Source organism: Streptomyces sp. NPDC034103 (genome assembly GCF_055575395.1).
Genome location: NZ_JBVISS010000001.1, coordinates 225625 through 686997 on the forward strand (window position 1 = coordinate 225625; position 461373 = coordinate 686997).

383 protein-coding genes, 10 pseudogenes and 2 riboswitches (2 of these 395 cut by a window edge) are annotated in these 461373 nt (G+C 71.4%); of the genes and pseudogenes, 190 read left to right on the plus strand and 203 right to left on the minus strand.

Annotated features, from left to right (window positions below; genetic code table 11):
- Positions 1–1188, plus strand: the 3' portion of a protein-coding gene (locus ACZ56U_RS01015; RefSeq protein ID WP_469081892.1) for a VWA domain-containing protein. It extends 87 nt beyond the left edge of the window; the window shows 1188 of its 1275 coding nt (coding positions 88–1275); its start codon lies off the left edge, out of view; the stop codon is at positions 1186–1188.
- Positions 1188–1991: a hypothetical protein gene (locus ACZ56U_RS01020; RefSeq protein WP_469081893.1), complete on the plus strand. Its 804-nt coding sequence runs from the start codon at positions 1188–1190 to the stop codon at positions 1989–1991. The genes ACZ56U_RS01015 and ACZ56U_RS01020 overlap by 1 nt, the downstream gene beginning before the upstream one ends.
- 29 nt (positions 1992–2020) lie before the next feature.
- Here the strand turns inward: ACZ56U_RS01020 and ACZ56U_RS01025 are convergent, their stop codons facing one another.
- Complete coding sequence (locus tag ACZ56U_RS01025) at positions 2021–2650, minus strand: winged helix-turn-helix transcriptional regulator (RefSeq protein ID WP_469081894.1); 630 nt, start codon at positions 2648–2650, stop codon at positions 2021–2023.
- An 87-nt stretch (positions 2651–2737) separates the two neighbouring features.
- Between ACZ56U_RS01025 and ACZ56U_RS01030 the strand changes: the two genes are divergently transcribed.
- The 5 genes from ACZ56U_RS01030 to ACZ56U_RS01050 all read left to right on the plus strand — a co-directional run bounded on the left by ACZ56U_RS01030 (position 2738) and on the right by ACZ56U_RS01050 (position 6175).
- Positions 2738–3946, plus strand: coding sequence for a pyridoxal phosphate-dependent aminotransferase (locus tag ACZ56U_RS01030; protein ID WP_469081895.1), 1209 nt, complete (start codon positions 2738–2740; stop codon positions 3944–3946).
- Positions 3947–3957: 11 nt separating this feature from the next.
- Entirely contained in the window at positions 3958–4158 is a 201-nt protein-coding gene (locus tag ACZ56U_RS01035; RefSeq protein WP_469081896.1) for a hypothetical protein, read from the plus strand.
- 36 nt (positions 4159–4194) lie between these two features.
- Positions 4195–4794 carry a histidine phosphatase family protein gene (locus tag ACZ56U_RS01040; RefSeq protein WP_469081897.1) on the plus strand — a complete coding sequence of 200 codons (600 nt, stop codon included), beginning with the start codon at positions 4195–4197 and terminating at the stop codon, positions 4792–4794.
- A 220-nt stretch (positions 4795–5014) separates the two neighbouring features.
- A complete protein-coding gene (locus ACZ56U_RS01045) occupies positions 5015–5665 on the plus strand; it encodes a hypothetical protein (RefSeq protein ID WP_469081898.1) in 651 nt (216 codons plus the stop codon).
- A gap of 87 nt (positions 5666–5752) precedes the next feature.
- Complete coding sequence (locus ACZ56U_RS01050; protein ID WP_469081899.1) at positions 5753–6175, plus strand: acyl-CoA thioesterase; 423 nt, start codon at positions 5753–5755, stop codon at positions 6173–6175.
- A gap of 6 nt (positions 6176–6181) precedes the next feature.
- Here the strand turns inward: ACZ56U_RS01050 and ACZ56U_RS01055 are convergent, their stop codons facing one another.
- Entirely contained in the window at positions 6182–6583 is a 402-nt protein-coding gene (locus ACZ56U_RS01055; protein ID WP_469081900.1) for a winged helix-turn-helix transcriptional regulator, read from the minus strand.
- 113 nt (positions 6584–6696) lie between these two features.
- On the opposite strand from ACZ56U_RS01055, the gene ACZ56U_RS01060 reads away from it, so the two are divergent.
- Positions 6697–8133, plus strand: coding sequence for an MFS transporter (locus ACZ56U_RS01060; RefSeq protein ID WP_469081901.1), 1437 nt, complete (start codon positions 6697–6699; stop codon positions 8131–8133).
- Positions 8134–8333: 200 nt separating this feature from the next.
- On the opposite strand, the gene ACZ56U_RS01065 is transcribed toward ACZ56U_RS01060, so the two are convergent.
- The gene (locus ACZ56U_RS01065) at positions 8334–9188 is read right to left on the minus strand and encodes an SDR family oxidoreductase (protein ID WP_469081902.1); all 855 of its coding nucleotides are present in this window, start codon (positions 9186–9188) and stop codon (positions 8334–8336) included.
- 94 nt (positions 9189–9282) lie between these two features.
- On the opposite strand from ACZ56U_RS01065, the gene ACZ56U_RS01070 reads away from it, so the two are divergent.
- Together ACZ56U_RS01070 and ACZ56U_RS01075 are read left to right on the plus strand one after the other, a co-directional pair.
- Positions 9283–10080 carry a helix-turn-helix domain-containing protein gene (locus tag ACZ56U_RS01070; protein ID WP_469081903.1) on the plus strand — a complete coding sequence of 266 codons (798 nt, stop codon included), beginning with the start codon at positions 9283–9285 and terminating at the stop codon, positions 10078–10080.
- A gap of 45 nt (positions 10081–10125) precedes the next feature.
- On the plus strand, positions 10126–10722 hold the full coding sequence (locus ACZ56U_RS01075; protein WP_469081904.1) for a 3'-5' exonuclease: 597 nt from the start codon (positions 10126–10128) through the stop codon (positions 10720–10722).
- Between the two features lie 85 nt (positions 10723–10807).
- On the opposite strand, the gene ACZ56U_RS01080 is transcribed toward ACZ56U_RS01075, so the two are convergent.
- The 7 genes from ACZ56U_RS01080 to ACZ56U_RS01110 form a co-directional block, all read right to left on the minus strand.
- On the minus strand, positions 10808–12175 hold the full coding sequence (locus ACZ56U_RS01080; protein ID WP_469081905.1) for a nucleobase:cation symporter-2 family protein: 1368 nt from the start codon (positions 12173–12175) through the stop codon (positions 10808–10810).
- A 299-nt stretch (positions 12176–12474) separates the two neighbouring features.
- Positions 12475–13854, minus strand: a complete 1380-nt coding sequence (locus ACZ56U_RS01085) for an 8-oxoguanine deaminase (protein ID WP_469081906.1) — start codon at positions 13852–13854, stop codon at positions 12475–12477.
- A gap of 121 nt (positions 13855–13975) precedes the next feature.
- A complete protein-coding gene (gene pucL / locus ACZ56U_RS01090) occupies positions 13976–14899 on the minus strand; it encodes a factor-independent urate hydroxylase (protein WP_469081907.1) in 924 nt (307 codons plus the stop codon).
- A gap of 4 nt (positions 14900–14903) precedes the next feature.
- Positions 14904–15308, minus strand: coding sequence for a hydroxyisourate hydrolase (gene uraH / locus ACZ56U_RS01095; protein ID WP_391244882.1), 405 nt, complete (start codon positions 15306–15308; stop codon positions 14904–14906).
- Positions 15309–15314: 6 nt separating this feature from the next.
- Positions 15315–15824 carry a 2-oxo-4-hydroxy-4-carboxy-5-ureidoimidazoline decarboxylase gene (gene uraD, locus ACZ56U_RS01100; protein ID WP_469081908.1) on the minus strand — a complete coding sequence of 170 codons (510 nt, stop codon included), beginning with the start codon at positions 15822–15824 and terminating at the stop codon, positions 15315–15317.
- 124 nt (positions 15825–15948) lie between these two features.
- Positions 15949–16317: a helix-turn-helix domain-containing protein gene (locus ACZ56U_RS01105; RefSeq protein WP_469081909.1), complete on the minus strand. Its 369-nt coding sequence runs from the start codon at positions 16315–16317 to the stop codon at positions 15949–15951.
- A complete protein-coding gene (locus ACZ56U_RS01110) occupies positions 16314–16565 on the minus strand; it encodes a YkoF family thiamine-binding protein (RefSeq protein ID WP_391244874.1) in 252 nt (83 codons plus the stop codon). The genes ACZ56U_RS01105 and ACZ56U_RS01110 overlap by 4 nt, the downstream gene beginning before the upstream one ends.
- 310 nt (positions 16566–16875) lie before the next feature.
- On the opposite strand from ACZ56U_RS01110, the gene ACZ56U_RS01115 reads away from it, so the two are divergent.
- The 4 genes from ACZ56U_RS01115 to ACZ56U_RS01130 all read left to right on the plus strand — a co-directional run bounded on the left by ACZ56U_RS01115 (position 16876) and on the right by ACZ56U_RS01130 (position 20843).
- Positions 16876–17715 (plus strand): TIM barrel protein, encoded by an 840-nt coding sequence (locus ACZ56U_RS01115; protein ID WP_469081910.1) that lies wholly within the window; start codon positions 16876–16878, stop codon positions 17713–17715.
- Positions 17716–17761: 46 nt separating this feature from the next.
- Positions 17762–18652 (plus strand): 2-hydroxy-3-oxopropionate reductase, encoded by an 891-nt coding sequence (locus ACZ56U_RS01120; protein ID WP_469081911.1) that lies wholly within the window; start codon positions 17762–17764, stop codon positions 18650–18652.
- Positions 18653–18857: 205 nt separating this feature from the next.
- The gene (locus ACZ56U_RS01125; protein WP_469081912.1) at positions 18858–20315 is read left to right on the plus strand and encodes a catalase; all 1458 of its coding nucleotides are present in this window, start codon (positions 18858–18860) and stop codon (positions 20313–20315) included.
- 291 nt (positions 20316–20606) lie between these two features.
- The gene (locus tag ACZ56U_RS01130; RefSeq protein WP_469081913.1) at positions 20607–20843 is read left to right on the plus strand and encodes a hypothetical protein; all 237 of its coding nucleotides are present in this window, start codon (positions 20607–20609) and stop codon (positions 20841–20843) included.
- Between the two features lie 283 nt (positions 20844–21126).
- Here ACZ56U_RS01130 and gcl read toward each other — a convergent pair whose 3' ends face one another.
- Positions 21127–22905: a glyoxylate carboligase gene (gene gcl / locus ACZ56U_RS01135; protein ID WP_469082273.1), complete on the minus strand. Its 1779-nt coding sequence runs from the start codon at positions 22903–22905 to the stop codon at positions 21127–21129.
- Positions 22906–23073: 168 nt separating this feature from the next.
- Between gcl and ACZ56U_RS01140 the strand changes: the two genes are divergently transcribed.
- On the plus strand, positions 23074–23754 hold the full coding sequence (locus tag ACZ56U_RS01140; RefSeq protein ID WP_469081914.1) for a hypothetical protein: 681 nt from the start codon (positions 23074–23076) through the stop codon (positions 23752–23754).
- Positions 23755–23858: 104 nt separating this feature from the next.
- A complete protein-coding gene (locus ACZ56U_RS01145) occupies positions 23859–24362 on the plus strand; it encodes a GNAT family N-acetyltransferase (protein ID WP_469081915.1) in 504 nt (167 codons plus the stop codon).
- On the opposite strand, the gene ACZ56U_RS01150 is transcribed toward ACZ56U_RS01145, so the two are convergent.
- Positions 24359–25945, minus strand: a complete 1587-nt coding sequence (locus ACZ56U_RS01150; RefSeq protein WP_469081916.1) for an AMP-binding protein — start codon at positions 25943–25945, stop codon at positions 24359–24361. The two genes, ACZ56U_RS01145 and ACZ56U_RS01150, sit on opposite strands and share 4 nt — an antisense overlap.
- Positions 25942–27606 carry an AMP-binding protein gene (locus ACZ56U_RS01155; RefSeq protein WP_469081917.1) on the minus strand — a complete coding sequence of 555 codons (1665 nt, stop codon included), beginning with the start codon at positions 27604–27606 and terminating at the stop codon, positions 25942–25944. Before ACZ56U_RS01155 ends, ACZ56U_RS01150 begins: the two co-directional genes overlap by 4 nt.
- Before the next feature lie 63 nt (positions 27607–27669).
- Between ACZ56U_RS01155 and ACZ56U_RS01160 the strand changes: the two genes are divergently transcribed.
- The 3 genes from ACZ56U_RS01160 to ACZ56U_RS01170 all read left to right on the plus strand — a co-directional run bounded on the left by ACZ56U_RS01160 (position 27670) and on the right by ACZ56U_RS01170 (position 32548).
- Positions 27670–28563, plus strand: coding sequence for a helix-turn-helix transcriptional regulator (locus ACZ56U_RS01160; protein WP_469082274.1), 894 nt, complete (start codon positions 27670–27672; stop codon positions 28561–28563).
- Positions 28564–28707: 144 nt separating this feature from the next.
- Positions 28708–31530: a helix-turn-helix transcriptional regulator gene (locus ACZ56U_RS01165; RefSeq protein WP_469081918.1), complete on the plus strand. Its 2823-nt coding sequence runs from the start codon at positions 28708–28710 to the stop codon at positions 31528–31530.
- A 226-nt stretch (positions 31531–31756) separates the two neighbouring features.
- Complete coding sequence (locus tag ACZ56U_RS01170) at positions 31757–32548, plus strand: S1 family peptidase (RefSeq protein WP_469082275.1); 792 nt, start codon at positions 31757–31759, stop codon at positions 32546–32548.
- 96 nt (positions 32549–32644) lie between these two features.
- On the opposite strand, the gene ACZ56U_RS01175 is transcribed toward ACZ56U_RS01170, so the two are convergent.
- Entirely contained in the window at positions 32645–33748 is a 1104-nt protein-coding gene (locus tag ACZ56U_RS01175) for a winged helix DNA-binding domain-containing protein (protein WP_469081919.1), read from the minus strand.
- Positions 33749–33904: 156 nt separating this feature from the next.
- Here ACZ56U_RS01175 and ACZ56U_RS01180 point away from each other — a divergent pair, with 156 nt between their 5' ends.
- Positions 33905–35065 carry a magnesium and cobalt transport protein CorA gene (locus ACZ56U_RS01180; protein WP_469081920.1) on the plus strand — a complete coding sequence of 387 codons (1161 nt, stop codon included), beginning with the start codon at positions 33905–33907 and terminating at the stop codon, positions 35063–35065.
- Between the two features lie 11 nt (positions 35066–35076).
- On the opposite strand, the pseudogene ACZ56U_RS01185 reads toward ACZ56U_RS01180, so the two are convergent.
- Positions 35077–35178 (minus strand): annotated as a pseudogene (locus ACZ56U_RS01185) (ABC transporter ATP-binding protein); the annotation flags it as partial.
- 238 nt (positions 35179–35416) lie between these two features.
- On the opposite strand from ACZ56U_RS01185, the gene ACZ56U_RS01190 reads away from it, so the two are divergent.
- From ACZ56U_RS01190 to ACZ56U_RS01205, 4 genes are all read left to right on the plus strand, one after another.
- Complete coding sequence (locus tag ACZ56U_RS01190) at positions 35417–37228, plus strand: methylmalonyl-CoA mutase family protein (RefSeq protein WP_469081921.1); 1812 nt, start codon at positions 35417–35419, stop codon at positions 37226–37228.
- Positions 37225–39405 carry a methylmalonyl-CoA mutase gene (gene scpA / locus ACZ56U_RS01195; RefSeq protein WP_469081922.1) on the plus strand — a complete coding sequence of 727 codons (2181 nt, stop codon included), beginning with the start codon at positions 37225–37227 and terminating at the stop codon, positions 39403–39405. Before ACZ56U_RS01190 ends, scpA begins: the two co-directional genes overlap by 4 nt.
- Complete coding sequence (gene meaB / locus ACZ56U_RS01200) at positions 39402–40379, plus strand: methylmalonyl Co-A mutase-associated GTPase MeaB (protein ID WP_469081923.1); 978 nt, start codon at positions 39402–39404, stop codon at positions 40377–40379. The genes scpA and meaB overlap by 4 nt, the downstream gene beginning before the upstream one ends.
- A 168-nt stretch (positions 40380–40547) precedes the next feature.
- Positions 40548–41672, plus strand: coding sequence for an FAD-dependent monooxygenase (locus ACZ56U_RS01205; protein WP_469081924.1), 1125 nt, complete (start codon positions 40548–40550; stop codon positions 41670–41672).
- A gap of 4 nt (positions 41673–41676) precedes the next feature.
- On the opposite strand, the gene ACZ56U_RS01210 is transcribed toward ACZ56U_RS01205, so the two are convergent.
- Entirely contained in the window at positions 41677–42372 is a 696-nt protein-coding gene (locus tag ACZ56U_RS01210; RefSeq protein ID WP_469081925.1) for an alpha/beta fold hydrolase, read from the minus strand.
- A gap of 45 nt (positions 42373–42417) precedes the next feature.
- Positions 42418–43158: a class I SAM-dependent DNA methyltransferase gene (locus ACZ56U_RS01215; RefSeq protein ID WP_469081926.1), complete on the minus strand. Its 741-nt coding sequence runs from the start codon at positions 43156–43158 to the stop codon at positions 42418–42420.
- 310 nt (positions 43159–43468) lie between these two features.
- Between ACZ56U_RS01215 and ACZ56U_RS01220 the strand changes: the two genes are divergently transcribed.
- The gene (locus ACZ56U_RS01220; protein WP_469081927.1) at positions 43469–43669 is read left to right on the plus strand and encodes a hypothetical protein; all 201 of its coding nucleotides are present in this window, start codon (positions 43469–43471) and stop codon (positions 43667–43669) included.
- A gap of 90 nt (positions 43670–43759) precedes the next feature.
- Here ACZ56U_RS01220 and ACZ56U_RS01225 read toward each other — a convergent pair whose 3' ends face one another.
- Positions 43760–44167 (minus strand): (2Fe-2S) ferredoxin domain-containing protein, encoded by a 408-nt coding sequence (locus tag ACZ56U_RS01225; protein ID WP_469081928.1) that lies wholly within the window; start codon positions 44165–44167, stop codon positions 43760–43762.
- 50 nt (positions 44168–44217) lie between these two features.
- Positions 44218–44679, minus strand: coding sequence for a Fur family transcriptional regulator (locus tag ACZ56U_RS01230; RefSeq protein WP_469081929.1), 462 nt, complete (start codon positions 44677–44679; stop codon positions 44218–44220).
- A 152-nt stretch (positions 44680–44831) separates the two neighbouring features.
- On the opposite strand from ACZ56U_RS01230, the gene ACZ56U_RS01235 reads away from it, so the two are divergent.
- From ACZ56U_RS01235 to ACZ56U_RS01255, 5 genes are all read left to right on the plus strand, one after another.
- Positions 44832–46331 (plus strand): family 43 glycosylhydrolase, encoded by a 1500-nt coding sequence (locus ACZ56U_RS01235; RefSeq protein WP_469081930.1) that lies wholly within the window; start codon positions 44832–44834, stop codon positions 46329–46331.
- Between the two features lie 23 nt (positions 46332–46354).
- Positions 46355–47797 (plus strand): family 43 glycosylhydrolase, encoded by a 1443-nt coding sequence (locus tag ACZ56U_RS01240; RefSeq protein ID WP_469081931.1) that lies wholly within the window; start codon positions 46355–46357, stop codon positions 47795–47797.
- Between the two features lie 65 nt (positions 47798–47862).
- Positions 47863–48654 (plus strand): polysaccharide deacetylase family protein, encoded by a 792-nt coding sequence (locus ACZ56U_RS01245; protein ID WP_469081932.1) that lies wholly within the window; start codon positions 47863–47865, stop codon positions 48652–48654.
- Between the two features lie 71 nt (positions 48655–48725).
- Positions 48726–49166 carry an SRPBCC family protein gene (locus ACZ56U_RS01250; RefSeq protein WP_469081933.1) on the plus strand — a complete coding sequence of 147 codons (441 nt, stop codon included), beginning with the start codon at positions 48726–48728 and terminating at the stop codon, positions 49164–49166.
- Positions 49167–49290: 124 nt separating this feature from the next.
- A complete protein-coding gene (locus ACZ56U_RS01255) occupies positions 49291–49692 on the plus strand; it encodes a hypothetical protein (protein ID WP_469081934.1) in 402 nt (133 codons plus the stop codon).
- Positions 49693–49971: 279 nt separating this feature from the next.
- Here the strand turns inward: ACZ56U_RS01255 and ACZ56U_RS01260 are convergent, their stop codons facing one another.
- The 5 genes from ACZ56U_RS01260 to ACZ56U_RS01280 all read right to left on the minus strand — a co-directional run bounded on the left by ACZ56U_RS01260 (position 49972) and on the right by ACZ56U_RS01280 (position 56734).
- Positions 49972–51126 (minus strand): XdhC family protein, encoded by a 1155-nt coding sequence (locus ACZ56U_RS01260; protein WP_469081935.1) that lies wholly within the window; start codon positions 51124–51126, stop codon positions 49972–49974.
- 37 nt (positions 51127–51163) lie between these two features.
- Positions 51164–52621, minus strand: a complete 1458-nt coding sequence (locus ACZ56U_RS01265) for an NCS2 family permease (protein WP_469081936.1) — start codon at positions 52619–52621, stop codon at positions 51164–51166.
- A gap of 234 nt (positions 52622–52855) precedes the next feature.
- Entirely contained in the window at positions 52856–55249 is a 2394-nt protein-coding gene (locus ACZ56U_RS01270; RefSeq protein WP_469081937.1) for a xanthine dehydrogenase family protein molybdopterin-binding subunit, read from the minus strand.
- Positions 55250–55253: 4 nt separating this feature from the next.
- A complete protein-coding gene (locus ACZ56U_RS01275; RefSeq protein WP_469081938.1) occupies positions 55254–55844 on the minus strand; it encodes a (2Fe-2S)-binding protein in 591 nt (196 codons plus the stop codon).
- On the minus strand, positions 55844–56734 hold the full coding sequence (locus ACZ56U_RS01280) for an FAD binding domain-containing protein (RefSeq protein ID WP_469081939.1): 891 nt from the start codon (positions 56732–56734) through the stop codon (positions 55844–55846). The genes ACZ56U_RS01275 and ACZ56U_RS01280 overlap by 1 nt, the downstream gene beginning before the upstream one ends.
- A gap of 368 nt (positions 56735–57102) precedes the next feature.
- Between ACZ56U_RS01280 and ACZ56U_RS01285 the strand changes: the two genes are divergently transcribed.
- Together ACZ56U_RS01285 and ACZ56U_RS01290 are read left to right on the plus strand one after the other, a co-directional pair.
- Positions 57103–58776 (plus strand): PucR family transcriptional regulator, encoded by a 1674-nt coding sequence (locus ACZ56U_RS01285; RefSeq protein WP_469081940.1) that lies wholly within the window; start codon positions 57103–57105, stop codon positions 58774–58776.
- Between the two features lie 127 nt (positions 58777–58903).
- Positions 58904–59677, plus strand: coding sequence for a hypothetical protein (locus tag ACZ56U_RS01290; protein ID WP_469081941.1), 774 nt, complete (start codon positions 58904–58906; stop codon positions 59675–59677).
- Between the two features lie 4 nt (positions 59678–59681).
- Here the strand turns inward: ACZ56U_RS01290 and ACZ56U_RS01295 are convergent, their stop codons facing one another.
- Positions 59682–59984 carry a hypothetical protein gene (locus ACZ56U_RS01295; RefSeq protein WP_469081942.1) on the minus strand — a complete coding sequence of 101 codons (303 nt, stop codon included), beginning with the start codon at positions 59982–59984 and terminating at the stop codon, positions 59682–59684.
- 127 nt (positions 59985–60111) lie between these two features.
- On the minus strand, positions 60112–60963 hold the full coding sequence (locus ACZ56U_RS01300) for a GntR family transcriptional regulator (RefSeq protein ID WP_469081943.1): 852 nt from the start codon (positions 60961–60963) through the stop codon (positions 60112–60114).
- Positions 60964–61131: 168 nt separating this feature from the next.
- Here ACZ56U_RS01300 and ACZ56U_RS01305 point away from each other — a divergent pair, with 168 nt between their 5' ends.
- Together ACZ56U_RS01305 and ACZ56U_RS01310 are read left to right on the plus strand one after the other, a co-directional pair.
- On the plus strand, positions 61132–61977 hold the full coding sequence (locus ACZ56U_RS01305) for a (2Fe-2S)-binding protein (RefSeq protein ID WP_469081944.1): 846 nt from the start codon (positions 61132–61134) through the stop codon (positions 61975–61977).
- A gap of 303 nt (positions 61978–62280) precedes the next feature.
- On the plus strand, positions 62281–63324 hold the full coding sequence (locus ACZ56U_RS01310) for a DUF2637 domain-containing protein (protein ID WP_469081945.1): 1044 nt from the start codon (positions 62281–62283) through the stop codon (positions 63322–63324).
- Positions 63325–63387: 63 nt separating this feature from the next.
- Here ACZ56U_RS01310 and ACZ56U_RS01315 read toward each other — a convergent pair whose 3' ends face one another.
- Both ACZ56U_RS01315 and ACZ56U_RS01320 read right to left on the minus strand, forming a co-directional pair.
- On the minus strand, positions 63388–63840 hold the full coding sequence (locus tag ACZ56U_RS01315; protein WP_469081946.1) for an ATP-binding protein: 453 nt from the start codon (positions 63838–63840) through the stop codon (positions 63388–63390).
- Positions 63841–64663: 823 nt separating this feature from the next.
- Positions 64664–65278, minus strand: coding sequence for a hypothetical protein (locus tag ACZ56U_RS01320; protein WP_469081947.1), 615 nt, complete (start codon positions 65276–65278; stop codon positions 64664–64666).
- Between the two features lie 190 nt (positions 65279–65468).
- Here ACZ56U_RS01320 and ACZ56U_RS01325 point away from each other — a divergent pair, with 190 nt between their 5' ends.
- On the plus strand, positions 65469–67070 hold the full coding sequence (locus ACZ56U_RS01325) for a helix-turn-helix domain-containing protein (protein ID WP_469081948.1): 1602 nt from the start codon (positions 65469–65471) through the stop codon (positions 67068–67070).
- 12 nt (positions 67071–67082) lie between these two features.
- On the opposite strand, the gene ACZ56U_RS01330 is transcribed toward ACZ56U_RS01325, so the two are convergent.
- A complete protein-coding gene (locus ACZ56U_RS01330) occupies positions 67083–68825 on the minus strand; it encodes a pyruvate dehydrogenase (protein WP_469081949.1) in 1743 nt (580 codons plus the stop codon).
- A gap of 53 nt (positions 68826–68878) precedes the next feature.
- Complete coding sequence (locus ACZ56U_RS01335) at positions 68879–70243, minus strand: protein phosphatase 2C domain-containing protein (RefSeq protein ID WP_469081950.1); 1365 nt, start codon at positions 70241–70243, stop codon at positions 68879–68881.
- A 162-nt stretch (positions 70244–70405) separates the two neighbouring features.
- On the opposite strand from ACZ56U_RS01335, the gene ACZ56U_RS01340 reads away from it, so the two are divergent.
- A complete protein-coding gene (locus ACZ56U_RS01340) occupies positions 70406–70888 on the plus strand; it encodes a DUF456 domain-containing protein (protein WP_469081951.1) in 483 nt (160 codons plus the stop codon).
- Positions 70889–70896: 8 nt separating this feature from the next.
- On the opposite strand, the gene ACZ56U_RS01345 is transcribed toward ACZ56U_RS01340, so the two are convergent.
- From ACZ56U_RS01345 to rsgA, 3 genes are all read right to left on the minus strand, one after another.
- Positions 70897–71487: a methylated-DNA--[protein]-cysteine S-methyltransferase gene (locus tag ACZ56U_RS01345; protein ID WP_469081952.1), complete on the minus strand. Its 591-nt coding sequence runs from the start codon at positions 71485–71487 to the stop codon at positions 70897–70899.
- Entirely contained in the window at positions 71484–72842 is a 1359-nt protein-coding gene (locus tag ACZ56U_RS01350; protein WP_469081953.1) for a bifunctional transcriptional activator/DNA repair enzyme AdaA, read from the minus strand. The genes ACZ56U_RS01345 and ACZ56U_RS01350 overlap by 4 nt, the downstream gene beginning before the upstream one ends.
- Positions 72843–72996: 154 nt before the next feature.
- On the minus strand, positions 72997–74106 hold the full coding sequence (gene rsgA / locus ACZ56U_RS01355) for a ribosome small subunit-dependent GTPase A (RefSeq protein WP_469081954.1): 1110 nt from the start codon (positions 74104–74106) through the stop codon (positions 72997–72999).
- 395 nt (positions 74107–74501) lie between these two features.
- Here rsgA and ACZ56U_RS01360 point away from each other — a divergent pair, with 395 nt between their 5' ends.
- Positions 74502–74705 carry a cold-shock protein gene (locus ACZ56U_RS01360; RefSeq protein WP_360475640.1) on the plus strand — a complete coding sequence of 68 codons (204 nt, stop codon included), beginning with the start codon at positions 74502–74504 and terminating at the stop codon, positions 74703–74705.
- An 86-nt stretch (positions 74706–74791) separates the two neighbouring features.
- A complete protein-coding gene (locus tag ACZ56U_RS01365; RefSeq protein ID WP_469081955.1) occupies positions 74792–76489 on the plus strand; it encodes a DEAD/DEAH box helicase in 1698 nt (565 codons plus the stop codon).
- Between the two features lie 115 nt (positions 76490–76604).
- Here the strand turns inward: ACZ56U_RS01365 and ACZ56U_RS01370 are convergent, their stop codons facing one another.
- From ACZ56U_RS01370 to ACZ56U_RS01385, 4 genes are all read right to left on the minus strand, one after another.
- Positions 76605–78083: a cellulose binding domain-containing protein gene (locus tag ACZ56U_RS01370; protein WP_469081956.1), complete on the minus strand. Its 1479-nt coding sequence runs from the start codon at positions 78081–78083 to the stop codon at positions 76605–76607.
- A gap of 309 nt (positions 78084–78392) precedes the next feature.
- On the minus strand, positions 78393–79715 hold the full coding sequence (locus tag ACZ56U_RS01375) for a radical SAM protein (RefSeq protein WP_469081957.1): 1323 nt from the start codon (positions 79713–79715) through the stop codon (positions 78393–78395).
- 58 nt (positions 79716–79773) lie between these two features.
- Positions 79774–80439, minus strand: coding sequence for a pyridoxamine 5'-phosphate oxidase family protein (locus ACZ56U_RS01380; RefSeq protein ID WP_469081958.1), 666 nt, complete (start codon positions 80437–80439; stop codon positions 79774–79776).
- An 88-nt stretch (positions 80440–80527) separates the two neighbouring features.
- On the minus strand, positions 80528–81535 hold the full coding sequence (locus ACZ56U_RS01385; protein ID WP_469081959.1) for a hydroxyacid dehydrogenase: 1008 nt from the start codon (positions 81533–81535) through the stop codon (positions 80528–80530).
- 104 nt (positions 81536–81639) lie between these two features.
- Here ACZ56U_RS01385 and ACZ56U_RS01390 point away from each other — a divergent pair, with 104 nt between their 5' ends.
- The 9 genes from ACZ56U_RS01390 to ACZ56U_RS01430 all read left to right on the plus strand — a co-directional run bounded on the left by ACZ56U_RS01390 (position 81640) and on the right by ACZ56U_RS01430 (position 91253).
- On the plus strand, positions 81640–82893 hold the full coding sequence (locus tag ACZ56U_RS01390; protein WP_469081960.1) for an FAD-binding protein: 1254 nt from the start codon (positions 81640–81642) through the stop codon (positions 82891–82893).
- A gap of 115 nt (positions 82894–83008) precedes the next feature.
- Positions 83009–84241, plus strand: a complete 1233-nt coding sequence (locus ACZ56U_RS01395) for an ROK family transcriptional regulator (RefSeq protein ID WP_469081961.1) — start codon at positions 83009–83011, stop codon at positions 84239–84241.
- A 487-nt stretch (positions 84242–84728) separates the two neighbouring features.
- Positions 84729–85985, plus strand: a complete 1257-nt coding sequence (locus ACZ56U_RS01400; protein WP_469081962.1) for an ABC transporter substrate-binding protein — start codon at positions 84729–84731, stop codon at positions 85983–85985.
- Between the two features lie 20 nt (positions 85986–86005).
- Positions 86006–86971: a carbohydrate ABC transporter permease gene (locus ACZ56U_RS01405; protein WP_469081963.1), complete on the plus strand. Its 966-nt coding sequence runs from the start codon at positions 86006–86008 to the stop codon at positions 86969–86971.
- Positions 86968–87843, plus strand: coding sequence for a carbohydrate ABC transporter permease (locus ACZ56U_RS01410; RefSeq protein ID WP_469081964.1), 876 nt, complete (start codon positions 86968–86970; stop codon positions 87841–87843). Before ACZ56U_RS01405 ends, ACZ56U_RS01410 begins: the two co-directional genes overlap by 4 nt.
- 171 nt (positions 87844–88014) lie before the next feature.
- Positions 88015–89010: an ABC transporter ATP-binding protein gene (locus ACZ56U_RS01415; protein ID WP_469081965.1), complete on the plus strand. Its 996-nt coding sequence runs from the start codon at positions 88015–88017 to the stop codon at positions 89008–89010.
- A gap of 1 nt (position 89011) precedes the next feature.
- On the plus strand, positions 89012–89815 hold the full coding sequence (locus ACZ56U_RS01420) for an ABC-2 family transporter protein (RefSeq protein ID WP_469081966.1): 804 nt from the start codon (positions 89012–89014) through the stop codon (positions 89813–89815).
- Positions 89816–89820: 5 nt separating this feature from the next.
- Positions 89821–90621, plus strand: a complete 801-nt coding sequence (locus ACZ56U_RS01425) for an ABC transporter permease (protein WP_469081967.1) — start codon at positions 89821–89823, stop codon at positions 90619–90621.
- A gap of 44 nt (positions 90622–90665) precedes the next feature.
- The gene (locus tag ACZ56U_RS01430; protein ID WP_469081968.1) at positions 90666–91253 is read left to right on the plus strand and encodes a hypothetical protein; all 588 of its coding nucleotides are present in this window, start codon (positions 90666–90668) and stop codon (positions 91251–91253) included.
- Between the two features lie 60 nt (positions 91254–91313).
- Here the strand turns inward: ACZ56U_RS01430 and ACZ56U_RS01435 are convergent.
- Positions 91314–92035, minus strand: a pseudogene (locus tag ACZ56U_RS01435) (VOC family protein).
- Positions 92036–92200: 165 nt separating this feature from the next.
- Between ACZ56U_RS01435 and ACZ56U_RS01440 the strand changes: the two are divergent.
- Entirely contained in the window at positions 92201–92788 is a 588-nt protein-coding gene (locus ACZ56U_RS01440) for a TetR/AcrR family transcriptional regulator (RefSeq protein WP_469081969.1), read from the plus strand.
- Positions 92781–93569, plus strand: coding sequence for an alpha/beta fold hydrolase (locus ACZ56U_RS01445; protein ID WP_469081970.1), 789 nt, complete (start codon positions 92781–92783; stop codon positions 93567–93569). Before ACZ56U_RS01440 ends, ACZ56U_RS01445 begins: the two co-directional genes overlap by 8 nt.
- Positions 93570–93583: 14 nt before the next feature.
- On the opposite strand, the pseudogene ACZ56U_RS01450 reads toward ACZ56U_RS01445, so the two are convergent.
- Positions 93584–93951 (minus strand): annotated as a pseudogene (locus ACZ56U_RS01450) (VOC family protein).
- Positions 93952–94045: 94 nt separating this feature from the next.
- On the opposite strand from ACZ56U_RS01450, the gene ACZ56U_RS01455 reads away from it, so the two are divergent.
- The gene (locus ACZ56U_RS01455) at positions 94046–94324 is read left to right on the plus strand and encodes a hypothetical protein (protein ID WP_469081971.1); all 279 of its coding nucleotides are present in this window, start codon (positions 94046–94048) and stop codon (positions 94322–94324) included.
- Here the strand turns inward: ACZ56U_RS01455 and ACZ56U_RS01460 are convergent.
- The 3 genes from ACZ56U_RS01460 to ACZ56U_RS01470 form a co-directional block, all read right to left on the minus strand.
- Positions 94314–96374 carry a PE-PGRS family protein gene (locus ACZ56U_RS01460; protein ID WP_469081972.1) on the minus strand — a complete coding sequence of 687 codons (2061 nt, stop codon included), beginning with the start codon at positions 96372–96374 and terminating at the stop codon, positions 94314–94316. The genes ACZ56U_RS01455 and ACZ56U_RS01460 overlap by 11 nt on opposite strands.
- Before the next feature lie 137 nt (positions 96375–96511).
- Entirely contained in the window at positions 96512–98203 is a 1692-nt protein-coding gene (locus ACZ56U_RS01465; RefSeq protein ID WP_469081973.1) for a DUF2264 domain-containing protein, read from the minus strand.
- Between the two features lie 164 nt (positions 98204–98367).
- Entirely contained in the window at positions 98368–99414 is a 1047-nt protein-coding gene (locus ACZ56U_RS01470; RefSeq protein ID WP_469081974.1) for a rhamnogalacturonan acetylesterase, read from the minus strand.
- A 192-nt stretch (positions 99415–99606) separates the two neighbouring features.
- On the opposite strand from ACZ56U_RS01470, the gene ACZ56U_RS01475 reads away from it, so the two are divergent.
- Positions 99607–101289, plus strand: a complete 1683-nt coding sequence (locus tag ACZ56U_RS01475) for a rhamnogalacturonan lyase B N-terminal domain-containing protein (RefSeq protein WP_469081975.1) — start codon at positions 99607–99609, stop codon at positions 101287–101289.
- Between the two features lie 7 nt (positions 101290–101296).
- On the opposite strand, the gene ACZ56U_RS01480 is transcribed toward ACZ56U_RS01475, so the two are convergent.
- Positions 101297–102706 (minus strand): RICIN domain-containing protein, encoded by a 1410-nt coding sequence (locus tag ACZ56U_RS01480; protein WP_469081976.1) that lies wholly within the window; start codon positions 102704–102706, stop codon positions 101297–101299.
- Positions 102703–103779, minus strand: a complete 1077-nt coding sequence (locus ACZ56U_RS01485; protein WP_469081977.1) for a glycoside hydrolase family 43 protein — start codon at positions 103777–103779, stop codon at positions 102703–102705. The genes ACZ56U_RS01480 and ACZ56U_RS01485 overlap by 4 nt, the downstream gene beginning before the upstream one ends.
- A gap of 204 nt (positions 103780–103983) precedes the next feature.
- Here ACZ56U_RS01485 and ACZ56U_RS01490 point away from each other — a divergent pair, with 204 nt between their 5' ends.
- The 3 genes from ACZ56U_RS01490 to rox all read left to right on the plus strand — a co-directional run bounded on the left by ACZ56U_RS01490 (position 103984) and on the right by rox (position 108774).
- Positions 103984–106071: an autotransporter gene (locus tag ACZ56U_RS01490; RefSeq protein WP_469081978.1), complete on the plus strand. Its 2088-nt coding sequence runs from the start codon at positions 103984–103986 to the stop codon at positions 106069–106071.
- 146 nt (positions 106072–106217) lie between these two features.
- Positions 106218–107138 (plus strand): homocysteine S-methyltransferase, encoded by a 921-nt coding sequence (gene mmuM, locus ACZ56U_RS01495; RefSeq protein ID WP_469081979.1) that lies wholly within the window; start codon positions 106218–106220, stop codon positions 107136–107138.
- A 208-nt stretch (positions 107139–107346) separates the two neighbouring features.
- Entirely contained in the window at positions 107347–108774 is a 1428-nt protein-coding gene (gene rox / locus ACZ56U_RS01500) for a rifampin monooxygenase (protein ID WP_469081980.1), read from the plus strand.
- A gap of 96 nt (positions 108775–108870) precedes the next feature.
- Here the strand turns inward: rox and ACZ56U_RS01505 are convergent, their stop codons facing one another.
- Positions 108871–110523 carry a carboxylesterase/lipase family protein gene (locus ACZ56U_RS01505; protein ID WP_469081981.1) on the minus strand — a complete coding sequence of 551 codons (1653 nt, stop codon included), beginning with the start codon at positions 110521–110523 and terminating at the stop codon, positions 108871–108873.
- Between the two features lie 392 nt (positions 110524–110915).
- Between ACZ56U_RS01505 and ACZ56U_RS01510 the strand changes: the two genes are divergently transcribed.
- Positions 110916–111959, plus strand: coding sequence for a LacI family DNA-binding transcriptional regulator (locus tag ACZ56U_RS01510; protein WP_469081982.1), 1044 nt, complete (start codon positions 110916–110918; stop codon positions 111957–111959).
- A gap of 139 nt (positions 111960–112098) precedes the next feature.
- Here ACZ56U_RS01510 and ACZ56U_RS01515 read toward each other — a convergent pair whose 3' ends face one another.
- The gene (locus ACZ56U_RS01515) at positions 112099–113745 is read right to left on the minus strand and encodes a serine/threonine-protein kinase (RefSeq protein WP_469081983.1); all 1647 of its coding nucleotides are present in this window, start codon (positions 113743–113745) and stop codon (positions 112099–112101) included.
- Between the two features lie 125 nt (positions 113746–113870).
- On the minus strand, positions 113871–114518 hold the full coding sequence (locus tag ACZ56U_RS01520; protein WP_469081984.1) for a ThuA domain-containing protein: 648 nt from the start codon (positions 114516–114518) through the stop codon (positions 113871–113873).
- Between the two features lie 163 nt (positions 114519–114681).
- Between ACZ56U_RS01520 and ACZ56U_RS01525 the strand changes: the two genes are divergently transcribed.
- Both ACZ56U_RS01525 and ACZ56U_RS01530 read left to right on the plus strand, forming a co-directional pair.
- The gene (locus ACZ56U_RS01525) at positions 114682–115314 is read left to right on the plus strand and encodes a VOC family protein (RefSeq protein ID WP_469081985.1); all 633 of its coding nucleotides are present in this window, start codon (positions 114682–114684) and stop codon (positions 115312–115314) included.
- Positions 115315–115395: 81 nt separating this feature from the next.
- Positions 115396–115797, plus strand: coding sequence for a VOC family protein (locus ACZ56U_RS01530; protein ID WP_469081986.1), 402 nt, complete (start codon positions 115396–115398; stop codon positions 115795–115797).
- On the opposite strand, the gene ACZ56U_RS01535 is transcribed toward ACZ56U_RS01530, so the two are convergent.
- Both ACZ56U_RS01535 and ACZ56U_RS01540 read right to left on the minus strand, forming a co-directional pair.
- Positions 115780–116466: a helix-turn-helix domain-containing protein gene (locus tag ACZ56U_RS01535; RefSeq protein WP_469081987.1), complete on the minus strand. Its 687-nt coding sequence runs from the start codon at positions 116464–116466 to the stop codon at positions 115780–115782. The two genes, ACZ56U_RS01530 and ACZ56U_RS01535, sit on opposite strands and share 18 nt — an antisense overlap.
- A gap of 107 nt (positions 116467–116573) precedes the next feature.
- Complete coding sequence (locus ACZ56U_RS01540; protein ID WP_469081988.1) at positions 116574–117509, minus strand: AraC family transcriptional regulator; 936 nt, start codon at positions 117507–117509, stop codon at positions 116574–116576.
- Between the two features lie 80 nt (positions 117510–117589).
- Here ACZ56U_RS01540 and ACZ56U_RS01545 point away from each other — a divergent pair, with 80 nt between their 5' ends.
- Positions 117590–118423, plus strand: coding sequence for an NmrA family NAD(P)-binding protein (locus tag ACZ56U_RS01545; protein ID WP_469081989.1), 834 nt, complete (start codon positions 117590–117592; stop codon positions 118421–118423).
- 25 nt (positions 118424–118448) lie between these two features.
- On the opposite strand, the gene ACZ56U_RS01550 is transcribed toward ACZ56U_RS01545, so the two are convergent.
- The gene (locus tag ACZ56U_RS01550) at positions 118449–119588 is read right to left on the minus strand and encodes a YihY/virulence factor BrkB family protein (RefSeq protein ID WP_469081990.1); all 1140 of its coding nucleotides are present in this window, start codon (positions 119586–119588) and stop codon (positions 118449–118451) included.
- A gap of 183 nt (positions 119589–119771) precedes the next feature.
- On the opposite strand from ACZ56U_RS01550, the gene ACZ56U_RS01555 reads away from it, so the two are divergent.
- The 15 genes from ACZ56U_RS01555 (at position 119772) to ACZ56U_RS01625 (ending at position 134641) form a co-directional block, all read left to right on the plus strand.
- The gene (locus ACZ56U_RS01555) at positions 119772–121406 is read left to right on the plus strand and encodes an acyl-CoA dehydrogenase family protein (protein ID WP_469081991.1); all 1635 of its coding nucleotides are present in this window, start codon (positions 119772–119774) and stop codon (positions 121404–121406) included.
- Positions 121407–121800: 394 nt separating this feature from the next.
- Positions 121801–123090 (plus strand): helix-turn-helix domain-containing protein, encoded by a 1290-nt coding sequence (locus ACZ56U_RS01560; protein WP_469081992.1) that lies wholly within the window; start codon positions 121801–121803, stop codon positions 123088–123090.
- A gap of 189 nt (positions 123091–123279) precedes the next feature.
- Positions 123280–124530: a hypothetical protein gene (locus ACZ56U_RS01565; protein WP_469081993.1), complete on the plus strand. Its 1251-nt coding sequence runs from the start codon at positions 123280–123282 to the stop codon at positions 124528–124530.
- 17 nt (positions 124531–124547) lie between these two features.
- Positions 124548–125120, plus strand: coding sequence for a GNAT family N-acetyltransferase (locus ACZ56U_RS01570; protein WP_469081994.1), 573 nt, complete (start codon positions 124548–124550; stop codon positions 125118–125120).
- Between the two features lie 127 nt (positions 125121–125247).
- Entirely contained in the window at positions 125248–125331 is an 84-nt protein-coding gene (locus tag ACZ56U_RS01575; RefSeq protein ID WP_349817346.1) for a putative leader peptide, read from the plus strand.
- A gap of 127 nt (positions 125332–125458) precedes the next feature.
- Positions 125459–127156 (plus strand): nitrite/sulfite reductase, encoded by a 1698-nt coding sequence (locus tag ACZ56U_RS01580; RefSeq protein ID WP_469081995.1) that lies wholly within the window; start codon positions 125459–125461, stop codon positions 127154–127156.
- Entirely contained in the window at positions 127153–127332 is a 180-nt protein-coding gene (locus tag ACZ56U_RS01585) for a hypothetical protein (RefSeq protein WP_391233923.1), read from the plus strand. Before ACZ56U_RS01580 ends, ACZ56U_RS01585 begins: the two co-directional genes overlap by 4 nt.
- A complete protein-coding gene (locus tag ACZ56U_RS01590; protein WP_469081996.1) occupies positions 127329–128036 on the plus strand; it encodes a phosphoadenylyl-sulfate reductase in 708 nt (235 codons plus the stop codon). The genes ACZ56U_RS01585 and ACZ56U_RS01590 overlap by 4 nt, the downstream gene beginning before the upstream one ends.
- Complete coding sequence (cysC, locus tag ACZ56U_RS01595) at positions 128036–128599, plus strand: adenylyl-sulfate kinase (protein ID WP_469081997.1); 564 nt, start codon at positions 128036–128038, stop codon at positions 128597–128599. The genes ACZ56U_RS01590 and cysC overlap by 1 nt, the downstream gene beginning before the upstream one ends.
- The gene (cysD, locus tag ACZ56U_RS01600) at positions 128596–129534 is read left to right on the plus strand and encodes a sulfate adenylyltransferase subunit CysD (protein WP_469081998.1); all 939 of its coding nucleotides are present in this window, start codon (positions 128596–128598) and stop codon (positions 129532–129534) included. Before cysC ends, cysD begins: the two co-directional genes overlap by 4 nt.
- Positions 129535–129536: 2 nt before the next feature.
- Positions 129537–130871, plus strand: a complete 1335-nt coding sequence (locus tag ACZ56U_RS01605; RefSeq protein ID WP_469081999.1) for a sulfate adenylyltransferase subunit 1 — start codon at positions 129537–129539, stop codon at positions 130869–130871.
- Positions 130872–131093: 222 nt separating this feature from the next.
- Positions 131094–132203, plus strand: a complete 1110-nt coding sequence (locus tag ACZ56U_RS01610; RefSeq protein ID WP_469082000.1) for an aliphatic sulfonate ABC transporter substrate-binding protein — start codon at positions 131094–131096, stop codon at positions 132201–132203.
- 35 nt (positions 132204–132238) lie between these two features.
- A complete protein-coding gene (locus tag ACZ56U_RS01615) occupies positions 132239–133024 on the plus strand; it encodes an ABC transporter ATP-binding protein (RefSeq protein WP_469082001.1) in 786 nt (261 codons plus the stop codon).
- The gene (locus tag ACZ56U_RS01620) at positions 133011–133895 is read left to right on the plus strand and encodes an ABC transporter permease (RefSeq protein WP_469082002.1); all 885 of its coding nucleotides are present in this window, start codon (positions 133011–133013) and stop codon (positions 133893–133895) included. The genes ACZ56U_RS01615 and ACZ56U_RS01620 overlap by 14 nt, the downstream gene beginning before the upstream one ends.
- A gap of 5 nt (positions 133896–133900) precedes the next feature.
- Entirely contained in the window at positions 133901–134641 is a 741-nt protein-coding gene (locus ACZ56U_RS01625) for a sirohydrochlorin chelatase (protein ID WP_469082003.1), read from the plus strand.
- An 83-nt stretch (positions 134642–134724) separates the two neighbouring features.
- On the opposite strand, the gene ACZ56U_RS01630 is transcribed toward ACZ56U_RS01625, so the two are convergent.
- Positions 134725–135732: a ketopantoate reductase family protein gene (locus ACZ56U_RS01630; protein WP_469082004.1), complete on the minus strand. Its 1008-nt coding sequence runs from the start codon at positions 135730–135732 to the stop codon at positions 134725–134727.
- Positions 135733–135858: 126 nt separating this feature from the next.
- Positions 135859–136410: a DUF1697 domain-containing protein gene (locus ACZ56U_RS01635; RefSeq protein WP_469082005.1), complete on the minus strand. Its 552-nt coding sequence runs from the start codon at positions 136408–136410 to the stop codon at positions 135859–135861.
- Between the two features lie 213 nt (positions 136411–136623).
- Between ACZ56U_RS01635 and ACZ56U_RS01640 the strand changes: the two genes are divergently transcribed.
- Positions 136624–138888 (plus strand): MMPL family transporter, encoded by a 2265-nt coding sequence (locus tag ACZ56U_RS01640; RefSeq protein WP_469082006.1) that lies wholly within the window; start codon positions 136624–136626, stop codon positions 138886–138888.
- A gap of 248 nt (positions 138889–139136) precedes the next feature.
- On the opposite strand, the pseudogene mgt reads toward ACZ56U_RS01640, so the two are convergent.
- From mgt to ACZ56U_RS01660, 4 genes and pseudogenes are all read right to left on the minus strand, one after another.
- A pseudogene (mgt, locus tag ACZ56U_RS01645) lies at positions 139137–140412 on the minus strand (macrolide-inactivating glycosyltransferase).
- Between the two features lie 24 nt (positions 140413–140436).
- Positions 140437–141720, minus strand: a complete 1284-nt coding sequence (locus ACZ56U_RS01650; RefSeq protein WP_469082007.1) for an ABC transporter substrate-binding protein — start codon at positions 141718–141720, stop codon at positions 140437–140439.
- Entirely contained in the window at positions 141720–142553 is an 834-nt protein-coding gene (locus ACZ56U_RS01655; RefSeq protein WP_469082008.1) for a carbohydrate ABC transporter permease, read from the minus strand. The genes ACZ56U_RS01650 and ACZ56U_RS01655 overlap by 1 nt, the downstream gene beginning before the upstream one ends.
- A complete protein-coding gene (locus tag ACZ56U_RS01660) occupies positions 142550–143485 on the minus strand; it encodes a carbohydrate ABC transporter permease (protein WP_469082009.1) in 936 nt (311 codons plus the stop codon). The genes ACZ56U_RS01655 and ACZ56U_RS01660 overlap by 4 nt, the downstream gene beginning before the upstream one ends.
- Before the next feature lie 221 nt (positions 143486–143706).
- Between ACZ56U_RS01660 and ACZ56U_RS01665 the strand changes: the two genes are divergently transcribed.
- Positions 143707–144570, plus strand: a complete 864-nt coding sequence (locus ACZ56U_RS01665; protein ID WP_469082010.1) for a phosphotransferase enzyme family protein — start codon at positions 143707–143709, stop codon at positions 144568–144570.
- Between the two features lie 88 nt (positions 144571–144658).
- Here the strand turns inward: ACZ56U_RS01665 and ACZ56U_RS01670 are convergent, their stop codons facing one another.
- The 4 genes from ACZ56U_RS01670 to ACZ56U_RS01685 form a co-directional block, all read right to left on the minus strand.
- Complete coding sequence (locus ACZ56U_RS01670) at positions 144659–145381, minus strand: exonuclease domain-containing protein (RefSeq protein ID WP_469082011.1); 723 nt, start codon at positions 145379–145381, stop codon at positions 144659–144661.
- A gap of 133 nt (positions 145382–145514) precedes the next feature.
- Entirely contained in the window at positions 145515–146756 is a 1242-nt protein-coding gene (locus ACZ56U_RS01675) for an SAV2148 family HEPN domain-containing protein (protein WP_469082012.1), read from the minus strand.
- A gap of 114 nt (positions 146757–146870) precedes the next feature.
- Positions 146871–148193, minus strand: a complete 1323-nt coding sequence (locus tag ACZ56U_RS01680; RefSeq protein ID WP_469082013.1) for a copper amine oxidase — start codon at positions 148191–148193, stop codon at positions 146871–146873.
- Between the two features lie 55 nt (positions 148194–148248).
- On the minus strand, positions 148249–149085 hold the full coding sequence (locus tag ACZ56U_RS01685; protein WP_469082014.1) for a Tat pathway signal sequence domain protein: 837 nt from the start codon (positions 149083–149085) through the stop codon (positions 148249–148251).
- 191 nt (positions 149086–149276) lie between these two features.
- Here ACZ56U_RS01685 and glgX point away from each other — a divergent pair, with 191 nt between their 5' ends.
- From glgX to ACZ56U_RS01700, 3 genes are all read left to right on the plus strand, one after another.
- Positions 149277–151394: a glycogen debranching protein GlgX gene (gene glgX, locus ACZ56U_RS01690; protein WP_469082015.1), complete on the plus strand. Its 2118-nt coding sequence runs from the start codon at positions 149277–149279 to the stop codon at positions 151392–151394.
- A gap of 419 nt (positions 151395–151813) precedes the next feature.
- The gene (gene treY / locus ACZ56U_RS01695) at positions 151814–154165 is read left to right on the plus strand and encodes a malto-oligosyltrehalose synthase (protein WP_469082016.1); all 2352 of its coding nucleotides are present in this window, start codon (positions 151814–151816) and stop codon (positions 154163–154165) included.
- 356 nt (positions 154166–154521) lie between these two features.
- On the plus strand, positions 154522–155772 hold the full coding sequence (locus ACZ56U_RS01700) for a M14 family zinc carboxypeptidase (RefSeq protein ID WP_469082017.1): 1251 nt from the start codon (positions 154522–154524) through the stop codon (positions 155770–155772).
- 25 nt (positions 155773–155797) lie between these two features.
- On the opposite strand, the gene ACZ56U_RS01705 is transcribed toward ACZ56U_RS01700, so the two are convergent.
- The 3 genes from ACZ56U_RS01705 to ACZ56U_RS01715 all read right to left on the minus strand — a co-directional run bounded on the left by ACZ56U_RS01705 (position 155798) and on the right by ACZ56U_RS01715 (position 158273).
- The gene (locus ACZ56U_RS01705; protein WP_469082018.1) at positions 155798–156220 is read right to left on the minus strand and encodes an SSI family serine proteinase inhibitor; all 423 of its coding nucleotides are present in this window, start codon (positions 156218–156220) and stop codon (positions 155798–155800) included.
- The gene (locus tag ACZ56U_RS01710) at positions 156217–157623 is read right to left on the minus strand and encodes a M14 family zinc carboxypeptidase (RefSeq protein ID WP_469082019.1); all 1407 of its coding nucleotides are present in this window, start codon (positions 157621–157623) and stop codon (positions 156217–156219) included. The genes ACZ56U_RS01705 and ACZ56U_RS01710 overlap by 4 nt, the downstream gene beginning before the upstream one ends.
- A gap of 98 nt (positions 157624–157721) precedes the next feature.
- Positions 157722–158273 (minus strand): FHA domain-containing protein, encoded by a 552-nt coding sequence (locus ACZ56U_RS01715; protein WP_469082020.1) that lies wholly within the window; start codon positions 158271–158273, stop codon positions 157722–157724.
- A 184-nt stretch (positions 158274–158457) separates the two neighbouring features.
- On the opposite strand from ACZ56U_RS01715, the gene treZ reads away from it, so the two are divergent.
- A complete protein-coding gene (gene treZ, locus ACZ56U_RS01720) occupies positions 158458–160203 on the plus strand; it encodes a malto-oligosyltrehalose trehalohydrolase (RefSeq protein WP_469082021.1) in 1746 nt (581 codons plus the stop codon).
- A gap of 147 nt (positions 160204–160350) precedes the next feature.
- On the opposite strand, the gene ACZ56U_RS01725 is transcribed toward treZ, so the two are convergent.
- The 5 genes from ACZ56U_RS01725 to ACZ56U_RS01745 form a co-directional block, all read right to left on the minus strand.
- Entirely contained in the window at positions 160351–161286 is a 936-nt protein-coding gene (locus ACZ56U_RS01725; RefSeq protein ID WP_469082022.1) for an aminoglycoside phosphotransferase family protein, read from the minus strand.
- A gap of 48 nt (positions 161287–161334) precedes the next feature.
- Positions 161335–162462, minus strand: a complete 1128-nt coding sequence (locus ACZ56U_RS01730) for a M24 family metallopeptidase (protein ID WP_469082023.1) — start codon at positions 162460–162462, stop codon at positions 161335–161337.
- 132 nt (positions 162463–162594) lie between these two features.
- Positions 162595–163233, minus strand: coding sequence for a LysE family translocator (locus ACZ56U_RS01735; protein ID WP_469082024.1), 639 nt, complete (start codon positions 163231–163233; stop codon positions 162595–162597).
- A 100-nt stretch (positions 163234–163333) separates the two neighbouring features.
- Complete coding sequence (locus ACZ56U_RS01740; protein WP_469082025.1) at positions 163334–163903, minus strand: PDZ domain-containing protein; 570 nt, start codon at positions 163901–163903, stop codon at positions 163334–163336.
- A gap of 171 nt (positions 163904–164074) precedes the next feature.
- Positions 164075–164935 (minus strand): LysR family transcriptional regulator, encoded by an 861-nt coding sequence (locus ACZ56U_RS01745; RefSeq protein WP_469082026.1) that lies wholly within the window; start codon positions 164933–164935, stop codon positions 164075–164077.
- An 87-nt stretch (positions 164936–165022) separates the two neighbouring features.
- On the opposite strand from ACZ56U_RS01745, the gene ACZ56U_RS01750 reads away from it, so the two are divergent.
- Positions 165023–165757 (plus strand): CTP synthase C-terminal region-related (seleno)protein, encoded by a 735-nt coding sequence (locus ACZ56U_RS01750; protein WP_469082027.1) that lies wholly within the window; start codon positions 165023–165025, stop codon positions 165755–165757.
- On the opposite strand, the gene phsA is transcribed toward ACZ56U_RS01750, so the two are convergent.
- From phsA to ACZ56U_RS01775, 5 genes are all read right to left on the minus strand, one after another.
- A complete protein-coding gene (gene phsA / locus ACZ56U_RS01755) occupies positions 165745–167622 on the minus strand; it encodes an O-aminophenol oxidase PhsA (protein WP_469082028.1) in 1878 nt (625 codons plus the stop codon). The two genes, ACZ56U_RS01750 and phsA, sit on opposite strands and share 13 nt — an antisense overlap.
- A gap of 171 nt (positions 167623–167793) precedes the next feature.
- Complete coding sequence (gene cyc2, locus ACZ56U_RS01760; RefSeq protein ID WP_469082029.1) at positions 167794–169950, minus strand: germacradienol/geosmin synthase Cyc2; 2157 nt, start codon at positions 169948–169950, stop codon at positions 167794–167796.
- Positions 169951–170359: 409 nt separating this feature from the next.
- Positions 170360–171532, minus strand: a complete 1173-nt coding sequence (locus ACZ56U_RS01765) for a damage-control phosphatase ARMT1 family protein (protein WP_469082030.1) — start codon at positions 171530–171532, stop codon at positions 170360–170362.
- A gap of 23 nt (positions 171533–171555) precedes the next feature.
- On the minus strand, positions 171556–172203 hold the full coding sequence (locus tag ACZ56U_RS01770; protein ID WP_469082031.1) for a ScbR family autoregulator-binding transcription factor: 648 nt from the start codon (positions 172201–172203) through the stop codon (positions 171556–171558).
- A gap of 345 nt (positions 172204–172548) precedes the next feature.
- Positions 172549–174351 (minus strand): S8 family peptidase, encoded by a 1803-nt coding sequence (locus tag ACZ56U_RS01775; protein ID WP_469082032.1) that lies wholly within the window; start codon positions 174349–174351, stop codon positions 172549–172551.
- A gap of 352 nt (positions 174352–174703) precedes the next feature.
- Here ACZ56U_RS01775 and ACZ56U_RS01780 point away from each other — a divergent pair, with 352 nt between their 5' ends.
- Positions 174704–175624: a lytic polysaccharide monooxygenase auxiliary activity family 9 protein gene (locus ACZ56U_RS01780; protein ID WP_469082033.1), complete on the plus strand. Its 921-nt coding sequence runs from the start codon at positions 174704–174706 to the stop codon at positions 175622–175624.
- Between the two features lie 18 nt (positions 175625–175642).
- Here ACZ56U_RS01780 and ACZ56U_RS01785 read toward each other — a convergent pair whose 3' ends face one another.
- Positions 175643–176296, minus strand: a complete 654-nt coding sequence (locus ACZ56U_RS01785) for a Tat pathway signal sequence domain protein (protein ID WP_469082034.1) — start codon at positions 176294–176296, stop codon at positions 175643–175645.
- 693 nt (positions 176297–176989) lie between these two features.
- Here ACZ56U_RS01785 and ACZ56U_RS01790 point away from each other — a divergent pair.
- The 8 genes from ACZ56U_RS01790 to ACZ56U_RS01825 all read left to right on the plus strand — a co-directional run bounded on the left by ACZ56U_RS01790 (position 176990) and on the right by ACZ56U_RS01825 (position 184099).
- On the plus strand, positions 176990–177661 hold the full coding sequence (locus ACZ56U_RS01790; protein WP_469082035.1) for a DUF6230 family protein: 672 nt from the start codon (positions 176990–176992) through the stop codon (positions 177659–177661).
- Positions 177661–178116 carry a DUF6114 domain-containing protein gene (locus tag ACZ56U_RS01795; RefSeq protein ID WP_469082036.1) on the plus strand — a complete coding sequence of 152 codons (456 nt, stop codon included), beginning with the start codon at positions 177661–177663 and terminating at the stop codon, positions 178114–178116. The genes ACZ56U_RS01790 and ACZ56U_RS01795 overlap by 1 nt, the downstream gene beginning before the upstream one ends.
- A 277-nt stretch (positions 178117–178393) precedes the next feature.
- Positions 178394–178669: a hypothetical protein gene (locus ACZ56U_RS01800; protein WP_469082037.1), complete on the plus strand. Its 276-nt coding sequence runs from the start codon at positions 178394–178396 to the stop codon at positions 178667–178669.
- Positions 178670–178970: 301 nt separating this feature from the next.
- Entirely contained in the window at positions 178971–179981 is a 1011-nt protein-coding gene (locus ACZ56U_RS01805; RefSeq protein ID WP_469082038.1) for a substrate-binding domain-containing protein, read from the plus strand.
- A gap of 66 nt (positions 179982–180047) precedes the next feature.
- Positions 180048–182645: a sensor histidine kinase gene (locus tag ACZ56U_RS01810; protein ID WP_469082039.1), complete on the plus strand. Its 2598-nt coding sequence runs from the start codon at positions 180048–180050 to the stop codon at positions 182643–182645.
- A 102-nt stretch (positions 182646–182747) separates the two neighbouring features.
- Positions 182748–183179, plus strand: a complete 432-nt coding sequence (locus tag ACZ56U_RS01815; RefSeq protein WP_469082040.1) for a roadblock/LC7 domain-containing protein — start codon at positions 182748–182750, stop codon at positions 183177–183179.
- Position 183180: 1 nt separating this feature from the next.
- Complete coding sequence (locus tag ACZ56U_RS01820) at positions 183181–183537, plus strand: DUF742 domain-containing protein (protein WP_469082041.1); 357 nt, start codon at positions 183181–183183, stop codon at positions 183535–183537.
- Positions 183524–184099 (plus strand): GTP-binding protein, encoded by a 576-nt coding sequence (locus ACZ56U_RS01825; protein ID WP_469082042.1) that lies wholly within the window; start codon positions 183524–183526, stop codon positions 184097–184099. The genes ACZ56U_RS01820 and ACZ56U_RS01825 overlap by 14 nt, the downstream gene beginning before the upstream one ends.
- A 103-nt stretch (positions 184100–184202) precedes the next feature.
- Here ACZ56U_RS01825 and ACZ56U_RS01830 read toward each other — a convergent pair whose 3' ends face one another.
- Positions 184203–185162, minus strand: a complete 960-nt coding sequence (locus ACZ56U_RS01830; protein ID WP_469082043.1) for an ABC transporter substrate-binding protein — start codon at positions 185160–185162, stop codon at positions 184203–184205.
- Between the two features lie 406 nt (positions 185163–185568).
- Between ACZ56U_RS01830 and ACZ56U_RS01835 the strand changes: the two genes are divergently transcribed.
- The 4 genes from ACZ56U_RS01835 to ACZ56U_RS01850 are packed head-to-tail and all read left to right on the plus strand — an operon-like array spanning position 185569 to position 189538.
- Positions 185569–188034, plus strand: coding sequence for a sensor histidine kinase (locus ACZ56U_RS01835; protein WP_469082044.1), 2466 nt, complete (start codon positions 185569–185571; stop codon positions 188032–188034).
- Positions 188031–188504 (plus strand): roadblock/LC7 domain-containing protein, encoded by a 474-nt coding sequence (locus ACZ56U_RS01840; protein ID WP_046263351.1) that lies wholly within the window; start codon positions 188031–188033, stop codon positions 188502–188504. The genes ACZ56U_RS01835 and ACZ56U_RS01840 overlap by 4 nt, the downstream gene beginning before the upstream one ends.
- A gap of 22 nt (positions 188505–188526) precedes the next feature.
- The gene (locus ACZ56U_RS01845; RefSeq protein ID WP_469082045.1) at positions 188527–188943 is read left to right on the plus strand and encodes a DUF742 domain-containing protein; all 417 of its coding nucleotides are present in this window, start codon (positions 188527–188529) and stop codon (positions 188941–188943) included.
- Positions 188930–189538 carry a GTP-binding protein gene (locus ACZ56U_RS01850; RefSeq protein WP_469082046.1) on the plus strand — a complete coding sequence of 203 codons (609 nt, stop codon included), beginning with the start codon at positions 188930–188932 and terminating at the stop codon, positions 189536–189538. The genes ACZ56U_RS01845 and ACZ56U_RS01850 overlap by 14 nt, the downstream gene beginning before the upstream one ends.
- Here the strand turns inward: ACZ56U_RS01850 and ACZ56U_RS01855 are convergent.
- From ACZ56U_RS01855 to ACZ56U_RS01865, 3 genes are read right to left on the minus strand one after another with little or no spacing between them, the layout of a single operon-like run.
- Positions 189535–190206, minus strand: coding sequence for an ABC transporter permease (locus ACZ56U_RS01855; RefSeq protein ID WP_469082047.1), 672 nt, complete (start codon positions 190204–190206; stop codon positions 189535–189537). The genes ACZ56U_RS01850 and ACZ56U_RS01855 overlap by 4 nt on opposite strands.
- Positions 190203–190949: an ABC transporter permease gene (locus tag ACZ56U_RS01860; protein ID WP_469082048.1), complete on the minus strand. Its 747-nt coding sequence runs from the start codon at positions 190947–190949 to the stop codon at positions 190203–190205. Before ACZ56U_RS01860 ends, ACZ56U_RS01855 begins: the two co-directional genes overlap by 4 nt.
- Positions 190946–192100, minus strand: coding sequence for an ABC transporter ATP-binding protein (locus ACZ56U_RS01865; protein WP_469082049.1), 1155 nt, complete (start codon positions 192098–192100; stop codon positions 190946–190948). Before ACZ56U_RS01865 ends, ACZ56U_RS01860 begins: the two co-directional genes overlap by 4 nt.
- A 455-nt stretch (positions 192101–192555) precedes the next feature.
- On the opposite strand from ACZ56U_RS01865, the gene ACZ56U_RS01870 reads away from it, so the two are divergent.
- The 11 genes from ACZ56U_RS01870 (at position 192556) to fxsT (ACZ56U_RS01920) (ending at position 207677) form a co-directional block, all read left to right on the plus strand.
- On the plus strand, positions 192556–193638 hold the full coding sequence (locus ACZ56U_RS01870) for a hypothetical protein (protein WP_469082050.1): 1083 nt from the start codon (positions 192556–192558) through the stop codon (positions 193636–193638).
- A gap of 15 nt (positions 193639–193653) precedes the next feature.
- A complete protein-coding gene (locus ACZ56U_RS01875) occupies positions 193654–193851 on the plus strand; it encodes a YxD-tail cyclophane-containing RiPP peptide (RefSeq protein ID WP_469082051.1) in 198 nt (65 codons plus the stop codon).
- A 35-nt stretch (positions 193852–193886) separates the two neighbouring features.
- Positions 193887–195143: an FxsB family cyclophane-forming radical SAM/SPASM peptide maturase gene (locus ACZ56U_RS01880; protein WP_469082052.1), complete on the plus strand. Its 1257-nt coding sequence runs from the start codon at positions 193887–193889 to the stop codon at positions 195141–195143.
- 88 nt (positions 195144–195231) lie between these two features.
- Positions 195232–198219, plus strand: a complete 2988-nt coding sequence (gene fxsT, locus ACZ56U_RS01885) for an FxSxx-COOH system tetratricopeptide repeat protein (protein WP_469082053.1) — start codon at positions 195232–195234, stop codon at positions 198217–198219.
- Between the two features lie 169 nt (positions 198220–198388).
- Positions 198389–198568 (plus strand): YxD-tail cyclophane-containing RiPP peptide, encoded by a 180-nt coding sequence (locus ACZ56U_RS01890; protein ID WP_469082054.1) that lies wholly within the window; start codon positions 198389–198391, stop codon positions 198566–198568.
- Positions 198569–198630: 62 nt separating this feature from the next.
- Positions 198631–199749, plus strand: a complete 1119-nt coding sequence (locus ACZ56U_RS01895; RefSeq protein WP_469082055.1) for an FxsB family cyclophane-forming radical SAM/SPASM peptide maturase — start codon at positions 198631–198633, stop codon at positions 199747–199749.
- 100 nt (positions 199750–199849) lie between these two features.
- The gene (locus ACZ56U_RS01900) at positions 199850–200215 is read left to right on the plus strand and encodes a CU044_2847 family protein (RefSeq protein WP_469082056.1); all 366 of its coding nucleotides are present in this window, start codon (positions 199850–199852) and stop codon (positions 200213–200215) included.
- Positions 200212–201153 (plus strand): AAA family ATPase, encoded by a 942-nt coding sequence (locus ACZ56U_RS01905; protein WP_469082057.1) that lies wholly within the window; start codon positions 200212–200214, stop codon positions 201151–201153. The genes ACZ56U_RS01900 and ACZ56U_RS01905 overlap by 4 nt, the downstream gene beginning before the upstream one ends.
- Positions 201150–203066, plus strand: a complete 1917-nt coding sequence (locus ACZ56U_RS01910; protein ID WP_469082058.1) for a hypothetical protein — start codon at positions 201150–201152, stop codon at positions 203064–203066. Before ACZ56U_RS01905 ends, ACZ56U_RS01910 begins: the two co-directional genes overlap by 4 nt.
- Positions 203056–204357 carry a CHAT domain-containing protein gene (locus ACZ56U_RS01915; RefSeq protein WP_469082059.1) on the plus strand — a complete coding sequence of 434 codons (1302 nt, stop codon included), beginning with the start codon at positions 203056–203058 and terminating at the stop codon, positions 204355–204357. Before ACZ56U_RS01910 ends, ACZ56U_RS01915 begins: the two co-directional genes overlap by 11 nt.
- Entirely contained in the window at positions 204354–207677 is a 3324-nt protein-coding gene (gene fxsT / locus ACZ56U_RS01920; protein ID WP_469082060.1) for an FxSxx-COOH system tetratricopeptide repeat protein, read from the plus strand. Before ACZ56U_RS01915 ends, fxsT (ACZ56U_RS01920) begins: the two co-directional genes overlap by 4 nt.
- Before the next feature lie 22 nt (positions 207678–207699).
- On the opposite strand, the gene ACZ56U_RS01925 is transcribed toward fxsT (ACZ56U_RS01920), so the two are convergent.
- From ACZ56U_RS01925 to ACZ56U_RS01935, 3 genes are read right to left on the minus strand one after another with little or no spacing between them, the layout of a single operon-like run.
- Positions 207700–208440 (minus strand): FAD:protein FMN transferase, encoded by a 741-nt coding sequence (locus ACZ56U_RS01925; RefSeq protein ID WP_469082061.1) that lies wholly within the window; start codon positions 208438–208440, stop codon positions 207700–207702.
- A gap of 2 nt (positions 208441–208442) precedes the next feature.
- Positions 208443–209150, minus strand: a complete 708-nt coding sequence (locus tag ACZ56U_RS01930) for an FMN-binding protein (RefSeq protein WP_469082062.1) — start codon at positions 209148–209150, stop codon at positions 208443–208445.
- A 10-nt stretch (positions 209151–209160) separates the two neighbouring features.
- A complete protein-coding gene (locus tag ACZ56U_RS01935) occupies positions 209161–210501 on the minus strand; it encodes a ferredoxin reductase family protein (RefSeq protein ID WP_469082063.1) in 1341 nt (446 codons plus the stop codon).
- A gap of 153 nt (positions 210502–210654) precedes the next feature.
- Between ACZ56U_RS01935 and ACZ56U_RS01940 the strand changes: the two genes are divergently transcribed.
- The 4 genes and pseudogenes from ACZ56U_RS01940 to ACZ56U_RS01955 all read left to right on the plus strand — a co-directional run bounded on the left by ACZ56U_RS01940 (position 210655) and on the right by ACZ56U_RS01955 (position 215716).
- A complete protein-coding gene (locus tag ACZ56U_RS01940) occupies positions 210655–211353 on the plus strand; it encodes a response regulator transcription factor (RefSeq protein ID WP_469082064.1) in 699 nt (232 codons plus the stop codon).
- Entirely contained in the window at positions 211350–212789 is a 1440-nt protein-coding gene (locus tag ACZ56U_RS01945; protein ID WP_469082065.1) for a sensor histidine kinase, read from the plus strand. Before ACZ56U_RS01940 ends, ACZ56U_RS01945 begins: the two co-directional genes overlap by 4 nt.
- A gap of 158 nt (positions 212790–212947) precedes the next feature.
- A pseudogene (locus tag ACZ56U_RS01950) lies at positions 212948–213406 on the plus strand (hypothetical protein); the annotation flags it as partial.
- Between the two features lie 231 nt (positions 213407–213637).
- Positions 213638–215716 (plus strand): SpoIIE family protein phosphatase, encoded by a 2079-nt coding sequence (locus ACZ56U_RS01955; protein WP_469082276.1) that lies wholly within the window; start codon positions 213638–213640, stop codon positions 215714–215716.
- A 130-nt stretch (positions 215717–215846) separates the two neighbouring features.
- Here the strand turns inward: ACZ56U_RS01955 and ACZ56U_RS01960 are convergent, their stop codons facing one another.
- The 9 genes from ACZ56U_RS01960 to ACZ56U_RS02000 form a co-directional block, all read right to left on the minus strand.
- The gene (locus ACZ56U_RS01960) at positions 215847–216914 is read right to left on the minus strand and encodes a LacI family DNA-binding transcriptional regulator (protein ID WP_469082066.1); all 1068 of its coding nucleotides are present in this window, start codon (positions 216912–216914) and stop codon (positions 215847–215849) included.
- 156 nt (positions 216915–217070) lie between these two features.
- On the minus strand, positions 217071–219386 hold the full coding sequence (locus ACZ56U_RS01965; RefSeq protein WP_469082067.1) for a beta-galactosidase: 2316 nt from the start codon (positions 219384–219386) through the stop codon (positions 217071–217073).
- A complete protein-coding gene (locus ACZ56U_RS01970; RefSeq protein ID WP_469082068.1) occupies positions 219386–221149 on the minus strand; it encodes a glycoside hydrolase family 35 protein in 1764 nt (587 codons plus the stop codon). The genes ACZ56U_RS01965 and ACZ56U_RS01970 overlap by 1 nt, the downstream gene beginning before the upstream one ends.
- An 85-nt stretch (positions 221150–221234) precedes the next feature.
- Complete coding sequence (locus tag ACZ56U_RS01975) at positions 221235–222449, minus strand: MFS transporter (RefSeq protein WP_469082069.1); 1215 nt, start codon at positions 222447–222449, stop codon at positions 221235–221237.
- Between the two features lie 403 nt (positions 222450–222852).
- Positions 222853–224097, minus strand: coding sequence for a nitrate/nitrite transporter (locus tag ACZ56U_RS01980; protein ID WP_469082070.1), 1245 nt, complete (start codon positions 224095–224097; stop codon positions 222853–222855).
- 245 nt (positions 224098–224342) lie between these two features.
- Positions 224343–224750: a peptide-methionine (R)-S-oxide reductase MsrB gene (msrB, locus tag ACZ56U_RS01985; RefSeq protein WP_469082071.1), complete on the minus strand. Its 408-nt coding sequence runs from the start codon at positions 224748–224750 to the stop codon at positions 224343–224345.
- 24 nt (positions 224751–224774) lie between these two features.
- The gene (gene murC, locus ACZ56U_RS01990) at positions 224775–226163 is read right to left on the minus strand and encodes a UDP-N-acetylmuramate--L-alanine ligase (RefSeq protein WP_469082072.1); all 1389 of its coding nucleotides are present in this window, start codon (positions 226161–226163) and stop codon (positions 224775–224777) included.
- A 119-nt stretch (positions 226164–226282) separates the two neighbouring features.
- Positions 226283–226756: an indole-3-glycerol phosphate synthase gene (locus ACZ56U_RS01995; protein WP_469082073.1), complete on the minus strand. Its 474-nt coding sequence runs from the start codon at positions 226754–226756 to the stop codon at positions 226283–226285.
- 130 nt (positions 226757–226886) lie between these two features.
- Positions 226887–227645 (minus strand): pyrimidine reductase family protein, encoded by a 759-nt coding sequence (locus ACZ56U_RS02000; RefSeq protein ID WP_469082277.1) that lies wholly within the window; start codon positions 227643–227645, stop codon positions 226887–226889.
- A gap of 328 nt (positions 227646–227973) precedes the next feature.
- On the opposite strand from ACZ56U_RS02000, the gene zapE reads away from it, so the two are divergent.
- The 7 genes from zapE (at position 227974) to ACZ56U_RS02035 (ending at position 235342) form a co-directional block, all read left to right on the plus strand.
- Positions 227974–229080, plus strand: coding sequence for a cell division protein ZapE (gene zapE / locus ACZ56U_RS02005; protein ID WP_469082074.1), 1107 nt, complete (start codon positions 227974–227976; stop codon positions 229078–229080).
- A gap of 459 nt (positions 229081–229539) precedes the next feature.
- Positions 229540–230118, plus strand: a complete 579-nt coding sequence (locus tag ACZ56U_RS02010; protein ID WP_469082075.1) for a carbonic anhydrase — start codon at positions 229540–229542, stop codon at positions 230116–230118.
- A gap of 5 nt (positions 230119–230123) precedes the next feature.
- Positions 230124–231581 (plus strand): SulP family inorganic anion transporter, encoded by a 1458-nt coding sequence (locus ACZ56U_RS02015; RefSeq protein ID WP_469082278.1) that lies wholly within the window; start codon positions 230124–230126, stop codon positions 231579–231581.
- 354 nt (positions 231582–231935) lie between these two features.
- The gene (locus ACZ56U_RS02020; protein WP_469082076.1) at positions 231936–233303 is read left to right on the plus strand and encodes a PhoX family protein; all 1368 of its coding nucleotides are present in this window, start codon (positions 231936–231938) and stop codon (positions 233301–233303) included.
- A gap of 78 nt (positions 233304–233381) precedes the next feature.
- Positions 233382–234239 carry a polyphosphate kinase 2 family protein gene (locus ACZ56U_RS02025; protein ID WP_469082077.1) on the plus strand — a complete coding sequence of 286 codons (858 nt, stop codon included), beginning with the start codon at positions 233382–233384 and terminating at the stop codon, positions 234237–234239.
- A 59-nt stretch (positions 234240–234298) separates the two neighbouring features.
- On the plus strand, positions 234299–235144 hold the full coding sequence (locus tag ACZ56U_RS02030) for a polysaccharide deacetylase family protein (protein WP_469082078.1): 846 nt from the start codon (positions 234299–234301) through the stop codon (positions 235142–235144).
- Between the two features lie 18 nt (positions 235145–235162).
- Positions 235163–235342, plus strand: coding sequence for a hypothetical protein (locus ACZ56U_RS02035; protein ID WP_391233835.1), 180 nt, complete (start codon positions 235163–235165; stop codon positions 235340–235342).
- On the opposite strand, the gene ACZ56U_RS02040 is transcribed toward ACZ56U_RS02035, so the two are convergent.
- Both ACZ56U_RS02040 and ACZ56U_RS02045 read right to left on the minus strand, forming a co-directional pair.
- A complete protein-coding gene (locus tag ACZ56U_RS02040) occupies positions 235334–236005 on the minus strand; it encodes an ABC transporter (protein ID WP_469082079.1) in 672 nt (223 codons plus the stop codon). The genes ACZ56U_RS02035 and ACZ56U_RS02040 overlap by 9 nt on opposite strands.
- Complete coding sequence (locus ACZ56U_RS02045; RefSeq protein ID WP_469082080.1) at positions 236002–236865, minus strand: ABC transporter ATP-binding protein; 864 nt, start codon at positions 236863–236865, stop codon at positions 236002–236004. The genes ACZ56U_RS02040 and ACZ56U_RS02045 overlap by 4 nt, the downstream gene beginning before the upstream one ends.
- Before the next feature lie 89 nt (positions 236866–236954).
- Here ACZ56U_RS02045 and ACZ56U_RS02050 point away from each other — a divergent pair, with 89 nt between their 5' ends.
- From ACZ56U_RS02050 to ACZ56U_RS02070, 5 genes are all read left to right on the plus strand, one after another.
- Complete coding sequence (locus ACZ56U_RS02050; RefSeq protein WP_469082081.1) at positions 236955–237650, plus strand: peptidyl-tRNA hydrolase; 696 nt, start codon at positions 236955–236957, stop codon at positions 237648–237650.
- Between the two features lie 218 nt (positions 237651–237868).
- Positions 237869–239191: an MbnB/TglH/ChrH family RiPP precursor modification enzyme gene (locus tag ACZ56U_RS02055; protein WP_469082082.1), complete on the plus strand. Its 1323-nt coding sequence runs from the start codon at positions 237869–237871 to the stop codon at positions 239189–239191.
- Positions 239192–239504: 313 nt separating this feature from the next.
- Positions 239505–240272 carry a DUF4142 domain-containing protein gene (locus ACZ56U_RS02060; RefSeq protein ID WP_469082083.1) on the plus strand — a complete coding sequence of 256 codons (768 nt, stop codon included), beginning with the start codon at positions 239505–239507 and terminating at the stop codon, positions 240270–240272.
- A gap of 85 nt (positions 240273–240357) precedes the next feature.
- On the plus strand, positions 240358–241149 hold the full coding sequence (locus ACZ56U_RS02065; RefSeq protein WP_469082084.1) for a TIGR04222 domain-containing membrane protein: 792 nt from the start codon (positions 240358–240360) through the stop codon (positions 241147–241149).
- A 98-nt stretch (positions 241150–241247) separates the two neighbouring features.
- Positions 241248–242837 carry an alpha/beta hydrolase gene (locus tag ACZ56U_RS02070; protein ID WP_469082085.1) on the plus strand — a complete coding sequence of 530 codons (1590 nt, stop codon included), beginning with the start codon at positions 241248–241250 and terminating at the stop codon, positions 242835–242837.
- Between the two features lie 60 nt (positions 242838–242897).
- Here the strand turns inward: ACZ56U_RS02070 and hemQ are convergent, their stop codons facing one another.
- Together hemQ and hemG are read right to left on the minus strand one after the other, a co-directional pair.
- A complete protein-coding gene (gene hemQ / locus ACZ56U_RS02075) occupies positions 242898–243629 on the minus strand; it encodes a hydrogen peroxide-dependent heme synthase (protein WP_469082086.1) in 732 nt (243 codons plus the stop codon).
- Between the two features lie 5 nt (positions 243630–243634).
- Complete coding sequence (gene hemG, locus ACZ56U_RS02080; protein WP_469082087.1) at positions 243635–245086, minus strand: protoporphyrinogen oxidase; 1452 nt, start codon at positions 245084–245086, stop codon at positions 243635–243637.
- A 159-nt stretch (positions 245087–245245) separates the two neighbouring features.
- Here hemG and ACZ56U_RS02085 point away from each other — a divergent pair, with 159 nt between their 5' ends.
- Complete coding sequence (locus tag ACZ56U_RS02085) at positions 245246–246229, plus strand: DUF4349 domain-containing protein (RefSeq protein WP_469082088.1); 984 nt, start codon at positions 245246–245248, stop codon at positions 246227–246229.
- 27 nt (positions 246230–246256) lie between these two features.
- Positions 246257–247642: an FAD-dependent oxidoreductase gene (locus ACZ56U_RS02090; RefSeq protein ID WP_469082089.1), complete on the plus strand. Its 1386-nt coding sequence runs from the start codon at positions 246257–246259 to the stop codon at positions 247640–247642.
- Positions 247643–247667: 25 nt separating this feature from the next.
- On the opposite strand, the gene ACZ56U_RS02095 is transcribed toward ACZ56U_RS02090, so the two are convergent.
- Complete coding sequence (locus ACZ56U_RS02095; protein WP_469082090.1) at positions 247668–247988, minus strand: hypothetical protein; 321 nt, start codon at positions 247986–247988, stop codon at positions 247668–247670.
- Between the two features lie 124 nt (positions 247989–248112).
- Between ACZ56U_RS02095 and ACZ56U_RS02100 the strand changes: the two genes are divergently transcribed.
- Complete coding sequence (locus ACZ56U_RS02100; protein WP_469082091.1) at positions 248113–248937, plus strand: rhomboid family intramembrane serine protease; 825 nt, start codon at positions 248113–248115, stop codon at positions 248935–248937.
- Between the two features lie 30 nt (positions 248938–248967).
- Here the strand turns inward: ACZ56U_RS02100 and hemE are convergent, their stop codons facing one another.
- Positions 248968–250023, minus strand: coding sequence for a uroporphyrinogen decarboxylase (gene hemE / locus ACZ56U_RS02105; protein ID WP_469082092.1), 1056 nt, complete (start codon positions 250021–250023; stop codon positions 248968–248970).
- A 120-nt stretch (positions 250024–250143) separates the two neighbouring features.
- Here hemE and ACZ56U_RS02110 point away from each other — a divergent pair, with 120 nt between their 5' ends.
- The 3 genes from ACZ56U_RS02110 to ACZ56U_RS02120 all read left to right on the plus strand — a co-directional run bounded on the left by ACZ56U_RS02110 (position 250144) and on the right by ACZ56U_RS02120 (position 253243).
- Positions 250144–250815: a DUF3000 domain-containing protein gene (locus tag ACZ56U_RS02110; protein WP_391233821.1), complete on the plus strand. Its 672-nt coding sequence runs from the start codon at positions 250144–250146 to the stop codon at positions 250813–250815.
- 218 nt (positions 250816–251033) lie between these two features.
- Positions 251034–251696: a LuxR C-terminal-related transcriptional regulator gene (locus ACZ56U_RS02115; protein WP_469082093.1), complete on the plus strand. Its 663-nt coding sequence runs from the start codon at positions 251034–251036 to the stop codon at positions 251694–251696.
- A gap of 218 nt (positions 251697–251914) precedes the next feature.
- On the plus strand, positions 251915–253243 hold the full coding sequence (locus ACZ56U_RS02120) for a ribonuclease D (protein WP_469082094.1): 1329 nt from the start codon (positions 251915–251917) through the stop codon (positions 253241–253243).
- 52 nt (positions 253244–253295) lie between these two features.
- Here ACZ56U_RS02120 and ACZ56U_RS02125 read toward each other — a convergent pair whose 3' ends face one another.
- Genes ACZ56U_RS02125 through ACZ56U_RS02135 form a run of 3 tightly spaced genes read right to left on the minus strand, consistent with a single transcriptional unit; the run spans position 253296 to position 256377 of the window.
- The gene (locus tag ACZ56U_RS02125; RefSeq protein ID WP_469082095.1) at positions 253296–254126 is read right to left on the minus strand and encodes a carbohydrate ABC transporter permease; all 831 of its coding nucleotides are present in this window, start codon (positions 254124–254126) and stop codon (positions 253296–253298) included.
- Complete coding sequence (locus ACZ56U_RS02130) at positions 254123–255064, minus strand: carbohydrate ABC transporter permease (protein ID WP_469082096.1); 942 nt, start codon at positions 255062–255064, stop codon at positions 254123–254125. Before ACZ56U_RS02130 ends, ACZ56U_RS02125 begins: the two co-directional genes overlap by 4 nt.
- Positions 255064–256377 (minus strand): ABC transporter substrate-binding protein, encoded by a 1314-nt coding sequence (locus ACZ56U_RS02135; RefSeq protein WP_469082097.1) that lies wholly within the window; start codon positions 256375–256377, stop codon positions 255064–255066. Before ACZ56U_RS02135 ends, ACZ56U_RS02130 begins: the two co-directional genes overlap by 1 nt.
- Positions 256378–256540: 163 nt before the next feature.
- Here ACZ56U_RS02135 and ACZ56U_RS02140 point away from each other — a divergent pair, with 163 nt between their 5' ends.
- From ACZ56U_RS02140 to ACZ56U_RS02155, 4 genes are all read left to right on the plus strand, one after another.
- Complete coding sequence (locus ACZ56U_RS02140; protein ID WP_469082098.1) at positions 256541–258913, plus strand: glycoside hydrolase family 2 protein; 2373 nt, start codon at positions 256541–256543, stop codon at positions 258911–258913.
- A complete protein-coding gene (locus ACZ56U_RS02145) occupies positions 258910–259947 on the plus strand; it encodes a LacI family DNA-binding transcriptional regulator (protein ID WP_469082099.1) in 1038 nt (345 codons plus the stop codon). The genes ACZ56U_RS02140 and ACZ56U_RS02145 overlap by 4 nt, the downstream gene beginning before the upstream one ends.
- A gap of 128 nt (positions 259948–260075) precedes the next feature.
- Positions 260076–261302 carry a thiolase family protein gene (locus tag ACZ56U_RS02150; RefSeq protein WP_391233813.1) on the plus strand — a complete coding sequence of 409 codons (1227 nt, stop codon included), beginning with the start codon at positions 260076–260078 and terminating at the stop codon, positions 261300–261302.
- On the plus strand, positions 261299–263428 hold the full coding sequence (locus ACZ56U_RS02155) for a 3-hydroxyacyl-CoA dehydrogenase NAD-binding domain-containing protein (RefSeq protein ID WP_469082100.1): 2130 nt from the start codon (positions 261299–261301) through the stop codon (positions 263426–263428). Before ACZ56U_RS02150 ends, ACZ56U_RS02155 begins: the two co-directional genes overlap by 4 nt.
- A gap of 164 nt (positions 263429–263592) precedes the next feature.
- On the opposite strand, the gene ACZ56U_RS02160 is transcribed toward ACZ56U_RS02155, so the two are convergent.
- Positions 263593–264612, minus strand: coding sequence for a hypothetical protein (locus ACZ56U_RS02160; protein ID WP_469082101.1), 1020 nt, complete (start codon positions 264610–264612; stop codon positions 263593–263595).
- A 104-nt stretch (positions 264613–264716) separates the two neighbouring features.
- On the opposite strand from ACZ56U_RS02160, the gene ACZ56U_RS02165 reads away from it, so the two are divergent.
- Positions 264717–265106, plus strand: a complete 390-nt coding sequence (locus tag ACZ56U_RS02165) for a PIN domain-containing protein (protein ID WP_469082102.1) — start codon at positions 264717–264719, stop codon at positions 265104–265106.
- Here ACZ56U_RS02165 and ACZ56U_RS02170 read toward each other — a convergent pair.
- The 12 genes from ACZ56U_RS02170 to ngcE all read right to left on the minus strand — a co-directional run bounded on the left by ACZ56U_RS02170 (position 265060) and on the right by ngcE (position 280625).
- Positions 265060–265512 (minus strand): AAC(3) family N-acetyltransferase, encoded by a 453-nt coding sequence (locus tag ACZ56U_RS02170; protein ID WP_469082103.1) that lies wholly within the window; start codon positions 265510–265512, stop codon positions 265060–265062. The genes ACZ56U_RS02165 and ACZ56U_RS02170 overlap by 47 nt on opposite strands.
- Positions 265513–265518: 6 nt before the next feature.
- Positions 265519–267981, minus strand: a complete 2463-nt coding sequence (locus ACZ56U_RS02175; RefSeq protein WP_469082104.1) for an FxsB family cyclophane-forming radical SAM/SPASM peptide maturase — start codon at positions 267979–267981, stop codon at positions 265519–265521.
- A gap of 22 nt (positions 267982–268003) precedes the next feature.
- Entirely contained in the window at positions 268004–268195 is a 192-nt protein-coding gene (locus tag ACZ56U_RS02180) for a hypothetical protein (RefSeq protein ID WP_469082105.1), read from the minus strand.
- A 271-nt stretch (positions 268196–268466) separates the two neighbouring features.
- Positions 268467–269990 (minus strand): amino acid permease, encoded by a 1524-nt coding sequence (locus ACZ56U_RS02185; protein ID WP_469082106.1) that lies wholly within the window; start codon positions 269988–269990, stop codon positions 268467–268469.
- Between the two features lie 142 nt (positions 269991–270132).
- Positions 270133–272055, minus strand: coding sequence for a 1-deoxy-D-xylulose-5-phosphate synthase (dxs, locus tag ACZ56U_RS02190; RefSeq protein ID WP_469082107.1), 1923 nt, complete (start codon positions 272053–272055; stop codon positions 270133–270135).
- 184 nt (positions 272056–272239) lie between these two features.
- Positions 272240–273562: a sugar ABC transporter permease gene (locus ACZ56U_RS02195; RefSeq protein WP_469082108.1), complete on the minus strand. Its 1323-nt coding sequence runs from the start codon at positions 273560–273562 to the stop codon at positions 272240–272242.
- Positions 273559–274350, minus strand: coding sequence for an ATP-binding cassette domain-containing protein (locus tag ACZ56U_RS02200; RefSeq protein ID WP_469082109.1), 792 nt, complete (start codon positions 274348–274350; stop codon positions 273559–273561). The genes ACZ56U_RS02195 and ACZ56U_RS02200 overlap by 4 nt, the downstream gene beginning before the upstream one ends.
- Before the next feature lie 241 nt (positions 274351–274591).
- Positions 274592–275677 carry a sugar ABC transporter substrate-binding protein gene (locus ACZ56U_RS02205; protein ID WP_469082279.1) on the minus strand — a complete coding sequence of 362 codons (1086 nt, stop codon included), beginning with the start codon at positions 275675–275677 and terminating at the stop codon, positions 274592–274594.
- Between the two features lie 133 nt (positions 275678–275810).
- On the minus strand, positions 275811–277010 hold the full coding sequence (locus ACZ56U_RS02210; RefSeq protein WP_469082110.1) for an ROK family transcriptional regulator: 1200 nt from the start codon (positions 277008–277010) through the stop codon (positions 275811–275813).
- Between the two features lie 213 nt (positions 277011–277223).
- Positions 277224–278159: a carbohydrate ABC transporter permease gene (locus tag ACZ56U_RS02215; protein WP_469082111.1), complete on the minus strand. Its 936-nt coding sequence runs from the start codon at positions 278157–278159 to the stop codon at positions 277224–277226.
- Between the two features lie 20 nt (positions 278160–278179).
- Positions 278180–279109 carry a carbohydrate ABC transporter permease gene (locus ACZ56U_RS02220; RefSeq protein ID WP_469082112.1) on the minus strand — a complete coding sequence of 310 codons (930 nt, stop codon included), beginning with the start codon at positions 279107–279109 and terminating at the stop codon, positions 278180–278182.
- Positions 279110–279182: 73 nt separating this feature from the next.
- Entirely contained in the window at positions 279183–280625 is a 1443-nt protein-coding gene (gene ngcE / locus ACZ56U_RS02225; protein ID WP_469082113.1) for an N-acetylglucosamine/diacetylchitobiose ABC transporter substrate-binding protein, read from the minus strand.
- Between the two features lie 346 nt (positions 280626–280971).
- On the opposite strand from ngcE, the gene ACZ56U_RS02230 reads away from it, so the two are divergent.
- Together ACZ56U_RS02230 and ACZ56U_RS02235 are read left to right on the plus strand one after the other, a co-directional pair.
- Positions 280972–284730 carry a GH92 family glycosyl hydrolase gene (locus ACZ56U_RS02230; RefSeq protein ID WP_469082114.1) on the plus strand — a complete coding sequence of 1253 codons (3759 nt, stop codon included), beginning with the start codon at positions 280972–280974 and terminating at the stop codon, positions 284728–284730.
- 19 nt (positions 284731–284749) lie between these two features.
- Positions 284750–286678, plus strand: coding sequence for an alpha-glucuronidase (locus tag ACZ56U_RS02235; RefSeq protein WP_469082115.1), 1929 nt, complete (start codon positions 284750–284752; stop codon positions 286676–286678).
- A 43-nt stretch (positions 286679–286721) separates the two neighbouring features.
- Here the strand turns inward: ACZ56U_RS02235 and ACZ56U_RS02240 are convergent, their stop codons facing one another.
- The 5 genes from ACZ56U_RS02240 to ACZ56U_RS02260 are packed head-to-tail and all read right to left on the minus strand — an operon-like array spanning position 286722 to position 292425.
- Positions 286722–287402, minus strand: coding sequence for a hypothetical protein (locus ACZ56U_RS02240; RefSeq protein WP_469082116.1), 681 nt, complete (start codon positions 287400–287402; stop codon positions 286722–286724).
- Entirely contained in the window at positions 287399–288910 is a 1512-nt protein-coding gene (locus tag ACZ56U_RS02245; protein WP_469082117.1) for a GH39 family glycosyl hydrolase, read from the minus strand. The genes ACZ56U_RS02240 and ACZ56U_RS02245 overlap by 4 nt, the downstream gene beginning before the upstream one ends.
- Positions 288907–290562 carry an ABC transporter substrate-binding protein gene (locus tag ACZ56U_RS02250; RefSeq protein ID WP_469082118.1) on the minus strand — a complete coding sequence of 552 codons (1656 nt, stop codon included), beginning with the start codon at positions 290560–290562 and terminating at the stop codon, positions 288907–288909. Before ACZ56U_RS02250 ends, ACZ56U_RS02245 begins: the two co-directional genes overlap by 4 nt.
- Positions 290563–290575: 13 nt before the next feature.
- Entirely contained in the window at positions 290576–291448 is an 873-nt protein-coding gene (locus ACZ56U_RS02255; RefSeq protein WP_469082119.1) for a carbohydrate ABC transporter permease, read from the minus strand.
- Positions 291442–292425 carry an ABC transporter permease gene (locus tag ACZ56U_RS02260; RefSeq protein ID WP_469082120.1) on the minus strand — a complete coding sequence of 328 codons (984 nt, stop codon included), beginning with the start codon at positions 292423–292425 and terminating at the stop codon, positions 291442–291444. Before ACZ56U_RS02260 ends, ACZ56U_RS02255 begins: the two co-directional genes overlap by 7 nt.
- Before the next feature lie 226 nt (positions 292426–292651).
- Between ACZ56U_RS02260 and ACZ56U_RS02265 the strand changes: the two genes are divergently transcribed.
- Positions 292652–293641, plus strand: a complete 990-nt coding sequence (locus ACZ56U_RS02265) for an acetylxylan esterase (RefSeq protein ID WP_469082121.1) — start codon at positions 292652–292654, stop codon at positions 293639–293641.
- Between the two features lie 509 nt (positions 293642–294150).
- Positions 294151–294741, plus strand: coding sequence for an HD domain-containing protein (locus ACZ56U_RS02270; RefSeq protein WP_469082122.1), 591 nt, complete (start codon positions 294151–294153; stop codon positions 294739–294741).
- Positions 294742–294784: 43 nt separating this feature from the next.
- Here ACZ56U_RS02270 and ACZ56U_RS02275 read toward each other — a convergent pair whose 3' ends face one another.
- From ACZ56U_RS02275 to ACZ56U_RS02285, 3 genes are all read right to left on the minus strand, one after another.
- Positions 294785–294955, minus strand: a complete 171-nt coding sequence (locus ACZ56U_RS02275; RefSeq protein WP_469082123.1) for a hypothetical protein — start codon at positions 294953–294955, stop codon at positions 294785–294787.
- A gap of 33 nt (positions 294956–294988) precedes the next feature.
- A complete protein-coding gene (locus tag ACZ56U_RS02280; protein ID WP_469082124.1) occupies positions 294989–295426 on the minus strand; it encodes a methyltransferase domain-containing protein in 438 nt (145 codons plus the stop codon).
- A 213-nt stretch (positions 295427–295639) separates the two neighbouring features.
- Entirely contained in the window at positions 295640–296728 is a 1089-nt protein-coding gene (locus tag ACZ56U_RS02285; protein WP_469082125.1) for a lytic polysaccharide monooxygenase auxiliary activity family 9 protein, read from the minus strand.
- A 627-nt stretch (positions 296729–297355) separates the two neighbouring features.
- Between ACZ56U_RS02285 and ACZ56U_RS02290 the strand changes: the two genes are divergently transcribed.
- Together ACZ56U_RS02290 and ACZ56U_RS02295 are read left to right on the plus strand one after the other, a co-directional pair.
- Positions 297356–298213 (plus strand): helix-turn-helix domain-containing protein, encoded by an 858-nt coding sequence (locus tag ACZ56U_RS02290; protein WP_469082126.1) that lies wholly within the window; start codon positions 297356–297358, stop codon positions 298211–298213.
- A gap of 13 nt (positions 298214–298226) precedes the next feature.
- Entirely contained in the window at positions 298227–298703 is a 477-nt protein-coding gene (locus ACZ56U_RS02295) for a hypothetical protein (protein ID WP_469082127.1), read from the plus strand.
- Here ACZ56U_RS02295 and ACZ56U_RS02300 read toward each other — a convergent pair.
- The 3 genes from ACZ56U_RS02300 to ACZ56U_RS02310 form a co-directional block, all read right to left on the minus strand.
- Positions 298639–298929, minus strand: coding sequence for a hypothetical protein (locus ACZ56U_RS02300; protein ID WP_469082128.1), 291 nt, complete (start codon positions 298927–298929; stop codon positions 298639–298641). The genes ACZ56U_RS02295 and ACZ56U_RS02300 overlap by 65 nt on opposite strands.
- Positions 298930–298968: 39 nt before the next feature.
- Positions 298969–299130: a DUF397 domain-containing protein gene (locus ACZ56U_RS02305; RefSeq protein WP_469082129.1), complete on the minus strand. Its 162-nt coding sequence runs from the start codon at positions 299128–299130 to the stop codon at positions 298969–298971.
- A 423-nt stretch (positions 299131–299553) separates the two neighbouring features.
- The gene (locus tag ACZ56U_RS02310; protein ID WP_469082130.1) at positions 299554–302349 is read right to left on the minus strand and encodes an aconitate hydratase; all 2796 of its coding nucleotides are present in this window, start codon (positions 302347–302349) and stop codon (positions 299554–299556) included.
- Positions 302350–302655: 306 nt separating this feature from the next.
- On the opposite strand from ACZ56U_RS02310, the gene ACZ56U_RS02315 reads away from it, so the two are divergent.
- Both ACZ56U_RS02315 and ACZ56U_RS02320 read left to right on the plus strand, forming a co-directional pair.
- A complete protein-coding gene (locus ACZ56U_RS02315; RefSeq protein WP_469082131.1) occupies positions 302656–302853 on the plus strand; it encodes a DUF4236 domain-containing protein in 198 nt (65 codons plus the stop codon).
- Between the two features lie 73 nt (positions 302854–302926).
- Entirely contained in the window at positions 302927–304456 is a 1530-nt protein-coding gene (locus ACZ56U_RS02320; protein WP_469082132.1) for a helix-turn-helix domain-containing protein, read from the plus strand.
- Between the two features lie 88 nt (positions 304457–304544).
- Here the strand turns inward: ACZ56U_RS02320 and ACZ56U_RS02325 are convergent, their stop codons facing one another.
- A complete protein-coding gene (locus ACZ56U_RS02325) occupies positions 304545–304961 on the minus strand; it encodes a DUF6299 family protein (protein ID WP_469082133.1) in 417 nt (138 codons plus the stop codon).
- Between the two features lie 237 nt (positions 304962–305198).
- On the opposite strand from ACZ56U_RS02325, the gene ACZ56U_RS02330 reads away from it, so the two are divergent.
- Positions 305199–305381, plus strand: coding sequence for a DUF5999 family protein (locus ACZ56U_RS02330; RefSeq protein WP_469082134.1), 183 nt, complete (start codon positions 305199–305201; stop codon positions 305379–305381).
- A 98-nt stretch (positions 305382–305479) separates the two neighbouring features.
- On the opposite strand, the gene ACZ56U_RS02335 is transcribed toward ACZ56U_RS02330, so the two are convergent.
- Positions 305480–305878 carry a RidA family protein gene (locus ACZ56U_RS02335; protein WP_469082135.1) on the minus strand — a complete coding sequence of 133 codons (399 nt, stop codon included), beginning with the start codon at positions 305876–305878 and terminating at the stop codon, positions 305480–305482.
- The gene (locus ACZ56U_RS02340; RefSeq protein ID WP_469082136.1) at positions 305875–307152 is read right to left on the minus strand and encodes an acyl-CoA dehydrogenase family protein; all 1278 of its coding nucleotides are present in this window, start codon (positions 307150–307152) and stop codon (positions 305875–305877) included. The genes ACZ56U_RS02335 and ACZ56U_RS02340 overlap by 4 nt, the downstream gene beginning before the upstream one ends.
- A gap of 137 nt (positions 307153–307289) precedes the next feature.
- On the opposite strand from ACZ56U_RS02340, the gene ACZ56U_RS02345 reads away from it, so the two are divergent.
- Entirely contained in the window at positions 307290–308882 is a 1593-nt protein-coding gene (locus ACZ56U_RS02345) for an AMP-binding protein (RefSeq protein WP_469082137.1), read from the plus strand.
- 15 nt (positions 308883–308897) lie between these two features.
- Positions 308898–309716, plus strand: a complete 819-nt coding sequence (locus tag ACZ56U_RS02350; protein ID WP_469082138.1) for a PaaX family transcriptional regulator — start codon at positions 308898–308900, stop codon at positions 309714–309716.
- Between the two features lie 48 nt (positions 309717–309764).
- On the opposite strand, the gene ACZ56U_RS02355 is transcribed toward ACZ56U_RS02350, so the two are convergent.
- Entirely contained in the window at positions 309765–312041 is a 2277-nt protein-coding gene (locus ACZ56U_RS02355; RefSeq protein ID WP_469082139.1) for a bifunctional salicylyl-CoA 5-hydroxylase/oxidoreductase, read from the minus strand.
- A 65-nt stretch (positions 312042–312106) separates the two neighbouring features.
- Positions 312107–312934 carry an enoyl-CoA hydratase family protein gene (locus ACZ56U_RS02360; protein WP_469082140.1) on the minus strand — a complete coding sequence of 276 codons (828 nt, stop codon included), beginning with the start codon at positions 312932–312934 and terminating at the stop codon, positions 312107–312109.
- A gap of 317 nt (positions 312935–313251) precedes the next feature.
- Here ACZ56U_RS02360 and ACZ56U_RS02365 point away from each other — a divergent pair, with 317 nt between their 5' ends.
- A complete protein-coding gene (locus tag ACZ56U_RS02365; RefSeq protein WP_469082141.1) occupies positions 313252–313704 on the plus strand; it encodes an ATP-binding protein in 453 nt (150 codons plus the stop codon).
- 3 nt (positions 313705–313707) lie between these two features.
- Here the strand turns inward: ACZ56U_RS02365 and argF are convergent, their stop codons facing one another.
- Positions 313708–314721 carry an ornithine carbamoyltransferase gene (gene argF / locus ACZ56U_RS02370; protein ID WP_469082142.1) on the minus strand — a complete coding sequence of 338 codons (1014 nt, stop codon included), beginning with the start codon at positions 314719–314721 and terminating at the stop codon, positions 313708–313710.
- Between the two features lie 82 nt (positions 314722–314803).
- Positions 314804–316027 (minus strand): arginine deiminase, encoded by a 1224-nt coding sequence (locus tag ACZ56U_RS02375; protein WP_469082143.1) that lies wholly within the window; start codon positions 316025–316027, stop codon positions 314804–314806.
- Positions 316028–316148: 121 nt separating this feature from the next.
- Between ACZ56U_RS02375 and ACZ56U_RS02380 the strand changes: the two genes are divergently transcribed.
- Positions 316149–317186 carry an SPFH domain-containing protein gene (locus ACZ56U_RS02380; protein WP_469082144.1) on the plus strand — a complete coding sequence of 346 codons (1038 nt, stop codon included), beginning with the start codon at positions 316149–316151 and terminating at the stop codon, positions 317184–317186.
- Entirely contained in the window at positions 317183–318073 is an 891-nt protein-coding gene (locus ACZ56U_RS02385; protein ID WP_469082145.1) for an NAD(+)/NADH kinase, read from the plus strand. Before ACZ56U_RS02380 ends, ACZ56U_RS02385 begins: the two co-directional genes overlap by 4 nt.
- A 3-nt stretch (positions 318074–318076) precedes the next feature.
- Here the strand turns inward: ACZ56U_RS02385 and ACZ56U_RS02390 are convergent, their stop codons facing one another.
- The 3 genes from ACZ56U_RS02390 to ACZ56U_RS02400 all read right to left on the minus strand — a co-directional run bounded on the left by ACZ56U_RS02390 (position 318077) and on the right by ACZ56U_RS02400 (position 322691).
- A complete protein-coding gene (locus ACZ56U_RS02390; protein ID WP_469082146.1) occupies positions 318077–320656 on the minus strand; it encodes a polynucleotide kinase-phosphatase in 2580 nt (859 codons plus the stop codon).
- A complete protein-coding gene (locus tag ACZ56U_RS02395) occupies positions 320653–322116 on the minus strand; it encodes a 3' terminal RNA ribose 2'-O-methyltransferase Hen1 (RefSeq protein WP_469082147.1) in 1464 nt (487 codons plus the stop codon). Before ACZ56U_RS02395 ends, ACZ56U_RS02390 begins: the two co-directional genes overlap by 4 nt.
- 104 nt (positions 322117–322220) lie before the next feature.
- Positions 322221–322691, minus strand: a complete 471-nt coding sequence (locus tag ACZ56U_RS02400; protein ID WP_469082148.1) for a winged helix-turn-helix transcriptional regulator — start codon at positions 322689–322691, stop codon at positions 322221–322223.
- A gap of 72 nt (positions 322692–322763) precedes the next feature.
- Here ACZ56U_RS02400 and ACZ56U_RS02405 point away from each other — a divergent pair, with 72 nt between their 5' ends.
- Positions 322764–323627, plus strand: a complete 864-nt coding sequence (locus tag ACZ56U_RS02405) for an NAD(P)H-binding protein (protein WP_469082149.1) — start codon at positions 322764–322766, stop codon at positions 323625–323627.
- A gap of 78 nt (positions 323628–323705) precedes the next feature.
- Here ACZ56U_RS02405 and ACZ56U_RS02410 read toward each other — a convergent pair whose 3' ends face one another.
- Positions 323706–324629 carry an LLM class F420-dependent oxidoreductase gene (locus ACZ56U_RS02410; RefSeq protein WP_469082150.1) on the minus strand — a complete coding sequence of 308 codons (924 nt, stop codon included), beginning with the start codon at positions 324627–324629 and terminating at the stop codon, positions 323706–323708.
- A gap of 238 nt (positions 324630–324867) precedes the next feature.
- Here ACZ56U_RS02410 and ACZ56U_RS02415 point away from each other — a divergent pair, with 238 nt between their 5' ends.
- On the plus strand, positions 324868–325035 hold the full coding sequence (locus tag ACZ56U_RS02415; RefSeq protein ID WP_469082151.1) for a hypothetical protein: 168 nt from the start codon (positions 324868–324870) through the stop codon (positions 325033–325035).
- A 147-nt stretch (positions 325036–325182) separates the two neighbouring features.
- Here ACZ56U_RS02415 and ACZ56U_RS02420 read toward each other — a convergent pair whose 3' ends face one another.
- The 4 genes from ACZ56U_RS02420 to ACZ56U_RS02435 all read right to left on the minus strand — a co-directional run bounded on the left by ACZ56U_RS02420 (position 325183) and on the right by ACZ56U_RS02435 (position 328053).
- Positions 325183–325653, minus strand: coding sequence for a DUF6099 family protein (locus ACZ56U_RS02420; protein WP_469082152.1), 471 nt, complete (start codon positions 325651–325653; stop codon positions 325183–325185).
- Positions 325654–325940: 287 nt separating this feature from the next.
- Positions 325941–326267 (minus strand): nucleotide pyrophosphohydrolase, encoded by a 327-nt coding sequence (locus ACZ56U_RS02425; protein ID WP_469082153.1) that lies wholly within the window; start codon positions 326265–326267, stop codon positions 325941–325943.
- Entirely contained in the window at positions 326264–327448 is a 1185-nt protein-coding gene (locus ACZ56U_RS02430) for an AAA family ATPase (RefSeq protein ID WP_469082154.1), read from the minus strand. The genes ACZ56U_RS02425 and ACZ56U_RS02430 overlap by 4 nt, the downstream gene beginning before the upstream one ends.
- A 215-nt stretch (positions 327449–327663) precedes the next feature.
- The gene (locus tag ACZ56U_RS02435; RefSeq protein WP_469082155.1) at positions 327664–328053 is read right to left on the minus strand and encodes a cell division protein SepF; all 390 of its coding nucleotides are present in this window, start codon (positions 328051–328053) and stop codon (positions 327664–327666) included.
- A gap of 229 nt (positions 328054–328282) precedes the next feature.
- On the opposite strand from ACZ56U_RS02435, the gene ACZ56U_RS02440 reads away from it, so the two are divergent.
- The 3 genes from ACZ56U_RS02440 to katG all read left to right on the plus strand — a co-directional run bounded on the left by ACZ56U_RS02440 (position 328283) and on the right by katG (position 335091).
- Positions 328283–332311, plus strand: coding sequence for a molybdopterin-dependent oxidoreductase (locus tag ACZ56U_RS02440; protein WP_469082156.1), 4029 nt, complete (start codon positions 328283–328285; stop codon positions 332309–332311).
- 122 nt (positions 332312–332433) lie between these two features.
- Positions 332434–332871 carry a Fur family transcriptional regulator gene (locus tag ACZ56U_RS02445; RefSeq protein ID WP_391233758.1) on the plus strand — a complete coding sequence of 146 codons (438 nt, stop codon included), beginning with the start codon at positions 332434–332436 and terminating at the stop codon, positions 332869–332871.
- A gap of 27 nt (positions 332872–332898) precedes the next feature.
- The gene (katG, locus tag ACZ56U_RS02450) at positions 332899–335091 is read left to right on the plus strand and encodes a catalase/peroxidase HPI (protein WP_469082157.1); all 2193 of its coding nucleotides are present in this window, start codon (positions 332899–332901) and stop codon (positions 335089–335091) included.
- 81 nt (positions 335092–335172) lie between these two features.
- On the opposite strand, the gene ACZ56U_RS02455 is transcribed toward katG, so the two are convergent.
- The 3 genes from ACZ56U_RS02455 to ACZ56U_RS02465 all read right to left on the minus strand — a co-directional run bounded on the left by ACZ56U_RS02455 (position 335173) and on the right by ACZ56U_RS02465 (position 338052).
- A complete protein-coding gene (locus ACZ56U_RS02455) occupies positions 335173–336279 on the minus strand; it encodes an NAD(P)/FAD-dependent oxidoreductase (protein ID WP_469082158.1) in 1107 nt (368 codons plus the stop codon).
- A 93-nt stretch (positions 336280–336372) separates the two neighbouring features.
- On the minus strand, positions 336373–337548 hold the full coding sequence (locus ACZ56U_RS02460) for a pyridoxal phosphate-dependent aminotransferase (RefSeq protein WP_469082159.1): 1176 nt from the start codon (positions 337546–337548) through the stop codon (positions 336373–336375).
- A 99-nt stretch (positions 337549–337647) separates the two neighbouring features.
- Positions 337648–338052, minus strand: a complete 405-nt coding sequence (locus ACZ56U_RS02465; RefSeq protein WP_469082160.1) for a hypothetical protein — start codon at positions 338050–338052, stop codon at positions 337648–337650.
- Between the two features lie 290 nt (positions 338053–338342).
- Positions 338343–338527, plus strand: a riboswitch (cobalamin riboswitch).
- Between the two features lie 30 nt (positions 338528–338557).
- Between ACZ56U_RS02465 and ACZ56U_RS02470 the strand changes: the two genes are divergently transcribed.
- From ACZ56U_RS02470 to ACZ56U_RS02485, 4 genes are read left to right on the plus strand one after another with little or no spacing between them, the layout of a single operon-like run.
- Positions 338558–339268 (plus strand): energy-coupling factor ABC transporter permease, encoded by a 711-nt coding sequence (locus ACZ56U_RS02470; RefSeq protein ID WP_469082161.1) that lies wholly within the window; start codon positions 338558–338560, stop codon positions 339266–339268.
- Positions 339265–339624, plus strand: a complete 360-nt coding sequence (locus ACZ56U_RS02475) for an energy-coupling factor ABC transporter substrate-binding protein (protein WP_469082162.1) — start codon at positions 339265–339267, stop codon at positions 339622–339624. The genes ACZ56U_RS02470 and ACZ56U_RS02475 overlap by 4 nt, the downstream gene beginning before the upstream one ends.
- Before the next feature lie 6 nt (positions 339625–339630).
- Positions 339631–340380 (plus strand): cobalt ECF transporter T component CbiQ, encoded by a 750-nt coding sequence (gene cbiQ, locus ACZ56U_RS02480; protein WP_469082163.1) that lies wholly within the window; start codon positions 339631–339633, stop codon positions 340378–340380.
- On the plus strand, positions 340377–341222 hold the full coding sequence (locus ACZ56U_RS02485; RefSeq protein WP_469082164.1) for an energy-coupling factor ABC transporter ATP-binding protein: 846 nt from the start codon (positions 340377–340379) through the stop codon (positions 341220–341222). Before cbiQ ends, ACZ56U_RS02485 begins: the two co-directional genes overlap by 4 nt.
- A 21-nt stretch (positions 341223–341243) precedes the next feature.
- On the opposite strand, the gene ACZ56U_RS02490 is transcribed toward ACZ56U_RS02485, so the two are convergent.
- The 3 genes from ACZ56U_RS02490 to ACZ56U_RS02500 all read right to left on the minus strand — a co-directional run bounded on the left by ACZ56U_RS02490 (position 341244) and on the right by ACZ56U_RS02500 (position 343958).
- Entirely contained in the window at positions 341244–341876 is a 633-nt protein-coding gene (locus ACZ56U_RS02490; protein WP_469082165.1) for a sigma-70 family RNA polymerase sigma factor, read from the minus strand.
- A 149-nt stretch (positions 341877–342025) separates the two neighbouring features.
- Positions 342026–342727 carry a hypothetical protein gene (locus ACZ56U_RS02495; protein ID WP_469082166.1) on the minus strand — a complete coding sequence of 234 codons (702 nt, stop codon included), beginning with the start codon at positions 342725–342727 and terminating at the stop codon, positions 342026–342028.
- Positions 342728–342815: 88 nt separating this feature from the next.
- Positions 342816–343958, minus strand: coding sequence for a hypothetical protein (locus ACZ56U_RS02500; RefSeq protein WP_469082167.1), 1143 nt, complete (start codon positions 343956–343958; stop codon positions 342816–342818).
- 338 nt (positions 343959–344296) lie between these two features.
- Here ACZ56U_RS02500 and ACZ56U_RS02505 point away from each other — a divergent pair, with 338 nt between their 5' ends.
- Entirely contained in the window at positions 344297–345628 is a 1332-nt protein-coding gene (locus tag ACZ56U_RS02505; protein ID WP_469082168.1) for a DUF2254 family protein, read from the plus strand.
- Positions 345629–345711: 83 nt separating this feature from the next.
- Here the strand turns inward: ACZ56U_RS02505 and ACZ56U_RS02510 are convergent, their stop codons facing one another.
- The gene (locus ACZ56U_RS02510; protein ID WP_469082169.1) at positions 345712–346101 is read right to left on the minus strand and encodes an SHOCT domain-containing protein; all 390 of its coding nucleotides are present in this window, start codon (positions 346099–346101) and stop codon (positions 345712–345714) included.
- 253 nt (positions 346102–346354) lie between these two features.
- On the opposite strand from ACZ56U_RS02510, the gene ACZ56U_RS02515 reads away from it, so the two are divergent.
- The gene (locus ACZ56U_RS02515) at positions 346355–347698 is read left to right on the plus strand and encodes a chloride channel protein (RefSeq protein WP_469082170.1); all 1344 of its coding nucleotides are present in this window, start codon (positions 346355–346357) and stop codon (positions 347696–347698) included.
- 277 nt (positions 347699–347975) lie between these two features.
- Here ACZ56U_RS02515 and ACZ56U_RS02520 read toward each other — a convergent pair whose 3' ends face one another.
- From ACZ56U_RS02520 to ACZ56U_RS02530, 3 genes are all read right to left on the minus strand, one after another.
- Positions 347976–351341: a type ISP restriction/modification enzyme gene (locus ACZ56U_RS02520; protein WP_469082171.1), complete on the minus strand. Its 3366-nt coding sequence runs from the start codon at positions 351339–351341 to the stop codon at positions 347976–347978.
- Positions 351342–351964: 623 nt separating this feature from the next.
- Positions 351965–353293 (minus strand): class I SAM-dependent RNA methyltransferase, encoded by a 1329-nt coding sequence (locus ACZ56U_RS02525; protein ID WP_469082172.1) that lies wholly within the window; start codon positions 353291–353293, stop codon positions 351965–351967.
- 68 nt (positions 353294–353361) lie between these two features.
- Positions 353362–355410, minus strand: a complete 2049-nt coding sequence (locus ACZ56U_RS02530) for an APC family permease (protein WP_469082173.1) — start codon at positions 355408–355410, stop codon at positions 353362–353364.
- 403 nt (positions 355411–355813) lie between these two features.
- On the opposite strand from ACZ56U_RS02530, the gene ACZ56U_RS02535 reads away from it, so the two are divergent.
- Complete coding sequence (locus ACZ56U_RS02535; RefSeq protein WP_391233736.1) at positions 355814–356485, plus strand: potassium channel family protein; 672 nt, start codon at positions 355814–355816, stop codon at positions 356483–356485.
- Positions 356485–357159: a potassium channel family protein gene (locus ACZ56U_RS02540; protein ID WP_469082174.1), complete on the plus strand. Its 675-nt coding sequence runs from the start codon at positions 356485–356487 to the stop codon at positions 357157–357159. Before ACZ56U_RS02535 ends, ACZ56U_RS02540 begins: the two co-directional genes overlap by 1 nt.
- 74 nt (positions 357160–357233) lie before the next feature.
- Here ACZ56U_RS02540 and ACZ56U_RS02545 read toward each other — a convergent pair whose 3' ends face one another.
- From ACZ56U_RS02545 to ACZ56U_RS02585, 9 genes are all read right to left on the minus strand, one after another.
- On the minus strand, positions 357234–357992 hold the full coding sequence (locus tag ACZ56U_RS02545; RefSeq protein ID WP_469082175.1) for a DUF3159 domain-containing protein: 759 nt from the start codon (positions 357990–357992) through the stop codon (positions 357234–357236).
- Positions 357993–357995: 3 nt separating this feature from the next.
- Positions 357996–358394 carry an OB-fold nucleic acid binding domain-containing protein gene (locus ACZ56U_RS02550; protein ID WP_469082176.1) on the minus strand — a complete coding sequence of 133 codons (399 nt, stop codon included), beginning with the start codon at positions 358392–358394 and terminating at the stop codon, positions 357996–357998.
- A 219-nt stretch (positions 358395–358613) separates the two neighbouring features.
- Positions 358614–359333: a response regulator gene (locus tag ACZ56U_RS02555; RefSeq protein ID WP_469082177.1), complete on the minus strand. Its 720-nt coding sequence runs from the start codon at positions 359331–359333 to the stop codon at positions 358614–358616.
- Positions 359321–361873: a DUF4118 domain-containing protein gene (locus ACZ56U_RS02560; protein WP_469082178.1), complete on the minus strand. Its 2553-nt coding sequence runs from the start codon at positions 361871–361873 to the stop codon at positions 359321–359323. Before ACZ56U_RS02560 ends, ACZ56U_RS02555 begins: the two co-directional genes overlap by 13 nt.
- 127 nt (positions 361874–362000) lie before the next feature.
- Positions 362001–362693, minus strand: a complete 693-nt coding sequence (locus ACZ56U_RS02565) for an ABC transporter ATP-binding protein (protein ID WP_469082179.1) — start codon at positions 362691–362693, stop codon at positions 362001–362003.
- Between the two features lie 64 nt (positions 362694–362757).
- Positions 362758–363930: an alginate lyase family protein gene (locus ACZ56U_RS02570; protein ID WP_469082180.1), complete on the minus strand. Its 1173-nt coding sequence runs from the start codon at positions 363928–363930 to the stop codon at positions 362758–362760.
- Between the two features lie 159 nt (positions 363931–364089).
- Positions 364090–364860: a DUF3710 domain-containing protein gene (locus tag ACZ56U_RS02575; protein ID WP_469082181.1), complete on the minus strand. Its 771-nt coding sequence runs from the start codon at positions 364858–364860 to the stop codon at positions 364090–364092.
- Position 364861: 1 nt separating this feature from the next.
- A complete protein-coding gene (gene dut, locus ACZ56U_RS02580; RefSeq protein WP_469082182.1) occupies positions 364862–365413 on the minus strand; it encodes a dUTP diphosphatase in 552 nt (183 codons plus the stop codon).
- A complete protein-coding gene (locus ACZ56U_RS02585; protein ID WP_469082183.1) occupies positions 365410–365994 on the minus strand; it encodes a PaaI family thioesterase in 585 nt (194 codons plus the stop codon). Before ACZ56U_RS02585 ends, dut begins: the two co-directional genes overlap by 4 nt.
- Positions 365995–366107: 113 nt before the next feature.
- On the opposite strand from ACZ56U_RS02585, the gene ACZ56U_RS02590 reads away from it, so the two are divergent.
- The gene (locus tag ACZ56U_RS02590) at positions 366108–366569 is read left to right on the plus strand and encodes a DUF3093 domain-containing protein (RefSeq protein WP_469082184.1); all 462 of its coding nucleotides are present in this window, start codon (positions 366108–366110) and stop codon (positions 366567–366569) included.
- 96 nt (positions 366570–366665) lie between these two features.
- Here the strand turns inward: ACZ56U_RS02590 and ACZ56U_RS02595 are convergent, their stop codons facing one another.
- From ACZ56U_RS02595 to ACZ56U_RS02610, 4 genes are all read right to left on the minus strand, one after another.
- Complete coding sequence (locus ACZ56U_RS02595) at positions 366666–367622, minus strand: hypothetical protein (protein WP_469082185.1); 957 nt, start codon at positions 367620–367622, stop codon at positions 366666–366668.
- Positions 367623–367635: 13 nt separating this feature from the next.
- Positions 367636–367932, minus strand: a complete 297-nt coding sequence (locus tag ACZ56U_RS02600) for a DUF4193 domain-containing protein (protein ID WP_005481602.1) — start codon at positions 367930–367932, stop codon at positions 367636–367638.
- Positions 367933–368325: 393 nt separating this feature from the next.
- Positions 368326–369570 carry a sensor histidine kinase gene (locus tag ACZ56U_RS02605; RefSeq protein WP_469082186.1) on the minus strand — a complete coding sequence of 415 codons (1245 nt, stop codon included), beginning with the start codon at positions 369568–369570 and terminating at the stop codon, positions 368326–368328.
- A gap of 5 nt (positions 369571–369575) precedes the next feature.
- Positions 369576–370229, minus strand: coding sequence for a response regulator transcription factor (locus ACZ56U_RS02610; RefSeq protein WP_007385219.1), 654 nt, complete (start codon positions 370227–370229; stop codon positions 369576–369578).
- 440 nt (positions 370230–370669) lie between these two features.
- Here ACZ56U_RS02610 and ACZ56U_RS02615 point away from each other — a divergent pair, with 440 nt between their 5' ends.
- Positions 370670–370834 carry a hypothetical protein gene (locus ACZ56U_RS02615; RefSeq protein WP_330263955.1) on the plus strand — a complete coding sequence of 55 codons (165 nt, stop codon included), beginning with the start codon at positions 370670–370672 and terminating at the stop codon, positions 370832–370834.
- A gap of 95 nt (positions 370835–370929) precedes the next feature.
- On the opposite strand, the gene ACZ56U_RS02620 is transcribed toward ACZ56U_RS02615, so the two are convergent.
- Together ACZ56U_RS02620 and ACZ56U_RS02625 are read right to left on the minus strand one after the other, a co-directional pair.
- The gene (locus tag ACZ56U_RS02620; RefSeq protein WP_469082187.1) at positions 370930–371772 is read right to left on the minus strand and encodes an inositol monophosphatase family protein; all 843 of its coding nucleotides are present in this window, start codon (positions 371770–371772) and stop codon (positions 370930–370932) included.
- A gap of 8 nt (positions 371773–371780) precedes the next feature.
- On the minus strand, positions 371781–372908 hold the full coding sequence (locus tag ACZ56U_RS02625; RefSeq protein ID WP_469082188.1) for a ferrochelatase: 1128 nt from the start codon (positions 372906–372908) through the stop codon (positions 371781–371783).
- Between the two features lie 176 nt (positions 372909–373084).
- Between ACZ56U_RS02625 and ACZ56U_RS02630 the strand changes: the two genes are divergently transcribed.
- The 3 genes from ACZ56U_RS02630 (at position 373085) to sepH (ending at position 377390) form a co-directional block, all read left to right on the plus strand.
- Positions 373085–374326, plus strand: a complete 1242-nt coding sequence (locus ACZ56U_RS02630; RefSeq protein WP_469082189.1) for an MFS transporter — start codon at positions 373085–373087, stop codon at positions 374324–374326.
- Positions 374286–375605, plus strand: a complete 1320-nt coding sequence (locus ACZ56U_RS02635) for a D-arabinono-1,4-lactone oxidase (protein WP_469082190.1) — start codon at positions 374286–374288, stop codon at positions 375603–375605. Before ACZ56U_RS02630 ends, ACZ56U_RS02635 begins: the two co-directional genes overlap by 41 nt.
- 729 nt (positions 375606–376334) lie before the next feature.
- Positions 376335–377390, plus strand: coding sequence for a septation protein SepH (sepH, locus tag ACZ56U_RS02640; RefSeq protein WP_469082191.1), 1056 nt, complete (start codon positions 376335–376337; stop codon positions 377388–377390).
- Positions 377391–377470: 80 nt separating this feature from the next.
- Here the strand turns inward: sepH and ACZ56U_RS02645 are convergent, their stop codons facing one another.
- Complete coding sequence (locus ACZ56U_RS02645; protein WP_469082192.1) at positions 377471–378328, minus strand: sulfurtransferase; 858 nt, start codon at positions 378326–378328, stop codon at positions 377471–377473.
- 296 nt (positions 378329–378624) lie between these two features.
- Between ACZ56U_RS02645 and ACZ56U_RS02650 the strand changes: the two genes are divergently transcribed.
- A complete protein-coding gene (locus tag ACZ56U_RS02650) occupies positions 378625–379401 on the plus strand; it encodes a VOC family protein (protein WP_469082193.1) in 777 nt (258 codons plus the stop codon).
- An 86-nt stretch (positions 379402–379487) separates the two neighbouring features.
- Here the strand turns inward: ACZ56U_RS02650 and ACZ56U_RS02655 are convergent, their stop codons facing one another.
- The 4 genes from ACZ56U_RS02655 to ACZ56U_RS02670 are packed head-to-tail and all read right to left on the minus strand — an operon-like array spanning position 379488 to position 384831.
- Positions 379488–380135: a thymidine kinase gene (locus ACZ56U_RS02655; protein WP_391233715.1), complete on the minus strand. Its 648-nt coding sequence runs from the start codon at positions 380133–380135 to the stop codon at positions 379488–379490.
- A gap of 46 nt (positions 380136–380181) precedes the next feature.
- Positions 380182–381375, minus strand: a complete 1194-nt coding sequence (locus ACZ56U_RS02660) for an alkaline phosphatase family protein (RefSeq protein WP_469082194.1) — start codon at positions 381373–381375, stop codon at positions 380182–380184.
- Positions 381375–381971, minus strand: coding sequence for a DUF5998 family protein (locus tag ACZ56U_RS02665; protein WP_469082195.1), 597 nt, complete (start codon positions 381969–381971; stop codon positions 381375–381377). The genes ACZ56U_RS02660 and ACZ56U_RS02665 overlap by 1 nt, the downstream gene beginning before the upstream one ends.
- A 43-nt stretch (positions 381972–382014) precedes the next feature.
- A complete protein-coding gene (locus ACZ56U_RS02670) occupies positions 382015–384831 on the minus strand; it encodes a bifunctional acetate--CoA ligase family protein/GNAT family N-acetyltransferase (protein ID WP_469082196.1) in 2817 nt (938 codons plus the stop codon).
- A 200-nt stretch (positions 384832–385031) separates the two neighbouring features.
- Between ACZ56U_RS02670 and ACZ56U_RS02675 the strand changes: the two genes are divergently transcribed.
- Positions 385032–385313 carry an HPr family phosphocarrier protein gene (locus ACZ56U_RS02675; RefSeq protein WP_079309245.1) on the plus strand — a complete coding sequence of 94 codons (282 nt, stop codon included), beginning with the start codon at positions 385032–385034 and terminating at the stop codon, positions 385311–385313.
- Positions 385314–385451: 138 nt separating this feature from the next.
- Here the strand turns inward: ACZ56U_RS02675 and ACZ56U_RS02680 are convergent, their stop codons facing one another.
- From ACZ56U_RS02680 to ACZ56U_RS02695, 4 genes are all read right to left on the minus strand, one after another.
- Positions 385452–386147: a GntR family transcriptional regulator gene (locus tag ACZ56U_RS02680; protein ID WP_469082197.1), complete on the minus strand. Its 696-nt coding sequence runs from the start codon at positions 386145–386147 to the stop codon at positions 385452–385454.
- Positions 386148–386333: 186 nt separating this feature from the next.
- Positions 386334–387098, minus strand: a complete 765-nt coding sequence (locus tag ACZ56U_RS02685) for a M23 family metallopeptidase (protein ID WP_469082198.1) — start codon at positions 387096–387098, stop codon at positions 386334–386336.
- A 12-nt stretch (positions 387099–387110) separates the two neighbouring features.
- Positions 387111–387276, minus strand: a riboswitch (cyclic di-AMP (ydaO/yuaA leader).
- Between the two features lie 190 nt (positions 387277–387466).
- Complete coding sequence (locus tag ACZ56U_RS02690; RefSeq protein ID WP_469082199.1) at positions 387467–388855, minus strand: M16 family metallopeptidase; 1389 nt, start codon at positions 388853–388855, stop codon at positions 387467–387469.
- Positions 388852–390246: a M16 family metallopeptidase gene (locus ACZ56U_RS02695; RefSeq protein WP_469082200.1), complete on the minus strand. Its 1395-nt coding sequence runs from the start codon at positions 390244–390246 to the stop codon at positions 388852–388854. The genes ACZ56U_RS02690 and ACZ56U_RS02695 overlap by 4 nt, the downstream gene beginning before the upstream one ends.
- Before the next feature lie 314 nt (positions 390247–390560).
- Between ACZ56U_RS02695 and ACZ56U_RS02700 the strand changes: the two genes are divergently transcribed.
- The gene (locus ACZ56U_RS02700) at positions 390561–393023 is read left to right on the plus strand and encodes a DNA gyrase/topoisomerase IV subunit A (protein ID WP_469082201.1); all 2463 of its coding nucleotides are present in this window, start codon (positions 390561–390563) and stop codon (positions 393021–393023) included.
- Here ACZ56U_RS02700 and ACZ56U_RS02705 read toward each other — a convergent pair.
- Complete coding sequence (locus tag ACZ56U_RS02705) at positions 393020–394090, minus strand: CobW family GTP-binding protein (RefSeq protein WP_469082202.1); 1071 nt, start codon at positions 394088–394090, stop codon at positions 393020–393022. The two genes, ACZ56U_RS02700 and ACZ56U_RS02705, sit on opposite strands and share 4 nt — an antisense overlap.
- Before the next feature lie 321 nt (positions 394091–394411).
- Here ACZ56U_RS02705 and ACZ56U_RS02710 point away from each other — a divergent pair, with 321 nt between their 5' ends.
- Complete coding sequence (locus ACZ56U_RS02710) at positions 394412–394918, plus strand: DUF6082 family protein (RefSeq protein ID WP_469082203.1); 507 nt, start codon at positions 394412–394414, stop codon at positions 394916–394918.
- 58 nt (positions 394919–394976) lie between these two features.
- On the opposite strand, the gene ACZ56U_RS02715 is transcribed toward ACZ56U_RS02710, so the two are convergent.
- Both ACZ56U_RS02715 and ACZ56U_RS02720 read right to left on the minus strand, forming a co-directional pair.
- Positions 394977–395213 (minus strand): hypothetical protein, encoded by a 237-nt coding sequence (locus ACZ56U_RS02715; RefSeq protein ID WP_469082204.1) that lies wholly within the window; start codon positions 395211–395213, stop codon positions 394977–394979.
- Positions 395214–395491: 278 nt separating this feature from the next.
- Positions 395492–396658, minus strand: coding sequence for a citrate synthase/methylcitrate synthase (locus ACZ56U_RS02720; RefSeq protein ID WP_469082205.1), 1167 nt, complete (start codon positions 396656–396658; stop codon positions 395492–395494).
- A 98-nt stretch (positions 396659–396756) separates the two neighbouring features.
- On the opposite strand from ACZ56U_RS02720, the gene ACZ56U_RS02725 reads away from it, so the two are divergent.
- From ACZ56U_RS02725 to ACZ56U_RS02740, 4 genes are all read left to right on the plus strand, one after another.
- Positions 396757–398010 carry a citrate synthase gene (locus ACZ56U_RS02725; protein ID WP_469082206.1) on the plus strand — a complete coding sequence of 418 codons (1254 nt, stop codon included), beginning with the start codon at positions 396757–396759 and terminating at the stop codon, positions 398008–398010.
- A 57-nt stretch (positions 398011–398067) separates the two neighbouring features.
- The gene (locus ACZ56U_RS02730; RefSeq protein ID WP_469082207.1) at positions 398068–399012 is read left to right on the plus strand and encodes a sucrase ferredoxin; all 945 of its coding nucleotides are present in this window, start codon (positions 398068–398070) and stop codon (positions 399010–399012) included.
- A gap of 134 nt (positions 399013–399146) precedes the next feature.
- Positions 399147–400859: a sensor histidine kinase gene (locus tag ACZ56U_RS02735; protein ID WP_469082208.1), complete on the plus strand. Its 1713-nt coding sequence runs from the start codon at positions 399147–399149 to the stop codon at positions 400857–400859.
- A complete protein-coding gene (locus ACZ56U_RS02740; RefSeq protein ID WP_469082209.1) occupies positions 400856–401536 on the plus strand; it encodes a response regulator in 681 nt (226 codons plus the stop codon). Before ACZ56U_RS02735 ends, ACZ56U_RS02740 begins: the two co-directional genes overlap by 4 nt.
- 194 nt (positions 401537–401730) lie before the next feature.
- Here ACZ56U_RS02740 and ACZ56U_RS02745 read toward each other — a convergent pair whose 3' ends face one another.
- From ACZ56U_RS02745 to ACZ56U_RS02755, 3 genes are all read right to left on the minus strand, one after another.
- The gene (locus ACZ56U_RS02745) at positions 401731–403323 is read right to left on the minus strand and encodes a solute symporter family protein (protein WP_469082210.1); all 1593 of its coding nucleotides are present in this window, start codon (positions 403321–403323) and stop codon (positions 401731–401733) included.
- Positions 403320–403877 carry a DUF485 domain-containing protein gene (locus tag ACZ56U_RS02750; RefSeq protein ID WP_469082211.1) on the minus strand — a complete coding sequence of 186 codons (558 nt, stop codon included), beginning with the start codon at positions 403875–403877 and terminating at the stop codon, positions 403320–403322. Before ACZ56U_RS02750 ends, ACZ56U_RS02745 begins: the two co-directional genes overlap by 4 nt.
- A 208-nt stretch (positions 403878–404085) precedes the next feature.
- Positions 404086–406206, minus strand: a complete 2121-nt coding sequence (locus ACZ56U_RS02755; RefSeq protein WP_469082212.1) for a DNA gyrase/topoisomerase IV subunit B — start codon at positions 406204–406206, stop codon at positions 404086–404088.
- A gap of 438 nt (positions 406207–406644) precedes the next feature.
- Between ACZ56U_RS02755 and ACZ56U_RS02760 the strand changes: the two genes are divergently transcribed.
- Positions 406645–406875, plus strand: a complete 231-nt coding sequence (locus ACZ56U_RS02760) for a DUF7455 domain-containing protein (protein WP_391233696.1) — start codon at positions 406645–406647, stop codon at positions 406873–406875.
- 273 nt (positions 406876–407148) lie between these two features.
- Here ACZ56U_RS02760 and ACZ56U_RS02765 read toward each other — a convergent pair whose 3' ends face one another.
- The 7 genes from ACZ56U_RS02765 to ACZ56U_RS02795 all read right to left on the minus strand — a co-directional run bounded on the left by ACZ56U_RS02765 (position 407149) and on the right by ACZ56U_RS02795 (position 419557).
- The gene (locus ACZ56U_RS02765; protein WP_469082213.1) at positions 407149–408111 is read right to left on the minus strand and encodes a S1 family peptidase; all 963 of its coding nucleotides are present in this window, start codon (positions 408109–408111) and stop codon (positions 407149–407151) included.
- Between the two features lie 130 nt (positions 408112–408241).
- Entirely contained in the window at positions 408242–409780 is a 1539-nt protein-coding gene (locus tag ACZ56U_RS02770) for an RNA polymerase sigma factor (RefSeq protein WP_469082214.1), read from the minus strand.
- A gap of 426 nt (positions 409781–410206) precedes the next feature.
- A complete protein-coding gene (locus tag ACZ56U_RS02775) occupies positions 410207–411094 on the minus strand; it encodes a FadR/GntR family transcriptional regulator (protein ID WP_469082215.1) in 888 nt (295 codons plus the stop codon).
- Positions 411095–411256: 162 nt separating this feature from the next.
- Complete coding sequence (locus ACZ56U_RS02780) at positions 411257–413590, minus strand: ABC transporter ATP-binding protein (RefSeq protein WP_469082216.1); 2334 nt, start codon at positions 413588–413590, stop codon at positions 411257–411259.
- Positions 413591–413765: 175 nt separating this feature from the next.
- Positions 413766–414524, minus strand: a complete 759-nt coding sequence (locus ACZ56U_RS02785) for an NUDIX hydrolase (RefSeq protein WP_391233691.1) — start codon at positions 414522–414524, stop codon at positions 413766–413768.
- Positions 414525–414664: 140 nt separating this feature from the next.
- Positions 414665–416581 (minus strand): glycogen debranching N-terminal domain-containing protein, encoded by a 1917-nt coding sequence (locus ACZ56U_RS02790; RefSeq protein ID WP_469082280.1) that lies wholly within the window; start codon positions 416579–416581, stop codon positions 414665–414667.
- A 1443-nt stretch (positions 416582–418024) separates the two neighbouring features.
- Positions 418025–419557: a DUF4192 domain-containing protein gene (locus ACZ56U_RS02795; protein ID WP_469082217.1), complete on the minus strand. Its 1533-nt coding sequence runs from the start codon at positions 419555–419557 to the stop codon at positions 418025–418027.
- Between the two features lie 417 nt (positions 419558–419974).
- Between ACZ56U_RS02795 and ACZ56U_RS02800 the strand changes: the two genes are divergently transcribed.
- Complete coding sequence (locus tag ACZ56U_RS02800; protein WP_469082218.1) at positions 419975–422140, plus strand: RecQ family ATP-dependent DNA helicase; 2166 nt, start codon at positions 419975–419977, stop codon at positions 422138–422140.
- A gap of 336 nt (positions 422141–422476) precedes the next feature.
- The gene (locus tag ACZ56U_RS02805) at positions 422477–423112 is read left to right on the plus strand and encodes a hypothetical protein (RefSeq protein ID WP_391233687.1); all 636 of its coding nucleotides are present in this window, start codon (positions 422477–422479) and stop codon (positions 423110–423112) included.
- Positions 423113–423534: 422 nt separating this feature from the next.
- On the opposite strand, the gene ACZ56U_RS02810 is transcribed toward ACZ56U_RS02805, so the two are convergent.
- The 5 genes from ACZ56U_RS02810 to ACZ56U_RS02830 form a co-directional block, all read right to left on the minus strand.
- The gene (locus ACZ56U_RS02810; protein WP_469082219.1) at positions 423535–424167 is read right to left on the minus strand and encodes a hypothetical protein; all 633 of its coding nucleotides are present in this window, start codon (positions 424165–424167) and stop codon (positions 423535–423537) included.
- Between the two features lie 67 nt (positions 424168–424234).
- The gene (locus ACZ56U_RS02815) at positions 424235–424936 is read right to left on the minus strand and encodes a ribonuclease HII (protein WP_469082220.1); all 702 of its coding nucleotides are present in this window, start codon (positions 424934–424936) and stop codon (positions 424235–424237) included.
- 82 nt (positions 424937–425018) lie between these two features.
- Positions 425019–425642 carry a TetR/AcrR family transcriptional regulator gene (locus ACZ56U_RS02820; RefSeq protein WP_469082221.1) on the minus strand — a complete coding sequence of 208 codons (624 nt, stop codon included), beginning with the start codon at positions 425640–425642 and terminating at the stop codon, positions 425019–425021.
- Between the two features lie 498 nt (positions 425643–426140).
- On the minus strand, positions 426141–427370 hold the full coding sequence (locus ACZ56U_RS02825) for a hypothetical protein (protein WP_469082222.1): 1230 nt from the start codon (positions 427368–427370) through the stop codon (positions 426141–426143).
- A gap of 50 nt (positions 427371–427420) precedes the next feature.
- Positions 427421–427687: a hypothetical protein gene (locus ACZ56U_RS02830; protein ID WP_469082223.1), complete on the minus strand. Its 267-nt coding sequence runs from the start codon at positions 427685–427687 to the stop codon at positions 427421–427423.
- A gap of 389 nt (positions 427688–428076) precedes the next feature.
- Between ACZ56U_RS02830 and ACZ56U_RS02835 the strand changes: the two genes are divergently transcribed.
- Positions 428077–429615 carry an MFS transporter gene (locus tag ACZ56U_RS02835; RefSeq protein WP_469082281.1) on the plus strand — a complete coding sequence of 513 codons (1539 nt, stop codon included), beginning with the start codon at positions 428077–428079 and terminating at the stop codon, positions 429613–429615.
- Positions 429616–430072: 457 nt separating this feature from the next.
- Here the strand turns inward: ACZ56U_RS02835 and ACZ56U_RS02840 are convergent, their stop codons facing one another.
- The 3 genes from ACZ56U_RS02840 to ACZ56U_RS02850 form a co-directional block, all read right to left on the minus strand.
- Positions 430073–430978 (minus strand): ADP-ribosylglycohydrolase family protein, encoded by a 906-nt coding sequence (locus tag ACZ56U_RS02840; protein ID WP_469082224.1) that lies wholly within the window; start codon positions 430976–430978, stop codon positions 430073–430075.
- 352 nt (positions 430979–431330) lie between these two features.
- Entirely contained in the window at positions 431331–431990 is a 660-nt protein-coding gene (locus tag ACZ56U_RS02845; protein ID WP_469082225.1) for a histidine phosphatase family protein, read from the minus strand.
- Between the two features lie 116 nt (positions 431991–432106).
- Positions 432107–432712: a YdbC family protein gene (locus ACZ56U_RS02850; RefSeq protein WP_469082226.1), complete on the minus strand. Its 606-nt coding sequence runs from the start codon at positions 432710–432712 to the stop codon at positions 432107–432109.
- Between the two features lie 147 nt (positions 432713–432859).
- Between ACZ56U_RS02850 and ACZ56U_RS02855 the strand changes: the two genes are divergently transcribed.
- Positions 432860–433393 (plus strand): TerD family protein, encoded by a 534-nt coding sequence (locus ACZ56U_RS02855; RefSeq protein WP_469082227.1) that lies wholly within the window; start codon positions 432860–432862, stop codon positions 433391–433393.
- Positions 433394–433654: 261 nt separating this feature from the next.
- On the opposite strand, the gene ACZ56U_RS02860 is transcribed toward ACZ56U_RS02855, so the two are convergent.
- Both ACZ56U_RS02860 and nrdR read right to left on the minus strand, forming a co-directional pair.
- On the minus strand, positions 433655–436555 hold the full coding sequence (locus ACZ56U_RS02860; RefSeq protein WP_469082228.1) for a vitamin B12-dependent ribonucleotide reductase: 2901 nt from the start codon (positions 436553–436555) through the stop codon (positions 433655–433657).
- Positions 436556–436715: 160 nt separating this feature from the next.
- Complete coding sequence (gene nrdR, locus ACZ56U_RS02865) at positions 436716–437249, minus strand: transcriptional regulator NrdR (protein WP_469082229.1); 534 nt, start codon at positions 437247–437249, stop codon at positions 436716–436718.
- 563 nt (positions 437250–437812) lie between these two features.
- On the opposite strand from nrdR, the pseudogene lexA reads away from it, so the two are divergent.
- The 6 genes and pseudogenes from lexA to ku all read left to right on the plus strand — a co-directional run.
- Positions 437813–438559: pseudogene (lexA, locus tag ACZ56U_RS02870) on the plus strand (transcriptional repressor LexA); the annotation flags it as partial.
- A 45-nt stretch (positions 438560–438604) separates the two neighbouring features.
- Positions 438605–439918, plus strand: a pseudogene (locus ACZ56U_RS02875) (alpha-amylase family glycosyl hydrolase); the annotation flags it as partial.
- Positions 439919–440364: 446 nt separating this feature from the next.
- The gene (locus tag ACZ56U_RS02880; protein ID WP_469082230.1) at positions 440365–441783 is read left to right on the plus strand and encodes a glycosyl hydrolase family 28-related protein; all 1419 of its coding nucleotides are present in this window, start codon (positions 440365–440367) and stop codon (positions 441781–441783) included.
- 340 nt (positions 441784–442123) lie between these two features.
- On the plus strand, positions 442124–443512 hold the full coding sequence (locus ACZ56U_RS02885; protein WP_469082231.1) for a glycosyltransferase family 2 protein: 1389 nt from the start codon (positions 442124–442126) through the stop codon (positions 443510–443512).
- 135 nt (positions 443513–443647) lie between these two features.
- Positions 443648–444073: pseudogene (locus ACZ56U_RS02890) on the plus strand (IS5 family transposase); the annotation flags it as partial.
- 560 nt (positions 444074–444633) lie between these two features.
- Positions 444634–445497 carry a non-homologous end joining protein Ku gene (gene ku, locus ACZ56U_RS02895; protein WP_469082232.1) on the plus strand — a complete coding sequence of 288 codons (864 nt, stop codon included), beginning with the start codon at positions 444634–444636 and terminating at the stop codon, positions 445495–445497.
- Here ku and ACZ56U_RS02900 read toward each other — a convergent pair.
- Positions 445391–446014, minus strand: coding sequence for a TetR/AcrR family transcriptional regulator (locus ACZ56U_RS02900; RefSeq protein ID WP_469082233.1), 624 nt, complete (start codon positions 446012–446014; stop codon positions 445391–445393). The two genes, ku and ACZ56U_RS02900, sit on opposite strands and share 107 nt — an antisense overlap.
- Before the next feature lie 125 nt (positions 446015–446139).
- Between ACZ56U_RS02900 and ACZ56U_RS02905 the strand changes: the two genes are divergently transcribed.
- From ACZ56U_RS02905 to ACZ56U_RS02915, 3 genes are all read left to right on the plus strand, one after another.
- Complete coding sequence (locus ACZ56U_RS02905) at positions 446140–447138, plus strand: NADP-dependent oxidoreductase (protein ID WP_469082234.1); 999 nt, start codon at positions 446140–446142, stop codon at positions 447136–447138.
- A 66-nt stretch (positions 447139–447204) separates the two neighbouring features.
- Complete coding sequence (locus ACZ56U_RS02910; protein ID WP_469082235.1) at positions 447205–448071, plus strand: alpha/beta fold hydrolase; 867 nt, start codon at positions 447205–447207, stop codon at positions 448069–448071.
- Positions 448072–448257: 186 nt separating this feature from the next.
- Complete coding sequence (locus ACZ56U_RS02915; protein WP_469082236.1) at positions 448258–448914, plus strand: strictosidine synthase; 657 nt, start codon at positions 448258–448260, stop codon at positions 448912–448914.
- A gap of 59 nt (positions 448915–448973) precedes the next feature.
- Here ACZ56U_RS02915 and ACZ56U_RS02920 read toward each other — a convergent pair whose 3' ends face one another.
- A complete protein-coding gene (locus ACZ56U_RS02920; RefSeq protein WP_469082237.1) occupies positions 448974–449687 on the minus strand; it encodes an SDR family oxidoreductase in 714 nt (237 codons plus the stop codon).
- Between the two features lie 168 nt (positions 449688–449855).
- On the opposite strand from ACZ56U_RS02920, the gene ACZ56U_RS02925 reads away from it, so the two are divergent.
- Together ACZ56U_RS02925 and ACZ56U_RS02930 are read left to right on the plus strand one after the other, a co-directional pair.
- The gene (locus ACZ56U_RS02925; RefSeq protein WP_469082238.1) at positions 449856–450458 is read left to right on the plus strand and encodes a TetR/AcrR family transcriptional regulator; all 603 of its coding nucleotides are present in this window, start codon (positions 449856–449858) and stop codon (positions 450456–450458) included.
- Positions 450459–450709: 251 nt separating this feature from the next.
- Positions 450710–451057: an STAS domain-containing protein gene (locus ACZ56U_RS02930; protein ID WP_469082239.1), complete on the plus strand. Its 348-nt coding sequence runs from the start codon at positions 450710–450712 to the stop codon at positions 451055–451057.
- 104 nt (positions 451058–451161) lie between these two features.
- On the opposite strand, the pseudogene ACZ56U_RS02935 reads toward ACZ56U_RS02930, so the two are convergent.
- Positions 451162–452089 (minus strand): annotated as a pseudogene (locus ACZ56U_RS02935) (IS5 family transposase).
- Positions 452090–452252: 163 nt separating this feature from the next.
- On the opposite strand from ACZ56U_RS02935, the gene ACZ56U_RS02940 reads away from it, so the two are divergent.
- Entirely contained in the window at positions 452253–453008 is a 756-nt protein-coding gene (locus ACZ56U_RS02940; protein ID WP_469082240.1) for an AraC family transcriptional regulator, read from the plus strand.
- A 49-nt stretch (positions 453009–453057) separates the two neighbouring features.
- Positions 453058–453807, plus strand: a complete 750-nt coding sequence (locus tag ACZ56U_RS02945) for a class I SAM-dependent methyltransferase (protein ID WP_469082241.1) — start codon at positions 453058–453060, stop codon at positions 453805–453807.
- A 691-nt stretch (positions 453808–454498) separates the two neighbouring features.
- On the opposite strand, the gene ACZ56U_RS02950 is transcribed toward ACZ56U_RS02945, so the two are convergent.
- From ACZ56U_RS02950 to ACZ56U_RS02960, 3 genes are all read right to left on the minus strand, one after another.
- Entirely contained in the window at positions 454499–455371 is an 873-nt protein-coding gene (locus ACZ56U_RS02950; protein ID WP_469082242.1) for an IS3 family transposase, read from the minus strand.
- Between the two features lie 23 nt (positions 455372–455394).
- Positions 455395–456459, minus strand: a complete 1065-nt coding sequence (locus ACZ56U_RS02955) for an IS110 family RNA-guided transposase (protein ID WP_469082243.1) — start codon at positions 456457–456459, stop codon at positions 455395–455397.
- A gap of 217 nt (positions 456460–456676) precedes the next feature.
- Complete coding sequence (locus ACZ56U_RS02960; protein ID WP_469082244.1) at positions 456677–457030, minus strand: transposase; 354 nt, start codon at positions 457028–457030, stop codon at positions 456677–456679.
- Between the two features lie 925 nt (positions 457031–457955).
- Between ACZ56U_RS02960 and ACZ56U_RS02965 the strand changes: the two are divergent.
- A pseudogene (locus ACZ56U_RS02965) lies at positions 457956–458765 on the plus strand (IS5 family transposase).
- Here ACZ56U_RS02965 and ACZ56U_RS02970 read toward each other — a convergent pair.
- Both ACZ56U_RS02970 and ACZ56U_RS02975 read right to left on the minus strand, forming a co-directional pair.
- A complete protein-coding gene (locus ACZ56U_RS02970; RefSeq protein ID WP_469082282.1) occupies positions 458704–459213 on the minus strand; it encodes a hypothetical protein in 510 nt (169 codons plus the stop codon). The pseudogene ACZ56U_RS02965 and the gene ACZ56U_RS02970 overlap by 62 nt on opposite strands.
- Positions 459214–460339: 1126 nt before the next feature.
- On the minus strand, positions 460340–461373 hold the 3' portion of the coding sequence (locus tag ACZ56U_RS02975) for a pentapeptide repeat-containing protein (RefSeq protein WP_469082245.1). It continues 457 nt past the right edge of the window; 1034 of the gene's 1491 nt are visible here — the last part of the coding sequence; its start codon lies off the right edge, out of view; it ends in the stop codon at positions 460340–460342.

Genomic DNA, 461373 nt, shown 5'->3' on the forward strand with positions numbered 1-461373 from the left:
GCCGGTGAACCCACGGGCGAGACCGCGCCCCAGGTCGACCTCGTCCTCGACGTGAGCGGCTCCATGCGGACCCGGGACATCGACGGCGGCACCCGGATGGCCGCGGCCAAGCAGGCCTTCAACGAGGTGCTGGACGCGACGCCCGAGGAGGTCCAGCTCGGCATCCGCACGCTCGGCGCCAACTACCCGGGCGACGACCAGAAGACGGGCTGCAAGGACACCGCGCAGCTCTATCCGGTCAGCACCCTGGACCGCACCGAGGCCAAGACGGCGGTGGCGACGCTCTCCCCCACCGGCTGGACGCCGATCGGCCCGGCGCTGCTGAAGGCGGCCGGCGACTTCACCGAGGGCTCCGGCTCCAAGCGGATCGTCCTGATCAGTGACGGTGAGGACACCTGCGCCCCGCTCGACCCGTGCGAGGTGGCCCGCGAGATCGCGGCCAGGGGCATCGGCCTGACCATCGACACGCTCGGCCTGGTCCCGAACACCAAGATGCGCCGGCAGCTGAGCTGCATCGCGGAGGCGACGGGCGGCACGTACACCTCGGTGGAGCACACCGAGGAACTCACCGACAAGGTCAACCAGTTGGTGGACCGGGCGGCCGATCCGGTGGTGACGCCGGTGGCCACCGAGGGTGCCGCCGCGTGTGCGAAGGCGCCCACGCTCGAGTCCGGGCTCTACACGGACCGCGAGGAGTTCGGGCAGGAGCGCTGGTACCGGGTGGACGTGCTGCCGGGACAGGAGCTGCGTGCCTCGGTGAGCGTCGCGGCCGACCGGGCCGTGAACCCCGACTACGGAACGCTGCTGCGGGCGGTCACGGTGCACGGCCGGGAGATCGTGCGCGGCGAGGCCGCCGGCAACGGCCGCACCGACGTCATCTCCACCGGGCTGCGCTACCCCAGGCCCGAACGGGACGACGACGACAGTGACAAGCCGGCCGCCGAGACCGTGTGCCTCCAGGTCACCAACTCCTTCTCGGCGGCCTCCGGGGTCAAGACCACGCCGGGTCTGCCGCTCGAACTGACCGTGGATGTCGTGGACGCCCCGTCCTCGTCGAGCGACGTCGCCTCCTTCGGTCTCGGCCGGGGCTGGTGGCTGCTCGGTGTCCTGATCCTCGCCGGCTTCCTCGCCGGTCTCGTCTGGGGCTGGCTCTCGCGCTGGCGGTTCGCGGTCTGGAGGACCAACTGATGCGGATCACACGTGTGTTGAGCGCGACCTTCCTGGCGCTGGGCCTGGGCGTGTCCCCGGCGGCGGCCGACTCCTCGCCGTCCCCCTCGGCGTCCGCGGACAGTGCCGCCCCGACCTCGGCCGGTACGTCCTTCCGTACGGCGACCGAGATCGAGCAGGGCCGGCAGGCCACCGCGAGCGGCTCCACCGGCGACTACCAGTACTGGTCGTTCCCGGCGGACGCCGGGCAGCGCCCGACCGTGACGGCGACGGTGAAGCTGCCGAAGACGCACGCCGCGCAGACCTGGCAGGTCGACGTGTACGACGGACTGCGCCGCCGCCAGGCCTGCCAGTACGGCGCGCAGACCCGCACCGCCGCCGCGGACGCGGCCTCGGTGGAGCTGGCCTGTGTGCTGCGCACCGTGCGGGCCTGGTCGGAGCCGTGGGCCGACGACCCGCTGCCGGGGACGTACTACATCCGGCTGACGGTCGTCGACCTGGCCACCGCCGACCTCGGCCAGCCGGTCGACGCCTCGGTGGAGGTCGGCTCCAAGGACATCGGCGGCGCGGCGGCGGTGGACGGCGCTCTGGCCGAGCCGCTGGTGCCGGGCATCGCGGTCAAGCCGGCTACGGACGAGGGGACTTCGGACTCCTCGGCCGTGCTGTCCGCGATCGAGCCGGAGGACGGCTGGTCGTCGGGCTGGTGGTCCGACCGCTGGGTGTGGACCGCGATCGGCGGCATCCTGGCCGCGCTCGCGGGGGTCGGCGGCCACGCGCTGACGCGCGGGGCGGGCCGGCCGCGACAGGTGCCGCCGGGCGCCTGATGTGACACCCGTCGAGGGCCCGCTGCCGTTCAGCAGTGGGCCCTCAGCGTTTTCGCCACGGCTCCGTCGCCGGTCACCTCGACCCGCCCGTCCCGGACCGCGTCGGCCAGGGCCACCTCACCGCGGCTGATGGCGGCACAGGTCCCGGTGTCCAGGACGAGCCGTGCGTCGGGCTCGCGGGGCGCGGGGCCGTCGCCGTGGACCGGCCCGTCCTCGGCTCCGGCGTACAGGTGGAAGTGCCCTTCCTCCAGCCGGACCTCGACCAGCCCCTCCCCCTCCAGGGCGCGCAGCAACGGCAGCGCGAACCAGTGCGCCCGTACCGCGTCGGTGGGCCGCAGCTCCCCGAGCTCGGCCTCGCCCCACGTCCCGAGGGCCTGGAGGACGGGCAGCAACTGGCGTCCTCGTCCGGTGAGTTCGTAGACGTAGGCGACACCCGGCGGGGGCAGCCTGCGCCGGGTGGCGAGCCCGTCCCGCTCCATGTCCTTCAGCCGCGAGGCGAGGACGTCGGTGCTGACGCCGGGCAGGTCCGCGTGCAGATCCGTGTAGCGGCGCGGGCCGCCGAGCAGCTCGCGGACGATCAGCAGGGTCCAGCGGTCGCCGACGGTGTCGAGCGCACGCGCGGCGGAGCAGTACTGGTCGTAGCTTCGGCGAGGTGACATGCGACGCAGTCTAGACAAGTCATTGGACTTTCCAAGCTGCTACTTGGTAAAACCAAGCAACATCAGAAACCGGAGAGGCGGCAGCGCATGGAGTTCCGGCAGTCCAGCAAGCTCAGCGAGGTCTGTTACGAGATCCGCGGACCGGTGATCGAGCACGCCAACGCGCTGGAGGAGGCGGGCCACAGCGTGCTGCGCCTGAACACCGGCAACCCCGCGCTCTTCGGCTTCGAGGCGCCGGAGGAGATCGTCCAGGACATGATCCGGATGCTCCCCCAGGCCCACGGCTACACGGACTCCAAGGGCATCCTCTCCGCCCGCCGCGCGGTCGCCCAGCGCTACCAGACCCTCGGCCTGGAGGTCGACGTCGACGACGTCTACCTCGGCAACGGCGTCTCCGAGCTGATCTCGATGGCCGTGCAGGCGCTGATCGAGGACGGCGACGAAGTCCTCATCCCCGCCCCGGACTTCCCGCTCTGGACGGCCGTGACGACGCTCGCCGGCGGCAAGGCGGTCCACTACGTCTGCGACGAACAGGCCGACTGGAACCCGGATCTGGCCGACATGGAGTCGAAGATCACGGACCGCACCAAGGCGGTCGTGATCATCAACCCGAACAACCCCACCGGCGCCGTCTACTCCAAGGAGATCGTCGAGGGCATCCTCGACCTCGCCCGCCGGCACGGCCTGATGGTCCTCGCCGACGAGATCTACGACCAGATCCTGTACGACGACGCCGTGCACCACTCGGCCGCCGCCCTCGCCCCCGACCTGGTCGTCCTCACCTTCTGCGGGCTGTCCAAGACCTACCGCGTGGCCGGCTTCCGCTCGGGTTGGCTGGTCGTCACGGGTCCCAAGCAGCACGCCAAGGACTACCTGGAGGGCCTGACCATGCTCGCCTCCATGCGCCTGTGTGCCAACGCCCCCGCCCAGTACGCCATCCAGGCCGCGCTCGGCGGCCGCCAGTCCATCCGCGAGCTGACGATGCCCGGCGGGCGGCTGCACGAACAGCGCGACGTGGCATGGGAGAAGCTCAACGAGATCCCGGGGGTCTCGTGCGTGAAGCCCAAGGGCTCCCTCTACGCGTTCCCGCGCCTCGACCCCAAGGTCTACAAGATCCACGACGACGAGAAGTTCGTCCTGGACCTGCTGCTCCGAGAGAAGATCCAGGTCGTCCAGGGCACCGGCTTCAACTGGCCGGCCCCCGACCACTTCCGCATCCTGACGCTCCCGCACGCCGACGACCTGGAGGCGGCGATCGGCCGGATCGGGCGCTTCCTGAGCGGCTACCGCCAGTAGGGCAACGCCGGGTGCTGTCCGGGCAGTACGGCCGCTTCGGGCGCGGCCTCGGTGCGCGCGGCTTCGGCGCGCGCGGCCTCGGTTCGCGCGACCTCGGTTCGCGCGGCTTCAGGTGGACGGGTCCGCTCGGCTTCCCGGACGCGGCGGGCGAGGTGACGTACGGCTGCGGCCGTCTGGCCGAGTCCGTGGTGCGGGCCGCGCGCGCCGCGTGACACCGTGCGGTAAGGCGGGCGCGGTGGGAGGTCGGCGTGGGTGATCTGTTTCTGGTCCGGCACGGGGAGACCGAGTGGTCCCGGTCCGGGCGGCACACCGGATGGACGGACGTGCCGCTGACCGAGCGCGGACGCGAGGAGGCGCGGCGGCTGGTGCCGCTGATCCGCTCGCACCGGATCGGCGCGGCCTTCGTCAGCCCGCTGCAACGGGCGCGGGAGACCGCCGAGCTGATCGGGGTGCCGGACGCCCGGGTCGACGTCGATCTGCGGGAGTGGGACTACGGCGGCTACGAGGGGATCACCACCGTCGAGATCCAGCGCACCCGGCCGGACTGGTTCCTGTTCAGCGACGGGGTCACCCCCGGGCCGCCGGACCATCCGGGCGAGACCGCGGAGCAGGTCGGCGAGCGCGCCGACCGGGTGCTGGCCAAGGTGGACGCGGCCCTCGCCAACACCGAGGGCGTGGTGCTGCTGGTCGCCCACGGGCACTTCCTCCGGGTGCTCACGGCCCGCCGGCTCGGGCTGCCGCCGTCGCGGGGAGCGCTGTTCCAGCTGGCGACGGGGACGGTGTGCCGGCTGGGAACGGAGCACGGGCGACCGGTGATCGCCGGGTGGAATGTCAGACCCCCGTCGTAGCCTTCGGGCAGGCCTGGTCGCACAGCGGCTGATCGCAGCGGAGCGCAGGCCTTTCGAGGAGGCTGGTCGCAGTGGCGCGCAAGCCCTTCGGAAGGGCTGCGCCGCGGCGGTGCCGGGCCCTCGAAGGGCTTGGTGCAGAGCCGCGCCGGGCCCTCGACAGGCCCGGTTCGCAGCGGCATCCGGGCCCGCCGACCACGCCGCCACCGGGGAGGAGCATGCCGTGACCAGACCGCCCACCGCCGCCCAGCGGCGCGTCATCGACGCCGCCGACCCCGTCACCGGCCGGATCCGGGGCACCGAGGCGCAGCTCGCGTCCCTCGTCAGGCACGGGCTCGCCTTCCGGCACCCCCGGCCGCCGCACGACCACTTCCTGACACCGGCCGGCCACCGGATACGCGAGGCCGCACCCACGGCGCCCGCACCGGCAGCCGAGCCCGCGCCCCAGCCCGAGGCCGGCGGGACCGCCGGGGTGTTCACCGCGCGGATCGGCGGGGAGGAGGCGCCGCCGCCCGCCGGGCCGGCCCGGGTACGTGAGGTGCACAGCGCCTGGCAGGGGCTCCTGGAGCTGCGCCGGATGACGAATCAGGACGGGGCCACGGACCGCCCCTGCGGCTGGGAACGGACCCATCTGGTGCAGGCCGCGGCGCTCGCGCTGGAGGCGGCCGGGCACCGTCCGGCGACCGGTGCGCAGGCCGAGGGGTACCGGGTGCGCGCGACCCCGCAGCCCGAGGCCGTCGCGGTGCGCGAGCCGGACACCGCGGCGCTCGCGGCCTGCGCTGCCACGCTGGAGGCGGCCGGCTGGCAGGTCGGCGAGTACACCGAGCCGCGGACCAGAGCCCGGTACCTGCTGGCCTCCCCGCGCCGCGTGTAGCGCACGCGGGCACACGGGCACACGGGCACACGGGCACACGTGTCAGGATCTTGCCCAGCAACTGCCGTAGCGCGAGAGGGGATTGACGTGAGCGAGCCGTTTTCGGTGCCGGTGACCGTGCGCGGGTACGAGACGGACGTGCAGGGCCACCTCAACCAGAGCGTGTACCTCAACTACGCCGAGCACGCCCGCTGGTCGCTGCTGCGGGCCGCGGGCATCACCCAGGCCGGACTCATCGGCAGCGGGGTCGGCCCGGTGGCCCTGGAGACCACCATCCGCTACCGGCGCGAGCTGCTGGCGGGCGACGAGGTCGAGGTGACGTGCGCCTTCCTCTGGGGCGAGGGAAAGACGTTCCGGATGGAGCAGACCATCCGCAAGGCGGACGGCACAGTGGCGGCGGAGATCACGGCCGTTGGCGGACTGCTGGACCTCAAGGAGCGGCGGCTCGTCCCCGACCCTCGGAAGTACTTCCAGGAACTGGCCACCGAACCCACGCTGTTCGGGCTCTGATCGCGCCTACGCGTCGACCGGCTCCGACTCGTGCGCCAGGTCGTAGCCCGCCCGCGACTCGGCGATGTAGACCCTGTTGCGCTCGGCCCAGTCGGTCAGGCGTTGCAGGGTCTCGTGCAGATCCAGAGCGGCCGGGGTGAGGGCGTACTCGACCCTGGGCGGGACCGTGGCATGGACGGTGCGGGTGACGAGACCGTCGCGCTCCAGGTTGCGCAGGGTCAGGGTCAGCATGCGGCGGCTGATGCCCTCGATGCTGCGCTCCAACTCGGTGAAGCGGATGGGGCCGTGGGCCGCGGCCACCAGGATCTGGACGCTCCATTTGCCGGCCACCCTGTCAAGAACCTCGCGGACCGGGCACGCGTGCGCGTTCACGACCTGCGAGGTAACACCGGTGTTCCTCTGGGACATCGGACTGCCTCCTTATGCCGACCCTCAGGGTCACGCACGATGTCCTCCGTCACAAGTCGTGCACCTAGGTGTGCACCTCGGCGTCTTACGGAGAACACGGAGGCCACGCCGCCATGACGGCCATGATCGAGTCCCAGACCCGCGCACCGCACCGGACGCGACGAACGTACTCCCGCTGGGCGGCCCTTGTCGTCCTGTGCGCGGGGACCCTCATGACGGTCCTGGACGGCACCATCGTCACGGTCGCCATGCCGGCCATCCAGAGCGACCTCGGTTTCTCGGCCTCGGGTCTGGCCTGGGTCGTCAACGCCTACCTCATCGCCTTCGGCGGGCTGCTGCTGCTCGTCGGCCGGCTCGGCGATCTCGTGGGCCGCAAGCGGATGTTCACCGCCGGCCTCGCCCTGTTCACCGTGGCCTCCGTCCTGTGCGGCGTGGCCACCGGCCAGGGCGTGCTGATCGCGGCCCGTGCCCTCCAGGGTGTGGGCGGCGCGATGACCTCGGCGGTGGTCCTGGGCATGCTGGTGGCGCTCTTCCCCGAGCCGCGCGAACAGGCCCGCGCCATCGCCGTGTTCAGCGCGGTCGGCGCCGGCGGCGCGTCCCTCGGCACGTTCCTGGGCGGGGCGCTCACCGAGACCCTGAACTGGCACTGGATCTTCCTGATCAACCTCCCCATCGGCATCGTCTCCTGGCTCGCGGCCGGCCGCGTCCTCAGCCCGGACCGCGGCGAGGGCCTCGGCGAGGGCGCCGACTACCCGGGCGCGGCCCTGGTCACCGGCGCCCTGATGCTCACGGTCTACGTCATCGTCGGCGCCGGCGAGCGCCACCTGACCTCGACACTCCTGCTCGCCGCCCTCGCCCTCGGGCTCTTCGTGGCCTTCACCGTCCGCCAGGGCCGGACCGCCCGCCCGCTGCTGCGGCTGCGGCTGTTCCGCTCCCGGATACTGAGCGGCGCCAACGCCGTCCAGATCCTGATGATCGCCACGATGTACGGCTTCCAGTTCATCGGCGCGCTCTACATCCAACGCGTCCTCGGTTACGGCGAGTTGCTCACCGGCGTCGCCTTCCTGCCGGCGCCGCTCGTGATCGGGGCGCTGATGCTCGGCCTCTCCGCCCGGACCGTCGGCCGCTTCGGCCCCTACCGGGTACTGCTCGCCGGGCTCGTGCTGATCACCGTCGGCATGGCACTGCTGAGCCGGGCGCCCGTGGACGGTTCGTACGTCACCGACGTCCTGCCGTCGCTGCTGCTGCTCGGCGCCGGGTTCGCCGCCGCGATGCCCGCGCTGACCGGGCTGGCCATGTCGGGGGCGCGGGAGGAGGACGCGGGACTGGCGTCGGGGCTGTTCAACACCACCCAGGTGGTGGGTGGTTCGCTGGGACTCGCGGTGCTGTCGGTGCTGGCGGCGAGCCGGACCGCGGGGCTGCTGGAGAGCGGTGCGGACCCGGTCGGCGCGACGGCCGAGGGCTACCGACTGGCCTTCACGGCCGGAACGGGCATCGCGGTGGCGGCCCTGGCCTTGGCCGCGGTGGTACTGCGACCCGGCCGGAAGTAGCCGACAGGCACGACGTCACGGCCGGGACGGGCACCACGGCGGCAGCGCTCGCCCTGACCGCGGCGGCGCTGCGACCTGGCCGGAGGTAACCGAGAGGCGCTGCGACGCGGACGAAAGTAGCCCAGAGGCACGACGTCACGGCCGGGACGGGCACCGTGGTGGTGGCGGCGGGGTTACGGCCTCGCCGCCGTGTCCGTCGCTCACTCCCCCGCGAAGGCGGCCCCGTGGTCCTCGGCCCACTGCCGGTACGTCCGCGCAGGGCGCCCCAGCACCCGCGGCACGTCCTCGGTGACGACGGCGTTGCCGCCGCCGCGTACGAAGGCGGTGCCGGCCAGGACGCCCGCCGCCTGGGCCTCGCCGAGGCCCCACACGGTCAGCAGGTGCTCGCGCGTCTCCTCCGGCGAGAGATCCCGCGTGGCCACCGGCCGGCCGAGTACCGAGGCGAGCACGGCCGCCTGTCCGGGGACGCTGATCGTCTCCGGCCCGGTCAAGGTGTACGTCCGTCCCGCGTGCCCGCCGTCGAGGAGGGCCCGGGCCGCGACCTCGGACACGTCCCGCGGATCGATCACCCCGGACAGCCCGTCGCCCGTCATGTTCGGCACCGGCTCGCCCCGCTGGAGGGCGGGCACCCAGCTCAGCGTGTTCGAGGCGAAGGACGAGGGCCGCAGGATTGTCCACTCGGCGCCGCTCTCGCGCAGCACCCGCTCACCGGGCACATGCCAGTCCCCGGACGGACCGACCGCGGGATCGCCGGTCCCGATCGCGGAGAGTTTCACCAGCCGGCCCACGCCCGCCGCCCGCGCCGCCGTCACCAGGGCCTCATCGTGCGGGGCCGCCGGTCCGGGCGCGCCCAGCAGGAACGCGGCCGTCACCCCCGCCATCGCGGCATCCAGGGAGCCAGGGTCGAGGTAGTCCCCCCGCACCACCTCCACCCCGGCCGGCACCCGGGCCCTGGCCGGGTCCCGGGTCAGGGCGCGGACCTTCTCGCCGCGCGCCGCGAGCTGTCGCAGGAGTTCACTTCCGATGGTGCCCGTGGCACCGGTCACGAGGATCATGTCCCCACGGTGGCCCGCCCGGGTCCCTGAACTCTTGGAAATTCCGGCACGGTTCGGCCGTCCATCCGCGCGGGCGGACGTCTACGGTGAAGGGGTGACGAACTCCCGTGCCGAGCAGGCCCTTTCGCTGCCCGAGGCCCTGCGACCCTGGATCGCGGGGATCAGTAACGTGACCGCGCTCGGCCCGCCCGAGAAGGCGTTCATCCGCCTTCCGGACACCGGCACCAAGGTCGTCGTGCGGGTGGGGGTGGCCGGGCGGCGGGACGTCCTCGCCATCGGCCCCCAGGTGCGGGCCTCGTACCACGAGGGCAAGGCGCTCGCGTCCTGCGTGGAGCTGCGCCTCGCACCGGGCACGGCCCGCCCCCTGCTGGGTGTCCCGGCGGCGGAACTGGTGGGCCGGGTCGTGCCGTTGGGCGAGCTGCCGGGCACCACGGCCCGCCGGCTCGACCGCGAACTGCGGAGGCTGGACCCGGAGCGGGCCGTGGCCCACCTGGCTGAGGTGCTGCCCGAGCGGCTCGCCGACACCGCCGACCGCGATCGTTCCCGGCTGGTCCGGGCCGGGGTCGACGCCATGTCGGTGCGGCTCGGTCGCACGCCTGGGCCGGTCGGTGAGGTGGCCCGTCACCTGGCTGTCAGCGAGCGCCAGTTGCGCAACCTGTTCGCGGAGGGCGTGGGTCTGTCCCCCAAGCACTACGCCCGCATCGAGCGGGTCCACGCGGTCCTCGCCCACGCCCCGACCTCGCCCTGGGCCGAACTCGCCGCCGCCACCGGCTACTACGACCAGGCGCACATGACCGCCGACTTCCGCGCCCTGATGGGCGTCCCCCCGCGCTCCTACTTCACCGGCCGTCTCCCCGCGTCCACCCCCTGCCAGGCGGGCCCCCGCCGCTGAATCCGGGATGCGCCGGACGCCTGCCACCTGCGATGCTCCGGTTCCATGTCCGCACGACGCGTCAGACCCAGCCTCTACATCTCCGTCGACATCGAGGCCGACGGCCCGATCCCCGGCCCCTACTCCATGATCAGCCTCGGCGCGGCGGTCGCCGGGGTCCAGGACGCCGGGGGATTCACCCCGGCCGACCCCGAGCAGCGGACGTTCTACCGTGAACTCAAGCCGATCAGCGCGGAGTTCGTGCCCGAGGCACTCGCGGTGAGCGGCCTGGACCGGGAGCGGCTGTGCGCGCAGGGCGCCGAACCGGCCGTGGCGCTGGCGGAGTTCAGCGCGTGGGTGGGTGAGGTGAGCGACGGCGCGCAACCGGTGATGTGCGGGTATCCGGCGTCGTACGACTGGACGTTCCTGTACTGGTACCTGATCCGGTTCACCGGGGCCAGCCCCTTCGGGCACTCGGGGTGCCTCGACATGAAGACGCTGTACGCGACGAAGGCGGGGCTGCCGCTGCGGGCGGTCGCGAAGAGGACGATGCCTCGCGCGCTGCTGTCCGGGCGGCGGCACACCCATCACGCACTGGACGACGCCGTCGAGCAGGCCGAGTTGCTCGCCCGGCTCATGGCGTGGCCCGGCGTCGCGCGGTGACGGTCCCGGAGGCCCGGCGTAGCGCGCTGACCCGTACCGGGTCGAGGCCGCCCGGCGGAAGGCGGTCTCGACCCGGACCTGCTGCTCAGGTGGCCGCAGCGATCTCCTCGCCCGCTTCCATCGGGTGGGTCACGTCCTGGGCGTCAGGGTCGCTGCCCAGGTGGTTGAAGACCAGGTTCAGCGCCACCGCGGCCACGCAGCCCGTGGAGATGCCCGAGTCCAGGACGATCTTCGCCGTCTCGGGGAAGGCGTGGTAGAACTCCGGCGCCGTGATCGGGATGATGCCGACGGCCAGCGAGACGGCCACGATCAGGACGTTGTTGTCCTTGTCCAGACCGGCCCGGACCAGTGTCTGGATGCCGCTCGCCGCGACCGAGCCGAAGAGGACCACGCCCGCCCCGCCGAGCACCGGACGCGGGACGACGGCGATGAGTGAGGCGGCCATCGGGCACAGGCCCATCAGCACCAGGAAGGCGCCGCCGGTGGCGACGACGTACCGGCTGCGGATCCTGGTCATGGCGACCAGGCCGATGTTCTGGGCGAAGGCGCTGCACATGAACCCGTTGAACAGGGGGCTGAGGGCGGAGCCGAGGGTGTCGGCGCGCAGGCCGGCGGCGATGGTCCGCTCGTCCGCCGGGCGTTCGACGATCTCGCCCAACGCCAGCATGTCCGCGGTCGATTCGGTCATCGAGACCACCATCACCACGATCATCGAGACGATCGCGGCGATCTGGAACTGCGGTGCGCCGAAGTGGAAGGGGGTGGGGAAGCCCACCACGTCGGCGTCCGCGACCGGGCTGAAGTCGGTGACACCGAAGCGGATCGCGAGGAGCGTGCCGAGGACCAGGCCGAGCAGGACGGCGATCTGCTTGACGAAGCCGCGGGTGAAGCGGCGCAGCAGGAGCACGATGACCAGCGTCGCGGCGGCCAGGCCGAGGAAGGTGGTCGAACCGTAGTCGTCCGCGGCGGGGTTGGGCCCCTGCGCCCAGCCGAAGGCGACCGGCAGCAGGGAGATGCCGATGAGGGTGATGACCGTGCCGGTGACCACCGGCGGGAAGAAGCGGACCGCCTTGCTGAAGAAGGGGGCGGCGAGGAAGCCGAGCAGGCCCGCGACGATCACCGCGCCGAAGATGATCGGCAGGGCGTCGGACTTGTCGTCGGTGGAGGCGACGATCGCGGTCATCGGGGCGACACCGGCGAAGGTGACGCCGTTGACGAAGGGGAGCCGGGCGCCGATCTTCCAGATGCCCAGGGTCTGCAGGAAGGTGGCGAGGCCCGCGGTGAACAGACAGGCGCCGGTCAGGAAGGTCAGCTCGGTGCCGGAGAGGCCGATGGCCGCCCCGACTATCAGGGGCGGGGCGACGACCCCCGCGTACATGGCGGCCACGTGCTGGAGGCCCGTGGTGGCCATCTTGAGTGCGGGGAGTTTTTCGTCAACGGGGTGGGCGGTCACGGCGGTTCCTCCGGGTCAGCTAACACGTCGGCTCTGACGTGGGTTTCTTGGAGGTGGTGCACGGTCGTGCGGGACCGGGGGACGGGTCCCCGCGTCGGGGGCGCCATCAGGGGTGACGGAGGCCGTTCCGGGGCGCACGCGTGTGACGTGCGCCCCGGAGACGGCCGCCATGGACCCCGCTCGGGTCCACGGCCACCGGTCGAGGGCCGTCCCCCTCGACCGGAGATCTTCGACCGGCCGGCCCTGTCGGCGCGGCCGGCTCGGTCAGTACGGCCGGCTAGGTCAGTCGGCCGGCTCGGTCAGCTCTGCGCGGCGATCCGCGCCAGGCGCCGCGCCTGCTCGCGCGTGGAGACCGCGATGGCGTCCTCGTCCACGTGCAGCAGACGGTTGTCCGCCACGATCTGACGGCCGTTGACGAAGGAGGCCGTGACCGGGGCCGCCGCGCCGAAGACCAGCGCGGTCACCGGGTCGGCGATGGAGGCGTGGGCGAGCGTGTCCAGCTTCCACAGCACCAGGTCGGCGAGCTTGCCCGGCTCCAGCGAGCCGATCTGCGTGGCGCGGCCGAGGACCTGGGCGCCCCCGAACGTGCCGAGACGCAGGGCCTGTCGGGCGTTGAGCGCGGCCTCGCGGTGCGCGCCGAGGCGGTTGATGAGCAGCGCGTTGCGCAGTTCGGTGTGGAGTTCGCCCGACTCGTTCGAGGCGGTGCCGTCGACGCCGAGGCCGACCGGGACGCCGGCGGCCAGCATGTCCGGGACGCGGGCGATACCAGCGGCCAGGCGGGCGTTGGACGAAGGACAGTGGGCGACACCCGTCCTCGTCCGGGCGAAGGCGGCGATGTCGGAGTCGTTCATGTGGACGCAGTGCGCCATCCACACGTCCTCGCCCAGCCAGCCGGTGGACTCGAAGTAGTCGGTCGGCCCCATGCCGAACAGCTCGTGGCAGAACTTCTCCTCCTCGACCGTCTCCGAGCCGTGGGTGTGCAGCCGCACGCCGAGACGGCGGGCCAACTCGGCGCCCTGCTTGAGCAGTTCGGTGGAGACGGAGAACGGCGAGCAGGGCGCGACGGCGACCTGGGTCATGGCGTCGAAGGAGGGGTCGTGGTGCTCCTTGACGGTCGCCTCGGTCGCGGCGAGGGCACCGTCCAGGGTCTCCACGGCGAAGTCCGGGGGCAGCCCGCCGTCCTTCTCGCTGCGGTCCATGGAGCCGCGGGCGAGGGTGAAGCGGACACCCATCTCGCGGGCGGCGCGGATGATCGAGCCGGACAGGTCGCCGGAGCCCTGCGGGAAGACGTAGTGGTGGTCCATGGCGGTCGTGACGCCGCCGCGGGCCATCATGGCCAGCGAGCCCTGCGCGGCCGAGTAGGTCATCTGCTCGTCGATGCGCGCCCAGGTCGGGTACAGCGCCACGAGCCAGTTGAAGAGGTTGTGGTCGGTGGCCAGGCCCCGGGTGATCCACTGGTAGAAGTGGTGGTGGGTGTTGACCAGGCCGGGGGTCACGAGATGTCCGGAGGCGTCGATACGGCGGACGACGTTCTCCAGACCCTCGGGGGCCCTGCCCGCGCCGAGCGCCTCGATGCGGTGGTCGGCGATGACGACATGACCGCTCGCGTACTCGGTGTCGTGCGCGTCGACGGTCGCGATCGAACAGTTCTCGATGACGATGCGCTGGGCTGCTGCCATGGTTCGCCCCTTTGTACTGAGGGTGTGCTGGTGTGGAGAGGGCACGGCAGGACCCTGGTGATTTGAGTGCCGCGGCCGGATCGGAGGCCTCTCCGGCCGCGGGTGCCGATGGTGTCGGTTGTTACAGGTTGGTCAGGTCCACCGGGATCTTCGGCTCGCAGCCGTCCCGCAGGATGGTCGCCTCGATCAGGCCGTAGGGCCGGTCGGCGGCGAAGTAGACCTCATTGTCGTTCTTGAGCCCGAACGGCTCCAGGTCCACCAGGAAGTGGTGCTTGTTCGGGAGCGAGAAGCGCACCTCGTCGATCTCGCTGCGGTGGTTGATGATCCGCGAACCCATTTGGTAGAGCGTCTGCTGGAGCGAGAGCGAGTAGGTCTCGGCGAAGGCCTGGAGCATGTGCTTCCTGGTCTGCTCGTAGGACTTCTCCCAGTTGGGCATCCGCTGCTCGTCGTCGGTCCAGTTGAACCGCCAGCGGCCCGAGACCTGGGTGGCCAGGATGCGGTCGTACGCCTCCTGGAGCGTTGTGTACTTGTCCTTGACGTAGCCCCAGAACTCGGAGTTGGTCGAGTTCATCACGACCAGGTCCTTGAGGCCGGAGATGACCTCCCACTTCTCACCGTCGTAGGTGATCTGGGTGACCCGGGTCTCCTGGCCCTTGCGGACGAAGGAGTGCTTGACCTCGTCCGCGCCGATGAAACGGGAGTTGGCGTCGGAGGCGTCGATGCGCTCCCAGGCGTACTCCTCGATACGGATGCGGGCGACCTTGATCGGCTCCTGCGAGGTCACGAAGTGCCGGGCGAGGTGGATGCCGAACTGCTCGGCCGACTCGATGCCGTGCTCCTTGGCGAACGCGTACACCGTGTTCTTGGTGGTGTCGGTCGGCAGCACGTTGGCGTTGGAGCCGGAGTAGTGGACCTCGTCCATGTCGCCGGAGAGGGCGACGGAGACGTTGAGATCCTTGATGTGGTGGGTGGCGCCGTCCCGCGTGATCTTTACGACTCGGTTCTCGGCCTTGCCGTACTGGTTCTGTCCCAGGATCGTGGGCATTTAGCTAGCTCCCTCGGTAAACGGAGTAGCCGAACGGGTTGAGCAGCAGCGGTACGTGGTAGTGCTCCCCGGGCTCGACGGCGAAGGTGATCGCCACCTCGGGGAAGAACACGGCACCGCTGTCCCGACTCGCGGGGGCGTCCTGCTGCGCATCGGCTTGCTTCTTTTCGAAGTACGCCTCGACCGCGAAGTCGAGCCGTACGTGGGTGGTCCCCGCCGGCAGGTCCGGGAGGTCCTTGCACCGCCCGTCCGCGTCGGTCGCCGAACCGCCGAGCGTCCGCCAGTCGGCGTCGCGGCCCGAGCGGGCCGCGAGTTGGATGGCGACGCCCTGCGCGGGGCGGCCGATGCTGGTGTCCAGGATGTGCGTGGACACCGAATTCCTCTGCACGGCAGCGGTGCTGGTGCTCATACTGCGTCAGTCCTCTTCGACGAGTCGGGCGAGCCGGATACGGTTGATCTTGCCCAGCTCGGTGCGGACGATCTCCCGCTCCCGCTCCGGCGAGTTGCCGATCCGCTCCTTGACGGCGTCGCGCATCTGCTCGCCGGTCCGGCCGGTGGCGCAGATGAGGAAGACATGGCCGAACTTGTCCTGGTAGGCCAGGTTCAGTTCCAGCATCTGCGCCTTGAGGTCCTCGGAGGCGCCGGCCATGCCGCGCTGTTCCCGCGCCGAGGTCGGGTCGCCCTCCTTGGGGCGGCCGATGGGCGGGTGTCCGGCCATCGCCTCTTCCAGGTCCGCCGTCGTCAGCTCGGCCGTGGCGGCGTCGCCGGTGGCGTAGAGGTCTTCGACGGTGGCGTAGGGGCGGGCGGCGAGCAGCCGCTTCGCCCAGGCCGTGGAGGCACACACCTCGAGGAGTGCGGCGAGCGCCGCGTCCTCCTCGGCTGCGTTGAACCGGGTCAGGCCCGGCGGCGTGGAAGTCGAAGTCACGGGAGCCTCCGTGGCCGCGGACGGCCTTCGTGCTGAAGCGGGCTTCCGTTAGCTAACGCCCTCCGAAACACCACGTCAACACTTTGTTGAAAATTCGGGGTGAACGAACGCCGCGCGGCGCAGGTCAGGCGTCTTTGTCGCGATTGAGGTAGTTGTACACGGTGAAGCGGCTGACTCCGAGCGCGCTTGCCACGGTCTCCACGCCGTGCCGTACCGAGAAGGCGCCACGCGCCTCGAGTATCCGCACGACCTCCTGCTTGGCCTTGCGGTCCAGGTCGGCCAGCGGCCTGCCCTGCTTGCGCTCCATGGCGGCGAGGATGTGGTCGAGGGAGTCCGCGAGCTGCGGCAGCCGCACGGCGACCACGTCGGCGCCCTCCCAGGCGAGCACGACGTCGTCGGGGCCGGCCTCGTCCGGCGGGACCATCTCCCCGCCCATGGCGTCGACCAGCGGCTTCACCGCCGTGATGAAGGGCTCGTCCCCCGTGCGGGTCACTTCTCGCCCTCCCCGATCACGTTGACCTGGAGCGAGACCCGGGTGGCGCCGGCCGCCAGGGATCTGCGCAGCAGCGCGTCCACGGCACTCAGCACCGCGTCGGCGTCGCCCTCCGCGGTGTTGCCGAACGGGCCGACGTCCACCGCGTCCAGGGTGGCGGCCTCGACCACCTCGCGGGCCACCAGCGCGTGCGCGGGTGCCTCGTCGAGGTCGAAGGGTTCGGTGGTGAACTCCACTCTCAGTCGCATCGCGCCCCCATTTCTGTCTGAACTGCACGTCCTCGCGGCCCTCCGGCCCGAGAGGGCGCATCCGGGGCACGTCGGTGACGGCGGGACACGGTCAACGGCGCCCGGACCGACCTTAACGGACCACCCCCGCCACCAGCACGGCTTCCCGGGGCCGACCTGCGCGGACGCGCGGGCCCGTTCCGCCCCGACCCGTCCCGCTGGACCGACCGACTCTTGACAAGCCCGGACCCCCACCGGCTATCTTCCATTAAGCAGAAACGAACTTCCGCATTACGGAATCACTCGACACGGAAGGGAGCGCCTGGTCCACATGGGATTCGCAGAGCAGCGCTTCAACGTCAACCTGTCGATCCTCTTCACGGAACTCCCGCTCCTGGAGCGCCCCGCGGCCGCCGCCGCGGCCGGCTTCACCGCGGTCGAGCTGTGGTGGCCCTGGATCGACTCCCCCACCCCCGAGCCGTCCGAGCTCGACGCCCTGAAGAAGGCGATCGAGGACGCGGGCGTCCAGCTCACGGGCCTGAACTTCTACGCCGGCCGGCTGCCGGGCCCCGACCGCGGCGCCCTGTCGCTGCCGGGCGAGGAGTCGGAGCGGTTCCGCGCCAACATCGACGTGGCCGCGGACTTCGCCGAGTCCCTGGGCTGCACGGCCCTCAACGCCCTGTACGGCAACCGCGTCGACGGCGTGGACCCGGCCGAGCAGGACGCGCTCGCGCTGGAGAACCTGGTCCTCGCGGCCCGGGCCGCGAGCCGGATCGGCGCGATCCTGCTGGTCGAGGCGCTCAACAAGCCCGAGTCGCCGCTGTACCCGCTGGTCAGCGCGCCCGCCGCGGTGGGCGTGGTGGACAAGGTGAACGAGGCGACGGGGCTCGGCAACGCCAAGTTCCTCATGGACCTCTACCACCTGTCCATGAACGGCGAGGACCTGCCGGCGGTGATCGAGGAGTTCGCCGCGAAGACCGGCCATGTGCAGATCGCCGACAACCCGGGCCGTGGCGCCCCGGGCACGGGGACGCTGCCGCTGGAGGAGCTGCTCGACCAGCTGAGGAAGGCCGGTTACGAGGGCTATGTCGGCCTGGAGTACAAGCCGGGCGACCGTCCGAGCACCGAGGCCTTCGACTGGCTGCCCGCCGGGGCCCGCGCGGCCCGCTGAGGGCCACCCACACACGTAGAGAAGTACGCAGAGAGGCACCCCCGTCATGAGCACTCTTCCCAAGATCGCGTGGATCGGCCTCGGCATCATGGGCTCCCCCATGTCCGAGAACCTCGTCAAGGCCGGTTACGACGTCACCGGCTTCACCCTGGAGCAGGACAAGCTGGACCGCCTGGCCGCCGCCGGCGGCAAGGCCGCCGCCTCGATCGCCGAGGCCGTCAGGGACGCCGACGTGGTCATCACGATGGTCCCGGCCTCCCCGCAGGTCGAGGCCATCGCCTACGGCCCCGACGGCATCCTGGAGAACGCGAGGTCCGGCGCGCTGCTGATCGACATGTCCTCGATCACCCCGCAGACCTCGGTCGACCTGGCGAAGGCGGCGAGGGACAAGGGCATCCGCGTCCTGGACGCCCCGGTGTCCGGCGGCGAGGCCGGCGCGATCGAGGCCGTGCTGTCCATCATGGTCGGCGGCGAGCAGGCCGACTTCGACACCGCGAAGCCGATCCTCGAAGCCCTCGGCAAGACCATCGTGCTGTGCGGTCCGCACGGCTCGGGGCAGACCGTGAAGGCGGCCAACCAGCTCATCGTCGCCGTGAACATCCAGGCGTGCGCCGAGGCCGTGGTCTTCCTGGAGAAGTCCGGCGTGGACCTCAAGGCCGCGCTCGACGTCCTGAACGGCGGCCTCGCCGGCTCGACCGTGCTGACGCGCAAGAAGGACAACTTCCTCCAGCGCGACTTCCAGCCGGGCTTCCGCATCGACCTGCACCACAAGGACATGGGCATCGTCACCGACGCCGCCCGCAACGTCGGCGCGGCCCTGCCCGTCGGTGCCGTGGTCGCCCAGCTCGTCGCGTCCCTGCGCGCCCAGGGCGACGGGGGCCTGGACCACTCCGCGCTGCTGCGCGCGGTCGAGCGCCTCTCCGGCGCCCAGATCTGACGCACCCCCAGACCCCGGGCGGCGCCGCTGCTGACACCTGTCCTGTCGCGCCCAGGCGGCGGCGCCGCCCGGCACCCCACCTCAACACACCGTTGAACGAGAACTTCAACAAACTGTTGACGTCCAGATCGCCCCATACCTAGGCTCCACAAAGCGGAAGCCGTCTTCCGAAGGATTTCGCTGCCCCTCGTACGGAAGGTCCCCGATGTCGAAGCGCGTGCTCACGACAGAGTCCGGCGCCCCGGTCGCCGACAACCAGAATTCCGCCTCCGCCGGCGTCGGCGGCCCGCTCCTCCTTCAGGACCAGCACCTGCTGGAGAAGCTCGCCCGCTTCAACCGTGAGCGCATCCCGGAGCGCGTGGTGCACGCCCGTGGCTCCGGCGCGTACGGCTACTTCGAGGTGACGGACGACGTCACCGGCTTCACGCACGCCGACTTCCTCAGCTCGGTCGGCAGGCGCACCGAGGTCTTCCTGCGCTTCTCCACCGTGGCGGACTCGCTCGGCGGCGCCGACGCGGTGCGGGACCCGCGCGGCTTCGCGGTCAAGTTCTATACCGAGGAGGGCAATTACGACCTCGTCGGCAACAACACCCCGGTGTTCTTCATCAAGGACCCCATCAAGTTCCCCGACTTCATCCACTCCCAGAAGCGCGACCCGTTCACGGGCCGTCAGGAGCCGGACAACGTCTGGGACTTCTGGGCGCACTCCCCCGAGGCCACGCACCAGATCACCTGGCTGATGGGCGACCGCGGCATCCCGGCGTCGTACCGCCACATGAACGGTTACGGCTCGCACACCTACCAGTGGACGAACGCCGAGGGCGAGGCCTTCTTCGTCAAGTACCACTTCAAGACCAACCAGGGCATCCGCTGCCTGTCCGCCGAGCAGGGCGCCGAGTTGGCCGGCAAGGACCCGAGCTCCCACCAGACGGACCTGCTCCAGGCCATCGAGCGGGGTGTGAACCCGTCCTGGACGCTGTACGTGCAGCTCATGCCTGCGGCCGAGGCGGCGGAGTACCGCTTCAACCCGTTCGACCTGACCAAGGTCTGGCCGCACGCCGACTACCCGCTGCGGCGCGTGGGCCGGCTGGTCCTCGACCGCAACCCGGACAACGTGTTCGCCGAGGTCGAGCAGGCCGCGTTCTCCCCGAACAACTTCGTGCCGGGCATCGGTCCGTCGCCGGACAAGATGCTCCAGGGCCGCCTGTTCGCCTACGCGGACGCGCACCGCTACCGCCTGGGCGTCAACCACACCCAGCTCGCGGTGAACGCCCCGAGGGCGACGGTCGCGCACAACTACGGCCGGGACGGCCTGATGGCGTCCAACTCCCAGGGGCGCGCGGCGAAGAACTACGAGCCGAACTCCTACGACGGCCCGGTCGAGACGGGCCGCCCGCTGTCGGCGCCGCTCGCGATCCACGGCTGGACGGGCACGCACGAGGCCCCGCGGCACACCAAGGACGACGACTTCTTCCAGGCCGGCGAGCTGTACCGGCTGATGTCCGAGGACGAGAAGTCCCGTCTGGTCGCGAACATCGCCGGTGGCCTCTCGCAGGTCACACTCGACGACGTGATCGAGAAGAACCTGGCCCACTTCCACGCCGCCGACCCGGAGTACGGCAAGCGTGTCGAGGAGGCGGTCCGCGCCCTGCGCGAGGACTGAGCCTCCCCGGCGAAAGGCTCCCTGCTCGCGCCCACAACGCCGAGCGACCCGGATGAGGGGTGGTCCCCGGTACGGGGCACGGGCAGGGTGATGGACCGCGGCGGCGTGCGAGCCAGTGCGGTGGTGAAGGACCGGACCCCCTTCTCGACCTGAGGGAAGGGCGTCGCGGCTCCGTCGTCGCCGCCGCGGTCCCGGTACGGACGAAGAGCGCCTGACACGGACGGTCCCGTGTCGGGCGCTCTTCGCCGTCTTCGGGGTGCGCACCCGGCGTCCGCGCAGGACGCTGGAGGCATGGCACATCCCGCGCACCATCCGCACGTCGTGGTGCATTCGCCGGCGCTGGACGGCTCCCGGCGGGTCACCGCGGACGACCACAACCTCGGCGTCGCCTCCCATCTCGACGACGTCGTGGAGCTGCTGCGCCTCGCCGATCTCGACGTGGTCGAGGTCGAGGTGAGCGACATCGTCGAATGGCAGGGCGGCGGCCCGGACGACTGGCCGGGCCTGTCCGAACACCCCCAGCGCTGAGCCCGCGTACGCACGGTGGCGTACGCGGGCTACGGAACCCTCAAATCAACCTCTGAACCCACGTCCAGGGGCTTCAACTGCCCCCGGGTGGGGGCACATCCTGCTCTGCACGGGGCCCGCCGGCACGGGGGCGGCGGGCCCCGGCGGGGGACGGGGACGCGAGCCCCGGCGGGGGACGGGACGCGAGCGGTGGGCTCCGAGGGGGACGGGGCATGCCGAAGGGGCGGCCCGTCCCCCTCGGTCGGACCACCCCTTCGGCGGAGCGGTTTGGCGGTGCGGCCGATCAGGCCTTGATCGGGATGATCGCGGTGGGCGCGTGGCCCGGCTCGGTCGCGATCTCCTCGAACTCCTTCACCGCGCTGATGTCGGCGGTCGGGCTCATCGAGATGTTGGTCACCCGCTCCAGGATCGCCTCGACGACGACCGGGACCCGGTACTGCGCGGCCAGCTTCTTGGCCTCCTCGAAGGCCGGCAGGAGCTGGTCGGGCTCGGTGACGCGGATGGCCTTGCAGCCCAGCCCCTCGGCGACCTTGACGTGGTCGACGCCGTACACGCCCAGCTCGGGCGAGTTCTGGTTCTCGAACTCCAGGTTCACCTGGAAGTTGATGTCCAGCCCGATCTGCGCCTGCCGGATCAGGCCCAGGTAGGCGTTGTTGACCAGGACGTGCACATACGGGATGCGGTGCTGCGCGCCGACCGCCAGCTCCTCGATCATGAACTGGAAGTCGTAGTCGCCGGAGAGCGCGACGACCGGGGTCTCCGGGTCGGCCGTGGCGACGCCGAGGGCCGCGGGGATGGTCCAGCCGAGCGGGCCGGCCTGGCCGCAGTTGATCCAGTGGCGCGGCCGGTAGACGTGCAGCATCTGCGCGCCGGCGATCTGCGAGAGGCCGATGGTGGTGACGTAGCGGGTGTCGGGCCCGAACGCCTTGTTCATCTCCTCGTAGACGCGCTGCGGTTTCATCGGCACGTTGTCGAAGTGCGTACGGCGGTGCATCGAGCCCTTGCGCTCCAGGTGCGAGGCGACCCAGGCGGAGCGGTCGGGCAGCTTGCCGGCCGCCTTGAGCTCGCGCGCGACCTCGACGAACAGCTCCAGGGCGGCCTTGGCGTCGGAGGCGATGCCGTAGTCCGGGGCGAAGATCTTGCCGATCTGGGTCGGCTCGATGTCGACGTGGACGAACGTGCGGCCCTCGCGGTACACGTCCAGCTTGTAGCCGGTGTGACGGTTGGCCCAGCGGTTGCCGATGCCGAGGACGAAGTCCGACTCCAGGAACGTGGCGTTGCCGTAGCGGTGACCGGTCTGCTGGCCGACCATGCCGGCGTTCAGCTCGTGGTCGTCCGGGATGGTGCCCCAGCCCATCAGGGTGGGCACGACCGGGGTGTTGGTGATCTCCGCGAACTCGACCAGCAGGTCGGAGGCGTCGGCGTTGATGATGCCGCCGCCGGCGACGATCAGCGGACGATCGGACTCCAGGAGGAAGGACAGCGCCTTCTCGATCTGGGCGCGGGTCGCGGCCGGCTTGTAGACGGGGAGCGGCTCGTACGTCTCCGGATCGAAGTCGATCTCGGTCTGCTGGACGTCGATCGGCAGGTCGATCAGGACCGGCCCGGGACGGCCGGAGCGCATGAGGTGGAAGGCCTGCTGGAAGACCCCGGGCACCTGCGCGGCCTCCAGGACGGTGACGGCCATCTTCGTGACCGTCCTCGCGATGGAGGCGATGTCGACGGCCTGGAAGTCCTCTTTGTGGAGCAGGGCGGTCGGGGCCTGGCCCGTGATGCACAGGATCGGGATGGAGTCACCGATCGCGGAGTACAGGCCGGTGATCATGTCGGTGCCGGCCGGACCGGAGGTGCCGATGCAGACACCGATGTTGCCCGGGTGCGTACGGGTGTAGCCCTCGGCCATGTGCGAGGCGCCCTCGACGTGGCGGGCCAGGGTGTGGTGGATGCCGCCGGAGGCCTTGAGCGCCGCGTAGAAGGGGTTGATCGCCGCGCCGGGGACACCGAACGCGTTGCTGACGCCCTCGCGCTTGAGGATCTCGACTGCCGCGCGGGCAGCGGTCATACGAGCCATGGAGTACTCCTGCTTCGGCTGTCGGACGTGTGCTCCCGTCGCGCCCCGCGGTGTGAACACTTCCGTATTGCGGAAAGTCTTTTCTACTATCTGGAAGCAATGTAAGTGGGGAGACAGAGGTCGTCAAGGGACGGACAAGCGGGGGCTTGCTGGAGGACGATGGGGTCCATGTCCGAGAGCGTGGCGGTGCGCTGCCCGGTCTGCCGGCGCGCACACCTCTATACGGCGCCGGAGTACCCGTGCGTCTGCGGTGCGCCCGTGCTGCCGCGGCTGGACCCGGGAGCGCGGGCCACGGCGGTCTCGCACCGCTCCTGGGAGGACGACTGGGTCACCGTGCGGTGTGCCTCCTGCGGGCGCGAGGGCGAGTGGCCGCGTCCGGAGCTGGGCTGCCCGTGCGGCACGGTGCTGCGCGTCCCGGTCGCCACGGACACCCCGTCCCGGTGCGTCGACCCGAGCCCGCGGCGCGCCTTCCAGCCGGTGACGATCCGCACGGCACGCGACGCGGTGACGGCCGCCGCGCTGTACCTCCGCTGGCTCGGCTACCGCGACGTCCGCCGCGCGGAACAGCGCCCGCCGAACGGCATCGGCATCGCCGCCAGGGGCCTGCTCGCCCAGGTCGACCCCACCGTCCGCCCGGCCTCCTCGCGCGATGTGGAGTGCCTGTGGCTGACCGCCATGACCGAATCCTCGACCTGCGTCTACTTCTCCCTCGCCGGCTACGCCACGGAGGCCCGAGCGATGGCCGACTCACTGCGGGTCCCTCTGTTCGTCCTGGACCTGACGGGGACCCCGCAGCCGGTGAACACCTTGGCGGACGAACTGGACTCGACAGGGGCGTAGGCCTCCGGCGGTGGGGCGAGGGTGGGCTGCTGAGCGGGCGGGCGCCCGCGGCAAGGACCCAGGGCTCCAGCGAGGAGTCCCGCCCTCTCCGCCATACTCGCGGCATGCGTATCCGCCCCGCGACCGCCGACGAGTTTCCCGCCCTCCAGGACATCGAGCGTGCCGCCGGAACCCCGTTCCGCGCCCTCGGTATGGAGGCGATCGCCGATGACGATCCGCCGACCCTCGCCGATCTGGAGCGGTACCGGCGGGCGGGCCGGGCCTGGGTCGCCGCCGGTGAGGGGGCGCGGCCGGTGGGTTATCTGATCGCCGAGCCCGTCGACGGCGCCCTGCACATCGAGCAGGTCTCCGTCCATCCTGACTTCGCGCACCGCGGCATCGGCCGGACCCTCCTGTCGTACGCCGGCGAGCGCGCCCGCGAGGACGGGCTGAGCGGCCTCACGCTGACCACCTTCACCGAGGTCCCCTGGAACGCGCCGTACTACGAGCGCCTCGGCTTCCGCGCCCTGGGCGAGGCCGAACTCTCCCCGGGGCTGCGGAGGATCCGCGCCCACGAGGCGGAGCTCGGCCTCGGCCGGTGGCCCAGGGTGTGCATGCGCCGCGGCTAGTCGGCCGCGTACGTCTCGCGCAGCTCGATCTTCCGCACCTTCCCGGACACCGTCATCGGGAACGCCTCCAGCACCCGCAACCGGGTCGGCACCTTGTAGTGCGCCAGCCGCCCCTCGCAGAACGCCCGGACCTCCTCCAGGGTCGGGGGGTCGGCCGGATCGCGCGGGATGACGCAGGCGAGCACCTCCTCGCCGTAGCGCTCGTGCGGGACCCCGACCACCTGGACGTCCGCGATCTTCGGATGGGCGTAGAGGAACTCCTCGATCTCGCGGGGGTAGATGTTCTCACCGCCCCGGATGATCATGTCCTTGATGCGGCCGACGATCTCGACGTACCCGTCCTCCCGCATCACCGCGAGGTCCCCGGTGTGCATCCAGCGGCCGGCGTCGACGGCCTCGGCGGTCTTCTCGGGCTCGTTCCAGTAGCCGAGCATCACGCTGTAGCCGCGGGTGCACAACTCCCCCGCCACGCCCCGGGGTTGGGTCACCCCGGTCGGATCGACGACCTTCACCTCGACATGCGGCAGGACGCGGCCGACCGTGCCGGTGCGGTGCTCCAGGTCGTCCTCGCGCCGGGTCTGCGTGGAGACGGGCGAGGTCTCGGTCATGCCGTAGCAGATCGACACCTCGGCCATGTTCATCTCGCCGACCACCCGCTTCATCACCTCCACCGGGCAGGGCGAGCCCGCCATGATCCCGGTGCGCAGCGAGGAGAGGTCGTAGGTCGCGAAGTCGGGCAGGTTCAACTCCGCGATGAACATGGTCGGTACGCCGTACAGGGAGGTGCAGCGCTCCCGCTGGACCGCCTCCAACGTGGCCCCGGGGTCGAAGGACGGGGCCGGGATCACGATGCAGGCGCCGTGCGAGGTGGCGGCGAGATTGCCCATGACCATGCCGAAGCAGTGGTAGAAGGGCACCGGGACGCAGATCCGGTCCCGCTCGCTGTAGGAGATCATCTCCCCGACGAAGTAACCGTTGTTGAGGATGTTGTGGTGGGAGAGGGTCGCCCCCTTGGGGAACCCCGTCGTGCCCGAGGTGTACTGGATGTTGATGGGGTCGTCGCAGGACAGCTCGGGGAACTCCGCGGGCACCCCGCGGGCGAGCAGCGACTCCCAGCTCGGGTCCCCGATGAACACGGTCTCCCGCAACTGCGGGCAGTTGCCGCGCACTTCCTCCACCATCGCCCGGTAGTCACTGCTCTTGTGGCTCAGGGACGCGAACAGCAGGGAGATCCCGGCCTGGTTCAGGACGTACTCGACCTCGTGGGTGCGGTAGGCCGGGTTGATGTTGACCATGATCGCGCCGATGCGGGCGGTGGCGTACTGGACCAGCACCCACTCGGGGCAGTTGATCGCCCAGATGCCCACCCGGTCGCCCTTGGCGACCCCGCTCGCGAGCAGCGCGTACGCCAACTCGTCGACATCGGAGGCGAATTGCGCGTAGGTCCAGCGTCGTCCGGACGGCATGTCGACCAGTGCCTCGCGGTCCGGCCAGGCCGCCACAGCCCGGTCCAGGTTCGCGCCGATGGTGTCGCCGAGCAGCGCCGTCGTGCTCGTTCCGTGGCTGTACGACCAAGTGGTCACCGGAAGTCCTCCTCGCGGTATTCGGCGTCGGAGCCCGCGGCCGTGGCCTCGCGCAGCTCGATGCGGCGGATCTTGCCGGAGACGGTCTTGGGCAACGGCGCGAACTCCAGCCGCCGGATGCGCTTGTACGGCGCGAGGACCTGCCGGGAATGCTCGAACAGCACCTTGGCGGTGTCCGGCCCCGGCTCCCACCCCCGCGCCAGCACCACGTACGCCTTCGGCACCGCCAGCCGCAGCTCGTCCGGCGCCGGCACCACCGCCGCCTCGGCCACCGCCTCATGCTCCAGCAACGCGCTCTCCAGCTCGAACGGCGAGATCTTGTAGTCGGACGCCTTGAACACGTCATCGGCCCGCCCCACATAGGTGAGATAGCCGTCCGCGTCCCGCGAGGCGATGTCGCCGGTACGGTAGTAGCCGCCGGCCATCGCCTCCGCCGTACGGTCGGCGTCACCGTGATAGCCGGTCATCAGACCCACCGGCCGCGCCGACAGATCGAGTGCGATCTCACCCTCGGTGACACCGGGCGCCCCGGAGACAGGGTCGAGGAGCTCCACCCGGTAACCCGGGCTCGGACGGCCCATGGAACCCGTCTTCAGCGGCTGACCGGGGCTGTTGGCGACCTGCACGGCCGTCTCGGTCTGCCCGAAGCCGTCCCGGATCGTCACCCCCCACGCCTGCCGCACCTGCTCGATCACCTCCGGGTTCAACGGCTCCCCGGCGGCCACGACCTCACGCGGCGGGGTCCGCAACTGGCTGAGGTCGGCCTGGATGAGCATGCGCCACACCGTCGGCGGCGCGCAGAAGGTCGTCACCCCCGCCCGGTCCATCTCCCCCATCAACCGACCCGCGTCGAACCGCGAGTAGTTGTGGATGAAGACCGTCGCCTCGGCGTTCCACGGCGCGAAGAGATTGGACCAGGCGTGCTTGGCCCAACCCGGCGAGGAGATGTTCAAGTGCACATCACCGGGCCGCAGCCCGATCCAGTACATCGTCGCCAGGTGCCCGATCGGGTACGAGGTGTGGGTGTGCTCCACCAGTTTGGGGCGGGCGGTGGTGCCGGAGGTGAAGTAGAGCATCAGCGGGTCGTCGGCGCGTGTCTCGCCGTCGGGCGCGAAGTCCGGGGAGGCGGCGTAGGCGTCCTCGTAGCTCAGCCAGCCCTCGGGGGCGCCGCCGACCGCGATCCGGGTGTAGGTGCCGGGCACGTCGTCGAACTTGGCGGTGTCCTCGGCGCGGACCAGGACGTGCCGGACGCGGCCGCGCTCGACCCGGTCGCGCAGGTCGGCGGGGCCGAGCAGCGGGGTGGCCGGGATGACGACGGCCCGGAGCTTCATCGCCGCGAGGGCGGTCTCCCACAGCTCGGCCTGGTTGCCGAGCATGACGAGGACGCGGTCCTCGGCGCCCACGCCCTGCGCGCGCAGCCAGTTCGCGGCACGGTCCGAGCGCTCGGCCATCTGTGCGAAGGACAGCCGTACCTCCGTGCCGTCCTCCTCCACGATGTGCAGGGCGGTGCGGTCGTTCCCTTCGGCGATGACGTCGAACCAGTCGAGCGCCCAGTTGAAGCGGTCAGGGCGGGGCCAGGTGAAGCCCTCACAGGCCGCGGTGTAGTCCTCGCGGTGCTCCAGCAGGAAGTCCCGCGCGCTGCGGAAGTCGGCCGTCGTCATCTCTTCTGCTCTCCTCCATGCCGGACCATTGCCGGGCGGCTCTCTGCCATCGTGTAATCCGTGATGCAGGTCTCACTACCCCCGAACGGGGGTGTGCGCCGCACGGAAGGGGCGGAACAGGTGGCGGCAGACGCGGCGGACATCCGTACCGCACTCGTACGGCTGAGGCGGACGACCGGGCTGCCGGTGGCGTTCGGCGGGCTGGTGGAGGCCGGGCGGCCGCAGATGCGCATCAGCGAACTCAGCGGCACGGCCACCCCCGCGCTCCGCGCGCTCGCGGTCACCTCCGGCAACGGGCTGGGCGGCAAGGCGGTCGCCCTGGCCCGCCCGTGCGCGGTGACGGACTACTCCGCCTCCCGGCAGATCAGCCACGAGTACGACGTGCCGGTCGCGGCCGAGGGGCTGCGGTCGATCGTGGCGGTGCCCGTGGTCGTACGGCGCCGGGTGCGGGGAGTCCTGTACGGCGCCCTGCGCACCGTCCAGCCGCTCGGCGACCGCACGCTGGGCGCGGCGGTGGCGGCGGCTCGGGACGTGGAGCAGGCGCTGGTGGTGCGGGACGAGGTGCGCGGGCTGATGGAGGCGTCCCGCGCGGCCCGGACCGCCGTGGCCCGGACCGCCGTGGCCGATCCCGTGGCCCGGGAGCAGGTGCGGGAGGCCCACGCGGCCCTGCGCGCCCTGGCGCCGAGGATCACCGACCCGGCGCTGCGGGCCGAACTGCTGGCCGCCTGCGGACTGCTGGCCCCCCGGGCACCGGCCGAGGAGGTCGGGCTCGCGCCTCGTGAGCTGGACGTACTGGCGTGTGTGGCCGCGGGGGCGACGAACGCGACGGCCGCCGAACGGCTGGGCCTGCGGCCGGAGACGGTCAAGGGCTATCTGCGCTCGGCGATGCGGAAGCTGGGGGCCCACACCCGTGGGGAGGCGGTGGTGGCGGCGCGCCGGACGGGGCTGCTGCCGTAACACACTGTTGACATTTCATTCATGCGCAGGTGCTTTGTATTTCTCCATGCCGCAAGGTTGTTATTTCCCTCACGACGCCGTCAGTCCGAATTTCAAAGAGATCTTGCCTAGAATTTGGCCCGGACACGACACAAGAGGGGAGCGGTGACCGTGCGACGCGACTTCAAGGAGCCTGCCAGATGCCGCCCCGACCTGGTCATCGGCCGGGAGGAGGTGTTCGGGCAGGCCCGGGAGCAGCTCGCCCGGGGCGGCAGCGTGCTGTTGCACGGCCCCGCCGGAATAGGAAAGTCGACCGTCCTGCGGGCTTTGGCCGCGGAAAACGGCGGCGCGGCCCGCACCGTGTTGCGCTGCTCCGCCACCGAGTCCGAATCCCACCTCCCCTTCCTCGCCCTCGCCGACCTGCTCGGCCTGGTCCTCGACGAGGTGTCCGGCAAGCTTCCCGCGGCCCAGCTGACCGCCCTGGAGTCGGCCCTCACCGGCCGCGGCGAGTCCACCCTCCAGCGCGACGGCCTCGCCCTGCGGCTCGCCGTGCTGTCGGCGCTGCGCGCGCTGGCCGCCGAGGGAGCCGTGCTGATCGTCGCCGACGATGTGCAGTGGCTGGACTCGGCCAGCTCCGAGCTGCTCGGCTTCGCCGCCCGCCGGCTCGGTGACACCCCGGTGCGGATGCTGTGCGCGGTACGGACCGAGGGCCAGGAGTACGACCGTCATCTACGCGCGTCCCCGCCGGACACCCTCGCCCTGCGCGTCAACCCGCTGACCCGCCCCCAGGTCTCCGAGCTGCTCGGCCACCGCGGCTACACCGGCCTGCCCCGCTCCACGGTCCGGGACATCCACCGCACCAGCGGCGGCAACCCGCTCTTCGCCCTGGAACTCGGCCGCGCCCTGGACGAGAACCCCACCCCGCCCCGCCCGGGCGAACCGCTGCCGGTGCCCACCTCGCTGCGCACCCTGGTGCTCAACCGCCTGGAGATGCTCTCGGACGAGGCCCGCCGCACCCTCCTGGTGGCCAGCGCCGGCGCCCGCCCGACCCCGGCCCTGCTGCGCGCGGCCGGCCGGGAGAACGCCGAGGCGGAGACCGCCCAGGCCGCCGCGCTGGGCCTGCTGGCCACCGACCCCGAGGGCCCCGCCGTACGGTTCGCGCATCCCCTGATCTCGGCCGCGCTGTACGCGGAGGCACCCGCGCACGAACGGCGGGCCGCGCACGCCGCGCTGTCCAAGGCCGCCTCCGACCCGATCGAACGGGCCCGGCACCTCGCCCTGGCCACCACCGGCACCGACCAGGACACCGCCGACAGCCTCGCCGAGGCCGCCTCCCTGGCCCGGGACCGCGGCGCCCCCTCGGTCGCCGCCTCCCTCGGACTGCTCGCCGCCCGGCACACCCCGGCCGACGGCGGCCCGGCTGCGGACACGCGCCGGCTCCAGGCCGCCGAGGACGCGATCACCGCCGGTGAGCTGGACCTCGCCCGGGACATCGCGCGGGACGTGCTGACCCGGGCGACCGTGCCGGCGGACCGGGTGCGGGCCTGGATCATCGTGATCGACACCGCCGGCCACGCCATGACGGAGGTCGACTCGGTCTTCCCGCAGGCCCTCGCCGACGCCGGGGACGACCCACGGCTGCTGGCCCTGATCCACTACCAGCTGACCTGGCGGGCCCTGCTCGTGGACGGCGACTTCGACCGGGCCCGCGAGGAGGCCGCGCACTCGGCGGCGCTCGCCGAACGCGCCGGCGACCGCTACAACGAGCTGATGGCGCTCGCCTGCCAGGCCCAGATCGAGACCCTGATGGGCCACCCGGACGCGCCCGCCACCATCAAGCGCGCCCTGAAGGAACCCCAGGACCCGAGGGTGGCCTGCCATCACAACGGGGCCGGTTACTCCCGGTTCCGCTGGCTGATCATGAGCGACCAGCTGTCCGAGGCCCGCGCCACGGTCACGGCGCTGCTGCGCGAGGTGCAGCGGCGCGGCTCGGTCGAGAGCGAGGTGCACTTCCTGCGTGGGGTCGCCGAGACCGAACTGCGCTCCGGGCACTGCGGCCGCGCCCTCGACCTCGCCCGGGAGAGCCTGCTGCTGGCCCGGGACACCGGCATCGGGGAGGTCGCCTCCTGTGTGCTGACCTCCCTCGGCGAGGCGTCCGGCGGCGATGTCGGGCGGGCCCTGGAGCTGGCCCACGAAGCGGTCGAGCACGCCGAGCGCGACGGCGACCAGATGTACGTCTCCCGCGCCCTGGCCGCCCTCGGCTACGCCCAGCTGGTCGCCGGGGACGCCGAGGGAACGGTTCGCTCGCTGCGCCGGGTGCGCGAGTTGGAGGACGGGCTCGGCATCACCGATCCGGCGCGCGGCCGCTGGCAGGGCGACCTCGCCGAGGCCCTGGTCCACGTCGGTGAACTGCGCGAGGCACAGGACGTCGTCGACGTCACCCGCGAACAGGCGCTGCGGCTCGGCCGCGAGAGCGTCCTGGCCGTGCTGGACCGCGCGGAGGCGCTGCTGCGGGCCGCGCGCGGCGAGCACGAGGCCGCCCTCGCCCAGTTGACCTCGGTGCAGGACCGGCTCGCCAAGCTCGGCTACGGCCTGGAGGAGGCCCGCACCGCCTTCGCGCTGGCCCGGCTGCGCCCGCAGCGGCCCGGTTCGACGTCGTACGACGAGGCGGCCCGGCTCTTCCGCCGCTGCCGGGCGCTGCCCTGGCTGGGCCAGGTGGAGGCGGCGACCGCCCAGCCGGCCGTCGCGCCGGAACCACCCGCGCCCGTACCCCCGGCCGACGCGCTGGAGGGGCTGGAGGGGCTGGCCTCGATGGAGCGTCAGGTCGCGGCCCTCGTCATGGAGGGCGCGACCAACCGGGAGATAGCCGCCCGGCTGTTCATCAGCGTCAAGACGGTCGAGGCGACCCTGACCCGGGTCTACCGCAAGCTGGGCATCCGCTCGCGGGTGGACATCGTCCGGCTGGCGGCGGGGCGCCGGACGACGTGAGGGGGCGCGGGTTTTACTGCCTGCGCGGGTTTGCCGCCGTCCCACCGAGGGTTATCCCTGTCCAACTCCCCTAGGGGGTTCCCTCATTGGGGCGGGGAACTTCCGGGTTCTAGCTTATGAACGTGCCGCTCGCCCGGGCATACGGGGGTCGGTCCCGCGACCCCCGTGCTCCACCCCCCACACCCGCGCGACCCCCCACCGGCAACCCCCACTGAGGAGACTCATGTTGTTCGGGTTCAACCGCGCCAGGAAGACCGCCGCGCTCGTCGCGGCGACCGCTGCCGCCGCCGCGACAGCGCTGCTCGGCGCCCCCACCGCCGTGGCCGCTCCCCAGCCCATCGTCGGCGGTACGACCACCACGACGACCGCGTACCCCTTCGTCATGCAGATCACGGACGCCTCGCAGAACCAGTTCTGCGGCGGCACCCTGGTCTCCGCCACCAAGGTCGTGACGGCGGCCCACTGCATGGTCGGCGAGACCACCAGCAGTGTGCGGGTCGTCGGCGGCCGCACCTACCTCAACGGCACGAACGGCACGGTCAGCCGGGTCAGCAAGATCTGGATCCACCCGTCCTACACAGACGCCACCAACGGTGACGACGTGGCCGTGCTGACCCTGTCGACGGCGATGTCGTACACCCCGGCGTCGTACGTCTCCTCCTCGCAGACGAGCGTGTACGCGGCCGGCACCACGGCCCGCATCCTCGGCTGGGGCACCACGTCGGCGGGCGGCAGCTCCTCCAACCAGCTGCGCACCGCGACCGTGCCGATCGTCTCCAACTCGAGCTGCGCGAGCAGCTACGGCTCGGACTTCATCGCGTCCGACATGGTTTGCGCCGGATACACCTCCGGCGGCACAGACACCTGCCAGGGCGACAGCGGCGGTCCCCTGCTCATCGGGGGCGTCCTGGCAGGGATCACTTCTTGGGGCGAGGGCTGCGCGGCGGCCGGTTACCCGGGTGTCTACACCCGGCTGACCACCTTCTCCAGCCTGGTGACCACACAGGTCACCTCATGACCCCGAGGATCTCCTGAGCACCCCTCAGGTGACAGACCAGGGGGCGTTGCGGGCCTCCACGAGCGGCCCGCAACGCCCCCTGTCCATGCCCCGGCATCAGGGCCGTCCGACGACGGTCCCGAACCGGATGTCGTACGTGGCCCCCGGGTGCAGCACGGCCAGCATCCGGGCGCCCTCCTCGCTGACCTCGGTCCGCTGGGCCCGGGTGAGGTCGCCGAAGGGTTCGATGACGAGTTCCGCGTCCGCCAGCTTCCAGACGCCGGCGAGGAAGCCGTCGACCAGCAGGGTGCTGTAGGCCATGTTCCCCGCCCAGCTGCGGCCCCAGTACGCGGGCGGGATGACGCGGGTGCGGTCGGCGTGGCCCAGCAGGAGGTTGTCGAACTCGGGGAGGAAGCGGGGCGGGGCCGGGGTGTCGGCGGCGGGGCGGGGGGCGTCGGGGAGGTCGAAGAGTTCGACGCCGTGCTCGTCGCGGAAGGTCAGCAGCCGGGGGCGCAGGCGCTCGAAGGCCTCCTTCAGACGGGTGAGTCCGGCCCAGGTCTGCATGTCCTTGACCGAGGCGGGGCCGAACGCGGCGAGGTAGCGCAGGACGGTGGCGTCCGGGGCCGGCGCGGGCTCGGCGGGGCGGCCCAGCCAGTGCTCGACGGTGGTGAGGGCGACCTGGCCGCTGTGCCCCCACAGTCCGCGCGGGGTGACCTGGACGAGGGGGAGGCGACAGCGGGCGGCGATCGCGAGGGCCTGCGGGTCGGCGTCCGGCCACTCGGTGAGCAGCTCCTCGCGCAGTTGCTTCATGGTGCGCGGCTCGGCCTCGACGAGATCCCGGGCGAGGGCGGCGAGACGGTCGAGGTCGACGCCCTGAAGTCCCCTGCGGAACTGGGTGAGTTCGCGCTCCCGGGCCCCCTGCACCAGCGGGCGCAGGGTGAGGGCGTCGTCGGCGGTGTGGCTGTGGATGGTCGAGCGCAGGGTGACGATGCGGACGACCTCGCGATCGGCCATCAGCGTCGACAACTCCTCCGGGGTGAAGCCCTGGAGGCGGGCGGCGAGCGCGTAGTACGGCGGCTTGACGTTCTGCGCCTGGAGGCCGAGCAGCCGCTCGACGGCCGCCTTCGCGGGGAGCTCGGCCCGGCGCAGGAGGAACTGCCGGTCGAGGGTCGCGCGGTTGAGAGCGCGGGTGTCGAGCACGGGGGCCGTCGTCTTCGTCATGGGAACCACGCTACGGATGCTTGCGGACACCTTCTGTCCGCAACTCTCGCCGCCCCCGCCTGTTTCCCTGGCCGCGCGGGCACCTGGACGCGGTATGCCCCGTATATCCTGCATGTGATCACCCAGTCGGCGGCTCGAACCCGAAAGGCGGCCGCGATGTCCGAGCGACGCGCCCGTCCGACCTCCAGGAACCGGGGCAAGTCCGCCTGGCGTCGCGCCCTGGCCCCACCGACCTCGCCGCCCGAGCGCCGGCCGTCGTCGCAGCCGGCCGAGCCGACCCGCGCGGAGCCGGAGCAGGCGAGCATCGTCCAGGCCGCCCTGTACCGCGACGGTGTCCGGGTCTCCTCCCCCGCGACCCTCGCCGACACCTTCCGCGAGCTGCGGGAGCAGCCCTCCGGCATGGCGTGGATCGGCCTGGCCCGCCCCACGGAGGCCGAACTGCTCTCCCTGGCCGCCGAGTTCGACCTCCACCCGCTCGCCGTCGAGGACGCGTTGGAGGCCCACCAGCGTCCCAAGCTGGAGCGCTACGGCGACACCCTCTTCGTCGTCCTGCGGGCCGCCCGCTATCTGGACGCCCCCGAGGAGGTCGACTTCGGCGAGCTGCATGTCTTCGTCGGCCCCGACTTCCTCATCACGGTCCGCCACGGCGCGGCACCTGACCTGTCGGCGGTGCGCCGCCGGATGGAGGAGTCGCCGGAACTGCTGAGGCTGGGCCCGGAGGCGGTCCTGTACGCCATCCTCGACGCGGTGGTGGACGGCTATGTGCCGGTCGTGACCGGCGTCCAGAACGACATCGACGAGATCGAGACGGAGGTCTTCCGCGGCGACCCCGAGGTCTCCCGTCGCATCTACGAACTCTCCCGGGAAATGGTCGAGTTCCAGCGCGCCACCCGCCCCCTGGTGGGCATGCTGCACGGCTTGATGGCCGGGTTCTCCAAGTACGGCACGGACGACGAACTCCAGCGCTACCTACGGGACGTGGCCGACCACGTCACCCACACCAGCGAGCGCGTCGACGGCTTCCGCCAGGCCCTGACCGAGATCCTCACGGTGAACGCCACCCTGGTGACCCAGCAACAGAACGCGGAGATGCGGGCGTTGGCGGAGGCGGGGTTCGAGCAGAACGAGGAGATCAAGAAGATCTCCAGCTGGGCGGCGATCCTGTTCGCCCCGACGCTGGTCGGCACGATCTACGGCATGAACTTCGAGGACATGCCGGAGCTGGGCTGGACCTTCGGGTACCCCTTCGCCATCGGGCTGATGGGGGTCGTCTGCGTGAGCCTGTACGTGATCTTCAAGCGCCGGGACTGGCTGTAGCCCCCCAGCCCGTCGTCCAGTTCCGGGGGCAGGCCCGGGATGGGGGTGAAGGCGCGGTCCGGGAGGGCCCGGAGCAGGCCCGGCGGACCCGCCGCCCCCGCCGGAGCCCTCGCCGGGCGCCGAGTACGCGGCCGCTCCGGTGGCCACCGCCGCCGTCGCGGCAGCACGTATCCGTCCGAACTTCATGAACCCGACCCTTGTTGCCAGGCTGAACGTTGTTGCACAGTGGTTGCAACAACGGTCTTCTCCGCACCCCCGGCAGGCTGGTGGGCGGCGTCACATTCAGCGCGAGGGAAACGTCACAGCCGATCCTCTGCTACGGCTGGAGTCCGCTGCCCTAGCATCCGACGCATGACGGTCTTGCCTGACGACGGGCTTGAGCTGGCCGGTGAGTTCCCTGACGTTCCCCATGAGCAGTGGCAGCGCCTCGTGGCGGGTGTCCTGCGCAAGGCGGGCAAGGACGTCGAGGGCCCCGCGGCCGAGGAAGCCCTGTCCACCGCGCTGGAGGACGGGTTGCGCACCCGGCCTCTGTACACCGCGCTCGACGCCGCGCCCGAGCCCGGCCTGCCCGGCTTCGCCCCCTTCGTACGCGCGGGCCGCGCCGAAGGGAACACGGTCGGCGGCTGGGACGTACGGCAGCGCCATGTCGCGGCCGACAACCCCACGGTCCTGGCCGACCTGGAGAACGGCGTCACCTCGCTGTGGCTGGCGGTCGGCGAGCGCGGCATCCCCGTGTCGTCGCTGGCCCGCGTCCTCGACGGCGTGTACCTCGACCTGGCGCCCCTCGTCCTCGACGCGGGACCTGAGGTCGAGGCCGCCGCACGGGAGTTGCTCCGGCTGTACGAGGAGCGCAGGGTCGCGAGGGACGCGGTGCGCGGCAATCTGGGCGCCGACCCGCTGGGGCACCAGGCGCGGACCGGGCAGGGTTACGACTTCGCCCCCGTCGCCCACCTCGCCCGGCGCTGCGCCGAGGAGTACCCGGGGCTGCGGGCGCTGACCGTGGACGCGCTGCCGTACCACGAGGCCGGTGGCTCGGCCGCCGAGGAGCTGGGCAGCTCGCTGGCGACCGGTGTGGCGTACCTGCGCCGGCTGACCGAGGCCGGACTGAGCGTCCAACAGGCCTGCGCGCAGGTGGAGTTCCGGTACGCGGCGACCGCCGACCAGTTCCTGACGATCGCCAAGCTGCGCGCCGCGCGCCGGCTGTGGGCCCGCGTCGCCGAGGTGTGCGGGGCACCGGAGGCGGGAGCACAGCTCCAGCACGCGGTGACCTCGCCGGTGATGATGACGCGCCGCGACCCGTGGGTGAACATGCTGCGCGCGACCATCGCCACGCTGGCCGCCGGCGCGGGCGGCGCCGAGTCCGTCACGGTGCTGCCCTTCGACCACGCGCTCGGGCTGCCGGACGCGTTCGCCCGGCGCATCGCCCGCAACACCTCGACGATCCTCATCGAGGAGTCCCACCTGGCCCGCGTCATCGACCCGGCGGGCGGCTCCTGGTACGTGGAGCGGCTCACCGACGAACTCGCCCACGCGGGCTGGGAGTTCTTCCAGGAGATCGAGCAGGCGGGCGGTCAGGCCGCCGCTCTCGGCTCCGGGATGCTGCGCGACCGGCTCGCCGCGACCTGGGCCGCCCGCAGCGCGAAGCTCGCCGGACGCCGCGAACCGATCACCGGCGTCAGCGAGTTCCCGCACCTGGGCGAGAAGCCGGTGGTGCGCGAGCCCGCGCCCGAGCCGCCGACCGGGGGTCTGCCCCGGGTCCGGCGCGACGAGGCGTTCGAGGCGCTGCGGGCCCGCTCCGACGCCCACCTGGCGGCGACCGGCGCCCGGCCCCGGATCTTCCTGGCCGCCCTCGGCCCGGCCGCCGCCCACACCGCGCGGCTCACCTTCGCGGCCAACCTCTTCCAGGCGGGCGGCATCGAACCCGTCACCGAGGGCGCCTTCGAGGACAGCGGGGCCGCCGAGGCCTGCCTGTGCTCCAGCGACGCCCTGTACGAGGAGCGGGCGGAGAGCGTGGCGGCCGAACTGACCGCCGCCGGCGCCTCGTACGTGTTCCTCGCCGGGCGGCCCGCGGGGTACGCCGGCGTCGACGGTCACGTCTTCGCGGGCTGCGACGCCGTCGCCCTCCTGTCCGACACCCTCGACCGCATGGGAGTGTCCCGATGACGAACCCCTCCATCCCCGACTTCTCCGGGATCGAACTGGGGACCCCGGCCCTCGCCGGCGGCACCGACGAGTGGCAGGCGGCGCTGAAGAAGGCCGCCGGCGGCGACGACGTGTGGGAGACCCCCGAGGGCATCCCGGTCAAGCCGCTCTACACCGGGCAGGACCTCGAAGGCCTGGACTTCCTGGACACGCGGCCGGGCATGGCGCCGTATCTGCGCGGCCCGTACCCGACGATGTACGTCAACCAGCCCTGGACGATCCGCCAGTACGCGGGATTCTCCACCGCCGAGGAGTCCAACGCCTTCTACCGTCGCAACCTCGCGGCCGGCCAGAAGGGCCTGTCGGTCGCCTTCGACCTGCCCACGCACCGCGGTTACGACAGCGACCACCCGCGCGTGACCGGTGACGTCGGCATGGCAGGCGTGGCCATCGACTCGATCCTCGACATGCGGCAGCTCTTCGACGGCATCCCCCTCGACAAGATGACCGTGTCGATGACGATGAACGGCGCCGTGCTGCCGGTGCTCGCGCTGTACATCGTGGCGGCGGAGGAACAGGGCGTACCGCCCGAGAAGTTGGCCGGGACCATCCAGAACGACATCCTCAAGGAGTTCATGGTCCGCAACACCTACATCTATCCACCGAAGCCGTCGATGCGGATCATCTCCGACATCTTCGCCTACACCTCGCAGCGGATGCCCCGCTACAACTCCATCTCCATCTCCGGCTACCACATCCAGGAGGCGGGCGCGACAGCCGACCTGGAGCTGGCGTACACCCTCGCCGACGGTGTGGAGTACATCCGGGCGGGCCGTGAGGCCGGCCTGGACGTGGACGCGTTCGCGCCCCGGTTGTCGTTCTTCTGGGCGATCGGCATGAACTTCTTCATGGAGATCGCCAAGCTGCGCGCGGCCCGCCTGCTGTGGGCGAAGCTGGTGAAGCAGTTCGACCCGCAGAACGCCAAGTCGCTGTCCCTGCGCACCCATTCGCAGACCTCGGGCTGGTCGCTGACCGCGCAGGACGTCTTCAACAACGTCACCCGCACCTGCGTCGAGGCGATGGCGGCCACCCAGGGCCACACCCAGTCGCTGCACACCAACGCCCTCGACGAGGCACTCGCGTTGCCCACCGACTTCTCGGCGCGCATCGCCCGCAACACCCAGCTCCTCCTCCAGCAGGAGTCCGGCACGACCCGGGTCATCGACCCGTGGGGCGGCAGCGCGTACGTGGAGAAGCTGACGTACGACCTCGCGCGCCGGGCCTGGCAGCACATCCAGGAGGTCGAGGCGGCCGGCGGCATGGCCAAGGCCATCGACGCGGGCATCCCCAAGCTGCGCATCGAGGAGGCGGCGGCCCGTACCCAGGCCCGTATCGACTCCGGGCGCCAGCCGGTGATCGGTGTCAACAAGTACCGCGTCGAGACCGACGAGAAGATCGACGTCCTCAAGGTCGACAACTCCTCGGTGCGCACCCAGCAGATCGAGAAGCTGCGGCGGCTGCGCGCGGAGCGCGACGAGCAGGCCTGCCAGGACTCGCTGGACGCGCTGACCCGGGCCGCCGGCGGCGACGGCAACCTGCTGGAGCTGGCCGTGAACGCGGCCCGCGCCAAGGCCACCGTCGGGGAGATCTCCGATGCCCTGGAGAAGGTGTACGGGCGGCACGCGAGCCAGATCCGTACGATCTCCGGCGTGTACCGCAACGAAGCCGGCGAGTCCCCGTCCGTGGACCGCACCCGCGCCCTGGTCTCCGACTTCGCCGAGGAGGAGGGCCGCCGCCCCCGCATCCTGGTGGCCAAGATGGGCCAGGACGGCCATGACCGCGGCCAGAAGGTCATCGCCACCGCCTTCGCCGACCTCGGATTCGACGTCGACGTCGGCCCCCTGTTCCAGACGCCGGCCGAGGTCGCCCGCCAGGCGGTCGAGGCGGACGTGCACATCGTCGGCGTCTCCTCGCTGGCCGCCGGCCACCTCACCCTCGTACCGGCGCTCAAGGAGCAGCTGGCCGAGGAGGGGCGCGAGGACATCATGATCGTGGTCGGCGGGGTGATCCCGCCGCAGGACGTGCCCACGCTTCTGGAGATGGGCGCGGCGGCCGTCTTCCCGCCGGGGACGGTGATCCCGGACGCGGCGTACGACCTGGTCAAGCGGTTGTCGCACGACCTCGGGCACGATCTGTGATCGATGTCGACGCGTATGTGAAGGGTGTGCTCGACGGCAAGCGTGCGCTCGTCGCCCGCGCCATCACGCTCGTCGAGTCGACCCGGCCCCGGCACCGGGCGCTGGCGCAGGAGTTGCTCACCGAGCTGCTCCCGCACAGCGGCCGGGCCCGGCGGATCGGCGTCAGCGGGGTGCCGGGGGTCGGCAAGTCGACGTTCATCGACGCGTTCGGCACCATGCTCACCGGTCTCGGTCACCGGGTGGCGGTCCTCGCCGTCGACCCGTCGTCCAGCCGGACCGGCGGCTCCATCCTGGGCGACAAGACCCGGATGGAACGCCTCGCCGTGGACCCGGCGGCGTTCGTGCGGCCCTCCCCCAGCGCGGGCACGCTCGGCGGCGTCGCCAAGGCCACCCGCGAGTCCATGGTGGTGATGGAGGCCGCCGGTTACGACGTGATCCTGGTCGAGACCGTCGGGGTCGGCCAGTCCGAGACCGCCGTGGCCAACATGGTCGACTCCTTCCTGCTCCTCTCCCTCGCCCGCACCGGCGACCAGCTCCAGGGCATCAAGAAGGGCGTCCTGGAGCTGGCCGACGTGATCGCCGTCAACAAGGCGGACGGCCCGCACCAGCGGGACGCGCAGGCGGCGGCACGGGAGTTGGCCGGCGCACTGCGGCTGATGCACGGCAAGGACGCCTTCTGGACGCCGCCGGTGCTCAGTTGCAGCGCCCGGGAGTCGACCGGCCTGGACACCGTGTGGGAGCGCCTGGAACAGCACCGAACGCTGCTGGACTCCACGGGGCGGCTCGCCGCCAAGCGCCGGGACCAGCAGGTCGACTGGACGTGGAGCATGGTCCGCGACGAACTCCTCGGCCGGCTCCACGCCGACCCCGGCGTACGCGCCCTGGCTCCCGGTCTCGAACAGCAGGTCAGGGACGGCGAGTTGACGGCGACGCTGGCGGCGGAACGGATCCTTGAGGCGTTCGGGGAGACCTGACCCGTCCCGTGCGGGGCGGCCCCGACTCGCTGCGGCTCAGGCGGCGGCTACCGCTGCGGCGGGGTCGGCGGCCTGGTCCGCGGGAGCGCCCTGGGAGCGGGCGTTTGAACCGGCGGAGCTCGAACGCCCCTGCTCCGCCTCGCAGTTGACCACGTGTACCGTCGTGGCATGGCACGCATCCTGGTGATCGGCGGCGGAACGGGCGGTGCGGCGACGGCACTCGCCCTGCACAAGGCGGGGTTCGCGGTCGAGGTGCACGAGGCGCATCCCGACTCGGCCGAGGATCTGGGCGCGTTCCTCACGCTGGCGAGCAACGGCATGCGGGCGCTGGCGCAGATCGACGCGGGCGAGGCGGTGCGCGCGCTCGGCTTCCCGCTGCGCACCCTGCGCGTGCTCGACGCGACGGGCGCCGAGGTGGGGGGCGGCCCGATGGGCGAGGCCGACGACCCGCTCCTGAGGTTTCGGTGCCTGCGCCGCGGCGACCTCAACTCCGCGCTCCAGAGGGAGGCTTCGCGCCGGGGCATCTCCGTACGGCACGGGGCGCGGCTCGCGTCCGTCAAGGAGGGCCCGCACGGCGTGACCGCCCGCTTCACCGACGGCAGCCACGCGACGGGCGACCTCCTCGTCGGCGCCGACGGCCTCAACTCCACCGTCCGGCAGGCGATCGCACCCGACGTAATCCCGGTCCACGCCGCCCAGCGCGTCTTCTACGGCTACACCCGCCACGCCCGACCGCCCGCTGAGGAAGGGCAGTTCACCATGGTCCGGGGCAGCACGGCCGCCTTCGGCTACGCGGTCTCCCCCGCCGGTGAGACGTACTGGTTCGCCCGTGTGACCGACGATCCGCTGACCGCCGAGGAGCTGGCGCGGGGCGGCTGGCGGGAGCCGCTGGTGTCCCGTCTGCGTGCGGACACGGGCCCCGCCGCGGACATCGTCGCGGCCACCGGCGACGACGTCCTGGCCACGAACGCCAGCGAGATTCCGCCCGGCACCCCGTGGCGCACCGCCCGGGCCGTGCTCCTGGGCGACGCGGCCCACGCGGCCTCGCCCGCCACCGGACAGGGCGCCTCGATGGCGCTGGAGGACGCCGTCGTCCTCGCCAAGTCCCTGCGCGACAGCCCGGACACCGGGTCCGGACTCGCCCTGTACGAGGCGCTGCGCCGCCCGCGCGTGGAGCACAACACGGTCGCGAGCGGGAACCTCTCGCGCGGCGGCCGCGGCGCCACCGTCCCCCGGCCGCGGGAGGAGGACCTGCCGCGGCTGCTGGACTGGGACACCACGGTCTCCGCCTGAGGTGTCAGACCCAGCCGTCGAGGGACTTCAGGAACCCCCCGAAGTCGTCGCGGTACAGGGTGTGCCCCGCCCCCGGCACCGTCACGACCTCGAACCCGCTCGCCCGCAGCCGCACCACGTCGTCGGCGCCCACCAGATGGCTGGGGTCGGCGAGCTGGACCAGCGAGGGCACGACCGGGCGGTCCGGGAGGAAGCCGGTGAGCGGGCGGCCGTCCAGGAAGTACGAGGTGTCGGCGTCCCAGTCCGCCAGCGTGGCCACCTCTATGTCGACGTCCTCGGCGTCCCAGCGCGGGTTGGACCGCGCGATGTGCTCGCGCGTGCGGTTCTTGGCGGACGCGAACACCCCCGGATCCAGGGCCTGTTCGGGGTCGGCGGAGGTCCAGACCGGCTCCGCGTACACGGCGCGCAGCGGCCGGAGCCGGTCGACGGCCAGGGAGAGGACGAGTCCGCCGAGGGAGTGCCCGAGGGCCAGGTCGGCTCCCCCGGGCAGCGTGTCGACGAGGTCGTCGGCGAAGTGACGCGGGCTGTACTCGCCGCGCGGTGAGCGGCCGTGGCCGCGCAGGTCGACCGCGATCACCCGATACCCGTGACCGGCCAGCGCCGGACCGACCCGGCGCCAGGTGCGGGAGTCGGTCATGATGCCGTGCACCAGCAGGGCCGTCCGGTCGCCGGAGCCCCATTCACGGGTGTGGAGTCGCACGGGGGCCTGTCCTCTCGGTGGATGTGCCGGCGGGCCGCGCCGCGGTCAGTCCGCGGGCTTCTCCCATACGGAGACATGGGCGCCGCTCTCGCTGGTGAACGGCTCCCGCGTCCACCCCTCCCAGCGCTCCCGCAACCGCAGTCCGGCGAGCTGTGCCATGAGGTCGAGTTCGGCGGGCCAGACGTAGCGGAAGGGGATCTCGTGGTACTCGCCCCGCCCGTCGACGATCTTCACGTGGTGCGAGCTCATCGACTGGGTGGCCACGTCATAGGTGTCGAACCCCAGCCGGGCGGCGCCCACATGGAAGGGCACGGCGTGCTGTCCCGGCGGCAGTTTGCGCAGTTCGGGGACCATGACCTCGATCACGAAGGTGCCCCCGGGCGCCAGATGGGCGGCGGCGTTGCGGAAACAGGCGACCTGCGCCTCCTGTGTCGTCAAGTTCATGATCGTGTTGAAGACCAGGCAGACGACGGAGAAGCGGCCGTCCACCCGGGTCGTCGCGAAGTCCCCGAGGGACACGCCGATCGCCTCGCCGCCGGGCTTGGCGCGCAGCCGTCGGACCATCGCCCCGGACTGGTCGATGCCGTGCACCGGCACCCCACGGGCGGCCAGCGGAAGGGCGATGCGGCCCGTGCCGATGCCGAGTTCGAGGACTCTGCCGTCGCCGGCGAGCTCCGCCAGGAAGGCGACCGCCGGATCGATGGCGTCCGCCTGGAACATCTCCGACGCGGGGTCGTCGTAGGCCGCCGCGATGTCCTCCGGGAAGTATCCGTCCGTGTGATCCATCCGACGGACCGTACTCCGCCGAAGCCCGCGAGCGCGCGCCGATTTCCGCCTGCGGAGGGTCGGTTGCGGCACCCGCCGGACAGGCAGCCCGCGTCGGACGGAGTCGCTCACGCCGACCGGGAGCCACCGGCCGGCCCATCCGGCCCTGGAACCGCTGCCCCGGACCGGACTCTCCGCGGACGTGAGCGGCCGTTCCGTGGCCTCGCCCCCGGCCACTCCCGTCTCACCCGGACGGCTCTCCCCGCGAGCGTCCGGGCCGCCGGCCTTCTAGCGTGGCCGTAGGTCCCCGTCTACCCGTCCGAGGTGACCCATGGACGCGTCCGCCGCTCGCCCCCGCTGCCAGGGCCGTTTCTCCGGCCCCGACGAAGGGCGGGCCTGCGCCACGCCGGCCCGCTTCGAGATCGGCCGACACGTGGACTTCCCACTGCCGGTCTGCCCGGACCATCTCGGGCCCTCCCTGCTGCTGGCCCGCAACGTGCTCTGGCCACCGGAGATCAGGCTGATCGGCTGATCATCGGGCCTGGACCGGCCGCCGACCTCGGACCCGCCGGACCGCCCGCCCGAACCACCGGACCTCCGGCCACGATGCCCCCCACCCCGGTCAGCGGCGCGCTCGCCGGACTTCCGGGCGGGGTGGCCGTATGAACTGCAGGGTCAGGGTGGCCGGGGGTTGCGCGAGGCCAGGGCCGCCCGCCGCGACCCAGGTGAGGACGTCGTCGGTGCAGTCGTCGTCGCCGGACCAGCCGATCCAGACGGCACGGCCACCGCGGCGGCGGCCCTCGCCGGACGGCTGGACGACGAGGACGTTCGCCTGGTCGCAGGGGCCGAGGCAGTCGGTCGTACGGACCGCGAGCCGTCCCCCGGAGCCCGCGGCGGCGGCCCGCAACCGGTCGAGCTGCCACTGGTGGTCGACGCCGGGATGCTTGCCCGCGTCGCCGCAGCAGCAGCCCCGGCACACCACGAGCGTGCAGGGACGCGAGGCCGCGGCCCCGAACACGACCGGACTCAACTCTGTCCCTCCCCCATCGGCCGTCGGCGCCCCCGCGGCGCCGTCGGCGATCAAGAGGAACACACCGCCCGCCCACCCGCAACTCCCGCCTCCGACCGGCACGGTCCGCAGATCCCGCTCAACTCGAGGGTGTGTTCCAGCCGCGCGTACCCGGTGCTCTCGGCGAGCGCGGCCGCCCATCGCTCCACGGCCTCCGCGTCCACGGCCCGACTGCGCCCGCAGCGGCGGCAGATGAGGTAGTGCCGGTGCTCGTCGCTGGGCCGCCGCAGATACAGCCGTTCACCGCCCTCGTCGCGTACGACGTCGACGAGCCCGGCGCGGTCGAGTTCGCGCAGGGTGCGGTAGACGGTGGTGAGCCCGACGGTGCCACCGGCCGCGGTGAGCCGGGTGTGCAGTTCCTGCGCGGAGACGAACTCGGGGCAGCGGCCCAGGACTTCGAGCACGGCCCGGCGCTGGCGCGTGTTGCGCAGGCCGGCGGCGCGCACATGTTCCTCTTCTTCCGTCTCCGCCACACCCACCATAGTAAATGAACACGGTTTTCATGTGGTCGGATTCAGTCAGATGAAGCCCATATGGCGAAACCGTTGACGAGAAGATGACCCACTCCTATCTTCTGACCGACATCACGAACTATGTTCGAAATTACGGACAGGGACGGCCCCGTATGGCTCGGACTCACCTCGGGAAACGCCGCAGACCGCTGCTCCTCTGCGTACTGACCCTCCTGCTCACCCTGGTGGCGGCGACCCAGCCGGCGTCGGCGGCGGAGGGTCGCCCGTACACGAACCCGCTCAAGTCCTCCAAGGGCGCCGATCCCTGGCTGGAGTACTACGACGGCAACTACTACCTGGTGACCACGACGTTCACCGGCATCCTCGGCATCCGCAAGTCGCCGACGCTCGCGGGCCTGGCCACCGCGCCCAACGTGCAGGTGTGGTCGGACACCACCTCGACCCGCAACACCAACATCTGGGCGCCGGAACTGCACTTCCTCGACGGCCACTGGTACCTGTACTACTCCGCCGGCCAGAGCGGCGTGGCCTGTTGCGACTCCCAGCGCACCCATGTGCTGGAGAGCGCCGGCACCGACCCGATGGGGACGTACACCTACAAGGGGTCGCTGACCGGCTCCAATCTCACGCCGGGCGGCTGGCTGATCGACGCGAGCGTGCTGAAGGCGAACGACAGGCTGTACCTGGTCGGCAGCGGCTTCGTCAACGGCAGTACGCAGAGCCTCGTCATCGCGCCGATGAGCAATCCGTACACCCTCGCCGGCAACACCTTCACGGTCATCTCCAGCCCGACCCTGGACTGGGAGCGCTCCGGCAACCCCGTCAACGAGGGCCCCGAGCCGCTCTACCGGGGCGGCCGCACCTTCCTGACGTACTCGGCGAGTTCCTGCCAGACCGCCGACTACAAGCTCGGCCAACTGGAGTTGACCGGCTCGGACCCGCTGAACCCCGCCTCCTGGACCAAGAAGCAGACGCCGGTCTTCCAGCGCAATGACGCGGCCGGCGTGTACGGGCCCGGCCACAACGGCTTCTTCACCTCGCCCGACGGCAGCGAGAACTGGATCGTCTACCACGCCAACTCCGCGTCGAACGGCGGCTGCGGCAACGGACGGACCACCCGCGCCCAGAAGTTCACCTGGAACGCCGACGGCACCCCGAACCTCGGTACGCCGGTCGCGCTCGGCACCACGCTCCCCGGCCCGTCCGGCGAGACGGCGGCGACCCCGACGTCGTACACCCTCGTCAACCGCAACAGCGGCAAGTGCCTGGACGTGAGCGGGGGCGGCACCGCCGACGGGACGAACATCTTCCAGTGGACCTGCACCGGCGGGGCCAACCAGAAGTGGAAGGTCGAGGACCTCGGCGACGACACCAACCGGCTGGTCAACGTGGCCACCGGCAAGGTGATGGACGTGGCCGGCTGTTCCGCCGCCGACGGCGCCGACATCCGGCAGTGGTCGTGGCTGAACAACAAGTGCCAGCGCTACCGCCTGGTGTTCACGGCGAGCGGCGACCACGTACGGATCGTCAACGAGTCCACCGGCAAGGTCGCCGACGTCGCCGACTGCGGCACCGCGAACGGCACCGACGTACGCCAGTGGACCTGGCTGAACAACACCTGCCAGCAGTGGCGCCTGGTTCCCACCACCTGACCCGCCCCTTCAGGAGAACTCCCTTGAGACGCAACGCCGTACGCCTGCTGCTGGCTCTGCTGGTGGCCCTCACCGCCTGCCTGGGCACCGCCCCGGCCCAGGCCGCCGTCCCCAGCTCCCCCGCCGTCACCTACACCAACCCGATCGCGGAGAAGCGGGCCGACCCGCACATCTTCAAACACACCGACGGCTACTACTACTTCACCGCCACGGTCCCCGAGTACGACCGCATAGTGCTGCGCCGGGCGACCACCATCCAGGGCCTCTCGACGGCCCCCGAGGTCACCATCTGGACCAAGCACAGCAGCGGGGTCATGGGCGCGCACATCTGGGCGCCGGAGATCCACTTCATCGACGGCAAGTGGTACGTGTACTTCGCCGCCGGGTCCACCAGTGACGTGTGGGCGATCCGGATGTACGTCCTGGAGGGCACCGGAGCCAATCCGCTGACCGCGACCTGGGCCGAGAAGGGCCAGATCAAGACCACCTGGGAGAGCTTCTCGCTGGACGCGACGACGTTCGTCGTGAACGGTGTGCGCTATCTGGCGTGGGCGCAGCGCAATCCGTCGGAGAACAACAACACCAGCCTGTTCCTCGCGAAGATGGCCAACCCCTGGACGATCAGCGGGACTCCGGCGGAACTGTCGCAGCCCACGCTGTCGTGGGAGACGGTCGGGTACAAGGTCAACGAGGGTCCGGCGCTGATCCAGCACAGCGGCAAGGTCTTCATGACGTACTCGGCGAGCGCCACGGACGCCAACTACTGCCTGGGGATGCTGACCGCGTCGGCGACCGCCGACCTGGCCAACCCGGCGTCCTGGACGAAGAGTTCGACGCCGGTGTTCCAGACGAGCGCGGCGACCTCGCAGTACGGTCCGGGCCACAACTCCTTCACCGTCTCCGAGGACGGCAAGTCGGACATCCTCGTCTACCACGACCGCAGCTACAAGGACATCAGCGGCGACCCGCTCAACGACCCCAACCGCCGCACCCGCGTGCAGAAGGTGTACTGGAAGGCCGACGGCAGCCCCGACTTCGGCATCCCGGTGGCCGACGGGGTCACGCCGAAGCGCTTCTCCTCGTACAACTTCGCGGACCGCTTCATCCGGCACTGGGAGTACCGGGCCAAGATCGAGGCGAACGTGACTCCGCTCGCGGACTCGCAGTTCCGGGTCGTCACGGGTCTCGCGGGCACCGGCACGGTCTCCCTGGAGTCGACGAACTTCCCCGGCTACTACCTGCGGCACAAGAACTTCGAGGTGTGGGTGGAGAAGAACGACGGGACGACGGACTTCGCGTCGTCCGCCAGCTTCTACCAGCGGGCCGGGCTGGCCGACTCGGCGGGGATCTCGTACGAGTCCTACAACTACCCCGGCCGCTACGTCCGGCACTACAACTACCTGCTTCAGGTGCAGGCTTTGAGCACCGCGACGGACCGGGCGGACGCCACCTTCTACGCCCAGTAGGCGGGGCGGAGGCATGAGCGAGATGACTATACATTGCGAGTATAATCGCTGTGTATAGTCATCGCATGCCTTCGGTCACCAGGAAGATGAACAAAACGGGGAACAGGTTCCGAGCCGCGCTGATGTTGGCGGCGGCAGCGTCCCTGGCGCTGTCGCTGTCCGGCTGCGGATCGCTGGAGACGACCGCGCCCAGCGCCGCCCGGGCCCAGGCCGCACACGCCCCCACCGCCCAGGCCCGGCTCGGGACCGTGGACTGCCGTCAGGTCAAGTGCGTCGCGCTCACCTTCGACGCCGGCCCCAGCGAGCACTCCACGGAACTCCTCGACATCCTCAAGGACAAGCAGGTCCCGGCGACCTTCTTCCTCCTCGGCAAGCGGCACATCGAGAAGTACCCCGAGCTCGTGAAGCGGATGGCCGACGAGGGCCACGAGGTCGCCAGCCACACCTGGGACCACAAGATCCTGACGAAGCTGACACGCGAGGAGATACGCGAGGAGCTGGAACGTCCCAACCGGGAGATAGCGCGGCTCACCGGGCAGCGACCGACGCTCATGCGGCCGCCGCAGGGCCGGACCGACGACACGGTGCACGAGGTGTGCCGCGAGCTCGGCATGGCGGAGGTGCTGTGGAGCGTGACCGCCAAGGACTACACGACGAACGACTCCGCGCTGATCCGGAAGCGGGTGCTGAACCAGGTGTCCCGGGACGGGATCATCCTGCTCCACGACATCTACGACGGCACCGTGCCGGCCGTGCCCGGGATCATCGACGCGCTCAAGGCCCGCGGGTACGTGTTCGTGACCGTGCCGCAACTGCTGGCCCCCGGCAAGGCCGAGCCGGGTGAGGTGTACCGCTGAACCCCGCCCGACGGCGTGTGAGTCGGCCCTGGGAACGGCGTCGAACCGGCCGGACTCCCTAAGATCGTCGCGTGGTCACCTTCCTGCTCGAACGTACGGCACCGCTCCCCCTCGACGAGACCTGGCGACGGCTCACGGAGTGGCCCCGGCACGGCAAGGTGGTCCCGCTGACCCGCGTCACGGTGGTGACGGACGGCCCCACCCGCGAGGGCACGGTCTTCGTCGCCCGCACCGGCCTCGGCCCCCTCGCCTTCGCCGACCGCATGGAGGTCACCCGGTGGAGCCCGCCGGAATCCGGCGCCGACGGGAAGTGCCGGCTGGAGAAGCGTGGCCGGGTGGTCACCGGATGGGCCGAGATCGAAGTGCGTACGGGACCGGGCGGACGCACCCGGGTGGTGTGGCGGGAGGAGCTGGGCTTCCGGTTCCTGCCCCGGCTGCTGGACCCGGTGGTGCGGCGCACGGCCCGCTATGTGTTCGGGCGGGCGGTGAACCGGCTGCTCAGAATGAGGTGACGGGGCGGCGCGTGCGGCTGGGCGGAGTGCTTCGCGGCGGCGGGGGCTTCCAGGGCGTCGACGCGCACGAGTGGCGGCTGTTCCGCCAGGCGGCGGGGCCTCGGGCGCGGACGCTGGACGTCGGGTGCGGTCTGGGCGGGTACGCGGCGCACCTCGCCCGCCCCGGCTGCGACCCCGCTCGCCGTGGACCGGGCGGACACGGCGGTGGCAGGCGCCGCGCGACCGCCGCACCGACCTGGAGCCGCGGCTGCGCACCTGCCGCCTGGCCTTCGAGGAGGACGCCGCCGCCGTGGCCGCGCGACTGCCCGGGGCCGGCTTCGACGTCGTGACGATGCGGCTGGTGCCTGCGTTCCTGGCGGACAGGGCGGCGGTCGCGCGGCGGATCAGGGACCTGCCGGCGCCGGGCGGGGCGTGGGTGGTGACGACCCCGTCGGCCGAACGGCCGCCCGCGGACCGGCGGAGCATCGGGCTGACGCCGACGGACGTCGCGGCGGTGACGGACGGCTGGGGGCGCGGGCAGTGGTAGGACCTGGCGCCGGGCGGGGTCCGGTGTCTCGTGCTGTGGGCCTGAGGGGGCGATGACCACCGGGGCGCTGCCCTGGGCCCTGGGGGTCACGGCCACCGGCCGCCCTGGGGGTCACGGCCATCGCCCGCACCGAGCCCTACCGGCACCCACCAGCGGAGGTGAGGCACCCCGGGCCGAGGTGCGGCACACGCCAAAGCAGGGCGGCACACACCAGAGCGGGGGTACGCGCCGAAGCGGGGCGGCACGCGCCCAAACGGGGGGTCGGCGGTCCCCGTCCGTTCAGGCCACCGACCCGATCCGGCCCGTCGGCGCGGTCGAGGTGACGTCGTGGTGGATCGGGGTGTGCGCGCCGGTCAGTGGGACGCCGCTCCCTCCGCGCCGGTCGGCGACGATCTCCGCCGCGATGGACAGGGCCGTCTCCTCCGGCGTGCGGGCGCCGAGGTCGAGACCGATCGGGGAGCGCAGACGGGCGAGTTCCAGCTCGGTCACGCCGACCTCGCGCAGGCGCTCGTTGCGGTCCAGGTGGGTGCGGCGGGAGCCCATCGCGCCCACGTACGCCACCGGCAGCCGCAGCGCCAGCCGGAGCAGCGGGATGTCGAACTTCGCGTCGTGGGTCAGGACGCACAGGACCGTGCGGGAGTCGACCCGGGTGCGCTCCAGGTACTCGTGGGGCCACCCGACGACGATCTCGTCCGCCTCCGGGAAGCGGGCCTCGGTCGCGAACACCGGCCGGGCGTCGCACACCGTGACGTGGTAGCCGAGGAACTTGCCGACCCGCACCAGCGCCGACGCGAAGTCGATCGCGCCGAAGACGATCATCCGGGGGGCCGGCACCGAGGACTCGACCAGGACGGTGAGCGGGGCCCCGCAGCGGGAGCCCTGCTCGCCGATCTCCAGCGTGCCGGTGCGCCCGGCGTCGAGGTAGGCGCCGGCCTCCGCGGCCACCGTGCGGTCCAGCTCCAGGTGGCCGCCGAAGCCGCCGTCCCAGGAGCCGTCCGGGCGGACCAGCAGGGCGCGGCCCAGCAGGTCCGGGGGGCCCGCGACGATCCGTGCCACGGCCGCCGCCTCGCCGGAGGAGGCCGCCGCGAGGGCCGCCGTCACCACCGGGCGGACGGGGTCGCCCGCCCGTACCGGGGTGATGAGGATGTCGATGACGCCGCCGCAGGTCAGTCCGACCGCGAAGGCGTCGTCGTCGCTGTAGCCGAAGCGCTCCAGGACGCATGCGCCGTCCTCCAGCGCCTGCCGGCACAGCTCGTACACCGCGCCCTCCACACACCCGCCGGAGACCGAGCCGATCGCCGTGCCGTCGGCGTCGACCGCGAGCGCGGCGCCTGGCTGGCGAGGGGCGCTGCCGCCGACGGCCACCACGGTGGCCACGGCGAAGTCACGTCCCTGCTCGACCCACCGGTGCAGCTCTTCGGCGATGTCCAGCATCTCTCGGTCTCCTCACGGATGTCGGGGGGAGGGGCGGTCAGTGCACGCCCATCCAGGTCTCGATGGGATTGAGGGCGAAAAAGACGACGAAGATCACTGTCAGGGCCCACATGAAGGCCCCGATCTCCCGCGCCTTGCCCTGGGCGGTCTTGATCGCGACGTAGGAGATGACGCCCGCGGCGACACCCGCCGTGATCGAGTAGGTGAACGGCATGATGACGACGGTCAGGAACACCGGGATCGCCGTCGCGCGGTCGGCCCAGTCGACGTGCCGGGCGTTCATCATCATCATCGCGCCGATGACCACCAGGGCCGCGGCCGCGACCTCGCCGGGCACGATCGCGGTGAGCGGGGTGAAGAACAGGCAGGCCGCGAAGAACAGGCCCGTGACGACCGAGGACAGGCCCGTGCGGGCGCCCTCGCCGACACCGGTCGCCGACTCGACGAACACCGTCTGGCCCGAGGCGCCGGAGACGCCGCCGATCGCGCCGCCGGCGCCGTCGATGAACAGCGCCCTGGACAGGCCCGGCATCCGGCCCTGCTCGTCGGCGAGCTTGGCCTCGGTGCCGACGCCGATGATCGTCGCCATCGCGTCGAAGAAGCCGGCCAGCACCAGGGTGAAGACGATCATGCCGACCGTCATCGCGCCGACCTCGCCCCAGCCGCCGAACTCGACGTCGCCGAAGATCGAGAAGTCGGGCATCGAGATCGCGCTGCCGTGGAGTTCGGGAGCGCCGCTCGCCCACTGCTTGGGGTCGATGACGTCCAGCGCGTTGAGCACGACGGCCAGGACGGTGCCGCCGACGATGCCGATCAGGATCGCGCCGGGGACGCCGCGGGCCTGGAGCATGAAGATGGCGAGCAGGGTCGCGGCGAACAGCAGCACCGGCCAGCCGGCGAGTTCGCCCGCCGGGCCCAGGGACACCGGGGTGGCCTGGCCCTGGTGGACGAAGCCGGCCTTGTAGAAGCCGATCAGGGCGACGAACAGGCCGATGCCCATGGTGATCGCGTGCTTGAGGGCCAGCGGGATGGCGTTCATGATCATCTCGCGGAGGCCGGTGACGACCAGCAGCATGATGACCACGCCGTACATCACGCACATGCCCATGGCCTGCGGCCAGGTCATCTGCGGGGCGACCTGCGAGGACAGGACACCGGAGACGGACAGGCCGGCGGCGAGCGCGAGGGGCACCTTGCCGAAGAAGCCCATCAGGAGCGTGGTGAAGGCCGCCGCGAACGCGGTCGCGGTGATGAGGGCCTTCTGCCCGAGCGTGTCCCCCGCCACGTCCTTGCCGGACAGGATCAGGGGGTTGAGCAGGAGGATGTACGCCATCGCCATGAAGGTCGTGACGCCGCCGCGCACCTCGCGCGCGACGGTGGATCCTCTCCTGGAGATGTGGAAGTACCGGTCGAGCCAGGACCGTCCGGCCGGGACGCGGGTGCCTTCTCCCGCGTCTTCGGCGACGGTCTTCGGCTCCATCGACTGCTGGGTCATGTGGGCCTGCTCCCAAGGTTCAAAGGGACACCCGCATCGATCAACCGACTGGGCGGCTGCGGGATTTGGGAAGGTGCTTCGGCCGCACGACCCGGGGGACGGCCCGAGGCGAACGCTCTGCATCTGACTGCTGGGGACAATTCAGGAACCGCGAGCGGTGCGGTGCCTGGTACTCCGGGCGGCGCGGCGAAGTGTGACGTTCCCGGCGCCGCCCGGAGAGACATGACGGACGCCCTACGCCGTGCCCGTGAGGTGTTCGGGCCTGACCGGTGTCCTGTCGAGCTGAAGCCCGGTCGCGTTCCGGATCGCCGCGAGGACGGCCGGGGTGGACGACAGGGTGGGGGCCTCGCCGATGCCGCGCAGCCCGTAGGGGGCGTGGTCGTCGGCGAGTTCGAGCACGTCGACGGGGATGGTCGGCGTGTCGAGGATGGTGGGGAGCAGGTAGTCCGTGAAGGACGGGTTGCGGACCTTCGCGGTGACGGGATCGACGACGATCTCCTCCATCACGGCGATGCCCATGCCCTGGAGGGTGCCGCCCTGGATCTGGCCGACCACGGAGAGCGGGTTGAGCGCCTTGCCGACGTCCTGGGCGCAGGCCAGTTCGATGACCTTGACCAGGCCGAGCTCGGTGTCCACCTCGACGACGGCGCGGTGCGCGGCGAAGGAGTACTGGACGTGGCCGTTGCCCTGTCCGGTGCGCAGGTCGAAGGGGACGGTGGGCCGGTGGCGCCACTCCTCCTCGACCTCGACGCTCTCGTCCTCCAGCACGTCGGCGAGGTCGGCGAGCACCTCACCGCCGTCGGTGACGACCTTGCCGCCCTCCAGCAGGAGTTCGGCCGTGGCCCACGCCGGGTGGTAGGTGCCGAGCTTCCGGCGCCCGATCTCCAGGACCTTCTCGCGCACCAGCTCACAGGCGTTCTTCACGGCGCCACCGGTGACGTACGTCTGGCGGGAGGCGGACGTGGAGCCGGCCGAGCCGACCTGGGTGTCGGCGGGTTGGATGGTCACCTGGGTGACGCCCAGCTCGGTGCGGGCGATCTGCGCGTGGACGGTGATGCCGCCCTGGCCGACCTCCGCCATGGCCGTGTGGACGGTGACGACGGGCTCGCCGCCCACGACCTCCATGCGCACCCTGGCGGTGGAGTAGTCGTCGAAGCCCTCGGAGAAGCCGACGTTCTTGATGCCGACCGCGTAGCCGACGCCGCGAACGACGCCCTCGCCGTGCGTGGTGTTGGACAGACCGCCGGGCAGCTGCCGTACGTCGGAGCCCTCGCTGGACTCCCACTGCCGCTCGGGCGGCAGCGGCATGTCCTTGACGCGGCGCAGGAGTTCGGCGACCGGGGCCGGGGAGTCGACCGGCTGCCCGGTCGGCATGAGCGTGCCCTGCTCCATCGCGTTGAGCTGGCGGAACGCGACCCGGTCCATGCCCACCTTGTCGGCGAGCTTGTCCATCTGGGCCTCGTAGGCGAAGCAGGCCTGGACCGCGCCGAAGCCGCGCATGGCGCCGCAGGGCGGGTTGTTGGTGTAGAGCGCGATCGCCTCGATGTCGACGTCGTCGACCACGTACGGGCCGACCGACAGGGACGAGGCGTTGCCGACGACCGCGGGGGACGCCGACGCGTAGGCGCCGCCGTCGAGCACGATCCGGCACTTCATGTGGGTGAGCTTGCCGTCCTTGGTCGCCCCGTGCTCGTAGTACAGCTTGGCGGGGTGGCGGTGGACGTGTCCGAAGAACGACTCGAAGCGGTTGTAGACGATCTTGACGGGCTTGCCGGTGCGCAGCGCGAGCAGGCAGGCGTGGATCTGCATCGACAGGTCCTCGCGGCCGCCGAACGCGCCGCCGACGCCGGCCAGCGTCATGCGCACCTTGTCCTCGGGCAGGCCGAGCACCGGGGCGATCTGCTTGAGGTCGCTGTGCAGCCACTGGGTGGCGATGTACAGGTCGACCCCGCCGTCCTCGGACGGTACGGCGAGACCCGACTCGGGGCCGAGGAACGCCTGGTCCTGCATGCCGAAGGTGTACTCGCCCCGGACGATGAAGTCGGCCTTCTTGGCGGCCTCCTCGGCGTTGCCGCGGATGATCGGCTGGCGGTGCACGATGTTGGGGTGCGGGACGTGGCCGATGTGGTGGTCGTCGCGGTTGTCGTGGACGAGGATCGCGTCCGGGGCGGTCGCGGAGGCCTCGTCGGTGATGACCGGCAGTTCGCGGTACTCGACCTTGATCTTGGCGGCCGCGCGGCGCGCGGTCTCCGGGTGGTCGGCGGCGACCAGCGCCACGGGCTCGCCGTGGTGGCGGACCTTGCCGTGTGCGAGAACCGGGGTGTCCTGGATCTCCAGCCCGTAGTTCTTCACGTCGGTCGGCAGGTCGTCGTAGGTGAGGACCGCGTAGACGCCGGGGGTGGCGAGCGCCTCGCCGGTGTCGATGGAGACGATCTCGGCGTGCGCGACCGGGGAGCGCAGGATCTGGCCCCAGAGCATGTCCTCGTGCCACATGTCGGACGAGTACGCGAACTCGCCGGTGACCTTCAGGGTGCCGTCCGGGCGGAGCGTGGACTCGCCGATGCCGCCCTTGGTCGTCGAGCCCTGGGTGACGTTGGCGGGGATACCGGTGGTGCGGATGTCGGCCATGGCGTCAGACCCCTTCAGGCTCGGACTGGCGGGCCGCGGCGAGCCGTACCGCGTCCATGATCTTCTCGTAGCCGGTGCAGCGGCACAGGTTGCCCGACAGCGCCTCGCGGATGTCCCCGTCGGACGGGTTCGGGTTGCGCTCCAGCATCTCGTCGGCGGCGACCAGCAGACCCGGGGTGCAGAAGCCGCACTGGACGGCGCCGGCGTCGATGAACGCCTGCTGGATCGGGGAGAGTTCGGTGCCCTCGCCGGTGTGCGAGTCATGGCCCTTGGCAGCCCACTGCTGAGCCTCGTTCAACGAGGTGCCGCAGGCGCCGCTCGCGCAACCACCGTGTTCGGCGCGCTGCTTGGCGTAGTCCGCCAGGCCCTCGACGGTGACGACCTCGCGGCCCTCGACCTGGCCGGCGGCGACGAGACACGCGCACACCGGCACGCCGTCGAGGCGGACCGTGCAGGAACCGCACTCGCCCTGCTCGCAGGCGTTCTTGGAGCCGGGCAGGCCCATGCGCTCACGCAGCACGTAGAGCAGGGACTCGCCCTCCCAGACGTCGTCGGCTTCCTGCGGACGTCCGTTGACCGTGAAATTGACGCGCATCAGGCGACTCCCTCCGAGCGGGCGGCGGTGCCGCGGTAGGACTCCCAGGTCCAGGTCAGCGTGCGGCGGGCCATGATGCCGACCGCGTGGCGGCGGTAGCTCGCCGTGCCCCGGACGTCGTCGATCGGGTTGCAGGCGGCGGAGCACAGGTCCGCGAACTGCTTGGCGACCGAGGGGGTGATGATCTTTCCGTTGTCCCAGAAGCCGCCCTCTTCGAGCGCGGCGTTCAGGAACTCCTCCGCGACCTTCGCCCGAACGGGTGTCGGGGCGGCGGAGCCGATGCCGGTGCGGACCGTACGGGTCTCGGGGTGCAGGGCCAGACCGAAGGCGCACACGGCGATGACCATGGCGTTGCGGGTGCCGACCTTGGAGTACTGCTGCGGGCCGTCGGCCTTCTTGATGTGCACGGCCCGGATCAGCTCGTCGGCGGCGAGCGCGTTGCGCTTGACGCCGGTGTAGAACTCGTCGATCGGGATGCGGCGGCTGCCGCGCACCGACTCGACCTCGACCTCGGCGCCCGCCGCGAGCAGGGCCGGGTGGGCGTCGCCGGCCGGGGAGGCGGTGCCGAGGTTGCCGCCGACGCCGCCGCGGTTGCGGATCTGCGGGGAGGCCACCGTGTGCGAGGCCAGGGCCAGGCCCGGCAGCTCGGCGCGCAGGTGCTCCATGATCTTGGTGTACGGGACGGAGGCCCCGAGCCGCACACCGTCCTCGCCGACCTCCCAGTCGGTGAGGTCGGTGACGCGGTTCAGGTCGAGCAGGTACTCGGGCCGCCGGTGGTCGAAGTTGATCTCGACCATCACATCGGTGCCGCCTGCAATGGGCACAGCGGTGGGGTGCTCAGCCTTGGCGGCGAGCGCCTCCTCCCAGCTGGCGGGGCGGAGGAAGTCCATGACCGGCTCTCTTCTTCGTCTCGTGGGTCGTTCAGATCGAGCCAGATCGTGTGCGGCGGGCCCGGCTCGTTCATGTGCTGTTTACGCGAAGTGGGCTCAGTACACAGCGCCGTCCTCCGACGGGGTCAGTCACGGAAACTCTGAAGGAGTTGGCTGGTCGGGCCAGGCATCTTGTAGATTCGTATGAACGGAGGTCCTCAGCAACCTCCCTGTTTTCCTGTGGAAACGCGCGACACACTGGGCGTGACCTGGGACACAGCCCGGACGACCGGGGCGCGGTCCCGTCCGACCGCCTGACGGGGCTTCTGCCCCCCGACGACCCTCACAGTTCATCGTAGATTTCGAGACAAAGATCGGCGGCGACGAGAATGCGGCTGCGCGCACTGCTGGACACCGACGCGCTGGGCCTGCGGCTGCTCGGCGGCGAGGACGAGCTGGACCGCACCGTGCGGGGTGTGATGACCACCGACCTGCGGGACCCGAGCCGCTATCTCTCGGGCGGGGAACTGGTCCTGACGGGGCTGGCCTGGCGGCGGGACGCCGAGGACTCCGACGCGTTCGTCCGCATCCTGGTGCAGGCCGGGGTGGCGGCGCTGGCCGCGGGCGAGGCGGAGCTCGGCGACGTCCCGGACGACCTGGTGCTGGCCTGCGCCCGCAACCGGCTGCCGCTGTTCGCGGTGCACGAGTCGGTCGCGTTCGCGACGATCACCGAGCACGTCGTACGCCAGGTGTCCGGCGAGCGCGCCGGGGACCTCGCGGCCGTCGTGGACCGGCACCGGCGGATGATGACCTCGGGCCCGGCGGGCGGCGGCCCCGACGTGGTCCTGGACCTGCTCGGCTCGGACCTGGACCTGCGGGCCTGGGTGCTGTCGCCGACCGGCCGGCTGATCGCGGGCTCGAAGACCGCGGGCCCGGCGCTGCCGGCCGACGTCTGCGCGAAGCTCGCGGCGGAGCACCTGGCCGCCACCCGCACCGGCCGCCGCGGACCGCACCGGCTGACGCTGGGGGCCACGACGTACTCGCTCTTCCCGGTCCGCACCGGCGGCCGTACCCCGCAGGCCTTTCGGGACGTCCGCGAGACGGTGCTGTCGGACTGGCTGCTCGCGGTCGAGGCGGACGCCGGGGACTGGCCCGAGGAGCGGCTGGACCTCCTCCAGGGCGTCACCCAGCTGATCTCGGTGGAACGCGACCGCAGGGACGCGGCGCGCTCGGTCCGCCGCCGCCTCGCGCAGGAGGTGCTGGAACTGGTCCAGACGGGCGCCGCGCCCGCCGAGATCGCCGCCCGCCTGCGCGTGGCCGCCCCCGTCCTGCTGCCCGGGCTCGGCGCCGCCCCGCACTGGCAGGTCGTCGTCGCCCGCGTGGAGTGGGACGGCGGGGACGTCGAGGGGGGCGCGGTCGCCCAGTCGCTGCTGGAGGAGATCCTCGTCGACCCGCTGGCCGCCGGGCCCGAGCAGTCCGACCGGATCGCGGTGGCCCACACCGGTGACGAGGCCATCGCGCTCGTCCCGCTGCCGGCCGTCTCGACCGAGCACGACGGCTCCGAGGCGGGGATCCTCGCCGACGCGCTCCTGGAGTCCGTACGGGACCCCCTCGCCGCCGGTCTGGACGACGACGGCCGGGTCACCCTGGGCGTCAGCGCGGCGGTGCACTCGGCGGAGGGGCTGCGGGGCGCCCTGGAGGAGGCCCGGCACGCCCGCCGGGTGGCCGCGGCGCGACCGGGCCGGGTGTGCGCGGCGGGCCATCAGGAACTGGCCTCGCACGTCCTGCTGCTGCCCTTCGTGCCGGACGACGTCCGTCGGGCCTTCACGGCCCGCCTCCTGGACCCGCTGCGCGACTACGACCGCCGCCACCGCGCGGAGCTGATCCCGACGCTGGAGGCGTTCCTCGACTGCGACGGTTCGTGGACCCGGTGCGCGACCCGGCTCCACCTGCACGTCAACACGCTGCGCTACCGGGTGGGGCGAATCGAGCAGTTGACGAGTCGTGACCTTTCCCGGCTGGAGGACAAGCTGGATTTCTTCCTGGCGCTGCGGATGAGCTGAGATCTGGCGGCCCCAGGGATCCCACGACTTTGTGAAATCCTTCACCCACCCTCTTGGCCGAGCCCGCCCATTCGTGCTGAGATGCGGCCACCACTCAACAGCTCAATGGCGTGCCGGGGAGGGCGAGGTGGCGTATACCGCCATGTCTGGTAACGGAACGACCCCTGACGATCCACTCCAGACCGCGGTATGGCGGCTGCGCTCGCGTGCCTGCTGGGCCGACGCGGCTGCCCTGCTCGAGCCGGTCGACGCGGACGCGGCGCTCCAGCGCACGTCGCTGCTGGTGGAACGGTGTCTCTACACCGAACAGGGCTGGCAGGAGGCCGAGGACGCGCTGCGTACGGCCGAGGCGCTCGCGCACACCGACGACGAGCGCGGGGCCGCCGCTTGTGAACGCGGGCACCTGGCCTACGCCGCCACCCTGCACGGGGTGCGGGACCGGGCCGACGAGGCGCGGGCCGCGCTCGGCCGGGCGGCGGCCCTGATCGCCCCCGGGGCGCCGGGGCGGGCGCTGCTGGACTTCCGCCGCGGGCTGCTGGCGGAGAACCTGTCGCGGTCGCCGCAGTCGGCGCGTGCCGCCTACCGCCGGGCTCATGCGGGCGCGGTGGCACACGCCGATCCGCTGCTGCTCTCCTTCACCTGGCGCCATCTCGCCGGACTCGCCCTGCGGGACGGCGAGTTGGCCGAGGCGCGGCACGGCTTCGCCGAATCACTGCGGATCCGGGAGGAGTTGGGCTACCTCGTCGGGACGGCGCCGGCGCTGGCGTCCCTGGCCGACGCGGCGGTCGAGCCGGAGGCCTCACGGCTGCGCGAGGAGGCCCGGCGGCTGTACCGGCTGCTGGGCGGGGTCCCGACGTGGCTGTCGCGCCAGCTGGCACCGCCACCGGCGGCGACGGCCTGAGCGGTCAGCCGTTCCGGATCCGCGACACGAACGTCTGGATCTCGTCGAGCACCGTCTGGCGGAGTCCGGGGTCCCGGGCGAGGACGACGGCCACGACGATCACCACGAGGAGGGGCAGCAGTCCCCCGCCGCGGCCACCCCGGTGCGCGACCGGGGGGTGCGTCGAGGGGCGGTAGGCGTGCCGGGAGCCGCGGCGTACGGCCTGCTGGTGGTCGATCAAGGCCTGGCGCTCGGCCCGCTGGGATGCCTGCTGGGCCTGTTGCGCCGCCTGTTGGGCCGCCTGCTGGGCGAAGAAGGACGGGTCCATCGGTGTCACCTCCGCTGTCGGCACGGGCCGTGCCGTGTACGGGGTGCCACGCGGACCCGGTCGGGCGGGTTCCCGGTGTCGCGGACCGTTGCGCGGAGGCGACGGTTCTGTGACTGCGGTCACAAGCTCAGGACGGGCTCACGAAGTGCTCCTCGACCAGAACCCGGACCGTCTCCACGTCCCCGGCGATCAACGCGTCCAGCAGCGCGGTGTGTTCGGCCGCGTCCGCGACGAGTTCCGCGCGGCCCCGGAAGGCCGGGGCGCCGACGAGGGGCCACTGGGCGCGGCGGTGGAGGTCCTCGGCGATCTGGACGAGCTGGTCGTTGCCGGCGAGGGCGAGGACCGCGCGGTGGAAGGCGCGGTCGGACTCGGCGTAGGTGACCCGGCAGCCGCTGGAGGCCGCGCGCACCGTCGTCTCGGCCAGCGGCCGCAGCTCCGCCCACCGCTCGGCGGGCACGGCACGGGCCAGCCGCAGCATCACCGGCACCTCGATCAGCGCCCGGACCTCGGCCAGCTCGGCCAGCTCCCGCGCCCCCCGCTCCACGACCCGGAAGCCCCGGTTGGGCACGACCTCGACGGCCCCCTCCAGGGCGAGTTGCTGCATGGCCTCACGGACCGGGGTGGCGGAGACCCCGAAGCGGTCGCCGAGCGCGGGCGCCGAGTAGACCTCGCCGGGCGTCAGCTCCCCCGAGACCAGTGCGGTGCGCAGCGCGTCGAGGATCTGCCCGCGGACGGAGGCCCGCCGCACCACGGGCCGCACGACCGGCGGTTCGGCGGGCGGCCGCTCGGCACGGGCCCGCTGCCCGGTGGCGTCGGCGGGGTGGGTGTGCTCGCCCCGCGCCGCCCCGGTGGGCGGGCGGTTCGCGGAACCGGTCCGAGCCTGGCGCTCCCGGTCCACGTCCGCCGCCCGCACCTGGGCGGGCACCCGTACCGGTCGGGAGACCCCCGTCCCGGCGGAGCCCTGCGTGCCCTGCTCCACAGGTCCTCCTCCGGACGTGTCGGTACTTGGGGTCATTACGGCGGGGTTGTTACTCGTCCGTCAAGAACCATAGGCGCAGAAGCCCGGGGTTCAAACAGTGACGACGTCGGGTAAGGCTAGGCTTACCTTCAATACAGTCGTTCAACTGTCGTGGATCGGTGGTTCGGCATGACCGTGCGCACCTCGGCCCTCACGGACGCCTACAGCCGCCTGACCGGCGTCTTTCCGGGACTGACCGTGACGGAGCTGGACAGTTCGGAGCAGGCTCCCCGGGGTGGCGGCTGGGTCTCGGCCGCCGCACTCGCGGAGGGTGGGGCCGGCCTTGACGCCTTCCTGGCCTGGGACGACGCTCAGGTGCTGCGGGACCACGGGCGCGCCGGACGCCCGGACGTCATCGCCGGCTTCGGACTGCACCGGTACGCCTGGCCCGCCTGTCTGCTGATCACCGCTCCGTGGTTCCTGCACCGCCGGGTGCCGCGCTTTCCCGTGACCCACGTCCGTTACGACCGGACGGCGGGCCCGATGGCCTTCGCCGTGCGCACCGGAGCCTTCGCGTGCCTGCCCGGCGATCCGGCCGCCGCGCTGCCCGGCGCCCGGGTCGTCGCCGACGAGGAGGCGCTGCGGGCCGAGGTCCGCGAGGCGGTCGCCGAGCACATGGAGCCGGTGCTGCGCGGGTTCGGGCCGCGGATGCGGCGGCGCGAGCGGGCGCTGTGGGGCATGGTGACGGACGAGATCGTCGAGGGGCTCTGGTACGTCGCCCAGCTGCTCGGCGAGAGCGAGCAGGAGCGGGCCCGGCGGGAGCTGGAGCTGCTGCTGCCGGGCTCGACCCGGCCGTACGTCGGCGCGGCGGCCTTCCGGCAGCTGACGGGGCCGCGCGGCGAGGCACTGCCCACCCGGGACCGGGCCAGCTGCTGCATGTACTACACACTGGAGCCGCAGGACACCTGTGTCACCTGCCCGCGCACCTGCGACGCCGACCGGGTCGTCAAACTCCTGGCGGGTGCCACCAGTTGAGGCACCCCGTGGCGAGGGCGGAACCGAACGTCCGTTAAGATCATCCGCGAAGAGGACTCCCGTCCGGTTACAGGCGATTCACAGTTTCCTCACCTGTCGCAGGAACTTTCCGTGGAACCACCCGTACGGGTAGTCTTATTCGAACTCAACTCCCGCCCCTCACGCGGCAGTTCGAGCAGAACGCCGCCGTGGGCATCCCCTTGCACCTCCTTGGCGGCCTCTTGCCCCGAAACCCCCTGAGGGCCAGCGGGATTGGGCCACTATGGCGGGCGTTACGCCCTATCCCAATGCAAGGGACCCCAGATGAGACTGACCGACATATCGCTGAACTGGTTGCTTCCGGGCGCCGTGCTGCTCCTGGGCATGCTGGCGGCGATGGCGGTGCTGGCGCGCGGCAAGCGGTCCGCCGGGGAGCACGCGAAGACCGAGGACTCTTGGGAACGCAGCGAGGAACGTCGCAGGCGCAAGGAAGCCATATACGGCACCGCCTCCTATGTCCTGCTCTTCTGCTGCGCCGCCGTCGCGGCCGCGCTCTCTTTCAAGGGCCTGGTCGGCTTCGGTGAGCAGAACCTGGGCCTCGACAACGGCTGGCAGTACCTGGTGCCGTTCGGCCTGGACGGCGCGGCGATGTTCTGCTCCGTGCTCGCGGTGCGCGAGGCCAGCCACGGCGACGCGGCCCTCGGCTCGCGGATACTCGTGTGGACGTTCGCGGGTGCGGCGGCCTGGTTCAACTGGGTGCACGCGCCCCGGGGTCTCGGCCACGACGGTGCCCCGCACTTCTTCGCCGGCATGTCCCTCTCGGCGGCCGTCCTCTTCGACCGCGCGCTGAAGCAGACCCGCCGGGCCGCCCTGCGCGAGCAGGGTCTGGTGCCGCGTCCGCTGCCGCAGATCCGCATCGTCCGGTGGCTGCGGGCGCCTCGCGAGACCTACAGGGCCTGGTCGCTGATGCTGCTGGAGAACGTGCGCAGCCTGGACGAGGCGGTCGACGAGGTCCGCGAGGACAAGCGGCAGAAGGAGACCGCCCGACTGCGCCGCCGCGACAAGGAGCGCATGGAGCGCGCCCAGCTCAAGGCCATCAGTCGCGGCCACCGCGGGTTCATCGGCCGCGGCGGCAGTCGCACGGGCGAGGCCCAGGCTCTGGAGCGGGGCTCGGACATGGCCTCCGCGGAGCCTGCCATATCGACGCCGGAGCAGCTGCCCGTACGCTCACGGCCGTCTCTTCAGCCCGTCCGCCAAGGTACTGACCCCATCACCGTCGACCTCACCGCGGAGGACGACACCATGGCCCTGCCGCGCCTCGACTCCCTGGAGCGCAAGCTCAAGGACCTCGAGCAGCAGTTCGGCTAGAGCCTTCGGGCACCACGGGAGGGGGTACGGCCCTGAGGGCCGTACCCCCTCCCGTTCGGCTGTCTACGCGGCGCCGGCGTCGAGTTCGAACCAGACCGCCTTGCCCACCCCGTGCGCCCTGACGCCCCATGCGTCCGCGAGGGACTGCACGAGGACCAGGCCCCGGCCGTGCGTACCGTCGTCGGCCTTCGGTACGCGCAGACTGGGCCGCCGGCCCACGAAGTCCCGTACCTCGACCCGCAGTCCACCGGGTCCGACGGTGGCCGTCAGCACCGCGTCGTGGTCGGTGTGGACGAGCGCGTTGGTGACGAGCTCACTGGTGAGCAGCTCCGCTATCTCCGACCGCCCGGGCTTCCCCCATTGCCGTAGCAACTCTCGCAGGGCCCGGCGCACTTCGGGCACCGCCCGCAGGTCCGCCCGCCCGAGTCTGCGCCTGAGCTGAGGCGCCTGCCCCTGTTCCCCGGCGCCCGCTGTCACTTCCTCCACCGTCGGTGCCGAGAAGGCCCCGATCGCCATGGGACCGCCTCCTCGCGCCTGCCTCTTCATGACCCCCGCCCGCGTGCCGATGTCGGTTCCCCTCCTGTTCGAACACGTTCACGGGATCCATGCCCCATGGGACACGCGGCAGTCATGTCCAATCCTCAACGACCAGGTGTTCGGCCATGGTTGGTCGGAGCCGGAGCAGAGGCCGGTCCGGCCGATGCCGGGGTCGTGCGGGGGCGTGCGGGAACGGCCCGGACGGGTGGCGGTGGGACGGGCGCGCACGGTGGGGCGGTGCGTGCGGCGTGGTCGGCGCGGGGTGGGCGTGCCGGTGGTTCCGGCGGGCGGCACATGCCTGAGCGCGGCCGGCTGCCCCACCGTACGGCCGGCAGCGGGAAACCCCTGGTCGCTCCACGGGTCTGGGTGGGTGAACGGGAAAGCGGCCACGTCAGCCCGTGCCCCGGACCGTCCGGCGTACGGCACCGCGGGCGCCGGTGGCGACGGCGTACGCCCGCGGAACCCCGGTGCCCCGGGCGCGGGGACGGACCGGTGCGTCCGCCCTCGCGGGCGGCCGCCGAGCGGGTGCCCCCGCATGCTTCCGGCCTACGCGCCGGGGCGACGCGATGACCGCGGGCACCGGTCGCTTCCGTCTACCCCGGCATGCCGAACCGGCCGTACCCGACGAGGCGGTGGCACGGCCGGTGCTGGACACCGCGGGCCGGGAAGGGCTTGCGCGGTCTTCGATCTGGCCTGAATCGAGCGCGGTCCGCAGCGGACACTCACGGACACACAGCGGGAGCCGCCCTCCCGTACCCCCGTCACAGGAGGGCGGCTCCGCCTTCTCGGTTGGTCGGTCGGGTCAGTAGAGCTTGTTGACCGCCGTGGTGGTCGTCTTCTTGAAGGCCTTCACGGGTGCGTCCTCGAAGTCGCCCATCTGCCCCCACTGCACGATGGTCACGGTCCGCCCGTCCCGGCCGACCGACACCAGGTGGATGTCGGTGGCGCCCCAGGAGGCGGAGGTGTGCAGGCCGTGGACGCGGGCCCCTTCCTCGACCGGCAGCGAGCCGTAGCTCTTGTACGTGGCGTCGATCTCCGGCTCGGCCTGCTCGATGCGGGTGGCGCAGGAACGCATGTCCTTGTCCAGCCGGGTGGCGAGCGCCTTGGCCTTGGCGACGCTGCCGACAACGATCGTCAACTGCTGCGCGTCGGTCTCCAGTTCGGTGGTGAACGAGCGGTACCGGGAGTCGTAGCCGGGCATCGTCTCCGTCAGGCAGCTCAGGAGTTCGTCCGGGACGCCGTCGGTGACCCGGCCGGCCTTCCAGTCGGAGGAGGGGTGCGGCGGCAGTTCGGCGGCCGACAGGAACTTCGGCTTGGGCGGGGTCGCGGCGTCCGCCGGTGCGGCGAGCGTCGCGCCGAGGGTGAGGCCGGTGACGGCGACCACGAACAGAGCGCCGAGTCGGTTGCGCATGGGCATGGGTGTCCCCCGTGTACGAGTGAGTGCTTGGATGTGGAATGCCGTCGACGGCGGATGGTCGGTCCGGCCCGGTCGGTGCGACACCAAGAGCATCAGTCGTCACAGGCGGTCGGCGCAACAGCCGGCGCCCGATCCACCGCGGTGGAACCATCCCAGGCCGTCTGACGTGCAGGTATATGGGGTGCCTGGGATGGGCACCGGCCGCGAAGACGCAGGGGGAACGTTGTCAGGACAGGACGTCGAGAACGCGGTGGCGGAGTTCGCGGCGCTGCTCACCCGGCTGAAGGAGCGCACCGACCGCAGCTACGGCCAGTTGGCCCGCCGACTGCACATGAACACCTCGACGCTGCACCGCTACTGCGCCGGCGACACGGTCCCCCTCGACTTCGCCCCCGTGGAACGCTTCGCCGCCCTGTGCGGGGCGGCACCGGAGGAGCGGCTGGAGCTGCACCGACTGTGGTTGCTGGCGGTGGCGGCACGGCAGCGGCCACGGACACCGGAGAGCGCGGGGGGTGCCGCGGAGGCGGCGAGCGGGACGGGGTCCGGCGCCGCCACCGGGCTGGCGGCCACGGGTGGGTCGCCGGGTGGGGGCGAGACGGAGGCCGGGTCGGAGGCGGACCCCGGGCCGGAGGCAGACGCTGGACCGAAGGCGGACGCCGAGCGGGAAGCGGACGCCGAGCCGGAAGCGGACGCCGGTCACGAGCCACCGGTGCGGCCCGAGCCCCAGCCGACGTCCGGGCCGGAGCCCCGGCCGGTGTCCGGGCCGTCCGGCCCGCCGTCCACGCCGGACGCCCGCGACGAGCCCGAGCCCGAGCCGGAAACCCAGACCGTCACGAACCTGGGTGTTCCGCCGCGCCCCCTCCCCTGGCATCGTCGGCGTCGGGTGCTGGTGACGACGGCTGTGGCCGTCGCGTCGGCCGCCGCGCTCGCCGGACTCTCGGCGCTGTCGCACGACCGCTCCCCGTCCGCCGACGCCGTACGCCCCACCGACCCGGCCGTGACGACGTCGGCGGCGCCCACCTCACCGGACCCCTCAGCGTCGAAGACGTCGAAAAGCCCCTCGCCCTCCCCGGACCGCAGCTCACCGTCCGCGTCCCCCGGCAAGGAGGGGCAGACCACCGGTCCGTCCGCCAAGGAGCCCGACAGTCCCACCGGCGGCGCGGCTCCGGGCGCCGCCGTGCCGTTGACCTGGAGCGTCAACTCCCATGTCTGGAACGCGGGGTGCGGTCACCACTACGTCATCGACAAGCCGGCGGCCCAGGTCGCGCCGCCCCCGACCGCGCAGGACGCCGCGGTCTGGGCGGCGGCACAGGGCGCGCTGCACGGCGGCGAGACCATGGTGCGGATCTCGGTGCAGGGGCGGAGCTCCACGGCCGTGGTGCTGGAGGGCTTGCGCGTGCGGGTCGTCGGGCGTGCGGCGCCGGCCGGGGGCAACTCGTACGCGATGGACAACGGTTGCGGCGGCGCCCTCACCCCCCGCATGTTCTCCGTCGACCTGGACGCGGACCGGCCGGTGGCCCGCCCGCAGGCCGGTCACGACGGCGAGAACCCGATCCCGGCGATCCAGATGCCCTACCGGGTCTCCGCCGAGGACCCGGAGATCCTCCTGGTCACCGCACGCACCGTGACCTGCGACTGCAGCTGGTACCTCGAACTGGACTGGTCCTCGCAGGGCCGCACGGGCACGGCGCGGATCACCGACGGCGGCAAGCCGTTCCGTACGACCGGCGACAAGGGGCTGCCGCAGTACTCGTACGACTACGTCAACCGCCGTTGGACATCCGAGGGCTAGGCCGACAGGGGCTCAGGGCCGCGGCACGTTGCGCAGGTTGGAGCGGGCCATCTGGAGCATGCGGCCGACCCCGCCGTCGAGGACGATCTTCGAGGCGGACAGGGCGAAGCCGGTCACCATCTCGCTGCTGATCTTCGGTGGGATGGAGAGGGCGTTGGGGTCGGTGACGATGTCGACGAGGGCCGGACCCTTGTGCTTGAACGCCGACTTCAGCGCCCCCGCGAGGTCCTTGGGCTTCTCCACGCGCACGCCGTACGCCCCGCAGGCGCGGGCCACGGCCGCGAAGTCGGGGTTCTTGTTCGTGGTGCCGTGGGAGGGCAGCCCGGCGACCAGCATCTCCAACTCGACCATGCCGAGCGAGGAGTTGTTGAAGAGGACGACCTTCACGGGGAGGTCGTACTGCACGAGGGTGAGGAAGTCGCCCATCAGCATGGAGAACCCACCGTCACCGGACATCGACACGACCTGGCGCCCGCGGTCGGTGAACTGCGCCCCGATGGCCATGGGCAGCGCGTTGGCCATCGACCCGTGCGAGAAGGAACCGATCACCCGGCGGCGGCCGTTGGGCGAGATGTACCGCGCGGCCCACACGTTGCACATACCGGTGTCGACGGTGAACACGGCATCGTCGTCGGCGAGTTCGTCGAGGACCGAGGCCACGTACTCGGGATGGATCGGGACGTGCTTCTCGACCTTGCGGGTGTACGCCTTGACGACCCCCTCCAGCGCGTCGGCGTGTTTCTTCAGCATCTTGTCGAGGAAGCGCCGGTTCTTCTTCTCCTTCACCCGGGGCGTGAGGCAGCGCAGGGTCTCCTTCACGTCCCCCCAGACGGCGAGGTCCAACTTGGAGCGCCGGCCGAGGTGTTCGGGCCGTACGTCGACCTGCACGATCTGGACGTCGTCGGGGAGGAAGGCGTTGTACGGGAAGTCGGTGCCGAGCAGGATCAGCAGGTCGCACTCGTGGGTGGCCTCGTACGCGGCGCCGTAGCCGAGCAGTCCGCTCATGCCGACGTCGTAGGGGTTGTCGTACTGGATCCACTCCTTGCCCCTGAGGGCGTGCCCCACCGGCGACTTGACCTTCTCGGCGAACTCCATGACCTCGGCGTGCGCGCCCGCGGTGCCGCTGCCGCAGAAGAGGGTGACCTTGCCGGCCTTGTCGATCATCTCGACGAGCTTGTCGATCTCGGCGTCGCCGGGGCGGACGCTGGGCCGGGAGGTGACGAGGGCGGTCTCGGCGGCCTTGTCGGGGGCGGGCTGGTCGGCGATGTCGCCGGGCAGGGTGACGACGCTGACGCCGGAGCGGCCGACGGCGTTCTGGATGGCGGTCTGGAGCAGCCTCGGCATCTGCTGGGGGCTGGAGATCATCTCGCTGTAGTGGCTGCACTCGCGGAACAGCTGGTCGGGGTGGGTCTCCTGGAAGTAGCCGAGGCCGATCTCGCTGGAGGGGATGTGCGAGGCGAGGGCGAGCACCGGGGCCATGGAACGGTGGGCGTCGTAGAGGCCGTTGATGAGGTGGAGGTTGCCGGGCCCGCAGGAGCCGGCGCAGGCCGTGAGTCTGCCGGTGACCTGGGCCTCCGCACCCGCGGCGAAGGCGGCGGTCTCCTCGTGCCGTACGTGCACCCAGTCGATGCCGGCGTTGCGGCGGACGGCGTCCACGACGGGGTTGAGGCTGTCGCCGACGACGCCGTACAGGCGTTTCACCCCGGCCTTGACGAGGATGTCCACGAACTGCTCGGCGACGTTCTGCTTGGCCATGGATCCATGCACCCCTTCGGTCTCTTGGGTCCATCAATCCACAAGGGCCGCGATCACGCCTCCCAAACGGCGGCGGCCGTACGGTCATCGGCATAACCCTTGACCCGCACCTGGCTGTCGGCGAGGAACTCGGCGAGGCCGGGCGGGGGCCCTGACCACCGTCTCGTGAGGTACCCGCTGAGTTCCGGCTCGCCGCGCAGGGGTTCGGCGAGGCCGCCGGTGCACAGCAGGAGGGTGTCACCCGGGCGAGCGACGGAGGCGCGGAAGCGGAAGGGTTCGCGGGGCGGCTCCGGGGCGGGTTCGTAGGGGCTGGGGGGTGTCGGGATGCCCAGGTCCATGGTGAGGCGGTCGCCCTCGGGCGTCTCGGCGGGCGGCGAGCCGAAGCCGACCACCGGCTCGCCGGTGATCTCGGAGACCCGGGGCTCGATGTCCTGCCACTCACCGTCCCTGAGACGGAACAGTCCGCCCGGGCCGACGCCGAAGAAGACGCGGGTCCGGCACTCGGTGTCGGCCGGCAGGAGCAGACAGCGCAGGCCGGCGGCGTACTCCTCCGGGGCGATGCCCTGCTCGGCGGCGCTGGCCCGGAGCTTGCCGAGGCTGCGGTCGATCAGGCGGTGCAGGCCGGACTTCAGCTCGCCGCGGCGGCCGGCGCGGAGGTCCTCGGCGAGCCGGGCGTGGCTGCGGCCGACGGCCCGGCCGATCCAGTGGCAGGCCTCGGCGGCGGCCCGGTGCGCGCCCGGGGTCGCGCGGGCGCCGGTGGCCATCGCGACGAGGACGAGGGCGTGCTCGCCGGTGCCGAAGCGGGCGGTGAGGAGGCTGTCCCGCCGGGGTTCACCGCGGAAGCGGGCTGAGTCCCCTCGCACGGACGCGGCGCGCAGGGTGCAGCTGCCGTAGCGGGCGCCGTCGAGGACGGTGTCGGCGACCAGATCGTCCAGGTCGTCGGGGTCGGCGGGCGGGAGGGCGGTGGGTTCGGCGTCGTAGGTGGGAGGGCCCGAGCCGACGTAGTCGAGGGGTTTGGGGGGGATGGTGGGCAGGTCCGGGCGGGTGGGGGTGCGGGGCGGTCGTGGGGGCGGGGCTTCCTGGTCGCCGCCGGTCCCCGCCGGCTCGGGGGTGTCGACTGTGCCGGCCGGTGAGGTGCCGCTCCGCTGGGGGGCGGGTGCCACCACGGCGGCGGGACGGCCCGCGGGCCGTGGCGGCGCCGCGGCGGACGGCCGCGGTGCCTCCGTCGACGTCCGCGTCTCCAGGTCGGGCCTCCGCTGGGCCGGGACGCCGTCGTTCACCGCCCCGGATGCCGACGCGAACCGGTCGTCCAACGAGTCGGGTGCGGCCGTGGGGCCCGCGTCCCCAGGCGTGTCGTCGTACAGCTGCCCCCACCAGTCGTCCTCGTGACCGGTGGGCCTTCCCCCCTGCTGGCTCATGCCCCTAATTGTCCACCGCGGGGGCCGGATGAAAACGGGGCATCCGGAAAATCCCGCCGCGCGTGACACCTCGAACGCAGTTACGGAACACGCCGGATTCCCGCTCCCTTGCGCTCACCTGGCTGACCTGCGGGTTCTGCCGCGCTCCGGCACCCTGGACAGATGGGAGTGGTGGACCTCCTGCTGGTCGGCCTGGTCCTCTTGCTCGGCCTGTGCGGAGTGCTGGTGCCCGGGGTGCCGGGGTCGTGGCTCGTGTGGGCCGCGGTCTCGTGGTGGGCACTGAAGGATCCCCGGCCGGTCGCGTGGTGGGTGCTGGTGGGGGCCACCGTGGTGCTGTTCCTGTCCCAGGTGGTGCGCTGGGCGCTGCCGCCGCGCCGGTTGCGCGCCGGCGGCGCCACCGCCCGCATGGGCGTGTGGGCCGGAGCCGGCGCGTTCCTCGGCTTCTTCCTGCTCCCCGTGCTGGGCGCGATCCCGGGCTTCATGGGCGGCATCTACCTGCACGAACGCCTCCGTCTCGGCGGTCACGGTGATGCGAGGGCGGCCCTGCGCACGGTGATGCGCTCGGGCGGCTCCAGCGTGCTGGCGGAACTGTTCACCTGTCTGCTGATCGCGGGGGCCTGGCTGGGAGTGGTGCTGTGGGGATGACGTAAGGCCTAGAGGACGCCCTCAAGGGTCAGCAGCGCCGTCTTGCGCTCCAGTCCGCCCGCGTACCCCGTCAGGGAGCCGTTCGCGCCGATCACACGGTGGCACGGTCGCACGAGGAGCAGCGGGTTGGCGCCGATCGCCCCTCCCACCGCCCGCACCGCGGCCCTCGGGGCGCCGACCCGTGCGGCGATCTCGCCGTAGGTCGTCGTGGCGCCGTAGGGGACGTCGTCGAGGGCGGCCCAGACCCGCTCACGGAACGCCGTGCCCTCGGTGCGCAGCCGGAGCCGGAACTCCTTGAGCTCACCGGCGAAGTACGCCGCGAGCTGCTCCTCGGCCTCCCGGAAGAGGGCGGGCTCGTGCGACCACCCGTCCTGGACGGTACGACCGCCCTTCTGCCCGGGCACGGACAGGGAGGTCAGGGCCCCGGTCGGGTCGGCGGTGAGCAGGAGCGGACCGACGGGGCTGTCGACGGTCGTCCAGTGGGTGGTCGAGGGGGTGACCGAGGCGATGGTCGGCGGGGTGGTCGGCGACGTGGTGTTCGTAGGGGGCGTCGAGGTGGTCGACGGGGTGGTGATCGGACTGGTCGGCGGGGTGGTCATCGGAGCTCCAACTCCCCTGCGGAGCGCAGGTGTTGTACGGCGTACGAGCGCCAGGGGCGCCAGCTGTCGGGGACGTCCAGGCCGGGCGGGGCCACATCCGGGTCGCCCAGGGCGCGGGTGCGGATGACGGCGGCGGTACCGGCGTCCAGACCGGGCAGGGCGAGCAGCGCCGCGTGGGCGTCGTCGCGGTCGGCGCCGGGGTCCAGGCGGACGACGCCGTTGGCGAGGGCGGCGGTGAGGGCACCGAGAGGGCCGACGGGCTCGGCCTCCGCCAGGACCGCCGACTCAGGGAACAGGTGGGTGAGGCCGCCGCAGGGCGCGTCGAGGGCCTTGCCGTACCGGCGTACGAGGTGCTCGGCCGCCACCGGTCCGACCATCGCCCGCACCGCCAGCTCCTCCGGATCCGCCGCTCCGGGTGAGCGCAGTCCCGGACGGGCCGCGACCAGCGGGGCGAGCCGCGGGTCGGAGCCGAGCCGTTCGTCGACGGCGTACGGATCGGCGTCCAGGTCGAACAGGCGCCGCAGCCGCTGCACCGCGGTGGTCAGGTCGCGCAGGTCGGTGAGGTGGAGCCGGGCGTCCAGCCATCCGCGGGGCCGCTCGTCGACCGCGGCGATCCCGGTGCCGTACGGCAGCCGCAGGGTGCGCCGGTAGGTGCGCCGGCCGCGCGGACCGCTGACCTCCTCCACGCCGGGGACGGCCTCGGCGGCGAGCACGTCGAAGGCGGCGCCGGACTGATAGGCGCCCCGGTAGGCGAGCCGCAGCGGGACTCCGGCCGCCGGGGTGGCGGTACGGCGGGACGCGGGGGCGGCGGCGCGCAGCTCGCTCGGGGTCGACGCGTACACCGTGCGGATCGTGTCGTTGAACTGCCGCACGCTGGCGAACCCGGAGGCGAAGGCGATGTGGGTGACCGGCAGCTCGGTGGTCTGCAGCAGGACGCGGGCGGTGTGCGAGCGCTGGGCGCGGGCGAGGGCGACCGGTCCGGCGCCGAGCTCCGCGGTGAGCTGGCGCTGGACCTGCCGGGCGCTGTAGCCCAGCCGGGCGGCGAGGCCCGCGACGCCCTCCCGGTCGACGATCCCGTCGCCGATCAGCCGCATCGCCCGTCCCACCACGTCGGCCCGCACGTTCCACTCCGCCGACCCGGGTACCGCGTCCGGCCGGCACCGCCGGCAGGCCCGGAACCCCGAGCCCTGCGCGGCGGCGGCCGTCGCGAAGAACCGCACGTTGCGCCGCTTGGGCGTGACGGCCGGGCAGCTGGGACGGCAGTAGATCCCGGTGGTCTCGACGGCGAAGAAGAACTCCCCGTCGAACCGCCCGTCCCGGCTGCGCACCGCCTCGTACCTGCTGTCCTCGTCCATCACACCGTCCAGTGTGCGACCTGGACGGGAGTGTGACTGGCGGGATTCGGACACGGCGTTCCCCGCACCCCGTCAGGGGCGCGGGGAACTGCGCGACCAGCCACAGCCCACCCGCACCCGCCGGACGACACAGGGAGGCACCCCCATGGGCGCCCTACCGCACCCGCCCCCGCTTCGCCTCCATCGCGGCCTTCCCCTCGGCCCCCCGGCGCTTCCAGTCCTTCCGAAGCTCCGCGCGGACCCTCGCATCGGTCTTGGCCACGATCCGCTGGTTCTCCCGGATCAGCTTGCGATAGCTCTCCAGGCGCCGTTGCGGCAGCTCACCGGAGTCGATCGCGGCGAGCACCGCGCACCCCGGCTCCGCCTCGTGGGCGCAGTCGTGGAAGCGGCACCGCGCGGCCAGCTCCTCGATCTCGGAGAACACCTGTCCGACCCCGTTCCCGGCGTCGAAGAGGCCGACCCCCCGCAGTCCCGGGGTGTCGATGAGCACGCCCCCGCCGGGCAGGGCGAGGAGGTTGCGGGTGGTGGTGGTGTGCCGTCCCTTGCCGTCGACGTCCCGGGCGGCCCGGACGTCCATGATCTCCTCGCCGACCAGGGCGTTGGCGAGGGTCGACTTCCCGGCGCCGGACTGCCCCAGCAGCACCGACGTACCGCCGGAGACGACCGCGCCGAGCACGTCGAGACCGTCGCCGTCCTGCGCGCTGACCGTCAGCACCGGTACGCCCGGCGCCGCGGTCTCCACATCCTGGACGAGATGCGCGAGCGTCACCGCGTCCGGCACGAGGTCGGCCTTGGTGAGCACGACCACGGGCTGCGCGCCGCTCTCCCAGGCGAGGGCGAGGAACCGCTCGATGCGGCCGAGGTCGAGCTCGACGGCCAGCGACACGGCGATGATCGCGTGGTCGACGTTGGCGGCGAGGATCTGCCCCTCGGACCGCTTGGAGGAGGTGGAGCGGACGAAGGCGGTGCGGCGCGGCAGATACGTGCGCACGTAACGGGGATTGCCGGCGGGCTCGACGGCGACCCAGTCGCCGGTGCACACGACCCGCAGCGGGTCGTGGGGGGTGACGAAGGCGGTGTCCGCGCGCAGCGTCCCGTCGGCGGTGACGACGTCGCACTGTCCGCGGTCGACCCGGACCACCCGCCCGACCAGCAGTCCTTCGGTGTCGTAGGGAGCGAACTCGGCCGCCCACGCGTCGTCCCAGCCGTACGGGGCCAGCGGGTGCGACGGAGCGGGGGAAGCCGAGGGAAAGGTGAGACTCAAGGGGAACCCTTCACAGGGCGGCCCCGGCCGTGCGCGCTCGTTGGGCGCGCAGGGAAGTGGGAAGGATCAGCCGGTGACCGCGGAGGTGGAATGGATGAACTTCTGGTTGCGGGCAGCGCCCATCTCAGAGACAGCCATCGGTCACACCTCCCGTTGTCGCACTCGGCGGACGGCAGCGGCAAAACAGCCACTGCGTGAAGCGGACCCGAGCCTAGAGGCATCCGGATCGCGATGCCACCGGATTTTCGGCTGAGCCAGTTGTGCTACGATGGGGGAGTTGCAGTTGTGGTACCCATGAACCTATGTGCGCCTGACGGGAATGTTTCTCCTGCAGGCGCATTACTTGTTTTCCGGCATCTCCGGATGGGGCCTCTGCCTACAGAAGGAGAAATGTCATGGCACAGGGAACAGTGAAGTGGTTCAACGCCGAAAAGGGCTTCGGCTTCATCGAGCAGGACGGCGGCGGCCCCGACGTCTTCGCCCACTACTCGAACATCGCCGCCCAGGGCTTCCGTGAGCTCCAGGAGGGCCAGCGGGTCTCCTTCGACGTCACGCAGGGCCAGAAGGGCCCGCAGGCGGAGAACATCGTCCCCGCCTGATCCCCGGGCGCGTTTCCACTCACCGGGGTCCGCACCGCTACGGTGCGGACCCCGGTTTGTGCTGTTACCAGGAAGGCAGAAACCGCATGTCCCGCAGGCCCCAGAAGTCGAACCGGCGTGCCTCGTCGCCCCGACCCTCCACGTCGTCCCCCGCCGAGTTCCGGCTGCCGGAGAACACGACACCCGCGCTGCCCCCCGTCGAGGACTTCGCCGGCCTGGACATGCCCGCGGGACTGCTCAAGACGCTCACCGCCCAGGGCGTCGACACCCCGTTCCCCATCCAGGCCGCCACGCTGCCCAACTCGCTGGCCGGCCGTGACGTGCTGGGCCGGGGTCGCACCGGTTCCGGGAAGACCCTCGCGTTCGGGCTCGCGCTCCTGGCCCGTACCGCCGGACTGCGCGCGGAGCCCAGGGCGCCCCTGGCGCTGGTGCTCGTGCCCACCCGGGAACTCGCCCAGCAGGTGACGGACGCGCTGACCCCGTACGCGACCGCCGTGAACCTCCGGCTCGCCACCGTGGTCGGCGGACTGTCGATCACCAAGCAGGCCGCGACGCTGCGGCGCGGGGCCGAGGTGCTCGTGGCGACGCCGGGCCGCCTCAACGACCTCGTGGCCCAGGGGCACTGCGCGCTCGGCGACGTCCGCGTCACGGTGCTGGACGAAGCCGACCAGATGACCGACATGGGCTTCCTGCCGCAGATCACCAAGCTGATCGAGCAGGTACGCCCCGGCGGCCAGCGCATGCTCTTCTCGGCCACCCTGGACCGCAACATCGACCGGCTGGTGCAGCGGTACCTGACCGACCCGGTGGTGCACTCCGTGGACCCGTCCGCGGGCGCGGTCACCACCATGGAACACCACGTGCTGCACGTGGCGGACGAGACCGACAAGAAGGCCGTCACCACGCGCATCGCGGCCCGCGACGGCCGGGTCATCCTCTTCCTCGACACCAAGAGGTCCGCCGACCGGCTCACCAAGCGGCTGCTGACGGCCGGTGTGCGCGCGGCGGCCCTGCACGGCGGCCGCTCCCAGCCGCAGCGCAACCGCACCCTGGAACAGTTCAAGAACGGCCAGGTCACCGCACTCGTGGCGACGAACGTCGCGGCCCGGGGCATCCACGTCGACGACCTGGACCTCGTCGTGAACGTCGATCCCCCCGGCGACCACAAGGACTACCTCCACCGGGGTGGGCGCACCGCCCGCGCGGGTGGCTCCGGCAGCGTGGTCACGCTGGTCCTGCCCGACCAGAAGCGGGACGTCACCCAGCTGATGTCGGACGCGGGCATCCGTCCCCGGACCGCCCGCATCTCGTCGAGTGACGCGGAACTGGCCACCCTCACCGGCGCCCGCGAGCCCTCCGGCGTGCCCGTCACCATCGAGGTACCCGCGCCGCCCGCGCCCGCGGCGTCGCGCGGGGAGCGCAAGCCCGGCAGCAAGCCCGCCGGGCGGTCCGGCCGCCGACGCCGCAACGACGGCGGACCGGCCGCGGCGGCACCTTCCGCCGCGGGGCGGGGCCGGAGCGCGGGCGGCCGAGCCGCGGCCAAGGCGCCGGCCACCGGCACCGCGACGGGTGGGCGCGCTGCCGCCTCCCGCGCGGGGGCACAGGGAGGCAAGGACGCGTCCGCCGGCACCGGTGGCGGCAGGACCGGCCGTCGGGCCACCGCGACCGCGACGAACGGTGCCGGGGCCGGTCGCGGCTCCGGACGACGTACGGCGAACGGCACGGCCGGCACCCGCGGCCGGGGCTCCGAGTCCCGCGGCGGCCGCCGGGGCGCCGACTCCTAGCCCGTCGCCGGGCGCGCCACCCGCACCACGGTCGCCCGCGCGGGCCGGCCGCGGTGCCGAGGCCGCGCGTCCTGGACCGCGTCCGGGTGCCGATGCCCCTGGCGCGCGGGTGAGTTCAGGCCTTCGTGCAGGTGTGCCCGTTCAACGAGAAGTCGTGGGCCGGGGAGTTCGTGCCGCGCCAGGAGGCGAGGAAGCCGAAGGCGAGGTCGCCGCCCGCGGCCACGGTCCCGTTGTAGTCGGCGGCGGTGGCGGTGACCCGGGAGCCGTTCTGGGTGAAGTCGCCGTCCCACATCTGGTTGACCTTCTGGCCGTCCTTGAAGGACCAGGTGACGCGCCAGTCGTCGAGGGCCTCCTCGGTGGTGACGGTGACCGTGGCCTGGAAGCCGTCGGGCCACTGGTTGACCAGGTCGTAGCGGACCTCGCAGGTCGCCGGTTCGCTCGTCCCGGTGGCCGGGGGCGCGGTCCTGTCGTCGTCGCGGGCGGCGGAGGACGTGGTGCCCTGGGGTCCGGGGTCGGGGTGCTTCCTCCCCGGGGTGGAGCGGCTCGCGGACGGGGAGGGGGACACCGACGGGCGGGGGGTCGTGGACGGTGACGGGGTCACGGCGCCGGGTTCCGCCACCGGTTGACGGTCGGTGGGCGAGGAGGCACCGTCATCCATGGAGCCGTCCCTCGGCATCATCGACACGGCGAGGGCCAGCAACGACACCAGGACGGCGGTGACGAGCAGCCCGCCCCGCACGACCCGTGCCTTGTGCGCGCCCGGGTTCGGCGGGCCCGCGTCCGCCGGTTCCGGGCGTCCGGCGCCCAGCCGTACCTCCGCGGCCCGGCGCCTGCGCTCCAGGTAGGCGAGCCCGCCCCAGCCGATCACCCCGCCGGCCAGCGCCCCGGGCAGTCCCCCGCCGTGCAGCCGCAGACAGGCGGCGGCCTCGGCGCACTGCACACAGGTGGCGAGGTGGCGGGAGAGGTCGCCCGGGGTGTCGGAGGCGGCGGACCGGGTGACCGCGTCCAGCAGGCGGGCGTAGCTGCGGCACTGCGGGGCCATGGGGGTGTCGAGGTGGTTGCGGTGGCTGCGGTCCCGGAACAGGCCGCGTACCTGCGTCAGTTCCTCGGACACTTGGGCCGGGTCCAGACCCAGCCGGCGCGCCACCACGGACAGCGGCAGTGCCTCCACCTCGGCCAGCCACAGCAGGTCCGCGTCGTGTTCCTGCATGTCGCGCAACCCGCGCAGGGCGAGCGGGCGTTGCAGAGGCGGGCCGGTGTAGCGTGCGGCCTTCTCGGAGTTGAGCCACAGGCGCAGGTCGGGGTCGAGCCGGTGCCCCTGGCCGCCGGCCTCCCAGGCGGCCGCCGTGGTGCGAACCGCCGTCAGCAGCAAGGGGATCACGGGCAGCCGGGGCGCTCGACGGCCCACGCTTCTGACGGTGCCCGCGCTGTCGGTGCGGACCTCGCGCATACCGAGGGCGAACGCCTCCGTGGCCAGTTGGGTGGCCGCGGTGGAGCCGGCCGTGCACAGGTCGGCGTAGGAGAGGACGGCGTCCCAGCACTCGGTGAACAGCACGGCCTCGGTGGCGTCCTGGGGGGTCGGCAGGTCGGGCATCGGACTCCTGCATCGAGAGCGAGGTCAACTCACCTTATTGGCAACGGAGTTGTGGAAAGCCTCGCGACAGTGCACGAGCTTTTCACGGGTTCCGCACAACTGACAAGCTCACTATTCATATCCGGTTACCGGCAGTTCGGACCCACCCACTCCTCGTTGCCCTTGATGCGGGTGTGGCGCGCGACGGCACGAGTGTCGCCCAGGGAGACATACGCAGAAAGAGCCCGGACGTCTCGATCCGGGCTCTTCGCGTTCGGCTCGTTCTTCGGCCAGTGCCGCGGGACTACTGCCGCGTTGCCTGCCGCGGCGCTAGCGTGTCTCGGCCGGCTCCTGCGCGGGGAGGCTGTCCATGAAGGAGCTCACCGAGAAGACCGCGCGGCCGGGGCCGGGTTCGCCGTAGCCGGGGGGCGAGGAGAGGCCGAAGTCCTCCATGGTCTGGCGGTAGGCCTGGAGCAGCCGGATGTGGTACTCCAGCGGCGCGCCCTGCGGGTTGGCCTTGCCGAGCGGGGTCGTCGGCTCGGGGCACCAGGTGGTGAAGCGGGGCGTGATGCCGTGCGACATGAAGAAGCGCAGGCCCTCGGTGGTGGACGCGATGGCCTCGTCGACCGTCTTGAACCCGAACGGCTCGGCCATCTCCACGCCCGCCACGAAGTTGGGGATGACGTTGCGGGCGCCGAAGACCTCGACGGAGTCCAGGATCCGCCGGTGCCACTCGTCGCGGCCGACGTAACGCTCCTTGCCGGGGCAGTACATCTTGAACAGGTACTCGTCCCACACCTCGTAGTTGGGGTGGTAGATCTGCACGCCGTAGTCCTTGAAGCGCTGCACGTCGTCCTTGGGCAGCGCCTGGGCGACGACCTTGCCGATCCAGCGGCCGGGGAAGCGCTCCTCGATGGCCTTGGCGTAGTGCCCGTAGAAGTCGGCCTCGTCACGGCCCGAGACGGTCTTGGTGATGGCGCCGCCGGTGAGCGTGTAGGCGGTGGACACCTTCTGGGTGTCGTAGCGGTCGATGATCTCGAGCGCTTCCAGGATCTCGTCGGCGTCCTTGACCCCCGTGTACGGCCGCCCGGCGGCCTTGTGCTGGCGCCAGTTGTGGTTGATGTCGCAGTACTGGCACTCCTCCTTGGCGCCGAAGTACTGGCAGACCCGGAAGACGGTCAGGTAGATCAGGTAGCCCCACTGGATGGTGGGCGCGACCTCCATGACGGACTTGCCGTTGGAGAGCTTGTGCTTGTAGTACTCCGGCATCGGGGGCACCCCGACGTCGGCGATGCGCTTGCCGTCCAGGTAGAGCCCGAGCACGCCCGAGTCGTCGGCGGCGACCCGGTACGGCGACGACGGGTTCACGCGGACCGAGACGACGGTGCGGCGCAGGTCGTACGGCCCGCCCGTGAGGATGATCTCCTCCGGCGGGCGGCGCAGCGCGGCCTCGCCGAGCTCGGGGAGGGTGCCGTGGTCGAAGGAGAAGATGAAGTACGACTTCGGCTTGACCTCGCCCCCCTCGTTGTCGCTGAGGGCGGACGGGTCGAAGGCCACCCCACCACGCAGCAGGTCCTCCTTGAAAACGGCTTCCCTTGGTACATGCGGGAACCGCTCCATCAGATCCTCGACCAGCGCCGTGCGGCTGCCCATCCGTAATCTCCTCCCGGCTCAGGCGTTCGACTCCTCACGGTATGCCCCCGGCCGGCGGTCAGGCGTACCGGGTCCCCTCCCGGCGCGCGATGTGTCGCGGTACGGGCATGTTGTCCGGCAGTGCGGGATCGGTGACGGGCGCGCCCCAGACCGAGGTCAGCGGCAGGGTTCCGGCCCACAGGCCCAGGTCCGCGTCGGGTCCGTCGCCGTCGTCCGGCGGGCCGGTGCGGATCTTGACCGAGGCCTCCTCGAGGGAGAGGGCGAGGAGGGTGGTGGCGGCGAGCTCCTTGCGGTTCGGGCCGCGGGCGTACGACCACTGCCCCGGGGCCGCGTGCTCGGTGAGCCGGCGCAGGCCCGCCAGCTTCTCGTCGGGGTCGGTGACCCTGCGGGCCTCGCCGTGGATCATCGCGCTGCGGTAGTTCACGCCGTGCTCGAAGACGGACCGGGCGACGACCAGACCGTCGACGTGCGTGACCGTGACACAGACGGGGGTGCCGCCGGCGAGGCTGCGGCTCGCGACCGAGCCGTGCAGGTAGAGCCGCTCCTCGTCGCGTCCGTAGACGGTCGGGACGACCAGCGGGCGGCCCTCGACGACCACGCCCAGGTGGCAGACGAAGCCCGCGTCCAGGACGGCGTCCAGCTCGGCCCGGTCGAGGCTGCCCTGGTCGCGCAGGCGACGGTGCCGGGTGAGGCCGGTCTCGGGGAGCAGCGGGTCGGGGCTCATAGCGAGGGAGATTACTGATATCGCGGCGAGAGCGCCACCTTGCTGCGCATATCGTCACTCACACTCACCTGTGGCTACGAAATCCGCTTCAGGCTCCGTGTTCCAGGGCCGCCAGGTCCACCGGGTACGCCGGCGCCCCGCCCGCCGCCAGCCGTTCCGCCTCCTCGGCCACCGTCGCGCCGAGGCGGGCCAGCTCGTTGCCCTGGGAGCCGGCGAGGTGCGGGGTGACGAACGCGTTGGGCAGGTCGTAGAGGGGCGAGTCGGCGGGGAGCGGTTCGGGGTCGGTGACGTCGAGGACCGCGCTGAGGCGGCCGGTGCGGAGTTCCTCGACGAGGGCGTCGTGGTCCACCAGACCGCCGCGCGCGGTGTTGACCAGCACCGCCCCGTCGGGCATCAGGGCCAGCTCGCGGCGGCCGAGGAGGTGACGGGTCTCGGGGGTCTCGGGCGCGTGGAGGGTGACGATGTCCGAACCGCGCAGCAGGTCGTCCAGCGCCACGAGCGGCACGCCGAGTTCGGCGGCTCGCCGCTCGTCGACGTACGGGTCGGCGAGGACGGGCACCAGGTCGAAGGGGCGCAGCAGTTCCAGGACCCGGCGGCCGATGCGGGACGCCCCGATGACGCCGACCCGGCGTCCGTGGTTGCCGATGCCGGGGACGATTCCCCACCCGGGGTGGGCCCGCGAGGTGCGCAGCCGCTCACGGGCGACGAACAGGTCCTTCCCGGCGAGCAGGATCATGGCGAGGGTGTACTCGGCGACGGGCAGCGCGTTGGCGTCGGCGGCCGAGGAGACCGCGATGCCCCGCTGCCAGATCCCAGGCGTGGCGAAGCCCTTGACGGAGCCGGCGGAGTGCAGGACCGCGCGCAGTCCCGGCGCCGCGTCGAGGACGGCCGTGTCGATACGGGGGCACCCCCAGCCGGTGACGAGGATCTCCGTGCGGGCGAGCACCTCGCTGACGCGCGGGTCGGCGAAGTCCTCGACGACCAGCTCCGGGTCGATCTCCACCGCTTTCCGCAGCCGTGCCAGCACCTCGGGCGGAAAGACGTGCGGCAGGTTCGCGGCGGTCATGGCGAACAGCGCCTGGGGACGCTCGTGCACAGTGGTGACCCCCGGTCGAGGAAAGCGATAGAAAACGCTCTCTACGTTAGGTGTCCGCAGATGAGAGGGTCAACGGACGACATGCCAGAGAAAGGACGACAGGAATGACGCAGACGGTCACCAACTGGGCGGGCAACATCACCTACGCCGCCAAGGAGCTGCACCGCCCGGGTTCGCTCGACGCGCTCCGGGCCCTCGTGGCCGACAGCGCGAAGGTGCGGGTGCTGGGCAGCGGCCACTCGTTCAACACGATCGCCGAGCCGGGCGCCGACGGGACGCTGGTCTCGATCGCCGGTCTGCCGCCGGTGCTCGACGTGGACACCGCGGCCCGCACGGTACGGGTCTCCGGCGGCGTCCGGTACGCCGAACTGGCCCGCGCCGTCGACGCGCACGGCCTCGCCCTGCCCAACATGGCCTCGCTGCCGCACATCTCGGTGGCCGGCTCGGTGGCGACCGGCACCCACGGCTCGGGCGTCGGCAACGGGGCGCTGGCCTCGGCCGTGCGCGAGGTGGAGCTGGTGGTCGCCGACGGTTCGACGGTGACGATCGGGCGCGGTGACGACCGCTTCGGCGGCGCCGTGACCTCGCTCGGCGCCCTGGGGGTGGTCACCGCGCTCACCCTGGACCTGGAACAGGCGTTCCAGGTCGAGCAGCGCGTGTTCACCGAACTGCCGCTGGCCGGGCTGGACTTCGCGGCCTTCTCGGCGGTCATGTCGGCGGCGTACAGCGTCAGCCTCTTCACCGACTGGCGGGAGGCCGGCTTCCGGCAGGTGTGGCTGAAGCGACGCGTGGACCAGCCGCTCGCCGACTTCCCCTGGGCCGCGCCCGCCACCGAGAAGCTGCACCCGGTGCCGGGGATGCCGGCGGTCAACTGCACCGAGCAGTTCGGGGTGCCGGGGCCCTGGCACGAGCGACTGCCGCACTTCCGGGCGGAGTTCACGCCGAGCAGCGGCGCGGAGCTGCAGTCGGAGTACCTGCTGCCGCGCGAGCACGCCGTCGCGGCGCTCCAGGCGATCGACCAGGTCCGGCGGACCGTCGCCGGCGTGCTGCAGACCTGCGAGGTGCGCACGGTCGCCGCCGACGAGCAGTGGCTGAGCCCGTCGTACGGACGCGACACGGTGGCCCTGCACTTCACCTGGATCGCGGACACCGCGGCGGTACTGCCGGTGGTACGGCGGCTGGAGGCTGCGCTCGACCCGTTCGACCCGCGGCCGCACTGGGGGAAGGTCTTCACCACCGCGGGCGAGACGCTGCGGGGCCGCTACCCCAGGCTGGGCGACTTCCGGGCATTGGCCAATGGTCTGGACCCTGAGGCAAAATTCGCCAACGCCTTCGTCGCGGACGTGCTCGCCGTCTGACTTTGTACAGCCCCTTTCCTAACCCCTTGTCGAAAGGTGCGGCGGGCCATAGCCTTGCGCCGCGCCGGTGCCGTCGTCGTGCCGGCAGGAGCCGAAGGGAGGGGGGCACGCCGCGATGAAGCGCACCTCACGTGACATCCGCACCGCGAACCGCTACGAGGTACTGCGCCAGATCATCGCCCGCTCGCCCACCTCCCGGCAGGAGCTGGCGGCCGCCACCGGGCTGAGCCTGGCCACGGTCGCCACCCTCGTCGGCGAACTGCTCGACCTGCGGATGATCACGGAGGTCGGCTTCGAGGACTCGGCGGGAGGCCGCCCCCGCGGACTAGTCGCGGTCAACGCGTCGGGGGGCGCGTTGATCGGCGTCGACATCGCCGAGACGTACGTCCATGTCGAGCTCTTCGACCTCGGGCTGAACGTGCTGGCCCGCGCCGAGGAGGACGTCCGGCCCGGTGAGAGCCGCCCCCAGCAGGTCGTCGGCCATGTCGCCGCCGCCGTCGGCTCGGTGGTCGCACAGGCCGGCGTCGAGGGCGCGCGGGTCCTCGGGGTCGGGGTGAGCGTGCCGGGACAGGTGGACCGGGACACCGGGTTCTCCGAGTACGCGCCCAACTGGGACTGGCACGACGTGCCGTTGCTCGACCTGCTCACCGAGCACATCGCCTACCCGCTGTACCTGGACAACCCGCTGCGCGCCTCCGCGGTGGCCGAGCTGTGGTTCGGAGCCGCCCGCGGGCGCGGGGACGCCGTGGTGGTCAACCTCGGCACCGGTGTGGGCTCCGGACTGATCCTCGGCGGCGGGCTGCACCGCGGCGTGAGCAACAGCGCCGGCGAGTGGGGGCACACCACGATCGTGCTGGACGGCCGACTGTGCCGCTGCGGCAGGCACGGCTGCGTGGAGGCGTACGTCGGCGCGTCCGGGATCATGCTGAATCTCCAGGAGTTGGCCCCCGACAGCCCGCTGCTGCACCCGGACGACCAGACGGCCACCATCGCGGCGCTGGCCGAGGGACTGCGGCGCGGGGACCCCGTGGCGGTCGACGCGGTGCGGGCCACCGTCCGCTATCTCGGCGCCGGTGTCGCCAACCTGGTCAACATGTACAACCCCGAGGTGGTCGTGCTCAGCAGTTGGGTCGCCGCCGCCCTCGGCGAGCCCCTGGTCGCCCAGGTGCGCGAGGCCGTCGCCCGGCACGCCCTCCCCCGGCCGATGGCCGCCACCGAGATCGTGCTGTCCCCCATCCCCACGGACCCGGTGTGCCTGGGCGCGGCGACGTTCGCGCTGGAAGGGGCGCTGCAGTCGGTCGGACAGAGAACGCCCGGACGCACGACCGCGGCGCGGGCGCGTCGCTGAAGCGGGGGCGCGTCGCTGAAGCCGGGGTGCGTCGCTGAAGCCGGGGTGCGTCGCTGCCGGCCGTGTCGGGGGTGGCGGGGGTGTCGCGGGCGGCGGCGGGGCGCATCGCTGGTGGCGGGGCGTGTCGCTGTTGGCGGGGCGTGTCGCTGCTGGGCGCGTTCGCCGAGGAACAGGGCGCGGGTCCGCTGAGAAGGGGCGCGTCCGCTGGGAACGGGGCGCGTCGCCCCGCCCGAGCCACCGACCCCAGGAGCAACAACTCGTAGGCCCCGCAGGTCGGTTGCGGACCGCCGACGCGGCGGCCCGCGGTCTGTGATGTCCGGCATCCCGAACGCTCCACAACGCTTCGGACAGGCTTCGTCCAACCCCTTGCCGAAGCCTTAGCCGAAGGTTAACGTCCCGCACCGCAAGTCCATGTGAGCCACCTGGCGCTGAGCCGCTCCAGCGATGGGCGCAGAGCCGCAGCCGCACTCGAGACAAGGACGTCAGCATGTCGGCAATGAGGAACGTCAACTGGGACCGCCGAACCGTTCTGCGGGCCGCGATGGGCATGGCCGCCGCCGGTGGACTGGCCGCGTGCGGCGGCAACACCGGTCGCGGCAGCTCCGGCGACAGCCTGGTGCAGTACTTCCACGCGTACGGCGAGGCGGGCACCGAGCAGGCCATCAAGCGGTATGCGAAGGCTTACAAGGAAGCCAACGTCACCACGCAGTGGATCACCGGCAGCAACTTCGAGAACAAGCTGTTCCCGGCCCTGTTGACCAAGAACGCGCCCGACGTCTTCGAGTTCCACCCGCAGCTTCAGCTGGTGACGAGCGGGCAGGTCGCGGACCTCTCCGACATCATCAACCCGGTCAAGGACGACTTCAACCAGGCCGACATCGCCTCGCACACGGTCGACGGCAAGATCTACGGCGTCCGCATGATCGACGACCCGCAGTTCTTCTACTACCGCCCCTCGCTCTTCGAGAAGGCCAAGGTCGAGGTCCCCCAGACCCTGGAAGAGCTGATCGAGACGGTCGACAAGCTCACCACCGACAAGGTCAAGGGCGCCTTCCTCGGCAACGACATCACGACCATCCAGAACCCGCTGATCTGGTCGGCCGGCGCGGACACCCTGAACGACAAGAACGAGATCGCCTACCACACGGACGCGGTCGCCGACGGCCTCAAGCAGCTGCGCCGGCTGTTCACCAGCGGCAACCTGCTGCTCGACGCCCCCGCCGACTGGTGGGACCCCTCGGCCTTCACCCAGGGTCTCACCGCGATCCAGTGGTGCGGTATGTGGGCGATGCCGGTGATCCAGAAGGCGCTCGGCGACGACGTCGGCATCTTCCCGTTCCCGAAGGTCGGAGACGCCGGCAAGTTCTCGGTCACCAACGGCGGTTGGTCGATGTTCGTCAACGCCAAGGGCAAGAACGTCGACGCGGCCAAGGAGTACGTCAAGTGGCTGTGGATCGACCAGAAGAAGTACCAGGAGGACTGGGCGCTGTCCTACGGCTTCCACATCCCGCCGCGCACCTCCATAGCGGAGAGCGCCACCAAGCTGAAGTCCGGCCTGCCGGCCGAGGGCGTCAAGCTGTTCGGCGAGTACGGGCACTTCGACAACATCGCCTGGACGCAGGCGATGATCGCCTCGGTGAACGACGTGATCGCCAACTCCGTGCGCAAGGGCGGCAGTCCGGAGGCCGCGCTCGACGCCTGTGACAAGAAGGTCAACGCCGAGCTCAAGAAGCTGTTCGGATAGGCCGGCGGGCGGATCACACCATGTCGACCACCACGGAGATCGACCTCGCGACCTCCGCCCCGGCCAAGTCCCGCAAGGACCGGCCGCGGCGGAGTCTGCGGGCCAGCGCCACGCTCAACTTCTGGCTGTTCACCAGCCCCTTCCTCATCGGCCTGATCATCTTCGTGTTCGTGCCGATGGGCTGGAGCATCTACCTCAGCTTCTTCGAGGCCCGGTTCACCGTCTCGCCGAGCGAGTTCATCGGCTTCGACAACTACCGGGCGATCCTGGACAACCCCGACTTCACCGGGGCCCTCGTCACGTTCACCGTCTTCGCCGCGTTCATCGTCCCCACCACCTGGGCGCTCTCGCTGGGCCTGGCGCTGCTGGTGCACCGGCTGACCTTCATGAAGACGTTCTTCCGGTCCGTGTTCTTCCTGCCGACCGCCGTCTCCTATGTCGCCGCGGCGCTGATCTGGAAGATGTCCATCTTCAACGGCGTCCGCTTCGGCATGGCGAACACCGTCATCGGCTGGTTCGGCTTCGAGAACGTCGCCTGGCTCGCCAACCCCGAACCGCCCTGGTACTGGCTGGTCATCGTGACGCTCCGGCTGTGGCTCCAGGCCGGGTTCTACATGATCCTGTTCCTGGCGGCACTCCAGAACATCCCGGGCGAGCTGTACGAGGCCGCCGCCATCGACGGCGCCAAGCCGGGCTGGCAGACCTTCCGTTACATCACGCTGCCGCAGCTGCGGGCCACCTCCACCGCGGTGATCCTGCTCCTGCTGATCGCCGCCTACCAGGCCTTCGACGAGTTCTGGAACCTGCTCAGCAGGGCGACCTGGGGCCAGCCCCCGCTCGTGGAGCTGTACAAGACGGCCCTCGGCGAGAACCAGGACTACGGGCAGGGCAGCGCCGGCGCCGTCATCCTGACCCTGCTCATCCTGATCATCACCCTGTTCCAGGGCCGGATCATGGGCTTCGGAAGGGGTGAGGAGTCCAAGTGACCACCACCGCACCTGACAGCGGCAAGACCCCGCGTACACAGCGCGGCGGCCGGGTCATCGGCAACACCGGCCTCTACATCGCCACCGGTGTCGCCGCCCTGCTGTTCCTGATCCCCTTCTACCTGATCGTCCGCAACGCCCTGATGACGGACCCGGAGATCACGGGCGAGGACTGGAAGTGGTTCCCCACCGACATCCAGTGGGGCAACATCACCGAACCGTTCAACGACGAGACCGTCGACTTCAGCCGGGCCCTGTGGAACTCCTGGGTCGTCGCCATCCTGCACACCAGCGGCATCCTGCTGATCTGCTCGCTGGCCGGCTACGGCCTCGCCCGCATCCCGTACCGGCACGCCAACAAGATCTTCTACGCCGTGCTGGTCACCCTGATGATCCCGACGGCCGTGACCTTCGTGCCGAGCTTCGTGCTGGTGTCCTCGCTGGGCTGGGTGGACACCTACCGGGGTCTGATCATCCCGGGCCTGTTCAGCGGTTTCACCTGCTTCCTGTTCCGGCAGTACTTCCTGGGGTTCCCCAAGGAGCTGGAGGAGGCGGCGCGGGTGGACGGGCTGTCGTACTGGGGGGCGTACTGGCGGGTCGTCGTGCCCAACTCGCTGAACTTCTTCGCGGCCATGGCCACGATCACGTTCATCAGCGGCTGGAACTCCTTCCTGTGGCCCCTGGTCATCGGCCAGGACCCCAGTGCCTGGACCATCCAGGTCGCGCTGTCCGCGTACATGACGAACCAGACCGTCAACTACCACCTGATCTTCATGTCCACGGCCATCTCCATCCTGCCCCTGGTGCTGGTGTTCCTCTTCCTCCAGCGCTGGCTGGTGCAGGGGATCGCGCAGACCGGCATCAAGGGCTGACCCGGGGCGCTTCCGTCCCGTGCCCGGTAGGTGAGACGGCCGGGTAGGAAAGCTATTAATCGATTGACCAATTGATCGACATTCCGACACTGTCGAGACGTCGTCCGCGGTCGGTCGGCAGCCATGCCGACCGGCCGCGATTCGTTTGTCCGGCACGGGAGTTGACGTCTTTTGGTTGCCAGCATCGAGGTCCGCGGACTGTCCCGCACCTTCCACTCCACGGTCCGCCGACCCGGCTTCACCGGCGCGGTCCGGTCCCTGGTCAACCCGGAGCGGGTCGCCAAGCACGCCGTCACCGACATCAGCTTCGACGTGGACCCGGGTGAACTCCTCGCCCTGCTGGGCCCGAACGGTGCCGGCAAGTCCACCACCATCAAGATGCTCACCGGGATCCTCACCCCCACCGCCGGGCACGCCAGGGTCGCGGGTGTGGTGCCGTACGAGGACCGCGAGCGCAACGCCCGCAACATCGGCGCTGTGTTCGGGCAGCGCACCCAGTTGTGGTGGGACCTGCCGGTGCGCGAGTCGTTCGCGATCCTGCGGGACATCTACCAGGTGCCGATGGCCGAACACGCCGCCCGGCTCGCGGAGTTCGACGGGCTGCTCGACCTGTCGTCCTTCTGGGACACCCGGGTGCGCCATCTCTCGCTCGGCCAGCGGGTGCGCAGCGACCTGGCCGCCGCCCTGCTGCACGACCCGCCGGTCGTCTTCCTCGACGAGCCGACCATCGGCATGGACGTGGTGGTCAAGGAGCAGGTGCGGGAGTTCCTGCGGCACCAGGTCGAGGAGCGTGGCCGGACCGTCCTGCTCACCACCCATGACATGACGGAGGTCGAGCGGCTGGCCGAACGGGTCGTCCTGGTCAACCACGGCCGCCTCGTCCTCGACGGCACCCTCGACGAGATCCGCCGCAAGTTCGGCTCGACCTGGCAGATCCGCACCACCCTCGCCGACCCGCACACCGACCTCGTTCCGCTGCCGGGTGTCGTCCTGCACCAACGCACGGGCTCCCGCCTGGTGTTCGGTCCGGACGGCCCCGACGCCCCGACCGTGCACCAGGCACTCAAAGCCGTGATCGAGGCCTACGAGGTGACCGACATCGCGCTCGACGAGGCGGACCTCGAGGACGTGATGCGGGCCGCCTACGTCCATGCGGAGGAGGTCTGACATGGCGGCGATCCACGCCTGGCGCGCCGCCCGCGTCACCCCGCTCGGTGAACTGCTCACCCCGCCCCGGATGACGGCCGCGCTGCTGCGCCTGACCGTGCAGGTGGTCCTGGTGGCCTCCCTGTGGCACGGCCTGTACGCGAGCACCGGCACGACCGCCGGACTCGACCGCGATCAGGCGGTGACCTACGCCGTGCTCGCCGTACTCGCGTCCCGACTGCGGGGGTTGGACCAGTACGCGGGCCGGGACACGGTGTTGCAGCACATGCACTTCGGCACCATCGTGTACTGGTACCTGCGCCCGCTGAAGCCGCAGCGGTACTACGCCCTGCGGGCCCTCGGCGAGCAGCTGTACGGTCTGGCCTGGGCACTCGGCGGCTACGCGGTCTGTCTGGCCGCCGGCGTCGTCGAACCGCCCGGGTCGGCCGCGGTCGCGGGGGTGTTCGCGCTCAGCCTGCTCCTCGGCCAGCTGGTCCTCTACTACGTCATGCTCGTCATCGACCAGCTGTGCTTCTGGACCCTGCGCAACGGCGCCGCGATGCTCATCCTGGTCTTCGCGCAGAACCTGCTGGCGGGCGTGTACGCGCCGCTGTGGTTCTTCCCCGACTGGTTCATCTCGCTGAGCGCCTTCCTGCCCTTCCAGGCGACGTTGAGCGTGCCCCTGTCCCTCTACATCGGCCGCATCGAACTGGCTGACGCGGGGCCGCAGTTGGCGATCCAGGCGGCCTGGGTCGTCGTGCTCGCCCTGTTCACCCGTCTGTTGTGGCGCCGAGCCGCCCGCCGTGTCGTCTCCCAGGGAGGGTGAGGCCTGTGAACGCCGTCCGGATCGCCTGGCGCATCACGCGCCTGAACTTCCGTGCCCAGCTGGAGTACCGCTCCGAGTTCCTGATGATGATCGCGATCGGTGCGGTCTGGCAGGTGTCGGTGATCGTGTTCGCGACAGTGCTGCTGACCCGGTTCACCGGGATGGGCGGCTGGGACAGCTCGGACGTGCTGCTGATCCCGGCGACCCGGATGCTGGCGCACGGTCTGTTCGTGCTGTTCCTGGGCCGGGTGCACGGTCTGGGCCGGCACATCCAGGAGGGTGTCATCGACACCTACCTGGTCCGTCCGATGCCCGTCCACCGCCAGCTCCAGCTGTCGTACTTCCCCACCAACGCCATCGGCGACCTGACGGTCGCGGTGGGCCTGATGGCGGGTGCGCTCAGCCGCAGCGACCTCGACTGGACGGCCGGCCGGATCTCGTACCTGGTGGTGGCCGTGCTCGGCGGCCTGCTTCTGGAGGCGGCCCTGTTCACGGTCGTGGCCTGCGCGTCCCTGCGGTTCCCGGCCGCCGACTACTGGGGGCGCTGGCTGGAGGAGCTGCTCGGCACCTTCGGCAGCTACCCGCTCAACGTGCTGCCCAGGGCGGTGGGCGGCTTCCTGACGTACGGCCTCCCGCTCGCGTTCGTCGCCTACTTCCCGGCCGCCGTGCTGACCGGCCACGGTCATGACACCGGGGTCCCGTACTGGCTGGCGGCGGCCTCGCCGCTGGTCGGGGCGCTGGCGTATCTGGGGGCGCGGTGGCTGTGGCGGTACAGCCTGCGGCACTACACGGGGGTGAACGGCTGAGGTCCGCCGGGGCCGCGAGGTCCCGGCGGCTACGCTCGGCCGCGATGAACGACCGACAGGAACAGGTGACGGCGTACGCCGCCGAGGGCAGGATCTGGACGCGGCTCGCCGGACTGCTGCCGTCGGCCGAGGACGTGGAGCTGGTCCAGGACTGCTGGGCCATCGGGGAGCAGGAGGGCGGGCTCTGGCAGCTCGTGGAGAAACTGCACGAACAGGGCGTGGCCGTCGACGAGTTCACCCGGGCCGAGATCGCCGCGATGGCCGTGCAGTGGGATGTGTGGGACCGGCTCCAGGACGACATCCTGGCCCTCCCGGCGCTGGAACTCCCGCCCGGACGCGCCCGGTTGGGGCCGCTGCGGGTGTACGCCGACATGGAGCCCGTCGAGGAGGACGGGCGGATGCTGGTGCCGTGGATGCGCTGCGCGGGGTGCGAGCGCATCCTGTCACGCGGTCATCTGCGCGCCCCCTGGGGGATGTTGTCCTACCCGTCGGCGTATCTGGTCACCGGGCGCGGTGAGGCGCCGGTGGAGTTCGACAACGAGGAGCCCGGGGCGGTGTGGGCGGCGCTGTCCGCGCTCTCGGCGGGCTGCCGCGCACGGGGCGACGAGCTGCGGGGCGAGGCAGGGGCGTAGCGCCGCCGTTTCGGCGATCACCTCCCGGGATTTCCAAACGGGGCTGTCCCACTCCCGGCCCTACCGGGGTGCCAGTACGCAGAACTCGTTGCCGTCGGGGTCGAGCATCGCGACCCGGCCCGTGGCGTCCCCGGCGCCGTCGACGCGCTTCGCGCCCAGGGCGAGCAGACGCTCGACCTCCGCCCGCTGGTCGCCACCGGCGGGTGGTGCGAGGTCGAAGTGCAGTCGGCCGGGGCCGGTCTTGGGCGCCACCGGCGGGCCGCCCCAGGTGATCTTCGTCCGCCGTGCGGTGACTGGATCGCGGTCTCCTGGTCCTGGTCCCAGACCAGCGGCCACTCCAGCGCGGCGCTCCAGAAGTACCCGACCTCCTGCGAGCCGTCGCAGGCGAGGGCGCCGATGAATCCGGTGTCGGCGAGGAAGGCGTTGCCCGCCTCGATGACACAGAACTCGTTGCCGTCGGGGTCGGCGAGCACCACGTGGCCCTCCTCCGGGAGCTGGCCGACGTCGATGTGCCGGGCGCCGAGCCCGAGGGCCCTGTCCACCGTCCGCCGCTGGTCCTCCGGAACGGCACTCGTCAGGTCGAAGTGCATCCGGTTCGGGCCGGTCTTCTCGTCCCGGGTGGGGAGGAAGCGCAGCCGGAAGCCGCGCTCGTCGGCGGGCAGCAGCGTGAAGCCGCCGTGCGCGTCGCCGACCGACTCCCACCCGAGGACTCCGGACCAGAACCCCGCGAGCCGTCGGGGCTCGCTCGCACCGAGACACAACGCGAACAACTGACACGTCATAACCGCGCCCCATTTCCGATCCGCCGCCCGATCCCGGGGCCGCAGCTTAGGGGCGCGCAGGTATCAGCCGCAGCCCAATATCGGGGGCCTGAACGCGCTCCGCCTTCATGCACTAGGATGTAACCTAGGTACCCTAGGTTTCTTTCGCCGCCCCCGGAGACCCCCATGGCCCGCGCCGGAATCACCCGCGACCGCCTCACGGCGGCCGCCGCCGACCTCGCCGACGAGGTCGGCTTCGAGAACGTCACCCTCTCCGCGCTGGCCCGCCACTTCGGCGTGAAGGACGCCAGCCTCTACTCCCACGTGCGCAACCTCCAGGAACTGCGCACCCGCGTCGCCCTGCTCGCGGGCGGCGAGCTGATCGACCGGATCGCCGTCGCCGTCGCGGGACGGGCCGGCAAGGACGCGCTGGCCGCCTTCGCCGGTGCCTACCGGGAGTTCGCACGCGAACGTCCCGGCCGCTACGCCGCCACCCAGATCCGTGTAGACCAGTCGCTCGTCGCGGACTCCCCCGCCCTCCGCCGCACCGCGGAGATCACCTACGGCATGCTCCGCGCCTACGGCCTGGAGGAGCCCGATCTCACCGACGCCGTACGCCTGTTGCGCAGCACCTTCCACGGCTACTGCGCCCTGGAGGCCGGCGGCGGCTTCGGCGCCCCCCGTGACGTACAGAAGTCGTGGAACCGTGCCATCGACGCCCTGCACGTCCTGTTGCAGAACTGGCCCCGCGAGGAGGGCGACACCCATGACTGAGCCGTACCACGACGTCCAGGGCAGCGGTCCCGTCCTCCTGGTCCACCCGGGCGGGGCGGGTCACCCCATGGGGCTCGAACCGCTGGCGCAGGCGCTGGCCGGCCGGTTCACCGTCGTCACCTGCGACCCGCTCGGTCTCGCCCACGGCCGGCTCGGCTCCCCCGTCGACGACCAGCGCGTCGAGGAGTGGAGCGACAGCGCCCGCCGTGTGCTCGACCGGGTCCTGCCGGACGGGGAGAGCGCGTACGTTCTCGGCACGAGCGCCGGTGCTGTCGTCGCCCTCGACCTGCTGGCCCGGCACCCGGAGCGGGTGCGGCACGTCGTGGCGCACGAGCCGCCGTGCGTGGGCCTGCTGCCGGACGGGCCCCGACACCGGGCCATGTTCCGCGAGGTGTACGACACCTATCGCGCGGCGGGCCCGAGAGCCGCCGCCGTCCGTATGACCGCCGGGCTCACGGACCAGCCCGCCCCGGCGCTGCCCCCGGGCCAACCCCTCACCCGCGAGGAGGAGTTGGACACCCCGGCGGCCCTCTTCCTGGCCCACGTCCTCGTCCCCTTCACCTCCTACGACCCCGACCTCACCGCCCTGGCGGCCGCGCCCCTGACCCTGGCGGCCGGAACGGACTCGCGCGGCCAACTCCTGTACCGCACGGCTGAGTTCGTCGCCGAGAAGACCGGCGTGCCGTTCGCCGAGTTCCCCGGCGGACATCTGGGCGCCCTCCAGCACCCCCGAGCCTTCGCCGACCGGCTCACCGAAACGCTGCTCGGCGCCTCGTCCTGACGGTGGGGCCCCCGCTACTTGGCTCGCTCTCGCGCGCTGCGCTCCACACAGAACTCGTTGCCCTCCGGGTCGGCCATCGTCGCCCAGCCGGTCCCGTCCGGGTTGCGCCGGTCGTCGAGGAGTGCGGCACCGAGGCCGATCAGGCGCTCCACCTCCTCGTCCCGGGTGCGGTCCTGCGGCTGGAGGTCCAGGTGGACCCGGTTCTTGACCGTCTTGGCCTCCGGCACGGTGACGAAGAGCAGCCTGGCCTCCTCGATCAACGCCTCTCGTCACCGGGTCGGTCGTCGTCGTGCAGGGGCAGACCGAGGACCTGGGACCAGAAGGTGGCGAGGCCGTAGGCGTCGGCGCAGTCGATGGTGGTGTGACGGATGGCGGAAGTCATGCGAGGGATTGTCGTGGACGCGCCCGGAAGAGATCAACGGGGACCAGATCACCGCGACCGGCAACCCTTCGCGCACCCGCGGCGACCGGAGGGCATGACTTCAGCACGACGCACCACCAGCCACCGCCGTGTCTGCGAGGACGGCACCTGCACCGGCACCTTCGCGGGCACCCATCTGCGGCTCATCGACTGGAACGGCACCTTCCGAAGTGCGGACCAGGTGGTGAGCACCCGTATCACCGGTGACATCGCCGTTCAGAAGGACGGCAGCCTGACCTGGGCGTCCGTGCCCGTGACGCCGTCGTACGCCAGCGCTCTCACCGGCGCGTCGCCGACGACGAAGACGCTGCGGATCAGCCGCCTCACCCCCTGAGCGGGTCGGTCCCGCCCTCACCCCCGTCCGTCGCGCTCCCACCCCCGTCCGTCTCGCTCCCATCCCCGTCCGGCGTCTCGCTCTCGAGCACCTCGACCATCCGGTGCATCACCTCGACGGGCAGCCCCGGATTGCGGGCGGCCGCCTCCGCGTTGCCGGTGCTGGTCCTCAGCAGGCGCACCAGGAGCCGGGCCGGGAGGTGGGGGTGGAGTGCGGCGGCGAGCCGGATGTGCTCGTGGGGGTCCTCCAGGAGCCGCGCGGCCGCCGTCGCCGAGAGCCGGGGATCGGACGCGGCGCGGCAGCGGACCTCTTCGCTCGTGTCCCGGCTGAGGCGTTCCACCAGTTCGGGGGTGGACTCCGGGTCGTCCAGGGCGAGTCGGCGCATCCGCGGGCGGGGGTCGTCGGCGTAGCGCAGGAGGTCGTGGCGGGGGAAGTTGGGGTGGCCGCGCGGGCGGTCGGGGGTGGTGAGGCCGCCGTCCCACCACTGCCACACCTCCAGGAGCATGTCGGCGGGCGCGTCGTCGCAGGACTCCGCGAGGAAGAGCTGGACGACACGGTCCTCGTCGCGGGCGAGGCGGGCGACGACGTCCGGCGGCAGATGCGGGGCGCGGGCGACGCTTCTGCGGACCAGGGGGTGGGCGGAGGCGGCCAGGCGCCGCATCGCGTCCTCGTCCTGGTGCAGGGTGACGATCCAGTCGAGGGCCCAGGAGTGCTGTTTGGGGTCGAAGACGAAGTCGATGCGGGCGCGTTGCTCCTCGGTGAGGTCGGCTCGCTGCGCCACCGTGTTGCGGACCCACACGTCGGTGTCCTGGCCGAGGAGGGCGACGAGATCGGGATCCACGGCCAGGTTGCGGGCGAGGGAGCGACGCTCGTCCGCGTCGCCGTGCCGCGCCAGGTGTTCGGCGAGGTCGCGGCTCAGCAGGCAGGTCTCCAGGGCCTCCTGCTGGAGGTTCCGCTCCTCCAGTGTCTCGAACACCGGCCGGGGCATGGGGTGTTCGCGGTGGTGCAGAAGCCGGGACCGCGAACGTGCGTAGCCGGGAGGCCCGTTGACGAGCGACGCGCGTGCGGCGGCATCGAGATGCGGCCAGGCCGTTTGGCAGGCCACGGCCCGTACGCGGTCGTCGGGGTCGGCGGTCAGCGCGAGGGCCACGGCGACGGGCAGACATCCGAGGCGGGCGGTCTCACCGCGCACCCGCGAGGACGGGTCGGCGGCGAGCCGGCGGCAGGTGTCCTCGTCGAGCTCGGCCGCGCGGTCCGCGGCGATCATGGTGAGCAGCCACCGCTGCCGCTCGTCCCGCTCGCCGAGGATCACCCGGGCCCACTGGTCGGGAGTGATGTGCGGCTGATCCTGCACGGCCCTCGACCGCACGCTCCACTCCGGGTCGGACAGCGCGGCGTCCACGGCTTCCGCCGGCAGCGCGCCGTACATCGCGTACGACGATCTGCGCGTCAACCGGGACCGGAGTTCCTTCGGGACCGCCGGGTTGAGGGAGAGACCGTTCGCCCAGGCGTCGAGCACCTTCTCCGCCGGCCTGGGCCGTCTGAACAGCGACTCCCAGGCGGCAGCCCGCTCCTCGGCCGTCTCCTGGCCCGCGGCCCGCGCGACCTCCTCGCGCCGCTCCCTGATCCGGTCGACGGCGACCAGCCAGACCTCGTACTCCTCGGTCGTGACGCCCAGCAGCGTGTCGCCGTCCGGCGACAAGGTGAGGAACTCCGGCTGTCCGGGCCGCTCCCCGAGCACGCCCGCGAGGTCCCACTCGGCGGTGAGCCGGACCCGCCGCCACTGCCGGGACGGGCCCCCGGCGTCGATCAGGAAGGTCCCGTCCGCGTCGAGGATCCCCGTCTCGCGGGCAAGCCGGTACCACTGGGCGTTGATCTCGGCGACCAGGTCGGCGCGGTCCGCGGCGACCTTCGCGGCAGGCCGCACCTCCCACCCGACGACATGGCACCACGCGAACGGCGGCGGCAGGACCTCCTCGACCCGTCGCTCCCCCACCGCCTCCAGTCCGGCCCGCTCCAGCAGTTCCACGCGTGCGTCGCCCCCACTCATGGCCCCCATCCTGCCCGAACACCGTTCGCCCCGTTCAGCCCGGGCAGCCGACCTCCACCACGGAATCCGCCACCCGCACCAGCGCCTCGCCCCCATCCCGCCACCGAACCGCCAACGCGCCCACGCCACCGCCCCGTTCAGCCCGGGCAGACGACCTCCACCACGGCATCCGCCACCCGCACCAGCGCCTCGCCCCCATCCCGCCACCGGACCGCCAACGCGCCCGCGTCGTCGACCCGTACGGTCACCGTCTCGTCCAGCGGCACGGGGTCCGTGTCCCCGGTGAGCCGGACCACGGCGACGAAGAGCGTGCCGCCCTCATCGGTGACGCCGGTCAGCGTCTCGTCGAGGCCGACGGCGGGCAGCGCCTCCGCCCGGGCACCCTCACGGGCGGCCCACCCGGTGATCCGCACCGACGTCCCGGGCTCGGCCCCGGACACCAGATGGGCCCGCACCTCCACCGCCCCGCGCGCCAGCACCACGCTGGTCACCCGCGCTCCCCCGCCGGCCGCGTGCCGCGACGCCGCCCAGCCGTCGCCCACCCCGAGCGGCTCGATACCGCTGCGGCTCGGATCACCGCCGACGATCACGCTGTTGTCGTACGACGGTGCGGGCGCCGTCACCGTCGAGTAGGCGAGGCGGGTGTAGTACGGGTCGTAGCGGACGTCCTCGCTGCCATGGTTGTGCAGGCGCACCACGCCGTCCGAACGGGTCGACTGGAGCAGCCAGTTGGGGGCGGCGACGGGCCGTACCTCGTCCGCGCGCTCGACCGGCGAGGGCTCCTCCTCGGCTGTCCACACCTCGTGGTCCGGCGGCAGGAGCAGACCGACGAACGCCTTGCTCGCCCAGTACGGCGAGGCCGGGCCCGAGTAGCCCTGGAGGAGGGCGTCGTCGGGGCCGTGCCAGCCGAGGGTGAGCAGGCCCTCGGAGTTCACCGCGCCCCGGTCGAGGAAGTACTTCAGCGCCCCGGACGCCAACCGCCGGGTCTGCCCCGGGGTGAGCGGGGTGCGGCCGGTGAGGGCACCGAGCCACAGGGGCGCCGTGGTGGCGAAGCGGTAGGTCAGGGAGCGGCCCTGGTGCAGGGGGGCGCCGTCGCCGCCGAAGAGGCGGGCGTAGTCGGCGAGGTGGGCCTGAAGGCGCTCGCCGTAGCGGGCCGACAGTCGGCTGTCGCCGGAGAACCAGGCGTGCAGCACCGGGTACAGGTGCATGGCCCAGCCGTTGTAGTAGTCGAACTTCCGGCCGTCGCCGTCCGTGTACCAACCGCCGCCGACGTACCACTCCTCGATCCGCCCCAGCCCGCGCTCGATCGCCTTGCGGGACGCCTCGGGCTCGTGGCCGATCTCCTCCAGGAAGCCGCCGACGGTGACGGGGAACAACTCCCAGTTGCAGGGCCAGGCCTCGGCGGTCAGGGCGTCGCCGAGCCAGGCCGCGGCCCGTTGCCGTACCCCTTCGTCCAGCCGGTCCCACAGCAGCGGGCGGGTCACGCGCAGGGCCACCGCGATCGACGCCGCCTCCACCAGCGGCTGGCTGCGATCCTCGATACGCGGCCAGACGCCGGACACACCGGCCGCGAGACCCTCGGCATAGCGCTGGAGGGCGGTCTCGTCCTGGCGGAAGGCGGCCAGCAGGAACGTACGGGCGTAGCCCTCCAGGCCGTCGGACAGCCGGCCGGACCAGCTCGTGCGGTCGCCGGGGAAGTGGTAGAGGGCGCCGCCCTCGGCGGCATAGGGCTCCGTCGCGGCGAGCAGGGCGTCGGCCGCGGCCTCCCAGTGGGCGCGGGTGTAACCGGTGTACGGGCTGCGGATGCGGTCGGCGGGAGGAAGGTGCATGAGTTCTCTTTCGCTTCTTCACAACGTCCGGTGCGGTGACGCGCCCCTTCAGGGGGGCGGGGAACTGCGCGACCAGCCCCACCGGCCCGCACTGTGACAACGGCTCAGCCAACGGGGCGTACAGGCCTGGGGCGCCTCGGTTCCGGTCGAGGCGCCCCAGGGGCTCATTCCGCCCGCACCCGGCCTGCCGGCAGCAGGTGCTGGGCGACGAGTTCGTCGCGGACGAGACCGGCGTACACCGTGGCCCCGCGGACGGAGGTGTGTGTGTTGTCCCGCTTCTCGTTGTAGAGGTAGAGGCCCTTGGAACCCTCGACTCCCAAGGACTCCACGACCGACTTGGTCCTCGCCGTCAAGTCGATCAACGGGACGCCCTTGTCGGCCGCGACCGAGCGGATGACGGCGGGGTGGTCGACGCCGAGGCCGTTGACCAGGAGTGCGGTGTTGTTGTTCAGGGTGCCGTCGGAGTTGAACCAGCGTCGCACGATCGGCGTCACGAGGACAGGCTCACCGCCCTTTTCGCGGATACCGGCGACCAGTGTCTCCAGGTTCGTCCGGTAGGTCACCTCGTCGGTGGTCTTGTCGTTGTGGGCGAGCTGGACCAGGACGAGGTCGCCGCGGCGGATCAACGGCTGGAGGGTGGCGAACAGTTGCGGGTTGGACAGGTACGTCACCGTGCTCTCGCCGGAGTCGGCGTAGTTGGCCACGGAGACGCCCTTGCGCAGGTACTGGGGCAGTTGCTGGCCCCAGCCGGAGTAGGGGTCGCCGGGCTGGTCGCAGACGGTGGAGTCGCCGACGAGGAAGATCTGGCGGGTGTGCCGGGCCGGGGTGACCCTGATGTCGGCGAGTGCGGGGGCCGAGCCGCCGAGGACGAGGTCCAGGCCGGCCGTGCCCTCGGCCCCGGTGGGCTCGCCCTCCGGGGTGCGGACGTTCACGGTGAAGCTGCGGGCCACCCGCTCACCCGCCGGGACGACCGTCTCGGGGAGGAGGGAGCGGCGGGTCTCGCCGCTGACGCCGGTGCTCGACGCGGCCTCTCCGCCGAGGAGGACCTTCACGTCGTAGGTGCCCGCGGGCACGTCGAAGTGGCAGGCGGTGGCGGTGCAGTTGTCGAGGCCGAGCGGGCGGTGCCGGTCGGGCGCGGCATGGGCCGGTGCGGCGGTCAGGGCGGTGCTCAGCGCGACCGTCGCCAGCAGGGCGAGGTTGAAACGTCTCATTCGAGGCTCCTACGGCACGTGACAAGGCCTGGCGGCTGGACCGTACCCGCATCGGCAAGCGCTTTCTAGACCTCACGCAGTTTTCACAAGATTGCCAACCTCCAGCGAGCGAAAGCCCTTTCGCGAAATCGATTCAACTGTCACTCTCGCTCTCACCCGCTCCACCCCCCATGTCTCGAAGGAGGCACCCCCATGTCCGGACCCGCCGTGAACAGACCGGTCGGACGCCGTACCTTCGTCGTCGGTGCCGCGGCCGCCGCCGGTACGGCCGCACTCGCCGGGCCGCTCGCCCAGTCCGCGTCCGCCGCGGCCTTCGGCTGGTCCGACGACGGCTCGAACTACGTCGTCGACACCGGCGCGAGCCTGGTCTTCAAGGTCAGCAAGACCAACGGCGACCTGACCTCGCTGGTCTACAAGGGCACCCAGTACCAGGGCTACGGCGGCAAGAACTCGCACATCGAGTCCGGCCTCGGCACCTCCACCGTGAGCATCAAGCAGTCCGGTACGACGATCCTGATCTCGGTCGCGTACGGCACGCTGAAGCACTACTACGCGGCCCGCAGCGGTGAGAACAACATCTATCTGTGGACCAACAAGGCCGACGCCTCGGTCAGCGCGACCCGCTACATCCTGCGCGTGAACGCGGGCAAGTTCCTCAACGACGAGTCCGACTCCTACACCTACGCGCCCACCACCATCGAGGCCCAGGACGTCTTCGCGAAGTCCGACGGCCAGACCCGCTCGAAGCACTACACGAAGTCCCGGGTCATCGACTACAACTACGTCGGCTGGACCACCGGCAGCGTCGGCCTGTACATCGTGCGCTCCAACCACGAGAAGGCCTCCGGCGGCCCCTTCTACCGCTCCCTGCTGCGCCACCAGAGCGCGGACGGCGGTGGCCTCTACGAGATCCTGTACTACGGCGAGAACCAGACGGAGGCCCAGCGCTTCGGACTCCAGGGCCCCTACGTCATCGCCTTCACGGACGGCGGCGCCCCCTCCTCCGCGCTGTACCCGGGCACCCTCACCACCTCGTGGGCCGACTCGCTCGGCATCTCCGGCTACGTCCCCGCGAGCGGTCGGGGCAAGGTCGCGGGAGTCGGCATCACCGGCCGGAACACGGCGTACCCCTACACGGTCGGGCTCGCCAACTCCGCCGCCCAGTACTGGGGTTCGGCACGGTCCTCGGACGGCTACTTCTCCATCGGGGGTGTCCTTCCGGGGACGTACACGCTGACCGTCTTCAAGGGTGAACTCGCCGTCCTCACCACCTCGGTGAGCGTCAGCGCGGGCGCCACGACCACCCTCAACTCCCTCGCGATCCCGTCCTCGAACGACCCGAGCAACGCGAGCGCGATCTGGCGCGTCAACGACTGGAACGGCACGCCGAGCGGCTTCAAGAACGCCGATCTGATGACGTACGCCCATCCGTCCGACGTCCGCGCCGCCTCCTGGACCGGGAACGTCGTCGTCGGCAGCGGCACCGAGACCTCGGCGTTCCCCTGCTATCTGTGGAAGGACGTCAACAGCGGGATCATCGTCTACTTCAAGCTGACGGCCGCCCAGGCCGCCGCCGCGCACACCCTGCGCATCGGTGTGACGACGGCGTACGCCAACGGCCGTCCCCAGGTCGTCATCAACGACACCTGGACGTCCGCCGTCCCCTCCCCGCCCACCCAGCCGAGCACCCGGTCGCTGACCGTGGGCTCGTACCGGGGCAACAACCACACGTTCACCTACAGCGTGCCGGCGTCCGCCTGGCTGACGGACACCAGCGCCTACAACACGCTGAAGATCTACGTGGCGAGCGGTTCGGGGTCAACGTCCTTCCTCAGTGCCGGTACCTCGATCGACGCGATCGACCTGCTGGCCTGATTGCGCGTCAGGTCCCGCGCGTCCACTGCTGGTTGGTCGCTCCGTTGCAGGTGTACGTGATGATCGCGGCGGAGTTGGCGGTGGACGCGCCGTTCACGTCCAGGCACTCTCCGGTGGCGCGGGCCTTGACCAGCCAGTAGCTGCCGGAGGCCGTGAGGCTCCACTGCTGGGCGTTCGTAGCGGCGCAGTTCTCCTGGGTGACACCGGCGGCGTTCTCCTGGAGGCACAGCGAGCTGCCCCGGCCGACGAGCTGGTAGTAGCCGGTGCCGAGGTCCCTGAACCAGAACTTCTGGTTGGTGCCGCCGTTGCAGGTGTACTGGGCGACGGCGACGCCCTGCCACACCGACTGGCTCGGCACGTCGACGCACTTGGCGCTGTTGCGGGCGATCAGGGTGTTGTACGTGGCGCTGGTCCCGCTGATCGTCCCGGCGGCGGTGTCGACGGTGATCTCCGGGGACCAGGACATCGACATCGTGGTGGAGCTGGGGAAGGTCAACGGCAGCCACACGTAACGCGAGTCGTTGACCGTGCCGCCGAAGGAGTTGCCCCAGCGGTCGCCCAGGTACAGGTACGAGGTGCCCGACGTGCCCTGCACGGGCAGGACGTACGCGGTCTGCGAGCCGTACGTGGTGGAGTCGCCGACGTTCGCCATCGCGCTCCACGGGCCGGCGAGGGAGGTGGCGGTGGCGTACTGCTGCTGGTTGGGGGTCCAGCCGGTGGCGCCCGACGTCAGCATGAAGTAGACGCCGCCCCGCTTGAACAGGGCCGGGGCCTCGCGGTGACCGCCCGGCCAGGGGTTGGCGACCAGGCTCGCGATGCCGGTGTAGTCGGCGGTGAGCCGGTAGATGTGCAGGTCGTAGTTCTCCTTGGCGGCGGACGCCATGTAGCCGGTGCCGTCGCTGTCGACGAAGACCGTGATGTCCCGGGACATGTGCTGGCCGAGCGGGCGGAAGCTGCCCTGCCAGGTGTAGTTGCCGTCGACGGTGTCGGAGACGGCGACGGCGGCGCGGGCCTCGCTGTAGTCGGTGCCGTTCTCCTTGTGCATCCACATCACGAACTTGCCGGTGGCGGCGTTGTACATGACCTTGGGGCGCTCGATGTTGGCGGAGGCCAGCTCGGCGGCGCTCGACTGGGTCAGGACGTGGTTGCGGAACTCCCAGTTCTTCAGGTCGGTCGAGCGGTAGGCGTCGACGTACCGGAAGGTGTTGTCGCTGTTGCGGTGCTCACCGAACCAGTAGTAGAAGGAGCCGACCTTGAGGACCCCGCCGCCATGGGCGTGCACGGGGTTGCCCGAACCGTCGGTGAACTGGGTGCCGTTGATGATCTTCTGGGGTGCCGCCTGGGCGGGGCCCGCGGTGGCGAGGGCGCCGGCCAGCGCCAGACAGAGGCCGAGCAGTACCGCGTACACACGCCTCATGACGCGACCTCCGTGGTCATGGCGGTGTCCGCCACCGGTATGCCGAAGTCGGGGGTGCCGTCCGCGTGCCAGCCGAGCTTCTGGACGCGGGTGTGCCGGTTGGGGTCGTTCAGCGGGTCGCCGACGATCTCCTTGTACTGGCGGGCGTGGTAGACGAGGACGTCGGTGCGGCCGTCCTCGGCGACGGTGAAGCTGTTGTGGCCGGGGCCGTACTGCTTCGTGGTGTCGTTGCTGGTGAAGACCGGCGTCGGTGACTTGGACCAGTTGGCGGGGTCCATGAGGTCGGCGTCCGCGTCGACGGTCAGCAGGCCCAGGCAGTAGTTGAAGTCGGTCGCGCTGGCCGAGTAGGACATGAACAGCCGGCCGTTGCGGGCGATGACCGAGGGCCCCTCGTTGACCTTGTAGCCGATGCACTCCCAGTCGTACTCGGGGGTGGACAGCCGTACTTGAGGGCCCGTCAGGGTCCAGGGGTTCGCCATCCTCGACAGCCACAGGGCGGTGTTGTTGCCCATGCCGGGCTCGTGCTGGGCCCAGGCGAGGTACCGGGTACCGCGATGGGTGAACGTGGTGGCGTCGAGGGAGAAGGTCTCCCACGCCGTCTTCAGCTGGCCGCGCTCGACCCACGTCCCCTTGAACGGGTTGGGGCTCGCGTTCTCCAGGACCCAGATACGGATGTCCCAGATGCTCTCGGCGGGCGCGGAGGCGAAGTAGATGTACCACTTGCCGCCGATGCGGTGGATCTCCGGCGCCCAGATGTGGGCGCCCATGGGACCGGTCGCGTGCTTGGTCCAGATGACCGACTCGGGTGCGGTCGCCAGTCCGTTCAGGGTGCGGGAGCGGCGCAGGATGATCCGGTCGTACTCGGGGGCGGTGGCGGTGAAGTAGTAGTGGCCGTCGGAGTGACGGTGGATGTGGGGGTCGGCGCGGTTGTGGACGAGCGGGTTCACGAACGGGGGTGTCTTCTTGGGGCTCGGTGCGGCTGCGGCGGCGGTGGGGGTCACGGCCAGGGCGCCCGCGGCCAGGGCGCCTTTCAGCAGCAGTCGCCTGTCGGGGACGTCGGGAGTGCGGCTCATACGGACTGCCTCTCGGAGGGGGGTGTCCTGAGAGTGATGTTCGATATTGAGAACATCTGTTGTCATTGCGAACAGCCGAAAGGTAAGGCTGGGGAACGAGGAGGTCAACGGGTCGGACGCGACTGGAGAAGGCGCTTTCTACGGGGCGCCTGTTCACGGCCACTTTTCTGTTATCGAGGGCCGGTCCGTCCCGTCTCCGTCACCGTGCGCAGCCATACCCACAAGACAGCAGCCGCAGCCGGCGCCCTCGCGACGGTCGCCTTCCTGATCACCGCTCCCCCGGCCCAGGCGGCCGGCACCCGCGACATCACCGCCGACGTGCTCGCGGGCCGGGACGTCACGCTCACCGGCGACACGGTCGTCACCGTGCCCTCCGGGACCACGACGTACGACGGCGTTCTGCGCGGCGAGGGCACACTCACCGTGCGTGGCACCGGGACGCTGATCCTGACCAGGAACAGCGACGTCCAGCTGCCGGAGTCCCGGCGGCGGCAGAAGGTGTCGGTCCAGGGCGGCAACCATCCCTACGTGACCACGACCGACCCCGACCCGCCCGCGATCACGGTCGCCCGCGGGGCGACGCTCCAGTACGGCAACGGCGGCGCGACCGGTCTGATCGGCCATTTCCCCTACGGCACCCCGCAGTTCGCGCTCAACCAGGACAACATCCGGGTCGACGGCACCCTGCGGCTCTCCCTGAAGGACACCGCCTACAACCTGGGCACCATCAGCGGCTCCGGACTGATCACCCAGCCCCGCTTCCTCTGGGGCACCTGGGACCTGTCGGGCACCCACTCCTTCTCCGGGGTGATCGACAACGGCACGCAGGTCAACGCCGGGCGACCGGAGTTCGCGACCTCGCTGCCGAACGTCCGCAAGATCCTCAACCAGGGCACCTGGACCGTGGACACCCCACTGGGGCAGACCGTCACCCAGGGCATGGACTTCTACCAGCGCGAGTACGGCAGCGACATCAACGTCCAGTCCCGGCCGGGCGGCAAGGTCATCCTGACGGGCCAGTACAGCTGGTCGGACCGCGGCGGCGACACCGACCCCTCGCTCAGCGACCCGTCCCTGAACTGGACACCCGCGCGCAAGAACGTCAACAAGCGCGGCACCAACATCAAGGGCGCGAACGTCCGTTGGGGCGACGGCACCACCCACAGGATCTTCATGCCGGGCACGGCGGAGACGGTCTACATCAACCTCCTCGCGGCGCGCTCCCGTTCACGGCTCACCTTCGACTACAACGGCCCGGTGACACTCGGCGCCCCCATCGGCGGCGGCAGGTTCCACGACACCCTGTCGGCGCCCGGCGCCGGGGACGTCGTCATCGCCGGTACGCGCGGAAACGAGGTCACCTTCGCCGCCGTGCAGTACTACGACGGCTCCACGACCGTCGAGAAGGGCGCGGTGCTGCGGCTCGGCAGCGGCCGGAAGGGCGGCGACGGCGGACTGTACACCGCGGGCAGCCTGTACAGGGTCGTCGACCACGGCTCGCTGGTGCTGAACAACGCCCGCAAGGCCCTGACCCTGTCCCGGATCAGCGGCAGCGGATCGGTCACCCAGACGGGCGCCGCCACGACGACCCTGACGGGGAGCGGGGTGACGTACACGGGGACGACCACGGTGCGGAAGGGCACCCTCGCCCTGCGCCAGGGGGCGACTCTCCGGCACAGCAGAGCGATCCGGCTGACCTCTCCGGGGGCGCGCCTCGACGCCGGGACGGCGGGGCTGCGGGTGACGACCGCGCTGAGCGGCACGGGCACGGTGAAGGGTTCGGTCACCAACGACGGGGTCGTCGGCGGCGGGGTCTCGGTCTCCGGGAACTACACCCAGAGCGTGCGGGGCGAACTCGTGGTGCGGGACAAGCCGTTGAGGGTGTCCGGCACGGTCCGGCTGGCCGGGGGCCTGGACCTCGCGGCCGCCGGAAGGGCACCCGCGCGCGAGATCACCGTGCTGAACCACACGGGTGAGGCCAGGACCAGCGGTGCCTTCGCCGGGTGGAAGGAGGGAGCGAAGGTCAGGCTCGCCGACACCACCTACCGGATCAGCTACCGGGGCGGCGACGGCAACGACGTGGTGCTCACCGCCGCCACCTCGCACAAGTCCCCGGCCCCGGAATCGACGTCGTCCTCCGCCGCCGTGACGACCAGCGCCGTGGGTGACGCGACGCACGACCGTCTCGGCTGGTGGCCGTACGCCCTCGGAGTCGGCCTGCTCGGCGGCCTCGCGGTCCCGGCGGCGAGGCGTCGGCGCGGGAACCGGCGGGGCGGGCGGCACGCGGCGTAGGCAGGGTCGACGCGTACGGCTCCGGGCCGGCTCGGATCCGGGCGCGCCCCGCGGCGGGACCGACCGGGTCAGGTTCCGGCGCACCCGCCTGTTCGCGGGGTGGACATGCCCGCTGCGCCGGCCGACCCCGGAGTACCGTCGACGGCATGACCAGCAATTCCTCTCTCGCCGAGGCCCTCGCCGCCGGGACCGTCGTGCTCGACGGCGGCATGTCCAACCAGCTCGAGTCCGCCGGGCACGACCTCACCGACGAGCTGTGGTCGGCCCGGCTGCTCGCGGAGCGGCCCGAGGCGATCACCGAGGCGCATCTCGCCTACTTCGAGGCGGGCGCGGACGTGGCGATCACCTCCAGCTACCAGGCCACCTTCGAGGGTTTCGCCAAGCGGGGCGTCACCCGCGAGCGGGCCGCCGAACTGCTCGCCGTGAGCGTCGAGTTGGCCCGCGAGGCGGCGGCCCGGGCGCACGCGAAGGGCGTCACGCGACCCCTGTGGGTGGCGGCCTCCGTCGGCCCGTACGGGGCGATGCTGGCGGACGGCTCCGAGTACCGGGGGCGGTACGGCCTGAGCGTCGAGGAGCTGGAGCGTTTCCACCGGCCCCGGCTGGAGGTGCTCGACGCCGCCGGACCCGACGTACTGGCTCTGGAGACGGTGCCGGACGCCGACGAGGCGGCGGCGCTGCTGCGGGCGGTGCGGGGGCTGCGTACGCCCGCCTGGCTGTCGTACTCGGTCGAGGGCCTGCGGACGCGCGCCGGGCAGCCCCTGGAGGAGGCCTTCGCCCTGGCCGCCGACGTGGACGAGGTGATCGCGGTCGGGGTGAACTGCTGCGCGCCCGAGGACGTGGACGCGGCGGTCGAGATCGCCGCCCGTGTCACCGGCAAGCCGGTCGTCGTCTACCCCAACAGCGGGGAGGCCTGGGACGCCGAGGCCCGCGCCTGGAACGGCCGTTCCACCTTCTCCCCCGGCCAGGTGCGCGCCTGGCGGGAGTCCGGGGCGCGGCTGATCGGCGGGTGCTGCCGGGTGGGTCCGGCGGCGATCGCGTCGATCGCCGGGACGCTGACCACCGCGTGAGCCCGGGCGGGCGGCGAACGACGAAGGCAAGGAGCGGACCACTCCTCGCCACTGTCAACCTATAGCTCACCGGGGGCCTTGCGGCAAGACCCCCGGTGTGCCGGAGAATCGCCAGTCCGAAGCCCGGACCTGCGGGAACAGCGGATCCACGGTGTGCGCGCGATGCGTCGCCGGGTGGGTCCGCCGCGGGGGTGAGAGGGGGATTCCCATGATCGACGTGATCATCGTCGGCGGTGGCCCGACCGGCTCGATGCTGGCCGGCGAGCTGCGGCTGCACGGCGTGGGCGTGCTCGTGCTGGAGAAGGACCCGGAGCCCCCGGCGTATGCCCGGGCGCTCGGGCTTCATGTGCGCAGCATCGAGGTGCTGGACATGCGCGGGTTGCTGGAGCGGTTCCTCGCCCATGGATCGCTGCGTCCCCTCGACCGTGTCTTCTTCGCCGCCATCGACAAGCCCGCCCCCGAGCTGGACACCGCGCACGGCCACGTGCTCGGCATCCCGCAGACCATCACCGACCGGCTGCTGGCCGAGCACGCCGCCGAACTGGGTGCCGAGATCCGGCGAGGCCGCGAGGTGGTCGGTCTGAGCCAGGACGAGCACGGGGTGACGACCGAACTCGCCGACGGCACCCGACTGCGCTCGCGTTATGTGGTCGGCTGCGACGGTGGCCGCAGCACGGTGCGGAGGCTCCTCGGGGTCGGCTTCCCCGGCGAATCCGCCCGGGACGAGACGCTGTTGGGCGAGATGGAGGCGACCGAGGCCCCCGAGACGATCGCCGCGGTCGTGGCCCGAGTCCGGGAGACCGAGAAGCGATTCGGGCTCGGACCCCTCGGGGACGGCAGGTACCGGGTCGTCGTACCGGCCGCGGGGGTGGCCGAGGACCGTGCGGTCCCGCCGACGCTGGAGGAGTTCAGGGAGCGGCTGCGGGCCGTCGCGGGCACCGACTTCGGTGTGCACACGCCGCGTTGGCTCTCCCGCTTCGGTGACGCGACCCGGCTGGCGGAGCGCTACCGGGTGGGCCGGGTGCTGCTGGCCGGCGACGCGGCGCACGTCCACCCGCCGCTCGGCGGTCAGGGGCTCAACCTCGGTGTCCAGGACGCGTTCAACCTCGGCTGGAAGCTGGCCGCCGAGGTCGCGGGCCGGGCGCCTGCCGGGCTGCTCGACAGCTACCAGGCGGAACGGCGTCCGGTGGCCGCCGCCGTGCTGGACAACACCCGCGCGCAGAGCATGCTGATCTCCACCGACCCCGGCGCCCAGGCGGTTCGCCGGCTGATGACGGAGCTGTTGGACTTCGACGCGGTCGCCCGGCACCTGGTCGAGAAGGTCACCGCGCTGGACGTCCGTTACGACGTCGGCGAGGGCCACGAACTGCTCGGCCGGCGCCTGCGGGACGTCCAGCTGAAGCAGGGCCGCCTCTACGCCCTGATGCGCGGCGGCCGCGGCCTGCTGCTCGACCGCACCGGCGGGCTCTCGGTGGCGGGGTGGACGGACCGGGTGGACCACGTGGTCGACGCGTGCGAGGAACTGGACGTGCCCACGGTGCTGTTGAGGCCGGACGGTCACGTGGCGTGGGCCGGCGAGGACCAGCGGGAACTGGTCGAGCGGCTGCCCCGGTGGTTCGGCGCCCCGGTGGGCTGACCGGACGGCGCCGGGCGCCCGCGGCCACGGGGGCGCGCTCGACTCCACGGCGCCACGCGAAGACTGCGGAGGCTGAGGCCCCCGCGGGCACCCCGGTCACTGCCGACGGACCGCTCCGGGGAGCCGGAGGCGCCGCACGACCGACCGCAGTTCCGTACCGCGCGCGGGCGAACCGGCGAGAAGGACCGCGGCGGGTGTGGCCTCCCCCGGCGTGACGACGGCGGGTTCGGCGGACGCGGTCGCCCAGAGGGCGAGTTCCGCATCTCGGGGACCGTATGCGGTGTACGGGCTGCGCACGGCCGTACACACGGCATCCGCCGCACCACCCCGGCCGCCGTCGCTGTGGCTGTCGCCGAAGATCCGTACCGGATGCCTGTCGTCCCAGGCCTCCCATCCCGGGTCCCCCTCGACCACGAACCGCACCCAGGCCCCGTGCATCGCCTCGGTCAGTTCGTGCGGGGTGCCCTCGCCCGCCAGCTTGGCCGACTCCGGGCTCTCGCCGGTGTCGAAGACGAAGCCGAGTTCCAGGGCGTGGCAGGAGCCGAGACCGGGCAGGCCGGAGGGCCAGGCGAACTCGTAGAGGTAGGAGGCTCCGGGGCGGGCCTCGGCCAGGCGATGCAGGGGGATGCGCAGCAGGTGGTCGGTGACCAGCTGGCCGACGATCTCGGCGGTGCCGGCCTCCGGGTGCAGGAGGCGGTAGCCGCGCGGCACCTCGTGTCCGGTGCGGCAGCGGGCCATGGCGCCGGCCAGGGCGACCGCGCCGAGGCGGTCGACGCGTTCCAGGAGGCCGCCGGGGACCAGCCACAGGCGGTACTCGTCGCGGGTCCAGCCCATCATCAGCTCGACGTCCCTGGCCGCGCCGCCCTCGATCAGGGCCTCCAGGGGGTCGCGCGGGACCAGGTCGCCGTCGACGACGACGCCGAAGGCGGGGCCGCCGAGCACCGGGCTGCTGAGCCGGCCGACCTCACCCTGGGTGCGCAGCAGCAGCTCGCGGTCGACCTCGGCGAAGGCCGCCGCGGTGGCGGGGATCTTCAGCCGGGTGGCCATCCGGCGCACCATGCGCCGTACCTTGTCGCGGTCGGCGGCCTCGGGCGGCCCGCTCTGGAGGATCGCGCGCCGGACCAGGCCCTGGGTCTGCGGTGCGGCGAGCAGGGCGCCGGTGCTGATGGCTCCGGCGGACTGGCCGCACAGGGTGATGCGGGCCGGGTCGCCGCCGAACTCCTCGACCGAGCGGTGCACCCACTCCAGCGCGGCGAGCTGGTCGCGCAGGCCGGGGTTGGCGGGGGTGTCCGGGAACAGGCCGTAGCCCTCGACCCCGAGGCGGTAGTTGACCGAGACGAAGACGACCCCGTCGCGGGCGAAGGCGTGCCCATCGTACACCGGGACGGCCGAGGAACCCCTGGTCAGGGCTCCGCCGTGCAGCCACACCAGGACCGGGAGGCGGGCCCCGCGACCCGGTTCCGGTGTCCATACGTTGAGGTTGAGGCAGTCGTCGCCGGGCACGACCGGGTCGGACAGGTACTGGGCGAAGGCTTCGGAGTACGGCGGTTTCGGCGCCGTCGGCCCGAACGCCCCGGCGTCCCGGACCCCGTCCCAGGGGTCGGGCGGCAGGGGCGGCCGGAACCGGCGGGGGCCGAAGGGGGGCGCCGCGTAGGGGACGCCCCGGAACACCGCGATCCCGTGCTCGTACCGGCCGCGGACGGCTCCGTAGGGCGTGCTCACCACGGGCTCTGTCTGGACCGCCGTCATTCGACCACCAGCTTCCTCGCCGCGCTCATACGCCGTGACAACAGAGCACCACATCATGGCTCGGTATTCCGGCGCTCGATGCGGACTGGAGGCTGTTCGGGGGACCTCGCGCACCGCCCGTCACGGACCGTGGGCGGGGGGCCGCCCGCCCTGTTCGCTTCGGCTCGGGGCTCCGCTTCACCGGTGCGATGGTGCGATGGCGGGCATCCATCCACGCCATGGACTCGTCGCCGCCGCGTTCACCGCCGATTTCACGGGGTTTCGGCTGAACTGCCGGTGGACATCGACCTCTTTCCGACTCTTCGCGGCGAACCTAGGTAGGAAGCGCTTACTATCCAGCCTTGGTCGAAAGCTTTCCATGGCCCTCGGGCGGGCCGGAGAGGTGGTTCCCGATGGTCCGTACGGGGAGTGCGAGCGTGGCGGCCGGGCCGACGCTGGCGGTCGTGGCCCGGGAGGCGGGGGTGTCCGTGCCCACCGCCTCCAAGGTCGTCAACGGCCGGGAGGACGTCGCGCCCGAGACCCGCCGCCGGGTCACGGAGGCCCTGGACCGGCTGGGATATGTGCGCAGACCCCGCTTCGACGCGGGCAAGCCGCCGGCCCTGGTCGACCTGGTCGTGCACTCGCTGAACAGCTCCTGGACGGGGGCGGTGCTGCACGGGGTGGAGGAGGCCGCGCACGACGCGGGCCTGGAGGTGGTGGTGTCGGCGGGGCTGACGCGGAAGCGGTGCGGGCGGCCGGAGCGGGGCTGGCTGGACAAGCTCGTCGCCCGTGGCTCGTCGGGGGTGTTGTTCAACCTGGCCGAGCTGACCGCGTCGCAGTACGCGTGGCTGGAGACGCACCGCATCCCGTTCGTGATGATCGACCCCGTGGTGGAGCCGCCGACGGGGGTGGTGTCGGTGGGGGCCGCGAACTGGCAGGGCGGGATGTCCGCGGCCGAGCATCTGCTGGCGCTGGGGCATGAGCGCATCGCGGTGATCGCCGGGCACCGGCGCAAGATGTGCAGCACCGCGCGGGTGGCCGGTTACCGTTCGGCGCTCGCTGCGGCGGGGGTGTGGCAGCGCCCGGAGTACATCCGTCACGCCGGGTTCGACGAGTCCGTCGCCCGCGAGCGCATGCTGGAACTCCTGGACCTGCCCGAGCCGCCCACGGCCGTCTTCGTGTGCTCGGACCGGATGGCGCTCGGCGTCTACGAGGCCCTGGCCGAACGGGGGTTGAGCGTCCCGGACGACATGAGCGTGGTCGGTTTCGACGACCTGCCGGAGTCCCGCTGGGCGAGCCCCGCCCTCACCACGGTCCGCCAGCCGCTGTCGGAGATGTCGGCGACGGCCATGCGCCTGCTGGTCCGCATGATGGAGGGCAAACGTCCGGAGGGGACGCGGACGGAGTTGTCGACGCGGTTGGTGGAGCGGGCCAGTACGGGGCGGCCGCGGGAGTAGGAGCGGTCCACCGGTCGCTCGTAGGCCCGCCTGAGCGCACGCTCAAGGCCAGGAGGCAGTCCGGTGGGTCGTGGGCGTGCGTGATGGTGCCAGAGCAGGAGGCGGCGGCCCGTGCAGGCGCGGCGGCCAGCAGGTCGAGCTAGGTTGCCTGCCAGACCGTCAGGTCCCCCATCACAAAGCTGACTCCAGGCTCGTCCCACAGCGCGGTCGACTTCACCACGACCACGAACAGGGCGATCTCTCCGGAGCGATGCTTGATGCAGAACTCGGTGCCGGCCGCCGCGGCAGCCAGTGAGAAGTTGCGGTACTTGGGACCGGTTGCACCGGTGAGGAGAAAGCGGCAGTCCTTGTAGGTGCTGCCGGGACCGGTCAGCACCTGGACGATCTGACTGTTGTCGCTCTCCAACGAGCAGCTGAAGTCCTCACAGGCGAAGCGAATATCCCCCTTGCGATCTTCGCGCGTATTCGGCTTCTCGATGTCGATGTACAAGGAGTTGTTCTCGTTCAGGCTCACGGGGGAAAACGCCTGCTTCACTCGCGGCTGTCCGGGCACCACCGAGGAGGAACTCGACGCCTCCCTCACCTCATCCTCGCCCGCCGTGTCCGCCCCGGTCCCAGCCGTCGCCGAGGTTCCCGCCGCCCGCCCCGACGCCGTCGCGTCCGGCGTCGGGGAAGACGCGGTCGTGTCCCGGCCCTGGGCCCCGCCCTCTCCTCCCCCGACCTTCCACACGAGCCCCGTCACCAGCAACGCGCCCGCTGCCACAACCCCGCCCGCGATCAGCGCCGTACGACGTCGACGGCCCCGCCGCTGTTCCGGCACCGCCGGTACCGTCGCCCGGGCCGGGGCGATCAGCGGCATCGTGTGCACCGGCGTCGGGTCGGACACCGGGGCCGGGACCGTCACCGCCGGACCCGCGACCTCCCGCCACACCGTCGGTCCGTCGCCCGCGTCGGCGTCGCGGCCCAGCCGTTGCCGGCACCACGCGACGACCTCGCTGAGCGTGGCGCGCTCCCGGGGGTCCCTGGCCAGGCACCGCGTGAGCAGCGGCCGGAGCGCCTCGGGCAGACGGGACAGGTCGGGTTCCTCGTGCACGATCCGGTACAGGACGGTGGCCGCGGGGCCGTCGCCGTACAGCGGCGAGCCCAGGGCCGCGAACGCGGCGGTCTGGCCGAGCGCGAAGACGTCGGTGGCCGGGGTGATCTCGCCCGCGACCGCCTGCTCGGGGGCCATGAACTGGGGTGTGCCGACGGCGGCGCCCGTGGCCGTGTACGCCGTGGTGTCGGCGGCCAGGGAGATGCCGAAGTCGATGACCCGGGGGCCGTCGGCGGCCAGGAGCACGTTGGAGGGCTTCAGGTCACGGTGGACGATTCCCGCGCCGTGGATGGCCTGGAGCGCCTCGCCCACGCCCGCCATCAGCCACAGCACCGCCGGCACCGGCAGCGGACCACGCCGGTGGACGGCCTCCGCCAGGGAGGGGCCGGGGACGTACAGCGTGGCCAGCCAGGGCGGGGTGCCGTCGGCGTCGGCGTCGAGCAGTTCGGCGGTGTAGGCGCCCCGGACCCGCCGGGCCGCCTTGATCTCGCGGCCGAAACGCCGCCGGAAGTCCGGGTCGTCGGCCAGCTCCGGGCGCACCACCTTGATCGCCACGGGCCTGCCGCCCGCCGTGTGGGACAGATAGACCCGCCCCATGCCACCCGCCCCGAGCCGGGCGGCGAGACGGTAACCGGCCACCACGGGCGGGTCGTCCGTCTGAAGTGGCTGGAACACGTCAGCCGCGTTGTTCACCTGTCCCCCTGCTCCCCCCTGGTACTCGACCACACCCGGCCCGAACATGCGACCGACAGCGGCAGGAGCAGCTTAAAGGGTCCCGTGTGACCGCTGACCGCTGCCGGTGCGGGAGGCGGGGACCGCTAGTCCAGTCGAGCCGCCCAGCTGATCCCGCCTCGCAGATGTGCCCGGAAGTCGGGGTCCTCGTACGCCTCGGCCGCGTGGCCCAGGGCCGTGTAGAAGACCCGGCCCGCGCCCTGCTCGCGGCACCAGACCAGCGGGTGGTCGTCGCCCATGCCGCCGCCGCGGTACGACGACTCGTCGGCCGTGGCCAACACCCGTACCCCGGCGCGGGGGTTGGTGCGGAAGTCGTACCACTCGTCGGTGAAGTCCCAAACGGCGGGCAGGTGTCGGGTGGCCGGGTGCTCGCGGTCCTCGATCAGCGCCTTGCCGGGCTGGTACGCGGGGTGCCGGTCGAAGCGGGCGCCCAGCAGCTCGCCGTAGAAGGGCCATGCGTACTCGGTGCAGGCCGCCGCGTGGATGCCGACGAAGCCGCCGCCCGCCTCCACGTAGTCCGCCAGCCGCTGTCGCCCCGCCATCGTGAGGACCTCGCCGCTGGTGGAGAGGAAGACGACGGCGGCGTACCGCTCCAGGGGGGCCTCGAGTGCAGCGAGGTCCTCGCTCGCCTCGACCTCGAACCCACCAAGGGTGCGCAGAGCGGTGACACCGGCCGGGATGGAGTCGTGGCGGTAGTCGGCGGTGCGGGTGTAGACGAGGAGTCGAGGTGCCATGCGGTCGACCCTATGCGTGTGAGGCAGCGTCCTCACCTGCCGGAACCTGCGAAGCCTTGCGAACCAGCGGAGGGGTGAAGGGCGTGTGGGGCACCCGGCGGCCCACCCTCCGCCGCACAGGTGTTCCATCCCCGAGGCGGCTCTGCGTAGCCTCGACCACACGATGAACACGATTCCCGCACACTTGGACCACCTCGTCCTCGCGACCCCCGATCTGGCGGCGACGGTCGCCGACTTCACGCGGCGTACCGGTGTGGCACCCGCGCCCGGCGGGGCGCACGTCGGGTTCGGCACCCGCAACTACCTGGTGTCGCTGGGCGGCACGGGCTATCTGGAGATCGTCGGCCCCGACCCGGAGCAGCCCGAGCCGCGAGGGCCGCGCCCCTTCGACGTCGACACGCTCACCGAGGCCCGCACGGTGACCTGGGCGATCAGTCCGCCCGACCTGGACACCGCGGTCGCGGCCGCGCGCGGCCGGGGCTACGACCCCGGCACGGTACGGCCCATGAGCCGTCGCAGACCGGACGGCACCCTGCTGGAATGGCGGTTGACGGACGGGGAGACCCAACACCCGTCCGGCCTGGTGCCGTTCCTCATCGACTGGGGCACCGCGACCCACCCGTCCCTCTCCGGCCTGCCCCGCACCCCGCTGCTGGAACTGTCCGCGACCGCTCCCGACCCGGACGAGATCCGCGCCCTGCTCGCGGCCCTCGACACCGAACTCACCGTCACCGAGGGACCGGTGAGGCTCTCCTTCACGGTGGACACCCCGCTGGGGCCGATCCGCTTCGACTGACGGCGCGCACCGCCGCCGGCGGTCCCTCGCCTGTCCGATTCCTTCAAGACCGACCGGCCCGGCCCGGCCTACCGTGGCCGCATGACTCCACGATTCGATGCCATCGGCCTGGTCGTCTCCGACATGGCCGCCTCCGTCGCCTTCTACCGCCGCCTGGGCTTCGAGTTCCCCGACGGCGCCGAGAAGGAGGGGCACGTCGAGGCGCAACCGCCCGGTGGGCTACGGCTGTTGCTGGACACCGAGGACGTGGTGCGGTCCTTCCACGCGAGTTGGCGGCCCCCGACCGGTGGCGGTCGCGCGGGGCTGGCCCTGCGCTGCGACAGTCCGGGCGAGGTGGACTCGGTGTACGAGGAGCTGGTGGGCGCCGGTCACCACGGCGAGCTGAAGCCCTGGGACGCCGTCTGGGGCCAGCGGTACGCGGTCCTGCACGACCCGGACGGCAACGGCGTCGACCTGTTCGCGCCGCTATCCGCGGCCGATTAGCTCGCCCAGCGGCAGCCCCGTCAACTCCCTGACGTCCCGCGCCAGATGAGCCTGGTCGGCGAAACCGGCGCGGGCCGCCGTCTCCGCGTACGGCACCCCGCCCCGGGCCAGTCCGAGCGCCCGCTGCAATCGCAGCACTCGGGCCAGGGTCTTGGGGCCGTACCCGAACGCGGCGAGGCATCTGCGGTGCAACTGACGTGCGCCGAGACCGAGTTCGTCGGCGGTGGCGGCGACCGGCCGGCCCGCGTCGAGGGCGTCCACGACATGTCGTAGCAGAGGATCGCCGGGTTCGACTTCGGCCGCCCGCCCCAGTGCCACCTCTTCCAGCCCGCTCGCCGGATCAGCGGCCGCGTTCACGCGGGCGGTGAGCCGCCGTACCTCGGCGGCCGGCCAAAGGTCGGCGAGGTCGACGCGCCGGTCCAGGAGCTCGCGGGCAGGAACGCCGAGGAGAGTGGGCGCGGTCCCGGGAAAGAAGCGCACCCCCGCCCACGCGGTCGGCGCGCCTTCGGTGACGTACGCGCGCGTGTCGGGCCCGGCGACGAGCAGCCGCCCTTCGTGCCACAGCAGATCCATGCACCCGTCGGGCAGAACGCGTCCGGCGCCCGATCCGGACGGGGTGTTGGTCCAGACGACGGCTCCGTCGAGCCGGGACGGCCTCTCCGCGTACATATGATCCACGCTACGCCCGACGCCGCCAGGGGCGCGGGGCTGCATCGATCTGCTGCTCCGCCGCGTGGGCGCGAGCAACCACCCAGGCCCCGCACTCGCCGGGGCTCCTAAGCCACCCTCCCCCGATGCTCCTGCGGACTCACTCCGTACACGCGCTTGAAAGCACTGGAGAGAGCGAACGCACTCCCGTACCCGACCTCCCGGGCAATGGCCTCCAGCGTCGCATCGCTGTCCCGAAGACGGTCCGCCGCCAACGCCAGCCGCCACCCCGTCAGATACGTCATCGGCGGCTCCCCCACCAACTCCGTGAACCGCCGGGCGAGCGCGGCCCTGGACACCCCGGCCTTCGCCGCGAGGGACGCGACCGTCCAGGGGTGCGCCGGATCGTCCTGGACCAGGCGCAGCACGCGCCCCACCACCGGGTCGGCCAACGCCTGGTACCAGGCCGGTGCCGCCGCCTCGGGGCGGGAGAACCAGGCTCTCAGCGCCGCGATGACCAGCAGGTCGAGGAGCCGGTCGAGGACCACCTCCTGGCCGGGCTCGTCGCGGACGATCTCCTCCATGAGGTACGGGGTGAGGGGACAGTCCCAGACGTCGGAGGTGAGGCTGAGCAGCGGTGGCAGCGCGTCCAGCAGGCGCCCGCTGACCTCGCCCTGCCACAGGTAGGTGCCGATCAGCATCACGGCCGACCCGTCGAGCCGGTCGCCCCAGGTGCGCACCCCGAGGTCCATGACGCCGTTGAGGGACCGTCCGTCGGGGTAGCTGCACTCGCCGCCGGGCAGGATCACCGCCTGCGGTGCCGTGGCGGGGTCGTCGGCGCAGGTGTACGGGTCCGGGCCGCGGGCGATGGCGAGGTCGCCGGCGCGCAGCCTGACCCGCTCCCCCGTGTCCGGCGTGATCCATGCCTCGCCGCGGACCATGAGCATCACGGTGAGCGGGGCGCGGTCCTCGATCCGTACGGACCACGGGGGTTCGAAACACGCTCGGATCATGAAGGCGCCCCGGGCTCGGGGGCCTTCCAGGAGACCTGCGAGAGCGTCCATCCCGTCAGCGTAGACGCCCGCACATGGGAATGAGCCGTTCAGCGATGGGGACTTGGGGCGCGCGGCCGTTGACTGGGGACATGACGCAGAACACGGCGAAGAAGACAGTGGTGGTGACCGGTGCCTCGGGTCGTACGGGCAGCCGGGTGGCTCAGGCGGTGCGGGCGGCGGGGTTCGGGGTGCGGGCGGCGTCCCGGGCCCGGGGCTTCGACTGGGAGGACCCGACGACGTGGGCGGAGACCCTGCGGGACGCGGACGCGGCGTATCTGATGTACCCCTCCGACGTCGGGTCCCCGGCGGCGGTCGAGGGCGTCGGGGCGCTGGCCAGGGAGGCGGTCGGGCTCGGCGTACGGCGGCTGGTGCTGCTGTCGGCGCGGGGCGAGACACAGGCGCTGCCGACCGAGGAGGCGCTGACGTCGTCGGGCGCGGACTGGACGGTCGTACGGGCCGCGTGGTTCGCGCAGAACTTCAGTGAGGGGCCGCTGGTGGAGGAGTTGCGGCGCGGGGAGCTGGCGTTCCCGGCGGGCGAGGTGCCGGAGCCGTTCCTGGACGTGCGGGACATCGCGGACGTGGTCGCGGTGGCGTTGGCGTCCGGGGAGCGGTACGTGGGGCGGACGCTGGAGCTCACGGGGCCGCGGCTGCTGTCGTTCCGGGACGCGGTCGCGGAGATCGCGGCGGTGACCGGGCGGGAGCTGACCTACGTCCCGGTGCCGGCGCGGGCGTACGGGGAGGCGCTGACGGGGTTCGGGGTGCCGCCCGAGGAGGCCGAGTTCCTGGTGGAGGTGTTCGAGGGGCTGCTCGACGGGCGGAACGCGCGTCTCACAAACGGGGTCCAGGAGGTGCTGGGGCGTCCGCCGCGGGACTTCACGGACTTCGTGCGGGAGGCCGCGGCGGCGGGGGTGTGGAAGGGGTAGCGGGACCGTGGCCTCTCCGGGCCGCTCAGGGCCCTTCGGTGTCCTTGTGCGGCGGGTGCGTGCTCTTCACGTGGGTCCGCAGCCGTGACGTCACGTCCTCCGGCGGCAGGAACCGGGACCAGCGTTCCGGGAACTCCGAGGGCATGTCGGGGTCCTCGGGGTCGATGTCGCGGAGGGCGGCGGCCCGCGCCACGTACTCGGCGACCTGGGCCTCGCGCACCCGCTCGTTCGCGGCGCGGGCCGCGGCCGTGGCGGCGGCGGGCCACACCCGGTCGATCGCGGCGTTGACGGCGGCCCCGACGAGGACGGCGAACGCGGACACCCCGATCCACAGCATCACCGCGACGGCCGCGGCGAGCGAGCCGTAGATCGACGCGCCCTCGATGGTGTTCGTCAGGTAGATGCGCAGCAGGAAGCTGCCGAACACCCACATGGCGAGGGCGACCAGCGCACCGGGCACGTCCTCGATCCAGGGGGAGCGCACGGGTACGGACACGTGGTACAGCGTGGTCAGGAACGCGATCGACAGGACGATCACCACCGGCCAGTACAGGACCTGGACGACGGTCTCGGACCACGGCACGATCCGCACCACCGCGTCCGGCCCCGCGACCATCAGCGGCAGCGCGATCGAGCCGATGAGCAGGGCCGCGAGGAAGAGCAGGAACGCCACCAGGCGGGTCTTGACGATCCCGCGGACGCCGTCGAGGCCGTACATGACGGTGATCGTGTCGATGAAGACGTTGACCGCGCGGGAGCCGGACCACAGGGCGAAGAGGAACCCTATGGAGATGACGTCGGGGCGCCCGCCGTTCATCACGTCGTCCAGGATCGGCTGGGCGATCTGCCGTACGCCCTTGTCGGACAGGACGGTGCGGGAGGCCTCCAGGAGGTTGGTCTCCAGGCTGCTGATGCTGTCGGTGCCGGTCCAGTCGTCGACGTAGCCGAGCAGGCCGATCATGCTGAGCAGCAGCGGCGGCACGGACATCAGGGTGAAGAACGCGGCCTCGGCGGCCAGTCCGAGGATGCGGTACTCCATGCAGGAGTTGACGGTGTCCTTGAGCAGCAGCCAAGCGGTCCTGCGCTTGGAGACGTTCCGGTAGAGGGCACGCGCCCGGTGAAGACGGCCGGAGGACCGATGGGGGGATTCACTTGCTTGCTGCACGTGCTAAAGGTATCCGTCGCGGGAGGCTCCACTCATCCCCCGGGCCGCGGGGTCCACCCCGTTCACCGAGCGCACCCTCGCCGTGATCGGCGTCGACCGCGCGCCGGGCACCCCTCAGCCGCACGCCGACGACGGGGTCCGGACCGGACGGCATAACACCCCCACGGCGGGTAGGTTCCCCCCATGGCAGGCAGCACGCACACGGTGACCAACCAGCCCCCGCCCCTGATCGGCCACGACGTCTACTCGGGCGACAGAGCCCTGGTGGCCGCCGTGGAGCGCCACGTGGACCCCCGCCACCTGGACGAGGTCCGAGGTGAGCTCGCCGCCCTCGGCCGCACCTCCGGGTCCGCCCAGGTCCAGGAGTGGGGCGCGCAGGCCAACGAGAACCCGCCGACCCTGCGCACCCACGACCGCTACGGCCACCGGATCGACGAGGTCGAGTTCCACCCCGCCTGGCACCGCCTGCTCGGCAAGGGCGTCTCCGCCGGTCTCACCGCGGCCTGGAACCGGCCCGCGGGCCACGTCCGCCGGGCCGCCGCGTTCCTTGTCTGGACCCAGGTGGACGCCGGCAACCTCTGCCCGCTGTCGATGACCCACGCCGCGGTGCCCGCACTGCGCACGGACCCCGCGCTCGCCGAGGAGTGGGAGCCGCGGCTGACGTCGATGGTCTACGACCGTGAGCTGCGCCCGGCGCACCGGAAGGCCGGCGCCCTGTTCGGGATGGGGATGACGGAGAAGCAGGGCGGCAGCGACGTGCGCGCGGGCACCACCCGGGCCACTCCCCTCGCCGAGGCCGGCACCTACGAGCTGACCGGCCACAAGTGGTTCTGCTCGGCCCCGATGTCCGACGGCTTCCTCGTCCTGGCGCAGGCCCCCGACGGCCTCACCTGCTTCCTCGTCCCGCGCGTCCTGGAGGACGGCACCCGCAACCCGTTCCGCGTCCAGCGGCTCAAGGACAAGCTGGGCAACCGTTCCAACGCCTCCGCCGAGGTCGAGTTCGACGGGACCTGGGCCCGCCGGGTCGGCGAGGAGGACCGTGGGGTGCGGACCATCATCGAGATGGTCGCGGCGACCCGGCTGGACTGCGCCGTGGGCTCGGCCGGCCTGATGCGCCAGGCCGTGACCCAGGCCGTCCACCACTGCACCTACCGCGAGGCGTTCGGCGGCCGGCTCGTGGACAAGCCGCTGATGCGCAACGTCCTGGCCGATCTCGCCCTGGAGTCCGAGGCGGCGACCACCCTCGCCCTGCGGCTCGCGGCCGCCTACGACGACGGCGGCGAGCGGGAGCGGGCGTTCCTGCGGATCGCGGTGCCGGCCGCCAAGTACTGGATCACCAAACGCTGCACCGCGGTGACGGTCGAGGCCGCCGAGTGCCTGGGCGGCAACGGTTACGTCGAGGAGTCGGGCCTGCCCCGGCTGGTGCGCGAGTCCCCCCTGAACTCCATCTGGGAGGGGGCCGGCAACGTCCAGGCCCTGGACGTCCTGCGGGCGCTGCGTCGCGAGCCCCTGGCCCTCGACGCCTACCTCCAGGAGGTCGGCCTGGCCCGCGGCGCCGACCACCGCCTGGACGCCGCGATCAAGAACCTCCTGACGGAACTGGCCGACCTGGAGGGCATCGAGGCGAGGGCCCGCCGTGTGACAGAGCGCCTTGCCCTGGTCCTCCAGGGTGCCCTTCTGGTCCGCCACGCCCCACCGGAGGTGGCCGACGCGTTCTGCGCGTCCCGGCTGGGCGGAGACGGAGGCGCGGCCTTCGGGACCCTTCCGTCGACCCTGGACCTGAAGTCGCTGGTGGACCGGTCAAGGCCACAGGCCTGACCGCCCAGGGGCGCGGGGAACTGCGCGAACAACCACAACCCACCCGCACACGCCACCACACACCAACCCGGCACCCCCTACCGCGAAAACAGCCCAACCGCCGGAGGTAGGGGGTGGTGCTGCGCCGACACGGCACCACCCCCGGCTTGGCCTGTTCAAGGCCGCGAACGCCGCTCGGGACGGCGTCGGCTCAAGTCTCAAACAGCGCCGCGCCCGCCACCAGGGTTGCAGGGGGTTGCAACTTGCTGCTGTCTGTGGCCGGACTGTGTCCGTCCGCGAGGGGCGAAAGGCACTATGAGACGGGCAGTCAGGATGGACGTCGCACAGGTGGCCGAAAAACGACGGGAAACCGGTGGCCCCCGCCCTCCGACAGCACCCTCATTCGGGAGGACCAGTGGCGCACTCGCCGACGGATGTCACCCAGCTCGCCGCCGTGGACGCGGCACGCGCGGCGCGGATGCTCAGCGAGGTGCGCTCCGCCACGCTCGCCGGCCGGCGGGCGCCGGTCGCACCGCGCCAGGTGATCGAGCAGTCCTGGGGGCGGATGCTGCGCGGCGGCGTCGACCCCGACCACGACTTCCGGGCCGGGTTGCTGTCCCGGGAGGAGGTGCTGCGGCGCCGGGAGAGCTCGGAGCTGCGGCATGTCCTGCCGGTGCTTCGGCAGGGGCTGTTGTCGGTGGCGGACGTCGCCCGCCACATCATGGTGGTCGCCGACGAGGAGGGCCGCGTGCTGTGGCGGGAGGGCAGCTCGCCCGTACTGCGCAAGGCCGACGGCACCGGCTTCGAGCTGGGCGCGGACTGGCGGGAGGACGTCGTCGGCACCAACGGCATCGGCACCCCGGTGGTGGCCCGCCGGCCGGTGCAGGTGTTCGCCTCCGAACACTTCGTGCGCTCGCAGACCTCGTGGACGTGCACGGGGGCGCCGATCACCGACCCGCGCAACGGCCGGCTGCTGGGCGTGGTGGACGTGAGCGGACCGCTGGACACCATGCACCCGGCCACGCTCGCCTGGGTCGACTCGGTGGCCAAGCTCGCCGAGGCCCGGCTGCGGGAGTTGCACCAGGTGTCGCTGGAGCGGCTGCGCGCGGTGGGGGCGCCCGCGCTGGCGCGGCTCGGCGGCCGGGCCCTGGTGGTGGACGGGGACGGCTGGACGGCCGCGGTGACCGGGATGCCGTACCAGAACCGGATCGGGCTGCCCAAGTCGCTGTCCCCGGGCCGTCGGTGGCTGCCGACGCTGGGGCTGTGCTCGGTGGAGCCGCTCGCCGGGGGCTGGTTGGTGCGGGCCGCGGCGGAGCCGGTGCCTCAGGACACCACGCGGATCGTCCTCGATCTGTCGCTGCCGCGCCACTGGTCGCTGACGGTGTCCGGGGTCGCCGGGTCGTGGAGTCATGAACTGAGTCCACGCCATGCCGAGTTGCTGTTTCTGCTGGCCGTGCACCGCGGGGGGCGCAGCGCGGCGGAGCTGGCCGAGGACATGTTCGACGATCCGGGGCGCAGGGTGACGGTGCGGGCGGAGATGTCCCGTATTCGCCGGTATCTGGGGGCACTTCTGGAACATCGGCCGTATCGTTTCTGCGAAGGTGCGGAGGTCGAGGTCCGCCACCCCGCCGACCCCCGTGACCTGCTGCCGCACTCGACGGCGCCCGCGGTGACGGGCAAACGGCTGCCCACCCAGCTGCCCTGAGCCCCGAGCCGCCCGGAACCGCCCAGCCGGCCCGAACCACCCAACAGACGGCATCTTTCGCATATTTGCAGGGACTTCGCCACTGTCCGGGTCCAACTGCCGTAGCATCCCTCTACAGGCCGCCCCACCTGCTCCTGCCGTCAACGCACGGATCACCAGACGCAGTTGGTTCGCCCTCGGGAGGCAGAGATGATGCAGCGCGGCAGACACCGCAGGCGCAAGCGGGGCCAGGCGCTGCGCGCCTTCCTGGCCGGGACCGCCCTCGCGCTCACCGCGGCCGCCACGATGATCAGTGCGTCCCAGGCCACCGTCGCCGACGACCCGGGTGCGCTGAAGCCGCTGGCCACGTCCGCCGAGACGGATGCGCTCCGGCTGCGTGAGCACCTGGAACCGCAGCGCACCCTCGACCGGCTCGCCTCCGAGATGGGCAGACCGGTCGGTGTGGGCGCCGTCCTGGACAGCGCCGAGCACACCCTGCGGTCCGCCGACTGCTCCCCGTCCGAGCGCCGGGCGCTGCCCGTCGAGCCGGCCGCCACGCGCGCGTACTGCTGGGACGCCGCCGACACCCGCTCCTGGCGGGCCGGCGCGGTCACGACCTCGGGCGACGCCGACGACGACGGCCTGTGGGGGCAGAACCGGGTGATCCTCTCCGCCTGGTCGCGGGGCGGGCACGATCTGGCCCGGGTGGCGTTCATCGACGCGGGCGACCTGGACCGCCCCCGCTACTCCTGGGTCCTGCTGACCGTCCCCGTCGACGGCGGCCGCGACTACCGCGCCCTGGACTCCCAGGTCTCCGGGATGGTCTGGTACCAGGACAAACTCCTGGTGACGGCCGCCGAGGGCCTCTACGTCTACGACATGGACCGCATCCAGCGCGCCACGGTCGACAGTCCGGCCGTGGGCCGCGTCGACGGCGGCTGGGCGGCCCACGGGAATGAGTGGGTGCTGCCCGCCGTGGGCACCTACCGAGCCTCGGGCGTCCATCCCGCCTACCTGTCCCTGGACCGCGGCACCTCCCCCGACAGCCTGGTCGCGAGCGAGTGGGTGTCCCAGGACGACGACCGGGACGTGCGGCTGTGGCGGTACGACTTCAGCCGCGCCTCCGACCGCACCGGGCTGCTCGCCACGGACACCGCCGGGCGCACCCGCGTGGACGAGGCGTACGAGACGAACGTCCGCGGCGTCGGCGCCGTCCTGTCGTACGGCTCCGAGTGGTATCTGGGCCGTACCTCTGAGGACCAGGACAGTCACGGGACGCTGTGGCGGCAGGACGCGAGCGGCGCGCGGGCCACCCACTGCGGCACCGACGAGTCGAGCCACTGCTGGGCCACCGAGTCGCAGTCCTTCTCCTACTGGGAGGCGACCGGCGAGGTCTGGTCCCAGTCGGGCCGGATGCTGTTCGCCCTGCCCCTGGCCTCGGTCGACAGATCGACGCGCTAGGTGATTCCCTGACGGGCATGGCCAACATCCCCGTGACCACCTGGTCCCTGGAGCAGACCGCCCCGACCGACGTCCTCCCGGCCGCCGCGCCGGACGGTGACGTACGGATCGAGCGCTCCGAAGTCCCCTCCCCCGAGTTCAGCCGCTTCCTGTACGCGTCCGTCGGCGGCGACATCCGCTGGATCGACCGGCTCGGCTGGTCGTACGCGCGCTGGGAGGAGCACCTGGGCCGGCCCGGTGTGGAGACGTGGGTGGCGTACGACCGGGGGACGCCCGCGGGGTATGTGGAGCTGGAGCCGCAGGACGACGGCGTAGTGGAGATCGTCTACTTCGGGCTGATCCCCGCCTTCCGCGGCCGCCGGATCGGTGGCTGGCTGCTGTCGTACGGCGCCGCCCGGGCCTGGGACCTCGCGGAGCGCTGGCCGGGGCTGAGCCCCACCAAGCGGGTGTGGCTGCACACGTGCAGCCTGGACGGCGAGCACGCCATGGACAACTACCTGCGCCGGGGCTTCGCGCTCTTCGACACCAAGGTCGAGGAGGAGCCGGAGGTGGCCGCGCCCGGCCCCTGGCCCGGCGCATACCCCGTCTGACCTGCGTCGACAAGACCGCCTGCGCGGCATGTGATCGACGACACCCTTGTCTCGCTCTACGAGACAAGGGTGTCCGCATGATGGACGAAGCTGGACTGTGTCCAGATCCCCGTGACACGCTTCCGTCATGTCTGGAACTGGAATTGCCTTGGTGAGTCGGCGGCACGTCGACCTCGGCCGCATGTCCAGCGCCATCTGTCCGGTGCGCTGACGAGCCGCAGCCCGCCCGACATCCCTGACTTCTCCCTTTATGCCGCGCAATGAGGCGCAGCTCTGCCCGCGCGCCGGTACGCGCAGGTCAGAGCCGCATTCCCGCCTGTCCCGAAGGACGTAGAACCATGGCCGCCACCCCGCAGAACCCTGCTTCCGCAGCGCCCCGCCGCAAGGTGAGCCGTCACCGCGGTGAGGGTCAGTGGGCCGCGGGGCACCACACCCCTCTGAACGGCAACGAGCAGTTCAAGAAGGACGACGACGGTCTCAACGTGCGGACACGCATTGAGACGATCTACTCCAAGCGGGGCTTCGACTCGATCGACCCCAACGACCTGCGCGGCCGGATGCGCTGGTGGGGGCTGTACACCCAGCGCAAGCCCGGGATCGACGGCGGCAAGACCGCGATCCTGGAGCCGGAGGAGCTGGACGACAAGTACTTCATGCTGCGGGTGCGGATCGACGGCGGACGCCTCACCACCCAGCAGCTGCGGGTGATCGGCGAGATCTCGGAGGAGTTCGCGCGCGGCAGCGCGGACGTCACGGACCGGCAGAACATCCAGCTGCACTGGATCCGCATCGAGGACGTCCCGGAGATCTGGAACCGCCTGGAGGCGGTCGGCCTCTCCACCACCGAGGCGTGCGGCGACTGCCCGCGCGTCGTCATCGGCTCCCCGGTCGCCGGCATCGCCGAGGACGAGATCATCGACGGCACCTGGGCCATCGACGAGATCCACGAGCGGTACATCGGCAGCAAGGAGTTCTCCAACCTGCCGCGCAAGTTCAAGACGGCGATCTCCGGCTCCCCGCTCCTCGACGTGGTCCACGAGATCAACGACATCGCCTTCGTCGGCGTCGAGCACCCCGAGCACGGCCCCGGCTTCGACCTGTGGGTCGGCGGCGGCCTGTCCACCAACCCCAAGCTCGGCGTCCGGCTCGGTGCCTGGGTGCCGCTGGCGGAGGTGCCCGAGGTGTGGGCCGGTGTCGTCGGCATCTTCCGTGACTGGGGCTACCGGCGGCTGCGCACCCGCGCCCGTCTGAAGTTCCTCGTCGCCGACTGGGGCCCGGAGAAGTTCCGCCAGGTCCTGGAGGACGACTACCTGAAGCGCAAGCTGGTCGACGGTCCCGCGCCCGCCGAGCCCTCGGGCCGCTGGCGCGACCACGTCGGCGTGCACCGCCAGAACGACGGCCTCTTCTACGTCGGCTTCGCCCCGCGGGTGGGCCGTGTCGACGGGGCCACGCTGACGAAGATCGCCGAGGTCGCGGAGGCGCACGGCTCGGGCCGGGTCCGGACCACCGTCGAGCAGAAGATGATCATCCTCGATGTCGAGGAGGCGCAGGTCCAGCCGCTGGTCGAGGCCCTGGAGGCGCTCGACCTCACCGCCAAGCCGTCTACGTTCCGGCGCGGCACCATGGCCTGCACCGGCATCGAGTACTGCAAGCTCGCCATCGTCGAGACCAAGGCGCGCGGCGCCTCGCTGATCGACGAGCTGGAGCGCCGCGTCCCGGACTTCGACGAGCCGCTCACCATCAACCTCAACGGCTGCCCGAACGCCTGCGCCCGTATCCAGGTGGCGGACATCGGTCTCAAGGGCCAGCTGGTCCTCGACGACAGGGGCGAGCAGGTCGAGGGCTACCAGGTGCACCTCGGTGGCGCGCTCGGACTGGAGGCCGGGTTCGGCCGCAAGGTGCGCGGCCTGAAGGTCACCGCCGAGGAGCTGCCCGACTACGTGGAGCGGGTCCTGAAGCGGTACCAGGCCGAGCGCGAGGAGGGCGAGCGCTTCGCCGCCTGGGCCTCGCGTGCCAGCGAGGAGGCCCTGTCGTGAGCGAGCGGGCCGCCCCCTTCTACTGCCCCTACTGCGGCGACGAGGACCTGCGTCCGAGCGAGCAGGGCCACGGCGCGTGGGAATGCGCGGCGTGCAACCGCGCATTCCAGTTGAAGTTCCTCGGGCTGCTCGCCCGGGGCCTTCAGCCCACCGACGCAGGGGGAGAGCGGATATGACCGCCGTTCAGGAAGAACGTTCGACCGACGATCTCAAGGCGCTCGCCGAGCAGGCGGGCCGTGACCTGGAGGGCGCCTCCGCCCTGGAGATCCTCCAGTGGGCCGTCGACACCTTCGGCAAGCGCTTCTGCGTGACCTCCTCGATGGAGGACGCGGTGGTCGCCCACCTCGCCTCCCGGGTCCTCAAGGGCGTGGACGTCGTCTTCCTCGACACCGGCTACCACTTCGAGGAGACCATCGGCACCCGGGACGCGGTCGAGGCCGTGATGGACGTCAACGTCATCACGCTGTCGCCGAGGCGGACGGTCGCCGAGCAGGACGCCGAGTTCGGCCCGAAGCTGCACGACCGCGACCCCGACCTGTGCTGCAAGATGCGCAAGGTCGAGCCGCTGGAGCGGGGCCTGAAGGACTACCTGGCCTGGGCGACCGGGCTGCGCCGCGACGAGTCCCCGACCCGGGCGAACACCCCGGTCGTCGGCTGGGACGAGAAGCGGCGGAAGGTCAAGGTCTCCCCGATCGCCCGCTGGACCCAGGACGACGTGGACGCCTACGTCGCCGAACACGGCGTCCTGACCAACCCGCTGCTGATGGACGGCTACGCGTCCGTCGGCTGCGCCCCCTGCACCCGCCGGGTCCTGGAGGGCGAGGACGCCCGCGCGGGCCGCTGGGCGGGCCGGGCCAAGACCGAGTGCGGGCTGCACTGATGACCACCACTGACAAGGAGTCGCACGTGACGACCGGAGCCACCGTCTGGCTCACGGGTCTGCCGAGTGCCGGCAAGACCACCATCGCGTACGAGCTGGCCGGCCGGCTGCGCGAGGAGGGCCACCTCGTCGAGGTGCTCGACGGCGACGAGATCCGCGAGTTCATCTCCGCGGGCCTCGGCTTCAGCCGCGAGGACCGGCACACCAACGTGCAGCGCGTCGGCTTCCTCGCCGAACTGCTCGCCCGCAACGGCGTCAAGGCGCTGGTCCCGGTGATCGCGCCGTACGCGGACAGCCGTGAGGCGGTGCGCAAGCGCCACCAGGAGAGCGGGACGGCGTACCTGGAGATCCACGTGGCGACTCCGGTCGAGGTGTGCTCCGTACGCGATGTGAAGGGTCTGTACGCCAAGCAGGCCGCGGGCGAGCTGACCGGTCTGACGGGCGTGGACGACCCGTACGAGGCGCCCGAGTCGCCCGATCTGCGGATCGAGTCGCAGAACCAGACCGTCCAGGAGTCCGCGGCGGCCGTCCACGCGCTGCTCACCGAGAGGGGACTGGCATGACGACGACCGTTGCCACGGTGGACGGGGGCACTCAGGCCCCGTACGCCCTGTCCCACCTGGACGCGCTGGAGTCCGAGGCGGTGCACATCTTCCGTGAGGTGGCGGGCGAGTTCGAGCGGCCGGTGATCCTGTTCTCCGGCGGCAAGGACTCCATCGTCATGCTGCACCTGGCGCTCAAGGCCTTCGCGCCCGCCCCTGTGCCGTTCTCCCTTCTGCATGTCGACACCGGACACAACTTCCCCGAGGTGCTCGAGTACCGGGACCGCACGGTCGCCCAGCACGGCTTGCGGCTGCATGTCGCCTCCGTGCAGGACTACATCGACCGCGGTGTCCTCAAGGAGCGCCCCGACGGGACGCGCAACCCGCTCCAGACGCTGCCGCTGACCGAGAAGATCCAGTCGGAGAAGTTCGACGCGGTCTTCGGCGGCGGACGGCGTGACGAGGAGAAGGCGCGCGCCAAGGAGCGGGTGTTCTCGCTGCGGGACGAGTTCTCGCAGTGGGACCCGCGCCGCCAGCGGCCCGAGCTGTGGAACCTCTACAACGGCCGCCACGCGCCCGGCGAGCACGTCCGGGTCTTCCCGCTGTCCAACTGGACCGAGCTGGACGTCTGGCAGTACATCGCCCGCGAGGGCATCGAGCTGCCGCAGATCTACTTCGCGCACGAGCGTGAGGTGTTCGCGCGCGGCGGCATGTGGCTGACGGCGGGCGAGTGGGGCGGGCCCAAGGAGGGCGAGAGCGTCGAGAAACGTCTCGTGCGCTACCGGACCGTCGGGGACATGTCCTGCACGGGTGCCGTCGACTCGGACGCGGTGACGCTGGAGCAGGTCATCACGGAGATCGCCGCCTCCCGGCTCACCGAGCGCGGCGCGACCCGCGCCGACGACAAGATGTCCGAGGCCGCGATGGAAGACCGCAAGCGCGAGGGGTACTTCTAAGCATGAGCACGACCACTACCGAGGTCCTCTCGGAGACGACCCTGCTGCGCTTCGCGACCGCGGGCTCCGTCGACGACGGCAAGTCCACCCTCGTGGGCCGGCTGCTGCACGACTCCAAGTCGGTCCTCACCGACCAGCTGGAGGCCGTGGAGCGCGTCTCGGCCTCGCGCGGCCAGGACGCCCCGGACCTGGCGCTGCTCACCGACGGTCTGCGGGCCGAGCGTGAGCAGGGCATCACCATCGATGTGGCCTACCGCTACTTCGCCACCCCCAGGCGCCGGTTCATCCTCGCCGACACCCCCGGCCATGTGCAGTACACCCGCAACATGGTGACGGGTGCCTCCACGGCCGAGCTGACGGTGATCCTGATCGACGCCCGCAACGGGGTCGTCGAGCAGACCCGCCGGCACGCCGCCCTCGCGGCGCTGCTGCGGGTGCCGCACGTGGTGCTCGCGGTCAACAAGATGGACCTGGTCGACTACGCCGAGCCCGTCTTCGCCGCGATCGCCGAGGAGTTCACGGCGTACGCCACCGAGCTGGGCGTCCCGGACGTCACCGCGATCCCGATCTCGGCGCTCGCCGGTGACAACGTGGTGGAGCCGTCCGCGAACATGGACTGGTACGGCGGCCCGACCGTCCTGGAGCACCTGGAGACGGTCCCGGTCACCCACGACCTGAGCCACTGCCACGCGCGCCTGCCCGTGCAGTACGTGATCCGGCCGCAGACCGCCGAGCACCCCGACTACCGGGGCTACGCCGGTCAGATCGCCGCCGGTTCCTTCCGGGTCGGCGAGCAGATCACCGTGCTGCCCTCGGGCCGGTCCACGAAGATCGCCGGCATCGACCTGCTCGGTGAGCCGGTCGACGTCGCCTGGACGACCCAGTCGGTGACGATCCTCCTGGAGGACGACATCGACATCTCGCGCGGTGACCTCATCGTGCCCAGCAAGGACGCGCCGCCGACCACCCAGGACATCGAGGCGACCGTCTGCCACGTCGCCGACGCCCCGCTGACCGTCGGCCACCGCGTGCTGCTCAAGCACGGCACCCGCACGGTCAAGGCGATCGTCAAGGACATCCCGTCCCGGCTCACCCTCGACGACCTGTCCCTGCACCCGCACCCGGGACAGCTCGTCGCCAACGACATCGGCCGGGTGAAGATCCGTACCGCCGAGCCGCTGCCCGTCGACTCCTACTCCGACTCCCGGCGCACCGGCTCGTTCATCCTCATCGACCCCAACGACGGCACCACGCTCACCGCGGGCATGGTCGGCGAGTCGTTCGCGTCGCCGGAGCCCGTCAAGGACGAGTCCGACGACGACGGGTGGGACTTCTGACATGAACTCCACCGACTACTGGTCCACGTTCGCGAAGGAGGGCGGCCGCGTAGGCAGCGGCGCACTCGGCAGCGGGCAGGGCGGAGTCGCGCGATGTGTGCGCTGACGTACGCGCACCGCTTGCGCGCCCCGTCCCCCCACAGCCGTAGACGCAGACCTGCCGACCTCCCGGCCACGACCTGAGAGACCGTGACCGCCGGGCCTCCGAGAGGAACACCTCCCGTGCCTGTCAACCGCTCAACCTTCCTTCGCCGCGGCATCGCCGTGGTGGCCGCGCTTCCGCTTCTCACGCTCGCCGCGTGCGGCTACGGGTCCGAGTCCAAGGACGACGACACCGCGAAGGTCGCCGCCGGGGCGAAGAAGATCGACGGACTCGACTCCGTCAAGATCGGCTACTTCGGCAACCTGACCCACGCCACCGCGCTGGTCGGCCGTGAGCAGGGCATCTTCCAGAAGCAGCTCGGTGCCACCAAGGCCTCGTACGCCACCTTCAACGCCGGCCCGTCCGAGATCGAGGCCCTCAACTCGGGCTCCATCGACATCGGTTGGATCGGCCCCTCCCCGGCGATCAACGGCTACACCAAGTCCAAGGGCACCAACCTGCGCATCATCGGCGGTTCGGCGTCCGGTGGCGTGAAGCTGGTCGTCAACCCGAAGAAGATCAAGACCCTGAAGGACGTCAAGGGCAAGAAGATCGCTACTCCGCAGCTGGGCAACACGCAGGACGTGGCGTTCCTCAACTGGATCGCGGAGCAGGGCTGGAAGGTCGACGCCGAGTCCGGCAAGGGCGACGTGTCGGTGATCCGTACCGACAACAAGGTCACCCCGGACGCCTACAAGTCCGGTTCCATCGACGGCGCCTGGGTGCCGGAGCCGACCGCGTCGAAGCTGGTCGCCGAGGGCGGCAAGGTGCTGCTCGACGAGTCCGGCCTGTGGCCGGACAAGAAGTTCGTGATCACGAACATCATCGTGTCGCAGAAGTTCCTCAAGGCGCACCCGAAGGCCGTCGAGGCGGTCCTGAAGGCCTCGGTCGAGACCAACAAGTGGATCAACGCCAACCCGGACGAGGCGAAGGCCGCGGCGAACAAGCAGCTGGAGGCCGACTCCGGCAAGGCGCTGCCGGCCGATGTCCTGGACCCGGCGTGGAAGTCCATCCAGTTCACCGACGACCCGCTGGCCGCCACCCTCAACACCGAGGCGGAGCACGCGGTGAAGGCCGGTCTGCTGGAGGACCCGCTGCTGGACGGCATCTACGACCTCACGCTTCTGAACAAGGTTCTCAAGGCCGCGGGTGAGAGCACGGTCGACGACGCCGGTCTCGGCGTCAAGTAAGTCCTGACCCCCTAAGTCCCCAGGAGGTGACGACCATGGCCACCGCGGTTGCCAAGGCCGATCAGGCCGAGTCAGTCGAGTACGCCGCCCGGATCGAGCATGTCTCGAAGTCCTTCGCCGGTCCCGCCGGGCAGCAGCTCGTCCTCGACGACATCACCCTCGATGTCGCACCGGGCGAGTTCGTCACCCTCCTGGGGGCCTCGGGCTGCGGCAAGTCCACGCTGCTCAACCTGGTCGCGGGGCTCGACGACCCCAGCGCGGGCAGCATCAAGACGGACGGGCGCCCTGCCCTGATGTTCCAGGAACACGCTCTGCTGCCGTGGTTGACGGCGGGCAAGAACATCGAACTCGCCCTCAAGCTCAGGGGAGTTCCGAAGAACGAGCGGCGCGAGAGGGCCGAGTCGCTGCTCGAACTCGTGCGGCTGCAGGGCGCGTACGGCAAGCGGGTGCACGAGCTGTCGGGCGGTATGCGCCAGCGTGCGGCGCTGGCCCGGGCCCTCGGCCAGGAGAGCGGCCTGCTGCTGATGGACGAGCCGTTCTCGGCTCTCGACGCCATCACGCGGGACGTGCTGCACGACGAGCTCACCCGTATCTGGCAGGAGACCGGGGTCTCCGTCCTGTTCGTCACGCACAACGTGCGTGAGGCGGTGCGGCTCGCGCAGCGCGTGATCCTGCTGTCCTCGCGGCCCGGCCGGATCGCGCGCGAGTGGACGGTCGGCATCCCGCAGCCGCGCCGTATCGAGGACGCGCCCGTGGCCGAACTGTCCCTTGAGATCACCGATGTACTGCGTGGGGAGATCCGCCGTCATGGCCAGCACTGACACGACACCGGTCGCGGACGCCGGGAGCGTGGAGGCGGGCCTCGACGCGCTGGACACCCAGGTCACGGGTCGGCCGACGTTCCGGCAGACCTTCCGCGAGAAGATCTTTCCGCCGCTCGTCGCGACCGCCGTGGTCCTGGTGATCTGGCAGGCGCTGATCTCCTTCGACATCGTCACCGACCCGACCAAGCTGCCCTCTCCCGGCGAAGTGGCCGCCGAGTTCAAAGACGCCTGGCTGGAGGGCAAGCTCCTCGGTTACATCTGGACCAGCGTCGAGCGCGGTCTGTTCGGCTTCCTGCTGGCGCTGGCGATCGGCACCCCGCTGGGTCTGATCGTGGCCCGGGTGAAGTTCGTGCGCGCGGCGATCGGACCGGTCCTGTCGGGCCTCCAGTCGCTGCCGTCGGTGGCGTGGGTGCCGCCGGCGGTCCTGTGGCTGGGCCTGAACAACTCGATGATGTACGCGGTGATCCTGCTCGGCGCGGTCCCGTCCATCGCCAACGGTCTGGTCTCCGGCATCGACCAGGTGCCGCCGCTGTTCCTGCGGGCGGGCCGCACGATGGGCGCGACCGGGTGGAAGGGTGCCTGGCACATCGTCCTGCCGGCCTCGCTGCCGGGTTACCTGGCCGGCCTGAAGCAGGGCTGGGCCTTCTCCTGGCGCTCGCTGATGGCGGCGGAGATCATCGCCTCCTCACCCGATCTGGGCATCGGTCTCGGCGCGCTGCTGGAGAACGGCCGCAACGCCAGCTCCATGCCGATGATCTTCGAGGCCATCTTCCTGATCCTGTTCGTCGGTATCGCCGTCGACCTGCTGATCTTCAGCCCGCTGGAGCGGCGTGTGCTGCGCAGCCGCGGTCTGCTGGTGAAGGGGTAGGTCCCGTGCACAGGAAGCCCGTTCTTCTCGTCATCGCCCACGGCAGCCGGGACCCTCGGCACGCCGCGACGGTGCACGCCCTTGTCCGCCGGGTGCGCGCCACGCGCCCCGGGGTACGGGTGGAGACGGGCTTCCTGGACTTCAACATCCCCTCTGTCCAAGGGGTGTTGGAGTCGCTGGCGGCGGAAGGTGTACGCGAGGTCGTCGCCCTTCCGCTGCTGCTGACCCGTGCGTTCCACGCGAAGGCGGACATCCCCGCGGTGCTGCGGGACGCGCCTCCGCAGCTGCGGATCCGGCAGGCGGAGGTGCTGGGCCCGTCCCCGCTGCTGCTGTCGGCGCTGGAACGGCGTTTGTACGAGGCGGGGTTGACGCCCGCCGACAAGTCCTCGACCGGGGTCGTGCTGGCCTCGGCGGGGTCCTCGGACCCGGAGGCGATCGCAGTGATCGCAGCAATCGCGCGGGAGTGGCGGCGCACCGGTTGGTGTGCCGTGCGGCCTGCGTTCGCCTCCGCCGCACTTCCCCGCACCGAGGACGCGGTGCGTGAACTGCGCGCCCTGGGCTGCGAGAAGGTCGCCGTCGCCCCGTACGTCCTCGCTCCCGGCTTCCTGCCCGACCGCATCGCGCGCGGCGCGGCGGACGCGGACGTCCTCGCCGACGTCCTCGGGGCGGCACCTGAGGTGGCGCGCGTGCTGCTGGAGCGCTACGACGAGGCCCGCAGGCCGATGCTGGCGGCCGTCGGGGCCTGACGGCCCGGCACGGCACGGCCCGGTCCGGCACGGCTCGCCTCCGAGTCGTGCGTTGCCGGGCGCCGCGGCGGCGCCGACGTGGGTCAGCCGTCCGTCTCCTCGGCCAGCCGCACCAGGTCCGCCACCGGCAGCGATCCCGCCGCCCGGTGCTCCCGGGCGAAGGTGTTGGCGAGGTGCTGGAGGAGGTCGTTCAGCGGGGTGGGGACGCCGTGCAGGCGGCCGAGGAGGGCGATCTCGCCGTTGAGGTAGTCGGCCTCGATGGTGCCGGTGCCACGGGTGAGGGACTGCCAGGAGGAGCCGCCGCCGCGCGGGGTGCCGGCGAGGGTCAGGAGGGTGACCTTGTCGCCGCGGGCCGCGCTCTGTTCCTCGGCGCTCGCGTAGGCGATGCCGGCGGCGTCGAGCACCGCCTCGCCCTCCCCGCGCACCCGCTTCAGCAGCGCCAGCGCCTCCGCGCTCTCCACCGGTCCGGTGACGGCCTCCAGCGCGTTGCCGAGGTTGGACAGCAGCTTGGCGTACTGCCAGCGCGTCACGTCCGGTACGACCGGCGCCTCCAAGTGCGACTTCTCCAGGTCGGCGGCGACCAGCCGGGCGGTCTCGTCGGTGCCGTGCGGGTACCGGCCGAGGTGCAGGATGCCGGTGAGCGGGCTGCCGGCGGCGCTGACGACCCCGGGTTCCACGTGGGCGCAGGGCAGCCAGACGCAGACGCCGTACACGTTCCGGAAGGTCCGCAGGGCCAGGCGCTGGCTCTCCACGCCGTTCTGGGCGCACAGCAGCGGCAGCCGCTCGGCCGCGGTTCCCCCGCCGGCGACCGGTGCCGGACCCCAGGTCCGGAGGGCGGCGGCGCTGTCCTGGGTCTTCACGGCGAGGACGAGGACGTCGTCGGCGCGCAGTACGCCGAGTCCGGCGGGTCCCTCGACGACCGGCAGCCGGTGGGTCTGCTCCCCCTCCGGCACCCTGAGCCGCAGCCCGGCGTCCTGAAGGGCCGCGCGATGGGCGCCGCGTGCGACCAGGACGACCTCGTGTCCCGAGCCCGCGAGCCGCCCGCCGATCGTGCCGCCGACCGCTCCTGCTCCGATGATGATGTAACGCATGGGACGAGCCTCGCACGCTTGACCTTGTCCTTGGGCCAAGGCCGAGGATCCCGGCCCACGACGATCCGCGGCCGGCCGTGCCGGACACGATCACCTCGTACACCGCCTTCGCCGGCGTACGGCAGGTCACCCTGCGCCGGTCATCTCCACCAGCTTGATGACCGTGTTCCAGTTGCGGGTGGTGGCGATCAGGCCCTTGTTGACGCGCGGCTTGGCCAGTTGCTCGGCCAGCTTGGAGCGGCCGAGGCCGTCCGGCGCGTACAGGTACAGGGCACGGTCGCCGAGTCTGAACTCCTCGGGGAGGAAGGCGGCTTGGTCGATCGCGGCGAAGCGTTCGGCGTCGACCGGTGCCGAGAAGTACGTGACGTGGAGCTGCTTGCCCTCCAACTCGGCAGCAGGGAAGGGGCAGTTGTCGGCGATCGCGGCGAGGTAGGCGTGGTCGCGGACGATCACGGAGACGGAGAAGCCGAAGCGCTCCTCGATCGCCGCGGTGAGTTCGGCGGCGAGGGACTCCGCGTCGCCGTGGCCGGAGGTGAAGACGGCCTGGCCGCTCTGGAGGTAGGTGCGCACGTCGGCGTGGCCGAGTCCCTCCATCAGTGCGCGCAGCTCGGCCATCGGCACCTTCTTGGCGCCGCCCACGTTGATTCCCCGCAGCAGCGCCGCGTACGTCGTCGTCATGCGCCCACCCTAGGACGGCCGTCCCGTAGATCAACGGTTAGGTGTAAGGGTCACCCTCCTCCTCAGTGAGGAGGGTTGAGGGGGTCCGAGGGGACGATCTCGTCCTCCGCACTTCAGCAGGCCGGACGACGAGATGGCTTTATCCGCCCCATACCTTCGAATCGAACGGTGTGCGGCAGGGGGTCGCCACCTCACTCAAGGGGGCAACCCGTCATGGGGAACGGAGAAACACGCGTGCGGGGCTTCGCAGCCCGGGCCGGCGGTTGGAGCGCCCGGCATCGCTGGGCGGCGGTCGGCATCTGGGTGCTGTTCGTGGTCCTGGCGATGGGACTCGGTTCGGCGACGGGCCGGGTCGACGTCGACGAGAGCGAAGGACTGAAGGGCGAGACACACACCGCCGCGACGATCATCAAGGACGCCGACATCGACGAGCCCGCCGGTGAGACGGTGCTCGTCCAGGCGAAGGGCACCGGGCTGAAGGCGACGGACGCCGAGTTCCGGGCCGCCGTGGACGCGGTCGTCAAGGCCGTCGACGCGACCGGCAAGGTCACGGACGTCCGGTCGCCGTACACCGCCGACACGATCTCGAAGGACGGCCGCAGCGCGCTGGTCCAGTTCGACATGCGCGGCGACGCGGAGACCGCGGCCGAGCGGGTCGAGCCGGTGCTGAGCGCGGTCGACAAGGTCCAGCAGGACCACTCCTCGGTGCGGATCGAGGAGATCGGCAGCGCCAGCATGCAGAAGACGTTCGACGACGCGTTCGGGGACGACTTCAAGAAGGCCGAGTACTCGGCCGTGCCGGTGGCCCTGGGCATTCTGCTGATCGCCTTCGGCGCGCTGGTCGCGGCCCTGCTGCCGGTGGCCCTGGCGCTCACCGCGATCATGGCGACGATGGGTCTGATGAGCATCGTCAGCCATGTCATGCCGATGGGCGATGTCGCCAACTCGGTGATGCTGCTGGTCGGTCTCGCCGTCGGCGTCGACTACTGCCTGTTCTATCTGCGCCGGGAGCGCGAGGAGCGCGAGGCCGGCCGGGACGCCCAGACGGCGCTGCGGATCGCCGCCGCCACCAGTGGCCGCGCGATCGTGGTCTCCGGTGTGACGGTGTGCGTGGCGATGGCCGGCATGCTCTTCACCGGGATCGCCGACTTCGAGGCGATGGGACTCGCCTCGCTGATGGTCGTCGCCGTCGCCATGGTCGGCTCGGTCACCGTGCTGCCGGCCGTGCTGTCGCTGCTGGGCCACCGGGTGGAGAAGGGCAAGATCCCCTTCCTGCACCCGGAGAGCCGCCTGCGCCGCAACCGCGGCCGCGTCAACCGGGAGAGCCGTTTCTGGACGGCCGTGCTGGGCGGGGTGCTGAAGCGCCCCATGGTCTCGACGGCCGTGGCGGCCGGTGTGCTGCTCGCGATCGCCGCGCCCGCGCTCGGCATGAAGACCCAGAACCTCACGCTGGACCAGGAGTTCGGCGACTCGCTGCCCATCGTGCAGACCTACGACCGGGTCAACGAGGCCTTCCCCGGCGGCTCCGATCCCGCCGAGGTGATCGTCAAGGCCGACGACATCAACGCACCCGAGGTCACGAACGCCCTCGCCGCCTTCAAGCAGAAGGCCATCGCCTCGGGCGCCTCGCGCGGCCCGGTGGAGATCAAGCTGCACGACGAGCAGAACCTCGCCTTCGTGTACGTGCCCCTGGTCGGCGGCTCGGACCTCGACAAGGCGGGCGAGAGCCTGGTGAAGCTGCGGGACGAGGTGCGGCCCGCCACGCTCGGCAAGGTGGACGGTCTCCAGGCGCCGATCACCGGTCAGGTCGCCGGGTCGAAGGACTTCAACGACCAGCTGACCGGCGCGGTCGTCCCGGTCTTCGCGTTCGTCGTGGTCTTCGCCTTCCTGCTGATGCTGCTGTCGTTCCGCTCGCTGACGATCGCGGTCACCTCGATCGTGCTGAACCTGCTGTCGGTGGGTGCCGCCTACGGCATCCTGGTCGCCGTCTTCCAGCACGGCTGGGGCGCCTCCCTGGTGGGGGCGGAGGGTGTCGGCGCGATCATCAGCTGGCTGCCGCTGTTCCTCTTCGTGATCCTGTTCGGCCTCTCGATGGACTACCACGTGTTCGTGGTCTCCCGGATCCGTGAGGCGCGGCTGCGCGGCCGGACGACGAAGGACGCGATCCAGCACGGTGTGGTCACCACCGCCGGTGTCGTCACCAGCGCCGCGGTCATCATGGTCGCCGTGTTCGCGATCTTCGGCACGCTGTCCATGCAGTCCATGAAGCAGATGGGTGTGGGCCTTGCGGCCGCGGTGCTCATCGACGCCACGATCATCCGGGGCGTGCTGCTCCCCGCGGTCATGGCCCTGCTCGGTGAGCGCAACTGGTACCTGCCGACGTGGCTGAACCGACTGCCGGACCTCACCCATGACGAGGCGCCCGAGGCCGTCGTGCGGTCGGTGCGGGACGACGAGGACGACCGCGTCCCCGTCTGATTCCGCCCCCTCACCCACAGGGCCCGTCGGTCACCGGGGAACCGACGGGCCCTGTGTCTCATCCAGTCACTCAGTACGGCTCCCACCGACCGCAGGCTGGACGCCTTCACCCGCGCCTACGGCCTCCAGCCGGACCACCAGGACCCCGGCCGACTCCAGGTCACGGACACCTGCGGGGTGTACGCCGTCGACAAGGCGACCCTGCGCAGGAGCGCGATCCTCTACAAGGCCCGCCTGGAGACCCCGAACTACCTCTGACGGGCGGGCAGTTCTGCCTCGATGAGGTCGGCGGCCCGTCGGGTGCCGCCCTCGTGGGCCATCTCGGCCTGGATGTCCTTCAGCTTCCGGGCGACCTCGGGGTCGTCCACGAGGGCGAGGGCCGTGGCGCGCAGGGTGTCGGCGGTGGCCTCCTCGGTGGGGACGTGCCGGGCGACGCCGAGCGCCTGGAGCATGTCGGCGTTGCCGAACTGGTCCACGGCCTGCGGTACGGCGATCATCGGCGTGGCGGTGGCCAGGCCCTCCTGACTGCCGCCGGCCCCGGCGTGGGTGACGAACAGGTCGGCCTGCCTCAGGATGGCCAACTGCGGTACCCAGGAGTGCACTTCGACGTTCGCGGGCAGCTCCCCCAGTTCGGCGGGGTCCACGTTCCGCCCGATCTGAAGCACCAGGTGCCAGCCGGGCAGGTCGCCGAAGGCCCGCACGCACTCCCGGTAGAAGCCCGCCCGCTTGGTGAAGGCCGACCCGAGGGACACGAGCACCACCTTCTCGGCGCCCGCGGGCCGCTGCCACTGCCCCTCCGCGCTCCGGTCGCCCTGACAGGCGCCGACGAAGCGGTACGTGCTCTCGTCGACACGATCGGCGTTCGGCTGGAGCACCTTGGGGATCAGGACGATGGACCGGGCAGGCCGGCCGACGAAGTCGTCGGGGTGCTGGGTGATGCCGTTCTCCTCCAGCCAGGCGTGGAAGCGGGCGTAGTAGGCCTGCCCCCGTTCGGTCTTCCTCGGTTCGGCCCACATCGGCTCGGCGACCTCCTCCTCGTAGCCGTCCCAGGCGACGAGGTTCGGGGAGAGGGGGACCGCGGGCACGCCCCAGCGGTGGGCGAGGACGCGCGCCGGGTACGAGGTGATGTCGTGGACGACGAGGTCGGGTTCGTCCCCGTCGTACGCCTCGATCAGCTGGGGCAGTGCCTGGATCGCGTCGGCGAGGAACGGTTCGACGTTGTCCAGCAGGGTGCTGCCCCAGGCCTCCGGGTCGGCGCCGGGGCCGGGCAGGGTGGAGTTCCAGAGCCGGGGCTCGGCGCCGGTGGCGGCGACCTTGTCCGCGAACACCGGCGGGATCGCGTAGGTGACGCGATGACCGCGGGCGACGAGTTCCCGGATCACCTCGAGGCTCGGGTTCACATGGCCGTGGGCGGCGATGGAGAACATGGCGATGTGCGCGGGAGTGGTCATGTCGTCGACAGTAAGCGAGACGAGACGTCTCGTGCAACTGGAATACACGAGGGCCTCGGCCCTCGACGGTCAGTGCCTCCGCCCTCGCCTCACCGCCTCACCGCTGGTAGCGGGCGAGCACCAGGTTGCCGTCCTCCTCCAGCCGTTCGCGCAGTTCACCGAGGTCGATCGCCCCGCTGTAGTACTCCTGGAAGGCGGGGGTGGCGACCTTGTCCTTCCACTCGGGGTAGCCGCGCACGGACTGTGCGGGCGCCGAGCGCAGATGGCCGGCGAGCGCGGTGCCGGTCGCCCAGTCGTCCTTGGCCGTGCGCAGCGCCGGGTCCTTGAGCGCCTCGGTGCCGGTGGGCAGCATCCAGTCCCCGAGGGCCAGGCGGACCATGTTCTTCGGCCGGAGCAGGAAGTCCAGGAACCGGGCGGCCTCCTTCTTGTGGGGGCTGTCCTCGGCCACGGACAGGGTCTGCGGGCTGACGCCCTGACTGAGTCCGTCGGCGCCGGCCGGGGCGGGCAGGACCTGCCAGTCGAAGCCCTCGGGCGCCTGCTGCGCGATCTGCTGACGGTAGGAGAAGCCGAGCGGGACCATCGCGTACTTGCCTCCGAAGAAGCCGGGCAGGGTGTCCGAGCCGCCGCTCCCCAGGGTGGTGGGCGAGGCGCTGCGGTCGGTGGCGGCCTGGTCGTGGATGGTGCGCGGCACGACCTCGTCGCCCTCCTCGAAGCGGATCGTCACCTTGCCGTCGCCGTCCCGGTGGAAGAGCCGGCCGCCTGCCGACAGGGAGAGGTTGAGGGTGGCCGAGACGGGCTCCTTGAGCGGCCAGGCGACGCCGTATGTGCCGTCGCCGCTGAGCTCGTCGGTGATCCGCCGGAACTCCGCCCAGCTCCAGGGGTCCTCGGGCGTCGGGATGCGGACGCCGGACTTCTTCAGCCATGTCGCGTTGGCGATGAGCACGCGCGGCTCCTGGAGGAACGGCACTCCGTAGACGCCGTCCCCGAAGGTCGCCGTCTCCCAACTGCGCCGCGGGATGTCGGACTTGAGCCGCTCGGGCAGCAGGTCGCTCAGGTCGGCGAGATAGCCGCCGTACGCGAAGTCCGCCAGGTCGTCGGAGGCGTCATGGATGATGTCCGGCGCCTCACCGCCCTCGAAGGCGGTCAGGAGCTGGTCGTGGACGCTGTCCCAACTGCCCTGGACGTACTCGACCTTGATGTCCGGATGGGTCGCGTTCCACTCCTTCACCAGCTGCTTGTTCACCTCGACGGACTCCTCCTGCCAGGCGAGGGACTGGAAGCGGAGGGTGACCGTGCCGTCGTCAGCGCTGTCGCCGCCACCGCCGGTGCAGGCGGCGAGGACCAGCGTCAGACACAGGGCGAGGATCCATCGGGTGCGCATCAGCTCTTCACCGCCCCGGTCAGCATGCCGCCGGTGATCCGCCGCTGGATGATCGCGAAGACGACCAGGGACGGCAGGGTCGCCAGGAACGCGGCGGCGGCCAGCGGCCCGAGGTCGGCGACGCCCTCCGCGCCGATGAAGTGGGTGAGGACCACGGGCAGGGTCTGTTTCTCCGGCGTCTTCAGCAGGACCAGCGCGAAGAAGAACTCGTTCCACGCCGTGATGAAGGCGAACAGCGCCGTCGCCACGATGCCGGGGGCGAGCAGCGGCGCGGTCACCGACACCAGCGTCCGCAGCCGGCCGGCGCCGTCGACGGCCGCCGCCTCCTCCAGTTCGGCGGGTACCGCGCGGACGTATCCGACGAGCATCCACAGCGCGAACGGCAGCGCCCACACCACGTACACCAGCACCAGCCCGAACAGCGAGTTGATCAGGTGGAGGTTCTTCAGCACCAGGAACAGCGGGATGATCACCAGCACCAACGGGAACGCCTGGCTGACCACCACCCAGCCGGTCCCCGCCCGTGCGAGCAGGGTGCGGTGCCGGGCCATGACGTAGGCCAGCGGGGTCGCGATCGTCACGGCGATCAGGGCGGCCCCGAGCGCGGCGAGCAGGGAGTTGCCCGCGGCACGCAGCAGCGGCTGTTCGTCGAAGGCCTGCCGGAAGTTGCCCAGGGTGGGGTCCTCTGGGATCCAGGTGGGGTGCAGACTGCCCAGTTCCCGCGGCGACTTGAAGGCGGTGGAGACCAGCCAGAGGAACGGGAAGGCGAGGAAGACGAGATAGCCGAGCAGGGCGAGGTACTGTCCGACGCGGCCCGTGGTGCTGGTCCTCATGACTCCTCGCCTCCCCGGAGCCGGCCGACCAGGAAAACGGCGAGGAGCACCGAGATCAGGGCGACCATCACACATCCCATCGCCGCCGCGTACCCGAACTGCCCGTAGCGGAAGGCCTCTTCGTAGGCGAAGAGCATGGGCAGCCGGGTGCGGCCGCCGGGTCCGCCGCTGGTGAGGACGTAGACCAGGGCGAAGGAGTTGAAGTTCCAGATCAGGTTGAGCGCGACCATGGCGAGCGCGACGGGTCTGAGAGCCGGCCAGGTGACCGTCCAAAAGCGCCGCCAGGCACCGGCTCCGTCCACGGCCGCGGCCTCGTGCAGTTCCCGCGGGGTGTTCTGCAGGCCGGCGAGCAGGGCGACCGTCGTGGTGGGCATGCCGGCCCAGACGCCGACGACGATCACGGCGGGCAGCGCGGTGCCCAGGCCGCTGAGCCAGTCGCGGCCGTCACCGAGGCCGAGGTCGCGCAGGGTCTCGTTGAGGACACCGGCGTCCGGGGTGTAGACGAGCCGCCACATCACACCGACGACCACCTCGGGCATGGCCCACGGGATGACCGCCAGCGCCCGGGCCAGCCAGCGCAGCCGCAGGTCCTGGTTGAGCAGCAGGGCGAGGCCGAGCGCGAGCAGGAACTGCGGCACGGTCACCCCGACGGCCCACACCAGGCCGATCCGGAACGACTCCCAGAACAGCGTGTCGTGCAGCAGGTCCTGGAAGTTCAGGGTGCCGATCCACTGTGTGGGGCGGGTCCGGCCGGACTGGGAGTCCGTGAAGGCCAGGAGGATGCCGTAGAGCAGCGGGCCGACGCTGAGGACGAGGATCGGGATCAGCGCGGGCAGCACCAGGAACCAGGCCCCGCGGTCCACCGCCCGCCCGCTCCCGCCGGCGCGCGGCGCCCCTCGCGTCGACCGCTTCGTCGCGGTCACCGTCGTCACGTGATCGGCTCCTTCGCGCGGCTCGGGACCGTACGGCCCCCGGTGGGCCTCCGTCATGGTCGTGAAGGGGTTATGGGTCGTCAAGGCACCGCGCACACGCCCCGAGCTGTACGAATGCGAGACTGGCCGCTGGATGGCGGGAAGTCGACGCCGGGCGCGCGAGCACAACGGCACATCCGGGACATCCGGCACGGGCAGGGTCGAGGACACGGAGGCGGACGATGGACGAGGCACGGGCGCGGGAGGTACTGGCCGCGGCGGGGGTGCTGCCCGGGCCGGCCGGCGGGGCGCGGCTGCTCGCGCTGGGCGAGAACGCCGTGTTCGCCGCCGGTGACCTCGCCGTCAAGGTGGGCCGCGACGCCGAGCTGCTGGACCGGGCGCACCGGGAGCTGGCCATCGCGGCATGGCTCGCCGAGGCGGGCGTACCGGCGGTGCGGGCCGCCGAGCCGGAGGCGCTGCTCGTCGAGGGGCACCCGGTGACGGTGTGGCACCGGCTGCCCGATCCCGTACGACCCGCCGCGCCCCGCGATTTGGCCGAACTCCTACGGGTGGTCCACGCCCTCCCCGCGCCCCCTTTCACGCTGCCGCCCCGAGAGCTGCTGGGCGGCGTGGAACGCTGGCTGCGGCTCGCGGGCGACGCGATCGACCCCGCCGACGCGGCGTATCTGCGCCGCCGCCGGGACGGTTTCGCGACGGCCGCCGCCGCGCTCACCCCGCAGCTGCCGCCCGGCCCCATCCACGGCGACGCCCTCCCCCGCAACGTGCACATCAGCCCCGACGGCCCGGTCCTGGTCGATCTGGAGACCTTCTCCGCCGACCTGCGCGAACACGACCTGGTGGTCATGGCCCTGTCCCACGACCGCTACGGGCTGGAGGACGGGGCGTACGACTCCTTCACCGAGGCGTACGGCTGGGACGTGCGCGAGTGGGAGGGCTGCGCGGTGCTGCGCGGCGCCCGCGAGACGGCCAGCTGCGCCTGGGTGGCCCAGCACGCGCCGGGCAACCCGCGGGCGCTGGCCGAGTTCGAGCGGAGGGTGGCGTCGCTCAGGGACGGTGACGAGACGGTGCGGTGGTACCCGTTCTGAGGCGGGTCCCCTCCGGGGTCAGCGGAGTCGGCAGGCCTTCACGACGAGGTCGATCATCCGCTTGAGGGGGGCGGGGGCGCCGCGCCGCTCACACCGTCTCGTCCGCCGGCTCCCTGAGCGGCCACGTCCCGTCCACCACCGCGTCGGTCTCCCCCTTGCGGCGCAGGAAGCTCTGGAAGTCCGCCGCCCAGTGCGCGTACCACTCGATCTGGCTGCGGTGCAGTTCCGCCGGGCCGAGGGCGGCGACCTTGGGATGGCGGTCGGCTATCGCGCAGGCGAGCCGGGCCGCGGCGAGGGCGTCGGCCGAGGCGTTGTGGGCGGCGTCGAGCGCGACTCCGTACTCCGTGCAGACCGCTTCGAGGTTGCGCTTGCCGCGGCGGTAGCGGTCGACGGAGCGGTCGATCGTGTAGGGGTCGACGACCGGCGCCGGGTCGCGGCCGCCCAACCGGTCACGCAGCGAGGGCAGGTTGTGCCGTCGCAGCTCCGCCGTCAGGAGCGTGAGGTCGAAGGCCGCGTTGTAGGCGACGACGGGGACGCCTGTCTTCCAGTAGGTGGCGAGGACGTCGGCGATGGCGTCGGCGACCTGGTCGGCGGGGCGGCCCTCGGCGGCCGCGCGTTCGTTGCTGATGCCGTGGACCGCCACCGCGTCCGCCGGGATCTCCACGCCCGGGTCCGCCAGCCACTCGCGGTGCCCTATGGGCTGCCCCGCCCTGACCTCGATCACGGCCCCCGTGACGATGCGCGCCTCGCGCGGATCGGTCCCGGTCGTCTCCAGGTCGAAGCCGATCAGCAGCTCCTGGTGCCAGCCCATGCGGCGGCCCCCCTTCTTGGTGGTGCTTTCCCCCAGTGGTCTCCACGATCGCATGCGCCACTGACAATCAGAGGACCGCGTGTGCCACCGACACCAGAGGACCGCGTTCCGCCGCCTGCCGCGTCGGGCTCTTTCAGGACACCGGCCGCGAATCCGCCCAAGACGTCTCGAACTCCTCGCGGTACGTCGGGAAGAGGCCGCTCTCGTCGATCTCGCCCGGCTTGACCACCTTGTGCCCGTTGCGCAGCACCAGCACCGGCGCCTCCATGCCGCGCGAGCGCCGTAGGTACGACTGCACGACGGCGATCCCGTCGGTGCCGTCGCCGTCCACGAGGTAGGCGGTGAAGCGAGGTGTCTCGTCGTAGACCTGGATCTCGAAGGCGCCCGGGTCGCGCAGCCGGGACCGCACCCGGCGCGTGTGCAGGATGTTCATCTCCACGGCCCTGCTCAACTCGCCGCGTTTCATGCCGAGTTCGCGTTCGCGGCGTTTGACCGCGCTGGAGGCGGGGTTGAGGAACAGCAGCCGCACCCGGCAGCCGGCCTCGGCGAGGCGCACCAGACGGCGTCCGGAGAAGTTCTGCACCAGGAGGTTGAGGCCGATGCCGACCGCGTCGAGCCTGCGGGCGCCGCCGAAGATGTCCTCGGCCGGGAACTGGCGCAGCAGCCGCACCCGGTCGGAGTGCACGGCGACCACGTCGGCGTACCGGTCGCCGACCAGGTCCTCGACCGCGTCCACGGGCAGCCGCCGCGCGGACGGCACGTCACCGCCCGCGCCGAGTATCTCGAGCAGCCGTGCCGAGGCCCGCTCGGCCTGGCCGAGGACGGCCTCGGACAGGGCCCGGTTGCGGGAGACGACGTTGCGGGTGACTTCCAGCTCGTCCAGGGCGAGTTCGACGTCCCGGCGCTCGTCGAGGTAGGGCTCGAAGCACGGCCAGTGCTGCACCATCAGCTCGCGCAGCTGCGGCAAGGTCAGGAAGCTGAGGACGTTGTCGTCGGCGGGGTCGAGCAAGTAGCCCTTGCGGCGGCTGACCTCGCGGACGGCGACCGCCCGCTGCACCCATTCCTGCCCGGCGGGGCCGGCCGCGGCAACGACCCAGTCGTCGCCGTGGACGGGTTCGTAGACGGGGCGCAGAACAGCGGCCACGACCGCGCGCAGCCGCTGTTCGACGAGGTTCAGCCAGATGTAGGCCCGCCCGGCCCGTTGGGCGCGCGTACGCACCTCGCGCCAGGCGTCGGCGTTCCAGGCCAGCTCCGGTCCGATGGAACCGGCGGCGTCCATGGGCCGTGCCAGCGACACCGTGCCGGCCGGGACGTCTGCGGAGTTCCCCTCGTGACCCTCGTCACCAGGGGGCAGCTCCAGCCCTCCCGAGCCCACCCACGCACCGCCTTCCGCTCCCCCGGGCACCCCCGGGGGTCTCACCCCACCAACGATCAAGGAAGGGTACTCCGGGAGCGGTCGGCGGTGCAGCCGGATGGACAGGGTCGTTTCTCAACTACCGCCGTTCCAGTTGCCGTTCTGCCCGGCGAGCGCGGCGGGAGTGAGCGGATTCATAGCCGTGACGTCCCGCGGGGCGATGGAGAAACCCTGCCAGTGGACGGGCATCGGCTGCTGGTCCTCGTCCCGTGCGATGTGGTGGAAGCCGATGTTCATCCAGACCACGGGCTGGGTGAGGGCCTGTCCGTTGACGAACTTGTCGACGGAGGCGCCCGATCCGGTGGCGCAGCCCGGCTGGTTCTCGCTGGCGTACTTCTCACACGCCTTGTACTGGGTGAAGTACACGTCGTGCTTGGTGAAGGGGCGGCCGGCGTACTTGCTGGTGGGCCCGGGGACGAGCTCGTAGGAGCGCGGGTGGCCGTCCTTGTTCTTGCCCGCCGAGCTCACCACGCGCCACCAGCGCATGTTCTTGAGGTCGCCCGCGAGTTCCTTGGTCACCTTGGTGCGGGTGGTCTTGGCGGTCGGGCCGTTGCCGGCGCCCGCCGGGGCGCTGACCGTCGAGTCGTACTGCTCGACGTTCGCCTTGGAGGAGCCGTCGAGGGCGAAGTCCAGCTTCCAGAAGACGTTGTGGCTGTGGCTGTCCGCCTTGCCCGCGGCGCCCTTGCCGATCGGCCAGCTGCGGCCGTCACCGGCGTCGTAGTCGTAGGGCGAGAGGCTGCCGGTCGCGCCGACGTTCATGTGGACGGTGCCGTCGTCCTGGAAGCGCCACTCGGTGATGTACTCGTACCAGTCGACCTTGTTGACCGTGTAGACGAGCAGGTCCTTGCCCTGGGCCTGGTAGACCTTGTTGCCCTGCTCGTAGTTCATGAGGCGGTAGGCGTGACCACGGGACTTCGTGGTGGTGCACAGGCCCTTGATGTTCGGGTCGTCGTAGTACGACGTGTTCTTGACCTTGACCGTCTTGATCGTGCCGCCGGGGCACTCCGCGGCGGTCATGTTCATCAGGCCGTCGCCGAAGTTGTACCGCGTCAGGTCGTTGTACTCGGCCCTGCCGTCGTCGTACGGCACATGGACCTGGGCGAGCCGGGCCGCGTTGAGGACCTTGATCGGCTTGGTCTCGCCGGGCGGCTGGTAGGAGATGTCCTCGAGGACGACGCCGGCCTTGCTCTCGAAGCGCCAGCACATCCGCCAGGTCGTGCCGGAGGCGAGCTTCTGCTCGATCTGGTAGGCGGCGCTGCAGTCGGCGGCCGCGGCCGGGGCGGCCTTCGGCTGGGCGGCGGCCGGGCCCGCACCGGTGGTCACGCCGGCCGCCAGGGCGGCGACGGCGAGGCCCAGTGCCGTCCGCCTAAGGGCACGGCTGTCTCTGTTCACGCGCATGAAGAGGTGACTCCCTCACAGGAGAAGCAAGTAGGAAAAGTGGACGGACGGATGCTCAGCCGCGCTCGATCTCGAGGACCTTGCGGGTGCTCAGGTCGATGACCAGGTCCCGGGTGTCGATCCACGGACCGTTCTTGACCTTCGAGGTCAGGGTCGCGCACCGGTGCTCGCCGCAGGCGGTGAGCGCGGCGGGCCTGATGCCCGGGTCGGCCCGGAAGATCATGCTGTTCAGCTGGAGCTGGTCCGGCGAGGTGAGCGCCTTGCCGGTGGCGTCCTGGTAGTCGCCCTTCAGCCCCGCGGACAGCGGGTCGGCGAGCAGCAGCCGGGCGGCCTCGACGGTCTCGGCACGGCTCAGCGGCGGCTGTACGCCGTGGTGCTCGGAGGTCCCCTCGACCTTGCCGGTGTCCAGGTTGACGGTCCGGGTGACGAGGGTGTCGTCCTTGTAGTCGTAGTACGTCACGTCGGCGCGGCGCGGCGCGTTCGCGTCGTCCACCTCGGCCGCCTCGGGCTCGGCGAGGTCGACGCTCAGCTGCTGCGGGCCGCGGTCCCCGTCGACGTCCTCACTGGCGTTGAACAGCTGCCGGTTGAGGGCGAGTTTCGCGACCCGGTCCATCTCGTCGTCGGTCAGCGGGTCACGGCCCGTGCCCTTCTCTCCCTCGGCGGGAGCCTCCTCGACGACACCGGGCGCGGCGGCGGCCGAGCCCTGCGCGTCCTGCCCCTGCCCCTCCCCCTGCTGGGCGGTGGTCGTCCGGCCCGCGGCGTCCGTTCCTCCCGTGTCGTCGGCCCCGGCCGTGCCCGGCAGAGTGATTCCGACCATCACGGCGGTCGAGGCCACCGCCATGGCCGCACCGGCCACCACCTTGCCCAGGTGGCGGCGCACTATTTCGCGCACGTCTTCCCCCTACTCCCCCTGGTCCACGGGAGTATGTGATTGCCCCACAGATATGTCGTGTCACGCGCGTACACGCGTGCACATAGGTCAATCAGTAAGAGGGACGTAAGTCATAGGTGGTTCCATCACTTTCGGGGAGACTCGGAGGCAAGGCGCCACGGCGGTGAGCACGAGCTGAAAGAGTCGTATCCATGCAGGTCTGGCCTGGAGAGGCGTATCCACTCGGTGCCACGTACGACGGCGCCGGCACCAACTTCGCGGTCTTCACCGAGGCCGCGAACCGAGTAGAGCTGTGTCTGCTGCACGACGACGGCTCGGAGACGGCGGTGGAGCTGCGGGAGAGCGACGCTTTCGTGCGGCACGCGTATCTGCCCGGCGTGATGCCGGGTCAGCGCTACGGGTTCCGGGTGCACGGCCCGTACGCCCCGGAGCGGGGGCTGCGCTGCAATTCCGCGAAGCTGCTCCTCGACCCGTACGCGCGCGCGATCAGCGGGTCGATCCAATGGGGCGAGGAGGTCTACGGCTACCACTTCGGCGCACCCGACAAGCGCAACGACCTGGACTCCGCCCCGCACACCATGAGTTCGGTCGTGGTCAACCCCTACTTCGACTGGGGCGACGACCGGCGTCCGCGCACCGACTACCACCAGACGGTGATCTACGAGGCCCATGTCAAGGGCCTCACCATGCGCCACCCGGGCCTGCCCGAGGAGCTCCGCGGCACCTACGCCGCCCTCGCGCACCCGGCGATCATCGAGCACCTGACGGAACTGGGGGTGACCGCGCTGGAGCTGATGCCGGTCCACCAGTTCGTCAACGACCACCGTCTGGTCGACATGGGGCTCAACAACTACTGGGGCTACAACACCATCGGCTTCTTCGCCCCGCACAACGCGTACGCCTCCTGGGGCGACCGGGGCCAGCAGGTCCTGGAGTTCAAGTCGGCGGTGCGGGCGCTGCACGAGGCCGGTATCGAGGTCATCCTGGACGTGGTCTACAACCACACGGCCGAGGGCAACCACCTGGGCCCGACGCTGTCGTTCAAGGGCCTGGACAACCCGTCGTACTACCGCCTCACGGACGATCCCCGCTACTACATGGACACCACGGGCACCGGCAACTCCCTGCTGATGCGCTCCCCGCACGTCCTGCAACTGATCATGGACTCGTTGCGCTACTGGGTCACCGAGATGCATGTCGACGGCTTCCGCTTCGACCTCGCGGCGACCCTGGCGCGGCAGTTCCACGAGGTGGACCGGCTGTCGTCGTTCTTCGACCTGGTGCAGCAGGACCCGGTCGTCTCCCAGGTGAAGCTGATCGCCGAGCCGTGGGACGTCGGCGAGGGCGGCTATCAGGTGGGCAACTTCCCACCGCTGTGGACCGAGTGGAACGGCAAGTACCGGGACACCGTGCGTGACCTGTGGCGCGGCGAGCGGCGCGCGGTCGCGGAGTTCGCGTCCCGGCTGACCGGCTCCTCGGACCTGTACCAGGACGACGGGCGGCGCCCGCTGGCCTCGATCAACTTCGTCACCTGTCACGACGGCTTCACGCTGCACGACCTCGTCTCGTACAACGACAAGCACAACACGGCCAACGGGGAGGAGAACCGGGACGGCGAGAGCCACAACCGGTCCTGGAACTGCGGGGCCGAGGGCGACACCGACGACCCGGCCGTGCTGGAGCTGCGCGCCCGGCAGATGCGGAACTTCATCGCGACGCTGATGCTCTCCCAGGGCGTGCCGATGATCAGCCACGGCGACGAGTTCGCCCGCACCCAGCGTGGCAACAACAACGCCTACTGCCAGGACAGCGAGCTAGCGTGGGTGCAGTGGCCGGAGGAGGGCGAGGTCTTCGGCGATCTGCTGGCCTTCACACGCGCGATGGTGGGGCTGCGCCGGGATCATCCGGTCTTCCGCAGGCGGCGCTTCTTCCACGGCCGGCCGGTGGAGGGCACCCGCGACGAGCTGTCGGACATCGCCTGGTTCACGCCCGAGGGCAAGGTGATGACGCAGCGGGACTGGGACCGGGGGCAGGCGTCGGCGCTGTCGGTCTTCCTCAACGGCAACGCGATCTCGGAGCCGGGCCCGCGCGGGGAGCGCATCAGCGACGACTCGTTCCTGCTGATGTTCAACGCCTCGCACCGCACGCTGGACTTCGTGGTGCCGGTCGACCACGGCCGGCAGTGGGAGGTCGTGGTCGACACCGCCCGCGCGGACGGCCGACCGCCGGGCACGGGGGCGAAGGTGCAGGCCGGGGAGCGGCTGACCCTGGTGGACCGGAGCATGACGGTGTTGCAGCGCCCGGTCTAGCGACCCCGGCCGGGCACGCGCGCGTGGCGCGTGCCCGGCCCCTTCCGGGTTTACGACGTCGGCCGCGCCGTCGGTGCGATCGCACGGGCGGCCGCGGCTGCCAGGATCGCCGTCCCGGCGCAGGCGCAGGGCCGTACGCCTCGGTGAGGCGCCCGGTGCCGGTGACCGCGAAAGCCTGCGCCGACCAGGGCACCAGCCACCAGCGGGACCGTGTCGCCCGGGGCGTACGCCGGATGGGTCCCCCTCGTGTCGAGGCCGACCGAAGGAACGGGGCTCGCGAGCAGCAGGGGGCGGGCACACGCGACGACCTCGCGATACGTGCGTCCCCTGGTCCCCGTCGCTCGCTGCCGACCACGCGTGCGTGGGGCCGTGCGGGCGGTGATGACACGAAAGGCGGCGGGGCGGGTACGTAGGTCTGCATGACATCTGCGCGTCGCGACCCGGTGGTGCCGACCGCCACGTACCGGCTACAGCTCCAGCCCGACTTCCCCTTCGACGCCGCGGCGGCGGCGGTGCCGTATCTGGCCTCGCTCGGCGTCTCGCATCTGCATCTGTCCCCCGTCCTGGAGGCCGTCCCCGGCTCCGGCCACGGCTACGACGTCGTGGACCACGCGCGCGTGCGGGCCGAGCTGGGCGGTGAGGAGGGCTTGCGCGCGCTGGCCCGCACCGCGCGGGAGCACGGTCTCGGCCTGGTGGTGGACATCGTGCCGAACCACATGGCCATGGCCCCGCGCCACAACCGCGCCCTGTGGGAGGTGCTGCGGGAGGGCCCCAAGTCGCCGTACGCGCGCTGGTTCGACATCGACTGGGAGGCGCAGGGCGGGCAGGTGCTGCTGCCGGTGCTCGGCGGCCCGCTCGGCTCGGTCCTCGGTGAGCTGCGGGTCGACGGCGACGTCCTGCGCTACCACGACCACGTCTTCCCGCTGCGCGAGGGCACCGAGGAGCTGCCGCTGCCGCAGCTGCTGGACGCGCAGTGGTACCGCCCGGTGTGGTGGCGGCTGGCCCGTACCGAGCTCAACTACCGGCGCTTCTTCAGCATCTCGGAGCTGATCGGAGTACGGGTGGAGGACCCGGAGGTGTTCGAGGCCACCCACGCCAAGATCCTCCAGCTGCTGCACGAAGGGGTCGTCGACGGACTGCGGATCGACCATCCCGACGGGCTCGCCGACCCCGACGGCTATCTGCGGCGGCTGCACGAGGCGACCGGTGGCCGCTGGACGGTGGTGGAGAAGATCCTCGCCGACGGGGAGCCGCTGCCGGCCGCCTGGCCGGTGGCCGGCACCACCGGGTACGACGCCCTGCGATACGTCGACGGGGTGTTCGCGGACCCGGCGGGCTTCGGTGAACTCCTCGGCCACTACCGGAGGTTCGCGGCCCCGCAGCCGGACCGCGGCGGGCACTGGGAGGCGACCGTGCGGCGGGCGGCGTACAAGGTGCTCACGCACGAGCTGGCCGCCGAGATCGAGCGGCTGACCCGGGTGGCGACCCGGCTGTGCGCCACCTCCGACGAGCCGGCGTTGCGCGACCGCGCGCCCTGGGCCCTGCGCACGGCCTTGCAGGAGCTGTTGGTCCGGATGGAGGTCTACCGGCCCTACGGCTCGGTCGACGCCGCGTCGGTCGTCACGGAGGAGGCCGCGACCGAGGCGAGGCAGGCGTTCGCGGTGCCCGAGGAGGCCGGTGCGGTGGACGTGGTCCGCGATCTGGTGCTGGGGCGGTGGGGCGACGGGCCCGGGCAGGTGGAGTTCGCGACCAGGTTCGCGCAGACCTCCTCGGCGCTGCGGGCCAAGTCCGTGGAGGACACGGCGTTCTACCGCTATGTGCCGCTGCTGTCGGCGACCGAGGTGGGCGGGAACCCGGGGGCACCGGCGGTGTCCCCGGACGACTTCCACGCGTACTGCGCGCGCGTGCAGCGCGACTGGCCGACGACCGGCACGGTGGTGTCGACGCACGACACCAAGCGCAGCGCCGACGTCCGCGCGGCGCTCGCCGTGCTCACCGAGTGCCCTGAGCGCTGGGCCGACGTGCTCGCCGAGGTCACCCGTGACGGCGAGGGCGTGCCGGACACGCAGCTGGCCTGGGCGGCCTGGCAGACCGTGTTCGGGCTCGGCCCGGCGAGCCCGGAGCGGGTGCGGGAGGCGCTGCTGAAGCATGTGCGCGAGGCCGGGCTCCACACGAGCTGGACGGAGCAGGAGCCGTCGTACGAGGAGGCGGTGGCGGCGTTCGTCGCGGCGGGTCCGTGCGGGGCGCCCGGCGAGCACGTGGCGGCGTTGCGGGGCGCGCTGGAGCCGTCGGTCCGGGCGAACGTGCTCGGCACGGCGCTGCTCCATCTGACGATGCCGGGGGTGCCGGACGTCTATCAGGGCACGGAGGCCGAGTACCGGGCGCTGGTGGACCCGGACAACCGCCGTCCGGTGTCGTTCCCGCCGGAGGAGCCCGGCGAGAAGGGCGCGCTCACCGCGGCCGCGCTGCGTCTGCGCGCCCGGCGCCCGGCGGCCTTCGGTGACTCGGCGACGTACGCCCCCCTGTCCGCCGAGGGCCCGTCGGCGGCGCACTGTCTGGCGTTCGCGCGCTCCGGGGACGTCGTCACGGCCGTCACCCGGCTGTCGCTGCGGCTGGCGGAGGCGGGCGGCTGGCGCGAGACGGTGCTTCCGCTGCCGCCGGGCCGATGGAGCGATGTGCTCACCCCGGGGCGGGAGTTCACCGGGCACGCGCGCGTGGACGAGCTCTTCGAGGAGCTGCCGGTGGCACTGCTGGAACGTCTCGAGGACTGAGCCGGGGCCCGAACTCCACCCGGGCGCAGGGGACTTCGCCGTGCGCCGCCCCGCCGCCCGGGCCACCGGCTCGTGACCGCGCGCACTCCCGGAGCCCGGGACGGACGGCGCACGGCGGCGGACGGCGGGGCGGGCCCGTTCGTCCCCGTGGACGGCCCTCGCGTCGGGGCGGCGGGGTGCGCCGGTGCCCGCCCGCCGCCCCATCCGGCCCCGCCCTCCCCTGCCGGCGCCCACGGTCCTCCCCGCCAGCGGTGCGTGCCTCCGGGCGCCCCCAGGAGGCTCCCCCGTCGCCTGCTTGACACTTCACAGAGGGCGTGGGGTACTGCGGATTGCCAAGCCGGTCGGATGTGTCGGGGGTGAGTCTCCTGCCGGAGCCGCGCTACCCCTCAGTGCCCGAAGTCGTCGCCACGGCAAGGGCGTTGGCCGCGCGTCGGCCCGCTCTGTGCACCCTGCGGCAGGTCGGCCGGTCCCGGGCGGGCAGGCCCCTGCATCTGCTGTCCGTGGGCCACGCCCGACGTGCCGTGCTGGTCGTGGCCGGCGCCCACTCCAACGAACCGACCGGCGGCGCGACCCTGCTCCGGGTCGCCGAACACGTCCTGGACGAGCGGGGGTTGAGGTCGGGCACCTCCTGGCACTTCCTGCTGTGCGCGGACCCCGACGGGGCGAGCCTGCATGTCACACCGGCTCCGCGCAGCCTGTACGAGTACCACCTCGGCTTCTTCCGGCCCGCGGGCCACGAGCAGCCGGAGTGGTCGCCCGCGGTGCTGCCGCCCGACCAGCTACCCCCGGAGACCCGCGCCCTGACCGGCGTCATCGACGAGCTGCGCCCCTACCTCCAGGTGACCCTGCACGGCACCGATCTGGGCGGCAGCTGGGTGCAGTTGACGAAGGACATCCCCGGCCTCGCGGAGCCGTTCGCCAAGTCGGCGGCGGAGCTGAACATCCCGGTGGAGACGGGTGCCTCGGACGCCGCGGGCTGGCCCGCGTCCGGGCCCGGGGTGCATGTGATGCCGGCGCCGGGCGCGGGAGCGGCGTACCCGAGCATGCCGGACGACGCGCGCAGCAGCACCTGGTACCACGCCCACCGGTACGGCGGTCTGACCGCGATCGTGGAGGTGCCGATGTGGGCGAGCGACCTGGTCGACGACCCGGCCCCGCATCCGGCCCCGGCGGTCGCGCTGCGGCGCCTGGCGGCTCGGCTGCTGCGGGACACCGCACAGGTGGAGCGGGTGCTCAGGGACGCGACGCCACGACTGCCGGACGTCGAGGGGCCGCTGCTGCGGGCCGCCCGGTGGAGCCTGGAGCTGGTGCCGGGGCTCGCCGCGGACTGGACGCACACCCCGCCCGCCGACGACACGCGCGCGTACGTGGGCAGTGTGGACGCGTTCGCGCACCGGCTGCCCCTGCGGGCGGCGTCGATGCTGCTGCGGGTCCTGGCGGCCCACGACGACCGGGCGGCGCCGGGTCTGGAGCGGCTCGTGGCGGCCTGGAGCGAGGCGTTCGCCCTCCGGTTCCGGGCCCGCTGGGTGCCCTTGGAGCACCAGATCGAGCACCAGTCCCGCACGGTGGTGGCGGCGGCGCTCCACGCGCGCGACCGGGCCGCGTGAGCGACGCCGCCCCACCGGCCGCGGGTCAGCTGTCGAGCGCGAACAGCGAGCCGGTCCGGCCTGCCATCGCACAGCCGTTGGAGAAGGTCTGCGTGTAGTCGACCGGCCGCCCGTTCCACTGTCCACGCGCCTGCGCCGTCACCGGGGCGTAGATCATCGGGCAGTAGGTGGCCCGCATCGGCAGGGCGGCGATGTCGCCGTTCACCCCCGCCAGTTCCGCGCAGGCCTGGGCGGCCCTGTGGTGCCCCTGGGGCGGGTCGCACAGCAGCAGGGTGCCGCGTGTGTCGCTGGACCGGGCGTCGCCCTTGGTGACGGTGAGGAAGAGCCAGTTGCCGGCGCGGGAGTCGCGGGGCGCCGCCGCCTGTGCCTGGGTCGTACCGGCGACGAGGAGGGCGGCCGCGGCGAGCAGGGTGCCTCGTACGGCCTTCGATGCGGTGCAGTTCTTCATTCCCGGTGCATCGGCACGGCGGCCGGTGATCCCCAGCCCGACTCACTCGAACGGGAGCGCACGCGCGCGTGCCGCCGGGCCAGTTCGAACACGGTCTGCACCACGCGCGCCTGGTACTCCACCTGGCGGGCGACGGGGATCCAGCGCGCCCCGCAGCCGTCGCTGTAGTCGGCGCACCACTCGTCGATGAGCCGGTCCAGCTCGGGCAGGGCGCCGGCCGGGTCGGCCCCGGCGCCCGTGACGAGCTGGTGCAGCAGCCCCGCCGTGCGCAGGACCAGGCGCCGCCCGGACAGGCGCAGGGCGGTCAGGTGGCCGTCGCTGAGGGGCGGCATCGGACGGGTGCCGTCGGCGACATCGGGGTCCCAGGAGTCGGCGATGCCGGGGCAGACCAGTAAATAGTCGTCGACCGGTGCGAGCAGCCGCTCCGCGTCCGGGGCGGCGGCGACGAAGGGGCGGACGCGGGCGAAGAGCCGTTGCAGGCGCTGGGTGTCGTGGCGCAGGGTGCGGCTGATGGCGCGCAGCACGGCGGCCGCGTCGGTGGGCGCGGAGGCGTCCTCGACGGCCGGCACGCCCCACATGGGCGCCTCGACGATCGCGGTCACCGTGCCGTACCGGTGGGGGTGGTACCAGGTGGACTCGACGGCGGCCTCGGTGATGGCGGCGGCGAAGTCGCCCCGGCGCGGTGGCGGGATGCGGAAGACGGCGGGGCCGAGGACCGGCCAGTACAGGGTGTCGTAGGGCCCGAGTTCGCGGGGGATGCCGAAACGCGCCGCGTGCTGGGCGACGCGGCGCGCGAGGCCCGGCAGGTCGTGGGTCAGTTCGACGAAGCCGCCGCCCACGTCGACGCCGTGCAGGGAGCACTGGAGGAAGGGCCGCAGTTCGTCCTGGACGTCGAGCAGGGCGCGGGTCTCGGGCAGCGCGGCGGCGTCGGCGCCGTCGGGCAGCCACTCGGGCTGTTCGAGGAAGCCGGGCCGGAAGAAGTTCCGGAAGTACCGGCCGAGGGTGTACGGGCCGTGCAGCCAGCCCTCGTTGCGGCGCAGGCCGTCCGGGTCGAGGCAGAGCAGCAGGTTCCAGGTGGCGTCGGCGCCCTCGGTGAGCGAGGGGTCGGCGAGGGCGCGCTCGGCGAGCCGCAGGACGGTGCCGCCGCCCACGGGTTCGTTGGCGTGCGGGCCGGCGACGACGAGGGCCTGGCGGGTGCCGTGGCCGACGGAGAGCAGCCACAGGGGGGTGCCCGCGCGGGACGTGCCGACCTTGCGGAGCCGGGCGTCGCGGGGGTGGCGGGCGACGAGTGCGGCCGCCCGCGCGCCCAGCTCGTCGACGGTCGGATAGCGGAGGAGTGGCGGCAGGGCACACCTCCACGAATGTGGTGCCGTCGATTCACCTGATGTGCATGGTGTACGCACAGTGAGTCACGACTTGTGGGGTACGTCAACACCGCCGACGAGAAAGGGATCTGAGGCCTCGACAGGACGTAAACCCCAGGCCAGAGCTAAGGTTCGGCTCACTCGGAGGAGAGCCGGAACCACATCCGCCCGAAGCCGATCTGGTCGCCTTCCCGGACGACAGCGGCGCCGATGACACGGCGTCCGTTGACTGTGGTGCCGTTGGTCGAACCGAGGTCCCGCAGCACCCACATGCCGCCCTGCCGGCTCAGCTCCGCGTGCACCCGGGACACCGTCTCGTGGCTCAGGCGAAGGCCGTTGGCGGGGTCGCGGCCGATGCGCAGCGGGTAGCCGTTGCCCGGGTGGGGCAGCAGCAGCTTGGGCAGCCGCTCGGCCTGCCAGGCGCGGCGCAGGCGCTGGGTGAAGCCGGAGACCGCCTCCACGGAGCCGAAGACGAGGCGGGAGAAGCGGCTCTCGGAGGACAGGTCGGCGGTGAGCGCGGCGAGTTCGTCCGAGCGCCGGGCGGCGAGCGCCAGCTCCATGCGCCGGATGAACGTGTCGTGCGACAGCCGCCCCAGGGCGACGCCCTCACGCAGCACCTTCAGCGCATGGTCGCGCTCCGCGTCGGACAGCCGCGCGGGGTACGTGTTGAACTCGAAGGACGACGTCACGTTCGTGATTGTCGGTCAGCGGGCGCCGGGTGTCCAGAAAACGTGAGAACGGCCGCCCGCCCCCGTGAGCGACGCCACCTGCCAAGACACCCGCCGCAAAAGGGCGGATGCGAAAGCGGCCCGGCCTTGTTTGAAGCACCATGGACGGGCTACATCACGGTGAGCAGACGAAGGGGAACCGTCCGTGCAGTTCGAGGTGTGGGCACCGCAGTGCGACCGTGTGACGCTCCAGTGCGACGGCGCCACGCGCGCGTTGGAGCGCGATTCCGAGCGGCCCGGCTGGTGGCGCGGGGAGGCGGAGGCGCGGGACGGCTCCCGGTACGGCTTCGCGCTGGACGACGGCCCCGTGCTGCCGGACCCGCGCTCACGACGGCAGCCCGACGGCCCGGACGGGCTGAGCGCGGTCGTCGACCACGGGCGGTACGCGTGGCGTGCCGAGTGGTCCGGACGACCGCTGCCGGGCGCGGTGCTGTACGAGCTGCATGTGGGCACGTACACGCGTGAGGGCACGCTGGAGGCGGCCGCCGAGCGGCTCGGCCATCTGGTCGAACTCGGCGTCACCCACGTCGAGTTGATGCCCCTGTGCCCCTTCCCCGGCCGGCACGGCTGGGGGTACGAGGGCGTCTCGCTGTGGGCCGTGCACGAGCCGTACGGCGGGCCCGAGGGGCTGAAACGGTTCGTCGACCGGGCGCACGAGCTCGGACTCGGCGTGGTCCTGGACGTCGTGCACAACCACCTGGGTCCGTCGGGCAACTATCTGCCCGTCTTCGGGCCGTACTTCACCGACACCCATCACACGCCGTGGGGTTCCGCGGTGAACCTGGACGCGCCCGGGTCGGACGAGGTGCGGGCGTATCTCCTGGGCAGTGCGCTGGCCTGGCTGCGGGACTACCGGATCGACGGGCTGCGGCTGGACGCGGTGCACGCGCTGGTGGACACGCGCGCGTGCCACTTCCTCGAGGAGCTGTCGGCCGCGGTGGACGCGCTCGCCACGGACCTCGAGCGGCCGCTGTTCCTGATCGCCGAGTCCGACCTCAACGACCCGCGCCTGGTGACACCGCGCGCGGAGCACGGCTACGGGCTGGACGCGCAGTGGAACGACGACTTCCACCACGCCGTGCACACCGCCCTGACCGGCGAGTCCCAGGGCTACTACGCCGACTTCGGGCGCGCCCCCCTCGCCGCGCTCGCCAAGACGCTGACGGGCGGGTACTTCCACGACGGCACGTACTCCAGCTTCCGGGGCCGGGTCCATGGGCGCCCCCTGGACCGTTCACGGGTGGCGGCGCACCGGCTGCTCGGCTACAGCCAGACCCACGACCAGGTGGGCAACCGCGCCCAGGGCGACCGTCTTTCGGCGTCCCTCTCCCCCGGTCTGCTGGCCTGCGCGGCGACACTGACACTGACCGCGCCCTTCACGCCGATGCTGTTCATGGGCGAGGAGTGGGCGGCGGGCACGCCCTGGCAGTTCTTCACCGACCACACCGACCCCGAGCTTGCGGAGGCCGTACGCCGGGGCAGGCGGCGGGAGTTCGCCGAGCACGGGTGGGCGGAGGAGGACGTGCCCGACCCGCAGGACCCGGCGACCCGGGACCGCTCGTGCCTGGACTGGTCCGAGCTGGACCGTGAGCCCCACGCGCGCGTGCTGGCCTGGTACCGCCGGCTCCTCGCGCTGCGCCACGAGCAGGCCGACCTCACCGACCCGGACCTCGCCGACACCAAGGTGGCGTACGACGAGCGAAGCCGCTGGCTGGCCTTCAGGCGGGGGGACGTGCGGGTGGCGGTGAATCTGGCCAAGGAGCCCGCCGCGATTCCGCTGGGGTCCCGCCAGGCCCGTGTGCTGGCCGCGTGGGAGCCGGTGGAGGCACCCGGAGCGGACGGGGCGCTCCAGGTACCCGGGGAGTCGTGCGTGGTGCTGCTCCAGGAGTGAGCGGCGGGATGCCTCCGGCCGGGGTGGAGGCGGGCGTGGTGCTGCCCCAGGAGCGAGCGGCGGCGGGATGCCTCCGGCCGGGGCGGAGCCGTGTGTGGTGCTGCTCCAGGAAGGAGCGGCGGCCCGGCGCCTCCAGCCGGGGCGGGTCTACGGCTCTCCTTCGTCCCGTCTCGGCTCCGTGACCCGCTCCAGCAGGATCGCCTCCCAGGCGTGCCGCAGCTGTGCCCGCAGCTCCGGCAGCGGGGTGGTGCCGCGGCCCTCCAGGCGTTCGGCGAGGCGGATCAGCGCGTCGCAGCGGGCCAGCCACAGACCGCGCAGACAGGGGCGGGCACCGTACCCGGCGAGGGTGGCGGCGCGGACCGCGGCGGGCGAGCCGACGGCCAGGGCGAGGCCTGCGATGTCCTCGGCGGGGTCGCCGAGGACCGCGTCGGACCAGCCGAGCACGCCGCGCACCCGCCCCTCCGCGCTGACGACGAGGTGGTCGCCGGTGAGGCCGTGGTGGACCAGGACGGCGGTGCCGGACTGGGCGACGAGCTGCGCGGCGGCCGGCAGACCGAACTGGTTGAGCCGGCCCGGGTCGAACTCGTCGGCGGCACCGAGCCGTTCGGCGGCGTTCCCGGCCGCGCGGCGGCAGGCCTCCAGGGAGCGCGGGGCGACGCGCGGGACGCCGAGGGTCTCCGCCTGCCGGGCCGGCACCTCGCGCAGCCCGGTGAGCACGGCGGCGAGGTCGGCCTCGCCGACGGCGGAGACCTCGTGCTCGCGCGCGGAGCCGCCGGGGACCAGGGTGTCCAGCGTGTAGGTCAGGCCGGGCGACCACTCGCCGTGGGCGACGCTGGTCGGGACGGCCACCGGGACATGGGCGCGGACGAGGTCGCGCAGCCGCAGCTCGCGGCGTTGACGCCGGGCGGCCTCGCGGTCGGGGGCGAGGCGCAGGACGTGGCGGGCGCCGACCCACCAGGTGGCGGGCTCGGCGCCCTCGGAGACGGGCCGGACCTCGGGTCCGGAGCCGCTCGATGCGTCCTTGAGGAGGGAACGGACCAGCCGGCGGACGGTGTCCGCGGTGGGTGTCGGTGCCTGGGTCATGGTCGCGCCGTACTCACTCGGGGGTGTGCTGGGGCTGCTGAGGGCTGTTCAGTCCACTATGACCATCTCGCGGGTGGTGTCGTTGAGGCGGCGCCCGCCGTCCTCGGTGACGGTGACGATGTCCTCGATGCGCACCCCGAAGCGACCGGGCAGATACACGCCGGGTTCCACGGAGAAGCACATACCGGGGACCAGGGGCTGCTGTTCGCCCTCGATCATGTACGGCGGCTCGTGGGTGGTGACGCCGATGCCGTGACCGGTGCGGTGGATGAAGTACTCGCCGTACCCGGCGTCGGCGATGACCGCGCGGGCGGCCCGGTCGACCTCCTGGCAGGCGACGCCCGGCCGCACCGCCCTGAAGCCCGCCTCCTGGGCCTCGCGCACCAGGTCGTGGACCCGGCGCTCCTCGTCGGTGGGTTCGCCGACGTGGACGGTGCGGGAGGTGTCGGAGCCGTAGCCGTTCCTGAGGCCGCCGAAGTCGAGGACGACCATGTCGCCGCGCTCGATGACCCGGTCCCCGACCTCGTGGTGCGGATGGGCGCCGTTGGGTCCTGAGGCGACGATGGTGAAGTCGACCTGCTCGTGCCCGAAGCGGCGCAGCAGCGCGGCGAGGTCGGCGCCGACCTCGGACTCCCGGCGGCCGCCGAAGGCGACGTTCCGGATCTCCTCGAACGTCGCGTCGGCGGCGGCACCCGCGGCCGCCAGGAGCTCCAGTTCCGCCGCGTCCTTGACCGCCCGCAGCATCGGCAGGGCGTCGCTGAGAGAGGCGTAGGAGGTGCCGGGCAGCGCCTTCTGCAGGCCGAGCAGGTGCATCGCCCAGGCGTTGTCGCTGATGCCGAACCGGCCGCCGGCGTCGAGGAGGGCGGCGGTGGCGGCGTAGGGGTCCTTGCCGTCGGTCCAGTCGTGCAGGGTCAGCGCGGGCGCTCCGGCGGCGTGCGCGGCGTCCGGGGCCTCCAGGGTGGGGACGACGAGGGCGGGGTCCTGGCCGGGGGCGAGGACCAGCAGGGTGAGCCGTTCGGTGATCGCGGTCGGGGCGTAGCCGGTGAGCCAGACCAGGTCCGGCCCGGGCGCCACGAGGAGCCCGGCGAGTCCGGCGTCGGCGGCCGCGCGGGCGGCCCGCTCCATGCGGGCCCGGTAGTCGTCGGCGGTGAAGGGCGCGGGCTTGCTGCCGGTCATCCGGGCCTCCCTGGGCGGGTGAAGGGACTACGGGCAGCATCCTGCCCGGACAGCGGGGGCGGCGCGAGCCGGTCCGCGGCGTTTTCGGCGGGGACGGGGGTGTGCGCGAGAGGGAACGTCCCGGCCACCGGGTCAGTTCTCCAGGGCCAGGCGGACGCCGAGCAGCAGCAGGAGGCCCCCGGAGACCTGCTCCAGCCGTCGGCGCACCCCGGCCCGCGACAGCAGGGTGCGCCTCCGGCCGACGAACCACACGTACAGGCCGTGGCAGCCGGCCTCGTAGACCGCCCAGAGCGCGGCGAGGCCCACCATCGTGGGCGGGTGCGGGGCGCCGGCGGGCACGAACTGCGGCAGGAAGGACATCGCGAAGACGGCGGCCTTGGGGTTGGCGAGGTTGAGCAGCAGCCCGCCCCGGTAGGCGGCCCAGCCGCTGTTCCCGCCGCCGGGCCGGTCCTCGTCCCCGGCCGCGGTCGTGTCCGGGTCCGGCTCGCTCCTGCGCGCCTGGCGCGGTGCCTGGACGCCGAAGGCGACGAGCACGACCGCGCCGACGAGACGCGTCACGTCGTACGCCACCTCGGAAGCCGTCAGCACCGCGGTCAGGCCGAACGCGGCGAGGAGGCTCCGGACGAATACGCCGGTCTCGTTGCCGAGCACGGTCAGGAACCCGGCGCGTCTGCTGTGCGGCGACTGCTTGATGATCAGCACGGTGCTCGGTCCGGGGGCGGCCGCGATCAGGGTGCAGGCCCCGAGGAAGGCGATGAGCGTGCTCGGCATGGGGCACATCGTGGCGCGCGGGGCGGTGGCCGACCACCGGTTTTCCCGCTGAGGGGAGGCAGGGGCGCTGGACGACCGCACCTGGTGCGCTTCCCGGTCCTCATGTGACCACGCCCGGGATCGCGGTCAGCTGCTGGTACCCACCGCTCTCGTGACGGACCGTCAGAAGCACCTTCCGGCCGGGGCGGGTGTTCGCGACCGCGCGGGCGAGGTCGGCGGCCGAGTCGACGCGCTTCTTCCCCACGTGCAGGAGGACGTCGCCCCGTACCAGGCCCGCCGCGTAGCCCGGCCCGGGTACGTGCACGCCGACGACCAGCGCGCCCGCCTTCTCGGCGTCCACGGCCTCCACACCGAGGGTCGCTGGGGCGGGGGCCGGCGAGGTGGCGGGCGGCGTGGGTGCGGGGACCGGGGCGGAGGCCGGGGCGGGGGGCGCCTGTTCCGTCCGGCGCTGGAGCTCGGCGAGCCGGCTCATGCCGATCACGGTGGCGCCGACGGTGCCGAGGCCCACGCCGGACAGCACCAGGACCGTCCCGACGAACAGCGCGAGCAGCAGGGTCCGCAGCTTCCGGCCGCGGCGGGGTGCCGCGTGCGGATGCCGGGCCGCACGATGTGGGCCGCCGCCGGGCTCCTGGCCGGGCATCGGCTTCGGACGCAACGCGGTCTGTTCCATGGCTTGCCTCCGGCGGACGGACACTGGTCGCTCCCCGCTGGTGCCCTACCCGGACCGCGGGCGCCGGACGAGCCACGAACGAGTGAGACTGACCGGCGGCCACGAACGGGAAGCCATGGGTGTTCGGCCACCCGCTCGATGCCGACCGCGAGGACCGCGGCGGGCCCGGGGTCAGGCAGTCAGCGCGTCCGCCAGTGCCGCGGCCGCTCCCCCGGGCGTTCCCGTGTGCACCAGCTCCGTCCGGTGGACCACGCGCGGCTCCACGACCGGGACGGCGACGGCGCCCGGGACCCCCGTCGCCGCGGACGCCGGCAGCAGGGTCAGACCGCGGCCCGCGGCGGCCAGGGCGGTGAGGGTGCGTACGTCCGTGCCGTCGTAGCGCAGGGCGGGGCGGAAGCCGTGGCCGCCGTTCGCGGCGCGGAGCTGGGCGAGCGGCAGGCCGGCGTCGGGCGCGTCCAGCCAGCGGGCGTCGGCGAGGTCGCCCAGGCGCAGACGGGTGCGGCGGGCGAGCGGGTGCGTGTCGGGCAGCAGGACGCGGACGGCTTCCTCGCCCGCGCCCCGGCTGGTCAGCGGTGCCACGTCCGGCAGCCGCAGCGGGTCGCTGGGCGCGGCCAGCCCGTCGACCAGACCCAGGTCCGCCGCGCCCGTGGCGACCGCCGCCAGGACCGCCTCGCGGGCGAGGACGCGCAAGGTCACGCCCGCGACCGGGAGTGCGGCCAGGACGCGGGGCGCGAGCGCGGTGGGAGAGGCGGCCAGCGTCAGACCGAGCTCGGGGGCCGCCGCCCGCCGTACGACGTCCGCGCGGGCCGCGTCCAGACGCAGCAGCAACGGACCGGCGTGCTCCAGGAGCCGCTCGCCGGCCGGCGTCGGCGCGACGGGACGACGGGTCAGCAGCGCAGCGCCCAGGTCCTGTTCGAGCGCCTGGATGTGCTGGGACACCGCCGACTGGGTGTAGCCCAGCTCGCGGGCGGCCTCCGAGAAGGAGGCCAGTCGGGCGACGGTGACGTAGGTGCGCAGAAGGTGCGGGTCCATGCCGCCCAGGATCTCATCAGTGTTGCTTATCGCGGGACCAGGAATCATCGTTGGACGCGATCCTGCGGGCGCCCGCAGGATGAGCGCATGACCAACTCCAGTGCCCCTGCCGCCCGGATCGCCCTGGTCGGCGACCGCTCCCCCAGCGTGGTGTCCCACACCCGCGTCCCCCTCCTCCTGGACGCCCTCGCCGAGCGCGACCGGCTCGCCCTCGACGCCTACTGGATCCCGTCCGAGGACGCCGAGGAGGAGGGCGCCGTCAGCGGGTTCGACGCGGTGTGGGTGCTGCCGGGCAGCCCGTACCGCAGCGAGGCGGGTGTGCTCACGGCGATCCGCACCGCCCGCGAGACGGGCATCCCCTTCCTCGGCACGTGCGGCGGGTTCCAGCACGTGTTGCTGGAGTACGCCCGCAACGTCTGCGGCCTCACCCGCGTGGCGCACGCCGAGACCGACCCCGACGCCGAGGACCTGCTCATCGAGCCGCTGGCCTGTTCGCTCCTCGGGCACGAGGGCGTGGTCACGCTGGAGCCGGGTTCGCTGGCCCAGACCGTGATGGGCACCGAGCGCACGGTGGAGCGCTACTTCTGCGCCTACGGCCCCTCCCGCCACCTGGACACCCTGCGCGCCCACGGTCTGCGCTTCTCCGGGCACGACGAGGACGGCCACGTGCGCCTCGCCGAACTGCCGGGCCACCCCTTCTTCCTGGCCTCGCTGTTCCAGCCCGAGCTGTCCGGCGACGGCTCGCACCCGCACCCCATGGTCCGGGCACTGGCGCGAGCCGCGGTGGCGCACGCGGTGGCCGACCGGGGTCAGCCGGTGTGACCCTGCCCGTGCCCGCCGTGATGCCCGGAGCCGTGGTCGAACTTCAGGGCCTCGGGGGGCAGGACGACGAAGGGCCGCATCATGCCCATGTCCTCGTGCTCCAGGAAGTGGCAGTGGTACATGAACCTGCCGTACGCCCCGTCGAACTTGCCCATGATGCGCAGCATCTGGTTGCCCGGGACCCGGTAGACGTCCTTGTACCCGAGTTCGTTGGGCGCGAGCGGGATCGTCCTGGTCGGGTCGTGGGTGATCGGGGTGCGGGTGCCGCCCACCGTCGGGTCGAAGCCCGAGACCACGTACGGGTCCCGTCCGAGTGCCTGGAAGTCGGCCAGGTGGATGTGCATCGGGTGCGGTATCGGCGCGAGGTTGAGGAAGCTCCACTGCTCGTGGCTGCCCTCGGCGATGGTGAAGCCCAGGCCGTCGTTGAAGGTCCGGGCCGTGCGCCGGTAGGTCTTCGTGGTGCCGTCCGGGCCGGTGACCTGGATGATCCCCTCGGCCGGGAACGTGATGCCGCTCGCGTCCTCGACCTCGGCCATCTCCCAGATCTCCGGGTGGCCCCCACCGCCCTTGGTGCCGGGCGGGGTGAGCACGATCAGCCGGTGGCCGTGCTCCACGTCGTGCGTCATCCGGCGGAAGGAGCCGGAGAGCATCTCGGGCACCTCGAAGGTGTCGGCCTCGCAGGACTCGCGGACCCGGAACTCCATGACGGCCGGGTAGCGCACGTTGCCCACCGGGTCCGGGACGCCCACCGGCTGGTTGGGGCCCTTGTTGAGCAGCCGGAGCCTGCGGCCCGCGAGGCCGCGGAAGTCGACCAGCAGGTCGAAGCGCTCCGCCGGGGCGGCGGTCAGGGTGGGCAGCGCGCCGTCGAAGTCGATCGGCACGGGGCGCGGCAACAGCCCGCCGTCGCTGCCGATCTGGTGCACGATGCCCGGCACCGGCTGGTCGTCCTCGTCGACCAGGACCAGGTCGTAGATGCGCGCGTTGGACGCGTTCACCAGGCGGAAGCGGTACCAGGCGTCGTCCACGTCGGCGTAGGGCCAGATCCGGCCGTTGACCGTGGTGTACGGGCCGAGGAACGGTGTGGTGACCGGCTTGCCCGTCTCCGGGTGGGACGGGTTCACCACGATCGTCTTGTGCAGCAGCCTGCCGTTGAGCAGGCCGTCCTCGTCGGTGTCGAGGTTGCGGTCGGCCAGCAGCAGCGGTATCTCCCGCTCCCCGAAGGGGAGATGGAGGGCGTCCTCCTCCTCGTCACGGACGAGGTAGGTGCCGTACAGGCCCGCCAGCACGTTCCACCGCGTGATGTTCATGGCGTGGTCGTGGTACCACCACTGCACCGCCTGATGGTCGTTCGGGTACTCGGAGAGCTGGGCGTCGCCGGAGCCCACCGCGTTGTCGGCCCAGCCGTCGTTGCCGCCGCCGGTCTGGGCGCCGTGCAGATGGGTCACCGACCAGGCGGGCAGGGCGGCGACATTTTCGTCGGGCTTGACGCCGCCGCGGCCGGGCTCGGTGGTGGCGGGCGCGGTCCCCGCCGGGCGGACCGGCACCTCGACGGCGGTGACCGGGTACTCGCTGCCCTTCGGGATGCGGTTGGTCCAGGCGATGCGGACCCGCTGGCCGCGCCGCACCTCGATGGTGGGGCCGGGCACCATGCCCTCGTAGCCCCACATCAGGGTCGGCGGCAGCTGCGGGTGCAGCCGCACCCAGGTCGGGTGCAGGGCGATCTCCGTCTCGCGCAGCACGTCGCCGCCGGTGGGCCGCAGGACGGGCGGGACGGGTAACGGCGCGACGTACGGCGTCAGTTCGCCTGGCGCCGCCTGCCGCTCCCCCTGGTCGCTCTCCGTGATCCTCTCAATGATGTCAGTCAAGATCGAACTCCCCCGTGTGATCTGTTGGTTGTTCCCCTCATCTCAGAAGACTCGTGGCGCATCGTCGAAGTTCCCTGAATATCCCATTCCGTACGAGAAAATTCGGAAACTTCGACGACCGGTGAGGGAACCCCTGTCACCCAGGGCGGCTGTCACCTTCCGTGACGCGCGTCAGCCGACGAGGGGCAGCGCCGGCGGGCGGTCCGGGCGGAAGCCGTGGGTGCGGCGGGCGAGGTGCTCGGCCTTGTAGCGGTCGACGGTGCGGTGCCAGTTCAGGATGCCCGCCATCCAGTTCTGGAGGTCCAGGACATGGTTCCGCATGATCTCGCGGGCCTCTTCCGACAGGTCGAAGTCGTCGTACACCACGGGCAGTTCATGGGCCGCGACATGCTGGAACTGCTCCATGCGCCGGGTCATCAGGTCATGGACGACGTGGAGCGCGGTCGGGTAGTCGACGCCGAAGAAGTTCTGCACGACGAGGATCGCGTTGTGGATCTCGCCCTCGTACTCGATCTCCTTCTGGTACGAGAAGACGTCGTTGATGAGCATGCCGTAGTCGATGGCGGCGTTCTCCAGCGAGCGGACCGGGCCGCTGCGGTAGACCTCCGGCGGGACGGCGGGGCCGTGGCCCATCCGGCACAGGCTCAGGGTGAGGTCGGAGCCGAAGGTGGCGCGCCGCATGTCCAGGTAGTCGACGGGGTCGGGGATGCGGTTCTGGATCTGGTTGGAGAGCTCCCAGACCCAGCCCTCGGTCATGACGTTCACGGCGTCCTTCAGGGTGCGCCGCTGGTCCGGGGTCATCCCGGCCGTCGTGCGTGCCCACAGGTCGATCAGGCCGCGTTCCATGCCGCTCTGCGGCTGCGGCACCGCTTCGCCCGCCACCGGCATGCAGTCCGACAGGCGCCGGGTGACCAGCCGGGCGGCGCCGAGGTCGCGACGGTGACCGAAGACGAGCGGGTAGTAGTCGTCGCCGTACGTGCCCCAGGCGAGCCACTGCGCGCTGAGGTCGAGCGCCTCGGGTGTCGCGTCCGGGTCCAGGCCGGCCGAGCACAGCGGCAGGTCGGCCGCGGCGAGGTGGTCCTCGTCCCAGACGCCCTCCTGGAGCATGCCCATGCGGTGCATCCACGCGGTGAGGCGGGGGCGGGCGGCGGGCAGGTGCGGGCAGAGGTCGACCTCGAAGGGCATGTGGAAGTCGGGCAGAAGGGACGGGCCGACCTTCTGGTACGGCACGTGCGTGTAGGCGCGCAGGCGTTCGGCGCCGGCCGCGGCGAGCAGGGCGCCGATGTCGGCGGCCGAGGTGCCGGGGCCGGTCGGGCCGTGCCAGGGAGAGGTGGTGGTGGCGCCCTCGTTCATGTAGCGGCTGGAACGCAGGTGCCATTCGTGGCCGCCGGACTGCCAGTCCTGAAGTCCCTTGGTGTAGGCGGCGATCGCGGCGACCTCGCCCGGCGTGAGTCCCTGCTCCAGGGCGAGCGCGGGCACCTCGGTGAGGGCCGTGTGCTCGAACTGGTGAAGGCGGGAGGTCAGGATGTCGTTGACGGTGTCGGCGGCCTCCTGGGTGGTGCAGCCGAAGAACGTCTCCAGCACCAGCACGCCGTTGCTGTTCTCGCCCTCGTCCTCGACCTCCCGCTGGTAGGAGAAGAGGTCGTTGCGCAGGTGGACGGCGTCGGAGAACGTCTCCATCAGCACCCGCAGCGGCCTGGACCCCGCGACGGACAGCGGCACTTCGGCCGTCGCGTACTCCACGAGCCCCGCCGACCAGGGGGCGCCGCCGACCTTGCGGCGCATCTCGATGTACTCGACGGGGTTGGCGATCCGGCCCTCGTTGATGTTGGACAGTTCCCACAGCGACTCGTTGAGGAGGTGCTCGGTGGCCAGGGCGAAACGGCGGCGCCAGTCGGCCGACATGGCCGGCACGGTACGCGTCCACAGGTCGGCGAGGCCCGCCTCCACGGGGTTCTGCGGCTCGGGCATCGGGGTGGACAGGTCCATCGGCATGAACAGGGGCAGCCGGTCGAGGTAGGCCTTGCCGCCCGCGCGGTCCTGGGTGCGTTTGAAGATCTCCAGGAAGTGGTCGTCGAAGAAGAAGACCCACACGTACCAGTCGGTGATCAGCGAGAGGGCGGGGCCGTCGCAGTCGGGATGGGTGTAGGCGCAGAGCAGTCCGTAGTCGTGCGCGTCGAGGTCGGACTGCTCCCAGACCCCGGATCCCTCCAGCATGCCCATGTCGCGGGCCCACCGCGTCGAGTGCGCGCGCGCCTCGTCGAGGTGCGGGTTCAGCCGCGCGGGATGTGGCATGTAGAAGTGCGGGAGTTCGAAGGGCTGCGTCATGCGCGGGGCCCTACCCAGCGCCCTTCGACGGCATCCGCGAGACGACACATGATCACACCATCGCGTGAATCGGGGCCGAACTCGGGAGTTCTCGACGGGTCTTGTGGCGTTCATCTCTACGCGCGCGGACTTCACCCGTTCACGTGTCCCCTCCTCACCGGAGTCCCGATGAACCACGACCACCGAGCCCTCTCCCGCCGGACCGCGCTCGCGGCCGTCGCCGGCGCGGCCCTCGCCGGTTCCACCGCGTTCCCCGCCTCGGCGGGGCGGGCGACGGTGCTCGACAGGGTGGACTCACCGCGGCCAGACGGGCCGACCACGCACAGGAGTTGGCCGTCGGGGACGGTGAGGGTGAGGTCGGTGAGGACCGGTGGGCGCCGTGGTAAACCACCTGCCCTTCCCATCGACGTCAGTCGACTGTTCGGACCTGGATCAGCGCATGCGTGCCCCCGGTCCGCCATCCTTGCCCCTCCGCAGCCACCAGGGCGTCCTCCGTCGCCGCGTCGAGCCCGGTGATCACGTCGGACTTCAGGGTGCGCAGCGCGGCCACCGGGCCGGGGAAGTAGGCGGTGACGTCGGCGAAGGGGGTGGTCGGCGGCCACCTCCGGTCGCCCACCAGGCGCCGGTAGTTGAGGTCGCCCTTGAAGACGGTGAGGGTGGCCGCGGCGAACTCCGCGCGCAGGTCGTCCGGCATGGCCTCGTACGGCAGCGGGGCGCAGGAGAAGGGGTGGGCGCGCACGGTGAGGGTGCCGTCGGTCATCGCCGCCCACAGCTCGCGTCCGTGTCCGGCGGCGGCGCCGGGCGCCCTGATCAGCCGGCGCACCGCGTCGACGACGTCGGCGGTCGTGGCGTCGGAGACGTAGTACGGGTAGGGCTTGACGTGCAGGACCACCCACCGGACGCGGCCCTCGGCGAGAAGGTGGGCGATCAGCAGGAGGTCGGGGACGAGTTCGCGGCCCGCGTTGTCGGCGACCAGACAGAGGGTGTCCGCGTCGTCGAGCAACGCCCCGAGGGCCGCGCTGTCGTCGGCGACCAGACCGGGGACGGCGGCCCGGCCCTCGGCGTCGGCGTCGGACAGGCGGAAGCCGAGGTCGGCGCGGTTTCCCCACAACGAGCCGTGCAGCAGGGCGGCTTGCCGTTCACCGGCGGGACGGCCGGCGAGGGCGTCGAGAGCGGCCAGTTCCTCGTCGGTCTCCGGGGCGTCCAGCTCGGCGAGCTTGGCCGGCCGGAAGGGGTCGATGCCCTGCCAGGGCCCGGGGCCGAAGTAGCCCACGGCGTCGAGGAGTCGGCGGTAGAACCAGCTCTCGGACCACAGCCACGGGATGTCGAACCAGGAACGGCCGGTGTACTGGGCCGCTCCCCAGGCCTCCCAGAGCTCCCGGTCCGTCGAGTCGGCCGGAAGCGGTTCCACGGCGCCGTTCGTGCAGTTCTCCAGCAGGGCGTCGAGGGCGCGGTGCTGCTGCGGGCCGTAGGGGAAGGAATCCCGTACCTGGCGGATGATCGCGGGGTGCCGGTCGGCGAGCACGCCGTGGGGGAAGGAGCCTGGTTCGTCGCCGAGGATCACGGGCGGGATGTGGGGCATGCGCGCCACCGTACCGCGCGGCGTCAGACGGTTCTGAGCTCCCGCTCCAGCTGGGTGACCAGGCTCAGGTAGCGGGTGCGGCGGGGCACCGGCACCATGCCGCGGATGAGGATGTGCCACAGCTCGGCGAGCCGGCGGGGGTGGCGGGTGGCGGGCTCCAGGGAGTGGCCGACGACCCGGGTGCCGACCAGGGAGCAGACCAGGGAGTGGGCGGCGGCGTCGACATCGATGTCCGGGTGGAGGTCGGACTCGTTGACGGCGTCGCGGAGCCGGTGGGTGGCGATGCCCAGGCATTGCGTGAAGGGGTGCGGCAGTTCGGGCGGCAGATGGAGGCCACCGGTGGCGAGGCGGAGTCCGGCGCTCGGCACCGGGCCTTCCAGGGACAGGCGTGCCATGCCGAACGTGGAGCGGATCAGGGCCTCGAGCGCGGTACAGCCGCGGCGGTCCATCTCCTCGGTGAGCCGGCGCATGTTCGCGCACTGGAGCTCCACGATGGCATGCGCGAGGTCCTGCTTCGCCGCGAAGTGGAAATAGAGTGCACCCTTGGTCACTTGGGCATGATCGACGATGTCGCTCAGACTCGTCGACTCGTATCCGCGTCGGTCGAACAGTTCGGCGGCGGCGGCGATGATCGCCGCGCGCGTCTGTTCGGCTCGTAACTGCCTGGCCATAGGCGAGTCTCTCCTGGGGGCGAGAGTGCACGACCCGAAAAGAACAGGCCATGCCGTTTGTTTCTTACTCCCCGTACACGATATCTCACCGTCCGGCGGTCAACACGGGCCCCCCGAACTCCGTCCGGTTCCCAGGCCTCCCGCTACTTGTAGATCACTTGTGCACACCCGGCGGACGGCGCGAGGAGAAACCGGGCGGGCGGTCGAAAAAACGACGGACCGGCCGGTGCCCCATCCGCACCGGCCGGTCCGCCCGCTCATCGGACCCGGAGGGCCCGCCCGCTCATCGGGCCCGCGGGGCCCGAGGGTTGAAGAGACCCAGGGGTCTCGGTGGTCGCGGCAGTCTCAGAACGTCAGCTTCCAGCTGTTGAGCGTGCCCGTGTCCTGCGCGGCCGTGTCCTGCACCCGCAGCTTCCAGGTGCCGTTGGCGGTCTCGCTGGAGGCGTTCACGGTGTAGGTGGTGTTGACGTTGTCCGCGGAGTCCGAGGAACTCGCCGACTTCAGCGTGTACACCGTGCCGTCCGGGGCGACGAGGCTGACCACCAGGTCACCGCGGTAGGTGTGGGTGATGTCCACCGCGACCTGGAGGGCGGAGGGGGCATTGCCGCTGCGGCCGGTGACCGTGATGGAGGACTCGATCGCCGAGCCGTTGTCGGGGACGGCCACGGCGGTGCCGCTGGAGAACGTCGTCCCCGTGCTCGTGCCGCCGCTCACGGCCGCGACCGTCTTCGCCGCGTCCGCGAGACCGGCGCCGCAGCCGCCCGAGCAGGCACCCGGCAGGGCACGGGCGTTGGCCTTGATGGCGGACTCGATCTGGGCCGGGGTCAGCGAGGGGTTGGCCGACTTCAGCAGCGCGGCGAGGCCCGCGATGTGCGGGGTGGCCATGCTGGTGCCCTGGTAGGAGGCGTAATTCTCGCTGGAGGGCGTCTTGGTGCCGGAGTTCAGCGTGGACAGGATGCCGTTGGCGGTGCCGGTGCTGGTCTGGCCGCCGGGGGCGGAGATGTCCACCAGGGAGCCGTAGTTGGAGTAGGACGCCCGGGCGCCGGTACGGCTGGTCGCGGCGACCGATATGACGTTGTTGCAGTTGCCCGGCGAGTGGCCCGACACGTTCTCGTTGTCGTTGCCCGCGGCGACGGCGACGACGGTGCCGCGGTTCACGGCGGCGTTGATGGCGTTCTGGGTCGCGGCGGTGCAGGCCCCGTCGCCACCCAGGCTCATGTTGATGACCTTGGCGACGTTGGTGTTGGCGGGCACGCCCGAGACGGTGCCGCCGGACGCCCAGGTGATGGCGTCGATGATGTCGGAGTCGTAGCCGCCGCACTTGCCGAGCACCCGCAGCGGGGAGATCTTGGCGCCGTGCGCGATACCCGCGATGCCCTTGCCGTTGTTGGTGGCCGCGGCGATGGTGCCGGCCACGTGGGTGCCGTGCCAGGAGGAGGTGGACGCCGGGATGCCGGAGCCGCACTCGTTCGCGTTGTACCAGTCCCCCGGGTCGGCCGGGTTGCTGTCACGGCCGTCGCCGTCCACCGAGACCGCGGTGTCGGCGATGAAGTCGTAGCCGCCGACGATGTTCGCGGCGAGGTCGGAGTGGGTGACATAGCCGGTGTCGATGACGGCGACCGTGACGCCGGAACCGGTGGTGGTGTTCCAGGCCCCCGGGACGTTCATGCCGGCCGTGGACTCGAACAGGTCCCACTGCTTGGCGTACTCGGTGTCGTTCGGGTCGGCCTGCGGCGTGTTCAGACGGTCCGGTACGACGAAGGCGACCTGCGGGTCCGCCTTGTACTCGGCGACGACCTCGGCGACGTCCGCGCGGGTCGCGTCGGAACCGAGGTCGACCAGGGCGGCACCGGTGCCGAGGCGGCGCTGGAAGTCGACGTCCTCGCCGGCCTCCTTGCCCTTGGCGACGGCGTCGGCCTCGGCGGCCTTGTTCGACGTGGCCTCGGTGGCACCGGACTCGTAGCCGACGATCAGCCGCTCGGCGGTGACGCCGGGGGCGGCCTCGGTCTGCGCGGTGGGCACGGCGGCTGCCTTCGGGGCGGCGGCCTCCTCGGCCACGGCCACCGTGGCGGTGGCCGCCGTGAACAGCGCGGCGGAGACCGCGGCGACGGAGATCATCTTCCGCCGCAGAGAGGGGGAGGTACGCAAGGGCTTGCCTTTCGTGGCCGGCCGTCTCCGGGCAGGGCGGAGCGGCGGTCTGGTCGCTTCGTCGATGAAGCGGCGGGGGGTGGGTCGAAAAGCGGCGCGGGGGCCGGCCAAGCGCTCAGCCGATCGTCGAAGGGGTTACCTGTGGGTCGGCTGAGGTCGAACGATAGGCAAAGGGAAGGTCATGTGAATACAGGGGAAACCCTCGATCCGGCGTGAAACCCACCCTCGTCGGCGCGGAGTTGGGAAGAAATGAGCCCTTTTGACCATCCCGTCCCGCACTGAACGCGCCGGGCCCGAGGTCCGTACTGCACGGAAGCAAACCGTTCCCGCGCCGGTCGAGGAGACGTCCCGGATGCCCCGGATGACCGCACACCGCACCGCCCTGGCGGCCCTCGCCGCCGTCTCGCTGCCGCTCACCCTCTGGACGGCGGGCCCGGCGCGGGCGCACGGCGCGCCGACGGACCCGGTGAGCCGGGTCCACGCCTGCTCCCCGGACGGCGGTGCCCGGGCGGGCACGGCGGCCTGCCGGGCGGCGATCGCCGCGAACGGGACGTCCTTCGCGGCGTGGGACAACCTGCGGGTCGCGAACGTCAACGGGCGTGACCGGCAGACCGTCCCCGACGGGGAGCTGTGCAGCGGCGGCCTGCCGGCCTACCAGGGCCTCGACCTCGCCCGCACCGACTGGCCGTCGACCCGGCTGACGCCGGGCGCGACGATGACGATGACGTACGCCTCGACGATTCCGCACACCGGCACGTTCAAGCTCTTCCTGACCAAGCCCGGCTACGACCCGGCGAAGCCGCTCACCTGGTCCGACCTGCCCTCGCGGCCCTTCGCCGAGATCCAGGACCCGGCTCTGACGGGCGGCGCGTACCGGCTGCGGGCGAAGCTGCCGTCCGACCGGAGCGGACGCCATGTGCTGTACACGATCTGGCAGAACAGCAGTACGCCGGACACCTACTACTCGTGTTCCGACGTGGTGTTCCCGCGGGCCGCGAAGGAGCGGGTGACGCCGTCACCGACGCCGACGCCGTCCGAGACCGCGAAGGCGAAGGCGCCGGTGAGTGTTTCGCCGAGCACCGCGCCACGGACCGCGGCCCCTTCCGCCGCCGCACCGTCCACGGCGTCGAAGGCGGCCCCGGACTCCACTCCCGTGGCGTCCACGCCCACCGCCGGCTCGGGCCCCTCGGCCCCGCTCGTGGCGGGCGGCGCCGCCGCGGTGCTGGTGCTCACCGGGGGCGCCGCCCTGGCGCTGCGTCTGCGTCGACGCTGAACGCCGGTCGTACGAGGGTCAGTTGACGAAGACCGCCGCACCGCCGGAGGCGTTCACCGGGGCGTACTTCGCCGTCCAGAAGCCGCTGCCCGGGCAGAGAGACGAACCGGAGCTCTTGGTGAACTGCTGGTTGCTGAACTGGATGCTGTTGTCGGTGTTGGAGGCCGCACCGGTGAGGCTGCCGTTCGTCGCCTGGTACACGCAGGTGACGCTGCCCAGCAGGGTCCTGAGCACGACGGTGGTCTGGATGGCCCCGGCGCTCCCGGGGGCCACGGTGACAGCGCCCTCGGAGGTCACGGTGGTGGTGTAGGCCAGGTTGTTGACCGTCACGCTGGTGACACCGAGCACGCCCACGTTGTTCGAGGTGCAGTTGCTGAAGGTGTGGCCGGTGAGCGACTCGGAGGCCGTGCCGGGAGCTGCCGGGTTGCTGTCGACCGTCGCGGTGAACTGCGAGGCCGTGCAGGTGATGCCCGTGGTGCCGGTCGCGCTGGAGTAGAGCGTCGCCGTGGTGCCGCTCGCCAGGGCGGCGGTGACGGTGGTGCCCTCGGCGACGGCGTCACCGCCCAGGGAGCCGGTGGTGAGGACGTTGTCGGCGGCCGACGCCGGGGAGATCGCGGGGAGGGTGAAGGCGGCGAGGGCTGCGGTGAGGGTGAGCAGGGTTCGCGTACGCATGCGGGGGTGCCTCTTTTCCGAGGTGGGGGGTTGATCAAGGGGTGGGGGGACGCGACGCGGCGTCCGCCGTCACCGGCCCGTCACGCCTTCTCCGTACGTGACGGACCGGGAACGGCAGCCGGCCGGTGACCGGCCGGAGAACCGTGGGGTGGCCTCCGGCCGGGCCGGGCGGGACGGGCACGTGACACGGACCGCGGGGGGAACGGCCGTGCGGGGTGCCTGGGAGGACGGCGGGCACGGAGAGGTGCCCGGTGCGGACAGGACGTCCGGGAGACGCGGACAGTGCCGCGTGACGGATCCGGCGCCACGGATCCGGGGTGAACCAGGGAGAGTTGTAGACCTGAGTGTGCGTCAACGTCAATACACGGCACAGGAGTTGACGAATAGTCAAATAGCCGGCCGAGACGCTGGGGGCGCGTCTCGCACCCACCGAGGCGCAGACCTGGACCCCGCCGAGGAGCCGGCCTGGACCCCACCGAGGCACAGGTGGGGCACAACCGACACCCTTTTTCCACAACTCCCTTGACCCTTCAATGTAACCCCGGGTAACTTCCGAAGCGGCTACTGCGGAGTAGCGGAAAGCCCTTGCGTCCGCCGGGAGTTGCAGGGGCCGCACACCGTAGGCGCTGTCCGCGCCAGGACAACGTGCCAGTGAGATGCCGAAACGCACTTTCTATGCACCTGGGAGCAGACATGGCCTCGTCCCCGGACGTCTCGTCGTCCGCCGAGAACATCCCCGAGAAGCCGGAAAGCGGTTCCTCGCCCGACCCCGTCAGACGAGGGCGGGTCCGGGCTCGCCGGGCCGCCGTGATGGCCGTACCGGCCACGCTGGTCGCCGCGACGCTCGCGGTCCTCACCGCGGAGGGCGCGCTGGGCGTGCAGTTCGCGATCTCCGGGATGCCGTTCACGGTCACCGCCAAGGAGCTGAACGGCACCGGGTTCGAGCAGTTCGGCGGACTCGACAACATGGCGCCGGGCAGCCCCAACGAGGGTGACACCGGGGGGCAGGTGCTGGTCGTGACCTCCGCGATCAAGAGCGCGACCCTCGACAGCCTGTGCCAGAGCGTCGACCTCGGCGGCACCAACCTGCTCATCAAGGCGGGCAGCGGATCGCAGAAGGTGACGGCGACCGACCTGACCACCGACTCGACGGAGCTGTCGGGCGACGCGTCCTTCACCAACATCGAGATCGGCAACGACGCCAGCACGCTCACCAAGGCCGGGGTCAAGGGTCCGATCGGCGTCTTCAGCCAGCAGGCCGACACCGTGCGCATCGCCAACCTGCGGCAGACCAACTACGCCACCACGGCGGCGGTGTTCAAGCTCCCGGGTCTCAAGCTCAGCTTCAGCGGCTCGGGTTGCTGATGTCGGACACTCCACTCCCTGAACGCGGAGGAGTGCGGTCGGCCTTCCGCGCCTGGCGGGCCGACCGTCCGTTCCTGGGCGGGCTGCTGCTCGCCCTGGGCGGCGCCGAGATCCTGGTCACCATGAAGGCGTCGCTGAAGGTCATCCTGCACATCGGCATGCAGGGCCTGGCCGGCTACCTGCTGCCCGCCCTGATGGTGGTGCTGGGGCTGCTGATCCTGTTCAACCCCGCCCAGCGCCTCTTCTACTCGATCACCGGGGTTCTGGTCACCCTGGGCACCTGGCTCACGTCCAACCTCGGGGGCTTCTTCATCGGCCTGCTGCTGGGCGTCGTCGGCAGCTGCATGACCTTCGGCTGGCTGCCCGACCAGGAACCCCGGGTGAGCCGGCGCAAGCGGCGCAAGGCCGCGCGGGTCTCGCCGGCGCCGGGAGCCGCCGGCGAACAGCCGGCGTGAGCCCGGCCGCCGACTCCCGCTGAAATCCCGGCTGTTCGCCCCACCCACACACTGCGCACGGGGCGAGCAGCCGGGTTTTTCAGTGCGCGGCTGACGGCTGTGCGGCGACTGGCCGACGGTGGCGTGGCGGCTGACGCTGTGCGGTGGCCGACCACTGAGCGGTCGCCGACTAGATGGCGGTCGGTGCCTGCGTGGCGGCCGCCGGCTCCGCCACGGCGGTGTCGTCGTCCCTCATCGCCCTCGCCTCGCTCTTGGCGCAATACGCAAGAGGGCGCGCATGACGATCACCAGCACGCGGAGGCCCGCACCCCCGCGGCACAGGCACGGTGGCCGTCTCCGCGCGGGCCGTCGCCGGGGCCACCGCGTCGCCAAGGCGTTCCCGGGGGCCGGGCTTCGGTCCGTCACCGGGAGCGGGGTCAGTGTCGTGCTCGGGCAGTCGTACGCCGCCGCGCCCACCCCTGCCGCCGCCGCACCGACGGCCCTGCCCAGGGAGCTCGCGGACGGGGCACGGTCCGCGGACGACGATCCCTGCTCGAACCTGTCGTACGGCTGAGGCGCGGGCCGGTGCACCTGTGACGCCGGGAGAGCTCGGACCTCGGACCGTCCGGGCCGGGAGCATGGCGAGGGCGACAGGGCGGACCTCGTGAAGCCTCGTGGCTGGTCCGCACCTGAACATCACGAAGCGGCAGCGACAATTCACCGAAAGTCGCTGCTCACTTGACTACCGATGGCCCCACACGATTGGCTCCGGCCAGTGAGAGTCACCCGGACGGTGTACGACACGCCGAACCTCTTCCGGGTGCCCCCTCTCGCCGTTCCTCCAGCTCGGCCGCACAGCGAGGTGCCGCACCATCATGATCACTCCTCCCCCACCTCCCGCTCCCCACAGACGTGTTGCCGTCCTGGCCGTCGCCGCCGCCGTCTGTCTGATAGCGGCCGGCTGCTCCTCCTCCGGTGGCACCTCGGACTCCGACTCTGGCTCCGCGGGCAAGGCGGGCGGGGCCGGACTGAGGGTCGCTCTGATCACCCACGCCCCCGAGGGCGACACCTTCTGGGACCTGGTGCGCAGGGGCGCCGAGGCGGCGGCCGCCAAGGACGGCATCGAGTTGACGTACACCGGGGACCCCGACGCGGCCGGGCAGGCCGGGCTGGTGCGGGACGCGGTCCGCGAGAGGGTCGACGGCATCGCGGTCACCCTCGCCAGGCCGCACGCCATGCGCGGTCCGGTCGCCGCGGCCAAGGCGGCCGGCATTCCCGTGGTCGGCCTCAACTCCGGTATCGACTCCTGGCGGTCCGGGGGGCTGCTGGAGTTCTTCGGCCAGGACGAGAGCGTCGCCGGCCGGGCCGTCGGGGACAAGCTGGACGACCTCGGGGCCCGGCACGCGCTCTGTGTGATCCACGAGCGCGGCAACGTCGCCCTGGAGGCCCGCTGCGCCGGGGTGAAGAAGACCTTCGGCGGCGAGACCGAGAACCTCTACGTGGACGGCACCGAGCCCAAGGCCGTCTCCGCCGTGCTCACGGCCCGGCTGCGGCAGGATGCGACCATCGACGAAGTCGTCACCAACGGCGCGCAGTTCGCGCTCACCGCGGTCGCGTCGGCGAAAGAGGCGGGCAGCCGGGCACGGGTCGCGACGTTCGACCTGAACAAGGGATTGGTGAAGGCGGTCAGAAGCGGCGCCGTGCAGTTCGCCGTGGACCAACAGCCCTATCTCCAGGGGTATCTCGCCGTCGACTCGCTGTGGCTGTACAAGACCAACGGCAACGTCAGCGGCGGCGGGGTGGCGCCCGTGCTCACCGGACCGGCGTTCGTGACCAAGGCGAACGTGGAGACGGTGGCGAAGTTCGCGGCGGGCGGCACGCGCTGACCGAACGGTCCACCTCCGCCCCCGTTCCCCACCCACCCCCTCCCTGCTCATCGCCTAGGACGACGAATGTCTCCACGGACCGGTGCACGGCGCCGTCTCGGCTCCATACGTCTCTCCCTGATCCTGCTGGCCCTGGTGCCCGCCCTCACGCTCACCGCCCTGTGGGGCATGACGACGACGCAGATGTTCGCCGAGGGTCTGCGCCTGCGCGGACAGACCGAGTTGAGCCGATCCACCGGCGCCATGGGCACCGACGCCACGCTCGCCCTCCAGCGGGAGCGCAGCCTCTCGGCGGCCCTGCTGGCCTCACCGCGCGGCTCCCGGGCGGCGCTGGACGCGCAGCGCGAGGAGACGGACAGGGCGGTCGCCAAGCTGGTCGGGCAGTCCGACGCGATCGCGAAGGCACCCTCGCGCATCTCGGACCGGCTGTACTCGGTGCTCGGCTCGGTCACCAGCCTGGAGTACTACCGGGACCAGGTGGACGACCCGACCGACATCACCCCCGGCCAGGTGCTGGACCACTACAGCGCGGTCATCGACGGCCAGATCCACGCCTTCCAGGAGCTCTCCCAGGTCGACGACGGCGACCTCACCTCGCAGGCCGGGCCGCTGGTCGCGCTGGAGCACGCGGCGGAACTGGTCTCCCAGGAGGACGCCCGGCTCACCCTGGCCTGGCCGACCGGACACCTGAGCGAGAAGGAGTGGATCGCGTTCGCGCAGCTCGTCGACGCCCATCGGTGGCTCGTCGAGGACCAGATCGTCCCCCAGTTGACCGGCGACGCGAAGGTGCAGACCGAGCGGATCCTGCAGAGCGCCGAGTGGCGGACCCTGACGGGCATCGAGGACCAGGTGCTCGGCGCCCGGGCGGCGGCCCCCGGCGGCGAGGTGGCGCTGCCCGACGCGCAGAAGAAGTGGACGGCCGCGCTGGACAAGGTGGCCGCGGCCTACACCCGACTGATCCAGGAGCAGACGTCCGGGCTGCTCGACCGCAGCGCCGACAAGGCGGACAGCCTGCTGGTCACCGCCGCCTCGCTGAGCGCCGCCGGGCTCCTCGGTCTGCTGGTGTGCGTGGGCGTGTCCTGGCGGATCACCCGGTCCCTGTCCCGGCGGCTGAACGGACTGCGGGAGGCCACCCTCAGCCTCGCCGAGGAGCGGCTGCCCGACGTGGTGTCCCGGCTGGAGCGGGGCGAGACGGTCGACGCGGACCTCGCGGCCCCGCCGCTGGACTACGGCGGCGACGAACTCGGCACGGTGGCACGGGCGTTCAACAAGGCGCAGCGTACGGCGGTGCACACCGCCATCGAACTCGCCGACACCCGGCGCGGGTTCCAGAAGGTGATCCTCGGGATCGCCCGGCAGAGCCAGAACCTGGTCAACCTCCAGCTCACCAAGCTCGACGCGCTGGAACGCCGGCACACCGACCCCGAGGTCCTCAAGGGCCTGTACGAACTGGACTCCACGGCCAGCCAGTTGCGCCGGTACGAGGAGAACCTGGTCGTCATCAGCGGCGAGCGGCCGGGCCGCAGCTGGCAGGAGCCGGTCGCGCTGATCGACATCCTGCGCAGCGCGGTGGGCGAGGTCGCCGAGTACCAGCGGGTGGAGGTGCACACCGAGGAGGAGGTGTGCCTCGCGCCGCCCGCGGTGGCCGATGTGATCCATCTGCTGGCCGAGCTCATCGACAACGCGACCGTGTACTCGCCCGCTCCGGCGCCGGTCACGGTGCAGGCCGCGTCGGTGGCCAAGGGTCTGGCCGTCGAGGTCGAGGACCGTGGTCTCGGGATGCCGGAGGAGGAGTACGCCTCCCTCAACGCCCAGTTGGCGGTCCCGCCGAAGTTCGACGTGGTCGCGCTCGCCGACGATCTGCGTCTCGGCATGTTCGTGATCGGCCGCCTGGCGACCCGCCACGGCATCACGGTCACGCTGCGTCCGTCGCCGTACGGCGGCACCACGGCGATCGTGCTGCTCCCCCACGAGATCGTCGTACGCGACCCCGCGGGCACCCTGGACGAGACTCCCGCCGCCCCCGCACCCACCGGTTCCGGGGGCCCCGCCCGACTCGAGGACAGGGAGCCGCCGCGCGCCGACAAGGACACGGACACGCCCTCACCGGTCGGGGTGGGCGCCCGCGCCGCCACCCTGCCGAGCGGCACGGAGGCCGCCGCGGACGGCGAAGCGTCGTGGGACGACGGGCTCGTGGACCGGGTCCGGTCCCTCGCGTCCGCGGGTCGCGCTGAGGGCGACGGACAGGCGCGGGAGGCCGGACACCCCCGGCCGGGAGCCGGACGCTCCAAGAGCGAGGCCGGACACCCCGGGCGGGAAGCCGGACACCCCGGGCGGTTGCCCGGGCTCGCCCCGCTGCCCCGCCGCGTCCCCCAGACGAGCCTCGCCGTCGAACTGCGCGAGGACGCCGCGCCCGCCGAGGAGGAGGACGGCCACGGCGACGACTTCACCGCGGAACGGGCCGCCTCCTCACTCGCCGGCTTCCAGCGCGGCACCTCCCGCGCGCGGGACGAGGAGGCGGGAGCGTCGCCCGGCCCGGCGGAACCGGAGAACCCCGGCACCAACCCGTCCGCCCCCGCCGAAGCGCCGTACGGTCAAAGGGACGCGCCCGGCCCCGAACGACCGGACGCCCCGCTCCCCCCGCCCCCACCCGGCGACCGCTGACCACCGCCCCGCACCCCGCACCACCACGTCACCGCCCCTCTGTCCCACCCGCCACCCGCCACCTCACCGCCCCACCGCCCCACCGCCGACGAAGGACACCCCATGACGCGCCCCACCCCCGCCACCCACACCCAGCTCGACCAGTTGCTGACCGGACTCGTGGAGCGGGTCGCCGATGTGAACCACGCCGTCGTGCTGTCCGAGGACGGGCTGGTGGTCAGCAAGTCGACCGGGTTCCTGCGGGACGACGCCGAGCGGCTGGCCGCCACCGCGTCCGGGCTGATGAGCCTGAGCAAGGGCGTCAGCATGGACTTCCGCGGCGGCCCGGTGCGCCAGGCGCTGATCGAGATGGCGCACAGCTATCTCATCCTGACCTCGGCCGGCCCGGGCGCCCACCTCGTCGTGCTCACCAACCACAACGCGGATGTCGGTGTGGTGGCGTACCAGATGAACATGCTGGTGAAGAAGATCGGCGAGCACCTCAGCGCGGCCCCGCGGGCGGGCGTCGGCCCCACCGCAGACCCCGGCAAGTGAGGTGAACGCAGGCGACACGGCGGGCCGTCTGGTCCGGCCGTTCGCCCTGACCGGTGGCCGTACCCGACCGAGCCGCTCCGACTTCACCCTCATCTCGACGGTGACCGCGGTGGACCCGCCACCGGCCCGGGCCCCCCGTCCGCAGCCGGAGCATCAGCGCATCCTGCGCCGCTGTGCCAAGCCGATCGCCGTCGCGGAGCTCGCCGCTCTGCTGGACCTTCCGATGAGCGTGATCGTGATCATGCTCTGCGACCTGCTGGAGGCGGGCCGGATCACGGTGCGTCCGCCGCACCCGGTCACCGCCACCGTCGACCTGGACCTGCTCCAGAAAGTGAGGGACGGCCTTGGCCGACTCTGACACCATCGCCCGATCGGCCCCCGACACGGTCAAGATCCTGATCGCCGGGGGCTTCGGCGTGGGCAAGACCACCATGGTCGGCTCGGTGAGCGAGATCGCCCCGCTGCGCACCGAGGAGTCGTTGACGGCCGTGGGGCTGGGTGTCGACGACCTCGACGGCATCGAGGAGAAGAAGTCCACCACCGTGGCCCTGGACTTCGGCCGCATCACCATCAGCCAGGACCTGGTCCTCTATCTGTTCGGTACGCCCGGCCAGCAGCGGTTCTGGTTCATGTGGAACGACCTCGCCCTCGGTGCGCTGGGCGCGGTGGTCCTCGTCGACGTGCGCCGCCCGGAGTCCAGCTTCGCCGCGATCGACTTCTTCGAGCGCCGCCGTATCCCCTTCGTCGTCGGCGTCAACGGCTTCCACGGCGAACACCCCTACCCACCCGAGGAGATCCGCGAGTCCCTGTCCCTCCCGGACCACGTCCAGATCCTGCTGTGCGACGCCCGCGAGCGGGACTCGGCCCGGGACGTACTGATCGCGCTCCTCGACCAGTTGATCGCCGCCTCGGAGGAGTAGGACCGCGAGACTGCGGGCCGCGTACGCCCATGACGAGGCGCAGGTGCCCTCCGTGTCGGAGGGCACCCGCGCCCGGTCGTGCCTGGGGTACTGAGTGGTGCTGTCAGATCAGTCCGGCCGACTGGAGCCAGGCCTTGGCGACGTCCAGCGGGTCCTTGTTGTCGAGCTGTACCTGGGAGTCCAGGTCGAGGAGCGTGGTCGTGTCCAGCTTGGCGGAGACCGCGTTGAGCGCGTCGACCCCCTCCTGGGAGAGGCCCGACTTGTACGCGAGCGGCGTCACGTTGGCGAACCCGAAGAGGTTCTCCGGGTCCTTCAGGACGACGAACTTCTCCTTGGTGATGGTCGGGTCCGTGGTGAAGATGTCCGCGGCCTGCACGGTGTTCCTCGTGAGCGCCGCCTGGGTCAGCGGGCCGCCCGCGTCGAGCGCCTTGAAGGACTTGAACTCCACGCCGTACACGGACTTCAGGCCCTTCAGGCCCTGCTGCCGGGTCTGGAACTCGGGCGAGCCGCCGATGACCAGCTCGGGAGCGGCGTCCTTGAGGTCGGCGAGCGTGGACTCGGCGGTGAGACCGTACTTCTTCGCGGTGGCCGCGTTGACGCTGACCGAGTCCTTGTTCTCGGCCGGCGAGGACTCCAGCAGCGTCAGCGACTTGTCGAGCTTCGCCTTCACCTCGGTGTTCACCGCGTCCGCCGACTTCTGCACGGCCTTGGCGTCGAGGTACGACAGCAGGGAACCGTTGTACTCCGGCAGGACGGTGATGGAGCCGTTCTTCAGCAGGCCGTAAGTGGTCTCGCGGCTGCCGATGTTGGGCTTGTAACTGACCTTGATGCCCTTGGCCTTGAGGGCCTCGCCGTAGATGTCGGCGAGGAGGATGCTCTCGGCGAAGTTGTTGGAGCCGACGACGACGGTGTCGCCGCTGCCGCCCTTGTCCTCCTTGAGCGGGTCGGAGGCGTCGTCGGAGGATCCGCATCCCGCCAGCAGGGCCGCGGTGGCGGCGAGCGCTACCGCGGCTGCGCCGGGATGCTTCCGGATGGACCTGCTGCGTGGGGCTTTGGAAGTCACGATTCCCGTTCCGGGCTGGGTGGGCTGATAGGGGACACGCTCTGAAACTGGAACAATCTCTGAGGCTGCAAATAGCTCTGGGACTGGAACAACAAGCTCTGAGACTGATCCAATCCAGCCAGTTCTCGCATCGTCAAGTGCACCCTGGTCACCAATTGGCGTCAATGCGCGACCGGTTGTGAAAATCCGGCAAAGCCCGTCATCCGGAGGCCTTCCCCTTGTAACGGATTCTTGACTCAGGGTGGCATGATCGAACTCCCGAGAAGACGGTAGTCTCCGGGTCGTTGGCGGTCGGACACACTGGCGTGCGGGTGCCCCACGGGTGCCGTTCCGCACCATCCCGAGTCGATCAGAATCGGTCACGTGAAGTCCTCGCGCGCGCCGACATCCCCGTGAAGGAGGCCTGGTGTCCACGAGCGAGACGGCGCCATCGTCGGCCCCGGGGGGCATACGGGGCCTCGCCGACCGTCGGTCGTTCCGGCACAAGCTCAACGTGCTGGTCGGCGTCCCGCTGACCGTGGTCGCGCTCCTGCTGGCCTACCTCATCACCGACCAGGTCGGACGCTCCCGGGAGGCCGCCGACGCGGCCCGCCTGGTGCGCACCAGCACCGAGGTCGCCACGCTGGTGGACCGGCTGGAGGCCGAGCACCAGCAGGCCGTCCTGCTCTCCGTACGGCACGAGGCGACCAACGACGGCGGCACCCCCTCCCAGGTCCCCTACCGCAAGGCCCAGCTCGCGGTGGACACCCAGGTCGAGAAGGTGCGCGCCTCGTTCGGCGACCGGCTCCCCGAGGACGAGGCCCGCGCGCTCAAGGACATCGAGGGCCTGGAGAGCCTGCGCGACACCATCGAGCGGGCGTATCTGCCCGCCGACAACATCGACCCCGCCTACACCAGCGCCGCCAAGGGCCTGATCGACGGCCTCGGACTCGACCGCAACGCGGCGCTCGCGGCCACCTTCACCGGCAGCCTGCTCGACTCGCTGCTGCGCGCCGACGCCGCCCACAGCTCCTTCGAGACCGGGGTGTTCTCCGCGACGACCGGTGACTCCAACGCGCTCATCGAGTTCATCGGCGCGATCGGCTCCTACGACGAGTACACCCACCAGGCCGACCGGTTCGGGCGGTTCGCCACCGAGGAGCAGGCCGAGCAGCTCGCCGGGATCGAGCACAGCACCCCGCAGGGCGTCATCAACCGGCAGTACGCCGAGCTCCAGATCGACCCCAGCGCCCTGCAGGCCGACTCCCCCGCCGAGATCCGCCGCAAGTTCGAGACGGCGCTCGACTCCTACCCCGCCTACCGCAAGCAGGCCGCGATCCGGCTCGGCATCACCACCTCGCTGATCGACCAGATCGCCGACCGCGCCGACCGCGCCTCCGCCGAGGCGCTGCGCAACGCCGTGCTGCTGCTGAGTCTCGCCGTGCTCGGCTTCGTCCTGTGGCTCGCGTTCTCAGTCGTGGTACGCCGTTCGGTGGTCCGCCCGGTGCAGGCGCTGACCCGCGCCGCGCAGCAGGTCGCCGAGGTCGCCGAGCGCGAACTGGCCCGGGTCGCGGCCGACGACGCCGAGGACGAGGGCCCGGCGCGGCTGCGGGAGATGCCGGTCACCGCCCGCGACGAGATCGGCGACCTCGCCGAGGCCTTCAACCACGTGCAGACCACCGCGGCCGCCCTGCTGGAGCGTCAGGTGCTCAGCCGCCGCAACGTCGCCGAGATGTTCGGCAACGTGGGCCGCCGGGTCAGCAACCTCACCACCCGGCAGCTGGCCCTGATCGACGCGGTGGAGCGCGGCGAGACCGACCCCGAGCTGCTCGAACGCCTCTACAGCATCGACCACATCGCGGTCCGGCTGCGCCGCAACGCCGACAGTCTGATGCTGCTCGCCGGTATCCGCGAGACCGTCCTGGACTCCGGGCCGATCGCCCTGACCAACGTCGTACGGGCCGCGCTCGGCCAGATCGAGGGCTTCCAGCGGGTCCAGCTGCTTGCCCGCACCGAGGTCATGGTGGCGCCCGACATCATCGGCGACCTGACCCTGATGGTGGCCGAACTGGTGGAGAACGCGGTGTCGTTCTCGCCCGCGGACAGCCCTGTCGAGGTGTTCGTGCAGAACACCGCCGAGGGCGCGGCGATCGTGATCTCGGACCACGGTCTCGGCATGGACCCCGAGCGGCTCGACGAGGAGAACGCCCGCATCGTACGCCGCGAGCGCCTGGACCTGGTGCCCTCGAAGGTGCTCGGTCTGTTCGTGGTCGGCGCGCTGGCCCGCCGCTGGGACATCGACGTCGCCCTGTCCCGCACCCCCGGCGGCGGTGTCACGGCCGAGGTGACGCTGCCGCACTCGCTGCTGCTGACCGCGGCCGCGGCGGAGCGGGCGGCACCCGTCACCCCGGCGGCCGGCACCGACGAATCCGGCCCCCGCCCGGCGCGCACGGACGCCCTCCCCGGCGCCGAGGACCCTCACGGACCGCTCCCGCGCCGGGTGCGCCGCACGGAGGAGAACCCGGCGGTCGCGGAGGACGTGCCGTACATCCCCAGGGCCCGCGCCGAGGAACCGGCACCCGCCGAGGGCACCCCGAAGAGCCCGGCGACCCCCGGGGCCCCCGAGGCCTCCGCACCCACCGAAGCGCCCGGCACCGCCCGCCCGCTGCGCCGCCGCGTGCGCGGAGCCACGCTCCGCACCACGACCGACGCCGACCGTCCGAGCGCCCGCCAGGCGCCCCGCCCCGCCGACGCGGAAGCCGTCCGCGCCGCCCTCGAGGAGTTCGAGGACGCCGTGGCACGCGCCCACCGCGACAGCGGCACGGACCCAGACCTGCACCCCACCCCCCGCAAGCAGGACCAGAACCACCTCCCGGAAGGAGCGGATCAGTGAGTACGTCGACAGGTGACACTCCGACGGGGAACACACCGGCCGAACTGAAGGCCGCGGCAGCCGACTTCACCTGGCTGTTGAACCGTTTCGCCACCGAGACCGCGGGTGTCGTGGACGCCATCGCCGTCTCCTCGGACGGTCTGCTGATCGCGGTCTCCGAACTGCGTGAGCACGCCGACTCCGAGCGGCTCGCCGCGATCGTCTCCGGCATCACCAGCCTCGCCGCCGGCGCGTCCGGCAACTACGGTCTCGGCGGTCTCAACAAGGTCATCATCGACCTGGAGGGCGGCCATGTCCTGGTCTCCGCGATCGGCAGCGGCGCCGTCCTCGGCGTGGTCACCGACAAGGAGGCCAAGCTGGGCAACATCGCCTACGAGATGACGCTGTTCGCCAACCGTGCAGGCAGCGCCCTCAGTCCCCAGCTGGTGCTGGCGCTGAAGAACAGCGTCGGCTCCCCGTCGGCGCTCTGACCGGGACCGGGACGCACACGCCATGGCGGACGGCTCCTCGGTCCCGGGCCCGGACCCGGTCGGGCCCGCCTCCGCCGTGCGGCCGTTCCTGGTCACGGCCGGCCGGGTGGCGCCCAGTGCGGCCGGCCGGACGATGCCCGTCGAGACCCAGGTGGTGACCACCGCCGAGGGTCTCACCGCGCTCGACGGGCTCACCTTCGAGCAGCACGACATCGTCGCCGCCTGCCGCCGGCCGCAGTCCATCGCGGAACTCGCGGCCCGGCTGCGGCTGCACCTCAACGTGGTCCGGGTCCTCGCCGAGGACCTGCGCGCGGAGGGGCTGCTGACGGTGCATGTGCCGCACTCCGACGACACGCATGACGCTTCCGTCCTGCGCCGAGTGATCGATGGCCTGCGCGCCATCCCCGACTCCCGGGGGGTACTCCGTGACTCCGACTGAACCGGCCACCCTGGACGGGTCAGTGCCGACGGCCGCCGTGCGGCCACCCCTGCCGGTCAAGATGGTGATCGCGGGCGGCTTCGGCGTGGGCAAGACCACCGCCGTGGGCGCCATCTCCGAGATCGAGCCGCTGACCACCGAGGCGGCCATCACCGAGGTCGCGGCGGGCGTCGACGACCTCACGCACACCCCGCGCAAGACCACGACCACGGTCGCGATGGACTTCGGCTGCATCACCATCGACCCGACCCTGAAGCTGTACCTCTTCGGTACGCCCGGACAGGAGCGGTTCGGCTTCATGTGGGACGACATCGTCGAGGGCGCGATCGGCGGTTTGGTCATCGTCGACACCCGCCGCCTCGACGACTGTTACGCCGCCGTCGACTACTTCGAGCACCGGCGCATCCCCTTCGCGGTGGCCGCCAACGCCTTCGACGGCAAGGTCGAGCACACCCTGGACGAGGTCCGCTGGGCGCTGGACGTCGGGGACCACGTCCCGGTCCTTGTGTTCGACGCCCGGGAGCGGGGCTCCGTGCGGGACGCGCTGCTCGTCGTACTGGAACTGGCGCTGGCCCGCACGGAGCCGCCGCGCTAGCCGGCCGCCCTGCGCACCCCCTTGGACACCGCGAACCGTCCCGCCGCCCAGAACACGGCCAGGGTCAGCAGCGCCATCCCCGCGACGAGGGCGGCGCCGCCGACGACCTTCTGGTAGTCGCGCTGGTACAGGCCGTCCACGATGTAGCGGCCGAGCCCGCCGAGGCTGACGTACGCCGCGATGGTCGCCGTCGAGACGATCTGGATGGCGCCCGAGCGCAGTCCGCTGAGGATCAGCGGGAGCGCGGCGGGGAGTTCGACGTGGAAGAGGACCCCGGCCTCGCTCATGCCCATGCCCCGGGCGGCGTCCACCGAGGAGGGGTCGACGGTGCGCATCGCCTCGTAGGTGGTGACCAGGATCGGCGGTACGGCGAGGACGACCAGCGGGGTCATCACGTTCACCAGGCCGAAGCCCAGCAGCAGGGTCAGCAGGACCAGCAGACCGAAGGTGGGCAGGGCCCGCCCGGCGGTGGCGATCAGGGACAGAGCCGTTCCGCCGCGCCCGTAGTGGCCGGTCACGAGGCCGACCGGCAGTGCGATCGCGGCGGCGATGAGGAGCGCCTCCAGGGTGTACTTCAGGTGTTCCGCCACGCGCGTGGGGATCCCGTCGTAGCCGTGCCAATGGGCGCTGTCGCCGAAGAAGTTGCCGATGTGGGTGAGCAGGTTCACCGTGCTGCCCCTTCCAGGACGGGGGCGGGGCCCTCCCCAGGGGCATCCCCGGGGATCTGCCCGGAGGTCTTCCCGGCGGCCTTCCGCCTCTTGCTCTGCGGTCGGGGCATCCACGGCGTCAGCAGCCGGCGCAGCAGCACCAGCAGGGCGTCGGCGAGGATCGCCAGGAGCGCCATGGACAGCACGGCGTTCACGGCGAGTTCGGGCCGGTTGTAGATGGTGGCGTCGTTGAGCAGGTTGCCGAGGGCGCCCTGGTTGCCGATGAGGGTGCCGACGCTGACGAGGCTGACGCTGGAGACGGTGGCGACCCGCAGTCCGGCGATGATCGCGGGCACGGCGATGGGCAACTGGACCTGGGCGTACCGGCGTACGGGGCCCAGGCCCATGGCCTTCGCGGCGGCGAGGGTCTCCGGCGGGACCGAGCGGACGGCGTCGACGACGGCCGGGACCAGCACCACGAGGCTGTAGACGGTGAGCGGGATCATCACGGTCAGCTCGGTCATGCCGGTGTAGTCGATGAGCAGCACGAAGAAGGCCAGTGAGGGGATGGCGTAGAGCACGGTCGTCACCCACAGCACCGGCGGGTACAGCCAGCGGAAGCGCACGCACAGCTGGGCCAGTGGCAGCGAGATCAGCAGCCCGGCGAGCACCGGCAGCAGGGCCTCGCGCAGATGCAGCCCGACCAGGCCCAGCCAGCTGTGCTGGAGGTCGCTGGGGATGTCGAACATCCGGTCCCAGTTCATCCGGCGACCTTCTCGTCCGTACGGCCTTCGGTACGGCCGTCGGTCCGCCCCTGCGCGTGGGCGCCGCGGATGGCCTCGGCGATGGTCTGCTGGGAGACGACCCCGGCGACCCGCCCGTCGGCGTCCACGGCGACCGCCCAGCCGGTCGGCGAGAGCACCGCGCAGTCCAGCGCGGCCCGCAGCGAGTCGGTGCCGGCGACGAACGGGCGCCCGTGGGAGACCAGTTGGTCGACCGCGATGGAGCCGGCCGTCAGCGCGCCCGGCTCGCCCCAGCCGAGCGGCCTGCCGTCCGTGTCGGTCACGAGGAGATAGGGGGCGTCGGCGGTGTCGTGCGCGGCGATCCGTTCGGCCGTGGCGTCGATCGGGACGACCGGCACCGTCGACAGCGACAGCCCCGCGGACGGGAAGAAGGACAGCCGGCGGATGCCGCGGTCGGCGCCGAGGAAGTCCTCGACGAACGCGTCGGCCGGGTGGGTCAGCAGTTCGGCGGGCGGCGCGTACTGCGCGAGCCGGCCGCCGGTGCGCATCACGGCGACCATGGTGCCGATCTTGACGGCCTCGTCGATGTCATGGGTGACGAAGACGATGGTCTTACCCAACTCCGCCTGGATGCGCAGGAGTTCGTCCTGGAGGCCCTTGCGGACCACGGGGTCGACGGCGGAGAACGGCTCGTCCATGAGCAGGACCGGCGGGTCGGCGGCGAGCGCCCGGGCCACGCCGACGCGCTGCTGCTGGCCGCCGGAGAGCTGATAGGGGTACCGCTTGGCGAGCGAGGCGTCGAGGCCGACGCGTTCCATCAGGTCCCGGGCGCGGTCGCGGGCCTTGTCCTTGCTCCAGCCGAGCAGCCGGGGCACCGTGGCGATGTTGTCGACGATGGTGCGGTGCTGGAAGAGACCGGCGTTCTGGATGACGTAACCCATGGACCGGCGCAGGGTGTTGACCGGCTGCCGCTGGATGTCCTGGCCGTCGAGGAGGATGGTGCCCTCGGTGGGCTCGACCATCCGGTTGATCATGCGCAGGGTGGTCGTCTTGCCGCAGCCGGAGGGGCCGACGAGGACCGTGATCGAACGGTCGGGTATCTCCAACGAGAGCCGGTCGACCGCCACCGTGCCGTCCGGGTACCGCTTGGTGACTGAATCTATCCGTATCAAAACGCCGAATACCCTTCGGGTCTGGCCGAGGCTGACCGCTTTCGGCCGGTAGGGGGGCCGTTCCGTGCGAGTCTAGACCGCCCGTGTTGCCGCACTTCGGCGGGTGTGTTGCGGACCGGCGGCCGGAAAGCACTGTTGACCGGGCAGAGTGCGCGTACTGTCATGGAGTTCGCACGCATCCGACCGTCCCAGACGAGGAGCGCGACGTGAGTGAGTGGCGCGGCCGCCCGGTGCGGTGCCCCGTCGCGCGTGTACCTGGGGCCCCTCCCGCCGGAGCGCGGCCGAGAACGGCGCGGAGCGACGACGACACGGCCGGGGACGCGCCCCGCGAAGACCAGTGCGCCGGGCCGCGCCTCACCGCGACCGGCCACCCGAGGGGACCGGGACGGCCAGGCACCGGTGTCCACAACCGTACGGCTCCCCTGTCCACCCTGCGCCGGGCCCGGTGACCGGCCGTGGTCTCCGGCGGATCGGCCGCGGGCGGCGGTGCCCGAACCCCCTCCTCGCTCCCCGGCCGGCCCGGTTTCGACCCGGCGGTGCTGGCCCGGGGACGGCAGCTGCTGGCGCTCGCCGACGACGCCCGGGGCCGTGACGCGGCCGACGAGGCACGGACCCTGGCCCTGCGGGCGGCGGCGGACTTCGAGAGCGGCGTACGGCTCTCCGGCCGGCACGGCGTCCCGTCCGCGGTGCGGTGCCGGGCCCTGCTGGACCTGGCGGAGGCGCGGGCCGTGGCCGCCGGCGACACCGGCCACCCAGGGGTCCTGGAGGCACTGGAACGAGCGGTGGAGGCGGTCCGCGACCAGGGCACGGAGTTACGGGTACCGGCCCTGCGCCGGCTGGCCGAGGCCCACACCGCCCGCTACCGGCACACCGCCGAGCCGGCCGAACTCCTCGCCGCCGACCGCTGCTTCACCGAGGCCGAGCGACTGCTGGACCGGGACGACCCGGAGCGGGCGGAGCTGCTGGCGGGCCGCGGCGAGGTGCTGGTGGCCCGCGCCGAGCACGGCGACGGACTCGCCGTGGCCACCGACGCCGTACGGGTGCTGCGCGCGGCGCTGGCGCTGACGGCCGACAGCGATCCCCATCTGGCCGACCGGCGGCTTCTGTTCGGCCGGGCATTGCGTCATCATCACGGCGCGGGCGGAACGCCGACCGATCTGCACGAGGCCGAGTGGGTGCTGGCGCGTGCGGCGCGGGGCGCGCGCGACGACCGCACGGCGGCCCTGGCCTGGCTGGAGCGCGGCGATGTGCTGCTGGCCCTGGCGGGCGGCTCCGGGGCACCGGAGTGGCTGGACCTGGCGGCCGAGTCGTACCACCACGGCGTACGCAGCGCCGACCGGGCCGGTGAACCGCTGCTGGCCGCCCGGGCGCACCATCAGCGCGGGGTGGTGCTGGAGCGGACGGCGGGACCCGGGCACGCGCTGGAGTCCTACCGGGCGGCGTGGACACTGTGGCAGCGCGCGGGCGCGGCACGGGGACCGCAGGCGCAGTCGACGTTCGAGCGCATGACCGCGCTCGCCGGAACAGGGGGACGGTGAAAGGGTGTGGGCAGGGTGACGGAACCGACCGGGCCGGGCGGACACGTGGGGGCCCCGCTGCCCGACTACGCAGGCGTCGATCTGGCCGCGCTGCGCGCCCGGGTCGACCACCCCGTGCTGGGCACCGTCCTGGCCACGCTGCTCGCCCGTTCCTGCGACGCCGACGGCGGTCTCGTGGCGTATCACGAGGACTCCCCGGGGGTAGAACGCTAGCGGCGGCACGGGGCCGCCCACGGGGAGGCGATGCTGTGCAGACCGCTTCGGACGACAGCTTACGGATCGCCCGGGACCGCCGGTCGGCGCCGTGGCCGCACGCCGAACTGGACGTGGCGGCCCTGCGGCGCGCGGGCCACCGTCCCGTCCCCTTCCGGCAGTTCGTCCTCAAGGTGCACAGCCGCTGCAATCTCGACTGCAGCTACTGCGTCATCTACCAGGGCGAGGACGCCAGTTGGCGGGGCCGGCCGGCGCGGGTGGCGCCGGGGGTGATGCGGCAGACGGCGCTGCGGATCGCCGAACACGCCGGCACCCACGGGCTGTCCGAGGTCCGGATCGACCTGCACGGCGGTGAGCCGCTGCTCTCGGGCGCCGACACGGCCCTCGCGTACGCGGCAGCGGTGCGCCGGGCCCTGCCCGCCGGGGTCGCGCTGCGGGCCACCGTGCAGAGCAACGGGACCCTCATCACCGACCGCACCCTGGACCGGCTCGCCGACGCGGGCATCCGGGTCGGGCTGAGCCTGGACGGCGGCACCGCGCATCTGAACCGGCGCCGGGTGGACCACGCGGGGCGCCCGTCCTGGCCGGCGGCCCGGCGCGCGGCGCGGCTGCTGTCGGACCGCCCCGAGCTGTACGCGGGGATCCTGTGCGCCATCGACATCACCAGCGACCCCGCGGAGGTGTACTCCTCGCTGGCCGAGCTGCGCCCGCCCCGCCTGGACCTGCTGTTGCCGCACGCCAACTGGTCGAGCCCGCCGCCGGGCCTGCCCGCCCGCGCCCCGGGGGCGTGGTCCGCGGTGCCCACCCCCTACGGCGACTGGCTGGCCGCCGCCTTCGACCTGTGGTGGGACGGCGCGCCCGACGGCTCGCAGCCGCGGGTGCGGCTGTTCACGGAGGTCGTGGCCCTGCTGCTCGGGGTGCCCAGCACCACCGAGTCGATCGGGCTGTCGCCGACCTGCGCGGTGGTGGTGCACACCGACGGCTCGGTGGAACAGATCGACTCCCTCAACCTCGCCTACGACCACGCGACCGCCACCGGCCTGGACGTCTTCGGGCACGCCTTCGACGAGGCGCTCGACCATCCGGGGATCGTGGCCCGCCAGCTCGGCGAGGCGGGCCTCGCGGACGAGTGCCGGGCCTGCCCGGTGGGCCGGGTGTGCGGGGGCGGCAACTACGGTCACCGCTTCTCGCGCGGTACGGGCTTTCGGCACCCGTCGGTGTTCTGCGCCGACCTGGAGCGGCTGGTCCGGCACGCGTCCGCGCGGCTGAGCGCGGTGATGCCCCCGGATTGAACGACCTATCGCTTAAAGTGCACGCGAAAGTACCCGTAAAACCGTCAAAAACGTCATTCCATCGATTTCGGTGTAGGGAGACGGTCGGATGACCGACAGGTCCAAGGGCGCCGAGTCCCACGAGCACTTCACCATCAGCTACGCGGGATTCAACCGGCCGTGGGCGACATGGATCGCGCATCAGCTGGAGCAGCTCGGCCACGAGACGACGCTGCTGCGCTGGGACCCTCCGCTGCGGATGCCGCTCACCGACGCGCTGCGCAGCCTGCTCAAGGCGCCCGGCCGGGTGCTGCTGGTCCTGGACGACTGGTACTTCTCGCTCGGCCCGCGCTCGGACGCCGAGTGGACCGAGGCGCTGCACGAGGTGGTGCCGGCCCACGTGGACCGGTTTTCCGCGGTCAGCGTGGCGACGAGGGCACTGCCCGCCACGGCCGCTCCGCTGCGCCCGGTCGACCTGCGCGACCTGGACTCGCGCGAGGCGCGCCGCCGTATCCTGCGCCGCCTGGACCTCGACCGGTCCGCCGAGCCCCTCGCCCCCGCCGGCGCCGCCGCGCCCCGCTTCCCCAACGACCCGCCGTCGGTGTGGAACGTGCCGCGCCGCAATGTCCGCTTCACCGGCCGGGACGCGATCCTGGAGGAGCTGCACGCGCGCTTCGAGCGCGGTGGGCGCGGCGGCGCGCGGGTGGCGCTGCGGGGCATCTCCGGTGTCGGCAAGAGCCAGATCGCCAACGAGTACTCGCACCGCTTCGGCAACGACTACGACATCGTGTGGTGGGTCGGGGCCCGCTTCCGCGCCCCCGCGCGCGAGCAGTTCGCGCAGCTCGCACCGCGGCTGGAGCTGCCCGTCGGCCAGGAGCTGGGCGAGCGGATCCGCGCGGTCCACGAAGCACTCAGGACCGGGACGCCGTACCGGCGGTGGCTGCTGATCCTCGACTCCGCGGACGACATGGAGCAGATCGAGGACCTGCTGCCGGAGGGCAACGGCCATGTCCTGATCACCACCCTCACCCAGGACTGGGCGGCCTCCGGGAACGTCACCGAGATCGAGGTGCTGCCCTTCCGGCGGACCGAGTCCGTCGCCTACGTCCGCAGGCGGGCCCAGCGGCTGACCGACGGCGAGGCCGACCAGCTCGCCGACGCCGTGCAGGACCTGCCGCTGCTGCTCGCGCAGACCGCGGCGTGGCTGGACGCCAACGCGATGCCCGCCAAGGACTACATCTCGATGATCCGGCGTGGCGAGGCCAGCCAGATCGGCATCCGGATCTCCTCCGACTACCCGATGGGCTTCCAGACCAGTTGGTCGATAACCCTCAACACGCTCCAGGAGAACAACCCCGAGGCCGTCGAACTGCTGCATCTGTTCGCCCTGTTCTCCCCGGACGCCATCCCGGTGCGGTTGATGCAGGCCGCGCACCCGTCCGACCTGCCGGACCATCTGGCGGCCCTCGCGGGTGACCCGATCCGCTGGCACACCGCGCTGCGCCGGCTGTCGGAGTCCACCGCGGTCCGCCTGGACTACGTGGAGTCCTCGGACGCCGAACCGGCCGTGGACCGCGTCTCCATGCACCGCCTCTACCACAGCTTCCTGGTCAGCACCCTGACCGAGGACCGTCGCGAGGCGCTGTCCACGATCGCGTGCACCCTGCTGGCGGGCGCCGACCCGCGGCGGCCGACCGACACCCGCGAGTGGGCGCGGTACGCCGAGCTCATCCCGCACCTGGAGACGGCCGGGACGCTGGACAGTTCGGACCCGGTGGTGCGCGGGCTCGTGCTGAACTGCATCGAGTACATGCGGGTGCGCGGCGAGAACCGGGCCGCCCTCAGACTGTGCGAGCAGGCCGTCACCCGCTGGCGCACCCGGCTGGGTCCGGACGACCGGGACATGCTGATCCTGATCCACGACCACGCCAACATGCTGCGCCGCAGCGGCCGTTACCTGGAGGCGGAGGCCGTCGGGCGGGCCGTCCTGGACCAGCTCGCGGAGACCCGCGCCGGGGACGACCCCGACCTGCTGCGCGCCAAGAACGGCCTCGGCGGCACCCTGGTGTCCCTGGGGCGCTACGACGAGGCGCACGGCATGTTCGAGGAGTGCGTGCGGGCGTACACCGGGACCCTGGGCGCGGACGCCCCGCGCGCGCTTCAGGACCGCGGCAACCTCGCCGTGGTCACCAGTCTGCTGGGCCGCTACGAGGAGTCGCTGCGGCTGCACCGCGACATCCTGCTGATCCGCGAGCGGATCCTGAGCCCACGGCACCATCTCACCCTGCGCTCCGGGATGTTCTACGCCTGGATGCTGCGGCTGCTGGGCCGCTACACCGAGGCGACGTCCCGGCAGGAGCTCAACGTCCGGGCCCACCGCAACACGATGGACCGCTACACCCCCCAGACCCTGTTCGCCGAGCACAACCTGGCGCTGTGCATGAGACGCAACGGGGACCTGCTGGGCGCGGAGTCGCTGATGCGCAGCGTGGTGGAGCGGTTCGTGCAGCGGCAGGGACCGAACCACCCCGACTCGCTGCTGGTGCAGGCCGACTTCGCCACCTTCAACCGCGAGCACGGCAACCTGGAGCAGGCCCGGGAGTCGGCGGCGGGCGTCGCCGAGCAGTACGCCCGGCTCGTCGGCCCGCAGCACCCCTACGCGGTGGGCACGGCGGGGAACGTGGCGCTCGCCCTGTGGGAGTACGGGGAGCGCGACGAGGCGCTGCGGATCGCGGAACGGGCGCTCGTCGACATGCGCGCCGCCGTCGGCCCCTCCCACCCCTGGGCGCTGGGCGCCGGACTCAACGCGGGCGGCGCCCGCAGTCTCGCCGGGGACGAGGAGGGGGCGGCCGAACTCACCCGCGCCGTCCTGGAGTCGGCGCGTTCGGCGATGGGCGAGACCCATCCTCTGACCTTGTCATGCAAGGCGGCGCTCGCCTCCGACCTGCGGATACTGCGACGCGGCCAGGAGGCGGCCAAGCTGGAGCGCGAGGCGCTCCAGCAGCTCTCCGACACCCTCGGCGCCCAGCATCCGCACACCCAGTCGATCCGCCGCCGTGAGAGGCCCTACTGGGACTTCGAGCCGCTCCCGACCTGACGCATAGGCAGACCCCAGCGGCCGCTGCCAACTTGATACCTGGCAAGGGCCCGGCGCGGGCATATCGGCGCCGTCACGCCAGTAGGCTGGGCCGCGCCGTGTGTCAAGAGGCTGGTTCAGCCGTCCTGGAGAGGTGAACGTGCGGGGTACAGAAGGGGACAGGTCGCCCTTGCGTGGCGTACGGGAGCCGGGCGGCACGCTGCCCGACCTCACCGATCTCGACCTGGCGGCACTGTCCCGCGAGGCATCGCATCCGGTGCTCGCGGCGGTCGCCACGGGCCTGCTGCCCCGCAAGCTGCGCGGCGGTCCCGCGGTGGCCTACTACGAGGACGGCCCGTATCAACTGTGACCGCCCGGTGGCCTCTTGAGACCCTGGACGTCGCTGGCTTACGGCGGTCCGGCGTCCAGGCCGTGCCGTTCCGGCAGTTCGTGCTGAAGGTGCACGGCCGTTGCAATCTGGCCTGTACCTATTGCTACGTCTACGAGGGCGCCGACGACAGCTGGCGGGACCGTCCCCGACGGGTGCCGCCCGGTGTGGTGCGGCGCACCGCGGAACGCGTCGCCGAGCACGCGGCGGCGCACGGACTGTCCTCGTTACAGGTCAATCTGCATGGCGGTGAACCCCTGTTGGCCGGGGTGGACACGCTCGTCGGGTACGTCACCGCCGTGCGGGACGCCGTCGGCCCGGGATGCCGGGTGGACGCCAGCGTGCAGACCAACGGCACCTTGCTGACCGAGGACCGGGTGGGGCGGCTGGCCGACGCGGGGATCGCGGTCGGGGTGAGTCTGGACGGCGGCAGCCCGTGGCTGAACCGGCGCCGCGTCGACCACGCCGGGCGCTCCTCCTGGGCCGCGACGGCCGCCGGGCTCGAGGTGCTGCGCCGCCGTCCGGAGGCGTACGCCGGGATCCTGACCGTGATCGACCCGGACTCCGACCCGGCCGAGGTGTACACCTCGCTCACCGCGCTGGAACCGCCGTCCATGGACCTGCTGCTGCCGCACGCCAACTGGGCGCACCCACCGGCCGCCAGGGGCCCTCACCCTTACGCCGACTGGCTGATCGAGGTGTTCGAGCTCTGGTTCGAGTCCGGCGAACAGGCGGTCCCCGTCCGGCTGTTCAGCGAGATCATCGGGCTGCTGCTCGGACTGGACGGCCAGGCCGAGGCGGTCGGGAACTCGCCGGTGGTGGCGGTGGTCGTCGACACCGACGGCGCCATCGAGCAGGTGGACTCGCTGAAGACCGCCTACCCGGGCGCCCCGGCCACGGGCTACGACGTCTTCCACCACTCCTTCGACGACGCCCTGGACCATCCCGGCGTCGCCGCCCGGCAGTTGGGCCGCCAGGCACTGGCCCCCGAGTGCCTGGCGTGCCCACTGGTGGACGTGTGCGGCGGGGGCAACTACGCCCACCGCTACCGCGCCGACGAGGGCTTTCTCAACCCCTCGGTGTACTGCGCCGACCTGGACCGGCTGATCCTGCACATCGCCGACCGGGTGCGCCGCGCCGCCGACCTCGACGCGCCGGCCTGACTCGATCAACACGCTTGGGTCACAGGGCTGTTGACCGCGGCCCGGATTGGGGAAGGTAGGGGCACGGGGGATCCGGTTCGCTGGACGGGGGAAGTGCTGCATGGCGATCGTGACAGGGGTGGCGTCGGACGGCCTGGACGGGCCGGTCTACGTCGAGGTGGACGGCGTACCGGCCACCGGCGGCATCGACGACGTGTACCGGGGCATCGACACCCGGGGCAATCCGGCCGAGCGGGTGATGACCGCGGCCCGCGAGGTGTACACCGACGGTCTCGACCTGGCCCGGCGGTGCGCGCGGCAGGCGGCGGTCCGGCTCGGTGACCTCGGGGACGGACTCGTCCCCGACGAGGTGGAGCTCCAGCTGTCGATCAAGCTGGACGCCGAACTGGGCGCGATCCTGGTGAAGTCGACGGCGGAGGCCCAGCTCGTGGTCACCTTCCGCTGGAAGCCGGGCGGCACCTCGTGACCGGTGCGGCCGGTGGCTCGCGGATCCACATCCTGCCGTACAGCTATGTGGTGGGGCAGAGCGAGCTGAAGCTCGCGCTGGAACTGAACTACATCGCGCCGCGGATCGGGGGCGTCCTCGTCAGCGGGCAGCGCGGGACCGCCAAGTCCACCGTGGTCCGGGCGTTCTCGCTGCTGACCCGCGGGGAGCTGCCGGTGACCCTGCCGATCAACGCCACCGACGACCGGGTGCTGGGCGGCTGGGAACTCGACGCGCTGATGCAGGGCGTCGCCCAGACACAGCCGGGCCTGCTGGAGGAGGCCGGCGAGAAGGGGCTGCTGTACATCGACGAGGTCAACCTGCTCGACGACCACATCGTCAACATCATCCTCGACGTCGTCTCCACCGGGGTGCTGTCGGTGCAGCGGGAGGCCATCGACGCCGTGCGCAGTGTCAGCTTCGGGCTGGTCGGCACGATGAACCCCGAGGAGGGCGGTCTGCGGCCGCAGTTGCTCGACCGGTTCGGGCTGATGGTCGCCGTCTCCGAGCTCGACCAGGAGGCCCGGCGGGCGATGGTGCTGGCGGTGCTGCGCTTCGACGACGAGGCCGGTACCGAGTCGTCCTGGCTGGCCGACGGACTCGCCGCGGACGAGGCGCTGCGCGAGCGGTTGGACGCGGCGCGGGCCGCGGTGCAGGACGTGACGCTGAGCGAGGACGTCGCCAAGCTCTGCGCCGACGTGGCCACCCAGCTGCGGGCCGTGGGCCACCGCGGCGAGGTCGTCACCGCCTGGGCCGCCCGCGCCCTGGCGGCCTTCGAGGGCGCCGAGGAGGTCGCGCCCCGGCATGTGCGCAAGGTGGCCCCGCTCTCGCTGCGGCACCGCCGTCCCGAAGCGGCCCACGGCGGACCCGTCGAATGGACCCCGGAGGAGTCCGCCCTGCTCGACGGGCTGCTGGGATGACCGCGGCCCTGGACGGGCGGGCCGGGGCGGCACGGCAGCGCCTGTCGCAGGTGCTGGCGTGTTCCGTACTGGGCCCCGGGCTCGACGGGGTGCTGCTGTTCGATCTGGAGCCGGAGATGGTGGCGCCGGTGATGGACGCCTTCGCGGCCCTGCTCGCGGTGCGCGGCGGACGCCCGGTGCGGCGGGCGATGCTCGGCTCGGTCACCGGGGACGACGAGCTGTGGCTGCGGCCCACGCTGCGGCACGAGGGCGCCGGGATGAACTTCTCGCTCGCCCCGGGGCCGCTGGTCGACACCGACCCGGACGCCTCGACCCTGGTCGTCGTGCCCGACCTGGTCCGGCTGAGCCTGCCCGGGATGCGGGCGGCGGTCCAACTGCTGGGCGCCGACGTCGCCGCGGTCGAGCGTTCCGGCTTCCGCGCCCGCTGGCGCCCCCGGGCCCGCTGGCTGGCCGCGTGCCGTGAGTCGGAGGTGGGCCGCCTCTCCCCCCATCTGCTGGACCGCTTCCCGATCCGCCTCAACGCGGCGGGCCTGGAACCGGACCGCCTCCTGGACGCACTGGACCGGCCTCGCGGGGACGTCCCGGGCACGCCCCGCTCCGGGCCGTTCCTCGCCGAGCTTCCCGAGGGCTGGGAAGACGTTCTCGGCTCACCTCAGCGGGCACGGTGCGCGCTGTCCGAGGAGGGCGCGGCCCGGGCCGTGGCACTGTTCGACGCGGAGCGGGGAACGCGGCGGGCGCTCGGACTCGCGCGGCTGGCCCGGGCGTTGGCCGTGTTCGCGGGGGACGCCGACTGCGGGCCCGAGCGGGTCGACGAGGCCGCGCGGCTCATCGGGGTGGCCGCGCGGCCCGCCGTACCGCCCGGTTCCGGGCTGCCCGCCGACCGCGGTCCCGTCACCCACGAGGGCGACGGTGAGCGGCGGCCCGTACCGGAGCCCGCGAAGCCCGACCCGGTGTCGGACGACGCTCTCGCGGCGCAGCCGTCGGGCGCCGCCGTCGCCGTACCCGCCGGGCCGGCCGAGGCCCTGGACACCTTCGCCGCCGACACGGGGGAAGGGGTCGGCTCGCCCTTCCCGGAGGACGACGCGCGGTTCCTGAGGGAGTTCGCCCCGCTGCGGATCCCCTGGCAGCGGCGCCCGGAGCCCAGTTCGGCGCGGGGTCCGGTGATCGGCGTACGCTCCGCGACGGCGCTGCGCGACCTCGCCTTCGTCGCCACCGCCATCGAGGCCGCCAAACACCAGAACCTGCCCGGCCGCCGCGCCCTGCGCGGGGACGCCGACGGCCGACTGGTGGTGCTGCCGGGCGACTTCCGCAGCTACGCCCGGCTGCCGGTCGCGGAGCGCATGCTGGTGCTGCTGCTCGACCACACCTGCCGCCGCGGCTGGGACTGGCAGCCCGCCCTCGCCCCCTATGTCCAGTGGGCCTACACCGGCCGCGCCTCGATCTGTGTGGTCGAGGTCGGCAGCCGGGACGCGGCGCACGAGCTCAGGGCCGACCACTTCGTCGCCCGCAGCGTCCTCGACCCCCGGGTCGGGCGCGCCCTGCACCGCCCGGCCGGGCGCAGCAGCCCCCTCGCCCACGGCCTGGCGATGACCGACCAACTGCTGCGCCGGGCCTTCCAGCAGCGCTCCAACCTGGTGGAGGCCTGGCTGGTGGTCGTCTCCGACGGCCGCGGCAACGTTCCGCTGGACACCGGCACGGGCGACCGGCTGCCCGGTCCGGTGCGCCGTACCGGCATCGAGGACGCGCTGTCGGCGGCGGGCCGGATCGGCGCGATGGGACGGATGCGGCTGCACTCCGTCGTCGTGGACGCCGCCCGCCAGCCGTACCCGGACCTGACGTTCCAGCTCGCCGACGCGCTCGGCGGGGTGACCGTGGCCGGACGCACCGCGCGGGGGGTGACCGGTGTCCGTTGAACCGTCCGGCCCCCGCGGTCTCGGCGGGGCGATGCCCCTGGGCCCCGGCTTGCCCGCCCGGCCGCCGGCGCCCGAGCCGCTGGCCGTGCCGCGCCCGGCGGCCGTCCCCGAGCACGTGGCCGAACCCCAGGAGGCCGTACGGCTGCCCGCCGCGCCCGTCGACCCGGACGCCCGGCTGCCCGCCGGGTTCGCGAAGCTGTCGGTGCAGCGGGCGTACGGCGAGCCGGGGCAGGACGCGTTCTGGCTGACCGGGCACAGCGGTGAGCTGGAGACCCGGCTGGACTCCGAGTACACCCGGCTGCGCCCGGACGACCTGGTGCTGCACAACCTGCGCCCCGGCAGCTCCATGCCGCCGAGCGAGATCCTGCTGGGGCTCGCCGAGTGGTCCGAGGGCCAGGCTCCCCTGGTCCGCTGGATCGACGGGCTGCGGGCCCGGCACGGCCCGGAGCTCCAGCTGGTGGTCTGGGACGACACCGACCACGACATCCCCTGGGAGCTGCTGCACCTGCCGGGGCGCCCGGAGCACGGCCTGGTCGCCGGAATCCTGGGCGCCCTGGTGACGGTGGTGCGCTGGACGACCGTCCGCGAGGCCGGTACCACCCCGTTCGGCACCCCGGCGTCCTGCTCGGGGCATGTCGTGGGCTACTACGCCGAGCAGATGAGCCGGGACGTCGAGGTGTTCGAGGGCTATGTGCACCGCGCGCACATCGGCACCCCCCGGACCTTCCTCACCGAACTCGCCCGCCCCGACCTCGGCGCCGGCCTGGTGTACATGGGATGCCACGCCGAGTACGGCACCCGCGCCCACGAGGTCAGGATCGCCTCGGTCAGCTGGAGCGACCTCAACCGGCAGACCATGCCCGCGCTGCGCGGCGGATCCACCCTGGTCTGCCTCAACGCCTGTGAGTCCGGGCGCCTGTTCGACAACCGGGGGCGGGGCGAGAGCGCGCTGCGCGGTTTCGCCGAGCTGTTCCTGCGCAAGGGCGCCGGCGGCTGCATCGCCACGTCCGGGAAGGTCGGCGACGATGTCGCCCATGCGCTGATCAGGGAGTTGGTGGGCCGGGTGTGCGCCGATCCGGAGCTGCCCGTGGCCCGCGCCCTGCGGGAGTTCCGGGCCAGTGCCGTGGCCCGATTACCCGACCCGCTGTCCTGGCTCGACGTCGACGGCGGCGAACGCACCGAGCGGCAGCGGGAGATCCTGCTGGTGCTCTACAGCTTCATGTTCCTCTACTTCGGACACCCGCAGACCACGCTCCGGCTCAGGGTGCGTACCCAGGAGGTGAGGACATGACCGGCGACGCCTCCTCCCTGCTGGTCGAACCCCTGGTCGGCTGGCCCCGCACGGCGCAGGCCGGGCAGAGCTATCTCGTCACCGTCGACCTCAACGGGCCGACGGGCGACGAGCACTGGCCCTACGACGAGGAGGAGTTCGACTTCGGCGTCGCGCTGGACGGCGCCCCGCACTTCGTGTGCGAGGCGCTGAGCGAGCCCAGCGTCGTCCTGCACCGCTTCGGCGGCACCTACGGACCGGCGCGTTTCGTGGTCACCGCCGACGGCACCCCCGGCCTCGGCACGCTCTGGCTGACCATCACCAACCGCTGGGGCGTGCCCGTGCGCACGGTCGAACTGCCCAGCGAGATCGTCGCGGAGACGGTGCCCGCCGGCCCGGGACACATCGTGGTGCCCTCCGCGAACGGCCGCCCCGCCACCCTCCCCGGCGGCCCCCGCCCCGGCCCGCTGCCCGCCCCCCGCTCCTCCGACCCCTGGTCCCCCGACCACGTGACGATCAGCTACGCCGGCAGCCACCGCGCCTGGGCCACCTGGGCCGCGCACCAGTTGCAGCGGCACGGCTGCCGCACCGACCTGCTGCGCTGGGACCCCCCGCCGGGCGTACCGCTGAACCGGCTGCTGACCGATCTGCTCGGCGCGCCGGGCCGCATCCTGCTGCTCCTCGACGAGGGGTATCTGCGGCTCGGCCACCGCACCGAGGCCGAGTGGGCCGGGGCGCTGGCCGACGTGGTGCAGCCGCGCCGCGACCGGTTCGCCGCGGTCGACCTGTCCACCCTCGCGCTGCCCGCCGCGGCCGCCGTCCTCGGCCCGCCCGCGCTGCGGGACCTGGAACCCGCCGAGGCGCTGCGCCGCATGCTGGCCGCGCTCGGCCTGGAGCACACCGAGCCGCCCCCCGAGGAGGACGCGCCCCTCGCACCGCGCTTCCCGGACGCGCCGCCCGCCGTGTGGAACGTGCCGCGCCGCAACCTGCGCTTCACGGGCCGCGACCCGGTCCTCGAGGAGCTGCACGCCCTGTTCGAGAGCGGCGGTCCGGCCGGGGCGCGGGTGGCGCTGCGGGGGATCTCGGGGGTGGGCAAGAGCCAGATCGTCATCGAGTACGCGCACCGCTTCGCCAACGAGTACGACGTGGTCTGGTGGATCAGCGCCGGCTTCCGGGCCACCGCACGGCAGCAGTTCGCCGACCTCGCCGACCGGCTCCAGCTCACCGACGCGCGAGCGCTGGGCGAGCGGGTGCGCGCGGTGCGGGAGGCGCTGCGCACCGGCCGGCGGCGCTGGCTGCTCATCGTGGACAGCGCCGACGACATGGAACAGGTCGACGACCTGCTGCCGGAGAGCGGCGGCCATGTCGCCATCACCACCCTCACCCGCGGCTGGGCGGCCTCCGGCGGGGTCGCGGAGATCCATGTGGAGCGGTTCACCCGGGCGGAGAGCGTCAGTTACGCCCGCCGTCACGTGGAGCGGCTCACCGAGGACGAGGCCGACCAACTCGCGGACGCGGTGGAGGACTTCCCGCTGCTGCTCGCGCAGACCACGGCCTGGCTGGACGCCAACCGGATGCCGGCCGCCGACTACATCGCCCGGTTGCGCCGCGCCGACGCCGACGACATCGGCATCCAGACCCTGCCCGACTACCCGATCGGCTTCCAGGCCAGCTGGGCGATCACCCTCAGCTCCCTGGAGCAGGACAACCCCAAGACGACCGAACTGCTGCGCCTGTTCGCCATGTTCTCCCCCGGCTCGATCCCGGTACGCCAGCTCCAGCAGGCCCGCGGTGACCTGCCGCCGCATCTGAACGAGCTGGCGGCCGACCCGGTGCGCTGGCAGAACGCGCTGGCCCGCCTCTCGGAGTCGACGGCCGTCCGCATGGACTACGTGCAGGGCTCGGACAGCGACCCTTACGTCGACAGCGTGGAGATGCACCGCCTCTACCACCGCTTCCTGCGCCGCACCCTCTCCCCCGCCGACCGCGACGAGCTGTCCGCGGTCGCCTGCCGGGTCCTGGTCTCCGCCGACCCGCAGCGCCCCTCCGACGTGCGGGCCTGGCCGACGTACGCCGGGCTGCTGCCGCATCTGTATCCGTCCGGCGCGCTGGAGAGCGCCGAGGACTCGGTGCGCGAACTCGTGCTGAACTGCATCGAGTACCTGCGGCTGCGGGACGAGGAGAGCACCGGGCTCACCCTGTGCGAGCAGGTGCTGGCGCGCTGGCGGGTGCGGCTGCCGCCGACCCACCCCTCGATGCTGGTGCTGGTCCACCAGCACGCCAACATGCTGCGCCGCTGCGGCCGTTACCGCGAGGCGGAGGCCGTCGGGCGGGCCGTCGTCGAGCAATTGGAGTACGAGCGGGAGGCCGACGACTCCGATCTGCTGCGGGCGCAGGTCGGGCTCGGCGGCACCCTGATGGCACTGGGCCTGTTCGAGGAGGCGCACCAGCTGTGCGACCGGGTGTGGCGGGCCTACGACGCCCTGGAGGGGCCTCAGGCGCCGCACACCCAGGGCTCGCTGCACAACCTCGGCGTGGCCCTCGGGCTGCTCGGCCGCTACCTGGAGGCGGCCGCCGTACACCGTGAACTGCTGGCCCTGCGCGAGCGGTTGCTGCCCCGCCACCACCGTCTGACCCTGCTGACCGGGCTCACCTACGCCCGTTCCCTGCGGCTCCTGGGACGCCACCGGGAGGCCGCCGAGCTCCAGGACACCAACACCCGGCTGCACCGCGAGACCATCGGCGAGTACCACAGCCAGACCCTGCTCGCCCTGCACAACCAGGCCCTGTGCCTGCGCCGTTCGGGCCGCTACGAGGCGGCCGGGGAGCTGCTGCGGGGCCTGGTGGAGCGGTGCGGTCAGCTTCAGGGCGGGCGGCATCCGATGACGCTGATGATCCAGGCCGACCACGCGTCCTTCCTGCGCACCCACGGCGATCCCCGCGCCTGCGCCGACCTGACGCTCCAGGTCGCCGACGACTACCGGCACCTGCTCGGCGAGGACCATCCGAACACCGTGGGCGTGCACGGCAACCTGGGGCTGGCGCACTGGCGGCTCGGGGACCACGCGGCGGCGCGGCGGCTGGTCGAGCAGGCGCTGCGCGGGATGACGTCCGCTCTGGGCGCCGACCATCCGTGGACCCTGGGCTGCGCCCTCAACGCGGCGGCGGTGCGCCACCTCTCGGGGCGCCGGGAGGAGGCCGCCGCCGTGCGCGAGGACACCCTGCGGCGGGCGCGGGCGGCCGTCGACGAGGAGCATCCGCTGCTGCTGGCCTGCGTGGCGGCGCTGTCGACGGCGGCCGACGATCCGCCGTACTGGGACTTCGAGCCGCAGCCCATCTGAACCGCCCGTCCGGCCAGGCTTCTCACCCCACCGCCGCCCGCTCCCCCGAGAGGGGGAACCCAGGTGTCCTCAGCACCCGGCGTTCCCCGTCCACGGCGAAAACCTCGCAGCCGGGGAGGGCGGCCGCCCAGTCCACGCCCTCGGTGCCCATCGCGAAGGCCGCGGTGGCGACCGAGTCGGCCTCGGTGAGGGAGTCGGCGACCACGGTGAGGCTGAGCAGTCCGGTCGCGGGGCGGCCGGTGCGGCCGTCGATGATGTGGTCGCCGCGTTCGTAGCGCGCGGAGGTCGCGACGGCGCCGTCCGTCAGGTCCAGCACGGCGCACAGCTGGTCGGCGTGGTCGGGGTGCCGTACGCCCACCCGCCAGGGGCCGCCGGCGGTGATCACGTCACCACCGGCGTTCAGCACGAACCGGGTGGCGCCGGCCGCCGTCAGCAGCTCGGCGGCGCGCTGCACGGACCAGCCCTTGACGACCGCGCAGGGGTCGAGGCCCCGCCCCGGCAGCCGTACGTCGAACGCGCCTTTGGTGGCGGCCCGGTAGTGCTCGCACAGGTCGAGCACGATCCGCAGGTCCGCGCTCACCTCGCCCTCGGTGATCTCGCCGCGGCCCAGCCGCGACACCTCGCTGTCGGGCTTGAAGGGGCTGAAGCGGGCGTCGACCTGGCGCAGCCAGGCGAAGACGGCGTCCGCCTCGCGCTCGCCGACGTGCTCGTCGTCGACCCGCAGCGAGACCGGGAACCCCATGACGTGTTCGACCCTGTGCATGGTCAGCCCTTCGCGTCGATCGCGGCCTGGAGGGACTCGCGGTAGCCGTCGCTCGTGATCGTCGCACCGGACACCGTGTCGATGTCCGCGCTCTGCGCCTGAAGCGTCTCCGCGATCAGCTTCGGCACCGCCGCCGCCGTCTGGGGGTGGTTCGGCTGCTGGAGCATCCTCACGGCGGAGATCTTGTCGCCGTCGAAGGTCACCTGGACCTGCACGGTGCCCTTCTCGGTGTTCACCGCGGGGCCGTCGACCGTTCGCGCCGCCGGGGCGGTGGACGCGGACGGGGAGGGCGACGCGGCGGCCGCCTCGGCGTGGGCGTCGATCGCGGCCTGGAGGGACTCGCGGTAGCCGTCGCTCGTGATCGTCGCACCGGACACCGTGTCGATGTCCGCGCTCTGCGCCTGCAGCGTCTCCGCGATCAGCTTCGGCACCGCCGCCGCCGTCTGGGGGTGGTTCGGCTGCTGGAGCATCCTCACGGCGGAGATCTTGTCGCCCTGGAAGGTCACCTCGACCTGGACAGGGCCCTTCTCGGTGTTCAGCGTCGAGCCCTTGACGACGGTGCGCGACGACGACGATCCGGTGGAGGAGGAGGCCGACGGGGTGGAGGCCGCCTCCGGGGTCGTTGTGCTGCCGCCCAGGGAGGGCTCGTAGCGCCAGATGGGGACCAGGCCCGCGATGCTGAGGACGACTACAGGTATGGCTCGTTTCACGATCTGTTCCTCATCCCGCCAGGCTGAAGCGCTCGAAGTGGGTCTGCGCCTTGGGCACGCCCAGCTCCCGCAGGGTGGCGAGCACGGCGTTCATCATCGGGGGCGGCCCGCACAGGAAGACGTCCCGGTCGGCGATGTCGGGGACCAGGCGCCGCAGCTCGGCCGGGGCCAGCTTGTCGGGGACCGGCGGGCCGGTGACCAGGTGCAGCTCGGCGCCCTTGGCGAGGGCGAGCTGGTGCAGCTCCTCGTGGAGGACGGCGTCCCGGTCGGTGGCGACGCGGTAGATGACGACCGCGTGGCCGTGCAGCTCCTCCAGGAGGGCGCGGATGGGGGTGACGCCGACGCCGCCCGCGATGAGGACGGACTCGGGGCGGGTGCGGTGCAGCGCGGTGAAGGCGCCGTAGGGGCCCTCGGCGAAGACGCGGGTGCCGATCTCGAGGTGGCGCAGCGCGGCGGTGCCGTCACCGGCGACCTTCGCGGTCAGGCGCAGGGTGCGGCCGTCGGGGGCCGCCGACAGGGAGAAGGGGTTGGCCTGCCACCAGCGGTCCTTGGTGAGGAAGCGCCACAGGAAGAACTGGCCGGCCCGGGCGGGCAGCTTGTCGAGGTCGCGCCCGGTGACGTAGATCGAGACGACGTTGTCGGACTCGGGGACGACCGCCTCGACACGGAACTGGTGGCGGAGGTTGCGCCACAGCGGCAGCACCATCCGGCCCAGGACGACCGAGCCGAGGGCGACGGTCCACAGGCCGTACCAGTACGCGGTCGCGGCGGTCGAGGAGGTGAACGTCGTACCGACGGCGACCTGGTGGGTGAAGGCCAGCAGCACCGCGACGTAGGTGTAGAGGTGGATGAAGTGCCAGGTCTCGTAGGCCAGCCGGCGTCGGGCGTAGCGGGCCGAGACGCAGCCGATGACGAGGATGATCCCGAAGGCGGTGAGCGCGCGGAGCACACCCTCGGTGGTCTCGGCGAGGTCGACGACCGTGCCGATCGGTCCCACCTCGGTGCCCTCGGCGTAGCCGAAGGCGATGAAGACGAGGTGGGCGAGGAGCGTCCACAGGATGCCGAAGCCGGTCCAGCGGTGCCAGGAGGTCAGCCGGTCCATGCCGATCCGGCGGTCCAGCCAGGGCAGCCTGGCCACCAGCAGGAGCTGGCAGGCCATGAACAGGGCGCCGTAGAGACCGGCGAGCCGGCCCAGCACGATCAGCGCGTTGGAGGCGAACCCGGCCTGGGCGAAGAAGAAGGCGACCATGGCCACGTTCACGGCGATCACGGCGTACAGGCCGGTGCGGGCCACCACTTTGGGCCGTATCGCCGTGGGGGGCGCGGTGGGCGGTTTGACGGTCGTCGTCACGGAAGGGAGCTCCTTGATCGGGGCCGGTGTACCTCGAGCTTGGCTCGGGCGACCTGTCGATTACCTGTCGTGCAACTTTCAAGTGGTTATCGATGTGGCCGCGAGACAGTACCGGCCCCGGAGTCCGGTGCCCGCGTGACGCACTATGAACAGGTGGAAAAAGTACGCCTCCTCGTCGTGGACGACGACCCGCCCATCGCCGACCTCGTCGCGACCGTCGCCCGGTACGAGGGCTGGGACGCGGTGACGGCGAACTCCGGGGAGGAGGCGCTGAGCCGTGCCGCGGAGTTCCGGCCGGACATCGTGGTGCTCGACCTGATGCTGCCGGACATCGACGGCTTCGGCGTCCTGGAGCGGCTGCGCAGCTCGGGGACGATGGTGCCGGTGGTCTTCCTCACCGCCCGGGACGCGGTGGCCGACCGGGTGGCGGGGCTGACCCGGGGCGGCGACGACTACCTGGTCAAGCCGTTCGCGGTGGAGGAGCTGATGGCGCGGCTGCGGACCGTGCTGCGGCGCTCCGCGGGGCCCGGCTTCCAGCGGTCCGTGCTGCGGGTGGGCGACCTGTCGATGGACGAGGACACCCGCGAGGTGCGCCGCGCCGACAAGCAGCTCACCCTCACCCCCACCGAGTACGAGGTGCTGCGCTACCTCATGCGCAAGTCGCCGACCGTGCTCACCAAGGCGCAGATCCTCGACCACGTGTGGGAGTACGGCTTCGGCGGCCGCTCCAACGTCGTCGAGCTGGTCGTCAGCCGGCTGCGCCGCAAGCTGGACGAGCCCGACGACGGCAGGGCGCCGCTCATCCACACCGTCCGCGGCTTCGGCTACGTGATCCGGCAGGCGCCCGAGTGATCGGGCGGCTGCGCCGGACCTACCGCAGGCTCCGCCTCGGCACCCGGCTGGCGCTGGGCCTCGGCGCACTGGCCCTGGTGGTGTTCGGCGTCGTGGGCACCGCCCTGACGACGTACATGCGCGACTATCTGTCGGCCCAGCTCAACGAGCAGCTCCAGCTCGCCCAGGTCGCCCAGTCCAAGAGCATCGCGGACCACGGCTCGCTCGCGGGGAAGAAGTACTACCGCTGGTACTACGCGGTCTACGACGTGAAGGACGGCACCGCCGAGCTGCGGACCCCCGAGGACGCCTCCGACCTGCCGGAGGACGTCGACGACCTCACGTCCTTGGCGCAGGCCCAGACCGCGGGCGGCACCGAGGTGCTGCGCACCGAGCACCTCGAGGGCGCCGGGGACTACCGGCTGCGGGCCTGCGAGGTCGAACCCGGGGTGGTCCTGGTCAGCGCGGCGCCGATGGACGAGATCGACGAGACCGTGGGACAGCTGATCACGATCCAGGTCGTCACCTTCGGGCTCGCGCTGCTGGCGCTGGTCCTGTTCGGCCGGAAGGTGCTGCGCAACGGCCTGAAGCCGCTCAGCGACATGGCCCACACCGCGCACGGCATCTCCTCGCACAACCTCACCGACCCGGAGGCCCGGCTGCCGCTGCGCGCGGACCGCGAGGGCGGCGGCCCCGAGGTCGAGGAGCTGCGCACCGCGTTCAACACCATGCTGGAGCACATCGACGACTCGCTCGCGGTGCGCGCGGAGGCGGAACAGCGGCTGCGCCGGTTCGTCGCGGACGCCTCCCACGAACTGCGTACGCCGCTGATGTCGGTACGCGGCTACGCGGACCTCTTCCAGTACGCCGCCGCCAACGCGCCCGGGGAACGGGAACGGCATCTGGCGAGGCTGCGCGCGGAGGCGGCCCGGATGGGCGTCCTGCTGGACGACCTGCTGCTGCTCGCCCGGCTGGACGCGGCCGAGGTGGACACCCCGCTGCGGCCCACGGACACCGACCTGGTCGAACTGGTCCACGAGGCGGCCGACGCCTTCCGCGCCGCCCACCCCGACCACCCCCTGACGGTCCCGGACGCCCTGGACCCGCTCGTCCTGCGCCTCGACCCGCACCGCGTCCGCCAGGTCCTCGACAACCTCCTCACCAACGCGGCCGTCCACACCCCCGCCGGCACCCCGGTGTCGGTGACCGTGTCGGCCGACTCCGACCAGGCGGTCGTGCGGGTCGTCGACGCCGGTCCCGGCATCCCGCCCGCCGACCGCGAGAAGGTCTTCGACCGCTTCTACCGGGTCGACAAGGCCCGCAGCCGCGACCGCGGCGGCAGCGGCCTGGGCCTGGCCGTCGCCAGCTCCCTGGTACGGGCCCACGGAGGGACGGTCGAGGTGGGCAGCGAGCCGGGCAGAACGGTGTTCACGGTGTCGCTGCCGCTCGGGCGGTGACCGGACGGGCACTCTCCGTACGACCAAGTGACCTTTGCGGACGGCAAGTTGGCAGGACCCGCTGTTCTTGAACGGCTGGACAGATCTTCCGGGCTCCCCGAGGATGTCAGACGCCGGGCTGTGGAGTCCGTGCCCGTGGTCACCTGCACGGAGAGGCAATGCGGTCGGATCCCCAACGTTTGCTCGCCCTGGCGGTTCGCCGCATCGCCCGCGCCGAGGACCGTGCGGCGGTCGTCCGGGAGCTCTGCGCGGTGAGCGCGGAGCACGTGGCGGACACGGTCCTCGTCTATCTCGACGCCGCCCCCGACGGTGCGGGCGGGCCGGGGACGGTGCCCCGCACCCTCCGGCTGGCGGCCGGCGACGTCCGCAACGCCCATGTCCCCGCGCCACGCGGCCCCTCGCTCACCGGAGGCGCCCTGCTGAGGCGGCTTCCCGCCGGCGCTCCACCTCGGGTGCGGCAGGTCGTCGAGATCCTCGCCGCCGACCCGGCTCGCGGGGCGTCCCTCACCAAGGCCGCCATCGCCGAACTCGCGGGCACCAGCGAGGCCACCGTCACCCGCGCCGTCCGTGTCCTGGGCCACCGCGCCTTTAGTGAACTGCGCCTGGAACTCGCTCGGATGACCGCGAAGGAGCTGGAGTCCGACTCCGGGCCCGGGAAGGACCCGGGCGGCGTCGTGGGCGGATCCGTACCGGCCCTCACCTCGGTGAGCCGGTCCGGCGTCCTGGCCGAAGTCCTGCGTGCGGGTGCGACCTTGGGCCGCCCCTCCCCCGAACTCGACGGCGCGCTGCGTGAACTGCTGGGCGCGGCGCACCCCGCCCCCGACGGCAACCGTGTCCTCCTCGCCCCCCTGACCGGCACCCGGGGCGTGGTGGGCGTGGCCGTGTTCCTCCGCCGCCCCGACCGCGAGGCCTTCGGCGCCGCCGATCTCACGGCGGTCGGCGAGCTCTCGACACACGTCGCCCTCGGCGTGAGCGAGGCTCCGGCGGACGGGTCCCGCACACGGGCTCTCGCCGACGGGTCCCGCACGACGGCTCTCGCCGACGGGTCCCGCACGACGGCTTTCGCCGACGGGTCCGGGAGGCCCGGCCGGACCGAGGGAGCGCTTCCATCGCCCGCCGCCGCGGACGCCGTGCCCCCGCTCCCCTCGCGCGCCGCCCCCGACGCCCTTCCCCCGCTCCCCTCCCGCGCCGCCGCCGACGCCCCGCCCTCCACGTCCGCCGCGGTTCCCATGCCGATGCGCCAGGACGGGGACCGGCTGCGGTTCGCGGGGGCCGCCACCCGGCGGATCGCCCGGGGCATCGACCTGGACGAGATTGTGATGGGGCTGTGCCGGGCGACCGTACCGACCTTCTCGGACGCGATCCTGGTCTATCTGCGCGACCCGCTGCCGGTCGGCGACGAACGCCCCACCGGACCGCTGGTGCTGCGACTGCACCGCACGGACCGGATACCGGAGGAGGCGGACGACGGGGCCCCGCGACCGGGCCCGCGCGCGCTGGACGAACTCGTCGCCGAGCGCTGCGCGGTGCCGACGGGCGGCGCGCTCGCCGAGGTGCTGCGCGGCGTACGCCCCGTCTTCACGGACGCTTCGGCGGCCGACCTCGCCCTGCCCGAACTCCTCGGCAAGGAGGGCGAGTCGCTCGTCCCCGCCGACCGGCACGCCATCCTCGCCCCTCTGCGCGGCCGCCGCCGCGTCATCGGCGCCGCGCTCTTCCTGCGCACCCCGAACCGCCCCGCCTTCGAGCAGAACGACCTCCTGATCGCCGCCCAACTCGCCACCCACAGCGCGCTCGGCATCGACAAGGCGGCCCTGTACGGCCGGGAGGCGTACATCGCCGACGAACTCCAGCGCGCCATGCTCCCCGAGACCCTCCCCCGCCCCACCGGGGTCCGGCTGGCGTCCCGTTACCTCCCGGCCGCCGAGACCGCGCGGGTCGGCGGTGACTGGTACGACGCGATCCCCCTGCCCGGCAGCCGGGTCGCGCTGGTCGTCGGTGACGTCATGGGCCACTCCATGACCTCGGCCGCGATCATGGGCCAGCTGCGGACCACCGCCCAGACCCTCGCCGGGCTCGACATGCCGCCGCAGGAGGTGCTGCACCACCTGGACGAGCAGGCCCAGCGGCTCGGCACCGACCGCATGGCGACCTGTGTGTACGTGGTCTACGACCCGGTGGCCCACCGGATGACCATCGCCAACGCCGGTCACCCGCCACCCCTGTTGCTGCACCCGGGCGGCCGGGCCGAGGTGCTGCGGGTGCCCCCGGGCGCGCCCATCGGGGTCGGGGGCGTGCCCTTCGAGGCGATCGAGCTGGACGCCCCGGCCGGCGCCACTCTGCTGCTCTACACCGACGGCCTGGTGGAGTCCCGTATCCGGGACGTGTGGAGCGGCATGGAGCAGCTGAGGGAGCGACTCTCCGCGACGGCGAAGCTGACCGGCCCCGACCGTCCGCCGCCGCTGGAGGCGCTCTGCGACGACGTGCTCGACATGCTCGGACCCGGCGACCGGGACGACGACATCGCGCTGCTCGCCGCCCGCTTCGAGGGCATCGCGCCGAGCGACGTGGCGTACTGGTTCCTGGAGCCCTCGGACGCCACCCCGAGCCGGGCCCGTCGCCTGGTCCGGCGCACCCTGACCCGCTGGGGCCTCGATGAACTGAGCGACACCGCCGAGCTGTTGGTCAGCGAGGTCGTCACCAACGCCGTCCGCTTCGCCTCCCGGCCCCTGACGCTGCGGCTGCTGCGCACGGACGTCCTGCGCTGCGAGGTCACCGACGACGAGCCCCGGCTCCCGGTGCTGGGACAGGCACGCGCCACGGACGAGGGCGGGCGGGGCCTGCTCCTGGTGAACAGGGTCGCCCGGCGCTGGGGGGCCACCCGGCTGAGCGGCGGCAAGGTGGTGTGGTTCGAACTCGACCGCCCCTGACCGGCCGCGGCCCGCGTCAGGGCAGCGGCGACCCCGTCCAGATGATCTTTCCTTCCGGGGTGTACCGCGTCCCCCAGCGCTCGGTCAGCTCCAGCTCGACCGTCTCGAAGGGCATCCCGCCAAGACCGTACTAGCCCCGCGCAGGGCGTCCGCAGCTGCGGCGGACGATGAGCTCGACGGGGATCACCGGTTCCGGGTGCTCCTCGGCGCGCCCGTCCATACGGTCCAGCAGCAGCCGGAGCGCACGGGTGCCGATCTCGGCGAAGTCGGTGCGCACGGTGGTCAGCGGCGGCAGCAGATGAGCTGCCTCGGGGATGTCGTCGTAGCCGACGACACTCACGTCGTCGGGGACCCGGCGGCCCGCCTCGTGGAGGGCGTGCAGCAGGCCCAGGGCCGTCTGGTCGTTGGAGGCGAAGACCGCGGTGACCTCGGGGCGCCGGGCCAGCACGCGCCCCGCCTCGTAGCCGGAGTCCGCGCTCCAGTCGCCGACGAGGAGCTCGGGGATCTCGGCGCCGGCCGCCTTCAGGGTCCCCCGCCAGCTCTCGATGCGCTGGTCGGCGGAGGTCCAGCCGGCGGGTCCGGCGATGTGCCACACCGTCGCGTGCCCGAGCCGCAGCAGGTGCTCGACGGCCTTGCGGGCGCCGGCGCGGGAGTCGGCGGTGGCCAGCGGGGTGGATCCCCTGACCTCGTTCTCCAGGACCACCAGGGGCGTGTCGAGCCGGGTGTCGGCCAGCGCCCGCCCCACCCGGTGCTGCGGCGCGATGGCGATGACCCCGTCCGCTCCCTCGGCCGACAGCCGCTCCACCGCCTCGGCGACCGTGTCGTGGTCGGCGGTGTCGTCGAGGGCGATGGAGCTGAGCAGATACCCCGCTTCCTGGGCGGCGGTGTTGATGGCCGTCAGGATGCTGGCGGGTCCGTACCGTGCGGCGTCGAAGGTGATGACACCGAGCATCCGGGTCCGCCCGCTGGCCAGCGAGCGCGCGCTGCGACTGGGCCGGTACCCCAGAGTCCGCATGGCCGCCCGCACGGCCTCCCGGGTCTCGGGCCGGACGGCCGGGTGGTCGTTGAGCACCCGGGACACCGTCTGCTTGGACACCCCCGCCAGCCGTGCCACGTCGTCCATGACCGGCCGCGCGCCCGCGAAGTTGCGTCGACTGCGCCCCTTGGGGGCGGGGGCGTCGGCGGCGCGAGGGGTCATCGGGGGCACTTTCTCACGAGGGCGACGGCTGGGCCTCAGCATAGGTCGCGAGCGCCGGGGCAACGACGCCCTCAGGGACGGGGGACCGTATCGCGCATCCGGCTCAGCCGCGTCGGCGCGCGCGTGAACGCGCCCTGCGCGCCCGCGGCCGAGCCCTCACCGCACGGCCCAGCGGCGCGTGGTCACCAACTCCACCCGCTCGACGCCCGCCCTCCTCCACCCCTCCGCTGCCTGCGGCAGGACGTACACGGCGGCCGCGTCGGGCGCGGGCGACACCCGCAGCCGCAACGGCCCCTCCGGCAGCCGGTCCAGCCCGATGTCCCACACCCGGCCCGAGAAGAACTGGTCGGCGACAAGGACGTCCCCCACATACGCCCGCCCCACGTCCCCGCTCCAGTGCACGCGCAGCAGCGTCCCCGGCGGCACCTCCCGCGGCAGGTCGACCCGGTACTCCGCGGCGACGGCGTCGAAGTGCTTGTCGTCCGGGGCGCTCGCCCGCCCCTGGACCCCGGTGACCGGCTCGGGCGCGGCCCCGGCGGGTCGTACGAGCGCCACCGACGCCTCACCGGCGGAGGTGCCGTCCGCGTCCAGGGTGTACCGCGCGACACCCGGTTCCCCGTCCGGTGCGGGGAACACGGCGAACGTCGGCCGCTCGGTGACCGCGTGCAGCCGCATCTCGCCGTGGTCGAAGACCACCCCGCCCTCGGCCAGCACCAGTCGCTCGGCGCCCCACACCACACCCCGGTACGCGGTGCGCGCGGTCGCCGCGTCCAGGACCAGCAGCCCGATCCGGCCGCCGTCCGCGCTCTCCACCTCGACCAGGGCCTCGGGCCCGGGGCGCAGCCCGGTGACAAGGACCCGGCCGTCGGCGTACCCGACGTCACCGGAGGGCGTGGACACCGAGCCCACCGTCCGCTCGTCCAGGGCGAGTTCGGGTGCGATGCCCTCGGCGGCGGCCAGCACCAGCACGGTCCGGTCACCGTCGGCCACGGTGCACACCGGCTGGGCCGTCGCCCACTCCAGCCGCACACCGGCCACGTCGAGGCGCAGCGGCCAGCAGAAGACGGCACCGGGCGGGACGGTCACGGGAGCGCTCGGAAGGCTCAACGGGCCGCCCCGCGCGAACTCCACGGTGAACGACGTCCCCGGGTGGTCCGGCAACGGCTCGTGCGGCTGGTGGTTGTTGACGAACAGGAACCCCGTGTCGCCGTCACTGCGCACGGCCCAGCGCAGGGTCTCGCGGTCGTCCTGCCCGCGCGGCCGCTCCTCGGGCAGCACGGACTCCATGGGCGCGATCCGATGCCCGAAGTCGGCCAACAGCAGGTGCTGGAGCCGCAGTTCGTCGTACGTGTCCCGGTACTGCCCGTACTCCCCGAGCGGCGCCTGGAAGTCGTACGTCAGGACGGGCAGGTCGTTGGGGTAGCCGGTGGCGTGGGACTCCTGGAGGGAGGTCAGTTCGCCCTTCGGGTTGGTGCCGCCGTGGAACATGTAGTAGCCCTGCCACACCGAGCCGCACCCGATCTTGGTGAGGCCGAGGGCGGCGATGTCGGCGGCGTCGACCCGCGGGCGCCGGTGGTAGGAGACCGCCATGCCGCCGCCCAACTCGCAGGTGGCCCAGGGGAACCGGTCGGCGAGGGCGTCGGGGGCGCTGCCGCGCACGCTGCCGAGCGGGCGCAGGTCGGAGCCGATGCCCTCGTCGTCGCGCTGATGGGTGAAGAAGAAGTGCTTGCGGCAGGTGTCGGGCCAGCCTCCGTCGGCGTCCGTCCAGAAGGCGTCGGTGTAACCGCCGTACAGCGGAAGCAGTTCGTCGGGCGGCAGTTGGACCCCGCCCCAGGCGGTCGACGTCCACAGCGGCGCGCTCAGTCCGGCCTCCTGCGCCATCCGCTTGAGGGTGAGCAGGTGGCCGGGCCGGTCGTAGAGCTCGTTCTCGATCTGGACGGCGACGATCGGGCCGCCGTGGGCGCGGTCGAGGCCGCGCAGCTGCTCGGCGATCGCCGCGAACCAGGGCCGTACGGCGGCCAGGTAGACCGGGTCGTCGGTGCGGGGTGCGCCGTCGCGGGCCAGGACCCAGTCGGGCAGACCGCCGTTGCGCACCTCGGCGTGCACCCAGGGGCCGGTGCGGGGGATGAAGTCCAGGCCGTGGCGGGCGCAGAGTTCGGCGAAGCGGCGCAGGTCGAGGTCGCCGTCGAAGCGGACGCGGCCCTCGATCTCCTCGTGGTGGATCCAGATGACGTAGGCGGCTACGACGGTCACCCCGCCCGCCTTCATCTTCAGCAGCTCCTCCTCCCACTCCCCGGCCGGAAAGCGGGAGTAGTGGAACTCGCCGGAGACGGGGAACCAGGGTCGGCCGCCGCGGGTGAGGTAGCGGCTGGTGACCTCGATCGGGTCGGGCACGCCCGGGGCGTCGGTGAAGGGGAGGTGGCCGGTGAGCGGGGGTCCGCTGGGTGCGGGCACTCGCAGGTGGTGCGGCATCAGAACGTCTCCGGTCCGAGGTCGGGGGCGTCCGTGAGCTGGGCCCGGGTGCCGGTGGTGCCGTGCAGTTCGAGCAGGACGAGCTCGTTGGGCCCGGGGCGCAGGACCGGGGCGGGCACGTACAGGGTGTGCTGGGGGCCGCGGTTCCAGTAGCGGCCGAGGTGGAAGCCGTTGACCCAGGCCTGGCCCTTGGTCCAGCCGGGCAGGGCGAGGAAGGCGTCGGCCGGTTCCGCCACCTCGAAGGCGCCCCGGTGGAAGGCGGGTACGGAGTCCGTGGCCGCCTGCGACGGGGTGAACGGCAGGGCGGTCAGGTCGGTGAGGGGCAGCGGGTGGTTGTCCCAGCCGTGCAGGACGGTGCCGTCGAAGGAGACGGCGCCGAGCAGGCCCTTGGGAGCGCCGATGCGGGGGCCGTAGTTGACGCCGCCCATGTTCTCCACGAGCACCTCCAGCGTCGCGCCGGGGCGGGGCACGTGGACCGGCAGGGTCTCGTCGTGGTGGCGGCGTTCCAGGACGCCGACGGGGGCGCCGTCCAGGAAGACCTGGGCCCGGTCGCCGACGCCGCCCGCGAAGTGCAGCAGCCCCTGGCCGGCGGTCGGGACGGTGGTCCGGTAGAGGGCGTAGCCGGAGCTGAGACCCAACTCGTCCATCGTCGCCGGGCCTTCGGTGTGCAGCGGCTCGGCGAGGGCGCCCGCATGCGTGAGCAGGGGGGAGCGATGGGTCAACTGGACCGCCGTGGCGGGGAGTTTGGGTCCGGGGGCCGGGGCCGGCTCGTCGGGGACGGGCGCGTGGCGGGCGATGACCTCGCGGAAGGCGTGGTACTTCGGGCCGGGGTCACCGGACTCGGTGAGCGGGGCGTCGTAGTCGTAGGAGGTGACAGTGGGTTCGTAGGCGTGCTTGTGGTTGGCGCCGTTGGTGAAGCCGAAGTTGGTGCCGCCGTGGAACATGTAGATGTTGACGGAGGCGCCCGCCGACAGCAGCCGGTCCAGGTCGGCGGCGGCGTCGGCCGCGTCCCGGGTGTGGTGCGGGCCGCCCCAGTGGTCGAACCAGCCGATCCAGAACTCCGCGCACATCAGCGGGTCCTCGGGCCGGTGCGCGCGGTACTGCTCCAGCGCGGTGTCGATCCGTCCGCCGAAGGTGCCGGCGGTCAGGACGCCGGGGAGGCTGCCGGCGGCCAGGTGCTCGGGGATGGCCTGGTCGCAGGTGAACAGGAGTTCCTCCACGCCCCGGTCCCGGAAGGCCTGCGCGAGGTGCTTGAGGTAGGCGGTGTCGTCGCCGTAGGCGCCGTACTCGTTCTCCACCTGGACGGCGATCACGGGTCCGCCGGCCGCGGCCATGTGCGGCAGCAGCGGGGGCAGCAGCAGATCGAGGTAGCGGTCGATGGCGCCGGTGAAGCGCGGGTCGGAGCTGCGCAGCCGGATGTCGGGGTCGGCGGTGAGCCAGCCGGGCAGTCCGCCGCCGTCCCACTCGGCGCAGATGAACGGGCCCGGCCGCAGCAGCACGCGCAGGCCCTCGTCCTGGGCGAGACCGAGATAACGGGGCAGGTCGAGGAGGCCGTCGAAGACCAACTCGCCGTCCGGGTCGGGCTGGTGGGCGTTCCAGGGAACGTAGGTCTCGACGGTGTTGAGGCCCATCAGCCGGGCCTTGCGCAGCCGGTCCGCCCACTGGTCGGGGTGGACGCGGAAGTAGTGCATGGCACCGGAGAGGATGCGGAACGGCTCGCCGTGCAGCAGGAAACCTCGGGACGTCGTCGTCAGTGCGGGCATGCGGAGCTTCCCTTCCCTACAGGTGGGTCCGTACAGGTGGGTCCGTACAGGTGGGTCCGTGCAGCTGGTTCCGTGCGGGTGGGATTCAGTCGGAGCGGATACCGCTGCCACGGGGGCTGCGGGTGCTGTGGGTGAGCCAGAGGGTCGCCGCCAGGCACAGGGCCGAGACCGCGCCGAGGATCAGGGGTACGGCCTCGACGTCCGACCACTCGATGGCCTTGCCGAGCGCCGGTCCGGCCGCCACCCCGCCCACCATCGAGGCGGCGATGACCAGGGCACCGGCCCGGCGGGCGCCCGGGGCGGCGCGGTGCAGCCAGGGCAGCCCGGTGGGAAAGATCGGCGCGATGAACAGACCGACACCGGCATACGCGTAGGGCGCCAACTCGGCGATGGACGCCAGAAGGAGACAGACCGTCATGCCGGCGCACGACACCGTGATGATCGTCTGCGCCGTGAAACGCAGCGCGAGGGGCGCCGTCAGGAACCGGCCCACGGTCATCATCAGCCAGTACACGGAGGTGGCGGTCGCGGCGGCCCCGGCGCCGTAGCCGACCGTCTCCAGATGGGTGGGCTCCCAGCCGCCGACCCCGGCCTCGATCCCGACGTGCAGGACGTACAGCGCGACGAACACGGCGAGCACCGAACCGAGGCTGCGACCGAGGACGGCACCGGGGTCGGGGGCCGCCCCGGACGGCTGGGGCACCTTGTCCCCTACCCCCTTCAGGCACAGCAGCAGCGGCAGCTCGGCCAGCGCGAGGGCGAGGAAGACGGCCGGGTAGTGCTCGGCGCCGACCACGCCGATCAGCGCCGGGCCGAGGATGGCGCCGACGCCGAAGTGGGCGTTGAGGATGTTCAGCATGGCCGTCGAGCGGTGCCCGAAGCCCACGGCGAACAGCTGGTTGAGGCCGTAGTCGATACCGCCGAAGCCGAGTCCGGCCAGCAGTGCGGCGGCGAGGGCGAGGGGCCAGTCCGGGGCGAGCGCGAAGCCCGCCGCCCCCACGGCCATGAGCAGGTACGAGGCCCCGAGGATCCGCCGGTTGCCGATCACCCCGTAGCACCGGTCGAACAGCAGCACCCCGGCGACCCCGCCGACGAAGTGCGCGCTCAGCCCCATCCCGGCGGCGGACGGGGACAGCCCGAACTCCTCGCGGAAGGCGGGGATCGCGGGGCCGTACAGGGCCTGGAGCGCGCCCATCAGTACGAAGCCGACGCACGAGGCGACGACGGCGGCCGGGCTGAACGCCGGGGCTTGGACGACACGGGTCTCTCGCAGCACGACAGAAGATGTTACCGGTAACATCGAGGCCGTCAAGATTGCGGACGGCATGCGATCGGCCTGTCCGCGGGCGGCGTCGACGACCGACACCTGTCCGCCGCCCGCGGCTCCTGCCCCGCTACCGGCGGAGGGCCCCCTCCCCCACTTCGGCGGAGTCCCGCGCGGCCCGCGACCACGAGGAGCCTGGGGCGGAGGTGGCCGGTGCCGGAGGCCGCGCCCTCGCCGGACCGGGGGTAGCCAGTACCGAAGACCGCGCCCTCGCCGGACCGGAAGTGACCGATGTCGAAGGCCGCGCTATCGCCGGGCCGGGAGTGGCCAGTGCCGGGGGCCGCACCTTCGCCTGGCCAGGAATGACCAGTGCCGAAGACCGCGCCCTCGCCGGGAATGGCCGGTGCCGAGGATTGCGCCCTCGCCGGTCCCGGGTTCGTCAGCCCGGGACCCGCTCCTTCTGCCCGGTCCGCGCCGCCGGTGCCTGGTCGCGGCCCGCGTCGCGCATCCGGCCGTAGGCGTAGACGCAGCCGGCCAGGGCGAGGTCGGACAGGAGCATGAAGCCGATGGAGTACGAGTCCTTGGCGCTGTAGACGGCGCCCATGACCAGCGGCGGGACGAAGCCGCCGAGGCCGCCCACCGCGCCGACGATGCCGGTCACACTGCCGACCTGCGGCTGCGGGGTGACCCGGGCGACCAGCGCGAAGACCGCCCCGCTGGTCGCGCCGAGGGCGGCCGCCATCACCAGGAGGCAGACGGTGGCGCCCGGCACGAGGACCGGGTCGAAGGCCTGCAGGGCCGCGAGGATCGCCACCGCGCCCAGCGCCCAGGCGGTGACCACGGCCGGGTGGACACGGTCCGACAGCCAGCCGCCGATCGGCCGGAACACCACGGCGACCAGGGCGAACCCCGCGGCCCTGGTGCCCGCGTCGGTGGGGTCGAGCTCGTACCAGGTCTTCAGGTACGTGGGCAGGTACACCCCGAACGCCACGATGCCGCCGAACCCGACCGCGTACAGCGCGGACAGCTCCCACGTCACCCGCAGCCGCCCGGCCTGGCCGAGCCGCGTGGCGAGCGGGGTGGAGGGGACGGGGCGGTCCGGACGGTCGTTGATGAGGAAGTACGCCAGCACCGCGTACACGGCGAGGGCGATCGCCAGGACGAGGAAGGGGAGGTTCTCGCTGTGCCGGTACATCCGGGGGGTGAAGTAGCCGGACAGGGCGACGCCGCCCATGCCCATCCCGAAGACGCCGAGCGCGCCGCCCCGCCGCCTGGGCGGGAACCACGAGTTGACGAGCGGGACACCGATGGCGAACGTCGTACCGCCGAGGCCGAGCACGAAACCCACCGCGATGAGCGCGCCGTAGGAGTCGTGGGCGGGGATGAGCAGCAGCACCGGCACGATCGTCAGGGCGCTGGTCAGCGGGAACATCACCCGCGCGCCGTAGCGGTCGGTGAGGGCGCCGACGGGCACCCGTCCGAGGGAACCGACCAGGACGGGCACGGCGACCAGCAGGGACTGGGCGAACGACGTCATGTGCAGCGTCTCGTCGAGGTTCCCGGCCAGGGGGGCGATCAGGTTCCACGCCCAGAAGGTGAGCGTGAAGCCGACGGTGGCCACCACGAGGTTGCGCCAGGCGGCGGCGGTAGGACGGTCGTCGCCGGACATCGCCACGTCGGTCATGCGCGCTCCCAGACTCCGTGATCCCCCGTCCATGACGGCACGGCCGCGGGCAGCGAGCAACTCGAAGGGGGGCGGTTCGGGGCGACGGACGGCCCGGGGCAGCCGCGGGGACCTCTCTGTCGAACCCGGGCCTGTTCAGGGCGGGGCGGGGGCAGACACACCCGCCTTACGCCCGACGACGTACGGAAGTGATCCGGCCCGAGGCCGAGCGACCCTCGCCCCCAACCCCCGCCCGGCCGGTGACCTCAGCCCTCGACCGGCGTCAGCCGCAGCGAGATGCTGTTGATGCAGTAGCGCTGGTCCGTCGGGGTCGGATACCCCTCCCCCTCGAACACGTGCCCGAGATGCGACCCGCACCGCGCGCACCGCACCTCGGTCCGCACCATCCCGTGGGAGCGGTCCGCGATCAGCTCCACGGCGTCGGTGTCCTTCGGGTCGTAGAAGCTCGGCCAGCCGCAGTGGGACTCGAACTTCGTGGTGGAGGTGAAGAGTTCGGCGCCGCAGGCGCGACAGGAGTAGACGCCCTCGGTCTTGGTGTCGGTGTACTCACCGGTGAAGGCGGGCTCGGTGGCGGCCTGCCGCAGCACGGCGTACTCGGCCGGGTTCAGCTCCGCACGCCACTGCTCGTCCGGCTTCTCGACGTCGTACGCCATGATGCTCAGCCCCTATCCACTGCTCTACTGCGCGAGACGGTCCAGGATGCGCGGTCCGAGGTCCGTGACATCGCCCGCGCCCATGGTGAGAACGAGATCGCCCGCCTTCGCCATTCCCGCGACCAGCGCCGGCACGTCCGCCTTGTCGTGAACCGGCGTCACGTCCGCGCCCGCCGCGCGCGCGGCCTCGATGATCAGCTCGCTCGTCACGCCCGGGATCGGGTCCTCGCGGGCCGGGTAGATCTCCAGGACCAGCGAGGCGTCCGCCAGGGCGAGCGACTGGCCCATCTCCTTGCCCAGCTCCTGGGTGCGGGAGAACAGGTGGGGCTGGAAGACCACCAGGATGCGCGCGTCGCCGGCGGCCGCGCGCATGGCCTCCAGGTCGGCCGTCATCTCGGTCGGGTGGTGGGCGTAGGAGTCGATGACCTGGACCCCGGCCACCTCGCCCTTGAGCTGAAGACGCCGCTTCACGCCCGTGTACGCCGCGAGGGCGGTCGCCAGTTCCTCGGCCGGGACGCCCAGCGCGACGCCCGCGGCGAGGGCGGCGACCGCGTTGTGGGCGTAGTGGCGGCCGGGGACGGAGACCGTGAAGGTCAGCTCCCGCCCTTCGAGGAGAACGGTGACCTCGCTCTTCAGACCCTGGGGCGCCACCGACAGCACCCGGACGTCGGCGTCCGCGGCCTCCCCGTACGTCACCGTCCGCACCGAACCGGCCACCCGGCGGGTCAGCTCCCGGGCGCCCTCGTGGTCGGAGGAGATCACCAGCGTGCCGCCGGGGACGATCTTCGCGGCGAAGGTCTCGAAGGACTCGTAGATCTCGTCCATGGACGCGTAGTTCGCGTGGTGGTCGAGCTCGACGTTGAGGACGATCGCGACCTCGGGCGCGTACTTGTGGAAGCTGCGGTCCGATTCGTCGGCCTCGGCGACGAAGATCTCGCCGTCGCCGTGCAGCGCGTTGGAGCCGGGGGCGTCCAGGTCGCCGCCGATCGCGTACGACGGCTTCAGGCCCAGCTCGGACAGGGAGACCGCCAGCATCGACGTGGTGGTCGTCTTGCCGTGGGTGCCCGCGACCGCGATCGGGCGCAGGCCCCGCATCAGGGCGGCCAGCGCGTCGGAGCGGTGCACCACCGGGATGCCCAGCTCGGCCGCGCGGGCCAGCTCCGGGTTGTCCTGGCGGATCGCGGACGACACGACGACACAGCTCGCGTCGTCCGCGAGGTGCTCCCTCGCGTGCCCGATGTGCACGGTGGCGCCCAGGGCGCGCAGCGCCTCGGCGGTCGCCGACTCCTTGGCGTCGCTGCCCGCCACCTTCGCCCCGCGCTGCGCGAGGATCTTCGCGATGCCCGACATTCCGGCGCCGCCGATGCCGATGAAGTGCGGTCGGTCCATGGCGGTGGGAAGGCCGGGTGCCATGCGTGTCTCCCTGTGCGTGAAAGGTGGGGCTGACGTTCAGCGGCCAAGCCTATGCCGAGCCACCGACAGGCACGGGCAGGCGGCCACACCCGCACCGTCCGCCGCCACGGCCGCCGCCGCTACGCCTTGCTGTGCGAGAACAGCTTCAGCACCGGCACCCCCACCTTGTGGCGGGCCCGCGAGGCCCAGTCCCGGTGGAAGAACTCCTCGACGTAGTGCGGGTCGGTCAGCACGATCACCTCGTCCGCCCCGACCTCCTCCACCAGCGCCTTGAGGGAGTCCAGCGGGTGGTCCTCGATCAGCCGCCCCGCGGCCGCGCTGCCGGAGGCGCGCAGCGCCACCAGGGACACCTCCAGGGCCCGCTCGCCGAAGGGCTTGGCGGCGTCGCCCTCGGGCACCTCGTGCTCCTTGGCCGCCTCGTCCAGTTCGCCCAGCGCCACGTCGTCGATGGCCCGCAGCAGGCGGTCGGCCTGGTCGCCGCGCGGCTGGAGCAGTACGTGGAAGGAGACCTGCTCGTCCCCGTGCAAGGTGGTGACGAACTCCACGTCGGCGGACGTCAGGGCCTTCTCGATCATCAGTACGCTTGTGAACACCGCGCGCCCCTTCTGCAAAAACCATCCTGCCCCGTGATCTCACGGGGCCCGAGAGCAGTGTGCCCGTCGGAAGCTAAACGGAACGATAGATTCCGCCGGTTTGAAGACCGGCGGTATCACTGAACGAGTCTCAAGTGCGCTGGTAGCGGCCGAAGAGAAACCCCTCCTCCTCCAACAGGGACACCAGTGCGAACCGTTGCGGAACCGCGACGGCCGGGCCCCCCGCGATGCGCTGCGCGTCCCCGACGGTGAGCATCGGGGAGAGGGTCAGACAGAGCTCGTCCAGCACCCCGGCGGCCACGAACTGCCCCAGCAGCCGCGGGCCGCCCTCGGTCAGCAGCCGTGTGAACCCGAGTTCCACGAGCGCCTGTACGGCACGGGCGGGCTCGACGCCCATGCCGTCGCCCGCGATCACCACCCGGGCGCCCGCCTTCTCCGCCGCGGCGACCCGGTCGGGTGCGGCCGCGGCGCCGGTCAGGATCAGGGTGGGCACGAGCGGGGAGGTGAACAGCGGCAGCGTGAAGTCCAGTTCCAGACCGGCGCTGACCACCGCGATCGCCGCCGCGGGTCCCTGTCCGGCCGCCGCCCTGCGCTCCGCGAACTCCGCACGCGCGCGTGCGGGCCGGTACCCCTCCTGCCGTACCGTTTCCGCGCCGACGACGATCACGTCCGCCAGCGCCCTGAGCGTCCCGAAGATCCGCATGTCGGTCGCGTTCGAGATGGGCTGCGACTTCCCGTCGTGCTGAGCGGCGCCGTCGAGCGTGGACACCATGTTGGCCCGCAACCAGGGCACCGGCGCCCCTCCGTCTGCGGGCTCGGGATAGGCGTAGGCCTCGGCCAGTTCGTCGAGACTCCACTCCCGCCCGACCGCACCGGCCCCGCGGAGCAGCCCCGCACCGGCCCCCGAGAACGACGGACCGCCGGTCGCGGCAGCGCCACCCCCGCCCTCGACACCGGCATCGGTACCGGCCCCGCCCGTCACGGCACCACCGGAGTCTGCGCCCGCGATCCCGGGCCCACCGTCGAGTCCACCTGAAGCACCTGAAGCATCACCCCCGTATGCCCCGCCGGAGCCGTCTGTCACTCCACCACCGGCTCCCCCGGCCCTCCCGGGCCCCTCGGCTCCCCCGCCGGAGGCCCTCGTCGCTGTCTGGTCGGTCACAGGGAACAGGCGTCGCATGTCGTGCAGTGTGGCACGGCGCTTAGCATGGGGAACCGTGTCGTCCTCCTCCGCCGCCTCCGGGGCCAGCCCGATAGCAGACGCGGCCCCCCTGTCCCTGTGCGCCCGCGAGCCGCACGTCCCCGCGGACCGGCTGGTCGCCGAGATGGTGCCGCCGCCGCGGTTCGACTCGGTCCGCTTCCGCACGTACCACCCGGACCCTGACCAGCCCAGCCAGACCGAGGCCGTCAAGGTCCTCGAGGCCTTCGCGGGCGGTCTCGGCGGGGCGCACGCCGTCGGGAAGGGCAGGCGCGGCTTCCTCGGGTTCGGCAGGGGCAAGGCGCCCAAGACGCCCGCCGGCCCCCGGGGTGTGTACCTCGACGGCGGTTACGGCGTCGGCAAGACCCACCTGCTCGCCTCCCTGTGGCACGCCACCCCGGCGGAGCCCGCGCTCAAGGGTTTCGGGACCTTCGTCGAGCTGACCAACCTCGTGGGCGCCCTGGGCTTCCAGAAGACGGTCCAGACGCTCTCCGGCCACCGCCTGCTGTGCATCGACGAGTTCGAGCTCGACGACCCCGGCGACACCGTCCTGGTCTCCACCCTGCTCGGCAAGCTCGTGGACGCCGGTGTCGCCCTCGCCGCCACCTCCAACACCCTGCCGGGCAAGCTCGGCGAGGGCCGCTTCGCGGCGGCCGACTTCCTGCGCGAGATCCAGGGCCTGTCCGCCCACTTCCGTCCGCTGCGCATCGACGGCGAGGACTACCGCCACCGCGGCCTGCCCGAGGCCCCGGCGCCCTTCTCGGAGGAACAGGTCACCAAGGCGGCGTACGCCACCGAGGGTGCCTCGCTCGATGACTTCCCCCAGCTGCTCGACCACCTCGCGCGCGTGCACCCGAGCCGGTACGGCGCGCTGACGGATGGCCTGAAGGCGGTGTGCCTCACTGACGTGAAGCCGATCCCGGACCAGTCCACCGCGCTGCGGCTCGTGGTGCTCGCGGACCGGCTGTACGACCGTGAGGTTCCGGTTCTGGCATCCGGACAGCCGTTCGACCAGCTCTTCAGCGAGGAGATGCTCAAGGGCGGGTACCGCAAGAAGTACTTCCGGGCCATCTCCCGGCTCACCGCGCTGGCCCGTGACGGTAAAGCACTCGTCAAGCCCGCCTAATTCACGAACTCCCCCAGGTCAAGAGCCGGTTCGCGCCAGCCGACCTACCTTTTCAGGCTCTCTTCAGCCGGAAACCTTAAGTTAACCCTGCAAAGAACTTTGCAGGGTTAACGTGTTTCTTGACCAGGCGTTGACCAAGCCTTGGTGTGCTCGTGAGTCATGGATTACCGGGAGGAGGAGGACGCATGTCGCGAGACGTGACGGCACAGACCGTGCTCCCATCCCTCGTCGACCCCCTGTCGACCCTCTCCTTCTTCGCAATGACGGCATCGTTCGCAAACGCGCACACGGTCAGTGATGCTTCGACCAAAGCTCAGCGGCATCGCAGATCCAGAACGACGACAGCCGACTCTCCGGCCGCACTTCACGCCTTCCGCGGCTGAAGAGGAGCGCTGTTCCCCCCCACCTGTCGTGCAAGCCCGACGCGCCGCTGCAGGCGCGCCAGGAGGAGTCACCACTATGCAGCCCCTCATCGACAACGCCCGCCTGTTCGGACAGCGCCCTGAGGAGTTCGCCAAGCTCGCAGAAGGCCAGTCCCCACAAGTCCTCTTCATCACCTGCTCGGACTCCAGGGTCGTCCCGGCCCTGATCACGGGCGCCGGCCCCGGCGAGCTGTTCGAACTCCGCACCGCCGGCAACATCGTCCCGCCGTACACCCTGGAACGCCCCACCAGCGAGGCGGCCACCATCGAGTACGCCGTCGAGGTGCTCGGCGTCAACGACATCGTGGTCTGCGGACACTCGCACTGCGGAGCCGTCGGCGCCCTGGTGCGAGGCGACGACCTGACCGCCGTACCGGCCGTGCGTGACTGGCTCACGCAGGCCGCGCCGCGCCCCGCGGGGGCGGTCGAGGACCCGACCGTCGCCGAGGGAGTGCAGAGCCACGTGCTGACGCAGCTGCTGCGACTGCGCTCCTACCCGTTCATCGACAAGAAGGTGAAGGACCGTCAACTGACCCTGCGCGCCTGGTACTACGAGGTGCACACCGGGGCCGTCCGGGAACACCGTTCGGCCACCGACACCTTCGAGGCCCTGTGATGACCATGCTGACCAAATACCCCCACCTGCGGCAGGACTTCGCCGCCTCCTTGGTCGTCTTCCTGGTCGCGCTCCCGCTCTGCGTGGGCGTGGCCGTCGCCTCCGGTGTCCCGGCGGAACTCGGACTCGTCACCGGCATCGTGGGCGGCATCGTCACCGGCATGATGCGCGGCAGCAGCCTCCAGGTCTCCGGACCGGCCGCCGGCATGACCGTGCTGGTCTTCGAGGCGGTGCGGGAGTACGGGCTGCCCGTGCTCGGGGTCATCGTGCTGGCCACCGGGGCGCTCCAGATCCTCATGGGCACCCTGAAGCTGGGCCGCTGGTTCCGGGCCATCTCGGTCTCCGTCGTCGAGGGCATGCTCGCCGGTATCGGCCTGGTGCTGATCGCCGGTCAGCTGTACGCGATGGCCGCCACCGAGGCCCCCGCCTCGGGGTTGGACAAGATAGCCGGGCTGCCCGGGGCGCTCGTGGACGCCGTCACGGACCCCAAGGCGCTGGCCTCGCTGGGGCTCGGTGTCGGCACCATCGCCGTCCTGGTGCTGTGGAAGCACATGCCGGCGACGGTCCGTACGGTGCCCGGTCCGCTGGCCGCGGTGGGGCTGGCCACGCTGGCCGCCCTGGCGTTCTCGATGCCGGTGGCGACCGTCGAGGTGCAGGGGCTGCTGGGCTCCGTCCAGCCGCCGTCCGCGGGTGCCTTCGGTGAGCTGGCGAGCGTCGGCGTGCTCGCCACGATCGTCGCGTTCACCCTGATCGCGTCCGCCGAGTCACTGTTCAGCGCGGCGGCCGTGGACCGGCTGCACGACGGACCGCGTACCGAGTACGACAAGGAGCTGGTCGCGCAGGGCGCGGGCAACGCGCTCTGCGGTGTGCTCGGCGCGCTGCCGATGACCGCGGTGATCGTGCGCAGCGCGGCCAATGTGCAGGCGGGCGCCAGGACCAAGGCGTCCCGGGTCATGCACGGCGTCTGGTTGCTGCTGTTCGCGGCGCTGCTGCCGGGCGTCCTCGCCTACATCCCGATCCCGGCGCTGGCGGGCATCCTGGTCTACTCCGGTGCCAAGCTGATCCCCGTCGCCTCGCTCGTGTCGCTGTGGCGTGAGCACCGGGGCGAGGCGCTGATCCTCATCGTCACGGCCGTGTCGATCGTCTCGGTCAGCATGTTCGAGGGCGTCCTGATCGGACTGGCGCTGGCCGTGGTGAAGACCGCCTGGGAGGCCTCGCATCTGAAGCTGGAGATCGTCGACAAGGGCGCCGGGCCCGTCCAGGCGCATCTGTCGGGCAACGCGACCTTCCTGAGGCTGCCGAAGATCCTGGACAGCCTGGAGTCGCTGCCGCAGGACCGCCCGGTGGAGCTGGACCTGTCCGGCCTGCACCACCTGGACCACGCCTGCCGTCTGGCGTTGGAGAACTGGGCGGAGCGGCACAGCGCGGTCGGTACGGAACCGGTGCGGGTCACCACCCCGTAGCCGCGAGCCCGGTGCCTGGCCTCGCGCCAGGCACCGGGCATATCGCTGCAGCAGCATGAAAGCCCTCCGGACGAGGGGGCGGGCCGGAGATGTCCGAGCAGCCCGCCGCGCTCCAGCTGCGGCTGCGGCTGCGGCTGCTCCAGACGGTGGTGGCGGTCGCCGCCGAGAAGAGCCCCCTGGTGCTGCCGTTCCCGGGGGTGGCCCCAGGAACAGCCGGTCCACGAGCACGGGCACCCGGCCGACGGACGACCCTCCGAGCGGTGACACCTCTACGCGCGTGGTTCCCGCGGCCCGCGCCAGGTGATAGACACAGCGGCGTCACATCCTGTCCGCCAGCAGGAAGGTTGCTGCTCCATGTCCGCAACACGACGTCAGGTCCTCGCCCGCTCCGGCGCGCTGGGGGCGGGGATCGCCTTCAGCGGCGCCCTCTCCGAACTCTTCACGGGCACGGCCGCCGCCCAGAACCTCGGCCACACCGGCTACGGCCCGCTCGTTCCCGACCCGAACGGCCTGCTCGATCTGCCGGAAGGTTTCCGCTACCGGGTGCTGTCCCGTGAGGGCGACCAGCTCCGCTCCGGCGAGGGCCCGGTCCCCTCCAACCACGACGGCATGGCCGCCTTCGCCGGCAGACACGGCCGGGTCCACCTCGTGCGCAACCACGAGAACCGCTACAACGGCCGCATCGGCGTCCCGACCATCGACGGCCTCACCTACGACCCGGCCGCCAAGGGCGGCTGTACGGCGCTGACGCTCGACGGCCGCAACAAGGTCCTGGCCGAGCGGGTCGCCATCGCGGGTACGGCCGTCAACTGCGCGGGCGGGCCCACCCCTTGGGGCACCTGGCTGACCTGCGAGGAGACCGAGGACAAGGCCGGCACCAACGGTTACACCAAGGACCACGGCTTCATCTTCGAGGTCGACGGCGCCGACCCGCGCCGCTCGGGCGCGGTCCCGCTGACCGCGATGGGCCGTTTCCAGCACGAGGCGATCGCCGTCGACCCCAAGCGCGGCGTCGTCTACGAGACCGAGGACGCGTTCCTGAAGCCCTTCGGCCTCTTCTACCGGTTCCTGCCCGACAAGCCGTTGGGCGGCCTGGGTTCACTGCGCGCCGGGGGCAGGCTCCAGGCGATGCGGGTGCCCGGCGTCCCGGACCTGTCGTCCATCCAGGAGACCGGCGCCTGCTTCGAGGGCGTGGAGTGGGTGGACGTACCGGATCCGCTCGCCGCCAAGACGCCCATCCGGCTCCAGGACTTCGGCCCCAAGGGCGTCACGCACGCGCAGAAGCTGGAGGGCTGCTACTGGGGCGGCCGCAGTGTGTACTTCGTGTCCTCCTTCGCCCGCAGCGCGGACGGCTCGGCCGCGGATCACTACGGCCAGATCTGGCGCTATGACCCGTCGTCGCGTCGTCTGACGCTGGTGATCGTCTTCGGCCCGGACACCGACGTCCAGTTGCCCGGCGAGTCCCCCGACAACATCTGCCTCGCCCCCAGCGGCGGCCTGATGGTCTGTGAGGACGGCAACGGCGCCCAGCACGTCTACGGCGTCACGCGCCGCGGCGAGGTCTACGCGATGGCCCGCAACGCCCAGAACATCGGCACCGCCGAGGAGCCGGAATGGGGCGAGTTCGCCGGGGTCACCTTCTCGCCGGACGGCGAGACGATGTACGTCAACTGCTACACGCCGGGGACGACGTTCGCGGTGACCGGGCCCTGGCGCAGGTAGTTCCGGGCCGAGCATCCGCCGGGAGGCGCACCCCCGTCTCCCGGCGCATGATCGAGACATGACCGAAAGGGGCACACCATGGCCAGGAAGCAGCAGCGCGGCCTGAGCGAACTGCTCCGTGTCCCCGGCGGCGAGCGCGTCGACCTCGGCGCGTACGACGCCAGGGCGACGACCGGTGGCCCGAAGGACAAGAAGGCGGCTCTCGCGGTCACCGCCGCGATGGGCGAGCACCTCGCCGATCTCCAGGAACGGCTCTGGGCGGCGAGCACGGCCGGGGACCGCCGCCGGGTGCTGCTGGTGCTCCAGGGCATGGACACCAGCGGCAAGGGCGGCACGGTCAAGCACGTCATCGGCCACTTCAACCCCTCGGGCTGCCGCATCAAGGCGTTCAAGGCCCCGACGCCCGAGGAGCGCCGGCACGACTTCCTGTGGCGCGTTCGCCGGGAACTCCCCCAGGCGGGCGAGATGGGCATCTTCGACCGCTCCCACTACGAGGACGTCCTGATCGCCCGCGTCCGCGCACTGGCCCCGCCCGCCGAACTCGACCGCCGCTACGAGGAGATCAACCACTTCGAGGAGTCCCTCGCCGCCGACGGTGTCACGCTGATCAAGTGCTTCCTGCACATCTCCTACGACGAACAGCGCAGCCGCCTCCTCGAACGCCTCGACCGCCCGGACAAGCACTGGAAGTTCAACCCCGGCGACATCGAGGAACGCGAGCTGTGGCCCGCCTACCAGGAGGCGTACGAGGTCGCCCTGCACCGCTGTGCCACCTCGCGAGCCCCGTGGTACGTGGTGCCGGCCGACCGCAAGTGGTACCGCAACTGGGCCGTCAGCCGCCTGCTGCTGGAGCACCTCCGGGCGCTGGACCCGCGGTACCCGAAGGCGGACTTCGACGTGGCGGAGTGCCGGGAACGGCTGCTGAAGGGGGCATGACCGGCGCGTGAGCGTCGACAATCCGGGATGCGCCCGATTCATCCCGTTATGTTCATACGGTGATCATTCGAGTGCGCCACGTGGCGGCCGCCTGTGTCCTCGGCGTCGCCCTCACCGCCTGCGCGACCACCGCCACCGCCCCCGAGGCGCCCCGAGCCGCCCGTCCGACGCCCTCCGCCACCCCCTCCCGGCCGCCGACCCTCGCCCCCGGCCCCGCCGGTCTCACGCCCGTCTTCCAGCACGGCCCCCGCACGCACGGCAGGACCGTCGCCCTCACCTTCGACGCCGACATGACCGCGGACCAGGGGGCGCGGGCGGCGGCCGGCGAGCACTTCGACCATCCGCGGCTCATCGCCACGCTGCGCTCCCTGAAGGTGCCGGCCACGGTGTTCATGACGGGCCGGTGGGCCGAGCAGTACCCGGCGCAGGCCCGGTCGATCGGGCGGGACCCGCTCTTCGAGGTCGCGAACCACTCGTACAGCCACCACGCCTTCACCGGCGACTGCTACGGACTGCCCAGGGTGCCCCGGGACGACATGCGCACCGATGTCGAGCGCGCGTACACCGCGTTCCGCAAGGCGGGCGTGCCGGACGCGCGGCCGTACTTCCGCTTCCCCGGCGGCTGCTACGACCGTGCGGCGCTCAGGGCGCTCACCCCGGCCGGCGTCACCGCCGTGCAGTGGGACGTGGTCAGCGGGGACGCCTTCGCGACGGACGCGGACGCGGTGGCCCGGCAGGTCCTCGACGGGGTGCGCCCCGGCTCCGTGGTCGTCATGCACTGCACCCGCAGCGCCGCCCCGACCACCGAGCGGGCGGTGCGGACGATCGTGCCGGAGCTGCGCGCCCGGGGCTACCGGCTGGTGAAGGTGTCCGAGCTGATCGGGGCCGCGGGCGGCCGGCGATGAGCGTCCTACGCTGGAGATATGAGCGAGGACTACTGCACGATCCGAGAGGTGCCCAGGCCGCCGGTCGCCGAGGGTCCGCCGTACGCGGAGTGTGTGCTGTGCCGGGAGCCGACGGAGTACCCGGAGTCGTACAAGGGGATCACCCTGTGCCCCCGCTGCGAGTGGCGGGAGGCGGAGCGGACCGCCTGCTCAGGGTGACCGGCGGGAGGTCAGCACGCAGGCCACGGCCATCGCGCCTGCCGTGAGCAGCGCTGCCGCCGCCAGGGGCAGCAGCGGCAGCGGGACCGTGCCGTCCCGGGAGCCGGTGACCAGGCCGCTGACCGCCGCCTGGGCCGGGGAGCCGGTCGTCACCACCGCCATCAGCGCCGCGAGCAGCATCGCGGGCACCGCCCGGCCCGGGGAGCGCAGCAGCGGCCAGGCGGTGAGGGCGCCGACGGCCGTGCCCAGCAGGGCGCAGGCGAGCATCGCGAGCAGTCCCGCCGTACCGGCCGAGAGCCGCGGCACCCGCGTCTGGTGGTCGGCGCCCACCGGATCGCTGATCAGCGTCACGAGGAGGGTCGTGACGGTGCCGAGCACCGCCGTGGCGCCCAGGGCCACCAGCAGGGCGGCCAGGTGCGCGCGGGCCGGGCCGACCGCGGCGGAGACACAGGCGCGGGCCGCGGGCGGCTCGTTGGACACGCAGATCCGCACCAGCCAGGCGCCGACGGGCAGCAGCGCGGCGGCGGCGTAGCCGAGCGAGTCGAGGATCGGCTGATTGCTCTGCACCCCGACACCGAGGAACGCGGCGTACAGGATGACCGGCGGCAGCCAGCGCTGCGAGCGGGCGAGGAGGGCGGCCTGGTAGCGGAGCAGCGCGGTCATCGGCCGCCTTCCGGGGGCGCGGCGTGACGCACGCTCACCACGTGCCACGGCGGTCGGGCCGTCAGCAGGGTGCGCAGCAGCACGTCCGAGTGGGACGCGGGGACGGTGAGCCGGTACCTGCCGGGCGCGGTCTCGTCGGCGGCGGTGACGACGCGGCGCGCCTCCGCGGGCAGCCGCGCGCCGGCCGGCTCCTGGACCACGACGGTCACCTGCGGCCCGGTGGGCGTGACGGCGTCGGTCGTACGACGGTGGAGGCCGCCCTCGCGCACGGTGTACGTCGCGTCGGGCACCCCCGCCAGGCGGCCGGGGTCGTGGTCGACGAACACCACCGCCCCGCCCGCCGCGGTCCGCTCGGCGACCGCCCGCTCCAGCTCCGCCCGGGCGTCCGCGTCGAGGCCGGTCCACGCCTCGTCCAGGACGAGCAGCTCCGGCTCGGCGAGCAGGGCCTGGGCGACCGCGACCTTCTGGCTGCTGCCCTTGGAGAGCCGGGCCATGGGGGTGCCGGCGTAGGCCTCGGCGCCGAACCGTTCCAAGACGTCGCCCGCGGCGCGCCGGGCCGAGGCGCGCGACAGGCCGTGGACGGTGCCCAGGTGGGTGAGGTAGCCGAGGGCGGTGAAGGGGAGGGCGGAGGGGAAGCGCTCGGGGACGTAGGCGGTGCGGGGGCGGCCTCTCACCCGGCCCTCGGAGGGGGCGTCCAGACGGGCGAGCACGCGCAGCAGCGTGGACTTGCCGGTGCCGTTGGGGCCGTCTACGCGGGTGAGGCTGCCGGGGGTGAGGGCGAGGTCGACACCTCGTAAGACCCAGGGGCCGCGCAGGCCGTAGCGGCGGCCCACGTTGTCCAGGTGCAGATCGCGTTCCATGGTGGTCATGATGGCGCGTGGCCGCGGCAGGTTGCCTCGGGTCCTTGGCGCCGGTCAGCCGGGGCGTCGGGCCCCTTAGGGTGGGCGGCGTGAGCGACAGTCCATTCCAGCACGAAGTCATCGCCCGGGATCACGCGCCGCAGTTCGTCCTGCCCTTGGTCGTACGGCTCGAACGCGCCGCTCCCCCCGCCCGCACCGACGCCCTCGAGACCGCCGCCCGTGCCGTCCTCGTCATGCTCGGCGACGAACGCTCCCTCGGTGAGGGCGAGTGGGCGCAGGCGATGCGGGACTGGCAGGACGCGCGGATCCGCAAGGTCGTGCGGCGGGCGCGCGGTGCCGAGTGGCGCAAGGCCGAGGCGCTGCCGGGGATCACGGTCACCGGGAAGTCGGCGGAGGTGCGGGTGTTCCCGCCCGTTCCGCTGGACGGCTGGCCGAAGGAGCTGGCCAAGCTCCAGGTGTCGGGGACCGAGCTGGACGACCCGGAGCCGCCGCCGGCCGCCGACCCGGGCGTGCCCGTGCTGTGGATGAGCCCGCGGGTGGAGATGTCGGCGGGCAAGGCGATGGCCCAGGCGGGGCACGGCGCCCAACTCGCCTGGTGGGACCTGTCGGACGAGGAGCGGGCCGCCTGGCGGGACGCCGGGTTCCCGCTCGCCGTACGCACTCCCGACCCGGATCGGTGGCGAGAACTCGTGGACAGCGGACTGCCGTTGGTGCGGGACGCCGGGTTCACCGAGATCGCCCCGGGCTCCTGCACGGTCGTCGCCGACCATCCGGCGCTGCGCTGACACGGCGGCCACCGGTTGAACGCCCGGCCGGGCGCTCCCGTACCTCCGGTCACTGGTGCCCGGAACCTCAAATGTTCCTCTGAAGGACCGGTCGGAGGGGTTCGAGTCCGGGCACCGGGGCCATACCCCCGTCACGCCGGGAACAGCGAGCCGTCGAAGGGGACGACGCAGCGGATCCAGGTGGCGGGGAGAGTCGGCCGCAGGAGGGGACGGGGACGATGGAGCGACTGGGCACGGGAATCGGATGGCGGCCGGAGATCGCGGACGCCGTGGAGCGCATGCCGGGCATCGACTGGGTCGAGGCCGTGGCGGAGAACGTCTGCCCCGGCCATCTTCCCGAGTCGCTGCGGCGGCTGCGCGAGCGCGGGGTGACCGTCGTCCCGCACGGCGTCTCCCTCGGTCTCGGCGGCGCCGACCGGCCCGACGAAGGGCGTCTGACCGCGCTCGCCGAGCGGGCCGAGGCGCTGGGCTCGCCGCTGGTCACCGAGCACATCGCGTTCGTGCGGGCGGGCGGGCCCCTGACGGCCTCCCCGCGTCTGGAGGCGGGCCACCTGCTGCCGGTGCCGCGCACCCGGGACGCCCTCGACGTGCTGTGCGAGAACATCCGCGTCGCCCAGGCCGCGCTGCCGGTGCCGCTCGCCGTCGAGAACATCGCCGCGCTGATCTCCTGGCCGGGCGAGGAGATGACGGAGGGGCAGTTCCTCTACGAACTGGCCGACCGTACGGGGGTCCGGCTGCTGATCGACGTCGCCAACCTCCACACCAACCACGTCAACCGCGGCGAGGACCCGGCCGAGGCGCTGGCCGACCTGCCGCTGGAGGCCATCGCCTACGTCCATGTGGCCGGTGGCTTCGAGCGCGACGGCGTCTGGCACGACAGCCACGCCCACCCCGTCCCCCGTCCGGTCCTCGACATCCTGACCGACCTCGCCTCCCGCGTCTCGCCGCCGGGAGTGTTGCTGGAGCGCGACGAGAACTTCCCCGCGCCGCACGAGCTGGAGGGCGAGCTGACGGCGATCCGGGACGCGCTGGACAAGGGCCGCGAGCAGGCCGCGGGCGGCTCGGCGCTCAGCATCCGGACCCAGGGGACCACCTCCGACGACACCGCACCCACCGGCACCACCGCCTCCGCCCGGCAGCGCCTCGCGCTCGCCCAGACCGCCCTGCTCTCCGCGCTGGTCGCGGGGACGCCGGTGCCCGAGGGGTTCGACCGGGTGCGGCTCGGGGTGCAGGCGCGGGCGCTCGCCGGGAAGCGGGCGGACGTCGTCGCCAAGGTCGCGCCCGAACTGCCGGACATCCTCGGCGCGCGGTACCGGGCGGCCTTCCTCGGGTACGCCCACGGGCACCCCATGACCGACGGCTACCGGCGCGACGCGCTCGACTTCGCCGGGTATCTGCTGGGCGACGGCCGGCTTCCGGACGAGCGGGGCCGGGCCGAGCTGCGGGAGTGGTGGCTGGAGCGGTCGGGAGCACGGCCGCGCTCGCACCGGCCGGGGGTACGGCTGGCGCGGGCGACCCGGCGGGTGCTGCTGCGCCGGTGACCGCACGTCGGTCCGCGCCGACCGCAGCGGGCTGACCCGGCCCACGCCGACGCAGGTCCCACGGCCGGACGCCCCCGACACTACGTCCACGCTCGAGTGTGCCCGGTTTAACACCACCGCCACGGGGACCACCCCGCACATCCGCTTCGGCATCTTTTACCCCTGTATGCCAGCAACTCCCCCTCCCCCATTCGCCCTTGGTGTCCCGGATGCAACCATTCGTTCCCGTACGGCAGTTGGCGTGGACCGGGCAGTAACATGCCAGTCCCGCACTCGAAACCCACTAGCGTGCGGTGCCGTAACAGGAGGCACCATGCGACCGCGACCGCCCATCGACGGCCGAGGCATCGTCAGCGGCACGGGGATCATCATCACCGGCCTGACCGCGACCCTGCTGGCCCTGGTCTTCCCGATCTGGTCGTACGCCGACCGCTCCGGGACCGGGGTCGACGTGCTCAACGCCACGACCGTGTCCACGAGCTACGGGCCGCTGTCCGCCCTGGACCGGGAGTTCGTCACCAAGGTCCGGCTGGCCGGGCTGTGGGAACTGCCCGCCGGCCGGCAGGCGCAGCAGAAGGGCACGACAGCGGCGGTGCGGACGGCGGGGCAGCACCTGATCGAGGGGCACACCTTCCTGGACGAGCGGGTCCGCGGCGTCGCCTCGCAGCTCGGCCTGGCACTCCCCGACGAACCGAACGACCAGCAGAAGCAGTGGCTGGCGACCCTGGACGCGTCCCAGGGCGTCGAGTACGACCGCCAGTTCGCCAACCTCCTGCGCCTCGCCCACGGCAGGGTCTTCTCGGTCGTCGCCCAGGTCCGCGCCGGCACCCGCAACTCCCTGGTCCGTGCCCTCGCCGACGACGCCAACGCCACGGTCCTGGACCACATCAAGATCCTGGAGGCCACCGGATACGTCGACTTCGACGCCCTGGCCCAGGACATGGCCGCCGGCAGCACACCCCCGATCACGGCCTCCCCCGCCCCACCGCCCCTCATCGCCACCCCGCCCCCGGCCGTCCCGGTGACCCCGAGCTACCCGCTGCCCCCACCGGCCAGCAGCCCGCCCCCCGACCGGAACTAAGGGGAACGTCACATACCGGCAACGCATCGTCCGGATCGTGAACGAGGCATGGCGCCGGCCGGACCCTTTCGCATAGAACAGCGTCATGTTCTGGGTCCTTCTCCTGCTGCTGGCCTGGGCCGCCGCCGGAACCGCGTGTACGCGCCTGTGCCTGGCCGCCGTACGCGCCGCAGCCGACGATGTGGACGCGGGCCACGGACACGACCTCACGCTGTACGAGGCGGCGTTCCTGTCCGGCGGACCACGCCGGGTCGCCGACCTCACCCTCGTCTCCATGGCCCGGCAGCGCCGGCTGCTGCTCGCGCACACGGGCTGGGCGACCGTCGTCGACCCCCGGGGCCGGGACGAGATCGAGCGCTCGGTCATCGGGGCGATCGGGCCAGAGGGACAGTCCCGGATCGCCCCGGTGCGGGACGCCGCGGCCACCGCCGCCCCGGTGCGCGGCCTCGCCGACCGGCTGGTCCGCGACGGCCTCGCGGTGCCCGACGGCGCGCGGACCTCGGTCGCGGCGGCCGTCCGTCAGGTGCGGCTCGCCGCGCTCGGCGTCGTGGCGCTGGGCGCGCTCGCGCTGCTGACGCCGGCCCCCTCGGAGATGCCGCGCCACCTGGTCGCCCTCTGGTTCGCGCTCCCCCTCGCCCTCACCCTCAGCTGCCTGGCCATCGCCCGCGTCGAGGTCCACCCGTACTCCCGCTGGGCCTCTCCGGCCGGTCAGCGGCTGCTCGGCGCGCTGGCCCGGCGCACCGGCGGCGCCGACGACCGTACGTACCTGACGACCGTGGCGGTCCGGGGCGTGGCGGCCGTCGGGGAGCCGGATCTGCGCGCGGCCTTCGCCGACCGCGAGCAGCACTGGCGCGCCGGGCACACCAGGGGCGCATAGGGGGCATTGGCGCCGACACCGGCCGGACGGTGCTTGCCTTGGCCGACCGGCGAACGAAACATCCCTTCTGTTGCTGCCGTGCACTGAAGGGATACGCGATGAGAGCCCCCGCCCCCGCGCTCTACTCGGCCGCCGGGTCCTTGCTCCTGACAGCCCTCGCCGCCGCTCCCGCGGGCGGCGCCACCAGCGTTCCCGGCGCGGCCGAGCTGCGCGGCACCGCGACGGCCGCCGCGCGCGCCGAGGCCCGCGGCATCGCCTTCGGCAAGTGCGCCGCGGTGGAGGACCTGCCGGCCGACGTCCAGTGCGGCACGGTCCTGGTCCCGCTCGACTACGCGCACCCCGACGGCAAGCAGATCAAGCTCACCGTCAGCCGGGTCCGGGCCACCCACAAGGACCCGCACAACAGCAAGCGCAGGGTGCCCCGGCAGGGCTCCCTGGTGTACAACCCGGGCGGTCCCGGTGGCTCCGGGATGTACTTCCCGCTGATCGGCGTGGTCCCGGAGTGGAAGCGGCTGGCGGCGGCGTACGACCTCGTCGGCTACGCCCCGCGCGGTGTCGGCCGCTCCGCTCCGCTGTCCTGCCAGAACCCGAGGCGCTTCTTCAAGGCGCCCTCGCAGGCCCCGACGCACCCCTCGGAGTCGTACAAGCGCGAGCGCATCGCCGAGGCCAAGGCGTACGTGCGCGGCTGCGTCAAGCGGGCGGGCGGCGCGCTGCGGCACTACACCTCGCTCAACAACGCCCGTGACCTCGACGTCCTGCGTGCCGCGCTGGGCGAGGAGAGGCTGACGTTCATGGGTGCCTCGTACGGCACCTACTTCGGGGCGCTGTACGCGGCGCTGTTCCCCTCGCACGTGCGGCGGATGGTCTTCGACTCGGCGGTGAACCCGGACCCGGCGCAGATCTGGTACCGCAACAACCTCGACCAGTCGGCCGCGTTCGAGGGCCGCTGGGCGGACTTCCGGGAGTGGGTCGCCAAGCACCACAAGGTGTACGGGCTCGGCGACACCGCGGAGCGGGTGCAGCGCAGCTACGACCGGGCGGCGGCCCGGCTGGCGGCGGAACCGGCGGGCGGGAAGGTCGGGCCCGGGCAGTTGCAGGGGGCGTTCCTGATGGCCGGGTACTACGACGACTACTGGCCGCACCGCGCCGAGGCGCTCTCGAAGTATCTGAAGGGCCACCCGAAGCAGCTGATCGAGCAGGCGGGGCCGCATCCGGAGGCGGCGAAGGAGGCGGAGAACTCCAGCGCGGTCTACACGGCCGTCGAGTGCAACGACGCCCCCTGGCCGACGGACTTCAGGGTGTGGGACCGCGACAACACGCGGCTCGCACGGGTGGCGCCGTTCGAGACCTGGGACAACGTGTGGACGAACCTGCCCTGCGCGTACTGGCCCGCGCCGCGTCAGCAGGTGCTCGATGTGCGGACGGGGCCCGGGGAGTTGCCGCCCACGCTGATCCTGGCCGCCGAGCGGGATGCCGCCGCGCCGTACCAGGGGGCGCTGGAGATGCACCGCCGCCTGTCGGGCTCGGTGCTGGTGACGGAGCGGGACGCCGGGACCCATGGGATCGCCGGCGGGCCCAATCGGTGCGTCAACGGGTACGTCGACGCCTATCTCCTGGAAGGCCGGCTGCCGGTGCGGCGGGCGGGGTGCGCGCCGCATGCGGAGCCGAAGCCGAGAACCGCGCGATGATGCCGTCCACGGGGGCGTGGTGGCCGGTCGCGCGGTTCCCCGCGCCCCTCAGGGGGCGGTTCAGGCCAGCCCTGCCACCAGGTCCGCCACCGACTTCCGGCGGCCGGTGAAGAACGGGACCTCCTCGCGGACGTGCATGCGGGCCTCGGAGGCCCGCAGGTGGCGCATGAGGTCGACGATGCGGTAGAGCTCGTCGGCCTCGAAGGCCAGCAGCCACTCGTAGTCGCCGAGGGAGAAGGAGGCGACCGTGTTGGCGCGGACGTCGGGGTAGCCGCGGGCCATCTTGCCGTGGTCGGCGAGCATGCGGCGGCGGTCCTCGTCGGGCAGCAGGTACCAGTCGTAGCTGCGTACGAAGGGGTAGACGGAGACGTAGTTGCGCGGCGTCTCGTCGGCGAGGAACGCCGGGATGTGCGAGCGGTTGAACTCGGCGGGGCGGTGCAGCGCCATGTTCGACCAGACGGGCTCCAGGGAGCGGCCCAGCCGGGTGCGGCGGAAGAGGTTGTACGCCTCCTGGAGCTGGTCGGCGGTCTCCGCGTGCCACCAGATCATGAGGTCGGCGTCGGCGCGCAGCCCGGACACGTCGTAGGTGCCGCGCACGGTGACGTCCTTGGCGGCGAGCTGGTCGAACAGCTCCTGGACCTCGTCGGCGTAGCCCGCGCGGTCCTCGGGGAGGACGTCCTTCAGCCTGAAGACGGACCAGAGCGTGTAGCGGATGACCTCGTTGAGGTCCTTGGCCAGCTTGCCCTTGTTCGGGATCCGGCCGGCCTCGGTGGTGGGGGCGTCGTTGCTCATGGTCCTTATTCTCCCGCTCCTCCGTGCAGACTCTGCACCGGGTTGGCGGTGAGCTCCCGCATACCGCGGTCGTCCCCGTGGATCTGGTCGACCGCCGCGTACGCGCTCGCGATGCAGGCGGGAATGCCGACGCCGTCGTACTGCGCGCCGCACACCGCGAGCCCCGGCAGCTTGGCCACGTGCTCGCGGACGCGGGCCACGCGCGCGTGGTGGCCGACGGGGTACTGGGGCAGGCCGTCGGTCCAGCGGGTGACGCGGCTGTCGAGCGGGCGGGCGTCGAGGCCGGTGGCCTCGCGCAGGTCGTGGCGCGAGACGTCGACGAGTTCGGCGTCCTCGCGCTCCAGGACGGCCGTCTCCCCGTGGCGGCCGACGGAGGTGCGCAGCACGACCACGTCCGGGTTGTCGTCGGCGATCCAGCCCCACTTCTGCGAGGCGAAGGTGGACGCCTTGATGGTGCGGCCGTCGACCGGCGGGACGAGGAAGCCGCTGCCCGCCGGGAGGGCGGCGGTGTCGGTGCGACGGTAGGCGAGGGTGATCAACGCCATGGAGGCGTACTCCACGGCGGCGAGCTCGGCGGCGGCCTCGGGAGCCTCGGCGCGCAGGAGGTGCGCGGCGGCGGGCGCGGGGACGGCGACGACGACGGAGCCGGCGTGCAGCACGCGGTCCCCGGCGACGACACGCCAGCCGTCGGTGGTGCGGCGCAGCTCCGTCACGGGCGCGTCGGTGACGATGTCACCGCCCCGCGCGCGGACGGCGTCGGCGACGGCGAGGGGCAGGCGTCCGATGCCGCCCGCGATGCCCATGAAGACCGGCCCGGTCTGCTGCTGGGCGGCGGCCCTGGCCTGGATCTCGCGGACCGCCTCGGTCAGCGAGGTGTGGGTCCTGGCGGCCTGGTAGAGCTGCGGGACGGCCGAACGCATCGAGATGCGGTAGGCGTCGCCCGCGTACACCCCGCCGAGCAGGGGCTCGATGAGGCGGTCGACGACCTCGCGGCCGAGGCGCTCGGCCACGTACGCGCCGACCGCCACGTCGTCGCCGACCTCGGTGCGCGGCAGCTCGGCGTCGCGCTGGATGCGGGCGAGTCCCTCGTCGGACAGGACGCCGGCGAGGGCGGAGGCGGTGCCGGGGACGCCCATGACGTGTCCCTTGGGCATGGGGCGCAGGGCGCCGCGGGTCCAGATCGAGGCGGTCGCGGTGGCCGGCGGCTGGAGGCGCTCGTCGAGGCCCACCTCGCGCGCGAGGGCGACCGCTTCCGGTCGGCGCGCCAGCATCGACTCGGCCCCGAGGTCCACGCGGGTGCCGGCGATCTCGCCGGGCAGCAGCTTGCCGCCGACGCGGCCGGAGGCCTCCAGGACGGTCACGCGCGCCCCGCGCAGCAGCAGCCGGTGCGCGGCGGCGAGACCCGCGATACCGGCCCCGATGACGACGGCGTGCTCCGTCGTACCTGATCCGCTCATGGCTCCACCCTCTCAGACGCCACCGACAGTCCGGCGGGGGCCTCATGGTCTGTCCGAGTCCCGACCGTGACCGCATCGGGACCGTTCGGCCCCAACGTTCCGGGCGGCACCGGCGTCCAAGGAGCGTCAGTTCGCCACGACTCCCGGGGGGTACGCCAGATGCGCGCACCACGTTCCGTACGACCTGCCCAGGCCCTGGCCGGGCTGCTGCTGGCCGCCGCCCTGGCGCTGTCCGGGTGCAGCGGCTCGGGCGACGACTCCGGCAGCGCCGCCGGCGATGCCGGCGCGGCGCAGTCCCAGGCCAAGGAGGCCGCCCCGGGAGCCGCCGGGGACGACGCGAACGGCGCCGGCAGGCAGGCCGGCACCGCGCCCAAGCTGCCGACCAGCCACATCATCCGCACCGCGGAACTGACCGTGCAGGTCAAGAACGTGCCGAAGGCGCTGGAGGCGGCGCGCACGGCCACCGTGGACGCGGGCGGTTACGTAGGCAAGGAGGCCACCTTCCGCGACGAGGAGGGCACCGAGGAGACGCAGGTGACCCTGCGGGTGCCCGCCGACCGGTACGAGGAGGTCCTGGCCGCGCTGGAGGGCTCGGGGAAGCTGCTGGAGCGCACGGCGAAGGCGCAGGACGTCACCGACCAGGTCGTGGACGTGGAGAGCCGTATCAAGTCGCAGCGGGCGAGCGTGGCCCGGATCCGGGAGCTGATGGACCAGGCCACCAGGCTGAGCGACGTGGTGACCCTGGAGGGCGAACTGAGCACCCGCCAGGCGGACCTGGAGTCACTGCTCGCCCGGCAGGCGTCCCTGAAGGACCGCACGGGCCTGGCCACCATCACCCTGTCGCTGTCGGAGAGGCCGGTCGAGAAGGCCGCCGAGGACGACGACCCGGGGGTCCTCGACGCGCTCGCGGGCGGCTGGGACTCGTTCGTGTCGATGCTGCGCTGGATCGTGGTCGTCGTGGCCGCGGTGCTGCCCTTCGCCGCGGTCCTCGCGCTGCTCCTGCTGGTCTGGCTGCGCTGGATCCGTCCGCGGCTGTCCCGCCGCCCGGCCCCGGCGGGCGCGTCCACCACGCTCGGCCCGCTGCCGACGGCCCGCCCCGCCGCGCGCCCCGGACCCACCGAGCAGGAGGGTGAGCGGGACTGAAATGCCCCACGCCCGTAGCGTGTTCGCATGAACATGAGTGCTGCGAGGGAACGGCTGGTCGTGATCGGCGGCGACGCCGCGGGAATGTCCGCGGCGTCGCAGGCGCGTCGGCTGAAGGGGCCCGGCGAGCTGGAGATCGTGGCGTTCGAACGGGGCCACTTCACCTCGTACTCGGCGTGCGGGATCCCGTACTGGGTGGGCGGGGACGTCGAGGAGCGGGACGAGTTGATCGCCCGGACGCCCGAGGAGCACCGGGCCCGTGACATCGATCTGCGGATGCGCACCGAGGTCACGGAGATCGACGTGGCGGGGCGCCGGGTACGCGCGCGTGACCTGGACTCCGGCGCCGAGTCGTGGACGTCGTACGACAAACTCGTGATCGCGACCGGGGCCCGGCCGATCCGGCCGGAGATGCCGGGGGCGGACGCGCCGGGGGTGCACGGGGTGCAGAGCCTCGACGACGGGCAGGCCCTGCTCGACACGCTGGCACGCACGCGTGGCCGCAGGGCGGTGGTGGTTGGCGCCGGTTACATCGGCGTCGAGATGGCCGAGGCCCTCATCAAGCGGGGCTACGAGGTGACCGTCGTCAACCGCGGCAGCGAGCCGATGTCGACCCTCGACCCGGACATGGGCCGGCTGGTGCACGAGGCGATGGAGGGCCTGGGCATCACCATGGTCAACGACGCCAGTGTCACCAAGGTCCTGACCGGGGCGGACGGCCGGGTGCGCGCGGTGGCCACGGAGGACGCCGAGTACCCGGCGGACGTGGTGGTCCTGGGCATCGGGGTGCGCCCCGAGACGGCCCTCGCGCAGGCGGCGGGTCTGCCCGTCGGCGACCACGACGGGCTGCTGACCGACCTCGGCATGCGGGTGCGCGGCCACGAGGACATCTGGGCGGGCGGCGACTGCGTGGAGGTCCGCGACCTGGTCTCCGGCCAGGAGCGCCACATCGCCCTCGGCACGCACGCCAACAAGCACGGCCAGGTCATCGGCGCCAACGTGGGCGGCGGTTACGCGACCTTCCCGGGCGTGGTCGGCACCGCGGTCAGCAAGGTCTGCGACCTGGAGATCGCCCGCACGGGCCTGCGCGAGAAGGACGCGCACCGCGCGGGGTTGCGGTTCGAGGCGGTCACCGTCGAGTCCACGTCCCGCGCGGGGTACTACCCCGGCGCCTCCCTCATGACGGTGAAGCTGCTCGCCGAGCGCCGTACGGGGCGGCTGCTGGGCGTGCAGATCGTCGGGAGGGAGGGCGCCGGCAAGCGGGTCGACATCGCGGCGGTGGCGCTCACGGCCGGGATGACGGTGGAGCAGATGACGGTCCTGGACCTGGGCTACGCCCCGCCGTTCAGCCCCGTCTGGGACCCCGTCCTGGTGGCGGCCCGCAAGGCCGCGGCGAAGGTGCGGGCCTCCTGACGACGGGGGCCCCTGACGACGGGGCCTAGGCGGAGCCGTTGATCCGTTCGATGGCCTGGCGGGCCTGGTCGACGGGCGGGCGCGGCGGCAGGGAGGAGACGGAGGCGCTCGAGGCCACCGCGGCCGGCTGCTCCCCCGCCGGTTTCGCGTGGGCCGCGGGCCGGGTCGAGCGCAGCCGGTGGCTCACCGCCTCGTCGAGGGTCACCGGACGCTGCAGCTGCGCGGCCAGCCGCCCCGCGTCCTGGCCCAGCCGGGCCACGTCCTCCCAGGGCAGCCGCAGCGTCAGCGCGATCTCGGCCTCGCCGTCGGGAGTCGCGTGCATCGCGGGAGTAACTCGGTCGTTCATCGCCTGTTCCTCACGTTGACCCGCGACCCACCTTCCCCGTGCCGCGGACGGTTGAGGAGTCATACGCACGCGCGCGTGGCGGCGTTCACCGATTCACGCACCGCATCGCGGGCACTACTTCCTTGTGGTCATCCCCGTCCATGACGTGAACCCGGTGCGCCGCACCCCTGTGGTGACGTACGCGCTCATCGCCGCGAACGTGCTGGTCTTCCTGTACATGCCCGGCCTGGCCGGCTCCGTGGCGGGCGACAGCGGTCTGTCCCAGCTCTGTCATCTCCAGGCGTTCCTGGACCACTACGCGGCGGTGCCGCAGGAGTTGATCCACCACCAGCTGCCCCGGGTGGTCCCCACCGGCGAGGTGGCCATGGGGCAGCACGGCCCCGGCTGCGCGGTCGGTCCGCCGGGCTACGACAAGTCGCCCGTGCAGTCCGTCTTCACCGCGATGTTCCTGCACGGCGGCTGGCTGCACCTGCTGGGCAACATGCTCTTCCTGCTGATCTTCGGCAACAACGTCGAGGACCGCATGGGCCATGTGCGCTTCGCGCTGTTCTACCTCGTCTGCGGCTACGCGGCGTCCTACGGCTTCGCGCTCCTCAACGACGACTCGGGCGACCCTCTGATCGGCGCCTCGGGAGCCATCGCCGGGGTGCTCGGCGCCTATCTGGTGCTGTATCCGAAGGCCAGGGTGTGGGTGCTCGTGCCGTTCCTGGTCTTCCTGCCGCTGCGGCTGCCGGCCTGGCTGGTGCTGGGCTTCTGGTTCGTGCTCCAGGCGGTGTACTCCTCCGGCGAGGGCGTCTCGGCCGCCGGGACCGTGGCGTACGCGGCCCACGTCGTGGGCTTCCTCGCCGGCATGCTGCTCGCCTGGCCGCTCAAGCCGGGGACACCACCGCCGCCGGAACCGCGCGGCCTGCTGTTCGGCAGGAAGGCACGGCCCCGGCACACGTGGTGAACCGGCGAGAGGGGCTCCGCGGGAGGAGCCCTAACGGGCCGTCTGCGTGTGGACGTACTCCACGAGCCGGGTCAGCGCGTCCGGGTCGGTGGTCGGCATGACGCCGTGGCCGAGGTTGAAGACATGGCCCTCCAGGTCCTTCGCCGAGTCCAGCACCTCGCGGGCCTTGGCCTCGACGGCCCGGGTGCCGGCGAACAGGACGGTCGGGTCGAGGTTGCCCTGGAGCGCCTTGCCGGGGCCGACCCGGCGGACGGCCTCGTCGAGCGGGACGCGCCAGTCGACGCCGACGACGTCCGCGCCGGCCTCGCCCATCAGACCGAGCAGTTCCCCGGTGCCGACACCGAAGTGGATGCGCGGGACACCGTAGGACTCCACCGCGCGGAACACCTTCGCCGAGGCGGGGAGCACCGAGCCGCGGTAGTCCGCCGGGGCGAGGGCGCCGGCCCAGGAGTCGAACAGCTGGACCGCCGAGGCACCGGCCTCGATCTGCACCTTCAGGAACGCGGCCGTGATGTCCGCGAGACGGTCGAGCAGGTCGGCCCAGAGCTCGGGGTCGCCGTACATCATCGCCTTGGCGTTCTCGTACGTCCGCGACGGGCCGCCCTCGACGAGGTAGCTCGCGAGGGTGAAAGGCGCGCCCGCGAAACCGATGAGCGGGGTCGGGCCGAGTTCACGGGTGAGCAGGCCGATGGCCTCGGTGACGTAGGAGACGTCCTCGGGGGTGAGGTCGCGCAGCTGGGCGAGGTCGGCGCGGGTGCGGATCGGGCGCTCGACGACCGGGCCGACGCCGGGCTTGATGTCGAGGTCGATGCCGATGGCCTTGAGCGGGACGACGATGTCGCTGAAGTAGATCGCCGCGTCCACGTGGTGCCGGCGCACCGGCTGGAGGGTGATCTCGGTGACCAGCTCGGGCCGCATGCAGGACTCGAGCATCCCGACGCCCTCGCGGACCTTGCGGTACTCCGGCAGTGAGCGCCCGGCCTGCCGCATGAACCACACCGGGGTGTGGGGCACGGGCTCACGGCGGCAGGCCCTGAGGAACGCGGAGTCGTACGGGGCGGACGGCGGCGTCTGGTTTGCACTCACGGGGGAAAGTCTCGCACGGCGCCGGGGCCGCTTTTCCCTGCCGGTGGGGCAATCCGGGCAACGGTCCGGGCACGGGGTGTCAGGCCCCCACCATGGCCCCGTTCCCCTTAACCTTCCGCCATGGCTGCGGCTCAGGGACGACTGTCGGACGGCACTGGCGGGATGGACGACGAGAGGGAGGGGGACGGGCATGGAAGCGGTACGGCGGCTCCGCCGGCTTTCCAGGCCGCGGTCCAGGCCCTGCGCGCCGGCCGGCTGCGACCGCAGATCGAGATCGAGCCGACCAGGGCCCCGCAGCGGCTGGCCCCGTTCGCCCACGCGCTGGAGGCGGCGGTCGTCGACGGGGACCAGGACCTGGCCGACGGCCGGCTGGTGCTGCTGCACGACCCGGACGGGCACGACGCCTGGCGGGGTACGTTCCGGCTGGTGACGCTGGTGCGCGCGGAGCTGGAGCCGGAGATGGCGGCGGACCCGCTGCTGCCCGACGTGTGCTGGTCGTGGCTGACGGGTGCGCTCCAGGCGCGCGGGCTGTCGTGCGGCGAGCCGAGCGGCACGGTCACCCGGGCGAGCTCCCACTACTTCGGCGGTCTCTCCGAGCGCCCCGCCGCCTCGCAGATCGAGATCCGGGCGTCCTGGACGCCGCGCGAGGGGTTGAACGGGGTGCCGGACACGGCGGGGCATCTGGCGGCCTGGTGCGATCTGCTGGCCCAGGTCGCGGGGCTGCCGCCGGCCGGTCCGGGGGACGCCTCGGTGGTGACGCTGCCGCAGCGGCGCGGTCCTCAGTCGCGCTGACTGTCGCGCGCTGACTGTTGACCATCTCTTTGTCGACACGGCCACTTTCAGTCATGAGTGACCACTCGAACGAACCGATTCGTTCACCGAACGATCGACCACACGTCCGAATTGCACTAATTGTTACTCACTAGATCGTGATCATTCTCTAAAGGCCCACGGGTTTGGTGCCGAAGACGACTGTGACCTCACAGCCGTCCCCCACCCCAGGAGGCCTGGTGTCCGTTCTCCTCGAGCAGCCCGCAAGCCTGGTCGCCTACCGTCCGAACAAGCCGACCGCAATGGTGGTCGTGGCCGACCCCCGGGTCCGCTCCACCGTCACCCGCCACCTCTGGGCGCTCGGCGTCCGCGACGTCATCGAGGCCTCGTCCGTCGCCGAGGCCCGTCCCCGTATCGGCAGCCCCCGCGACATCTGCGTCGCCGACGTCCACCTTCCCGACGGCTCCGGCCTGACCCTGCTCTCCGAGACCCGCGCGGCGGGCTGGCCCAACGGCCTCGCCCTCTCCGCGGCCGACGACATCGGCGCCGTCCGCAACGCCCTCGCGGGCGGTGTGAAGGGCTACGTCGTCACCGGCACCCGCACCAACGTCGGGCTCCCCACCCGACCGGGCGCCGCCCCCATCGGCTCCCGCGCCGCCGGAATGCACCGCCGCCCCCCGGGTGCCCCGAGCCACCCGGGCGGCTACCGCGAGCTCTCCGGCCGCGAGGTCGAGGTGCTCCGCCTGGTCGCGGAGGGCCAGTCCAACAAGGCCATCGGCGTCTCGATGGGCCTGTCCGCGCTGACCGTCAAGAGCCACCTCGCCCGCATCGCCCGCAAGCTGGGCACCGGCGACCGCGCCGGCATGGTCGCGGTGGCCCTTCGGACCGGCATCATCCACTGACCGCTCCCCGACCGACCACCGTTCCCACGATCCGGCCGTTCGATCCTTCGCCTCGCCCCTTCACGGACGTGAACCGGATCAGCCCCCGATCCGACCGCACGCCCCCGATCGGTCGTGAACCCGCGGATTCACCGACCTGACTGGTTTACGACCCTCAAGCGCCCGCCGACGGAACGTTCCGTCGGCGGGCGCTGTCCATCCACAGATACCCTTGACAGGTGACCGACGCCCAAGAGACCGCAGCAGACAGCCCACTGCGAACCACCGGAGGCGCCCCTCCGGACGACGGCGGATCTTCTGTTGCGGGGGCGCCTGATCTCGAGCCCGCTCTCGAGCCCGGCCCCGAGCCGGGTCCTGAGCCGACTCCTTTGCTCGAACCGCGCGAGGGCGTCCCGCCCGTGATCACCGACGAGGACACGCTCGCCCGGGTGATCGCCGCCTTCGCGGCCGGCTCCGGCCCGGTGGCCGTCGACGCCGAACGGGCGTCCGGCTACCGCTACGGACAGCGCGCCTACCTCGTCCAGCTGCGGCGCGAGGGCGCCGGGACCGCGCTGATCGACCCCGTGGCCTGCCCCGACCTCTCCGGCCTCGGCGAGGCGCTGTCCGGCGTCGAGTGGGTGCTGCACGCCGCCACCCAGGACCTGCCGTGCCTGCGCGAGATAGGCATGATCCCCACCTCCCTGTTCGACACCGAGCTCGCCGGACGGCTCGCCGGGTTCCCCCGGGTCGGGCTCGGCGCGATGGTCGAGGGCGTCCTCGGCTTCGTCCTGGAGAAGGGGCACTCCGCCGTCGACTGGTCGACCCGGCCGCTGCCCGACCCGTGGCTGCGTTACGCCGCGCTGGACGTGGAGCTCCTCGTCGACCTCCGGGACGCGCTGGAGAAGGAGCTGGACCGGCAGGGGAAGCTGGAGTGGGCGCGGCAGGAGTTCGACGCCATCGCCTCGGCCCCGCCGCCGGAGCCGCGCAAGGACCCCTGGCGCCGGACCTCCGGCATGCACAAGGTGCGGCGGCGCCGACAGCTGGCCGTGGTGCGGGAGCTGTGGCAGACCCGGGACCGGATCGCCCAGCGGCGGGACGTGTCGCCGGGCAAGGTGCTCTCCGACGCGGCGATCGTGGAGGCCGCGCTGTCGCTTCCGGCGAACACGCACGCGCTGGCCGCGCTGAACGGCTTCGGGCAGCGGATGGGCAGGCGTCAGCTGGAGCAGTGGCAGGCGGCCGTGGACCGGGCCAAGGAGCTGGCCGAGGCGCAGTTGCCCGCGCCCGGACAGCAGCTCACCGGGCCGCCCCCGCCCCGCGCGTGGGCCGACAAGGACCCCGCCGCCGCGGCCCGGCTGTCGGCGGCGCGCGCCGGTGTCTCCGCGCTGGCGGAGCGGCTCACCATGCCGCAGGAGAACCTCATCACGCCGGACACCGTGCGACGGGTCTGCTGGGAGCCGCCGCAGACGGTGGACGCCGAGTCGGTGGGCGCCGCGCTCGCGGGGTACGGGGCCCGGCCCTGGCAGGTGGAGCTGGTCACCCCGGTGCTGGTGAGCGCGTTGTCCGCGTGAGGGCTCTCACCGCGTCACGTGAGGGCTCTCATCGCGTCACCGTGAGGGCTCGCTATCGGGTCGCTCCTCGCGTGAAGCCGTTGTAGATGAAGCGCTGCAAGCTCAGGAAGACGATCAGCGTCGGGAGGATCACCAGGACCGCGCCCGCCGAGATCACCTCCCAGTGGGCCGCGTAGGGGCCCCGGAAGCGGAACAGCGACGTCGAGATCACGCCAAGATCTTCGGACGGCATGTAGAGGAAGGGGATGTAGAAGTCGTTGTAGACGGTGATCCCCTTCACGATCACCACGGTGGCGATCGCCGGCTTCAGCAGTGGAAAGATGATCTTCCAGTAGATCGTGAAGGTGTTGGCCCCGTCGAGACGGGCCGACTCGTCCAGGGAGATCGGGATGGACCGTACGAACTGCAGGAAGATGTAGATCGAGACGATGTCCGTGCCCATGTAGAGCGCGATCGGCGCCCACAGGGTGTCGAACAGGCCGAAGCTGTTGACGATCTGGAAGGTCGCCACCTGGGTCGTCACACCGGGGACCAGGGCCGCGATCAGGAAGAGCGCCACCACCAGCCTGCGGAAGCGGAAGGTGAAGCGGTCGATGGCGTACGCCGTCATCGAGCCGATGAGGACCGTGCCGCCGATCGACACCACCAGGATGATCGCCGTGTTGGCGAAGGCCTGGAGCATCTCGCCGTCCCGGAACGCCGAGGCGTAGTTGCCGAGGTTCAGCGGGTTGTCGGGCAGGCTCAGCGCACCGCTCGCGTTCGCCATCTCCTGCTCCGACTTCAGGGAGGTCAGCAGGACGACGACCAGCGGGAGCAGGACCACCACGGTCGCGGCGACCAGGGACAGGTACACGAGGGCGCGGGAGACCGCGTGGCGGGTCATACGAGGTCCACCTTGTCGTCGGGGACCAGGCGCCGCTGGATCCAGGTCACCAGCAGGATGACCAGCAGCAGCACCACCGCGGCCGCCGAGGCCAGGCCCGTCTTGTTGAAGCGGAAGGCGAGGTTGACCGTCTGGATCACGAAGGTCTCGGTGCCGGTCGCGCCGCCGGTCATGATGTACGGGATCTCGAAGGCCGACAGCGAGCCGGAGATCGACAGGATCACGGTCAGGGTCAGCACCGGTTTGATGCCCGGCGCGATGATGTAGCGGAACTGGTGCCAGCGGTTCGCGCCGTCCAGCTCGGCCGCCTCGTACAGCTCCCCCGGGATCGACTGGATCGCGCCCAGGAACAGCACGAAGTTCAGGCCGAGATAGCGCCACATCGAGACTCCGGCCAGCGAGGTGTTGGCGGAGACCGGGGTGCCGAGCCAGGCGTGGTCGGAGTGGACGCCGAAGAGGCTCAGGACCGAGTCGAGGGTGCCGCCGTCCTGGAAGAAGTAGAGGAAGACGAAGCCGATCGCCACCCCGTTGATCAGGTACGGGAAGAAGAGCACGCCCTTGAAGAAGTTCCGGAAGCGGACGTTGAAGCTCAGGACCGTCGCGAAGTAGAGCGCGGCGACGATCTGGAGGGCGGAGGCGGCCAGGTAGTAGCCGCTGACCCAGAACACCTCGAAGAGTTCGGGACGGGTGAAGATCTCCTCGTAGTTCCCGGCGCCCGTGTAGTGCAGTTCGGGGCTCACGCCGTCCCAGTCGGTGAGGCTGTACGCCAGCATGTTGGCGATCGGCGCGTAGGTGAAGGTGATCAGCAGGGTGAGCGGGGCGAGGAGGAAGAGCCAGGGGGCCACACCGCGCCCCGCACGGGTCCGGCGTGGGGCGGGGGCCGGGACGGGGGCGGCCGCGGTCACCTCCACGGCCGCCTTCCGGGTCGTCTGTGTCATCAGGACCCCTGGTTCTTCCGGGCGTCGGCCCAGCGCTCGCTGAGGTCGGCGAAGAAGTCGTCGAGGCTGCCCTTGCGCGCGCCCCGGGCGAGGTCGACGAGGTTCTGGCGGTACTCGGGGGCGTAGATGCCGACCTCCGAGTCACTGTCGAGCTGCTTGACCTCGGCGCCCTTGGCGTCGTCCAGCTCGATGAACTTCACGCCCTGCTCCTCGTACGGCTTCATCACGTCGGGCAGCGGGGCGGCCTTGAGCGGGGAGATCGCCAGGTTGTCCTGTCCGTAGGTGGACTTGTCGGTGAACCAGTCGACCCAGGCGCGGGCCGCCTCCTTGTGCGGGGAGTGGACGTTGATGCCCTGGTTGTAGTCGGGGCCGATCACCGCGCAGAACTTCCCGTCGACCTGGGCGGGGAAGGGCATGAAGCCGATGTCGTCGGGGTCGGCGCCCGCCTTCTTCGCGGCGTCCCGGAACTGGACGATCGCCCAGGTGCCGAGCCACTGGGTGGCGATCTCGCCCTTGGCGGTGCGGGCCTTGGACTCCTCCCAGTTGCTGGTCGTCGGGTCCTTCTCGACGAGTTTCTGCTTGACCATGTCGTGCAGCAGGGTGTCGCCGACGCGCAGGTCGGCGCCCTCGGCCCAGGGGTCGCCCGCGGCGAGCTTGTCGGTCGCCCTCGGGTCGCAGTGGACCGAGCCGTTGACCGCCGTCCAGGCACTGAGCGTCCAGCCGGCCGAGAAGTTGGTGTAGTACGGGATCGCGTCGGTCCTGCCCTTGATGGCCTTGAGGTCGGCGAGGAACTCGGCCGGGGTGGTGGGCCATTGGGTGATCCCGGCCTCCTTCCAGACCCGCTTGTTGTAGATGAAGCCGGGGCTCACGCCGTTCGGGCTCTGTCCGTAGACCTTGCCGTCGACGGTGGTGACGTCGGTGAAGCGGTACTTCTTGCCGCGCTCCGCCGCGGTGCCGAGCGAGGCGAAGAACTTCGGGTAGTCCGCCTTCTTGATGACGGCCGGGATCAGCAGGACGTCGCCGTAGTTCTTGGTGTTCATCCGGATCTTGACCTCGGACTCGTAGTTCGTGAGCCCTTCGAACTCGACCTTGACCTTCGGATAGGTCTTGTTGAACTCGGCGGCGTACCGCTTCAGCGTGCCGTCCTGGATCAGGTCGGTGCGCACGGTGAGGACCTTGATGGTTCCGGTGACCTTCGCCGGGTCGTCGGGCGCCTCGGCGTCCGCGCCCTTGGTGGTGCCTCCCGTGCCGGTGCAGCCGGCGGCCAGCAGGGCGGCGCCCACGGCCAGGACGAGGGTGTGACGACGGTTCATGTGCATCAGCTCCGTTCGGGACGTTCCTGGGACGGACGAGCACGTGCGGGTTGGCTGGTTCGGAACTCTGACAGCGTTGTCTTAACCGGTAAAGTCCCTATCCCGCCAACGATGCCAAAAAGTGTCCGCAGCACTGGACTTGATCGGTTTAGGGAGTGCGTACATGCTTCAGGCCACACCGCTCACCGAGGGCTGGACCCTGCTGCACGACCGGGCCGCGCTCCCGGCCGCCGTGCCGGGCTGCGTCCACACCGATCTGCTGGCGGCCGGGGTGATCCCGGACCCCTTTCTCGGGCGGAACGAGACCGAGGTGGCGTGGGTGGGGCGGCGGGAGTGGACGTACGAGACGGATCTGCGCGCCGCGCCGGGTGCCGCGGGGCACGAGCAGACCGACCTGGTCTTCGAGGGGCTCGACACGGCCGCCGAAGTCCGGCTGGACGGACGGCTGCTGGGGCGCACTCGGAACATGCACCGCTCCTACCGCTTCGACGTGACCGGTCTGGAGGGGCGGCTCTCGGTGCGGTTCGCCTCCGCCTACGCCGAGGCCGAGGCGGTGCGCGGGAGGCTCGGGGAGCGGCCTGCCGCGTACGACGAGCCCTTCCAGTACATCCGCAAGATGGCCTGTTCCTTCGGCTGGGACTGGGGGCCGACGCTGGTGACGGCCGGGATCTGGCGGCCGGCCCGTCTGGAGCACTGGTCGACGGCCCGGATCGCCCGGGTGCGACCGCTGGTCACCGTTGATGTCGAACACAGCCTGGGTGTCGCGGAGTTGGCGGTCGACGTCGAGCGGACCCGGGTCGAGGCACCGCTCGACGTGGTGGCCACCGTGGGTGGGGTGCGGGTGCGCGCCGCGGTCGACGGGGCGAGCGGGGTCGTACGGCTCGACGTGCCGGACGTGGCCCTGTGGTGGCCGCGCGGGTACGGGGACCAGCCGCTGTACGACGTGGAGGTGACGCTGCTGCACGGGGACGCCGTGCTCGACGTGTGGCGGCGGCGGATCGGCTTCCGCACGGTCGAGCTGGACCGGTCGGCGGACGAGCACGGCACCGGGTTCACCTTCGTCGTCAACGGCACGCGGCTCTTCGCTCGGGGGGTCAACTGGATCCCGGACGACGTCTTCCCGTCCCGTGTCACCCGCGAGCGGTACCGGGAGCGGCTCGCGCAGGCCGCCGGGGCGGGGGTGGACCTCGTGCGGGTCTGGGGCGGCGGGATCTACGAGAGCGCCGACTTCTACGACGCCTGCGACGAGTTGGGCCTGCTGGTGTGGCAGGACTTCCCGTTCGCGTGCGCCGCCTATCCGGAGGAGCAGCCGCTGCGGGGCGAGGTGGAGGCGGAGGCGCGGGAGAACGTCGTACGGCTGATGCCGCACCCGTCGCTGGTGCTGTGGAACGGCAACAACGAGAACCTGTGGGGTTTCCGGGACTGGGGCTGGGAGGAGCGCCTCGCCGGGGACTCCTGGGGGGAGGGCTACTACCTGGGCGTACTGCCGCGGGTGGTGGCCGAGGTGGACCCCACGCGCCCGTACACGGCGGGCTCGCCCTGGTCCGGGTCCTGGGATCGGCATCCGAACGATCCGGCGCACGGGACGCACCACTCGTGGGAGGTGTGGAACCGGGAGGACTACGCGCGCTACCGGGCGGATGTGCCGCGGTTCATGGCCGAGTTCGGCTGGCAGGCGCCGCCCGCGTACGCCACCTTGCGGCGGGCGCTGCCGGGCGAGGAGCTCGCGGCGGACTCCCCCGGGATGCTGCACCACCAGAAGGCCGACGACGGCAACGGCAAGCTGCGGCGCGGACTGGAACGCCATTTCGCCTTCCCCGAGGGCGACTTCGACCGCTGGCACTACCTCACCCAGGTCAACCAGGCGCGGGCGGTGGCCACCGGGATCGAGCACTGGCGCGCGCACTGGCCGGTGTGCGCGGGGACGGTGCTCTGGCAGCTCAACGACTGCTGGCCGGTGACGAGTTGGGCGGCGATCGACGGAGACGGACGGGAGAAGCCGCTCTACCACGAGCTGCGGCGGCTGTACGCGGACCGGCTGTTGACGGTCCAGGAGGGTCGGGTGGCCGTCGTCAACCAGGCCCCGGAGGCGTGGACGGGGGTACTGCGGCTGCGGCGGATGTCGGTCGAGGGGGCGCTGATCGGCGAGGAGAGGGTGGAGTTCGGCGCCGGAGGGCGGACGGTGGCGCGTGTCGAGGTGCCGAAGGGGCTGGCGCCGGTCGGGGCGAAGGAGTTCCTCGTCGCGGACGCGGACGGGCTGCGGGCCCTGCACTTTCCCGAGGCGGACCGCGACATCCCCTACCCGCGACCGGAGTTCGACGTCGCGCTCGTGCCGGGCGGCATCCGGGTGACGGCCCGGACCCTCGTACGGGATCTGCTGTTGCAGGCCGACCGGCTGGATCCGGACGCGGCCGCCGACCGGGGGCTGGTCACGCTGCTGCCGGGCGAACAGGTGACCATCGGGGTCCGTGGCTGGAAGACTCCTGATCCGGTCGCCGCCCGATCCGCCCTGTACTGCCTGGAGCCCAGCCGATGACAGCCCAGCCGGCCCCTCGCGTCACCATCAAGGACGTCGCCGCGCGCGCCGGTGTGTCCAAGGGGGCCGTGTCGCTCGCGTTCAACCACAAGCCGGGGCTGTCGGAGGCGACCCGGGACCGGATCTTCGAGGCCGCGCGGGAGCTGGGCTGGGCGCCGAACCTCACCGCGCGGACGCTCGCCGGGTCGCGGGTGGACGTGGTGGGCCTCGCGATCTGCCGGCCGGCGCGGCTGCTGGGGCTGGAGCCCTTCTACATGGAGTTCATCTCGGGTGTGGAGAGCGTGCTGACCGAGCGGTCCTGCTCGTTGCTGCTGCGGCTGGTGCGGAACGTGGAGGAGGAGGCCGGGCTGCTGGAGAGCTGGTGGCGCGGGCGGCAGATCGGCGGGGCGATCCTCGTGGACTTCCGGCCGGACGACCCCCGGGTGGGGGTGGCGGAGCGACTGGGGCTGCCCGTGGTCGGCGTAGGGCATCCGTCGCTGACCGGGGGCCTGACGTCCGTGTGGACCGACGACGCGACCGCCGTGACCGAGGCGGTGCGGTATCTGGCGGCGCTCGGGCACCGGCGGATCGCCCGGGTCGGGGGCGCGGCGGCGCTCGGGCACACCGCGGCTCGCACGGCCGCCTTCGACGAGGCGGCGCGGACGCTGGAGCTGGCCGGGGCGTGGCAGGTGACCACCGACTACTCGGGGGAGGCGGGGGCGCGGGCGACGCGGTCGATGCTGGCGGCGGACGCGGCGGACCGGCCGACCGCGATCGTGTACGACAACGACATCATGGCGGTGGCGGGGCTGTCGGTGGCCGCGGAGATGGGGTTGCGGGTGCCCGACGACGTGTCGCTGCTGGCGTGGGACGACTCGCAGCTGTGCCGGCTCACGCATCCGACGCTGTCCGCCATGAGTCATGACGTGCACGGATTCGGCGCGGACGTGGCCCGTACCCTGTTCGGAGCAATCATGGGGGACGGTCCGGGCTCGCACCCGGTGCCCACTCCGGTGCTCACCCCGCGCGGTTCGACCGCTCCCCCGCGGGTGTGACCTTCGCCGCTCCCCCCTCCAGGACTGTGCAGCTACGTTACCCACAAGTAGCATGGGCCTGAGCGCGCGCTCAGCGCTTGCGCTTGCGCCGTGCAGCAGTGCCATCCCGCATCTGGAGGAGAGCCATCGTGCCTCGTACCGTCAGGGACGTCGTCTTCGTCGACGGCGTCCGCACCCCGTTCGGCAAGGCGGGCCCGAAGGGCATCTACCACGAGACCCGCGCCGACGACCTCGTCGTGAAGGCGATCCGGGAGCTGCTGCGCCGCAACCCGGGTCTGGACCCGAAGAAGATCGACGAGGTCGCCATCGCCGCGACCACCCAGATCGGTGACCAGGGTCTGACCATCGGCCGCACGGCCGGCATCCTCGCCGGTCTGCCGCAGTCGGTGCCCGGCTACTCGATCGACCGCATGTGCGCCGGCGCCCTGACCGCCGTCACCTCGGTCGCCGGTTCGGTCGCCTTCGGCGCGTACGACATCGCCATCGCCGGTGGTGTCGAGCACATGGGCCGCCACCCCATGGGTGAGGGCGTCGACCCCAACCCGCGCTTCGTCTCCGAGAAGCTGGTCGACGAGTCCGCCCTGTTCATGGGCATGACCGCCGAGAACCTGCACGACCGGTACCCGACGATCACCAAGCAGCGCGCCGACGAGTACGCCGTGCGCTCGCAGGAGAAGGCCGCCAAGGCGTACGCCAACGGCAAGATCCAGGCCGACCTGGTGCCGATCTCGGTGCGCCGCACGAACCCGGAGGCCGGTGAGACCGGCTGGGGCCTGGTCACCGCCGATGAGCCGATGCGCCCGGGCACGACCCTCGAGAACCTCACCGGCCTGAAGACGCCGTTCCGCGTCCACGGCCGCGTGACCGCGGGCAACGCCGCCGGTCTCAACGACGGTGCCACCGCCTCGCTCATCGCCTCCGAGGACTTCGCCCGCGAGAACGACCTCCCGGTGAAGATGCGCCTGGTCTCCTACTCCTTCGCGGGTGTGGAGCCGGAGGTCATGGGCTACGGCCCGATCCCGGCCACCGAGAAGGCCCTCGCCCAGGCGGGTCTGTCGATCTCCGACATCGGTCTGTTCGAGATCAACGAGGCCTTCGCCGTCCAGGTGCTGGCCTTCCTGGAGCACTACGGCATCGCCGACGACGACGCGCGCGTGAACCAGTACGGCGGCGCCATCGCCTTCGGTCACCCGCTGGCCTCGTCGGGCGTGCGTCTGATGACGCAGCTCGCCCGCCAGTTCGAGGAGCAGCCGGAGGTCCGCTACGGCCTCACCACCATGTGCGTCGGCTTCGGCATGGGCGCCACGGTGATCTGGGAGAACCCGAACCACAAGGACGCCGGAGGCGACAAGTGAGCACCACCGCTGAGCTTCTGAAGGGTGCGGCCGAGCTGTTCCCCGACGAGGTCGTGACGTCCGCGCACGTACGCCACCTCGACCTGCCGTTCGGCGCCGGGCGCTTCGCGCTCATCACGCTGGACAACGGCTTCGACCACACCAAGCCGACCACCTTCGGCCCGGCCTCGCTGGCGAACCTCAACACCGCCATCGACCAGGTCGAGAAGGAGGCCGCGGCCGGCGAGATCGTCGGTGTCGGCATCACCGGCAAGCCGTTCATCTTCGCGGTCGGCGCCGACCTCAAGGGCGTCGAGCTCCTCAAGGAGCACAAGGACGCGCTCGCCATCGGCAAGGGCGGCCACGAGGTCTTCAAGCGCCTCGCCGGCATCGCGGTCCCGACCTTCGCGTACTACAACGGCGCCGCCATGGGCGGTGGCGTCGAGGTCGGCCTGCACTGCACCTACCGCACGGTGTCCGCGGCCCTGCCCGCCTTCTCGCTCCCCGAGGTCTTCCTCGGCCTGGTCCCCGGCTGGGGTGGCTGCACCCTGCTGCCGAACCTGATCGGCGCCGAGAAGGCCGTCTCGGTCATCATCGAGAACAGCCTCAACCAGAACAAGCAGCTCAAGGGCGCCCAGGTCTACGAACTGGGCATCGCCGACGCGCTGTTCGAGGGCGCGGACTTCCTGGAGCAGTCCCTGCTGTGGACGGCGTCCGTCCTCAAGGGCGAGATCGTCATCGACCGTCCGGCGATCGACCGCGGCGAGGCCTGGGACCAGGCCGTCGCCAAGGGCCGCTTCATCGCGGACTCCAAGGTGCACGGGGCCGCCCCGGCCGCCTACCGCGCCCTGGACATCATCGCCGCCGCCAAGAACGGCGACCTCCAGCAGGGCTACGACGCCGAGGACCTCGCCCTCGCCGACCTGATCATGGGCGGTGAACTGCGCGCCGGCATCTACGCCTTCAACCTGGTGCAGAAGCGCGGCAAGCGTCCCGCGGGCGCCCCGGACAAGAACCTGGCCCGCCCGGTCACCAAGGTCGGTGTCGTCGGCGCCGGTCTGATGGCCTCCCAGCTCGCGCTGCTCTTCCTGCGCCGCCTGGAGGTGCCGGTCGTGCTGACCGACATCGACCAGGAGCGCGTCGACAAGGGTGTGGGCTACGTCCACGCCGAGATCGACAAGCTGCTCGGCAAGGGCCGTATCAACCAGGACAAGGCCAACCGCCTCAAGGCCCTGGTCACCGGTGTGCTGGACAAGGCGGAGGGCTTCTCCGACGCGGACTTCGTCATCGAGGCCGTGTTCGAGGAGATCGGCGTCAAGCAGCAGGTCTTCGCGGAGGTCGAGGCGGTCGCCCCGGCGCACGCGATCCTCGCCACCAACACCTCCTCGCTGTCGGTGTCGGAGATGGCGTCGAAGCTCAAGCACCCCGAGCGGGTCGTGGGCTTCCACTTCTTCAACCCGGTCGCGATCCTCCCGCTCCTGGAGATCGTGCGCGGCGAGCAGACCGACGACGCGTCCCTGGCCACGGCCTTCGCCGTCGCCAAGAAGCTGAAGAAGACCGCGGTGCTGACGAAGGACGCCCCGGCGTTCGTCGTGAACCGCATCCTCACCCGCTTCATGGGCGAGATCCAGAACGTCATCGACGAGGGCACCCCGGTCGCCGTGGCGGAGAAGGCGGTGGAGCCCCTGGGCCTGCCGATGTCTCCGCTCGTCCTCCTGGAGCTGGTCGGTCCCGCGATCGGTCTGCACGTCTCCGAGACCCTGAACCGGGCCTTCCCGGACCGCTTCACGGTCTCCCCGAACCTCGCGGCGGTCGTCAAGGCGGGCAAGCGCGGCTTCTACGTCTACGACTCCGGCAAGCCGGAGCTGGACCCCGAGGTCGCCGCGCTCCTCAAGCAGGGCGATGTCGTCCTGACCGAGGAGCAGGTGCGGGACCGGGTGCTGGACGCCGTCGCCCAGGAGATCGGGCTCATGCTCGACGAGGGTGTCGTCGCCGAGGCGCAGGACATCGACCTCTGCCTGATCACGGGCGCCGGCTGGCCCTTCCACCTGGGCGGCATCACGCCGTACCTGGACCGCGAGGGTGTCTCGGAGCGCGTCAACGGCAAGAGGTTCCTGGAGCCGGGTGTGGCCAGCGTCCCCGCGTAGCGCTCCGCTGTGAACGCCGGTGCCCCGCATGCCGTTTCGGTGTGCGGGGCACCGGCGTTCGCGTGCGGCACAGGCGTTTTCTCGCCCCCGCCGCCCCTACCCTTCCCGTCCCTAGGGGCTGCGCCCCCAGACCCCCTGAAAGATTGCGCAGTTCCCCGCGCCCCTTAGAGTCCTCGCCACGCCTCCAATGCCAGGCCCGGCTCGTTCTTCCTTCGGGTCAGCAGGAGTTGGCCGGACGACGGGGAGAGGGTCGCCGCGACCACCCTGCCGTTCTCGTCCGTCGTCAGTGACACCTCCGCGTCCGCCGGGAGCGCCGGGCCCGACTCCGCCCACCACGCGCCCGCCGACTCCTGCTCGGTGGGGTACGCGGCGAAGGCCACGCGGCCGCTGGAGGAGCGCTGGGCGAGCAACGTGCAGTCGTGGCCGTCGAGTTCGCAGCGCACGGCGGAGACCGGGCCGGGGCCCGCCGAGGGGAGCAGGGTGCGGGATTTGCCGCCCGGACGCCAGGCGCACAGGTCGCCGGAGCCGTCGGTGTAGAAGAGCGTGGTGTGTTCGGCGGACGTGGCGAGCGCGTGCAGGGTGCCCGGGCGGACCGGGCTCTCCAGCGCCTCCCCGAGGACCGGTTGCGCGCCCGGTTTCTCCTGACGCCAGTGAAGGACGCCGCCGGGGACGGCCGCGTACACCTCCACGCGCCCCGACTCCCCCGTCACCGCCGCCAGGTCCTCCTGGACCTCGCTGCCCTTGAGGTCGCGCCAGGGGTCCCAGCCGCCCTTCTCCTTCTGCGCGACCATGCTCACCCCGCCGCCCCTGTTGCGGACGAAGACATGGGCGCGGCCCTGGGCGTCGACCGCGACGGCGGGGGTGCCGGTGCGGGCGCCGGTCTTGTTGGGGTGGCCGATCGGGGTCCAGTCGAGGGCGGCGAGGCGTGGCCGGAAGTGGGTGGAGTGCACGAGCCCCGCCTCACCGGGTTTCGTGGGACGCCAGGAGACCAGATGGGCGTAACCGTCCGCGCCCTGGCCGATCGCGGGCCCGGGGCGCAGTTTCTGGTCGCCGCCCACCGTGCGCGCCGTCGCTTCCCACGGGCCGCCGGGCGCGAGTTCGGCCCGGCACAATATGGCCTCGCCGGACGGCAGATAGACACTGAGCCGGCCGTCTCGGCCGCGGAGGAGCCAGTCGCCGTTCACCGGTTCACTCTATGCGGGGGTCCTTGAGCCCTGCCTGGTCGGCCCCCCACTCACCTTCCCCGTCGGCGTCGACGCCCACTCCCCCGTGCTGACACCCTGGACCCATGAATTCCGAAGCGCCCCTCCTCGTGATCGTCGATGCCGCGAACGTCGTCGGGTCGGTGCCCGACGGGTGGTGGCGGGACCGGCGAGGGGCCGCGGAGCGGCTGCGGGACCGGCTGGCGTCGGACGGGGTGCCGGGGCGGGACGGGCCCGTGGAGATCGTGCTCGTGGTCGAGGGTGCGGCGCGGGGGGTGGAGTCCGTGCCGGGGGTCCGGGTGGAGGCGGCGCCGGGCAGCGGGGACGACAGAATGGTCGAACTGGTGGCCGAAGCGAATGGCCGCCGGATTCTCGTCGTCACGGCGGACCGGGAACTGCGCGAAAGGGTGACGAATCTCGGGGCCGAGGTCACCGGGCCTCGGTCGGTGCGCGGTCAGGGGCGTGGCCGGACGTGACGCGGGTGGCCCCCGGCCCCAGCGCGGCGAAGGACGTCTGCGGGTGAGTGCTGCGCGTGGCTCCCGGAGTGACCCGCACCTCCTCCGCCAGCCGCCCCATGCCCTGCGAGGGCGTAGAAGCCGCGCTGAAGGGCTCCATGTGCTCACGGTAGGACAGAAGTTGATGTGATGTCAGGCCTTGCGTCATGCGGAGATACGTCCGTGATGTCAGCGAATTCCCCTCGGTGAACGTGGGCACCACGAGGGTGCCCTCGGGGCCGAGCGCGTCCCGGAACGCGCGCAGCACCGCGGCGCCGCCGCCACGCACCGGACCCACGGCCCGGAAGGAGGAGTGCAGCAGCACTGTCATGCCCTTCTCGACGCCGAGTGCCCGCAGTCGGGCGGTGAGACAGGCCGCTGTTCTCATCCGCCGTCAGCCGCGCAGCCGGGCGGCCATCCTGCGGCCGGCCGGGGTGAGGCCGTCGTAGGGGATGGCCCCGGCGGGCAGTCGGCCCAGGTACGCGGACCGCAGCAGCTGCCCGGCCTCGGCGCTGCCGGCGAGGTCGAAGAGGTCCGACAGGGCGTTGAACTTCATCTGCTGCACTCCCTCCACGATGAGGCCGGCCAGCGCCACGGCGGTGTCCGGCAGCGCGAGTCCGAGGGCCCCGAAGGCGTACGGATCCGCGGCCACCCGGCCCGGCGCGCCGGCGTCGTGCAGCGGGGTGCACGCGGCGAACAGCACGCGCACCCCTGGGCCGCGGCCGGCGTGGCGGGCCCGCAGATGCACGGCCGCCTCGGTGAACAGGCCGAGCCAGCGCGCGTACTCACCCTCGTCCAATGCGGGGGTGGGGCGGAGGCCGCCGGGCCAGCCACCACCGGGGAGGCCGGCGATCCGAGGAGCGGCGCAGGAGCCGCCAGGGCCGGAGCCCTCCGGGCGCGGGTGCGCGGCCGGGGCGACGACACCCGGCTCCGCGGTGAAGCCGTCGCGGTACGGGCCGGCGATCCGAGGAGCGGCCGAGGAGCCGCCAGGGCCCGAACCCTCCGGGCGGGGGTCCTCGGCCGGGCCCGCGGTGAAGCCGTCGCGGTACGGGCCGGCGAGCCGAGGAGCGGCCGAGGAGCCGCCAGAGCCCGAACCCTCCGGGCGGGGGGCCTCGGCCGGGCCCGCGGCACCCGGCTCCGCGGTGAAGCCGTCGCGGTACGGGTCGGTGTCCTCCAGGAGGACGGTGAACTCGCCGGCGGCCAGGCGGCGTACGGGGTGCCAGGCGAAGCCGGAGTCGGTCGCCTCGGTGAGCGGGCGGGGCGGGTCGTCGGGCCGGGCGGCGACCAGCAGGGCGCCGGCGCGTGCGAGCAGGGTGACCGGTCCGGCGCCGGGCGGCAGGGCGAGCCGGCCGAATCCGGGCAGGTGCGCCCCCGTGGCCCCCTCCGGCAGGTCGGCGCGCAGTTCGGTGCCGGCCCGCAGCGCCGCCGCCACGGCGACCTCGCCGAGCCGTTGCCGTACCGCCGCCGCGGGCAGCCGCCCCTCGACGGCGCGCACCGCCCAGCTGCCGAGGTAGGGGTGGCGGACGGTCCGCGCGGTGTGCCGGGGCCACTGCCGGTCGAGCCGGGCCAGGGCGCTCGCCTCGGGCCCCGGATGCCGGGCGCACACGGCGGCGAGGAGCATCCGGCGGACGCTGGTCTCGGCGTCGGCGAGGGCGTGCAGCGCGGCGGGGTCGCCGTCGCCCGCGGCGAGGGAGTCGAAGGCGGGCGCGGTCAGGGTGTGCGTCCGGCGCGCCGGACGCGGGCGGGGGGCGTTCAGCACGTGTCCGATCAGCCGGAAGAGGTCCTCGCAGTAGACGGAGGGGTTGTCGAATGCGTTGTCCGCGCGATGGCGGTGCCCGTACAGGCCGCCGCCGCAGATCCGCACCACTGGGCAGTCCCGGCACTGCCGGCTCAGTGCCTCCACTCCCCCGGCCTGGGCGAGGAAGCCGGGGTGGGCGGCCGCCTCGTCGAAGGAGTGCCGCAGGACGTGGAATCCGGTGCTGGGCGCCTCGGGTCCGGCTGTCTTGAGCCAGTCGGCCTGTTCGATCTCCCCGTCGGTCTCGATGACGACCAGGTCCGGGCTGCCGAGCCCGAGCGCCTCGGTGAAGGACTCCTGTCCCTCCCGGCCGGCCTCGATCGAGTCGAAGAGGCGGACCGGGAAGGGCCTGCCGTCGGCGGCCCAGCGGTCGTGGACGGCGATCAGCCAGCGGGCGTGCGCGGCCGGGTGGGCGGGGTCGGACGGTGGCGGCCGGTCCCAGGTGGCGTGCGGGAGCAGGAAGTCCACCCGCGGCGGGTCCAGGGCGGCGAGGGCCTCGTAGACGGCGACCGGGTCGTTGTCCACGTCGACGGTGCACAGCAGGCCGGCGAAGGCGTCGCGGTACTCGGGGGAGCTGATGAGGCGCACGGCCCTGACGACGGCGTCGTAGGAACCGGTGCCGTCCGGCCGCTTGCGGTGGCGGTCGTTGGCGGCGCGGTCGCCGTCGAGGGAGATGCCGGTGCTGATCCGCTCGCGGACCAGCATGCGGCACAGGGACTCGTCCAGTCGCAGGCCGTTGGTCTGCATGCGCAGATCCAGGTCGCACACGCCGTCCAGGGCGTCGCGCAGGTCCCGGGCCGTGCGGGCCAGCCGTCCGGCTCCGGCCAGCAGGGGCTCGCCGCCGTGCAGGACGACGTGCACGCGCGGGAGTTCGGGGTGGGCCCGGGCGTGCTCGGCGATCCGTGCCACGGCCGCGGCCGCCACCTCGTCCGGGATGACCCGCGGCCGGCGCCGCCAGCTCTGGTCGGCGTGGCGGTAGACGTAGCAGTGATCGCAGGCCAGGTCGCATCTGCTGTGCATCTTGAGGACGAACTGGCGGAATGCTCTTGTCCCCGCGGTCATCGGCCCTTGGCGCCCGGGACGGTCAGATGCTGGAGTTGAAGCCGCGGTCAGGCTGCCTGCCGGACGGCAGCAGTCTGCTGAGGGCTCGTGGGTCGAGAAGGCCGGGGCCGTCCAGCGGGACGCCCTCCCAGTCGGGCACTTCCGTGGCGAGCGGCGGGTGCGCCGCTCCTAACTCGTCCAGAACTGCACCGGACGCCTCTCCGCCGTTCGTCATTGCGGTCTCCTTCGCCGGTCCGTGGAATCGTGCCGGTCGGATCTCCACCGAGTGGAATCGCACGGAGAGTCGAGAGGTGGCTCCTCGTCACCACTCCCTCCATCATCCTGGCCGCTTCCGGTCGGGCACAAGGGCGGCAAAGGTTCCTTACGAGCCAGCTTCCGTACGGCAAGCGCCAGTTCCGGTCAGGACGGGACGGGTGGCGTACGGGTCCGGCCTCGTGCGGAGCGTGGGGCGCGCCGTACGAGGCCGGACCTGCGAGGGGTGGGGGCTACTTCGTGCCTCCGCCGGGCGGCGGCGCGGCCGGGTCCGCCGGTGCCCGCTCCCCGCGCCCGAGGCGGCTGTGGGAGCGGCCGTAGAGGAAGTACACGACGAAGCCGAGGACCATCCAGATCGCGAACCGCAGCCAGGTCTCGGCCGGCAGGTTGATCATCAGCCAGAGCGAGGCGAGGACCGACAGGATCGGCAGGACCGGCACCCACGGGGTGCGGAAGGACCGGTTCAGGTCGGGCCGGGTCCGCCGGAGGATGATCACGCCGATCGCGACGACCACGAACGCGAACAGCGTGCCGATGTTGACCAGTTCGGCGAGCTCGCTGAGCGGGGTGAAGCCGGCGACGATCGCGATGATCACACCGAGCAGGATGGTCGGCCGGTGCGGGGTCCGGAACCTCGGGTGGACGTGGGAGAAGAACGTGGGCAGCAGTCCGTCACGGCTCATCGCGAAGAAGACCCGGGTCTGACCCAGCAGCAGGATCATGCAGACCGTCGTCAGGCCGACCGCGGCGCCGAAGCTGATGAAGCCCGCGAACCAGGGATGCCCGGTGGCCTTGAAGGCGTCGGCGAGCGGCGCGGTGATCGACAGGTCGGTGTACTTCTGCATGCCGGTGACCACGATCGACACGGCGACGTAGAGGACCGTGCAGATGACGAGCGAGCCCAGGATGCCGCGCGGCATGTCCCGCTGCGGGTTCCTGGTCTCCTCCGCGGCCGTGGCCACCACGTCGAAGCCGATGAAGGCGAAGAAGACGACGGACGCGGCGGTGAAGATGCCCATCACACCGAAGTTGGAGGGCGCCCAGCCGAACATCAGCTGGATCAGGGGCGACTGGAGACTGTCACCGGCCGGCACGTCCTGCGCTTTGGGGATGAACGGGTCGTAGTTGTCGCCCTTGATGAAGAAGGCGCCCGCGACGATCACGGTCAGCACGACGGTCACCTTGATGGCGACGACGATCGAGGTGACCCGCGCGGAGAGCTTCGTGCCGAGGACGAGGACGCCGGTGAGCACCAGGACCAGCGCGGCGGCGAGGATGTCGAAGCCGAAGCCGTCGGCGCCGTCCCGGCCGCTGAGCACCTCGGGCAGATGCCAGCCCGCGTTGTCCAGCAGCGAGGCGATGTACCCGGACCAGCCGACGGCCACCACCGCCGTGCCGAGCGCGAACTCCAGGACCAGGTCCCAGCCGATGATCCAGGCGGGCAGTTCACCGAGGGAGGCGTAACTGAAGGTGTACGCCGACCCCGCCACCGGGACGGTGGAGGCGAACTCGGCGTAGCAGAGCGCGGCGAGCGCGCAGACGACGCCGGCCACGACGAAGGCCAGGGCGACGGCGGGGCCGGCGTTGTTCTTGGCGACCGTGCCGGTGAGGACGAAGATGCCGGTGCCGATGATGACCCCGACGCCGAAGACCGTCAGATCGAGCGCGGACAGGGATTTCTTCAGCGCGTGCTCGGGTTCCTCGGTATCGAGGATGGACTGCTCGACTCTCTTCGTCCGGAAGAGTGTGCTGCTCACGGGCGTACCTCCCACGCTGTGTCGTCCTCGACATGATTGAGAGGGGGCGTACTGCCTATGCCCCGGCGCGTGGTGATTCACGCGAATGGGCCGGTTTCACCACCCTTCGCGGTGGTGGAACCGGCCCATCCGGTGGTACGGGTCAGTCGCGCGCGGGCTCCGGCTCGGCGGTCGTGGCGCCGCTGTACCGGCCGTCCAGCTTGGAGACCAGACCGGTCACCTGGCGGGCGATGTCGGGCGCGGTCAGCCCGATCTCCGCCATGACCTCGGCACGCGAGGCGTGGTCGAGGAAGCGCGGCGGGATGCCGAAGTCGCGCAGCGGGACGTCGACGCCGGCGTCCCGCAGGGCCTGCGCGATCGCCGAACCGACGCCGCCGACACGGGAGTTGTCCTCGACGGTGACGACGACACGGTGGCGCTCGGCGAGCGGGGCCATGGCCTCGTCCACCGGCTTGACCCAGCGCGGGTCGACGACGGTGGTGGAGATGCCCTGCTTGTCGAGGAGCGAGGCGATCTCCAGGCACATGGGGGCCAGCGCGCCGATGGAGACCAGCAGCACGTCGGGCGTGTCCGTCCCCGGCTCGCGCAGCACGTCCATGCCGCCGACACGTCCCACGGCGGGGACGGCGGGGCCGACGGCGCCCTTGGAGAAGCGCACCACGGTCGGCGCGTCGTCGACCTTCACGGCCTCGCGCAGCTGGGCGCGCACCTGGTCGGCGTCGCGGGGCGCGGCGAGCCGCAGTCCCGGGACGACCTGGAGGATCGACATGTCCCACATGCCGTTGTGGGAGGCGCCGTCGGTGCCGGTGATGCCGGCCCGGTCCAGGACGAAGGTGACCCCGCACTTGTGCAGGGCGACGTCCATCAGGACCTGGTCGAAGGCGCGGTTGAGGAAGGTGGCGTAGACGGCGAAGACGGGGTGCACTCCCCCGGTGGCCAGGCCGGCCGCGGAGACGGCGCCGTGCTGCTCGGCGATGCCGACGTCGTAGACCCGCTCGGGGAACCTCTTGGCGAACCTGTCCAGGCCGACCGGCTGGAGCATGGCCGCGGTGATGGCGACGATGTCCTCGCGCTCCTCGCCGAGCTTGACCATCTCCTCGCCGAAGACGGAGGTCCAGTCGGCTCCCGCGGTGGCGATCGGCAGGCCCGTGTCGGGGTGGATCTTGCCGACGGCGTGGAAGCGGTCGGCCTCGTCCTGGAGGGCGGGCTGGTAGCCGCGGCCCTTCTCGGTGAGGCAGTGCACTATCACCGGGCCGCCGAAGCGCTTGGCGCGGGCCAGGGCGGACTCCAGCGCCTCGATGTCGTGGCCGTCGATGGGGCCGACGTACTTCAGGCCCAGGTCCTCGAACATGCCCTGCGGGGCGATGAAGTCCTTCAGGCCCTTCTTGGCGCCGTGGAGGGTCTCGTAGAGCGGCCTGCCGACGACCGGGGTGCGCTCCAGGAGGTCCTTGCCGCGGGCCAGGAAGCGCTCGTAGCCGTCGGTGGTGCGCAGGGTCGCCAGGTGGTTGGCGAGGCCGCCGATGGTCGGCGCGTAGGAGCGCTCGTTGTCGTTGACGACGATGACCAGCGGGCGGTCCTTGGCGTCGGCGATGTTGTTCAGCGCCTCCCAGGCCATGCCGCCGGTGAGCGCGCCGTCACCGATCACGGCGACGACGTGGTCGTCGCGTTTCTGGATCTGGTTGGCCTTGGCGAGGCCGTCGGCCCAGCCCAGGACGGTCGAGGCGTGGCTGTTCTCGATGACGTCGTGCTCGGACTCGGCCTGCGAGGGGTAGCCCGACAGGCCGCCCTTCATCTTCAGCCGGGAGAAGTCCTGGCGGCCGGTGAGCAGCTTGTGGACGTAGGACTGGTGTCCGGTGTCCCAGAGCACCTTGTCCTTCGGCGAGTCGAAGACGCGGTGCAGGGCGATGGTGAGCTCGACCACGCCGAGGTTCGGGCCGAGGTGGCCGCCGGTCTTGGAGACGGCGTCGACGAGGAAGGTCCGGATCTCCCCTGCCAGCTGGTCCAGCTCCTCCAGGCTGAGCCGGTCCAGATCGCGCGGTCCCCTGATGCGGGTCAGCAGCGGCACCCGTGCCTCCTTGCAGTAGAGCTGTTGCCGGGCTTGTCGAGTCTAATGTTCCGCCTGTGCGGGCGGTGCCCGGGAGGTGCGTCATACGTCACGCGATCGGCTGTACCCAAGATCACCAGTTCCTACGACATGAAAGAGCCCGGCACCGTGGCGGTGCCGGGCTCCGTCGTGTCCCCGAGGGATGTCAGCCGCGTCCGGCGGCCTTCTGGCTCCGGCGGGAGACCGAGTCGATGACGACCGCGCCGAGCAGAACACCACCGGTGATCATGTACTGGATCGAGGTGTTCATGTTCAGCAGGTCCAGACCGGTCTGGATCGACTGGATGACCAGCATGCCCAGCAGCGCCGACCACACCGAGCCGCGACCGCCGAACAGCGACGTACCACCGATGACCGCGGCCGCGATGGCCAGCATCAGGGTGTTGCCGCCACCGGCGTTCAGCGTCGCGGACGCCGTCTGACCGGCGAAGAACATACCGCCGATGGCCGCGAAGCCACCCGCGATGGCGAACACGGAGATCCGGATCGCCGCCACGTTGATACCGGCACGCCGGGCGGCCTCGATGCCGCCGCCGACCGCGAAGACCTTGCGGCCGAACGTGGTGCGGCGCAGCACGAAGTCCACGATCACCAGCGCGGCGAGGAAGAGCACCAGCGCGTTGGAGACACCCGCGGCGTTGTTCAGCACGGCCGCGGCGGCGAAGGACGCCACGGCGAGCAGACCGACGCGCAGCAGGATCTCGCTGGTCGGCCGGAACGGCACACCCGCGGCCTTGCGGCGGCGCTGGTCCATCACGGAGCCCACGAGCATGGACGCCACGCCGAGACCGGCGAGCAGGTAGGCGCCGACGATGGCCTGGTCCATGAAGAACGAGCTCTGGCCCAGCAGCTTGATCGGGCCGCTGTCGGCCGGGATGTTGATCGTGCCGCTGTCACCGAGCAACCACAGCATCAGACCGTTCCAGCCGAGGAAGCCGGCCAGGGTGACGACGAACGCCGGCACACCGATCTTGGCGAAGAACCAGCCGTGCAGGATGCCGATGCCGATACCGGTCAGGACGGCCAGGATGAGGGCCAGCCACTGGCCCATGCCGTGGTTGACCACGAACACCGCGAAGATCGTGGACGCCAGACCGCTGACCGAGCCGACGGACAGGTCGATCTCGCCGAGCAGCAGCACGAACACCAGGCCGATGGCGAGCATGCCGGTGGCCGACAGGAAGTAGCTGATGTTGGACAGGTTGTCCGCGCTCAGGAACAGGTCGTTCTTCAGCTGGAAGATCGTCCAGATGACGATCAGGCCGACGACGACCGGCAGCGAGCCGAGCTCACCGCCCTTGACCTTGCGCTTGAACTCGGTCCAGTAACCCTTGAGGCCCTCCTCGCGGATGAGCAGACGAGGGTCGACGACGGAGACCGGGGCGGCCGTGGGGTCGTCGGTGGGGGCCACCGTGGTCTGTTCCTCGACCACGCCCTGCGTCTTGTCTACCTTCGACGTGTCGCTCACTTTGCCGCCTCCGTGCTGCGACGCCCCGCACGACGGGTCACGGCGTTGTCCGTGGCGCCCGTGATGGCGGCGATGATCTCTTCGTGGGTGGTGTCCTTCACCGAGAAGGAACCGTTGTTCTTACCCAGGCGCAGCACGGCGACGGTGTCGGCGACTGCCTTCACGTCGGCCATGTTGTGGCTGATGAGGATGACGCCCAGGTTGCGCTCGCGCAGCCGCTCGACCAGGTCGAGGACCTGCGCGGTCTGCTCGACGCCGAGGGCCGCGGTGGGCTCGTCGAGGATGACGACCTTGGGGTCACCGATCAGGGCGCGGGCGATGGCCACGACCTGGCGCTGGCCACCGGAGAGGCTCGCGATCGGGATGCGCACGCTGGGAATGCGGATGGAGAGCGTGGACAGCAGCTCGCGGGCCTTCTGCTCCATCGTGACCTCGTCGATGACGCCGCGGTGCAGCAGCTCGCGTCCGAGGTAGAGGTTGCCGACGACGTCCAGGTTGTCGCACAGGGCGAGGTCCTGGTAGACCGTCGCGACGCCGAGTCCCTGGGCGTCGTGCGGCTTGTTGATGCTGACCGGGCTGCCGTCCCACTCGATGACGCCCTCATCGATGGGGTGGACGCCGGCGATCGTCTTGACCAGCGTCGACTTTCCGGCGCCGTTGTCGCCGACCAGGGCGACCACTTCTCCGGCGTGGACCTCCAGTTCGACATCGGTGAGGGCTTGCACCGCACCGAATCGCTTGGAGACTCCGCGCAACGCCAGCACGGGCGTAGCGGACACGTGAACCATCTCCTTCGCCGCCTGACCGGCGGGGATGCCGCGCTTGGGGTAAGGCGCGGAGGGGCGTGCTCAGAGCACGGATTTACTGGATGAACATGCGCGCGGTCGTAGCGTCCTGGCAACGGCCGCGTGCGACATGCTTCCGTCCGGCGCCCGTCCCACAGCGGGGTTTGAGGGTGGGACGGGCGCCGGACAGGCTTCTGCCTGCCGCGGGGGCGCGCCGTACGGACGGCACGCTCCCGGGGCGGGGTTACTTCAGACCGGCCTTCTTGCACGCGGCGGCGTACTCGGCGGTGCAGATCTGGTCCACGGTGTACAGCTTGTCCTTGATCACCGTGTCCTTGATGTTGTCGACGGTGACGGAGACCGGGGTCAGCAGCTGCGAGGGCACCTTGTTCCCCGAGCCGTTGGTCATGGTCTGGGTGGCGAGGTCGTCGATGCTCTTGCCCTCGATCAGGTTGACCGCGAGCTGGGCGGCGGCGTCCGCCTCCGGCTTGAAGGCCTTGTAGACCGTGCTGGACTGGGTACCGGCGACGATGCGCTGGATACCGGCGAGCTCGGCGTCCTGACCCGTCAGCGGGATGCCGGAGATGCCGGCGCCCTTGAGGGTGTTGGCGATACCACCGGCCATGCCGTCGTTGGCGGCGTAGACACCGGCGATGTTCTTCTTGCCGAGCTGGGTGATGGCCGCGGACATCTTCTGCGCGGCGACCGAGTCCTTCCACAGGCCGGACTGCTCGTAGGCGATCTTGACCTTGCCGTCGAGGACGCTGTGGGCGCCCTTCTTGAACAGACCGGCGTTCGGGTCGGCGTCGTCACCGTTGATCATGACGACGTTGGACTTCGGGGTCGCCTTGTCGCCGAGGGCGTCGAGCAGGGCCTGGCCCTGGAGCTGGCCGACCTTCTCGTTGTCGAAGGAGACGTACGCGGAGACCGGGCCCTGGGCCAGACGGTCGTACGCGATGACCTTGACGCCCTTCTTGGTCGCGGCGTCGATCGAGGACTTGATGGCCGCCGAGTCCTGGGCGGAGACCACGATGACCTTCACGCCCTTGGTGACCATGGTGCTGACCTGCTGGGCCTGCTTGGCGGCGTCGGCCCCGGCGTTGGCGTAGGAGACCTTGCAGTCGGAGCAGAGCTCCTTGACCTTGTCCTCGAAGAACGGACGGTCGAACTGCTCGTAGCGCGTGGTGACGCTGTCGGGCAGGAGCAGACCGATCGACTTGTTGCCGGAGTCGGAGCTGCCGCTGTCGTTGTCGTCGTCCCCGGCCTTGCCGCAAGCGGCGGCCGTGAGGGCGAGAGCCGAGACCAGAACGGGTACGGCCGCACGACGCATAAGCGTGTTCACTTCAGAAACCTCCCTGACGAGGCCGCGTCGTTGCGGCCGAGGTGGCTGGAAGTCAACTCGGCCACACGTGCGACGTCAAGAAGTAAATACTTAACGGCTTGGCAACGGCGCGTTTCGTTCTCTAAGTGAAGGCAGGCGCCGCACTGTGCAGCGTGCCGTCCAAAAGGGTCGAATCACCCATCTCGCTGAGTGCGAGAGCGAGTGCTCCGAGCACCTCCGCACGACCCCCAAGTGCCCCCGGGAGAACGGACAGTTGACGCGCCGCGCTCGGGATCGCGTAGCGGCCGACAGACTCCCTGATGGGCCCGAGCACCAGCTCACCGGCCTCCGCGAGATCACCGCCGAGGACGACCCTGCTCGGGTTCAGGAGATTGCAGAGATTGGCGACTCCACTGCCGATGTGGCGGCCGACGTCGGCGATCACCCGACGGCAACCCGGGTCTCCGTCCCTGGCCAGCCGCACCACACCTTCCATCGTCAGATCGGTGCCGTGACTGGACTGGAGGAGCGGCAGCACATAGCGCGCGGCCGCGAAGGTCTCCAGGCAGCCACGGTTTCCACAACGGCAGACCGGGCCGGATTCATCAAGAGTAATATGCCCGATTTCTCCCGCTGTGCCACCCGGGCCCCGGTAGATCTTGCCGTTGATGACCAGTCCGGCGCCGACACCGCTGGCGACCTTGATGTACGCCAGGTCCCTGGCACCCCGCCCGGCGCCCCACACCATCTCGCCGAGGGCGCCCAGGTTGGCGTCGTTGTCGACGTGCACGGGGACGCCCAGACGGCCGCCCAGCTCCTCGGCGGGCTTGGTGCCGATCCAGCCCGGCAGGATCGCGGAGGAGCCCAGCGAGCCGGACTCCAGATCGATCGGGCCGGGGACGCCGAGACCCACCCCGGCGATCTTGGAGCGGTCGACGCCGGTGGCCGCGATCAGGCGGTTGACCAGCTCTTCCGCCCGGTCGAACCCCTGCGTCGAGGAGGCGTCCACATCCAGTGGCTCGGACTCCTCGGCCAGGACCTGATGGGCGAGGTTCCCGACGGCGACACGCAGGTGCGTATGCCCGAAGTCGACGCCTATGACGATGCCCGCGTCCCCGCTCAGCGAGACGCTGCGGGCCCGCCTGCCGCCCGCCGAGGTGGGCGTGACCTCGACGGTTCCGCCGTCCTTGAGCTCGCGGACGATGTTGGAGACGGTCGCGGCGGACAGCCCCGTGCTCCGGGCGATCTCCGCCTGGGTGAGCGACCCGGCCAGCCGGACGGCCCGGACGACCCGTTCCAGGTTGGCTCGGTGCAGCGACGACTGCGACCCCGGAGTCTCCACGACGACCTCCTGCGCGCGGGACCGCTTCTATGAGGCCCCGTGAATGTCCAACTAGTGAACTCTAAGCTGAGCCGTTCGGGTCGCCTTCCGTCAAGAGGTTGAACAGTATCCGCGGTGCCGGGCACGCGGGCGTACGCCGCTCCCGACGCGGGAACGGCGTGCGCACGACCGGTTTCGCAGCGCTACGGGCGCTTCGCTTCCGCTACGGGCGCCTCACTTCAGGGTCGCCGATGTCAGGCCCGCCTGCACCTGGCGCTGGAAGGACAGGTACACCACCAGCATCGGGATCATGGCGATGGTCACGCCGGCGAACAGCACCGGCAGGTCGGAGGCGTAGCCCTGCTGCTGCTGGAGCTGGATGAGCCCCTGGGTGAGGACATAGCGCTCGGGGTCGTCCCCGCTCTGCGGCTGCATCAGGACCGTCGGCAGGATGAACTGGTTCCACTGGCCGAGGGTGTTGAAGATGCCGACGCTCAACAGGCCCGCCTTCGCCATCGGCAGCATCACCTGGAAGAACGTCCGGGTGTGCGAGGCCCCGTCCAGGATCGCCGCCTCGAACACGGCTGTGGGCAGGGTCCGGAAGAAGGCGTGCATGAAGAAGACCGTGAACGGCATCGAGTAGGCGACGTACACCAGGATCAGCCCCTGGTAGGTGTTCAGCATGTCCAGCCGTTTGACCATGAAGAACAGCGGGACCAGGGCCAGGAACACCGGGAACATCGCGCCGGCCACGAAGAAGTAGTACAGGAGCCGGTTGCCCCAGAACTCGTAGCGGGCCAGCACATAGGCGGCCATCGAGCCGAGCAGCATCGTCAGCGGCACCGAGAAGACCAGCACGATGACGGTGTTGACGAAGTAGTCGCCGATGCCCTTGTCCCAGGCGCGGGAGAAGACGTCCAGCGACCAGTTCTGCGGCCAGCCGAAGGCCGAACCGCCGATCTGGGCGTCGGTCCTGAAGGAGCTCAGGACCAGCCACAGCAGCGGCAGCACGATCAGCAGCGCCCACAGGGCGAGGAAGCCGTGCGAGAAGACGTTCAGTACGAGGCCTTCACCACGCTGGTCGTCCGGGCGGGCCGGGACCTTGCCGACCGGGGGCGGGGCCGGGACCGAGCCGCCCGCGGCGGAGGTCTCCTTGAGGGGTGCGCTCATGGGTCGCCTTCTCTCCCCGCTCAGAACTCGACGCGGTCGCGGCGGGTCGCGCGCAGCGTGAACACGGACACGATCAGGGTGAGGACGAGCATGACCACGCCCATGGCGCAGGCGTACCCGCTCTTTCCGTACAGCAGGAAGTTGCGCATCATCACGGTCGCCATGACCTCGCTGTGGTGGTCGGGGCCGCCTCCGTAGTCGCCGGAGGTCATCGTGGAGACGAGGATGAACATGTCCATCGCGGCGATGCCGAGATAGACCCAGGCGGTCTGCACGGACTCCCACAGCAGGGGCAGGGTGATGCGGAAGAAGGACTGGCCGCGGCCGGCGCCGTCGATGAGCGCGGCCTCGTAGATGTCCTTCGGGATGGACTGCATGGCGGCGGAGAACAGCACCAGGTAGAAGCCGACGCCGTGCCAGACGACGACCGCGAGCAGTGCCCAGATCACCATGTTCGGCTCGTTGAGCCACTCCACGGGAGTGTCGGCACTGACCAGGCCCAGCTTGATGAGGGCGCCGTTGAGCATGCCGCCGCCGTCACTGCGGTAGACGGCGCCGAACAGCACCGCCATGATCGCCAGCGACAGCACCTGCGGGAAGAAGTAGACGACTTTGTAGTACTTGGACCCGGCGACACCCGTGACTCCGCCGGCCCGGCTGCGCCCGCCGACGTTCAGCATGAAGGCGAAGAACAGCGCGAGCAGAATGGTGACCACGGGGATGAAGATCAGGAACAGGATGTTGTGCCAGATGGCCCCCATGAAGATGTCGTCCTGGAACAGCGCCTTGTAGTTGTCCAGGCCGACGAAATGGAAGGTCTGCGACTGTCCCTTCCAGTCGGTCAGCGAATAGCCGAACGTCTGGATGTACGGCCAGATCACGAAGATCACATAGAGCGCCACGGGAGCGAACAGAAATCCCGCGACGAACCGGTACTGCCCTTTGCGCATGGCGTTTTCCTGCCCCTGATGTCCCGTTCCGGGCCGGATCCCTCCGGCCCGGAACGCGGTCGGCCTCGCGGGATCAGTCCCGGTGGTTCTTCTTGGACTCCGGGTCCTTGGCCTGCTTGTCCACGGCGGCCTGGGCTCGCTTCAGCCACTCCTTGGGCTGAATGCGCTTGGCCATCAGCTCGTTGGAGGCGTTCTCGATGGCCGTCCCCATCTCGCTGTACCACTCCGTGTACAGGAAGCGGAAGGTGTTCTCCCCGGCCGCCTTGGACGCCTCGACCGTGGACTGGGTGCCCGGCCGCAGCTGGACGCCGGTGTCGACGCCGTCCTTGAGGATGGTCAGGGAGTTCGCCTCCTTGGCGAACGACGTCGACCACTCCTTGGAGAGCATCATCCGCATGAACTCCTTGGCCGCGGGGAGGTTCTTGGCCTTGGACGGGATGATGAAGGGCTCACCGGAGCCGGCCCGGATCGCCTCGAAGGGCAGCTTGCTGTCGGGCAGCAGCGGCATCGGCAGGAACTTCATGTCGAAGTCGGACGGTGTCGTCTTCAGCTGCTCGTTCTCCAGCCACGAGCCGCTGGTGATGAAGACCGCCTTGTACTGGTTCCACCGGGTCTGGGACTCGGTGTGCGTCAGGCCGTTGGTGCCGGGCATCAAGTAGCCCTTCTCCACGAGCTCGTAGACCGCCTCGACGGCGGCCGCGGCGGCGTCGGAGCCGACGAACGCGTTGGGCTCGAGGTTGTCGATCGCCTTCATGGCCTCCAGGCCGCCGGTCTTGGCGATCAGGTCCATGATCGCGACGTTGATGTAGTACGGGTACTTGCCCTGGTGGGCCAGGCCGCCGATGCCCTGGGACTTGGCGTCCTTGCAGATGGCGAGGAAGTCGTCCCAGGTCTTGGGCTCGGTCCAGCCCTTGTCCTTGAAGAGCTTGCCGGAGTACCACAGGCCCCACACCGTGTAGATGTAGTTGAGGGCGACGACCTTGCCGCCCTGCATGCCCGATTCGAGGGTGCCGGGGACGAGGGTGTCGCGGACCTTCTTGTCCGGGTCGTCGACTGACGGGGCGTCGAGGATCTCCGCGAGGTCGAGCAGCTGGCCGTTCTTGTGGAGCACGTCGATCGGGATCTGCTGGGCGCCCGAGTCGTCCACGATGTCCGGCGGGTTGCCCGCGTTGAAGCGCGGCTGGAGCTTGCCGGTGATCTCCTGGGTGCCGGTGTGGGTGGAGGTGACGCCCCACTTCTTCTTGAAGCTCGCCTCCCACGCCTTGGCGTAGTCGTCGCCGTAGCCGCCCTTGAAGATGACGACGTCGAGCTTGCTGCCCTTCTTGACGCCGAAGGGGTTCTCCTTGGACGTCTTGCCCTCGGTGTCGTTGTCGGAGCTGTCGTCCCCGCCACCGCTGGCGCAGGCGGACAGGAAGCTCATGGTGGGGACGGTGATCAGACCGAGGGCGGCGGACCGCTTGATCAGATCGCGGCGGCCTACAGAGCTCTCGTTGTTCTCGGCGGAAGTGGATCCCATGCTCAAGTCCTCGCCTTCTCCAGGACTCAGGCGGTGAACCGGATCCTCCCCGGCACCGCGATCGGGTCACGCTGGGTCGTGCAGGAAGTGCGGTGAATCGCCGACAGGTATAGTCCACTTCCCGCCAAGGGAGCAAGATCGAATGCAAGGTTGGCCACGGGTCTTTTCCGAGTTGAGACCTCGCGGAAATATGTAAGGCCTGTGCGTTGACTGACGGAAAAACACTCGTCATTGCGCCCGAATGCCACAGCCAACCCCCTTGACATCCTTGACCACTTGCGACACTACTGATCCTTGCGCATCGAAGTTGACAACGTTGTCCGCGATGGCAGGAGGGTGCTGGCGCATGCGGCACAGGCGGTGTTCGGCGGTCGTTCTCACGGCCGCCTTCGCTTTGGCGACGAGTGCACAGGGGGCGGCGACGGCACTGCCTGAGGCCCCCGACCGGGAGCGGGCGTTCGCGTCCTCGTTCGAGGCGGACGACCCGCCACCGGACTGGCTCAACACCGTGGAGCGCTCCTCGGGCGTCGACGGCGGCTACAGCACCGGCATCCCCGGCAACGTGACCGACCATGTCACCGACGTCCGCGCGAGCGCCGAGAACACCGGCGGCGGCGAGGTGAAGGAGAACCTCACCGACGGCGAGCCCGGCACCAAGTGGCTGACCTTCGAGACCACGGGCTGGGTGGAGTTCGACCTGGACAAACCGGTGAAGGTCGCGACGTATGCCCTCACCTCCGCCAACGACCAGGCCGAACGTGACCCCAGGGACTGGACCCTGAGGGGCTCGGCCGACGGCAAGGAGTGGAAGACCCTCGACACCCGCTCCGGGGAATCCTTCGCCGAACGGTTCCAGACCAGGTCGTACGAGCTCGCGGACCCGGCCGAGTACCAGCACTTCCGCCTCGACGTCACCGCGAACAACGGCGCCGACGGCCTCCTCCAACTCGCCGACGTCCAGTTCTCCACCGGCGGCGGCGACGGCCCGGTCCCACCGCAGATGCTCTCCCTGGTGGACCGCGGTCCCAACGGCTCCCCCACCGCCAAGGCGCGGGCCGGCTTCACCGGGAAGCGGGCGCTGCGGTACGCGGGACGGCACACCGCGGCCGGGCGGGCGTACTCGTACAACAAGGTCTACGACGTGGACGTGGCCGTCGTCCGGGACACCCGCCTCGCCTACCGCGTCTTCCCGTCGATGGCGGACGGCGACCGGGACTACGCGGCGACCAACGTGGCGGTGGACCTCGCCTTCACCGACGGCACCTATCTGAGCGCCCTCGGCGCCCGGGACCAGCACGGCTTCGAGCTGTCCCCGCGCGGACAGGGCGCCGCGAAGGTGCTGTACGTCAACCAGTGGAACGACGTCGCCTCGCGGATCGGCTCGGTGGCGGCCGGGAAGACGGTCGACCGGATCCTGGTGGCCTACGACGCCCCGGGCGGGCCGGCGAGGTTCCGCGGCTGGCTGGACGACGTACGGATCGAGCCGGTGGCCCCCGAGAAGCCGAGGGCCCATCTCTCCGACTACGCGCTGACCACCCGCGGCACCCACTCCAGCGGTGCCTTCTCCCGCGGGAACGCCTTTCCCGCGACCGCCGTGCCGCATGGCTTCAACTTCTGGACGCCGGTAACCGACGCGGGCTCGCTCAGCTGGCTGTACGACTACGCGCGGGCCAACAACGACGACAACCTGCCGACGATCCAGGCGTTCAGCGCGAGCCATGAGCCCAGCCCCTGGATGGGCGACCGGCAGACCTTCCAGGTGATGCCCTCGGTGGCCGCCGATGTCCCGGACACCGGGCGGGAGGCACGGGAGCTGGCCTTCCGGCACGCCAACGAGACCGCGCGGCCGTACTACTACGGGGTGCGCTTCGAGAACGGGCTGAAGGCGGAGATGGCGCCGACCGACCACGCGGCGGCGCTGCGCTTCACCTACCCGGGCGACCGGGCGAGCGTCCTGTTCGACAACGTGACGGACCAGGCGGGGCTGACGCTCGACAAGGCGAACGGGGTGGTCACCGGCTACTCGGACGTGAAGTCCGGGCTCTCGACGGGCGCGACCCGGCTGTTCGTGTACGGGGTCTTCGACCGGCCCGTGAAGGACGGCGGGTCGCAGGGGGTGAAGGGCTACCTGCGGTTCGACGCCCCCACCGTGACCCTGCGCCTGGCGACCTCCCTCATCAGCGTCGACCAGGCCCGGGAGAATCTGCGGCAGGAGATCCCGGACGGCACCGCCTTCGAGACCGTCCGGGACCGTGCCCAACGCCAGTGGGACCGGCTGCTCGGCACGGTCGAGGTCGAGGGCGCGACGCCGGAGCAGCTCACCACGCTCTACTCCAGCCTGTACCGGCTCTACCTGTACCCCAACTCCGGTTTCGAGAGGGTGGGTTCCACGTACCGGTACGCCTCGCCCTTCTCGCCGATGCCCGGTCCCGACACCCCGACGCACACCGGCGCGAAGATCGTGGACGGCAAGGTGTACGTCAACAACGGCTTCTGGGACACCTATCGGACCACCTGGCCGGCGTACTCGCTGCTGACGCCCTCTCAGGCGGGCGAGATGGTCGACGGTTTCGTCCAGCAGTACAAGGACGGCGGCTGGACCTCGCGCTGGTCCTCCCCCGGTTACGCGGACCTGATGACCGGCACCTCCTCGGACGTCGCCTTCGCGGACGCGTACGTCAAGGGGGTCGACTTCGACGCGGGATCCGCCTACGAGGCGGCCGTGAAGAACGCGACGGTCGTGCCGCCGACCTCGGGCGTGGGCCGCAAGGGCATGGAGACCTCGCCGTTCCTCGGCTACACCGGCACCGAGACGCACGAGGGCCTGTCGTGGGCGCTGGAGGGCTACCTCAACGACTACGGCATCGCACGGATGGGGCAGGCGCTCCACGCCAAGACGGGTGAGAAGCGCTACCGGGAGGAGTCGGCGTACTTCCTCAACCGCGCCCAGCAGTACGTGAACCTCTTCGACTCCCGGGCCGGCTTCTTCCAGGGACGCGACCGTGCCGGTGACTGGCGCGTGGAGTCCGCGAAGTACGACCCGCGCGTGTGGGGTCACGACTACACGGAGACCAACGGCTGGGGGTACGCCTTCACCGCCGCCCAGGACACCCGGGGCCTGGCCAACCTCTACGGCGGCCGACGCGGGCTCGCCGACAAGCTCGACGAGTACTTCGCCACCCCGGAGACCGCCTCGCCGGACTTCGTCGGCTCCTATGGCGGCGTCATCCACGAGATGACCGAGGCACGGGACGTCCGGATGGGCATGTACGGGCACTCCAACCAGGTCGCCCACCACGTGAGCTACATGTACGACGCGGCCGGGCAGCCGTGGAAGACCCAGCGCGCCGTCCGGGAGGTGCTGTCCCGGCTGTACACCGGCAGCGAGATCGGGCAGGGCTACCACGGCGACGAGGACAACGGCGAGCAGTCCGCCTGGTTCCTCTTCTCCGCGCTGGGCTTCTATCCGCTGGTGATGGGCAGCGGGGAGTACGCCGTCGGATCACCGCTGTTCACCAAGGCCACCGTGCATCTGGAGAACGGGCGGGACCTGATCGTGAAGGCGCCGAAGAACAGCGCGCGCAACGTGTACGTTCAGGGCCTGAAGGTCAACGGGAAGCCCTGGACGTCGACTTCGCTCCCGCACTCCCTGTTCGCGAAGGGCGCGACGCTCACCTTCGACATGGGACCCCGGCCCTCTTCCTGGGGCACGGGCAAGAACGCGGCGCCGGCGTCGATCACCCAGGACGACGAGGTGCCGACGCCCCGCGCGGACGTGCTGAAGGGTGCGGGCGGCCTCTTCGACGACACCTCGGCCACCGAAGTCACCCTGCCGGAGGCCGAGTTGCCGGTCGCCAAGGCCGTCGAGGCCGTGCAGTACACCCTCACCTCGCCCTCCGACCGGGCGAAGGCGCCCACCGGCTGGGAGCTCCAGGGGTCGGCCGACGGGACCTCGTGGCGGACCTTGGACAAACGGTCCGGGGAACGGTTCGCCTGGGACAGGCAGACACGCGCGTTCACGGTGGGGACACCGGGTACGTACGAGAGGTACCGCCTCGTCCTGGACGGCGAGGCGACCGTGTCCGAGGTCGAACTGCTGGCCTGAACCGAGGAGTTGGGGTCTCATGCAGGGTGTCGATGCCGCCTGGCTGCCGGACGGGGCGTTCCGGCAGGTCGGCACCCGGCGGACCCTCGTCCGCGGGACCGGGCCGCTGGTGGAGACGGTGCGCCGCGAAGTGGACCGGGCCCGCGCACGGTTCGGGGGCGGTGCCGTGGCGGACGGCGACGCCGAGCTGGTGCTGGAGCTGACCGGCGAGGACGGCAGCGAGGCGTTCACCTACGAGCGCCGTGACGGCCGCACGACCGTCACGGCGTCCGGCGGACCCGGGCTCCTCCACGGCTTCTTCCATGTCGTACGGCTCGGGAAGGCGGCGTTCGAGGGTTCCTGCGCCCGACAGTCGCATCGGCCCGGGTTGGCGCTGCGCATGCTGGACCACTGGGACAACGTGGCCGTGCACCCGGTCATGGGCCAGGTCGAGCGCGGGTACGCGGGTGGGTCGCTGTTCTGGGCGGACGGGCGGGCGCGCGGGGATCTGGAGCGGGTGCGGGCGTACGCCAGGCTGCTGGCGTCCTGCGGGATCAACGCCGTGGCCGTGAACAACGTCAACGTGCACGCGGTCGAGGCGCGCCTGCTGACCGACCGGATCGACGAAGTCGCCGCGATCGCCGCGCAGTTCAGGGCGTACGGCATCCGGACCCATCTGTCGGTCACCTTCGCCGCGCCGGTGCTGCTCGGCGGACTCGCCACCGCCGATCCGCTGGACCCGGGGGTGCGGGCCTGGTGGGCGGAGGCGACCGCACGGGTGTACGCGGCGATACCGGACTTCGGCGGGTACGTGGTGAAGGCCGACTCCGAGGGCCGGCCCGGGCCGTTCGCGTACGGCCGTACGCACGCCGAGGGCGCCAACATGCTGGCCGCGGCCCTCGAACCGCACGGCGGCACCGTCCACTGGCGGGCCTTCGTCTACGACCACCGTCAGGACTGGCGGGACCGGACGACGGACCGGGCGCGCGCCGCCTACGACCATTTCGTGCCCCTGGACGGCGAGTTCGCGCCGAACGCGGTGCTCCAGGTCAAGCACGGGCCGATGGACTTCCAGGTGCGGGAGCCGGTCTCCCCGCTGATCGGCGCGATGCCCGGCACGCGGCTCGCGGTGGAGCTCCAGGCGACCCAGGAGTACACCGGGCAGCAGCGGCATGTGTGCTGGCTCGGGCCGATGTGGAGCGAGGTGCTGCGGTTCCGGCCCGAGGGGGCGGCGGTGGCGGAGCTCGCGGACGCCCTGGTCGCCGTCTCCAACGTCGGCGACGACCCGTTCTGGACCGGGCACCCGCTGGCCCAGGCGAACCTCTACACCTTCGGGCGGCTCGCCTGGCAGCCGGAGGCGGACCCGGTGGCGGTCCTCGACGAGTGGATCCGGCTCACCTTCCCGGCCAAGGCGGCCGCGGGGGTGCGCGCGGTGACGCAGGGGTCGTGGAGCACGTACGAGAAGTACACCGCGCCGCTCGGGGTCGGGTTCATGGTGCAGCCCGGTCACCACTACGGGCCGAGCGTGGACGGCTACGAGTACAGCCCCTGGGGGACCTACCACTTCGCCGATCGGGACGGCGTCGGCGTCGACCGGAGCGCGGCCACCGGCACGGGGTACGCGGCGCAGTACGCCACGTCCTGGGCCGAGGTGTACGAGTCGCCGCGGACCTGCCCCGACGAGCTGCTGCTGTTCTTCCACCACGTCCCGTACGGGCATGTGCTGCACAGCGGGAAGACCGTGATCCAGCACATCTACGACACCCACTTCGAGGGGGTCGAGGAGGTGGAGAAGGCCCGGGCGGTGTGGGCCTCACTGACGGGTCTCGTCGACGACGCGTGCCACGCGCGGGTGGCGGAGCGGTACGAGGAGCAGCTCCGCGGCGCCCGCGAGTGGCGTGACCAGGTGAACAGCTACTTCTTCCGGAAGTCGGGGGTGCCCGACGCACACGGGCGCCGCATCCACTGAACGCGCTCGGGGTTGTCGTCGCCGCCGTACCGGATCCCGCCGGTCATACGGTGAAGTCCTCCTGGGTCTCGGCGATCACCGCGCGGCTGCCGTGCAGCAGGGACAGCAGCAGCGGGGCGGCCAGCAGGGCGGGCAGGGCCTCCGTGCACAGGGCCGTCCCCGCGGCGGTCAGGACGAGCAGCGAGGCGGCGGCGAGGTCGGCGCGGCCGTGCCGCACGAGGAAGTACGCGGCGAGGCGGGCGGTGTCGCGGGTGCGGAAGCTGAAGAGGGAGGTCAGTACGAGCGCGTGGGCGCCCCACAGCAGGGAGCCGAGGCCGATCGCCGCGAGCAGGACCGCCCACCAGCCGGGCAGACCGGTCGCGGAGAAGTGGGTGAGGGTGAAGGCGATGACCGTGAGCCAGCCGAGCAGCGGCGCCCAGAGCTTCAGGGCGGGGAGGGCGTTGAGCCGCCAGCCCCGCCGGTACGCGCGGGCCGGGTGCAGGTCGGTGAGGTCGCGGTCGCGGTGGTGCAGGGCGTAGAGGGCGGCGGAGCAGGCCGGTCCGAGCGGAAGCAGGCAGCAGGCGGCGAGGGGGAGGTTGCCGGGGGCGGGGCCGAGCAGGAACAGGCCGGTCAGGCCGGGGGCGGCGGTGAGCAGAAGGAGCGCCTCGACGGTGACCAGGGTGTGCAGGAGGGCGGCGGCCCGGGAGAGGGGCCCGGCGCCGAAGGCGGTGGCGGGTGCGCTCATCGTGGGTCCCCTCCCAGCAGCCGCCGCTCGTCCGTCCAGGGCGGCGCCTCCTCCACGACCGCGCTGACCTCGACGAGCGTCACCTCGTGCCGGTTCAGCGTGAGGTCGAGGGCCACCCGGCCGTCCTCGACCGGCAACCGCAGATGGCGGCGCGCGGGTTGTGCCGCCTCGTGGAGTACGTCGAGCTGGCCGGGCCGTGGCGAGCGGGGGCTGCCCATCCGCTGCCAGGCCGTGCGGGCGTTGCCGTGCTCCTCGTCCACGCTCGACCGTCGTACGAACGCCTCCCCCACCTCGCCCAGCGGCACCGACAGCCGCAGCCGGTGCCGGTCGGGGCCCGGTGTGCGGCCGCTCGCGTCCACCGGCGCCCAGGCGAGGATCGTGACCCGGCCGTCCGGGTGCCGGGTGGCCAGGTGGTCGTCGCCGCGCCTGAGCAGTTCGTCCCCCATCCGGGCCATGAAGGCGTACAGGTGGTAGGTCGGCTTCCGCACCTGCCGGTGGGTGAGCAGCCCGAAGCCGCCGTGGAAGAGGGCGGTCGGCGGGCCGGCCTCCTCGAACATGTCGCTGAACGTCCAGTACGAGAAGGAGTCGACGTGGTCCCCGCCCCGGGCCAGCACGGGCGCCAGGTACGCGGCGTGGAACGCCGTGTCGTGGATCGGGTTGTCGGGGCGGTAGGAGGAGTTGAACTCGGTGATGTGGACGGGCAGTTCGGCCAGCCGCGTGCCCTTCAGGAGGGCGCGGGGCGTGGCGAACTGGTCCAGCAGCTCCTGCGCCGGCTCCAGCGTCTGGTGCACGCCGAACGGCACGTGCTGGGCGGGACCGGAGGAGTAGGCGTGCTTCGAGACGAAGTCCACGGGGACGTCCCGCCGCTCCACGAACCCGGCGAACCGGTCCAGCCACTCGTCGGCGCCGGGCGACAGCGCCGGCCCCCCGACCTGGAGGGAGGCGTCCACCTCCTTCACCGCCACGGCGGTCACCTCGTACAGCCGGTGGTACGCCTGCTCGTCCGCGCCTTCCCAGAAGTCCGGCAGGTTGGGCTCGTTCCACACCTCGACGGGCCAGGTGCGCACCTCGTCGAGGCCGTACCGGTCGACGAGGTGGGCGAGGGTCGCCTTCACCAGCGCCGCCCATTCCCGGTGCGAGCGGGGCGGGGTGACGCTGCCGTGCCACCAGAAGACGGTCTGCTTCCCTGACGCCAACTCCGAGGGCATGAAGCCGAGTTCGAGAAAGGGCCGGATGCCGAGCGCCAGGAGGGCGTCGACGACCTGGTCGACGTAGGTGAACGAGTGGTGGACGCGCCGGGCGCCCTGCCACTGGTACGGGCGGTGGACGCCCATGCCGTCGCTGAACAGTCCGTGTCCTCGGATGTGCCGGAAGCCGATCTCGTCCTGGAGGAGCTTCAGCGACTCCTGGTAGTCGCGGCGCAGGGCGAGTTCGAGACGGCCGGTGCCGACACAGTGGCGCCAGGCGTCGGGGAACCGGCCCGTACCCTCGACGGGGACGCGGATCACCCGTTCTCCTTCTTGAACCGGTCGTACGCCTTGTTGTGCAGGTCGACGAGCTGCTGCATGTTCTTCGACTTCAACTCGGAGACGTACGCGTCCCATTCGGACAGCGGGCGCTTGCCGAGGACGAACTTCAGGGTGTTCTGGATGGTGTGGTCCTTGAGCGGGGTCTCCCAGAGGGTCGCCTGCTCCTGCTCCACGGACTGCAGCGGATGTGCCGGGGCGATGGGCAGCTGGGTGCGCTGGGCCATGGCGTCCTGGAACTTCCTCTCGTCGGGGCTGAAGTTGGAGGAGACCAGGTCCCAGCTGCCGCCGTAGGTGAAGACGCCGTTGAAGAAGCCGAAGTCCTTCTGGAGGTCCTTCGGGGCCCCCGCGTCGGAGCCCATGAGGGAGATGCCGGGCTTCAGCTCGTACCGGCCGCCGGACTCCGTGTACGTGGTGCCCTCCACACCCCACTTGCAGAACTTCTGGCCTTCGTCGGAGTACCAGAGCCAGTCCACGAACTGCATCATCGCCACGAAGTTGTCGCTCTTGAGGGCCTTGCTGGAGATCATGATCCCGTTCTCCAGCCGTGCGCCGTCGAGCACCACCGGACCGGCCGGGCCGAGCGGCACCGGCAGCATCTCGATCGTGGCGCCCCTGACCTGCTTCTCCAGGTTGAACCGGTACTCCTGGACCAGCACCTGCGGGTTGGCACTGATCACATAGGACTTCTCGGCGAGCAGCTTCTGCAGGGCCTGGTCGTCCTGCTGGGTGAAGCTCTCCGGGTCGAGGAGCTTCTCGGCGACCAGCTTCCGCATGAACTCGACCATCTGACGCCAGGTGTCCATGGCGCCGGTGAAGACGAACTGCTTCGCCTTGGTGTCGAAGGTGATGTTGTCGTACGTCCAGCCCGCCCTGATCCCGTAGGCCTGCCCGAGGTAGCTGAACAGCGCCCCGCACGGGAAGGGGGTGTTGGTGCTCCAGCGGTCGCTCCAGGGGTACTTGCCGGGGTACTCCGACTTCAGTGCCGTGAGGACCTCGTAGACCTGGTCCCAGGTCTCCGGCAGGGCGAGGCCCAGTTTGTCGAGGACGTCGGTGCGCAGGGCCATCGAGTAGTTGGACTTGGCCTTCTCGTGCAGGCCCGGCAGCAGGTAGTACTTGCCGTCGGACTGGCGTATGGAGTCCAGTTCGGGCTCCAGCCGCCACTTGCGCACCTTCTCCTGGTAGTTGGGCATCAGGTGCACGTACTCGCTGACCGGCAGGATCGCGCCCGAGGAGACGAAGGCGACCTCGCCCGGGTGGTACGTCTTGGGGATGAGGAAGGGGGCGTCGCCGGCGCCGATGAGGACGCTGCGCTTCTTCTCGTAGTCCGCCAGCGGGACGTCGAGCGGCTTGAGGGTGATCCCGGTGCGCCGGGTGACCTCCTTCCAGAACAGCCAGCCGCTCTTCATCGGGTAGACCGGGTTGTTGTTGTGCAGCAGGGAGAAGGAGAGCGGCTTCGTGGCCTTGAACCGCTGTCCGGCGCGGTACTCCTTCATCGCGCCGTCCTGCTTCTTGGAGAGGTCCTTGCCGTCCCCGCCGTCGTCGCCGCTGCCGCAGCCGGTGAGGGTGGCGAGTCCGGCGAATCCGGCGGCGGCCAGGATCTGACGCCGTGACACATGCCGTGCGTTCTGCACTGGTACTCCCTTGTTAGCCCTTGACGGCGCCGAGCATCACGCCCGAGACGAAGTAGCGCTGGACGAACGGGTACACGCAGAGGATCGGAAGGGCGGTGAGCACGATGGTGACCGCCTGGATGTTCGCCCCGACCTGGCTGAGCTGGTCCGTGGTGGCACCGGCGTTGGAGCCTCCGGTGGCGCCCTGGATCATGTTCCGCAGATAGACGGTGACCGGCATCAGGTCCGAACTGTCCATGTAGAGGAAAGCGCTGAACCAGGAGTTCCAGAACGACACCGAGTAGAAGAGCACCATCGTCGCCACGACCGCCTTGGACAGCGGCAGCACGATCCTGAGCAGGGTGCCGTAGGTGCTCAGACCGTCGATCTGCGCGGCCTCCTCCAGCTCGGTCGGCAGGCTCTCGAAGAAGGCCTTCATCACCAGGAGGTTGAAGACGCTGATCGCGTTGGGCAGCGCGATCGCCCACACGCTGTTTTTCAGACCGAGGCTGGTGATCAGGACGTACTGCGGGATCAGGCCACCGGTGAAGAACATGGTGAACACCGCGATACCGACGAGCGCGGTACGGCCCTTGAGGTGCTTCTTCGACAGCACGTACGCGTAACAGGTCGTCAGGACCATGGCCACGGCCGTCGACACGAGCGTGTAGAAGACGGTGTTGCCGTAGTTGCGCCAGAACATCGAGTCCTGGAACACGATCTTGTACGTGGTGAGGTTGAACCCCTTGGGCCACAAGGTCACTTCACCGGCGCGAATCTGGCGCTCCCCGCTGAAGGACCGCGCGACGATGTTGACGAAGGGGTAGAGGGTCACCAGTACCACGAGGGACAGCACCACCGCGTTGACGCCCTGGAAGACCCGGTAGGGGCGGCTCGGCCTCACCACAGGCTGGTCCCCACCGTGCGACGCGAGAGCTGGTTGGCGGAGACGATCAGGACCAGGCCGATGACCGCCTCGAAGAGCCCGATGGCGGCGGCGTAGCTGAAGCTGTTGGACTCCACACCGGTCCGGTAGACGTAGGTGGAGATCACGTCGGCCGTCGGATAGGTCAGCGCGTTGTACAGCAGCAGGACCTTCTCGAAGCCGACCGCCAGGAACGTGCCGATGTTGAGGATCAGCAGCGTGATCATGGTGGGGCGGATGCCGGGCAGGGTGACGTGCCAGATCTGCCGCCAGCGGTTGGCGCCGTCGATGCGCGCGGCCTCGTACAGGTCCTCGTCGATGGTGGTGAGCGCGGCGAGGTAGAGGATCGTGCCCCAGCCGGCGGTCTGCCAGATCTCGGAGCCGACGTAGATCGTGCGGAACCACCCGGGTTCCTGGATGAAGCGGATCGGGTCGTGCCCGAACCAGCCCAGGACGTGGTTGACGGGTCCGTCCGTGGCCAGCATCTGCAGGGTGATACCGGCGACGATCACGATCGACAGGAAGTGCGGGAGGTAGGAGACCGACTGCACGAAACGCTTCAGGGAGCGCCGGCGTACCTCGTTGAGCAGCAGGGCGAGCACGATCGGGATCGGGAAGCAGAAGACGAGGGTGAGCCCGCCGATCCAGAGGGTGTTGCGGAACACCTGCCAGAACGTGGGGTCGTTGAGGAACATCTCGACGTACCGCAGGCCCACCCACTGCTCGCCGAAGATCGACCCACCGGGCTGGAAGCGGCGGAACGCGATCACGTTGCCGAGCATCGGCAGATAGCGGAAGACCAGGAAGAACAGCAGCGGCAGCAGCGCCAGCGAGTACAGCTGCCAGTCGCGGCGCAGCGCCCGTCTCCAGGTGGCGCGCGCGGTGGGTACCGGAGGCCGGGTGGGTGCGGGTGGGTCCTCGATGCCGGGCGGAGAGGCCGACTTGGTGGAGGTGCTCATGCTCGGTCCTCACAGGAGGGGGGATTTGAACCGAAACTTTCGAGCGCTTACCGGTAACTTCGCGGCAACTTAAAGGCAGCTGGAAAGCGCTGTCAATGGTGTCGCAGCGGGCATCTGAGGCGCGAGTGGGGAGTTGGAGCCCGCCGCACGCGGGGTAGGACAGGGAGACCAGGCCCAGCGATCTCCGCAAGTTTCCCTTTCCTGACCGACTCCTGCGAGGTGTCCCGTGCCCGCGTTCGACCTGCCGCTGACGGAACTGGTGAACCACCGGCCGCTCCCCGAAGAGCCCGCCGACTTCGACGAGTTCTGGCGGGGGACCCTCAAGGAGGCGGCGCGGCACGAGGTGTTGGTGTCGGCCCGCCCGGTGGCCAACGGACTGCGGCTGGTCAGGACCTGGGACGTGACGTTCCGCGGCTTCGCCGGCGAGCCGGTGCGCGGCTGGTTCAGCAGACCCGCACAGGCGCCCGAACTTCTCCCCGCCGTCGTCGAGTTCGCCGGTTACGGCCGCGGCCGCGGACTCCCGCACGAGCGCCTCACCTGGGTCAACGCCGGGTACGCGCATCTGCTGATGGACAACCGCGGCCAGGGCGACCAGTACGGCAACGGCGGCGCCACCCCCGACCCCCACGCCTCCTCCCCCGGCGGCCCGGGCCCGGCCGTACGCGGCCTGCTCGCGCCGCACGACTACCACTACCGGCGTCTCGTCACCGACGCGGTGCGCGCGGTGGCGGCGGTCCGCGCCCTTCCCGGGGTGGACGCCGAACGCGTCGCGGCGGCCGGCAACAGCCAGGGCGGCGGCCTCGCGCTGGCCGTCGCCGGACTCGTCCCGGACCTGGCGGCGGCCCTGGTCACCGCGCCCTTCCTGTGCGGCATCCGGCGCGCCCTCGACCTCACCGACGCGAGCCCGTACGGCGAGATCTCCGCGTACCTCGCCGTCCACCGGGGCGCCGAGGAGGCCGCCCACCGCACCCTCGCCTACATGGAGGGCATCTCCTTCGCCCGCCGCGCCCACGCCCCGGCCCACTTCGGCGTGGGCCTGCGCGACACCGTCTGCCCGCCGAGCGGGGCGTACGCCGCCTTCAACCGCTACGGCGAACTCTCCGGCGCCTCCCCGCACGCCGAGATCCACGCCTACGCCTACAACGGGCACGAGGGCGGGGACGCGGTCCAGGTGCGGCGCCAACTGGACTGGCTGGGGCGCATATGGGAGGGGTGAGGTCCTGCGGTGCGCGAGTGGAGACACCAGACACCAGCGGCCGGAGGCCCCCTACGACCACCACGACCCGCCGACGGACCGGGGGCGGCTCCCGCGGCCGCGCGTCACGCTGATCGTGGCCCACGTCGGCCAGCCGGAAGAGCCGATGCGGCCGGCGGAGGAGGGCGGTTGCGGTCTGGGGGCGATGCCCCAGGCCGGCTCCGGCGTTGTGACCGACTGCCTGCGATCGAGGCGGCCACCGCCTCCCGGGAGGCGGCTCCAACTGGGTTGACGTCGTCGCCCGTTGGCAGGATAGAGTGAGGTTTAGACCACTCGACAACGTTGTCCGTGCGAAGCGGTGACGCCACCGCAGCCTTCCGCGCACGTGCCGCCGGGTGTCGTCGCAGACCAACCGACACCCGGGCAGGGTCTCCCCCCGTTCGCCTGCCCGGCATGCGGACCCGGTGGGGGTTCCCACCGGGTCCGCACAGGCCCACCCCGCGCCCCGGCCCAGCCCCTACCCTGTCCGGATGACCTCCACCGAGCTCCTCCGGCGCGCGCTCGACGACCCCGGCCACCCCCCGCTACGGCCCCTGCCGGACCAGGTGGCGGACCTGCTGAGGAAGCTCGACGCGCCGCCCCGCCTGGCCGCGCATCTGCGGGCGGTGCACGACGTGGCCCACCGCCTGGTGGAGTGGCTGTCGCAGCGCCACCCGTCGCTCCCGCTGGACCGCGAAGCCGTGCTGTTCGGTGCGGCCACGCATGACATCGGCAAGACCACCCATGTCGCGGAACTCTCCGGCCCGGGCTCGTCCCACGAGGAGACGGGCCGCGAGCTGCTCCTCTCCCACGGAGTCGCCCCCCACCTCGCCCGCTTCGCCGCCACCCACGCCACCTGGACCCTGCCGGACATCGCCCTGGAGGACCTGCTGGTGAGCCTCGCCGACAAGGTCTGGAAGAACAAACGCGTCCCGGAGCTGGAGGACCTGGTGGTCAGGAGGCTGACCGAGGCGAGCGGGCGGACGGCGTGGGAGGAGTTCATGGACCTGGACGACCTGCTGACGTCCTTGGGGGAAGGGGCGGAGGGGCGGCTGGCGTTCCAGGGGGCGTATCCGGTGTAGCGCCCCGGACACGCGAAGACGGCTCAGCGGCGGCTCGTACGGATCAGCGGTCGGACACCAGCAGCCGGTACCCCACGTCGAGGGTCAAGCGGGTGAGCAGGTCGGCATGGCGGTGTTGCCAGCGGCCGCCGGCCAGGTCGTCCGCGAGGCGGGTCAGGCCGGGGGTGAGGGTCCGCGCGTCAGGCTGGGAGAGCAGCGAGATGCCGGCGCGCACCCGGGGGTCGAGGTAGGCGTGGGGGCGGCGCCGTTACGCGGCGGCGAAACCGTCCACGCGGTCGTGGGGAACCGGGACCGCTTCCTCGCGCGCCCCGCCGAGCAGTTCCTTCAGCCGGGCGGTCGGGATCGCGCGGATGTCGTCGAACGCGGCCGCCTGCGGGAGGTACTCCCGTACCAGCCAGAACCGCTCGCGGAACACCCGCTGGTCCCAGGTCAGGACGACGACTCGGCGCCGGGCCACCCGACGCAGCTCCGCGATACCGGCCACCCGGTCGGTCCAGTGGTGGACCGTGAGCAGCGCCATCACCGCGTCGGCGTCGCCGTCCCGCAGGGGCAGCCGCTCGGCGACCGCCCGCACGGCCCGCGCGGCGCCCGGTGGACGCTGGGCGATCATGACCCGGCTGGGCTCGACCGCGAGGACGGTGCCCGGCGGTTCGTACGACCCGGTGCCCGCCCCGACGTTGATCACGTCCGTGGCGTCCCCGAGGGCGGCGTGGATCAGCGCGGCGATCCCCGAATCGGGCCTGCGGGTGCGGGCATAGGTCGCGCCGAGGCCTTCCTAAGTGGCCATGTCGCTCCTCATTCCCCACGAGGAACGGCCCGGCACCCGCTCCCCCGGTCCCAACGGGCCCGCGGGGTGGACGACGGACCCGACGGTGGTCCCCACCAGGTCCGTCCGCGCTCAACCCACCCGGCAGGGCAGGCTGGTCGCCGTGTCGCCGCCGGTCCCGGTGACGACGTAGCCGAACGTCGCGCTCTGTCCCGGACTCAGCGATCCGTTCCAGTTCGCGTTGTGGACCATCACCGCCTGGCCGTTGTAGGTCGGGGTGCCGTTCCAGAGGCTGTCGACCTTCTGTCCGGTCGGCAGCGTCCAGTCGACCATCCAGCCCAGCATCGGGACGTCACCGGAGTTGGTGACGGTCACCTCGGACTGGTAGCCGCCGCTCCAACTGCCGGTCGTCTTACGGGTGGCGGTGCAGGTGCCCGGCACCGGCTCGGAGGGGTTGCCCGGCTCGTGGATGCCGGTGACCTCGCCGTTGCCGCCGTCGAAGACGACGTCGGAGCAGGAGTAGAAGGTCTCCGCGCTGTCCGAGCGCTGCCAGACCATGTAGATGATGTGGCGGCCGGACTTGTTCGCCGGAAGCTGCCCGGTCCAGGAGTAGTTGGCCTCGATGGTCCCCGGGCTGCCGTTGAGCGGCGGGTGGTCGACGGAGAGGAACGGCCGCTCCTCCATGTCGGCCCAGGTGAGCGTCTTCTTCGGGGCGAAGCCGTCCTTGGTGATGTAGACGTAGAACCAACCCGGGTGCGCGGCCCAGGCGTTGTAGGAGAAGTCGACCGTCCTGCCCGCGGTGAGGTGGGTCACCGGCCAGTCGTCGCGCGGGGCGTTGAAGCCGGTGAAGTTGGTGTTGCCGCCGCTGCACAGCTGACCGTCCGGCACGAAGCCGCGGGTGCGGCCGGCGCCGTCCGAGCGCAGCACGGAGAACCAGTTGTAGAACGGCGTGGTGCCGCTCACCGCCTGCGCGTTCTTGCACGCCGGGTTGACCGGCTTGATCTCACCGGTGTCGGTCAACCCGTCCTGCCAGCACAGGAAGGTACGGCTGCCGGGCTTCATGGGGGTGCCGTGGGCCTCGGCCGCACCGCCGGTCGTCATCACCAGCGCGACGGCCGGGATCGTGGCGAGCAGGGAGACCAGGACGAGGAAGAAGGCTCTGGCGCGCGTGGGGAGCGTTGATCGGCGACCCGGGGACGCCGCTGACGTTGTCAGGATCATGACAGTTCAGTCCGTTCCTTGAGGTACGGGCCGTGCGGATGCGTGTGCGCGAGTGGGGTGGGGCGTCCCGTCGGGCGGGTTCCGGTCCACCCGCATGGGAGCGCTCCCACCCCACCTGTTGCGGAAGGTAGCGCGAACGGGGGCGCCTGTAAACGGCTGGCACGCAAGGGGTTGACCGTCCATGGCCGGCCACGGCGTCTCCGCGCGCCTCCAGCGCCACGCCCGTGCGCCGCTTTCGTGCGCCGCCTCTGCGCGCCGCTTTCGCGCGCTGCTTTTGCGCGCCGGGCGCAACTTCGCGTACCCATACAGGATTTCGGGCGCTCTTCGAGCTCCCGCGCTTCGATACCTCGGAACCTCGGCACGCCCCTTCGGAGCACAAACACCCGTTCCGGCGTTCTCTCCTACGTGAAGCCCATCGCGCTCTCCTACGTGAAGCCCCTCGCGCGGCCGCAGTTCAACGGGTCCTCACGGGGCCGCCGCCACCCCATCGCCACCATGCCGTGAACACGCCAATGGCTGTTAGCTCTATCCTCTTTGCTAGAGGCATACTGGGAGGAGCTAAAAGCTAGGAACTTTCTGTGCATGGCCGATCAGGTTCAGGGTACGTGCACGGGCGAAGGAGCGGCGATGACCCCCGTGGACCCCAGTCTGAACCGGCGCAAGCTACGTCTCGCACTGCGACAGGCGCGCAAGCGCGCCGGCCTGAGCCAGCGTGAGGCGGCCGAGCAGGTGGAGTGGTCCCAGTCGAAACTCATCCGGGTCGAGACAGGCACGGTCAGCGTCTCGGTGAGCGACCTGCGTGCGCTGGCCGCTCTCTATCAGATCACCGACCCCACCGAGTTGAGCGAACTCGAAGAGGCCGCCCGAGGCAGCAAGGGGCCGAGTTGGTGGTCCAAGTTTCACGACGTGGTCACTCCTCAGTTCGCCCAGTACCTGGGCTATGAAAGCGCCGCGTCGTCCCTGTACACGTACCATCCCATCGTCGTCCCCGGCCATCTACAGACCCGCGCCTACGCCAAGGCGCTCCTCGCCCCTCGCGGACTGTCGCCCGAGCGGGCCGAGCGAGTCGTGGGTCTGAGGATGGAACGACAGGAGCGGATGTTCGACGGCTACGGCAAGCCAGAGACCACGTTCATCCTCGACGAGGCCGCGGTGCGACGACAGGTCGGTGGAAAAGAGGTTCTGGACGAGCAGTTGGAGCAGCTGCTGGACTTCGGCGCCCGCGACGACATCACGATCCGCGTCCTGCCGTTCGAGGCCGGGGCGCACTACAGCACGCTGGGCAGCTTCGTCCTCCTGGGATTCTCCGACGACGACGATCTTCTGTACCTGGAGCACGCCGCCGGCAGTATGACCGGCGGCGAGGACCTGGAATTGCTGGCCCGTTACCAGGAGTGCTTCCACACGATCACGGAAATGGCACTCGGCGACACCGAGTCTCGCGACCTGATCGATCGCATCAAGCAAGACCTCAGGGCCCGCTAGAACTGCGGAGCCCATGGCTGGTAATGAAGCCAGGGGGAGGACCGACGTGGTCTTCAGGTCGATATCTCAGGGCCTACAGCAGTGGGTCACCACTCTGCTCGGCGGAGCGGCTGGACTGAACGACGAGGAGCTCAAAGCACAGGCGATCAAGAACCAGGCCGAGACGGACCGACTGGTCCAGATCGAGAACGCCCGGGGCGCGGTGAAGCTGAAGCTCGTGACGATGGTCGGCGCCATCGCTCTGGCCGCTTTCGCATTCCTGCTCGGAGCGATAGTCCTGACCATAGAGGCGGCGGCGGATCTGAAACTGCCGTGGTCCCGGATAGGCACAGCCATCGGTACGTTCGTCGCCACCTCCGGGCTCGCCGCTCTGGCGGGACGGTGGGCGACACGGTGGTTCAAACGCCGTCGGGCGGCCGGCACCGCTACCGCGGAGTCCGCGCCCCAGAACCCTCCGGGAGGCGACCCGAACCAGATGGCGTCACCATGACGTAACCCGCCTTCCACACTCCCGCACCGACGGACACACCGACCGCCACGGTCACCCACAGGATCCGCTTGGCGAGCAGGCTGTCGACGAGCAGGGAGGCCAGGGCAGCCGCCAGCGTCGCCAGCGCGCCGGCCGCGAGCGCGAAAGCGACGGCGCCGCCGATGAGCGCGTCCCGTTTGCCCCGCTTCTTCCCCGACTGCCGTACCGCAGATGCCTCGGCACCCATACAGGCCCCCTACCTACTGCCGATGGCTGTTCAACAACATCACGAACCCTCTAACGCCCCTTGGTTCACCGCGCAGAGAAACTGCGTCCAGACAGGGGCGGTGAATCGCAGAGGCGAACGATAGGGTTCCTTGGAGTCACGAGTGAGCACACGGTCCTCACACACAGCGACCTCCACACACTCGTTCTCATTGCCACACATGCTGCTCCTGCGCCACAAGGGTTCCCCCCTATGCACCACCTCAGCCCTCCTGCTCCCCCGATACGCCTGGGTAGTGCCCGTCCATGCTAGTGGGCGGTCGACCACCACCGCAGGCAAGTACCCCCGAACGTCAAGCCAAAGAACGACACATGGCACTCGCAAGACTACGCACAGCTACTACCCACTCAGCGTAAATGATCCCAGGCCTCCGCAGCCATACCCGAATCTGTCGATATGCCGTACGTCATTGCGACCGGCCCGTCTCACGCCGACCGGCCCATGGCGTCGGCTTTCCCAACTACCTTTTTCACCAATCATGTTGAGCCTCATTTGACTCAAGTACAAACAGTTCTTGGCGAGTTGACAAAGGGCCGCACGTCCCGACGCCGGGAAGTGCGGCCCTCGGCCGGTGTGCCGGGCCGCTTAGTTGCGGATCAGCGAGCGCAGCACGTACTGCATGATGCCGCCGTTGCGGTAGTAGTCGGCCTCACCGGGGGTGTCGATGCGGACGACCGCGTCGAACTCGACGCCCGTGTCGGTGGTGACCTTGACCGTGCTCGGGGTGGTGCCCTCGTTGAGCTCGGTCACGCCCGTGATGGAGAAGGTCTCCTCGCCGGTCAGGCCGAGCGAGTCGGCCGTCTGGCCGGCCGGGAACTGCAGCGGCAGGACGCCCATGCCGATGAGGTTCGAGCGGTGGATGCGCTCGTACGACTCGGTGATGACGGCCTTGACGCCGAGCAGCGCGGTGCCCTTCGCGGCCCAGTCGCGGGACGAGCCGGAGCCGTACTCCTTGCCGCCCAGGATGACCAGCGGGATGCCGGCGGCCTGGTAGTTCTGCGACGCGTCGTAGATGAAGGAGACCGGGCCGTCCTCCTGCGTGAAGTCGCGGGTGTAGCCGCCCTCGGTGCCCGGCGCGATCTGGTTGCGCAGGCGGATGTTGGCGAAGGTGCCGCGGATCATGACCTCGTGGTTGCCTCGGCGCGAGCCGTAGGAGTTGAAGTCACGACGCTCCACACCGTGCTCGGTGAGGTACTTGCCGGCCGGGGTGTCGGCCTTGATGGCGCCGGCGGGCGAGATGTGGTCGGTGGTGACCGAGTCGCCGAGCTTGGCCAGCACCCGGGCGCCGGTGATGTCGGAGACCGGGGTGGTCTCCATCGTCATGCCCTCGAAGTAGGGGGGCTTGCGGACGTAGGTCGACTCCGCATCCCACTCGAAGGTGTCGCCGGTCGGGATCGACAGGGCCTGCCACTGGGCGTCGCCCGCGAAGACGTCCTGGTAGGACTTGGAGAACATGTCCTCGCCGATGGCGTTGGCGACGACGTCGTTGACCTCGGCCTCGGTGGGCCAGATGTCCTCCAGGTAGACCGGCTTGCCGTCCTGGTCGGTGCCGAGGGCGTCCTTGGTGATGTCCACCTTCATGGAGCCCGCGAGGGCGTAGGCGACGACCAGCGGCGGGGAGGCCAGGTAGTTCATCTTGACGTCGGGGTTGATACGGCCCTCGAAGTTCCGGTTGCCGGAGAGGACCGAGGTCACCGCGAGGTCATGGTCGTTGACGGCCTTGGAGACCTCCTCCGGCAGCGGGCCGGAGTTGCCGATGCAGGTGGTGCAGCCGTAGCCGACGAGGTTGAAGCCGACCTTGTCGAGGTAGGGGGTCAGGCCCGCCTTGTCGAAGTAGTCGGTGACGACCTTCGAGCCCGGGGCGAGGGTGGTCTTGACCCACGGCTTGCGGGTCAGGCCCTTCTCCACGGCCTTCTTCGCGACGAGCGCGGCGGCGACCATGACGTACGGGTTCGAGGTGTTGGTGCAGGAGGTGATGGCCGCGACCGTCACCGCGCCGTGGTCGATCTCGTACGTGGAGCCGTCGGGGGCGGTCACGGTGACCGGGTTGGACGGGATCGCGGCACCGGTGCCCTCGGCGTGCTGCGGGGCGCCGGCGCCGTTCTCCTGGCTGCCGTAGGCGGGGGCGTCGGAGGCCGGGAAGGACTCGGCGCTCGCCTCGTCGACCGGGGAGGCGGCGGTGCCGGCCTGGGCGGTGGGCACCTCGACGTAGTTGAGGACGTCCTTGGCGAACTGCTCGGCGGCGTTCGCGAGGACGATGCGGTCCTGCGGGCGCTTCGGGCCGGCGATGGACGGGACGACCGTCGACAGGTCCAGCTCGAGCTTCTCGGAGAAGTCCGGCTCGGCGGCCGGGTCCAGCCAGAGGCCCTGCTCCTTGGCGTACGCCTCGACCAGCGCGAGCTGCTGCTCGGAACGGCCCGTGAGCTTCAGGTACTTGATGGTCTCGCCGTCGATCGGGAAGATCGCGGCGGTGGAGCCGAACTCCGGCGACATGTTGCCGATGGTGGCGCGGTTCGCGAGGGAGGTGGCGGCGACGCCCTCGCCGTAGAACTCGACGAACTTGCCGACCACGCCGTGCTTGCGGAGCATCTCGGTGATGGTCAGCACGAGGTCGGTGGCGGTGGTGCCGGGCTTGAGCTCACCGGTGAGCTTGAAGCCGACGACACGCGGGATGAGCATCGAGACCGGCTGGCCGAGCATCGCGGCCTCGGCCTCGATGCCGCCGACGCCCCAGCCCAGCACACCGAGGCCGTTGACCATGGTGGTGTGGGAGTCGGTACCGACGAGGGTGTCGGGGTAGGCCTGGCCGTTGCGCACCATGACCGTGCGCGCCAGGTGCTCGATGTTGACCTGGTGGACGATGCCGGTGCCCGGGGGGACGACCTTGAAGTCGTCGAAGGCGGTCTGGCCCCAGCGCAGGAACTGGTAGCGCTCCTTGTTGCGGCCGTACTCCAGGTCGACGTTCTGCTTGAAGGCGTCGTTGGTGCCGAACTTGTCGGCGATGACCGAGTGGTCGATGACCATCTCGGCCGGGGAGAGCGGGTTGACCTTCGCCGGGTCGCCGCCGAGGGCCTTGACGGCCTCACGCATGGTGGCGAGGTCCACGACACAGGGCACACCGGTGAAGTCCTGCATGATCACGCGGGCCGGCGTGAACTGGATCTCCTGCGACGGCTGGGCCTGGGAGTCCCAGGTGCCGAGGGCGCGGATGTGGTCGGCGGTGATGTTCGCGCCGTCCTCGGTGCGGAGCAGGTTCTCGAGCAGAACCTTGAGGCTGTACGGAAGGCGAGCCGAGCCTTCCACCTTGTCCAGCCGGAAGATCTCGTACGACTCGTCGCCCACGCTCAGCGTGGCACGGGCGTCGAAGCTGTTCGCCGACACGACAGTCTCCTTCATTGATGTGCGCGTAACTCACCACGATCCTGCCGCCACGGCATCTTGGCCGATCCGCTAAGGTAAGGCTAAGTTAGGTAATCCTTACCACCGGGGTGCCGATGCGGGCGGCTGCGGTGCGCCTAGGCAGATATCTCGATGTCGAGATAACTCTAGTACACGGGGGCGGGATGGTCATGCCCCGACTCCGTTTGTGATGTCTCACACGGCGGGGACCGTTCGAGACACGGGGCCATCAGTCGGCCGAGTCGGGGTAACCGACAGATACATTCCGCGACTCAGACGGGAGACACGATGCCCCTCACGTTCCGCAAGAGTTTCCGGATCCTTCCCGGTGTCCGACTGAACATCAACCGCCGCTCCTGGTCCATCACCACCGGCGGGAAGAACGGACCCAGGCAGACCCACAGCAGCACGGGACGTCGTACGACATCAGTGGATTTGCCCGGACCTTTCGGATGGCGCCGCACCCGTACCGCCAGGCGGGGTTGACGCACCATCAGGTCCGTCACCCGGACGGACCCTCCAGAATGCGCCATCTCATATCTGAGATAGCCTCAACCTCATGGCAGACGATTACCTCGTACGCATCGGCAAGCTCATCCGTGACGCCCGGCAACACCGGGGCTGGACACAGTCGCAGCTCGCGGAGGCGCTGGGCACCAGCCAGAGCGCCGTCAACCGCATCGAGCGCGGCAACCAGAACATCAGCCTTGAGATGATCGCGCGAATCGGTGAAGCCCTGGAGAGCGAGATCGTCTCTCTGGGCTACGCGGGCCCGATGCATCTGCGGGTCGTCGGCGGACGCCGGCTCTCCGGCGCCATCGACGTCAAGACGAGCAAGAACGCGTGCGTGGCACTGCTGTGCGCCTCCCTGCTCAACAAGGGGCGCACAGTGCTGCGCCGCGTCGCGCGCATCGAGGAGGTCTACCGCCTTCTGGAGGTGCTGAACTCCATCGGGGTGCGCACCCGCTGGATCAACGACGGCGTCGACCTGGAGATCGTGCCGCCGGCCGAGCTGGACATGGCCTCGATCGACGCCGAGGCGGCCGTGCGCACCCGCTCGATCATCATGTTCCTGGGCCCGCTGCTGCACCGCATGGACCGCTTCCGGCTGCCCTACGCCGGCGGCTGCGACCTCGGCACCCGCACCATCGAGCCGCACATGATCGCGCTGCGCCGCTTCGGGCTCGACATCGCCGCGACCGAGGGCATCTACCACGCGCAGGTCGACCGGTCCGTCTCCCCCGAGCGCCCGATCGTGCTGACCGAGCGCGGCGACACCGTGACCGAGAACGCGCTGCTGGCCGCCGCCCGGCACGACGGCGTCACGGTCATCCGCAACGCCTCCTCCAACTACATGGTCCAGGACCTCTGCTTCTTCCTGGAGGCGCTCGGCGTCCGGGTCGAGGGCATCGGCACCACGACCCTGACCGTGCACGGCGTGCCCACCATCGACGTCGACGTGGACTACTCCCCCTCCGAGGACCCGGTCGAGGCGATGAGCCTACTGGCCGCGGCGGTCGTCACGGAGTCGCAGCTGACGGTGCGCCGGGTGCCGATCGAGTTCCTGGAGATCGAGCTGGCGGTCCTGGAGGAGATGGGTCTCGACCACGACCGTACGGCGGAGTACTTCGCCGACAACGGCCGCACCCGGCTGGTCGACCTGACCGTCCGCCCCTCCAAGCTGGAGGCTCCGATCGACAAGATCCACCCGATGCCGTTCCCCGGCCTGAACATCGACAACGTGCCGTTCTTCGCGGCCATCGCGGCCGTCGCCTCGGGCAAGACCCTCATCCACGACTGGGTCTACGACAACCGCGCGATCTACCTGACGGACCTGAACCGCCTCGGCGGCCGGCTCCAGCTGCTGGACCCGCACCGGGTACTGGTCGAGGGCCCGACCCGCTGGCGCGCCGCCGAGATGATGTGCCCGCCCGCCCTGCGGCCCGCCGTGGTCGTCCTGCTGGCGATGATGGCGGCCGAGGGCACGTCCGTCCTGCGGAACGTGTACGTCATCAACCGCGGTTACGAGGACCTGGCCGAGCGGCTGAACTCGATCGGGGCGCAGATCGAGATCTTCCGGGACATCTGACCCGGCTCGACATCCCCCCTCCGACCGCGGCTCCCTCGGGGACCGCGGCCGGAGCACTGTCTACGGCGAGCCGCACCGGCTGTCCGGGTCAGCGCTGGGTCAGCGTGATCCCCTGCTGCCGGGCCGCGTGGAAGTGGGGCAGCGGCAGGCCGCCCTGCGGGCGCAGCTCCATCACGGTGGCCTCCACCTGGGCGGTGCCGGGCTCCAGCGATCCGGGCGCGGGCCTGCCGGTGTTCTCCCAGCGGTGCTCGACGCCGTCGCACACCGCGCGGGTGCCGCCGATGCCGTGGCGGAGGGTCGGGGACTTCTGGCCGATGGAGGAGCTGACGAACGCCGGGCCCGTGCTGCCGAGGCAGCGGTAGGTGCCGGAGAGGGTGACCGTGCCGTCGGCGGCGACGGTGCCGGTCGGGTCGACGGTGACCGTCTCGTAGGGGTCCGCGACGGCGGTGGGGGCGGCGGCCAGCAGGAACAGTGCGGCGAGGACGAGGGCGGGGCGGACGGGCATGGAAGGGCCTCCCGGGCAAGTGGAACAAGGTCCTCCACTGGTACCGGTCAGGCGGGGCGACCGGCGTGATCGTCACTCCTTCGGTGGCGAGTCCGCAGCGGTCTTCGTGGATCGGTCAGGGTGTTGTCCGCGTGTTGTCACGGTTGCCGCCCGGCTGTTCCGATGCGTCCGCGGCGGGCGCATGGTCTATCCATACGGACGACCCGTACGGATCGTCCTCCCTCCGTGGAGGTCGCCATGTGTGCCCACCAGTCTTCGTGCCCCGCCTTCGACACCCACGCCGCGCACGTCGTGGCCGCCCGGCCCGAGCAGGGCTGGAGCCTGCTGTGCGACGGGGCGATCGTCTTCGACGACACCGGTGAGCTGCGGCCGGACGGGAGTGTCGTCGGACCGGTCACGCAGCTCGCGATGGCCGCGTGAGCACTCAGCCGTGAGCACTCAGCCGTGACCGCTCAGCCATCGGCGCCCGGATGGGCCGTCCGGCGGTGCGGGTGCGCGTCCCTCCGCGGCGCGTCCGGCTACGGCAGCACCGCGAAGCCGTCCAGTTCCACCAGCGCCTCCTCGTCCCACAGCCGGACGACCTCCACGACCGCCATCGCCGGGTAGTCCCGGCCCGCCAACTCCCGCCAGATCCGCCCCAGTTCAGGGGCCCGTGTCCGGTAGTCCGCCACATCCCTGGCGTAGACGGTGACTCGGGCGAGGTCGGCGGGGGTGCCGCCGGCGGCCCGCAGCGCGGCCAGCAGGTTGGTGAGCGCCCGCTCGAACTGTGCCACCAGCCCCTCCCCCACGACCTTGCCGTCCGTGTCGAGGGCGGTCTGGCCCGCGAGGAAGACCACGCGGGTGCCGGTGGCGACGACGGCGTGGGAGAACCCGGCGGGCGGGGCGAGGTCGGGCGGGTTGACGCGCTCGGTGCTCATCGGTCCGCCTCCGCCCGGGCGTACAACTCCTTGGCGATGATGCCGCGTTGAACCTCGCTCGCGCCCTCGTAGATACGCGGGGCGCGTACCTCGCGGTAGAGGTGTTCGAGGAGGTGTCCGCGGCGCAGGGCGCGGGCGCCGTGCAGTTGGACGGCCGCGTCGACGACGTACTGCGCGGTCTCGGTGGCCAGCAGTTTCGCCATCGCCGCGCGCTTGGGGACGTCCGGGGCGCCTTCGTCGTACGCCGTCGCCGCCGCGTACACCATCAGGCGGGCCGCGTCGGTGCGCAGGGCCAGTTCGGCGACCCGGTGGGCGACCGTCTGGAGGTCCTTCAGCTTGCCGCCGAACGCGTCCCGGCGGGCGGTGTGCGCGAGGGTGGCGTCCAGGGCGGCCTGGGCCATGCCGACCGCGAACGCGCCGACGCTGGGCCGGAACAGGTTGAGGGTGCCCATCGCGACCCGGAAGCCGCGGTCGGGTTCACCGAGGACGTCGTCGGCGGTGACGGGCACGGCGGCGAAGTCCAGGGCGCCGATCGGGTGCGGTGAGAGCATGTCCAGGGCGGTGCCGGTGAGGCCGGGGCGGTCGGCGGGGACCAGGAACGCGGTGACCCCGCGGGCGCCGGCGCCGGGCGTGGTCCGGGCGAAGACGGTGTAGAAGTCGGCCTCGGGGGCGTTGGAGATCCAGCACTTCTCCCCGGTGAGCCGCCAGCGGGCGGTGCCGTCGGGCTCGGCGGTGAGGGGCGGGGCGGGGCGCGGGGCACCGCCGGTGGTGTCCGCGCCGAGCACGTCACCGGGGACGCCCGAACCCGGCGCCTCACCCGCCGCACCCGCGCCCGGCGCCCCGCCCACCTCTGCCGCCGCCTCCCTCTCCGTCTCCGCCCGCAACTCCAGCGCCGCCGCGTCCGACCCGGCCCCCGGCTCGCTCAGCGCGAACGCCGCCACGGCGTGGCCCTCCGTCACCGCGGGCAGCCATCGTTCCCGCTGGGCCGGGGTCCCGTGGGCGTGCACCGGGTGGGCACCCAGGCCCTGGAGCGCGAGCGCGGTCTCCGCCTCCGTGCAGGCGTACGCGAGGGACTCGCGCATCAGGCAGAGGTCCAGGGCGCCGGAGGTGAACAGCCTCCGGAGCAGGCCCAGTTGCCCCAGCTCGGCGATCAGGGGCCGGTTCACGCGCCCCGGCTCGCCCTTCTCCGCCAGCGGGCGCAGCCGGTCGGCGGCCGTGGCGCGCAGCTCCGCACACCAGGCGGTTTGTGCCGGATCGAGCGAGAATGCGGGCATTGCCGGTCCCCTCTCTCCACTGGACTCCTCGACGATATCGCGCCCCATTGACTGCCGTCACCAACGCGATACGCTCCTCTCGCGAGCCCACCCACGACGCCCACGAGGCAGGCCATCAGGCAAGGGGGCGAACCGCCATGAACGTCTCGGCGCACGTCGACACCTTCGCGCGCGACCATCTCCCGCCGCCCGGCCAGTGGCCCGAACTGGTCTTCGACCTGCCGGAGCTGCGTTACCCCGATCGGCTGAACTGTGCCGCCGAGCTGCTGACCGGCCCGCCCGACGACCGTCCGGCGTTCCACACCCCCACCGGCCCCACCTGGACCTACGGCACGCTCCGCGCCCGGGTCGACCGGCTCGCGCATCTCCTCACCGACGACCTCGGCGTCGTCCCCGGCAACCGCGTGCTGCTGCGTGGCCCCACCACCCCCTGGCTCGCGGCCTGTTGGCTGGCGGTGCTGAAGGCGGGGGCGGTCGCCGTGACCGTTCTGGCGCAGGCGCGGCCGCACGAGCTGGCCACGATGTGCGAGATCGCGCGGGTCGGGCACGCGCTGTGCGACATCCGCTCGGTCGACGACCTCACGAAGGCCGAGATACCGGGGCTCAGGATCACGACGTACGGCGGTGACGCGCCCGGCGACCTGCTGCACCGGACCGCGCCCGACACCCCGTACCCGGCCGTGGCGACCGCGTCCGACGACGTGGCGCTGATCGCCTTCACCTCCGGCACCACCGGGCGCCCCAAGGGGTGCATGCACTTCCACCGGGACGTGCTCGCGACAGCCGACACCTTCTCGCGGCATGTGCTGCGACCCCAGCAGGACGATGTCTTCGCCGGCAGTCCCCCACTGGGGTTCACGTTCGGTCTCGGCGGGCTCGTGATCTTCCCGCTGCGGGCCGGGGCCAGTGCCCTCCTCCTCGAACAGGCCGGTCCCAGACAGCTGTTGCCCGCGATCGCCGAGCACCGGGCCTCCGTGGTGTTCACCGCGCCGACCGCCTACCGCGCGATGCTCGACGAACTCCACGCGTACGACACCACCTGCCTGCGCCGCTGCGTCTCGGCCGGCGAGAACCTGCCCGCGGCCACCTGGCGGGCCTGGCACGAGCGGACCGGGCTGCGGATCATCAACGGCATCGGCGCCACCGAGCTGTTGCACATCTTCCTCTCCGCCGCCGACGAGCGGATCCGGCCGGGGACCACGGGGGTGCCCGTACCGGGGTGGCAGGCGCGCGTGGTCGACGAGGAGGGCCGGGACAGGCCGGACGGGGCGCCCGGACTGCTCGCGGTGCGCGGGCCCGTCGGCTGCCGGTATCTCGCCGATCCCCGGCAGGGCGAGTACGTGCGCTTCGGCTGGAACATCACCGGGGACACCTATGTCCGCGAGGGCGACGGCTACTTCCGCTATGTCGCCCGCGCGGACGACATGATCATCTCGGCCGGGTACAACATCGCGGGCCCCGAGGTCGAGGACGCGCTGCTGCGGCATCCGGACGTCGTGGAGGCCGCGGTGGTGGGGCGGGCGGACGAGGCCCGCGGGCAGGTCGTGGTGGCCTACGCGGTGGTCAAGGAGGGCGCCGAGCGGGACGCCGAGGCACTGCGCGCCTTCGTCAGGGCCGAGTTGGCGCCGTACAAGTGTCCGCGCGAGATCGTCTTCCTGGACGCGCTGCCGCGCACGGCGACCGGCAAGCTCCAGAGGTTCAGGTTGCGCACCCAGGGTGACCAGCAGTGATGCCGACGACCTAAGATGATCAACGTGTCCGACCAGCATGCACCACGGTCTCTCATCGTCACGCTCTACGGCGCCTACGGCCGCTTCGTGCCCGGCCCGGTACCGGTCGCCGAGCTCATCCGCCTGCTCGCGGCGGTCGGCGTGGACGCCCCCTCGGTACGCTCCTCCGTGTCCCGTCTCAAACGCCGCGGTCTGCTCGTGCCCGCCCGTACCGCACAGGGGGCGGCGGGGTACGAACTGTCGCCGGACGCCCGCCAGTTGCTCGACGACGGTGACCGGCGCATCTACGCCGTCGAACCGCCCGAGGACGAGGGCTGGGTGCTCGCCGTGTTCTCCGTGCCGGAGTCGGAGCGCCAGAAGCGGCACGTCCTGCGCTCCCGGCTGGCCGGACTCGGCTTCGGCACCGCGGCGCCGGGTGTCTGGATCGCGCCCGCACGCCTGCACGAGGAGGCCCGGCACGTGCTCCAGCGGCTCGGCCTGGACCCGTACGTCGACTTCTTCCGCGGCGAGCACCTCGGCTATGCCCCGACAGCCGAGGCCGTCGCCCGCTGGTGGGACCTGGCCGCGATCGCCAAGGAGCACGAGGAGTTCCTCGACCGCCACGCGCGCGTGCTGCGGCACTGGCAGGAGCGCGCGGCCGAGGACACCCCGCCCGAGGAGGCCTACCGCGACTACCTCCTCGCCCTGGACTCCTGGCGCCACCTCCCCTACGCCGACCCCGGGCTGCCCGCCCGGCTGCTGCCGCGGGACTGGCCGGGCAGCCGCTCGGCGGCGGTGTTCCGGGGACTGCACCGGCGGCTGCGGGACGCGGGGGCGGCGTTCGTCGGCGGGTGAGTCGGGCGGGGGAAGAGGGCTGTCCGGCGTCGCCACTCCCCCGGCCGCTCAAGTACCCAGTGTCAGACGGGGCTTGGGGGCGTCCGTACGTCCCGTCCGCGGAGGGCGGCTGCCCGCCCGGTACGGGTCCGGCCAGACGACCCCGGGTCCGTCGTAGCCCTGCTCGGCGGCCGCGTGCAGCGTCCAGTGCGGGTCGTAGAGGTGCGGTCGGGCCAGTGCGCACAGGTCCGTCCGCCCGGCCAGGATCAGGGAGTTGACGTCGTCCCAGGAGGAGATCGCGCCGACCGCGATCACCGGGACGCCGGTCTCGTGGCGGATGCGGTCCGCGAAGGGCGTCTGGTACGACCGCCCGTACGCGGGCCGTTCCTCGGCCACCACCTGCCCCGTCGACACGTCGATGGCGTCGGCGCCGTGCGCGGCGAAGGCGCGGGCGATCTCGACGGCGTCGGCGCCCGACGTCCCGCCCTCCGCCCAGTCGGTGGCGGAGATCCGCACGGTCATGGGCCGTTCCTCGGGCCACACGCCCCGGACGGCGTCGAAGACCTCCAGGGGGAAGCGGAGCCGCTTCTCCAGCGAGCCGCCGTAGGCGTCGGTGCGGCGGTTGGTGAGCGGGGAGAGGAAACCGGACAGCAAGTAGCCGTGTGCGCAGTGCAGTTCGAGCAGGTCGAACCCGGCGCGGGCGGCTCGGCAGGCCGCCGCGGTGAACTGTTCGCGCAGGTCGGTGAGGTGGGCGCGGGTGAGCGCGCGCGGGGTCTGGTTCCCGGGCCGGTAAGGGATCGCGGAGGCGGCCACGACCGGCCAGTTGCCGTCGGGCAGCGGTTCGTCGAGGCCCTCCCACATCAGCCTGGTCGAGCCCTTGCGGCCGCTGTGGCCGAGCTGGACCCCGATCGCCGTGCCGGGGGCCTGGGCGTGCACGAAGTCGGTGATCCGCCTCCAGCCCTCGGCCTGCTTCCCGGTGTACAGGCCGGTGCAGCCGGGGGTGATGCGGCCCTCGGCGGAGACGCACACCATCTCCGTCATCACCAGCCCCGCCCCGCCGAGCGCCCGCGCCCCCAGGTGGACGAGGTGGAAGTCGCCGGGGAGGCCGTCGACGGCCGAGTACATGTCCATCGGCGAGACCACGACCCGGTTGCGCAGGGTCAGACCGCGCAGCCGGAACGGGGTGAACATGGGGGGCGTGCCCGGCGGGCAGCCGAACTCCCGCTCCACGGCGCCGGTGAAGCGGGCGTCGCGCAGACGGAGGTTGTCGTGGGTGACGCGGCGGCTGCGGGTGAGGAGGTTGAAGGCGAACTGGCGGGGCGGCTGGTCGAGATAGCGGCCGACGTTCTCGAACCACTCCAGGCTGGCGCGGGCGGCGCGCTGGGTGGAGGCGACGACGGGTTTGCGTTCCGTCTCGTAGGCGGCCAACGCCTGCTGAAGGGACGGCTGTTCCTCCAGGCAGGCGGCCAGGGCGAGGGCGTCCTCCACGGCCAGCTTGGTGCCCGAGCCGATGGAGAAGTGCGCGGTGTGGGCGGCGTCGCCGAGGAGGACGGTGTTGCCGTGGGACCAGTGGTCGTTGACGACCGTGCGGAAGGTGGTCCAGTCGGACTTGTTGGAGCGCAGCGGCCTGCCGCCGAGCGCGTCCGTGAAGATCTTGGCGCAGCGGTCGACGGATGCGGCGGTGTCGAGTTCGTCGAAACCGGCGGCGCGCCAGACTTCCTCGCGCATCTCGACGATCACAGTGGAGGCGTCGGGGGCGTACGGGTAGCCGTGCAGTTGCAGCACGCCGTGTTCTGTCTCGGCGATCTCGAAACGGAAGGCGTCGAAGGCGAAGTCGGCGGCCAGCCAGATGTAGCGGCACCGGTGGGTGGTCACGTGGGGGCGGAAGACCTGGGCGTGCCTCTGCCGGGTGGTGCTGTTGACTCCGTCGGCGGCGATGACGAGGTCGTGGGTCGTAGCGAGGTCGACCGGGGCCTCGGTGCGGAAGCGGAGGTCCACGCCGAGGTCGTGGCAGCGGGTGTGCAGGATGTCCAGGAGGCGTTTTCTGCCGAGGGCGGCGAAGCCGTGGCCCCCGGAGGTGTGCCGGGTGCCGCGGTGGACGATGTCGATGTCGTCCCAGCGGATGAAGTCCTGGTGCAGTGCTGTGTAGACCTCGGGGTCGGCGTGTTCGATGCCGCCCAGGGTTTCGTCGGAGAGGACCACCCCGAAGCCGAAGGTCTCGTCGGGGGCGTTGCGTTCCCAGACGGTGATCTCGCGGACGGGGTCGAGGCGTTTGAGCAACGCGGCCGCGTAGAGGCCGCCGGGGCCGCCGCCGATGATCGCGACTCGTAGGGGGTGGCTGGTCATCGTCGGCGACTGAAGGTCCACTGTGGCTGGTCGCGCGGTTCCCCGCGCCCCTGACGGCGTCACGGTCACCGTCCCTGCCATGTGGGAGGCCTTTTCTCCGTGAACGCCTTGTGGAACTCGGCGTAGTCCTCCCCGTTCATCAGCAACGCCTGCGTGGACGCGTCCAGTTCCACGCTCGCCGCCAGCGGCATGTCCAGCTCCGCCGTCAGCAGGGCCTTGGTCTGGGCGTACGCCAATGCCGGGCCGTCCGCCAGGCGGCGAGCCAGCGCCTGGGCCGCCTTGTCCGCCTCGCCCTCGTCCGTCAGCTCGCTGACCAGGCCGATGCGTTCCGCTTCCGGCGCCCGCACCGGCTCGCCCAGCATCAGCAGGCGGGTGGCGTGGCCGAGTCCCACCACCCGGGGCAGCAGGTACGCGGCGCCCATGTCCCCGCCGGACAGCCCCACCCGGGTGAAGAGGAACGCGAACCGGGCCGTCGGGTCGGCCACCCGGAAGTCCGCGGCGAGGGCCAGTACCGCCCCCGCGCCCGCCGCGACCCCGTGCACCGCGGCGATCACCGGGAACGGGCACTCCCGTACCGCCCGCACGACCTGCCCGGTCATCCGGTTGAAGTCGAGGAGCTGGGCGGTGTCCATGGCGAGGGTCGCGCCGATGATCTCGTCGACGTCGCCGCCGGAGCAGAAGCCGCGGCCCTCGCCGGCCAGCACCAGGGCGCGCACCGAGCGTTCCCGGGACAGCTCGGCGAGGAGGTCGCGCAGGTCGGCGTAGGCGCCGAAGGTGAGGGCGTTGAGTCTGTCGGGGCGGGCGAGGGTGACGGTGGCGACGCCGGCCGTGATCTCCACGCGCAGGTGTTCCCAGCGGGCGGTGCGGGCGGCGGAGCCGGTGAAGGGACTCATGCGGTGCGGCCTCCTCGTACACGGACAAGGTGCGCGATCCCACGCTCTACCCCTCGAAGCTATCACTCATCTTTGACTGTCGTCACGAGTGCGCGATAACACGAGGGCTGGTCTCACCGTCCGGATGTGACCTGGTCCCGTCACATCCGTCACGGCTCGTCGACAGAGCGGCTACGGCGGGAGCAGCCGCGCGAGGCAGGGCGTTGTGCGGGGTAAGCCGCCCGTCAACGGGGCCGAAGGTCCCCCGCGGTGCCCGTCGGACGCCTCTGCCGACGGCGCCGTACCATTCATACGGTTGAAAGCAGGACAGCCTGCTCATGAACGGAACCGCCTTGCAAGATCGCCCCTCCGCCTCCGCCTCCTGGCGCATCGCGCTGCCGCACTCCGCAGCGGCCGTACCCGTCGCCCGTGCACTGGTGCGCACGGCGCTGGCCGAGTTGAAGCACGGGGCGGACTGCGACACCGCGGAGCTGCTGACGGCCGAGCTGGTCGCGAACGCCGTGGAGCACACCGCCGGGGACGCACCCATAGAGCTGGTCGTCGAGCTGCTGCCGAGCGGCTGCCAGGTCGAGGTGCACGACCCGGACCCGGCGCCGCCGGGCGATCTGACCCGCCCGGCCGACGTGGAGCCGGACCCCTGGCAGGAGCACGGGCGGGGGCTGCTGCTGATCCGGACGCTGAGCTCGTCCTGCGGGCACCGGCCCACGGAGTCGGGCAAGGCGGTGTGGTTCAGGCTGCCGGCAAGGCCCCCGCGGTTGCGGCCGGCGTGACCGTCAGGCCAGCGTCGCCACCAGCACGGCCTTGATCGTGTGCATCCGGTTCTCCGCCTCGTCGAAGACGACGGAGTGGGCGGACTCGAAGACCTCGTCCGTGACCTCCAGGCTCTCCAGGCCGTGGGAGTCGTGGATCTCCTGGCCGACCTTGGTGCCGAGGTCGTGGAAGGCCGGGAGGCAGTGCAGGAACTTGACGTCCGGGTTGCCCGTCGCCCGCAGGACGTCCATGGTCACGGCGTACGGGGCGAGGGCGGCGATCCGCTCGTCCCAGACCTCCTTGGGCTCGCCCATGGAGACCCAGACGTCGGTCGCCACGAAGTCGGCGCCGCGCACACCCTCCGCCACGGACTCGGTGAGCGTGATGACGGCCCCGCTGTCCGCGGCGAGCCCGCGGGCGCGCTCGACGATCTCCTGGGCAGGCCAGTAGGACTTCGGGGCGACGATCCGGACGTCCATGCCGAGCAGGGCGCCGGTGATCAGGTAGGAGTTGCCCATGTTGAAGCGGGCGTCGCCGAGGTAGGCGAGAACGAACCCGTCGTCGACCAGGTTCTTGCTGCTGTGCTCGGTCATCGTCAGCACGTCGGCGAGCATCTGGGTGGGGTGCCAGTCGTCGGTGAGACCGTTGTAGACGGGCACGCCGGCGTACGCGGCGAGCTCCTCCACCTTCTGCTGGCTGTCCCCGCGGTACTCGATGGCATCGAACATCCGACCGAGCACGCGCGCGGTGTCCCGTACGGACTCCTTGTGGCCGATCTGCGAGCCCGACGGATCGAGATACGTCGTCGAGGCGCCCTGGTCCGCCGCCGCGACCTCGAACGCGCAGCGGGTGCGCGTCGAGGTCTTCTCGAAGATCAGCGCGATGTTCTTGCCGCGCAGGTACTGGGTCTCGGTCCCGGCCTTCTTCGCGGCCTTCAGGTGCGCGGACAGCTCGACCAGAGCGAGGAACTCCTGCTCGGTGAAGTCGAGCTCCTTGAGGAAGTGGCGCCCGGCGAGGGCGGTCGGGACGGTCGCCATGCGGGCGCTCCAGAGATGCGGGTGACAGATACTCCTGGAAGTCTATACGACGCTCGGCATTTATATGCGGCAGAGTGTGCGGCTATACGGCCTCACGTTCGACCGGGCAGCTCATACAGCGCGGCCCGCCCCTCCCCCGCCCCAGCTCACTGCCGGGGATCTCGATGACCTCGATGCCCTGCTTGCGCAGATGGGTGTTGGTGGTGGAGTTGCGCTCGTAGGCGACGACGACACCGGGCTCGACGGCGAGGACGTTGCAGCCGTCGTCCCACTGCTCGCGCTCGGCGGCGTGCACGTCCTGGGTGGCGGTCAGCACGCGGATCTCGCTGAGCCCGAGGGCGGCGGCGATCGCGCGGTGCATGTGCTCCGGCGGATGGTCGGTGACCTTCAACTCCTTGTCGCCGACGCCCGGTTCGATGGTGTACGACCGGAGCATGCCGAGCCCGGCGTACTGGGTGAAGGTGTCGCCGTCGACCATCGTCATCACGGTGTCGAGGTGCATGAAGGCGCGGCGCTTGGGCATGTCGAGCGCCACGATCGTCTGCGCGGAGCCGGCGGCGAACAGCTTGTGCGCGAGCATCTCCACGGCCTGGGGGGTGGTCCGTTCGCTCATGCCGATCAGGACGGCGCCGTTGCCGATGACGAGGACGTCGCCGCCCTCGATGGTGGACGGGTAGTCGGACTGCCCCTCGCTCCACACCCGGAACGTCTCGTCACGGAAGAGCGGGTGGTGCCGGTAGATCGCCTCGAAGTGCACGGTCTCCCGCTGCCGGGCCGGCCAGCGCATCGCGTTGACGCAGACGCCGTCGTAGATCCAGGCGGAGGTGTCGCGGGTGAACAGGTGGTTGGGCAGGGGGGCGAGCAGGAACTCGTCCAGGTCCATGACATGGAAGCGGACGGAGACCGGTTCCTCGTGGGCCTCCAGGAACTCCCTCTTGGTCATGCCGCCGACCAGCGCCTCGGCGAGCTCGGGGGCGGGCAGTGACTCGAAGGCGGCACGGAGGTGGTCGGTGGCCAGGACGCCGTACTCCTTCTCGTCGAAGACCCGGTCCAGGACGAGGGTGCGGGCCGCCGGGATCGCCAGGGCCTCGGTGAGCAGGTCGCCGAAGAGGTGGACGGCGACCCCGCGGTCGCGCAGCACGTCCGCGAAGCCGTCGTGCTCGGCGCGCGCCCGGCGCACCCAGAGCAGGTCGTCGAAGAGGAGCGCGTCCTTGTTGCTGGGGGTGAGCCTTTTGAGCTCGAGATCCGGCCGGTGCAGGATGACGCGGCGCAGCCGCCCGGCCTCGGAGTCGACATGGAATCCCATGCCTCCATCCTGACCACCGAAGACCGTCTTCATCCCCTCCTTGACCCACTTCGCATATTCGTCCCCTTGACGATAAACGCGCCCCACGGTTATCGTCTTCAAGACGAAAAGAGGGGGTCTCGTGGCCGACATCACCCGGCGCCTGGGCTGGCGCCATCTGCGCGGAGCGCCCACGGCGCACATCCGGCACCACCGCGGCGGAAAGCTGCTGCACGACGGACCGGGCCTGAGCTTCTGGTTCCGGGCACTGACCGCCGCGCTCTCCGAAGTCCCGGTCGACGACCGGGAGTTGGCGATGACCTTCCACGCCCGCACCTCCGACTTCCAGGACGTGACGGTGCAGGCGACGGTGACCTACCGGATCAGCGACCCGGCGCTCGCCGCAGCGCGCATGGACTTCTCCGTCGACCCGGACACCGGCGCCTGGCGCGGCACCCCGCTGGAGCAGCTCGGCACCCTGCTGACCGAGACGGCCCAGCAGCACGCGCTGGACGTCCTCGCCCGTACGACCCTGGCGTCGGCGCTGGTCGACGGGGTGGCGGCGGTACGGGAACGGGTGGCGGCGGGCCTCGCGACGGAACCGCGGCTGCCCGCCACCGGCATCGAGGTGGTGGCGGTCCGCGTGGTCGCCCTGCGCCCCGAACCGGACGTGGAACGAGCCCTGCGGACACCCGCCCGCGAACAGATCCAGCAGGAGGCGGACCGGGCGACCTACGAGCGGCGCGCGGTGGCGGTCGAGCGGGAGCGGACCATCGCCGAGAACGAACTGGCCAGCCAGATCGAACTCGCCCGGCGCGAGGAGCAGTTGGTCGAGCAGCGCGGCACCAACGCCCGGCGGGAGGCGGAGGAGCACGCGGCGGCCGACGCGGTCCGGGCCGGTGCGGAGGCGGCGCGGTCGCTGAAGCTCGCCGAGGCCGAGGCCGAGCGGTCCGTGCGGCTGGCCCGCGCCGAGGCCGAGGGCGCGCGAGAGCTGGGCCAGGCACGGGCCCAGGCCCAGAAGGCCTGGCTCCAGGTGCACACCGACGTGGACGTGGCGGTTCTGCACGCGCTCACCGCGACCCGGCTGGCGGAGAACCTGCCGAGGATCGACAGCCTCACGCTCTCCCCCGACGTCCTCACCGGCCTGCTGGCCAAGCTGGGCACGCGGGATCCGGGATGAGCCTCGCCCCGCGGGTCGTCCTCGTCCACCGCACCACGGAGTACGAGGAGTTGGTGGCCCACCACGGCACCCACGGCCAGGCCGCGTTCTTCCTCTCCTCGCGCGGCCGGGACATCGAGGAGGTCGCCGCACGCCACCGCCGTACCCGCGCGGCGCTGGCGGAGGTGACGTCGGCGATCCCCCTGACCTGGCGTCAGTCCCGGGTCGAGCGGGCGGACTTGGACCGTTTCCTGTTCGCCCCGGAGGACGTGGTGGTCGTGGTCGGCCAGGACGGACTGGTGGCGAACGTCGCCAAGTACCTCTCCGGCCAGCCGGTGCTCGGCATCGACGCCGACCCCGGCCGCAACCCGGGGGTCCTGGTCCGGCACCGCCCCTCGGACACGGCCGCCCTGCTGAGGGCCACCGGATCGGCGGCCGAGGAACTCACCATGGTCGAGGCCGTCGCCGACGACACACAGCGCCTGGTCGCCCTCAACGAGATCTACCTGGGCGCCCCCGGCCACCAGACCGCCCGCTACCGCCTGGGCCTCGACGACGACGGGGGTGCCGTCGAGGCCCAGGCCTCCTCGGGCGTGCTGGTGGGCACGGGCACGGGCGCGACGGGGTGGGTGCGGTCGGTCTGGCAGGAACGCAGCAGCGGGCTGCCCCTGCCCCGCCCCACCGACGACCGCCTCCTGTGGTTCGTCCGCGAGGCCTGGCCGTCGCCGGCCACCGGCACTACACGGGTGGCCGGCGAACTCCCGGCGGGGTCCGCCCTGCGTCTCACCGTCGAGTCCGAGCGGCTGATCGCCTTCGGGGACGGCATGGAGTCGGACGCCCTGGAACTGACCTGGGGCCAGACCGTGCGGGTCGGCGTGAGCCGGGAACGCCTGCGACTGGTCGGCTGACCGTCACAGCCGCGGGTCCACCGGCTCCGACTCCAGCGCCAGCACTCCGAACACCGCCTCGTGGACCCGCCACAGCGGTTCACCCTCGGCCAGGCGGTCCAGGGCCTCCAGGCCGAGCGCGTACTCGCGGATCGCGAGGGAGCGCTTGTGGTTGAGGAAGCGCTGGCGCAGCCGCGTCAGGTTGTCCGGTCGGGTGTACTCCGGGCCGTAGATGATCCGGAGGTACTCGCGGCCACGGCACTTGATGCCGGGCTGCACCAGACGGCCCTCGGCGCTGCGCACGACCGCGCCCAGCGGCTTGACGACCATGCCCTCGCCGCCGCGGCCGGTCATCTCCAGCCACCAGTCGACGCCCGCCTGGACCGACTCGGGGTCGGCCGTGTCGACGTAGAGGCGACGGGTGGTCTGGAGCAGGCCGGTGCCGTCGTGCTCCACCAGGCGGTCCAGCAGCGCCAGTTGCCGGTCGTGCGGCAGCGACGCGAGGTTGCGGCCCTGGACCGCGAGGACCTGGAAGGGGGCCAGGCGTACGCCGTCGAGGCCGTCGGTCGTCCAGCAGTACCGCCGGTACGCCTCGGTGAACGCCTCGGCGTCCGCGGCGCGTTCACGCTGGCGCCCGAGCAGGTCCGTCACGTCCACGCCGCGCTCCGCCGCGCCCTCCAGCGCGGCCAGCGCACCGGGGAACACCGCGGCGGACGCGGCGCCGACCGCCGCGTACTGCGAGCGCAGCAGCCCCGACGCCTTCAGCGACCACGGCATCAGCTCGGCGTCGAGCAGCAGCCAGTCGGTGTCCAACTCCGCCCACAGGCCCGCCTCGTCGGCCGCCGCCCGGATCCGGCCGAGGATCTCCTCGGTCACCGACGCGTCGTCGAAGAACGGGCGGCCGGTGCGGGTGTAGAGGGAGCCCGTCGGGCCTCCCCCGCTCCCGGCCTCGTTCGCGGGGGCGGTGCCCCCGACGCCGAAGCGCGTGCGTGCCGTCTCCGCGTCGCGGCAGACCAGGGCCACCGCCCGCGAACCCATGTGCTTCTCCTCGCACACGACCCGGGCGACCCCGTCCTCGGCGTACTGCCGGAACGCCTCGGCCGGGTGCTCCAGGTAGCCGTCGATGTGGCTGGTCGCGGTCGGGGCCATCGTCGGCGGGAGGTACGGCAGCAGTCGCGGGTCCACCGCGAAACGGCTCATGACCTCCAGGGCGGCGGCCGCGTTCTCCTCGCGGATCGCGACCCGCCCCTGGTGCCGGGTCTCCACGACCCGTCGGCCCCGCACGTCCGCCAGGTCCAGCGGCCGGCCGTCGTGGCCGCCCGGCGCCTCCGCCTTCAGCGGCTTCACCGGCTCGTACCAGACCCGCTCCGCCGGTACGTCGACCAGCTCCCGCTCCGGGTAGCGCAGAGCGGTGAGCTTGCCGCCGAAGACGGCACCGGTGTCCAGGCAGATGGTGTTGTTCAGCCAGGTCGCCTCCGGGACCGGGGTGTGGCCGTAGACGACCGCCGCCCGGCCCCGGTAGTCCTCGGCCCACGGGTAGCGCACCGGCAGCCCGAACTCGTCCGTCTCGCCGGTGGTGTCGCCGTACAGCGCGTGCGAGCGGACCCGGCCGGAGGTGCGGCCGTGGTACTTCTCCGGCAGTCCGGCGTGGCAGACGACCAGCTTGCCGCCGTCCAGGACGTAGTGGCTGACCAGCCCGTCGATGAACTCCCGCACCTCGGCCCGGAACTCGTCCGAGACGCTCTCCATCTGCTCGATGGTCTCGGCCAGGCCGTGGGTGTGCTGGACCTTGCGGCCCTTGAGGTAACGGCCGTACTTGTTCTCGTGGTTGCCCGGCACGCACAGGGCGTTGCCCGACCTGACCATCGACATCACGCGGCGCAGCACGCCCGGGCTGTCCGGGCCGCGGTCGACGAGGTCGCCGACGAAGACCGCGGTACGGCCCTCGGGGTGCACGCCGTCGACGTAACCCAACGTGCCGAGCAGCGACTCCAGTTCGGACGAGCAGCCGTGGATGTCGCCGACGATGTCGAACGGGCCGGTGAGGTGGGTGAGGTCGTTGAAGCGCTTCTCGGTGACGACGGTGGCGTTCTCGACCTCCTCCACGCCCCGCAGGACGTGCACCTTCCGGAAGCCCTCGCGCTCCAGGTGCCGGATCGAGCGGCGGAGTTCGCGGATGTGGCGCTTGATGACCCGGACCGGCATGTCGGCGCGGTCGGTGCGGCCCGCGTTGCGCTCGGCGCACACCTCCTCCGGCACGTCGAGCACGATGGCGATGGGCAGGACGTCGTGCTGCTTGGCCAGGTCGATCAGCTGCCGCCGGGAGTCCGACTGCACGCTGGTGGCGTCGACGACCGTGCGGCGGCCCGCGGCGAGCCGCTTGCCGGCGATGTAGTGGAGCACGTCGAAGGCGTCCCGGGTCGCGCTCTGGTCGTTCTCGTCGTCGGAGACCAGGCCCCGGCAGAAGTCGGAGGAGATGACCTCGGTGGTCTTGAAGTGCCGGCGGGCGAAGGTGGACTTGCCCGAGCCCGAGGCGCCGACGAGGACGACGAGGGAGAGGTCGGTGACGGGCAGGACACGCCCCTTGGTCAGGTTCTCGGTCATGCCGCCTTCGCCTCCTTCTCGGTCCTGATCACGAACACGGCCATCTGGGTGGGCGGGCCCACCTCCGGGTCGTCGGGTCCCACAGGTACGAACTCCACGTCGTAGCCGTGCCGTTCGGCCACCGAGGACGCCCAGGTCCGGAACTCCTGCCGGGTCCACTCGAAGCGGTGGTCGCCGTGCCGGACGTGGCCGGCCGGGAGGGACTCCCAGCGGACGTTGTACTCGACGTTCGGGGTGGTCACCAGGACCGTGCGGGGACGGGCCGCGCCGAACACCGCGTACTCCAGGGCCGGCAGCCGGGGCAGGTCGAGGTGCTCGATGACCTCGCTGAGCACGGCGGCGTCATATCCCTTGAGCCGCTTGTCGGTGTAGGCCAGCGAGCCCTGGAGGAGCTGGACGCGGGAGGCCATCCGCTCCCCCATGCGGTCCAGCTTCAGCCGCCGGGAGGCGATGGTGAGAGCCCGCATCGACACGTCGACGCCCACGATCTCGGTGAACCGCACGTCCTTGAGCAGCGCCTGCACCAACTGGCCCTGTCCGCAGCCGAGGTCGAGCACGCGGGCGGCGCCGGAGGCCTGGAGGGCGGCGATGATGGCGTCCCGGCGCTGCACGGCGAGCGGGGTCGGCCTCTCCTCGTCCTCGGTCTCCGCCTCGACGGCGTTGTCGATCTCCTCGACCTCGCTGTCGTCGGCCTCGGCCAGCCGGACCAGCTCCAGGCGTTCCATGGCGGCGCGGGTGAGGGACCAGCGGCGCGAGAGGTAGCGGCTGGTGATCAGCTTCTGCTCGGGGTGGTCGGGCAGCCAGCCCTCACCGGCGCGCAGCAGCTTGTCGACCTCGTCGGAGGCGACCCAGTAGTGCTTGGCGTCGTCGAGGACCGGGAGCAGGACGTAGAGGTGGCGCAGGGCCTCCGCGAGGGTCAGGCGCTCCGACTCCAGGACGAGCCCGACGTACCGCGAGTCCCCCCACTCGGGGAACCGCGCGTCCAGTGCGACCGGTTCGGAGGTGACCGCCCAGCCGAGCGGCTCGAACAGCTTGCGCACGAGGTCGGAACCGCCCCGGGCGGGCAGCGCGGGCACCTCGATGCGCAGGGGCAGCGGCTGTGCGGCCCGCTCCGGGCGGGCGTTGCACACGCCGCGCATGGCGCTGGAGAACACCGCGCTGAGCGCGACGGCGAGCAGCGAGGACGCGGCGTAGGGCCGGTCGTTGACGTACTGCGCGAGCGCCGCGTCGGGGGCGCCGCCGCGGCCCTTGCCCTTGCCCCGCCGGACCAGTGCCACCGCGTCGACCTCCAGCAGCAGCGCCGCCGTGCAGCGCTCGGCGTCGGCCTCGGGGTAGAGGACGTGCGCGGTGCCGTAGGACGTGGAGAACGTCTGCGCCTTCTCGGGATGCTTGTGGAGCAGGAAGCCGAGGTCGGTCGCCGGGCGTTCGAGGGTGCCGGTGGTACTGATCGTGAGGAACACGGTGATTACACCTCTGGGATCCTTCTGAGCTGCGGCTTCTCGCCGTTCTGCAAGGTGATGGGCCCGCTCAACGTACCCTGGGCCGCCCCGTACGCACTCTCGATTTATCGCCCCTGGACGACGTCGGCGGCGTCCCAGGTCTCGCGAGCCGCGGCGATGGCCGGGCGATGGGCGATCGACCAGTCGGCGAGGGCCTTGACGAGGTGGGTGAGGCTGTGGCCCAGGTCGGTCAGCTCGTACTCGACCTGGGGCGGGACCGTCGGGTACACCGTCCGCCGCACCAGCCCGTCACGTTCCAGGCGCCGCACGGTGAGGGTGAGCATCCGCTGGGAGATGTTCCCGGGAATCGCGCGCTGGAGCTCCTTGAACCGCCGTATGCCGGAGGCGAGTTCGACGACCACGTAGACCGACCACTTGTCACCGAGCCGGTCCAGGACGTCCCGGACGCCGCACTCGTCCTGCGGGGTGTCGCACGCGATCACCGGCACGTCCGGCGTGCGCGGTGCGGTGGTGGTGGTGGCGGCGGCGGCGGCGGCGGCGGCGGGGGTGGTTACCGCGGTGTGCCCTGCTGACATCAATGTGCCTCCTTATGTGATCCGGATCTGCTTCCCATGATGGGAACACACAGCTCAGGAGGGGGAATTCCGATGATTCTGGTGACCGGTGCGGGCGGCGCGCTCGGACGGCTCGTGGCGGCCGGACTGGCGGGGCGGGACGACGTGGTCCTCGGCAGCCGCACGCCGCGTTCGGCGGCCGAGCGGCGCGTGGACTTCGACGACCCGGGCTCGCTCGACTTCACGGGCGTGGACACACTGCTGCTGATCTCCGCCGGGTACGGGGAGGACGACGTGGTCATCGCACGGCACGAGGCGGCGATCACGGCGGCCGAGCGGGCGGGGGTGGGGCACCTCGTCTACACGAGCCTCAGCGGGGACGGCGACCACCTGCCCTACGCGCTGGCCCACCGCTGGACCGAACGACGCCTGCGGCGCTCCCCGCTCGCCTGGACGGTCCTGCGCAACGGCCTGTACGCCGAGTTCCTCGCGGACATCGCCGCCCCGGCGCCCGACGGGACGATCGCGGCCCCGCTCGGTGCGGGCCGGCTGGCCGCCGTCGCGCGCGCCGACCTCGCGGCGGTGGCGGCCCGGGTGGTGAGCGCGCCGCGGGAGCATGCCGGGCGGGTGTACGAGCTCGTCGGCGAACAGGCCATCGGGGGTGCGGAGTTGGCGGCGGCGGTCGGGGGCGTGTACACCCCGGGCACGCTGGGTGCGACGCGCGAGGCGATCATCGCGGGCGGTGCGGCGCTGCCGTATCAGGTGCCGATGCTGGTGGGGACGTACTCGGCGATCGCCGGCGGGTTCCTGGACGGCGCCGGCATCGCGGAGAACGCGCTGCGGGCGCTGTTGGGGCGGGCGCCGCGGTCGCCGCTGGAGGTCTACCGAGCGGTGGCGGCCACGGCGCCGGGGAACGGGCACCTGCCTCCGGCCGACCGGGCCGCCCCCTGTCCGTGAGGGCGGCGGCGAGCCCGCACGGACGGTCCGGCGGACCGGGCCGTGGGGCGCGGTCCGCCGGGCGGTCGTCGTGCGGCGTCACGCCAGCTGCGACTGCACCTGTGAGGAGATGAGCTCCAGGTGGTCCAGGTCGTGCAGGTCGAGGAGCTGGAGGTAGATCCGGCTGGAGCCGATCTCGGCGTAACGGCCGATCTTGTCGACGACCTCGGCCGGGGAACCGGCGAGACCGTTGGCCTTCAGCTCGGGCACCTCGCGGCCGATCGCGGCGGCGCGGCGGGCGACCTCCTCGTCGTCCTTGCCGACACAGACGACCAGGGCGTTGGAGTACGTCAGTTCGTCTCCCCTGCGGCCGGCCTCCTCCGCGGCGGCGCGCACCCGGCCGAACTGACGCCGGGAGTCCTCGACGGACCCGAAGGGCATGTTGAACTCACTGGCGAAGCGGGCCGCCAACCGCGGGGTGCGGGAGGGGCCGTGGCCGCCGACGAGGACCGGGATCCGGTCCTGGACGGGCTTGGGCAGCGCGGGCGAGTCGGTGAGGTCGTAGTACGTGCCGTGGAAGTCGAAGGTGTCCCCGGCCTTGGTCCCCCACAGGCCCGTGACGATCTCCAGCTGCTCCTCCAGGCGGCCGAACTTCTCCTTGGGGAAGGGGATGCCGTACGCCTTGTGCTCCTCCTCGAACCAGCCCGCGCCCAGGCCCAGTTCGACGCGGCCGCCGGACATCTGGTCGATCTGGGCGACCTGGATGGCGAGCACGCCGGGGAGCCGGAAGGTGCCGGCGGTCATCAGGGTGCCGAGGCGGATGCGCTTGGTCTCACGGGCGAGGCCGGCGAGGGTGATCCAGGCGTCGGTGGGGCCGGGCAGTCCGTCGCCGGAGCCCATCTTGAGGTAGTGGTCCGACCGGAAGAAGGCGTCGAACCCGAGATCTTCCGTGGCCTTGGCGACGGCGAGAAGGGTGTCGTAGGTGGCGCCCTGCTGGGGCTCGGTGAAGATGCGAAGATCCATACCTCCATCCTGCACGCTGCCGTGCCGGTCGACCCCGTCCGCCCCTGCCGTCCGGCCCCTGCCCGGTCGAGTGAAATTGCGTCAACGCGGCGCACGGGGGCTGCCCGGGCCAGTGACCCGGTGAAGGTGATGATCGTTGCTCGACCGGAGCCGGACCGACCGGCGCCCGCGCCGGCCGGTCAGCGCCGAGCGTCACCCGTGTCGGCCTCCGGTGGGGGCCTGGGCCGAGGAGGCCGTCTTGTCCGAAGAATCCGTCCCGCAGCAGGGTGCCGGGCCCGCTGGTCAGCCCAAGGGGCTGCTGCAACAGATGGAGGAACTGATGGCGGCTCTCAACGCGGACCTCTCCGCCCTGGACGCGGACCTGCAGTCGGCGGGGCGGACCGCGGAGGAGAACGAGGTGCGCTGAGGCGGGGGCGCGGGGAGGCCGGGGCGCCAAGGTGCCGGGGCGGCGGGACGCCGGGGCGCCCGGAGGCCAGGGCGCCAGGAGGCCAGGGCCGGGACGCCGCGATGGCGGGGTGCCGGAGGGGCATCGCCACCCGCTCCCCTCGTGGGTTCAGCCCGCCTCCCGTTCGGGGAACGCCTGGTCTTGGTCGGCCAGTTTGTTGAGCATCTCCAGGACGCGGTCGCGTGCTTCGTCGGCCGCGTCGATCGCTTCCATGCACTGCCAGTAGGCGCCCTCGTCGTCCGCTGCGCAGGCCAGGCCGACCAGGGCGATGCCGACCTCGCCGAGCAGGCCGCCGAGGCAGAGCAGGACCTGGCGGGCGCCGCCCAGTTCGGTGAGCTGGGCGGCGCGCAGGTCGTCCGTCGCCAGTTCGGGGGTGTCCAGGACACCGCAGCCTCTGCCCGCCAGTTCGGTCAACCCCAGTGCCTCGCCCCGGAGTCGGGGCGGGCCGGAGACCGCCAGTCTGCTGCCTATCGCCTGGGCCAGGGCCTGCGCCTGCCAGACCTCCGTCAGGATCTGAGGCACCGCGCCACTCGCCGCGAGCGCACGCCTGCTCGTCACTATGAGCCGCACCGCATCCATGCGCCGCCCCTGTCCGCCGCCCGAACTCCGTTGTCCACTACCCAGAGTGAGGGTCGACGGGGAGAAAAGCCAGAGGAAGAGGGAAATCTGCGGACAACAAATCGATTTCGGGCCGGATTTTGACTGCGGAGAGTGAAAACGGATCGAGCCGCTCCCCCCGCGGGCCCGGTCCGCCCTCCCCTCGCGGACCCGGTCCACTCCTCCCGTCCTCCCGCCGGCCCGCCCAGCCTCCCCGCGGACCCGGTCCGCCCTCCCCACAGGCCCGCTCAAACCTCCCCCAGGCACCCCTACGGCGCCGGGAACCTCCGCTCGTTCCGGTCGATCTTCGCGTCCAGGGCCGCCAACGGGTCGATGCCCAGCACCTCGCAGAGCTGGAGCAGATAGGCGAGGACGTCGGCGACCTCGTCCGTGACGCGGTGCGCGGTGTCGGCGTCGTCCATCACCCGGGCCGACTCCTCCGGCGTCAACCACTGGAAGATCTCGACCAGTTCGGAGGCCTCCACGCTGAGCGCGGCGACGAGGTTCTTGGGGGTGTGGTACGGCTGCCAGTTCCGCGCCGCCGCGAACTCGGCCAGCCTGCGCTGGAGTTTCGGCACATCGAGAGGGTCTGTCACGCGTCCAGGTGTACCACCGTGACCCCCTCGGTCCGCGCCGCCCAGGACGCGTCGGTCACCGTGCCGAGCAGCCGGATGTGCCCGCGGTCGCACATCCGGGCCGCGAGCCGCAGGAGTTCGTCCCGTTGCCGCGGGTCCAGTCGCCGGTCGAAGCCGTCGGCGAGCACGGTGAGCGTCTGCATCGCCGCGGGCACCTCACCGACCGGGTCGACCTCCAGCACCCCGGGTCCGGTGAACAGCACGAGGGCGAGCGCGAGGTACCTCAACTCGCCGTCGCCGAGCCGTGCCAGCGTCGTACCGCCGCCGTCGCCGGGCCGCCCCGACACCGCACGCCCGCCAGCGCCGCGGTCGAGGACCGCGCGGACCGTGCCGTCGCCGAGGAGTTCGGCGCGTACCCCGGTCACGGTTCCCGCGCACCCGGCGTCGACCGCGGCGACGAACTGCGCATGGCGGCGGACGCATTCGGCGCGGGTGCGGAACACCACGTCGGCGAGGTTGTCGCAGCCGCCGAGGAGACGGCCGGAGCCGGTGGGGACGGGCGCGCGCATCCGGTCGGGCCGGGGGTCACAGGCGAACACGGACCGCAGGGCGACGACCATCTGCTCGGCGGCGGCGAGCACCCGGCGCTGGCCGTCGGTCTTGCCCGCCACGCGCAACGGGAGCAGCGCGGTGCCGAGCCGGTCGTCGGGGAGCGGGGCGCGGGTCACCGCGGCGGACCCGGCGGTGTGCCAGGCGGCCTGCACCGCGCGCCGCGAGGGGTCGCGCAGCGCGGTCTCCAGCAGGACGACTCCGTCCGCCGTCAACCGCTCCCCCACGATCCGCAGTTCGGGCTCGGCCTGCACCGCGACGTCGAGTCGCACCGGCCCCTCGGGCCCGTCGGCCGTGCATCCGATGTGGAAGCCCCGCCGCAGTCCGGCGTCGGGGCGCGCCCCGTGCGGCACGCAGGCCCCGGGGTCCGGGAACACCTCCCCGACCTCGCCGCCCGCGCCGAGCCGGGCCAGCGCCTCGTACGCGCGCAGCGCGCTCGTCTTGCCGGACCCGCTGGGGCCGACCAGGAGCGTGCACGGGCCGAGGGGCAACCGGACGCGGCGGTGGACGGCGAAGGCCGCCAGACGCAGTTCGCTGAGGTGGGGGCGGCTCGACCGGGTCGCCGCGTCCACCGGGAGCCGCGGAGAGGGCACCTGATGCCCTTCGTGATCCTGATGCCCTTCGTGATCCTGATGCCGTTCGTGATCCTGATGCCGTTGGTGATCCTGATGCTCTTCGTGAGCGCCGCGGGGCTCGGCGGACACGGACGCCTCTGACGCTGGGTGCACGGCCATATCCGGACCGTAGAACTCCGCCTGTCAGGCGAACCGTTCCGCCGACCGGGCTTCCCACGATCGGGGGACCGGGCTCAGAGTCCGGGCGCCCCCGCCGTCTCCATCAGGCCGCTGACCTCCATGCCGGGCGGGGTCAGCAGGAAGACGTTGCGGTCGACGCGGTGCATGCCGCTGCCCAGGCCGAAGACGACACCGGTGCTGAAGTCGAGGACCCGCTTGGCGACCTCGCCCTCCGCGCTGGTGAGGTCGAGCAGGACCGGGATGCCGGCCATCAGGGTCTCGGCGACCTCGCGGGCGTCGCCGAAGACGTTGACCCTGAGGACGACGAAGCGGCGGCGGGGTTCCGTCACCGCTTCCGGCGGCACCCGATGGTCCACCGCGGACGGCCAGGCGTCCCGGCCACGCAACGGAACGACCTGGGCGAGCCCTTCCCACTGTTCGTCGGTGACGTCGTACCTGTTCACCGGTTCCCCCCGGACTCGCTCGCCTTCATTGCCTGCACCAGCCAATTCTTACGCCAAGTCACCCGTTCGGCCCAACAGCGACACGGACCGCGACAGCCCCGTTCCCTCACATCGGGCCCCGGGCGGCTGTGTGGCCGACGTAACTCCTCATGATCGAGCCATGTGACATCGGCGTAATGGGCGATTCGTACGCTCTCGACCACGACCGACCGCCGAAGAAGGGCCCCGTGTGACCCCCACCACTGCCACGTCCCAGGTGCGCTCGGTCTGCTCGTACTGCGGAGTGGGTTGCGGCATCGTGCTGGACGTCGGGATGGGGCCCGACGGGCGGCGTACGGTCCTGAAGGCCACCGGGGACAAGGCGCACCCGGCGAACGCGGGGCGGCTGTGCACCAAGGGGGCCACCACCGCCGACATGCTCTCCGCGCCGGGACGGCTGACCACCGCGCTGGTCCGGGACGACCGGGGCGAGGAGCCGATGCCGGTGCCCGTCGCCGACGCGATCGCGGAGACCGCGCGGCGGCTGCGGGCGATCATCGACGAGCACGGGCCGGACGCCGTCGCCTTCTACGTGTCCGGCCAGATGAGCCTGGAGGCGCAGTACCTCGCCAACAAGCTCGCCAAGGGTTTCGTCCGCACCAACCAGATCGAGTCCAACTCCCGGCTGTGCATGGCGAGTGCGGGTGCCGGTTACAAGCTGTCGCTGGGCGCCGACGGGCCGCCCGGGTCGTACGACGACCTCGACCGGGCCGATGTCTTCCTCGTCATCGGGTCGAACACGGCCGACTGCCACCCGATCCTGTTCCTGCGGATGATGGAGCGGGTCAAGGCGGGCGCCAAGCTGATCGTGGTCGACCCGCGGCGTACCGCGACGGCCGCCAAAGCCGATCTGTTCCTCCAGGTCAGGCCGGGGACCGACCTCGCTCTCCTCAACGGCCTGCTGCACCTGCTCGTCGAGAACGGGCACACCGACCCCGCCTTCATCGAGGCCCACACCGAGGGCTGGGAGGCGATGCCGGAGTTCCTCGCCGACTCCGCGCCCGCCTCCGTCGCCGAGATCACCGGTCTCGCCGAGGACGACCTCCGCGAGGCCGCCCGGCTGATCGGGGAGGCCGGTGAGTGGACGAGCCTGTGGACGATGGGCCTGAACCAGTCCACGCACGGCACCTGGAACACCAACGCCCTGGTCAACCTGCACCTCGCCACGGGAGCCATCTGCCGCCCCGGCAGCGGCCCGTTCTCCCTGACCGGTCAGCCCAACGCCATGGGCGGCCGCGAGATGGGTTACATGGGCCCGGGGCTGCCCGGCCAGCGGTCCGTGCTCGTCGACGCCGAGCGGGAGTTCGTCGAGGACCTGTGGGAACTGCCGGAGGGGACCCTGCGCAAGGACGGCGTCGGCAAGGGCACCGTCGAGATGTTCCGGAAGATGGCCGACGGCGAGATCAAGGCCTGCTGGATCATCTGCACCAACCCCGTCGCCTCGGTCGCGGGCCGCCGCACCGTCATCGAGGGCCTGGAGGCGGCCGAGTTCGTCGTCACCCAGGACGTCTTCACCGAGACGGAGACCAACGCCTACGCCGACGTCGTGCTCCCCGGCGCGCTGTGGACCGAGGGCGAGGGCGTCTTCGTCAACAGCGAGCGCGACCTCACCCTGACCCGCCAGGTCGCCGACCCGCCCGGCGAGGCGATGGCGGACTGGCGGATCATCGCGGCCGTCGCCCGGGAGATGGGGTACGAGAAGGGCTTCTCCTACGACAGTGCCGAGCAAGTGTTCGAGGAGATCCGGCGCGCCTGGAACCCCGTCACGGGGTGGGATCTGCGCGGGGTGAGCTACGCACGGCTGCGCTCCACGCCCGTGCAGTGGCCGGCCGCCGAGGAGACCGGGCCCGCCCGCAACCCGATCCGGTACGTCACCGACGGCACGCTCCGGTTCCCGACCCCGAGCGGGCGGGCCGTCTTCCACGCGCGGCCGCATCTGCCGCCCGCGGAACTGCCGGACGACGACTTCCCGTTCGTCCTGAACACCGGGCGGGTGCAGCACCAGTGGCACACGCTGACCAAGACCGGGAAGGTGGCCAAGCTCAACAAGCTGAACCCCGGGCCGTTCGTGGAGCTGCATCCCGAGGACGCGCGGCGGCTGGGGATCGCCGAGGGCGACGGGGTGGAGGTCGCCTCGCGGCGGGGGCGGGCGGTGCTGCCCGCGGTGCTGACGGACCGGGTGCGGCCGGGCTGCTGTTTCGCGCCGTTCCACTGGAACGACCTGTTCGGGGAGTACCGCTGCGTCAACGCGGTGACCAGCGACGCCGTGGACCCGATCTCCTTCCAGCCCGAGTTCAAGGTGTGCGCGGTGTCCCTGACCCGGGTCTCCTCGGCACCGGCTCCCGCACCGGCCGCCCTGCCCGCGCCCGAGGTCGTCGTCCCGACCTCGGTGATCCCCGCCGCCGATCCCTTCGGGCTCGACCCGGCCCCGCCGCCCGTCCTGACCGCGCAGGAGCGCCTGTATCTCACCGGCTTCCTCGCGGGCATCGACTCCGGCGCCCCCGGCGTCCCGGTCCTCCCGCCGGACGCGCCCTTCAGCGCCGAGCACGCGCTGTGGGTCAACGGCGTCCTCGCCGGCATGTACTCGCGGACGACGCCGGACCCCCGACCCCAGCCCGGCCGTGAGGTGGTCGTGCTGTGGGCCTCGCAGACCGGGAACGCGGAGGGCTTCGCCGGCGCCGTGGCCGACCGGCTCTCCGCGAGCGGGCACCGACCGGTGCTGGTCGGCATGGACGACACCGACCCCGGCACCCTGCCGACCGGCGCCGACCTGCTGCTGATCACCAGCACCTTCGGCGACGGCGACGCCCCCGACAACGGCTCGGGCTTCTGGGACCGGCTCGCCGCCGAGCAGGCCCCGCGCCTGGACGGGGTGCGCTACTCCGTGCTGGCCCTCGGCGACTCCTCGTACGACGACTTCTGCGGCCACGGGCGCCGGCTCGACGCCCGCCTCGACGAGCTGGGCGGGGTGCGGCTGGCGCCGCGCACGGACTGCGAGCCGGACTACGAACCGACCGCGGACGCCTGGCTGGACGAGGTGCTGTCCGCGCTGGGCGGCGCACCCGCGCCGGTCCGGGCCCCGGCCAGGCCCGCCCGCGCGCCCCGACCCGCGCCCACCACCGGCCGGTTGGTCGGCAACCGGCTGCTCAGCCTGCCCGGCGCGGGCAAGGAGGTCCGGCGGTTCACCTTCGACACCAGCGGGACCGGCCTGTCGTACGAGGCCGGGGACGCGCTCGGGGTGCGGCCGGTCAACTCCTCCGCCCTGGTGGAGGAGTGGCTGGCGATGACCGGCGTCGACGGGTCGGCCGCCGTGACGGTCGCCGGCGTCGGGGAGGTGCCCTTCGGTGAGGCCCTGCACCGGCATCTCGACATCACCCGCGTCACGCCCGACCTGCTGCGGTTCGTCGCCGAACGGGTCCGGGACGGGCGGGAGTTGCGCAAGCTGCTGCGGCCCGACAACAAGGACGGTCTGGCGCAGTGGAGTTGGGGCCGCCAGGCGGTCGACGTGATCGCCGAGCACCCGGTGCGGGCGGACGCCCGGGACTGGGCCGGGGTGCTGAGGAAACTCCAGCCGCGCCTGTACTCCATATCGTCCAGCCCGCTCGTCGACCCGCACCTGGTCTCGCTGACCGTCTCGGTGGTGCGGTACGAGAACCTGCGCGGCATCCCGCGCGGCGGGGTCTGCTCCCCGTTCCTCGCGGACGCCGGGCCGGGCACCGAGGTGCCGGTCTTCGTGCAGGCCTCCCCGCACTTCCGGCCGCCCGCCGATCCCTCGACGCCGATGGTGATGGTCGGGCCCGGCACCGGCGTCGCGCCCTTCGTGGGCTTCCTCCAGGAGCGGCGCGCGCTCGGGCACCGGGCGCCGAACTGGCTGTTCTTCGGGGAACAGCACCGGGCCAGCGACTTCTACTACGAGCAGGAGCTGACCGAGCTGCTCGACGAGGGCACGCTCGCCCGCCTCGACACCGCCTTCTCCCGCGACCAGCGCCAGAAGGTCTATGTCCAGGACCGGATGCGCGAGCACGGCCCCGAGCTGTGGCGGTGGCTCCAGGACGGCGCCCACTTCTATGTCTGCGGCGACGCCTCCCGGATGGCCAAGGACGTGGACCGGGCGCTGAGGGACATCGCGGTCGCGCACGGCGGGCTGGGCGAGCAGGAGGCGGCGGCCTACGTGAAGCAGCTGGCCTCGACGAAGCGGTACGTACGGGACGTCTACTGACACACCCCGCCTCCCTACCCCCTGGCGAACGGCAGGCGAACGCCGGGTCACGCGACCTCGCACAAAATTGGAACGAATCCATTTCTTGAACCATTCGTGTTTGTGGGGGTAGGTTGGCCCCCATGACTTCACCGCAGCCCCCGACCACCGCAGAGGACCTGCGGGGCGCCGGCCTGCGGGTGACGGCCGCCCGCGTCGCACTCCTGGAGACCGTCCGCGCAGGCGACCACCTCGGGGTCGACGCCCTCGCCTCCGGGGTGCGGGACCGGGTCGGCCATATCTCGGTGCAGGCCGTCTACGACGCCCTCCACGCGCTCACCGCGGCGGGACTCGTCCGACGTATCGAGCCCCCGGGCAGTCCCGCCCGGTACGAGGGCCGGGTCGGCGACAACCACCATCACCTGGTCTGCCGGGAGTGCGCGGCGGTCGTCGACGTCGACTGCGCGGTCGGCCACGCGCCCTGTCTGACCGCCTCCGACGACCGCGGCTTCTCGATCGACGAGGCCGAGGTCATCTACTGGGGCCTGTGCCCCACCTGTTCCACCGCCCGCAAGGCTTGAGCACCACACCCGGAAGGATTTCCCCACATGTCCGAGAACAGCGCCGCTGAAGGCACATGCCCGGTCGCACACGACCGCGCCGCACACCCCACCCAGGGCGGCGGCAACCGTCAGTGGTGGCCGGAGCGGCTCAACCTGAAGATCCTTGCGAAGGACCCGGTCGTCGCGAACCCGCTCGGTGCGGACTTCGACTACGCCGAGGCGTTCGGCAACCTCGACCTCGCGGCCGTCAAGCAGGACATCGCCGAGGTCCTGACCACCTCCCAGGACTGGTGGCCGGCGGACTTCGGCAACTACGGCCCGCTGATGGTCCGGATGGCCTGGCACAGCGCCGGCACCTACCGCATCAGCGACGGCCGCGGCGGTGGCGGCCGTGGTCAGCAGCGTTTCGCGCCGCTGAACAGCTGGCCGGACAACGGCAACCTGGACAAGGCCCGCCGTCTGCTGTGGCCGGTCAAGAAGAAGTACGGCCAGTCCATCTCCTGGGCCGACCTCATGATCCTCACGGGCAACGTCGCGCTGGAGACGATGGGCTTCACGACCTTCGGCTTCGCCGGCGGCCGCGCCGACGTCTGGGAGGCCGACGAGGACGTGTACTGGGGTCCCGAGACCACGTGGCTCGACGACCAGCGCTACTCCGGCGACCGCGAGCTGGAGAGCCCGCTCGGCGCCGTCCAGATGGGCCTGATCTACGTCAACCCCGAGGGCCCCAACGGCAACCCGGACCCGCTCGCCGCGGCCCGCGACATCCGTGAGACGTTCCGCCGGATGGCGATGAACGACGAGGAGACCGTCGCCCTCATCGCCGGTGGTCACACCTTCGGCAAGACCCACGGCGCCGGCCCGGCGGACAACGTCGGCGCCGACCCCGAGGCCGCCCCGATCGAGGCCCAGGGCCTCGGCTGGGCCAGCACCTACGGCACCGGCAAGGGCGGCGACGCCATCACCTCCGGTCTCGAGGTCACCTGGACCACCAAGCCGACCCAGTGGACCAACGATTTCTTCGACATCCTCTTCGGCTACGAGTGGGAGCTCACCCAGAGTCCCGCCGGCGCCCACCAGTGGGTGGCCAAGGACTCCGAGGAGATCATCCCGGACGCCCACGACCCGTCGAAGAAGCGTCGCCCCACGATGCTGACCACCGACCTCTCGCTGCGCTTCGACCCGGTCTACGGCGAGATCTCCAAGCGCTTCCACGAGAACCCGGACCAGTTCGCGGACGCCTTCGCCCGCGCCTGGTACAAGCTGACCCACCGTGACCTGGGCCCGAAGTCCCTGTACCTCGGCCCGGAGGTCCCGGCGGAGACGCTGCTGTGGCAGGACCCGCTGCCGCAGGTTGAGGGCGAGCCCATCGACGCCGCCGATGTCACCGCGCTCAAGGCCAAGCTGCTCGCCTCGGGCCTGACCGTCTCGCAGCTGGTGTCGACCGCGTGGGCGTCCGCGTCCACCTTCCGCAACAGTGACAAGCGCGGCGGTGCCAACGGCGCTCGCATCCGTCTCCAGCCGCAGGTCGGCTGGGAGGTCAACCAGCCCGACGAGCTGGCCCAGGTCCTGCGCGTCCTGGAGGGCGTCCAGGCCGACTTCGACGCGGCCTCCGCCGGCAAGAAGGTCTCGCTGGCCGACCTGATCGTCCTCGGCGGTGCCGCCGCGATCGAGAAGGCCGCCAAGGACGCCGGGTACGACATCGAGGTGCCGTTCACCCCGGGCCGTGTCGACGCGACCGAGGAGCACACGGACGCCGAGTCGTTCGCCGCCCTCGAGCCGACCGCGGACGGCTTCCGCAACTACCAGGGCAAGGGCAACCGCCTGCCCGCCGAGTACCTGCTGCTCGACAAGGCGAACCTGCTCGGCCTGAGCGCGCCCGAGCTGACCGTCCTCGTCGGCGGCCTGCGCGTCCTGGGCACCAACCACGGCGGTACGTCCCTCGGTGTCCTCACCGAGACCCCCGGTGTCCTCACCAACGACTTCTTCGTCAACCTGCTCGACCTGGGCACGGAGTGGAAGTCGACCTCCGAGGACCAGACCCACTTCGAGGGCCGTGACGCCTCGGGCGCGGTCAAGTGGACCGGCACCCGTGCCGACCTGGTCTTCGGCTCCAACTCCGAGCTGCGCGCCCTCGCCGAGGTCTACGCGAGCGACGACGCGAAGGAGAAGTTCGTGAAGGACTTCGTCGCGGCGTGGGTCAAGGTGTCGAACGCCGACCGCTTCGACCTGGTCTGAGTCAGCGCACCGGGACGCCCCGGCCGGCCCGCACGGGCCGGCCGGGGCGTTCCGGGTTTCCCCTGCGCGAAGTGCGGGCCCTCAGGCGGCCGTGTATCCCAGCTGCCTGCGCATGTACGGCGTCATCAGGGTCTTCGCCTTGGCCAGGACGGAGGTACGACCGCCCAGGACCGCGCTCTCCCCGCCGGGCACCGGCAGCAACGTCAGGCCGTCGGCCCCTCCGAAGGGCACGATCAGCGGCGTGCGGTGGACGGGACGGTAGAAGCGGGGTTCCTTGCGGTGCCTGCCGGGGCTCTGGAGGTGGGCGCGGATGTTGTGGACCGCGAGGTCGGCCTGGGCCAGGGCGGTGGGGGTGATCTTGAGCTCCGTGGCGTCGTTGACGTCACCGACCGCGAAGACGTCGGGGCGGCCGTCGACCCGGAGCGTCCGGTCGACCTTGACGTGCCCGGAGGGGTTCAGCCAGTCACCGTGGCCGCCGAGGCGGAGCCAGAGGGTGTTGGGCGTGGTGCCCGTGGCCCAGTACGAGAGGTCGGCCTCCAGGACCTCACCGCGCGCGTCGCGATAGGTGCCGAAGTCGAGGCCGGGCGACATGAACGACTCCAGCCGCACCTCCACGTCGTGCGCCTCCAGCCAGGCCAGCGCCTTCCGTCCGGCGCGTTCGCTGCCCGTGCCGTGCAGCAGGGCGGGACCGGAGTGGGCGAGCGTGACCCGCGCGTCCGGCCGGGCCAGCCGTATCTCCGCGCTGAGCTCGACACCGGAGGGCCCACCGCCGACGACGAGGACATGGTCGGCGCCGGCGACGGCCTGCTGGTGCCCGGCGAAGGCCTTCGCGGCCTCCTCGACGGTGGTGCCGTTGAAGCGGGCCGGTTCGGGGTAGTCGGCGCCGGTGGCGATCACCACCACGTCGTAGGGCAGCCGCTCCCCCGTGGCCAGGACGACCTGCCGGGCCTCGGTGTCGATGCGCAGCGCCTTGCCCAGCACCACCTGGCCGCCGCGGAGCAGCCGGTCGTACGGGATGAAGGGCGTCACCGACCACTCCGGCCGGACGCCCGCCCGCAGCGAGGCGACGCGATGGAAGAAGACCTCCTTGCGGTCCACCAGCGTGACCCGCGCGGTCGCGTCCAGTTTCCTCGCGATGCGGACGCCCGCGTAGCCGCCGCCGATCACCACTACGTCGCCGTCGCTCACACGACTCTCCTGTGCTGTGGGGGAGCCAGCAGCGTAACGCTTGAAATTTAAAGTTACGGGGCGAGTGATGTGTGCGTTCCGTGAAGCGATGCGCTACGCCAGCCCGGCGACGAACTTGCCGAGCCGGGCCAGACCCTCGCGCAGCGTGTCGCCGGAGGCCGCGTACGACAGGCGGACGTGCGTGTCCGCCGTCCCCACTCCGAAGTCCCGGCCCGGGGTGAGCGCGACGTGCGCCTCCCGCAGTGCCCGGGCGCAGAACTCCCACGAGGTGAGCCCGGTGCCGCTGACGTCGAAGTAGACGTAGAACGCCCCGTCGGGCGGCACCGGCACCGGCAGCCCGATCCGCGCCAGGCCGTCCAGGACGAGCGCGCGCCGGCGCCCGAACTCGGCGCGCCGCTCCTCGCAGACGGCGAGGGAGTCAGGGGTGAAGCAGGCCAGGGCGGCGTGCTGGGCCGGGGTGGAGGCGCACAGGAAGTAGTTCTGGGCGAGGCGTTCCAGCGCCGGTACGAGCATCTCCGGAACGACGCACCAGCCGAGCCGCCAGCCGGTCATGCCGAAGTACTTGGAGAAGCTGTTGATGACGACGGCGTCGGGGTCGTACGACAGGGCGCTGCGGGGCGGCCGGTCCTGGTCGTCGTGGTCGCCGAGGTCGAGGTAGATCTCGTCGACGATCCGCCACGCCTGGCGCTCCCGGGCCAGTGCGCACAGCGCGGCCAGTTCGTCGCCCGGCACCGAGGTGCCGGTCGGGTTGGAGGGCGTGGCGACCATGACCCCGCGCGTGCCGTCCGTCCAGTGCTCCCTAACGGAGTCCGCGTCCAGTTGGAAGCGCGAGGCCGCGCTGGTCGGCACCAGCCTGACCCGGGCGCCGAAGCTCTCCATGATCTGCCGGTTGCACGGGTAGGACGGGTCGCCGATCAGCACCTCGTCCCCGGTGTCGACGAGCGCGGCGGCGCCCAGCACCAGGGCGGCCGAGGCGCCCGCGGTCACGACGACACGGCCCGGGTCGACGTCGACGCCGTGCCGCTCGCCGTAGAACCCGGCGATCGCCTGCCGCAGGGCGGGCATGCCGAGCGCCTCGGTGTAGCTCATGGGCCGGCCGTCCATGGCCGCGCGCATCGCCTCGACGACGGCCGGGGGCGCGCCGAAGTCGGGCTCGCCGAGGCTCAGCTTGACCACGTGGTGGCCCTGGGCCTCCAGGGCGGCGGCGTGCTTGCCGAACTCCATGGCGTAGAACGGGGCGACGGACTCGGCCCGCTGCGAGATCCGCATGCTGCGACCTCCGGCTCGACGACGGACGGGACGTCCCGACCCTAAGCGGTCACGAAAGGGGCGGGCCCGCGGGCCCGCCCCTTGGTCACCTCGTGGTCGTCAGGCCCTGGCGTACTCCCAGCCGCCGCAGTCGTACGGGGTGCCGTCGGAGCCTTCCTGGAGGCAGGCGCGGATCTGGAGGGTGGTGCCCTCCGCGAAGGACAGGTCCCAGTCGTGGGCGACGGCGTAGCCGGAGCCGTTGTAGTACGAGTGGGTGGCGGAGCTGGAGTTGTAGCGCCACTGCGCGGCGGTGCCGTGGCCGTCCTTCGCCATGTCGAGGGCGGTGAGGATCTCGCCGTCGGCCGCGAAGTACGTCTTCGCGGTCACCTGCGAGGAGATGATGGAGTTGGAGGCCTCGTAGACCTCGCCGGCGGCGTGGGCCGGGGCGATGCCCAGGGCGAGTGCCGACGCGGAGGCCGCGGCGATCCCGAGGGCGGACGTCAGTCGGCGGTGGGACGTGCGCAAGACAGCGTTCCTCTCTTCGAACAACTGGTCGCGCCGAACTTACCTGAGAGACAGGGGAGTTCATCCGGAATTTCCGGGCCGGCCCCGCGCTCCACGCGTCCGCCGCACGCCCGCGTCGCGGAGGGGCGGCCCCGCGGGGGTGGGCGTGGTCGAGCACCGCGGGCAGCTCACGGGTGTCGATCTCGCGGTGCGCGCCGCGTTCGGCCCCGTCCCGGTGTGCGCCCGGTGCGAGCCGGGGGGCGCCGTCCGCGCGCCCCCTGTCGGCGCTTGCCAGCGCCTTTCCGAGGGCACTACTCTCGCCAGGCCTTGGTGAACGGGAAATCCGGTGCGATGCCGGTGCGGCCCTCGCCACTGTGATCGGGAAGTCCGGCTCCGGCCCTTGCGGGCAGCCACTGGGTCCTTGTGACCCGGGAAGGCGGAGCACCGGGCGGTGGGACCCGTGAGCCAGGAGACCGGCCAAGGCGCGTCAACCATCCACGAGGTGCTGGAGAGGGTCTGCTGAGCCATGCACATAGCCGAGGGATTTCTGCCTCCGGCGCACGCGGTCGCCTGGAGCGTCGCGTCCGCGCCATTCGTCGTCCACGGAGTGCGCTCACTCACGCGTGAAGTCAGGGAGCATCCGGAGAGCACCCTGCTCCTCGGCGCCTCGGGCGCCTTCACCTTCGTCCTGTCCGCGCTGAAGCTGCCCTCGGTGACGGGCAGTTGCTCCCACCCCACCGGCACGGGCCTGGGCGCCATCCTGTTCCGCCCGCCGATCATGGCCGTACTGGGCACCATCACCCTGCTCTTCCAGGCGCTGCTGCTCGCCCACGGCGGCCTGACCACGCTGGGCGCCAACGTGTTCTCGATGGCCATCGTCGGGCCCTGGGCCGGATACGGCGTCTACAGACTGCTGCGGCGCCTCGGTGCGCCGCTGATGGTGGCGGTGTTCTTCGGCGCGTTCCTCGCCGACCTCTCCACCTACTGCGTCACCAGCGTGCAGCTGGCGCTCGCCTTCCCCGACCCCGGCAGCGGATTCCTGGGCGCGCTCGGCAAGTTCGGCTCCATCTTCGCCGTCACGCAGATCCCGCTCGCGGTGAGCGAGGGGCTGCTGACGGTGTTCGTGATGCGTCTGCTGGTCCAGTCGAGCAAGGGCGAACTGACGCGGCTGGGCGTGCTGTTGACCCGCCCGGAGAAGACCGCGGCCGACGCCGGGACGGAGGCGGTGGCCCGATGAGCCGGAACGCGAAGATCAACACCCTGTTGCTGCTCGTCGTGGCGGCGCTCGCCGTACTGCCGCTGGCCCTCGGGCTCGGCGACCACAAGGAGGAGCCCTTCACGGGCTCCGACACCGAGGCCGAGACCGCGATCACCGAGATCGAGCCGGACTACGAGCCCTGGTTCTCGCCGCTGTACGAACCGCCGTCCGGCGAGATCGAGTCGGCCCTGTTCGCCCTCCAGGCGGCAGGAGGCGCGGGCGTCCTCGCCTACTACTTCGGACTGCGCCGGGGCCGTCGGCAGGGCGAGGCCCGGGCACTGGCCGGACAGAAGTCCGAGGACGCCCGGGACGAGTCCGCCACCGAGCGGACCTGATCCCGCGTGCTGCCGATCGACGCGGCCGCGCACAGCAGCCGCTGGCGCCGCCGTCACCCCGTGGACAAGGCCGTGCTCGGCCTCGGCCTGACGATCCTGGCCATCTCGCTGCCACCCTGGCCGGGTGCCGCCCTGGTGCTGCTGACGTCCGTCACCGTCCTCCTGGGCCCGGCGGGGGTGCCCGCCCGGCGCCTGTGGCGCGCCTACCGGGTGCCGCTGGGCTTCTGTGCGACCGGGGCGCTCACCCTGCTGGTCCAGGTCGGCGGCCCCGACGGTCTCGTCGCCCCGGCCGACGGCGGCTGGGTGCGCGCCGGGGAGCTGTTGCTGCGGACGTCGGCCGCCTCCCTCGGCGTGCTGCTGTTCGCCTTCACCACCCCCATGTCGGACCTGCTGCCCCGGCTGGTCAGGGCGGGCGTGCCCGCACCCGTCGTGGACGTCGCCCTGGTGACGTACCGGATGAGCTTCCTGCTCCTGGACTCCGTGCGCCGCGTGCGGGAGGCGCAGGCCGCGCGGCTCGGGCACACCGGCCGGGCGGCGGAGTGGCGGTCGCTGGCCGGGCTCGGCGCGACCGCTTTCGTCCGGGCGTTCAGCCGGGCCGCCCGGCTCCAGGACGGTCTCGCCGGACGCGGCTACGACGGCACCTTGCGCGTGCTGGTGCCCGAGGCCAGGGTCTCGGTCCGTTTCACGGCCGCCAGCGTCGCGCTGCTCGCGGCGGTGGCCGCCCTCACCCTCGTCCTGGAAAGGCCGCTGTCATGAGCGAGCCCGCACTGGTCGCCCTGCGGGGCGCGTCCTTCGCCTACGAGGACGGCCCGACCGTGCTCGACGGCCTCGACTTCGAGGTGCGCGAGGGGCGGGCCCTCGCGCTGCTGGGCCGCAACGGCAGCGGCAAGACCACCCTGATGCGGCTGCTCAGCGGCGGACTGCGGCCGCACCGCGGTGCGTTGTCGGTCGAGGGACGGCCGGTGTCGTACGACCGCAAGGGGCTGACCCGGCTGCGGACGACCGTACAGCTGGTCGTGCAGGACCCGGACGACCAGCTGTTCGCCGCCTCCGTCGCCCAGGACGTGTCCTTCGGGCCGCTCAACCTCGGTCTGCCCGACGCGGAGGTACGGACCCGGGTGGCCGAGGCGCTGGCCGCCCTGGACATCACCGCGCTCGCCGACCGGCCCACCCACCTGCTCTCCTACGGCCAGCGCAAACGGACCGCGATCGCGGGTGCCGTGGCGATGCGACCGCGCGTGCTGATCCTCGACGAGCCGACCGCCGGACTCGACCCGGACGGCCAGGAGCGGCTGCTGACCACCCTCGACGCACTGCGCGCCTCGGGCACCACGGTGGTGATGGCCACCCACGACGTCGACCTCGCCCTGCGCTGGGCCGACGACGCCGCTCTGCTCACCCGCGCCGGCGCGCACACCGGCCCCGCCGCCGCGATGCTGGCCCGTACGGAACTGCTGCGGGAGGCGGGGCTGCGGCTGCCCTGGGGTGTCGCGGCCGCCCGACTGCTCCGGGAGCAGGGGCTGTTGGCCGACGACGCCCCGGGTCCGCGCACCCCGGACGAGCTCGCCGCGGTGTCGCCCGACGCCGCCTCCCGCTGACGCCGGGCCGGTTCGCGGCGCTCAGGCCGCCAGGGCGGGTTCCTCCTCCCCCGCCGGGGAGGAGGCCCCGTCGTCCAGCAGGTCCATCAGGGACGCGCGGGCCCGGGCCACCCGGGAGCGGACCGTGCCCACGGGGCAGTCGCTGACCGCGGCCGCCTCCGCGTAGGGCAGGCCGACCAGCTGGGTGAGGACGAAGGCCTCGCGGCGCTCGTCCGGCAGCGCCTCCACCAGGTCGAGCAGCGCGATGCCGTCGTCGAACCCGGGCAGGTCCCGCGGCTGCGCGCGCTCGACGGCCAGCTGCCAGTCCGGTGCGTCGCAGAGCCGGGGCCGGGCGGAGGCGTGCCGGTGGCTGTCGATCACGGCGCGGCGGGCGATGGCCAGCAGCCAGGCGCGGGCCGAGGAGCGGCCCTCGAACCGGTGCAGGCTGGCGAGCGCCCGCAGGAAGGTGTCCTGTGCCAGGTCGTCGGCGGCCTGGGGATCGCCGCTCAGGTGGGCGACGTACCGTTTCACGTCGAGGTGCAGGGCGCGTACGAAGTGCTCGACCGCGTCCGCGTCACCGCCCCGGGCGGCGAGTGCCCAGGCCGTTGTCGACTCGTCCGGCGTCATCGCTCCGTCGTGGGACGCGCGCGCGGCGGACAGGGCAGAAGTGATCACGTGGTGTCCTTCTCGGTCGTCCATGATCCGGACCGGTGCGCGGGTCGGCGCGGGCGGTCCGGTGCGGGGAGACGGCCGTACGGCACCCACGGGCGCGTACGGCCGAGGCCCGAGGCACCCCCTGGGCGGCCTCGGGGAACCGGCTGTCGTCAGGCGACAGCGGTCCCCGCGGGCGGCCCCCGAGAGGTGATCGCGTGGACGAGGAGAAGGCGCGGCACCCGGTCCGAGGACGGCCGGTGCGCGCGCACGCGCGGCGGCTCGGGGGTGCCGGGCACCGGGGCGAGCAGCAGGCGCAGGGGTGCCGCCAGCCGGCCGGCCACGGCCCGCAGGATGCGGAACGCGGCCTTCTCGCCGTACGCGAGCCACAGCCCGCACAGCAGTCCGGCCAGCAGGTGGGCGGCGAGCATGCCGAAGGAGGAGGAGCCGGGCATGGAGTGACCCGCGTGCCCCAGGGGCCCCATGTCCATGGCGTCCATATCCACGGACGCCATGGCGTCCAGGTGCATCGAGCCCATGTGCGCGGAGTCCATGTGCGCGGGATCCATGTGGCCGGACCCCATGGAGTGCCCCGTCGTCCCGGACCCGGCGCTCCCGCGCGCGGACTGGGCGAGGGAGAACGCCGAGTGCAGCCCGCTCTGGGCGGCGACGACGACCGTCACGACCAGCGGCAGCCCGCGCTCACGGCCGGCCAGGCACCATCCCGCGCCGCCGGTCACGACCGCGCCCAGGGCCAGCGCCCAGGCGGGGACTTGGCTGCCGGACATCATGACGTGGCCGAGGGCGGCGAGCAGCACACAGACGGCCGCGAAGACCGCGGCCCGTACCGTGCGAGAACACCACCCTGCTGTCATGGCGCCTCATCCTCGCATCCGGACCCGGTTCATCAGGCAGGAGTACGGAAATCGCCCCCGCTCCACTCAGGCCGGCCAGGTCGGCGTGTCAGGGCGCCGCCGCCTCCGGTTCGTCCGCCGCGGACGGGTGGACGTACCTGTCCTCCTGGAACGGGGTGAACCAGGAGCCGAACGCCATGAGTTCGACTCCGAGCCCGGCCCACGGCGAGGCCTCGTCGGGGCCGTCCGCCGCGTCGCCGTAGAGCCACTCGTGGTCCGTGTCCGCGTACACGTGCGCGGCGAAGGCGTCGAGGGCGGCACCGACCTCGTCGTCGAGGAGGCCCTCGCGTTCCAGGGTCGTGGTCGCCCGGCCGATGAGGAGGCGCAGGGCGAACCCCTCGGCGACACAGGCGAGCCGGCGGAAGCCGCCGTCGGTGAAGCGGGTGGTCATCGCGATCACCGTCACCAGGAAACGGCGGGCGAAGCGGGCGTCGTACTGGAGCGCGTACCGGTCGGGAAGGCGCTCCAGGTGCCACAGGGGCCCCTCGCACTCCGCGACGGTGGCGTCCTCCTGGGTCAGGACCTGCACGTCCTCGAACAACTCGGCGACCAGCAGCTCGGTGGCGTGGACCAGCGCGCCCGCGGCCAGCCTGGCGCTCACGGGCGCGACGGCGAACCGGTCGTCACCGGTGTCCCTCTCGTCGTCCTCGGCGCCGAGCACACCGAACACGGCCGGCGGGAAGGAGCGCAGTTCGGCCGCCAGGCCCAGCAGCCGATCGCGCGGGGAGGCGCCCTTGGCGTCGGCGTCGTCCGCGGCCACCGTGCTCTCGTCGCCGACGCCCGCGGTGTGCCGGGCCTTGCGGGCGGCGGGGTCGTCGGGCGGGGCGTCCGGTCCCTCGGCGGCGTCCAGGCTCTTGCGGGCCAGGTCCTGGTGCAGTTCGACCTCGCAGCGGTCGATCGTCCAGTCGGCCAGCAGTTCGGAGCGCTCCAGCAGTTCGTCCACCAGCACCCGCACCGAGTCCTCGGCGGGCTCCAGCGCCGGGGCGTCCACGAAGACCTTGAGCAGGGCCCCCTCGGGATGCACGGCCACGATGCTGTCGAGGATGCCGACCTGCACACCACCGGGCGCCTCGACGGCCCGCACGGAGTCGAAACCGTCCTCGATGAGCGCCACGGCGCCGGCCCGCTGCAACGGATCCATCTCCGGAGTGCCCTCCGGGATACAGGTCTCCACGGTCACTACATACGTCACAGGTCCGAGCCTCGCAGGAAAGCACTGCCCGCGCGACGGATCGAGGCTGCGCGTAAAGCGAACTCGGCTTGCGGGAAGGGAGAATCCGGCGGCCCTCAGGCAGGTCCCGCGCTCGTCGGCACGCTCCGCCACCCCGGCGCCCGCGATCGCCGGCGGCACGGCGAGGGCGTGGACGCCGCAGGTCAGGGCGAGGGCGCGGCTGGAGCGGGCGGGCCTGGTTGATGCCCGGAAGGTGCGGGTGCCGGGGCCGGAAGGTGCAGGCGTGGCGGACGCTTGTGTCGTTTTGGGCATGTTTGCATCTGTATCGACACACGACGAGGTAGGGAAGAGGAGGCTGGATGACCGGCTCGGCTGACGTTCCGACGCGGCACGGCCGGTGGAGCCGCCGTTTGAAACAGGGGCAGCGGCAGAAGCAGAAGGGAGTGCTTCGCCAACTTTCCCAGGCGGAGCGCAGGGGTGCGTCCCAATTGCTGTGTGCGGTGGTCGGCCTGGCGCTGGGGAGACTGGTTCCCGAGTTTTCGGCAGGACCGCAGGTGGAGACCGGGCGCGTGGTCTCATTCCTGTTCACCATCGGGTTCGGGGTTGTCAGCCTGGTGAGCATCATCTACTCGATGCTGTTCCTGGTCGTCCAGTTCTCCTCGAGCATGTTCACGCCGCGCCTGGCGCTGTTTCGCGAGGAGCCGATCGTCTGGCGCACGTTCGCCGTCACCGTCGGCGTGTTCGTCTTCGCCATCACCGCGGCCCTGTCACTCGGGGCGCGCGGCGGTGTCTCGGTTCTGGTGCCCACACTCGCCATGGTGTTGGCGCTGATCGCCCTGGCCCTGATGTGGACTCTGCAGACCAGGGCGTTCCACTCGATTCAGCTCGCGCATTCACTGACCGCGATCACCACGCGCGCGTACCGGCTCCTCGATGGCCTGTATCCGCCGGACAGGGAACCCGTCGAGGCCGCTGCGCCGCCGTCCACGCCGTCCACGCCGTCCACGCCGTCCACGATGCCCGGCGTCCCGGTCCGATGGACAGGAGCCGCGTGCGTGATCCAGCGGATCGACGTGCCCGCGCTGGTAGGGATGGCCAGGCAGCGTGACTGCTCCCTCACCTTTCGCGTACGCCCGGGCGAGACCGTCTCGTGGGGCATGACCCTGGCCGAGGTGTCGGGGGGCGCGGTGTCCGAGGACGAGTTGTGCGGCGCTGTGGTGACCGGGGTGGAGCGTACGTTCGATCAGGACCCTGAGCTGCCGTTCAGACTGCTCGTCGACATCGCGCTGAGGGCCCTGTCCCCCGCGGTCAACGATCCGGCCACGGCGGTGGAGAGCTTGGATCGCCTGGAGGACCTGCTGGTCCGTCTCGCCGACCGTGAGCTGGAGGTCGGCACCTTCACCAGCGGCGACGGCATCGTGCGCGTGATCGTCCCGGTGCCCGGCTGGGAGCGGTTCGTCCGCACGGCTGTCGACGACGTCATCGTCGCCGCGGCCGGCTCACCGATGGCGCTGCGGCGCACGCGTACCCTGCTACGTCGGCTGATGGAACGAAGTCCCCAGAGCCGCAGGCGCATCCTGGAGGACCGGCTTCGCTGGGTGGAGCGCACGGGCCGTGGGACCTACCCGCTGATCTGGGCGGCCACGGAAGACGACACCCGGCCCTCGGCGCCCGCCGGTAGGTCTTCATGATTCATGAGGCGGCGGACCGGGCGTAGAAGTTCGGGCGGGCTTCAGACGGCCGCAGGCGGGCTTCAGGCGGGCTTTAGGCGGGCTCACACCAGCAGCTTGGCCTTGGCGCGCTCGAATTCCTCCTGAGTGATGTCGCCTTTGTCTTTGAGCCCGGAAAGCTGGACCAGCTCGTCCACCGAGCCGTCACCGGGCCCCGCTGCCTTTCGGACGTACTGACGGAATGCCTCCTCGTGTTCCCGGACCTGCTTCACGTCCCTTTCGCTCATGCTTTTCCCGCGGACGATGAGATACACGAAGACACCGAGATAGGGAAGCACCAGCACGAGGACGAGCCACCCCGCCTTGGCCCAGCCGCTGAGGCTGCGATCCCGAAAGATGTCGGTGACCACCTTGAACAGCAGGAAGAACCACATGACCCACAGAAAGAGCCACAGCATCGTCCAGAACAGGTTGAGAAGGGGGTAGTCGTCCATGCTTCGCTCCGATCACGGATGCTCCCCTCATTCATACAGCCGAACGTGAAGGCCCGCATTTCAGCCGGGAGTGTCTCTGTTGCACTCGAAGGAAAGGACCGGTAGCGGTGGACCCAGCGCTTGTGGGCCCGGCCCCGGTCCTGATCATCATCTCGGTCCGCTCTGACGTCAGCTCCGAGCCCGGTAGCGGCCGGGGCCACCACGACGGCGGGCCGCGCCCGGGCGTCGGCTCGACGGAGAAGGGAAGACACCGATGGCGAAGCCCGGCCCCCGATCCGGTCCGCCGGTCAGCGGAGCGCAGCCCGAGGAGGCAGACCGGCTGCGGAACCTCCTGCTCGCCCCCGGGTACCTGAAGGTGCTCGCCCTCAGCGCTCTCATCGGTGTCCCGGTATCCCTCGCGGCCTTCTGGTTCCTGGTCGGGCTGCACGAACTGGAACATCTCCTGTGGACGGACCTCCCCCACACCCTGGGACGGGAGGCGCCCGCGTGGTGGTGGCCGCTGCCCCTCTTCCTCCTGGCGGGCCTGGCCGTCGGCCTGATCGCCGCGCATCTGCCCGGCGCGGGCGGACACATCCCGGCCTTGGGGCTGCACGCGGGAGGCCCTTCCCCGAAGGCGCTCCCTGGAGTGCTGCTCGCCGCCGTGGCAAGCCTGCCGCTCGGTGCCGTCCTCGGCCCGGAGGCACCGCTGATCGCCTTGGGCGGTGGTCTGGCCGTACTCTTCCGCAACCTCGTACGCTCACCCGCGACCGCGCAGAGCACGGCCCTGATGGGTGCGGCCGGAGCCGCGGCGGCCATCGCGGCGATCTTCGGGAACCCGCTGGTCGCGGCCGTACTCCTCGTCGAGATCTCGGGCTTGGCAGGACCGCGGCTGTTCGCCGTCATGCTGCCGGCCCTGTCGTCCAGCGGAGTCGGTGCCCTGGTGTTCACCGGCTTCGGGGAGTGGACCGGTCTGGAGACAGGCAGTCTGGGCCTCGACCTGCCGACTCCGTCCCCCCGCCTGGACGCCGCGGACGTCCTGTGGTCCCTGCCGTTGGCCGTGGCCATCGCCGTCACGATGCACTTGGTGCTGAGCGCGGGACGCCTGGTGGCCGGGTACGTGCGGAGCGGCGTACGCGTACGGACCGTCGTGTGCGCGATGGGCGCCGCGGGCTGCGCTGCCCTCTACACCCTGACCACTGACCGCTCCCCCGCCGAGATCGCCACCTCCGGCCAGACCACACTGAGCGCGCTGGCCGCCGACCCGCACACGTGGAGTGCCAGTGCGCTTCTCGCGGTCCTGGTCCTCAAGGGCGCCGCCTACACCCTGTGTCTGGGCAGCCTGCGAGGCGGCCCAGTCTTCCCCGCCCTCTTCCTGGGAGCCGCCACCGGCGTGCTCCTCGCCCCGCTGCCAGGACTCGGCACGGTCCCCGCCATGACGGCCGGCATGGCTGCCGCCACGGCGGCCACACTGCGACTGCCCGTGAGCAGCGTCGTGCTCGTGGCCCTGTTGCTGGGCAGTGCCACGAGCATGATGCCCCTGGTCATCCTCACGTCCGTGATCGCCTTCGTCACCGCCGAGCTACTTCCCCCGGACCTGCGCACCCCTGGTCACCGGTGATGTGCATCAGGCCGGGTGCGAGGTCCTCGCGGTACCTCAACCACGAACTGTTCCTCGAGCTGTGGCCGGTGCTGTGCACGCGGTTTCTGGCGGATGTGATCGCTCCCCTCCTCGAAGAACCCCATGATCCGAACATCGACTGAGCGCGTCCGAGGAAAGCACAGCTGCGATCGACCACAGCAAGCGCCCGCAGATGCGCACAAGAGATGAGGTAGAAACGGGTCCCTCCCCCGGACGACATTCCGCCACCCCCGTGACACCGGGTCAGGTAGCAACCCTACGGATCTCGTCGCTTCCTACGAGCTGCCTGCGTAGCCCCGGCATCTTGGCTACTCCGTGATTTTTTCATCGGAGCGGTGGCAGCAGAGTCCCTCGCTGCGGTGAGCGGCTTGACGACGTGGGGTTCGCGCGCCTCGATCGCCTCGGTCCCGGGAATGGGATCGGTCTGCATCGGTGCGGGAGCGGAACGACGTGCGGTGTCCGGGACGGGCAAGACATTCCGACGCTGCAGCTCGGACACACTGACCAGCGGGGACATGAGAACACCCTCAAGTAGCTCATCCTGAGCTGGCTCCAGCTGGGCCAGATACCACAAGACGGCGAGCACGTACTGGAGTTCCTCGCTCCAGGCGGGGCGCCAGCGGTCGGGCCGAATGCGATCCAGCCGACTGACCGCTCTGCGAGACGGCGGTCCCGTCCTGCGTTTCAACCAGCCGTCAAGAACGTTCTGTCCACTGACCTGGTAATCCCGCATCTCTTGCGTCACTGGCCCGAAGACGCCTTGGCCGAAGTGGAGTTCGAGACCGGCGGAATCGTAGGCAAAGCTCTCGGGCAGTTCTTCCCCACCAACCTGCCTCCGATACGTGATCAACGGATGCGCGGTCCTCCAGACCTGCTCGGGCCCACCGCCCCTCCCTGCAGCCGGGTCCACGAGCCTCTCTCCGAAAGTCGAGGCCCAGATCACCTTCTGCCCGATATCGAGCGCCTGCGACCACAGTGTGACGTCACCGGTGAGTGGTACGCGGATGCCATTGGTGGTGAGTTCGTCGTCGAAGCGGGAGCGGAAACCGGGGTGGCCCGTTATTGCGGCGATGTACGCCGCCAAGTCCTCGGCGGTGACGGGGAGACCACCGAACGAGTTGCGAAGGTGCTGGAGAAGACCGGGGGTCACATTGGGGGTGCCGTCTCTCTGCAGGAGGGGGATTACCCTGCCCCCACCCCAGCCAGCGAAGTGATCCATATCCGGCATCAGCGCGGTGAACAGAGTGGCGGGGCCGTCGCCGAAACGTCCGGAGTGATGCTCCACAATATGGATCTGCCCGTCGGACCGGTTCTCCCACAGCTGTGGCGAGCACCTATCGAGGACCCTGTTGTCCGGAATGATCCACTGCCGATCAAAAGGACGGAACGCGAAACGTACCGGTTCTGGGCAGTCGGAGCCCGCCTCCAACATCGACCGGCGTCGTTGCGCTGAGCCCGGGAGCGGCTTGACCTGCCGATCGACGGTACGACTCTGGGTCTCCCTGAACAGGGCACGCTTCTCGGCGATGTCCGTCTCAGTGGTCAGCCTCCACCACCGTGAGCGCAGCGTGTCGGCGTCCGGGGAGTAGACCCACGTCCGTTTCGGCAAGATGCCGGGGACCGTCCAAGGCAGAAGATCATTCAATGCGGGATACGTATCCCAGGCCCCCACTGCCGCGGGCGTGAACGGGGCGTGGGCATCCTGACGCACCGACCGCCACTGGTCACTGTCCGGCCCGAGAGCCTCGAGTTGCGTGTACTTCTCCTCACGGGTATTGCCGTCAAGGGCGACGTACCTTATGTGGGCGAGTTCGGTCTCGGCCCTGCTGCGAACAAACACGGCGATCGCCAGTGGCTGCTGGACTCCTTCGAAGAGGCGAGTCCGCATTGGTGGCTGGATGCCTTCCGGACTGAGGTCGATGATCCAACCTTCTGAACAAGTGTCACGCAGGTACTTTCTCATCCCTCGGAAACCGGGCCCGTTGAGGAAGCCCGCGGTGCTGATGAAGGCGACGATTCCACGATCCGACTCGGAACGATGCTGCTCGAAAACCTTGAAAGTGGCCCAACGCCAGAAATAGACATAGAGGTTCTTGAGCTTGTTCTCGTGGACTCCGTTTTTGCCACCGAGACGGAAGTCATCCAGCAGAGGTGGTCTGTCGTCGCCCTCGCGGCCCTTCTCGACCCAGCCGCCCTCCCCCTCAGCCCTCTCCCGGTCCGGTGGGTTGCTGATCATGACGGTGACCTTTTGCTCACGCTTGATCCAGTCCGCCTTGCGAGTGTTCTCGACCAGAGGATCGCCATCGGGCAGGAACGTGAAGAGCGTGGCCCTCTCGTAGGGATCTGCGAGGGTGTCAGCCAGATGGAGTCGCAGATCGCCGAGTTGAGTGTCGGTGACTTGGTCTCGGAGCGTCTGGGTGATCCTCATCTGGGCGACGGCGTAAGCAGCCATCTGACGCTCGAAGCCGATCAGACGGCCCGCCAACTGTTCCACCGCTTCACCACGGAAGCCCTCCCCGCGGCGGGAACGCTCTTCGGCAACCCTGTCGATGATCTCGCTGAGGAATGTGCCCGTGCCCATGGCGGGGTCGACGATCGTCACCTGTTCGTCGGCGAACCCCTCCGCGCAACCCAGGCGGGTGCGCAGTACGGCGTCGGTGAAACGGACCATTTCCCTCACGAGACGAGGTGGGGTGTAGTACGTTCCGGAGCGCTTACGCAGGTCACGATCGTATTCCTGCAGGAAGTTCTCGTAGAGATATACGTGGGCGTCGGAATTCCGGGCTCGGATCACCTCCCAGTTCACCGCGTCGATGACCTGCACGAGCGTATCGATACGGCGGGCGAACTCAGCGTCCACCGTCTCTGTCAGCAGCTGCAGCGCTCGGCCCATGACCGTGTTCTCGGCCTTCAACTCGCGTGCGACGTCAGCGAAGTTGCGGTCGGCGAGCGGTACGCTCTCGATTCGGGCGAGCAACAGAGCGAAAGCGATCGTCTGGGTATAGCGGTCGGCGAAGAGGTGGTCGGGGTCCTGCCCGTCGGTCGAGGGAAAAAGCACCTTGCTCCAGTGGTGCGCAAGAGCCGTGAAGGGCTTGGGGACACCCCGTCGACTGCGGAGGTTGTCCGGTGCCCTGCGTTCGAGGGCAAGCTGCTCCAGCACCTCCTCGCGCAGGTACTGGCACAGTGGCGCGATGGACGTCACCAACTGAGCTACCGACGTGATGGGTTGTGGTTGCCATCCGAGGAATTCCCGCAGCAGACCCCTAAACGCCATACCGTCGGCTTCACTTGTGCGTAACCGCCGACCGGACCGGTAGAGATCGCCGTCAAGCCGGACCATGCGGTAAGGCCGCAAACCACCTCGGTACAGGCACCAGGTGTGGCCGTTGCTGTACAGCACGTTGGGTAATCGGCGCATAAGCTCCCACTGCTCGCGGTCACGCTTCGTGAAGCCGTCGGGTGTGACGTCGTGACCGGGGGCCTTCAGCTCCAGGAAGCCCGTGATGCGCCCTGCGGTCTCCACCGCGTAGTCCGGACGCACCCGGGCCTCGGGCAAGGGATATTCAGGGTGGAGGCGAGGAGCCAAATTCGAGCGCGCGCCGAAAGTCTCCACCAGCTTCACCACCGGCAGACTGATGGACGCCTCCGTGTCACTGACCCGCAGACGCTCCCTGCACTCCGCTCCGAAGTCCGCCACGAGAGCCCGTATCCACTCCTCCGGCACCTTGCCCCCTCCAAGCCCGTGGATGCAGGCGGCAGATCACCGCGGACACAGCTTGTTGGAGGCTCACGAAGCGGCTCAGTGCGCATTGGGGGCGCGCTTGAGGCACGGACGGCGCGTTCAGTGACTGTTGGGGAATCAGATGCAGGTGTTGGCCAGCGAGAGACCGCCATAGCCGATACGGCCCCTGCCGGTACGAGGCGTGTCCTGGAAGCACCCCTGGCCGCGACGGCGTTGCCATCACGGCCAGGCAGGCGCGTCCCTCGCCACAAGCACTTCACTGGATCCCTGAAGCAGGGAGGGCCGCTCCGCACGCCACTTCCAGTTGCGGCGACGGGCCGGGCTGCCGGATTTCGTCAGAGCGGCACCACACGGTGCGTGAGTCACCGAGGCGGGCAGATGCCGCAAGAACGCAACCAACACGCCCTTCGGCCCCCTGACAGCCGACACCGCGCACGAAAACCATGAGGTGTGCGCGGAGGCGCACAGGCCAAGGGGATCACCCGAGCTGGCGAACCTGCCGGTCAGGAGCCCTTGGCCGCAGGCTCCAGAATCGCCACGCACTCCATGTGATGCGTCATCGGAAACAGATCAAACACCCGAAGCGTCCGCACCCGATACCCCCCGTCCCTGAAGTACCCCAGGTCCCGAGCCAGCGCCGCCGGGTCGCAGGCGACGTACGCGATGCGCCGCGCGCCCAGCGACGACAGGTGCTCGACCGTCTTGCGCCCCGCCCCCGCGCGCGGCGGGTCCAGGACGATGATGTCGGCCACGGTGATCCCGGTGCGCGGGAGGACGGTCTCGACCTTGCCCTGTTCGATGCGGACGCGGTCGAAGGCGGCGAGGTTGTGTCGCGCGTCCTCCACCGCCCGCTTGCCGGACTCGATGCCGAGGACCGCGCCCTGGTCGCCGAGGCGGTCGGCGAGGGCGCCCGCGAAGAGGCCGACGCCGCAGTAGAGGTCGAGGGCCATGTCGCCCTTGCGCGGCAACAGGCCCTGCATGACCGCGGTCACGAGGGTGTCGGCCGCCTTCGGGTGGACCTGCCAGAAGCCACCGCTGCCCACCCGGTGCGTCCGCCCGTCGGCCCGCTCGCGCACGAAGGCACGGCCGTGGACCCGGTGGATCCCGCCGTCGTGCTCCTCGACGCGCATGACCGAGACGGGCTTGTCGAGTTCCACGAGGGGAAGGCGGGCGCCGGGGCGGGGCTCCAGGATGACCATGCGGTCCTGCGAGCCGGTCGCCGCGATGGCCTCCACGGACGCCATCCCGGACCAGTCGCGCTCCTCGATGCCCAGCTCGCTGACACCCGGCGCCGCGATCATGCAGTGGTCGATCGGCTCGACCTCGTGCGAGCGGTGGCGGCGGAGCCCGGCGTTGCCGTCGGCGTCGACCGCGTACTGCACGCGCGTGCGCCAGCCGGGGACCTCGCCCGGCGGCAGCTTGTCGCCCTCTGCGGGCATCACCGTGCCGTCCCAGCCGGCCTCCTCGGGCGTCAGCCCCGCGAGCCGCTGGAGCTGCTCGGCGACGACCTCGCCCTTCAGGCGCCGCTGGGCACCCGGCTTGGCGTGCTGCCAGTCGCAGCCGCCGCAGCGGCCGGGCCCGGCGAAGGGGCAGGGCGGCTCGACGCGGTCCTTGGAGGCCGACAGCACGGAGACCGCGTCGGCCCGCAGGAACCGCGCCCCCTCCTCGCCCTCGGTCACCCGCGCGACGACCCGCTCACCGGGCAGCGTGTGCCGGACGAACAGCACCTGGCCGTCGGACGTACGGGCGATGCAGTGCCCGCCGTGCGCGACGGGTCCGACCTCGACCTCGAACTCCAGCCCCACCAGCGATTTCTTCGGTTCTGCCTGCATGGCGGGGTGACTCCACAACGTCAAGGGATGCGGCGGGACGACACCCGCCAGGACAACAGCCCACCAGTCTACTTCGGCGCCGACGTCTCCTTCGCCCGGTCCACGGCCGGACCCCGCCGCACCGCACCCGGCGCGTTCCAGTCCTGCCGCTTGCGAGCCCGCTTCTTCGCGGCCTCCGACGACTGCAACTGGTACGGCACCGAGGTCACCATGACCCCCGGCGTGAACAGCAGCCGGCCCTTGAGCCGCAGCGCGCTCTGGTTGTGCAGCAGGTGCTCGTACCAGTGGCCGACCACGTACTCGGGGATGATCACGGACACCGCGTCCCGCGGGGACTCCTTGCGCAGGCTCTTCACGTACTCGATGACCGGCCGGGTGATCTCGCGGTACGGCGAGTCCAGCACCTTCAGCGGTACGTCGATCCCGCGGCGCTCCCACTCGGCGCGCAGCGCCTTGGTCTCCACCGGGTCGACGTTGACGCTGAGCGCCTCCAGGGTGTCGGAGCGCATCAGCTTGGCGTACGCCAGGGCCCGCAGAGTCGGCCGGTGGATCTTGGAGATCAGGACCACCGAGTGGACGCGGGAGGGTCGTACGCTGTCGTCGCTCGGGCCCTCGGGGGCGGCGATCTCCTCGGCCACCCGGTCGTAGTGCTTACGGATGGCGGACATCGTCGCGTAGAAGATCACCATGCCGAGCAGGGCGACCCAGGCGCCGTGCGTGAACTTGGTGACCAGGACGACGACCAGGACCAGGCCGGTGAAGAAGGCGCCGAAGGCGTTGATGGCCCGGGAGCGGACCATGTGGCGGCGCTTGTTCGGGTCCTTCTCGGTGGCCAGGTGGCGGTTCCAGTGCCGGACCATGCCGGTCTGGCTGAGCGTGAAGGACACGAACACGCCGACGATGTAGAGCTGGATCAGCCGGGTGGAGTCGGCGCCGTAGATCCCCACCAGCAGTCCGGCCGCGCCGGCGAGGAGCACGATGCCGTTGGAGAAGGCCAGGCGGTCGCCGCGGGTGTGCAGCTGGCGCGGGAGGTAGCGGTCCTGGGCGAGGATCGAGCCGAGCAGCGGGAAGCCGTTGTACGCCGTGTTCGCGGCGAGGAACAGCACCAGCGCGGTGGCCGCGGCCAGCACGATGAACAGGAAGCTGCCCTTGCCGAAGACGGCCTCGGCGACCTGCGAGATCACCGGGTTCTGGACGTAGTCGGAGCCGACCGCGGTGCCGTCCTTCAGCAGGTCCACCGCCGGGTACTCGGCCATCCGGACCTTGGTGACCATGGCCAGCGCGATGATGCCGCAGAACATGGTGACGGCCAGCAGGCCCATCATCGCCAGCGTGGTCGCCGCGTTCTTCGACTTGGGCTTGCGGAAGGCCGGGACACCGTTGGAGATCGCCTCGACGCCGGTGAGCGCGGCACAGCCGGACGAGAAGGCCCGCAGCAGCAGGAAGACCAGCGCGAAGCCGGCCAGCCCCTGGTGCTCGGGCTTGATCTCGTACGACGCCGTCGGCGCCCGCATGGTGTCGTCGAGGACCAGCCCGCGGAAGGCGCCCCAGGCGATCATGATGAAGACGCCCGCGACGAAGACGTAGGTCGGGATCGCGAAGAGCGAGCCGGACTCCCGCACCCCGCGCAGGTTCATCAGCGTGAGCAGCACGATCACCGCGATGGCGCAGGACACCTTGTGCTCGACGACGAACGGCACCGCGGAGCCGAGGTTCTCGATGCCGGAGGAGATCGAGACGGCGACGGTGAGGACGTAGTCGACGAGCAGGGCGCTGGCGACGGTGAGTCCGGCCCTGGGGCCGAGGTTGGTGTTGGCCACCTCGTAGTCGCCGCCGCCGCTCGGGTAGGCGTGGACGTTCTGTCGGTAGGAAGCGACCACCGTGAACATCAGCACCACGACCGCGACCGCGATCCAGGGGCTGAAGTGGTACGCCGACACACCCGCGATGGACAGGACCAGCAGCACCTCGCCGGGCGCGTACGCCACGGAGGACAGCGGGTCGGAGGCGAAGACGGGGAGGGCGATGCGCTTCGGCAGGAGCGTTTCCCCCAGCCGGTCACTGCGCAGTGCGCGCCCGATCAGAATCCGTTTGGGCACGTCGGTCAGTTTGGACACGACAAAACATCGTAGGCGTTCGAACGGGTGCCCAACCACCCGCCACCCCGCTTGTGCCCTCCGAGTGAAAAGACGAGCCGCCCCGGCTGCGGATTCCGTGGGTGGCCGGATGCGCATGCCTATATGACAAAAACCCGTCTGTCGCCGCCCCTTGGAGGCTCCATGCACACGACCGCAGAGCTGATCGGCGCCGCCGCCACGCTCGTCGGCCTCGGATTCCTGACTCTCGCGAGTGTCCGCAGCATCAGCCGTCGCTGAGGCGGTACCAGCCGTCCTGATCGTCCCGGTCCCCGGGACAACCGTGCACAGGGGTGCCGTCGTCCTACCGTGCGTGTGTAGCTTGGGCGACGGTCTGAGACCCTGATGGGGCTGAGCAGTATCTCTTGACACCGGAAGGACGGTCGTGCACATCGTCATCATGGGCTGCGGCAGAGTGGGTTCCGCTCTCGCCCAGACCCTGGAGCAACAGGGGCACACGGTCGCCGTGATCGACCAGGACCCCACCGCCTTCCGACGACTGGGCTCCGGCTTCGGAGGCCGGCGCGTCACCGGGGTCGGCTTCGACCAGGACACCCTGCGCGAGGCGGGCATCGAGGAGGCCGGCGCCTTCGCCGCCGTCTCCAGCGGTGACAACTCCAACATCATCGCCGCCCGGGTGGCCCGCGAGATGTTCGGCATCGAGAACGTCGCCGCCCGGATCTACGACCCCCGGCGCGCCGAGGTCTACCAGCGCCTGGGCATCCCGACGGTCGCCACGGTCCGCTGGACCGCCGACCAGATGCTGCGCCGGCTGCTGCCGTCCGGCGCCGAGCCGCTGTGGCGCGACCCCACCGGGGGCGTCCAGCTGGCCGAGGTGCACGCCTCCGCCTCCTGGGTGGGCCAGCGGATCAGCCGCCTCCAGGAGGAGACCGGCGTGCGCGTGGCGTTCCTGACCCGGCTCGGCGAAGCGATCCTGCCCAGCTCGCAGACGGTGCTGCAGGAGGGCGACCTGGTGCACGTGATGATGCGCACCGACGAGGTCGACAAGGTCGAGGCGGCGTTCGCCAAGGGTCCCGAAGAGGAGAGCGGTCACTGATGAGGGTCGCCATTGCCGGTGCCGGTGCGGTGGGCCGCTCGATCGCGGGCGAACTGCTGGAGAACGGCCACGAGGTCCTGCTCGTCGACAAGGCGCCGACCGCCATCTCGGTCGAGCGGGTCCCCCAGGCGGAGTGGCTGCTGGCCGACGCCTGTGAGATCACGTCCCTGGACGAGGCGGCGCTCCAGCGCTGCAACGTCGTGATCGCCGCGACGGGCGACGACAAGGTGAACCTGGTCGTCTCCCTGCTCGCGAAGACGGAGTACGGCGTCCCGCGGGTCGTCGCCCGGGTGAACAACCCCAAGAACGAGTGGCTCTTCAACGAGTCCTGGGGCGTGGACGTCGCCGTCTCGACGCCCCGTCTGATGTCGGCCCTGGTCGAGGAGGCGGTGAGCGTCGGCGACCTGGTCCGCCTGCTGCGTTTCAGCCACGGCGACGCCAACCTGGTCGAGCTGACCCTGCCCGAGGAGTCGGCCCTGGCCGGCACCCAGGTCGGCGACGTGGAGTGGCCGGAGGACACCTCCCTGGTGACGATCATCCGCGGCACCCGCGTGCTGACCCCGACCCGGGACGACTCCCTGGAGGCCGGCGACGAGCTGCTGTTCGTGGCCGCCCCGGCCCGCGAGGAGCAGCTGGAGGACCTGCTGTCGGTGCGCCGGGAAGAAGCCTCCTAGACGCCTAGACGCCGGTACGACGATGGGGCGCCCCCGAGTCACTCGGGGGCGCCCCATCGTCGTCGTGCAGGTGGCTACGCCTCGCGCCGGTGCCGGGCGCCGGTCGTCTCGCCGTGCTCCGCGGACAGGGCCGCCTTGCGCTCCTCCTCGGCCTTCTCCTCGGCCTCCATCTCCGCGAACACGTCGATGGGGGCGGGAGCCTTGGCCAGGAAGACCCAGGTCAGCCAGACGGCCAGCAGGAAGGGCGGGATCTTCAGCCCCACCAGGACCCAGCCGAGCTGGGTGGTGTCGGCCCACCAGTACAGCGGGAAGAGGATCGCGCACTTGGCGAGCAGGATCGCGCCCCAGGCGTAACTGGCCTTGGCGTAGGCCTTCTTGCGGCCCGGGTTGCGGGTGCGCCAGGAGAGGTTCTCCTTGAAGACCGGGCCGAGGATCAGCCCGAGCAGCGGGACTCCGCACAGGGTCGTGATGATGTACGCCAGGGCGAGGCCCAGGGTGTACAGCATGCCGGGCAGGTAGAAGTCCTTCGCGTTGCCGGTCATCATCGCGAAGACGACACCGAAGGCGACGCCGAAGACACCGCTGAAGGCGTGCTTGACGGTGTCCTTCGTCACCAGGCGGACCACGACCAGGACCAGCGACACCGCGAGCGCGGCGATCGCGGACATGTGCAGGTCCTTGTTGATCGTGTAGATCGTGACGAAGAGGAGGCCGGGCAGCACCGTCTCGACCATGCCCCGCAGGCCGCCGAAGGCCTCGAACAGCGCGGCCTCGGTCACCGCCCGGGCGTCGTGCTGATCGGTCTCTTCGGTCGGCTTGTCGAGCGACGTCACCGGCTACTCCCTACCGAGGGGTCTCAGTTCGTACTTCGGGTTGAACAGCACCCGGCGGCCCCGGCTCATCGAGATCCGGCCCGATGCGATCAGCTTGCGCCCCGGTTCGATCCCCACGATGGAGCGCCTGCCGAGCCACACCACGTCCAGTGCGGCGGAGCCGTCGAACAGCTCGGCCTCCAGTGCCGGGACACCGGCTCTCGGGCGCAGTGTGACCGTGCGCAAGGTACCAGTAACGGTCACGATCTGTCGGTCGTGGCAGTCACCGATACGGATGCAGCCTGCGGTCTCGGCGTCCTCCCGCAGCTCCTCCGACTCCAGGTCCTCCTGGGACGAGGAAAGCCGGTCGAGCATGCGCCGGAAGCGGCCCGCCGGTTTCTCGGAACGCGGAACAGCACTCATATGGGAAGCGTACCGGGGTGCACTGACACCTTCGTACCCGCGGTGCCGGCCCTCGAACCGGTAGCCCATGCCGGGCTCGGTGATGCTGCATCCCCCGGGGGACAACCCCCGGACCCCCGGCCGCCCAGCAGCTCAGTTCTCGAACCGATAGCCCATCCCAGACTCCGTGATACTGCACCCCCCGGGGGACAACCCCCGGACCCCCGGCCGCCCAGCAGCTCAGTTCTCGAACCGATAGCCCATCCCAGGCTCCGTGATGAAGTGCCGGGGATGCGAGGGGTCCGCCTCCAGCTTTCGGCGCAGTTGTGCCATGTACACGCGCAGGTAGTTCGTCTCCGTTCCGTACGACGGTCCCCACACCTCCCGCAGGAGCTGCTTCTGGCTGACGAGACGGCCGGTGTTGCGCACCAGCACCTCCAGCAGATGCCACTCGGTGGGTGTCAGCCGTACGTCCTTGCCGCCGCGGTTCACCTTCTTCGCGGCGAGGTCGACGGTGAACGTCTCGGTCTCCACCGTCGTCACCTCGTCCTCGCCGGGACCGACCGGTTCGGCCCGCCGGACCGCCGCCCGCAGCCGGGCCAGCAGTTCGTCCATGCCGAAGGGCTTGGTGACGTAGTCGTCGGCGCCCGCGTCGAGGGCCTCGACCTTCTCGTCGGAGGAGTGCCGGGCGGACAGCACCAGGATCGGCACCCGGGTCCAGCCGCGCAGCCCCCGGATGACCTCGACGCCGTCCATGTCGGGCAGGCCCAGGTCGAGGACGACGACGTCCGGGTGGCGGGCGGCGGCGAGCTTGAGGGCGGTGGCGCCGTCGTGGGCCGCGTCGACCTCGTACTTGCGGGCCTTGAGGTTGATCACGAGGGCGCGCACGATCTGCGGCTCGTCCTCGATCACGAGCACCCTCGTGGGGGCCTGCGGGGTCCCCCCGGTCAGGCTCGCCATGTGGCCTGCCTCTCGGGTCGTACGACGGCTTCCGGCCCGGGCCGCGTTCCCGCCGCCCGGAGTGTCAGCACCATGGTCAGGCCACCGCCGGGGGTGTCCTCGGCGTCCAGTGTGCCGCCCATCGCCTCGGCGAAGCCCCGGGCGACCGCGAGGCCGAGCCCGACCCCGGCACCGCGCGGGGCGTCGCCGTACCGCTGGAAGGGCGCGAAGATGCGGTCCTTGGCCTCGTCGGGGACGCCGGGGCCGCGGTCGACCACCCGGACCTCGACGCGTTCGGCGATGGCGCTGGCGGACACCAGGACGGCCCGGCCGGGCGGGCTGTACTTGACGGCGTTCTCGACGAGGTTGGCCATGGCCCGCTCCAGGAGTCCGGCGTCCACGGCGACCATGGGCAGCGACTCGGGGACGTCGAGCTCCACGCTCGCCTCGGGCACCCCGCCGAGCGCCATCGGCGCCACCTCGTCGAGGTCGGTCTCGCGGATCAGGGGCGTGACGGTGCCGGTCTGGAGCCGGGACATGTCGAGCAGGTTCCCCACCAGGTGGTCGAGCCGGTCGGCGCCCTCCTCGATGCCCTGGAGCAGCTCGGCACGGTCCTGCTCGGACCACGCCACGTCGTCGGAGCGCAGGGAGGACACCGCCGCCTTGATCCCGGCCAGCGGGGTGCGCAGGTCATGGCTGACGGCGGCCAGCAGGGCGGTGCGGATCCGGTTGCCCTCGGCGAGCGTGCGGGCCTGGTCGGCCTCCTCCCGCAGCCGTCGCCGGTCCAGTGCGACGGCGGCCTGCGCGGCGAACGCGGCCAGCACCCGGCGGTCCTCGGCGGGCAGCACCCGGCCGGTCAGGGCCAGCGCCAGGTGGTCGCCGACGGGGACCTCGACGTCCGCCTCCTCGGGCCGCTCCACCGGGCGCCCCGCCCCGGCCCGGCCCGCGCACGTCCAGGGCTCGACGTCGCTCACGCGCTCCAGCAGGGCCGCCGACTCCATCGCGAAGGTCTCCCGGACCCGTTCCAGGAGTTCCTCCAGGGAGGTCTCGCCGCGCAGCACGTTGCCGGCGAGGAAGGAGAGGATCTCGGACTCGGCCCGCAGCCGGGCGGCCTGGTGGGTGCGTCGGGCGGCGAGGTCGACCACGGAGGCGACGGAGACCCCGACGCCCACGAAGATCGCGATGGCGACGATGTTCTTCGGGTCGGCGATGGTCCAGTGGTGCAGGGGCGGTGTGTAGAAGTAGTTCAGCAGCAGGGAGCCGACCGCGGCCGAGGCCAGCGCGGGCAGCAGTCCGCCGAGCAGGGCGGCGGCCACCGTCGCGGTCAGGAACAGCAGCATGTCGTTGGCGAGGCCGAGGTCGACGGTGGTGAGCAGCAGGGCCATCACCGCCGGTCCGGCCACCCCCACCGCCCAGCCCCAGATGATCCGGTCCCGTCCGAGCCGGGCGCCCCGGGCGACGGGCAGTCCGCGTCCCTTGGCGACCTCGTCGTGGGTGACGATGTGGACGTCCAGGTCGGGCCCCGAGTCGCGGGCGACGGTGGTGCCGACGCCGGGCCCGAGGACGTACTGCCAGGTCTTGCGGCGGGAGGAGCCGAGGACGATCTGGGTGGCGTTGGCGCCGCGGGCGAAGTCGAGGAGGGCGGCGGGTATGTCGTCGCCCACGACGTGGTGGAAGGTGCCGCCGAGGTCCTCCACAAGGGTGCGCTGGTCGGCGAGTTCCTTGGGCGAGGCCGAGGTCAGCCCGTCGCTGCGGGCTATGTAGACGGCCAGCACCTCCCCGCCGGCCCCCTTCTCCGCGAGCCGGGCGGCGCGCCGGATCAGCGTCCGCCCCTCGGGGCCCCCGGTCAGCCCGACGACGATCCGTTCCCGTGAACCCCAGATCTTCGACACCCGGTGCTCGCTGCGGTACTGCTTCAGGTGCTCGTCGACCCGGTCCGCGACCCACAGCAGCGCCAGCTCCCGCAGGGCGGCGAGGTTGCCGGGCCGGAAGTGGTTCGACAGGGCCGCGTCGACCTTGTCCGACCGGTAGACGTTGCCGTGCGTCATCCGCCGCCGCAGCGCCTGGGGCGCCATGTCGACCAGCTCGATCTGGTCGGCCCGCCGTACGACCTCGTCGGGGACGGTCTCCCGCTGCCGTACGCCCGTGATCGACTCGACGACGTCCCCCAGCGACTCCAGGTGCTGGATGTTGACCGTGGAGACCACGTCGATCCCGGCGGCCAGCAGTTCCTCGACGTCCTGCCAGCGCTTGGCGTTGCGGGAGCCGGGGACATTGGTGTGGGCGAGCTCGTCCACCAGGGCGACGGCGGGGGCGCGGCGCAGGACGGCGTCCACGTCCATCTCGGTGAGGACGGCGTCCCGGTACTCCAGCTCCCGGCGCGGGATCCGCTCCAGACCGTGCAGCATCACCTCGGTGCGGGGCCGGCCGTGGTGCTCGACGAACGCCACCACGCAGTCGGTGCCCCGCTCGACGCGCCGGTGTCCCTCGGCGAGCATCGCGTAGGTCTTGCCGACGCCCGGTGCCGCACCGAGGTAGATCCGAAGTCTGCCGCGTCCCATGGTTCTCATTGTCTTTCCGGTGACCACTGCCTGCGCAGCGTCGACCCTACGACCAGCGATCGGGACATATGGGGCCCGGGGCGCCCGCGGGGCCCGTCCTTGACGCAACTCTGACGGGCGGGGCCGCTCAGCCCTCGACGATCTCCCCGTCGCTCAGCTCCAGCACGCGGTCGGCCAGGTCCAGCAGGGTCGCGTCGTGCGTGGCGACCAGCGCGGTGACGTTCTCGCTGTGCACGACGGCCCGCAGCAGCTCCATGACGGCGTGCCCGGTCTCCGCGTCGAGCTGGCCGGTCGGCTCGTCGGCGATGAGCAGTGCGGGGCTGTTGGCGAGGGCGCGGGCGATGGCGACCCGCTGCTGCTGGCCGCCGGAGAGTTCGGTGGGCCGCTGCGCCGCGTGGTCGGCGAGGCCCACCAGGGACAGCAGCAGCTCGACGCGCTCCTCACGCGCGCGTGCCTCGGCGCGGCGCAGCCGCAGGGGGACGCCGACGTTCTCGGCGGCGGTGAGGATCGGGATCAGCCCGAAGGACTGGAAGACGAAGCCGATGCTGTCCCGGCGCAGGGCCAGCAGCCCGTCCTCGTCGAGCCCGGCGAGGTCCCGCCCGGCGACCTCGACCCGCCCCTGGTCCGGGCTGTCGAGTCCGCCGACGATGTTCAGCAGGGTCGTCTTCCCGGACCCCGACCGCCCCTTGAGGGCGACGAGTTCCCCGCGCGGCACCTCCAGGGAGACCCCGCGCAGGGCGTGGACGACGCCGGCGCCCCGCCCGAAGGACTTGTGGACGTTCTGGACCCGCACCATGGTCTCGGTGACCACCTGGTTCATGAGCCCCTCCCCCGTGAAGACCGGGCGCCAGTATCCCCACCGGACGCCCGGCCGATCAACGGTCTCAGCTCGGGTTGTCCGCGTGGGTCAGGGTCTCCCAGGCCACGAAGAGGTTGTTGCTGCCGGCCGGGCGGTTGCGCTCGGTCAGCGTCTGGGTGTTGCTCATGGCGATGCCGAGCCGGTGGTGCAGGGCGTTGTACCCGACCTCGGTGACCGGCCCGAGCCCGAGGTGCAGGGACCCGCCGCACAGCCAGCTCGGGACGGCCGTGCCCAGCTCGTACTTGGCCTGGAACCCGAGCGCGTGGCGCAGCCGCTCGCCCACGTCGGTGCCGTAGAGGTCCTGCCCCTGGATCCGACTGGTCTCGGCGATGTGCGAGATGGCGGAGAGGCCGTACCCGGTGTGCGTGAGGTCGCGGCAGGTCTCCTGGGTCAGGCCGGTGACGAAGGTGGACTGCCCCTGCCAGTACCGGACGATCTTGTCCCGGGTGTCGAGGTTCTGGCCCGGCACGGTCTTCGGCAGCTCGCCGTCGGAGGCGAGGTAGACATAGGCGGCGGTGCGGGTGCGGAACGTGGCCATGGCCTTGTCGTACGACGCCTTGTCGTCGAGGAAGACGGAGATGCCGACGGCGGCCTCCATCATCGACAGCTCCCAGTTGCCGTTGGAGTGGGAGCCGTTGATGACCTCGGGCAGGTAGACGGTGCGGAGCATGGTCGCGAAGCGCCCGGAGTTCGCCCAGCCTCCGGTGTACGTGTGCTTGATGATCTCGGCGGCCTTCGGCCAGGAGGAGCCGGCCCAGCCGGTCTGGAGGGGCGCGTTGCTGTTGGTGTGGTCGGTGATGGTCGCCGACCAGGCGTCCATCAGCTGGATCGACTTCTTCGCGTAGCGCTCGTCGCGGGTGATGTACCAGGCCAGGGCCTGGGTGTAGGCCGCTATGGCGTCCTCGCGCTCGTCGGTGCAGCCGTAGTTGGGGTTGGAGTAGGAGCCGCACTCGACGACCGCGCGCGGCTTGGGCGTGCGGTTCAGGTCGGCGTACTTGCTCGCCATCATCGAGTCGAAGGCGCCCTTCCAGGGCTGGGCGCCGGCGTTGACCTTGCTGCGGGTGAAGTCCAACTGCCCCTGGGAGACGGTGACTCCGGGGTGGGCGAAGGCGGCGGGGGCGGCGGGGGCGACCTCGGCCGACCAGGTGAGGGTGCCGACGACGAGGGCGGCTACGGCGAGGAGAGCGGTTCTGCGCATGCGTGGGGGGCCTTCCGTTCTCGTATGTGAACGTTAAGCGCCTTTATGAACAGACGCGTTGGGCGGAGACGGTAGGTACAGACCAATGCGCCGTCAAGGGTCCGCGCACGCGAAAAAGGGCCGCACCCCACGCGGGATGCGGCCCTCTCGTACGTCTGGCTACCGGACCTCGGTGATCTCCGGCCCGCGCTGGAGCTGGCCCATGCCGCCGGAGAAGCGGGAGCCCTCCTCCTCCTCCTGCTGCTGGACGCCCTCGGGGACCATCTGGGCGTCGTTGGGCAGCTTGAGGACGATCGGGTCGCGGGGTGCCATCGGGCCCTCGCCGCGGACCACGACCGTGTCCCGGAAGATCTGCTCCAGCAGACCCGCGGCCTGCGGCTGCACCGCGCCCTGGCCCGAGATCACACCGCGCAGGAACCAGCGCGGACCGTCCACGCCGACGAACCGCACGACCTGGAAGCCGCCCGTGCCGTCCGGCAGCTGCACCGGCACCTGGGCCCTGAGCTCCCAGCCCAGCGGACCCTCGACCTCGTCGACGATGCCGCCCTGCTGGGTGATGCCGGTGGCGATCTCCTCGCGCACCTCACCCCAGATGCCCTCGCGCTTGGGCGCGGCGAAGGCCTGCAGCTGGATCGCGCTGTCGCGCAGCACCACGGTGGCCGCGACGATCGCGTCGCCCGCGACCTCGACCCGCAGCTCCATGCCGTCCACGCCGGGCACGAAGAGACCGCCCAGGTCCACCCGGCCCTCGGCGGGCTCGCGCACCTCGGTGTCGTCCCAGGGCCCGTCGGGCCGCGGCTCGGGCTCGAGCCTCACGCGCCGACGCGCGCCGTCCTCGTCGTCCGCCTCAGCGTCGACACTGTCGACGACCTGCTCGGCCTCGCCGGCCGCGTCGTCGGCGGCACCCGTCTTCTTGCGACGTCCGAACACGTCACTGTCCTTCCCGGTCGGATACGACCGATGCGTATCGATTCCCACCCGCCCGGCCGCCGTCGGCGGCCTGACCGTTCGTGCTGCTTGCCCCGGCCACCGCGGCATGGCCTCCGGTGGACCCGAAGCCCCCTTCGGCCCGCGCCGAGTCGGGAAGCTCCGCGACCTCCTGGAAGCGGACCCGCTCGACCTGCTGGACGACCAGTTGGGCGATCCGGTCGAAGCGCTCGAACCGCACCGACTCGCGCGGGTCGAGATTCACCACGATCACCTTGATCTCCCCACGGTACCCGGCATCAACCGTCCCCGGGGCATTCACGAGAGCGACACCGCAGCGGGCGGCGAGGCCGGATCGAGGGTGCACGAACGCCGCGTACCCCTCCGGGAGCGCGACAGACACCCCCGTGGGCAGCACGGCCCGTTCACCCGGCTTCAGTTCACACGTCTCGGTGGTGCGCAGATCGGCTCCCGCGTCACCGGGGTGCGCGTACGACGGAAGCGGTACGTCGGGGTCGACGCGCCGGATCAGGACGCTCAGGGGTTCACGGCTCACGGGTTCACCTCGAAGGCACGGGCACGCCGGACCTGGTCCGGGTCGTCCATGGCGGCCCGGATCTCCTCCGGGCGGCCGTTGTCGATGAAGTGGTCGACCTTGACCTCGATGAAGAGCGCCTCGGCGCGGACGGCGACGGGCCCCTCGGGACCGCCGATCCGTCCGGTGGCGGTCGAGTAGATCTTCCGCCCGGCGACGGCCGTCACCTCGGCCTCCAGGTACAGCACCGTGTCCACCGGTACGGGCCGGACGAAGTCGGTCTCCAGCCGTCCGGTCACCGCGATGGTGCGCAGCAGCCAGTTCAGCGAGCCGAGCGTCTCGTCGAGGGCGGTCGCGAGCACGCCCCCGTGCGCGAGCCCGGGGGCACCCTGGTGGGCGGCGCGCACGGTGAACTCGGCGGTGACCGAGACGCCTTCGCCGGCCCTGGCCGCCAGGTGCAGCCCGTGGGCCTGCTCACCGCCGCAGCCGAAGCACTGGCCGTAGTGCGCGCCGAGGAGCTCGCCGGGGGCGGGCGCGTCGGGGTGACGCACCGGCGGCGCGGCGTCGGCGGGAGGCTGAAGAGCTGCGGAACTACCACTCACAGCCGCAGACCTTACCCGCCCGCCCGTCCCCCTCCGCCACCCTGGCGGACAGCGCTCCGCGTCGGCTCCCCCTGACAGCGGCCCGGTGCCGGCACCGTGCCAAGCTTGGTCTCATGCAGCTCTCCGCCACCCCCTACGAAGAACGCCTGACCGCCCCCCGCTCGTGGTGGCTGATCTCGTTCCTGGTGGGGGTCTCCTGCGCCCTGATCCTGCTGCCGTTCGGCACCCTGCCGCTGCTCGGCGGCCTGGTGGGCGGCACCGCGGTCGCGGCGGTCTGCGCCAGCTCCTACGGCTCGCTCCGCATCCGCGTGGTGGGCGGCTCCCTGATCGCCGGCGAGGCGAAGATCCCGGTCACGGCGCTGGGCGAGGCAGAGGTGCTGGACGCGGAGGAGGCGCGCGCCTGGCGCACCTACAAGGCCGACACCCGCGCCTTCCTGCTGCTGCGCTCCTACATCCCCACGGCTCTGCGCGTGGAGGTCACCGACCCCGAGGACCCGACGCCGTACCTGTACCTGTCGACGCGGGAGCCGCAGCGGCTGGCGGACGCGATCAAGCAGGCACGGGACGCCGTCTAGAACCTTCGCGCGAGGCCTCACCCGGCCCTTGCCCGGCGAGGGGGCCCGGGAGGGGGCGGCGCGACCTCGCACGGGGGCCGGACTCTCACGCAACTCTTACCGGGCCCCGCGGCCCTTCCCGGGGTCGCGCCCCTCGCCGTGGCCCCGCCCCAGCTCCTCCCCCGCGATCTCCTCGATCGCCAGCGGGTCCGCGGGGGCCTCGAGCGGCGGGAGCGCGTCGAGCGCGTCCCAGGGCACCTGGACCTTGCGCAGGTCCGCGCGGATGCGTGCCGCGAGCTTCTTGGTGTCCCTGCGGTTCATGACCGCGCCCACGGCCGCGCCGACCATGAACGGCATGAGGTTCGGCAGGTTCCGGACCGTCCGCTTCATGATCTGCTGCCGCAGCTGCTGCTTCATGTGGCCGCCGAGCGCGGAGTTGATCGTCGACGGCTTGGTCACGTCGATGCCGCGCTCTCCCGACCAGGAGTTCAGGTACGCGGTGCTGCGTTCCTTGAGGCTGCCGGGCGGTCGTACGCCGTAGACCTCGTGGAGTTCGGCGATGAGCTTGAGCTCGATCGCCGCGACCCCGGTGATCTCCGCGGCCAGTTCGGCCGGCATCGCCGGTGGGACGGGCATCATCGCGGCCGCGCCGACCCCGGCGCCGACCGTCGAGGAGGCGTTCGCCGCGCCCGCCACGAGCTTGTCGGCGAGCTGCTCGGGTCCGAGGCCCGGGAACTGCCTGCGGAGCGTGGAGAGGGCGCGTACGGGGATCCGCGGGGCGATGTCGATGATCCGGTCGGCGAGGTACGCCAGGCCTGCCCTGGCGCGGCTGCCGCCTCGGCGGACGCCTTCCCCGACCTTGTCCCGCATCACCGCGACCCGCCGCCGGGCGACGGGCGCGGGATGGTCCGCGGGCGCCGGGAGGTCACCCCGGCCCGCCGCGGGTTCGAGCGAGGCTCCCGTACCGGATGAGCCCCGCTCGTCGTCACGCGCGCCTTGAGAGCCGTCGGACGGCCCTTGGTCCGCTCCCCTGGTCTGGGAGCGGCGCTTCCAGGGAGGGGTCGAGCCAGTCACGGCCGACCCGCCCTCAGTCGCAGTCGCGGCAGATCGGCTGACCGTTCTTCTCCCTGGCCAGCTGACTGCGGTGGTGCACCAGGAAGCAGCTCATGCAGGTGAACTCGTCCTGCTGCTTGGGCAGCACCCGGACGGCCAACTCCTCGTTCGAGAGGTCCGCGCCGGGCAGCTCCAGGCCTTCGGCGGCCTCGAACTCGTCGACGTCCACGGCGGACGTCGACTTGTCGTTCCTCCTGGCCTTCAGTTCTTCAAGACTGTCCGAGTCGACGTCGTCGTCGGTCTTGCGTGGGGTGTCGTAATCCGTTGCCATGTCGCTCTCCCCCTCTGGGTGTCTGCGGTGTCTCCAGCGCACGTAACGCGTGAGAGGCCGGACTTGTGCCCGACCCGAGGCGGAGATTTTGCCTCACATCAAGGTCTGTTACTCAATCGACACCCAACCGGACTCCTCATGAGTGATCGGCTGGGATGGCGATGGGGACCGTACACGGTCCGAATGCCGCACTTCAAAGGCGTCTCACCGTGTACTTCCCGTGATCAAGGCCCCCGAAAACCCGGACGTTCCCGGCTTTCCGGCAGCATTCTTGATCACCGACAGTAGATGGCCTGAAATTCGCCCTTGTGATCGATCACACACGGGGCGGCTCGACGAGTGCCCAGAAAATTCCGCGCAAAGCGAACATCCCCGTTGTGTCGGCACATGATCTCAGATCGGCAGGGTGACCCGCATCACGAGTCCTCCTCCCTCTCGCGGCTGTGCGTAGATGTGCCCGCCGTGCGCCCGGGCGACCGAGCGGACGATGGACAGACCCAGCCCGACACCCTTGTCGCTGCCGGTGCGATCGGCCCCTCGGAGCCGCTTGAACGGCTCGAAGAGGTTGTCGATCTCGTACGCCGGCACGACCGGGCCCGTGTTGGACACCACCAGGACGGCCTGCCCGTGCCTCAGCTCGGTGGTGACCTCCACCCAGCCGCCCTCCGCCACGTTGTACCGCACGGCGTTCTGGACGAGGTTCAGCGCGATCCGCTCCAGCAGGACGCCGTTGCCCTGCACCACGGCCGGTTTCCGCTCGCCGCGGATCTCCACGCCCTTGGCCGCCGCCTCGCCGTGCACCTGGTCGACGGCCTGCCCGGCGACCTCGGCGAGGTCCACGGGCTTGCGCTCGACGATCTGGTTGTCGCTGCGGGCGAGCAGCAGCAGGCCCTCCACGAGCTGCTCACTGCGCTCGTTGGTGGCCAGCAGCGTCTTGCCGAGCTGCTGGAGCTCCACCGGCGCCCCCGGGTCGGAGAGATGCACCTCGAGGAGCGTGCGGTTGATGGCCAGCGGCGTCCGCAGCTCGTGCGAGGCGTTGCCGACGAAGCGCTGCTGGGCGGTGAAGGCCCGCTCCAGACGCTCCAGCATCTCGTCGAAGGTGTCGGCCAGCTCCTTCAGCTCGTCGTCCGGGCCGTCCAGCTCGATCCGCCGGGCCAGGTCGGAACCGGCCACCGCGCGCGCGGTCCGGGTGATCCGGCCGAGCGGCGACAGGACGCGGCCCGCCATGGCGTAGCCGAAGGCGAACGCGATGATCGCGAGCCCGAGGAGGGCGAGCAGGGACCGGCTGAGGAGATCGTCCAGCGCGTGGTTGCGCTGGGCGGCGTCGCACTGCTTGAGGAAGTCGTTGAACTGGTTCTGCGTGGTGGCGGTGTCCAGCTGGGGGCAGGTGGAGCTGGTTATGTCGAAATTGCTGCCGGTCACCTGGAAGGACTGGCCCCTGCCGTCGTGGAGGGCCTGTGCGGCCAGCAGGTAGATGATCGACAGCAGCAGGATGCCGGCGATCAGGAACATGCCGCCGTACAGCAGCGTCAGCCGTATGCGGATGGTGGGGCGCAGCCAGGGGAACGGGGGCTCCGGCCGCCGTGGGTCCCAGGTGGGCTTGGGGGGCGCCTGGGGCGGCGCGGGTGTCGCGGCCACGGCGATCAGATCCGGTAACCGGAGCCGGGCACGGTGACGATGACGGGCGGCTCGCCCAGCTTGCGGCGCAGGGTCATGACGGTCACCCGGACGACGTTGGTGAACGGGTCGGTGTTCTCGTCCCAGGCCTTCTCCAGGAGCTGTTCCGCGGAGACGACCGCGCCCTCGGAGCGCATCAGCACCTCCAGGACGGCGAACTCCTTCGGCGCGAGCTGCACCTCCTTGCCGTCGCGGAAGACCTCGCGGCGGTTCGGGTCGAGCTTGATGCCGGCGCGCTCCAGGACGGGCGGCAGCGGCACGCTGGTACGGCGGCCGAGGGCACGCACGCGTGCCGTCAGCTCGCTGAACGCGAAGGGCTTGGGCAGATAGTCGTCGGCGCCGATCTCCAGGCCCTCGACACGGTCGCTGACGTCGCCCGAGGCGGTGAGCATCAGCACGCGCGTGGGCATGCCGAGTTCGACGATCTTGCGGCAGACGTCGTCGCCGTGGACCAGCGGGAGGTCGCGGTCGAGAACGACCACGTCGTAGTCGTTGACGCCGATGCGCTCCAGGGCGGCCGCTCCGTCGTACACGACGTCGACGGCCATGGCCTCCCGGCGCAGTCCGGTGGCCACCGCATCGGCGAGCAGCTGCTCGTCCTCGACGACGAGTACGCGCACGTCGCTAGTCCTTCCTGTGTCCACCCGCGTAGCGCTCTGTGCGGGCACGCGGGTGGGGGTCCTGGTGAGTGTTGGCCTCCATCCTGCCCTTTTCGGTCATAAGTCGGCTGTAAGTCGATGAAGGGCCGTCTGAAGCGCAGGGGTGGGGCCGGGTGAAGGGCAGGTGTGAAGCCGGGAAATGCCAGATTTTCTCCTCCGGTTGAGGTTTCCGTGGAAGAGAGCGGGGGGAGGACGGCTTTACACCCCGCGATCACGCTCTGCATGTGCCGCAGCACCATGCGGTCCACCGCAATCCGCTTTCCGCAGAGCGGGGCGTGGGTGTCCGGCGCCGTCGCCGCCCAGCAGGGCAGCGCTGGGCATCTGCATCGAGGCGTGATCGCCCCTTCCGAACGGCACACCCCCGTGCCACCGACCCACCGACCAGGACGAGGGGGCGCAGCATGGACGCATTCACCGCAGGACTTCTGCAGCGCATAAGGGCGACCGAGACGGACCTGACGCGGGCTCGCAACGAGGGCGACGACTTCCTCGTCGAGGTGGAACAGGGCGAGCTCGACGACCTGCGCCGCCTCGCCGCCGAACACGGTGTGGAGGTCGGCGCGTAGCGTCTGATCGTCAGTGCGCACGACAGCGGGCCCCGGTGAATCCAGCACCGGGGCCCGCTCGCGTGTGCGACGGCCATCGCCTCTCGGGTGGCCGGTCAGTCGTGCCAGGCGCCGAAGTCCTCCAGAAGGCGCTGGAGGGGCTCGAAGGTGCCCGGGGTACCCGCGACCGCCAGATCCCGTGCGGGGCGCTCTCCGGGGCGGCCACCGGTCAGGGCGCCCGCCTCCCGCGCGATCAGGTCACCCGCCGCCAGGTCCCAGGCGTTCAGACCGCGCTCGTAGTAGCCGTCCAGCCGGCCCGCCGCCACGTCGCACAGGTCCACGGCGGCCGATCCGCCGCGGCGGATGTCGCGCAGGAGGGGGATCAGCTTCCGGGCGACCTCGGCCTGGTGGGCGCGGACCTCCTGGACGTAGTTGAAGCCCGTCGAGACCAGGGCCTGGTCCAGGGGCGGGGCGGGCCGGCAGGCCAGCCTGCGTTCCCCCTCCCACGCGCCCGTGGCCCAGGCGCCCTCGCCCTTCACCGCGTGGTAGGTCTCGCCGCGCATCGGAGCGGCCACGACTCCGACGACGGCTTCGCCGTCCTGCTCGGCGGCGATGGAGACGGCCCAAGTAGGCAGTCCGTACAGGTAGTTGACCGTGCCGTCGAGCGGGTCGATCACCCAGCGGACACCGCTCGTGCCCTCGCTGGATGCGCCCTCCTCGCCGAGGAAGCCGTCGTCGGGGCGGTGGGTGGAGATCAGGTCGGTGATCAGCTTCTCCGCCGCGATGTCCATCTCGGTGACCACGTCGATGGGGCTCGACTTGGTGGCGGCCACCGCCAGGTCCACCGGGCGGCCGTCCCGCAGGAGGTCGCCGGCCTTGCGGGCGGCCTCCTGGGCGAGCCGCAGCAGTTCGGTGTGCAGGGGGGAGGTGGGAGAGGTGGGGGAGGTGGGGGAGGTCACTGAACTCCTCACGCGTAGGGGCTGTCGACGCCCGCGGCGGCGGGGCGGGGGGCACGGGCCGGGCAGCAGCCGACCGGGCAGAGGTTGTGGCTCGCGCCGAGCGCGCCCAAGGCGCACGGGGTGACCTCCTGGCCCCGCTCGACCGCGGCACGCTCCAGGATGAGGTCGCGGACGGCCGCCGCGAACCGCGGGTCGGCGCCCACGGTGGCCGAGCGGCGCATCGGCAGGCCGAGCTCCTCCGCCTTCGCCCTGGCCTCGGTGTCGAGGTCGTAGAGGACCTCCATGTGGTCGGAGACGAAGCCGATGGGCGCGATCACGACCGCGGGGGCGCCCGACGCGTGGCGCTCCTCCAGGTGGTCGCAGATGTCGGGCTCCAGCCACGGGATGTGCGGGGCGCCCGAACGGGACTGGTAGACCAGCTGCCAGGGGTGGTCCACGCCGGTGCGCTCGCGGACGGCGTCGGCGATCAGCCGCGCGACCTCCAGGTGCTGCCTGACGTACGCGCCGCCGTCGCCGTGGTCCTCCACCGGCCCGGAGGTGTCCGCCGAGGCGTTCGGGATCGAGTGGGTGGAGAAGGCGATGTGGGCGCCGTCGCGGACGTCCTCGGGGAGGTCGGCGAGGGACTGGAGCACGCCCTCGATCATGGGCTCCAGGAAGCCCTCGTGGTTGAAGTAGTGCCGCAGCTTGTCGATCCTCGGCAGCTCGACACCCTCGGCCTGGAGCGCCGCGAGCGAGTCCGCGAGGTTCTCGCGGTACTGGCGGCAGCCCGAGTACGAGGCGTACGCGCTCGTGGCGAGGACCAGGATGCGGCGACGGCCGTCGGCGACCATCTCGCGCAGGGTGTCCGTGAGGTACGGGGCCCAGTTGCGGTTGCCCCAGTAGACGGGCAGGTCCAGGCCGTGATCGGCGAAGTCCTTGCGCAGGGCGTCCAGCAGGGCGCGGTTCTGGTCGTTGATGGGGCTGACCCCGCCGAAGAGGAAGTAGTGCTGCCCGACCTCCTTGAGGCGTTCCTTGGGGATGCCGCGCCCTCGCGTCACGTTCTCCAGGAACGGAACCACGTCGTCCGGGCCCTCGGGGCCGCCGAAGGAGAGCAGGAGCAGGGCGTCGTAGGGGCTGGCGTCGCGCGCGTCTCGCATGGGTCGATCCTGTCATCCGGTACTGACAGCCGGAGAACGGCGGGATCCGGGACCGAGTTCCGGATCTCGCCCACCGGGTGCGTTAGGGTCACCTAACTCGTAAGCTGTATCCGCCGCATTCACGCCTTACTGGACTGTCGGCGCCCCCGTCGATCCCGTCCAGACCGGAGACCGCCGTGCCGAGTCCCTACCTCGCCCTGTTCGCCGCCCCCGGCAGCAAGCGTTTCTCCGCCGCGGGGTTCCTCGGCCGGATGCCCCTGTCGATGATGGGCATCGGCGTGGTGACCATGGTGTCCCAGCTGACCGGACGGTACGGTCTGGCCGGGGCGCTGTCGGCCACCATGGCGCTGGCGGCCGCGGTGGCGGGGCCGCAGGTCTCCCGCCTGGTCGACCGGCACGGACAGCGGCGGGTGCTGCGCCCGGTGACGCTGATCGCGCTGGTCGCGGCGGCCGGACTGCTGTTCGCCGCGCACTACGGGTGGCCGGACTGGACGCTGTACGTGTTCAGCGCGGGCATCGGGTGCGTGCCGAGCATCGGCGCGATGATCCGCGCGCGGTGGGCGGCGCTGTACACCGGAACGCCCCAGCTGCACACCGCGTACTCGTTCGAGTCGGTGATCGACGAGGTCTGCTTCATCTTCGGGCCGATCATCTCGATCGGGCTGTCCACGGCCTGGTTCCCGGAGGCGGGCCCGCTGCTCGCCGCCTGCTTCCTGGCGGTCGGTGTCTTCTGGCTGACGGGCCAGCGCGCCACGGAGCCCGCCCCGCACCCGCGCACGGGCCAGGACGACGGCGGCAGTGCGCTGCGCTCCGCCGGGCTCCAGGTCCTCGTGGCCACCTTCGTTGCGACCGGCGCCATCTTCGGGGCCGTCGACGTGGTCACCGTGGCCTTCGCCGACGAACAGGGCCACAAGGGCGCCGCGAGCATCGTGCTCGCCCTGTACGCGGCCGGTTCCTGCGCGGCCGGGCTCGTCTTCGGGCTGCTGCACTTCAAGGGGGCGCCCGAACCTCGCTGGCTGCTGGGCATCTGTGCGATGGCCGTGAGTATGATCCCCCTCCTACTGGTCGGGAACTTGCCGTTTCTGGCCGCGGCGCTGTTCGTAGCGGGCCTGGCCATCGCTCCCACGATGATCACCACGATGTCCCTGATCGAGCAGCACGTACCACGTGCGCAGCTGACCGAGGGCATGACCTGGATCAGTACTGGGCTCGCGGTCGGGGTCGCGCTCGGCTCCTCCGTGGCCGGGTGGGTCATCGACGCGGCCGGGGCGCGCGCGGGGTACGGGGTTCCGGCGGTGGCCGGGGCCGTCGCGGTCGCGGTCGGTTTCCTGGGGTACCGCCGGCTCAAACGGCCGGTTCCGCGTCGGGGAGGCACCGTTGAGCACCACAGCGAGCGGGAAGAACGGCACGTGGCGTAACTGGGGCGGGAACGTGTCCGCGCGGCCCGCGCGGGAGGTGACTCCGGCCTCGGTCGAGGAGCTCGCGGAGGCCGTGCGCAGGGCGGCCGAGGACGGGCTGAAGGTGAAGGCCGTCGGTACCGGACACTCGTTCACCTCGATCGCCGCGACCGACGGCGTGTTGATCCGCCCTCAACTGCTGACCGGTATCCGTGACATCAACCGCGATGCCATGACGGTCACGGTGGAGGCGGGCACCCCGCTCAAGAGGCTCAACCTGGCGCTCGCGCGCGAGGGCCTGTCGCTCACGAACATGGGCGACATCATGGAGCAGACCGTCTCCGGGGCCACCAGCACCGGCACGCACGGCACCGGCCGTGAGTCGGGCTCGATCGCCGCCCAGATCAGGGGCCTGGAGCTGGTGACGGCCGACGGATCGGTGCTCAGCTGCTCCGAGAAGGAGAACCCCGAGGTCTTCGCGGCCGCGCGGATCGGCCTGGGTGCCCTCGGCGTCGTCACCGCGATCACCTTCGCCGTGGAGCCGGTCTTCCTGCTCACCGCGCGCGAGGAGCCGATGCCCTTCGACAAGGTCCTCGCCGATTTCGACGAACTGTGGGCCGAGAACGAGCACTTCGAGTTCTACTGGTTCCCGCACACCGGCAGCACCACCACCAAGCGCAACAACCGCAGCGCGGGCCCGGAGCAGCCGGTACCGCAGTGGAGGGGCTGGATCGAGGACGAGTTCCTCTCCAACGGTGTCTTCCAGGTCGCCCAGTGGGTCGGCCGCGCGGTGCCCGCGACGATTCCCACGATCGCCCAGGTCTCCAGCAAGGCCCTGTCCTCGCGGACCTACACGGACATCCCCTACAAGGTCTTCACGTCGCCCCGCCGGGTGCGCTTCGTGGAGATGGAGTACGCCGTCCCGCGCGAGGCGGTCGTCGAGACGCTGCGCGAACTGCGGACCATGGTCGACCGTTCCGGCCTCAGGGTCAGCTTCCCGGTCGAGGTGCGCACCGCGCCGGCCGACGACATCACCCTGTCCACGGCATCGGGACGCGACAGCGCGTACATCGCCGTCCACATGGTCAAGGGCACGCCGTACCACGCGTACTTCACCGCCGCCGAGCGCATCTTCACCGCGCACGAGGGCCGGCCGCACTGGGGCAAGCTGCACACGCGCGACGCCGAGTACTTCGCCGGGGTCTACCCCCGCTTCGGCGAGTTCACCGCGCTCCGGGACCGTCTCGATCCTGATCGCCGGTTCCAGAACGACTACTTGCGCCGGGTGTTGGGGTCGTAGCGTCGAACAGCTCCGGGTGGGGTCGGCGTGGCTGTCGCCCGAGGGGTTCGGTGTCGGTGTCGCGCTGGGCGTCATGACACGCGAAGTGGGCGTGATCCTCACCGGACTTGGAGCCCGGCTTCGAACCCGGCCTCGCGGTCGAGGAGTTCTCGCCGGTCACGGCACCGCCGACCACAGCGCCCTGACCACCGCTGCCCCCGCCACCTGAGGGGTGTTCAAGTCCAGCCACTTTTCCCTGATATCGGGCTTTTCATGCATACCGGCGCCCACCCTCCCCTTCCCTCCGTCGGCCAACCAACTGCGCAGGAAAGGGACATACGCACGAAACCGGCAGTTCCATTTCTGGCGATTCCGTGAAGTACGCCACTTTCAAGATCCATGAGCAGACGCCGCAGGCCGCCAAATCCCGCCCGTTGCCAGAACTTGGGCGGCGCGCCAATCCACGCACGTGGTCCAAATGGAGTACTGTTGCGAGCCCTGGGTCAGGTCTCCCGCCAGGGCGTCCGTGGCCTTCAAGGACCGCCTGGAGGGGGCTAGTTGCACAGGGTGACGGAGTTGGTCACTTAGCGTTGCGAATAGGTAACCGTGCCATAACGGCGATCCAGGGCCCGTGCCCGACACGCCGGGCAACTCGGCAAGGTTGTGGCAGGCTGCACCCGGGCAGGCCACACTCGACTAGCGGAAGCAGCGACGCACGTGACGTCGGCAGGCACCACCCGGGAGGTCCCCATGCCCGAACTGCGTGTCGTGGCCGTCTCCAATGACGGCACACGGCTGGTGCTGAAGGCTGCGGACAGCACGGAGTACACGCTTCCGATTGACGAGCGTCTGCGCGCCGCCGTACGCGGCGACCGTCCCCGCCTCGGCCAGATCGAGATCGAGGTGGAGAGCCATCTCCGCCCCCGCGACATTCAGGCACGTATACGCGCCGGCGCGACGGCCGAAGAGGTCGCGCAGATGGCCGGCATCCCCGTCGACCGCGTCCGCCGCTTCGAGGGCCCCGTCCTCGCCGAGCGCGCGTTCATGGCCGAGCGGGCCCGCAAGACCCCCGTCCGCCGCCCCGGTGAGAACGCCGGACCCCAGCTCGGCGAGGCCGTCCAGGAGCGACTGCTGCTGCGCGGCGCCGAGAAGGACACCGTGCAGTGGGACTCGTGGCGCCGTGACGACGGCACCTGGGAAGTGCTGCTGGTCTACTGCGTCGCGGGTGAGCCGCACTCGGCGAGCTGGACGTACGACCCGCCCCGGCGGCTCGTCCAGGCCGTCGACGAGGAGGCCCGCTCGCTGATCGGCGAGTCCGAGGACCTCGGCGCGCCCGAGCCCAGCTTTCCGTTCGTGCCCCGGATCGCCCGGCTGCCGCGCGACCGCCCGCTGGACCGTGCCCTCGACCGCGAGCGGCCGAGCCTGCCCGCGCCGCCGCCCGAACCGGCCGACGAGAGCGCGACCGCGAGTGCGAGCGAGCGCGACTCGCTGACCAGCCTGCTGGAGGCGGTCCCGAGCTTCCGCGGCGACCTGGTCGTTCCCGAACGCCCCTCCGAGGCCCCGGCCGCCATCGAGGAGCCCCCGGTCGACGAACCCGTCGAGGAGGAGCCCCCCGCCCCGGCGGCGTCGGCCGGCTCGGCCTACGCGGACGTCCTCATGCCCCGCTCGGTCGGCAGCCACCGCGACCGGCTCATCGGCTCCACCGACCGCCAGGCCGAGGCCGACGGCGTCCGCCCCGGCCGCCGCGCGGCCGTCCCGAGCTGGGACGAGATCGTGTTCGGGACACGGCGCAAGAAGCAGGAGTAGCCGACCGGTCGGCCGTCCGACGTCCCCGGGGGGCCCGCGCCACGACGGTGCGGGCCCCCGGGTCTCATCGTCGTGCGGGGCTACTGCGGATCCGGGCCCACGGCGACCGGCCGGGACGGATCCGAGGACCACTCCGACCAGGACCCCACGTACAGGGCCGCCGGGATCCCCGCGACCGCCAGGGCCAGCACCTCGTGCGCGCCGGAGACACCCGAACCGCAGTACACGCCGACCGCCGTGCCGTCGGTGGCCCCGAGGGCCTTGAAGCGGGCGTGGAGCTGCTCCGCGGGCAGGAAGCGCCCGTCCGCCGCCACGTTCTCGTTCGTCGGCGCGGACACGGCGCCCGGGATGTGCCCGCCCACGCGGTCGATCGGCTCGACCTCACCGCGGTACCGCTCCCCCGCCCGGGCGTCCAACAGCACGCCCGAACGGGCCAGTGCCGCCGCCGCGTCCGCGTCGAGCAGTCCGGCGGCTCCCGGGACCGGTTCGAAGTCGCCCTCGGCGAGCGCCGGGCCGGGCAGCGACGACCGCAGGGGGCCGTTCCAGGCCGGCAACCCGCCGTCGAGGACCCGCACGTCCGGGTGACCCGTCCAGCGCAGCAACCACCACGCGCGGGCGGCCGCCCAGCCCTGTCCCCCGTCGTACACGACCACCGGCCTCGAGGCCGACACGCCCGCCCGGCGCATCGCGGCGCCGAACTCCCCGACATCGGGCAGCGGATGCCGTCCGCGCGCACCCGCGGCGGAGGCGAGTTCCCTGTCCAGGTCCACGAAGACCGCGCCCGGGAGGTGCCCGGCCGCATACGCGGCGCGGCCGTCGAAAGGCGGCTCACCGGTCGCCTTGGCCATGCTCAACTGCCAGCGGACGTCGAGCAGTACAGGCGGGTTCTCGCCCGCCAGTTCGCTCGCGAGTTCGGATGCGGAGATGATGGCGTTCATGGCCACCATCCTTGCGCACCGGGTGGCCGCGTCGTCCATGTCCGGCTACTCTGCTCCGCCGGGCAGGCCCGATCACCAGGCGTACGGGATCGGGCACATGCTGTACAGCCGATCGACACCCGTGGGCCATCACGCGGAAACGGACGGGACGTCACACACCGGTCATTCTGCGGACATGGGCCCCCGCGCGGCGGCGCGCCCGGAGCGCGCCGTGCCACGGGTGGTGCGAGCATCGGCACGGGGTTCCGGAGCGCGGTGGTGACACGGCTGCCGCGAGGGTCGAGGAGAGAGTGACGATGACCGGCGAGACGCACACTCCGCACGCGCCCGGCACGCCCTGCTGGGTGAGCCTGATGGCGCACGGGCTGCCCACGACCCAGGACTTCTACGGTGAGCTGTTCGGTTGGGAATTCCAACCCGGTCCCAAACAGCTCGGCCCCTATGTCCGGGCGCTGCTGGACGGCGAGGAGGTCGCCGGAATCGGCCAACTTCCCCCGGACCGCCATCTCCCGGTCGCCTGGACGCCGTACCTCGCCTCGGACGACGTGGACCTGACGGCGGAGACGGTACGGCTGTGCGGTGGCACCATCGGGGTCGGGCCGCTGGACGCCGAGGACGCGGGCCGCCTGGCCATCGGGTCGGACCCCTCCGGCGCGGTCTTCGGCATCTGGCAGGCGGGCGTGCACCGCGGCACGGGCATCTCCGGGGTCCCGGGCACCCCGGCCTGGCACGAGCTGATGACCTTCGAGACGGTCGGTGTCACCAAGTTCTACGAGACGGTCTTCGGCTACGAGGAGGAACCGGTGGCCTCCGCCGACCTCGACTACGTCACCCTCCACGTCGCCGGCCACCCGGTCGCCGGCATCCACGGCGTCGGCAACGACCTCCCCCGCGACCGCGGCCCCCACTGGATGACCTACTTCGAGGTCTCCGACACGGACGCCACCCTCGCCCAGGTCTCCGACCTCGGCGGCCACATCCTCAGACCGGCCCATGACAGCCCCCACGGCCGCGTGGGAACGGTGGCGGACCCGGAGGGCGCGCGGTTCTCGGTGGTGGAGGGGCCGCGCTGAGGCTCGGGACCGGCGGACGACCGCGCGATGAGCCGCTCCCGCCGCACCTGGAGGGCGTCACCGTGAGGCCCTGACCCCGTCTGCGGCTACATCGTCGCGACCGGCAGCACGTCCGGGGACAGGGCCGCCGCTCGGGCCGTGGCCGCGGTCATGCGGCGGCGGTGGTGGCGGCGGCACAGGACCTCGTAGCCGATGGCCTCGGCCTGGTTGACGTCGCCGACGACGACCTGGGCGCCTTCCACGACCATCTCGCCCCCCACCGTGCGGGCGTTGTGGGTGGCGCGGGCGCCGCACCAGCACAGCGCCTCGACCTGCAACACCTCTACGCGGTCGGCCAGTTCCACCAGGCGCTGCGAGCCGGGGAACAGCTTGGAGCGGAAGTCGGTCGTGATGCCGAAGGCGTACACGTCGAGGCCCAGGTCGTCGACGACGCGGGCGAGTTGGTCGATCTGCTCGGGGGCCAGGAACTGGGCCTCGTCGGCGATGACATAATCCGCGCGGCCGCCCTGGGAGAGGTGGTCGACCAAATACGCGTACAGGTCCTGGCCGTCCTCCACCTCCACCGCGTCCGTGACCAGACCGAGGCGTGACGACAACTTGCCCTCGCCCGCGCGGTCGTCCCGGGTGAAGATCATGCCCTGGAGACCGCGCGCGGAGCGGTTGTGCTCGATCTGGAGAGCCAGGGTGGACTTCCCGCAGTCCATGGTTCCGGAGAAGAACACCAGCTCGGGCATGGGGGGTTGAGCACCTTTCGGCAAGAGACAAGGACAGGCGGAGGCTTCAGGAGCGTACTTCGAGCAGCGGCACCAGCTGCTCCGCGGGGGTCATCGAACCGTGGTTGCCGACCATCGCCGACTCCTTCGGCTCCCGCTCGGACGCGATGATCAGGACGTCGTCCCGAGCCGCCGCGAGCACGTCGCCCAGGCGTCCGTACACCCGGTCGTCGACCTGGGGGCCGAACCAGCCCGCCGCGATCGCCTCGTCCCGCGAGGCCACCCAGAACTGCTCGCCGAGCACCTCGCGCCAGCAGGTCAGCACGTCGTTCGCGGCGCCGGGGACGGCGTAGACATGCCGCGCGCGGCCCTCGCCGCCCAGCAGGGCGACCCCGGCACGCAGCTCCCAGTCCTCGTCGAAGTCGATGCGGTGCTGCTCGTCGAAGGGGATGTCGACCATGCCGTGGTCGGCGGTGACGTAGAGCGCGCTGCGCGGCGGCAGCTGCTCCGCCAGGCGCTGCACGAGGCGGTCCACGTACATCAGCTGGCCGCGCCAGTTGTCGGAGTCGACGCCGAAGCGGTGCCCCGCGCCGTCGAGTTCCGCGTAGTACGTGTAGACCAGCGCGCGGTCGGCGGCGGCCAGTTGCTCCGCGGCGAGGTCCATGCGGTCCTCGCCCGCGAGCCGCCCGTGGAACGTGCCGCCGCTCAACGCGACCTTGGTCAGCGGGGTGTTCTCGAACGTCGGCGAGGAGACCTGCGCCGCGTGCACTCCCGCGTCGTGGGCGAGCTGGAAGATCGTGGGGTACGGCTGCCACGCGCGCGGCGAGGTCCAGGGCTGCCAGCGCAGCTGGTTCATCAGCTCGCCGGTGCCGGGGTCGCGCACGGTGTAGCCGGGCAGTCCGTGCGCGCCCGGCGGCAGGCCGGTGCCGACGGAGGCGAGGGAGGTCGCGGTGGTCGCCGGGTAGCCGGCGGTCAACGGGCGGCCGGTGCCGCCGCGCGAGCTGTCGACCAGGGACGCGAGGAAGGGCGCTTCCTCGGGGTGCGCCCGCAGCTGCTCCCAGCCGAGGCCGTCGATCAGGAAGACGCAGGCCCGGTCGGCGGGCGCCAGCTCGGTGATCGTCGCGGTCGCGCCGGGTACGCCCATGCCCGCGGCCAGCGTGGGCAGGAGGTCGGCGAGGGAGCCGCTGCCGTACTGGGGCCGCGGCGCGGACTCGACGGCGAGGGGTTCCGGGTGGGGGTCCCAGGTGGCGGGCTGGATCATCAGCGGGTGGTGTCCGCGGTCGCCTCGGAGAGGGACTGCGCGAAGGCGAGTGCCTGGCGCACCGTCTCCGGGCCGTCGCCGGCCTCGCTGACGCGGAGGCTGAGGTCGTCGGCGGTGGAGTTGCCCGTGTAGCCGTGGTCGGCCTCGCAGTTGGGGTCGCCGCAGGCGGCCGGCTCCAGATCGATCCGGGAGACGGCGCCCCAGCCGATGGTCAGCACGACCTCACGGGGCAGGGTGCCCGGCTGGTACTGCTCCGGGTTGGCGACGACCCGGCTGAGCACCACGGAGGAGATCCGGTCCAGCTTGACCGACTCGGTGGAGGTGGTGGCGTACGGCGTCGGGGACGTGCCGTCCGCGGCCTGCTCGTCGGTGTGGCTGACGATGAAACGGTTGCCGGTGAGGACGAGCACGGTCACGTGCCGCCGCACCTCGTTCTGGTCGAACGTCGTCTCCTGGTGGACCAGGTACGACCGGATGGGCTCGCCGCCCACGGCGGCCTCCACCGCCTCGGCCACGAGGGCCGGGTAGTAGCCGCTGCGTTCGATCGCCGCTCGCAGCCCCTGGGTCGTCGTACTGGTCTTGGCCATGGTCCCCATCCTACGGGGGAGCACTGACTGCGAGGCACCGCTCAGGGTGTTCTCAGTACGCGGGCAGCGTCCGCGGGCCGAGGTCGTCGCGGGCGGGCGGGGGCGCGAGCCGTACGGAGGCGCCGAGGACGCTCAGGCCGTGCGGGGCGACGACGACGGGCTCCAGGGTGACCGCCACGACCTCGGGGTGGTCGTCGACGAGGCGGGAGACCCGCAGCAGCAGCTCCTCCAGGGCCGCCGTGTCGACCGGCGCCGATCCTCTCCAGCCGAACAGCAGCGGTGCCGTCCGGATCGACCGGACCAACGAGGTCGCCTCCCGGTCGGTGACCGGGATCAGCCGGTGCGCGACGTCGTCGAGCAGCTGCGAGGCGGCCCCGGCGAGCCCGAAGGAGAGCACGGCGCCGGCCGCGGGGTCGATGACGGCCCGTACGACGGTGTCCACGCCGCGGGGCGCCATGCGCTGCACGACCGGGCGCAGCTCCTCCGGCGTCCCGAACAGCTCGGTCAACTCGGCGTAGGCGCGTCGCAGTTGTTCCTCGTCCGCGAGATCCAGCCGGACGCCGCCCAGGTCGGCGCGGTGCCTGAGGTGCGGGGCGGTGGCCTTGAGGGCGACGGGACAGCCGAGGGTGCGGGCGGCCCGGGCGGCCGCGTCGGGGGTGGGCGCCGGGAGGGCGCGGTGGACCTGGATGCCGTAGGTGCCGAGGAGTTCGCAGGTCTCCTCGGTGCCGAGGGTGAGTCCCTGGCCGCGCGCGAGGAGGCTGTCGATCAGGCGGGCGGCGCCCTTCTGGTCGATGGCCGCGTCGATGGACTCGGGCACCTTGCCGGGCTCGGCGGCCTCGCGGCGCCACTGGGCGTACCTCACGGCTTCGCCGAGGGCGCGGACGGCGCGCTCGGCGGCGGGGTAGGCGGGGATGAGGCGGGAGCGGTTGCGGGGGGTCTCCTCGGGGGGCTTGGCGGCGAGGCGGTCCAGGGCCCGGAAGGGGTGGGAGGCGCCCGGCGTCGCGGCCTGCGGTGCCGTGCTGGCCGCGGCGGACAGCGCCTCCGCGAGTCCGCCCAGCTCGACATGGACCACCAGCACCGGCTTGCCCGGTACCTGCCCGGCGGCCGACCGCAGCGCCTCGGCGAGCGCAGCGTCCCCGGCGGACCCCTCCCCCACGGCGGGTATCGCGGTCACGACGACCGCGTCGCAGGTGTCGTCGGCGAGCGCGCGCGACAGGGCGGTGTGGAAGTCCGCGGGCGAGGCGGCCGTGGTCAGGTCCAGCGGGGGCAGCGGCCTGAGGCCCTCGGAGAGGCAGGCGTCGTACGTCAGCAGGCCCAGGGACTCGGAGTTGCCGAGGATCGCCACGCGCGGGCCGCCCGGGAGGGGCTGCCGGGCGAGCAGCAGCCCGGTGTCGACGAGCTCGGTGATGGTGTTCACCCGGATCACGCCGGCCTGCCTGAGCAGCGCGGACACCGTCGAGTGCGGGAGCCGCGTGGCCCGTACGGCATGCCCTTGCGGGGCGGAGCCGGCGCCCTGGACGACGACCAGGGGCTTGGCGGCGGCGGTGCGGCGGGCGAGGCGGGTGAACTTGCGGGGGTTGCCGATGGACTCCAGGTACATCAGGACGACGTCGGTGTGCGGGTCGTCGTACCAGTACTGCAGGACGTCGTTGCCGGAGACGTCCGCGCGGTTGCCGGAGGAGACGAAGGTGGAGACGCCGGTGACTCCGGTGACGCCGCCGCCGCGCCGGTGCAGCCGGGACAGCAGGGCGATGCCGATGGCGCCGGACTGGGCGAACAGGCCGATGCGGCCGGGGCGGGGCCGCTCGTTGGCCAGGGAGGCGTTCAGCCGTACGTCCGGGTGGGTGTTGATGATCCCGAAGGCGTTGGGGCCGATGATCCGCATGCCGTACGCGCGTGCGTGCCGGACGAGTTCGCGCTGGCGCTCGCGTCCTTCGGGGCCGCTCTCGGCGTACCCGGCGGAGATCACCACAAGGCCCTGCACACCGTGCTCGCCGCACTCGGTGACGACCTGGGGGACGTGCTCGGCGGGCACCGCCACCACCGCGAGGTCGACCGGGCCGTCGATGTCGCGCACCGAACGGTACGCGGGCACCCCGTCGAGCTCCTTGTCGGTGAAGGCCTTGTTCACGGCGTGGAGGCGGCCGGTGAAGCCGGCGTCCCGGATGTTGTCGAGCAGGCCGCGGCCGACCCCGCCGGGGGCACGGCCGACGCCGATCACGGCGACCGAGCCGGGCGCCAGCAGCCGCTGCACGGACCGCGCCTCGGCGCGCTGCTCGCGCGCGTACTGCACGGCGAGGGAGCGGTCGGTGGGTTCCAGGTCGAACTCCAGGCGGACGACGCCGTCCTCGAAGCTGCGCTTCTGGGTGTACCCGGCGTCCGTGAACACCTTGATCATCTTGCTGTTGGCGGGCAGCACCTCGGCGGCGAACCGGCGGATGCCGCGCTCGCGGGCGACGGCGCCGATGTGTTCGAGGAGGGCGGAGGCGACGCCGCGGCCCTGGTGGGCGTCCTGGACGAGGAAGGCGACCTCGGCCTCGTCGGCGGGTGCGGACGCGGGCGTTCCATCGGTGGCGATGCGGTCGTAGCGTACGGTGGCGATGAACTCGCCTCCGACCGTGGCGGCGAGTCCCACCCGGTCCACAAAGTCGTGGTGCGTGAAGCGGTGGACGTCCTTGGCGGACAGGCGAGGGTACGGCGCGAAGAAGCGGTAGTACTTCGACTCGTCGGAGACCTGCTCGTAGAAGCTGACCAGGCGCTCGGCGTCATCAACGGTGATGGGGCGGACGCGCGCGGTGCCGCCGTCGCGCAGCACCACGTCGGCTTCCCAGTGCGCGGGGTACTCGTGCCGGTCCGGCGAGCTCTGCATGGGCCCCAGGTTACGGCTCGCGTACGACAACGGCGCGAGGCAGTCTGTGGAGAACGCGGCAGGATCGCGAGAGGGACGGACGTCGGGCCGAGGCCGCGGTCCGACGACTCACCCCGGACGGGACGAAGGTCCGCTCCGGAGACGCTTCACGTTGTGGGAAACTGGTCTAGACAACCCTGAACACCGAAGGGCAGCATCACATGGCTGAGCGCCGCGTCAACGTCGGCTGGGCCGAGGGCCTCCACGCCCGCCCCGCTTCCATCTTCGTCCGGGCCGCCACGGCCTCCGGCATCCCCGTGACGATCGCCAAGGCCGACGGCAACCCCGTCAACGCGGCCTCCATGCTGGCGGTTCTGGGCCTCGGCGCCCAGGGCGGCGAGGAGATCGTGCTCGCCTCCGACGCCGAGGGCGCGGACGCCGCCCTCGACCGGCTGGCGAAGCTGGTCTCGGAGGGTCTCGAGGAACTCCCCGAGACCGTCTGATCACGGCATGACCGAAGGGCTCGTCCGAATTATCGGACGGGCCCTTTCTTTTCTCCGCACGCACTCGGTGAATTCACGTGCGCAGGCAGCATAAATAGGCCCCCGTGAATTACTGCCCCTTTGTATACGGCCCTCTTGTTAATGCCGCAGGCTCGGCGTGTTTACGGGATGTTGCGAGTTCCTCACACGCTCGGGCCGGTCTCCCGCGGAGCCGAACCTGAGGCGGTGGGCGGCCGTCGAACGCTCCGTGTGCAGCGCGGTGACCGCACGCGCGCGTTCCCCGTCCCCGCGGCCCACCGCGTCGACGATCGCGCCGTGCTCCGCCCAGGACTCGACGGGGTCGGCCGGCGCGTCCACCGCGTACATCCAGGAGATCTTGTGGCGCAACTGGGTCAGCACCGAGGCCAGCGCCGGGCTGCCGGAGGCCTGGGCGAGCGTCTCGTGGAACCAGCCGCCCAGGGACCGCAGGTCATCGCTGTTGCCCCGCCTGGCCCGCTCCTGCCCCAGCCTGACCAGGCCACGCAGCACCTTCAGATGCGCCTCGGTGCGCCGCTGGGCGGCCCGCGAGGCGCCGAGCGGCTCCAGGAGCATCCGCATCTCCAGCAGGTCGGCCGCCTCCTGCTCGGTCGGTTCGGCCACGCACGCGCCCGCGTGCCGCCGGGTCACCACGAACCCCTCGGCCTCCAGCGTGCGCAGGGCCTCCCGGACGGGGACGCGGGAGACGCCGTAGCGGCGCGCGAGGAGTTCCTCGGTGAGCCGGCTGCCGCGCTCGTAGACACCGGCGACGATGTCGTCCCTGATCGCGGTGCATACCGAGTGCGCCGGAATACGCATGACCGACCTCCGCTTTAATCCCCGTGAAACGTCGACGATTGACGTGTGTTCAGTGACTCTATTGCAAAGAGCGGGAATTTCCGATGGCGGGCCGGAATCCATGGATATTTTTTGGACAGCGGCGCGGCGGAAACGACGAAACCCCGGCCGGTGGGCCGGGGTTCCGAAGAGGTCTCGCGTCCGTCGTCAGACGTTCACACCGTGCGAACGGAGGTAGGCGACGGGGTCGATGTCCGAGCCGTACTCCGCCGTCATGCGGGCCTCGAAGTGCAGGTGCGGCCCCGTGACGTTGCCGGTCGCGCCGGACAGGCCTATCTGCTGGCCCGGGGTGACCGTCTGGCCCACCGAGACGCCGATGGACGACAGGTGGCCGTACTGGGTGTACGTGCCGTCGTGCATCTTGATCACGACGTTGTTGCCGTAGGACCCGCCCCAGCCGGCCTCGACGACCGTGCCGGAGCCGACCGCGACCACGGAGGTGCCGCTGGCGGCGTGGAAGTCCACGCCGGTGTGGCTGCCGGAGGACCACACCGCGCCGCCGGCCTTGTAGCCGGTGGAGATGTAGGAGCCGGCGATCGGGCTGACGAAGGTGTTCAGGCGCTTGCGTTCGGCGGCCGCGCGGGCGGCGCGCTCCTTGGCCTCGCGCTCCTTCTTGGCCTTGGCGGCGGCCTGCCGGCGTGCCTCCTCCTCGGCCTTCTGCTGGGCGGCCTCGACGGCTGCCTGCTCCTGGGCCTCGGCCTGGGCGTCGATCTGGGCGGCGACCGAGTCGCCGAGGGTGATGACCGGGGTGAGTCCGGTCTGCTCGGCCGCGGGCTCCGCGGCGAGGGCCGGGGCGGCGAGGGTGCCGATGACACCGGTCGTGGTGAGGGCCGCGATCCCCGCCGCGTGGGCGGTGGTGCGCTTCATCCTGCTGGGACGACGGTGCTTCCCGGTGGCGCGCGTGAACGCCATGTAGTGGCTGGTCCTTTCCTTCCCTCTCGCCTACCGGGTTAGCTGACGGGTTCGGAGCAGGAAGGTCTCCTACGGACCCCCTCGCGGCACGCGCGGGCGTCCGATTCACCCCAGGGACTACGGATGGGTCCCCGGCTCCCCTGGCTCGCGCCGTACGGGGACTCGGCGATGGCTGTCCGGTGCCGCGGGCGCGGCGCAGTGCCTGACGGACAGCCGGGAAGACGCTAAACGGGGCCACTTTCAATCCCCAAACGGATCACGGCTTTTGTAGCGCATCCCACAGGGCAAACAGGCGACTGACCTTCAATTCGGACATTAAGGAGCCCTGGTGACACTCAAGTCACCAGGGCTCCCACGCGCGCGTGCCCCTACTCGGCCGTGACGACGGTGACTTCACCGATGCCGAGGGCCTCCACGGGCTGCCTGATGGCGGACGCGTCGCCGACCAGGATCGTCACCAGACGGTCCACCGGGAAGGCGTTCACGGCGGCCGCGGTGGCCTCGACGGTGCCGGTGGCGGCGAGCTGCCGGTACAGGGTGGCCTGGTAGTCGTCGGGCAGGTGCTGCTCGACCTGGTCGGCCAGCGTGCTCGCGACGGCCGCCGCGGTCTCGTACTTCAGCGGGGCCACCCCGACGAGGTTCTGCACGGCGACGTCCCGCTCGGCGTCGGTGAGACCTTCCGCGGCGAGGGTGCGCAGCACCGTCCACAGGTCCTCCAGGGCGGGACCGGTGTTCGGGGTGTCGACGGAGCCGCTGATGGCGAGCATCGCGGCGCCCGTGCCGTCCGGGGCGGAGCGGAGGACCTGCCCGAAGGAGCGCACGCCGTAGGTGTAGCCCTTCTCCTCGCGCAGGACGCGGTCCAGGCGGGAGGTGAGGGTGCCGCCGAGGCAGTACGTGCCGAGCACCTGGGCGGGCCACACGCGGTCGTGCCGGTCGGCGCCGATCCGGCCGATCAGCAGCTGCGTCTGGACGGCGCCGGGGCGGTCCACGATGACGACCCGGCCGGTGTCGTCGGCGGTGATCGGCGGCACCGGCCGCGCCTCGGCCGAGGAGCCGGTCCAGGAACCGAGGGTGTCACCGAGCAGCGCGTCGAGGTCGATGCCGGTGAGGTCGCCGACGACCACGACGGTGCCGGTGGCGGGGCGGACGTGCTTCTCGTAGAAGGCGCGTACGGCCGCGGAGTCGATGGCGCGGACGGTGTCCTCGGTGCCCTGGCGCGGGCGCGACATGCGCAGGTCCGCCGGGAACAGGGTCCTGGACAGCTCCTTGGCGGCCCGCCGGGAGGGGTTGGCGAGCTCGTGCGGGATCTCGTCGAGCCGGTTGGTGACCAGCCGCTCGACCTCGCTGTCGGCGAACGCGGGCGCCCTGAGGGCGTCGGCCAGCAGACCGAGCCCCTTGGGCAGGCGGGACGCCGGGACCTCGAGGCTCAGGCGGACGCCGGGATGGTCGGCGTGCGCGTCCAGGGTGGCGCCGCAGCGCTCCAGCTCGGCGGCGAACTCCTCGGCGGTGTGCTTGTCGGTGCCCTCGGAGAAGGCCCGCGCCATGATCGTGGCCACACCGTCGAGACCGGCCGGCTCGGCGTCCAGCGGGGCGTCCAGGAGGACCTCGACGGCGACGACCTGCTGGCCGGGGCGGTGGCAGCGCAGGACCGTCAGGCCGTTGTCGAGGGTGCCGCGCTCGGGGGCCGGGAAGGCCCACGGCTTCGCCTCGCCGGCCTGCGGCTGGGGGTGGAACTCCATCGTGGCGAGCTCGGTCACTTGGCCGCCTCCTCGTTCTTGTCGCCGGCCTCGATGGTGGCCTCGGCCTCGGGGTCCTCGGGGAGCTCCGCGTCCTCGGCGGCCTCCGCGGAGAGGGGTTCGTAGACGAGCACCGCGCGGTTGTCGGGTCGCAGGCGCGCCTTGGCGACCTCCTGGACCTCCTCGGCGGTCACCTCCAGGACGCGGTCGACGGCGGTGAGGGCGAGCTGCGGGTCGCCGAACAGAACGGCGTAGCGGCACAGTTCGTCGGCGCGGCCCGCGACGGTGCCGAGCCGGTCCAGCCACTCGCGCTCCAACTGGGCCTGCGCGCGCTCCATTTCCTCGGCCGTCGGGCCCTCCGCGGCGAACCGGGCGAGCTCCTCGTCGATGGCGGCCTCGATCACCGGCACCTCGACGTCACCGGAGGTCTTCACGTCCAGCCAGCCCAGCGAGGGCGCCCCGGCGAGCCGCAGCAGACCGAAGCCGGCCGCGACGGCCGTACGGTCCCGGCGGACGAGCCGGTTGTAGAGGCGGGAGGACTCGCCGCCGCCGAGGACGGTGAGGGCCAGGTCGGCCGCGTCGCACGCGCGCGTGCCGTCGTGCGGCAGCCGGTACGCCGCCATCAACGCGCGCGCGGGCACCTCTTCCTCGACGACCTCGCGCAGCTGCTCGCCGATGATCTCGGGCAGCGAGCCGTCGCGCGGGGCGGGCTTGCCGTCGTGGGAGGCGATGGAACCGAAGTACTTCTCGACCCAGGCGAGCGTCTGCTCGGGGTCGATGTCACCGACCACGGACAGCACCGCGTTGCCCGGTGCGTAGTACGTCCGGAAGAACGCGCGCGCGTCCTCCAGGGTCGCCGCGTCCAGGTCGGCCATCGAGCCGATCGGCGTGTGGTGGTAGGGGTGGCCCTCCGGGTAGGCGAGGGCGGTCAGCTTCTCGAACGCCGTGCCGTAAGGGACGTTGTCGTAGCGCTGGCGGCGCTCGTTCTTGACGACGTCCCGCTGGTTCTCCATCGACTCGTCGTCGAGGGCGGCCAGCAGCGAGCCCATGCGATCGGCCTCCAGCCAGAGGGCGAGCTCCAGCTGGTGGGCGGGCATGGTCTCGAAGTAGTTGGTGCGCTCGAAGCTCGTGGTGCCGTTGAGCGAGCCGCCCGCGCCCTGGACGAGCTCGAAGTGGCCGTTGCCCTTGACCTGCCCCGAGCCCTGGAACATCAGGTGCTCGAAGAGGTGAGCGAGGCCGGTACGCCCCTTGACCTCGTGGCGCGAGCCGACGTCGTACCAGAGGCACACCGCCGCGACCGGGGTCAGGTGGTCCTCGGAGAGCACCACGCGCAGCCCGTTGGCCAGGCGGTGCTCGGTCGCTGTCAGGCCCCCGGTGCCTGCCTGGTCTGTGGCCGTGTGACCCATGGGCATGTACGTCCCTTCGATGGCGGTGCGGTTGATCGGAACCGCGTTTTTGTGCCGGTCCTGCCACTGTATGCAAGCGTGCGAAGCCCCGGTGAAGTTCCCGGTGGTCGTACGCCGAGAGCGAGATCCCGTAGCCTGCGGGCGGGGCCGCGTGCCGTACGGGTGAACACCCGGCGGGACGGCTGACGTCGGGTCGTCGTCCGCGTTGTCAGTGCCGCGGTCCACAATGGTCCGCGTCAGATCCCGTTCACGCTTCAGCAAGAGTGAGCCGAAGGGGCGCGACCCGAAGGCGAGCGACCAGAAAAGAGGAGCCGGCAGCGATGGCCCGCCGTAGCACGAAGACCCCGCCGCCCGACGACTCGTACGAGGAGAAGATCCTCGACATCGACGTCGTCGACGAGATGCAGGGCTCCTTCCTCGAGTACGCGTACTCGGTCATCTACTCCCGCGCCCTGCCGGACGCCCGTGACGGTCTGAAGCCGGTGCACCGCCGCATCGTCTACCAGATGAACGAGATGGGTCTGCGCCCCGATCGCGGCTATGTGAAGTGCGCCCGCGTCGTCGGCGAGGTCATGGGCAAGCTGCACCCGCACGGCGACGCGTCGATCTACGACGCCCTGGTGCGCATGGCCCAGCCGTTCTCCATGCGGGTCCCCCTGGTCGACGGCCACGGCAACTTCGGCTCGCTCGGCAACGACGACCCGCCGGCCGCCATGCGGTACACCGAGTGCCGGCAGGCCGAGGCGACGAGCCTGATGACCGAGTCGATCGACGAGGACACGGTCGACTTCGCCCCCAACTACGACGGTCAGGAGCAGGAGCCGGTGGCCCTGCCCGCCGCCTTCCCGAACCTGCTGGTCAACGGCGCGTCCGGCATCGCGGTCGGCATGGCCACGAACATGCCGCCGCACAACCTCTCCGAGGTCATCGCCGCCGCCCGCCATCTGATCCGCCACCCCAACGCGGATCTCGAGACGCTGATGAAGTACGTCCCGGGCCCCGACCTGCCCACCGGTGGCCGGATCGTCGGCCTGGCCGGCATCCGGGACGCGTACGAGACGGGCCGCGGCACCTTCAAGATCCGCGCCACTGTGTCGGTGGAGGACGTCACGGCGCGCCGCAAGGGTCTGGTCATCACCGAGCTGCCCTTCGCGGTCGGCCCGGAGAAGGTCATCGCCAAGATCAAGGACCTGGTCGGCTCGAAGAAGATCCAGGGCATCGCCGACGTCAAGGACCTCACCGACCGGGCGCACGGCCTGCGTCTGGTCATCGAGATCAAGAACGGCTTCGTGCCGGAGGCGGTCCTGGAGCAGCTGTACAAGCTGACGCCGATGGAGGAGTCCTTCGGCATCAACAACGTCGCGCTGGTGGACGGCCAGCCGCTGACGCTGGGCCTCAAGGAACTCCTCGAGGTCTACCTCGACCACCGCTTCGAGGTGGTACGCCGGCGCAGCGAGTTCCGCCGCACCAAGCGCCGCGACCGCCTCCACCTGGTGGAGGGCCTGCTCACAGCTCTCGTCGACATCGACGAGGTCATCCGCCTGATCCGCTCCAGCGACAACTCCGCGCAGGCCAAGCAGCGCCTGATCGAGCGCTTCTCGCTGAGCGAGATCCAGACGCAGTACATCCTGGACACGCCGCTGCGCCGGCTGACCAAGTTCGACCGCATCGAGCTGGAGGCGGAGAAGGACCGGCTCAACACGGAGATCGAGGAGCTGACCCGGATCCTGGAGTCGGACAGCGAGCTGCGCAAGCTGGTCTCCACCGAACTGGCCGCAGTGTCCAAGAAGTTCGGCACCGACCGGCGTACGGTCCTGCTGGAGGCGGGAGCGGTCGCCCCCACGGCCGCCGTTCCGCTGCAGGTGGCGGACGACCCGTGCCGGGTGCTGCTGTCCTCGACGGGGCTGCTGGCCCGTACGGCGAACGGCGAGCCGTTCCCCGAGGACGCCGCCGACGGCAAGCGGGTCAAGCACGACGTGATCGTCTCCGCGGTCCCGGCGACCGCGCGCGGCGAGGTCGGGGCGGTGACCTCCGCCGGCCGGCTGCTGCGGATCAGCGTCATCGACCTGCCGCAGCTGCCGGACACGGTGGCGGCGCCGAACCTCGCCGGGGGCGCGCCCCTGTCGGAGTTCGTCTCCCTGGAGGACGGCGAGACGCTGGTCTGCCTGACCACTCTCGACGAGTCCTCGCCGGGTCTGGCGCTCGGCACGGAACAGGGTGTCGTCAAGCGTGTGGTGCCCGACTATCCGTCCAACAAGGGGGAGTTGGAGGTCATCACCCTCAAGGAGGGCGACCGGATCGTCGGCGCGGTCGAGCTGCGCACCGGTGAGGAGGACCTGGTCTTCATCACGGACGACGCGCAACTGCTGCGCTACCAGGCCTCGCAGGTCCGTCCGCAGGGCCGGCCCGCGGGTGGCATGACGGGCATCAAGCTCACGGACGGCGCGAAGGTCATCTCCTTCACGGCGGTGGACCCGGCGGTGGACGCGGTGGTGTTCACGGTCGCCGGATCGCGCGGCACCCTGGACGACTCCGTCCAGACGACGGCCAAGCTGACCCCGTTCGACCAGTACCCCCGCAAGGGCCGCGCCACGGGCGGCGTGCGCTGCCAGCGGTTCCTGAAGGGCGAGGACTGCCTGTCCCTGGCCTGGGCGGGCGCCGCGCCGGCCCGTGCCGCGCAGAAGAACGGCATGCCGGCGGAGCTTCCTGAGATGGACCCGCGGCGGGACGGGTCGGGTGTGTCGCTGGCCAAGCCGGTGTCGGTGGTGGCGGGGCCGGTCTAGGCCTCGTCGGCAGGCTCGGGGATCTCGTCCTCCGTGCCCTGTACATAGCGCAGGACGCCCCACATTCCGTGCTCGTCGGCGGTGTGTGGGGCGTCGCTCTTGCACGCCTCCAGTTCGTCGCCGAGGGCGGACGCGTCGATGCCGGAGCCGATGAGGACGAGCTGGGTGAGGCGCTCGGCGCCGGCGGGCCAGGCCTCCGGGTAGAACCGCAGGAACCGCCCGACGGCGTGGACGGCGAACCGGTTGCGGGTGTCGTGGGGCCCGAAGTCGACGTACCCCTTGATCCGGTACAGCCCCTCGGGCCGGCTGTCGAGGAACGCCATCAGCCGGCGCGGGTCGAGGGGGGCCTCGGAGACGAAGGAGAGGCTCTCGTACCCGGCGTGCAGGTGCCCCTCGTGCGCCTCCTCCCCGTGCTCGTGCGCGTCGTCGAAGGAGAGCTGCCCGATCCGCTCCTCGCTGGGCCGGCAGTCGAAGAGGAACTCGGGGTCGATGCGGCCGTGGGTGGCGGGCACCACGGCGGCACGGTCGACGAGGGACCGCACGGCGTCGAGGACGCGCTCGCCGTCGGCCGCCCGGTCGAGCTTGTTGACCACGACGAGGTCGGCGACGGCGACATGCCGGTCGATCTCGGGGTGCCTGGCGCGGGTGTCGTCGAACTCGGCGGCGTCGACGACCTCGACCAGCCCGCCGTAGACGATCCCCGGATGCTCACTGGCGAGGAGCATGCGCACGAGTTCCTCGGGTTCGGCGAGCCCGCTGGCCTCGATGACGATGACGTCGATGCCGACGGCGGGGGCGGCGAGCCGTTCGAGGTAGGTGTCGAGCTCGCCGGCGTCGACGGCGCAGCACAGGCAGCCGTTGCCGAGGGAGACGGTGGAGTCGCCGAGGGCGCCCGCGACGGCCATGGCGTCGATCTCGATCGCCCCGAAGTCGTTGACGATCGCCCCGATACGGCTGCCTCCGCTGTGGTGGAGGAGGTGGTTGAGCAGGGTGGTCTTGCCGGAGCCCAGGAATCCGGCGAGGACGACGACCGGGATCTGCCGGGGGCTGGGGCTCGACTGGCTCAACGTGCGACCTCTCTGACACCGACGCGTGCACCGGATCGTGGGGGCGGCGCACGTATGAGGATTGAATGCCGGACCAGGATACGAGCCGGAAGAATCACCGCGAAGTGAACGATTGTTAGCAGCACTTGCGGGGCAGACGTTGGGCAAGGCGCCGGTACGTGCGACCCCGCTTCCCTCCGTGCGCCTCCTCTCCGCCTCCCCCGCCGATCAGAGCCGCTCGGCACCCTGGGAGACGGCAAGCGCCGCCCACCGCTCGCCGGTCCCCATCAGTCGACCCGCACCCCGACGACCGGCGGACGGCCGCCTGAACCGGGGGTTGACATGGCCACACAGAGTGCAGGCATACGGAGGATGGTGTCGGCCGCGAAGTCGCGGTTCACCGGGGCCGTCGATTCCGTCGGCATGCCTGGTTCGCGACGCCGCAAGCGGGCCGCTCTGGCCGAACAGCATCGACTGTCTTTCGACCTGCTCTGCAAAGCCATGGCCGATCCAGCCCTGGCCGAGGTGCTGAACACGTACGAGTCCGAGATCCCTATCGACAAACAACGGCAGTTCCTCTTCGCCAACGCGCTCTACGTCAACAACCTGCACTTCTACCGGATCGGCGCCTTGTCACGGGCGGAGCTGTACGGGCATCTGCGGGTGATGTGCCAGAACAAGGTGTTCCGCGAGTACTGGGAGGCGACCCGTCACCACCGCAAGAGCCTGCCGGAAGCGTCCGAGGAGTACGCCCTTGGCCGCATGATGGACGACCTGATCCAGGACATGTCCGATGCCGACACCGATGAGTGGTGGGTCGTGGGCGAACCACCCGAGGAACCGGCATGACGTCGGGGCCCAGGTCTTCCGGACCGGGCCCCGAAGGACGAGCGCCGCTCTGGACGCTTCAGGCGTCGGGGATGTCGTGCTTGGCGCGGACGAGCGTCTCACGGGTGATGACGACGATCCGCTCGTCGTCCGCCCGCGCCGCGTCCGACGGCAGCTCAGGATCCATTTCCGCGGTCGCCTCGCGCCCGATGACGGCGAAGTCACCGTTGCTGAGCTCGAAGATGTCGGGGCAGGTCTGCCCTGTGGTACTGCCACGCTCTCGAGGAGAGGCCCCGACACGACGCACGATCTTCACGGAGGTGTACCGCCTTGTGACTCAGAGGGGTGGGTGCTCCCTCTGAGGCCAGAGGGACAGACGTGCCCTCTGATCAGCCGCAGTGGTTGTGGTGCGTCAGAGTGCGCTCTCCGCGCAGGGGTGGTCGCCGGAGCGCCCGGAGAGGGCCAGGCCAAAATACAGAGTCGGATGGACGTTCTACGCGCGTTAAGCCTCTGCAAGCGGGTGAAGTTTCCACAACGGTCCGGACGCGATCCCACCCCGAAAGGCCCCTACCCGAAAGGAGTTTCACATACCGATTACCTGTTCCCAGGAACCGCCACCGGCGCCCCCGGCCCCACATACCGCGCCACCGGCCTGATGATCTTCGGATCCTGTGCCTGTTCCAGGATGTTGGCGCTCCAGCCCACCACCCGCCCCGCCGCGAAGGTGGGGGTGAACATCTCGCGGGGCAGGCCGCACAGCTCCATGACGACGCCGGCGTAGAACTCGACGTTGGTGTGGAGTTCGCGGCCGGGCTTCAGCTCGGCGAGGATCGCCTCGACATGGCGTTCGACCTCGACGGCGAAGGCGACGCGCGGGCCGCCGAACCGCTCCGCGACCTCGCGCAGCATCCGGGAGCGCGGGTCCTCCGTGCGGTAGATCGCGTGGCCGAAGCCCATGATCCGCTCCCCCGCGAGGACCCGTTCACGGATCCAGGCGTCGATGCGGTCGGGCGTGCCGATCGCGTCCAGGGTGTCCAGGGCACGGCTCGGCGCACCGCCGTGCAGCGGCCCCGACAGCGCCCCCACGGCCCCCACGAGACACGCCCCGACGTCCGCGCCCGTCGAGGCGATGACCCGCGCCGTGAAGGTTGATGCATTGAAGCCGTGATCAATGGTTGAGATCAAGTATTGCTCGATCGCCCGGGCCCGCAGGGGGTCGGGCTCCGAACCCGTCACCATGTAGAGGTAGTTGGCCGCGTAGGACAGGTCCTCGCGCGGCTCCACGGGTTCCAGTCCGCGCCCGAGCCGGTACAGCGCGGCGAGCAGCGTCGGTACGGCCGCGGTCGCCGCGATCGCGTCCCGGCGGCGTTCGTCCCCGTCGATGTCGTACACCGGCCGGAAGCCCTTGGCCGCGCCCAGCAGCGACAGCGCGGTGCGCATCCCGGCGAGCGGACCGGAGGCCGCGCTCGCGGCCGCGAGGGCGGGCAGTGCCGCCCGTACCTCGTCGGGCAGGCGGCGCAGCCCGGCGGTCTCGGCGGCGAAGACGGCTCCGCGTTCGGCGTCCGGCAGCTGGCCGTGGACCAGGAGATGCCAGACGTCCTCGAACGCACGGGTCTGCGCGAGTTCGACGGCCGAGTACTGGCGGTAGTGATAGAAGCCCTCGGACCCCCGCACGTCACCGATCTCGGTGTCGGTGACGACGACACCCGCGAGCCCTCGCGGTACGTCGACGAGGGTGCCTGCGGTCCTGTTGACGGACATGTTTTCCTCCCTGGACTTGATTTCACTGTCCATGTTGACTAATTGCTCTGTCAATATTGATTGAATCAATGCTTACTCAACGCGGATACGGTGACCTCATGCGCGATCACGAACCCGCCCCCGATCTCGAGGGACGACGGCTGACCACCAAGGAGGCGGCCGAACTGCTCGGTGTGAAGCCCGAGACCGTCTACGCGTACGTGAGCCGCGGTCAGCTCGGCAGCCGGCGCGTCCCCGGCGGCCGCGGCAGCACGTTCGACGCCAAGGAGGTCCAGGCGCTCGCCCGGCGCAACAGGCGGGAGAGCGGCGGGAGTCAGGGGTCCGGCGGTGAACTGTCCGTGCGGACCCGCATCACGCTCATCGACACGGACCGGTACTACTTCCGGGGCGTCGACGCGACCGAACTGGCCGCACGCCACTCCTACGAGGAGATCGCCGAGTGGCTGTGGACCGGGCACATGCGCCCCGGCACGACGTTCACGGCTCCCGACACCTCCGTCTCCGTCGCCCGCCGGACCGTGAACGCACTGCCCGAACACACCTCGCCCACCGACCGGTTGCGGGTCGCCGCCATCGCCGCCGCGACTGCGGACCCGCTGCGCTTCGACCTGTCCGAGGACGCCGTGCTCGGCACCGCGCGCATCCTGATCCCCACCCTCGTCGCCGCCCTGCCGCCGGTGCGCATGGGCCACCGTGACGAGGGCTCACTGGCCGAGCGGCTGTGGGCCCGGCTCAGCGCGCGCCGGCCCGACGAGGCGTCCCTGCGCGTCCTGGACACCGCCCTGGGGCTGCTCGTCGACCACGACCTGGCCGCCTCCACCCTCGCGGTGCGGGTCGCCGCCTCGGCCCGCGCGCACGCCTACGCGGCCGTCTCCGCCGGGCTCGGCGTCCTGGAGGGCCCGTTGCACGGCGCCGCCAGCGGACTGGCCCACCGGCTACTGCTGGACGTCCTCGACCAGGGCGACGCGGCCCCGGTGATCGCCGACGAACTGCGGGCCGGACGCCGTATCCCCGGACTCGGCCACCGGCTCTACCCGGGCGAGGACCCACGCGCGCGTGCGCTGTTCGCCCTCCTGGAGGGGATCCCGCACGCCGAGCCCGCCCTGGCCGCGGCCCGTGACGTGGTGGCCACCACCGCCCGCCACACCCCGCTGCACGCCAACGTCGACCTCGCCCTGGCCGTCTTCACCGTGTCCACCGGGATGCCCGCGACCGCCGGCGAGACGATCTTCGCGGTCGCCCGGACGGCGGGCTGGATCGCCCACACCCTGGAGGAGTACGGGGAACGGCCCCTGCGCATGCGGCCCAGTGGTCTCTACGTGGGCGCCAAACCGCCTCAAGCGCTGCCGTAGCGGGACACAAGCACGGTCGGGAGTCGCGCGGAGCCAAGTCAGGTTAGGCTCACCTCTGTGAGTACGTGTACATCCGTCTCCCGCGACCTCGACGAGCCCGTTTCCGGGACCGCGGCGACCGCGAAGACCTGGCTGCTCCTCGAACAGTCCGGTCCGTGGGGCGCGCATGCGCTCACCTCCAGCCATCTGGACCCCGCGCTGGGCCGCGCCCTGGAACGGGCGGCCAAGGGCACGGGCGTACGCGTCGCGCTCATCCGCCGGCCGGGGCGGCACGCGGACTGCGGCACCTCGGCGGTGCGCCGCGTCTACGTGTCCCACACCGCTCCCGGCGGCGTGTGGCTGCACAGTGCCGAGGTCCGCGATCCGCGGCGACTGCTCGATCTCGACTTCGCCGCGCTCGGCGCGGGCGACCACCGCAGCTTCGGCAGCGCGCTCGACGGACGCCCGTACACCGGCGCTCCGCTCGCTCTCGTCTGCACCAACGGCAAGCGCGACCGCTGCTGCGCCATCCTCGGGCGCCCCCTGGCGGCCGAGCTCGCCGCCTCCGGGGCCGAGGGCGTCTGGGAGGTCACCCATCTGGGTGGACATCGCTTCTCACCGACGCTGCTCGTCCTGCCGTACGGCTACGCCTATGGCCGGGTCAGTGCCCACGCGGTCAAGCAGATCCTGCACAGCGTCCAGAACGGGCGGATCGTCGTGGAGGGCTGCCGCGGCAGCTCGGCGTGGGAGCGGCCCGGCCAAGCGGCGGAGCTGGCGGTGCGCACGGCGGCGGGCGAGTACGCGGCGGACGCGCTGAGCGTCGTACGCACGGACGGCACGGCCCCGCGCTGGGAGGTGACCGTCGCGCACGTCGACGGGCGCCACTGGCGGGTTGCCGTGGCCCAGAGCGCCTCCCTGCCGCCGCGCGCGGAGAGCTGCGGGACGTCGGTGCTGGGCTCGCCCGCGCGGATGGACGTCGTGGCGGTACGGGAGCTGGCACCCGCGGCAGCGCTCGCGAGCTGACCTGGACGCACGCCTCCGCGGCATGGACGTCGTCCGGCCTCATCACGCGGCGCCGTACGCACCGCATGTGTTGATCAAGAGATCCATGCCACACCCCTACGGCTGTTCACACCCCTCCGCGTACCGTCATGGGTATGAGCCCCACTCCCCCCGCACGGCGCCTCCGCCTCGGTCTGCCGCGGCGGATGTTCTCGCAGCTGCTGTTGATGCAGCTCGCGATCGCCGCGGGCGTCACGGTGCTCGCGACGGGGCTCTTCCTCGCGCCGCTGAGCGACCAGCTGGACGACCAGGCGATGCGCCGGGCCCTCGCGATCGCGCAGACGACCGCCGAGCAGCCGCAGATCGCGAAGGACCTGCAGAGCACCGCGCCGTCGGTCGACGGGCCGGTGCAGGTGGAGGCCGAGCGCATCCGGAAGGCCACCCAGGCCGAGTACATCGTGGTCATGAACACGCGCGGCGTGCGCTGGTCACACACCGACCCCGAGCAGATCGGCGGGATCGTCTCCACCGACCCCACGCGGGCGCTCGGCGGCCAGGAGGTCATGGAGATCGACGACGGCACCCTGGGGCGCTCCGCCCGCGGCAAGGTGCCGTTGCGCGGCAGTGACGGCGACATCATCGGCGCGGTCTCGGTCGGCATCGCCTACGACAGTGTCCGGGCCCGGCTGATCCACGCGATACCGGGGCTGCTCGCCTACGCGGGCGGCGCCCTGGCCGTCGGCGCGCTCGCCGCCTGGCTCATCTCCCGGCGGGTCCAGCGGCAGACCCGCGACCTGGCCTTCTCCGACATCTCGGCGCTGCTCGCGGAGCGCGAGGCGATGCTGCACGGCATCCGGGAGGGCGTCGTCGCGCTCGACCGCGCGGGCCGCATCCGCCTCCTGAACGACGAGGCGCAGCGCCTGCTGGGGATCGGCGACGAGGTCGTCGGCCGCTCCCTGGAGGCGGCGCTCGGCGAGGGCCGTACGGCCGACGTCCTGGCCGGCCGGGTGACCGGCACCGACCTGCTCACCGTCCGCGGCCAGCGGGTCCTGATCGCCAACCGCATGCCCACCGACGACGGCGGCGCCGTGGCCACCCTGCGCGACCGCACCGAGCTGGAGCAGCTCGGCCGGGAGCTGGACTCCACGCGCGGTCTGATCGACGCCCTGCGCGCCCAGGACCACGAGCACGCCAATCGCATGCACACGCTCCTGGGGCTGCTCGAACTGGAGATGTACGACGAGGCCGTGGACTTCGTCGGAGAGGTCGTCGGCGACCATCGCGCCACCTCGGAGCAGGTCACCGAGAAGATCGAGGACCCCCTGCTCGCGGCCCTGCTGGTCGGCAAGGCGACCGTCGCCGCGGAGCGCGCGGTCGCGCTGTGGATCTCGGACCGGACCTGGCTCCCGGACCGGTTGATCGATCCCCGCGCCGTGGTCACGGTGGTCGGCAACCTGGTGGACAACGCCCTGGACGCCGTCGCGGGCACACCGCACGCGCGCGTGGAGGTCGAGTTGCGCGCCGAGGGCCGTACCGCCGTCCTCAGGGTGCGTGACACCGGGCCTGGCATCCCCGCGGAACACCGTGACCTGGTCTTCACCGAGGGCTGGTCCACGAAGAAGCCGCCGACGCACGGCAAGCGGGGCATCGGGCTGTCCCTGGTGCGCAGGCTGGCCGAGCGCCAGGGCGGCAGCGCGACCGTGACCGAGGCGGACGGCGGGGGCGCGGAGTTCATCGTCGTCCTGCCCGAGGCCCTGGCGGGCCCCGACCTGGAGCCCGCGCTCACCGCCCCGCCCACCGCCGGGCACGCCAACGGAACCACCACCACAGCCGCCGCCGGGAACGCCGTCGAGGAGGAGTCGCGATGATCGAGGTCCTGGTCGTGGACGACGACACGCGGGTGGCACGGGTCAACGCCGCCTACGTCGAGAAGGTGCCGGGCTTCCATGTGGCGGGCGAGGCGCACAGCGCGGCGGAGGCGCTGCGCCAGGTCGAACTGCTGCCCCGGCTCGACCTGGTCCTCATGGACCACTACCTGCCCGACGAGACGGGTCTGTCGGTCGTCCAGGAGATGCGCCGCCGCGGCCACCAGACGGACGTGATCATGGTGACGGCGGCCCGTGACATCACGACCGTGCAGGCGGCCATGCGACAGGGCGCGCTCCAGTACCTGGTCAAGCCGTTCGCCTTCGCGGGTCTGCGCGCCAAGCTGGAGGCGTACGCCGAGCTGCGCCGCACCCTCGACGGCGGCGGCGAGGCCGAACAGGCGGAGGTGGACCGCATCTTCAGCGCCCTGTCCGCCCCCTCCGAGCCCGACCTGCCCAAAGGCCACTCCCCCACGACCGCGGAACTCGTACGCCAGTCCCTGCTGAACGCCGAAGGCCCCCTGTCGGCCCAGGAGATCGCCGAGCGCACGGGAGTGAGCCGCCAGACCGCCCAGCGCTATCTCAAGCTCCTGGAGCGCACCGGGCGGGCCCGCCTCACCCTCAAGTACGGCGACGCGGGCCGCCCGGAGCACCGATACATCTGGGCGACCCGCGCCTGAGGGCACGGCCCGTGGGGGCGAGGGAAGGAACCGTGCTCTCCCCTGATACGGATGCTGGCCCACCCGCTTCTCGACCGGCCCGGCGGTCGTACGGCAGTGCGGTGCGACCACGGCGATGGCGCGGGCCCGCGGCGGAGGGGGCGAAGCGCGACCACCCGCTCCTACGCGGCAAGGCCAGGTGTGGCCGGCCGCCCCTAAGCGGCCCCGGCGCCCGTCAGGGAACGCACCTCGGTCTCCGCGTGCTTGGCCTCGTCCGCCACCTCCGCCGAGGTGACCGTCCCGAGCCAGCCGGCGACGAAGCCCAGCGGGATCGAGACCAGACCGGGGTTCTGGAGCGGGAAGTACTGGAAGTCGACGCCCGGGAACAGCGACGCCGGACTGCCGGACACCACAGGCGACAGCAGCACCAGCACCACGGCCGGGATCAGCCCCCCGTACACCGCCCACACCGCTCCTCGGGTGGTGAAGCCGCGCCAGAACAACGAGTACAGCAGCACCGGCAGATTGGCGGACGCGGCGACCGCGAACGCCAGGCCCACCAGGAAGGCGACGTTGAGATCGCGGGCCAGCAGGCCGAGACCGATCGCCACCACGCCGATCCCGACGGCGGCGACACGCGCCACGGCGACCTCACCGCGGGGTTTCGTGTCCCGCCGTCGCAGCGAGGCGTACAGGTCGTGGGCCACGGAGGCGGAGGAGGCGAGCGTGATGCCGGCGACCACCGCGAGGATCGTGGCGAAGGCGATCGCGGCGACGATGGCGAACAGAACCGTTCCACCCGTGGAGTTCGCCCCTCCGCCCAGATCGAGGGCCAGCAGCGGCACGGCGGTGTTGCCGGCCGCGTTGGATCCCCGCACGGCGTCCGGACCGACGATCGCCGCCGCCCCGAAGCCCAGGACGATGGTCATCAGATAGAAGCCGCCGATGAGCCCGATCGACCAGACGACGGAACGGCGAGCGGCCCGCGCGGTGGGCACGGTGTAGAAGCGCGACAGGATGTGCGGCAGCCCCGCCGTCCCCAGGACCAGCGCGAGCCCCAGGCTCATGAAGTCGAAGCGCGCGGTCCAGTCCCCGCCGTACTTGAGCCCGGGCGCCAGGAACTTCTCGCCGTGGCCACTGCGTTCGGCCGCGGTGAGCAGCAGTTGGTCGACGTTGCCGTGGAAGCGCACCAGGACGAGCACGGTCAGCGCGATCGTGCCGCCGAGGAGCAGGACCGCCTTCACGATCTGAATCCAGGTGGTGGCCCGCATCCCTCCCAACGACACGTAGATCACCATGAGCGCGCCGACGCCGATGACCGTCCAGGTCTGCGCCGCCTCGCTGGTGCCGCCGAGCAGCAGGGCGACCAGGCTCCCCGCCCCCACCATCTGCGCCACCAGATACAGAACGGACACCGTGACCGAGGAAGTTCCCGCCGCGATCCGCACCGGGCGCTCACTCATCCGCGCCGCCACCACGTCGGCCAGCGTGAACCGCCCGCAGTTGCGCACCAGTTCGGCGACGAGGAACAGCACCACCAGCCACGCCACCAGGAAACCCACCGAGTACAGCATCCCGTCGTACCCGAAGAGCGCGATGAGTCCGGAGATGCCCAGGAAGGATGCCGCCGACATGTAGTCGCCCGCGATGGCAAAACCATTCTCCATCGGCGAGAACAGCCGGCCCCCGACGTAGAACTCCTCCGCCGAGCCGTGCCGGTTGCGGCTCACCCACGTCGTGATCGCCAACGTGACCGCGACGAACGCGCTGAACAGCAGCAGCGCCAGCGTCTGGTGATCGCTCGTCACGAAGCACCGCCCTGAATGCCCCTGGTCAGTTCCTGGGTGTCCCAGCGCAGCTCCAACGCCGCCCGGTCCCTGCGCAGGCGGGCGTGGCGCGCGTACGCCCACGTCAGCAGGAAGGTGGTGAGGAACTGCCCGAGCCCGGCGATCATCGCCACGTTCACCGCCCCCGCCACCGGCCGCGCCATCAGCCCGGGCGCGGTCGTCGCGGCCACGACGTACCCCACGTACCAGGCGAAGAACGCGAAGCACGCCGGCACCACGAACCCGCGGTACCTGGAGCGCACCTCCTGGAAGGCCGCACTGCGCTGCACCTGGAGGTACACGTCCGCGGCCGCCTCCTCCCGCTCGGCCCGCCCGGACCGGGCGACCGGCAGTGGCACGGGCGCCCCGGCGCCGCCCGACTCGCCCCAGCCGGAGGCGAGTGCGTCGTACCAGGGGTCGTCGTACCTCACCGCTCCGAACGCCTCGGCGAACGCCGGGGGCTGACCGTCGTGGTTCTCGGCCGCGCTTTCGGGACCACCCTCGTCCGCGCGGGGACGACCGTTGCTTGACTGCATGCCCAAGGATGGACAGAACGGGAAGATCCCCGACTCTTCTTCTCCTCCCGCTTCACCCCATCAGGTGACTCAACCCGGGGACTGGCTCGCTGGGGCGATGGGCTCGCCCCGGCGATCGACGCGTCAGGCGGTCAGGCGCGACGAGGCTGGGCGCACCAGCCCCTGACCGGCGCTCCCAACCGCCCCCCGGCCCAAGCCCAGCGCAGCGCTACGCGTCGATACGCGACCGGTCCAACGTGGCCGCCGAGCTCGAGATGAACTCCTTGCGCGGCGCCACGTCGTTGCCCATGAGGAGGTCGAAGACCTGCTCGGCGGCCTCCAGGTCGGAGAGGTTCACCCGGCGCAGCGTGCGGTGCCGTGGGTCCATGGTCGTCTCGGCCAGCTGGTCGGCGTCCATCTCGCCGAGGCCCTTGTAGCGCTGGATGGAGTCCTTGTACCGGATGCCCTTGCTCTGGTACTCCATGAGCTTGTCGCGCAGCTCTCGGTCCGAGTACGTGTAGACGTACTTGTCCTGGCCCTTCTTGGGCTGGACGAGCTCGATCCGGTGCAGTGGCGGCACCGCCGCGAAGACCCGGCCCGCCTCGATCATCGGTCGCATGTAGCGCTGGAACAGCGTCAGCAGCAGCGTGCGGATGTGGGAGCCGTCCACATCGGCGTCGGTCATCATGATGATCTTGCCGTAGCGGGCCGCGTCGATGTCGAAGGTCCGCCCCGACCCCGCTCCTATGACCTGGATGATCGCGCCGCACTCGGCGTTCTTGAGCATGTCGGTCACGGACGACTTCTGAACGTTGAGGATCTTGCCGCGGATCGGCAGCAGCGCCTGGAACTCGGAGTTCCGGGCCAGCTTGGCCGTACCGAGCGCGGAGTCCCCCTCGACGATGAACAGTTCGCTGCGGTCGACGTCGTCGCTGCGGCAGTCGGCGAGCTTGGCCGGCAGCGACGAGGACTCCAGGGCCGTCTTCCGGCGCTGTGCGTCCTTGTGCTGACGGGCCGCGATACGCGTGCGTGCCGCGGCGACCGCCTTCTCCATGACGACCCGGGCCTGGGCCGCCGCGTCCCGCTTCGTGGACGTCAGGAACGCCTTGAGCTCCTTGGAGATCACGGTGTTCACGATGCGGCGGGCCGCCGACGTGCCGAGCACTTCCTTGGTCTGGCCCTCGAACTGCGGTTCGGCGAGACGCACGGTCACGACCGCCGTGAGGCCCTCCAAAGCGTCGTCCTTGACGATGTCGTCCTCGGCGACGCGAAGCAGCTTCTTGGCGCGCAGCACCTCGTTCATGGTGCTGGCCACGGCCGTCTCGAAGCCGGCGACATGGGTGCCACCCTTGGGCGTGGCGATGATGTTCACGAACGACTTGAGGGTCGTGTCGTAGCCCGTGCCCCAGCGCAGGGCGACGTCGACGTCGAGTTCCCGGGTGACCTGGGTGGGCGTCATCTGCCCGTGCTCGTCCAGGACCGGCACCGTCTCCTTGAAGGTGCCCTGGCCGGAGAGGCGGAGGACGTCGCAGACCGGCTTGTCGCTCGCCAGGTACTCGCAGAACTCGCTGATACCGCCGTCGAAGCGGAAGGACTCCTCGCCCTTGCTGCCCCCCTCGCCGAGACCGAACTCGTCGCGGACGACGAGGGTCAGCCCCGGCACCAGGAAGGCGGTCTGCCGGGCGCGCTGGTGAAGGTTCTCCAGGGAGAGCTTGGCGTCCTTCAGGAAGATCTGCCGGTCGGCCCAGTACCGCACGCGCGTGCCGGTGCGGGTCTTCGGGATCCGCTTGGTCTTGCGCAGGCCGCCCGTCTCGAACTTGGCGTCGGGCCCCGCCCCGGCGAAGGCACCGGGCACGCCGCGCCGGAAGCTGATCGCGTGGGTGTTCCCCGCGCGGTCCACCTCGACGTCCAGCCGCGCGGAGAGGGCGTTCACCACGGAGGCGCCCACGCCGTGCAGGCCGCCGGAGGCCGCGTACGAGCCGCCCCCGAACTTGCCGCCGGCGTGCAGCTTGGTCATGACGACCTCGACGCCGGACAGACCGGTCTTGGGTTCGACGTCGACCGGGATGCCTCGGCCGTTGTCCCGGACCTCCACCGAGCCGTCGTCGTGGAGGATCACCTCGATGTGGTCGCAATAGCCCCCGAGAGCCTCGTCGACGGAGTTGTCGATGATCTCCCAGAGGCAGTGCATCAGGCCTCGACTGTCGGTCGAGCCGATGTACATACCGGGGCGCTTGCGTACGGCCTCGAGCCCCTCGAGGACGAGCAGGTGCCGCGCGGTGTAGTTGGAACCGTCCCGGTCTGCTCCTGCCAGCAGCGCTGTGGACGGCACGGACGTCTCGGCGGTCACGCGGTTCGCTCCTCGCTGAATTTCAGATGTCGCCCTGATGGGTAAGGGCGCGGCTTCGGTCGCCGCCAAGAGGGTACCGAGGCCTGGTAGAGCCGTTGTAACGCCACCCTCGTCGGAAGTCACGATAGTCCAGAGTCGCATGCATGTTCGATCCCTCGATGGAGTGAAGTACATATCACGTTCCCTTCGGGGCATGAACCATTTAGGCTCCGGGCACGTCCTCATGAACAACCGGCAACCCAGCCGGGAGGACGGACAATGACAGCAAGAGCGAATCCGTAAGACACCTAGACACGCAATACGGCACATTCGCCGCCACCGGCAGCAGACGGCCGGCCTCGAAAGATTTTTTCGAGGAGAAGCCCTGAGCGGGAACGTTTGGGGTTGGTTGGATGTTGACCCTGGTACGACAGCTCGTCGAGCTAGAGAAGAGGCGACGTGACTACTGTTCTGACCCCTGCGAGCCCGTTGACGGCCGCCGATCGCTGCGACCGTTGCGGCGCCCAGGCATACCTGCGCGTCGTCCTGCTCAGTGGCGGTGAACTGCTCTTCTGCGCCCACCATGGTCGCAAGTTCGAGCCGGAACTCAAGAAGATCGCCGCTGAGATACAGGACGAGACGGAGCGCCTGACGACCGCTCCCGCATCCGCCTCGGAAGAAGATCGCTGACACCTCGCATCCACGACGAGCCAGCGCCGGCACAGGCCGGCACGCGAGCGGCCGCCCCTGAAGAGAGGGGCGGCCGCTCGCGGCGTACGTGGAGGGGCAACCACGCCGCGACCGAGAGGATCGGCCGCGCCGCCCCCTACGGACCGGGCGTCTGTCAGCGCCACTACGGGCCGTCGTGAGCGCGGCTACGGGCCGACCGTGCGTGGCGCTACGAGCCGTCCGTAGGTGACGCTACGGGCCTTCCATAGCGCCCTCAGGCCCCGCCAGGGCCCCCTACGGCCTCCCGCGCCCACCGTTGGCCCCGCCGGGACCCCTCGCGGCCTCCCGCCCACCGTTGGCCCCCTCAGGGACCCGCACGGCCTCGTGCCCCCCATTGGCCCCGTCAGGGACCCGCACGGCCTCCTGCCCACCGTTCCACCCGAGCGTCCGCAGAACGTCCGACACGCGCGTGTAGACCCCAGGGCTCCCCGCGCGGCCGCAGCCGCTCCCCCAGGACACGAGCCCGACCAGCTTCCCCTGGGCGACCAGCGGCCCCCCGCTGTCCCCCTGGCAGGCGTCCACGCCGCCCGCCGCCTCCCCGGCGCAGAGCATCGTGCCGGCGAGGTAGGTGCCGTCGGCGCTGCCGGGGTAGGCGCGCTCGCACAGGGCGTCGGACAGCACATGCACGTGTGCCGCCCGCAGGCTGTGCGCGTAGTCGCCGCCGCCCGTGGCATCACCCCAGCCGTACACCGTGGCGGGAGTGCCGGGCTCGTACGCCGTGTCGCCGGCCGCCGCCATCGTCATGGCGGAGCTACGCGGCAGGGGTTCGGCGAGGGTGACGACCGCGAAGTCCCCGGCGTTGGTGTCCGCGTCGTAACCGGCGTTCACCCTGGTGCCGCGTACGGGGATCTCCCGACCGTCGTTCGAGAGCAGGTCCGTTCGGCCCGCGATGACCTTGAGGTCGTCCACCTGGTCCGGCGACCCCCCGAGGACGTCCTCGCCCAGACAGTGGGCGGCGGTGAGCACGGTGGTCGGGCCGACGGCCACGCCGCCGCAGAACTGCCCCGCGCGCGTACCCCCGAACCGGTCACGACTCGACAGCGCCACGGTCCACGGGCCCTCGGAGATGGCGACGGGGAATCCGCCTACGACGACGCTGTCGGCGGATACAGGGGTGGCGGACACCAGCGGTATGGCACCCGCCACGGCCGCGAGCACCAGCGACCCGGTCAGCGGCCGGGCAAAGGGACGACGCATGCACGTTCCTCACTCTGGGGTGGTCATGGGACACCCAGGGTGATCCACCGCGGCGCCGCCCGCACCCGCTCAGCCCGAAGGCCCGGTTCCCTGTACGGGGACCGGGCCTTCGACGTCGTATGGCCGCGACCTAGTCGAGGTAGTCGCGCAGCACCTGCGAACGCGACGGGTGGCGCAGCTTCGACATGGTCTTGGACTCGATCTGACGGATGCGCTCGCGCGTCACGCCGTACACCTTGCCGATCTCGTCGAGGGTCTTCGGCTGACCGTCGGTGAGACCGAAACGCATGGAGACGACGCCCGCCTCGCGCTCGGACAGGGTGTCCAGGACGGAGTGCAGCTGCTCCTGGAGCAGCGTGAAGCTGACCGCGTCGGCCGGGACGACCGCCTCGGAGTCCTCGATGAGGTCACCGAACTCGCTGTCGCCGTCTTCGCCGAGCGGGGTGTGCAGGGAGATGGGCTCGCGGCCGTACTTCTGGACCTCGATGACCTTCTCGGGGGTCATGTCGAGTTCCTTGGCCAGCTCCTCCGGGGTGGGCTCGCGGCCCAGGTCCTGGAGCATCTGGCGCTGCACGCGCGCGAGCTTGTTGATGACCTCGACCATGTGCACCGGGATACGGATGGTGCGGGCCTGGTCGGCCATCGCGCGGGTGATCGCCTGACGGATCCACCAGGTGGCGTACGTGGAGAACTTGTAGCCCTTGGTGTAGTCGAACTTCTCGACCGCGCGGATCAGACCGAGGTTGCCCTCCTGGATGAGGTCCAGGAAGAGCATGCCGCGGCCGGTGTAGCGCTTGGCCAGGGAGACCACCAGACGGAGGTTGGCCTCCAGGAGGTGGTTCTTGGCGCGGCGGCCGTCCTCGGCGATGATCTCCAGTTCGCGCTTGAGCTTCGGCGCGAGCTTGTCGGCGTTGGACAGCTTGTCCTCGGCGAACAGACCGGCCTCGATGCGCTTGGCGAGCTCGACCTCCTGCTCGGCGTTGAGCAGCGGGACCTTGCCGATCTGCTTGAGGTAGTCCTTGACGGGGTCGGCGGTGGCGCCGGCGACGGCGACCTGCTGGGCCGGCGCGTCGTCCTCGTCGTCGTCGGAGAGGACGAAGCCCTTGCTCTCGCCGCCCTCCTCTTCCTCTTCGCCCGGCTTGATCTCCTCGAGGACCTCGTCCTCGATGACCTCGGCGTCGTCCTTGCCGGCGGTCGTCTTCTTGGCGGCCGTCTTCTTGGCCGTCGTCGTCTTCTTCGCGACCGCCTTCTTGGCCGTCGTCGTCTTCTTGGCGGCGGCCTTCTTCACCGGCGCCTCGTCGTCGACGGCGGCCTCGGCGGCGGGCGCTGCGGGGGTGGCGGTGGCGGTGGCCTTCTTAGTGGTCACCGTCTTCGCAGCGACCGTCTTGGTGGCGGTGCGCTTGGCCGGACTCTTCGCTGCGACGCTCTTTCGGGTGCGCTTGGGCTCCGCGGCACTGACCATCAGCGTCACACCCTCTTCCTCGAGGATCTGGTTGAGGCTGCGCAGTACGTTCTTCCACTGAGTGGCCGGAATCTGGTCAGCTTCGAAGGCCCGACGCACGTCATCGCCGGCGATCTGCCCCTCAGCCTTTCCCCGCTCAATGAGAGCCATGACAGAGACGGACTCGGCGATCTCCGGCGGGAGCGTACGGGATGTGCTGGCCGACACGAACAACCTCTCGGAACGTTGGAAAACGGCTTCCGGCCCCGTCCGGGCTGGACAGGAACCGACCACCGGCCGTGGAGATGGGCCGACGGTGCGGGCGGGGGCCGGGAAGATGCACAGCGCCTTCTATGGCGTCCGTATTCCCTCCGCGGCTGTCACCTCTTAGGTCATCGCGTTGTTTCCACAAGCGTTACGCCCAATCTGCGTGGCCCGAGTCACACCCCGTAAGCGATCAAAAACGGTCAGAAACGGGCAAAGGTGGGCAGCATTGGGCGCTTCGAGGGAGGAGCTGGAGGAGCCGCCCTGTCGCGCCGTCGGACCCCGCAGGATTCCGAAGGATCCTGCGGGGTCCGACGGGGGACGGCTCGCCGGCCGAGCGATGCCCAGGAGGGGGAGGCATCCTCCGGCCGTGCCGCCCGCGGTGTGTGGTCAGTGCTCGCGCGGCGCCGGCACCACACGCTCGACCTCGGGGTGGACGGTGAGCAGCTGGCGCATGGCCGCCTCGGCCGCCGTGCCGTCGCCGGCGGCGAGGGCGTCGGCGATCCTGCCGTGCTGCACCAGCGACGCCTCGTTCGGCCGGTCGCAACCCGTCACCGGACCGCCGGACACCTGGAGCGCCGAGGACACGATGCCCGAGAGGTGCTCCAGCATGCGGTTGCCCGCGAGCTGGATGAGCAGGGAGTGGAACTCGGCGTCCGCGCGCGAGAAGGTGAGCGCGTCGCCCTGCCCCAGGGCGTGCCCCATGATCTCGACCATGTCGGCGAGCCGCTGCTGGGCGTCGTCGCGTCCGTGCCCGGCGGCGAGACGCGCGGCGAGCGGCTCGATCGTCCAGCGCAGCTCGCTCAGCTCGCGGCGCTGGTTGTCGCGCTGCGGCCCGAAGGCACGCCACTCGATGATGTCCGGGTCGAGCAGGTTCCAGTCGCTGACGGGGCGCACGCGCGTGCCGACGTTCGGCCGGGCGCTGACCAGGCCCTTGGCCTCCAGGACCCGGAGGGACTCACGGACGACGGTGCGGGAGACCTCGAAACGCTGGCCGATCTCCTCGGGCACCAGGGGGCGGTCGGCACCGAGGTCGCCCGAGACGATCATCTGTCCCAGCTGCTGGACGAGTTGGCCGTGCAGTCCGCGTCCACGGCTGCCCGCGGCGCGTCGGCCCACACGGCCCAGCTCGGGATCCGCGGCGTCCCACGCGGAGGCCCCGACACGCTCGGCGACGGGCGCCTCCGCGTAGGGGTAGCGGTCGAGTCCGCCCGGGCCGGCGAGGCCGGAGTCTGCGGAGCGGGCGGCGGTCATCATGGTGTGCGCAAGGGTACTCACGGATCTTTTGTCGGCGCTCTCTCCAACTGCCTTGAGGTCTTTGGTGAAAAGCACACGAAAGGGTGATCGCTCACCCCGTCGCAATTGACGCCTTATCGGAAAGAAATGGGCTTTCCACGGGGAGTTGTGCGCAGAGCATGACCGGACGGGCGCGGACGGTCGTCATCGGACCCTGCTACGCAGGCCCGTGAGCAGATATGCGCAGAGCAGGGCCGCCAACGACAACGTCAGCGCGCCACCCACGGGTTGAGCGATCACGCGCGCGGCGGCGGCGAGCCAGCGCTCTCCGCCGAAGGGCCACTGCATCAGGAACACCTCGCGCAGCCGCTGCGGAAACCCGGCCGCCGTCCGCACAGCCGGTCCCTCCAAGACCTTTTGTACGAGAGGTACGACGACGACGGGAACCGCGACCACCGCCGCCAGCCCGGCCGCGGTGGACCGGAAGATCCCGGCGGCCAGCACACCGGCCCAGCCGCACCCGACCACCAGGCTGATCCAACTCGCGCCCAGGGTCAGCCAGTCCGCGGGAACCTGTGCGAGCTCCCGTCCGTAGAACAGGTAGAGCACTTCGGCGTCGCAACCCACCGTGAGAAAGGCCAGCAGCAGCGCGGTGGCCGCCGAGACGACGAGTTTGGCCGCGAGCAGCCCCAGTCGGCGGGGCACGGTGCCGCGGTCCGCCGCCAGCGCGGGGTGGCGGAACTCGTCGCCGAAGGCGAACGCCCCGAGCAGGCCCGCGCCGAGCGCGGCGGGCGGCAGCGGCAGCTCCTGCGGCCAGGCGGCCAGCAGGCGGTGCTGTGGGGTGTGGCCGACCCTGGCCAGCAGTACGGCGGCCAGGGCGGACACGACGAGCACGGCGGCCCCGGTCAGGAACCCGGTCCCGACCCCGGTGGCACGCCGCACCTCGTACCGCAGCGGGCGGAGCGGACTGGGGGCGGGACGGACCGAGATGGGGGGCGGCAGTTCGGCACGAACGTCGAGGGTGGTGAGTCCGGCGGGAGGGCGAGACCGCGTGCCGCGCCGAGGTGCGATGCCCTCGACCGGGCGGGGCACGGACGGGGCGGAGGGTTGCCGAGCGTCTACGTCGCCGTCGGCCGCGGATGGTTGCCGGGGTTGCCGCTCTGCGTCCGCAGTGTTGGCGGAGTGATGCGCGGGTGCCGCGGGCTCGCTGCCCCGGTCGAGAGACGAACGCGCCTCGCCGGTGACCGTCGGGTCAGCACCGCCGCCCAGGGCACGCGGCGCGTGCGCTCCTTCGGCTCCACCTGCGTCGAGGTGACCGTCGCGAGCGAGGGGCAAGGAGGTGCGGTCGGCACCGCCCCCGGCCACGTGATCGGATGCGGCCGCGGGACCGTACGGGGCGGGCGAGGACGGCTCGTCGAGCGAGAACCTCGGTGAGGCGTCGGGGCTTACCGGTGTTACATCGCCTACGGAGGTTCCGTTCTCTACGGATGTCACGCCCGAGGCCGGACTCCGGGCCTCGGTGTCGGCCCTCGGGATCCCATCGAGTCGGTGTCCTTCGAAAGGGGCGGGGGGCCGAGCGGGCCCGGGCGTCCGGACCGGTGCGGGAGGTGGAGCCGGGGCCCGGGGGCCCTCGGAGGTGTCCCGCGGAGCCTCTCCCGCTCCCGGCCCCATGTCCCCGACCTCGTCGGCGAGTTGGTGTACGAGGATGCCGTGGCGGAACGCTGTCTCGCCGACGTCGGCGCAGGTACTGCCGTAGACGGAGAGCCGGTTGCCGCCCTCCCGGACGACCTCGACGGAGCGCTGTGCCGTGCGGGCCTCCCTGGCGAGCAGGGTGGCGAGACGGGCGGCATGGGGGGTGCGGACGGCGACTCGGGGGCGCAGCCGGGTGCGGGCGAAGTCGTCGGCCTCCTGATCGGCGACGAGTCGGCCCTCCTCCAGCGTGACGACCCGGTCTGCCGTGCGAGCGGCCTCCTTGGGGTCGGCCGTGGTGATCAGGACCGTGCCGCCCTGGGCCGCGTGGGTCCGCAACATGCCGTACAGCCAGCGGCCCTCGCGGGCGGAGAGACTGTGGGCGGGTTCGTCGAGTACGAGGGTGTGCGGGTCGGGGAGGAGGGCGCAGGCGAGCCCGAGACGGCGGTCCATGCCGCGCGCGAGGGTGCCGAGGCGTTCCTCGCGCAGGCTGACCAGGCCGACGACCTCGAGCACTTCGTCGGCACGGCGGACCGGGACGCCCGCCGCGGCGCACAGCATCCGCAGATGGTTGCGGACCGTGCGGGAGGGGTGCCCCGGCACGTCACCGAGCAGCACGCCGACCTCACGCGACGGGTGGGCGATCCGACGCAGGGGCCGGCCTCTGAAGTACGTGACCCCGCGCCCCTGTTGCAGTTCGAGCATGAGCCTGAGCGCCGTCGTCTTGCCCGCCCCCGGGGCGCCGAGCAGCGCGGTGACTCGACCCGCGGGCGCCTCGAAGGAGACGTCGTCGACAGCGGGTGGAAGATCCTTGCGAGGGTTGCTGGTCAGTCCGAAGGCCTGGATCACCCTCAGCAAGATAGCGCGCTATGTCCGTTTTTTCCGTCACTGTAAGGCTGGCCCACCCTGCGGTCGGTGAGCGATTCGACTCCCGGGACCGGTACCCCGCACCGAACTCCGCCCCTGCTCAAGGAATAGCCCGAACGTCACATCTCGGCTGGTCGGCAGGGAGGTTGAGCGAACCTCACACTTCGGGGCGCAGCATCGGCGGGTTGAGCAGCGTGGCACCGCCCGCACGGAAGAGCTGGGCCGGGCGGCCGCCCTGGCGGGTGGTGGTACCGCCGGTGGGGACGAGGAAACCGGGCGTCCCCGTCACCTTGCGGTGGAAGTTGCGGGGGTCCAGCGCCACTCCCCACACGGCTTCGTAGACACGGCGCAGCTCGCCGACGGTGAACTCGGTGGGGCAGAACGCCGTCGCCAGCGAGGAGTACTCGATCTTGGAGCGCGCGCGCTCCACCCCGTCGGCCAGGATCTGGGCATGGTCGAAGGCGAGCGGTGCGACCGCTTCGCCGTCCCGGCCGTAACCGCCCTGCTGGAGCAGCTCCTCGACCGGCGCCCAGCGTGCGTTGCTGGCGTCGCCGCCCGCGCGGGGCGCGGGCAGGTCGGGGGCGAGCGCGAGGTGGGCGACGCTGACCACCCGCATCCGGGGGTCGCGCTTGGGGTCGCCGTACGTCGCGAGCTGCTCCAGGTGGGCTCCGTTGTCCTGGACGGGGGCGGCCGGCTCATGGGCGCGCAGCCCGGTCTCCTCGGCCAGCTCCCGGGCCGCGGCCTGCGACAGGTCCTCGTCGGCCCGAACGAAACCGCCGGGAAGCGCCCAGCGCCCCTGGAACGGCGGCTCCCCCCTGCGCACCGCCAGCGCGCACAGGGCATGGCGGCGCACGGTCAGCACGACCAGGTCCACGGTGACGGCGAAGGGCGGAAAGGCTGACGGGTCGTAGGGCATGCGGCGATCATAGTCGTCTGCCTGACGATAAACACGCCCTTCACCGGCCTCATCCATCGCTCGTCCACTGCGGCTCGACACGGGTTCCACCGGCTCCGCTCGTCTCGGTACGGCACCTCGGCACCGCACGTCGTACCAGGTCACGCTCCCAGTTGCAGTCCGTCGGCAGCCTCCTCGACCATGGCGAGACCCAGTCGGCCGACCCGTACGGAGAACGGGGCGCCCGCGACCCTCAGTCCGGTCAGGACGATCTCGCCCAGCGGCGCGCTGCGCACCGGGCGCAGGGTGACGGTCCCGGCGGGGGCGTCGGGGCGGACGCCCGCGAGGGTGGTCAGCATCAGCACGCTCGCTGCCGCCGCCGTGGCCGCGGGTCGGCATGCCGCCGGATGCGGAACCGGTGCGCTTCCCTCGGTGCGCTGCTCCCCCGCGTACATCTCGGGCAGCCGGTGGCCGAAGGCCTCAGCCGCCGCCAGGGCGCCTCGCAGCAGCGAGGTCGCCTCCTTCTCGTAGCCGGCGGCGGCCAGCCCGGCGACGGCGATCGCCGTCTCATGCGTGCGTACGGCTCCCCCGCGGTGGCCGAACGGGTTGTACCCCGCCTCCTTCGCGCCCAGACCGCGCAGCCCCCAGCCCGAGTCCATGGCGGGGCCGCCGAGCAGCCGGGCGAGCTGTTCGGTCTGCACCGTGTCGAGCAGGCCTGCCACCGGCTCGCCCCCGCCCAGCAGGCCCGTGTCGAGAAGGTGGACGGCGACCGCGGCCAGGTGCGGGACGGGCCGACCGTCCGGGGCGCGGGCCGCCGCGGGTCGGCCGCCACCCAGGTCGTCGAGCCAGAACTCCTCCCGGAACGACATCCGCAGCTCCCGGGCCCACTGCCGCAACCCGGCACCACCCGGTCTGCCGCAGGCGTCGAGCAGATCGGCGCCGAGCAACGCGGCGCGGTGCGCATGGGCCTGTGTCTCACAGCGGGCCGGGCCGCCGGGCTGCGGGTCGCTCAAGTACGGGGCCTCGCCCACGGTGGTCCGCAGCCAGGTCAGACAGCGCTCGGCGGCGGGTAGCAACTCCTCCGTCTCGGCGTCGGGAAGACCCCAGCGGCGGGCCTCCGCGAGGAGCACCGGGAAGAGCAGCGTGGCTTCCGTGCCGGTGCAGCTCGGCGGGAGGTGCGGGCCCGCGTCGCGTCTGGGGCCGGGAATCATGCCGGACTGCCGTCCCGGGCCGGGGAGTTGGGTGCGGGCGAGCGTGCGCAGGGTGCCCGCGGCAAGCCTGGTGCCCAGGGGCAGGGTCATCCGGGCCGCGGCAAGCGCCTCGGCCGGGGCCAGACCGCAGCGCCAGGGCGCCCCGGCGGCCAGATGTGTGTCGGCCGGGTGCGCCGGGTCGCGCAGGAGCAGGGACTGGAGGTCCTCGATGCTCGTCCTGAGCAGTTCATGAACTCTTGGGTCGTCGCCTGACGCCCGCGCGGGCGCGAGGGGGCTCGTGGCGGCCCGCCCCACGGCCCGGACGGGTCCCGCGCCGTCCGTACGAACCCGCAGCTCCACGCTGGTACTGCCTCCCGGGGGCAGAACGAACTCCCAGCGCAGCAGCCCGGCCGAGGCCAAGGCGTCGGCCGGTGGCGGGTCGGCCGTGACCGACGAGTTGCCGAGGGGGGACGACCAGCGCAGACCGGAGTCGTGGACGCTCGCGGGCACTTCGGGACCGGGGGTGCCGCTCGCGATCGCCCCCAGGTCGGCCAGATCGGTCCCGAGGGCCACCTCGACCGGCAGACGCAGCGGGCGCGGGGCCGCGCTGTACAGGGTGATCCGCTCCGTGCCGTCCGCGTGGCGCAGGCGCTCCACGACGACGTCCGGATCCGGACCCGCATGCGCGGAGGTGCGGACGGTTCCCACGAAACGGGCGCTGTCGGCCGTGTTCATGCGCGACTGAACCGCGAGCGGCTCCCGTCCGGCCACCCGGACCTGGCAGCGGGACAACACACGTCGACCGGCCCGGTAGAACCCCTCCAGCCCACGACCGGTCAACTGCCCGTGCTCCGTGGAAATCGCGAGGCACGGGAGGGCGACACAGATCAGAGCGGTGTGGGTGGGCGGCAACTCGCCGGCGCGACGCGGTGACGGAAGCGCACCAGCGGGAAGGGGCGGGACTGGTGAGCGGCTTGCCTGCCCGGCCTGCCCGGCCTGCGCTGCCTGCGCGACCTGGCGCGCCTGCCCGACCTGCTTGGCCTGCGCGACCTGGTGGGCCTGCCCGGCCTGCCTGGCCTGCGCGACCTGGTGGGCCTGGCGGGGTGGCGCGGAGCCTTGGCCCAAGGGGGGTGAAGAGGGGAGCCCTTCTCCTGCCGACGGGCCCGGGCGGCGCGGTCCGCCTGGTCGGCCTGTCAGTTCGACAGGGGCCGGACCGCGCGGCGGAGCAGCCGGGTCCCCTTCCCCGGGCATGGAAGAGCCCAGCCTCCCTGCGCGGTCGGAGCGAGCGGCTGGTTCCGCTTCCGGTGATGCGGTCGACGCCCTTGCTGGATCGGGGGGACCGGTTCGGGTTCGGCGTGGCTCGTGGGCGAGAGGCGTGCCCGGGGTCGTCGACGGATCGAGGGGACCGGTTCGGTGCGGCTCGTGGGCGAGAGGCGTGCCCGAAGCCCTCGCCGGATCGGGGGGACGGTTTCGGTGTGGCTCGTGGGCGAGAGGCGTGGCCGGTGCCCTCGCCGGGTCAGGCGTGCGGTCCGGCTGCGCCTCGCGTGGGATCGAGTCCCGGCCGGGAGGCGTGAGCGTGCGGCCCGAGTCCTGCGGATCGTGTCGGTCGGCGCCGCCCGCAGACGGTGGTAGAGCGGTCTGCGGCGCTGGTGCACCAGGGGTGGAGCAGTCGTCGTCGGAGGCGGAGGGCGGAGTCGACTGATGCATGGGCGGCTTCTTCTGCGCTCTGTGCGCCTCGGGCGCGGCCGGCGTCGGGGTAGGGGTTCCTGAACGGCCAGGGTGGTGCGTCGGCAGGGCCCGTCCAGGCGTTCCGCCACTCAGGTGAACGGAACAGGGCTCCTCGGAGTCACGCCTGCGATCGGCCGAGCCAACCGGATGGCGGCCAGTGTTCGGTCGACCGAGGCGCGGGGTGCTCGGCGTGGGCCGACAGGTCGAAGAGGCGGGTTCGGTCGCCCGGAGCACGTGAGGTCAGGCGCTTGGGACTTCCGGCGGCCGGGAAGGGACTGCGAGGCCTTTGGGCTCGGGGACTTCCAGCGTTCCAACCCCGCGAACTCCCGGACTCCCGGAGGCCCCGACTCCCGGCCTCCCGGACTCCCGGACTCCCCGATTTCGAGCCTCCCCGACTCGCGGACTCCGGACGCCCGGGTTGCCTCGGCCCAAGGGCTCCAGGGGCCCAAGGCTCCCCACGCGCGTCAACATGAAGTCCGCTCTTCCTCTCCCCACCCGCAGCACCCCCCTCAGTGCCGCCGCGGACCCATGCACCACAGGATTGCCGTCCGTCCCGTCCAGCCCTTGGCCATCGATATAGCCCCGCACACAGACGGCGCTCCCTCACGCACCCCCATCCGTGTCGCCACCCTTCCCACGCACCGCCCTCCTGCGCGTGCGGTTCACACGTGCGGCGAGAGGCCTGGTGCCTCCCGTCGTCGGCGTACGCGGACGGGAGCCGTTCGAGCCCTGCCCTTGCGCCTTCGTGGTGGCGGAGCCGTCGGACCGCATCCTGCGGCGGCGTCCGGTGGCGGGTGCGGGACAGGGCGCGGATCCGTCCGTGTCGCCCGGCGCCGGGGTCTCGGCGCTGTCGGAACGCTCGGAGTCGGGTTCCTCCTCGTCGACCCGCTCCACGCGCTCCGCCCGCAGACAGCGACGGATCGACTCCGGGTCCAGCCCCTCGTTGCAGGCCTGGTGCAGCAGCCGCGCGAAGAGGTAGTCGGGGTCCGCGCCCAGTGCCATGGCCAAGGCCTCCCTGGCCTCCAGTTCGTCGCCGGTGGACCAGGCGACCCAGCCGGCCAGGGTGAGGGGCGCGGCCGCGTGTTCGCCGTACGGTCCGACACAGCGCCGTGCCAGGGCCCGCCACAGGCGGAGGGCCAGGATGGCCTCGTCGCCCTCCATCCACTCGGCCGCGCGATCGCGGGTCGTGCGGTCCTGGAGACCGAGAATGAGCATCGCGGCCTCGTCGTGGTCCAGCAGTTGGTCGTCTCGGAGATCCTCGGTGAGCGTGCCGGACACGCGCGGAGCCTGGCCGAAGCGCCGCATGACCTGCCTCGCCAGCTCGAGTGTCTCCTCGGCCATCCCAGCCCGGCTCGAATCGTCGAGGATCCTCGGCACGATCGCCATGCTGCCCGTGTCCAGGGCGATTTCCTGGGCCAGGGCTGAGGCGTTCTCCCAGGGGAGCAGCCTGCCTCGCAGCTCCCTCAGGGTGCCGCGCACCTGGAGTCCGGCGTAGGTGGCGGCCGCCGCCAGTACCGAGGTGCCGGGCAGGCCCATCGCCTCACCCTCGGGCGGGCAGCACTCCTCGCTTGCGCAGCAGTAGGACCAGAAGCGCCCGTCCGAAATGCACAGTGCCTCGATCACGGGTACGTCGAGGAGACCGCACTCGACGCGGAGTTTTTGTGCGAGGGGCCGCAGGCGTTCCATCACCTGCCGGCCGGACTCACTCTTCCCGGGTTCCTGGCAGAGGTAGGCCACCATCTGCTCGGGGCGAGCTCCCCTGCGTTCGCTGCCGGTGACGAGTCCGTGGGCCAGCTGCCGGGCCGCGGTGGGCCAGTCCTCACCGCCGGCCGGGATACCGAGCCGGGCCCGGCCTCCGAAGCGGCCTCGTCCGTCCCTGTCGTGAAGGGCCACCAGGACGATGCTGTCCTCGGGGCGGTACCCCAGGAGATACGGCAGGGCATCGGCGAGTTCGGCCGGGCTGCGCAGGGTCACCTGGTGCTCGCCGGCCTGACCGTCGTACGGGGTGCAGTCGAGGTGTCCCGTAGGCGCGGGACGGCCGCTCTGCCCTCCGAGGTCTTCACGCCGGTCATGCCAGCCACGTCCCGCCGCGTCGCCGTTTTCGGGGGATCCAGTCGTTTCGCTGTGGTTCGTCATGCCCAGACGATCTCGCGGATCACGAAGTTCCGTTTTGCCCTGTGGATAACCTCGACCAGGGACACGTCAACCCGGGCACGATCGCGGGGCTTCGGGCACATCCGGCGACTGCCCGTCCACACCCCGAGAGGCGCCCGCGTCGACCCCGCGCACCACCCCGAGCAGACCCGCACGCCGCTCCCGCGCACCACCCCGAGCCGGCCCACACGTCGCCCCCGCACCCCCCACCGAACAGGCCCGCACGCCGACCCCACGCCCCCACCCCGAGCAAGCCCCCCTCCGACCCCGCACCCACCCCCCGGGCGAGCCCCGCGCCGATCCGCGCCCCCACCCCCGGAGCAAGCCCCACCCCGATCCACGCCCCACCCCCAGCAGGGCCGGCCGCGGATTGTCAGTGGCGTCCTGTTGTATGGACACATGGAGCACACGAGCAACGTCGATCTCCGGGCGGCCGCCGACGCGGTTCTCGCCCGTCTCGTCGGGGACACCACGGGCACCGCCCGGCTGCGGGAGGACCAGTGGCGGGCGATCGAGGCGCTGGTGGCCCACAAGCGGCGAGCCCTCGTCGTGCAGCGCACGGGCTGGGGCAAGTCCGCGGTGTACTTCGTGGCGACGTCGCTGCTGCGCGCCCGCGGCAGCGGCCCCACCGTGATCGTCTCGCCGCTGCTCGCGCTGATGCGCAACCAGGTCGACGCCGCGGCCCGGGCGGGCATTCACGCCCGCACCATCAACTCCGCCAACACGGAGGAGTGGGACACGGTTCAGGCAGAGATCGCGGCCGGTGAGGTCGACGTCCTGCTGGTCAGCCCCGAGCGGCTCAACAACCCGGACTTCCGTGACTCGGTGCTGCCCAAGCTGGCCGCCGCCACCGGGCTCCTCGTGGTGGACGAGGCCCACTGCATCTCCGACTGGGGTCACGACTTCCGTCCGGACTACCGGCGGCTGCGCACCATGCTGGCCGACCTCCCGCCGGGCGTCCCGGTGCTGGCGACGACCGCCACCGCCAACGCGCGCGTGACCGCCGACGTCGCGGAGCAGCTCGGCACGGGAGGCACCTCGGACGCCTTGGTCCTGCGCGGCCCACTGGACCGCGAGAGCCTGAGCCTGGCCGTCCTGCCGCTGCCGGACGCCGCGCACCGGATGGCCTGGCTCGCCGACCACCTCGACCAGCTGCCGGGCTCCGGCATCATCTACACGCTCACCGTGGCCGCCGCCGAGGAGGTCACCGCCTTCCTGCGACACCGAGGCCACACCGTCGCCTCGTACACGGGCAAGACGGAGAACGCCGACCGGCAGCAGGCCGAGGACGACCTGCTCGGCAACCGTGTCAAGGCGCTGGTCGCCACCTCCGCGCTGGGCATGGGCTTCGACAAGCCCGACCTCGGTTTCGTGGTCCACCTCGGCTCGCCCTCCTCCCCCATCGCCTACTACCAGCAGGTGGGACGCGCGGGGCGCGGCGTCGAGCACGCCGAGGTGCTCCTGCTGCCCGGCAAGGAGGACGAGGCGATCTGGGCCTACTTCGCCTCCCTCGCCTTCCCTCCGCAGGACCTCGTGCGCCGCACGCTCGACGTCCTCGCGCGCGCGTCGGGCCCGATGTCGCTGCCCGCGCTGGAGCCGCTGGTGGAGCTGCGCCGCTCCCGGCTGGAGACCATGCTCAAGGTCCTGGACGTGGACGGGGCCGTCCGGCGCGTGAAGGGTGGCTGGGTCGCGACCGGTGAGCCGTGGACGTACGACACGGGGCGGTACGACTGGGTGGCCCGGCAGCGCAAGGCGGAACAGCAGGCCATGCGTGAGTACGCGTCCACCACGGGCTGCCGGATGGAGTTCCTGCAACGCCAGCTCGACGACGAGGGCGCCAAGCCCTGCGGCCGCTGCGACAACTGCGCCGGAGCACGTTTCACGGCGGACACGTCCACCGCCGCGCTGGACGCCGCGCGCGTCGATCTGGGCCGGGCGGGCGTCGAGGTCGAGCCGCGCCGGATGTGGCCGACGGGACTGCCGGCGATCGGCGTGGAGCTCAAGGGACGCATCCCGGCCGGCGAACAGGCCTCGCCGGGGCGGGCGTTGGGGCGCCTGTCGGACATCGGGTGGGGCAACAGACTGCGGCCGATGTTCGCCCCTCAGGCCCCGGACGGTCCTGTGCCGGACGACGTGGCGAAGGCCGTGGTGGGCGTACTCGCCGACTGGGCCAAGGGGCCGGGCGGCTGGGCTTCGGGAGCGGCGGACGGCCAGCCGCGGCCCGTGGGTGTGGTCACCGTCCCCTCCCGCACACGGCCTCGGCTGATCAACTCCCTCAGTGCGCACATCGCGGAGGTCGGCCGACTGCCGCTCCTGGGATCGGTCGAGTACGCGGGCGACGCGCCACCGCACTCCAGAAGCAACAGCGCCCAACGCCTCAAGTCGCTCGACGGCGCCCTCGCGGTGCCGCCCGACCTCGCCGCCGCGCTGGCCGACGCCGGTGGCCCCGTGCTCCTCGTGGACGACTTCACCGAGACGGGCTGGACTCTCGCCGTGGTGGCCCGGATGCTTCGTCGCGCCGGTGCCCAGGCAGTGCTGCCTCTGGTGTTGGCCGTGCAGGGTTGATGACGCTGATGCCATCGGTGATCGATGGCACAGAGTCACGGACCACGGACTCTGACGACATGCTCCGGCTTCCCGGCACCTCGGGAGTGCGCGGCCTCTGACATGCGCGGACGTGCCATGCGTCACCCGGCGGTTCGCCGGGTAAGGATATAAACCACACACCATCAGATATCGGTCGACGGCCCCAATTGCTCGTTGCCGCAACCAAGTTCGACAGGAAGAATTGAAGTCCGCTCCCCGCACGGCTCGCCGTGGTCCGGTAGGGCTCTGCTGCGGCGTGCGCTCCCCCGAATCCGACCCCGCCCGCAGTGTGGGCGCGTAGCCGAAGGGAGGACCGTGACCTTCGGATTCGCTCCGTCCCCCGCGGCATCCACGTCGACGACTGCCGACCTGTCCGCCGCATCCGCCAACCCGTTGACCCGCATGCTCGAACCCGCGGAGTGGGCCGCAGCCGGAATCCCCCTGCTGCGCAACCCCCGTGAGGTCGTCAGCGGACTCCACACCCGGCACCACCCGAAGCCGTCGACCGCGATCGTGGCCGTGCTCGATCCGGACGAGCGCCTGCTTGCGAGTGCGTCGTTCGTCCGCCGCCCTGCCCCGGCCGACGGCTGGATGTTCCGCAACGCGCTGCTCGCCCAGCTGCGTCGGGTCATCCCGCACGACCTGCGGCGCCGCACACCGGTACGCACCGCCGTGCTGCTCTACTGCCGGGACGGCGACGCGCGCTGGACCGAGGAGGACGGCGCGTGGATGTGGGGCCTGCGAGACGCCTGCACGCTGCACGGGTTGCGCTGTGGCGCGTACATCACGCTCACCCGTGACGGCTGGCAGGTTCTCGGCGAGGGACGCGGCGGACGCCGACCCCACTCCGAGTCGTCACCCGAACCCCTCGCCCTGTCCGAGGCGCCGCCCCCGCTGCCCCGCACCGGCGGTGCCGCCTCGGAGGTCCTGCGCCGCGCGGCGGCCCGCTGAGCAACCTCGGCAGGGCACGACCGACCGGCGCGGCCCAGGAGCCCGATCGACCGCTCCGGAGGCAGGCGTCGGAGCGGTCCGGCTGCGCCTGCCGACGGATCGCTCCGGGCCGCAGCCGAACCTCCGCACAGGGAACGCCACTTCAGGCGCCTGCCGATGGCATGCCGATCCCAGCGCGCCCACATGCATCAGGAGCGCGACACTTCGGCAGCCCGCATTTGACTCACGCGCCGAACGACGGGCGGACGTAACGCAGCCTCGGGCCCGCCCAGGCACGGGCGGACGCGCACGGACCGTCCCCCGACCATCCGCGCACGACAGAGCCCCCACCGTGCAGGCGCCGCCGCGGCGACGCCTTTGTCACTCCCAGAGTCCCGGGAATCCGCGGAGCCCCCAGAGACCCCCGACGTACCGGAACGGGGTCAGACCCCCGCGCCCAGCACCGAGTTGATCTGCTGCGGGTCACCGCAGACGATCAGCAGGGCGCCGGCCCGACCGAGTGCCAGAGGCAGCGCGGTCGCGGCGACGGAGTCGGAGCCTCCGTTGACGGCGACCACGACCACGGGACGCGTGGTGACCCGGCCCGCTGCGGTGGCGTCGGCGTAGAAGACGTCGTCGCCCGCGTCGTGCTGGGCCCAGTAGGAGGACTCACCGAAGGACAGCTCGTGGGTGGCCCACGGGTGCTGCTCGCCGGTCGTGATCACCAGTACGTCACCGGGGGCACGGCCCGAGTCCAGGAGCAGGTCCACGGCTTCCTCGGCGGCGTCGAGCGCACCTTCCGGAGAGGCCGGGATCAGCTGGATCTGCGGGGCTGCCACCGGGGCGACGGTGTGGGCGGCCGGACTCGACGGACCGGGCTTGACGGCCACGTCGCGCGGCGTGCGTTGCACCGGAGGCGTGGGCCGGAGGGGGCCGGAACGGCCGGGACGCGGGTGCGCCGCAGGCCTGGGGCCGGGTACGGGACGGGGGGTCGGCGCGGTACGGCCACTGGCCGAAGTGGCGCGGGGACCCTGGGCACTCTCGTGAATCGGAGGCTCCTCGGGAAGGAGAGGCATGGCTGACTTTTATCAAACGTTAGTGCGGCTCGCATCGGCGGGTGGCACATGAGTGCGAGCGGAACGGTCAGAAATCGAATCCGAGCTGGCCCTCGATCTCCGGGACGCGCCCGTCCGCCCAGCTGCGGGCCTTCTTGAGGTGCCGCCACTGGGGCAGCGCATCAAGATACGCCCACGACATCCGATGGTGCGGGGTGGGGCCCCGCTCCTCCAGTGCGGCCTTGTGCACGGGCGACGGATACCCGGCGTTGTCCGCAAAACCGAAGTCTGCATGGTCGATACCCAGTTCGGCCATCATTTTGTCGCGCTGAACCTTGGCGATCACCGACGCCGCCGCGACCGCCACACACGACTGGTCGCCCTTGATCACGGTACGGACCTTCCAGGGCACCCCGAGATAGTCGTGCTTGCCGTCGAGGATCACCGCGTCGGGCCGGACCGGCAGGGCCTCCAGCGCCCGGACCGCCGCCAGGCGCAGCGCGGCCGTCATGCCCAGGTGGTCGATCTCCTCGGGAGAGGCGTGCCCCAGGGCGTACGACGTCACCCACGTCTGCAACTGCGCGGCCAGCAGGGTACGCCGCTTGATCGTGAGCAGCTTGGAGTCGGTGAGACCTTCGGGGGGTCGGCGCAGTCCGGTGATCGCCGCACAGACGGTGACGGGACCGGCCCACGCGCCGCGCCCCACCTCGTCGACACCGGCAATGATCTTCGCTCCGGTCGTGGCGCGAAGGGAGCGCTCGACGGTATGTGTAGGCGGTTCGTACGGCATGGCGCCCTTAGCCTACGCCGCCCGGATCACCCGGCGACACCCTGGTTTCCCCGTGCGGTGCGGACGGCGGTCCGAGCCGTGTTCAGCCGTAGCCCTTGCGCAGCAGGGGGACCATCAACTGGTCGATCATCTCCTCGAGATCGCGATCGCTCCATTCACTGCCGCACATCTTGGACCGGTACATCATCATGGCCGGGACGGCGTCGAAGACATAGCTGTTCGCAGCGTCGGCACGGACCTCGTTCCGCTCGATCCCGCGAGCGATGACCTCCCGGAGGAGTCTTGTCGTCGGCTCGACGACCCCGTCGAAGATCACCGCGTGGAAGCGCTCCGCCTGCGTGGGGTCGCATTCGTGAATGACCGCGCGGAGCGCGAGACCGGGGCGCGAGAACATCGCCTCCCGTGCCTGCCGGCACAGTTCGAGGAGGTCCTCGCGCACACTGCCCAGATCGGGTGCCGTCTCGATGATCGGCAGTCCGAACTGGAGAGCGTCGGCGACGAGATCTTCCTTGGACGGCCAGCGCCGGTAGACCGCCGCCTTGCCGGTCTGGGCACCGGCGGCCACACCTTCCATCGTGAGGCCCCTCCACCCGACCGTACTGAGTTGCTCCAGCGCGGCATCGAGGATCGCGCGTTCGAGCACGGCGCCGCGCCGACGCAGGGAGGCCGCCTGGGCGGGGGCGGCCATCCAGCGCGAGGTAACCATCTGAGTGACTCCAGCGAGCAGAGGAAGCGGGAATTCCGGGGATGAGGGGACAGCGCGCGACGCCTACGGGGGATACGCCACGCAGCGAGAACCCGAGGCGCACGCTTGGGTTAACCATGAGGGACTCAGTACGGTCGACGCGACAGTGAACGCGTGCGTTCACTAACGCACCCGTGGGGCACCATAGCGACAACCTCCCAGTTGATCAAGGAGTAGAAGCCAGGCGCGGCCCGCCGGGAGGGACACCCCGGCATCGACATCGCGCTCACCGTCATCTCGGCCTGCCAACTCAGGCAGTCCTCGACACGATCGTTCCGACGCGTGTTGCACCGCCCCTGCCATCGTCATCGTCCTTGTGAAACAGGCAGTCCAGCGCCTCATGAGGGATTTGCCCACCTCAGACTCGACCAACCTCCGTTCGCCATGCCCGTCGACTGCCGCATCGCCACGGTGATGACCGCCGGGCGGGTGGTCGATGCGGCCGCCCGCCGCAGCGCCCTACGCCTTCCCGCCGCCGCCCCGCAGGGATGACAAGACCAGGCGCCCGTACCGTGTGGTGAGGGCTCCCGCCGTGGCGGCGACCGACAGTCCGAGCGCGATCAGCAGGTGGGCCGTGGAGTGGTCGTCGAGGACTTGCAGGATGCTGAGGGCAGTGCCGAGCGGCAGGCCAAGAACGGTGAGGACGCCCAGGGCCCCGCTGATCTGCTGGCTCTCCTGGGTCTGGACGAGCCTGCTGTAGTCGGCCGCTTCGGCCAGGATCTCGTCGACGCGTGCGGGCAGCCGGTGCTGGTTCTGGAAGGCGAGGAGCAGGTCGTTCGCCGCGCCGTGGGCGGTGAGGTGCTGGCGCCAGTAGGTGCTGCGGAAGACGGCGATATTCCGCTCCAGCGTGGCAACGCGGCGCGCGAGACGGGAGGAGTTGAACACCTCGGAGAGTTCGTCGGTGAGCTCGTCGATGTGATCGCGTTGGAGCGAGCCGAGGAGCAGGGCGTCGAGGTAGACGGTCCGGGAGTGCAGGGCGCCGAATTCGAAGAAGTCGCCCGCACCGGTATCGGGCCGGTGGCCGAGGAAGGCGGCTCCTTGGCGCAGTACCAGGGCACTCCAGTCCGCCGAGATCCGTACGGTGTCATTGAGTTGCTCGGCTGCGGTTTCCGGAGGCAGGGGGAAGTCCTCCGGTGTGGAGCGGGAGGCCAGTTGCCACAGCCAGTGGTCCGCGGTGCTGGGCAGGGCCCCTCCGTCGCCGGCGCGAAGGGCGGGAGTGTGCCGGGTGGTGGGGGTCATGAAGGCGATGGTGTAGGGCCGGGCAAGGGCGAACGGCGTGTCGGCGGTACGGACATCGGCGATCCCGGCGAGGAGCCCGGCGGGATCGAAGGGGCCGGTGAGCGGTTCGTCCGCGAGGTTCGGTCTCCGCCCGGCGAGGGCACGCAGGACGGGCAAAAGTGGCCTCTCCACGCTCAAGTGCATTACGACAAGAGCGTGTTCGGGGTTGCGAGCGGTGGCCGCGCGGAGGAGTTCCATGCCCAGCAGGTGCAGTCCGTCGTGCTTGACGTCCAGTGGCAGGTGCCAGCGGCGCGGTCGTCCGGGTGCGCCGTAGAGGGCCCGGGCGGAGGCGGGGGCGAAATAGGTGGACCGGGTCCGGGCGTCGGTGCGGCGGCTGCCCAGTTCGAAGGGGAAGGGGCCTTCGGGCCAGTCAGGGACGCGCAGCAGCCGCACCGGCAGGGCAACGGTCAACTCCTGGCGCGCCCCTGTGACATCAGCGAGCTGCGGATCTCCGTGAGCGGTCACCGGTAGCACTCGGCAAGGTCGGGCTGTTCGAGGCGGGTGACGAACTCCGCCCGGTCGAGGCTCGCGGCGCTGACGTGGAAGCGGACGCCTTCACCGGTCCGAGTGGCGCGGAGTCCCCCGGTGACGATCTGCCGGTAGCCGAGGCCGTAGTAACGCTCGTCCGCGTCACCCTGCACGACATAGGCGCCGAGCGCACCGCCGGGCCCACCGCCACTCGGACGCCGGCCCACGATGATGCCGTGACGCGGGTCCCCGACGCTCATGCTGCCGCCTCCTTGGTTCCGGAGCCATCCAGGACTTGCACGCACCGGAAGCCGACCACGTTACTCCCGCCGCGCTTGCGGTAGATGCCCTGGCTACTGGTCTGCACGGCACGCATCGGGTCGCCCACGCCGGGCCCCCACACCCTCCTCGACACCGACTGACGAGCCAAGTCACGCCGCCTTCTCCGGGATCATCTCCCCGTCACCACACCTGTTCACCCCGACAGCGTGCCGTCGGCCTGCCACCCTTCTCAACCCCGCCACCGCTTCGAGGCCAACCACTTTAGAGAACGCTTGTGTTCACTAGGACCGACTCGCTATCGTCCCGATTAGTGAACGGGTACGTTCACTACATTGTCTCTGGGGGACATGCCGTGACGCATGATCAGATACAGACGCAGTCACCCGCGCCACCGGGTCCGAACTCACGCCCGTCACACCCAGGCCTCGCGCTTACGGTCATCGCTGCGTGCCAGCTGATGGTGGTGCTCGATGCCACGATCGTCAACATCGCCCTGCCCGACATCCAGACCGCGTTGAACTTCTCCACGACCGACCTGACGTGGGTGGTCAGCGCCTACACCCTCACCTTCGGCGGCCTGTTGCTGCTCGGCGGGCGAGCCGGGGACATCCTCGGCCGACGGCGGGTCTTCATCGCCGGCATCCTGCTGTTCACCTTCGCCTCACTACTCGGCGGACTCGCCCAAGAGCCCTGGCAGTTGCTGGCCGCACGAGCCCTGCAGGGAATGGGCGGCGCGATCGCGTCACCCACCTCGCTCGCGCTCATCACCACCGCGTTCCCGGAAGGTCCCGAGCGCAACCGGGCGCTCGGTATCTTCGCAGCCGTGTCCGCGGGCGGCGGCGCCATCGGGCTCCTGGCCGGCGGGCTGCTCACCGACTGGCTCGACTGGCGCTGGGTGCTCTTCGTCAACGTGCCCATCGGCGTCGCCATCGCGGCACTCGCACCGCGCTACATCAAGGAGTCCGAACGCCACCCCGGCCGCTTCGACGTGACCGGCGCGCTCACTTCGACGCTCGGCATGGTCGCTCTGGTCTACGGGTTCATCAGGGCGGCATCCGACGGCTGGCGGGACTCGGTGACCGTCGGCGCCTTCGGCACAGCGGTGGCACTGCTCGCCGTCTTCATCATCGTCGAGAACCGCGCCAAGGAACCGATCACCCCCCTGAGGATGTTCGCCGACCGCAACCGCTCCGGCACGTACGTGATCATGATCAGCCTCGCGGCGGCGATGTTCGGCATGTTCTTCTACATCGTGCTCTTCGTGCAGAACGTGCTGGGCTACTCCCCCATCCGCGCCGGCCTGGCCTTCCTCCCCGTCACCGTGGTCATCGCGACAGGCGCGGGGATATCGCAGCGACTGTTGCCGGTACTCGGACCCAAGCCCTTCCTGATATCCGGCACCACTCTCGTCACCATCGGGCTCGTCTGGCAGTCTCTGGTCGACTCCGGTAGCTCGTACGTCGGCGGAGTGCTCGGCCCGATGCTGCTCTTCGGCTTCGGCATGGGACTCAACTTCGTCACCCTCACCGTGACCGCCGTGTCCGGCGTCGCCCCGCACGAAGCAGGCGCGGCCTCCGCTCTGCTCAACACGACACAGCAGGTGGGCGGCGCGCTCGGTCTGTCGATCCTCACCACCGTGTTCGGTTCCGCCAGCCGCGACGAGGCAAGCAAACAGGTCGCGTCGTTCATGTCCCAGGCCACACCGGAACAGAAGGCGTCGTTCGCCGAGACCCACCAGCTGCCTGCCCCCTGGAGCCACGACGTTCTCGCCCACGGGATCTCCACGGCTTTCATCCCAGCTGTAGCCATGGCCGTGCTCGCCCTGGCCACCGCCGGGTTGGTCATCCGGGTCCGCAAGAGCGACCTGGAGGCACTCGCGGGCACGGCGGGCCCCGGCATCGGCTGACTCGACCGGGCCCGCGCAGGATCGCGAATGGCTGGACCCCGTCCGGAGAACCGACGGCGTGGACGAGGTCCGGCCATCCGCACCACCCCTACAGGGCGCGACCGGACACGTGCGGCGCGTCCTCGCACGGTCAAGGCTTCGCCCACCGCGGCCGGCAAAGGTCGAGGTCGCGGCAGAAGCAGTAGCCGAACCAGCCCCAGCCCCAGCCCCAGCCGCACTCGCAGTCGCAGTCGCAGTCGCAGTCGCAGAAGAAAACGCAGAAGCATCGACACGAACCGCATGGCCACCCCCCGTGTCCCTCGTGAGTCACCCCGTCCTGCGCGCCCCCCACGGGTCACACAGCGTTGTCACGACAACGAGCGCACAGTCACGCAGAGTTCCCGACATGCACAGAGAGTTTCCTCCCCCCACGTGGATGCGGCAGCCACATTCAGACGCCGCCACCCACGCCGCAGCCTCACCCAGCCCCCGGCACCCACTCCGGCAGCGCCTCGGTCCGCCCCACCCACTCGGCGGGCGGCGTCCCGGCCTTGCTCCCGGCGATCACCCCGCCCACGATGGCGCAGGTCGTGTCCACGTCACCGCCCACGTGGGCGGTCGTCCAGAACGCCCCCTCGTAGTCCCCGAGGGACCGCGCGGCCGACCAGAGCGCGAAGGGCACGGTGTCATGGGCCGTCGTACGCCGCCCGCAGCCCAGCACGGCCGCGACGGTGCCGGCGTCGCCGTAGTCGAGCATGTCCCGGGCGCGGCGCAGCCCCGCTCCCACGGCGCTCTTCGGGACGAGGGCGATGACGCCGTCGAGGAGTGCCTCGGGGCTCGGCGGGCCGCCGGGGGCAGCGGCCAGCGAAGCCGCCGCGGCGACGGCCATGGCACCGACGACGGCCTCACGGTGCTGGTGCGTGGGGTAGGCCGAGATCTCCGCCTGGTGGGTGGCCTGCTCCGGGTCGTCGGCGTACCAGGCGCCCAGGGGCGCGATGCGCATCGCCGCGCCGTTGCCCCAGGAGCCCTGCCCGTTGAAGAGCGCGGCGGCGAGTTCGCGCCAGTCACCGCCCTCCCGGACCTGCCGCAGCAGACGGTTGACGGCGGGGCCGTAGCCGCGGTCGAAGTCGTGGTGGTGGGCGAAGGAGTGGGCCAGCGCGTCCTGGTCGATCCGATGGTGGGCGGCCAGGACCGCCACCACGGAGCAGGCCATCTCGGTGTCGTCGGTCCACTGCCAGGGCTCGGCCGGCAGCTCGCGGCGCTTGAGCAGCGGGTAGTTCACCGGTACGAAGAACTGTGAGCCCAGCGCGTCACCCACCGCGAGCCCGCGCAGGCTGGACAGGGCGCGGTCCAGGCGCCCGTCGGGAGAGGAGTCAGCGGTCATCGCCCTGCCACTCTAATTCGTCGTCGTAGGGTCCAGCACCCTGCGGCTGGTGCGGTCGGCCTGTTCGAGGTCCGGGATCATTCTGGGATGACCAGGCCGTACTCGCGCAGTCGGGGCAGACATATCTTGAGGCAGGACTCCACGGACACCGCGTCCGTGCGCACCAGGAGGTGTCGTGGAACGGCGCTCCGTTCGCGACGAAGGTCCACGACTTCACGCCGTCACGCATACGCTCCGCATCAGCCTTGAACAGGACGGTGCCCCTCTGTTGGCGAGCACCTCCATGACGCGCACCACGCCACCTAAGCTCCCCACGCGCCCGATCGAACACAGCTCGACCACGCGAGGGCGCCTACCCACTCATCCCGTAGGGCTCCGGATCACGCCACCGCTCGAAAGGGCGGTCGAGCGCGTACCTGCCGTCGTCCCCGAGAACAAGCATTCGCATCTCCGCGTTCCCCGGATTCGCCAGCGACTCGAACTCCGCGACGGACCAGTGGAACCAGCGCATGCAGAACAGCCGCATGGCGAGCCCATGCGTCACCAGCAGGACGTTCGGCGGGTGGTCGGGGGCCTCGAAGCTGCGGAACAGGCTCTCCAGGAAGCCGCCGACCCGGTCGTACACGTCGGCACCGGACTCTCCCTGCGCGAAGCGGTAGAAGAAGTGGCCGTAGGCGTCCCGGTAGGCCTTCTGCAGGCGTACGTCGTCACAGTCCTGCCAGTTCCCCCAGTCCTGCTCCCGCAGCCGGGGCTCCTCGCGCACCCGCACGAGCTCGGGGTCGAGGTGGAAGGCGCGGAAGGTCTCATGGGTGCGGCGGTACGGGGAGACGTACACGCTGACGCGCTCGCGCCCGAAGATTTCGCGCAAGCGTTTTCCGGTCTCCTCTGCCTGCTGCCAGCCTCGCTCGGTCAGTGCCAGCGCGTGGTCTGGCTCGCGTTCGTACACGGTGTCATCAACATTGCCCATTGACTCCCCGTGCCGGACAAGGACGATTCGCCGTGGTCGTGCCATGCCAAGACCCTAGATCGAGTGACGGCCGATCGAGCACCCGTAGGGCCTCCATACGGCGTACGTCACACACTTCCTGCACCTCGGAGCGCATCACGGCCCGCGAGTCAGTCCGGTTTTCAAACCGTCCAGCCGGGCTCCAGCTCCACGATGTCGCCCGCCAAGGCAGCCACGTCCGCATCCGTCTGGGCGCGCAGGGCGAGCCGCTCGATCCGTTCGATGCGGTACTTGCCGTGTTCCGCCGCCGACCGCCACATCGACAGCACCAGGAACTCATGGCCCGGAGCCTCACCGAACAGGCCGCGGATCATGCCGGGCGAGCCGGCCATCGCGGGATTCCAGACCTTCTCCTGCATCAGCGTGAAGTGCTCGGCGCGCTCCTCGTGGACGCGGCAGTGGGCCACCCGGACCAGGTCCGTGTCGGTGAAGCGCGGTTCGAAGCCCATCTTCACATCGAAGCGGTAGTCGAAGAGCTTGACCTGTGGATCCTTGAAGGTGCCGGACTGTGCGGAGGCCAGCCGGTCGTGGGAGCGGGCCATGAAGGAGTCGTAGAAGGAACGGCTCTCCCAGAAGGAGAAGATGTGCGCCACCCCGGGTCGTCCCCGGCTCCAGCCTCCGCCCTGTCCCCGAAACCCCGGCTCCCCCAGAAGCCCCGCCCATTTCCGCTGCCCCCGCTCGAAGCCGCGGCGGTCCACCACGGTGCAGCGAATCCACTTGACCAGCACCGCGCCATCGTAAGGCCACGCAGCGTGGCGCCGGTCACGCTCTGACGGAGATCTCTCCCGCGAGCGGCACGCGCGCGTGGCAGGATGGACAACCGGCCGCGACTGCCTGGCAGTTCGGACCGTGGAGCACGGGGAAGGGGAAGCCTGGTGAACGGCCTCAACAAGGGGATCCGCAAGGTGGAAGTCTCGCTGAAGTGGGACCCGAGCCCGGCGGGGCAGAGCGCCACCGATCTGGACATCGTCGCCGCGACCTATCTGGCCGCCGAGCCGTACGGTGACCCGGCCTATGCGGTGCACTTCGACAGCCGCTCGCCCGACGGCACCATCACTCTCAACCGGGACAGCAAGGACGGCAAGGGCTTCGGCTGGGACGAGGTCATGACCCTGGAGCTCGACCGGCTCGACAGCCGGTACGCGCGCGTGGTCGTCGGTGTCGTCATCCAGCAGCGCTCCGAGGAGCGGACGTTCGTCGGAGTGATCAACCCGGCGCTGCGGATCCGTGAGGGGTACACGGTGCTGACCGAGGACGACTTCGGCAGTGTCCTCGGGGCGACCGCGGCGACGGTCGCCGAGTTCGTCCGGGACGGATCCGGGACCTGGGAGCTCCGCCCGGGCATTCACGGCTTCGAGGACGACCCGGCGGAGTTCACGCGGAGCATGGGGCAGGTCCATCGCCCCTGATCAGGGGGTACCGACGCGCGCGGCCCCCAGCGTCCCGGGGCTCCCCGGCAGCCGTGCCGGTGCCGGTACGGCGAGAGGACCGAACATGCGCGCGGGACCCCGATCTCTGAACCGTCCCGTCAGGTCCTCGGGCCCGCTCGCGGCGTAGGCGAAGTGGCCATCGCGATGGGCCGCTGACCATCGAGAAAGACGAGTGGGGAGCCGGCATCGCGCCGACTCCCCACTTCACGCCTTCAGTTCACGCCTGGACGGCGCGTACGGTCAGCTGCACCCGCTGGTCGAGCCGCAACCCTCGCAGATGTAGCAGGAACCGGCCCGCTGCATCTTCGTACCGCAGGAGAAGCAGAGCGGGGCGTCGGCCTGGATGCCCAGCTGCATCTCCACCAGCTCGGCGCTGGTGTGGGCCTGCTTCAGGGCGGGCGTGGCCGCCTCGACCTCGGCCTTGGGGGTGACGACGGCCTTCAGCTCCTGGGCACGCGGCGCCGACTGAGCCAGGCCCTCGACGTCGACCTCGTCCTCGGACGGCTCGTACGAACCGGTCTCCAGGTGACGCTGGCGCTCCTCGGCGGAGTGGATGCCGAGCGCGGAGCGCGTCTCGAAGGGCAGGAAGTCCAGCGCCAGGCGGCGGAAGATGTAGTCGACGATCGACTGTGCCATCCGCACGTCCGGGTCGTCCGTCATGCCGGCCGGCTCGAAGCGCATGTTGGTGAACTTCGAGACGTACGTCTCCAGCGGAACGCCGTACTGCAGACCCACGGACACCGCGATGGAGAAGGCGTCCATCATGCCCGCGAGGGTGGATCCCTGCTTGGACATCTTCAGGAAGACCTCGCCGAGACCGTCGTCCGGGTAGGAGTTGGCGGTCATGTACCCCTCGGCACCGCCGACGGTGAACGACGTGGTGATACCGGGACGGCCCTTCGGGAGGCGCTTGCGGACCGGGCGGTACTCGACGACCTTCTCGACCGTCTCACGGATGGTGGCCTCGGCCTTCTCCGTGATCTCGGTCTTCTCCTTCTCCTTGGTCTTGGCGGAGAGGGGCTGGCCGACCTTGCAGTTGTCGCGGTAGATGGCGAGCGCCTTGACGCCCATCTTCCAGGCCTCGAAGTAGACCTCTTCGACGTCCTCGACGGTCGCCGTCTCCGGCAGGTTGACCGTCTTGGAGAGCGCGCCGGAGATCCAGGGCTGGATCGCGGCCATCATGCGGACGTGGCCCATCGCGGAGATGGAACGCTCGCCCATGGCGCAGTCGAACACCTCGTAGTGCTCGTGCTTGAGGCCGGGGGCGTCGATCACATTGCCGTGCTCGGCGATGTGGGCGACGATCGCCTCGATCTGCTCCTCCTGGTAGCCCAGGCGGCGCAGGGCCTGCGGGACGGTGCCGTTGACGATCTGCATCGACCCGCCGCCGACCAGCTTCTTGAACTTGACCAGGGCGAGGTCGGGCTCGAGGCCGGTGGTGTCGCAGGACATCGCGAGACCGATGGTGCCGGTCGGGGCGATGACGGACGCCTGGGAGTTACGGAAACCGTTCTTCTCACCGAGGCGCAGCACGTCCTGCCAGGCCTCCGTGGCGGCGGCCCAGATCGGCGTGTCCAGGTCGTCCACACGGACGGCCTTGGTGTTCTCGTCCGCGTGCTGCTTCATGACCCGCAGGTGCGGCTGCGCGTTGCGGGCGTAGCCGTCGTACGGGCCGACGACCGCGGCGAGTTCGGCGGAGCGACGGTACGACGTGCCGGTCATCAGGGAGGTGATGGAGCCCGCGAGGGCCCGGCCGCCGTCGGAGTCGTACGCGTGGCCGGTCGCCATCAGCAGGGCGCCGAGGTTGGCGTAGCCGATGCCGAGCTGGCGGAACGCGCGCGTGTTCTCACCGATCTTCTGCGTCGGGAAGTCGGCGAAGCAGATGGAGATGTCCATCGCGGTGATGACGAGTTCGACGACCTTCGCGAAGCGCTCGACATCGAAGGACTGGTTGCCCTTGCTGTCGTCCTTCAGGAACTTCATCAGGTTCAGCGAGGCGAGGTTGCAGGACGTGTTGTCCAGGTGCATGTACTCGCTGCAGGGGTTCGAGCCGTTGATACGGCCGGACTCCGGGCAGGTGTGCCAGTGGTTGATGGTGTCGTCGTACTGGATGCCCGGGTCGGCACAGGCCCAGGCGGCTTCCGCCATCTTGCGGAACAGCGACTTGGCGTCGACCTCTTCGATGACCTCGCCGGTCATGCGGGAGGTCAGGCCGAACTTGCCGCCCTGCTCGACGGCCTTCATGAACGTGTCGTTCACGCGGACCGAGTTGTTGGCGTTCTGGTACTGGACGGACGTGATGTCGTCGCCGCCCAGGTCCATGTCGAAGCCCGCGTCACGCAGGGCGCGGATCTTCTCCTCTTCCTTCACCTTGGTCTGGATGAAGTCCTCGATGTCGGGGTGGTCGACGTCGAGGATGACCATCTTCGCGGCACGCCGCGTGGCGCCACCGGACTTGATCGTTCCCGCGGAGGCGTCGGCGCCGCGCATGAAGGAGACGGGGCCCGAGGCGTTGCCGCCGGAGGACAGCAGCTCCTTGGAGGAGCGGATGCGGGAGAGGTTCAGGCCGGCACCGGAGCCGCCCTTGAAGATCATGCCCTCTTCCTTGTACCAGTCGAGGATCGACTCCATGGAGTCGTCGACGGACAGGATGAAGCACGCGGAGACCTGCTGCGGCTGCGGGGTTCCGACGTTGAACCACACAGGGCTGTTGAAGCTGAAGATCTGGTGCAGGAGGGCGTAGGCCAGCTCGTGCTCGAAGATCTCGGCGTCGGCGGGCGAGGCGAAGTACCTGTAGTCCTCGCCGGCCTTCCGGTACGTCTTCACGATGCGGTCGATCAGCTGCTTGAGGCCGGTCTCGCGCTGCGGGGTGCCTACGGCACCACGGAAGTACTTGCTGGTGACGATGTTGACCGCGTTCACCGACCAGAAGTCGGGGAACTCGACGCCACGCTGCTCGAAATTGACCGAGCCGTCGCGCCAGTTGGTCATGACGACGTCACGGCGCTCCCAGGCCACCTCGTCGTACGGGTGCACGCCGGGGGTGGTGTGGATGCGCTCGATGCGCAGGCCCTTGTTCGCAGCCGCCTTGGTGCCCTTGGCGCGGGAACTCCGTGCCGGACCGCTCGCCGTCTCTGTCATGCCGCCTCCCTGTACGGGCTAAAACGCCCTGAAGTGCCCCGATGTTCCCGTGGCACGGTGTTCTGTCTGGTGTTGCGGGCACCCTCGCTGCCGCCCGCAACAGGTCTTCGATCGCCGCCGTCCGGCCGGCCCCGGGTCTGCGCCCGGTCCGGCCCGCTGATCAGTCGGCGGCGCCTGCGGGCTCGGGGACCTGAACGGCCTCTCCCGACCCGGCGTTCTCCTGGCTCCCCACGTCCGCGTCGGAGCGTCCCGTCGTCTCCCTCAGTTCCGCGATCGCGGCCTCGAAGTCGTCGAGCGAGTCGAACGCCCGGTAGACGGAGGCGAATCGCAGATAAGCGACCAGGTCGAGCTCCTGCAACGGGCCGAGTATGGCCAGCCCCACGTCATGGGTGGTCAGCTCGGCGCTCCCGGTGGCCCGCACCGCCTCCTCGACCCGCTGGCCGAGCTGGGCGAGCGCGTCCTCGGTGACAGGCCGCCCCTGGCATGCCTTGCGCACACCATTGATGACCTTGGTACGACTGAAAGGCTCGGTGACTCCGGACCGCTTGACCACCATGAGCGAACACGTCTCCACGGTCGTGAAACGACGGGAGCAGTCCGGACACTGGCGGCGCCTGCGGATCGACGTGCCGTCGTCGGTCGTACGACTGTCGACGACGCGGCTGTCGGGGTGCCTGCAGAAGGGGCAGTGCATGAACTCCCAACCCTCCTCACAGCAGACTCAATAGCCTCGCTGGACCTCACGGGCCCCTCGAAGCAGCCCCCAGCATAGGCGATCGCTGGGGACTCGAAGACCCCGGGGACCACAACTTCTGGGCTGCTGTAGCAATCCAAGCACTAGATGTAGGGATCGTCTCGACAAACACGCCGTACACGCGTGTCGCGCCCGTATGGGCATGTGCCGCGCGACCGAGCCGTCACGGGGGGACACCCCCGCACAGGCCGTACCCCTGCGGCGCATGCGGAGATACGGTGGGCACCGCACGGAGGGAGCGTGGTTCTCCCGCACAGATGAGGACCGAGGCGCTGTCGCCGGAATTCCGGGTGGCAGACTGGGGCGACAACCCGCGAGGGCGTCACTCGGCGGTGAAGAGTACAACAATGGGCCCCTTTGTCCGCCAGGCACCGCGTTAGCCATACACCCAGATGCACGATCACGTCAGGCGATCTGCGATTTTTCACTCGAACGTGTGTTTGGCGCAACCTTTCGAAAGCAACTACCGTTGTCCAGCAGGGAGACCATCGAGAGGGGCCGACGTGACCACCACCGCAGACAGTGCCACCATCACTGCCCAGGACCGCTCCCAGGGCCGACTCGAGCCGGTGCATGCGATGAACGAAGCCACGAATCCCGAGGGACACAAGCGGTCCCTGCCGGGCCGACCTCCAGGCATCCGGGCGGACAGCTCCGGACTGACCGACCGGCAGCGCCGGGTCATCGAGGTCATCAGGGACTCCGTGCAGCGGCGCGGCTACCCGCCGTCCATGCGGGAGATCGGACAGGCCGTCGGCCTCTCCAGCACCTCCTCCGTCGCACACCAGCTCATGGCACTGGAGCGCAAGGGCTTCCTGCGCCGCGATCCGCACCGGCCGCGCGCGTACGAGGTGCGCGGCTCCGACCAGGCCGCCGTGCAGCCCACGGACACCGCCGGCAAGCCCGCCGCGTCCTACGTCCCGCTCGTCGGCCGCATCGCCGCCGGTGGCCCGATCCTCGCGGAGGAGTCCGTCGAGGACGTGTTCCCCCTCCCCCGGCAGCTCGTCGGTGACGGCGAGCTGTTCGTGCTGAAGGTCGTCGGCGACTCCATGATCGAGGCCGCCATCTGCGACGGCGACTGGGTCACGGTCCGCCGTCAGCCGGTCGCCGAGAACGGCGACATCGTGGCCGCGATGCTCGACGGCGAGGCCACCGTCAAGCGCTTCAAGCGCGAGGACGGCCACGTCTGGCTCCTCCCGCACAACGCCGCTTACGAGCCGATCCCCGGCGACGACGCGACCATCCTCGGCGTCGATCCCCTGTTCGGGAATTTGCCCGAGGCCCGCGCGCTGATTGAGGAGATCCACGCCCTGGGGCTGCGCATCCTGATCGACCTGGTACCCAATCACACCTCTTCGCAGCACCCCTGGTTCGGCCAGGCGCTGGCCGGCGGCCCCGGCTGCGTCGAGCGGGACCGTTTCATCTTCAGGCCGGGCCGCGGGCCGGACGGCGGGCTGCCGCCCAACAACTGGCGGAGCATTTTCGGCGGATCGGCGTGGACCCGGGTCGTCGAACCCGACGGAATGCCCGGAGAGTGGTACCTGCATCTGTTCGCGCCTGAGCAGCCCGACCTCAACTGGAACAATGCCGAGGTCCGTCGGGAATTCGAGTCGGTCCTCAGATTCTGGTTCGATCACGGCGGCGACGGGTTCCGCATCGACGTGGCGCACGCCATGAGCAAGGCCCCCGGTCTGCCGGACCTGGGGTCGGCAGACATCGAACACATCGGATCGGCCGCCCATCCAGACCATCCCCACTGGGACCGCGAGGGGATCCACGAGATCTTCCGTGGCTGGCGCGCGGTGGCCGACTCCTATTCCGAGCCCCGCATGTTCGTCGCCGAGGCGTGCGCACGCAATGCAGAACGCCTCTCCCGCTATGTCCGGCCCGGGGAGTTACACACCGCCTTCAACTTCGACTACCTGACCAGCCCGTGGCGCGCGGCGCAGATGCGCACGGTGATCGACAAAGCCCTGACGACGATGGGCGCCGTCGGGGCACCGGCGACCTGGGTGCTCTCCAACCATGACGTCGTGCGGCACCTCACCCGCTACGGCCGACCCCAGCCCCCCGGCCAGATGCACGAACTCGCCGATCATCTTCTTGACGACCCGTTCGACCTGGAACTGGGCACGCGCCGGGCACGGGCGGCCGCTCTGCTCACGCTGGCTCTTCCGGGGTGCGCCTACCTCTACCAGGGCGAGGAACTTGGCCTGTGGGAGGTGGAGAACCTGCCCGATGAGGCGCTGCAGGACCCCATCTGGCACCGATCGGGACACACCCACCGGGGCCGCGACGGCTGCCGTGCCGATGCCCTGGTCCGGCGACACCCCACCCTTCGGCTTCAGCCCCGTGGCTGCCCCAGCCGCAGGAGTGGGCGCGTCTCACCGTCCAGGTGCAGCAAGGTGACGAGCAGTCGATGCTGGAGCTGTATCGGCGAGCGTTGCAGATCCGCAGGGCGCACCCGGCCCTGGGTGACGGGTCGTTGGCCTGGGATCCCACCGCTGGATCCGACGTGCTGTCCTTCACCCGTGCCCCCGATTTCCAGTGCATCGTCAACTTCCGTTCCGACGCCCTTCGGCTTCCAGAGCATGACGGTGTGCTCCTGAGCAGCGTCCCCCTGGAGAACGGACGCTTGCCCGGCGACGCGACCGTGTGGCTTACCCGATGAGACCCACGTGACCGCTCCGCTTGGGCCGGCAGCCTCAGCGGGGCGCCGGTCACCGCATCGGCGGTCACCAGACCGATGAACCTGTGTACGGGCAGGTAAAGGACTTCACTGGTCGTTCCGGAGTCACTATGATGACGTGAAGTAATCAGTTGCATCTGTAGCGTCACCATGCGGCGGGCCGGCCATCGCGCCCCTCGCCCGCCCCTGAGCAGCCGGTCACAAAGCCCGTTCCCGGGGAGCGAGCCACTCCACCGGAGTCACCCTCCTTGGAACCTCAGTCGCGACCGCTCTGATCGCCTCTCCTCAGAGCCGGCTACCGGAACCGGTGTTCCGCTGCTCCCAGATCAGCACTCCGCGTCGACGATGCAAGTGACGGAGACCCTCATGGCCACCAGCTACTGGTTCAACGTCCTGGACTACGGTGCGACCGCCAACGGCGTCACCGATGACACCACCGCAATCCAGTCCGCGATCAACGCGGTGCCGTCCTCCGGCGCAACAGTTGTTTTCCCCGCGGGCACCTACAAGATCACCTCCGCGCTGGTGACCCGCTCCAACCTGATCCTGCAAGGAGTCAGTGACGGCTCGTCGGTGATCGCGCAGAGCAGCACCACGGCCCACGGCATCACCGGCTCGGACATCACGAGGCTGACCATCCAGGACCTCACTGTCCGGGGACCGGGCAGCGGCAGTGGCAAGGGGATCCTGCTGACGCGGTCGGCGAACCCCGCGACCGTCTCGCTGTCATTCTCGCGGGTGACGGTGAAGTCCTTCGGCAACACCGGGATCGAGCTGTCCAATCCGATCGTGTCCACGTTCACCGGCGTGACCTCGGCCAACAACGGCAACCACGGCTGGGACATTCACGGTGTCTCCGGAGGTGCGGCGGGGACGAGCTGCTCGTTCATCGGCTGCTACGCCGACATCGTCACCAACGCCGGCTTCCGTCTGGACACGATGGCCTACTGTTCCTTCGTCGGCTGTGCCGCAGACCACTGCGGCATCGGCTACGAGGTGACCGGCGTCGGGAGTCAGGGCATCAGTTTCAGCGGATGCGGAGCCGAATCCGCGGTCAACCGGGGCACCGGGTACGACGGCTACAGTTGGAAGATCAACGCGGCCATCGGTGTGGGCCTGTTCAACTCCTTCACCTACAACAGCCCCAACGTCAGCATCTGGGTCACCGGCGGCGCCCGGGCGGTCAGCATCCTCGGATTCGCCGAGAACACCCCCACCGCCGCGGCGGTCAACTCCATCAAGGTCGATTCCGGCTGCTCGGCCACCCTCGGCGACTTCAGCAACGTCAAACCCCTGTCGCTGGCCGGCAGTACCAACATCATCAACGACACCGCCGGCGGCACCGTCGCCACCGGCTTCGTCTACGGCGCGGACTCCGCCTACTACGAGGGCACCGTCTCCTCCGGCACCGCGCCGACCTCGGCCGAGCACCTGGCGCGCAAGGACTACGTCGACGCCAAGGTCAACCCCGCCCCCGTCACCCTCACCGACGCCCCCACCATCGCCACCAACGCAGCCCTCGGCGACCTCTTCCGCGTCACCCTGGCGGGCAACAGGACCCTGGGCGCACCCACCAACCCCACCAACGGCCAACGCGTCACCTGGGAACTCATCCAGGACGCCACCGGAAACCGCACCCTCACCCTCAATTCGATCTTTGTCCGGGGTACCACCATCCCCACCGTCACCCTCACCACGACGGCCGGCAAGCGGGACTTCCTCACCGCGATCTACAACTCCACCACGAACAAGTGGTACGTCCTCGACTTCGTCAAGGGCTTCTGAGCAGCTGAGACGACCGCGGTGATCCACTTGCCGGAGGGTCCTGAGCGGGGAGAATCGGCTGTAGGGCATGGCGGCAGTCGTCACGCCCTGGGGCGGCAGGTGGCACCCGCGCTACGACGAGGACAACAGCCCCCTCACCGACGCCGGGAGCCCGCCCGCCCCCATCTCCATCGACCGAGCGACGCGGAGATCCGCCTGGTCGATGGGCGCTACAGGAAGCCGAGTGGTGTCATTGGCGGGCCGGCCGACGCGGGGGCAGACGCGTAAAGAGGCTTGGGGGCCTGCATTCGTACGCCAGCACAGACACCTGACCTCCAAGGGCCTGACCCTGCCCGGACACATGCCCGACCTCCGCGGGGCCGGTCCGGGCCGGATCGTCGTGCTGGTGCCCGCGCACAACGAAGAAGCGCTCATCGCCGAGACCCTCGAGTCGCTCGCGGCGCAGACCAGGCCTGCGGACGAGGTCATCGTCGTCGCCGACCGCTGCACTGACCGCACCGCTCAGATCAGCACAGCCCACGGCGCGAAGGTCGTTGAGACGGTCGCGAACACACAAGACAAGGCAGGTGCGCTCAACCAGGTCCTGAGCGAACTGCTGCCACGGCTGTCCGACGACGACGGCGTCATGATCATGGACTCCGACACCTCGTTGTCCTCCGAGTTCATCGCCCGGGCGGCCCGCCGCCTGCACGAACAGGAACCCGGCCTCCCACCCATCGGCGGCGTGGGCGCCGTCTTCTTCGGCTACCCCCTGCGCGGCCTGGTCTGCCACCTCCAGAACAGCGAATACGTGCGCTACGCACGCGAACTGCACCGACGCCACGGCCGCGCCGACGTCCTGACCGGCACCGCCTCCCTCTACCCGGCCAAGGCACTGCGCCACGTCCACCGAGCCCGCACCGAACACACCCTGCCCCGAGGGGACGCCGTCTACGACGTGCAGTCGCTGACCGAGGACAATGAGCTGACCCTCGCACTCAAACACCTCGGATACCGCTGCGCCTCCCCGTGCGCCTGCATCGTGGGCACCGAGCTCATGCCGACCTGGTCCCGGCTCTACTACCAGCGGCTGCGGTGGCAACGCGGTGCCCTGGACAACCTCCGGGCCTACGGCCTCACGCGCGTCACCTTGCCCTATGTGTGCCGGCAGGTGCTCACCTATCTGAGCGTGGCCTTCGTCCCCTTCTTCCTCACCGTCCTGGGGTACTACACCGTCACCAAGAAATTCCCCGGACTGCCGTGGTTCTGGGTCGCGATCACCGGCATCGCCGGTTTCGAACGCGTCTGGGCAGCCAAACGCGGCGGCTGGAAGGCCTTGCTGCTCGCCCTCGCGATCGTGCCGGAAGTCCTCTTCGACCAGTTCCTCAACGTGGTCTACGCCAAAGCGCTCATCGACATCCTGACCCGCACCGACGCCACCTGGGAACAAACACGCGGCCGCAAGAAACGCCTCAGGAAGCTGCTGGTCACGACCTGCGGTCTGCTCCTCCTGCTGGCCGCCGCCATGGGCCTGGCGTTCGCCTGCATCGCGCTCGGCATCGCATGGCACCTGATCGCTATCTTTGTGCTCTCCGGTGTCGCCGCAGCCGTCATCCGCCTCAGCCGCCTGTACCCCCTGGGGCTGTTGCTGTCTCTGCCCAGCGGGGAACCGAAGCACGACGAGATGCCACCCTGGCCTCAGCCAGGGTGGCCAGCACCGGCAACGACCGGCCCCCGCAGCCACCGTTGACCAGTCACGGCAGCCGCTACCGATCAGGAAGGCCGGCCGCCGGGCCGCCTCTACGCAAGCAGGGGATTGACGCCGGCTCCTGAACGCCGACTGCGACACGACATTGCGTTGCGGCTCCCCGGCGCGGACATCCGTCTGCGCCGGATCATGGACGCCATCCTCTACGTCGACCGGACCGGGATCCCATGGCGGTATCTGCCGCACGACTTCGCCCCATGGGAAACCGTGTACGGATACTTCGCCGCCTGGCAGAAGGACGGCGTCTTTGACCAGCTCAACAGTCTCCTGCGGCGCCTGCAACGGAAGGCCGAGGGGCGCGATGTCGAGCCCAGCGCCTGCGTTCTCGACGCCCAGAGCATCAAGACCTCGGCCAATGTGCCCGCGGCCGGCCAGGGCATCGACGCGGGCAAAAAGAGCACAGGCCGCAAACGGCACATCGGCGTCGACACACTCGGCCTCCTCCTGGCCGTGCTGGTCACCGCCGCCAGCGTCTCCGACAACTCCGGTGGCATCCACCTGCTCTCGGACATTGCTGCAGGCCACCCCCGCGTCACGAAAGCAGTGCCAGCGTCACGATCCTGCAAGCCGCGCGCTCCGTATCCGGCCCGCCCCCATGGCGCGCCTGCAGGCCGAGGAGGAGCGGCGCTTCGCCGAGTTGTACAGGAAGCCGTCATGAGGCTTTCAGGGCGTTCCGGCCGACGACCTCGACGAGCCGTGGCTGAGGTGGATGTTCCCCCAACCCCGATGGCGCCCGACCCCGGACGCCCGACTGGACGCCCTGCCCCGCACCGTCTTCGTGGACGCCGTGGCCGCGGTGAAGCCCGGTCGCCCCATCAAGGTGACCACATACGTCGAGACGGTGGAGTTGTCCCCGAACGCTCGCGCTCGCGCTCGCGAAGGAGGTCGGCGCATGCGTCCGCGTGGGAGGCCGGCCTCGCCGTAGCCCGCGACTACGCGAACGTGCACGGCCACCTTTAAATCCGCAGTTGCAGAGTGTTGAGCTGACGCCTCTTGCTGGGGCAGTTTGGTCAGTGACCCACCGACGACCTGCTCCATTACAGGCCCTCGCACCCGTCTGGTGGCCCTTCACCACTCCCCGAGCAACAGACCATCTGGCACGCATGAGGCAACTGGCACGGCACGCCATGCGGGACGCCTCCGGCGCTCCTAGTCTGGCGCCACTCGGGGCCGTCACGGAGGTACCCCATGCCCGAACCATCCGGAGCGGCGCCATCTCCTTCGGCCTGGTCACCGTGCCGATCAGCGTGCAGTCGGCGACCGAGAACCACTCGATCCAGTTCCACCAGTACCACCTGGAGGACATGGGCCGGGTGCGGGTGCGCAAGGTGTGCGAGCTCGAGGACCGCGAGGTGGCCCAAGCCGAGATCGGCAAGGGCTACGAGTACGCGCGTGACCAGGTCGTGGCGATCACAGATGAGGACCTGAGCAATCTGCCGCTGCCGACGGCGAAGGCCATCGAGATCGCCGCGTTCGTGCCCCTTCAGAGCATCGACCCGATCCGGATCGGCGAGGGCTACTACCTCTCCCCCGACGGGACCGTGGCGGCCAAACCGTACAAGCTGCTGGTCCAGGCCCTGGGCAGGTCGTCGAAGGTGGCGATCGCCAAATACGCGTGGTCCGGCCGGGAACGCTTGGGCATGCTGCGCGTGAAGGACGACGTGATCGTGCTCCATTATGGACAGGGTTTGCGGCTGTCCGTTGTCCGCACTGCCGGGCTGGATGTTCTTGCCGATTTGCGCGGCGCGGATCGCGTCGACGTACCCGCTCGGGCCGGTGCCGAGGGCGACGACGCCGTAGGGCGTGCTCATGAGGTGCCCCTTTCCAGGGTGTTCGATGGCTGGCTCGTGGAGCGAGGGGTCATGCGGCGCGGTGGTGGGGTGCCAGGGTGGCGTGGATCTGGTCGCGGATGTCGGCGAGGACGGCTTCGTCGCTGCGGTGCAGGTACACGGTGGCAGTGGTGCTGATGTGGATGATCGCGGTGATCACCCGAGCCAGCGTTGCCGCGTCGGCGGCACCGATGTACTCGTTGCGGGTGAGCAGGCCGGTGATGCCGTCCTCGAGGCGGCCGGCAAGGGTTAGACCCGCTTGCCGGTAGGGCTCGGCCGGGTCGCCGAAGACGAGTTCGTGCAGGTATGTGCGGCCGTTCTCGATGTGCTCCCTCAGGCACTCCACCACGGGACGGATGAGAGCGACGACCGGCTCCAGCACGCCCTGCCCGACGGCGGCGTCCGCGGCGGCGAGGCCGACGTCGATGGCGGCGGCGAACTTCTCGTTCTGCACCATGATCAGCAGTTCGGCCTTTGTGGACGCGTACAGGTAGAGGGTGCCGATCGCGACGTCGGCCCGGTGGGCGATCTGCTGCGTCGTGACCTTGCTGACGCCGTGTTCGGCGAACAGCTCACGGGCCGCGGTCATGATGCGCTCGCGCTTGGCCTGTTTGGCCCGCTCGCGGCGCCCGATCGGCATGTGGCCGCGTCCCATGGGGCCTCCCTTGACAATAATTCTGAGTGCACTCATAATTGAGTGTACTCAGGCTGGCCGAGTGGGGCGAGACCGACTTGGTCTCAGACCTGGATAAATAGGATGAAGGCAAGGAGAGACGCCCCATGAGAGCGTTCGTCGTCACCAAGTACAAGGAGCCGCTGCAGGAGGCGGACGTCCCCGAGCCCACCGTGGGGGAGCACGACGTACTGGTGCGGGTGGAGGCCGCCGGGCTGAATCCGCTGGATGAGAAGATCCGCGCCGGTGAGTTCAAGCAGATCCTGCCCTACAAGCTGCCACTGATCTTGGGCAACGACGTCGCGGGCACCGTCATCAATGTCGGGACGGCGGTTCGCGGCTTCAAGCCCGGAGACGAGGTCTACGCCCGGCCCGACCAGGACCGCATCGGCACGTTCGCCGAACGCATCGCCGTCGCGGAGGGCGACCTGGCGCTCAAGCCCGCTTCGATCAGCATGGAAGAGGCCGGCTCGCTGCCGCTGGCGGCGCTCACGGCGTGGCAGGCGCTGGTGGAGCGCGGGAAGGTGCGGCCCGGGCAGAAGGTTCTGATCCACGCCGGCGCCGGCGGGGTCGGTTCGATCGCGATCCAGCTCGCCTCGCACCTGGGTGCGAGCGTCGCCACGACCGCCAGCGGTTCCAACGCGGACTTCGTGCGCGCGCTCGGCGCGGACACGGTGATCGATTACCGCACCCAGGACTTCGAGCAGCTCCTGACCGGCTACGACCTGGTGTTTGACAGCCTCGGTGGTGAGAATCTCGAGAAGTCCCTGCGGGTGCTCAAGCCCGGCGGCAAGGCCATCGGGATCGCCGGTCCCCCGGACCCCGCGCTCGCCCGCGAGGCCGGCCTGAACCCGCTGCTGCGCCTGGCGGTCGCAGCCCTGAGCCGCAAGATCCGCAGGCAGGCGAAGAAGCTCGGGGTGACGTATGAGTTCCTGCTCATGCGCGCCAGCGGCGACCAGCTCCGCCAGATCACCACCCTCATCGACCAGGGCGTGGTGCGTCCGGTCGTGGGAAAGGTGTTCGGCTTCGACCAGACCCCCCAGGCGCTGCAGTCCCTGTCCCAGGGTGGCATCCGCGGCAAGGCCGTCATCACCGGCAACAGCTGACCCGCCGCAACCGCGACGGTCGACACAGAACACACAGCGACACAGAACACGCAAGGAGAATCCGTCATGAGCAGCACCGACACCCCGAACGAAGCCGTCATCACCTCCTACGCGAAGGCCCCGGCCCGCACCGTCAGCGCCGGTGGCGTCACCTACGCCTACCGCGAGCTGGGCCCGAAGGGCGGCATCCCCGTCGTCTTCTTCGTCCACCTCGCCGCGACCCTGGACAACTGGGACCCCCGCATCGTCGACCCCATCGCCAAGGGCCGTCACGTCATCGCCTTCGACAACCGCGGTGTCGGAGCCTCCACCGGCCAGGTGCCGGACAGTGTCGAGGCGATGGCCGACGACGCCTACACCTTCATCAAGGCGCTCGGGTACGACAAGATCGACGTCTTCTCCTTCTCCCTCGGCGGCATGGTCGCCCAGGCCCTGGTGGTGAAGCACCCCGAGCTCGTCCGCAAGCTCGTCCTCACCGGCACCGGGCCCAAGGGCGGCAAGGACATCGACAAGGTCGCCAGAGTCACCTACTGGGACATCCTGCGCGCCACCCTGACCCGCTCGGACCCCAAGGAGTTCCTGTTCTTCAACCGCAACGCCACCGGCAAGCCCGCCGCACGCGCGTTCGTCAACCGGCTCAAGGAGCGCACCGTCGACCGCGACGCGGACATCAAGACCAAGGCGTTCCAGACACAGCTGAAGGCGATCAAGAAGTGGGGGCGCTCCGCCCCCGACGACCTGTCGTCGATCACGCAGCCCACCCTGATCGCCAACGGCGACAACGACCGCATGGTGCCCTCGGTCCTGTCCGAGGACCTGCACCGGCGCATCAAGGACAGCCAGGTGATCATCTACCCCGACTCCGGGCACGGCGGCATCTTCCAGTACCACCAGGAGTTCGCCCCCGTAGCGGTCGAGTTCCTGGCCCGATGACCACCACCTGACCAGGGAAGAGAAGGGCAACACCATGAGCACGTCACCGGCCGTCGCACCCCTGGACGTGAAGAAGCACCTCACCTCCTCGATCCTGCTGTGGGTGCGCACCGACCAGCCCCGCCAGAGGGGCATGGACCACTGGAAGGGCCCGCACTCAGGGATCATCTCCGCCACCCCGGGCCTATGGAGGAGTACCGGCAGATCCACCTCGCCGAGCACAACCCGGGCCGGTGGCCGACCACCGACGGGGTCCAGACCGCGATCCCCGCAGACCGGAAGATCGACGGCGTCGCGGAAGTCACCTTCCAATCGGCGCTCGCACCCCTGAAAGGGCGCAAGCAGACGAAGTTGGCCTACGCCGACGAGATCAACGTGTTCCGCCGCACCCTGCTCTACGCCGGCCCGCCGAACTCCTCTCGGTGGTACGACGTCGCAGGCCCCGGGCAGACGGTCGGTGCCCGCGCGCTGATCTACCTGCGCCGCAGGGACGGGGTCGGCGCCGGCGCCTTCCGGAAGTTCGTCAACGAGCAGCTCGCCCCCGCCCTCGCCGGCACCGGAGTGCTGAAGGAACTGCGCACGCAGACGTTCCTGCCCTGGCTCGAAAAGCTCTGGGACACCCCGGACGTCGCCCACGACAACCCTCACGACCAGCGCTTCCACGCCTCGGTCAGCCTCGGGTTCACCGACACCGCGGCACGGGACGCCTTCTTCACCGGCCACGTGCTCGAGGACCTGTCCAACCGGCTGGCACCGCACGTCTCCGCGATCCATGCCTACGACGTCACCGCCGCCCTGACCTACGTCAAGAACGGCGAGATCCTCCCGCACTACCAGGAGTGAGCAGCGCAGGTGGGAAGCGGGCCCAAGTGAAGAGATCACGTCGGGACCGAAGAAAAATGTCAGGCGTTCGTGCTGCGCAGGTCCGGGTAAAGCGCCTCGACCGGGCCGCTCAGAGCCGCCTTGACCCCCTTGGTCAACTCGTCGGCCAGGACCTCGTATTCGCCGGCCTCGACGGCGTCGTAGACCGTCGTCACCAGCTGCGTCGGCAGCATCTTGGGCCCGTCAGCGTGCGCGGCCATGTCGGTGTCGACGTAGCCCATGTGCACACCCGTCACGTGGACGCCCATGGGTGCGAACTCGATGCGCAGCGAGTTGGTGGCCGACCACAGTGCGGCCTTGGACGCGCTGTAGGCGCCGCCGAAGGCATACCAGCTGGCAACCGAGTGCACGTCGATGAGGATCGACCCCTGCTTGGCGGCGAGGAGCGGTGCGAAGGCGCGGGCGAGGAAGACCGGCCCGAAGAAGTTCGTCTCCATGTTCGCCCGGATGTCCGCCTCGGTGACGTCCAGCAGGCTCGCGCTCGGCGGGGTGACGCCCGCGTTGTTGACGAGCACGGTGACATCCGCCGCGTCGGCGACGGCCGCGTCGATCGACGCGCGGTCGGTGACGTCGAGAGTCAGGGGGACGATGCGTTCATCGTCCCAGGCACGGGGGGAACGGGCGGTGGCGTAGACCTTGGCGGCGCCGCGAGCCAGGGCCTCGTGGACGAGGTGGGTGCCGATACCGCCATTGGCGCCGGTGACGAGGACGACTGCTCCATCGAGAGAGGGCATGGGTGTTCCTTCGTTCCAAGGGGATGTGAAGTGCGTGGCCTCGCACGGATGGAGCAATGACTCCTCGCCCTGCCGTGGAAGAATGAGCGCAGCCGTATTCGAGCCCACGCGATAGCGACTGTAATCATAACTGACTACAGTCAGAATATTCCCCTGGAGGACACCGTCATGCCTGTCGCCCCCCAGTCGGTCGGACGGCGCGAGCGGAACAAGCAGGAGAAATTCGACCGCATTGTCGCTGCCGCCAGTGAACTGTTCGCCGAACACGGCGTCGATGAGGTCACGACCCAGCAGATCGCCGACAAGGCCGACATCGGCACCGGGACCTTGTTCCTTTATGCCAAGACCAAGGGCGAACTCCTCCTGCTTGTGCAGAACGCCAAGTACGCCGAAGCACTTGAGCAGGGCCGGGCGGACGCCGAGGCCATCCCAGGCGTGCTGGACGCGGTGATGGCGATCGTCCGGCCGATCGTGGAGTGCAACCGCACCCAGATCGACAACGGACGCACTTACCTGCGAGAGATGGTCTTCGGCGACCCTGAGGAACCCCGGCACAGCGCGGCACTCGCCATCGTCGCGCAGGCCGAGGAGGCCATCGCCGCCGTGCTGCGCCGAGACGAGCGGGTCACGGAGGGCGACGCCGCGACGCTGGCACACATCGTGTCCGCCGTGATGTTCCTCAGCACGGCGGCGAGCGTGAACATCGCCTTGAGCGTCGAGGAGATCGTGCAGGACATCCGAGGGCAGGTTGACGTCTTGCTGCCTCGCTGAAGCGCGGCCCAGCCTCAGGCCCAGGCGACCATCTGGGTGGCCCTCGGCTGCGTCATGGCCCGAATCCATAAACGGCAGGTCATCCGGCCGCGGCTGCCCATTCCGGCGTGGCCGGAGGGGCGGGCGGGCGGAGGGTAACCGCCACCGCGTGCTCGGGCCGCACACGCGTTCGCCGTAGCATCGAGGCGGGTTATCGGCGCACTATCGTCGGAGCCTTGAGTCCCCCATCAGCGAGCGCAGCCGAGGACACGGTGACAGACACCCACAGAGCGGCCCGGTTCGACCACACCGCCGTCGACGGCATCCGGGTGCTCACCGTGCGCGGCGAGATCGACCACGATGTCAAGGATGTGCTCAGCGAGGCCCTGCTGTCCTTTGACGGCGCGACGCCGCGGACCGTGGTGGACCTCAGTGGCGTGACCTTCATGGACTCCAGCGGCATCAACGTCTTCGTCGCCGCCCACCAGAGCATGAGCGACGCTCAGGGGTGGCTGCGTATGGCCGGCGCCCAGGAGTCGGTGCTGCGGCTCCTTCAGATCGTCGGCCTGGACCAGGTCATCGGCTGCCATTCCACCGTCGAGCAGGCCCTGACCGCCTGACCCGCGGTGTGCCCGGTCGCGGCGTTCTAGCCGGCTTCCCCGTCTGAGGCCTCCTGCTGGCGTGACCGCCGGTGTACAGCCGCGTCTAGGAGTTGTCCGGTCGATCATGTTCGGAGCCAGATGACGAGTGCTGCCGCGGTTGCTGTCCCGAGGTAGACGTAGCCGCGCTTGTCGTATCGGGTGGCGACGGCTCGGGCGTTCTTGAGCCGGTTGATGGACCGTTCGACAGTGTTGCGTTTGTTGTACCGTTCCTCGTCGAAGCCGGGGGGCCGTCCTCCGCGTGAGCCTTTGCGCAGGCGGGCGGCTTGACTGTCGGTCTTCTCCGGGGTGCTGTGCCGGATACCGCGTCGTCGCAGGTACTCGCGGCAGGGCCCGTTGCTGTATGCCTTGTCAGCCGCGAGGCTGTCGGGCTTCTTGCGTGGCCTGCCCGGCCCGATCCGCGGCACTCGGATCTTCTCCGGAACGACCTGGAACTGAGTGCAGTCCGCTTGTTGCCCTGGTGTGACGATCAGGGACAGTGGGCGGCAGCGGCCGTCCGCACTCAGGTGCAGCTTGGTGGTGAACCCGCCGCGCGAGCGGCCCAGGCCCTTACCTCTTGCACTACCTCCACCAGGCGACGAGGCTCTGCCACGGCGTCTCGTCCCGGTGTTCTGTCCGCACGTCCCCTTTTGCGCCGGGAGTCGGCGGCGGGTCGGTGCGAGCACCGGCGGCGTGCTGACGCGCCCGAACGATCGCGGAGGCGACCGAGACGTCCCAGTCGATCTCCCCGGCCGCGTCGGCCTCGGGCTGGACCTGCTGGAGCAGGTTTTCCCAGGTTCCATCGGTCGACTACAGCCGGTGCCGTTCATAGACCGGCTTCCACGGCCCGAACCGTTCGGGCAGGTCACGCCGCTGCAGGCCGGTCCGCACCCGGTGCAGAATCCCGTCGATCACCTGCCGGTGATCCCACCACCTGCCGCAACGGCCGTTGCTTACCGGCAGGAACGGCCGCAGCCGTTCCCACTCGGCATCCATGAGATCACCCTGCCCCATGTGCAAGTCAACGACCCAGGCAGGGAACGGTCACATAGTCGGCCGGACAACTCCTAGCCGCACCTAGCATGGTCGTATGCGATCCGGTGCGGGGGAACGTGACGGTACGGACATGTGGGAGGTCGCTCTTCCGGAGCGGCCGCTGCAGGTGCGTGGGGTCCAGATGGCCGGCTTTCGGGACCGGGGAGTGGTGCCGATCGATCTGAGGGTGATTCCGCAGCCCGCGGTGAGTCTGGCGCTGGAGTTCGGTTCGGGGATGCCGTTCGTGGAACAGGACGGTGGGTGGCAGTTGCGGGGAAATATCGTTGCCGGGCTCGGGGCCGGGGCGTCCGGCGCGGTGCGGGTGCGGGGTGGGAGTTACGAGGGTGTGCAGGTGAGGCTGTCACCGCTGGTCTCGCGTGCGGCGCTGGGGGTTTCGCCCGCCGAGTTGGACGGGGCCGTGTTCGGGCTGGAGGAGCTGTGGGGTCGGGAGGCCTCGCGGATCCGGGAGGGGCTGGACAACGCCTCCACCTGGGAGCAGCGCTTCGCGCTGACGGACGCGCTGCTGGCCCGGCGGATCGCCGAGGGGCCGGCTGTGGACGCCGAGGTGGGGTGGGCGTGGCGGCGGATCGTCGCGAGTCAGGGTGTGGTGAAGGTCGAGGGCCTGGCGACTGAGGTCGGCTGGAGCCGGAAGCGCCTGTGGGCCCGGTTCCGGGCGCAGATCGGTCTGCCGCCCAAGCGCGCCGCGGATCTGGTCCGGTTTGACCACGCCGTGCACCGTCTGACCGCCGGTGAACCCGCCGCTCTGGTCGCGGCGGAGAGCGGCTACGCCGACCAGTCCCACCTGCACCGCGACATCGTGGCGCGGACCGGGGCGACGCCGGTGACGGTGGTGGGTGACCCGTGGCTGGAGGTCGACGACGTGGCCTGGAGCGACTGACGGAACAATTCTTCAAGACACCGGCCGCCGAACTGGTGATGCTGCGCGTATGTCGAACTCACACGATCTTCTCCCCCGCCCCCGCTACGGTGTCGACGCTCCGGCGTTCCCCGCCCTGACCGGTGCCGTTGGCGTCGCCTGCTGCCTCGCCGCCACCCGGTGGCGGCCGAGTCGACGTGGACGAGCCACCACGGCCGCCATCGGCGCGGCGGTGCTCGCGTCCACCGGGGTGTACCTGCACACCACGCTGCGCGGCAAATTCCGCTTCTGGGAGCGGGAGCTGGACCGGATCGGCCTGAAGGGCGGCGAGCAGCTGCTCGACCTCGGCTGCGGTCGCGGCATGGTGCTGATCGAGGCAGCGACGCGGCTGCCGAAGGGACGTGCCCACGGCGTCGACCTGTGGACCGGCGACCAGAGCGGCAACAACCCCGCGGCCACCCTGGCCAACGGCGCGGCGGCCGGGGTGGCTGGCCGGGTCGAGGTGCACACGGCCGACATGACCGAGCTGCCGTTCGAGGACGCGTCCTTCGACGTAGTGACGAGCGCGATGGCCATCCACAACATCCCCTCGCGCGAGGCGCGCCGCAGTGCCGTGGACGAGGCGATGCGGGTGCTGCGCCCCGGCGGGCAGCTGGTCGTCGCGGACTTGTGGTGGGCGCTCAAGGACTACACAGCGCACCTCGGAGAGGGCACGCTGCGCCCGCTCGGGCCCGGGTACTGGTACGGCGGGCCGTGGTTCGCCGTCACGCTGTTCCGTGTCGTTAAGGAGTCGGCCCCAACAAGTGAGGAGCCGTGCTGACCGCGCGACCGCAGCATTGGCTGCTACTCCTGTCCTCGCTCGCGTCCGTCGCGCTGTTCACAGTCGTGACGCCCCCCTCGGGCTGGCGGTCGCCGTGGCGCTGGACGCCTTCGTGCTGCGGACGGTGGTTCGTCCCGGCGGTCATGCACCTGTGCGGACACGCCAACTGGTGGTTGCCCGCCTAACTGGACCGCCGCCTGCCGCACTTGACGGTCGAGCCGCCAACGGAGGAGGAGCAGCCCACCCACGCGCCGGGACCCGCCCTGGTGTGACGGGCGGAATTCCTCGCGCCCGTCGGCCGCAGCTTCGTCAATCAGCTCCACCAGACGCAGCCAGCCCGGGGCGGACGTGTCCTGGCGCTCGGTGTGGAATTCGGCCCGGGCTCGCAGATGCGGCCTGGACTGGTCGAAACACTCGCAAGCATCCTGGCGAATTCCGCGTCGCTCCGGACCGAATCCGACTGTCACCCCAGCGGTTCACCTGGAGATGCGGCTCTCTCCCCCTCGTCATGGCACAAAGATACGAGGGCGCCGCAGACCCCATGAGGCCGTCACGTCGCCTGTGGGGCCCGGCCTCGCCGGTCACCGTGGTGTGACATCAGCGGCGCAGCAGGGTGACGACACCAGCAGCGTCGTCACCCTGATCCACTTCTGAGCTTGTTCCGCTTTGACGGACACCATTGGTGTGGTGGTCAGGCTGCGCGTGCGGTCTCGTAGTCGGCGGGACTTCGGTAGCCGAGGCTGCTGTGCAGTCGGTGCAAGTTGTACCAGCCCTCGATGAAATCGAAGATCGCGGTCCGGGCGGCGGCCCGGCTGGGCCAGGAGCTGGTGCCGAGCAGTTCCCTCTTGATGGTGGCGAAGAACGACTCGGCGAGCGCGTTGTCCCAGCACTGTCCGGTGCGGCCGACCGACAGACATACTCCCAACTGGTCTGCCAGCGTTGCGAGTTGGTGACTGGTGTACTGGCAGCCGCGATCCGAGTGAAAGATCACCGGACCGATAGGGCGACGCTGTCGGCAGGCGGCCGTGAGGGCATCGGCGACCAGATCGGTCCGCAGGTGGTCGGCCGTCGCCCAGCCGACCACTCGACGGGAGGCTATGTCGATGACGGTGGCCAGATAGAGCCAGCCCTCGTCCGTGGCGATGTAAGTGATGTCGCCGCACCAGCGGGCATCCAGGCCGGCAGCATCGGGCTGGAAGTTGCGCAGGACGAGATCGGGCCGCAGGGCAGCTCGTGGATCGGGGATCGTCGTCAGGTGCCGTCGTCTGCGGTGTAGGCCCTGCAGGCCGGCAGCCCGCATCAGCCGCGCGACGCGTCGGCGGCCGCATCCGGCGCCTGACCGCTTGAGCACAGCATGGACGCGTGGGGCGCCGTAGGTTCCCCGCGATCTCGTGTGGACGTCGGCAATCTGTTCCGCCAGCTCGGCGTCACGGACCGCGCGGGGACCAGGCCTGGCAACGCGGCGGGCATAGAAGGCGGTCCGGGAGACCTTCAGCAGCTCACACGCTCGTTTCACGCTGTGACCTGCACGCTTCTCCGCCTCGATGAACGGGTGCACCGTCACCGGGTCTCCTTGATGCTCCTATGTCAAGCAGCCAGGCTGATGGGCGTTTTTGGTCGCGGGTTGAGGGGTTGGTCGAGGTCGGCTTGGTCGGCGAGCAAGGCCCGGTAGACGCGGTCCGAGATGCGACGCCGCAGCAGACGCAGGGCCTCCGTCTTGGTCTTGCCGGCGGTGAGTTGCTTGGCGAAGTAGGCGGCGCCTTCGCCGTCGCCTCGCACCTGGGTCACGGCGATCATGTGGAGAGCATGGTTGACGGTGCGATTGCCGCCCCGGTTGAGCCGAACGCGGACCTTGTTGCCTGACCAGACGGGGATCGGGGCTGTGCCGTTGAACCGGGCGAAGGCGGCCCTGGAGACGAACCGACGGGCGTCGGCGGCCTCTCCGATGATGACCGCGGCGCCCAGAATTCCGCAGCCGGGGATCGCCAGCAGATGCGGTGCTCGGGCGGCGACCAACCGACGGATTTGGCTCTCCAGCGCGTTGATGCGTTCCGAGAGGCGGCGGCAGTCCGCGACCAGTTCGGCAGCGATGGCCGCGAGCGTCCCGTGATGCTGGATCAAGGCTTGGGCCAAGTGGTCCAGGACGCACAGGCGGCGCAGGCCACGCGAGGCGACGGCCAGCCCCGGGTCCAGCTCGTGCAGGAACCAGCGCAGCTTGTTGCCGATCGCGGTGCGCTGGGCCACCAACGAGCGCCGATGGTCGACCAGCAGTTTGATGTCCCGGCTCGGCCCGTCCAGACATGCCTTAGGCAGGTCGGGCTCGCGCAGAGCGACCCGGGCCACTGCTTCGGCGTCGATCGGGTCGGACTTCCCGCGCTCCCGGGCCGAGCGTCGCGCGCCGGCCATCAACCGGGTGTGCACCCGCACCACCGCGTGTCCACTGTTGAGCAGGTCGGCCTCGAATCGGCGGGTCAAGTGGCGGCAGTCCTCGACTGCTACCAGCACCGGACCGAAGCCGTGCAGCCAGGCCAGCGCCTTGAGATGGCCAGCGGGCCGGGCCGCCACGGTCAGTTCCGCCAGCCGCTTCCCCAGCGGATCGACCGCCACCAGCGTATGCGTGTTCTTGTGTCCGTCTATCCCGACGACGATCAACGTGCCTCCCTGCGATGATGCCGGATGCTCAGGTGATCGTCCGGCGTCGGGGGCACGCCTCAATCGGGCCAGCGGCAAGCTCCTATCAAGCCACACCGCACCGGACGGCCTGCGACCGGCGGGCGGCACATCGCCGACAAGCCACCGTTGCACGGGGCAGCGAAGAAACGAGCCAGCCCCACCGGACGACAGGATCCTGCCACCGGAGAGCGGCACATCAAGGACCAACCACCAAAGGCGGCTTCGGCCTGTGTCCACCCGCCGATCGCCGACAGCCTGACATTGACGCGAAGAAAGCCGTCGCACGCTTGAGTACCTCGACGTCCTCGCGCAGTCGACGGTTCTCCCGCCGCAGCGCGGCCAGTTCCTCACGTTCACTGCTGGTCAGACCGTCGCGTTCGCCCGCGTCGACCTCGGCCTGGCTGACCCACAGCCGCACCGCGGTCTCGGTCAGGTCGAAGTCCTTGGCGATCTGGCCGACAGAGCGGTCACCGCGTCGGCACAGCTCGACGATCTCGGCCTTGAACTCCGGCGTGAACGAACGGCGAGGCCGAGGCTTCTTCTTCCCCATGCTCTCCATGATGGACATCCTCCCGGGGGCAGAACCCCTGATCTCGAATGTCCGTCAAAGCGGATCAAGCCCACTTCCGAGACTGACACCAGAGTGTTGGCGAACGTGCTGAGCTCGCGACGGAGCCGCTGGAGCCAGGACAGACAGCGGCGGCCTCTCTCTGGGTCAGCATCGGTCGACTGGTGTTCATGACTCCCCATCCTCCCCGCCCGTACCGTGCCTGGCAGCCCACTTGCCCTCATGGGCAGGCTGCGTTGTCCACCGCGCTGACCTGCTTGGTATGGCCTGTGGTCGGGGTCCTGGCGCTCATGGTCGGAGCCGTGGTCGGGGGTGTGGGCAAGCCTGGTCCGCAGGGCTTGCCCACGAGTTGACGGGCTTGCCCAGAGAGGGACCCGGCACGGCATGCGGCGTGTTGCTTCCTTGGTGGGCTCGACCGTTGCCCGGAGGAGTGCACCCGCCGTTGAACCGAGGGGCGGACCGAGGGGCGCAGCACCTTTGGTGGCTCTGCCCGGTGTTCTGCCAGCTCAGGCCCCGCAGGCCAGCCGGGCGCGCCCGCCGACACCTGTTTCTCCGCGACAGCCATAGCGGAGGACTGCTCATCAAGGGCCTGGAGTCCAAGCAGCAGTGTGGACGTACGTGTGACATGCCAACGCTTAACTGCCTGTTCTCTATCCGCTCGTGTGGTCGGACAGGTTCGAACGCGGTCCTGGTTCGGGTGAGTTGTCCGGGGCGGGTGCATGAAGGAAGGGCCTCTTGGTAGCTCGCGGATGTCGAGTCCAGCGAGAACCAAGAGGCCCTGTTGTCGAAGTTTCGCGTGGTCATAGTCACCGAGTCCAGTTCGTCCACTCGTGGGTGTGACTGCCTCGCCCACAGGTTCGGGAACGCCGTCGAGTGGCCGCAGCGCCGGCCTCGATACGGCTCGGACATGAGCGATGCCGAGTGGGCCGTGGTGAGGGACCTGCTACCGGCTCCAGGCCGGCTTTCGGGCCGCGGCGGGCGTCCGGAGGGCTACTGCCACCGGCAAATGATCGACGCGGTGCGCCATCTCGTCGACAACGGCATCAAGTGGCGGGCGATGCCCGCGGACTTCCCACCCTGGCCGCGCGTCTATGCCTTCTTCACCCGCTGGCGGGACGCCGGCCTCGTGACCGAGTTGCACGAACGGCTGCGGGAAGCCGTCCGCACCGGCGAGGGCCGCAGCACCGAGCCGAGCGCGGGGGTCGTGGACTCGCAGTCGGTGAAGGCGGACGCCACCGTCGCCCACGCCTCACGCGGCTTCGACGCAGGCAAGAAGATCAACGGCCGCAAGCGGCACCTGCTCACCGACACCCTCGGACTCCTCCTGGACGTGCAGGTCACCCCTGCATCCACGACCGACCGGGACGCCGCCCGGACCCTTCTGCCCGCGGCAAAGAAGGACTTCCGGCACCTGGCACGGGTCTGGGCCGACGGCGGCTACACCGGCCACCTCACCGACTGAACCGCCCAGCACCTGGGAATCGTCCTCGACATCGTCCGCCGCCCGGACGACGTTCGCGGCTTCCAGCCACTGCCCCGCCGCTGGGTCGTGGAACGGTCCTTCGCCTGGCTCCTGCGCAGCCGGCGCCTGGTCCGGGACTACGAACGACGCACCGACACCAGCGAAGCCGTCATCCGCTGGTCGATGATCGCCCTCATGAACCGCCGCCTGGCCGCCCGGCACCATCATCGGGCTGTTCCCGCTCGGGCAGCGTGAACCTGCCAGGCTTCTCCTCGATCAGCCAGACCCGTTCCACCAGCCGCTTCAGGCGAGCCCTCGCGCCCTCGACGCGGGAGGCGGACGCACTGTCCCAGCCCAGCACCACTGCCGCCCGCCGGGCACCCAACCCGTCGGCTCCGGCCTCCGCAGCGGCGGCCATCACCGCCTGATAGTCCACCGAAAGATCCTCGAGTCCGGCCACGTTCTCCCGATGCTGCACCGCACGGCGCGGTCCTACCTGCTTCCTCCGCGACGGACCGACGGCCGTATCGGCAGGTGCTTCCTCTTCGGCCAGCGCCTCCAAATACTGCTCGAGACCGATCGCCCGGCGCCTGAAGACTTCTTCGGCGTCCGCCAAGTCCTCCCGCACCCGCTCGAGTTCGGCTTCAAGCTCCTCCACTCGCACGGCTGCGGCCTTCCGTCGCGCTTCCAGAACCGCCCGCATCGACGGCATCCGACACCCCCACGGCAACTCGATCAGCAACGAGTCGAGGCTTCCTTGCCAGTCGCAATCCCATACTTGACCAGCCGAATCCGCACACGAGGTTCGGAAAGAGAACGACCTCTAAAGTGCAGGTCAAGCCGGGGTTGCGAGGCTAATCTCGCTGTCCGTGACTATGGCGGCCGAACGCTCACCGCGCTCGCTGAGCACATATCTGTAGAAGGGCTTCACGCTCGCGCCACTCGTCCGGCGGGCGAAGCGCAAAGGTTCCGCTACCGGAACCTCTCGAAATCTTGAATGCCGTCTGCCCGTTGGCCAGAGTCAACGCCGCACTGCCACTTGGACGTACCCCACGCGTGACCGTACGCCGAGGGAACGCCAGCGCTGAAGGTGCAGGTCAAGTCGGGGTTGCGGGGCTATCCCCGCTGTCCGTGACCTTCGACCGCCGGACGCTGATTCCGCTCATCCGGCACTGACGTCAGCTCTTCCACGCTCACTCCGCCATCCATCGCACGCGGGCCCGCCGCGTGCTCGTTCCCCAGGGGGAAACTCGTGTCCACGCTTGCTCTGTTCGTTCTGGCGCTCACGGTCATCGTGGGCCTGGCCGTCGTGGCTGGCCTTGGCTACCTCGCCTACCGCCACCCGGCAATCATCGGTCCGATGACCATCGCGCTGACCGCCGCCGGCGTCATGGTCGCTCTCTCCTTCGGACTTGCCCAGGCCGGTGGACAGGGCGGTGAGGATGGCTCCGGCAGCGTGGTGTCACCGACAGGGCGTGACCGACCGTGGTCGGGGTCCCAGTGCTCCTGGTCGGGGGCGTGGTCGGGGTGGGCAAGTAGTCCGCTACGCCAATGGCGAGCGGGGCGGCACCCACCGCTGGTGCCGCCCCGCTCGCCGTGTTCAGTGCCTGGCAGTCGGGGATCTTGAAATCGGAGTCATCCAGCATGACCGACGTACGGATAGAGACGATCCGTCTTCCCTGATCAGAGCGTCGCCAGAAGAAGCTCTGGAAAGCACCATGCGGTCTCGCGGCCTCGATGAGTTCGGGACGCACAGCGGCTTTTCGCGGGCCGAGGGGCAACGGCGAGATGGCGGCGCGCGGTGACGCAATGCCTCGGAGGTGGGGTGGTCATCGTTTGATGCGTCCGCGGACGGCGAGAACAGTGAGGGCCAGGAGGACGGGTTCGGTGAGCCGGGAGGCCATTTCGGTGTAGGTGCCGGTGGTGGTGAGGTACTGGCCGGAGGAGCGGAAGACGACGGAGTTAACCACCACCCGTACGGATTTCTCCCACCGCTGAGACGTCAGGCGGGAGGTGAGCGGGCCGGTGAGGTTGGCGGGCGCGGGGGTGTCGGTGGTTAGGGCGATGTCCTGACCGGTGAGCCGTCCGGTGGTCGCGGGCTTCGGATCGGATCCGGGCAGGCCCCACAGCATCATCACCAGGACGGTGGCGGCCATGGCGCCCAGCAGCCAGCCCAGGGCACGGGAGGCACGCAGTCCGTAGCCGGAGAGCGCCCAGTACACGGCGAGCAGCGTCCGCTCGGGCGCCGGCCGGGTCGCATCGAGGCGGCGCATCGTCATCTCGCCGTAGTAGAAGTCCGCGGCGTCGGGTTCATTCTTGCCGTCCTCAAAGGACTTGCGCAGCTGCCGGTAGACCGGCGCGAGCGCCGCCGGGGCGTGCACCTCGGCTCCACCCGGTGCGGGTGTCCAGTTGGGGTGGTGCTGGGCGGCGCGCCAGTGGTGTTCCTCGGCCAGGGTACGCCGTTTGCTCCACCGCAGTCCGGCGGGGGCGGGGGCGAGCGGGCACTGGTCTTCCAGGCGGAGCTGGTCCGGGTGGAGGGTGCCGAAGAACCGACACTCGGTCAGGTCCACGTTGTGCAGCGCCAGATGGGCGGCGTCCGCCCCGGACAGCGACACCATCCGCACCGCCGGGTCCGCCGGCGCGCTCGGGGCGGTGCCGACCAGCCCGCCCTCCGGCAACACCCCAAGGGGGGTGGTGAAGGGGGCCGTCTTGCTGGTGACAGTCAGCGGTGAGTCCATGACGGCATCTGTGAGGTCCACGACGGCGTAGCGCAGCCGCAGAGCAGCCTTGGCATCCCAACGCGTCCCCACGCACACGACGCCCGCCGCCACCTCCACCGTCACGGGTGCCCCGAAGTGCGCCC

Excerpts from the sequence above, each read along its gene's own strand:
- ACZ56U_RS01020 (WP_469081893.1), top strand. The coding sequence starts at position 1,188 with ATGCGGATCACACGTGTGTTGAGCGCGACCTTCCTGGCGCTGGGCCTG.
- ACZ56U_RS01025 (WP_469081894.1), bottom strand. The coding sequence starts at position 2,650 with ATGTCACCTCGCCGAAGCTACGACCAGTACTGCTCCGCCGCGCGTGCG.
- ACZ56U_RS01030 (WP_469081895.1), top strand. The coding sequence starts at position 2,738 with ATGGAGTTCCGGCAGTCCAGCAAGCTCAGCGAGGTCTGTTACGAGATC.
- ACZ56U_RS01055 (WP_469081900.1), bottom strand. The coding sequence starts at position 6,583 with ATGTCCCAGAGGAACACCGGTGTTACCTCGCAGGTCGTGAACGCGCAC.
- ACZ56U_RS01060 (WP_469081901.1), top strand. The coding sequence starts at position 6,697 with ATGACGGCCATGATCGAGTCCCAGACCCGCGCACCGCACCGGACGCGA.
- ACZ56U_RS01065 (WP_469081902.1), bottom strand. The coding sequence starts at position 9,188 with ATGATCCTCGTGACCGGTGCCACGGGCACCATCGGAAGTGAACTCCTG.
- ACZ56U_RS01075 (WP_469081904.1), top strand. The coding sequence starts at position 10,126 with ATGTCCGCACGACGCGTCAGACCCAGCCTCTACATCTCCGTCGACATC.
- ACZ56U_RS01085 (WP_469081906.1), bottom strand. The coding sequence starts at position 13,854 with ATGGCAGCAGCCCAGCGCATCGTCATCGAGAACTGTTCGATCGCGACC.
- pucL (WP_469081907.1), bottom strand. The coding sequence starts at position 14,899 with ATGCCCACGATCCTGGGACAGAACCAGTACGGCAAGGCCGAGAACCGA.
- uraH (WP_391244882.1), bottom strand. The coding sequence starts at position 15,308 with ATGAGCACCAGCACCGCTGCCGTGCAGAGGAATTCGGTGTCCACGCAC.
- ACZ56U_RS01110 (WP_391244874.1), bottom strand. The coding sequence starts at position 16,565 with ATGCGACTGAGAGTGGAGTTCACCACCGAACCCTTCGACCTCGACGAG.
- ACZ56U_RS01115 (WP_469081910.1), top strand. The coding sequence starts at position 16,876 with ATGGGATTCGCAGAGCAGCGCTTCAACGTCAACCTGTCGATCCTCTTC.
- ACZ56U_RS01120 (WP_469081911.1), top strand. The coding sequence starts at position 17,762 with ATGAGCACTCTTCCCAAGATCGCGTGGATCGGCCTCGGCATCATGGGC.
- ACZ56U_RS01125 (WP_469081912.1), top strand. The coding sequence starts at position 18,858 with ATGTCGAAGCGCGTGCTCACGACAGAGTCCGGCGCCCCGGTCGCCGAC.
- ACZ56U_RS01130 (WP_469081913.1), top strand. The coding sequence starts at position 20,607 with ATGGCACATCCCGCGCACCATCCGCACGTCGTGGTGCATTCGCCGGCG.
- gcl (WP_469082273.1), bottom strand. The coding sequence starts at position 22,905 with ATGACCGCTGCCCGCGCGGCAGTCGAGATCCTCAAGCGCGAGGGCGTC.
- ACZ56U_RS01140 (WP_469081914.1), top strand. The coding sequence starts at position 23,074 with ATGGGGTCCATGTCCGAGAGCGTGGCGGTGCGCTGCCCGGTCTGCCGG.
- ACZ56U_RS01145 (WP_469081915.1), top strand. The coding sequence starts at position 23,859 with ATGCGTATCCGCCCCGCGACCGCCGACGAGTTTCCCGCCCTCCAGGAC.
- ACZ56U_RS01155 (WP_469081917.1), bottom strand. The coding sequence starts at position 27,606 with ATGACGACGGCCGACTTCCGCAGCGCGCGGGACTTCCTGCTGGAGCAC.
- ACZ56U_RS01160 (WP_469082274.1), top strand. The coding sequence starts at position 27,670 with ATGCAGGTCTCACTACCCCCGAACGGGGGTGTGCGCCGCACGGAAGGG.
- ACZ56U_RS01175 (WP_469081919.1), bottom strand. The coding sequence starts at position 33,748 with ATGACGAAGACGACGGCCCCCGTGCTCGACACCCGCGCTCTCAACCGC.
- ACZ56U_RS01180 (WP_469081920.1), top strand. The coding sequence starts at position 33,905 with ATGTCCGAGCGACGCGCCCGTCCGACCTCCAGGAACCGGGGCAAGTCC.
- ACZ56U_RS01190 (WP_469081921.1), top strand. The coding sequence starts at position 35,417 with ATGACGGTCTTGCCTGACGACGGGCTTGAGCTGGCCGGTGAGTTCCCT.
- scpA (WP_469081922.1), top strand. The coding sequence starts at position 37,225 with ATGACGAACCCCTCCATCCCCGACTTCTCCGGGATCGAACTGGGGACC.
- ACZ56U_RS01205 (WP_469081924.1), top strand. The coding sequence starts at position 40,548 with ATGGCACGCATCCTGGTGATCGGCGGCGGAACGGGCGGTGCGGCGACG.
- ACZ56U_RS01215 (WP_469081926.1), bottom strand. The coding sequence starts at position 43,158 with ATGGATCACACGGACGGATACTTCCCGGAGGACATCGCGGCGGCCTAC.
- ACZ56U_RS01220 (WP_469081927.1), top strand. The coding sequence starts at position 43,469 with ATGGACGCGTCCGCCGCTCGCCCCCGCTGCCAGGGCCGTTTCTCCGGC.
- ACZ56U_RS01235 (WP_469081930.1), top strand. The coding sequence starts at position 44,832 with ATGGCTCGGACTCACCTCGGGAAACGCCGCAGACCGCTGCTCCTCTGC.
- ACZ56U_RS01245 (WP_469081932.1), top strand. The coding sequence starts at position 47,863 with ATGCCTTCGGTCACCAGGAAGATGAACAAAACGGGGAACAGGTTCCGA.
- ACZ56U_RS01260 (WP_469081935.1), bottom strand. The coding sequence starts at position 51,126 with ATGCTGGACATCGCCGAAGAGCTGCACCGGTGGGTCGAGCAGGGACGT.
- ACZ56U_RS01265 (WP_469081936.1), bottom strand. The coding sequence starts at position 52,621 with ATGACCCAGCAGTCGATGGAGCCGAAGACCGTCGCCGAAGACGCGGGA.
- ACZ56U_RS01270 (WP_469081937.1), bottom strand. The coding sequence starts at position 55,249 with ATGGCCGACATCCGCACCACCGGTATCCCCGCCAACGTCACCCAGGGC.
- ACZ56U_RS01275 (WP_469081938.1), bottom strand. The coding sequence starts at position 55,844 with ATGCGCGTCAATTTCACGGTCAACGGACGTCCGCAGGAAGCCGACGAC.
- ACZ56U_RS01280 (WP_469081939.1), bottom strand. The coding sequence starts at position 56,734 with ATGGACTTCCTCCGCCCCGCCAGCTGGGAGGAGGCGCTCGCCGCCAAG.
- ACZ56U_RS01285 (WP_469081940.1), top strand. The coding sequence starts at position 57,103 with ATGCGGCTGCGCGCACTGCTGGACACCGACGCGCTGGGCCTGCGGCTG.
- ACZ56U_RS01295 (WP_469081942.1), bottom strand. The coding sequence starts at position 59,984 with ATGGACCCGTCCTTCTTCGCCCAGCAGGCGGCCCAACAGGCGGCGCAA.
- ACZ56U_RS01305 (WP_469081944.1), top strand. The coding sequence starts at position 61,132 with ATGACCGTGCGCACCTCGGCCCTCACGGACGCCTACAGCCGCCTGACC.
- ACZ56U_RS01310 (WP_469081945.1), top strand. The coding sequence starts at position 62,281 with ATGAGACTGACCGACATATCGCTGAACTGGTTGCTTCCGGGCGCCGTG.
- ACZ56U_RS01315 (WP_469081946.1), bottom strand. The coding sequence starts at position 63,840 with ATGGCGATCGGGGCCTTCTCGGCACCGACGGTGGAGGAAGTGACAGCG.
- ACZ56U_RS01320 (WP_469081947.1), bottom strand. The coding sequence starts at position 65,278 with ATGCCCATGCGCAACCGACTCGGCGCTCTGTTCGTGGTCGCCGTCACC.
- ACZ56U_RS01325 (WP_469081948.1), top strand. The coding sequence starts at position 65,469 with ATGGGCACCGGCCGCGAAGACGCAGGGGGAACGTTGTCAGGACAGGAC.
- ACZ56U_RS01330 (WP_469081949.1), bottom strand. The coding sequence starts at position 68,825 with ATGGCCAAGCAGAACGTCGCCGAGCAGTTCGTGGACATCCTCGTCAAG.
- ACZ56U_RS01335 (WP_469081950.1), bottom strand. The coding sequence starts at position 70,243 with ATGAGCCAGCAGGGGGGAAGGCCCACCGGTCACGAGGACGACTGGTGG.
- ACZ56U_RS01340 (WP_469081951.1), top strand. The coding sequence starts at position 70,406 with ATGGGAGTGGTGGACCTCCTGCTGGTCGGCCTGGTCCTCTTGCTCGGC.
- ACZ56U_RS01345 (WP_469081952.1), bottom strand. The coding sequence starts at position 71,487 with ATGACCACCCCGCCGACCAGTCCGATCACCACCCCGTCGACCACCTCG.
- ACZ56U_RS01350 (WP_469081953.1), bottom strand. The coding sequence starts at position 72,842 with ATGGACGAGGACAGCAGGTACGAGGCGGTGCGCAGCCGGGACGGGCGG.
- ACZ56U_RS01360 (WP_360475640.1), top strand. The coding sequence starts at position 74,502 with ATGGCACAGGGAACAGTGAAGTGGTTCAACGCCGAAAAGGGCTTCGGC.
- ACZ56U_RS01365 (WP_469081955.1), top strand. The coding sequence starts at position 74,792 with ATGTCCCGCAGGCCCCAGAAGTCGAACCGGCGTGCCTCGTCGCCCCGA.
- ACZ56U_RS01370 (WP_469081956.1), bottom strand. The coding sequence starts at position 78,083 with ATGCCCGACCTGCCGACCCCCCAGGACGCCACCGAGGCCGTGCTGTTC.
- ACZ56U_RS01375 (WP_469081957.1), bottom strand. The coding sequence starts at position 79,715 with ATGGGCAGCCGCACGGCGCTGGTCGAGGATCTGATGGAGCGGTTCCCG.
- ACZ56U_RS01380 (WP_469081958.1), bottom strand. The coding sequence starts at position 80,439 with ATGAGCCCCGACCCGCTGCTCCCCGAGACCGGCCTCACCCGGCACCGT.
- ACZ56U_RS01390 (WP_469081960.1), top strand. The coding sequence starts at position 81,640 with ATGACGCAGACGGTCACCAACTGGGCGGGCAACATCACCTACGCCGCC.
- ACZ56U_RS01395 (WP_469081961.1), top strand. The coding sequence starts at position 83,009 with ATGAAGCGCACCTCACGTGACATCCGCACCGCGAACCGCTACGAGGTA.
- ACZ56U_RS01400 (WP_469081962.1), top strand. The coding sequence starts at position 84,729 with ATGTCGGCAATGAGGAACGTCAACTGGGACCGCCGAACCGTTCTGCGG.
- ACZ56U_RS01405 (WP_469081963.1), top strand. The coding sequence starts at position 86,006 with ATGTCGACCACCACGGAGATCGACCTCGCGACCTCCGCCCCGGCCAAG.
- ACZ56U_RS01420 (WP_469081966.1), top strand. The coding sequence starts at position 89,012 with ATGGCGGCGATCCACGCCTGGCGCGCCGCCCGCGTCACCCCGCTCGGT.
- ACZ56U_RS01430 (WP_469081968.1), top strand. The coding sequence starts at position 90,666 with ATGAACGACCGACAGGAACAGGTGACGGCGTACGCCGCCGAGGGCAGG.
- ACZ56U_RS01440 (WP_469081969.1), top strand. The coding sequence starts at position 92,201 with ATGGCCCGCGCCGGAATCACCCGCGACCGCCTCACGGCGGCCGCCGCC.
- ACZ56U_RS01445 (WP_469081970.1), top strand. The coding sequence starts at position 92,781 with ATGACTGAGCCGTACCACGACGTCCAGGGCAGCGGTCCCGTCCTCCTG.
- ACZ56U_RS01455 (WP_469081971.1), top strand. The coding sequence starts at position 94,046 with ATGACTTCAGCACGACGCACCACCAGCCACCGCCGTGTCTGCGAGGAC.
- ACZ56U_RS01460 (WP_469081972.1), bottom strand. The coding sequence starts at position 96,374 with ATGAGTGGGGGCGACGCACGCGTGGAACTGCTGGAGCGGGCCGGACTG.
- ACZ56U_RS01465 (WP_469081973.1), bottom strand. The coding sequence starts at position 98,203 with ATGCACCTTCCTCCCGCCGACCGCATCCGCAGCCCGTACACCGGTTAC.
- ACZ56U_RS01470 (WP_469081974.1), bottom strand. The coding sequence starts at position 99,414 with ATGAGACGTTTCAACCTCGCCCTGCTGGCGACGGTCGCGCTGAGCACC.
- ACZ56U_RS01475 (WP_469081975.1), top strand. The coding sequence starts at position 99,607 with ATGTCCGGACCCGCCGTGAACAGACCGGTCGGACGCCGTACCTTCGTC.
- ACZ56U_RS01480 (WP_469081976.1), bottom strand. The coding sequence starts at position 102,706 with ATGAGGCGTGTGTACGCGGTACTGCTCGGCCTCTGTCTGGCGCTGGCC.
- ACZ56U_RS01485 (WP_469081977.1), bottom strand. The coding sequence starts at position 103,779 with ATGAGCCGCACTCCCGACGTCCCCGACAGGCGACTGCTGCTGAAAGGC.
- mmuM (WP_469081979.1), top strand. The coding sequence starts at position 106,218 with ATGACCAGCAATTCCTCTCTCGCCGAGGCCCTCGCCGCCGGGACCGTC.
- rox (WP_469081980.1), top strand. The coding sequence starts at position 107,347 with ATGATCGACGTGATCATCGTCGGCGGTGGCCCGACCGGCTCGATGCTG.
- ACZ56U_RS01505 (WP_469081981.1), bottom strand. The coding sequence starts at position 110,523 with ATGACGGCGGTCCAGACAGAGCCCGTGGTGAGCACGCCCTACGGAGCC.
- ACZ56U_RS01510 (WP_469081982.1), top strand. The coding sequence starts at position 110,916 with ATGGTCCGTACGGGGAGTGCGAGCGTGGCGGCCGGGCCGACGCTGGCG.
- ACZ56U_RS01520 (WP_469081984.1), bottom strand. The coding sequence starts at position 114,518 with ATGGCACCTCGACTCCTCGTCTACACCCGCACCGCCGACTACCGCCAC.
- ACZ56U_RS01525 (WP_469081985.1), top strand. The coding sequence starts at position 114,682 with ATGAACACGATTCCCGCACACTTGGACCACCTCGTCCTCGCGACCCCC.
- ACZ56U_RS01530 (WP_469081986.1), top strand. The coding sequence starts at position 115,396 with ATGACTCCACGATTCGATGCCATCGGCCTGGTCGTCTCCGACATGGCC.
- ACZ56U_RS01535 (WP_469081987.1), bottom strand. The coding sequence starts at position 116,466 with ATGTACGCGGAGAGGCCGTCCCGGCTCGACGGAGCCGTCGTCTGGACC.
- ACZ56U_RS01540 (WP_469081988.1), bottom strand. The coding sequence starts at position 117,509 with ATGGACGCTCTCGCAGGTCTCCTGGAAGGCCCCCGAGCCCGGGGCGCC.
- ACZ56U_RS01545 (WP_469081989.1), top strand. The coding sequence starts at position 117,590 with ATGACGCAGAACACGGCGAAGAAGACAGTGGTGGTGACCGGTGCCTCG.
- ACZ56U_RS01555 (WP_469081991.1), top strand. The coding sequence starts at position 119,772 with ATGGCAGGCAGCACGCACACGGTGACCAACCAGCCCCCGCCCCTGATC.
- ACZ56U_RS01565 (WP_469081993.1), top strand. The coding sequence starts at position 123,280 with ATGATGCAGCGCGGCAGACACCGCAGGCGCAAGCGGGGCCAGGCGCTG.
- ACZ56U_RS01570 (WP_469081994.1), top strand. The coding sequence starts at position 124,548 with ATGGCCAACATCCCCGTGACCACCTGGTCCCTGGAGCAGACCGCCCCG.
- ACZ56U_RS01575 (WP_349817346.1), top strand. The coding sequence starts at position 125,248 with ATGTCTGGAACTGGAATTGCCTTGGTGAGTCGGCGGCACGTCGACCTC.
- ACZ56U_RS01580 (WP_469081995.1), top strand. The coding sequence starts at position 125,459 with ATGGCCGCCACCCCGCAGAACCCTGCTTCCGCAGCGCCCCGCCGCAAG.
- ACZ56U_RS01590 (WP_469081996.1), top strand. The coding sequence starts at position 127,329 with ATGACCGCCGTTCAGGAAGAACGTTCGACCGACGATCTCAAGGCGCTC.
- cysC (WP_469081997.1), top strand. The coding sequence starts at position 128,036 with ATGACCACCACTGACAAGGAGTCGCACGTGACGACCGGAGCCACCGTC.
- cysD (WP_469081998.1), top strand. The coding sequence starts at position 128,596 with ATGACGACGACCGTTGCCACGGTGGACGGGGGCACTCAGGCCCCGTAC.
- ACZ56U_RS01605 (WP_469081999.1), top strand. The coding sequence starts at position 129,537 with ATGAGCACGACCACTACCGAGGTCCTCTCGGAGACGACCCTGCTGCGC.
- ACZ56U_RS01615 (WP_469082001.1), top strand. The coding sequence starts at position 132,239 with ATGGCCACCGCGGTTGCCAAGGCCGATCAGGCCGAGTCAGTCGAGTAC.
- ACZ56U_RS01620 (WP_469082002.1), top strand. The coding sequence starts at position 133,011 with ATGGCCAGCACTGACACGACACCGGTCGCGGACGCCGGGAGCGTGGAG.
- ACZ56U_RS01630 (WP_469082004.1), bottom strand. The coding sequence starts at position 135,732 with ATGCGTTACATCATCATCGGAGCAGGAGCGGTCGGCGGCACGATCGGC.
- ACZ56U_RS01635 (WP_469082005.1), bottom strand. The coding sequence starts at position 136,410 with ATGACGACGACGTACGCGGCGCTGCTGCGGGGAATCAACGTGGGCGGC.
- ACZ56U_RS01640 (WP_469082006.1), top strand. The coding sequence starts at position 136,624 with ATGGGGAACGGAGAAACACGCGTGCGGGGCTTCGCAGCCCGGGCCGGC.
- ACZ56U_RS01650 (WP_469082007.1), bottom strand. The coding sequence starts at position 141,720 with ATGCGCACCCGATGGATCCTCGCCCTGTGTCTGACGCTGGTCCTCGCC.
- ACZ56U_RS01655 (WP_469082008.1), bottom strand. The coding sequence starts at position 142,553 with ATGAGGACCAGCACCACGGGCCGCGTCGGACAGTACCTCGCCCTGCTC.
- ACZ56U_RS01665 (WP_469082010.1), top strand. The coding sequence starts at position 143,707 with ATGGACGAGGCACGGGCGCGGGAGGTACTGGCCGCGGCGGGGGTGCTG.
- ACZ56U_RS01670 (WP_469082011.1), bottom strand. The coding sequence starts at position 145,381 with ATGGGCTGGCACCAGGAGCTGCTGATCGGCTTCGACCTGGAGACGACC.
- ACZ56U_RS01680 (WP_469082013.1), bottom strand. The coding sequence starts at position 148,193 with ATGCGCGTGAACAGAGACAGCCGTGCCCTTAGGCGGACGGCACTGGGC.
- glgX (WP_469082015.1), top strand. The coding sequence starts at position 149,277 with ATGCAGGTCTGGCCTGGAGAGGCGTATCCACTCGGTGCCACGTACGAC.
- treY (WP_469082016.1), top strand. The coding sequence starts at position 151,814 with ATGACATCTGCGCGTCGCGACCCGGTGGTGCCGACCGCCACGTACCGG.
- ACZ56U_RS01705 (WP_469082018.1), bottom strand. The coding sequence starts at position 156,220 with ATGAAGAACTGCACCGCATCGAAGGCCGTACGAGGCACCCTGCTCGCC.
- ACZ56U_RS01725 (WP_469082022.1), bottom strand. The coding sequence starts at position 161,286 with ATGACCCAGGCACCGACACCCACCGCGGACACCGTCCGCCGGCTGGTC.
- ACZ56U_RS01730 (WP_469082023.1), bottom strand. The coding sequence starts at position 162,462 with ATGACCGGCAGCAAGCCCGCGCCCTTCACCGCCGACGACTACCGGGCC.
- ACZ56U_RS01735 (WP_469082024.1), bottom strand. The coding sequence starts at position 163,233 with ATGCCGAGCACGCTCATCGCCTTCCTCGGGGCCTGCACCCTGATCGCG.
- ACZ56U_RS01740 (WP_469082025.1), bottom strand. The coding sequence starts at position 163,903 with ATGGAACAGACCGCGTTGCGTCCGAAGCCGATGCCCGGCCAGGAGCCC.
- ACZ56U_RS01745 (WP_469082026.1), bottom strand. The coding sequence starts at position 164,935 with ATGGACCCGCACCTTCTGCGCACCTACGTCACCGTCGCCCGACTGGCC.
- ACZ56U_RS01750 (WP_469082027.1), top strand. The coding sequence starts at position 165,023 with ATGACCAACTCCAGTGCCCCTGCCGCCCGGATCGCCCTGGTCGGCGAC.
- cyc2 (WP_469082029.1), bottom strand. The coding sequence starts at position 169,950 with ATGACGCAGCCCTTCGAACTCCCGCACTTCTACATGCCACATCCCGCG.
- ACZ56U_RS01765 (WP_469082030.1), bottom strand. The coding sequence starts at position 171,532 with ATGCCCCACATCCCGCCCGTGATCCTCGGCGACGAACCAGGCTCCTTC.
- ACZ56U_RS01770 (WP_469082031.1), bottom strand. The coding sequence starts at position 172,203 with ATGGCCAGGCAGTTACGAGCCGAACAGACGCGCGCGGCGATCATCGCC.
- ACZ56U_RS01780 (WP_469082033.1), top strand. The coding sequence starts at position 174,704 with ATGCCCCGGATGACCGCACACCGCACCGCCCTGGCGGCCCTCGCCGCC.
- ACZ56U_RS01785 (WP_469082034.1), bottom strand. The coding sequence starts at position 176,296 with ATGCGTACGCGAACCCTGCTCACCCTCACCGCAGCCCTCGCCGCCTTC.
- ACZ56U_RS01790 (WP_469082035.1), top strand. The coding sequence starts at position 176,990 with ATGGCCTCGTCCCCGGACGTCTCGTCGTCCGCCGAGAACATCCCCGAG.
- ACZ56U_RS01795 (WP_469082036.1), top strand. The coding sequence starts at position 177,661 with ATGTCGGACACTCCACTCCCTGAACGCGGAGGAGTGCGGTCGGCCTTC.
- ACZ56U_RS01800 (WP_469082037.1), top strand. The coding sequence starts at position 178,394 with ATGACGATCACCAGCACGCGGAGGCCCGCACCCCCGCGGCACAGGCAC.
- ACZ56U_RS01805 (WP_469082038.1), top strand. The coding sequence starts at position 178,971 with ATGATCACTCCTCCCCCACCTCCCGCTCCCCACAGACGTGTTGCCGTC.
- ACZ56U_RS01810 (WP_469082039.1), top strand. The coding sequence starts at position 180,048 with ATGTCTCCACGGACCGGTGCACGGCGCCGTCTCGGCTCCATACGTCTC.
- ACZ56U_RS01815 (WP_469082040.1), top strand. The coding sequence starts at position 182,748 with ATGACGCGCCCCACCCCCGCCACCCACACCCAGCTCGACCAGTTGCTG.
- ACZ56U_RS01845 (WP_469082045.1), top strand. The coding sequence starts at position 188,527 with ATGGCGGACGGCTCCTCGGTCCCGGGCCCGGACCCGGTCGGGCCCGCC.
- ACZ56U_RS01860 (WP_469082048.1), bottom strand. The coding sequence starts at position 190,949 with ATGAACTGGGACCGGATGTTCGACATCCCCAGCGACCTCCAGCACAGC.
- fxsT (WP_469082053.1), top strand. The coding sequence starts at position 195,232 with ATGACCGACAGGTCCAAGGGCGCCGAGTCCCACGAGCACTTCACCATC.
- ACZ56U_RS01900 (WP_469082056.1), top strand. The coding sequence starts at position 199,850 with ATGGCGATCGTGACAGGGGTGGCGTCGGACGGCCTGGACGGGCCGGTC.
- ACZ56U_RS01910 (WP_469082058.1), top strand. The coding sequence starts at position 201,150 with ATGACCGCGGCCCTGGACGGGCGGGCCGGGGCGGCACGGCAGCGCCTG.
- fxsT (WP_469082060.1), top strand. The coding sequence starts at position 204,354 with ATGACCGGCGACGCCTCCTCCCTGCTGGTCGAACCCCTGGTCGGCTGG.
- ACZ56U_RS01925 (WP_469082061.1), bottom strand. The coding sequence starts at position 208,440 with ATGCACAGGGTCGAACACGTCATGGGGTTCCCGGTCTCGCTGCGGGTC.
- ACZ56U_RS01960 (WP_469082066.1), bottom strand. The coding sequence starts at position 216,914 with ATGACCCCTCGCGCCGCCGACGCCCCCGCCCCCAAGGGGCGCAGTCGA.
- ACZ56U_RS01965 (WP_469082067.1), bottom strand. The coding sequence starts at position 219,386 with ATGCCGCACCACCTGCGAGTGCCCGCACCCAGCGGACCCCCGCTCACC.
- ACZ56U_RS01970 (WP_469082068.1), bottom strand. The coding sequence starts at position 221,149 with ATGCCCGCACTGACGACGACGTCCCGAGGTTTCCTGCTGCACGGCGAG.
- ACZ56U_RS01975 (WP_469082069.1), bottom strand. The coding sequence starts at position 222,449 with ATGTTACCGGTAACATCTTCTGTCGTGCTGCGAGAGACCCGTGTCGTC.
- ACZ56U_RS01980 (WP_469082070.1), bottom strand. The coding sequence starts at position 224,097 with ATGACCGACGTGGCGATGTCCGGCGACGACCGTCCTACCGCCGCCGCC.
- msrB (WP_469082071.1), bottom strand. The coding sequence starts at position 224,750 with ATGGCGTACGACGTCGAGAAGCCGGACGAGCAGTGGCGTGCGGAGCTG.
- murC (WP_469082072.1), bottom strand. The coding sequence starts at position 226,163 with ATGGCACCCGGCCTTCCCACCGCCATGGACCGACCGCACTTCATCGGC.
- ACZ56U_RS02010 (WP_469082075.1), top strand. The coding sequence starts at position 229,540 with ATGCAGCCCCTCATCGACAACGCCCGCCTGTTCGGACAGCGCCCTGAG.
- ACZ56U_RS02015 (WP_469082278.1), top strand. The coding sequence starts at position 230,124 with ATGCTGACCAAATACCCCCACCTGCGGCAGGACTTCGCCGCCTCCTTG.
- ACZ56U_RS02020 (WP_469082076.1), top strand. The coding sequence starts at position 231,936 with ATGTCCGCAACACGACGTCAGGTCCTCGCCCGCTCCGGCGCGCTGGGG.
- ACZ56U_RS02025 (WP_469082077.1), top strand. The coding sequence starts at position 233,382 with ATGGCCAGGAAGCAGCAGCGCGGCCTGAGCGAACTGCTCCGTGTCCCC.
- ACZ56U_RS02035 (WP_391233835.1), top strand. The coding sequence starts at position 235,163 with ATGAGCGAGGACTACTGCACGATCCGAGAGGTGCCCAGGCCGCCGGTC.
- ACZ56U_RS02040 (WP_469082079.1), bottom strand. The coding sequence starts at position 236,005 with ATGACCGCGCTGCTCCGCTACCAGGCCGCCCTCCTCGCCCGCTCGCAG.
- ACZ56U_RS02045 (WP_469082080.1), bottom strand. The coding sequence starts at position 236,865 with ATGGAACGCGATCTGCACCTGGACAACGTGGGCCGCCGCTACGGCCTG.
- ACZ56U_RS02055 (WP_469082082.1), top strand. The coding sequence starts at position 237,869 with ATGGAGCGACTGGGCACGGGAATCGGATGGCGGCCGGAGATCGCGGAC.
- ACZ56U_RS02060 (WP_469082083.1), top strand. The coding sequence starts at position 239,505 with ATGCGACCGCGACCGCCCATCGACGGCCGAGGCATCGTCAGCGGCACG.
- ACZ56U_RS02065 (WP_469082084.1), top strand. The coding sequence starts at position 240,358 with ATGTTCTGGGTCCTTCTCCTGCTGCTGGCCTGGGCCGCCGCCGGAACC.
- ACZ56U_RS02070 (WP_469082085.1), top strand. The coding sequence starts at position 241,248 with ATGAGAGCCCCCGCCCCCGCGCTCTACTCGGCCGCCGGGTCCTTGCTC.
- hemQ (WP_469082086.1), bottom strand. The coding sequence starts at position 243,629 with ATGAGCAACGACGCCCCCACCACCGAGGCCGGCCGGATCCCGAACAAG.
- hemG (WP_469082087.1), bottom strand. The coding sequence starts at position 245,086 with ATGAGCGGATCAGGTACGACGGAGCACGCCGTCGTCATCGGGGCCGGT.
- ACZ56U_RS02085 (WP_469082088.1), top strand. The coding sequence starts at position 245,246 with ATGCGCGCACCACGTTCCGTACGACCTGCCCAGGCCCTGGCCGGGCTG.
- ACZ56U_RS02090 (WP_469082089.1), top strand. The coding sequence starts at position 246,257 with ATGAACATGAGTGCTGCGAGGGAACGGCTGGTCGTGATCGGCGGCGAC.
- ACZ56U_RS02095 (WP_469082090.1), bottom strand. The coding sequence starts at position 247,988 with ATGAACGACCGAGTTACTCCCGCGATGCACGCGACTCCCGACGGCGAG.
- ACZ56U_RS02110 (WP_391233821.1), top strand. The coding sequence starts at position 250,144 with ATGGCTGCGGCTCAGGGACGACTGTCGGACGGCACTGGCGGGATGGAC.
- ACZ56U_RS02125 (WP_469082095.1), bottom strand. The coding sequence starts at position 254,126 with ATGACCCGCCACGCGGTCTCCCGCGCCCTCGTGTACCTGTCCCTGGTC.
- ACZ56U_RS02130 (WP_469082096.1), bottom strand. The coding sequence starts at position 255,064 with ATGACACAGACGACCCGGAAGGCGGCCGTGGAGGTGACCGCGGCCGCC.
- ACZ56U_RS02135 (WP_469082097.1), bottom strand. The coding sequence starts at position 256,377 with ATGAACCGTCGTCACACCCTCGTCCTGGCCGTGGGCGCCGCCCTGCTG.
- ACZ56U_RS02140 (WP_469082098.1), top strand. The coding sequence starts at position 256,541 with ATGCTTCAGGCCACACCGCTCACCGAGGGCTGGACCCTGCTGCACGAC.
- ACZ56U_RS02145 (WP_469082099.1), top strand. The coding sequence starts at position 258,910 with ATGACAGCCCAGCCGGCCCCTCGCGTCACCATCAAGGACGTCGCCGCG.
- ACZ56U_RS02165 (WP_469082102.1), top strand. The coding sequence starts at position 264,717 with ATGAATTCCGAAGCGCCCCTCCTCGTGATCGTCGATGCCGCGAACGTC.
- ACZ56U_RS02170 (WP_469082103.1), bottom strand. The coding sequence starts at position 265,512 with ATGAGAACAGCGGCCTGTCTCACCGCCCGACTGCGGGCACTCGGCGTC.
- ACZ56U_RS02175 (WP_469082104.1), bottom strand. The coding sequence starts at position 267,981 with ATGACCGCGGGGACAAGAGCATTCCGCCAGTTCGTCCTCAAGATGCAC.
- ACZ56U_RS02180 (WP_469082105.1), bottom strand. The coding sequence starts at position 268,195 with ATGACGAACGGCGGAGAGGCGTCCGGTGCAGTTCTGGACGAGTTAGGA.
- ACZ56U_RS02200 (WP_469082109.1), bottom strand. The coding sequence starts at position 274,350 with ATGGTTCACGTGTCCGCTACGCCCGTGCTGGCGTTGCGCGGAGTCTCC.
- ACZ56U_RS02205 (WP_469082279.1), bottom strand. The coding sequence starts at position 275,677 with ATGCGTCGTGCGGCCGTACCCGTTCTGGTCTCGGCTCTCGCCCTCACG.
- ACZ56U_RS02215 (WP_469082111.1), bottom strand. The coding sequence starts at position 278,159 with ATGAGCGCACCCCTCAAGGAGACCTCCGCCGCGGGCGGCTCGGTCCCG.
- ACZ56U_RS02220 (WP_469082112.1), bottom strand. The coding sequence starts at position 279,109 with ATGCGCAAAGGGCAGTACCGGTTCGTCGCGGGATTTCTGTTCGCTCCC.
- ngcE (WP_469082113.1), bottom strand. The coding sequence starts at position 280,625 with ATGGGATCCACTTCCGCCGAGAACAACGAGAGCTCTGTAGGCCGCCGC.
- ACZ56U_RS02230 (WP_469082114.1), top strand. The coding sequence starts at position 280,972 with ATGCGGCACAGGCGGTGTTCGGCGGTCGTTCTCACGGCCGCCTTCGCT.
- ACZ56U_RS02235 (WP_469082115.1), top strand. The coding sequence starts at position 284,750 with ATGCAGGGTGTCGATGCCGCCTGGCTGCCGGACGGGGCGTTCCGGCAG.
- ACZ56U_RS02240 (WP_469082116.1), bottom strand. The coding sequence starts at position 287,402 with ATGAGCGCACCCGCCACCGCCTTCGGCGCCGGGCCCCTCTCCCGGGCC.
- ACZ56U_RS02260 (WP_469082120.1), bottom strand. The coding sequence starts at position 292,425 with ATGAGCACCTCCACCAAGTCGGCCTCTCCGCCCGGCATCGAGGACCCA.
- ACZ56U_RS02270 (WP_469082122.1), top strand. The coding sequence starts at position 294,151 with ATGACCTCCACCGAGCTCCTCCGGCGCGCGCTCGACGACCCCGGCCAC.
- ACZ56U_RS02285 (WP_469082125.1), bottom strand. The coding sequence starts at position 296,728 with ATGATCCTGACAACGTCAGCGGCGTCCCCGGGTCGCCGATCAACGCTC.
- ACZ56U_RS02290 (WP_469082126.1), top strand. The coding sequence starts at position 297,356 with ATGACCCCCGTGGACCCCAGTCTGAACCGGCGCAAGCTACGTCTCGCA.
- ACZ56U_RS02295 (WP_469082127.1), top strand. The coding sequence starts at position 298,227 with ATGGCTGGTAATGAAGCCAGGGGGAGGACCGACGTGGTCTTCAGGTCG.
- ACZ56U_RS02300 (WP_469082128.1), bottom strand. The coding sequence starts at position 298,929 with ATGGGTGCCGAGGCATCTGCGGTACGGCAGTCGGGGAAGAAGCGGGGC.
- ACZ56U_RS02305 (WP_469082129.1), bottom strand. The coding sequence starts at position 299,130 with ATGTGTGGCAATGAGAACGAGTGTGTGGAGGTCGCTGTGTGTGAGGAC.
- ACZ56U_RS02315 (WP_469082131.1), top strand. The coding sequence starts at position 302,656 with ATGCCCCTCACGTTCCGCAAGAGTTTCCGGATCCTTCCCGGTGTCCGA.
- ACZ56U_RS02320 (WP_469082132.1), top strand. The coding sequence starts at position 302,927 with ATGGCAGACGATTACCTCGTACGCATCGGCAAGCTCATCCGTGACGCC.
- ACZ56U_RS02325 (WP_469082133.1), bottom strand. The coding sequence starts at position 304,961 with ATGCCCGTCCGCCCCGCCCTCGTCCTCGCCGCACTGTTCCTGCTGGCC.
- ACZ56U_RS02330 (WP_469082134.1), top strand. The coding sequence starts at position 305,199 with ATGTGTGCCCACCAGTCTTCGTGCCCCGCCTTCGACACCCACGCCGCG.
- ACZ56U_RS02335 (WP_469082135.1), bottom strand. The coding sequence starts at position 305,878 with ATGAGCACCGAGCGCGTCAACCCGCCCGACCTCGCCCCGCCCGCCGGG.
- ACZ56U_RS02340 (WP_469082136.1), bottom strand. The coding sequence starts at position 307,152 with ATGCCCGCATTCTCGCTCGATCCGGCACAAACCGCCTGGTGTGCGGAG.
- ACZ56U_RS02345 (WP_469082137.1), top strand. The coding sequence starts at position 307,290 with ATGAACGTCTCGGCGCACGTCGACACCTTCGCGCGCGACCATCTCCCG.
- ACZ56U_RS02350 (WP_469082138.1), top strand. The coding sequence starts at position 308,898 with ATGATCAACGTGTCCGACCAGCATGCACCACGGTCTCTCATCGTCACG.
- ACZ56U_RS02355 (WP_469082139.1), bottom strand. The coding sequence starts at position 312,041 with ATGACCAGCCACCCCCTACGAGTCGCGATCATCGGCGGCGGCCCCGGC.
- ACZ56U_RS02360 (WP_469082140.1), bottom strand. The coding sequence starts at position 312,934 with ATGAGTCCCTTCACCGGCTCCGCCGCCCGCACCGCCCGCTGGGAACAC.
- ACZ56U_RS02365 (WP_469082141.1), top strand. The coding sequence starts at position 313,252 with ATGAACGGAACCGCCTTGCAAGATCGCCCCTCCGCCTCCGCCTCCTGG.
- argF (WP_469082142.1), bottom strand. The coding sequence starts at position 314,721 with ATGGCGACCGTCCCGACCGCCCTCGCCGGGCGCCACTTCCTCAAGGAG.
- ACZ56U_RS02375 (WP_469082143.1), bottom strand. The coding sequence starts at position 316,027 with ATGGGATTCCATGTCGACTCCGAGGCCGGGCGGCTGCGCCGCGTCATC.
- ACZ56U_RS02385 (WP_469082145.1), top strand. The coding sequence starts at position 317,183 with ATGAGCCTCGCCCCGCGGGTCGTCCTCGTCCACCGCACCACGGAGTAC.
- ACZ56U_RS02390 (WP_469082146.1), bottom strand. The coding sequence starts at position 320,656 with ATGACCGAGAACCTGACCAAGGGGCGTGTCCTGCCCGTCACCGACCTC.
- ACZ56U_RS02400 (WP_469082148.1), bottom strand. The coding sequence starts at position 322,691 with ATGTCAGCAGGGCACACCGCGGTAACCACCCCCGCCGCCGCCGCCGCC.
- ACZ56U_RS02405 (WP_469082149.1), top strand. The coding sequence starts at position 322,764 with ATGATTCTGGTGACCGGTGCGGGCGGCGCGCTCGGACGGCTCGTGGCG.
- ACZ56U_RS02410 (WP_469082150.1), bottom strand. The coding sequence starts at position 324,629 with ATGGATCTTCGCATCTTCACCGAGCCCCAGCAGGGCGCCACCTACGAC.
- ACZ56U_RS02420 (WP_469082152.1), bottom strand. The coding sequence starts at position 325,653 with ATGGATGCGGTGCGGCTCATAGTGACGAGCAGGCGTGCGCTCGCGGCG.
- ACZ56U_RS02445 (WP_391233758.1), top strand. The coding sequence starts at position 332,434 with ATGACTTCACCGCAGCCCCCGACCACCGCAGAGGACCTGCGGGGCGCC.
- katG (WP_469082157.1), top strand. The coding sequence starts at position 332,899 with ATGTCCGAGAACAGCGCCGCTGAAGGCACATGCCCGGTCGCACACGAC.
- ACZ56U_RS02460 (WP_469082159.1), bottom strand. The coding sequence starts at position 337,548 with ATGCGGATCTCGCAGCGGGCCGAGTCCGTCGCCCCGTTCTACGCCATG.
- ACZ56U_RS02470 (WP_469082161.1), top strand. The coding sequence starts at position 338,558 with ATGCACATAGCCGAGGGATTTCTGCCTCCGGCGCACGCGGTCGCCTGG.
- ACZ56U_RS02475 (WP_469082162.1), top strand. The coding sequence starts at position 339,265 with ATGAGCCGGAACGCGAAGATCAACACCCTGTTGCTGCTCGTCGTGGCG.
- ACZ56U_RS02485 (WP_469082164.1), top strand. The coding sequence starts at position 340,377 with ATGAGCGAGCCCGCACTGGTCGCCCTGCGGGGCGCGTCCTTCGCCTAC.
- ACZ56U_RS02495 (WP_469082166.1), bottom strand. The coding sequence starts at position 342,727 with ATGACAGCAGGGTGGTGTTCTCGCACGGTACGGGCCGCGGTCTTCGCG.
- ACZ56U_RS02505 (WP_469082168.1), top strand. The coding sequence starts at position 344,297 with ATGACCGGCTCGGCTGACGTTCCGACGCGGCACGGCCGGTGGAGCCGC.
- ACZ56U_RS02510 (WP_469082169.1), bottom strand. The coding sequence starts at position 346,101 with ATGGACGACTACCCCCTTCTCAACCTGTTCTGGACGATGCTGTGGCTC.
- ACZ56U_RS02515 (WP_469082170.1), top strand. The coding sequence starts at position 346,355 with ATGGCGAAGCCCGGCCCCCGATCCGGTCCGCCGGTCAGCGGAGCGCAG.
- ACZ56U_RS02525 (WP_469082172.1), bottom strand. The coding sequence starts at position 353,293 with ATGCAGGCAGAACCGAAGAAATCGCTGGTGGGGCTGGAGTTCGAGGTC.
- ACZ56U_RS02540 (WP_469082174.1), top strand. The coding sequence starts at position 356,485 with ATGAGGGTCGCCATTGCCGGTGCCGGTGCGGTGGGCCGCTCGATCGCG.
- ACZ56U_RS02550 (WP_469082176.1), bottom strand. The coding sequence starts at position 358,394 with ATGAGTGCTGTTCCGCGTTCCGAGAAACCGGCGGGCCGCTTCCGGCGC.
- ACZ56U_RS02555 (WP_469082177.1), bottom strand. The coding sequence starts at position 359,333 with ATGGCGAGCCTGACCGGGGGGACCCCGCAGGCCCCCACGAGGGTGCTC.
- ACZ56U_RS02560 (WP_469082178.1), bottom strand. The coding sequence starts at position 361,873 with ATGGGACGCGGCAGACTTCGGATCTACCTCGGTGCGGCACCGGGCGTC.
- ACZ56U_RS02565 (WP_469082179.1), bottom strand. The coding sequence starts at position 362,693 with ATGAACCAGGTGGTCACCGAGACCATGGTGCGGGTCCAGAACGTCCAC.
- ACZ56U_RS02570 (WP_469082180.1), bottom strand. The coding sequence starts at position 363,930 with ATGCGCAGAACCGCTCTCCTCGCCGTAGCCGCCCTCGTCGTCGGCACC.
- ACZ56U_RS02590 (WP_469082184.1), top strand. The coding sequence starts at position 366,108 with ATGCAGCTCTCCGCCACCCCCTACGAAGAACGCCTGACCGCCCCCCGC.
- ACZ56U_RS02600 (WP_005481602.1), bottom strand. The coding sequence starts at position 367,932 with ATGGCAACGGATTACGACACCCCACGCAAGACCGACGACGACGTCGAC.
- ACZ56U_RS02615 (WP_330263955.1), top strand. The coding sequence starts at position 370,670 with ATGGACGCATTCACCGCAGGACTTCTGCAGCGCATAAGGGCGACCGAG.
- ACZ56U_RS02625 (WP_469082188.1), bottom strand. The coding sequence starts at position 372,908 with ATGCGAGACGCGCGCGACGCCAGCCCCTACGACGCCCTGCTCCTGCTC.
- sepH (WP_469082191.1), top strand. The coding sequence starts at position 376,335 with ATGCCCGAACTGCGTGTCGTGGCCGTCTCCAATGACGGCACACGGCTG.
- ACZ56U_RS02645 (WP_469082192.1), bottom strand. The coding sequence starts at position 378,328 with ATGAACGCCATCATCTCCGCATCCGAACTCGCGAGCGAACTGGCGGGC.
- ACZ56U_RS02650 (WP_469082193.1), top strand. The coding sequence starts at position 378,625 with ATGACCGGCGAGACGCACACTCCGCACGCGCCCGGCACGCCCTGCTGG.
- ACZ56U_RS02655 (WP_391233715.1), bottom strand. The coding sequence starts at position 380,135 with ATGCCCGAGCTGGTGTTCTTCTCCGGAACCATGGACTGCGGGAAGTCC.
- ACZ56U_RS02660 (WP_469082194.1), bottom strand. The coding sequence starts at position 381,375 with ATGATCCAGCCCGCCACCTGGGACCCCCACCCGGAACCCCTCGCCGTC.
- ACZ56U_RS02665 (WP_469082195.1), bottom strand. The coding sequence starts at position 381,971 with ATGGGGACCATGGCCAAGACCAGTACGACGACCCAGGGGCTGCGAGCG.
- ACZ56U_RS02670 (WP_469082196.1), bottom strand. The coding sequence starts at position 384,831 with ATGCAGAGCTCGCCGGACCGGCACGAGTACCCCGCGCACTGGGAAGCC.
- ACZ56U_RS02675 (WP_079309245.1), top strand. The coding sequence starts at position 385,032 with ATGGCTGAGCGCCGCGTCAACGTCGGCTGGGCCGAGGGCCTCCACGCC.
- ACZ56U_RS02680 (WP_469082197.1), bottom strand. The coding sequence starts at position 386,147 with ATGCGTATTCCGGCGCACTCGGTATGCACCGCGATCAGGGACGACATC.
- ACZ56U_RS02685 (WP_469082198.1), bottom strand. The coding sequence starts at position 387,098 with ATGGCGTTCACGCGCGCCACCGGGAAGCACCGTCGTCCCAGCAGGATG.
- ACZ56U_RS02695 (WP_469082200.1), bottom strand. The coding sequence starts at position 390,246 with ATGCCCATGGGTCACACGGCCACAGACCAGGCAGGCACCGGGGGCCTG.
- ACZ56U_RS02700 (WP_469082201.1), top strand. The coding sequence starts at position 390,561 with ATGGCCCGCCGTAGCACGAAGACCCCGCCGCCCGACGACTCGTACGAG.
- ACZ56U_RS02710 (WP_469082203.1), top strand. The coding sequence starts at position 394,412 with ATGGCCACACAGAGTGCAGGCATACGGAGGATGGTGTCGGCCGCGAAG.
- ACZ56U_RS02720 (WP_469082205.1), bottom strand. The coding sequence starts at position 396,658 with ATGTCCGTCAACAGGACCGCAGGCACCCTCGTCGACGTACCGCGAGGG.
- ACZ56U_RS02725 (WP_469082206.1), top strand. The coding sequence starts at position 396,757 with ATGCGCGATCACGAACCCGCCCCCGATCTCGAGGGACGACGGCTGACC.
- ACZ56U_RS02735 (WP_469082208.1), top strand. The coding sequence starts at position 399,147 with ATGAGCCCCACTCCCCCCGCACGGCGCCTCCGCCTCGGTCTGCCGCGG.
- ACZ56U_RS02740 (WP_469082209.1), top strand. The coding sequence starts at position 400,856 with ATGATCGAGGTCCTGGTCGTGGACGACGACACGCGGGTGGCACGGGTC.
- ACZ56U_RS02750 (WP_469082211.1), bottom strand. The coding sequence starts at position 403,877 with ATGCAGTCAAGCAACGGTCGTCCCCGCGCGGACGAGGGTGGTCCCGAA.
- ACZ56U_RS02765 (WP_469082213.1), bottom strand. The coding sequence starts at position 408,111 with ATGCGTCGTCCCTTTGCCCGGCCGCTGACCGGGTCGCTGGTGCTCGCG.
- ACZ56U_RS02785 (WP_391233691.1), bottom strand. The coding sequence starts at position 414,524 with ATGCCCTACGACCCGTCAGCCTTTCCGCCCTTCGCCGTCACCGTGGAC.
- ACZ56U_RS02795 (WP_469082217.1), bottom strand. The coding sequence starts at position 419,557 with ATGACGAACCACAGCGAAACGACTGGATCCCCCGAAAACGGCGACGCG.
- ACZ56U_RS02800 (WP_469082218.1), top strand. The coding sequence starts at position 419,975 with ATGGAGCACACGAGCAACGTCGATCTCCGGGCGGCCGCCGACGCGGTT.
- ACZ56U_RS02810 (WP_469082219.1), bottom strand. The coding sequence starts at position 424,167 with ATGCCTCTCCTTCCCGAGGAGCCTCCGATTCACGAGAGTGCCCAGGGT.
- ACZ56U_RS02815 (WP_469082220.1), bottom strand. The coding sequence starts at position 424,936 with ATGCCGTACGAACCGCCTACACATACCGTCGAGCGCTCCCTTCGCGCC.
- ACZ56U_RS02820 (WP_469082221.1), bottom strand. The coding sequence starts at position 425,642 with ATGGTTACCTCGCGCTGGATGGCCGCCCCCGCCCAGGCGGCCTCCCTG.
- ACZ56U_RS02830 (WP_469082223.1), bottom strand. The coding sequence starts at position 427,687 with ATGAGCGTCGGGGACCCGCGTCACGGCATCATCGTGGGCCGGCGTCCG.
- ACZ56U_RS02840 (WP_469082224.1), bottom strand. The coding sequence starts at position 430,978 with ATGACCGCTGACTCCTCTCCCGACGGGCGCCTGGACCGCGCCCTGTCC.
- ACZ56U_RS02845 (WP_469082225.1), bottom strand. The coding sequence starts at position 431,990 with ATGGCACGACCACGGCGAATCGTCCTTGTCCGGCACGGGGAGTCAATG.
- ACZ56U_RS02860 (WP_469082228.1), bottom strand. The coding sequence starts at position 436,555 with ATGACAGAGACGGCGAGCGGTCCGGCACGGAGTTCCCGCGCCAAGGGC.
- nrdR (WP_469082229.1), bottom strand. The coding sequence starts at position 437,249 with ATGCACTGCCCCTTCTGCAGGCACCCCGACAGCCGCGTCGTCGACAGT.
- ACZ56U_RS02880 (WP_469082230.1), top strand. The coding sequence starts at position 440,365 with ATGGCCACCAGCTACTGGTTCAACGTCCTGGACTACGGTGCGACCGCC.
- ACZ56U_RS02885 (WP_469082231.1), top strand. The coding sequence starts at position 442,124 with ATGCCCGACCTCCGCGGGGCCGGTCCGGGCCGGATCGTCGTGCTGGTG.
- ku (WP_469082232.1), top strand. The coding sequence starts at position 444,634 with ATGAGGCAACTGGCACGGCACGCCATGCGGGACGCCTCCGGCGCTCCT.
- ACZ56U_RS02900 (WP_469082233.1), bottom strand. The coding sequence starts at position 446,014 with ATGGGACGCGGCCACATGCCGATCGGGCGCCGCGAGCGGGCCAAACAG.
- ACZ56U_RS02905 (WP_469082234.1), top strand. The coding sequence starts at position 446,140 with ATGAGAGCGTTCGTCGTCACCAAGTACAAGGAGCCGCTGCAGGAGGCG.
- ACZ56U_RS02910 (WP_469082235.1), top strand. The coding sequence starts at position 447,205 with ATGAGCAGCACCGACACCCCGAACGAAGCCGTCATCACCTCCTACGCG.
- ACZ56U_RS02915 (WP_469082236.1), top strand. The coding sequence starts at position 448,258 with ATGGAGGAGTACCGGCAGATCCACCTCGCCGAGCACAACCCGGGCCGG.
- ACZ56U_RS02920 (WP_469082237.1), bottom strand. The coding sequence starts at position 449,687 with ATGCCCTCTCTCGATGGAGCAGTCGTCCTCGTCACCGGCGCCAATGGC.
- ACZ56U_RS02925 (WP_469082238.1), top strand. The coding sequence starts at position 449,856 with ATGCCTGTCGCCCCCCAGTCGGTCGGACGGCGCGAGCGGAACAAGCAG.
- ACZ56U_RS02940 (WP_469082240.1), top strand. The coding sequence starts at position 452,253 with ATGGCCGGCTTTCGGGACCGGGGAGTGGTGCCGATCGATCTGAGGGTG.
- ACZ56U_RS02945 (WP_469082241.1), top strand. The coding sequence starts at position 453,058 with ATGTCGAACTCACACGATCTTCTCCCCCGCCCCCGCTACGGTGTCGAC.
- ACZ56U_RS02960 (WP_469082244.1), bottom strand. The coding sequence starts at position 457,030 with ATGGGGAAGAAGAAGCCTCGGCCTCGCCGTTCGTTCACGCCGGAGTTC.
- ACZ56U_RS02970 (WP_469082282.1), bottom strand. The coding sequence starts at position 459,213 with ATGCGGGCGGTTCTGGAAGCGCGACGGAAGGCCGCAGCCGTGCGAGTG.